Raw genomic sequence first — 327,039 nt, 5'->3', positions numbered from 1 at the left:
AACCAGAACAAGTAGAAGAAACGCCGAAACAAGAAGAAACAGGTGAAGGCGAGAAACTTGATCAGCTGGAAGAAGCAGGAGAAAAGCAACCAGAACAAGTAGAAGAAACGCTGAAGCAAGAAGAAACAGATGAAGACAAGAAACTTGAACAGGCGGAAGAAGCAGGAGAAAAGAACCCAGAGCAAGTAGAAGAAATGCCAAAGCAAGAAGGAACAGATGGAGAAAACCAACTTGATCAGGCAGGAGAAACAACAGAAGAAACTGGAGAAGAGAAACCAGAGCAAGTAGAAGAAATGCCAAAGCAAGAAGGAACAGATGGAGAAAACCAACTTGATCAGGCAGGAGAAACAACAGAAGAAACTGGAGAAGAGAAACCAGAGCAAGTAGAAGAAATGCCAAAGCAAGAAGGAACAGATGGAGAAAACCAACTTGATCAGGCAGGAGAAACAACAGAAGAAACTGGAGAAGAGAAACCAGAACAAGTAGAAGAAATGCCGAAGCAAGAAGAAACGGGTGAAGACAAGAAACTTGATCAGACGGAAGAACCATCGGAACAAGAAGTGCAAGAGGATGAGAACCCCCCTGAGACAAGAGAGAATATAGAAGGAACTGATTCGTCGGAAGGTCCAGGAGAAGAAGAAACTGTAAAAAAAGAGTTTGAGCCGAGAAGTGAGACAGAAGAAGAATCGGGATTCGATTTAGATGAATTGTTTGATCAGAAAAAGAAAGAGATAGATCAACGAACGATTGGACAAATTTTAAAAGAAAGAAAAGATGCTTGGAGAGAAGCTGGCTATGGTGATAGTTTTAAAGAAATGTGGAAGAATGCCATACAAGCACAAATCGATGCGGCAAAAGAAGGTCCGAAAGCGTGGTTGAAATATAACAAAGAAGAGTTTAGTAAAGAGATAAAGCATGTGTATGAAGATGGAATGAAGTTAGCGAATAAAGTAATTGAAAATAATAAAATACTAGGTCCTATAAAAGAAGTACTGGAAGAGCGGAATAAAAAATGGAATGAAGCTGGCGAAGGAAAATACACATTAAAAAGTAGTATTGAGGCGCAAATAGAAGCAGCAAAACAAGGGCCAAAAGCATGGTGGGAGTACAATAAGAAAGAGTTTAGTAAAGAGATAAAAACTGCGTATGAAGATTGTGCAAAAATGGCGGATAAAATTACCGACAATTATCAAACGTTAAAAAATATAAAAGTGTCACTGGAAGAGCGTCATCAAAAACGGATAGAAGATGGTGAAGGCGCAACGTTATTAGAAATGTGTAAAAATAGCGTGAGGGCACAAATAGATGCGGCAAAAGAAGGTAGATTGTGGGAATATAACAAAGAAGAGTTTCGTAAAGAAATAAAAAATGTGTATGAAGACGGCGTGAAAATAGCAGATAAAATTACTGATACTTATAAGGTAATAGCAAATGCAAAAGTATCATTGAGAGAGAGACATGAAAAGCGAATAGAAGATGGCGAGGGCGCAACGCTATTGGAAATGTGTAAAAATAGTGTAAGAGCACAAATAGATGCAGCAAAAGAAGGTAGATTGTGGGAATATAACAAAGAAGAGTTTCGTAAAGAAATAAAAAATGTGTATGAAGATAGTATGAAAGTAGCAAATAAAATGATAGAAGGTAATAAAATACTATTTTCTATAAAAGAGGTTGTCATAGAACGCGAGAAAATATGGAGCGAGTCTGGAGACGAAAAGTACACATTGAAAGGTAGTATTAAAGCACAAATAGAAGCGATAAAGCAAGGGCCGGCAGAATGGTTTAAATATAATAAAGAAGAGTTTAGTAGAGAAATAAAAACAGTTTATGAAGATAGTATGAAAGTAGCGGATAAAATCATTGATAAGTATAAGCCGTTAGCTGATGCAAGAGATGTTTTGGAAGCACGTGATAAAAAATGGAGAGAAGCTGGTGAAGCAAATACGATAATAAGTAGTTTTAAGGCGCAGCTAGAGGCAGCTAATAAGAGTCCAAAAGCATGGTGGGATTATAATATAAAAGGTATTCAGAGAGAAACGAGACATCTGTTTGAAGATGGAAGAATGTATCTTATCAAATATATGGACACACCAGGGTTATTTGATGAAGTGGATGATAAGGATTCTGAGAAAAAAGATCATACAAAAAAGGTTAGAGAAATAGAAAGAGAGGGGATAGAGAATCAAGTAGAGAAGGATGATTCAATTAAGTATGAAGAGGAGCTTCCACCATCTTTCTTCGATCAAATGAGTGCTGAAATTGAAAGTGTTAAGGAGACCGATTATAAAAAATTGGTAGCAGAACTACGTGAAGAAATTAGTTTGGAGGCGGCTAGAAGGAAAGAAGAAGAAGATTTAAAGAAGGACAGTAAACAAGAAGTTAGGGATACATTGATTGATTCGGCGGCGGAAGCTTATGTGAAAGAAGATATTGTAGAAGAAGTGTTACAAGTGGAGACAGATACAACATTTGGAGAAACATTTATTGATAATCTTGGAGAGAAAATATCTAGTAAATTATACTTAGATGGCTGGGAAGATGTTGAAAAGCAATTTACAGAGGCGACGCCGGGGTTACTGTCAACGGAGACAGAGAATACGATAAATGAGTTTGCCGAAGAAATACAAGAAGTAAAAGTTGATGCAGACGTAAGTGACCTTATGGAATCGCTGCAAGGAAATAATAGTATACTCGCAGAATCGGTAGACCATTATGTGAAAGGTAAACTTGGTGTAGATGAAATTCCCGAAGAAATAAGTGAAACATTACAAGAGAAAATAGAAGAAGTTATAGACGAATTTGCAAGTGAAGTAACGGAATGGTTGTTAGGAGAAATTGTTCCATTTCTTCGTCACGTTCGTACACGTGTTGAGGAAGGAAAAGCAAATGGTGAAGGAGATACATTTGTAGAACAATGGAAAAATGCCATGGCACATTATAAGGAATTAATTAGAAGGAAAGAATTTACGAGAGAATTTGCGAAAGGGCTGGGAGAAGAAGCTAAAAATGTGGGGCGTCACGTTACGTATGCTACGATTGCTATCCCTCTCCTGACTATTAAATTAGGAAAACTGTTGTATAAGCGAAAAAGATAGTAGTTTAATAAAATATTTATGAGGTGGATAACATGTCAACATTAAAAACAATAAAAGAGAATTTAATACAATCTGTAATTGCATCGGTATTAGCGGTGATTTCGGAAAAAGGATTAAAGCCAGTAGAAGAGTTGAAGATAGATGGATCACCTGTTGCATACACTGGGGATGTAGGGATGTTCATTTCGGCTCTTATTGAATTACATGATATTTTCGAGTTGAACTTTGAAATGGACTTGAACGAAGTTGGGACTAAGTTTCCAACAATTGAATCGCTTGTTGAGTACTTTATGATTCGCATTGTAGATGAAAAAATTTAATGTATTTGTAGTTAAGGTGGCTTGTAGCGTACTTGCTAAAGCCGCCATATTTTTATATTAGAAAATATTTTATGATTTTTCTGAAAAAACATAACAAAAATGGTTGTAGAAGGTATAAAATATACATAAAATGATGTAGTTAAATTAAGGGAAATTTTCATTGACGGAACTTTTTTAACTATTTATTATAATTAATGAGTCGTGCTTATGGCAAATTTGTGAAAAAAATGTTAGATTTATCTTATTTGTTATAACAATATGTAGTGAAAAAAGGATATTGAGGAGCTGATTAGGTGATTATTGGTATCGATTTAGGAACAACCAACTCGGCGGTGGCATACATAGATGATAGTGGAAACCCAACAATTCTGCCAAACCGTGAGGGAGAAAGAGTTACTCCATCAGTTATATTTTTTGAAGATGGATCACCTGTTATAGGTTCAACTGCAAAAAGTATTTCTGTATCAGACCCAACAAATACTGTTCAATTTGTGAAGAGACAGATGGGAAATGCAAGTTATAAATTCCCGATAGGTGGAGAGGTATTTACACCTGAGGATCTTTCGGCTCTTATTTTAAAACGTTTAAAAGAAGATGCAGAAGAAGCAATAGGCGCTAAAGTGACGAAAGCTGTTATTACAGTACCAGCATATTTCGATGATGCGCAAAGAAAAGCAACGCAAGATGCTGGGACAATTGCTGGCTTACAAGTACTTAAGGTAATTAACGAACCGACGGCTGCTGCATTAGCATATGGTTTAGCGAATCGTGAGCAAAAGCAGAATGTAATGGTGTACGATTTAGGCGGAGGTACGTTTGACGTGACGCTGATACAACTAAATCAAGATGAAGTAATTGTTAAGGCTACTGGGGGAGATCGTAACTTAGGCGGTTTCGATTTTGATAACAAAATCTTTGAATTAGTAGAGCAGAAATTTGAAGAAGAGCATGGATTAGATTTATATGATGATTTAAATGCAGTACAAGATTTACGTGAGAAAGCTGAAGCTTGTAAAAAAATGCTATCATCTCGTAAAAAATCGGTTATTACACTTTCATCTCAAGGGCGTACAGTAAAAGTTGAAGTGACAAAAGAAAAATTTGATGAGCTTCTTTCACCTCTTTTAAGTCGTACTGCTTTAATTATGAAGAATGTTTTAATAGATGCTGATTTAGCTTGGGAAGATATTGATAAGATTGTACTTGTTGGCGGCTCGACAAGGGTTCCAGCTGTTTCAGATTTAATTGAACGTACAACAGGAATTAAGCCTTCAAAAGATGTTAACCCTGATGAAGTAGTTGCATTAGGAGCTGCTATTCAAGGAAGTTTATTACAAGTAGATAATGAAGCGTCTAACAATGCAGAAGAGTTTAAACCGAAAACGAGAGTAGTAGATGTAAACTCGCATAGTTTAGGGATTTTAATTCATGATAATAACACTGGTGGATACATTAACGAAAAAATTATTGTTCGAAATACACCAATTCCAGCTAGTGAAGAAGCTGTGTTTTATACAGTTAATGAGGGGCAAACATCTCTTCACGTTCAAGTAACAGAAGGGGAAGACAGTGACCCTGATTTTGTAAAAATTATCGGTGAATCGATTCTAGATTTAAGAGGACCAAAACCACAAGGATACCCAGTTCGTTTCATTTTTACATATGATGAAAATGGCGTTGTACACGTTTATGGAAAAGATGAAAATACTGGTCAACATTTAGGTGAAATGCAAATTGAAAGAAAATCAAATTTAACAGAAGCAGCAATTGAACAAAAAGCTGAAAAATTAGCAGGAATTTCAGTAGAATAACGATTTTTTTTGATGTATTTTATACGGATAGGGGTGTTTAACCTTTGGAGAATTATTATGAATTGCTGCAGGTCGATCCAAATATTGGAGCAAGTGAGCTGAAAGAGAAGTTAACTGAGGCGCAGCGAAAATGGTTAGGGAGAACAAATGCACCTGATTTAAAGCGTAGACAGGAAGCAGAACGAAAAGTTGAGATTCTTGCTGAAGCTGAGGTAATCCTTTTGGATGAAGCGAAGAGAAGTGAGTATAACCGTATGCTAGAAGGTTCTAAATCTGAAGTGAATACGAATCAACAAGAACAGTTTAATAATACAACAGAATCTACTGCGCAAGAATTAATAGATTATGCATGGAGCCTATTAGAAGAAGGCAGAATTGCAGATGCAATTGTTGTAGGGAAAAAGGTCACTGAAGATTATGGAGCTAACGCACACGGATGGGCGATATTAGCGAGAGCGCATTATATGTGGAATGAGTATGATGATGCGATTTATGAGTATAGAAAAGCGATGGATATCGAAACGAATAATGATGTATTCTATTATGATTTATCTGATGTATATTTCGATCATCCGAAATTAAGCTTTGAAGAGCGATTAGATCATGTTGAAAGATTAACTCAACAAGCATTAAGCATTAACCCGAACGAGCGAGCATATCGTTTCAGAATGGCAGTAATCGCAAGATATAGAGATAATTATGATCAAGCGATTGATATTTTACATCAATTAATTGAAACATATGGGAAAGACCCGAGTTTAGGTAATGAATTAGCTTATAATTACTATTATAAGTGTTTATCGATGCTATATGCTCAAGAGAGTAATGGTGAGACTTATTATAGCTATATTTCTCAAGAGAGCGCTGAACAAGGACTAATCTTATTAAGAGAAGCTAAGATTTATGCGACAGATAGAGATTTACTTGGATTCATTCAAAGATTTATTGATTTAGGTGAAAAAGCATTACAAACAAAGTTCCTTGTAGGACGTTTTGTTGGTTTAGGATTTATTCCAGCAATATGGTTCTTAAATGCACTATTTTCTTTCTCATTTATTAGTTTAGTAATTAGTGGAGCTTTGCTTTATTTTGTTTGGAAAATTAGTAGAATTCCAGGTTGGCTTGATAATAAAGAAGTTCATACGGGCCAAAGAGAGAAGCGAAATCGAAGTATTTTAACCGCCATATCGGTTGTATTTGGTAAAAGATGATGAAACAATTTGAAAACTCCTATATAGGAGTTTTCTTTATTCATAAATCTTTAATTGTTTTATAGGAGGGATACAATGTCAACGACAAATTTATATAACAAAGAAGAGTTTTTGGCTTTTAAATCATTATTTGAAGCAAATGTCCATTCAGGAGAATTGTCAAAAGCATTGACTCAAATTGAGGGATTACTTGCGAGATATCCTGATCATCCAGGGTTATTTTATTTAGCCGGATTATTATTTTTACATAATCGAAATTATGATAAGGCAAAAATGTATTTTGAAAAAGCGTTATCATTAGACGAGAGCAATAGTGAATACATGGTGTATTTAGGGATAACTTACGTAGAATTGAATGAGCTTAATCAAGCAGAAACATTGCTTCTAAGTGCATATAATTTAGGTGAAGCAGATATAACTACGTTAATGGGGTTAGGAAAATTATATTTAAAACAGGAAAACTACGAGAAATCTAGATTTTACTTCAATAAAGTTTTAAGTCAAGATGCATCGCACCATGAAGCAAATTTTAGAATTGGACAAGCTTATCTATTTGAAAAAAAACAAGTGCAACAAGCAATTACATATTTTGAACAGGCGTTGAAAAGCGGAAAGAGTGAAGAGTTAGAGTATTACTATGCGAAAGCTCTTTTACAGTCAGAAATGGAAGCACAATGTATAAAGTGTTGTAAGAAATTTTTGATGAGAAATCCGAATTCCTCGTGGGCTGATCGATTCCGTGAGTTAATGCTACATGCTCAAGGTGTAAATATGAAGCAACCTCCTAAAGAGGAATATAAGCAGCAAAGAAGAAGAGACCCGAATTATGATTCCAATACGGAGGAGCAAAATCGTAACAACGAAATCGATAAGTATAAAAGGGTATTTGAAGATGGGAAAAAACGTTTAAATAGCTATATACTCGGTCAGGAAGAGTTTATCGATCAGTTATGTACGGGTTATATGAGAAGCTTTATTTACGAACGTCCAGATGCGAACTTAAAAAATGTTATTTTTGTCTCTGGTCGAAAAGGTACAGGTATATATAAATCCGTAAAATATTTAACAGCGATTATGAATGAGTATGATTTATATGAAAAACCAGATGTACACTATATCGATATTAGCAATTCGCTTGGAGCGTCAGATATTGAAAGTACTTTTTTATCAGATGTATATAGAGGAATCAGGTCTAAGTCAGATGTACTGTACTTTGATAATGTGGACAAATGTCCGCCTGATTTAATTTCTAAGTTATCAGAATTAATTATGGATGGAAAAATTAAGTTGAAGGATCGCTATGTTTATAATGGAAATTGGCAAGCGCTCGAAAAAACATATAGCAGTTTAGCGGAGAAAAGCATTGATTCGATTCAAATAGAAAATAAGTTAATTATTTTATCTACCGAAAAAGATTTGAAAGATATTCGTACAATGTTTCCGGCCACAGTATTAGAGAAAATAATAGATTATCCGCAAACGTCTGTATTACCGCCCCGTACTTTAATAAAAATATCAGATCGCTATTTGAAAAAATATCAAAAACGTATTCATACGAAATTACAAGTGAATATGAATTACACTCATGGTGTATCTGACTTTATTGTTGAGAAAGCCAATTTAGCAATGGGTGTACACGGAATTAAGAATTATATAGAAGATGATATTTATCAATCTATCACTAATTTACGCATATCAGGAAAAGTAGAACCAGGCATCATTTATCAGCTTACAGCATCAGATGAATTATATTTAGATGATGGTGTGGAGAAAATACAAGTTACTCGTAAAAAAGCAGGAGCAGAAAATTTAGAAAATATTAAAAAAGAATTTGAAAAAGTTATTGGTTTAAATGCAGTGAAAGAAAGAGTTTTTCAGCTGGAAGAGTTTTTGGCACTGCAAAAGATTAGACAATCTCGCGGGTCGAAACAAACGCGTTTAACGATGAATTTTATCTTTACAGGAAACCCAGGTACGGGTAAGACTACTATCGCACGATTAGTATCGAAATACTTAAAGGCTTTAGGTTATTTATCAAGCGGTCATTTAGTGGAAGTAGATCGATCTCGTTTAGTCGGTCAATATATAGGACATACAGCGCCAAAAACACAAGCTGTGATTGATTCTGCAAAAGGCGGGGTTTTATTTATCGACGAAGCATATTCCTTAGCTAGAGGTGGAGGAAATGATTTTGGGAAAGAAGCCATTGACACTATAGTTAAAGGAATGGAAGACCTTAGAGAAGATTTAGTTGTAATTCTTGCTGGATATAAGGATGAAATGGACGATTTTTTAAAGACAAATCCAGGCCTGCAATCTAGATTTAATAATCATATAGATTTTCCGGATTATACATCTGAAGAACTTTTCATGATTTCTGAAAAAATTGTAGAAAGTGAAGGGTTTACGATTGAAGATGATTTGAAAGATGAATTGATTGAAGAATTTACGAGAAAACAAATACCCGGAAAAAATGATTCTGGAAATGGACGCTTGGCAAGAAATATTGTTGAGAAAGCTATAGCAGAGCAATCAGTTCGACTTAAAGGTTCTGGTGGAGCTTTAAAACTTTTAAGTGATGAAGAAATAAATATGTTAACGAAAGAAGATTTTGGATTAGGTGCCGAAAATACATTTGACTTAAATGCTGAATTAGATAAAATTATTGGCCTCGATCAGGTGAAAGAATTTATGAGGGAGATGGAACTTCAGCTTGTAGCGCAAAAGAAAAGGAAGACTGCTGGATTACACTCTACGATGAATCAAAGCTTGAATATGATCTTTACTGGTAACCCTGGAACTGGTAAAACAACTGTCGCTAGATTATTAGGGACAATGATGAAAGAGATGGGAATTTTAAAATCAGGACACTTTGTTGAAGTTGATCGTGGTGGGCTTGTTGGGAGATATGTAGGAGAAACAGCGCCGAAAACAACTGACAAATTTATGTCTGCTTTAGGTGGTATTTTATTTATAGATGAAGCGTATGCGTTAGCTACTGATAGTTATGGAAAAGAAGCGATTGATACAATTGTAAAACTTATGGAAGATCATCGAGAGAATATAATCGTTATACTAGCTGGGTATGAGAAGGAAATGAAAGAATTCCTCAAAACAAATTCAGGTCTGAAATCTCGATTCCCTTTAAATGTTGACTTCAAAGATTACTCTCTACAGGAGCTTGTTGCGATTGGAGAAAGTATGATTAAAGGAAGAGAATTCATTTTAACAGAAGGGGCAAGAGAGGCTTTAGTGGAAAGAGTAGAATCTGAAATGCAGCTATCTTCTGCAGAATCAGGAAACGGAAGAATGATTAGAAATATTGTGGAGGAAGGGATCCGTAGACAGTCAGCACGAATTAGTAAAAGTGAATGCGAATATACGGATTCTACAGAACTTATTACTTTCAAAGCACCAGATTTTCTCGTAGATACAAGAGATAAAGAATTTGATTTAGAAAAAGAACTAGAAACGATTGTTGGATTAACGGAAATAAAAGATTTCGTCCGTTCATTAGAAAAACAGCTAATTGCCCAGCAACTTCGCCAAAGCGTTGGGATTAGGCAGAAGTCTTCTCAAAATTTAAATATGATTTTCACTGGTAATCCGGGGACAGGAAAAACGACTGTAGCTCGTGTAGTTGGTGATTTACTAAAGAGAATGGGTGTTTTAAAAAGCGGTAAATTGGTTGAGGTGGATAAGAGTAATCTTATTTCCCCTTACGCTGGTCAAACGCCTGAGAAGGTAAGAGAAGTATTTATGTCTGCGCTTGGTGGAGTACTGTTTATAGATGAAGCATATGCGTTGAGTACTGATAATGTTGGTAAAGAAGCGATTGATACGTTAGTGAAACTAGTGGAAGATCATCGAGATAGCGTTATCGTTATACTAGCTGGATACGAGAAAGAAATGAGGGACTTTTTACAAGCTAACTCAGGTCTGAAATCTCGATTCCCGAACGATGTATATTTCCAGGATTATTCGGTTGCTGAATTAGTAGAGATTGCAAAGGTAACGACAGAAAAAGAAGGACTGGTATTAGCAGAGGAGTCAATTGCACCGTTGTCGAAAGTGCTTGCAAGAGAGGTAAAACGCTTGAAAGCCGATGCAGGAAATGGAAGATTGGTACGAAATGTGATTGAGAAAGCTAAGAGAGAGTTAGATAATCGGATTGTAAATGAAGGCATTCTAGATGGAAATGAAATGGTTACCTTGCTTCCTGAAGATTTTGAGAAGGAACAAAATAATGCAACTGCAGAATTCCAATTAGAAGAACATTTACAGAAAATTATTGGATTGAATGAAGTGAAAGACTTTATGAGAAGTTTACAAGATCAAATTCGAATTACACAAACAAGGAAAAACTTAGGTTTGCCAGTAGATGAAGGATCTGCATTACATATGATCTTCACTGGTAATCCAGGAACAGGAAAAACGACTGTAGCAAGAGTTGTGGCAGAGTTACTGTATCATCTAGGAATTCTCTCTTCTAATAAGGTAATTGAAGTAGATCGTTCTGGTCTTGTTGCTGGATATGTAGGTCAAACGGCTATAAAAACAAAAGAAGTGATTCAATCGGCCCTTGGTGGAGTGCTATTTATTGATGAAGCTTACGCTCTAGCTAAAGATGTAAATACTAGCCATGGTTTTGGGAAGGAAGCGATTGATACGTTATTAAAAGCGATGGAAGACCATCGTGAAGATTTAATCGTAATTCTTGCGGGGTATACGGATGAAATGGAAGGGTTTTTAAATACAAATCCAGGACTGAGGTCGCGTATTCCAAATAGAATTGAATTTAAAGATTATAGTGTTGATGAGCTACTGCAAATGGGAGAGAAAATGTTTAAAGAGAACGGATATGAGTTAACAGAGGCTGCTTATGAGAAACTTCGAGCGAAGGCTGAAATAGCTCGAACAGCAGAACAGTTTGGTAACGGAAGGTACGTACGTAATGTATATGAGGAAACAAAACGAAATCAAGCAGTACGTTTACGAGGTGTAAATTTAACTCGTGACAATTTAATGAAAATCGAAGAAACTGATATTAAGTAAAAAGCTTGGGCCTAAGCCCAAGCTTTTTTTAATTCATTATTTCTTTTCGTCTTTCTTAGCGTCAGCTTTTTGCTCTTTGAAAAGATCTTTCAAATCTTTATCATCAACTTTTACGTCAGCTTTTTTGATTTCTTTCATCATAAGATCGTTCATGAATTCGCCGTCTTGTGATTTCTTCTGAACGATTTCTTTTTTGATGTCAGCTTTAGATTGTTCGAATGATTTTTCTGGCTCTTTAATGTCTGTTACTTTAATGATGTGGTAACCGAATTGTGATTTCACGGGTTCGCTTACTTCATCTTTTTTCAGCTTGTAAGCAGCCTCTTCGAATTCTTTAACCATTTTGCCAGGTCCGAAGAATCCTAAGTCGCCACCTTTTTCTTTTGAACCAGTATCTTCAGAGTATTGTTTCGCTAACTCTTCGAAAGATTTACCTTGTCCAAGTTCTTCTTTTACCTTTTTCGCAGTTGCTTCATCTTTTACAAGAATGTGGCTTGCTTTAATTTCAGGCTTGTAGTTGTCTTTTAATTCTTTATCAGTGATTGTTTTCTCGATAGCCTTTTCTTGCGCTAATTGAGCACGCACACCATTTTTTATAGTTTCTTCTTTAATACCTTGTTGTTTTAATAGTGTATCGAATTGATCACCGTATTGTTTTTTCATTTCATCGAACTTTTTGTCTACATCTTTGTCTTCAACTTTGTAGTTTTTAATAAGTACTTTTTCCATAACCATGTTGTTTAGTACTTGTTTACCATATTGTTGTTTCATTTGCGTGTAGAAATCTTCTTTTGTAATGTCACCAGCTTTAGAAGTAACAACTTTGTCTGATGATGATGTTCCACATGCTGATAATGCGATTACACTTGTTGCGGCTAAGGCAAGCATAGCTTTCTTCATTCGATAAACACTCCTACTATTATGTATTTTTAATTTATCCTACACCAATGAATTTTAGTTCATAAGAGCCCGATTAAGTCTCACTGATACTTTTGCTTTGTATATTGGTAAAGCGCGCTTAACAGGGCTTACCGAGGCTTTAGGATAAAGTTAAGATGCGTGTCATTTATTTCATAGTATAAGCAATATGTACAAAATTTAATATATCATATTTCGACGTGTTTTCATATTGATAAAGAAAAATTAACCAGTACGTGTCAGATTTTGAAGGTGTGCCATATTGGGCGTATGTCGCATATACAGAAAAGAGGAGGGGATGGGGATGAATTCTCAACTTATTTTATTACTTGTACTGTTTATTTTATTGGTTATTGTAGGTATAATTTGCTTATAGAGGAAAAAAGTGAGGAAGGGGCTTTCCTTCCTCACTTTCCATGAAATATAATTTCTATATAACTAGAAATTAATAAAATTGTTATACATACATTAATAACCCGAAAGACACCGGGTTGGCGGCTCGCAGATATTTGTTTTCGTTCACACAGTGTATGTGTCATGAAATTCGTGTAAAATATAACAAGAAGTGCGAATGCGACAAAAACAACTGTTATAAGTGTCATGAGGCGAGACCTCCTTTTGGCTAAAATACATATACTTTATATATTGTATCATACGATATTTTGTTCGTGTTATAAAATTCAGAAATAGAAGACTTTGTGTTAGAAAGTGAGGGAGAAAATGGACGTTGTTAGAAGATTAGAACAAGCTGAATACTACGTAGACCTACTATTTAAAATGATTGATGAAGAAAAGTGTCCATTTTATTCTTTGATCATAAAGAAAAAAGCTCGTAAAAAAGATGTTGAACGTATACTACATCTTTGTGAAAAACTGAACGAACAATATGTAGCGGAGAAAGCAGAAGGCCTTCTTTTGTTCGATGCGCTGTTAGATCAATTTGAAAAAGCGCTTCCACATCAGCTCGAAGTACACGAAACTGCGGAAGCGCTAGCAAAACAAGGTTTATTCAAACCGCTTATGAATGAATTCTTAAGCATGATTGCGAAAAAGTAAATAGATTACTTCTTAACTAACTTCTGATCGGATTCTGTAAAGTTCTCTTCAATATCTTCTAATGATTTCTCAAAAATATCGATGAAGTCTTGTCCGTAAATGTTACGCAAGATAGCAATCAGTTCGATATTTTCTGGGAACTTCCCATAAAAATTACGAAGTGCAAGAGCCCCATTAAACACTGAATTATTTTCAGGGTCATACTCCTCCATTAAGCGAAGTAGTAATTCTTCCCCTTTGTCTGTAATTTCGATGTACGTATTTCGTTTATCATCTTCTTTTTTCGAGAATACAAGATAGCCGCGTTCTTCCAACTTTTTCGAGAAGTTAAACGCCGTTGATACGTGCATAACTCCAAACTTAGCAATCTCAGAAATAGAAGCCCCTTTTAAATGATAAGCGATTGTTAAAATATGATGCTCATTAATGTTTAAATCATAAGGTTTAATCCACATCTGCCAATCTTTCTCTACACATTTCCATAACGCTTTCGATAATTGAGCAATGCGTTGGCTGAAAATCATCGCTTCTTTTACCGAGTAATCTTTTTCTCCACTTTTCATATACTCACCCACTTTAACATTCTTTTTCATTACTATCTATTATGCCAGTAAAATAAAAATTAATAAAGTCTTTTTGTGAGAATTGTGAAAATTTTTTAAAAAAATGACATTCTATACAAATCATGCATAACTATGGAAGCGGTTTATGAGTCATGAATACATGTGTTGTCCATACATGTTAAGTGATAACATATATTGTAAATGCATAAAAACACGGCATATCTATGTGATATGCCGTGTTAAGGTCAATTTATATAAAAAATATTTGTTATATGCAAAAAACTAAGCAGGAATTTGTTTACGCTTTTTCCGGAACAGCTTCTTGTAGTTTCTCAATTGATTTTTGAATGTCCAAAATCTCTTGCTCAATATGTCGTTTGTTTTGAGAAATATCTTGCTTCCAGTTAGAAAGTGTATCGTGCATATCGTCTTTTAATTCTTGGAACACTTCTTTACCTTCTGAAGCAGTTTCAACGATTTGACGTTTTAATAATTTTGTATCAGCTGTAATATCAGCTAAAGTCTTTTTAATATCATTTCCTTTTTCTTTTAACTTGCCGCGCATGTCTTTGCCAGAAGAAGGAGTTGAGAAAAGAACAGCTAGTCCAGCAACTGCTCCGCCGCAAATGACACCTGTAATAAAGGATTTAGCTTTTGACATAAAAGGAGACCTCCTTATTTTTTGTTCGTATTCATGATGTGAAAAAATATGCATATCTTTAAGACGAGGGAAAGGAAAGTGTGCAGTCCCTGGCATCTTAAGTGGAGAAACAAGCCGTGCCATATTTAATCACTTTAGGAAAGTGGCTTGTTATGTATGACTACTTATTATAGTGTCACTATTTCACGCTATTTGCAATTGTACTTGCGATGTTTTGTAAATTTTCCATTGTGTATTCATTTTGATGTGATTTCCAAACAGCACCGAAACCATCGTTTTCACCGTAGCGTGGAATTAAATGAAGGTGGAAGTGGAACACAGTTTGTCCAGCTTTTTCACCGTTGTTGTTAAGTAGGTTAAAGCCAACTGGATTAAACTCTGCTTTAATCGCATTTGCGATTTTTGGAACGACAGAAAAAATGTGTGATGCGATTTCTGGCGTTAACGCAAAAATGTCTTGTTTGTGAACTTTCGGAATAACAAGAGTATGTCCTTTTGTTACTTGACTAATATCTAAAAATGCAAGCACATGTTCATCTTCGTATACTTTTGAGCAAGGGATTTGCCCGTCAATGATTTTGCAAAAAATACAATTATCTGCTGTATGATTCATTGATCTCATCCTTTCAAATATCCTTAGCCGTATTTTACCATAATTACATAAGAGAACAAACACGAAAAACAGGAAGCTGACTCAGCTTCCTGTTTTCTGAAGAGGGATTGAAAAAGCATTATCGTAATTTACGTTTCGCAGACACCTCATTTATTTTAAGAAATGCACGGTAAATCGGCTAAATTTTCTGCCGTAGACACCCCATTTTCAAGTGAAATGAATTGCAATCTTTTTAAATGAAATTGTTTACTTTTTAAAACAGTATATGCTCTTTCGGAGACACCCCGTTTCGAAAATAAAACAAATAATCTGGTTATGTGTAAATTCCTTTGTCCAACTTGGACACCCCATTTCATGATGACTTCACTATGTTGTTGTACTCATCAATTGGTGGTCGCTTTTTCAATGTGTTCCTTCTTCCTTAATTATGATGTCCGCTTTCGGGAAAATATATGCGAACAAATTTAAATTTTTTTGAATGCATCGATACTATGTAGTACAGCGTAATTTTTGGTAAGATGAATATAGAACGAATATAAATGAAGAAAGTGGTGTCGTATGAGCGAGTTATTGCGTGTAGAAAATGTTACAGGAGGATATACGAAACGACCTGTATTAAAAGATGTTTCGTTCTCTGTGAATAAGGGTGAACTTGTCGGCTTAATCGGTTTAAATGGAGCAGGTAAAAGTACGACGATTAAACATATTATCGGTTTAATGGAACCGAAAAAAGGAACTGTCACAATTAATGGGAAAACAATTCGTGATGATATGACAGCGTACCGTTCTAGTTTTTCGTTCATCCCAGAAACACCAGTATTATATGATGAGCTAACGCTAGAAGAACATTTGAAGTTAACAGCGATGGCTTACGGCGTTGATGAAAAACAATATGAAGAACGTGTAGGACAATTATTACAAGAATTCCGTATGAAAAATCGTTTGAAATGGTTTCCGTCTCATTTCTCAAAAGGGATGAAACAAAAAGTAATGATTATGAGTGCGTTTTTAGTAGAGCCATCTCTTTACATTGTGGACGAACCGTTCGTTGGGCTTGATCCGTTAGCAATCCAATCACTCCTTCAAATGATGGACCAAATGAAAAAGAGTGGTGCAGGTATTTTAATGAGTACACATATTTTAGCGACGGCAGAGCGTTATTGTGATTCGTTCATAATTTTGCATCAAGGCGAAGTGAGAGCGAAGGGAACATTATCTGAGCTGCAATCACAGTTTCATATGCCAGGTGCAACGTTAGATGATATTTATATTGCATTAACGAAGGAAGAAGATTATGAATAGCACAGCGTTATGGAAAGAACGATTTCGTTACTTTTTACAAGAAGTTCGTACATATAGTAAATACGTATTTAATGATCATTTAAAATTTATTTTCGTATTCATCATTGGCGCAGGAGCGTATTATTACCAGCAATGGTTACAAACGTTAACACCTTCGTTTCCGACTGCGCTCGTTATGGCAGTGTTACTTGGATTCGTATTAACGGCCGGATCCATTCAAACGTTATTAAAAGAAGCGGATCTCGTTTATTTACTGCCAGTGGAAGAAAAGTTAAAACCATATTTTACAAAGGCGTTTCTTTTTACGTTTATGATTCAGTTATACATAATCGCAATTGTAGCGGCAGCGCTTGCTCCGTTATACTTCCAGCAAATGAAACAAACAGGAGCTGGTTACATATGGATTGTAATCGCGTTTATCATTGTAAAAGCGTGGAATTTATTCGTAGCATGGGAAAAGTCATTTTTAACAGATCAAAATATACAAAGAGCCGATTGGTTCATTCGATTTATTTTAAACGCCTTATTTGTTTATTTCCTTGTGGAACGTACTTCCGTTATGTTTATTGCCGGAATCATCCTTCTGATGGTGTTATACCTCGCTATTCTGCATCAAATGGTGAAGGGAAAGCCGTTAAACTGGGAGTATTTAATTTCTGAAGAAGGTAAGAAGATGATGCTGCTGTACCGCATCGCGAATATGTTCGTTGATGTACCAGCATTAAAAGAGAGAGTAGCACGTAGAAAATGGCTTGATTTCATTCTTTCGATGATCGGTGAAAAGCGTACCTATTTATACTTATATACGAGAACGTTCTTAAGATCTGGTAATTATTTTGGCTTATATGTGCGCCTGCTCGCTCTTGGCGGAGTTATTCTTTACTTCATTCCGTTTTTATATGGACGATTTATCGTAAGCCTTATCTTCCTATACTTAATCGGTTATCAGCTATTAACTTTATGGAAACATCACCGCATGAAAATTTGGCTTGATTTGTACCCAGTAGGCGGAGAAGAGAAGAAGAAAGATTTTCTTACTTTATTAAATGCAATTCTCATTATTGGCAGCGTTGTATTTACAATCATATTTGCACTTGCTACGAAAGATTTCATGATGACAGGAATTTTACTAGTCGTAAGCATAGTATTTAGTATCGGTTTCGTTTATCAATACGGGGCAAAACGTATTGAGCGTTTAAATTGAAGGGAATGAACCTATGATTACATATGAAGAAAAGGTTATAAAAGAACTGGAGCAGTGGAAAGCTACATTCATGAAAGATTCTTCTATGATGACACGGTTCTCAAAGAAAGTGCAGACGAAAGTACAGCAGCTTATTCCGGCGAAAGTGCAAAAAGTATTAACAGAAACGATTCGGATGATGGTGCAAACAATTAGTGCCGGATCAAGCTTTATAAAGCCGAAATTAAAAGAGACGAACTGGTCGTTGCAAAGACGAGATGATGAAGTACGTAAAAAAATGGATGAGTATAAAAAAATAGCAGCGGCAGAAGGAGCGGGGACGGGAGCAGGCGGTATTCTCCTTGGCCTTGCTGACTTTCCGCTGTTGCTCGGCATTAAAATTAAATTTTTATTCGATGCAGCAACATTGTACGGATTTGATACGAGCGATAAAGAAGAGCGCCTTTTTATCCTTCACGTTTTCCAACTTGCCTTTTCAAGTGATGAACACCGAAAAGAAATATGGAAAGCAATCGAAACGTGGGATACAGAAGAAGAAAATCATATGGACTGGGAAAAGTTCCAAACAGAGTACCGAGACTATATTGATTTAGCAAAAATGCTTCAGCTCGTACCAATAATCGGTGCCCCGGTCGGCGCATATGCAAACTATCAATTACTGCAAAGACTTGGAGAAGTAACGATGAATTGTTATCGTATGCGATTGTTGAATAAAGATTAACAAGAAAGCATCCTAAAATTGTGATTTAGGATGCTTTTTATTTTTTATAAGGAACACTCCTGAATGAAAGAAACAAACTTAACTAGTTATGTTGAAGTGAAACCGTTAGATTTATTGTTTTAAATCAAAACCTTCAGATGTGGAAATGGAACCGATGTGATAATCATTAGCGTATTCAACAGCTGCCGAGAATGTTTTATTTTTATCATCTTTAACATGTCCTGAAATCCAAACACTTTGAAAGTCCTTTGGGGCAAATTTATGTTTAGTAATCTCTACATCTAGATTTTCTTTTTCTTTAAAATACTGAATGGTTGTTTCTGTTGCTTTATTAACTATTTGTTGTTCCTCATTCTTTTGATCTATCGTGCATCCTCCTAAAAGGATAAGTGTAAAAATAAAGAATAATCTTATAGCATATTTTTTCACGAATAATCACCCCATTAATAGTGCGTTATATTCCTCTTCACTAAATTTTATATTCACTGAACATTGTGTGGTGGGGGATAAAGAAAGGGCTCTTTAAAAGAGTGCCTTTTCTTTATTATTTTAAATGTAAATTTTCACTTGTAGAGATAGAACCTATTGTATATTCATCTCCACCGTATTCTATTGTAATATTAAATGTTTTGCTTTCATCATTTTTTATATAGCCGGAGATAAAGATACCTTGTAAATCACTTGGACCAAACCTATAATCAGTGATTACTACATCTAAGTCTTGTTTTTCTTTGAAGTATTGGATTGTTCTTTCTTGTGCTTTTTCAACTATTTGTTGTTCCTCATTTTTTTGATTTATCGTACATCCCCCTAAAATACTTAAAATAAATATAAAGAGTAGAAAAAAACTAATTTTTTTGATTGTAATATTCATATTTATCCTCCAATAATGACATCTTGATTATATAAAATATCGTGATAGAAGGAATGTTTTTAGTGAAAAAAGCACTCACTTTTTCTGGTAGCGGGTGCTTTTTAGTTTTCTTTCTTATAAGGAATAATCCTGAATGAAAAAAGCAAACTTAAATAATTATGTTGACGTGAAACTATTAGATTTAGTGTTTAAAATCAAAATTATTAGACGCTGTGATAGAACCAATATGATAATTATTAGCGTATTGGACTGAAGCGGTAAACTTTTTGCTTTTGTCATTTGTTACATAACCTGAGATAAGGATAGTTTGAAAATCTTTTTGTCCAAATTTATGATCAGTGATTGTTACATCTAAGCCCTCTGTTTCTTTAAAATATTTAATGGTTACCTCTTCTGCCTTTGTTACTATTTCTTTTTCTTCATTTGTTTTATTATTCATACTGCATCCTCCTAAAAGGATAAGTGTAAGGATAATGAATAATCTTATACCATTTTTTTTCAATCAAAATCCCTCCATTAATGTTATTCTATATTTAGAATATATTAAAATATCTGGTAGTGGGGATATTTTGAAGGAAAATGATAAACTTTTAGATTCTTGTTATTATTAGCTGTCAAGGTTTGCTTATCGTGGTGATGAGAATTTAGGAAACAGTATTGAGGTCACCGACAACAAAGGTAATTGATGAATTAATTCATAAGGGGAAAACTGATTTATCTAGTGATGAAAAAGCATGTTGGGAAGCGATGATACAAGCGGGAAAAGTCTTGTTAGAAGATAGTGCAGTAACTCCTTTCTATCAAACGGGACGCTCATACTTATAACGCTCGTCTATTAAAGGGCTTGTGACGAATGATTTTGAGGGAGAATTTAATTTTAAATGGACTGAAGTTAAATAATGAAATGACATTGCTGTATGATAGTAACTAAAAAGAGCCTCTAAGGAGGCTCTTTTTTAACTAGTCCTGAGTATCTAATGACCTAGTTTTTTCATTCTAGACTTTCAGAATATGTTCTAGAAGTGACTCTATAATCACTATCTCCATATTCGACATGCACTGTAAATGCTTGAGTTTTATCGTCTTTAACATGTCCTTTTATAAAAACAGTTTGAAAATCACTCGGAGCAAATTCATATCCAGTAATTACTACATTTAGATTTTCTTTTTCCTTAAAATATTTAATGGTTGTTTCATTTGCTTTTTCTACTATTTGTTGTTCCTCATTCTTTTGATCTATAGTACATCCTCCTAAAAGGATAAGTGTAAAAATAAAGAATAATCTTATATCACATTTTTTCACGAACAATCACTCCATGAATGTTGAGTTATATTCCTCTTCAATAAATTTTATATTCACTGAACATTGTGTGGTGAAGTATAAAGAAAAGGCACTCTAAAGTGCCTGGATTATTAGTTTTTAAGCTCTAAATTTTTGGTGGTTGAAATAGCGCCGATATGATAATTATTTGCGTATCCAACTGAAGCAGTAAATTCTTTCGTTTTATCATTAGTCACATAGCCTGATATAGAGATAGTTTGAAAGTCTTTTGGTCCAAATTCATGATCAGTAATTGATACATCTAAGCCCTCTGTCTTTTTCAAATATTGAATGGTTTCTTCTTTTGCTTTATTAATGATTTCTTCCTCGGTATTATTTTCATTATTACAGCCTCCTAAGGTAGTAATAATGAAAACTAAATAAAAAAACAATCTTTTATGCAACATAATTCTCCTCCAATCATTGGTTCCTAAATTAGGGATATATCAAATGTTGCAGAAGAGAAACTTTAAAATGTTTTAATAGGTTCAAATCAATCTAGGTTTTTAAGAATTATTTGAGGGGCTCCTTTTGAAAATAAAAATAGACACCTTATTGTTAGGTGCCCAAAAGTTTGATACATTGCTTCTAAATTTTTAACGTTAGAAGTTGAGCTTATTGAATATTGATATCATCCTTTATATACATATGAAATAATTGGAATTAATATAAAGGGCCAACAAAAATATACTTTATTTTCATATTAATTTCAGTCATCATAACTAATACTTTCAACCTTATTTTTATAATTTATATCTGCAGTTATTTTACGGTTTGGATTATTTGTTACATGACCTGATACAAAAATCACCCAAAAATCTGAGGGGGCGAATTCCACTCTTGTCACTGTGACACCTAGCTTTTTATCTTCTTTAAAATGTTGGATTGCGATCTTTTTTGCTTTTTCTTTTAATGCTATTTCCTCATTTTTTTATCCATATTGTATTATTTTTTTAGAGAAAAATTCGTTGAAACAGAACCAACATTATAATTATTATTGTAATCTATTGTAGCAGTGAATTCCTTGCTTTCATCATCTTTGATATGACCAGTTATGAAGACTGATTCTAGATCATTAGAAGGGAACCTGTAATCAGTAATAGTTACATCTAAATTTTGTTTCTCTTTAAAGTAATTAATTGTTTTTTCTGTTGCTTTATCTACTATTTGTTTTTCTTTATTATTTTCCTGCATATTACATCCCCCAATTATTGTACTTACAAAGATAAAAAAGACAAAAAAGGTAAATTTTCGGATTTTAATTCTCATGTTTATCCTCCGTTAATGTTGTTCTATAATTTAGAATATACTAAATATTCCGAGGAGAGAATACTTTGGATAGCAAAAATACACAAGAAGTGTTAGATTTAAGCTTTTATCGAATGGCTAAAGATGCGTATAAATCAGATAAAGAGTTAAGAAATGAAATTACAGTGAATAATGCGAATGATGATACTTTACAAACATGGAAGGTCCGTGAAACATTCCACGACAAACAAACCGGAATGGACGCAGTAGTCTTTGAACGAGATGCCGATGGGAAAAAGCAAGTTAGGGTATCTTTCCGAGGAACAGAAGGGAATAAAATTATAGAGAAAAACTCTTTAGGCATTCCGATGAAGCCAGGGAAGGTATGAAGGATTTAAAAACGGATACAAATCATTTTGTTAAGAAAAAAATTCATATGCTAAAATATTTTACGTGAAAAGGGGCATTTATCAATATATTGATATCGTTTATAGATGTCCCTACGGTTTTTAATAGCTTGTATGTTTCTCGATTGTACTTAAGGAATGTAAAAAAAGCACTCATAGATACAATCTACGAGTGCTTTTGACGGTATGGATTTGTTTAGGGTTTTCATAAAGAAAAAATATTACAACAAATCGTTAACTAATCATGTTTTAGTTCAAAATTTTTGGTGGTTGAAATGGTACTGATATGATAGTTATTAGCGTATTCAACTGCAACACTAAATTCTTTGCTTTTGTCATCCGTTACATAACCAGATATAAAAATTGTTTGAAGATCATTTGGAGTGAATTTATGTTTAGTAATAGTTACATCTACGTTTTCCTCCTCCTTGAAGTATTTAAAAGTTTGTTCTTTAGCTTTATTAATGATTTGTTGTTCATCATTCTTTGGATTTATTGTACACCCTCCTAAAGTAGCAAATACTAAGATTAAAAGGAAATAAAAACTAATTTTTTTGAATTTGATAACCATTTTCTCCCTCCAATGATGTTGTCCCAGTTATTAGGATATATCATTTTTTACAAGGAGGGAGTGTTTTGAAAGAAAATAATAAAAATACAGATGAAACCTTTTTTCGTTTATCCAAATAGGAATTGATTTGTTTTATAAAAAAGACATCCTAATCACACATTTAGGATGTCTTTTTGTTCTAATGATTAATGTTTAAAAGGAAAATTTCAGATTGTCTATTCAGTGTTTTAGGCTGAAATTAGTGGTAGAGATAGAACCGATATTATAATCATCTTTATAATCAATTGAAGTAGTAAATTTCTTATTTGTATCATCTTTGATATGACCAGTTATAAAAATAGTTTCGATGTCATTAGAAGGAAATCGATGATTCGTAATAGTCACTTCTAAATTTTCTTTTTCTTTAAAATATTGGATTGTAGTTTCTGTTGCTTTATTAACTATTTGTTGTTCTTTTTCATTTTGTCCCATGTTACACCCTCCAATCATTGTAGTTAACAGGATAAATAAAGTTAAGAAGGTATATTTTTTAATTTTTATTCCCATATATATCCTCCAAAAATGTTATTCTTATTATTAAGAATATACTAAATCACCTAGGAGGGGAATACTTTGGAGAATAAAGGGTCGGAACAATTATTAGATATAAGTTATTATCGAATGGCTCAAGATGCATATATGACAGATGAAGAGCTGGGAAGCGAAATTACAGTGAAAAATAGGAATAAAGAAACATTACAAACATGGAAAGTAGGAGAAACATTCCACGACAAACAAACCGGAATGGACGCAGTAGTCTTTGAACGAGATGTGGATGGGAAAAAGCAAGTTATGATATCTTTCCGAGGAACAGAAGGGGATAAAATTATAGAGAAAAACTCTTTAGGCATTCCGATGAAACCAGGGGAAGGTATGAAGGATTTAAAAACGGATACAAATCATTTTGTATTACGAGAAGGTGTTCATGAACCAGCAGCACCTCCAGTAGCAGGAACTGAGAATGCAGGTTCAAAGAAATATTGGAATGAAGAGAATGAGCGCTGGGAAACACATAATCAATTTGAACAAGCTGAAAGGGTCATGAAACAAGTAACGGATACATATAAGGGCAGGGATGATGTGGAGATATATACGACGGGTCATTCATTAGGCGGCGCCTTAGCGGAATATGCAGCGGCATCTAATGACAATGTAAGGTGTATGTCATGGAATGCACCGAGTGCAAAACATTTGTTACCGCCTGATTTACAAGAAAAAGCAAATAATGGTGAGTTTAATAATAGAATTGTAAGTGTTGTTCACGGAAATGATTCAATTGGCTATGGACCATTTGGTGCATATGAAAGTCATATAGGCTCTACTTATGCGGTAACCCCACCAATTTCGAAAGAAGAAATGTCAAAGCTATCATTGCAGCAAAAGCTTGGGATGGATGTTACTCGATTTTTAAATTCGATAAGTGGCCCTGGTTATCATTATCAAACAGATCAGAACTTCCGGTTTGGAGAGAATGGGTCTTTATCCAATAAATACTTGTTAAATGTAGACACGAATGAAAGAGTTTATGATTCACCAGGCGCGTTATTAGGCGGGGGAGAGATTCGTGTAGTGGTAGAGAATTTAGAACAAGCTGTAAGAGATATGAAGCGAAACGCACAAGAATTTCAAGATAGAGTACCAAGGTTAATTTCTAATATGATGACATTATTAGAAACGGCTGAAAGTAGACGGGTAGAAGCTAAAGTAAATAATATACGCGCACATGTAGAGCATTTAAGTTTTTGGTACATACGAACAGCGACGGAAATTTCAGAGTTTATTGAGAAGAAAGCCGATGATTATAAGAAGACGGATCAACAATATTAAGGGAGAAGATTAGGATGCCGAGAATTTACTTAAATGAAGAAGTATTGAGCCAAGCTTTACAACAATTTGACCAGATGATTCAAGATTTAAACCATAATAAAAGGGTTGTAAGTAATGTACATAATTTACTCTTATCAAGCTGGTCTCAACTTGGAGTAGGAAAAAAAGCCATTAGCGATTTAGAATCTTTTAAAAAAGATATTGAAAGAAGAATGGAAGAATTAGAGTCTGATAAAAGAGAGTTAAAGGGTGCGATTGATTTATTAAAAGCTTTAGATCAAAGTTATGATTACATGGGGCCTAAATATTAAATTACAAGAAGCACTCACAAAGGTGCTTTTTGTAGTTTAACTGGATGAAAGATTACTGTAGTAATTATGGAGGAATATGATTCTGATTCATAAAGTAAATGGAGAAAGTGATATGTAGTTTTGAATCCAACTTGCAAACGATAATTTTTTATTTTACAATTTACTTACCGACCGGTAAGTAAAAATAAGTGAGGTACAGTATGACAAAAAATTTACAAACATCGCAAAACATTGTAGAGGCTTCATTTAAACTTATGGCAGAGCACGGCATTGAAAAGATGAGCCTTTCCATGATTGCGAAAGAGGTAGGTATTTCAAAACCGGCCATTTATTATCATTTTTCTTCTAAAGAAGCGTTAGTCGATTTTTTATTTGAAGAAATTTTCTCTGGGTATCATTTCGTGAGTTATTTCGATAAAGAGCAATATACGAAAGAAAACTTTGCAGAAAAGTTAATCGCAGATGGTTTACATATGCTCTCTGAGTATGAAGGACAAGAAGGAATACTGCGCGTCATAAATGAATTTATCGTAACTGCGGCGCGAAATGAAAAGTATCAGAAACGCTTATTTGAAATACAAGAAGAGTTTTTAAATGGTTTCCACGAATTATTGAAGAAAGGCGCGAGACTGGGCGTTGTGTCACAAGATGCAACGGAAGAAAACGCTCATACGCTAGCGCTTGTAATTGATAATATGAGCAATTACATACTCATGGGATTTCAGTTAAAGTATAAGGAAATTTGGATTCGAAATGTGAAAAACGTCATGAAGGAGGAGTAAAGATGAAAATGCAAAAAAACTGGTGGCTCGGTTTTCTTGGATTCATTGGGGTGTATAAAATTCCAGGCATGATAGAAGCTTTTCAAGCGGATGGAAATTGGATGAAGTTAATCGGTTTCATTTGGCTACTTTGGTTCGGATATTTTATTCCTGAGAAGAAAGAAGATTAAATTTCAATTTTATGTAAAGTTATGTAAAATATAGATTGAGACTATTCATATAGTAGATTACTAGATTTGGAGTGGTTACATGGATCCATTGAAAAATGAAATTCACCCTGACATGGTCAAGGTGTGGAAAGTTCGGGCTGTAATAGAAGAAGGGATCGGTATTCTTGTCATTTTAGCTTACCTTTTCCTCATGATAAAGTTTGATTGGTGGGCGTGGATTTTGTACGTGTTAATCGGTTTAACAGTTGCGTTAGCACCATTGGAGTACTTCGTATTCCCAAAACTACGTCAACGTTATTACAGCTACCAACTAAATGAAGAAGAACTTGAAATTCAACACGGTCTTTTCGTCGTAAAGCGCGTATTAGTACCGATGATTCGTGTACAGCATGTGACGATTGAACAAGGGCCGATTATGAGAAAATACGGTTTAGCAGAATTACACATTTCAACAGCAGCAACTTCTCACAGCATCCCAGGCTTAACGATGTATGAAGCGGAAATGTTGAAAACGAAAATCGCAGAATTAGCGAAAGTGAGTGATGAGGATGTATAAGAGGCAGCATCCAATCACGATGTTACTGGAATTAAAAATAACAGATTTTATACCACTCTTTATTTTCATGTTTAGCTTAAATGGAAAATTCCCGTTTTGGTATTTAATTCCCGCTGCATTCGGTTTACTCACCGTTTTTTCAGCGTTTGAAAAATGGTATTACACAACATACTGGGTTGAAAATAACGTATTACATGTAAAACAAGGCCTCTTTGTGAAGAAGGAGAGCTACTTAAATAAAGAACGTGTTCAAACGATTAATACAAGTTCTAACGTGTTATATCAAATGCTTGGCTTAAAGAAAATCCAAGTCGAAACAGCTGGTGGGGGCGACGATGCAGAAGTTAGCTTAGCTGGTATTACAGTAGAAGAAGCAACAGAGCTTATTGCATTGCTAAACGAGCCAACTCCAGAAGTGAAAGCAGAAGAAACGTTAGACGAAGTAGTAGAACATACAGTAGAAAAAGAAATTGTTACAGAGGAAAAACAATCGACAGAATACAAGTTAACTTGGAAAGAGATTTTATTAGCTTCTGTTACATCTGGTCAGTTTGGACTATTATTCTCATTAATCTTTTTCGTGTACCACCAAGTAGATGAGTACATTCCGAAATGGATAGAGAATGGCGTAAAGTCGTATGTAATGGACCACGATATATATGGCTTGATTTTCATGATAGCCATTTTGATCGTCCTTTCATGGATTATATCGACAATCGGTTATGCGCTAAAACATGGAGATTTCACAGTGAATCGAAGAAATGATGAGGTCCGCATTTCACAAGGATTACTTGAGAAAAAAGAACTCGTCCTAAAATTGCACCGTATTCAAGGTATTACGATAAAAGAAAGTATTTTACGTCAGCCATTCGGCTATTGTGCTGTGCAAGTAGAAGTGATTCAAAGTAAGGGAACGGGTGACGAAAAAGAAAAAGTTACACTCCATCCAATCATTCGAAAAGACCGAGTACAACAGTTACTCGCACATTTACAATTACCATACGAACTGAATACAAATATTATTTCATTACCAAAAGCAGCATTACGCCGCTATCTCATTGATAGCTTCATCTTTTTCGCAATGATAGCTATCCCGCTTATTGGAATAAGTATATACTTTGAAAAGCACTTCATCATGTGGGCACTCATTCCGCTTGCGATCCTCATCTTTATACTTGGATACGCAACATTTAAAACAAATGGTTACAGTGTAAATGGAGAGCAAATTACGCTTGTATATCGCAGCGTCGGAAAATATACAGGACTTGTTAGAAGAAGACACGTCCAATCAATGGAAAAGACGCAATCCTATTTCCAGCGCCGCGCGGATTTATGTACGTATAAGTTTTCGAGCGCATCATCGAGTTATAAATTAGAGCATACGAGAGTAGAAGATGCGGAGAGAATGCAGGATTGGTATAAGAAGAGAATAAGTGAGAATTAAATGGAATGGCTCGTCTTTTGCGGAAGGCGAGTTATTTTTCTATGTAAAAATGATAGGAAATAATGAATAATATATGTGACGCAAAAAAAAAGTGAGGTGAGCAGGATTGGGGAAATTTTTAATTCCGTATTCCCATTCTTTATTAAGCTTATTTATTTCAATGACGATAATTCAAATATACGATGAGAAGGGGATTTTTGAAGGAGAGCTATTTTCTATTTTTACGAATCTTTTTATTGCTATGACCCAAATGTTGGCCGCTACTTTAATAGTTGGAGTCCCTGTTGTTTTAGTTGGATGTCTTCTTGGAGAGATATTGTTTAGGTGCGTTATTTTACCTATAAAGCTACATTTTATCCCATCCTTAATTTTATATATTCTTTTAGCCATAAGTATTGTTTTTTGCTATGAAGTTATATCTGACGGGGTTCCTACAACATATGAAAATACTCGTATTATTAAAATGATGTACTTTATGGGATTAACTATAATTTGCTCTATTACATTTTTAGTAAGTAGGACTACATATGAAGGAAAATAAGGTGATTATATGAAATACACTTGTCCATGCTGCGGATATAAAACATTAGAAGAAGAACCACCAGGTACATATGAAATTTGTAACATATGTTTTTGGGAAGATGATTCTGTTCAATTTAAAGAGCCTGACTATGAAGGCGGGGCAAATGAAGTTTCGTTAAGACAAGCGCAGGAAAATTTCATTGTGTTTGGTGCCTGTGAAAAGCGATGTATTGAATTGGTTAGAAAGCCGACTAGTGAAGATGTGAAGGATGCTAGTTGGAAGCAAATTTGTTAAATAGCTTTAAATAAAAATGTTATTACTCAATTTAACAAGAGTAATAACATTTTTTTATGCCATGATGAAAGAATGAACGCCGCCTTATCAAATAAAAAAGAAATAAAATTTTCGTCTTTGGAGACAACTAATTATTAATTTGATGATTTAGCTGATTTTTTTTGTAGTTATTGAAAAACACCATAGTTTCTAGAGAGTGAACAGGGGTTTTGAATTGATTTGAAGTTGACGGAACAAAATAAAACGAATAGAGCAAAAAAACTTGCAAAACTAAAAGAGGAGTTGTATATTAATTGATGCATCAAATATTGATGTATCAATTAATGTTTTAATAAGTAAGAAGAAGGAATTTTCGAAAACGTATTATTCAGACGATGTTGGATTTTTATATAAGCTATAAGATTAAAGCGAAGATAGAGGGGGCACAATACTGTGGAAATAATCGCAGCTATTTTAGTCGGGATCGTAGCATTAGAACATTTATTTATCATGATCCTCGAAATGTTTTTTATGAATTCAAAAGTGGCAAAACGTGCTTTTCAATTACCCGAGCATTTAGAAGGAGATCGAAACGTAGCCATTATGTTTGCAAACCAAGGTTTATATAATGGATTTTTAGCCGTTGGTCTCATTTGGGGACTTATACTTGGTCTCAATTCAATTGGTTATATGGTTCAATTATTCTTTGTAATGTGTGTGGTAGTAGCAGCTCTGTTTGGCGGTTTCACATCTAATAAATCAATTATTGTAAAACAAGGACTTCCAGCTATATTAGCGTTGATTGCCCTTTTAATTGTGATATAGAACTAAAGCGTTTGTATAAAAGAACTCATTTTTGAAAAATACGTTATTCTTTCTTCCTATAGGCTCATAGGAAAGAATAGCGTATTTTTTCTTTTTAAGGGGGTATATCCTTCAATTTAATCAAAAATGTAAATTCTTTTTTTAGCGCGATTGTTATGAAAATACGTATTACATTAAGGATTAGAACCGGATTAACGCTTTAAAATATAGAAGGTGGGGAAAATAATGTAAAAAAACTATTGTATGTTTAAAAACCGTGTGTTACATTTGTGTTACAAAATAGTTACAAACTGTAACTTATATTGCAGTTTGTTTTCTTTTTGTTTTTCGGTATGTTACAAATCGGAGTGTGTATCAAATCATCAGAAGATATATGAAGTTCAAAAAGTTTTTCTATGTGTATAAGAGTGTGTGTAGTAAAGAGCTTGGTGAGAACTTTGCGCACATTATTAAAATTCCTTTCTGTCTTTAAAAGAAGAAAACCAACTATTTAGGAGTTTTAAGTAATGATAGTAAATGAAATGTACTTCCTTTCCCGCACATAAAGTACATATTTACGCTCAGTCTAATTACTACACAGACTTTTATACATATAAAGCTATTGTTTTAGGGGATATATAGGAGGAGAAAAAATGAAAAAGTTATTAATGGTAATTGGACTTACACTTTTAATGTTAGCTGGATGTAGTAATGGGAATTTTGACAAAGTAATGGATGAAGGAAAGACCGCGTTAACGAATAAAGAATATAAAAATGCCTTATCATCATTTGAAAAAGCACTAGATGAGAAAAAAGACGATTCAGATGCAAAGGTGCTTGTAGAACAAACAAAAGCAATGATTGAAGCTGTGAAGTTAAAAGAAGAAACAAAGGTAGAAGAATCAATCAAGTCATTTGAAAAAGTAGAGAACATGAAGGATGGAAATAGTACGTTAGTAAAACAAGCGAAGGAAGAACGAACAGCATTATTAGCTATCGTCGAACAAAAAAAGAAGTATAGCGAGCAACTAGTGAAAAGTGAAGAGTTAATAAATAAGAAAAATTACGCAGAAGCGAAAGATATATTAAATAAGCTAGTTTCAGAAACAAAAGATAACAAAAATCTTGAAGAATATAATAAAAAGGCTTCAGGATTAATTACTAAAATTGGTGAAGCAGAAAAGAATGCAACGGTAGCGAAGGCAGAAAAAACTAATGTAGCAACGAATCAAAAGGTAACAACAGAGAAGCCTCAAAAAGTAGAAACAGAAAAGAACCAGAAGGTAACGACAGAGAAGCCTCAAAAGGTAGAAGCAGAAAAGAACCAAAAGGTAACGGCAGAGAAGCCTCAAAAAGTAGAAACAGAAAAGAACCAGAAGGTAACGACAGAGAAGAACCAAAAGGTAGAAACAGGAAAGACTCAAGATGCATTTACTTTTGAGAAAGCGAAAGAATATATTAAAAATGAATATAAAGAAGACTATGATTATACGCTAGAAAATACGCAAGTAGAGAATGGAAAGAAATATTATCAAATTAGAGTGCGTACGACATATAAAATAGAAGGCGCAGCTGGATCAGGATTTACGGGCGTATTTAAAGTATTTGAAGATGGTACGATTGTTGAAGTGCACTAAATTAATGGAAAGGTATCCTCAAAGTGTTTGAGGATACCTTTTTAGCGTAAAAAAAGCATCTAGCAAAAGTACTAGATGCAAATAAAAACACAAGGGAAGACAAAATTCTTCCCTTTTCCCGTAAGTAATTATATCAAAAAATTTATAAAAAACTAGCTTTATTTTTAATATAATTGATGTGTGAAGCTATGAAAGTATAAGATTACACTATTTTTGTAGTGTTTTGTTGAAAAAGGAGCCACGTATATGATTAATTTTAAACCAGAAAATTTGAACCAACTATTAAAAGTAATGTTAATTAGTGCCAATAAGTCTTATGATGCGATTAAAGAGTATGAATGTACGGGAGAAGCAGTCGTATTCTGTGTAGACTTCGAATATATTGACGTTTCTCTTATGATTGTAGATATGCTAGGAAGATCGGTTTCTAGATTTAACATTTTGCCATTTGCTAAGCCAGATACGAATGAGATAGATTACATTCAGTTTCAAGTGTATTCCATTAATGAAGGGAATTTTAAAGAAGTTCTCGATACGATGTAAAAAAACTATAATTTTACAAAAATGTATATACCAACTAATATATAAGTAATACATTCATATAATTGGAGTGATGAGATGCAGCCGTTAGAAAGGGAGATTCATTCTAATATGCTGAAAGTGTGGCGAATTCATGCTTTAATTGGGGCGGCAGTTATACTAGCAGTCGTAATTGCGTATTTCTTTTTTATGATCAATTTTAATTGGTGGGGTTGGTTGTTTGGCTTGTTAGTCACAGGAGCTATTCTATTTATTCCGCTCGATTATTTTGTATTTCCAAATTTACGTCAGCGCTATTATAGTTACAGATTAAATGAAGAAGAGATTGAGATTCAAAAGGGAATGTTCGTTGTAAAACGCGTGCTTATTCCGATGATTCGTGTGCAGCACGTAACGATTGAACAGGGCCCGATTATGAGAAAGTACAATTTAGCAGAATTACATATTTCAACAGCAGCAACTTCTCATAGTATTCCAGGTTTAACGAAAGAAGAAGCAGAGCAGTTGAAAAGACAAATTGGAGAACTTGCGAAAGTGAGTGATGAGGATGTATAAGAGGCAACATCCGATCACGATTTTATTAGGGATTCGAGTTGCGACTTTGTTGCCTTTTATTTTTCTTGTTTTATTTCGATCAGATGGTGAAGTAGAACCATGGTATTTCTTGCATCTTGTTTTTTTGTTTGTATTATTCATTATGGCTATTTTCTCAGCTATAAAATGGTATTTTAAAGTGTACTGGGTTGAAAATAATATTTTACATATTAAACATGGCGTCTTTGTAAAGAAAGAAAGTTACTTAAATAAAGAACGTGTGCAAAATATTAGTACGTCTTCTAACATCATCTATCAAATATTTGGACTGACGAAATTAAATATTGAAGTGGCAGGCGGCGGTACTGAGCCAGAAGTGATGTTGGCGGGTATTAGAGAAGCAGAAGCGAAGGAACTCATTGCTTTATTACATAAAGAAAGAAGTGTTGTGAGTGAAGAAGGGCCTGCGGAAGAAGGAAGTAAGACGGTATATCAGTTAACAACGAAAGAGATTTTAGCAGCATCTATTACATCTGGTAGATTCGGATTAGTGTTTTCTATGTTAGTCATCCTTTACACAGAGTTTAATCAATTTCTACCAGAATGGCTTATCAATAAAGTAGAAACGTATGTGATGGATAACGGTGTATATGAATTAATCGTTATGGCGGCGATTTTAATGGCAGTGTCGTGGGTCATTTCAACAGCAGGTTATGCATTAAAATATGCGAACTTTAAAATTGAGCGAAACGGAAATGAAGTTCGCATCGTGCAAGGTTTATTTGATAAGAAAGAGTTTGTTTTAAAATTACACCGTATTCAAGCGATTACGGTGAAAGAAGGCATTCTCCGCCAGCCTTTCGGATATTGCTCTGTCGAAGTAGAAGTCATTCAAAGTATAGAAGCGGCAGGAAATGAAGTGATGTTACATCCTTTTATGAAGAAAAAAGATGTGCAGCAGTTACTCGCATATTTACAGTTGCCGTATGAAATGGAAGCGGAAATCGTTCATTTACCGAAAGCAGCATTACGTCGTTATGTCATCATGGGCTGGATTACAAGTGCCGTACTCGCTGTGCCAATCATAGGTGCGAGTATATATTTTAAACAAAATATCGCGTTATTCACTCTCATACCATTATGTATTATATTTACGTTACTTGCATACGCGCGGTATACAAGTAGTGGTTATATGATACGGGACAATCAGTTAGTCATGGTATACCGAGGACTCGCGAAATATACAGGAATCATGCGAAGAAGGCATGTGCAAGCAGTCGGATACAGTCAGTCGTATTTTCAAAAGAAAGACAAGCTATGTGCAGCTGTCGTATCAGTAGCGGGGCATCGTTATAAAGTGAAACATATGCAAAAAGAAGATGCGCTTCGTATATATAATTGGTACAAAGAAAAAGGAAACACCGGTGTGTAACGGTGTTTCCTTTTTGTGTCGTGATTTGTCGATAAGTCGATATATTTTGAAAATCGCTGATATAATTTGAGTTGCGCCGATATTGTGATTTGAACCATAACTTTGCCTCTTGGGCAAGGTTATGGTTCTTTTTGTCTGTGGCGAATTTATAATTCATGTAAAGGGAAGGGAATATTACAAACCTTGAAGAAGTGATTGAGGATAATTTATAGGAGGTACTTTAAAATGTTTATCGTAAATGTTGAAGGTGCTATAAGGAAAAATGATAAATGGCTTATTATTGAAAGAAGCAAAAAAGAGGAACATGCTGGTGGTTGGCTTTCTCTTGTGGGAGGTAAGGTAGATATAGAAGGAAATTCCTCAGACATATTAGAGCGAACAGTAAAGCGAGAAATATTAGAAGAAGTTGGTGTGAGCGTAAAAGACAGGATAAATTATGTACATAGTACATCATTCGTAACCGAAACAGGTGAAAATGTTGTCGATATTGTTTTTCTTTGCGAATATGAATCGGGGGAGGCATTTTCTAAAAGTCCCGATGAGGTTGAAGCGGTATTATGGTTAACTACTAAAGAAATATTAAATCACCCCAATTCGCCAATTTATTTAAAAGAAAGCATTAATCATGCGGAAGCGTTGATTCGTATTCATTCTTCATAACGCTATTAATTTATAATAGAAGTAAAGTTGTTATATACATAAATGGGGGTAACTTTGGAATTTATCTTGTTCAATTATCGGGCGCTTTAATGGAAGAAGAATCACAGAGATGGTCAGACTTTTTATAAAATAATGATTCAATTAAATAAATTAAGAGCGTATTTTGATCAATCTTTTTTCAAAACACGCCCTTTCTTTTTGCTCGTTTATCAAGATTATTAGTATCAATTTAACCAAATATTATTCCAAAGCTATATTAATAAAACACACGGCAAGCTTATGGTTTAATAATTAACTTACGGCAAGCTTATGATTCCATTTTCTATGGAAAATTAGATGAATCTCTTCTAAAATAAGTGATTTCCGGCAAGTTTATGCTTCCAATTGCGGCAAATTTATGAGTATAGTGACAGATATATTCGAAAAATCGCCGATATAATTTCATGTACCGCATCCTTGGAGAAACCACGATACAAAAAAACTAAACTAACACATCAAAAGTAGTTACAAATGACGGACGAGAGAAAATACTCTTTTGCTGTTCTGCATGTGGATGCGCCGGAGCTTGTCCTTCTGCATGTGCGGGGCGTTTTTTATGAGCATTTTCGAATGAACGTGATTCTGTCCAGTCTTTAAAGTTTTGCTCTGTTTCCCACATCGTTAAGATGACATATGTATCGTTACTTAATGGGCGTAGAACGCGGATTGCTTGGAATCCTGGTTCGTTTTCAATAAGGCCTGCGCGATTTTTAAAACGGTTTTCAAATACTGGGCGACCTTCATCTGTTACAGAAATGTTGTTACAAACGATGTAGCCAGGTTGTCCTTTAAATTCTCCAACAGCGTCTAGTACGTCATACTGAAGTGATCCTTCTACAGATTCTTCTGTATTTTCTTTATAAAACATATTTTTTTCATCATTTTTTGCAGTGAAATGTGCTTGTTCTAGAGGTGTTTCGTATGAAATAATAGCCTTCATTTTAATGCCCCCTTATTTATTTGTTTCTATTATATCAACTCTCTTAAAAAACTTCGAAGATTATATACATAAAGATACCTCTTTTTCAAATAATAAATGTACCATCATTTGGAAAGAAGGCCGATGTATGAAGAAAGTAAAGTGGACTTTATTAGGTGGGTTAGCAACGCTACTATTAGCGATTGTCCTTTATAAACTAATTGTGTTAGCTGGTGGCTATATGATGGATGAAAAGCAGCTCGTTTTCCACTCTTCATCACGTATCGTTGACCAGAAAGGGAAAGAAATTACGAAATTATACGTAGAAAATAGAGACCTCGTACCAATCGAGCAAATTCCGAAATATGTGCAGCAGGCGTTCGTTGCGGTGGAAGATTCTCGTTTTTATGAGCATCAAGGAATTGATTACCCGTCTATATTTCGTGCTCTTTATAAAGACACGTTAGCTGGAGGGAAGGTCGAAGGCGGCAGTACGATTACGCAGCAACTTGCTAAAAACGTCTTTTTAACTCGTGAAAAAACATTTACGCGCAAGTTGAAGGAAGTCGCAATTTCCCTTCAATTAGAGCAAAAATATACGAAGCAACAAATTCTTGAAATGTATATGAATCATATTTATTTTGGCCATGGAGCTTACGGTATTCAAGCAGCAGCAAAGTTATATTTTAATAAAAATGTAGAGGATTTAACAGTAGAAGAAGGAGCAATGCTTGCAGGTCTTCCGAAGTCGCCAAACGGTTATTCACCTTATTTTTCTCCAGAGAAGAGTAAAGAACGCCGCGATCTCGTATTGTCACTTATGCATAAACAAGGCTATTTGACTGCCGAAGAAAGCGTACGTTATCAAGGAAAGACAATCGCTCTCTATAAAAACTTAGATGAGAATGAGCTCGCATATATGCCGTATATTGATATGGTTATAGATGAAGCAGCTCGTTTATACGGATTGTCTCATCAAGAAGTGCTTCGCGGAGGATATACGTTTGTCGTACCGATGGATGAAAAAATTCAAAAGGTAGCATATAACCAGTTTCAAGATGCAAGGAATTTCCCTGGGAAAGAAGAGGGAGCGCAAGGTGCTTTTTTATTAATGGATAATCGTACAGGCGGCATTAAAGCGGCGATTGGCGGAAGAAAGTACGTTCCGAGAGGGTTCAATCGTGTTTTTGCAAAAAGACAGCCCGGTTCTGTGCTAAAACCACTTATCGTTTATGCGCCAGCACTCGAAACGAAAAAGTATAATCCGTATTCTTTATTAAAGAATGAAAGACATTCTTTTGAAGGGTATGAACCTCGAAATTATAACCATGAGTATTCGAAAGAAATGACGATGTACGATGCGATTGTAGAGTCAGCAAATGTACCAGCAGTTTCTTTATTAAATGAGTTAGGGGTAGAAGAAGGAAAGCAATATTTAGAGAAAGGAAATGTTCACATTGCTGATGCTGGTTTAAGCACAGCGCTTGGCGGATTGAAAAATGGTGTTTCAACATTTGATCTTGTGAAAATGTATCGTGCGTTTTTAGCAAATGGTGATATTATTGAGCCGCACGTTATTGATAAAGTGTTAAATAGACACGGCGCAGTCATTGGAGAATCACCAAAAGTAGAAACGAAAATTTTCTCGAAACAAACGGCATGGTATATGACGAAAATGTTAGAAGGAGTTGTAAAGGAAGGGACAGCGAAAGCCGGTGTATATAACGGAGCGTTAGCTGGGAAAACAGGTACAACTTCCTTACCAAATGACGATAATGGGGCGAGGGATATGTGGTTCGTTGGCTATACGCCAAATTTAGTAGGCGCTGTTTGGATTGGTTATGACCGCATAGATAAAGAGCATCAGTTACAAGGAGAAAGTGCGTCAGCAACAAAATTATTTAAGAAAATTTTAACGAAAGCAAATGTAGAACAGAAAGAGCAGTTTAGGAAACCAGAAGGTGTGGAAACAATCGGTGCTCCAATTCGGCTGCGCAAGATTGAAGATGTGAAAATGAAATTAGCATTTAGCCCTTTCGGTTTATTTAAAGCGAAATTAAGCTGGACACCACTTCCAGATGAAAGAATTATGTATCGTATTTATAGAGTGGAAAATGGAATTCATACGCATGTAGGTACTGTAAATGGTGCCGGGGAATATGAGGAAAAGTTCGTTAACATCTTTTCAAAACCGAGTTTTTACGTTGTACCATATAACACACAAACGAATCGCGAAGGAGAAAAGTCAAAAGTAGCTAAACCATAGTTTTTCTCTGTGTTATAATAAGAATGTTGTGAAAATAGTAAGCGTTTTTAAGAATGTTTGTGTCAATTTAATGAACAACGTACATAATATTATGCATTTTGTTTTTACAAGCTGTATAGTAAAAAAAGATAAATATCGAACGTATTCGAAGCATTGTGGTAAGGAAGGGAGCTAGGGTCTTGGTAAGAACTATAAATGAGACATTTTTAAAAGCATGTAGGGGGGAACGTACTGATTATGTACCAGCATGGTATATGCGTCAAGCAGGTCGTTCGCAGCCGGAATATAGAAAGATAAAAGAAAAGTATTCTTTATTTGAAATTACACATAATCCAGAGTTATGTGCTTACGTTACAAAACTGCCAGTTGATCAGTATAACGTAGACGCAGCAATTCTTTATAAAGATATTATGTCACCACTACCTGCAATTGGTGTGGATGTAGAAATTAAATCAGGTATTGGCCCAGTTATTGATAATCCAATCCGTTCTTTACAAGACGTAGAAAAACTAGGGGAAATCAATCCAGAAGATGACGTACCGTACATATTAGATACAATTCGTTTATTAACGACTGAAATGCTAGACGTACCGTTAATCGGTTTTTCAGGAGCTCCATTTACATTAGCGAGCTATATGATTGAAGGCGGTCCATCTCGTAACTACCATAATACGAAAGCGTTCATGTATGCAGAGCCAAAAGCTTGGTTCGCTTTAATGGATAAGCTAGCAGATATGGTTATTACATATTTAAAAGCGCAAATTAACGCAGGGGCAAAAGCAGTTCAAATTTTTGATTCTTGGGTTGGAACAGTAAACGTAGCAGATTACCGCGTATTTATTAAACCAGCAATGGAGCGTATTTTTGCAGAAGTTCGCACGATGGGTGTACCGATGATTATGCACGGCGTAGGAGCTGCACACTTAGTAAATGAATGGCACGACTTACCGCTTGATGTAGTCGGTTTAGACTGGCGTTTACCAATTGAAGAAGCACGTGCACGCGGCGTTCACAAGGCGGTACAAGGTAATATGGATCCTTCGTTCTTACTTGCGCCATGGTCTGTTATTGAAGAACATGTAAAAGGTATTTTAGATCAAGGGATGAAACAGCCGGGTTATATCTTTAACTTAGGTCACGGTGTATTCCCAGAAGTAAATCCAGATACATTAAAACGTTTAACTACATTTATTCATGAATACTCTAAAGGGCAGTTAGCGAAGTAAAGGAGAATTGCTGTATGAAAAAGAAAATTGGTTTGCTTGTAATGGCATACGGAACGCCATATAAAGAAGAAGATATTGAACGTTACTATACACATATTCGCAGAGGAAGAAAGCCAAGTCCTGAAATGCTAGAAGATTTAACAGAGCGTTACCGTGCAATTGGTGGTATTTCTCCTTTAGCTACTATTACATTAGAGCAAGCTAAGAAGTTAGAGAAGCGTTTAAATGAAGTACAAGATGAAGTCGAGTACCATATGTATCTTGGCTTAAAACATATTGAACCGTTCATTGAAGATGCGGTGAAAGATATGCATAACGACGGTATACAAGATGCAATCGCACTTGTTCTTGCGCCGCACTATTCTACGTTTAGCGTAAAATCATACGTTGGACGAGCACAAGAAGAAGCTGAGAAACTTGGAAACTTAACAATTCATGGCATCGATAGCTGGTATAAAGAACCAAAATTTATCCAGTACTGGGTTGATGCAGTGAAAGGTATATATAACGGTATGTCAGACGCAGAACGTGAAAAAGCAGTATTAATCGTATCAGCTCATAGCTTACCAGAAAAAATTATCGCAATGGGCGATCCATATCCAGATCAATTAAATGAAACAGCGGACTATATTGCAAGAGGCGCTGAAGTAGCAAACTATGCAGTAGGTTGGCAAAGTGCAGGAAACACACCAGATCCTTGGATTGGTCCCGACGTACAAGATTTAACGAGAGAACTAAATGAAAAGCACGGTTATACTTCATTCGTATATGCACCAGTTGGATTTGTTGCGGAACATTTAGAAGTTTTATATGACAACGACTTTGAGTGTAAAGTGGTAACGGATGAAATTGGCGCGAAATATTATCGTCCAGAAATGCCAAACGCATCGGACGCATTTATTGACTGCTTAACAGATGTTGTAGTAAAGAAAAAAGAATCTGTACTGTAAGAAGAAAGGGGGAGCCTGCTTGAGGAAAAAAGTTGTGATCATCGGCGGAGGCATCACTGGATTAACAGCAATGTATAACTTACAAAAAAATATTCATGAAAAAAACTTGCCGATTGATACATTACTGATAGAAGCATCGGGTAAACTTGGCGGAAAAATTCAAACCGTTCGAAAAGATGGATTTACAATTGAGCGCGGACCGGATTCTTTCTTAGCACGAAAAGAAAGTGCAGCTAGATTAGTGAAAGAATTAGGTCTTGGCGATGAACTTGTAAATAATGAGGCCGGTCAATCATTTATCCTCGTAAACAATCGGTTACATAAAATGCCGAATGGATCAATGATGGGAATTCCAACGCAAATTACGCCGTTTCTATTTTCCGGGCTGTTCTCCCCAATTGGGAAACTAAGAGCTGGTTTTGATCTATTAATGCCAAGATCAAAACCAGTATCTGACCAATCACTCGGGCACTTTTTCAGACATCGCCTCGGAAATGAAGTGGTTGAAAATTTAATAGAACCATTACTATCTGGTATTTATGCAGGGGATATTGATGAAATGAGCTTAATGTCAACATTCCCGCAAATGTATCAAATTGAGCAGAAACATCGCAGTATTTCACTCGGTATGCGTACGCTCGCTCCGAAAGAAGAGAAAGCTGAACCGAAAAAAGGAATCTTCCAAACAGTGAAAACAGGTTTAGAATCTATCGTAGAATCTCTCGAAGCAAAGATGCATGAAGGTACGATAATAAAGGGAACTCGCATTGAAAAAGTTGTAAAACAGGGTGATGGCTATACGATTACTCTTAGTAACGGAAAAGAAATAGAAGCGGACGCGGTCGTAGTGGCAAGTTCACATAAAGTATTGCCATCTATGTTTGCACAGTACAAGCAGTTTCGTTTCTTTCGCAACATTCCGTCCACATCAGTTGCGAATGTAGCAATGGCTTTCCCGAAATCAGCCATTCAGCGAGATATTGATGGTACAGGATTTGTTGTCTCTCGAAATAGTGATTACACAATTACAGCATGTACGTGGACGCATAAAAAGTGGCCACATACAACGCCAAAAGGAAAAACGCTTCTTCGATGTTACGTTGGACGACCTGGTGATGAAGCAGTTGTAGAACAAACAGAAGAGGAACTCGTTCAGCTCGTACTAGAAGACTTACGAAAGACGATGGATATTACAGAGAATCCAGAGTTTACAGTCGTAAGCCGTTGGAAAGAAGCAATGCCCCAATATACAGTAGGCCATAACGAGCGAATGAAGAAACTCACAACATTTATGGAGAAAGAGTTGCCAGGTATATACTTGGCAGGTAGTTCTTACGCTGGTTCTGGTCTGCCGGACTGTATTGACCAAGGTGAGAAGGCTGCAAAACGTGTACTCTCTCATTTGGAGAAAGTAATGAATACGGAATTAATCGCACAATAAAGAGAAACGCCTTCAATCATATTGAAGGCGTTTTGTTACTTATTCACCAATAAACATGTATAAGTTATTTGGCTTTATAACGGCATCTCCTGCATAAATAACCCATTCTGTTAAGTCATCAAAATCTAAATGATAACTATTTCCTTCACTCATATCTTCTATAAAATATGGTTCATTAATGAGTATTCCTTGAATAAAGTCTTCTGTAATATGTTGCATTTCAAACCACATATGCTCGCTTTTACCCTCTTCATAGGAAACGCCAAACTTAGCGAGAAAACGAAACTCCTCATTTGATTGTTCAATTTGAAAAATGTTGCTGAAATACCCGAAAGTATTTTTTGCATTGTAAGCCATACGAGCCGTTTCACTATTTGTTTTATAGAACATGAGCCCTGTAGCTTCCTCGTGTTCTTTGAAAAAGCTTTCGATACATTCTTCTGAAGTATCAAATTTGAACAAGAGAACAGATGGCGATTGATGGTATTCATCTCGGTCATCCATCCCGCCTAAGAATGTGTTTTGTGCATCTATTGGTTGTAGCTTCACTTCTTCATCCTCAATTGAAGATAATTGATCTATACTCGTTTTATGCCCAATATAAGATAAACCTTTTTCCCACGGCACAGCTACTGTATGTATAGAACCTTGCTGACTATGTGCGATAACGATAGGCTCATTCATAGGGACTTGTCCATTTTCAACGGCATTATTCGCAAATGTTTGAAAGAGGTCACCAATGCCATAGTAGGAAGGAATGCGATTTGGAATAATTAATTCTATTTCTGTTACGCCCGCTCTTAAAAGGCCGTGTGTATGAAACCAATATTGCGTAGGCTCGCCTTCTTTATCGTCTTCATAAACGGAATGAATAACGTACAAGTCAGGAATGTCAGGTAATAATTCATTTTCAACGTGATATTCAATATAGCTTCTAGATATTACCTTCATTGCTGCACTTGAATCAATTACAAATAACAAATCTGGCGCAAGGTTCCATAAAAACTGTAACTGCTGGAAAAAGCAGTCCAGCACATCGCCTACAAATAGCGTACGGGTGAAAATTTCAGTACCATAAGCCGCATCTTCAAAAGTACGGTCTACGATTGTGGAATCTTGTCTATTGTATAGTTTGTATTCTTCTGGATCATCCGTTTCATCAATATGCAGTTCATACGGTATGACATTTTCATCCATATGTAACTCAACAATAAGGCTTGTCTCATCACTATAAACAACTTTTAACTCATCAACTTTAGTAGCGATAGTTTCTAGCCGTTGTTTTAACTGCTCAATTGTAATTCTAGTCGGTATAACAGCAATCATATCTGAAAAATGACGTTCTAATGTTCCATTCATAGCTGCGCGGTATGTTTCTGTCTGTACTTCCATCCAATCACTCCTATTCAAATGAATCCATTTTACATGCCAATGAAATATCGATATTTTCTGTTTTCTCTCTCTAACATTATAGAGTGCATTCGTAGAAAGTGTAAAATTATTATTTTGTATTATAGTTTGAAAACGAGTAAATTAGATTAATTTTTTGTAAAACTTGTCGAAATATCATTCTATATAACGAATCATTTGATATGATAGACATGCTGAGAAAATATGAAATAGGGAGAGGAAAATGGCTGTGAAGAAATTGTTAAGTATCTTTTTATCATTCATACTATTGCTTTCATTTACTGGAACTTTAGTACAAGCAGAAGAAACGACTTCTATGTCAGTAGAAAAAGCAATTCAAGTATTTAAGCAGCAAGGGAAAACGAAGGGGACAGTGGAAGGGTATATCGTCGGATATACGCAAAGTCCTTCGAAATACACGAAAGATCCGGCTAAGTTTGATGATACAAACGTAGCAATTGCTGATTCGCCAAATGAAACGAATCCAGACAAAATCATGCCTGTTCAGTTACCAAAAGGCGATGTGAGAGCGGCAGTAAACGTGAAAGATCATCCTGAAAATATCGGGAAGAAAGTTAGTTTAACAGGGACGCTTGAATTATATTTTAGTAGCCCAGGTTTAAAATCAGTAACAGCTCATAAGTTTCAAGGGGAAGAACAAAACCGTGTTAGTGATGTAGTAGCTTCACCGAATGGAGGAGAAGTTGCGAAAGGAACAGCAGTAACGTTAACAACGAATACAGAAGGAGCAACAATCTATTACACGTTAGATGGCTCTAACCCTACAAATAAAAGCGTTCGTTATAACGGACAAATTATCGTGAATGAAAATAGTGTGATTAAAGCAATTGCAGAGAAAGAAGGGCTTACTTCTTCAGCGATTTCAACATTTTCATTTGTTATCGTAAACAATGAACAGGTTCGTATTCATGATATTCAAGGAAAATCACATCTTTCTCCTTACAACGGGAAGAAAGTATACAATGTGGAAGGCGTTGTAACAGCGCTTGATAAAAATGGTTTTTATATAGAAGATAATCAGCCAGATAATGATCCAGCTACTTCAGAAGGTATGTATGTGTACAAAAAGGATGCGAATGTAGCAGTAGGAGATCTTATTCAAGTTGATGGAGTAGTAGAAGAATATGTTGGACCTGGATATGCAGAAAGGTTTGAAACAGACTTAACGACGACGGAAATTAAAGCGAGCCGCGTTGCTGTAATCGCAAAAGATCAAGTTTTACCAGCACCGATTGTACTTGGAGAAAACGGTGTGAAAATTCCTGATCAAATTATCGATAATGATGCATTTGGTTTATTTGATCCAAATGAAGATGCAATCGATTTTTATGAAAGTATAGAAGGTATGCGCGTTACGATGCCAACGCCAAAAATTATTGCACCTCAGAAAAACGGGAATTTATATGTAACAGTGAAAAATGGCGGAAATAAAGTCGTAACGAAATATGGCACACCTGTATTAGATGAAAATCAATTAAACCCAGAGCGTCTTTCTGTAAAAGTACCTCGTAATTATATAGCAAAAGTAGGAGATACTTTCACTGGAGATATAACAGGAGTAGTCGGATATGATTACGGTGCGTTCCGCATTGCGCCAATAACGGAATTACCATCTGTAGTAGACGGTGGATTTAAGCAAATAGGAGCAAATATTCAGCCGCGTCTTGATAAGTTAACGGTTGCTACATATAATATTGAAAACTTCTCGGCGAATAAAAAAGAAACAACAGATGAAAAAGTAAAAGCGTTAGCGTATTCTATTAAATACAATTTAAAAATGCCGGATATTATCGGTGTAGAGGAAATGCAAGATAATAACGGAACGGTTAATGACGGTACAACAGATGCTTCGTTAAGCGCAAAACGTATCATTGATGCAGTGCTAGAAATTCGCGGGCCAAAGTATGAGTATGTAGAAATTGCTCCGAATAATAATTTAGACGGGGGAGCACCAGGCGCTAACATTCGCGTCGGGTTCTTCTATAACCCATCACGCGTGAAATTAGCAACAGTACCGAAGTTGCTTGATAAAAACGTTGTCCGTATTGGAGACGAAAACCCATTGTTTGAAAGTACACGTAAACCGCTTGCGGCAGAATTTACGTTCCAAGGACAAAATTTAGTTGTTGTTGCAAATCACTTAAACTCAAAAATAGGAGATGCAACGCCATTTGGAAAAGTGCAGCCGCTCGTATTAAAGAGTGAAGAAAAACGAGTTCAATTAGCACAAGAAGTAAACAATTTCGTACAAGGTATTCAGAAAAAGAACACGAATGCACCAGTTGTTGTGTTAGGAGATATGAACGATTTTGAGTTCGCTAAACCACTAAAAACATTAGAAGGAACAAACTTAAAAAATATGTTAAACACAGTGCCGAAAGAAAATCGCTACACGTATATTCATGAAGGAAATGCACAAGTGCTAGATCATATTTTAGTAACAAACAACATCGCACCGCACACAATCGTAGATCCAGTACACTTAAACTCAAACATTATGAAAGAACACGGACGTGTAAGTGACCACGACCCAGTACTTGCTCAAATTGATTTGAAGAAGGCATCTTAAAGTAGGGGAACGCTTAGGTAACTAAGCGTTCTTTTATTTGATAAAAATAGATAAGGATAGTGTATAAGCGATTTTTTAGAATGATATAGATTGGTCTTCTGCAGTTTTATGGTAAAATTAATTGAATATTTAGTTTTTTTGGGAGGTCAATGATGCAAGCACAACTAAATGGAAAATTAATAAATCAGCTTGCAATTTTTTTTAGTACAATCGTCATGCTTCAATTTGTAGCGGAGGTAATAGGACTTACGCAAAATTTAGATATTACATATAACTTAATACATACAGCAGCATCTTATATAACGTTTAGTTTAGCAGTTATTTTTACTTTAATTGGCGCAAGGAGAGAATTAAGTAAATATGCAATTATTTCATTATGTTTAGTTGTAGGTATTAAAGCGATTTATTTTGTAGGGGTCGTTATTTTATGGGGATTGGCTGGCACGCCATAAAAGGATAGTAAATAAACCTCTAATTTTCAAGATAGTAAGGAAATTAGAGGTTTATTATACTTGAAATGATTTTCTACACCGATCTCTTCTTTGCAATCTTCTTCTATATTTTTTTCTATCCCGCTTTACCCCTCGTATATACATAAGTAAGCTAACGAAAAGAAAGAAAGCACATTGCACCGTTAAAATGTACGGTGACATTCCATCCAATGGTTGTTTTGGATCATATAAATGAATTGGTGCTCCGCCTATTGTAGGGAAGACGGTATTTAGCAGGACGTAAGGGATGGAGGTAGCTGCAAATGGAAATAGAAGCGACATATAATCTTTTTGTGACCATGCAGATGCAGCAAGTCCTAAAAGAGCCATTAAACCTGCAAATAAAAAGTTAATTCCAATATATACAGTAATGTAAATAATGGGAGAAGCCTCATATAAGTTTGCAAACATCCCATTAACATTTATGATGCCTGAACCAGCCGGCGTTTCTCCGTCTGGAATGGTTAATTTGCAAAATAATAAAGATAAGATAAATGGAAGCGTATAAAGAAGTCCGCCGCAAAAGAATGTAACAATATATTTCGTTATTGAATAAGAAAATAAATTAATTCCTTTACTTACAAACTGTTTAAAGCCATCAGATTTATCCGAGTTGTAACTTGTACTAAAGGGAAGGCTCGCAATAATTGGCATTAATAATAAATAAACATCCATTTCATTGTCACGAAATCCAATCCATTTTATATCTGTTGATATAGGTCCGCTTGCAGCGTCCCCTAAATAACGAATGACATAATAATAATGATAAATACAAATAAGAACGAATCCACTAAACATAATAATTAAAGAAACACGATTACAAAAAGCTTGCTTTATATTTAAACGAAGCGCACGCATCATGACTGAAAAAGCCTCCACTGATTATTAGTCTTCACCAATCGGACTTTTATGGACAGCCCGATCCCCACCTAAATTCTTTGCTTTCGCTGAATTTTGAGGTAGGGTCTTACTGCCCGTTAAAGTCGGATAAACTTGTCTATTTTCTATATTACTATTAAATGTAAAGATTTTCTTGTTTTTTTATTTGATTATTTAAAAAAAGAGAAATTTGTTGTTGGGAAGTAAGGTTTAGCTGTATATCTCAAGAACACCTTTTCCTTTTCTCTTTTCTTCTGATAAACTATGGACAGTATGATACAATTTGACTGGAATTTTTTATACTGGAAATAATAAAAAAGAGAACTTGTATAGAATGTAAGCGTGTGGTAATATCAAAGATGTACTAATTGACTATATTATCCAATTGGTCATTTTTGGAGGTGACGATGTGGCGATAGATCGAAAACGTTCTATTATTGAGGCTGCAACAAAGTCTTTTTCAGCATTCGGTTATAAAGCAACAACGATGGATCAAGTAGCGAAGTTAGCGAATGTAGGAAAAGGGACGATTTATACTTTTTTCAAAAATAAAGAAGAGCTATTTGGCGAGATTATTTCTAATTTAATTACAGAAATGAAGCAAGTTGCAGAAAATGCAATTCGTTCAGATGTTTCATTTTTTGAAAATGTACATAGAGCATTATATAGCATATTAGAATTCAGAAAAGAACATCAGCTCATGATTAAGTTAATTCAAGAAGAGCGCGATATGGGAACGAAAGAAGTACAAGAAGTGATGCAACAAGTAGATGTGGAAATCGTTTCTGTCATTCAATCCTATTTAAAGATTGCGATTGATAAAGGTGAAATTAGCAAATGTGATCCAGAAATTACAGCATTTATTATGCTTCGCTTATATGTATCGCTTATTTTTGATTGGGAAAAAAATCATGAACCGCTAGAAAAAGAGAAAATTGCAGAATTATTTGAATTTTATTTATTAAAAGGATTGTCAAACTAAGATAATCCTTTTATTATTATAAAAAAGTGACCGATTGAACAAGGTGGTCATATATTTAATTTAGGAGGGATAATAGAAATATTCACTTCATAGTAAGGAACAGTTGCATAGTATAAATTCGGGGATAAGGCATATGTATGAATCAGTATAGCCTTTTTGTTTGGGTAAAAGTGACCAATTGAACAATATGGTCATTTTGAAAAGGGGGAGAAATGATGAAAGGAAATCAGTTACTTCGTAAAGAGTTCACACAAATTATAAAAAGTAAAAAAATATTAATTCCAATTATCGCGGTTCTATTCGTACCAATTTTATATGCAGGTATGTTTTTATGGGCCTTTTGGGATCCATATAAACAGTTAGATGATTTACCAGTTGCGGTAGTCAATTTAGATAAAGGTGCAGTATTTGACGGAAAACCAATTGAGGTCGGAAAAGGGCTTGTTGATAATTTAAAAGATAATACCAGTTTTAAATGGGAATTTGTAAGTGAAAAAGAAGCGAAAAAAGGAATGGAAGGCAGAAAGTATTACATGTTAGTACGCATTCCAGATGACTTCTCAAGTAACGCTACAACGTTATTAAAAGACGATCCGAAGCCATTAAACTTAGAATACATTCCAAACGAAAGCTTAAACTTCTTATCTTCCCAAATTGGCGGAACAGCCATTGAAAAAATTAAAGGTGAAGTAGCAAGTACGTTAACGAAAACATATGCAGAGAAAATGTTTGATTCCATTCAAGACGTCTCAAAAGGACTAGCAGATGGGGCGGAAGGTGCAAGTAAACTACATGACGGATCAAATGAGCTGCATGATGGTTCAAGTAAAGTGACGGATGGACTTCATACACTTCAAGGGAAGTCTGGGGAGATGAAGGATGGAGTTCAGAAATTAGCAGATGGATCTAATAAGTTACAAGATGGATCCGGAAAAGTGACAGCAGGTTTAAATACGTTAAATAGCAAAACGGGTGAGATGCAGGTAGGTATAGGGAAATTACAGGATGGCTCTCAGAAAATAACAGTAGGTTTGAATACGTTAAATAGCAAAACGGGTGAGATGCAGGTAGGTATAGAGAAATTACAAGATGGCTCTCAGAAAGTAACAGCAGGTTTGAATACGTTAAATGGAAAAACGGATGAAATGAAAAAAGGAATTGACGAATTACGTGATGGATCTGAGCAAGTGACTGGTGGTTTGAACAAATTGGTAAGTAAATCTGGCGAATTAAAAGCAGGAACAACCGATCTATCAAATGGTATGGGAAAAGTTGTTGAGGGACAAAGCCAATTAGAGAAATGGTCTCAAGGGATTCAAAAGGGATTGCAGGAGTTAAATAGTAACGTACAAAACTCTATTGCAGGTTTAGAGGAAATGCAGTCAAAAGCTCCTTCTACATTAAATAAGGTAAATGAGAAAATAAATGAGGCTGGAGAAAAAGTAAATCTGTTAAATGAATTCACGCAATCAACAGCAGAGGATGCAAAAACTGCAACGCAAGATGTAGCAAATTTGCAAAAGCAAATCGAGAGTTTACCAAAAGAATATCAAGATCAGTTGCAACCCTTTATAACAAGTGCGGCAAAAAGTACAGCGACAGTGCAACAAAAAGCTGTTGGAGTTGCAGGTGGAACAAATAAATTAAATGCAGAAGTAAAACAATTAAAAGGTGAAATACAACAAACGACAAGTGGAGTACAAAGCGAATTACCAAATCCAAAACGGGTGAAAGCTTTAACGGAGGGTATTGAGAAACTAACGAATGAACAAGCGAAATTTGTTAGTACGTTTCAGGATTTTGGTGAAGGGTTAGGAGATACAAAAAGAGGTGCTGATAAATTAAAAGAGGGATCAGTTCAATTAATTGATGGCGCAACTCAATTACAAAGTGGATCTGGAAAAGTGACAATAGGATTAGGGAAATTATCTGTAGGAGCAAACCAAATGACAGGTGGTGTAACTCAATTAGTAGATGGCTCTGGTCAAGTGACAGGCGGTTTAGGTGAATTATCTACAGGAGCAAACCAAATGGCAGGTGGTGTAAATCAACTAGCAGATGGCTCAAGCCAAGTAACAGGCGGTTTAGGTACATTATCTGTAGGAGCGAACCAAATGGCAGGTGGTGTAAATCAACTAGCAGATGGCTCTGGTCAAGTAACAACTGGCATAGGTACGCTAAATGGTGGTCTAAATAAAATGTCAACCGGCTCAACCCAGCTAATCGACGGCGTTAATAAACTAGCAGACGGTTCCGGGAAAGTAACGGATGGCCTTGTAAAAGTAAACGACGGTTCAGGTGAACTTGCTGAGAAACTTGGCGAAGGGGCAGAGAAAACTGGTGAAGTAAAAGGAACGGATAAAACGTATGATATGTTTGCAAGTCCTGTAAAAGTGAAGACGGAGAAAATGACGGAAGTTCCAAACTACGGAACTGGATTCACACCGTATTTCTTATCACTCGGTTTATTCGTTGGGGCATTACTATTATCTATCGTATATCCATTACGTGACACAGTTGGTGTTCCGAAATCAGGATTTAGTTGGTTTATTAGTAAGTTCGGCGTATTACTATCAGTCGGTATTATTCAAGCAGTAGTAGCTGATGTTATATTACTGTTTGGATTAGGTGTAGAAGTACAAAGTATTCCTTATTTCATACTCTTTAGCATCGTTACAAGTTTAGCGTTTATCGCATTAATTCAATGTTTAGTAACAGCATTCGGTGATGCAGGGCGTTTCATCGCCATCATCACATTAATTATTCAGCTTACAACAAGTGCTGGAACATTCCCACTAGAATTGATTCCGAAGTTTTTACAACCATTCAATGCTTGGCTACCGATGACATACTCTGTATCAGGGCTGAAAGCAGTCGTATCAAGCGGAGACTTTAACTTCATGTGGCAAAACATAGGAATACTCATGATCTTTATCGTTGTGTTATCACTTGGAACAATTGCTTCATTAACTTGGATGCACAAACGACAGTTTAAAAATATTGCTGAAAATCAATCGGTTGAAGCATAGGAAAAAGCACCTTTTCGGTGCTTTTTTCTTTTAACTTATCGTTTCTATAGGTAGTCTACTATGTTAGTGTTACTTTTTGTTTTCGTTCTTTCATTCCATTTCTATTCTTTTTAATGCTAATTCAGCTGCTAATTTCCCGTTATGTTGGCCATGTTCTTTAATCCAATTTAGTTTTTCGCTAGCTGGCACGTATCTATGGAAACCTAGAATTTCAGCGGCTCTCTCTTGTACCCACATATCCGAATCGTCCAAGAGGGGAAGTATTTCATGTAATTGTGCGCGAGGAGTTAAAGCCATAATTGAAAATAAATATTGAGTTCTTTTAGCTTCATTTAATTCATCGTTTTTAAGAAGGTTTTTCAATTCATTAATGGTTTGTACATCTTGCTTTAGTTGCAGTTTATCCGTATTTTCTTTGGAACAAGGATAATATCTTGGAAGTTCATACCAATCGCTTTCAGGACTTTCTAATAGAGCTTTTATTAACGTTTGTACATGAGGATATACTGGAGATAAATCTATTTCCTCATGGTCTATAAAACAAACTTTTCCTGTTAGTGGCCCTAACATGTAAACACCTACATAATTGGAATTATCATCTGTCCATAATGGGAACACTTCTGAAATATTAACATCTTCATGTAGGTATAAATACACTTCCATGGCTTCTTCAAAGGATAATAAGCGTATTAAAAAGTCATTCTTGTGCTGCAAATAGATTGGATTTTTGAAAGCATTCATCATTTCTTGAGGTAATGATATGTTAAAAAAAGTTGCAATTTGATTAAATAAATTGTCCATTATGTATTCTCCATTCATTATATTTAAAACTAACTCGAAATTTGAACCTCTTCATAAATGGAAACGAATGTTTCGTGGGATTTTTTCGTCATCAACAATTTCGTATTCTATTTACTTATACTCCTATAAATTTTTTACTATACATTAATAATACAAAATTCCTTTGCAATAACACCAATGTTTTAGAAAATAGATTTTTTATTTTCTGTATTAATTCAGCTATTCCAGAGGCTCAATTAATTTGTCCTTGGAGCTCTTGCTTTTAATTTCTAATTGCAGTCTAAACGAAAGAAAAGGAATTACAAGAATTTACAGAGAAACATAGAATAGAGGAGTTGATATGATGAAAGGAAATCCCACTTACTATTTTATCTTGTATCCACTAATCTTCTTTCTTGTTTTCACCCTTTCACCTATCTTACTTCACAAAGAGGAATATACAAGTATAAAAGATACATTAGGAATACTGCTATTCTACTATGTGTTAATTAGCGGGTATTACCTTATGGCTATTATAAGTGAAAGAATAAAGAAAAATAATAAGGACAAACAATAAAGTTGTATTATTTAAAAACCGATGGAGGATAACAAAATGACCGAAAATGAAATCAAATTCAGAGATACAACTATTCGTAACTTTTTTGATAAAGAGGACCGCCTAAAATCGATTCCAGGTCAAAAGAAGAAAAAACTAGTATTGTTAGAGTATTTAATTAGCAAGTTAAATGCGGAGAATCAGTATACGGAAAAAGAAATCAATGCATTCATCAAACAATATCATGACGATTTTTGTACGATTAGACGCGAGTTTATTGTGCAGGGGTTTATGGACAGAGAGGATAATATGTACCGTATAAATGGGAGAGAAATGTGGACGAAGTGGGAGGCGTTAAAATAAAAAGCTCTGTTATGGAAAACAGAGCTTTTTATTATTTATTCGGATGTAAAATTTTAAAATCGTAGGCGTAAATGGATTTACCACCTTTAACAGATGTAATAATTTGATCCATATCTTTAATTTTAGTAGTTTTAATTTTTTTACCGGTTGTTAGAGAGTATGTTTCTATAGAATATTTATGTTCTTGCTTTTCATTATAACGTAATACATATAATTGATCGTTTTCAAAATATGTTTGTTCATTATATCTAACGCCATCCGTTACATGGTAATCAATTTTGAATTTAGGATTGACTGCATTTGTTTCGGTATTAAAAGTTATGACCTCACCTAGTCCATTTATAAAAAATAGTTCATTGTTATGTAGATAAGCGGAATTATTTTTTGTAAATGGTATGGAAGCTGTGGAATTCTCCTCGGAAGAAAGTAAAATTAAATCTTGTTTTAATGATTTTTTATCAATGCGTAATAAATATACTTTGCCTTTAATGGAGTTATCGTTCTCAATTAAAATCGTATAATAAAAATTTGAGTCACTTAAAATAGATGAGTAACTAGAATACGACATGTTTTTATTAAGATTAATTGTTGTAACATCTTCAAGGTGCATAGTTGAATCATTAAATAGTAATTTTTTTAAACTATGCTCATTTTTATCTATATCTTGAGTTAAGACTAAGACTTCATCTGTATTGACGCCAGAGCTAATAAGATAATGAGGAATATTTCCTTTATGAATCTGTTTTTGATTACCAAAAATTACATTCGAATCATAATTTCCAGTAGATGAGTTACTACCTGAATTGTAAATGTTAACAAATAAGCCTTGTTTTTTTAAATATATCCTTTGATCTCCTGTATGTTGGTATTTCATTTTAAAATTTTTAAAATCATCTCCAATAAATTTAATATTATCTTTACTTTCTAGTACGATTTCTTTTTTGTTATCAGATACACCTATTCCTCCGAGTTCTAAACCATTCATTTTATATCCATGTGCTTTTGCATTTTTATCGATGAATATCGCATAACTAATCCCGTTGCCATCCATATCTTGATCGGCAGTCGAAGAGAGATATATAACAGCTTGTTTATCTTTCAAAAAATCTTTTTTCTCAATATCTTCTTCAGATATTGAATTTACATTATTGTTTTTAAAGAAGAAAAAGTAGATGAGTGCTACAATTAAAATTATGCTTAGAATAAGAACGATTATTTTTTTCACTGTTATGAGCTCCTTTTATAAGAAGAAGTGTAACAAATATAGTTGTTGCACTTTTTCTTCAGTATTAAATATTACGAATTGTTGAGGTTTGTTTTGCGTCACGAACATCCCGTGGATATACACCAGCACCGCCATCTTTATCTAAATCTAGTCCGCCATGAAGTTGATAAGCAGACCAAATTAGTTTAGAACAGTTTTTAGCCCCATAATGTGTTGTACTTCTATTTGTAGCAAAATTATAAGAATATGAATCTTTACCTACACGATCTTTTGCCCACCATGCCGCATCATTTTTGTTTTGCCAAGATGTATTTACGGATTTTACTACCGCATCTCCTTTATCTACTTTACGGGATGTAGTACTAATTGTACGAACGCCATCACCTGGTACAGATTCTACAATTGTATTTGAACTATAATACATACCAACATGTCCATGATTTAAGTATGCAGTGTATGAACCAGTATAGAAGAAATCCCCCATATTGCTGTTCCCAACTGAAACTGTACCACCACTAGCTCCTAAAGTATTCATTTTTTTACTTGCTTCTTTTTTGCCTTGTTCTTCATCTGCTTTTAGCTCTTTATAAATCTGTTCAGAAACAGCTTCTTTTGTATTCCCAGTGTTGTTTGCTAATTCATTAATACTAGATATTAGCTCTTGTGTACTTACATCGGGCTGCATTTTTTTGATTTCATTTAAGTAAGGTAAATCATCACTTTTTGCCAGAGAAGCAGTAGGTACAATCACAGTAGAAGCTAGTAACCCCATTGTTAATGTTAATGCATGTAGCTTTTTCATAATCCATCCCCTTTGTGCAATTTATTTTTTTTCTGGGAATTTTACCTGTATTTTATTTAAATGGTAAAATTATCCTTGATGATAAGTGATAGTTTTATAGCTGTAAATCGTATTTTAGTAATTAATTGTTGAGAAAGTTTGGCTTGTAATAGGTTTGAAAAATAAGGTTATTATGTTTTTAAGTGTAGATAAATTATATGGAAATGTATAATACAGTTTGTGTGAATATTTGTCTAAGGAATAAAAGGAGGGAATAATTATGGCGGGCTTTATAAAAATTATTCTTTAGTCGTACCATTTGTTATAATACGTGATATTCGTAATTTGTTATATTCCCTACGTTTTTTGTTGAGAAATAAAAATAGTACTTTATTTGAACTTTCACTTTCAGTAATGTATATAATTGTCTCAATTCAGTTTTTCAACGAGGGTTCTTACAAAGTAGTAGTTTACTTTGTATAGTTCCATTTTAATAGTCATGATTAAAAAGATGGCCAGGTAAATATCTGAGCCATCTTTAAAACATTTTATTCTTCCTCCCACTATATTGGTGGGAGGATTCCATTTTCCCTTTATGAGAAATTATGAAATTGCGTTCTCTAATCGCTCTTTCTGACGAAGATGATGTGCAAAATGCATAGAAATAAGTTGAAACCATTCTGCTGCATGTAAGTAACCAAGCCCAGGATGTTCGACTTTACAATCACTTGGGATAGAAGAAAGTGTTGGCTCAATGTCTTTAACAATTGTAATTAATTCTAGAAGCTGTTTCTGTATGTCTTCTTTATTAGAGGGATTTTCAGGTGTATATCCAGGATGATTTGGTACTTTGATTTGTATATCCGGGAAAGCACCAAGTTTATATACTTTTTCACCCATGTCCGTTTTCTTGTTAGTTGCTGATGGTGTTTCAGTTTTACATTTCGCAATTGCATCTAACTGCATATATGTAGAGGCAATTAAATGACTATACATTTGACCGAGGGACCATTCTTCGCTAGACGGCTTCGTCCTAAATTGTTCTATAGAGTACCTTTCTAATTCCTCTATGTAATACGTTGCTAATTCCTCAAATTTCTTCATATTGTTAACCCCTTTTTATAAAAATGTATTTGCTAATACCTAATATAAAGGATGGCTACTGACAACATTATGTCAGTAGTGAAATTAAAGTTTTAACATTTTTTTTGCTTCATCACGGATTTTCTCAGAAAGAATTTTTGGCTCAAGTACTTGCACTTGGCTCCCCCAGCTAAATACCCATTGAAATACTTCGTCTATGTTTCTTGATTTCAAAAAAACGTGAAAACTGTTATCTCTATGCTCGTATGAATCTATAAAAAAGTAGCGGGACTCAATAATCTTATGTGCAATATGAGATGGAAACAATAAATGAACCGTAACAGTCCGATTGCTTTCAGGTTTATAGTTTTGTAAAGAAAAATCTTTCGGCTTTGTAAAGAATTCTTGTTCTTGCTGTAATGTATCCATTCGATCTAAACGAAAATTGCGTATTTGTTTTCGAAGTAAACAGTGGGCAACGATGTACCAAATTCCTGAAATATTGACTAAGCCATAAGGATGAACGGTCCGCTTTATTTTTGTAGTTTCTCTCGGTTTCCGATAAGAAAAAGAGATAGCTTGTTCTTTTTGAATAGATTCTTGCAATAGAAGAAGTTGATTTTCTAGTTTTTCTTGTTCAGATTGCTGATGTGAAAATATAGGAGAAAGGAAACGAAAAGTTTCTCGTAATTCCTGGGCTTTCTTTTGTTGATCAGCAGGGAGAACAATTTCAAGTTTCTCTTTTGCTGATCGTGCATGTACAGAAAAAGAAGAAGTGAAAGTTTTCTCGATATAATCACCGCCTAGTAAAAGAGTAACAGCCTCTTCAGGCGTAAGCTGAATGGGGGGCAAGAAATAACCATCCATTAATGAATAACCGTGACCAGGCATTGAATAAATAGGAACACCCGATTCGTTAAGTGCATCCATATCTCGATAAATCGTTCTTATACTTGTCTCAAATTTTTCCGCTAAGCTTTGTGCTGTAACAGTTTGTCTTCTTTGTAATTCAATTAATATAGCTAATAAACGATCGGTCCGATTCATGAAATATCTCCTTTTATCTTTAATAAATATGCCTCCTGTAAACTTCTAAAAGTAATATAAAATCCCCTCCCATTAACATACTTTTCCCTATGTATAATATTAATATAGTAAAATCATAAGAAGCCGTATTGCAGTTTCCAATAATATACTATATAATCAATTTAAGAAAACGTTTTCATGCAAAGGGGGAGAATTTCGTGTCGACTATAGAGGACGTGGCGAAATTAGCGGGGTTATCAAGGACAACGGTTTCTAGGGTGATTAATAATCATCCATATGTTTCAGATGAGAAGAAAAAAAGGGTTCAATTAGCAATGAAGCATTTAGGCTTCGTTCCTAATTCTGCGGCGAGAAGGCTTCGTAAACAAAAAACGGAAACAATTGCGGTGCTAGTTCCAAGGATTACAAATCCTTTCTTCAGTAGATTTATTGAAGCAATCGAGATTGCTGCTTCTGAACATAAATATAAACTGATTATTTGTCAAACAAGATATTTACCGGAAAAAGAGATGGAGTATTTACAATTATTATCTACGAAACAAGTAGATGGGATTATTCTATGTTCACTAGAAAATCCGTGGGAAGATGTAGAGCCATACTTACAACACGGTCCAATCGTGTTATGTAATGAATATATTGAGGAAGCAAATATTCCAACAGTGAAGTTTGATCATGCGCAAGGAGCATACATAGCTGCTAAGCATGTGTTAGAACAAGGATATCGTAATCTTATTTTTTGCCGTGGTAACGAAACCAAAGTGGTTAGCCAACAGCGAAAAATGGGCTTTTTACGTGCAATAACGGAGAAGAGCCGCCAAGTAGAAGCGATTGATTTTCTTGAAAACGCTTTCTCTTGGGAAGATGGAAAACGAATATTCCATGAAGTATTAAAGGACAAAAAAAATCCTACCGCGATTTTGGCAGGAGGCGATGAGGTAGCAGCTGGAATTATTTCAGAGGCGAAACGCCATGACTGGACCATTCCAGATGATCTCGCTGTTATCGGTTTTGATAATCAAATTTTATCACAGATTACAGAGCCAGGTATTACGACAATTGAACAGCCAATCGATGAGATGGCCCGAAAAGTTGTCGACCTGATGATGGATAAAATCCATACGAAAAATTATCGAAAAAAAGAATTGTATGAGTTTGAACTGGAGCTCTTGGTGAAAGGTTCAACGATGAAGGATACGATGTTATTAGCCTAGTAGACTATGTCTGCTAGGTTTTTTTCTGTTCACAAACTACTATTCTTCGTGAACGCAGTCATCACATTTGTTATGGTATGCTTCGTGTTGCTCATCAATTTCTTTCCCACAGTGCGCACAAGTTTTCGTCGGTAAATTTCTGAAAAACTCCATTGGTTGATCGATCATGTCAATCCCTCCATTTCCATTTCTTACTATCATTGTATTAGTACAAAAAACAAAAGTCAACAACTGTTTTATAACAAAATTGAAAATTAATGAAAAAGTTTAGGAAATGGATTATAGTTAACAATGTAGAATGTAAGTGAAACATGCATTTCTACTCGGTTTTAGAAAGGATGGATACATATGAAAATGACTGTTGTCGGCTTTTGGGGCGGCTTTCCAGAAGCGGGAGAAGCAACGTCGGGGTATTTGTTTGAACACGATGGTTTTCGTTTACTTGTAGACTGTGGTAGTGGTGTACTAGCACAGCTTCAAAAATATATAACACCATCTGATATAGATGCAGTTGTACTTTCGCACTATCATCACGATCATGTTGCAGACATTGGGGTATTGCAATATGCGAGATTAATTACGAGTGCGACAAAGGGACAACTACCGGAACTACCAATATACGGTCATACGTTTGATGAGAGTGGATTCCATTCTTTAACGCATGAACCGCATACGAAAGGAATCGCGTACAATCCAGAAGAAACACTTCAAGTTGGACCGTTCTCGATCTCATTCTTAAAAACTGTTCATCCTGTTACATGCTTTGCGATGCGTATTACAGCAGGTAATGACGCTGTAGTATATAGCGCAGATTCCAGTTATATTCCTGAATTTATTCCATTCACGAAAGATGCTGATCTTTTCATTTGTGAGTGTAATATGTATGCACATCAAGAGGCTGCAAAAGCAGGGCATATGAATAGTACAGAAGTAGCAAGTATTGCGAAAGATGCGAATGTAAAAGAACTTTTATTAACGCACTTACCGCATACAGGCAATCCAGCTGATTTAGTAACAGAAGCAAAACAAATTTTCAGTGGCCATATTACGCTAGCGCATAGTGGCTACGTATGGAACTCATGAGGTGATACGATGTTATTTATTGATAATAAAGGGATTACAGATCCTAGAATAAACTTAGCGATTGAAGAATATTGTGTGAAGAATTTAGATATTAACGAAACATATTTACTGTTCTACATTAATGAACCTTCGATTATCATTGGTAAAAACCAAAACACAGTAGAAGAAATTAATGCAGATTACGTAAAAGAAAAAGGTATTCATGTCGTTCGTCGTCTATCAGGCGGAGGCGCAGTATATCATGATTTAGGAAACTTAAACTTCAGTTTTATTACGAAAGATGATGGAGACAGTTTCAGCAACTTCAAAAAATTCACAGAGCCTGTAACGAAAGCGCTTGGTAAATTAGGCGTAAATGCAGAACTAAGTGGTCGTAACGACATTTTAGCTGAAGGCAGAAAAATTTCAGGTAACGCGCAGTTCTCAACGAAAGGTCGTATGTTCAGTCACGGTACGTTACTATTTGACTCTGAAATCGATCACGTCGTATCAGCACTGAAAGTAAAAATGGATAAGATCCAATCCAAAGGAATTAAATCAATCCGTAGCCGCGTTGCGAACATTACAGAGTTCCTAAACGAAGAAATGACGACAGAAGAGTTTAGACAACTTCTTCTAGAAACAATTTTCGAAGGAGAAACAGAAATTCCAACGTATGAATTAACAGAAGAGGATTGGAAAGAAATCCATAAACTTTCTGAAGAGCGCTACCGCAATTGGGACTGGAACTACGGAAAATCTCCGAAGTTCAACTTACAACATTCACACCGCTTCCCAGTTGGACAAGTTGACGTTCGTCTTGAAGTGAAAAAAGGAACAGTAACAGAATGTAAAATTTACGGTGACTTCTTCGGTTCACTAGATGTGCATGATATTGAAGAACGTCTAACAGGCGTACAATTTGATAAAGATGCATTCACTGCAGCTTTAGAAGGCGTAGATATCGCACGTTACTTCGGTAATATTACAACAGAAGATTTCTTACATTTGTTCTTCTAAAAATAAGGGGGGCTGCCGTAAAGGCAGCCTCTTTCTTTTTGCGTAGATTGTCACGTTTTGTCGGTAAGTCGATATATTTTAAAAATCGCTGATATATTTCGAGTTGCGGTCGATATATTTGGAAAATCGCCGATATAATTTTATATACGATAAAATCACAGGACATCTGCCTCTTATAAAAGAATATACATATTCAAAAGGAGGCGGATCGAAATGAAAAGAGTAATGTACGTTGTATTATTGCTCAGCTTCGTTATTGGAATAGCAGCTTGTAACGATGAAACGTCCTCAAGTCGCATACTTTTATCGATTGGAAAACCAGCGAAAGATAATGTTATATATTTTACGCATACAGATAACAGACGAAAGATACAGGAAATACAAGACATGTTTCAAAATAAGAAGTGGAAAAGAAATGAAACATTCAGCACTGTTAATAAGACACCAGATGTCGTCTTTTCAATAGATGAAGACAATGCAGGGTTACCGGCACTATATGTTACGGTGTATTTTCATGAAGATGGAGCGGACGCGATTAACTTGTTTGGAGAGCATACGACGTTAAATAAAGAGGAACTTACTAAACTTAGAGAAAAGATGAGTGCATATTATCCTAAAATGATTTTTGGTTTAGTTTCATAAATTACTTGCAAATAAAATTCCCTTATCCTTCCAAAGTAAATGAAGAGGAGGTGATCTGTTTATATGCAGTTAATGGAATAACACTTGCCACTTTAATTTTCTTTTAATATAATTAATTTAGAATTTTTAAATATTCTAAATTTTATAAAGGTGGGGTTTGTGTGAATCTCGTTCAATCTTTGGCTGAAACGGCGAAAAAGAAGGGGGATAAACCGGCTTATATATTTATGGATCAGTCGGTCTCATATGACCAATTAAACAAAATGGTCACAAGGTTTTCTAGCAATTTAGCAGAAATGGGCATTGGAAAAGGGGACAATGTTGCATTAGTTGTTGGAAATTCACCACATTTTTTGGTCGGTTTATACGGAACAATGAAAGCGGGAGCAACTGTTATTCCAGTTAATCCAATTTATACAGCAGACGAAATGCATTACATTTTACAAAATGGAGATGTAAAAACAATTATCGTACTCGACGTCCTTCTACCTGTTATACAATCTCTTACAACAAGACTTCCTTCACTTGAAAACATCATCATATGCGAAACCTCATCAGATTTTAACCATACAGAAACCGAAAAAATGAAAACGTTTACTACAATGATAGGGGCTGGAGATTTAACTTACGAAGGCCCAGAACTAGATGAAGAAGATGTAGCGGTTATTCTATACACTTCGGGCACAACTGGAAAACCGAAAGGCGCTATGTTAACGCATAAAAATTTATATAGTAATGCGAGCGATGTGGCATCGTATTTACAATATACGGCTGATGATCGCGTCGTTGCGGCACTGCCAATGTTTCACGTATTCTGTTTAACAGTGGCGGTCAATGCACCGATTGTGAACGGGGCAACGATTTTAATGTTACCGAAATTTAGCCCGAAAGAAGTATTCCGTATTTGCCGCACGTACGAACCGACAATTTTTGCCGGTGTACCGACAATGTATAATTATTTATATTTATTCGAAGAAGCAAGCGCAGAAGATGTGAAGACGCTTCGCCTTTGTATTTCAGGTGGTGCTTCAATGCCTGTTGCTCTTCTGCAAAACTTTGAACAACGTTTTGACGTTATCGTTTCAGAAGGATACGGTTTATCAGAAGCATCACCAGTTACTTGTTTTAATCCACTAGATCGTCCGCGTAAGCCAGGGTCAATCGGTACAAATATTTGGCATGTAGAAAATAAAATTGTAAATGAACTTGGGGAAGAAGTACCTGTTGGTGCAGTTGGGGAATTAATTGTTCGCGGGCCTAACGTTATGAAAGGATATTATAACGCACCAGAAGATACAGCTGCGACATTAAAGGACGGCTGGTTGTATACAGGAGACTTAGCGAAAATGGATGAAGAAGGTTACTTCTATATCGTTGATCGCAAAAAGGATATCGTCTTAGTTGGCGGCTATAACGTATATCCTCGTGAAGTAGAGGAAGTATTGTACATGCACGAATCAGTGGCGGAAGTTGTCGTAATCGGTGTTCCTGATGAAAACTTAGGAGAAGCAGTGCGAGCGTACGTCGTTCTGAAACAAACGAACGTAACAGAAGAAGAACTGATGCATTACTGCACATTACATTTAGCAAAATATAAAGTACCAAAGAGTATTGAATTTTTAACAGAACTGCCGAAGAATACGACAGGCAAGTTGCTGAGAAGAGCTTTGAGAGAAAAAGCGATGCAAGTTTAAATATAGGGGCAACCATCTTTATGAAGATGGTTGCCTTTCTATTTTTTAGCATTGGTTAAGCTATGGTGCCATATATTTAAACCGTAATATGACTAATAAGGAGGAGATATAAGTGGAACAGAAGGAATTACGTTTACGGCGAGTGCAGTATCTTATTTGTGACATTATGGATGAAATGAATGCTGAAAGTGAGAAGAAAAACTTAGAGGTTTTGCAGCAAGTCATTGATCACCTTTCAGGAGCGATAGGTGATTTAGTTGATCCATCAAGCTCGTATTCTATCGATTATTTAGAACGGAAAGTTCATACAGCGCATTATTTACTTTTTAATAACGAGCGGAAAGCGTACTTATGTAGGAAATAATAGTATTATTTTTATTTGACATTGATAATCATTATCAATATGATAGTTGTGTTAAGTATATTTATATAAAGGGAGATGTCATATTGATAATGATTAAGAAAAAATATATGAATGCATTCGTTATAGCAGCAACGTTAGTAGTTCCATTTAGCGGTATGATGGCACCGATTGCGAAAGTAGAAGCGGTAGTAGAAATGAAAGCAGCTAGCAAATTAGCAGATGGTACGTATGACGTTATTTTAAAGACTTATAAAGATCAAACGAATGATACATCAGTTGCTTCTACATATTTAAAAAATGCAAAAGTAACGATTCAAGGTGATAAAAAAATCGTTACGTTAACAGTTCAAGATAGTAGCTATTTCCAGTATCTTAGAGTAGAAGATACGAATAAAGTAGGGACATTCCATGATGTAAAAGTAATTTCCGAAGATAAAGCAAATAACGGTACGAAAGTTGTTCAATTTGAAATTGATGAGTTTTCGAAAAAATATAATATGCAAATGCATATATTAATTCCAGCAATTAAATATGATCATACATATCAAGTACAGTTTGAAATCGATGCGAGTGCAATTGAACAGAAGCCTAAATTCTCTGACGTACCAGCATGGGCACAAGAATCAGTTCAATATTTAGTAGATAAAGAAGCAGTACACGGTAAGCCAGATGGTACGTTTGCACCAGCTGAAAATATTGATCGTAGTTCCGCTGCAAAAATAGTAGCAACTGTTTTAGGGCTAGAAATTAAGAAAGATGCAAAGCCATCATTCCTTGATGCACAAAATCACTGGGCAACGCCGTATATCGCTGCTGTTGAAAAAGCAGGTATTGTAAAAGGTGATGAGAAGGGAAACTTTAATCCGAGCGGGTTAATTAACCGTGCATCAATGGCTTCTATGTTAGTAAATGCATATAAATTAGAAAGAAATGAAAATATAAAACTACCGAAAGAATTTGCTGACTTAAACAATCATTGGGGTGCGAAGTATGCCAATATTTTAATCCAAGAAAAGATTTCAATTGGAACAGATAATGGCTGGGCTCCAAATAAAGCGGTAAGTCGTGCGGAAGCAGCACAATTTATTGCGAAGGCGGATAAGTTGAAGAAATAAATGAAATAGAATGAGAAATGAAGGCGCACAACGTTCACTTTTGTGAATGGATTGTGTGCTTTTTTGTTGTGGGTTTCATTAATGGGATAGAGGTAGATAAAGTATTGCCTCTTTGGATAAGGGGGAATACTTTATTTCAATTTAGAAGAGAGAATAAAGGAAAAGTTTGGTTTGATAATATTCGTTTACTAGAAGGAAACGCTCTTATTAAAAACGAGTACGACAACGACGGAAATGTTATTGCCGCGTATGATGAAGAAGGGCAGAAGAATACATTCACATACGATGCATCAGGAAATAAAAAGAGCGAAACCGATGAAAAAGGAAATACAAAACTATATGATTACAACAAAGATAATCTATTAACGAAGGTTACATTAAAAAATGGTACCTCTGTAAATTATCGTTATGATCATAATGGAAACACAACAGAAAAATCTGTCATGTTTGGTGGGAAAACACAAACACACAAATATGAGTATGATGTAGATAACAAAAATACAGTGTATATCGACGCGTTAAACCGTCGTATTGAACATACGTATGATGAAAATGCAAACAAGATTAAAACGAAAATGCCAAATGGTTCTATCTTAGAGTCTGTATATGATACAGCTGATCGCGTTGTTGGTGAAAAGCGCAACGGAAAAGATTCATTTACATTTGAACGTGATCAAAATGGACAAGTTACGAAAGTAAAAGACCATGTTAACGGTGTAGAACGCACGAAAACATACGACAAGGCTGACCGCGTTACAAGCGCAACAGATAGCCGAGGCGGAAAAATTGACTGGGCATATCACGATAAAGCAAACAGTAAGACAGAAAAACTAAAAGAACAAACAGTAACACAAGGCGGATACACAAATAAAGTATCGTATGACTACAACACGTTAGATCAAAACATTCGTGTAACAGACGGTTCTCAAACGTATCGCTTTGATTATGATGATCAAGGAAATGTTCGTACGTACACAGCTGGAAATGGTTCAGGCTCGACGTTTAACTATGACCATGCGAACAAGATTAAAGATTTAGTAGTCGGTACATCAAACAGTATTCTACTTTCGGAACGATATGAATATGACCAATCAGGTAACCGTACGAAGATTAAACATGAAGGTGCGGGCGGAAAAGTAACAGAAACAAACTTTGTATATGACCCGATTAACCAATTATTAAATGAAGCACTACCAAACGGAACAAGTAAATCTTACACATATGATGGATTTGGAAACCGTACGAGTGTGAAAGTTGTAGAGAATGGAAAAGAAACAAAGTCTATAGCGGCTCCTCATATAGCACGCCATGCTGCTAAGCAAGCAGCAAAAAAAGCAACCAAAAGAGCTATCTTAGAAGCTAATAAGAGAGCAGGAGCAAGGGCTGAGGAACTTGCAAAGTCGGCATTACAGGAAAAAGGCTATAATGTATTAGGAAGTCAAGTTAGTATTCGTACTTCTAAAGGTATTAGAAGAGTTGATCATTTAGTTAGAACGCCACGTGGAAAATTACTGGCAGTAGAAGTTAAAGCTGGTAATGCTAGAAGAAGTAAGATGCAATTAATCAAGGATCAACTAATGAGGAAAAAGGGAGGACGTATTACAGGAAAGAATGCTCCAAAGGATTTGAAAGGACAAATTCATAAAATACGAACTGTTGTTGTCTCCCCTAAGTCTAAGTAAGGAGGATATTACATGAACAAAAAAGAATTAAAATTAAAGCTACTGCAAAATCTAGGTGAAAGCTTAAAAGAAGATGGTTATAAAGTTAGGATTACACAACAAAGTTTTGTGAAAAAATTTGATAAAGGAAAAATTAGTATGCATTTAGCTTTTATCGATCATCCAGAAGATTTTCATGTGACGGTGGATGTGGGAATTCGGTTTGACGAATTAGAGAATATGAAAAATCAATGGGATGAAGGTTTAACAATTAAAGAGAAAAAGGAAACCTATACGATTGGGGTTGAGTTAGGGAATTTAGTCCATAGGGAGCAAAAAAGATGGTGTGTTGAAAAGGAAGCCGATATTTTGCCTGTTACCATAGATATATTAAAAGAGATCAAACAATATTTCATTCCATATATTGATAAGTATGTAGATATAGAAAATGTATTTGATTTATGTGTAAGAGATGATGACGAAGCTGCATTACTAGGTACAACATTTGAGGGATATCGAGCGCAAAATGCTATTGGATTAGCTTTATTATTAAATAAAGAAGAGATGTTAGAGCAAATCATTGAAAAGAAGAAAGAGTATTTAAAGACGCGGGATAAATTTCAATTGGAGTTATTTGAAAACTTTCTTTTTAATATGAATTTAAGATAAGTGAATTTAGTTATTTCTTGTAATGATTATAGTAGGTTTAATTGTTGATATTTAGATGCCCTTGCTAGAAAAACATTAGACTCTGTTTTTTATTAATTATAAATATTAGCATCCTCTATAAGGAATCATTCAAAGTTTTTATGATTATATACAAAACCTTGAATGTAACTTATGGGGGATTTTATTTACAGATTGTGTAATGCGGAAAAGTCTATATTGAATTTTATTCGGTTTGATAGTACCTGAGAGTGGTGATAACACACGGTAATCTTGTGCGTCAGCGATAGACTGCGCTTTTGATAGCGACTAATCCAGTGATTTTAGTTAGCTTGCCTCTTTGTCGGAAGTGTCAAAGAATAATTTATTTTTATAAGTTAAATGATTAAGAAGTATTATTATAAAATACTAGATAGATGCTTTTTATTAATTTAATATATTTGAGCTCAATTATATTATGTGAAATAGGAGTGAGAATTTTGTTCGAAACAATAGTTTACGATAAAGCTAAATATCATTATGAAGGAGATTTCCCACAAGAGTTACCGATGGAGCAAGCATTTGTACATACTGGAATGTTCTTAGGTTGGATTATTGATAATCATTTATTTAGTGATGAATTCTTAGAAGAGACCGAAGAGGAAATTAATAAATTTAAACTTAGAAAAATGACTGGAACTCAGGTTTATATGTTCTGGGATGGGGTTTTAAGCGATGACATGTTAAATGATGAAGGGAATCAATTTACAATAGATTATTTTGATTTTGAAAAAGGTTTATATTTAGATGATTATGATGATGTGTTTTTAGAGTGTGATACATTATATCAAGTGCAAGATACTTGGGGAAATTACTTTAAATTAAAAGAAGTGATCGATACTAGGTATAAGGAATGGAAAAAACTTAAAAGTAACGGATAAAGAGGACTTTAAGTAATGGAATATTTTTTGTTCCAAATGAAGGTTTATTATATGCTGTAGAAAAAGGAGAGAAACAATGAAATTCCCAAAAGATTAAGATGGACAAGTATTAAATATGTTATATAAACAAGGTATAGATTTTAATAAAAACACATAGTAGATTTCTTTATTGCAATTCCTGATCAAGAAAAGGGAGAAAAAGTACTTGTTAGATTACAGGCATTGGGCTTAAATTGTGAATTAGATTATAATGAAGAATTTGAAGATTGGACCTGTACTTGTTCTAAAGAGATGTTCTTAATTTATGAGGATATCGTAGAGATGCAAAAGGAAATGAGTACCTTAAGTGAAGAGTTTGCTGGATATACAGATGGTTGGGGGACATTTGTATAAGAATGAGTTTGTTTATAATAATATGCTAAATTAGACTGGATAAAGAAATATTTGTGGAAAGAAGAGCCATTATCTGCTCTTCTTTCTTTATGTATAGATAGATTTTGGGTAGTGGAATCAGAAGGACAAACGTCTACCACTAACCCATGTGGTGATGTCGTTGCGATAACAAACTAGGATAAAGAAGTTGTAGCAACATATGAATATGATTCGTGGGGTAATGTATTAAAGAGTGAAGTAAAAGGTATCGCAGCAGACAATCAATTTGGATATGCGGGATACATGTAGGATAAAGAAATTGGGATGTATTATCTGATTGCGAGATACTATAATCCAGAGCATGGTGTGTTCTTATCGGTGGATCCTGATCCGGATGGGCATTGGGCAATGGCTGCAGGCATATATTTCGTACCAGGTTTGGGACAAGCGGCATTATTAGCAACTATAGCGGTTGGTGGTGCATATGCGGCTTGGCGTATTGGTGCAAAAATCAGAGTCATGCAGGCCCGTAGTAAACCATCTGGACCAGACCCGAAGGCAAAGGGAAGTCCACATACAAGATATAAAACTAAAAATGGAAAAGTGACTGAATACGCAACTTATGGACAAGGAGGAGTGTTGAGGAAACAATTTCGTGGAGAAGGAAAACCGCATGGTGATGTTCCACGACCAAATGTTAAAACTAAAAATCAATACAATAGAAACCCTATAACTAAGAAGAAGTATCCGAAAGAAAAAGTGAGAAAACCATTTAAAAAGGAATATCCAAGAGGGTATTAAAATGAATATAGTTATTGAAGAATACTTGTATTCATAACAGGAAGGAGGGATGGGCATGAAATATTATAACGGTGGATTTATGATAATTTCATATGAAAAAGAGCTTATTTATCAAACTTGCATAATTGAGGGGCTGTCCTCGATTATTTTAACAATAAGTAATAGCGTACGGCCAACATTTCCTGATTATTGGTTTTTCCCTTGGGCCAATACAAATGAAAATGAATCGATTACTAAACTAATAAACTCAAGATTAAGGATCAGTAAAGAGGAGCATGAACAGGCGCGATGTTTTTTAGATACATTGATAGAGGAAAAAAGGTTCTCCTGGCCCAATGTTTTTAGGGATTTAGAGGATGCTAGATTTTTTAAGAAAAACTATTTAAAGGGTATAGAGGATTTGGAAATTGTTAGTTTAAATCTTTCAGAAGAGTATCGGGCGGATTTTTTATTGAATGAGCGAGAAGAGAATGATTTTGATTGTTCTATATATCATTTTATGGAAGATGCATTGCCATTCTGTATCAATAACGATGAAATGTTAGGTTTTGATATATGTGGCTATAGTAACAATAATTTTTATTCGTTTATTCATAATAATTTACAGACGGATTTTAGAAAGTATGGTAAGAATTTAAATGAATTATCACTTATCGCTAATTATGAGGATGCACAATATGTTATTCATTTAATTGATAATCAAAAGATAGAGGCGGAAGAGATATTGTGGTATCCTTGGTTAATTTTGAGGTGCTCATAATTTATAAAGAAAATATAAAAGATTTTTAGGGTTATATAGGTTTTGAGAGAGTAAGATATATTGTTTGTAGATAAATAAATTATAATTGAGGGTAAGCGTCAAACTTATTAAAATTAAGGGATTTTGACGCTTATTTTTTTTATATGGAGTTTGAGAGGGTTATAATCTGTTGTGGATAAATGAACTCTGGTTATGTAACCTCGCATATTATAAATGTCAACTAGATAATATGCGAGGTTAAGTTTGTATGAAAAGGATTTTATATAATTTAAACTTTTTTCCTACAATATTTTAATTTCCTAGTTCATACTTAAATTGAACATAAACACAAATGGCGTAGAACGAAAACATACGACAAGGCTGACCGCGTTACAAGCGCAACAGATAGCCGAGGCGGAAAAATTGACTGGGCGTATCATGATAAAGCAAACAGTAAGACAGAAAAATTAAAAGAACAAACAGTAACACAAGGCGGATACACAAATAAAGTATCGTATGACTACAACACGTTAGATCAAAACATTCGTGTGACAGACGGTTCTCAAACGTATCGCTTTGATTATGACGATCAAGGAAATGTTCGTACGTACACAGCTGGAAATGGTTCAGGTTCTACATTCAACTATGACCATGCGAACAAAATTAAAGATTTAGTAGTAGGTACATCAAACAGTATTCTACTTTCTGAACGATATGAATATGACCAAGCGGGTAACCGTACGAAGATTAAACATGAAGATGCAGGCGGAAAAGTAACAGAAACAAACTTTGTTTATGACCCAATTAACCAATTATTAAATGAAACATTACCAAACGGAACAACTAAATCATACACATATGATGGATTTGGAAACCGTACAAGTGTGAAAGTTGTAGAGAATGGAAAAGAAACAAAATCTATAGCAGCAACATTCAATGATGGGAATCAACTTGTAAAATTCGGGAACGAATCGTTAACGTATGATGCGAATGGAAATCGTACATCAGATGGAAAGTACAAGTATACATGGAATGAACATGACCAAATTGTAGCTATTACAAAACAAGGTGAAAGCAATGCATTCGCAACGTATAAATACGATGAAAACAATCGTCGTATTGAAAAGAGTATAAATGGTCAAGTAACACGTTATTTCTATGATGGAGATAGTATTAATCCGTTATATGAGACGGATGGTAGTGGAACTGTACTTCGTCAATATGTATACTCAACAAGTGGTACGCGTCTAGCGATGAAATCAAAAGGACAAACGCTATATTATCACTACAACCCACGTGGTGATGTCGTTGCGATGACAGATCAAAATAGAGAAGTTGTAGCAACGTATGAGTACGATTCATGGGGTAACGTATTAAAGAGTGACGCAAAAGGTATCGCAGCAGACAATCCATTTGGATATGCGGGATACATGTATGATAAAGAGATTGGTATGTATTATCTGATTGCGCGTTACTATAACCCAAATCATGGTGTGTTCTTGTCTGTGGATCCTGATCCGGGTGATGAAGATGATCCGGTTACGATGAATGGGTATACGTATGGTGATAATAATCCGGTGATGAAGGTGGATCCGGATGGGCATCTTGCATGGTGGATCGCTTCTGGAGCTGTTGGTGGAATTGCTAATGTGGGCAGTTATGTAATAGGGCATTATGCAAAACATAAAACTTTAAAAGGAATGAATTATAAAAGACTGGGTAAGGATTTCCTTTGGGGGGTAGCCGGTGGTATTATAGGAGGATCAGGAGGTCATGTTGCTAGGCATTTAGGCAAAGGAGCTCGTTTATTTGTTAGTACTCATACAGCAGTACCTGGGTATGCTGTAGCGAATGCTGGAAGTGGTGTACAAAGAAAAGGGCAAAGTGGTTATAGTGGAAAAGGTATGGCTCGAGATGTAGCATATTCTATGACTGGAAGTAAAGGTTATTTAGGATTAACCTTTGCTACTGCATATCGTGATAATCGTTCTACTAAAAATGTAAGTAGTAAGAAGAAAAATACAAAAAGTAATAAAAAGGCTGCTAAAAAAAGGCGAAGATAGTTTTTAATAGAAAATTGAGGTTAGTATATTAGTTAGAAGTTATTTTATTATTATGAGTAAGATGAATGTTTATGAATAATATCCATTAAGTGAAAATATATTTTTCACTTAATGGATAAGGTCCTTTAAAAAATAATAAAGTAGGAGAGATATATGGAAGACATTTTTTTTATGGTACTATGTTTTTTTATAGCCTGTGGAATTATAATTTTTGGAATTATAATAGATAAAGAAACTTTTAAAAAGCAGCGTGTTAACTCACTGTTATTTTCTTTATTAACACCATTCCCAATCGTACTGTCTTTCAGTTTTTATTTGTTTAAGATATTTTCAATCGGTGTAGGAGTAGCTATATTATATTCGATCTTTTATGATGTATATAGTTATTTTGGATTATAACTTAGTGTGTAAGTACTTGAGAGGTTAAGGAGAAAATAATTATTGATGATAATATAAGAATTTAAAAAGAAAGAAGAGCTGAAATGCAGTGTCCCCTGTCAAGTAGACAGGGAGCACTGCAAACTTTTAAGCTCTTCCTTTTTTATATGTTATAAATTAGGATATTCTTTAGAAGTGCTCTATACGGCTGAATGTACATCACAGTTTACGATAATATTCAATTATATATAATTGAAATAAGATCTTTATAAAACAGTATGCATCTAATTTTTAAATGGGGTATTTTTGGGGGAATACATTGTACAACGTGAATATATCGCTTTTTCCTTAAAAGGAGCTTGAAAATAAGTGGGATAACAGTAATCAGCTATACGAACGAGCTAGAAGGAGAAACCATGGACACATACATCGAAATACACAAGCCTGCAACGGAAAAAAACGAATATTTTCTAGTGTTGGATGAACATGATAATTTTGAAAATGATAAAATCCTGAATTTGTTATCAAAAATTAATAGATATATAGTTGATGTTGATACAAGCATGGAACAATTTATGAAAACAATGATGTCGAAATTTCATTTATATATTTTAGTGAATTGTGAAGGGATTCAAGAGGAATTAACAAAGGTGCAAAATTACATTTGGGAAAAAGAATTAAAAGAGTTAAACTGGAAAAAGTCGATTGTGAAGAGCACAATTTTAATAAACCAGTATGATCCTGCAACTGATATTTTCGATGTGATTTCTCCTGTATGTATGGAAGGGAGCCTCATGTTCCTTTTCTCTGAAAAAGAAGTAAACGATAATGAGTTAGAGAGTATCATAAAACATATAAATTTTGATCGGACAAGAGTATATTTCAATAAAGAAACAATTGAACTGGCGGGGGAAATGGGGTATATAGTAGGGCATTTTGAAGATGAGTATTATGTAGTATCTTTACGTTCGGAAAAGCAAGTATTTGTTTGTTATGCGGAAGAACGTGTTATGGATTAGAATGAAGCCGCAAAACATGAAGTTTCTACATTGAGAATGAAAATGCACCTGAATTTTTGGGTGCATTTTTTACAACCTTTATGTGTAGAATCAATGAGAGGATTTTATTATTAGAGGAAAATAGTTTCAATGAAAAACAGTTAGAGTGTTATAGGAGAGAATAAATGGAAGCAGTACTATTCAATGAATTAAATTATACGTTACAGGTCGGAAAAATTCGTATATTTATACCGGATTTTAGTTCAAAGGAATATATCATTTTTGAGGATTTAGCCGGGATTTTAGATTTAGAGACAAATTATGATGCAATGGTTTTTGTACGAAAGCAAGTTAAAGAAGCAGGAATAAAAGGTAAAGTCCGTTTTGATTCAGAGAGTAATTTTGTGGAAATATATTCAATTTATGGAAAGACAATGTTGCAAGTTGCGATTTTAGTGAATGAACTTATAGACGAAGAATTTACATTTACGAATCAAAGAGAGTATGAGCAGTTCATAGGATCTTGGAAACGACCTAAAAAACAAAAATGGAAAGTTGGGGATGTATTTTCTATCCCTTTACCAAATGAAACATATTTTTTCGGACAAATTGTTGAATTGATGGAAGACGTGTTTCCTTTATGTGTTATATTTGATTCGCATTTGAAAACAGTGCCTACTAAAGAGGATATCGATAATGCTAACATTTTAACAGCTTTGATGCTTAATGGAATGGTATTTGACGATTATACTCTTAAGGTTATTTTTGAAATGGAAATAATGGGAGAAATCAATGAAAACACTAGGAGAAATCCAGTTCGAAATGTGACTTGGTCTACTTCTCATTTAATAGATTTCTGCATGGAATACAAGTTAGAAAAGAAACAAAAGTTTGTAGAAGAGATATCCGCTAATAAAAATTTTGTAATTGAGTATAACTGAAGGATAACAACTGTTATCCGTATTATAAAGTGGAGGCAAATATATGAATAAATTAGGGTTTAGAGTTATTCACGGGGAAGAGGGATATAGCCATTATTTTGGTGGAGAAACTTGGAAAGTTCCTATATGTCCGCAATGTAATGAACAAGTGCATCAAATATTTACCTTTGATTTGAATGATTCTAGATTAGAGGAACTTAAGACAGAAGAATTAAGAGAGTTGCCATTAATCACTTGCTTAAATTGTTCCTTATATGAAGATATACAAAATTTCAAAATAAATATAATGGAACGTTCTATACATACCATTACTCAAAGTGAGATGTTTGATTGGAAGTATGAATTAATTGATAAGATACCAGTTCCTTTGCCAAAATATGATATGAAATTAGTAACGATGGAGAATTATGATGTCCCTTGTGATGAAGATGAAAATGACCAAGCTTTAGATGCTATGGGAAGAGATTATATTTGTAGAATAGTTGGAGCGCCCCTATACATAGAAGATTCTATAGAGGCAACGTGTCCTTGTTGCTCGAAAAGTATGAACTATGTGGCTATGTTGACCGGAGAAGATTATGGGAATGAAGGGGGACTTACAGGAGGAATAACGTTTCAAATAGGAGAGAGTTTTTTATATTTCTATCTATGTAAAGAATGTTTAATCATACAAACTTCCATGCAGAGCACTTAAGTTTGTTCCGCGGTCTGAACGGTTTATTTGAATGAGAAGAGAGAGCGCACCATTTATAAATGTAGAAAAAGAATAAGTGATAATAGAACTTTTATCAATGGTTTGAGTTACGTTAGGATGTATAAAAGAGGTGGTATCAATGTTAAAACGAGAGCCTTCAAAGCTCGTAATAGAGGGGAATCAATTTTATATACCTTGGGTGTATTGTGTCATACAGGATAACTGTATTGTTGTGGATTCTAAATCTCGAAAGTTACAGTTTAAAATTGTATGTCCAACATATAAGACTTTAGTAGAAGATGATTATTTAGATATATATTTAAATAAGTACCCTGATTTTATTCATAAGGAACAAAGTTATTACTATAGAGAGTTTAATTTTCAAGAATCGGAATTTAATATAGAGGGAGAAACTTTTACGGTCCTTAATGGAAACATTCGAATTAGTTATTTATCAATAAGGACTTTTTCTATAGCAATGGAATTAGAATTAAGAGCGAGTAATGATTTAAGAACGATGGCTACTTTATATTTATATCCCCTTATTAAGGAATCAGTAACGAGTGAGAGAAATATGTACTTTAGCAATCTTATTCCTAAAATAGTGAAAGAGGCAGGATCGCCGGTGGGTTCAATTAATGGAAAACCGATAGAGGAGCTAAGTCTTGAAGATTTTTCTTTTTCATCCATTTGGGAATGGGACTTAGAAAATGAAAGCTTTGAGTATCAAGATGAATCTTGGATTAGACCATCAACTGTTAAGAGTATATTTGAATTAGATAATACGGATGTCTTTATAAAAGCAGACTTATTATTAGAGGACGATGATAGTTTATACAAATGTATTTTAAATATAGATGTAGACCAAATAGCGCAGACTTTTTCTGTTATAGAAGGGGCTGCATTTATAAATGAAGAGTATATCGATTTGAGAGATTTTTTATTCAATCCAAAAGTAAATATACAAAAGATAGTTTTTTATATTCAAGATCAAACATTTGAAAAGATGAGTCCAATAAATTATAGAAAGCAACAATGGGATTTAACATTTTCTTGGAGTAAGTAAGGTAAAGTATATAAAATTATAATGGAGGATAAGCGTCAAACTTATTAGAATTAAGGGAGTTTGACGCTTATTTTTTATGTTTAGAATCAATGAGAGGGTTTTTTATCTATATGAAAGATATCGTATGCAAAGAGTTAATCAGTTTTAAGTCTATTGTTGAAGCTTTGAAAAGAAAGTATTAAAAGAATTTGGGTTAGCGAAAAATACAAAAAAGGTAATGGGCCGGAATTCCTGATAGTTTATCTAAAGGGAGAATTACAGAAATTAAAGATGTTCGAAAGATATCATATTCCAAGCAGTAAATTAGCAAATAAAAAAGAACAATTGTGAACCAGATTCTTTTTTATAATTAATGGGCTATAAACTGAAAAAACTTGAGGAAATTTATAAATCTTTCTATTCAAAATGAATTATAACTATTTTTTTGAATAATTGTGCTGTAATTTAATGTCTTCTCTACTAGCAAATAGGAAAAGAAACAATTGTGAAACTGGTTCTTTTTATAATTAATGAGCTATAAATTGAAAAACCCGAAAAAATATATTGAATATTCTGTCTTTTATTGTTAAAATTTGTATTGTATTACCAATAATTTGAAAAGGGGTTGTTAGTTTGTTTATAAAAACATTTAGCATCCCTAATAAATAAGGAATAAAAATTTGTTCCCTTTCAATTCAAGTATATGAAGTGTTTCTTTTTCCTGAATTTGTTGTAAAAACTAGTTCATTAGGCTACCGTCAGTAGAGAATCTCTACTAATGGTAGCTTCACTTTATAGGAAAGGTTAGGCTAACATGAAAAAAAATTTTGCACAAACATATTTAACGATACCGTTCCACCTATTCTTATCGTTTATTATTATTATATTTATCGGCACATTACCGCACTTATTTATTGGGATGAAGATTGACTTTAACAATTACCTGCACACACTTACGGACGTCACCTCTAAATTAATAGGATGGGATCCATTAACTTACACGAAATTTGCAAAACCCCTATTTCCTCAAATTCTAATTCAATATGGAAACACGATTATTATCTTTTTAGCTGCTCTTTTTATTTCCGTATTAATTTCTTTTATGACTGTTTATGCCTTGTTGCTACTCCCTGTAAAAAAAAGAGAAAGAATAAAATCATTTTTTTTACTATTAGAAGCAATTCCCGATATTTTTATTATTTTATGTCTCCAATTACTTGTCGTTTGGATTTATAAACAGACCAACTTTTTAATCGCAAATATAGCTGGCACAAAAGACAACTCAATCTTACTATTTCCAATTATTTGCTTAAGTTTTCCAACTATTCTTATGTTTAATAAGCTACTCTTGCTACGTTTTGAAAATGAATTACAAAAAGATTATACCTTGCTAGCACGCGCCAAAGGATTTGACACGTTTTATATTCTCAATCGTCACGTTCTAAGAAACGTCTTTTTAAGTACTCTCTACTTCTCAAAAACAAATATTTGGTATATGTTATCTAATTTATACATTATTGAATACTTACTCAATGTTCAAGGTATTTTCACATTTTTAAAAACGTATAATACCGAATTAGAACCAGCACCTGAAATATTTTGTGTTACATTGTTTTTAATTTACATTCCTATCTTTATTGTCTTTAAGCTTTTCAATATTTTCATACCTGATGAACTGAAAGGAGAATCTTAACATGTGGGCCCATTTAAAAAGAGATAAGTATTTCATAATTTGTATATCCTTTTTGCTTCTATTAATCATAGCAAGCATTGGAAATTCCATATTCTTTGATGGGAAAGTTCGCCAAACATCGATTCTATATGATGAAAGTGGTAATGTACACGCGGCACCATTTCCTCCTTCTTTCACTTTTCTGTTAGGTACGGATATGAAGGGATATGATTTATTACATAGAGTAGTAGATGGAGCGAAATGGACCATTGGTATATCGTTATTAATAGCATTTCTACGAACATTTATCGGGTTAGCAATTGGATTATTCTTCGCCTTTTATGTAAGAAAAAGTTTTAAGACACTTGAAGCTCTCTTTGATTGTTTTACAGTTGTTCCAATGACCCTCATTGGTTACTTTATTCTTGATACAGTATTGCGTTTTCAAAACGGGTCTCCAGTTCCCTCTTTCTTTGAACGAGCATCCTTTGAAATCATAGTATTAGTCATTCTCGCTTTACCCGTTCTTATATTTTATTTTGCAAAAGAGACAAAAAAGATACTGAACGAAGAATTTATAGAAGCTGCTACAATATTAGGAGGAAGCAAATTTCATCTCGCTATAAAACACATATTTCCAAATATATTTCCTATTCTAATCATTGTCATGATGCAACAATTTGTACAAACTTTAATCATTTTCTCTCATTTTGGTATTTTAGAATTATTTTTTGGTGGTACAATTCTTTTCTACGGAAATGAAGCTGAGTCAGTTAGCAATGAATGGTCAGGTTTAATTGGTCTCTATTTTCGTTCCCTCTCTGTTCAACCTTGGATTCCAATGGTTCCTATTACATTTTTCATCCTGACTATTATTACAGCACATATTATGCTACAAAGGATACAATTAGCATTTGAAAAACGACACATGAAACAAACATCTCAAGAACCAATAGAACAACTCAATACTTCTAATTTTACACAACAATTCCCCGCTAATTCATTTACACTCTATGATGACAAATAGCATTGGAGCAATATATTCCTATAGGGGAGTGTAAAACATCTTTTTTAGTAAAAAGGGATATTTATATGAAGAAAAAACTAGAGATATTGAAAAAAAACTAAAAGAATTTTAACCTGGGACAGCAGAGGAAATGAATGGTGAAAATTAAATGAAAAATAATTTGTAGAAAGAAGAGCTGATATCGGCTTTTCTTTTTTATAAATATCTTATATAGCTGATTGTTATGCAATAAATGTGCTAGATGGAGACGTTTGGCTCTATTATTCAGAATTTCCTTTAGTTCAAATGAAAGATAAAAAATTTCATATGTCGTGGAATGAAATAAAGGTAACTATGGAAATATGGTCGGAAAGTTTTGCGGTTGCTCAAGATAAAGTAGTGTTCATTACTTAAGATAAAAAGTTGGTTGTTTATGATTTAAATAATAATCATGTGTATGATATGAATCTTCGTAATGAACTTGGAGAACCGATTCAATTTGGTACTTATTATAGCCGCGGATCTGTTATGTATTTTCAGATGGATGATAGGCTGTATTATGTTGATACAATTAATATATGAGATGATAAAAAAGCGCACTCAACAATCTGGGTGCGCTTTTTCATAACCGTTATATATTCCTCTTCATCAACTCCCCAACTTGCGTCGCAACAAACGCAACATCACTATCAATTTCGTCTAACACGTAAGATTCTAAAATGCCCATTACAGCCGTTCCTAAAAATTTTAAAATGATGTGTTTATCGATGTTTTTATTTATTGATGCGTTTGTGTTTAACTTTTTCTCTATTTCACCCATGATGAAAGTTAATAACTTTTTTTGAAACGATAATGTGCTGTTACTTTTAAATAACGCCGCGAAAAATGGTTTGTGTTCTTTGAAGTATTCAAACCATATGATCGTTCCTTCTATAAACTCTTTGTTTTGCTTCTCATAGCATATTTCTTTTAATTGTTCTAAATGATCGTCCACAATTTTATCTAATAAATTGTACTTATCTAGATAGTGTAAGTAAAAAGTTTTTCTTCCGATGTTTGCTTTTTCTGTAATGTTTTTTACTGTAATTTCGTCAAAACCATCTGTAATTAACATCTCTATAAATGCCGATTGAATGGCGTTTTGTGATTTTATAATTCTTCGATCGATTTTCTCCATATGGTGTTCCTCCGTTGTTGATACACATATTTCGTTATGTGTGTATTATCACCCAAATGTGTAAATGTGGTCATTGAAACAAGGTGCTACTCACTTTATTATAAATATACACGTGAGTAATAACTCTCACAAGTGTAATATTAAAAATGAGATAAAGGTGGTTTTATATATGGCAGTTACGAAGAAAGATGTACGATTTTATGCAAGAGGTTTACAAGTTGCAGGCATTTTGAACATTCCTGAAGATGCTGAGGAAAAGAAACAAAATCCAGCGATTGTTTGTGTGCATCCAGGTAGTAGCTGTAAAGATCAAACAGCAGGATTGTATGCGGAAAAGTTAGCAGAACAAGGGTATGTAACACTTGCGTTTGATGCATCGTATCAAGGGGAAAGTGAAGGTGCACCGAGATATATGGAAGAGCCAGCTGCGCGAGTTGAGGATATTCGCTCAGCAGTAGATTATGTAACGACTCTACCTTGTATAGATGAAGAACGTATCGGTGTGTTAGGTGTTTGTGCAGGCGGTGGTTATGCGGTAAATGCTGCGATGACAGAGCGCCGCATTAAAGCGGTTGGCACAGTTGTTGGTGCAAATATCGGTCGTTTAAATCGTGAGTCTAACCCGATTGGTGTGTTAGAGGCAATTGGTAAACAACGTACTGCTGAAGCACGCGGAGCAGAGGTAATGATTACAAATTGGATTCCTAAAAATCAGGAAGAGTTAGCGGTAGCAGGTATGACAGATATAGATATTGTAGAAGCAGTTGAGTATTACACAACGCCGCGAGGTCAAAGTGTGAACTCGCCAAATAAGTTAAACTTTACGAGTATGGGATCGGTAATTGGTTTTGATGCGTTCCATTTAGCAGATACGTTATTAACGCAGCCGCTGCAAATTATTGTCGGTAGCAAGCAAGGTGCATTCGGTTCTTATAAAGATGGTCATGAGCTTTATGAGAAAGCAGCTTCAAAGAAGAAAGACTTACTTGTTGTGGAAGGCGCGAGTCACTACGATTTATATGATCAACCAGAACCAGTAAAAATTGCAGTTGAAAAATTAACAAGTTTCTATAACGAAAATCTGTAAAAGGAATGTTGTTTTGAATTGCACCTCTAATTGTTAGATTTGCGTCTAGCAATTAGGGGTTTTTATTGTGAAGATTGAAGTGCTTAATATTTACGCTATAAGTGCATAACAAGATATAATAGAAGAAATGAATAAGGAGGCTAGTTGTGAAGAATCTTCGTTATCTCAATATATTTACGATATTAATTATATACACACTACTTATGCTTTACATAGGCTGGAACGGCTGGGTTTGGCTTCATGCCGTATTTGGCTGGGAGTCTTGGGGATATTACGCTTTCGTTGTTGGCTTCATTTCCTATGCGTACATTCTCGTGCAAGTGTTTAAGTTTTTGCCATTTCTACGAACGATAGGTTCGATTTGGTTTGCGGTTATACAATACGCGCTTATGTTATTGCCGTTAGCTAATATTACAGTCTTTCTTTTACAGTTTGTAGTAGAGAAAGAAGCGGCAATTATTTGGACAGGGGCGGCTGTGTTAGCTGCATTTATTTTTATCTTTGCGTACGGAGTATTTAATGCATATAGCCCGGTAGTAAGAAAGTATGAGGTGCACATTCCGAAAAAAGTAGAGGGACGTAAAAGCTTACGCATTGCGATGGCTTCTGATATGCATTTCGGTAAATTATCTGGCGTTTCGCATTTGAAAAGGCTTGTTCGTCATGTAAATGAAATGGAGCCTGATATTATTTTACTGCCAGGTGATATTATCGATGATCATCCAGGTGTGTTCATTCAAAAAAATATGGGACATATTATGAAACAAATGAAAGCTCCACTAGGCGTATATGGTGTGTTAGGAAATCACGAATATTACGGGCGAGCAGTTCCAGAATTCCTGCAAGAGATGGATAAGATCGATATTCGCATTTTATTAGATGAAGTAATTACAATTGAAGATCAGTTTTATCTCGTTGGAAGAAGAGATAAAACAGAGCGAGATCGCCAAAGCTTTGAAAAACTTATGAGTACAGTAGATAAATCCATGCCAGTTATCGCAATGGATCACCAACCATTTGAGTTGAAACAAGCAGCGGATGCTGGCGTAGATTTACTATTATCCGGTCATACGCACCGCGGACAAATGGCACCAAACCATATTGTAACGAGAAGAATGTACGAACTAGACTGGGGATACGCACAAAAAGGTGCATTCCACGCAATTGTTTCTTCTGGGTTCGGATTTTGGGGGCCACCATTAAGACTTGGAAGTAGGTCGGAGATTGTACAGGTGGAGGTTACGTTTGAATAAGTGTATGTAATAGAGAGCTAATGGCTCTCTATTTTTACAAATAAAAAAGGCTCCATATAAGGAGCACTCAATAAAAATAAATGAATTAAAACAAATAACAGACATGTATAATATACAATATTAATAATTTAAAATCAATATATTTGAATTTAATATTTTATTGGTGTCGATTTCATAAAAGAGTTACGATTATAAGATAAAGGGGGATTATAAGTGATCATATCAGATGTGCTATACGGAGAATTTGAAGTGGATCCAGTAGTAGAAGAATTAATTGTAAGTAAGTCTGTGCAAAGGTTAAAAGGTATTCATCAAACTGGCGCAAGCTACTTAATAAATGAGGAATGGAATGTAACGCGCTTTGATCATTCAGTTGGCGTTATGTTGTTAATTAAGAAACTCGGTGGCTCAGTAGAGGAACAAATTGCTGGTTTACTGCACGACGTATCGCATACTGCTTTTTCTCATGTGATTGATTATGTTTTTGATAACAAAAATGAAAGTTATCATGAAGAAATATTTAGTGCTGTTGTGAAAAATTCAGAAATTCCAGCAATTCTTGCGAAGTATGGCTATAACTATGAAGAGATTTTGTTAGATGATTCGAAGTGGACGTTACTGGAAAGGTCAGCGCCAGAATTATGTGCAGATCGAGTGGATTATACGTTACGAGATATGTATACATATGGGTATATTTCTTTAGAAGAGGTTCATAGATTTTTAGAGGATATTATCGCAGTAGAGGGGAGAATGGTCCTTCAAAATATCGAAATAGCAGAGTGGTTTACAGAAACGTATTACAAAGAAGTCATCGATTTCTTTATGCAACCAATGAATATTTATGGAAATGATATGTTAGCAAAAACGCTAAAGTTAGCTCTACACAAAAAGGTTATTCATGCAGATGATTTTCTTCTTGAAGATGATGAGCTAATTTCGAAATTGCAGCAATGTAGTGATCCAGAAGTACATGCTTTAGTAAGCAAAGTTCATCCGAATGTAAAAGTAAAAGAAGATAAAAACGATTATGATTTGTATCAGAAAAATAAAGTACGCCTTATTGATCCTCCGATACTTCGTGAAGGGGAAGTCGTTCCATCGTCTGTTGTGTCAGAAAACATAAGACGGATGAGTGATAGCGCTTATGAAAAAGCGGTGAAAGGGATGTATGTGAAAGTGATTTCGGATTAAAAAGGAGAGCATCACTCCTAGATGCTCTCCTTTTCCCACATCACTGATCAAACCAATTCCAAACCTCAATATCTCCAAGAGTCGCATAACGTACGTGAGGTGAGTTTTGTAATTTTAACAATTCTTTCGACGGCCCAGTAATGACAATGCCATATACTTTTACGCCGTTATCTTTTACATACTCATAACGCTTATCTAAGTTCAGCTCTTTTTCAGGAGTCCAAGTAGTTTTGCTTACAGTTTTTTTATGCTCAGAAAGAATACGCATCATTTCGATTACTTCATCTTCTTTTGTCTTCGGTCGTTTTGCTTCATTATCAGGGAGATTTATATGTTCTGAAAATCCGATAACCTCTCCGCCATGTAGAATGAAATCTTCTTCATCTATTCTTTCTTGCCCTGTGTCTAAAGCGTACCATATAGGAGTGGGCGGCATTTCTTGTGCTTCAAATGTGCTATATAGAATGGATGCTAATTCTTGTAAAGTGTAAGGTTTGTCAAAAGATATCGCTACTTCTGCAACGGTGCCCTCATGTATCTTTCCGAGTGTACTCCAAACTTTTTTAGAGATTTCTTTCAAATGATCATCTTGCTTTATTTTTGGATGAACAAAGGAAAGTTTGTTGGAATAGGGTTTATTTGCCCATGATTGATTTGTGTCAGTTACAGATGATAAGAAGCTACGCGTTGTTACTGTACCAATTGGCATTTCTTTTTTACCGACCGTTTTAACTAAATTCATTTCAATTTCTGTACGGAAAAAGGGTTTAATCTTTGTACTGCCTCCAGTGGAACGACTATTTGGAATTGTTGCTTCTAGTGCGAGTGCTGGAATCTCATTTACTTCAACTAATTTTTTCATATTATAGAAGTAAAAAGAAGATGAGAAATGACCAACAAAATAGATTGCAATACAAACGGCAAGGACAAAGCTAACGGTTTGCCAACGTTGTTTCCATTTTATTTTCCAAAACGGAACTTTCAGGTTTTGTGGTGGTAGTTTTTTCTTTATTGTTTCACTTTTTGAAAGCAATTGATCTAAGTAAGCCTCGCATTCTTCACATGTCTCAATATGACTTTCTAACAGTTTCTGTTCATCATGCGTGAGCGTTCCGTTTGCGTACTTCTCCCATAGTTTTTTAAATTCTGTACAACCCATCCGTATCACTCCTTTATGCTTTTCATTTCTTTTCGACCACGGTGTAATTCAATTTTCACTTTCGCTAGTGAGAGACCGGTCATCTCTGCTATTTCTTTATATGAGAATCCGTAGTAATCTCGTAGTAACAGAACATTTCGTCTTTCAAGCGGAAGAGAAGATAAACCTTCTAACCAACTAGCAATCTCATGTTTTATGAAATAAGAGTGCTCTGTACTTGGCACGTTTGGTAAATGGAATTCTTCCACTGTAGTTGTTTTATATTTTTTCTCTTTTCGATACCAATCGATAAAGGCGTTGTAGGCAATTGTAAATAACCACGGTCTAATTTCTTCGCCTTTATAATAGTCAATATGGACGAGCATGCGGTAAAAGGTTTCTTGCATGAGATCTTCAGCAAAATGGGAATCTCCGGTTAGGGAGAGAAGATAGCGAAATAAATCTTGCATATGTTCTGAATAAATTTCTTCTAATGATTGTTTACGTTTCACTACATTTCCCTCCCTTCATACATAACAACGAAAAACATATAAAAAAGTTACAATTTTTTATGGAATTATAGTAAAAAACGTCAAGAATTGGATAGGATTCTCTTTTATCATAATACATATAAGGCAGGTGAACAGAGATGGAAAGCTATGAAACACAAATTCAAAGGTCCATTGATTATATCGAGGAAGATGTAATGGAAAAACAGACGCTGCGTAAGTTAGCTCGCATTGCAGGTTTTTCTGAGTCGCATTTTCATCGTGTATTCCAGGCGTTAGTAGGTGATACGGTAATGGAGTATGTTCGGAAGAGGAGGTTAGCCCGGGCAGCTTATCAACTTTCTCATACGGATGAAAAAATTATTGATATCGCATTTGAACATGGCTTTCAATCTCACGAAACGTTCACGAGAGCCTTTAAAAAATTATTTCAAATGACACCGAGTGAATATCGAAAGCAGGAAATAGAAACACCGATGTATTACAGCGTGAATGTAAAGCAAAGAAAATTAAATCCGTATTTAGGAGGCATACAAATGGAATATCGTATTGTAAATAAACCGGAATTTTTAGTGGCGGGTTATGAACTGAAGACGACAAGTAAAGAAGGGAAGAACCATCAAGACATTCCAGCATTTTGGCAAGAATATTTACAAAAAGATCTTGGAACGACAATTCCGAATCGTAAAGATACGAGCCAATGGGTAGAGCTTGGATTATGTACTGATTTTAATTTAGAAACAGGGGACTTCACTTATATTATCGGAATGGAAGTCACAGACTTTGAAAATGTACCAAATGAAATTGCAAAGCGTACGTTCCCAGCAGCAACATATGCAGTATTTACAACGCCGAAAGTTCCTCATGAAGAAATGGTATCGTCTATTCACCAAACGTGGAATGCAGTATTCTCAGAGTGGTTCCCGCATTCAGGATACGAACATTGCGGCGTTAATGAGTTTGAGCTATACGATGAGCGTTCCCATGCAGATAAAAGTGAGTTCGCTCAAATTGAACTTTGGATACCGGTGAAGAAGAAATAATAGATTGAGAGCGAGTCATTGAGAAATGGTTCGCTTTTTTATAAAGGGAGAGTGGGGATATGTTTCAAAAACTAGAATGTGTATCTATACATACGAAGGATATAGAAAAATCCGTTTCTTTTTATAAAGAAATGGGAATGGAGCAAAACTGGGTTATAGAAAGAGAATTAGAAGAAGGGGCTATTTGGACGCTAATAGGATTGAAGTTTCCAGATGAGAAAAGTTCAGAGTTAGTAATAAGCAATCATCCGGATATTAATTTTATAGAAGTCGAAGTATTGGTAGAAGATGTGCACCAAACGTATGAAAGTTTAAAAGATAATAAAGATATAAAATGGATTCGCGAACCATTTCCAACAGAATCAGGACATGTTGCGGTAATGGAAGCACCTGATGAGAATGTGTTTGTATTGGTAGGAAAATAGCTGAAATATGGAGTGACCTTTCATAGTGAGTTATGAAAGGTTATTTTTTATGAGTGGATTGTTAAATTTGTATTGCTTTATATGTAATACATTTGAAAATGGTAAAATAAAATAGCAATTAAATATTGCGGGTGGAAGGTTATGCCCTTTCTTCATTTGGTGAAGAAAGGAGGTGTAATCGTATGGAATTTCTTTTGCAAATTTTGTTGGAAATCACAAAAACTATAGCTAGAGAAGGTATAGTTATGGGATTTAAGAAATTAACGACAAAAAAGCGCAAAAAGAAGACCACCCGTCTGCCTGCGAAGCGTGGGAAGTCTTCTAAGCGCAAATAAGCTTTAGTTGCAACCTTCCACCTTGCGGTAATTCGTTGCAGTGACGGGGTGTTGGAAGCACCTCGTCTACTTCATTTTATGCAAAACTTAGTTAGTTTATACTTCTATTTATAGTATAACAGTTTAGAAATGTATTTGTTAATAGTTTTATTTTTACTTTGTATAGTAGAGGAAGTAGGTTAGCGTTGTCGTTTTTTTGTCGATAAGCCGATATATTTAGAAAATCGCTGATATATTTTGAGTTGCGCCGATATATTCGCAAAATCGCCGATATCATTTCATATACCGCTAAAACAACTCAGAAAGATGGTCTATATCATTTCATATACCGCTAAACTCTCCCAAAAAAGAAAAGACGCCACATAGCGCCTTTTCTATGAACGAAACGGAAACACAAGTATAATCGTCGTTCCTTTTCCAAGTTCGCTATCGATAGAAATCGTTCCGTTATGAGCATGAACGAGCTGCTTTGTAATAGCGAGGCCAAGTCCAGTTCCAATGTTGCTTTCTTCTGTATTTGTTCCTCTGTAATATCGCTCAAATAGAAGCTCTTTCGTTTTATCATCCATTCCTTTTCCGTTATCTGAAATAGAGAGTGTAAATGAAGTAGCATTTTGTGAAAGCTTTACAATTACATTAGTCGTTTCATTATTATGTTTTACAGCGTTTACGAGTAAGTTTTCAATAATACGCTGGAACCATTTTTCTTCAATGAAATATTGAATTTTATTTGAGCTTGGTACGAATTCAATATTTTGATTTTGAAGTGTCGGATTATTAATGAATTGTAATAATACTTTTTGGACGAATTGATTCATTTCAATGTTTACATGCTGCGCAGGAAGACTGTTATTTTTTAATTGATACGTTAAGCTTAAGTCATCAATTAGTGTGGTCATATATTGAGATTTCTCTTTCATAACGCTGCCAAATTGCTGAATGTCACGATCGGTCCAGTTATACTGTTTTGATTCTAGTAATAATGCGTAGCCGTATATAGAACTTAGTGGTGTTTTTAAATCGTGCGTTAGACCAGTAATCCATTCTTCACGTGTTTGCTGCAGTACTTGCCTCATCGCATCATTTTTTTTGAGTGTAATAGAAAGGTGCTCTAGTGAATTTGTAACATCACTAAATAAGCGGAATGACCATTTTTCTTTACCAGATTTCCTGAACCTGATAGGTTTTCCTTTTTTACTAACAGGCTCTTCGTACTTTCCACCAGCTATGTTTTTAAGCCAGCGCATCGCATGTAATAACGGTTTTCCAAATTTATTACCGTACCAAATAGAAAGAATGACTAAATAAACAAATACGATAAGAAGGATTAATCCGCATCCGATTAGAAACTTTTTAGCAAATACATCGTCTATTTCATCATCTGGGTAGTAGTACTCATTTTTGGCAGTTACAACGAGAAGATGATTGCTATTTGTGTCGTAAAAGCTAGACGTGTTTTCTTTATGATTCCACGGTTCCCTTTCATTAAGAGCAGCTTGTATAACAGAAAACGTTTTTTTCTTTCCGTTTGGATAGGAGAATACTTCTTCGCCGCCACTATTAAAGATTTGAAGAGTAGCCTTTTCTTTAGAAAGTAACTGTTTTTCTTCTTCTGTTAATGCGAATGAATCTGTAGATACAGAAGGGTGCGTTTTCTGAATTGTTTTTAGTAGTGCATTGCTTTTTAACATGCCGCCGTAAATAACAAGTACGTTTTTTTCTTCTAATTCAATTTCCCAATATGTAAATGTATAAGGACTTTCTATGTGATTCTGTATATACGAGAATAAAGATGTTTTCGTATAAGATGTCGGTACGTCATTTGGCGTATTAAAGTGATAGAGAACTTTTCCGTTTTCCTCGACAACTTGAATCCAATCATTTTTCTCTTTAATTAAGTCTTTTACTTCAGCTTTTAACGAAATATTGCCATCTTCTGAAGAGATGTATCTTGCAATCATAAAATTTTCAGCATCTGGAATGTTCGGTTCGTATGAAGTACTCGTAACAAGAAAAATTAAATACGTGAATGCAGCTACTACAGCAATCAGTAATGTAACTAAAACAAATACGTGTTGCATGATAAACTGGATAATAAGTCGTTTATTAAAGTTCATATCGTCACCCTACTTTGTAATGAACTTATAGCCAAGCCCGCGAACGGTTTTTATATATTCTGGTTTACTTGGGTCTTGTTCGATTTTTTCACGTAGTTTTCGAATGTGGACCATAACGGTATTGTCATCGCCATTATAGGCAGGTGCTCCCCAAACTTTCTCGTATATTTCTTCTTTTGAAAATACGTAGTTCGGATTCTCGCAAAAGAAGAGTAATAGCTGAAATAGCTGGGCGGAACATTCGACAACACGCCCATTTACTGTAAGCTCTGCGGAATATCGATCAATTTCAAATCTACCAAATGAACTGGATTGTGCTTTTTGTTCGTGTGGCATAACTTGCTTCATATGTCTTCGGAGTTGTGCTTTCATACGAGCTACCACTTCAAGTGGATTAAATGGCTTCGTAATATAATCATCTGCACCGTGTGAAAATCCAGATATTTTATCTAAATCAGATGTTTTAGCTGTGAGGAAGAAGATAGGACAATCTGTTTTTTGACGAATGATTGGACAAATATCAAAACCAGATTGTCCAGGAAGCATGACATCTAAAATAATTAAATCGTAATCGTTTTGCTGAGTGAGAGATAAAGCTATTTCAGCGGATGTTGCAGTTGTAATATGAGAAAAACCTTCTTTTTCAAGAATGGTAGTTAGTAATTGTAAAATTGCTGTTTCATCATCAACGAGCAAAATATTTGCTTCATACATAAAAAATCCCTCCTAATTTCCTCGAATATCATATCATCTTTCGGTAACTTATGGAATTTTTAAGGAAATTTTAAGGTTTTCTTTCTCAAAAAATTAAGAATCAAATGATATGATAAAAGTAACATAGGGGAGGAGATGAGTGTGAATCCGTTTCAAACGATGCGAGCTAGATATTTTTTAATTGTATTTGCACTATTAACTGTAGTTGCAAGAGCCAGTAATGAATTGATAGAAAATACATTTCATATGCAAAATTCTACTTTTATAAATATTCTTATATTCTATATCCTGCCGATTACGTGGATTTATTTTGAGTATAAAAAACACCGTGTTTCATTTTCATTATTTATTAATAGAAATGAAACATTTAACCTGGTGCAAGTTTTATACATTACGATCATGTTATGCGTGTTTAGTTATGGATATCTTATTTTGTACATGTATAGCTTTGCATGGATTACACCGACATTTATTATGAACGCATTACGCGAACCGATTATGGATAGCACTGGAGGATACGTTTATCAAGTTATTATGGTCGTATTCATCGCACCAATTATTGGGGAATTTGTTTTTCGCGGATTTTTACTGCAACGCTTCGCAGCAAAATGGGGAACGAGCATAGCGATCATTGTTGTAGCAATATTGTTTGCATTGTTACATGTTGATTTCCTAGGTGCAATTGTATTTAGCGTTGTACTATCAATCGTATATATTCGTACGAATAGTTTACTCATGCCAATCGCTATTCACATGTTAAACAATGCATTTGTAATCGGTGCTTCTTTTTTAATAAATAAAGAAGAGATAATGAGTTTTACAGATTTCTCAAATTATACGACGTTCTTTCCAGGACTTATTATTTTTATAACAGGATTAAACTTAGTACTCATCTTTTTATTTGTTAACCGCAAATATTGGAGTAAAGAAATGCCCGCTATATATGTAGAGCAGGAAAAAAGCTTTTCAGACGTAGTGGGGAGTAAATGAGATGAAGAAGACGATTGAAAAAATATTGAAAGACATTATAGATGCTACGTCTATTACAGATATATGTGATAAAAGCGTTTGTCATTGGCTGCAACCTGTAGTAGATACGATTGTGTTTCCGGAGTATTACTTATTTTCTAGTACGCATGTAAAAGAAAATATTATTTCTCTTCTCATTGTGTTAGGGGTTTTACTACTATTTGGTCTAATTGTAGAAGAAATGATGAAGCGCATCTTCAGAAAAAATGAAGAGAAGTATATGTGGGTTCATAACGTATTCGAGAAAGTAATAGTGGCTTTCCTTTTGTTTTATAGTATGAAAACAATCATTTACTTTATAGCTTTGAAACATCATTCATTCTAAATTTGAAAGGGATGTATAAAATTATATGAATGAAACAATATCATCAAATAAGTTTTTTTATTTGATTGTGCTTAGTATAGTGCTAATAACGACAGTCAACGTTATTCTTCGCTGGGAGGAAGCTTATTTCTTTATGTATTTAGCGCTTCATTTATTAGGAATTCTCTGTATCAGTGGCGGTGTAGTTGCTGAAAAAAAGAGTGAAGAAAGCGTTAATTATATGTGTGTGACCGGCCTTATTTTACTTTTAGCTGTACAAGGGATTATGAAATATAGTTCTTTTTCTCTGCAAGATTTTAGCTTATTAATGGATGTACTTCCTTAAGGAGGTACGTTATGTTATCTAAGAAGCAAATGGGATATGTACTAGTTTTAATTGGATTTTTTACGCTTATTGTAACGACTTTATTTTTTCAAGACTATGAATATATACGCTATATAAAAGGCGCTGGTTTAATATGCTGGGTTGTAAGTACGTTTCTTATCCCAGAGTATGAACCGAAGAAAGCGTCTAAAGGTAGGTAAAACTCTTCTATTTGTAGAAGAGTTTTTTTATGTAAATAAAAGGATCTCGAGCAATTCGCGTAATAAGCTTGTTCTAATTTAGCACGTACGAACTTACAATAATAATAGACAGGCAGCATAGAGGAGGGAATAGCGTGAGGAAGGTTATCGGGTGGTCGCTTTTTTTGTACGTTGGGTTTGCGTTATTTATATATTGGTATTTATTTGGATGGAATCATGAACTAATTCCTGACATGTACAAAGGAACGAGTGCAGATCCAGAAACGTTTATGAATGCAAGAGAGCTTACGCTAAGCCAAGATTATTCGCGCGTGAAAAATTTACTGTATTTTTTAGCGACGCCTCTTGAATGGATTATTTTATTATTTGTACTTGTGCTCGGTATTTCAAAAAAGTTTGAGAAATGGTCGAAGGAAACGACGAAAATAAGTGTCCTGCAAGTTGCGATTTATTTCTTTTATTTATCACTACTTACAACAGTTCTTGCCCTGCCGATGCAATGGATTAGCCGAAAAGTTTCTGTTGATTACGGCATTTCAACGCAAAGTACACAAAGCTGGATAAAAGATCATGTTATCGGTTTTTGGGAGAGCTATGCGACGATGTTAATTGTAGTTACGGTTCTTCTATGGCTTATTCGCAAATTCCCGAAGAGATGGTGGTTAGCAGGGTGGGCACTCTCTGTTCCGTTTACAATCTTTTTAACATTTATACAGCCTGTCGTGATTGATCCACTTTATAACGACTTTTCGACGCTGAAAAATAAAGAATTAGAAACGAAAATTTTAGCGATGGCAGACAAAGCCGATATTCCAGCGAAACATGTATATGAAGTCAATATGTCGGAAAAAACGAATGCGTTAAATGCATATGTAACAGGAATAGGACTTAACTCGCGCATTGTAATGTGGGATACAACGCTAAAGCAATTAAAAGATAAAGAGATTTTATTTATAATGGCTCATGAAATGGGGCATTATGTTATGAAACATATATATTGGGGCGTTGCGAGTTATGTGTTGCTATCGTTTATAGGGATGTACCTCATTAGTCGTATTATCAATATGTGTATTCGAAAATGGGGGGATACGCTGCAAATGTCAAAAGCAGCATGTTTCTCAATTTTACCTTTATTTTTCTTAATTTCTTCTGTCCTCTCTTTTGCATCACAGCCAGCAACAAACTATGTTTCTCGTATAGAAGAACGAGCGGCAGATCAATACGCTCTAGATATGACGAAGGACGGGAAATCTGGTGTAAAAACGTTTCAATATTTATCAAAAACGAGCTTAAGCCAAGTAAATCCGCCTGCGTTAGTAAAGTTTTTCTTATATACACACCCACCAATTTTTGAAAGAATTCATACGTTTGAACAATATGAAAAGGAAAAGAAGCGGTAGTGTACTGCTTCTTTTTTTATGCGTTATTCGAGTTTTGGAAAATTATAGTGTATAATATATGGAATATTCAGTGAAATGTTTAGGAGGTTAATATTTTGTTTCATTCAAAATCAATGCCGGCTATAAAAATGATCCTTTCGATGTCTATTTTCGGATCAATTGGATTTTTCTCTGTTCAAACAGGTTTACCGTCTTTTGAATTAGTATTCGTTCGTTGTATTTGTGCGACTATATTTTTAGCATTATGTTGGCTCGTAACAGGACAATATAAAAGTGAGCAATGGAATAAAAAAGAAGTCATGCAAATATTAGCATGCGGTGTATTTCTCGTTTTTAACTGGGTATTTCTATTTAAAGCATTTGAAGTTATGTCGATTACAATTGCGATTTCAGTTTATCATCTAGCACCCATTATCGTATTAATGATTGGTAGTATTGTATTTAAAGAGAGACTTACAATGTTTGCTGTTTTGTCCATTGTTATTTGTTTTATCGGTACAGTGTTAGTGGCTGGAGTAGATGGAAGTCTATCACTTGAAAAACTGATGTCATCTGGCATGGTATGGGCACTACTTGCGGCACTATTTTATGCTTTTACCACTTTATTAGGAAAAGGAATTCAGCATACGAGCGCCTATGCGATGACATTTTTACAAACATTTTTAGGTATATTTTTATTGCTACCATTCGTAGACTTTGGCAAGTTTCAAGGGTTAACAGAGATGAATTGGATGATGATTACAGCGACAGGTCTTATACATACGGGATTTGTATATTACTTATTTTTTGACAGTTTAAGAGATTTATCGACGAGATTAATTTCTGTATTAGTGTTCTTAGATCCTGCGGTTGCAATACTATTAGATACAGTCTTTACCGGGTTTAGACCGACTAGTATGCAAATAGTAGGAATTGTTCTTATATTTGTAGGAATGGCATTTACTTTTCGAAAAACAAAGGGTGAAAAAATAGTAGTAGAAGAAAAATTATATTCTTAATTGTAAATAATTAGTTCGAAATAAATTTATAATTTTCAGATTTATTATATAATATAATTTGCAGGGAAATAAAGGAAAAGGTAGATGAGAGAGATGCAAAAGCTAGTAAAGATAGCGACATCGTTAACACTAATGGGAGGAATATTTGTAGGTGCAAATGGTGTGTCTGCAAATACAGAGATTATCCAAAAATCTAGTCCTAATATTATGATAAAGTTTGATGATGTAACAACAGATCATTGGGCATATGATGAAATTACAAATTTAGTACATCATCGCATTATGTATGGCTATGGAAATGGTAAGTTTGGGACGGAAGATCATATAACACGTGAACAAGCGGCAGCAGTATTGTACCGCGCACTTCATGTAAAAAGAAGTGCGACTATTGGAAATCCATATGGAGATATTAGTACGAAATCAACCATGTTCCCTTACGAAATTTTACGCTTAACACAGCTTGGTATTTTTAAAGGAGACGAAAATGGGAATTTCCGTCCGAAAGATACACTGACTCGTGCAGAATTAGCACAAATTTTAACGAAAGCATATGAGTTGAAAACAAAGCGTCCGCATACATTTACAGATATACCAGAAAATCATTGGGCAAGGGATGCAATTAGCACATTGCAGTCTAATAAAGTAGCGGTAGGAACGGGAGATGGCAAGTTCCAGCCTGAAATGCTCGTTACACGCGGACAATTTGCGAAGTTTTTACAACGATCAATTGATAATTCTCCAGGGAAAATGGAATAGATAGAGAGAAAGCTCATAATGTGTAGAAGAGGTATCTTCCGCTCATTATGAGCTTTTATTAATAGAGAGGTTACTATTGTCGTATGTTGTAGGTAAGTCGATATAATTGCATTTTTTGTCTAGAAAATGAACTCTTAAAACGTGAAGGATTTCTTTTGAAAAAAGTAGAATATTTATATTATAGAAACACCTTTACATGAATACAGGAAAGAAAATTAGTTTGCGTACAATTTGGTATAAAAATTGAAATTGAGAGCGAATTGGCTCTCCTTTAGTAGTGATTTTCACAATAATAGATTTTTTAAATGTAATATATTGCATAAATGGTGCAAAGGCAACATATGTAATATTGGAAAGGATTTCAGTCTATTATTTTCCGTTTTTTAAAATGGAGGTAAAGGGGAGAGGGCAATGAAGAAGAACATGTTACGTATAATGGCAACGATGACTATTATGGGCGGCTTGTTTGTAAGTACGAATGTTCCCAACGTAAAAGCAGAAGAATATCCAGAAATGATTGTGTTTGATGATGTTCCAGTAAACTACTGGGCATATGACGATATAATGGATGTAGTATACAATAAAGTAATGTTAGGGTATGGAAATGGTAAGTTTGGTGTAGGTGATAATGTAACAAGAGAACAAGTAGCAGCAGTGCTGTATCGTACATTGAATTTGAAAAGGGAAGGACCTTTAAAAAATCCATACAAAGATATTTCTGAGAGAGCAACAATGTTTTTAGATGAAATTTTAGTATTAACAGAGCATGGTATTTTTAAAGGTGATGAAAAAGGAAACTTTAGACCAACTGCACCAGTAACACGCGCAGAAATGGCACAAATTCTTACGAATGCATTTACATTTGAGGTGAAGAAGAACCATACATTTAAAGATGTACCAAATAATCATTGGGCAAAAAATGCGATTAGTGCACTACAGTCTAATCATGTCATAGTAGGAACAGGAAATGGGCAATTTGAACCGAATAAAGTTGTAACACGTGAGCAATATGCAACGTTTTTAAATAGAGCTGTTTTTTATTTTCCAGTAAAAGATGAAGATTATGAATGAAAGTTAAAGCATAAGGACGTTTAAATTATATTGATATAATATATATTAAGAAAAAAGCGCGGGAATTCCACGCTTTTTTCTTATTTAAAATTATTTGTAATTATATTGATTTTCTATTCGTAATTTAATTTTCCGATTTTAGTGGATAAGAAGAGATTGAATAAAGTGACTTTTTATTGTTTAAATATACGTTTTAGTAACTTTATTGTTAATCAAGTGTAAATAAAAGTATATGAAATATAGTTCATAAATTAGACAAAAATCACATGGAAATTATATTGTTACGCTTCCATTAATTCTTTATATTAGAAAAAAATATGTTTTTAGGGAGAGAATACTGTGAAGAAAAAGTTTTTAAAAGTAGCAACAGCTTTAACAATTATGGGTGGAGTGGCATTTAGTGCTGAAGGGACAACAGCAAAAGCTGAATTAGCTGCAAAGCCACAACAAGCAAGTCAGGCATTCTTTAAAGATGTACCAGCAGGACATTGGTCTTATGAAGCAATTCAAACTTTAGCAGAACAAGAAATTATGCTTGGTTATGGAAATGGTGTGTTCGGTTTTGGACATAACGTAACACGTGAACAAGTAGCCGCTTTAATTTATCGCACAATGGATTTCAGTGAAGTATTCGAGGAAGGCGATATTCTTGAAAATCCATATAAAGATATTAATGAAAGATCAACAATGTTCTTAGAAGAAATTTTAGTATTAACAGAATTGGGTATCTTTAATGGTGATGGAACTGGAAACTTTAGACCGAAAGATACATTAACACGTGCAGAAATGGCACAAGTGCTTACAGTAGCATATGAGTTAGAAGTAAAAGAAACAAAAGGATTTAAAGATGTACCAAAAGGACATTGGGCAGAAAATGCGATTAATGCAGTAGGTTCAAATGGTATTTCGGTAGGAGATGGAAAGGGTAACTTTGCTCCAAACATGAAAGTAACACGTGAACAATATGCGCAATTCTTATTTAAAACAATTTTTGAATAAATAATAGAACAAGAAGCTGGTGTTGTATAACACTGGCTTCTTTTTTATGTGTAATACCGGTGGAAGAATACAGTTTTACAAAAAAACAATTAAATTTTCAAAAAAAACTTCCTTTTCTGAAGATTTGTTATATAATATAAAACATAAAATCAAATCTGTTATAAAACAGTTTAAGAAGGGGATGCTAATATGTCGACGCAAACTTCACGGGTTACATTGCCCGGAGAAATGTTGCCAGCGTACAACGAAATATTGACACCTGAGGCGCTTAGTTTTTTGAAGGAACTACATGGAAATTTCAATGAGCGCCGCATAGAACTTTTACAAAAGCGTGCGGAGAAACAAAAGAGGATTGATGCAGGGGAGTTTCCGAAGTTTTTAGAAGAAACGAAGCACATACGTGAAGCTGATTGGACAATTGCTAAATTGCCAAAAGATTTAGAGGATCGCCGCGTAGAGATTACTGGCCCAGTAGATAGAAAGATGGTTATTAACGCTTTAAATTCAGGAGCACGTCTTTTTATGGCGGATTTTGAAGATTCGAATTCACCAACTTGGGAAAATGCGATTGAAGGTCAAATAAACTTACGAGATGCAGTAAAGGGAACGATTTCACATAAAAATGAAAACGGAAAAGAATATCGTTTAAATAGTAAAACAGCAGTATTAATTGTGCGTCCAAGAGGATGGCATTTAGAAGAAAAACATATGCAAGTTGACGGAAAGAATATGTCTGGTAGCTTAGTAGATTTTGGACTTTATTTTTTCCATAATGCGAAAGCTCTTTTAGCAAAAGGAAGCGGTCCATACTTTTACTTACCGAAAATGGAAAGCCATTTAGAAGCAAGGTTATGGAATGATGTTTTCGTATTTGCTCAAAAATATATCGGTATTCCAAACGGAACGATCAAAGCCACGGTGTTACTGGAAACGATACATGCTTCGTTTGAAATGGATGAAATTTTGTATGAGCTTAAAGATCATTCTGCTGGATTAAATTGCGGAAGATGGGATTATATTTTTAGTTTTCTAAAGGGTTTCCGTAATCATAATGAATTTTTACTTCCAGATAGAGCGCAAGTCACGATGACGGCGCCGTTTATGCGCGCGTATTCTTTGAAAGTCATTCAAACGTGTCACCGTCGTAATGCACCAGCTATTGGAGGAATGGCAGCACAAATTCCAATTAAAAACAACCCAAAAGCGAATGAAGCAGCTTTTGAAAAAGTACGTGCGGATAAGGAGCGCGAAGCTTTAGACGGTCATGACGGGACTTGGGTTGCCCACCCGGGACTTGTGCCAGTCGCGATGGAAGTATTTAATCACATTATGAAAACGCCGAATCAAATTTTTAGAAAACGTGAAGAAATACATGTTACAGAAAAGGATTTATTAGAAGTACCAGTGGGAACGATTACAGAAGAGGGTCTTCGTATGAATATTAGCGTAGGCATTCAATATATCGCATCTTGGTTAAGCGGACGGGGAGCAGCACCAATTTATAACTTAATGGAAGATGCGGCAACAGCGGAAATTTCTAGGGCACAAGTATGGCAATGGATTCGCCATGAAGGTGGAAAATTAAATGATGGCCGTAATATTACATTTGAATTAATGGAAGAGCTAAAAGAAGAAGAGTTAGCAAAAATAGAAAGAGAGATTGGTAAAGAAGCCTTTAAGAAAGGGAGATTCCAAGAGGCGACAACGTTATTTACAAATCTTGTTCGGAGTGATGAATTCGTACCATTTTTAACATTACCGGGTTATGAAATTTTATAAAAAGTGAAAAGGGGATGGAACAAATGAAAAACGAAAGAATCGAGAAATTACAAGAAAGCTGGGAACTAGATACGCGCTGGAAAGGGATCACACGTCCATATTCGGCAGAAGATGTAATTCGCCTGCGCGGGTCAATTGATATCGAGCATACATTAGCGCGCCGCGGTGCTGAAAAGCTTTGGGCGTCGCTTCATACAGAAGATTACATTAACGCACTTGGCGCATTAACAGGAAACCAAGCGATGCAACAAGTAAAAGCTGGGTTAAAAGCAATTTATTTAAGTGGATGGCAAGTAGCAGCAGATGCAAACCTGTCTGGACATATGTATCCAGACCAAAGTTTATATCCAGCAAACAGCGTACCTGCTGTCGTAAAACGAATTAATCAAACGCTTCAACGTGCGGATCAAATTCAGCATATGGAAGGAAGCGGTGATACAGATTATTTCGTACCAATTGTAGCAGATGCAGAAGCTGGATTTGGCGGACAATTAAACGTATTTGAACTGATGAAAGGTATGATTGAAGCGGGTGCATCAGGTGTGCACTTTGAAGATCAATTATCTTCAGAGAAAAAATGCGGTCATTTAGGGGGAAAAGTATTACTACCAACGCAAACAGCGGTACGTAATTTAATTTCGGCACGCCTTGCTGCAGATGTAATGGGAGTACCGACAATTATCGTTGCAAGAACTGATGCGGATGCAGCTGATTTAATTACGAGCGATATTGATCCGGTTGATAAGGCGTTTATTACAGGAGAAAGAACACCAGAAGGATTTTACCGTACGAAAGCAGGTCTTGACCAAGCGATTGCACGTGGTTTAGCATACGCTCCTTATGCAGACCTCGTTTGGTGTGAAACATCTGAACCAAATTTAGAAGATGCAAAACGATTTGCGGACGCAATTCATAAAGAGCATCCAGGGAAATTGCTTGCATACAATTGTTCACCTTCATTTAACTGGAAACAAAAACTAGATGAGAAAACAATTGCGAGCTTCCAAAAAGAAATCGCATCTTACGGTTATAAGTTCCAGTTCGTAACACTTGCTGGATTCCACTCATTAAACTACGGCATGTTCGAATTAGCACGCGGCTATAAAGAGCGCGGCATGGCAGCGTACTCTGAACTACAACAAGCAGAATTCGCAGCAGAAAAACATGGCTACTCTGCAACTCGTCACCAACGAGAAGTAGGAACAGGTTACTTTGATGAAGTAGCACAAGTTATTACAGGTGGTACTTCATCAACGACAGCATTAAAAGGATCTACGGAAGAGGCGCAGTTTACGAAATAAAAGGAAGGGGCCCCTTTTTGAAGGGTGCCCCTTATTATTTTTCGCACGATTCGAGAGTAAATAAAAATATATCGACGATTTTCTCGATATATCTATCATAACTTAAAATATATCAACGATTTTTCCAATATATCGACGATTCGACAAAGGATATCGACTTACCGACAAAAAAAGACAATATGATCAAATCCACTCAGCTCTATGATCACGAATAAACTTCATATCTTTTTCATAATGCTCTAAATGTCCTTCATCAATCATTCTTTGGAAATTTATGTCGCCTTCGTTTGCTTTTCTTTTCATATATGTACATAATGCTTCTAGACGTAGTAGTACCATACCTAAGTAATCTTCATCCATACTTTTACCGTAGGACTGGACGAATAATTTTATTCTTTCTTTCATACGGCCAGCATGTTGTGCCGATTCATAATGAATTGTCTCGTCTGATTCCGTATAATACACTCTACTTAAAGGCACGCAAGTATACAGTGTATAAGCGATATCCCAACTTCTTGGTCCAGGGGCAGCAACATCGAAATCAATAATTCCTACTGGCTTCTCGTTATTAAATATAATGTTATATATAGCAAAATCATTGTGGCATAAAACCTCAATATTATTTGGGGTATGGTCCATAGGTTTCCAATCATCTAATAACGGAAAGTCACTTACAGCATCATGATAAAGGCGAAGCATCTTTGCTATTTCTTTTAACACATCATTAGATCGCATATATTCTTTTAAAGGATAATTCCCAGCCTCTCCTTCAATAAAAGATAAAATCTCTCTATTTTTCTCATCTATACCTAAAAATTTTGGTGCGTAATGAAAACCTTTGTTTTCTAAATGCTGTAATAACTTATGAATTTTTACACTGTCTGGCTTCAATTCTCGCCGAACAGTATTTTTAGAACGATATACGTTTGAGACGTTTCCCCCTGTAAGCTTTTCTTCGTTTGTGTAGTTTGACATTTCATCCCCTCCAGTAAGTACTGTCAGATTACATTTTAACACTTAGAAAAAGGAATAAAGTGGCATTCGAAAGATTTGTTTATTTTTATTCAAATAAGATATTGATAATTGCATACGTGATTTAATTTGTCAGTTATTTTCAAAAAAGATTGTACATTTTATTTTAATGTGCTATGATAATATCAGTTGAATAGTTAAATTAAGCAATCCATATATTATCAAGTGCTGAAAACGAACGAGAAAAAGTATGTGAGAACTAGTTTATGTTTCGTATTTGATAATGTGTGGATTCTTTTTTTAGATAGGAAAACTAAAAATTTAAAAAAATGTATTTTCTTAGGAGGAAATAATTATGGCAGTAACAGGACAAGTAAAATGGTTTAACAACGAAAAAGGCTTCGGTTTCATCGAAGTTCCAGGCGAAAACGACGTATTCGTACACTTCTCTGCAATCGAAACTGAAGGTTTCAAATCTCTAGAAGAAGGTCAAAAAGTTAGCTTCGAAATCGAAGAAGGTAACCGTGGACCTCAAGCTAAAAACGTAATCAAACTATAATTTTATAGTTGATGATGGAAAAAAGGATGGCTAATGCCATCCTTTTTTTAGGTTGTGGAGAAAGTTTCCCCAGAGCCTGTTTTTTATATCTAAATCTCTTTTTCTATGTTACAACGGGTGAAAAATTATCTGGAATGCGTATTAGTTTCTGTAGAAGAATTAGTTCAGCAAGAGCATTTGCTGCGTATGATAGTAAATAACTATAAATTTGTATTCTCTGTTGAAATGGGGAAATCTTTTCCAGATAGACCTTGAGTAACATCTTTTTTGTTAGTATTGTTGTTAGAATTTTGTTCGTCTTGAGATGATGTTTCTAACATTTGTTCTTGCTCCTTACTAGGGAGGGGTATTCAGAGCATCTGATGGGACGCTATTAATCTGTTGGCTTAATAGACTTTTTTTCTCCATATTATACAGCTCCTTTTTGGAATTAGATAAAAAAAGAATGTAATCATAAATAATCACCTACATATTTTGTGTTTTGAAGCGGAATTATATACAAAACTTATATTGCAGATTTAACGAGTTAAAAAGTTGCTAGTGATTTATAAAGGTGAAGTTCTTAATAAAAATGGGTAACACGTACAAGTACTTTTTAACGTAGTGGATAATTTTTTATATGTAATAATATTAGAAAATAAAGGGGATACAGGGACACTCGGAAGAAAATATGAATATGAAGAAGAGTAAAAGGCTTTCCAAAATAGAAGGCCTTTTACTCTTCTTTTTCAACTTTTTTCTTCGCGCTTTTCTTACATTCAGAGCATTTCGATTTACGAAAAGGCTTTGCAAAAAATAATAGAATGAAAAATAAAGCGAATATAATGCTAGCTGAGTTGTTCACGATCACAATGCTGCTATTTTTCATGTGAATCGTTGGTTGCATTTCTTTTTCTTTCATAGTGGACCTCCATATATTGGATTTTTATTTTAATTATAGCAAAGTTAATTGTCTTAATGATGCGAAATGAGGAAGTAGTTGTAAATATTTATAGGTAGTATAAATAGATTTTGTATAGGTTTATTATTATAAAAATAATATATTTTTATTTTATAATTTAAAAGGTATTTGACAAATAATAAAGTATTGTAAAAAAGCGGAATCTGTAAGCCATTTCCTTTTCATAGATGCTAAAATTATACATGCAGCTGCTAATATAAATAGAAAAAAGGAGATAGTGGAATATGGAAAGTAAAGTAGAACGCTACGTCGAAAACTATGTTGTAAATAAAAATACAATGGCCTTACTTCCTGTAATTCTCAGTGAAAAGAAAATTGTTACGCGAGTTGTTGAAGTGCAAGACTCTTTTTTCGTATTTCAAAAACCTCTAGATATTATAGAAAGAAGTTGTCGCAAGCATGGTTCTAGTTTCTTAGGCAGAAAAGAAGGAACGAAAGAGTTAACTCACATTACACATAAAGCACCAATTGCAATTAGTCCGACCGATCAACTTTATTTTTTCCCTACCTATTCGTATTCTAGAAAAGAGTGCGCGTGGTTATCTCATTTTTATATTGAAAGCAATAAAGAATTAAAAGATGGAAACCTTATTATCCGATTTATAAATGGCTTTGCTGTGAAGTTAGAGATATCGAAAACTAGTTTTGAAAATCAACAAAATCGTACTGCGAAATTGCGAACGGAGTATGAAGATCGTAGGAAAAAACAAGGGAATCCTTGCTTTAAAGAGGTTGATCAAAGGGATGAATCAACATTAAGACCAGCTTATGAGAGAGTGTATGTTGTTAGAGAAGAGGATGTATGAGAGGAAAAGGATGAGGTGACTCATCCTTTTTGATTTCATTATATATACAGTTTACGCTGTAAGATTTATAAACAAAATGAGAGAATGTACAAACTTTTGTTCTCGAAGGGTTCAAGATAATATATAATTACAATATAATGGGAAAATTATACATATTCACTATAGTGTGAACATACAGTATATTTTTTCATCCTGTATAAAAAGGAGATGGTATGTTGAAAAGGAACCTGTTATTTTGGGCGCAATATATTCTTGCTTTGCCTATATTTTTTCTTACATTTGTGTTTACTAGTTTCACTGGTAGTCAGTTGATGATAGGCGCTGATAAACGATATTTTGTTTTCACACCTCAAAATACGACAGATTATAGTCAAATTAGTGAAATTGATAAATTGCTATTTGCTTTTTCAATTCAACCGTTTGTCACTATAGTATGTTTTCTGTCAATCGTGTATGTACTGACACTTATTGTCTTTCAAATTATTGAATGTAAGAAGAAAAGAAAGATATTACATAGCCTGCAATATATGATTCTTATACCAATTTTTCTTTATTTGTGGTTAGGAACGATGGAATTTTCCGCAGTTAATTTAACGTGGATAGATAACTGGAAAGATTATCTTATCTTCACTCCTGCAACTATAACGAATGAAGAAGATATATATATGATTGATAAATTTTTATACAAATTTCGAATGGTACCTATTTGGAGTACATTATTAATACTATCTTTCTTACATATGTTAATACTTATCGTGATTGACAGTGTACGCTTGCTAAAAAAATTGCTTGTAAGAACTAGCCATTAGAGGATTGTTTGAGGGTAAAATAATCATCCGTCGCTACCTATATGAAAAAGACTAATTATTACTTTTTGCATTTTCTTCTTTCTCATAAAATGTAACCATTAAGCTATAATCGGCGCGTGTTATTTAAAATAACTTCACGTCCTGTCGAATATTGATAGATTATCATAGCATAATAATGAAGGAATTCTCATGAAAGATATGGAAACTTAATAATTACATCTCCATATGTCGTATCTACCATTTCCTCTTTCATATAGGCAATGATACAGTAGAGGTAGTACTTAGAGTAAAGGGGTAAAGTGTAGAATGGATTTTCAGACAATCAAAGAGCATTTTTCACCAGAAAATATGGATCATATTGTTGAAAGCTATAAAGCGTTTGGACCACTTCTTGGTATTGGGTTACCGATGATAGAGGCGTTAATTCCAGCATTGCCACTCATCGTATTTGTACTGGCGAATGCTGTTGCATTTGGATTTTGGCTCGGTTTTCTTTATTCTTGGCTTGGATCAGTAATGGGTGCCTTACTTGTCTTTTTCATAATCCGCCATTTTGGCCGAAGTCGTTTCTTTTCTTTTGTAAATAAGCATGAGAAAGTACGAAAGGCAATGGGGTGGATTGAAAGGAAAGGGTTCGCACCGATTTTCGTCATATTTTGTTTTCCGTTTACACCATCTGCGCTTATAAATGTTGTTGCTGGTCTATCTCGCATTAGTGTAAAACAGTTTGGTCTTGCGCTCGCGTTCGGAAAGCTTGTGATGATTTTTATTTTAACGTATATCGGTCATGATTTAATGTCATTTATTCATAATCCGGTGAAATCAGTCATTGTAGCAATTGGTATTTTTATTTTATGGTATGTCGGTAAGAAAATCGAAGTAAAGTTAGAACTACATTAAGAATAGTCTTCTTTGTAAAGGAAAGCTTCATTATTAATAGATAAGGGGAGAAGCGGATGAAGAAAACTTTGAAAAAAGAAGGCATAGAGTGGATACGAACAATTTTAATTGGTGTATTATTAGCTGTATTTTTTCGAACGTTTTTCTTTTCAACGTACGTTGTAGAGGGGAAATCAATGATGCCGACATTGCAAGATGGCAATATGCTCGTTGTAAATAAGGTGAGTTACCAAGTGGGGGACTTGAATAGGTTTGATGTTGTTGTATTTCATGCGAACAAAAAAGAGGACTACGTAAAACGAATTATCGGTTTACCTGGGGATCATATTGAATATAAGCATGATAAACTATATATAAACGGACAATTCGTGGATGAACCTTATCTAGAGAAATATAAGAAAGAGATAAATGGACGACAACTAACAGGTGACTTTACGCTAGAAGAGTTAACGAAGGAAAAAACGGTGCCACCTGGATATATTTTTGTAGTGGGTGATAACCGCCTCGGGAGCTGGGATAGTAGACATTTTGGTTTTGTAAAAGCTGATACAGTTGTCGGTAAAGTTGATTTACGATATTGGCCAATTCAAGAGGTGCAAACGAATTTTTCAAAAGGTTGATATAATAGGTAGAAGTATAGAAAAAGACAAACTACTCCGTTTGTCTTTTTTCGTGTCCTATAATACAATTATAGTAGCAAACTAACGTTCGTTATGTAAGTGAAAGGTGGGGTTACATGTCACTTCGATTTGTGATTGGTAGAGCGGGAAGTGGAAAAAGTACACTTTGTTTACACGAAGTGCAAGAAGAGTTAAAGCAGCGTCCAAGAGGGGAAACAATATTATATCTTGTGCCAGAACAGATGACATTCCAAACGCAGCAGGCGTTAATTGGTAGTGAGGATGTTAGAGGTTCTATTCGGGCACAAGTTTTTAGTTTTTCACGATTAGCGTGGAAAGTATTGCAAGAAGTTGGCGGAGCGAGTCGTCTTCACATTGATGAAGCGGGCGTACATATGTTACTTCGTAAAATTGTAGAGTCTCGTAAAGATGGATTATCGGTATTCCAAAAAGCAGCGGAGCAAAATGGTTTCTTTGAACATCTTGGCAGTATGATTGCGGAGTTTAAACGATATAACGTGACGCCATCAAACGTATATGAAATGTGGCAACAATTAGATGCACATAGTAGCAGTGCTGAACAAAAGCTATTAGCGAATAAAGTGTATGACTTACAGTTATTATATGATGATTTTGAACGTGCTTTAATCGGAAAGTACTTAGATTCAGAAGACTATCTGCAATTGCTAGTGGAAAAGCTTCCGCAGTCTGAATATGTAAAGGGAGCTGAAATTTATATAGATGGCTTCCATTCGTTTTCACCGCAAGAACTAGAAATTGTAAGACAGCTTATGATTTGCGGTGCGAGAGTGACAATTACATTAACGATAGATGAAAAAACGTTAGCGCAGCCAGTAAATGAACTAGATTTATTTTATGAAACGACGTTAACGTATGAAAAAATAAAACAAGTAGCGCGTGAAGAGAAAATAGAAATTGAAAAAACGATTCCGCTTATGGAACAACCGCGTTTTCATTCTCCAGCATTAGCGCATTTAGAAGCTCATTATGAAGCGCGTCCGAATGAGAAATTTAACGGGGAAGCAAGTGTAACGATTCATACAGCCGCGAATTTACGAGCTGAAGTAGAAGGCGTTGCTCGTGAAATTCGTAGACTTGTGGCGGATGAAGACTATCGTTACCGAGATATTGCAGTTCTTCTTCGTAACGGAGAAAGTTATTACGATGTAATGCGGACTCTATTTACAGATTATAATATCCCGCACTTTATCGATGAAAAACGCCCGATGTCACATCATCCGTTAGTAGAATGCATTCGTTCTGCACTCGAGATTATTAGCGGGAATTGGCGTTATGATGCAGTATTTCGCTGCGTGAAAACAGAGCTTTTATATCCATTAGACGTAAGAAAAGAAACGATGCGCGAAGAGATGGATGAGTTTGAAAACTACTGTTTAGCGTACGGTGTACAAGGGAAAAGATGGACTTCTGAAGATCCGTGGATGTATCGCCGCTATCGTTCTCTTGACGATACGGACGGGATGATTACAGACAGTGAACGTGAAATGGAAGAGAAAATAAATCGATTGCGTGACGTTGTAAGAACGCCTGTTATTCGTATGCAAAAAAGACTGAAGCGTGCGGGAACGGTTATGCAAATGTGCGAAGCTGTTTACTTATTTTTAGAAGAGCTTGACGTTCCGAAAAAATTAGAAGCATTACGTATTCGTGCAGAAGAGAGCGGAGATTTCTTATTTGCGACAGATCATGAACAAGTATGGGAAGAAGTAATGAGTCTTCTTGATACGTTCGTTGAGATGCTTGGCGAAGAAAAAATGTCACTTTCTATGTTCACAGACGTTATGTCGACAGGTCTTGAGGCGCTTCAATTCGCAAACATTCCGCCGTCATTAGACCAAGTGTTAATTGCGAATATTGATCGTTCTAGATTATCAAATGTGAAAGCAACATTCGTCATTGGAGTGAATGAAGGTGTGATTCCAGCAGCACCGATGGATGAAGGTATGCTTTCTGATGAAGAAAGAGATGTTCTTAGCGCTGCAGGTATTGAACTCGCACCAACGACGAGACAAACTTTATTAGAAGAACAGTTTGTTATGTACCAAATGGTAACGAGAGCAACTGAGAAATTATACATTTCATGCCCGCTTGCAGATGAGGAAGGAAAGACGTTACTTGCGTCTAGCTTTATTAAGAAAATAAAAAGAATGTTCCCTGATGTGAAAGATACATTTATTACGAACGACGTAAATGATTTATCACGTTCGGAACAAATTTCATATGTAGCAACACCAGAAGTAACGTTGTCATATGTTATGCAGCAACTTCAAACGTGGAAGCGATATGGATTTGAAGGCAACTTAGACTTTTGGTGGGATGTATATAATTTCTACGTTACTTCAGATGAATGGAAGCAAAAAAGTAGCCGCGTATTATCAAGCTTATTCTACCGAAATCGTGCGCAAAAGCTAAGTACAGCGGTAAGTAGAGATTTATATGGAGATAAAATAAAAGGAAGCGTTTCTCGTATGGAATTATTTAACCGTTGTGCGTACGCTCATTTTGCGCAGCACGGTTTATCGTTAAGAGAGCGTGATATTTTCAAACTTGATGCGCCAGATATCGGAGAGCTCTTCCATGCAGCGCTGAAGAGAATTGCAGATAGGCTATTACGTGAAAACCGTACTTGGGCGGATTTATCAATAAAAGAGTGTGAGCATCTTTCTGCTGTAGTAATAGAAGAGATTGCACCGTTATTACAAAGACAAATTTTATTAAGTTCAAACCGTCACTTCTATTTAAAACAAAAACTACAACAAATCATTTTCCGTACGTCAATCATTCTTCGTGAACATGCGAAGTCTAGCGGTTTCGTACCAGTTGATCTAGAAGTGCCATTTGGTATGGGCGGTACAGGATCACTTCCGCCAATGGAATTCTCCTTACCTAATGGTGTGAAGATGGAAGTAGTTGGCCGTATTGACCGTGTTGATAAGGCAGAAGATGAAAAGGGAACATTCCTACGTATTATTGACTATAAATCAAGCTCAAAAGCGTTAGACTTAACGGAAGTGTATTACGGATTAGCACTTCAAATGTTAACGTATTTAGATGTTGTTACTTCAAATGCGCATACGTGGATGAAAAAAGGCGGCACGGCATCACCAGCTGGTGTATTGTATTTCCACATTCATAACCCAATTGTGGAGGTAAAAGGTGACGCATCTGAAGCAGAAATTGAAAAGGAAATTTTAAAGAAATTCAAAATGAAAGGTCTCGTACTAGGAGATGCTGACGTTGTTCGTTTAATGGATAACAAACTTTCAACAGGAAGCTCTGATATTATTTCTGCTGGTCTGAAAAAAGACGGTAGTTTTAGTGCGCGTTCAAGTATTGCTAGTGAACAAGAGTTTAACGTCCTGCAAAAATACGTACACCATACGTTTGAAAATATCGGGAAAGACATTACAGAAGGCGTTATTGATATTGCTCCTTACAAAAAGGGGAATAAAGCGGCATGTACGTTCTGTAACTTCAAATCTGTTTGTCAGTTTGATGAATCACTTGAAGATAACCAATTCCGTACGCTAAAAGATATGAAAGATAGCGAAGCGATGGAGAAAATTAGAGAGGAGGTTGGCGGAGAATGATAGAAAATTGGCCTAAAAAACCAGAAGGTAGTCAGTGGACAGATGACCAGTGGAAAGCGGTTGTAGCGAACGGACGTGATATTTTAGTCGCGGCAGCAGCAGGATCAGGGAAAACAGCAGTATTAGTTGAACGTATTATTAAAAAGATTATTAATGAAGAGAATCCAGTCGATGTCGACCGCCTGCTCGTTGTAACATTTACGAATGCAGCGGCGCAAGAGATGAAAAACAGAATTGGGGAAGCATTAGAAAAAGTATTAATTGATGAGCCGGGCTCTCAGCACATTAGAAAGCAGCTGAGCTTATTAAATAAAGCTTCCATTTCAACGATCCATTCATTTTGTTTACAAGTTATTAGAGGATACTATTACATGCTTGATGTTGATCCTCGTTTCCGCATTGCCAATCAAACAGAAAATGAACTATTAAAAGAAGAAGTGCTAGATGACATATTAGAAGAAGAGTATGGGATAGAAGATAATACGATATTCTTTGAACTCGTTGATCGTTATACGAGTGACCGTAGTGACGATGATTTACAACGTATGATTTTAGCGCTTCATACAGAATCAAGAGCGCATCCAAATCCGGAAAAATGGCTCGATAAATTAGTAGAAGCATATGACGTCGAAGGAAAGACAATTGAAGATTTAGTGTACGCCTCTTACTTATTAGAAGATGTGAAATTCCAGCTTGAAACAGCGGAACAGCATATTCGGAAAGCAACGGAACTCGCAATGCTTCCTGACGGTCCAGCGCCCCGTGTTGAAACACTGCAAGCGGATTTAGCTTTACTTGGAACGTTATCATCAGCTGCTCGTGAGTCATGGACAAGCGTATATGAAGCGATGCAAAACGTATCGTGGCAAACATTAAAGCGTATTAAGAAAAGCGATTATAACGAGGATGTTGTAAAACAAGTAGACTCTCTTCGTAATAAAGCGAAAGATGAAGTGAAGAAATTACAAGAAGAGCTATTTAGTCGCAAACCTGAAAGTTTCTTACGAGATTTTCAAGATATGCATCCTGTATTAGAAAAACTCGTACAGCTTGTAAAAGTATTTACAGAGCGTTTCCAAGCGATGAAGCGAGATAAAGGAATGGTCGATTTCACAGATTTAGAGCATTTCTGTTTACAAATTTTAAGTGAACAAAGTGAAAATGGTGAAATGAAGCCATCAGCAGTAGCGCTTCAATATCGTAATAAATTTGCTGAAGTATTAGTCGATGAATATCAAGATACGAACTTCGTACAAGAATCAATTATTAAATTCGTAACGAAAGATTCTGAGAGTGAAGGAAACTTATTCATGGTAGGTGACGTGAAACAGTCGATATATCGTTTCCGACTAGCAGAACCAGGATTATTCTTAGGAAAGTATAAACGCTTCACGCAAGAAGGATTAGGCGGCGGAATGAAAATTGACTTAGCGAAAAACTTCCGTAGTCGTCATGAAGTGTTAGCGGGTACAAACTTTATCTTCAAACAAATTATGGGCGAAGAAGTTGGGGAAATCGATTACGATGCTGACGCTGAATTAAAGCTAGGTGCTAGCTATCCAGAAGGTGAAGATGTAGCAGCTGAACTATTGTGCATTCAGCAAACAGAAGAAGAAGTAATAGACGGTGAAGAAGGTGCGGAAGTAGAAAAAGCACAGCTTGAAGCTCGTCTTATGGCGCAGCGCATTAAAGCGATGGTTGATTCAGGTTATGAAGTGTATGATCGTAAAACGGATAGTATGCGCCCTGTACAATACCGCGACTTCGTTATTTTACTTCGCTCCATGCCGTGGGCACCGCAAATTATGGAAGAGTTAAAATTGCAAGGAATTCCAGTATACGCTGATCTTGCGACTGGTTACTTTGAAGCGACAGAAGTAAATATTATGATGAACGTATTCCGCGTTATTGATAATCCGATGCAAGATATTCCGCTTGCAGCAGTACTTCGTTCCCCAATCGTTGGATTAAATGATGAAGAACTTGCAACGCTTCGTGCTCATGGGAAGAAAGGATCGTTTTATGAAGTAATGAGCTCATTCTTAAAAGGGGCACCGCTTGAAGAAGAAAAAGAACTACATGATAAATTAGAGTGGTTCTATAACTTACTGCAAGGATGGCGTGAATTTGCGCGCCAACAGTCTCTTTCTGATTTAATTTGGAAAGTGTACGGTGAGACAGGTTATTATGACTTTGTCGGTGGTTTACCAGCTGGAAAGCAAAGGCAAGCAAACTTGCGTGTACTATATGACCGCGCAAGACAATATGAAGCAACATCGTTTAGAGGACTATTCCGCTTCTTACGCTTTATTGAGCGTATTTTAGAACGCGGTGATGATATGGGTACGGCGAGAGCTTTAGGTGAACAAGAAGATGTCGTTCGCATTATGACAATTCATAAAAGTAAAGGACTTGAGTTTCCAGTCGTATTTGTCGCTGGACTTGGTCGTCGCTTTAATACACAAGACTTAATGAAGCGTTTCTTACTGCATAAAGACTTCGGTTTCGGTTCGCAATTTATCGATCCTCGTAAACGAATTAAATATACGACATTATCACAACTTGCAATTAAGCGTAAAATGAAAATGGAATTAATTGCGGAAGAAATGCGCGTCTTATACGTAGCGTTAACACGTGCAAAAGAGAAGTTAATTTTAATTGGAACAGTTAAGGATGCAACTAAGGAAATGGAAAAATGGCTGGATGCGAGAGAGCATAGTGAATGGTTATTACCAGATCATATACGTGCCGGAGCGTCTTGCTACTTAGACTGGATTGCACCTTCATTATATAGGCACCGTGATAGTGAAATACTTCTTGAATTAGGACAAGGAAGTGTTCCAGATGAAATTTATGGGTATGACACTAGCTGGAAAGTAGAAGTTGTTGACGGTAACACGTTACTCGCGCCAGAACCGGTTCAAGAAGAGAAACAAGAATTGTTAGAAGCACTTCGTGAGAAAAAGGCCGTTCCCCTGCAAAGTGAACGGAAAGAAGAGGTGTACGATAGATTAATGTGGAAGTACGGATATGAGGAAGCGACATCTCATCGTGCGAAGCAATCTGTTACAGAAATAAAGAGAAATTATCAATCTGAAGAAGGTAGCGATAATGCCTTTATTAAAAAATTACGTGCACCAATTAGGACACGTCCTCGTTTTATGGAGAAAAAGGGATTAACATATGCAGAGCGCGGAACAGCAGTACATGCCGTTATGCAGCATGTTGATTTGAAGAAGCCGATTACAGAAGAAGTGATTCGGGAGCAAATTGCTGGAATGGTAAATAAAGAATTATTAACATTCGAGCAGGCGGAAGAAATTGCGATTGAAAAAGTAATTTCATTCTTTGATAGTGACCTAGGTAAAAGGGTATTAGCGGCGAAAAGTGTTGAGCGTGAAGTACCATTTACGATGATGCTTGCAGCAGAAGAAGCGTATCAAGATTGGCAAGGGCAGAGCGGGGAATCCATTCTTGTCCAAGGGGTTATTGACTGCATGATTGAAGAGGAAGATGGTATTACTTTAATCGACTTTAAAACGGATACGATTGAAGGGAAGTTCCCAGGTGGATTTGATCAAGCGAAACCAATTTTAGAAGAGCGATATAAAGTCCAGCTTTCGTTATATGCAAAGGCACTTGAGAAAAGCTTACAACATCCTGTGAAAGAGAAATGTTTATACTTCTTTGATGGTAATCATGTTATAAAAGTTGAGGAATAGAGGGGCTTGCAAATGGTAACGGAAAAAACGTTAAGAACGTGTGAAAAAGGACATGAGTACTATAAAAGTAGCGATTGTCCAACTTGCCCAACCTGTGAGAAAGAGAGAACGCCAAAAGAAGGGTTTCTTTCCCTTCTTTCAGCGCCAGCAAGAAGGGCGCTAGAGCATCATGGAATTCACACTGTAGAAGAACTCTCAAAGTATAGTGAGAAAGAAGTTTTAAAACTGCATGGTATGGGACCTGCGTCGATGCCGAAGCTTAGAAAGGCTTTGGAGGAACAAGGATTATCATTTAAATAAAAAGAGTGCTATGCTCTTCTAGAAGAAATAGAAAAGAGTCCATCACGTTAGATGGACTCTTTTACTATCTACCTATAAAGAGTAATTACAGGGCAACTGTTTGATTAAGCTGTTCCAATCTGGTCTTGATCCGCCACATCAGAATCAAACGTATTTGTTGCACTAACACCGTTAAAAGTATTCACGACAAATCCAACATTGGAAGCTCCAGATCCATTATAAGCTTTCGTATTTTCTTTCGGAGAAACGTTATAAAAATCCCCTAAATTGAAAGAACCATTACTGTTTTGCACGACGAGATTTCCAACAACAGAAGGCATACCATCCACCTACTTTACTAAACTTTGTAATTACTATATGAATTATTGTGCGGAAGGTTCATCTGTAATATATTGGCGAATTTGCATAATACGAGAGTTATTAAAAACATAATCAACATTTCCAATTTGAAATCCACCAGAGTTTAAAAGTGTGCGCAATTCAACGTTATTCACTTCAATAAAAGGACATTCATTTACAATGTTTAATTTTACATCTGTCGTTCGTTTCGGGATTGTAATGTATTCATCTGTAAAGATTTCAAATGCATCTAAGCGACCTTCGTCTTTTATATAACAAGGGAATTCCCGGTGAACGGCAAGAGCTCTACTTTTTAATTCCATTTGATTGGCATCTCCAACTTGAAATACGGCAGCAATCCCTAACGAAACAATAGAAACATTTTGGACAATAGACACGTGATGTAACATAATTTCTCAGTCTCCTTAACCTGGAGTAGGAGGGACATCTGTTACTAATGGCACAAATGGACCCTCTGTAACAGTTTCAAACGGCGTATCAAGAATAGAAGATAGAATGAGGAAATTTGCATCCCCAATTAAAAAGAGTGCGGACGACGATACACCGTTCATTTTAATCTGTCCGACTTTGAACTCGCGGTTTACAACGTTAAGGTTCATACATACTTACTCCTTTCGGAAATTGCCCGGTATGTGTTGAATAAACGAAAGGAAGGCCTTGTCGATATCATGTTTCATAGCTTGAATAATGATATCTCGTAAATAATCTGGATCTGTTGAAATCCCTTCATGTGATTGTGCTTGTGATAAGTAATAAGGAAGCCTATGCTCCATCTGTTTTTTTATGTCATCAACCATCATTTGTCGATACATTTCATCGAGTGGCGTTCTCTCTTCCTGTTCAAAATGGAGAATTCGATTATATGCTTCTTCATCTAAGTAGCGATGCATTTCCTGAAGAATGCCTTGGTAAAAATCTGGATTTGTGTCAGTTTCAGGATTGACCTTCAAAGTTTCCGTATCAACTTGAAAATCCTCAATTTGCTGTCCTTTTGTTGAAAAGGGATTTAATCCAATATTTAAAGTGCCATTTAAATTTTCTACTTTTAATTGATCGAATTTATATTCCACTTTTCCTACAGAAGAGGAGGGGCGACTTTTTAATTCATTAAGCTCTTCTTGTAATTGACGAACTTGATCTTCTAAGTTAAGAATGGTCGCTTGTTGTGCTTGAAGAGCTTGTTGAAGTTGGTGTAAGTAAGTATATATATCTTGATTCATTTGTGAAACCTCCTTTTCAATAGGGAGGGTAAATATATTCCTACTATATATTTATGACAAGGATGTCTTAAGAAGAACTAGTTGATGGTTTGATAGAAATAATTTGTCCTTTCGCTTGTAATGGGCGAAGGGGTTCTGTAAATCCGCCAGTATTTGAGAATTTAGATAGGGCTTTAATACTTCCGGCAGTACCAATCTGGAATACAGAAGAGGTTGTAATGCTATCAATTTTAATACTGTTAATGATGATGCTTTGGTTTACATAAAAATTCAATACAATCGCCCCCTTTAAGTTGAACCAATTATCGCTTGATCAACAACATCTGAATCATTAACAGTCGTTGCGCTTTGATAATTGTAGACAGAAACGTTATCTCCAACATTAAAAGAGCCGGCCCCAGCGAAAGCGCGTGAATAACTAATAGGCCTAATCGCAAATACATCTCCAATATGAAAAATACCACTTGATCCAATATTAACGATACGAATATGTCCGACCATAGCTGGCATACAAAACACCTTTCGTTTTTAAAATTTTCTTTTCTACTATTGTATGGGCGTTTTTAATAAAATGTGTGTTTTTTTGAAATAAAAGAAACACACACGTTATTGTGTGTGTGTGTCGAGTGTTTGATTAGGGTGAAAATCCGTATGTACATGCCAAATTGCATTTAAGAGCCTGTCCAGTTCTTGGCTACAATCCACTGTTTTTTGAGAAGTCATTCCGTAGCGTTCAGCAAAATAAATCATTTTTTCACGTTTTTTTTCAATCGCTTGCTCAAACATTGAAATCGGCTCCATCTCTAAATGAAATTTTTAGTATATATGTAGTACATATTATACAAAAAAAACATAAAAAAGAAATGCATTCGCTAAAAAAAGTAAAATTTCTACATTTTATGCCAAATGATAAAGGAGTAACGAATCGGATATGAGAAGAATATTGTAAAAATTAGCGTGTATGAGAAGGTTTTTTTCTTACAGATGCGAATACAATTAAAAGGTATGAGTTTTAGGATGGAGAGTGGAAATGTTGCGTTTGGTAACGGCGAAAAAAGAAGAAAAGGTATTTGTAGGTATTGTGGATGAAGAAGAAGAAAAGGTATTGCACTTAAGAGAAGCGCAAAGGCAAAAGGGAGAAAAGGTTACAATCCCTATTACAATGTTAGAATGTATTGAAAGAGGAACCGAATGTGTTGAAAAAATGTGTGAAATTGTCAATTGGGCGAAGGAAAATGAAGGAACGGCGTATTACCCGTTAACTGAGGTGAAAATATTAGCACCAATTCCAAGGCCAAGAAAGAATATTCTTTGCGTTGGAAAAAATTATCGTGAGCATGCGATGGAAATGGGCGGCGTAGAGTCAATTCCAGAAAATATAATGATCTTTACGAAAGCACCAACGACAGTGATTGGAATGGATGAAAAAATTAATAGTCATCCCCACGCAACAAATGAATTAGACTATGAAGGGGAACTAGCTATCGTCATTGGTAAGCGAGGGAAACAAATAAAAAAAGAAAAAGCGCTTGAGCATGTTTTTGGTTATACCATTATAAATGATATAACTGCTCGCGATATTCAAAGGAAGCATAAGCAATTTTTCCTTGGAAAAAGTTTCGATACATTTTGTCCGATGGGACCGTATTTAATTCATAAATCGATGGTTAGTGCGCCAAATGCGTTACACATTGAAACGGTAGTAAATGGAGAAGTAAGACAAACTTCAAATACAAATAAAATGATTTTTTCAATAGAAGAAATCATTTCAACGATAAGTAAAGGAATGACATTAGAACCAGGAGATATTATCGCAACAGGAACCCCGGCTGGTGTTGGAAAAGGTTTCACACCACCGAAGTTTTTGCATGCCGGTGATGAAGTAGTTGTTACAGTAGAAGGAATTGGTACTTTGCGAAATGTAGTGAAGTGAAGAAAAGAGCTATCTTATTAATAAGATAGCTCTTTTCTATGGTCTTGGGTGATAGAGGTAATCGATAACGGAAAAAGTGTAAAGACCAATGACTGCAAGTGTACAAATGCCAAATAGTATAACCGTAAGTGCGCTTTTTTCGCGTCCAAAACCAATGATAGTAAGAATAACAGTAGTCCAAAATGATGCTTTCAGTAGTGTGAATGTAGTGGGAGTTGAGTAGTGACTAAGCGATGTTACGGAAAGTAGGAAGCCAAAGAATGTAACTAAAAGAAAAGTTGTAGCTAAATAGTTAATATGTTTGCCGTATCTTAATAACATATCGCACCTCCTTTATGAATTTAAAATACAGAAAATTACAATTTTATTTTAGTATAAATCAATATAAAATGAAAGAGGTTGTCCCAACATGTAGGACAACCTCTCTATTATTACGATAATACAGCTTTAATTTTTTGGAATGCCCACTCTAAATCTTCTTCAGAGATTACTAGAGGTGGTGCGATACGAATTACGTTTTCGTGTGTTTCTTTACATAACAGTCCAGCTGCTTTTAGTTGTTCACAGTAAGGGCGAGCTGGCTCGTTTAATTCGATACCGATAAATAAACCTTTACCGCGAACTTCAGTAATCATTGGGTTATCGATTTCTTTTAATTGTCCAACTAATTTTTCACCTAATTGAAGAGAACGCTCTGTTAATTTTTCTTCTTCTAACACTTCAAGAGCTGCGATAGAAACAGCACATGCAAGTGGATTACCACCGAATGTAGAACCGTGAGAACCTGGCTCAAATACCCCTAAAATGTCGCGGTTTGCTGCAACGCAAGAGATTGGGAATACGCCGCCGCCAAGCGCTTTACCAAGTATGTACATGTCAGGAGTTACACCGTCCCAGTCACAAGCAAATACTTTACCAGTACGGCCTAAGCCAGTTTGGATTTCATCTGCTACGAATAAAACGTTTTCTTTTTTACATACTTCAAGAGCTTCTTTTAAGAAACCAGCTGGGGGGATGTTAATCCCTGCTTCACCTTGGATTGGCTCTAAAATGAATGCAGCTGTGTTTGGTGTAATAGCAGCTTTTAACGCTTCTAAATCACCGTAAGGAATTACAACGATGCCAGGAAGCATTGGACCGAATCCGCGCTTGTACTCTTCGTTTGAAGACATAGAAACAGCACCCATCGTACGTCCGTGGAAGTTATCTTCACAAACGATAATTTCAGCACGGTTTGCTTCTACTTTCTTCACATCATAAGCCCAGCGGCGAGCTGTTTTAATTGCAGTTTCAACAGCTTCTGCACCTGTATTCATTGGAAGTACCATTTCTTTATTAGTTAGTTTCGCAACTTTTTCGTACCAAGGACCTAATTGATCGCTATGGAAAGCACGAGAAGTTAACGTAACACGATTAGCTTGGTCAATTAAAGCGTTAATAATTTTTGGGTGACGATGACCTTGGTTTACTGCCGAATATGCACTTAATAAGTCCATATAGCGGTTTCCTTCAGGATCTTCTACCCAAACGCCTTCTGCTTTAGAAATAACGATTGGAAGTGGGTGATAGTTATTTGCCCCGTATGTGTCTGTAAGTTCGATAATATCCTTAGTTTGAATCATGATTGTTCCCCCTTTTGTTATTACAAGAAGTTTGTAAATACTCTAAATATTATAGCATTTAAATGTAAAAAAGCGAAACATTTCCTGAAAATAAATGAACATGTTATCATATAGAATGAAAAAGTGTGAAAAGAGGAGGTAAGGGATACGATGGTACATATGCATATTACAGCATGGGCGTTAGGTTTAATTTTATTTTTCGTTGCGTATTCACTTTATTCAGCAGGAAGAAAAGGGAAAGGTGTACATATGGGGCTTCGTCTTATGTACATTATCATTATTGTGACAGGTTTCATGTTGTACATGGGTATTATGAAGACTGCAACAAGTAACATGCACATGTGGTATGGTTTAAAAATGCTAGCTGGTATTTTAGTTATCGCTGGAATGGAAATGGTTCTTGTGAAAATGAGCAAGAACAAGGCAACGGGGGCATTCTGGGGATTATTTATTATCGCGCTTGTAGCGGTATTTTATCTAGGACTAAAATTGCCGATTGGTTGGCAAGTATTCTAATAAAGAAAATAAAACCACCTTATAATCTCAAATATTTGGGAAATAAGGTGGTTTTTTATTTTATGTTGCATCGATATGCAACTCTTCTCCGTTTACTTTCGTAAAACGAAACATATTTTTATTTGACGTAGCGTGACGAACGAAATGGTGCTGCAGTGTACAAATCATCTCTTCGTTATCAAATAAAAGAATATTTACTCCTTCGCATGCTTCCTCTTTCGGTAAAAAGGATAAATAATTATGACAATACATGCAATCATATAAAGAGTAATGAAGTGATTGCAATGCCTCTGTTAATAAGGCGAAGACAGAGTCAGGTAATTCCTCAAGCCATTCTGTATAGCTAAGGAGTAATTTTTTACGAATGCGTATCATTTCCCCATTTTGCAAATGGTGCTGTTCGTTGGCGATTTGTAATATATCTTGTTCATAGAAACGAGCCGGTAGCCAGTTGTTGTTATATAAAATTTCAAATCCATCTTCGGCAATATCTTCTAATAAAAATGCTTCCTCATTTTCATCATCAAAGAATACCCATTCATTGTTTATATATTCTACATTACCGACCGTATGAGCGCGAGGCTGGTTATATAAAATATGTTTACGTTGTATCATACACGATTTCTCCTTTTGAAAAGTAGTTATTCCTGTTATAGACAGTTCGTGCATTCTTTATAACTAGACACATCTACACATAGGTGGGCATACAATAAAACACGTTTTACTGAGTGAAAATGCTATTCCGTATATGGATAGTAGGTTATCGTCAAGTTTTTCATTTTGTAATCCGCACCTCTTAGGGTGGGGATTACTGCACGTTCAAGAAAAGAAATAAGATGGAAGGATGATTTATATGTGCGGGATTACAGGATGGGTGGATTATAAACGCTCATTAGAAGGAGAACGGGACGTCGTTACGAAGATGGCTGAGACGTTAGCGAAGCGTGGCCCAGATGATAATAAAGTTTGGATTAAAGGCAATGTCGCATTTGGGCATAAACGGTTAATCGTTGTTGATCCTGAAGGTGGTAAACAGCCGATGACTTGTTTAAAAGATGAAGCAAATTATGCAATTTGCTATAACGGCGAACTGTATAACACGGAAGATATTCGAAAGGAACTATTAAGAAGAGGATATACGTTCAAAGGTCATTCTGATACGGAAGTACTATTAGCATCGTATATGGAATGGAAAGAAGAATGTGTCGATCATTTAAACGGTATATATGCGTTTGCTGTATGGGATGAACAGAAAGAACAAGTGTTTATTGCGCGCGATCGATTAGGGGTAAAACCACTATTTTATAAATATGACAGTGGGCGATTACTATTTGGCTCAGAGTTAAAAGCGATATTGGCGCATCCAGATGTGAAGGCGGAAGTGACGTTAGAAGGATTATCTGAAATATTTGGCCTTGGACCATCTAGAACGCCTGGCCACGGCATTTATGCTGGTATAAAAGAATTACGTCCAGGTCATGCGATGACATTTTCAAAGAACGGTTTATGCATATGGAGATATTGGAATGTAGAAAGTAAAAAGCATGAAGATTCCTTTGAAGAAACAGTAGAAAAAACACGATTTTTATTACAAGATTCGATTACAAGGCAGCTCGTTTCTGATGTACCATTATGTACTTTTTTATCAGGCGGTGTAGATTCAAGCGCTATAACAGCAATTGCTGCAAAAGAATACGAAAGATCGGGAAAAGGTCAATTACACACGTATTCGGTTGATTACGAAGATAATGACAAATACTTTAAAGCAAATGCGTTTCAGCCAAATTCAGATGCACCATTTATTCATTTGATGACGGAGACGTTTCAAACGATCCATCATCGCTGCGTCATTTCAAATGAACAATTAGCGCAGTATTTAACAGAAGCAGTACTCGTTCGTGATTTGCCTGGTATGGCAGATATCGATTCGTCATTATTATGGTTTTGCCGCGAAATTAAACAAGATTTTGTCGTCGGTTTATCTGGGGAATGTGCAGATGAAATATTTGGTGGTTATCCGTGGTTTTATAGAGAAGATGATTTACAATCGAGCGCATTTCCGTGGATGCGTTCTACAGAAGCGCGTGAACAATTGCTAAAGAAAGAATGGAGAAATAAATTAAATTTACAACAATATGTACAGCAGCGCTATGAAGAGTCCATTCAAGAAGTTCCTATTTTAGATGGGGAAAGTCCGCTAGAAGCAAAAAGACGCCAATTATTTTATTTAAATATGGTATGGTTTATGACAACATTATTAGACAGAAAAGACCGTATGAGTATGGGTGCAAGCTTAGAAGTACGCGTTCCATTTGCGGATCACCGACTTGTCGAATATGCTTGGAATATTCCTTGGGAAATGAAAATGTATAAAAATCGCGAAAAAGGTCTATTACGTAAAGCGTTAGAAGGATTACTTCCAAATGACATCTTATATAGAAAGAAGAGCCCGTATCCGAAAACACATAATCCGCACTATACGAAAGCAGTAACAGTATGGCTACAAGATTTATTAACAGATAAAGGATCGATTTTACACGAACTATTTGATAAAGAACAGCTGAGCGGATTAATTGAGTCAGGCGGCAGTGCATTCCAAACGCCATGGTATGGTCAATTAATGACTGGGCCACAACTTTTAGCTCATTTAGCACAAATTCACGTTTGGTTTAAAGAATATGGAGTAAATATTAAAGAATAGGAGAAAAGCGACTTACTTTATAAGTAAGTCGCTTTTTATTAAATAAATTGTCATATAAAATTCAAAATCATATTAGAAAAAATACTTATTTAGAATAATTATCTTTACGTACTTATTATTAGTTGTTATAATTGGAAACAAATGTTCTTGAAAAAGATTCTCATTTATAAAATTGAGGTGTTATATAGATGAAAAAGAAAAAAATAGGTTTACTCGTAATGGCGTATGGAACGCCGGATTCATTAGATGAAGTAGAGGCATATTATACACATATTCGTCATGGGCGTAAGCCGTCCGAAGAAGCACTCCAAGATTTAATTGGACGTTATAAAGCGATTGGTGGAATTTCACCGCTTGCAAAAATTACGAAAGAGCAAGCGCATAAATTAACAGACTCAATGAATAATATGTTTACAGAGTATGAATTTAATTGTTACTTAGGCTTAAAACATACTGCTCCGTTTATAGAAGATGCAGTAGAAGAGATGAAGCGCGATGGAATTGAGCAAGCGATTAGTATCGTATTAGCGCCGCATTATTCTACCTTTAGCATTAAGGCATATAACGAGCGTGCAATTCGTCTCTCGGAGGAAATAGGTGGTCCTGTTATTGAACCAATTGAACAATGGTATGATGAACCGAAATTTATTTCGTATTGGGCAGATCAAATAAAAGAAACATTTACAAAGATTGAAGATAAAGAGAAAGCAGTTGTAATTTTTTCAGCGCATAGTTTACCAGAAAAAATTATTGCAGCAGGTGATCCTTATGTGGAGCAATTGCAGCATACGGCGGATTTAATCGCAGCAGCTGCAAACATCCAAAACTATACAATAGGTTGGCAAAGTGCCGGAAATACACCTGATCCATGGATTGGACCGGATGTGCAAGATTTAACGAGAGATTTATTTGAAGAGCATAGATATAAATCTTTCATATATTGCCCAGTTGGTTTTGTGGCAGAGCATTTAGAAGTTTTATATGACAACGATTACGAGTGTAAAGTTGTGACGGATGAATTAAATGCTGCGTATTTTAGACCAAATATGCCGAATGCACAATCTACATTTATTGATTGTTTAGCTACAATTGTTTCCAGAAAAATGAAAGAAATAGTTGACAAAGAACTAATTTTGAATAATAATTAATTTATAATAATTTTAAATAAATAATAATTACTATGAAAGAAAGAGGAGGATCCCCCTAGATGAATCCAAATAATCGCTTAACCACAAACCAAGGTGCTCCGGTCGGAGATAACCAAAATTCTCGTACAGCTGGTCGCCGTGGACCAGTATTATTAGAAGACTATCATTTAGTAGAAAAATTGGCTCACTTTGATCGTGAACGTATTCCAGAGCGTGTTGTGCACGCACGTGGTGCAGGTGCTCACGGTGTATTCGTTACGAAAAATAGCATGAAGCAATATACGAAAGCAGCATTTTTACAAAATGAAGGAACTGAAACGCCTGTGTTTGTTCGTTTTTCAACGGTTATTCATGGTCAAGGTTCTCCTGAAACAGCACGTGATCCACGCGGTTTCGCTGTTAAATTTTATACAGAAGAAGGAAATTACGATATTGTAGGTAACCATTTACCAGTCTTCTTCATTCGTGATGCAATTAAATTCCCTGATATGGTGCATTCTTTAAAACCAGCACCTGATACAAATATTCAAACACCAGATCGTTACTGGGATTTCATGACGTTAAGTCCAGAATCTACACATATGATGACATGGGTATTTTCTGATTACGGTACACCAGCAAGCTATCGTGAAATGGAAGGTTTCGGTGTACATTCATTCAAATGGATTAATGCGGAAGGTAAAATCGTCTACATTAAATATCATTGGAAGCCACAGCAAGGTGTACGTAACTTAAGTGCAAAAGAAGTGCAAGAAGTACAAGGAAAAGACTTCAACCATGCAACTCGTGACTTATTCGATGCAATCGAAAAAGGAAATTACCCGAAATGGGATTTACACGTACAAGTGATGCAACTAGATGAAATGGATTCTTTAGACTTTGATCCACTGGACCCAACGAAAGTATGGCCAGAAGATCGTTTCCCATTAATGGAAGTAGGGACAATGACGTTAAACCGTAACCCGAAAAACTTCTTCGCGGAAGTAGAACAAGTAGCGTTCTCTCCAAGTGCAACTGTAAATGGTATTGAACCATCTGAAGATAAATTATTACAAGGTCGTTTATTCTCTTATCCAGATACACAGCGTTACCGCCTTGGTGCAAACTACTTACAAATTCCTGTAAACTGTCCATACGCAGCTGTTCATAATCAACAACGTGATGGTGCGATGCAAATCAATCAAAACCCATCTACAATTAACTATGAACCGAGCCGTCATGCTGAAAATCCAGTTGAAGACCCAGCTTACCGCGATTCAACTATGAAAGTAGAAGGCTATGTATCTCGTGAGAAAATTGACAAACCAAATGATTTCAAACAAGCGGGTGAGCGTTACCGTTCATTCTCTAAAGAAGAGCAAGACAACTTAATTGCAAACTTAACAAATGACTTAAAAGACGTAAATGAACGTACGAAATTACTAGCTGTATGTAACTTCTTCCGTGCAGATCAAGAGTACGGTATGCGTTTAGCGCAAGCATTAAACGTTGATATTACGCAATATGTAGGAAATGCTCCGAAATAAATTGGAAAAGACGACTGTTATGAAACGGTCGTCTTTTTTTGTTTATGTAAAGTTACACGCGGGTATTCTTCAGTTTCATTATGTCGGAATTTGTTGGTAAATCGATATATCGTGTCGAAACGTCGATATATTGAAATAATCGCTGATATATTTGAAAAATCGTCGATATATCCGAAGAATCGCTGATATATTTATATTAATACCGCTCAGGGTATGGTGCCGGCAAGTCTAATAAAAAGAGATGCAATCTACTATCAATAGATTGCATCTCTTTTTTAGTTCACTCGCTCAGTATATTCATAAGCTTTCTCTCCGTGCATTGAAATATCAAGTCCCATATGTTCCTCGTGCTCATCTACCCGGACAGGGAGGAAGAAGTTAATTGCTTTAATAATCGCGTACGTCATTATAATTGTGAACGCATATGTTGCGCCGATTGCTACAAGTTGTTTCAACAGCAGCGCGGCGTTCCCGTAAAATAATCCGTTAGCGCCATCACTGTTTACGGTGGTAGTTGCAAATAGTCCTGTCGCAATGCCGCCCCAAGTTCCGCCGATGCCGTGACATCCAAATGCATCGAGTGTATCGTCGTATCCGAATTTTGTTTTTAAGAAAAAGACCGCTCCGAAGCATAATACGCCGCCAATTGCTCCGATAAGAAGAGCTGAGAAAGGTGTAACGAACCCGCAAGCTGGTGTAATAGCGACTAGACCGGAAACAACGCCGCAAGCAGCTCCCATCGCGGTCGGTTTTGATTGGAAGAACCACTCTGAAAGCATCCAAGTTAATGCGGAGGCAGCGGCGGCTATATTTGTATTAATAAATGCAGTTAAAGCTACGTCGTTTAAAGATAATGCGCTTCCGACGTTAAAACCGAACCAGCCGAACCACAGTAAACCAGCGCCTAACATCGTAAATGGTAAATGATGAGGAGACGAACCGTTTATGTTTTTGCGTTTTCCAAGGAAAATAGCTAATACAAGGCCAGCCACACCAGATGTAATATGAACGACATTACCACCAGCGAAGTCTAACGCACCAAGTTCTCTTAGCCATCCGCCAACGCCCCATACCCAATGAGCGACAGGATTGTAAACGATTGTTGTCCATAGAAGGATGAAAATAAGGAAAGCTGAAAATCGCATTCTTTCGGCAAATGCTCCTGAAATTAAAGCGGGAGTTAAAATAGCGAACATGAGTTGAAACATCATAAATAAATTGTGAGGAATAGTAGATGAGTAGTCTGGATTTGGTGCGTAGCTAACTCCGTTTAAACCGAACCAATCGAATGTGCCGATAAGTCCGTGCCAATCTGGTCCGAATGATAAAGAATAACCAATTAAAATCCATTGAATCGAAACGATAGCCATTGCGCTATAACTATGCATTGTCGTACTGAGTACGTTTTTACTGCGAACCATACCTCCATAAAAAAGTGCTAATCCTGGTGTCATTAACATGACCATTACTGTCGCTACAAACATAAAAACCGTATCTCCTGTATTCATTCTCTCTCCTCCTGTAATGTTAGAAAAAATAACATCAATTTGTTATGTTTCATATCATATTCGAAATAAAAAGAAAAATCAACTAAAAATTCAGAAAATTTTATATGTAATGTTAGAAAACCTAACATGTATTAATTTGATAAGAATGAAATCAACGTATGCGATTCGTTTGGATAATTGGTATAATATTCTTACAATTAAAATGCATGGGGGATGCGTGTGGGGAAAATACATACTAGGAAACTATTCATTTGTTTTTGTTTAGCTGTCGTTTTGTTTGTACCAATACATACATTTGCAGACGAAAAAGGAGGGTGGCGAGACGAAGTTATATATTCCATTATGATTGATCGTTTTAATAATGGGGAACCGAAAAATGACAAACAGTTAGAAGTTGGCAATTTAGAAGGATATCAGGGCGGAGATATAAGAGGTATTATAAAAAGAATGGATTACATAAAAAAAATGGGATTTACTACTGTTATGCTTTCGCCGCTTTTTGAAAGTGTAAAATACGATGGGTTAGACGTGCGCAATTTTCAGAAGGTAAATGAACATTTCGGAACAGAAAATGATGTGAAAGAACTTGTGCAAGAAGCTCATGCAAAAGGAATGAAAGTTGTATTTCAATTTCCGCTTGGAGAAAACGAACAACAAGTAATCGACTCGATGAAATGGTGGATCAAAGAAGTTGATTTAGATGCAAGTTATGTAATACATAGTGAAAAAAAATCGCCTGCTTTTTGGGATGATGTGCAAAAAGATATGCAAGTGATAAAGAAAGATTTTCGAGTTATGACAAAAGAAGATAGTGAATACAACGAAAAAATAGTAGATGCGTTTTCCAAAGCGGACGTATCGGTGAAACCTTTATATGATGTAAGTAAAAAAGACGGAGCAGCCGCTACATTTTTAGATAATCAAGATACAAAAAGATTTGCTCGTATTGCAAAAGAGAATATGAATTATCCACCATCTCGTTTGAAACTAGCTCTTACATATTTATTAACAACACCAGGTATTCCGAATTTTTATTACGGAACTGAAATTGCATTGGATGGAGGAGGTACGCCAGATAATAGACGATTAATGGACTTCAAATCAGATGAAAAGTTTATGCAACACATAACGAAACTCGGTGAGCTTAGACAAGCGAGGCCATCTTTACGCCGCGGTACGTTTGAGCTTCTATACGATAAAGATGGAATGAGTGTACTAAAGAGAAAGTATAAAGATGAAGTGACAGTAGTAGCGATTAATAATACGAAAGAAACACAAAAAGTTGCTTTACCTGCAAGTGCGATTGGTGAAAAACAAGAGCTAAGGGGATTGTTAGAAGATGAAATTATAAGAGAAGAAAACGGAAAATTTTATCTCGTTTTAAAGCGTGAAGAATCAAATGTGTATAAAGTTAACGGGGAAACAGGTGTGAATTGGCTATTTATTTCTTTAATCGTCGGTGTGAACGTATTGTTTATTGCTTTTTTAATTGTGGTTAAAAAGAAGCGAAAATAAGGGGATATTCTCTTTTGTGTTCAATTAAAAGTGCGTGATGAGGTGAGATGTTCAAGTCTTCTTATCGTATTCGTAATTCTGTATTTTGGGGATAACAGTGACGATGGGGAATTTGTTCGGTGGGACAGGCTAAGGAGAAAACTTTCTCCCTAGTCTGTTTTTCTTTGAAGTAAGACTCTCACCTCGAAATGCAACTGAGCAAAGAAGTAAAAAAATCGATAGAAGAAACAATAATTGAAAATATACTAATTTTACATTACATTAAAGGGTGAAAAGTATTTTGTTACTCATTGAGGGCTATATTTGAGGAGGAAAAATGGAATTTTACGATTTGGGTATTACCATTAAAGAACTTAGAATGAAAAAGAATATATCACAATCTGAATTGTGTCATGGAATATGTTCGCAAAGTCAAATTAGCAAAATAGAAAAAGGTATGATTTATCCATCTAGCATATTGTTATATCAATTATCTGAAAGACTTGGTATTGATCCAAATCATATTTTCGCACTAACTCAAAACAAAAAACTAAAATATGTAGAAAATGTAAAATGTGTAATGAGAGATTGTACAAAACAAAAACAATATAATGAACTTTATGAAATAGTGAAACAAGAGAAAACCGAAAATAATTTCCAGTTAAAAGAAGATAAACAATTTCTAATATGGCATGAAGCGATTGCTATATTTTATGTGAATAAATCAATAAAAACTGCTTTAAATCTTTTAAATAATGCACTAAAACTAACTGTAACGAATGGTGATTTTTTATCGGAAAGAGAAATAGATATTATGCAGTCGATGGCTATATTTCATTGGGCAAATAAAGAATATGAAAAGAGTATTACTATATTAAGAAGATGTTTAACTAATTTTAATAAGTTAGATTTCCCTAGAGATAAAGAGATTAAATTAAAAATCATTTTTAATTTAGGGAAAATGTTAGGTCATGCAAATCAACATGAAGAGGCAATAAAATACAATGATATGGGTATTAAATTAGCTATTAATCTAAATACTTTATATTTATTAGGCGAATTATACTATGGGAAAGCTTGGAACATGCTAAAGCTGAAACAATGTAATGAAGAAGATGTAGCTGATAATATGAAAAAAGCATTATTTATCTTTGAACTAACAGAAAAAGAAGATCTGATAAAAATAGTTAAAGAAAAATATTTTGAACAACAAAATAAAAAAATCACTCATAATTTCTGAGGAACATCTTATTATTCTCTATAAAAAAAGCACCTTATGGTGTCTTTTTTATGACTTATATCATCGATTATTACAGTTCGTAGGTTTCTTATACCAAGCTTTGTTGATGTATTTACAATTCGCAGGTGTTGAAGTTTTAGGTGTATCCCCAGGTGTAGTTATATTATTAGAACACCCTGCAATATATAGACAGAATGTAGTTAATAAAAAACATAGTATTAATTTCTTCAAATAACCACTTCTAACTCTTTTTAATTAACATTTTTCATAAAATAAATTCCTTACTAATTTTACATTACAGGAAAGGGTGGAAAATATTCTTATACTCATAATTTGTTACATTTGATTGGGGAGGGAGGTTTTTGTTCCGATTTTTAAAAGGGTCTTCTTCATTTATGCATAAAATTTATCCGATTTCCCGTAAGCTTAGACTTTTACAAGCTAAAAAGAAAAACATCCTCTACATAGAGGATGTTTTTCTTTTTAGCGGTAGTTAATAAATTGTACGTCAATTGGTAAATCAGCGCTACGAACTGCTGCGATAACTGCTTGTAAGTCATCACGGCTTTTCGCTGTAACACGTACTTGATCATCTTGTACTTGTGTTTTTACTTTTAATTTCATTTCTTTAATGATGTTGTTAATTTTTTTCGCGTTATCTTTATCGATACCTTGTTGAAGTGTTGCACGTTGGCGAACAGTGTTACCAGCTGCCGCTTCAACTTTTCCGTAATCTAAGTTCTTAATTGGAACGTTACGTTTTACGAGTTTAGAAATAAGAACGTCTTTTACTTGCTCTAATTTGAACTCGTCGTCAGAAGTTAAAACAAGTACTTCTTTTTCAAGTTTAATATCACTTTTACTTCCTTTAAAGTCATATCGGTTTTGGATTTCTTTTAATGCAGTGTTAATTGCGTTTGTTACTTCAGGTAATTCTACTTTCGAAACGATGTCAAAAGAACTATCTTTTGCCATAGTTAGCACCTCCAAATAAATTTCTACTCTTTTTATGTACTGTACATACTAAAGTATAGCTGAAAACGAGCTTAGACTTAAGTGTTTTCATACTTATAATGATGTAACCTCATTTTATTATAGTGAATTTTGGGCAGTTGGACAAATAAAGAGAAAATCGTGTTATAATTAACTTTTGTTTGGAATGATAAAAATATAAAAAGTTAAAAAGTTCATTTTATATATATAGAAGGGAATTAAAAAAATATGTATTTACAAATAGGATCGATTGAACAGGTAACTGTTTTACGCGAAACGGAAATTGGATATATGGTTGGAAATGAAGAAGAAGAAATTTTCCTACATAAAAATGAAGTAGCTGGAGAAATTGAAGAAGGCGATACGATTGATGTATTCTTATACCTTGACCACCAAAATCGTATTTCGGCAACAATGAAGGAGCCAATTATTACAACATATGATTGGAACTGGGTAAAGGTTGTAGAAGTTATTCCTAGTTTAGGTGTGTTTGTTGATATTGGTGTATCAAAAGATATACTAATTCCAGCTGATGAATTCCCAATTTATATGCCAGTATGGCCTAAAGTTGGAGATGAATTATATTGTACGTTAAAATTAACGAATCGTGATCGTTTAATTGCTCTTCCGGCAAGAGATAGTGATATGCAAGAAATCGTTGTAGATGCGACACCATCTATGCGTAATAAAAACGTAAACGGACGTGTGTATCGTTCACTTCAAGTTGGTTCGTTCGTATTAACAGATGAGCATTTTCGTGCATTTTTACATCATACAGAAAGAAAAGAACAAGTTCGCATCGGTCAACGTGTAACGGGACGAATTATTGATGTAAAAGATGACGGTACAATTAACATTTCACTTCTTCCTCGTAAAGAAGAAGGAATGGAAGATGATGCTACAGTGATTTATGCATATATGGAAGAACGGGGCGGAGCAATGCCGTTTTGGGATAAGAGCTATCCAGAAGACATTAAAGAACGTTTCAATATGAGTAAAGCTGCATTTAAGCGTGCACTTGGTAAGTTGATGAAAGAAGAAAAGGTTTACCAAGAAGAAGGTTGGACGTACTTTAAGAAATAAAGGAAATAAAAAGCACCACCTTATATTTTACCTATAAGGTGGTGCTTTTTTAATTCCCTTGCTCATGTACAAGAGTAAACGTATCTTTCAACTCACTATCGTTTATTTTAATATTTGCTTTTTTTAATTCATTTTGCAATAGTTTTTTGCCGAATATAGGGTCAGAGATACGTTCTTCTTCTAAGTTTTTGCGAATAGAGTCTTTCACTTCATCATAGGGTTTTAATTCTTTTTTATCAGTTAATTTAATAATATGATAACCGTTTGGTGATGTAACGGGATTGCTAATTTGTCCGACCTTTAGTTTATAGGCAGCAGTTTCAAATTCAGGTGCCATTCTACCTGAATTGAAATATCCGAGGTCTCCGCCTTTTTCTTTTGATAGTAGGTCTTGCGATTCTTGTTTTGCTAGTTCTTCAAATGAAGCACCAGCATCTAATTTTTTCTTTATTTCTTTCGCTTCATTTTCGTCACTTACTAAAATATGGCTTGCTTTAATTTCTGGTTTATAGTGGTCTTTCACGTCTTTTTCTGTAATACTTTTCTTAATCGCTTCATTCATAGCAAGTTTGAACTTAATTTGATTTTTGAAATCAGCTTCATCTTTTAAACCATTGTTTTTCAATACGTTTTTAAATTGGTCTCCGTATTGATTTTTTGCTTTTTGTAATTCTTTATCTACATCATCGTCAGATACTTTATATTTTTTCGTGATAACGTCTTGCGCCATCATTTCGTACAGCATGTCTTTTCCGTAACGATCTTTCAACTGTTTTTCGAAGTCGCTCTTCGTAATGGTTGAGTCGGTTGCTGTAGCGACTGTATCTGAGTCGTTTTTTTGTCCACAAGCAGATAGCATTAATATACTTAGTAGTGCAGTAATAATGAAAATGTGTTTTCCTCTCATGCTAACACCTCATCCGAATATGTTATCGCTATTGTAGAATATAGAAGTGAACATGAAGTGAATTTTTAATGTTTTTTCCTGTGAAATGTAAAAAAAGTACATCAACAATATTGTTGATGTACGATGGGATCAAAGGTGATCGGTCTTTTTGGAATAAGCACGCTTACCTTGCTCTATATTCTTTTGTTCTTGCTCATTTTTTTGCGCGCGTTTTGCATTATTATCGCGTGCTTTTTTGTCGTTATCACTCGTATGTGGCATATGTATCAACTCCATTTCTAAACGTTGTACGTTTATCATTTCCTTTTTCGTAAAGACTATGTATAGCAGTGTATTCATGAATAATGAAGGTGGATTGGAAATGGATTTGAAGTTGAATTATACCGAACTTATAAAGAAGTTAATCGTTGTAATCGTCGCAGGTTTGTTAAATGCGATTGGAATGAATTTATTTTTAACGCCAGCGAAAGTGTATGCAAGTGGCTTTGCTGGATTGTCTCAATTGCTATCACAAATATTAGGTGATTTTTTATCTATTCACATATCAACCGGGGTATTATTTAGCTTGTTTAACATTCCAGTCGTTATTTTAGCATGGAAAAAGGTTGGAAAGGCCTTTACTTTCTTTAGTTTTCTTTGCGTTATCTTTATGACTATGTTTTTAGAAATTATTCCAGTTAGAGCAGTTTCAAACGACATCATATTAAATGCGATTTTTGGTGGGCTTATTTCAGCAATCGGGGTAGGGATTGCGTTGAAGTGGGGGGCTTCTACAGGTGGTTTAGATATAATCGCCATGATTTTATCAAAGATTAAAGACAAGCCTGTCGGTACGTATTTTTTCTTCTTTAATGCACTGATCATTATCGCTGCCGGCTATGTGTATGGATGGGAAAAAGCATTATATACTTTAGTGACTTTGTATGTGTCAACGCGAATCATCGATGCAATTCATACGCGTCATGTGAAGATTACGGCATTAATCGTTACGAAGAATGGGGCGGATGTACGAAAGGCGATTCACTCACGCTTAGTGAGGGGGATTACAACTATACCAGCAACTGGTGCTTATACGAATGAAAATAAGGAAATGTTAATGATTGTTATTACCCGTTACGAACTGTACGAATTGGAGAGGGTTATTAAACAAGTGGACCCAGGTGCATTTACAAACGTACTGCAAACAGTTGGGGTGTTCGGATTGTTTCGAAAAGATTAAAGAGGACCAAAGCTGGTCCTCTTTTTTAATGTGCATTCGTAATGTTTTGCAACTGCTCTTGCATTTCACGTAGCTGAACTTTTTCAGCAGTTGAAGAATTTGCGTAAGCGGATTGCAAAGCATTTTTTGCTCTATATACGAGATCTTGTTGCTCGACGCCGCTTGAACAAGATACAGCATTTGCAACAGCATCTCTAGCTTGTTGAAATAGTAAGTTCCCCATTTAGACCCCTCCAAAAGAAGAGTTGCTTCTCGCTTTTTCTGCCTCAGCTAATGTACCTCGGTACGGGAATCTTGCATCATGCTTCATAACAGCATCGGCTCCTTGTTGGATAAAACGTTTTGATTTGTTCTTTTTACCCATTCGAAAAACCCCCTTTATTTAGCTGAAAACAATCGACGCGCTAACTTGTGCGTCTAATGATAGTATGAGCGTTTGGCGAGAAACTATAAGCAGGGAATTTTTAGATTACAACCCAAGAACCTCTTCTAAATATAGTGCAATACCATCTTCTTCGTTCGTTAGCGTCGTATGGTTTGCGAGTGATTTTAATTCAGGGATGGCATTTCCCATTGCGATGCCGTGACCAGCAAATTCAATCATTTCAAAGTCGTTATCTTCATCACCGAAAGCGATGATTCGCTCTTGTGGAATGTTATAATGACTAGAAATTTTTTGTAGTCCAACAGCTTTATTTAATCCGCTTTTTACAATTTCAATAATCGGCCAAGGTGCGCCCCACTTTCTATGGTCGATTACTTCAGCGTGCATATCAGTTAAATGTTGACGAATTGCACTGGAATGCTCGTCATGTGCGTCAATTAATAAGCAAGTTGGATGATCATTTAAAATATTTAATAAGTCTCCTGTAAAAATGTTTGGAGAACCGAATTCGAAAATATGTTTTTTATCTTCATCAATTTCACGTACATACACATCGTCCATTACTTCAGCGTATATGTTTTTTACGCCAAAATCAAAGCAAGCCCGGACAATTTCTTGCGCTGTTGCTAGCTCAAGAGGAGAGTGATGTGTGCCCCACTTTGAATCAAGAGGGTGATGTACGTAAGCGCCATTAAAGTTTACGATTGGTGTATTTAGACCAAGTTCTTTATAGTAATCATAACTAGCGCGGAATGGACGTCCTGTTGAGATAACAACAATATGTCCTTGTTCCTTTGCTTTTGCAATTGTATGTTTCGTTCGAGTGGAAATTATTTTGTTGTCTGTTAATAAAGTGCCGTCTAAGTCTAGTGCGATTAAATGTTGTTTGTTCATAATTTCACCTCTTATAATATTTTTTTGTTTTTATCTGTATTTCCGTTTTTAATCTGCAGAAATAAGAGGTTAGACTGGGTGAGACCACCAAAGATGGAAAGTTCACTATATATCCATCTTACGTCGCAAAGTGCTGCGGTGTCTACTATTTCTCGTTGGAAATTAAGAAAAGTCAACATCTTTTTAGAAAGTTCAAACAATGTTTCTTTCATTATGGACAAATTGTGAAAAGGGTTACATTTCTCGTATGATGAGGCTTATAATGAACATGTAATCTTCTCGTATATGTTTGACTCTCCTTTGAAACTGGCCTATAGTAGGTTGGTTTCTTTTTTTTCTACAAATAGGAAAGAAATCCCTGCTTTAAGCTTGTGTCATTCATGTATATGTACAAGAACGAAATGTAGTACCTGTTTCCTAAACATGACAGAAAAGCTTTCTTTTAAAATGGATATACTAATGAGGCAAAGACGTCATGGAAGGAGAATGGAAATGGGACAAAATCGCAGGTTTCGTTCTGGACAAAAAGCGCCGAATGATGGCATTTACGTAGAAATTGGTGAAACGGGAAGTATGGTAAAAGACCCGCAAATGGTGAAACTAACTGCTGGTGACAAGTTTCCAGATAACACGAATCATAACCGTCAGTGGACGTATAAAAGAAAACCGTAACAGGAGCCGCAATCGTTATTGCGGCTTTTTTGTCGTTACACATTTTAATTTCATTTACCGTATATTTTTCAGTTGTATCATGAATGCTCCTTTTTTCTTTTTCAAATAATAAGTTTGAAAATACATAAGCAAAATTATTGTATAAAAAAGTCAGTTGGCGTATAATCAAATCAAAGGTCAAAGAAAGTCAAACATTTGGAGGACTGTAAAGATGGACTTAAATCAAATGACAACAAAAACACAAGAGGCGATTATGAGTGCCCAATCTTTAGCGGTATCTCATCACCATCAAGAAGTAGATACTGTTCATCTCTTGTTTACATTATTAGAAGAGCAAGATGGGTTAGCAGTACGTATTTTTCAAAAAATGAACGTCGATATAGAAGCATTAAAACAAGGCGCCGAAAATTTAATTAAGAAAAAGCCTTCCGTAACGGGGAGCGGTGCAGAAGCAGGTAAATTATATATAACAGGTGCTCTGCAACAACTACTTGTAAGAGCAGGAAAAGAAGCAGAGAAATTGCAAGATGATTACATTTCAGTTGAACATGTATTACTTGCTTTTACTGAAGAAAAAGGCGATATAAACCAATTATTTACAAGATTTCATATTACGAAAGATAACTTATTACAGTCTTTAATGACAGTTCGGGGGAATCAAAGAGTGACTAGTCAAAATCCAGAAGCAACTTATGAAGCGTTAGAAAAATATGGTCGTGATTTAGTAGCGGAAGTAAGAGCGGGGAAAATTGACCCTGTTATCGGCCGCGATAGTGAAATTCGCCGCGTAATCCGCATTCTTTCACGTAAAACGAAAAACAACCCAGTTTTAATTGGTGAACCAGGTGTTGGTAAAACAGCAATTGTTGAAGGGTTAGCACAGCGTATTGTGAAAAAGGATGTACCTGAAGGATTAAAAGATAGAACAATCTTTGCATTAGATATGAGTGCGCTTGTAGCTGGAGCGAAATTCCGTGGTGAATTTGAAGAGCGTCTCCAAGCTGTATTAAATGAAATTAAAAAGAGTGAAGGACGCATTTTATTATTCATTGATGAACTTCACACAATCGTCGGCGCTGGTAAAACAGAAGGCGCAATGGATGCAGGAAATATGTTAAAACCGATGCTTGCGCGTGGTGAACTGCATTGTATCGGGGCGACGACGTTAGATGAATATCGTAAATATATTGAGAAAGATCCAGCGCTAGAAAGACGTTTCCAACAAGTATTAGCAGAAGAACCAACTGTTGAAGATACAATTTCCATTTTACGTGGTTTAAAAGAGCGCTTTGAAATTTATCATGGTGTAAATATTCATGACCGCGCGATTGTAGCAGCATCAGTTTTATCAGATCGATATATTTCGGATCGTTTCTTACCGGATAAAGCAATTGATCTTGTCGATGAAGCTTGTGCAACAATTCGTACAGAAATCGATTCTATGCCGACAGAATTAGATGAAGTAACGCGCCGCATTATGCAGCTGGAAATTGAAGAAGCGGCTCTTGGAAAAGAAAAGGACTTTGGTAGCCAAGAACGTCTAAAAACGTTGCAACGTGAATTATCGGATTTAAAAGAAGTTGCAAGTGGCATGAGAGCCAAATGGGAGAAAGAAAAAGAAGATATTCACAAAGTGCGTGACTTACGTGAACATTTAGAGCGTCTGCGCCGTGAATTAGAAGAAGCAGAAGGGAATTACGACCTAAATAGAGCAGCGGAACTTCGCCACGGAAAAATTCCTGCAATTGAAAAAGAGTTAAAAGAAGCAGAAGAAATGGGCGCGAATAATAAACAAGAAAATCGTTTATTACGTGAGGAAGTAAGTGAAGAAGAAATTGCTGATATTGTTTCACGTTGGACTGGTATTCCTGTTGCAAAACTCGTTGAAGGTGAACGCGAGAAATTACTACGTTTAGAGCAAATTTTATCAGAGCGTGTTATCGGACAAGAAGAAGCGGTAAGCCTAGTATCAGACGCAGTTCTTCGTGCTCGTGCTGGTATTAAAGACCCGAACCGTCCAATTGGTTCCTTCATCTTCTTAGGACCGACTGGTGTTGGTAAAACAGAACTTGCAAAAACGTTAGCGCAGTCTTTATTTGATAGTGAAGAGCAAATGATTCGTATTGATATGTCTGAGTACATGGAGAAACACGCTGTGTCACGCTTAATTGGTGCACCTCCTGGATATGTTGGATATGAAGAGGGCGGTCAATTAACAGAAGCAGTAAGACGTAAACCGTATTCTGTTATTTTGTTAGATGAAATCGAAAAAGCACATCCAGAAGTATTCAACATTTTATTACAAATGTTAGATGACGGACGCATTACAGATTCGCAAGGACGTACAGTAGACTTTAAAAACACAGTTATTATTATGACGTCAAATATTGGATCTGCTCATTTATTAGATGGATTAGAAGAAGATGGCTCAATTAAAGAGGAATCAAGAGAACTTGTCATGGGGCAATTAAGAGGACATTTCCGACCAGAGTTTTTAAATCGTGTCGACGAAATTATTTTATTCAAACCTCTTACAACGAATGAAATTAAAGGTATTGTTGATAAAATTGTAAAAGAATTACAAGGCCGTTTAGCTGACCGTCATATTACGGTACAATTAACAGACGCAGCGAAAGAGTTTGTTGTCGAAGCTGGCTTCGATCCAATGTACGGAGCTCGTCCGTTAAAACGATATGTACAGCGTCAAGTTGAGACGAAATTAGCGAGAGAATTAATTGCAGGAACGATTACTGACAATAGTCATGTAGTTGTTGATGTAGAAAATAACGAATTAGTCGTTCATGTGAAGTAAAACAAAAAAGAGTTCGGATAAAATCCGGACTCTTTTTTTAGTGTTGTTCTACTGGCTCGTTTGGAATTGCAGCTGCAATTGCTAGTACGAATACCGCAAGAACAACTGAGAAAATAGACGCTTGGTTAAAATCGTATGTACCGCCAGTCATAGAGCCGATTACGTAGCTCATCATATGTACAAGCAAGAACGACCAAATTAATGCCCAAATGAAACGCATATTTTACACCTCTATTCGTTCAATCTGTCCTTATTGTAACACAATTGAAAAAAGAATATAGAAAAATATTTGTAGATTTTTCAACGCAAATTTGCATTCCGTTCATACATTATAAAAGAGTACTTTTATACGTTTAGAAAATAAGGCGGGGGAAAAATGAGTATTACGGAACGTTTTTTTTACTTAGAAAAAGAACCATGTGTCATTTATTTACCGGAGAAGCCAAATGGATTTTCTGTCATGCTTCTAGGTGATTACAACTACTTTATTGAGAATGGTACAAGTTTATGGACACAGCATGCGGGTAGATCTTATTTTTTACATGGCCTTATTGAGGAAGGCTATACGGTCTTTTCTTCTAATTTATACGGAAGACATTGGGGAAACGATCAATCTGTTCGTCTAGCAAAACGCCTATATGACGTTGTTCTGAGAAAAGAGACATTGAATGCGAAAATGCACATTATGGCAGATGGTATGGGGGCACTTGTAGCACTTGAAATGATGAACAAATACCCTGAATGTATACGCTCTGTCATTATGCTAAATCCGTGTTTAGATTTACCAGAATATGTCGAGTTTGAGAAAGAGCATAAGTTTTTTTACAAGAGACTCGTGAAGGAATTATGTTTAGCGTATGATTCCAAAGAAGAAGAATTAGAATCCAAAATAAATAAGAAATCATTTACGCTTCTTCCGTCTTGTGTACCTGTTAAAGTTTTCGTATCAACACAAGAAAAAAGAGGTAGAAAACAGTTGTTACGTAAATATGAGAAAATGAGGCAATTCAATCAATGTGATACTTCTGTCTTATTCCATCTGCAAGATGTGAAATATAAAATGGTTAGGCAAACGACTGATTTCTTTAAAAAATATGAAGAAGAATTGTGAAGCTCCCATATACATAAATGAGGAGCTATTTGTTTCAAGGAGAAAGGGTTGGTGGTATGGAACGCGTGCTAATTATAGGTGCACTTACGTTTGTAGGTTATCACCTTGTGAATAAAATGATTGCAGAAGAAGTAGAAGTATATGGTCTTGATTTTGATGAATTCGATAGTATGACAAAAATTAATGAAGAGAAGTTATTGTTAATTGGGCGAAATGCGTTATTTACGTATTATTCGATAAGAGATGAAGACGGATGGAGCTCCGTAGAGGAAGCGAAATTTGATGCCGTTTACTTTTGTCTGTATGAGCCTAACCAACAAAGTGGCTTTCGAAATGAAAGAGTTATATTACAGTATTTAAAGCGAATGATAAGACTGTGTGAAGAACATAAAGTGAAGTTAAATCTAATTTCTTCTATTGAAGTAGGAAACGTAGATGAGTCCGAAAATAAACGTCTATTTGCGAAAGTGGAAGAAGGATTGAAAAAAGGAGAGGTACAATATAGTGTATTTCGAGTTCCTACATTATATGGGCCATGGCAACCATCTTTTATGATGTATCATCAGCTCATTTTATCAGAACTGGGTGAGAAAGAGTGCCATTATACGAGTGAGGAAAACGCCAGTGATCTACTGTACGTTGAAGATGTATGTGAATACTTATGGGAAAATGGAATGAACGAGGAGTATCTCGGTATATATAATTTACTTAGTGGTAAAAAATCATTATGGAAAAAAGGTATGAACCTTTTACGTGCAGAGGATAAAGTGAAAAAAGAGAATGTGGAAGAAAGAGATGGAACTGTAGAGGTTATTTCGATAAAAAGAAATACTCCGTTAGAATACGGTTTAAATAAACAATTGGCACATATGAAAAAATATAAAGAGTTATACGAAGGATAGCGAGCGTGTTACACTATGTATGTGAAAGTTTTAATGGAGAGGAAGAACATAATATGAATGAGAAAAGCATGCAATTTTTACAAATCGCAATGAAGCATTTACCAGAAGCAAAGGCCATTTTAGATGATAATGGAATTGCGCTTGATATGGAGAAAGCTCAACCAGTATTAGAGTTATTGATGAAAGTTATGAACGAAGCATATGAGCTTGGGAAAGCAGATCAAGAATAAAAAGCATAAAAAGAATAAAAAGCATCTTTTGAGATGGAAGAGAGGCCCGAACCGTGGATAGAAGCGGTCAGGGCCTTTTTTTATTCTCGCCTGGGGGGGAAACCAGATCAAGAATAAAAATTTAGATGGAAGAGAGGCCTGAACTGTAAGTAGAAACGGTTCGGGCTTTTTTATATTTCGAAAGAACAGGGAAAGGTATGTTTCCGTTTCTTTTCATAAACAATAAGGTGAATAATGCGTTCGCTTTATGTTTTAGCAGAAATATATTCTAGACAAAAATACATTTATGTTTTAAAATTAGTACCAAGTCATAATAATTGATATAAAACGGAGGGCTGCGATGTGAACGTGGGCATTTTAGGGATCGGAAGATATGTGCCGGAAAAAGTAGTCACAAATCACGATTTAGAGAAAATAATGGATACATCCGATGAATGGATTCGTACGAGAACAGGGATTGCGGAAAGACGCATTGCCGATGATACAATAGATACTTCATATATGGCCGTAGAGGCTTCTAAAAAAGCGCTTGAAGATGCAGGGGTTAGCGGAGAGGATATCGATCTTATTTTAGTAGCAACAGTAACGCCGGATCGTGCTTTTCCAGCAGTGGCTTGTGTCATTCAAGAAGCAATTGGCGCAAAACATGCAGCTGCAATGGATTTAAGTGCAGCGTGTGCTGGTTTTATGTACGGAATGATTACAGCGCAGCAATTTATTCAAACGGGAACTTATAAAAATATACTAGTAGTTGGTAGTGATAAACTATCTAAAATTGTAGATTGGAACGATCGAAATACAGCAGTACTATTTGGAGACGGAGCCGGTGCGATCGTAATGGGAGCTGTTTCAGAAGGTAAAGGCGTTCTATCTTTCGAATTAGGAGCGGACGGAAGTGGCGGTAAGCATCTTTATCAAGATGAGTATGTTATGATGAATGGCAGAGAAGTCTTTAAATTTGCTGTTCGTCAACTTGGGGATTCTTGTCTTCGCGTTCTAGATAAAGCTGGTCTTACGAAAGAAGATGTGGATTTCTTAGTACCGCATCAAGCGAATATTCGTATTATGGAATCTGCAAGAGAGAGATTAAATTTACCACAAGAAAAGATGAGTATGACAATTGAGAAGTTCGGTAATACATCAGCTTCTTCCATTCCGATTGCAATGGTAGAGGAATTGCAAAACGGACGTATTCAAGATGGTGATTTAATTATACTTGTTGGTTTTGGCGGCGGATTAACATGGGGAGCAGTCGCTCTTCGTTGGGGTAAATAAGGACTGAGAGAAAAAAAGGAGTGTATTTTGTATGGAAAAAAAGAGGGTCGTAATTACAGGACTAGGAGCTGTTACACCGGTCGGTACAGATGTTGAAACAGCGTGGGAAAACATTAAAAAGGGTGTATCTGGAATCGGACGACTTACAAGAATTGATCCGGAACTATTTCCAGCAAAAGTAGCAGCAGAAATTAACGACTTTGAAGTCGAGAAATATATTGATAAAAAAGAAGCGCGTCGTATGGATCGCTTTACACAATATGCAGTAGCAGCAGCGAAAATGGCAGTTGCAGATGCAAAGCTTGAGATTACAGAAGAAAATGGACCTCGAATTGGTGTATGGATTGGTTCTGGTATTGGTGGTATGGAAACATACGAAGAACAATTTAAGATTTTTACTGAGAAAGGCCCGCGCCGCGTGAGCCCATTCTTCGTACCGATGATGATTCCAGATATGGCAGCAGGCCAAGTATCAATCGCAACAGGAGCAAAAGGAATTAACACTTGTTCTGTAACGGCTTGTGCATCTGGTGCAAACTCAATTGGTGATGCGTTTAAAGCAATTCAGCGTGGTGATGCTGATGCAATGATTACGGGCGGGGCAGAGGCGCCGTTAACAAGTATGGCATTCGCAGGATTTAGCTCAGCGAAAGCATTAACATTCAATGAAGATCCAGCAACAGCTTGCCGTCCATTCGATAAAAACCGTAGTGGTTTCGTAATGGGTGAAGGTTCAGGTATTTTAATTCTTGAAGAATTAGAGCACGCATTAGCTCGTGGTGCTCACATTTATGCGGAAATCGCTGGTTACGGTGCAACTGGTGATGCATTCCATATTACAATGCCAGCTCCTGGCGGTGAAGGCGGCGTGCGCGCAATGCGTCAAGCTTTAGCGGATGCAGGTCTACAGCCAGAAGATATTGATTACATTAATGCGCATGGTACAAGTACGGATGCGAATGAAAAGTATGAAACGATGGCAATTAAAGAAACGTTCGGTGAGCATGCGTATAAAGTAGCAATCAGCTCAACGAAATCAATGACAGGTCACTTATTAGGGGCAGCTGGTGCTGTTGAAGCGATTTTCTCTATTAAATCAATTACAGATGGAGTAATTCCTCCAACAATTAACTATGAGACACCAGATCCAGAATGTGACTTAGATTACGTACCGAATAATGCGAGACATCAAGAAGTAAACGCGGTGTTAAGTAATTCATTAGGATTCGGTGGTCATAACGCAGTATTAGTATTTAAAGCGTATAAATAATAGATGAGATAAGGAGTTTTTTCGCGATATATTGCGAAAAAACTCCTTATTTATTTTTACGTCTTTTTCTCTTTTTGCATATACATAAGAAAAAGGAGGGATAAAGATGGGGGTTGTTGAAACTGCTGAGTGGTTACATCTATATTATGGACGGCCAGAAAAGCTGTGTGAGAAGTTTACGAAGTATATCCCGCTGCCAAAAGAAAGGTTGTATCGCTTTTTAATTTCTAAAGGTATGTATCGCCCTGTTATGCGAGGAGAACGAGAAATTAAAGAGTTAGAGAAAAAGGAAGTTTGGAAAGAGTTACGTGCAGAGTATGAGAAACTGAAAAATTGGTTAAAAGGTCCAGATGTCCCTGTCTTTATTCTATTATCAGATTCCTATAATCGAACTGTACAAGAAGAGTATAACGGCAGGGCTGGATTATCTATGCGTCACGTTATTTTCTTATTCGTATGTGGACGGAATTCGGTGGAAGAATTAAAAGTGCTATTGGCGCATGAATATCATCATATATGCAGGTTGCATCAAATTGAGACGAAAGAAACGGAATATACATTACTTGATACGATGATTATGGAAGGGTTAGCTGAGCAAGCGGTAACGGAAAGATATTCAGAAAAAAACAATGCACCGTGGACGACGTATCTTTCAAAAGAAGAGGCTATATATTATTGGAAAAACGTTGTATATGAAAGAATAAGTATAAAGCGAGGAACAAGGGAGCACGACATCTTATTAAATGGATTTCACTCTTATCCGAAGATGCTTGGCTATGCGCTTGGATTTCATATTGTCAAAGATTGTGTAACTTTGGAAGGAGAAGATACACTTTCTTTATTACCTATAGATGCAAAAGAAATATTGAATAAAGCAAAAACATTTCATATATAAAAAAACAGGAGCTCTCTTTCCTGTTTTTTTAGTATTAATAGAAGAAAAAATAATAATTAGAATATATTTCCTTAGGTGGAATAAAGTTAAGAAAAATTGAACATAATGATGGATACAAACAGTAGTGAAGTGAGGGGTAGTGAATGTTATATCTACATGATGTATGGGTAAATTGGTTTGAAGGTGAAGAAAATGGGTATAACGTTTGTCATTTTTACGAATGGCGGAAAGATGATACGATTGAGCTATTAGATCAAGTGCCATTATTAAAAGTAGATTCCACATTATATCATTACATCGAGAACGAATTGTTAGAGCTTCCGCAAAAAATGTTGGAAGACGTACATCATAAGGCTTATATTCGTAAAAATCATGAACGTTTGCAGCAAGAGTATTGCTTTGTAGTTACAGATGGAAAAGGAATTATTGCAATCGACACAATTGGTTACAACGTACCGATTCGAAAGAGCAGACTTATACCGCGCCAAGAGCAGATGGTATATGAGATGGTAGAAAACGTACAAGCAGAAAAGTATGAGTTCCAAGTAGAAGAAATGGAAAAAGAACATCATATTTTATCACCATCACCTTTCATTATGAATGGCTTAACTCGTAAAGAAAGACAGCTTAAACAATTACTATTTATGGCGTTAGATCAATTACATACAACGAAAAACACAGCGGAAATTCGCTATTGGTTCACAGAGTGGGATCCATCAGCATACGGAATGGTTCAACATATGGAATTTGAAGATATTTGGGCTAAGCTGTATGATGAAGCGAAAACAGGTTGGTCTGAGAAGCACGAACAATTATGCGAGCGTCTCGTAAAAGGACAGCCATTTTTTGAAAAGTTATGGGAAATGGAAAACGAGCAAAAGGTAAATTAAAAAACCGCCAATCGGCGGTTTTTTTATTTGTTGTAGTCTAGCTCCAGCGGCAAGCTCTTCGTGTCTAAGAACCTTCCGCATAAGAAGGCAAAAAGCGCCTTTTATGCGAAAGAACCTTAGCCAGTCAGAGCTGAACGAGCCGCCTCCACTTTATATGTAATCTAGCTCCGGCTCCTAACCCTTCGCGTCTAAGAACCTTCCCCACAAGAAGGTAAAAAGCACCTTCTGTGGGAAAGAACCTTAGCCGTCAGGGCTAAGCAGTCGCCTCCGCTTTATATGTTACCTACGTTTTCTGCTTAGTCCCATTGCGTTTTCTACTTTGCGTAGTTGTTTGAATGCGACGCGGTTTGCTTTTTCGGCACCTTTGTCTAGAATTTCGTCTAGTTCTGGTGAGTTGATTAGTTCGTTATATTTGTCTTGGATTGGACGAATTGCCTCTACGACTACTTGCGCTAAGTCGCCTTTGAAGTCGCCATATCCTTTTCCTTCGTACATTGCTTCAATTTCTTCAACTGTTTTTCCAGAGAATGAAGAGTAGATTGTTAATAAGTTAGAGATGCCAGGTTTGTTTTCTTTATCAAATTTCACGATACCTTCAGAATCAGTTACAGCACTCTTAATTTTCTTTTCAATTGTTTTTGGTTCGTCAAGCATGCTGATCATTGATTTTGGATTCGGATCAGATTTACTCATTTTTTTCGTAGGCTCTGTTAGTGACATAACGCGAGCTCCTACTTTTGGAATACGGATTTCAGGAATTGTGAATACTTCACGGAAGCGTTTGTTGAAACGCTCTGCTAGGTCACGTGTTAATTCCATATGTTGCTTTTGGTCATCACCAACAGGCACGATTTCAGTGTTGTAAAGTAAAATATCAGCAGCCATTAATGGTGGATACGTTAGTAATCCAGCTGGTACTGAATCTCTACCTGACGCTTTATCTTTATATTGCGTCATACGCTCTAATTCTCCAACGTAAGCAACTGATTGCATAATCCATCCTAGTTGAGCGTGTGCCGGTACTTCTGATTGTACAAATAACGTAGCTTTTTCAGGATCGATACCGCATGCTACATAAAGTGCAGCAAGACTGCGGATGTTTTTACGAAGCCCGACGGGATCTTGAGGCACTGTAATCGCATGTTGATTTACAATACAGAAATAACAGTCGTGTTCGTTTTGAAGCTCTGTAAATTGCTTCATAGCCCCTAAATAGTTTCCAAGTGTAATCGTTCCACTCGGCTGAATACCAGAAAAGATAACTGACATAAGTAATTCCTCCTAAATTTGAATGCGTGATAGGGAAGAGAAGGCAAACAAAAAAGCCCATTCATCCCAAAAAACTATAGGGACGAATGGACCGCGGTACCACCCTAATTATTTCACTACTGTGAAATCTCTCTAATCCATAATAACGTTTGGATATAACGCCAAAGCCTACTACTTTCGGTTCGGTTTGGAGCTCAAAAGCCCATTCCATACTGTACAATTACTTGTTCACACCAGCCACAAGCTCTCTGAAATTGCCTCAATATGTACTCTTCTTTATCATCGCATACATATAAATTTATTTATTGTTACCTGAGCTCTTTTAAATATGAAAGAACTAAAGTTTTATAACAAAATGTTTTGCAGATTATTATATCATATGGGATAGTGTTTGCAAACTACATCAAAATAGTAAAGCTAATGAAGGTCGAGAACAACCCAAGAACGATACCGGTAATGCAAATTGGATACGTCCATTTGAATGAATATGTTTTATAAATACGTTCTTTCTTATCGACAGGTTCCTCTACTTCTTCAATTAAAGAGTCGATTTTTTTGTTCGTACCAAATACTCTTTGGAATGCGTAAATTGTTACGTTAAAAAATCCATTTTGAAATATGAATAAAAAACCGCCTGTAAGAATAAAAAATAGTGCAATATAAAAAGAGATGTTGACAAAATTCAACAAAAAATGCGATGAAACGAGGAATGCACCAATACTAGAAGCGATTATCGCTATGGAAATTAGTATACAAGTATGAAAAAAAACTTTATTCAAAATGTTCCCCTCCGTCAAAATATTACTAGAATTATTATACTATAAAAGCTATAATATGTACTAGAACTAATTTTTTGAAAATTATACGCAATTAAAGGTCTGATTGCAAGATGATGGTAGCAATGTTAACGTATCCCTTTACAAAAAAATAAAAAAATAAACATTTTATTAAAAATTTTAACAAAAAAACAAAAAACTATATTCACAATTGTTATATTATATGTATAATGAAAATTGTAGAAACTTGGAGATTATTCTTTCAATTCTACTTTTTTACAAGTGAGGGTACAGGAAGTGCAATTAGGGGAGGCAACACAACATGAAGAAAAAGATACCGTTATTACTTGCATCGACGTTGACTGTCAGTATGTTAGGAGCTTGTAGTTACCAAAAAGAGGATAATAAAGCAGGCGCGAAAGAAAAATCCTCAAACAAGCAAGTGTTAAATCTAACTGAGACAGCTGAAATCCCAACTATGGATACGACGTTATCAACAGATGCAACATCTTCTAACATCATGAATAACACAATGGAAGGGTTATATCGTCTGGGGAAAGATGATAAACTTGTTCCGGGTGTCGCTAAATCTTATGAGAAATCAGAGGATGGCAAAAAATATGTGTTTAAGTTACGTGAAGATGCGAAATGGTCTAATGGTGAACCTGTAACAGCGAAGGACTTCGTTTATTCTTGGCGAAGAGCTGTAGATTCAAACACGGGTGCCAAGTTTGCTTACATACTATTTGATGTTAAAAATGCGGAGAAAGTTAACAAAAAAGAATTACCAGTTGAAGAACTTGGTGTAAAGGCAATTGATGATCATACACTTGAAGTGGAATTAGATAACCCTGTTCCTTATTTTGTAAGTTTAACAGTCTATCCAACATTATATCCTTTGAATGAGAAATTTGTAACAGAACAAGGAGCAAAGTTTGGATTAGAATCCAATACGACACTTTATAATGGTCCATTCGTATTAAATGAATGGAAGCATGAACAAAGTTTCCAACTTAAGAAGAATCCAACGTATTGGGAAAATAAAGAAGTAAAACTTGAGGAAATAAACTTCAATATTGTTAAGGATCGTTCAACTGCTATAAATTTATATGAAACGAAAGCAATTGATCGTGTAGTCTTAACATCAGAGTTTGTAGATAAATACAAATCAGATGCTGACTTTAAAACGATTAAGAGACCATCTACACAATTTATTCGCTTAAATGAAAAGAATAAATTTTTAGCAAATAAAAATATCCGAAAAGCAATTGCAATGTCCTTTGAACGTGAAAACATCGGAAAAGTAATCTTAAACGATGGTTCAGAGGGTATATATGGTTTTGTTCCGAAAGGCTTAGCAAAAGGTCCGAATGGAAAAGACTTCCGTGAAGAAAACGGAAAGCTTATAAAAGAGGATATGAAAGAAGCACAAAAATACTGGGAAGCTGGTAAAAAAGAACTTGGTGTAGACAAAGTAGAGTTAGAGCTATTAAACTTTGATACTGATGATGCTAAAAAAATCGGAGAGTATTTAAAAGGCCAATTTGAAAAGAACTTACCAGGTTTAACAGTTCCAACAAAAATGCAACCATTTGCACAAAAATTAAAACTTGAAGCAAGTGGAGATTATGCAATGTCATATGCGGGATGGAGTCCAGATTATATGGATCCAATGTCATTCCTTGAAATGTATACGACAGGTAATGCACAAAACAAAGTACATTACGCAAACCCAGCGTATGATGATTTAATTAAAAAAGCAAAAACAGAAGTTGATGTACAAGCTCGCTGGGATGCATTATTACAAGCGGAAAAACAACTGCTTGAAGATGCGGCGATTGCTCCAGTATATCAACCTGGAAAAGCATATTTACAACGCCAATCTATTACTGGCCTATTAGAACATAAATATGGCGGGGAATTTAGCTATAAGTGGGTTGAACTCAAAAACTAAAAATGGTTTCCATCATGAATAAGGGTATATGCCTATGATGGGCGTGTACTCTTATTTTAAAAAAATAAAAGTAAGAATATTTTAAACTATCTTATTGCTTTTGAGAAAAACGGGGAGGTGCTTGACTATGGGACGTTATGTATTAAAACGTTTCGTGTACATGGCTTTGACATTATTTTTAATTACTACGTTGACTTTCTTTTTGATGAAATTACTTCCAGGTTCTCCGCTTAAAAATCAGGAGAAGTTATCACCGGCACAAAAAGAAATCATTCTTGAAAAATATGGTTTAAATGATCCAGTACCAGTTCAATATGCACGTTACTTAGGTAACTTAGCAAAAGGGGATTTAGGGGTATCATTCCAATATGATAACCGTCCAGTAACAGACATGATTGTGGATCGCATTGGACCATCAGCACAACTTGGTTTACAAGCGATTATATTAGGAACATTTATCGGTTTAATTTTAGGAATCGTTGCGGCACTTCGTAACAATACGTGGGTCGACTATGGAGCGACAATTATTTCCGTACTCGGGATGTCGGTACCATCGTTCGTATTTGCCGCATTACTACAATATTTCGTAGGGGTAAAACTTGGATGGTTCCCAGTAGCATTCTGGAAAGGGCCAGAGTTTACAGTAATGCCTACAATCGCTTTATCGATGGCAGTTATCGCAACAATCGCACGTTTCGCTCGTGCAGAGTTAATTGAAGTTATGCAAGCTGACTACATTTTAACAGCGAAAGCGAAAGGAATTAGCCAAGGCGTTATCATTATCAAACACGCCCTTCGTAACGCGTTAATTCCAGTTGTAACAATTTTAGGACCAATGGTTGCAGGGTTAATTACAGGTACATTAGTTATTGAGCAAATTTATGCTGTACCAGGACTAGGGGAACAGTTCGTTAAATCTATTACAGTGAATGACTATACAGTTATTATGGGAACTACAATTTTCTATAGTGCGATCTTCATCTTAGTTATTTTCATTGTTGATATTTTATACGGAATTATTGATCCTCGTATTCGTTTAGCGGGAGGGAAAAAATGATGAAAGATGTACAAAAATTATCTCCAGACTTATTTCAACAAGCTAATCAAAATAATGTGGATAATGAAGTCATTGCCCGTCCAAGCTTAACGTTTTGGCAAGATGTAAGAAGACGTTTGTTCCAACATAAAGGAGCAATGTTTGGTTTAGTTTTATTAACGCTTATTATCTTACTAGCAATCTTCGGACCGATGGTAAGTAAGCACTCGTATAAAGAGCAAGATTTAGGACGTGCAAAATTGCCACCGAAAATTCCAGTTATTGAAAATGTTCATTGGTTACCATTTGACGGCACAGATCAATATGGTGTTGACCAATATGAAAAACGTGATATTAAAGAGTATTTCTGGTTTGGTACAGATGATCTTGGACGCGATTTATGGACAAGAACATGGGAAGGTACACGCGTATCATTATATATCGCTCTTTTAGCAGCAGCAATTGACTTAGTAATTGGGGTTGCATATGGAGGTATTTCAGCGTTCTATGGCGGTAGAGTAGATAACATTATGCAACGTATTATGGAGATTATTAACGGTATTCCATACTTAATCATCGTTATTTTAATGGTAATCATTATGGGATCTGGTATATGGTCAATTACACTCGCAATGGCAATTACAGGTTGGATAGGGATGTCGCGTATCGTTCGTGGACAAATCCTTAAATTAAAAAATCAAGAATACGTATTAGCATCTCGTACATTAGGTGCAACAAATACACAATTAATTGTAAAACACTTAATCCCGAACGTAATGGGACCAATTATCGTAATGACAATGTTTACAATTCCAACAGCGGTGTTTGGTGAGGCGTTCTTAAGCTTCATCGGTTTAGGTATTCAGCCACCATTCGCATCACTTGGTTCTCTTGTAAATGACGGTTATAAATCAATTCAAACGTATCCGCATATGATGTTCATTCCTGCGGTTGTCATCAGTATATTAATTTTAGCGTTTAACTTAATGGCAGACGGATTACGCGATGCGTTAGATCCAAAAATGCGTAAGTAAAAGAGGGGAGAGGCAAAGATGAAAACATTGTTAGAGGTAAAAGATTTACAAGTCTCCTTTGATACACATGCAGGTGAAGTACAAGCTGTACGCGGCGTTACTTTTGATTTGAAAAAAGGGGAAACATTAGCGATTGTAGGAGAATCTGGTTCTGGGAAATCAGTTACTTCTAAAGCGTTAATGGGATTAATTCCGAATCCTCCTGGACGCATTAAAAATGGTGAAATCGTATTTGAAGGTCGTGACTTAACAAAATTAACAGAAAAAGAAATGCAGCAAGTACGTGGTAAAGATATCGCGATGATTTTCCAAGATCCAATGACATCATTAAACCCAACGATGACAATTGGAAATCAAATTATGGAAGGCCTTATTAAACACCAAGGAATGAGTAAAGCAGACGCACGTAAAGTTGCGTTGGAATTAATCGACCTTGTAGGTATTCCAAATCCAGAAGCTCGGTTAAAACAATATCCGCACCAATTCTCTGGTGGTATGAGGCAGCGTGTAGTTATTGCGATGGCATTAGCTTGTAACCCAAAATTATTGATTGCCGATGAGCCGACAACAGCGCTAGACGTTACAATTCAGGCGCAAATTTTAGAGCTTATGAAGGACATTCAACAAAAAACAGAAGCAGCAATCATTTTCATTACGCATGACTTAGGTGTAGTGGCGAACGTTGCGGACCGCGTAGCAGTTATGTACGCTGGTAAAGTTGTTGAAATCGGAACTGTAGATGAAATTTTCTACAATCCAAAACATCCATATACTTGGGGCTTAATCGCATCTATGCCAAGTTTAGATGGTTCAGAAGAAGAGTTATATGCAATTCCTGGAACGCCTCCAGATTTATTGAAGCCGCCAAAGGGAGATGCTTTTGCACCACGTAACCCACAGGCACTGAAAATTGATTTTGAAATGGACCCACCTTTATTTAAAGTAAGTGATACACACTATGCGGCAACTTGGTTACTTCATGAGCAAGCTCCAGAAGTAAAACCGCCGGCAGTCGTTGAAAAACGCATTCTTCAAATGAAAGCAGGTGAACAACATGACTAAACAACGTGAGAAATTAATTGAAGTAAAAAATGTAAAGCAGCACTTCGACGTGAGTGGTGGTGTTGTCAAAGCGGTTAATGATATTTCATTTGATATTTACCGCGGAGAAACATTTGGTCTTGTAGGAGAATCGGGTTGTGGTAAATCAACAACTGGAAGAACGATCATTCGTTTATATGATGCAACTGCAGGTGAAGTATTGTTCGACGGTGAAAATGTACATGGCAAAAAATCACGCGCAGAATTGAAGAAATTCAACCGTAAAATGCAAATGATTTTCCAAGATCCATATGCATCATTAAACCCACGTATGACAGTAGGGGATATTATTGCAGAAGGTATTGATATTCACGGATTAGCGAAAAACAAAAAAGAGCGTATGGACCGTGTTCATGAATTATTAAACACAGTTGGCTTAAATAAAGAGCACGCAAACCGTTTCCCTCATGAATTCTCAGGTGGACAACGTCAGCGTATCGGTATCGCTCGTGCACTTGCTGTAGAACCTGAATTTATCATTGCCGATGAGCCAATCTCAGCACTTGACGTATCAATTCAGGCGCAAGTTGTAAACTTACTGAAAAAGTTACAAAAAGAAAAAGGTTTAACATACTTATTCATTGCCCATGATTTATCAATGGTAAAATACATTAGTGACCGCATTGGTGTAATGTACCGTGGTCAAATCGTTGAATTAACAACAAGTGATGAGTTATATGCAAATCCAATTCATCCATATACAAAATCACTATTATCAGCAATTCCACTTCCAGATCCAGATTATGAGCGCAATCGTAAACGTATCGTATACGATCCATCTCAGCACAATTATGGCAGTGAAGAACCGACAATGCGTGAAATTCGCCCGGGACATTTCGTACTATGTTCTGAAGCGGAGTACAAGAAATATAAAGAGATTTATCAATAATAAAAAATCCATTCTTCTATTACAGAAGAATGGATTTTTTTACTATATAAAAGAGTTGTCAATATTTCTCGGTAAGTCGATATATTTAAAGAATCGCAAATATAAGTTGCCTATACTAATGACTACGCCTTAATTAAAAGAGTATTATTGCGCCTGAACAGAAACAATCTCCTCTTGTTCTTCAGGTTTAACAAGTGCATAACGCTCCCACGCTCTACTTTTCCAGCGGAAGAACATAATAATGGCACGTGTCCATTCATCAATAGCGATTGCTAGCCAAATACCAACGAGCCCCATATCTAAATGGAAGGCGAAAAAATAACCGAGTGGTAAACTCATTAACACCATAGAGAATGCGCCGATTAAAACTGGGTACTTTGCATCACCAGCTGCGCGAAGTGAATTGATGATGACGATGTTCATCGTACGCCCTGTTTCAAGTAGTACACTTAGTAAAAGAACTGACGCACCTAACGCAATAATGTGCGGATTATCTGTAAATAGTCCCATTAATTGTGTACGGAATGTAATAACGAGAGCAACCATGCATAAAGTGACACCGATCGCCCACTTTACACTTTTCCATACACGTTCATACGCTTCATCTTTTTCACCACCGCCAACGAGGCGTCCGATAATAATTGCAGTTCCCATACCGATTGCAATAGCGAATAAATAAGTGAACATAGAAATGTTCGTAGCGTATTGTCTAGCCGCTAACGATTCCGTTCCTAAATATGTTGCATAGTATAAGAAGACAATTTGGCAAGCTTGATACATAACCTGCTCAAACGCAGATGGAATTCCGATTTTTAAAATTTTCCCGATATATTCTTTTGATAAGGTGAAGTAGTATTGTAATTTTACACGGTACTCCATAACGCGGTACAGTAACCAGAAGAAAACGAGAAGCGCTATAAGTCGGCTGACAGCAGAAGAAATGGCAGCCCCTTGTACACCTAGCTCTGGGAAACCAAATTTTCCGAAAATGAGTACGTAGTTTCCAGCGATATGAATAATATTCATTCCAAGAGAAATAAACATCGCTTGCTTTGTGAAGCCATGTACGCGGATAATTGCGGCTAATGAATTAATAATAGCTTGAAGGAAAATAGCTCCTCCGACGATAGATAAATAGCTCTGTGCATACATTAGTACATCGCCTTGTAAGTTCATTGCCATCATCATATGTTTTGAGAATAAAAGAAAACCAGCGCTTATAACGAGTCCGACCACTAAATTTAATGTGACGGCTAAAGCTGATATTTTTGATGCTTCCATAAAACGTTTGGAACCGAGGTATTGAGATACGACGATGGCTGCGCCGTTCCCGATGACTTCTAGTACCAAAATAGCGATATGGAGATATTGATTCGCTGCACCAACCCCAGATACAGCATCGTCTGATAATGCACTTAACATGAAAGTATCAGCGATCCCCATTAACATAAATAGAAAAACTTCTAGAAAAATAGGCCATGTTAATAAGAATAAACTTAATTTCTCAGTAGGCCTGTTTTTTGCCTGAATTGCTGTCATGTCCGTCCCCTCTTTACCGATATCTATTTTTAGCAAAGTGTATCGTAACATACTTTCTTGACCTTTGCACTCATTTTAACCTACATATCTTTATTATGAAGGGAGAGCTATTTTATGATAAAAACAGAAGGATAATTATGCGTAAAGTATTATAAGATATAAATTTTGTTTTTCTCTGATAATTTAGAAAAATATAAAAATAACTATTTTCAACACTTTAGTAAGGATAATCAGCAATATGAAACGTTTACAAAGGTTTAATTTTTAACAGAAAATTTTAATAAAATAGAAATATAAATATACAAAAAATATATTTGTGTGTATAATATGAATTATTAGAACATATATATATTTCTTTTTGTTTGAAAATGAAAGGGCTAACATTTTTGTGGAGGGTGGAAGTATGAAAAAAAAGATGCCAGTTTTTGTAGTATCAACAGTAGCAATGAGCATGATGTTAGGGGCATGTAGCTACCAAAAAGATGAACCGCAAGCGAACGCAAAAGGGGATAGCGGGAAAAGCGGTGCGAAGCAAGTTATTAACTTAATTGAAACGCAAGAAATTCCAACGATGGATCCAGCGTTATCAGCTGATGCAGTTTCTTCAAGAGTAATGACTAATACGATGGAAGGCTTATACAGTTTAGGAAAAGACGATAAGCTTGTTCCTGGTGTAGCGAAGGAATTCAAAAAATCAGAAGACGGTAAAAAATATACATTTAAATTACGTGAAGACGCAAAATGGTCAAATGGTGAGCCTGTGACGGCAAAAGATTTCGTATACGCATGGCAAAGAGCGATTAACCCAGATACAGCTGCGAAATCAGCGTACATTATGTATGATATAAAAAATGCAGAGAAAATTAACAAAAAAGAGATGAGTCCGGACCAATTAGGGGTAAAGGCGATTGATGATTATACATTAGAAGTGGAATTAGACAATTCCATTCCATACCTTGTAGATTTAATGGTATATCCAATCTTCTATCCTGTGAATGAAAAGTTCGTGAAAGAGCAAGGTACGAAGTTTGGTTTGGAAGCGAATACAACACTTTATAACGGACCATTTACATTAAGTGATTGGCAACATGAACGTAGCTTTAAAATGACAAAGAGCTCGTCATATTGGGATAATAAAGAAGTGAAGATTGAGGAAGTAAACTTTAATATTGTTAAAGATACGTCTACACCAATTAATTTATATGAAACAAACGCAGTCGATCGAGCAACGTTATTAGCGGAGTTCATCGATAAATATAAAGGAAAACCAGATTTCCAAACAGTAGAAGATACATCTGTATTCTTCCTTCGTTTAAATCAAAAAGATCCAGCGTTAGCAAATAAAAATATTCGTAAAGCAATTTCACTTGCTTTTGAACGTAAACCGTTCGTTGATACATTATTAAATAACGGTTCTAAGCCAGCAACAGGGTTAATTCCTGATAACTTCATTAAAGGACCGGATAAAAAGGACTTCCGTGCTGTAAATGGAGATATTGTAAAACCAAATGTGAAAGAAGCGAAGAAATATTGGGAAGCTGGTAAAAAAGAGCTTGGTAAAAATGAAATCGAATTAGAGTTATTAAACGAAGATGTTGAATTATCGAAGAAAACAGGGGAATATTTAAAAGGTGAGTTAGAAAAGAATTTACCAGGTTTAACAGTGAAAATTAAACAACAACCATTCGCGCAAAAACTAAAATTAGAAGATGCGGGCGATTTCGTCATGTCATTCTCTGGATGGAGTGCAGACTTCCCAGATCCAATTACATATCTTGATATGTTTGTAACTGACGGATCACAAAATAAAATGAAATATTCTAATCCGAAATATGATGAGATCATCATGAAAGCAAAAAAAGATGGAAGCGATGTAAATGCTCGTTGGAAAAGCTTACTAGAAGCAGAGAAAATGTTACTTGATGACGCTGCGATTGTACCGGTATATCAACGTGGTAGAGCATACTTACAAAGAGATTCCATTAAAAATATGTACAACCATAAATATGGTGGCGATTTAAGCTTTAAATGGGCGTCAGTAGAGAAATAAGAAAAAAGCAGGTAATTGCCTGCTTTTTTTAATACGTACGTTTCTTATAAATACCTTTCCCACCAACTTGGTTCCAGCCGGATTGTACATCCAAACTTTTATTAACAAACTTCATCTTTTCTTTTCCGCCAAAGAGTTTTTCACCAATACTATTTGTAATGACGCCAATCAATGCTGTTATTCCGATGATGAGGGCAGCAACAGTGACAAAATCAATAAAAAAAGCAATCATTTGCAAATTCCCCCTTTGCCTGTCTGTATTTTTATTGTATGAGATAAAAAATGAAAAAGAAAGAAATATCAGAAAAATTTTTGATTTATTTTAGAAATCGTATGGACATGAATGAGAATGTTTGCTAAAATGAGAACAAACGTTCTTTTGATTCTCACTTGTATAGTCTTACATTTCTTAATTGATTTATCAAAAAAAGGTAAGAAAACGTTCTCTTTTTCATAGGAAAGATTATGAGAGAATAACTATAAATTATATGAAAAATCTATGAAAAGCAAGCGTTAAGAGGGTTGAAGATTATTGTTAAAGAACAGCTGAAGTAAGTGTGATTATGTTACATAGCAGTGAAATGCACGGAAGAGTTTTCTCAATTAGAAGGAAATTTACTGTATATTTCTTGCAAAATCTATTGTATAATGATTATAGAAGTTACTTATTAAAAGTAATTGTTGTTTACTAAAAGTTGTTGCTTACATGAAAAGCAATTTTTGCACTTTGTTTTAAGACAAGGTATCGCGAAAAATTGCTGAATTTAGAAATTTAAACTGTAATTAGTACAGAATTTGTACTCTTTAAGGAGAGTGAGCTTTGTATGGTAACATTATATAGTTCTCCAAGCTGTACGTCTTGTAGAAAGGCGAAATTATGGCTAGAGGAAAATCATATTCCTTATACAGAACGTAATATTTTCTCAGATCCATTAACGATTGAGGAAATTAAAGAGATTTTACGTATGACAGAAAGCGGAACGGATGAGATTATTTCTACTCGTTCGAAAGTTTTCCAAGAATTAAATGTAAACTTAGAGTCTTTACCACTTCAAGATTTATATAAGATGATTCGTGACTATCCAGGGATTTTACGTCGTCCAATTATGATTGACGAGAAACGCCTTCAAGTAGGTTACAATGAAGACGAAATCCGCCGTTTCTTACCACGTACAGTAAGAACGTTCCAATTACGTGAAGCACAGCGTCTTGTAAATTAATTATAATAATATGAAAACCTTCTACCTATTATATAGTAGAAGGTTTTTTTTAATGTTTCAAATTTCGTAATCGAACTCGTTGAACGATAAAGCCGATGCATAAGATGGTGAAAATAAATAAGTAAGGAATGCCTGCAGTGAAACTTGGGTTGTTATGAAAAAAGGTTGCAAGTCTGTCTTCATGTGTGACCATTTTTCCTGCTGTATAAGCGAGAATTGCTGCCCCGCAATAAATGAGGAGTGGAAAGCGTTCCATAAGTATTAAAATGAGTTTGCTGCCCCAAATAATAATCGGGATAGAAATGAGTAAACCGATTATTACGAGTAAAAATCTTCCGTGAGCTGCCCCTGCAATGGCGATAACGTTGTCAAATCCCATAACAAGGTCCGCGAATACAATTGTACGCACAGCTTGAAATAAAGTTGTTTTTCCTTGAATAGAAGAAAGATCGTTGCTATTATCAGTTAGTAAATTTACTGCAATGAATGTAAGTAAAATGCCCCCGATAAGTTGCAGAAATGGAATGTCGAGCAAATAGACAGCTAGTATAGTAAGGATAATTCTTAGTACGATTGCTAAAAGAGTACCGATCAAAATAGCTTTATTTCGTTTCGATTCAGGTAAATTTCGGCTAGCTAGTGCGATGACAATTGCGTTGTCACCACCTAATACAACATCGATACCGACAATCATTAGTACAGATGTTAAAAACTCTAAGTCCATTCGTCTGCCTCCATTTATGATGTTTTAATAAGCGAACTATATGTATGTGGTGAAAAGGACTAAAGCATCTTCTCTAATAAAAGTTTCACTTTATTACAGTGTACGGGGGAAGATGGAAATGTATGTCCAAATTTTTTATAAGTGAGGCATCGCGACAATGATATATTTGTGTATACCATTGAATGAAGATAGGTATATAACTATTTTTGTAAAATAAATCGATTTTATTTCCATTCTGGAGAATCTTATCATAAAATGAGAGTACAAGAATCTATTGATTTGTCATATGAGTGGGGAATCCCTTCATAACAATTCTAAGCAGGAAGGGAGAGTTGTATTTTGGATATTGAAAGAATTAATGATCATACGATGAAATTTTTTATTACGTACATTGATATAGAGGACAGAGGCTTTAATCGTGAGGAAATTTGGTATGACCGCGAAAGAAGCGAAGAGCTCTTTTGGGAAATGATGGACGAAGCTCGTGATCATGACGATTTCTTTATTGATGGGCCGTTATGGATTCAAGTGCAAGCAGTCGATAAAGGGATTGAAGTACTTGTAACGAAAGCAGAACTTTCAAAGGATGGACAAAAGCTAGAACTACCAATAGGTGTAGATAAAATTATAGACATTCCTCTAGATGAAGGTATTGAATCATTATTCCAGCAAGAATTAGTGGAAGAGGTAGAGGAACAAGCAGGTACAAACTTTAACGAAGATGGTACGTTTGGCTTTTTAATTAAGTTTAATGATTTTGAAGATGTCATTTCATTAAGTCATCGTCTTATCTTTGAAGATATAAAAGATGAGCTGTATTCATTTGAGGACCGCTATTATGTATATGTGGAATTCGATGAAGTGCTACATGATGAAGAAGAAATTGATCGCATTTTAAGCATTGTTTTAGAATACGGGGAAGAATCAACTTTAACAATTCATCGTGTAAGTGAGTATGGAAAACAAATTGTGAAAGAGCATGCGCTTGAAACAATTCGCAATAATTTTCCTGCTAAAACGTAGGCCGATTTCTGTAGTATGAAATCGGCTTTTTATATGAAGAATAGGAAAGCTTTCTTAGTAAGGAGGTAAGAGATGAAAAATACGTTAAAGTTGATTTTCTTTGTTTTACTATTGTTCGCATTATTTGTGTCATTACGTATGTTTATTGATGTAGCGTTTTATTCGGATGTAATTGGGATAAAAGATGTTTCGATTTTAGGTATTATTAGTATTTTATTTACGGTATCTGCATTTTTAATTGGTTGCGTTATTTTCTTAGAGAACCGTCATCCGTCAAAAACACTTACATGGCTCATTGTGTTAGGGATTTTTCCGGTATTTGGATTCTTCGCTTATTTATTATTCGGACAGAACTTTCGGAGGAAGAGAATGTTCCAAAAGAAGGCGTTGCTCGATGAACAAGCGTTTTTACAATATAAGGGGCATGAAGATTACGAAGAACGGATTTTGCGCAATCATAAGCATCAAGAGCTGTTATTTCGTTTAGCGGATCGCTTAGGCGCTTTAAATATTTCATTTCAAACTGAAACGAGAACATTAACAAATGGAGATGAAACGTTTCAGGCTATTTTAGATGGATTAAAACGAGCGAAACATCACATTCATATGGAATATTACATTGTGCGTGATGATAAACTTGGAACAGAAATTAAAGATATTTTAATACAAAAATCAAAAGAAGGCGTAGTCGTTCGTTTTTTATATGATGCGGTTGGAAGTTTTAAATTATCAAAATCATATATTGAAGAATTAAACGACGCAGGTGTCGAAATGATTCCGTTCTTCCCTGTACGTTTTCCGATTTTAAACGATAAGATTAATTATCGAAATCACCGAAAAATCGTTATTATTGATGGGAATGAAGGATTTGTAGGTGGATTAAATATTGGTGATGAATATTTAGGAAAGGATAAGTACTTCGGCTTTTGGCGAGACACGCATTTATATTTGCGTGGGGAAGCTGTGCAAAGTTTGCAGCTTATTTTCCTTCAAGATTGGTTTTATATGACTGGCGAGGCTGTGCTAGCCCCTGAATATTTACAAGCGAAAGCAGTTGAGGGGGAGCATTGGGGCGGCGTGCAGCTCGTTGCAGGTGGGCCGGATAATAAATGGGAAACAATTAAACATTTATATTTTGCCATGATTGCTTCTGCGCGGAAATCCATTTGGATTGCAACGCCGTATTTCATTCCGGATGATGATATTTTATCCGCATTAAAAGTAGCGGCACTTGCTGGTATTGATGTTCGGTTGTTAATGCCGAGTAAGCCTGATAAGCGAACTGTCTTTTACGCATCGAGATCGTACTTCCCAGAGCTTTTAGATGCAGGGGTAAAGATATATGAATACGAAAAAGGTTTTCTCCATAGTAAAGTTGTCATTGTCGATTCTGATTTAGCTTCAATTGGGACAGCGAATATGGATATGAGAAGTTTTCATTTGAACTTTGAAGTAAATGCTTTTTTATATGATACAGATAGCATTCGAAAACTTGTTCAAGATTTTAAAGACGATTTAGAAGAATCAAGTGAAATTCATGTCGATCGTTTTCATAAAAGGCGTCTTCATAGACGAATTGTTGAATCAACGTACCGGTTATTATCGCCTTTATTATAAAAAGAGATGTCCAAAATTGGGACATCTCTTTTTTAAAAGGAATTTGTAATAAATTGTAGAATATAAGGAGCTGAAAGGGTGTGATTCCAATATTTATCGCAAAAAGAGAAAACGGAGAAAAAATTCATCTACTCGATCATCATGATGAAGAGCTTTTACACCATATGCGTAAAAGGGAAAGTTTCTTTTGCATAGCTTGCGGGAAGGAAGTACTAATGAGATTAGGAAAACAAAAAAGGTGGCATTTTGCTCATAAGAAAGTAGATTCATGTTTAGCCTTTTATGAAGCAGAATCTACATATCATATGTACGGTAAAGAATTGTTATATCGGTGGTTCAAACGTCAAAATGTTCATGTAGAGATAGAGCATTATCTACCAGAGATTCAGCAACGACCGGATATTTTTATAGAGAGAGCAGGGAGAAAAATTGCGATTGAATATCAATGCGCCAATCTTTCTATAGAGCAGCTCTGCAAACGAACCTATTCGTATTGGAAAGCTGGTATACAAGTCATTTGGATTATTGGTGGAAATCAATTGAAAAAGCACTCTGCATACTGGATGAAATTCTCCTCAATTATGGCTTTCTCCTTACAATCTTATCCTCAGCCACTTCTTATTTTCTTCTGTTCGAAACAAAAATCATTTATGAAATGCACGTTTATTACATCATTTTCTACAAGCGTTGCTTTTTCACATATTATATATTTACCAATTGAAACGACTACTTTTGAAATGCTCTTTTCTCCTGTTCCTTTCCAAAGGGAAGTATTAAACCGAGAATGGAAGAAGCGAAAGGATTATTTTCGTCAAAACGCTTTGCCCATCTTGAAGTATAATGATAAGTCACTATTACGCCTCTTATATCAATGTAAATGTACCCCAGCAAATTTTCCTTCTGAAATTGGTGTGCCACTCCCGTCCTCATTTGCTTTTCAAACAAATTCATTTATATGGCAAGCTTTTCTATATATGAAGTGTATAGGTGAGCTTGCGGTAGGGGATTGTATTTCCCTCAAGTACGTGTGTAGTTATATAAAAAAGTATACGAAAAGGCGTATGCTCCCGTACTTTTCACAGCATATATGGAAAGTGGCAGTTACTGAATATATGACATTTTTATGTTATGCAGGTGTCTTGCAGAGAGTAGGGGCTTATAAGTACCGGAAAATACGGGGGATATCCATGTTAAAAACAGAGGAGGAAGTTATGAAATATGATGAAAGGAGTTTAGCGTATGCCTTATCTTTATTTGAGGCAAAGTACAACATGAGAGAAGGAAAAGCGGATATAATAAAGACTGATCTTGAAGGAATTACATAAGAAAAATCGAATTGTATGTAAGTAGAGATATTTAAAGGAGGGCTTAAAGCATGTCTGAACAAAACACAGCAAAAACATTACCGGATCGTAACGAAATTGAAGAATCAAGTACGTGGCGATTAGAAGATATTTTCCAAACAGATGCAGAATGGGAACAAGAATTCCAAGCTATTAAAGAGCTATTACCGAAGTTAACTGAATTTAAAGGGAAACTTGGTGACTCTGCGAACAATTTACTTGAAGCATTGCAATATGAAGATGAAATTTCAATGCGATTAGGTAAGTTATATACATATGCACATATGCGTTACGATCAAGATACAACAAACTCTGTGTATCAAGCGTTAAATGATCGCGCGACAAATTTATATTCACAAGTATCTAGTAGCACAGCATATATTGTGCCTGAAATTTTATCGATTTCAGAAGATACATTGCAAACATTCTTGAAAGAAAATAGAGACTTAAGTGTATATGAACATGCGTTAGAAGAAATTACGCGTCAACGCCCTCACGTATTATCTGAAGCGGAAGAGGCTTTATTAGCAGAAGCATCTGAAGTAATGAGTGCGTCAAGTAATACATTTGGTATGTTGAATAATGCGGATTTGAAATTCCCATCTATTAAAGGTGAGGATGGAGAAGAAGTAGAAATTACACATGGCCGTTACATTCAGTTTTTAGAAAGTGATGATCGTCGTGTGCGTGAAGATGCATTCAAAGCTGTATATGAAACGTACGGGAAATATAAGAACACATTTGCAAGTACGTTAAGCGGAGCTGTGAAGCGTAATAACTTTAATGCACGCGTTCGTAAATATGACTCTGCACGTCAAGCAGCATTAAGTAATAATAATATTCCTGAAGCGGTGTATGATCAACTTGTTCAATCTGTAAATGACAATTTACACTTGCTACATCGTTACATTGATATTCGTAAGCGTGCACTAGGGCTTGATGAGCTTCATATGTATGATTTATATACACCACTTGTACCAGAAGTGAAAATGAATGTGAAGTATGAAGAAGCGCAAGACATGTTATTAAAGTCTTTACATGTACTTGGTGATGAGTATGTTGATATTTTGAAAGAAGCATATGAAAATCGCTGGGTAGATGTGTATGAGAATAAAGGAAAACGAAGCGGAGCATATTCATCTGGTGCCTATGGAACAAATCCTTATATTTTAATGAACTGGCATGATAATGTAAATAATTTATTTACACTTGCTCATGAATTTGGCCATTCTGTCCATAGTTACTACACAAGAAAAACGCAGCCGCACGTATACGGGGATTATTCAATCTTTGTTGCGGAAGTAGCATCAACTTGTAATGAAGCGCTTCTAAACGATTATTTATTAAAAACGACAGAAGATAAGAAAGAGCGTCTATACTTATTAAATCATTATTTAGAAGGATTCCGTGGTACTGTATTCCGTCAAACGATGTTCGCAGAGTTTGAGCATATTATTCATAAGAAAGTACAAGAGGGACATGCGGTAACACCAGACATGCTAACGGAGATCTACTATGATTTAAATAAGAAATATTTCGGTGATGCTTTAGTAATTGATGAAGAAATTGGTTTAGAGTGGTCTCGTATTCCGCACTTCTACTACAACTATTACGTATACCAATACGCAACAGGATTTAGTGCAGCAACGGCTCTATCTAAACAAATTTTAGAAGAAGGGCAACCAGCAGTAGAACGTTACATTAATGAGTTCTTAAAAGCAGGAAGCTCAGATTACCCAATTGAAGTGCTGAAAAAAGCTGGAGTAGATATGGCATCTCCAGAACCGGTAAAAGAAGCATTGCAAGTATTTGAAGAGAAATTAAATGAATTAGAAGCATTATTATTTGAAGAGAAGTAATAGAAAAGACGAGGAATTTGCCTCGTCTTTTTCTTGATGTCATTTTGTCGATATTTGTCGAGAAAATAAATCGAATTGTCTTCTCTTTTCTAAACTAGAAGGCATTTTTACAGTTCATTAAAACCCTTTAAATCGTTTTTTATGGTTGAAATAAGAGAGAGCGATGACAATGACTCCAAATAAAAGAGGAAAGGCAATCATTTTAGGAAAAGCTTGTAGTAGGGAGAGGATGTACAAGAAAAAAGAAACAATGATAGCTAGAATGATAAGTAAAATATACGTTTTTTTCATACAAAACACCTCCAAAATAGCTTTTTTATAGCTTATTCAAAAATGAAAACGTTTAGAATGTGACAAAAGTGTGAAATTCGACAAAAGGGGTTGTCATCTGACGTCGAATCTTGTAATATAATAAGCGTGAACGAATTCACATACAAACATATACCCCTTTGTTTGAACGTGAAAATTTCTCCCATCCCCTTTAATATTTTTATAAGCCGTAAAGAAAAAGACCTGGTGTTTACACCAGGTCTTTTTCTTTTGCTATCCATTTCCAATAACGCTCACATTTTACGTCAATCATTTGTACTTTTCGTTTCAGTTGTAATTTTTTTAGTTCACGTTCAATTTCTTGCTTCGAGCAGTCATATATAAATGCTACTTCTTTTGAAGAGATAAATTGTGTCGCTTCCAGTAATACTTCTAAAGGTGGTAATGGCTCTGGCTCGATTTCACATTTTACAAGTTCTTTCAATAATTGTACGTAGACGTCGTAGGAATACGTTCCAGCGATTTTAATACCTTCTTCATCTGAATTTGCATGAAAGAATACGAGAGAAGGTATTTCTGTAATATGCATCTCATTTGTGAATTTTAAGTCACATTGGAAAGCCTTTTTTGCGCTAGCGGAATATAGGTCTTTTTTAAATTCTTCTACATCAATATTGCTATCTTTTGCGCATGCAAGTAATAATTCGCAGTCAGGATTTGATACATTTTCAAGGAAAATGTATTCTTGGAGTTTTCGCAAAAACTTCGAACCTGCTTTTCGGCCCTGCAACTCCGCTGCTTTAATTGCCATCGAAACTAAATATGGTGTTGACGATGCTTCTTGCATATGTACCTTTCCATCACATGAAAAACCTTGTAAACTTGTTGTCTTTTCCCACACAAATCGAATATTAGCAGGTTTATTCCATTTGTGTGAGGAAGCGTTCGTTCCGTCCACTTTTCCTGTTACGATATGACGAATAGAGAAGTATTTCCCGTATTCAAGCCATAGTTTAATAATAAAGGGCTCAATTTCCCAGCAATCTTTACAAAGTGGATCAATAAATAAATATGCTTCTACAGACTTATGCTCACATGCGGAAGGAGATGGCATATTGATATGCTTTGCTTCCTGTTTATCCATTATATTTCACCTGTTTCGTCTGGAGTATTAACCATATGCTGAGCAGTTAATGCTAAACGTTCAAAAACGAACTCTCTTATATGACCGTGCACTCCTGTGTCATCCATTGCTTGCTCCATGCACGATAGCCAAGCCTCTGCTCGTTTTGGAGTAATCTCAAACGGGAGATGGCGTGCTCTTAACATAGGATGACCATGTTCTTCCGTGTACAAATTAGGACCACCTAAATATTGTGTTAAAAATTGCTTCTGCTTCCTAGCTGTTTCTGTTAAATCATCCGGGAAGATGGGAGATAGGTCAGGGTGTTTACTGACATAGGAATAAAATGTGTCTACTAATATTGCAATGCATTGTTCACCGCCAATTGCTTCAAATGGTGTCATCGGTTGCTTGCTCATCCTTTTAAACTCCTTTTTCCATGAAATGTATATCTATTGTAGCAATGGAATGTTAGGGAGGGCAAATAAACCGCCTTCATAACGTTCTTTGCTTATTCTACAGATGTAAAAGAATCTTTTCTTTTTCAAAAAGTGAGATGTATCCACTAGTAGAACGTATTCACTAGTGGAATTTTCACTTTAGCGTGCTTTGTTTTGTTTGGCAAGGAAAAAGCGTTTTACTTTATTATTTGTATGACGGATTGGTATGTCGTGTTGCTTTAACAAATGAATAAAGGCAGCTTTGCCTGCTTCTTCATCTTGCACTTCAAATTCAATTTCATAATCATCGTGATTGTAATAGAAACTATGATCAAAGACAAGCGTTCCGCCTTCAAATAGTGTTTCGGCTCTTTCAGTTGTTAAACTACCCATATAAGTTAAAGCAGAAACAGGAATTTGTAATGTGTGTAGTTGATCTACTACAGCGCCTTGAATAATTGTATTTGTTTCCATCATCAATCTTGCTTCATCTGCTGTTATAACTTGATGCGTTTCTAACAAGCCGACTTCTGCAGGTTGTTTTAATGTTAATGTATAAGTTTCTCCTTTATGACGAATACGAAGTGCAGAGCCAGCTTCTTTTAATGAGAAGCTCGGTGTTTCAAAGTAGTGATTCACCTGTTTCGTAAATCCTTCAATAGAGAATGATTTACATAATGTATTGAATTCTTCTTCTGTAACAATATTTTTAAATTCAATTTCAATTTCTTGTGTCATTGTATGCGCGCTCCTTTTGAAAAATAATTCTTTACACATTATCGCTTTTTCACAAATTTGGTTCAATGTTTTATTTGTTTGCGTCCATGTTATGATACAATAATACTGTTAAGTAAGACAGGAAGTTGAGATGGAGGAGTTAGAGCATGCAAAATAAAATCCAAGTTAAGAGCGTAGAAAAGAGAGAGAATGCTCTTATTTTTTGTGCGGAAAATAGTGAAATAGAGGTAAAGGAGTTAAGTGCGCGTAATCACGTACTTGTAGACTCAGATAATTTATCATTTTTATATATCTTAGAAAACGAATCATCTTTCATTTATGTAAGCATTCCGCATACATGCTGGGAAGCAATGCATGAAGCGATGAATAACGACGTGGTTATGTTCGTTCGCGTGAATGACATTGAAATGGAATTAGAAGGTTTAAAAGAAGAAGTAGAATATTTAGTTGAAAATATTGAAGGTAATGCAAATTACGGAGAAGAACTAGTAACTGCTGTAGAAAAAGTATTTCTATAAGCAAATGGATTGATTTTGGTGGTGGTTGAAATGAATCGAAATTGGGAAGAATTTTTAGCACCTTACCACCAAGCGGTGGCAGAGCTGAAAGTGAAACTAAAAGGAATGCGTACTCAATTTGCAATGTTAACAGAGCATTCTCCAATTGAGTTTGTAACAGGAAGGGTAAAGTCTGTTGCAAGTATTATTGATAAAGCGGAGAAGAGAAATGTACCGTTAGACAGGCTAAGAGAAGATATGCAAGATATCGCGGGCCTTCGAATGATGTGTCAATTTGTTGATGAGATTAAGCCTGTTGTAGAATATCTTCGAAAACGAAATGACTTTGAAATCGTGGAAGAACGTGATTACGTCACGCAGAAGAAAGATAGCGGTTATCGTTCTTATCACGTTGTCATTAGTTACCCAGTTCAAACGATTCAAGGTGAACAAAAAGTATTGGTAGAAATCCAAATACGTACGCTAGCAATGAACTTTTGGGCAACAATTGAGCATTCTTTAAATTATAAATATAGTGGACGTTTTCCTGAAGATATTAAAATACGCTTGCAACGTGCAGCGGAAGCAGCATTTTTATTAGATGAAGAAATGTCTTCTATCCGTCTTGAAATTCAAGAAGCGCAGAAAGCTTTTTCAAGAAAGCAAGAAACGAAAGATTCCGAATCATAAACTAAAGGGTGTTGGGCGATGAAATTTACAATTATGTCAAAGGGAGATCAATCATCAGATGCACTGGCAAGCACGATGAAAGAATACTTGCTAGATTTTGGATTTATAATGGATGAAAAGGAACCCGATATTGTAATTTCTGTTGGGGGAGATGGAACGCTTTTATATGCGTTTCATCGTTATTATAATCGATTGGATGAAACAGCATTTGTTGGTGTACATACAGGGCATTTAGGTTTCTATGCAGATTGGTTACCGACAGAAGTAGAGAAATTAGTAATTGCAATTGCTAAAACACCATTCCAAGTGGTGGAATATCCGCTTTTAGAAGTGATTATTCGCTATGTGAATGGGAGTAAAGAGTCGCAGTATTTAGCGATGAATGAAGCGACTGTAAAAAGTGCAGAAGGTACATTAGTAACAGAAGTGGAAATACGCGGAGAGTACTTTGAAACGTTCCGCGGGGATGGTCTTTGTATTTCTACTCCTTCGGGAAGTACTGCGTATAATAAGGCGCTTGGCGGAGCAATTATTCACCCTTCTATTGAAGCGATTCAAATTGCGGAAATGGCATCTATTAATAACCGGGTGTTTCGTACGGTAGGTTCGCCGCTCGTATTGCCGAAACATCATACATGCGTGCTGAAGCCGACTGCAGGAATGAACTTACAAATTACGGTGGACCATTTAACGATGGTTCATCAAGATGTGAAATCAATTCAGTATCGCGTGGCAAATGAGAAAGTACGATTCGTTCGTTTCCGTCCATTTCCGTTCTGGAAACGAGTTCGTGACTCGTTTGTTGCAGATAAATAGAAAGGGTTTATATATTTGAACAGATTTACATTGAAATGGGATATAGACTCGGCTGAGGAAGGAACTTTAGTTAGAGAATTTTTAAAAACAAAAGGAATCTCCAAAGCCGCATTAACGGATATAAAGTTTCATGGCGGATCTATAGAAGTAAATGGTCAACATGCGAGCGTTCGTCATCAGTTGCAAGCTGGTGAAGAATTACGTGTCTTTTTTCCAGTAGAGGAAAGAAGTGAAGGGATGATTGCTGAAGATATTCCTTTATGTATCGTATATGAAGATGATGCAGTTCTTGTCATAAACAAAGAGGCAAACATGTCAACGATCCCGTCTAGAGAACATCCGGCAGGAAGTGTTGCGAATGCGCTCTTATCTCATTATGATAAGCGACATCTTACAAGTACGGTGCACATCGTAACGAGGTTAGATCGTGATACTTCAGGGCTTATGCTTATTGCAAAAAATCGTTTCGTACATCATCTTTTATCGAAACAGCATCAACAAAAAGCTGTGAAAAGAACGTATGAAGCGATTGTTCACGGTGAGATGGTAGAAAGAGAAGGAACGATTGACGCACCGATTGGACGAAAATCGGATAGCATTATTGAGCGAACCGTTTGTGAGGAGGGGCAAAGAGCCATTACTCATTTTAGAGTGATCGATAGCGTCAATCATAAGACGCACGTATCACTTGAGCTCGATACAGGGAGAACGCATCAAATTCGTGTGCATATGGCGTACATAGGACATCCGCTACTTGGCGATAATTTATATGGTGGAAAAAGAGATGAAATGAAACGACAAGCGCTTCACAGTACATCCTTGACGTTTTATCATCCTATTTTAGAGAAAGAAATGTCTTTCACTACACCGATTCCAAGCGATATGCAAGCGGTATTAAGACATATTTAAAAAGGGAACAAAATTCTTATGTAACGAAGAGTTTTGTTCCCTTTTTCTTAGCGGAATAATATTAAAATTTGATTGTCGCCCGTGCGCTTTATAACGAAAAAGCCACTTTCAGATTTTGTAGCAATGCCATCGTTATTTGGACGACAATATCCATGCGTTTCGCAAGTACCGTCATCACGTACTAACATTTGTCCAATTAATCCGACAGGAAGCCACTCGTTACGGTCTTTTCTTGCTATATATTTGCAAGCTGGATCCCATTCTGCATTTAAAAGAGGTTGTATGTCTTGCGATTCCGTACGTACATATTGACGTTTTCCGAAGCTATCTGTTTTATAGCGTTTTTGCCAACTTAAAGCACCGCTATTTCCTATAAGAGCGGGGGTGGCACTAGATATTCCTAAGATGAATGAATCGTTTGAAGTAGCGATTCGAATTTTTTCTTCGCTACTAAATGTAACGAAGTAACCTACATCAATAAAAGTATTGTCTACTGTTTCAAACATTTGTGCAAAATCAGTTCCGCTTGCATTGTAAGAAGCGCCCTCAATATACATTTCTCCATTATGAGCAAGCCACTTTGCACCGATATTATGATCGGTTTCATTTGTGCCGTTTGCAATAAACCAAGAATAAGATTCATCTGCTGTGCCGAAGCGCCCCATAATATGGCTACCTGCAAAATGAGCTGTTGATGTATGATTACCTTCCGCATGAGAAGAGAATCCGTTAGCGATAGTCGCGGTTCCTTCTGCATGTGCTGCTTCGCCTAAAGCGATTGTATGTTTACCTTCCGCATGAGAATAGGAGCCACCTGCTGTCGTTTCACTTCCTTCACTATGGGAACTATGTCCAGTTGCTTTTGTTTTTGATCCTTCTGCATGAGAGAAAGAACCTTTTGCATGTGTGAGAAGTCCTTCTGCATGTGAAGCTGTACCCTCTGCATGAGAGTGAAGACCCTCTGCATATGCATACCGCCCATCTTTTTTTACTTTTGTATTTTCAGATGTAGGGGTCTGAATGATAATCGTTTTTTCTGTTTGTATATCACCTGATGGTGCTAATGCTTCTTTAATTTTTTTTACTTGATTTATAATAGCAGCTGGAATTTCTGCTTCCGCTTTTTTATTTATTGCTACAGGGCTGTTTTCTTCTGTATTCTTCTCTACTTGCTCAGAAGGCACAATCTGCTCAATATGAGTAGAGAGAGGTTTATTTTTTTGCTGCATCTTTGCTTTTCTATTATCAATTATACGGCTCATTACAGCGTTCTGTAATGAGACATATTTTGGTCTATCTTTGTTTTTTGTGGAAGCCTCTTGTTCTTCCAGTTCTTCTACAGCTGCAGCTCGAATGCTGCACCAGTTGTTAATTCCGTACATGGGCAGATAAAAAGGCGGGCATTTTCTTTTTTGTTTAGAAGATTTTTTCTTCATTCTGTCACCTCCTGCGACAGTATATGCCGTGTCATTAAAAAAAGATGCACTTTATTGCATCTTTTTTTAATGACTTTACCCAATTTTTATCCCACTTTAATGGGCGGGCTGCCCATTAAAGTGGGATTGGTGAGGGCTGATTAAAGTTTCACTTTATATGAGAGACGCCTAAAAGATACGGTAATCCTTACACATATGAGTTATGAAATTGGGCGGAATTTCTCAGGGACAAAAGGCAGGGAGGAAGGAACGGAAACAATCTCCATTTCAGGATAACGTAGTCCAGTTAGTTTGCCACCAAATACAGCACCAGTGTCAATATTGACTGTATGATTTACAAAGCGAGGTTCTTTTACGGGTGTATGTCCATATACAACCCAAGATGTTCCTTTATACTCCTTCGCCCAGTCGCGACGGACAGGTGAACCGTCAGCATGTTTTTCTCCAGTGATATCGCCATACAATACAAAGGTTTGTACTCTTTTATCTTGTCTTCCTATGTAATCTTGCCGAATGCCGGCGTGACACACGAGTAACCTTTTCTCATCGAGTACGTGATATAAAGGGGATTGCTCGTAAAGTGTGATGAATTTTTCTTTTATCATGTTTTGTTGATGAGAAGGTAGTGCTTCATATTCGGCAACAGTTGTTTCGAGTCCATGAGCGATTGTCACATTACGTCCAAGGAAAAATCGGTATAGTTTATTGCAGTGATTTCCCGGAGCGTAATACGCTACTTTTTTATTTATGACAAGTTCCCATACAATTTCAATCATACGTAATGAATGAGGACCGCGATCTGTGATATCGCCAACAAAAGCAAGCTTGCGTTGATCAGGGTGAATCGGTAAGTCACTATTCCAGTTATATCCGAGTTTTTTCGTTAAATCTTGAAACTCTTGGAAGCATCCATGAATATCCCCTATAATGTCATATTTCATATTTAAACCTCCATCATATTTTTCATTAGTATATCTAAAAAAGGATAGAGATAAAAATATACCGTTTTTGTGCTTCAGTTGAACATAAAGATTTTCGTTCTTGAGCGGACGTTTAAAACAAATCCAATCGCTATCATGTATGTGAGTAAGGAACTTCCTCCGTAGCTCATAAGGGGTAATGTGATTCCTGTAATAGGTAGTAGTCCGATTGTCATCCCGATATTTTGAAATACTTGAAAAGTAAACATTCCGATTGTACCAGCGCAGATGTAACTACCGAAAGGGTCATTACTTTCTATAGCGATATGAATCATGCGGAAAATAAGTAGGAAAAAAAGTGCAATAATGACGCTTGCGCCTAAAAATCCGAATTGCTCAGCGACATTCGTGAAAATAAAATCTGTATGTGGTTCTGGAAAGTATACTTGTCCATTTTCCCAACCTTTTCCTTGCATTTCTCCTGATCCAGTAGCTAAGAAAGCTTGTCTTAATTGATAGCCTTGCGCATCATATTTGTATGGAGCTAACCAGCCGTAGAAGCGATTTAATTGATATTCTTGTAAAATGTGTGCTTTAAAGAATTTTGTATGAGTAAAAAAAATATACGTTAATGTAACGCCAGCTGCAAAGATACCGGAAGCTATCCCGAAAATAAAACGCCAACGTATACCAGAAACTAATATCATTGCTGCAAGCATAGCTGAAATTACCATTGTGTTTCCTAAATCAGGTTCCTTTGCGATAAGTAGTAGGGGCGGCAAACTTGTTGCGCATATTTTTCCGAGTAATAAAAAATCATCGTGTATTGTTCGGTAAAAATATTTCTCATTGTGATTTGCTATAATTCGTCCGGTGACGATAATTAAAAACAATTTCATAATTTCAGAAGGCTGGAAATTTCCGATGCCTGGGAGCCTGTACCAAGCGGTCGCACCTTTAATTGTAATGGCACCTGGTACTTGAAGTTCTAGTCCAATTAGTAGTACCAATGCAAAGCTATATAAATACCAAGCAATTTTTTGATAACGATCGAAATCGATAATCATAATAACACCAATGGCTATGAATCCAATGAAGTACCACTGGATTTGCTTTAATACAAAATTTACATGTTGCAAAAATGGTGGTAAAGAGGCTTGTGCACTTGCAATTGCAAAGCAACTAACAGTCCCAATGGCAAATAAGATGCATAGTAATACGTAGTCTATTTGATATTGAGAATTTGGATCTTTCAATGTATGTATTCCTTTCTATCGCCTAGTAAATATATGGATTATGTCATGAAAAAAATAATATACAAGCAGACTATGCATACATTTATTCCACTATTTGCGGGAAGTCATACATCACAAGGAAGGAATTCCCCCTTGTGATGGATTAGATTGCATGGAGTTCTTTTGTAACTATATTCAAACAATGAGAAAGGCGAGTATGTGTATCGGTCGTTGGAATGAGTTCTGGATATAGCTGATAAAATGTTGTAGCGTTTTTATACCATTCGCAAGCTTTTAACAGACTCGTTTTGTAATAGTCAGTCTCTTGTAGAAAACCATATTTTTTTGAATGTAAAACGAGATGTGAAAAATCTTCGCAACCTTCAAGGTATTTGTGATGTACTTGCTGTCCCGTATGAAGGCGGAAAGAACTTAAAGGTTCCGTAATATAGATTGCATCACCTTTGGAAAGTAAACTGATCCAAGAAGCCATATCCACACTACAATTATAATTTCTACCATTTAAAGTACCGAAAGGTTCTGTTAATAGGCGTTTTCGAAAGAGTACAGTCGTAGGTTCACCAATAATATTTTGCCCTAGTATAAGCATATGGTTTCCAAGATCTTTCCCATTTAATAGAGTATCTTCATCATATAATCTGTTCATGGAGGGGTGTTGTTCAATTATCTCTCCATCATCATTAATCCAAGTACGATAAGATGTAATAAGTGCGAGATTTTGATCTAAGTCTTTTTGGAAATAAAACATCATTTTTTCAATTTTATTATTATAAAATATATCATCGTCCATTAAGAAATTTATGTACTCTCCATTTGATTGTTCTAAAAGCATAAGGGCGTTATGAAATTGTCCTAAAGTAGAGGGGTTTCGAATGTACGTTATATGTTTATGCTTATGTAAATAATCTCTGTATATTAATTTTTCTGTTTCATTATTTGTGCTATCGTCTCCTACAATAATTTCAATATTTGAATACGTTTGTGCTAATGCACTTTCTAGAGCAATTTTAAAATAATGTGGCCGATTATAGGTAGGAATAAGGATGGAAACGAGAGGTACATTTTTTATGTTTTCCATATACAACTACCTTTCAGAAATTTTCTGTGTAAGAATAATATCTTGATAACTTGTGTGTTCAGTTCTGCCACACCATGAACCATAATGGGGAGGAGTCTGCATTTCTAGCCCATATTTATTTAATAGAGTACGAATATCTTCCTCAAGATAGGCAACTGCGAAATTCGGGATATCTTTATTTAGAACATAACAATTGTCAATTTGATGGTAAAAACCTAACGGACTTAGTCCTGCATTTAAGTAATAGGAAGATTCAGGATTAATTAAAAAGAAAGTAATAAAACATCTCCCATCTTTTTTCAGAACTCGTGCAATCTCGCGTACGTAATGTTCTAATTCTTTCGGAAGAAGATGGGTAAATACAGACGTTAAAAAAATAAAATCGAATGATTCATCTTCATATGGAAACTTGTATTGGGAAGCATCTTCTTTTCCATCGGGATTGTAGAATTGGTTATATATATCGACATGTTCAAAATGGAAATTGTTACGGCGTGTTGAAATGTTATTTTTGCACCATGTAATTCCTTTATTAAATAAGTCAAATCCATAATAATTACCATCATCGCTTAAATAGTTCATTAATGGAACCGCCATCCGGCCGATACCACAGCCTACATCTAACACTGTTTCATTTGATTTTAAATTGCCAATTTCAATAAAATACTGCATAAACTCTTTTCCAACTTCTTCAAAATGACCACCTACATATTGAACAAGTTCTGGAGATGGGATTAATGTGATTTTTTTCTCATTTTCGTTCAAAAAATTCACACCTTTCTTATAGTAAAGTAGGAAATTTCTACTTTATATTGAGGGGAGCTTTGCTTTTATTCATTACAAGATTGGTTTTCATGAATTAGTAGTATAATAGTACCCCTCAACTAAATATTTTTTTATTCTATTCTTTTCTCCAAAAAATACCGAAATCATCGATTTGAGTCATAGGAGTTTTTATGTTTCTTTCACTTCTGAAATCTGTTACAGCCTCTGCGCATGTTATCAGTCCATAATCATCAATAATAATAAAGCCACCTATTGAAACTTTATCGTATAAATTTACAAGACTATCCATCGTTGATTCATACATATCACCATCAAGGCGTGCAATTGCAATTTTTTCTATCGGTGCTGAAGGCAATGTATCTTTAAACCAACCCTTTAAAAATTTCACCTGATCATTTAATAAATCATATTTTCTAAAGTTTTCTTGCACTGTTTCTAAAGAAACTCGTAAGTAATCGAATGTGTGCAAATAATCACCGTAATCTTTCGGATATTGTTCTAAGTTAGGTGCGGGCAGACCTTCAAACGAATCGGCAACCCATACAGTACGATCCTTAATGTTGTTTGCTTGTAAAAACCCATTCATAAAAATGCATGATCCTCCGCGCCATACACCAGTTTCAATAAAATCACCTTCTATATTTTCCCTGACTACAGTTTCCATCGCCTCTTGTAATTGATTCATACGTTTTCGCCCAACCATACTATGTGCAGCTCTTGGCCAATCCTTGCCACCTTGACGCTCATTGTTTGAAACGTTAGGATTAACGATTTTTAAATTGTGATTTTCTATATACTGCTTAAGAAATAAAGGAAGGGGAACCGTAACTGGTTCATATGATAGTTCTTTAGAAATATGTAACGAAGCAGGTAAGTATGGTTCGTATTCCAACCATATTTCAAATAAAATTGTTTTCTTTAATAACTCGAGATAAAGCTGGACAGCCGATTTATTTTCCATATAAGTGCCTCCTGAAGAATGTCATACAACATTATGACTATGTAGAAAAGAAGGATTTAATGATTGAATTTACCAATGAAAAAGCAGTAAAACTGATATCAGTTTTACTGCTAAGTAAAAATTTAAGCGATTTTTTCAATAATAATGGATGCACTCGTACCAAGAGCTAATGATAATCCAAGCCCTGTAACAATTACTTCAACTAATGATGGAGTTGTCGTAATTTGCGTAATTGCTTGAATAACGATAGGTGCTCCAAGTGAGATTAAACTTGATCCAGTACCTGGTACAGGTACTCCATTCACTTGGATTGTAAGACCTCCTAATGCACTGACTGTTGCAGTATTAGCGATAACAGTAATTTTATAGAATCCAGTTTCACTAATTACGAAAGTATCAGCATCTAATTGAGAAATTGCTGTACCAAACTGAGATCCAACAGTATTAAATGGTAGTGGATCATTAATTCCTAGATCTAAAGAAATCCCACCGGAGTTAAATGCATATAGTCCTGCTGGAAGTCCTAGCCCGGATGGCCCAGTTGGCCCAGTCAGTCCGGTAGCACCAGTCGGCCCAGTCAGTCCGGTAGCACCAGTCGGCCCAGTCAGTCCAGTTGGTCCAGTATCTCCAGTTGGCCCAGTTAATCCAGTAGCACCAGTGTCTCCAGTTGGCCCAGTTGGTCCAGTCGTACCAGTTGTACCAGTTGGCCCAGTCGGTCCAGTAGCACCAGTTGGTCCAGTTGTACCAGTTGTACCAGTTGGCCCAGTCGGTCCAGTCGGTCCAGTTGGCCCAGTTGGCCCAGTTGGTACAGTTGGCCCAGTCGGCCCAGTTGGTCCAGTCGGTCCAGTTGGCCCAGTCGGAAGGGTAAACGGTGGTATTGGTGGTAATGTTGGTCCTACAAGATTAGGGTCAAATGCACTAGCTGATAAAGATTCATCGGGATTCAATCCATCTGAATAATTATTATTTGACATAAATTCACCTCCATAAAGCGTTCATTATATAGTAGATGCAAAACCGAAAGAAAATGACACGGACATTTGAATTATTGAAAAGAAATCTTAAACTGCTTGTGCAAGTTAAAAAAGTGGAAAGTTTATTGTATGTATAACATATGATTGATTTGGAAGAGGGTGATTATGTTGAACAAGCAAGGAATTACAATTAGTTTATGTATGATTGTTCGAGATGAGGAAGATACAATAGGTCGATGTTTAGATGCAGTCGAAAAAATTGTTGATGAAATTATTATAGTTGATACAGGTTCCATTGATCGAACGAAAGAAATTGTAGCTCAATATACCTCTAACATATATGACTTTCCATGGATTAATGATTTTGCAGCAGCAAGAAATTTTTCTTTTTCAAAAGCAACGCAAGAATATATATTGTGGCTAGATGCAGATGACGTATTATTAGAAGATGCTCAAGAAGCATTGAAACTTTTAAAAAGAGAATTAGATCCTAAAATTGATGCTGTTTCGATGCCGTATCATCTTGCATTGGATTCTAGCGGGAAACCTTTATATTGTACAAAAAGAAATCGACTTGTAAAGCGTGAAAAACAATTTCAATGGTTTGGAAAGGTTCATGAGTATTTAGCTATTTCTGGTGAAACTTTTAGTAGTAATGTTGCTATTACACATAAAAAAGAAAAAAAGGTAACAAATCGTAATTTGAAAATTTTTCAAAATGCTGTAGCTGCAGGAGAAGAATTGAGTCCGAGAGATTTATTTTATTACGCTAATGAATCTATGGATAACCAAAAATATGATGATGCAGTTATGCTATATGAAACATTTCTTAATCAAGATGAAGGATGGTATGAAGAGAAAATTTATGCATGTGGTAAGTTAGGAGATTGCTATGCAAAGCTTGGATCATGGGAAAAGGCAATTGAATCTTGCGTGAAGTCGTTTCGATATGATGTTCCTAGAGGGGAGAATTGTACAAGAATAGGATATATATATATGGAACAACAAAAATATAACGAAGCGATATTTTGGTTTAAACTTGCAACGGAAGTACCAATGGCGACGGAGAGTCCATTTCATAGTCCAGCGAGCTACACATGGCTTCCCTATTTACAAATGTGTATTTGTTATAGCAAGTTAGGAGATCAAGACAAAGCTTATTATTACAACGAATTAGCGGCTGCTTATGTTCCAAATAATGCTGCAATCGAATATAACCGCAAATATTTTCGGAGTGTTTTTGATAAACAATATAAATCGTTATAGGCAGCTTTTTTTAGAAATGGCTCATCGCGATTCTAACTCTAATAGATTGGCTATATAGTAAAGTATCGGCAATGTAACTAGTACAGGTTACATTTATAGACTTTAAATGAGATTTATATTTCAAATTCAATTTGCATAAGGAGTGTGTAAAATGAATTCCCCAAAAAATTCTTTATACGAAGAAAAGTCTGGGCATTATTATAATGCAGTGAATCCGAATTTATTAAAGCATATAAAAAAGGAATGGAAAGAAGTTCTTGATATCGGTTGCTCGAGTGGTGCATTGGGAGCTGCCATAAAAGAAAATGGCACACGTGTATCTGGAATTGAGGCATTCCCAGAGGCGGCAGAACAAGCAAAAGAAAAACTAGATCATGTCGTTTTAGGCGATATAGAAACAATGGATATGCCGTACGAGGAGGAGCAATTTGATTGCGTTATATTTGGTGACGTATTAGAGCATTTATTTGATCCTTGGGCTGTAATAGAAAAAGTAAAGCCATATATAAAAGAAAATGGTGTGATTTTAGCAAGTATACCAAACGTTGCTCACATTTCAGTATTAGCACCGTTACTTGCTGGAAATTGGACGTATACAGAATATGGTTTATTAGATAAAACGCATATTCGTTTCTTTACATTTAATGAAATGCTCCGAATGTTTTTAAAAGCAGGCTATTCAATTAGTAAAGTAGATCGTGTATATATTGATCATAAAGTGTATGAACCGTTAATTGAGGAGTTATATGGAATTTGTAAGAAATATCGTCTTGGAAGTGGCTTCATGGCTGAGACGGTCGTATTTCAGTATATTATTGAAGCAGAAAAATCACAGTTATGAGTGCTGGTGAAAAAACAATATTATTTGTTACGTGTATAAATGATCGGAAAATGTATGCACAGTGTGTACGGCATATATTGAGATTGGCAGTGCCTCCAGGATATATTGTACAATTTATGCCAATTCGGAATGCGAAAAGTATGACGAGCGGATATAATCAAGCGATTTCGCATCCAGCGAAATATAAAGTATATATACACCAAGATGTTTTCATTATGAATGTGGCATTTTTATACGGATTACTTCAATTATTTAACGAACATGAACATCTTGGAATGATTGGAATGATTGGAGCCCAGTATGTTCCTCCAAACGGGATATGGAATGAAGGCAAGGGAGTTGTTGGGAAAGTAATTGGTTATATGAACGATTTATTTTATATGGCAACGCAAGAACAACCGTACCATGAGTCAAAAACATTTATGCCTGTGGAATGTATAGACGGTTTATTGATGGCAACGCAATACGATATTCCGTGGCGAGAAGACTTGTTTGATGGGTTTGACTATTATGATGTATCTCAGTCATTTGAATTTAGAAAAGCTGGCTATACAGTTGGGGTTCCTGTACAGCGTGATGCGTGGTGCATTCACTATCATATTGATGTAAATATGACCAACTATGACAAGTATAGAAAGATATTTGTGGAGAACTATATGTCAGATGTAAATCAAGACGAATAGAGGGGCTACAAAATGAAGGATCGTACAATATTAGTTGTTGTTTGTGTAAATAATGAAGAGCTATTTGAACAATGCGAGAGACAAATAAGAAACCTTTTTGTTCCCCCTGATTATGTCGTGCAAATTTTTCCGATACGAGATGCGAAAAGTATGGCAAGCGCATATAACCGAGCGCTTTCATATCCCGCGAAGTATAAGGTTTATATACATCAGGACACTTATCTTATTAATCGAGAGATGTTTTATACACTTATTTCTCTGTTTAAAGATAATGAAAAGCTCGGCTTAATTGGAGTAGCTGGAGCCCAATTTTTACCGAGTAACGGGATATGGTGGGAAGGGAAAAATTTAGTAGGGAAAGTGATTGAGTATAGAAGACGGAATTATCAACTATTAAATTTAGATCAGGGGTTTTATGGAAGCCAATCTTTTATGTCGGTGCAGGCAATTGATGGCTTATTCATGGCAACGCAGTATGATATTCCGTGGCGAGAAGATTTGTTTCAAGGGTTCCACTTTTATGATGTATCACAGTCTTTAGAGTTTCAAAGGGCTGGTTATTTAATTGGTATCCCAAATCAATCAAATTTATGGTGTATTCATTATAACGGAGATGAATTTGATGCGGATACATATGAGAAAGATCGAAAAGTGTTTGTAGAACAGTATAAAGATATATTATCTCCATCATAAGGGAGAGATGCAGAGTGAAAGGGATTATTTTAGCAGGCGGTACTGGATCGAGGTTATACCCAATAACGAAAGTAACGAATAAACATTTGCTTCCTGTTGGACGCTATCCAATGATTTATCATGCGGTATATAAGCTAAAACAATGCGAGATTACAGATATTATGATTATTACAGGTAAAGAGCATATGGGAGATGTTGTTAGTTTTTTAGGAAGCGGTCAAGAGTTTGGCGTGTCCTTTACGTATCGTGTGCAAGATAAGGCTGGTGGAATTGCGCAAGCATTAGGGCTTTGTGAAGATTTCGTTGGGAATGATCGCATGGTAGTTATATTAGGTGATAATATTTTTTCGGATGATATTCGTCCGTATGTTGAAGAGTTTGCAAATCAAAAAGAAGGTGCGAAAGTACTGCTGCAATCTGTAGATGATCCGGAGAGATTTGGCGTAGCAAATATTCAAAGCGGCAAAATAATTGAAATTGAAGAAAAGCCGAAAGAGCCGAAAAGTTCCTATGCAGTCACAGGAATTTATTTGTATGATTCGAAAGTCTTTTCTTATATAAAAGAATTAAAACCTTCCGCAAGGGGAGAGCTTGAAATTACAGATATCAATAATTGGTATTTAAAACGTGAGGTACTTACTTATAATGAAATGAGCGGTTGGTGGACTGATGCAGGAACTCATGTTTCTCTTCAAAGGGCGAATATGTTAGCGCGGGATATAAACTTTGGTAAACAGTTTAACGGAGAATAGGTGAGAATATGGAAGTTATAGAAACAAACTTTACCGACGCAAAATTGTTAGAACCGAGGTTATTTGGAGATGAGCGTGGCTTTTTTACTGAAAGTTATAATAAGAAGGTGCTAGAAACATTAGGAGTTACGTATTCATTTGTACAGGATAATGTTTCGTATTCGACAGAAGCGGGAACGATTCGGGGGTTACACTTTCAAAAAAATCCGAAAGCACAAACGAAACTTATTCAAGTTATGCAAGGAGCAATTTATGACGTTATCGTTGATTTGCGAAAAGATTCACCAACTTTTAAACAATGGAGAGGATATATTTTAAGCGCGGATAATCATCGGCAATTATTAGTGCCAAAAGGATTTGCACATGGTTTTTGTACACTTGTCCCGCATACTATTGTTATGTATAAAGTAGATGAGTATTATAGTGCTAATCATGACTCAGGGGTACTTTGGAATGATAAAGACTTAGCAATTCCATGGCCGGTAACAAGCCCTATTTTGTCTGATAAAGATCGAATATTACCATCGCTTCAGGAATGTGAAGATAGTTTTTGAGTAGGAGAGTTGTGTATGAATATATTAGTAACAGGTGGGGCCGGATTTATTGGAAGTAATTTTGTGCATTATATGTTACAAAGCTATGAAACATATAAAATTATTAATTTCGATGCATTAACATATAGTGGAAACTTAAATAATGTAAAGTCTATTCAAGATCATCCGAATTACTATTTTGTAAAAGGTGAAATTCAAAATGGAGAGCTGCTGGAGCATGTTATTAAGGAACGTGATGTGCAAGTCATTGTCAATTTCGCAGCTGAATCACATGTGGACCGTAGTATTGAAAATCCGCTTCCTTTTTATGATACAAATGTAATTGGGACAGTCACCTTATTAGAATTAGTAAAAAAATATCCGCATATTAAACTCGTGCAAGTATCAACGGATGAGGTGTATGGCTCTTTAGGAAAAACAGGGCGATTTACCGAGGAAACCCCGTTAGCTCCAAATAGTCCATATTCTTCAAGCAAAGCGAGCGCCGATATGATAGCTTTATCTTATTATAAAACATATCAATTACCAGTTATAGTAACGCGTTGTTCCAATAACTACGGGCCGTATCAATATCCTGAAAAATTAATTCCGTTAATGGTTACGAATGCGCTCGAAGGAAAAAAATTACCGTTATATGGCGATGGATTAAATGTAAGAGATTGGTTACATGTAACGGATCATTGTCGTGCGATTGACGTTGTTTTGCATAAGGGACGTATAGGAGAAGTATATAATATAGGTGGAAATAATGAAAAAACAAATATAGATGTTGTGGAACAAATTATTACTCTCTTAGGAAAAACGGAAAAGGATATTGAATATGTGACAGATCGTTTAGGACACGACCGCCGTTATGCGATTGATGCAGAGAAAATGAAGAATGAATTTGATTGGGAACCGAAGTATACGTTTGAGCAAGGGTTACAAGAAACGGTGCAATGGTATGAGAAGAATGAGGAATGGTGGAAACCATTAAAAAAGTAAGGGGCATATAAATGAGAGAACGGATTATCATAACAGGAGCAAATGGTCAATTGGGAAAGCAACTACAAGAAGAGTTAAATCCTGAAGAATATGACATATATCCATTTGATAAAAAGTTACTAGATATAACAAATATATCCAAAGTGCAGCAAGTGGTACAAAAAATAAGGCCACATATCATTATTCATTGTGCAGCGTATACGAAGGTTGATCAAGCTGAGAAAGAACGAGATCTTGCTTATAGAATAAATGCAATAGGGGCTCGAAATGTAGCAGTTGCCTCACAATTAGTGGAGGCAAAGTTAGTTTATATTAGTACGGATTATGTATTTCAAGGTGATAGACCGGAAGGGTACGATGAATTTCATAATCCGGCGCCGATAAATATATACGGGGCTTCTAAATATGCGGGAGAGCAGTTCGTCAAAGAGTTACATAATAAATACTTTATCGTTCGTACATCATGGTTGTATGGTAAGTATGGAAATAATTTTGTGAAAACGATGATGCGATTAGGGAAAGAAAGAGAAGAAGTATCTGTTGTAGCGGATCAAATCGGTTCTCCTACGTATGTGGCGGATTTAAATGTAATGATTAATAAGCTCATCCATACTTCTTTATACGGTACGTATCATGTATCCAATAGAGGATCATGTTCTTGGTTTGAATTTGCAAAGAAAATATTTTCGTATGCGAATATGAAAGTGAATGTGTTACCTCTTTCAACCGAAGAATTTGGGGCTGCAGCAGCAAGGCCGAAATATTCTATTTTCCAACACAACATGCTGCGATTAAATGGTTTTTTACAAATGCCTTCTTGGGAAGAAGGATTAGAGCGTTTTTTTATAGAAACAAAAAGTCATTAACAATTTTCAGTTAATGACTTTTTTGTTTGCCTTTAAGAGGTTTTATGTTACTATAATTATAGTATCAGGTACTAATAACAAGTATAAGTATTTCTGGGAGGATATATCATGGAACTATTACAAGGGAAAACATTTGTTGTTATGGGCGTTGCGAACCAAAGAAGTATTGCATGGGGAATTGCTCGCTCTTTGCATAATGCAGGTGCAAAATTAATCTTCACATATGCAGGAGAACGTTTAGAGAGAAACGTTCGTGAATTAGCGGATACATTAGAAGGACAAGAGTCACTTGTATTACCTTGTGATGTAACAAATGATGAAGAACTTACAGCTTGCTTTGAAACAATCAAACAAGAAGTTGGTACAATTCACGGTGTAGCACATTGTATTGCTTTTGCAAATCGTGACGACTTAAAAGGTGAATTTGTAGATACTTCTCGCGATGGATTTTTACTTGCACAAAATATTAGTGCATTCTCTTTAACAGCTGTAGCAAGAGAAGCGAAGAAAGTAATGACAGAAGGCGGAAATATTTTAACGTTAACATATCTTGGCGGCGAGCGCGTTGTGAAAAACTATAACGTTATGGGTGTAGCAAAAGCTTCATTAGAAGCGAGCGTGAAATATTTAGCTAACGATTTAGGTCAACATGGCATTCGCGTTAACGCTATTTCTGCAGGTCCAATTCGTACGTTATCTGCAAAAGGTGTAGGCGACTTTAACTCAATCTTAAGAGAAATTGAGGAGCGCGCACCACTTCGTCGTACAACAACGCAAGAAGAAGTTGGGGATACAGCAGTATTCTTATTCAGTGATTTAGCACGCGGCGTAACAGGAGAAAACATTCACGTTGATTCAGGGTATCATATCTTAGGATAAATATAATATTAATTTTAAAGGACAATCTCTACATGTTGAGATTGTCCTTTTTATTTGTTCTTAGAAAGAACGATTTTTAACGAAAGTTCTTACCACGTTATGAATATAAGTATAATAGTACACGATTTATTCAGCTACGTATGGAAGTGGGAGGGACGAGTGTGAAGAATAAAAATAAAAGTTCAACAGTTGGAAAACCGTTGTTATATATTGCGCAAGTAAGTTTGGAACTTGCTGCACCGAAAATAAAAAGAATTATTTTAACAAACTTTGAAAATGAGGATCAAAAAGAGGAAAGTAATAGAAACGAAAATGTTGTAAGTAGTGCGGTGGAAGAGGTAATAGAAGAGCAACAAGAGCAAAAAGAGCAACAAGTAGAAGAGAAAATAGAAGAAGAAGAGGAACTGGAACAGAAACAGAAAGAACCAGTGAGAACTGTCCCGTATAATAAATCATTTAAGGATATGAATAATGAAGAGAAAATTCATTTTTTATTAAATCGCCCTCATTATATTCCGAAAGTAAGGTGCAGAATAAAAACAGCTACAGTCTCATATGTTGGATCAATCATCTCGTATCGTAATGGAATTGTAGCCATTATGCCGCCAAATAGTATGAGAGATATTAGGTTATCTATAGAGGAGATAAAATCGATTGATATGGCCGGCTTTTAAATATGTAAAGGTGGTAGAAACCTTCTACCACCTCAATAGTTTTTTAGTTTACTTCACTTATTAGATAGTAACGTCGCGTAAGCATTGAATCGCACAGAAACAGCTTAAATCAACAGTAATACAAGTAGATGTCGATACTAGTCTTGCATTTGGTACAGCTAAAAACGTACAAATTGGATCGTCAGTAGGTGGTACCGGAGTACCGTCACCTAATACTACACTTAATACACGTAGCACAGCACAGCTATCATCATCTACGCTTTCCACACGGAAAATTGGAGATCGGCAGCTAGTAAGGCTTGATGATGGTGCAAATGCTTCAAAAGGTACTCCAGCTTTTGTGTATAAAATAAAAGGACGTGTATTTGCTACTGATGCAGTATTGTGTGCACCTAAAAATGGAATTTCACAACCAGATCCACACGTTGTTGTAGAACAATCTTGTAATTCATTGATGAATTTTACAACGTCAACTACACAATGAGAAGAGCCATGGTGTTTATTTTCGTTACAACTCATTAATGTCACTCCTTATCTTCTTGTTTGTATTTACATTAATAAGATATTGGAGTCGAGGAGATTTGGTCACAATCTCAAGACCTTTTTTTTTAAATAGGCGAAAGAAGATAAGGGAAGGTGGAATTATGCTGTTTACAAGTTGGCTTTTATTTTTTATTTTCGCGTTAGCTGCTTTTAGGCTCACTCGTTTAATTGTTTATGATAAAATTACAGGCTTTTTGCGAAGACCATTTATTGATGAATTAGAAATTACAGAGCCGGATGGAAGTGTATCAACTTTTACAAAAGTAAAAGGTAAAGGATTAAGAAAGTGGGTTGGCGAATTATTAAGCTGTTATTGGTGTACAGGTGTATGGGTTAGTGCTTTTTTATTAGTCTTATATAATTGGATTCCGATCGTTGCAGAGCCGTTACTTGCATTATTAGCTATTGCAGGAGCAGCAGCAATCATTGAAACGATTACAGGATATTTTATGGGAGAATAATATATTTCCATAATACGAGAAAAAGCGGAGTTTAAAAGAATGAGGGAACGGAAATAAAGAGTTGTTCATATAGTAAATAGACAGAATTGACAGTAGAGGAGATGTTTGCTGTGAGCAATAATCCAAGGCAAAATTCATATGACCTGCAGCAATGGTATCACATGCAGCAACAACACCAAGCACAACAACAGGCATATCAAGAACAATTACAGCAACAAGGATTTGTGAAGAAAAAGGGATGTAATTGTGGAAAAAAAAAGAACACAATAAAACACTATGAAGAATGAAACACTCATGTTACTGTGAGTGTTTTTTATTATACATATAAAAAAGCGGTATTTCTGTATTAGAAATACCGCTTTTTACTAGCTAATTTGTGCAACTGTTAATGCTGCAGCACGGATGTCTACAGTTCCAATTAACTCGACTGGTACAATTTGAATTAAGTCACCAGGGTTTAAGTTAATAAGAATAACACCGCTGGATACGTCTACTTCACCAGTACCAATAACGTTAGAACGAACCGCTGTACCTGATCCAGGAATAATGTTAGCTGGTGTACCTAATGATAAGAAGAAACGACCAGCTTCTGGTGCAGTAGGTACGTTATCAAGACTAATTGTTAATGTATAACTGATTTGATAAATACCAGCTCGTAGAATTCGAATGCCATCTCCGACACTTACTGTATCATTTATTACAGGAACAGGAATATTTGGATTGGGGCTTACGCTAGGTAATAGTAGTGGTGTAAATAGTGAAGCGAACTGAGGTGCAGACGCGTTGAAAGCAAAACCGAAGGCAGGTAGTGTACTAGCTGGTTTTGCCTCGCAATCAATTTTCGTAAATTCGCAATCAGAAGAGAACATGTTTTTCACTCCTTTATCTGTTTCTACTTTCAGTTAATGAAAAGGACAGGTTCTATGTTCTAGACAAGTTCCCAATTTTAAGAAATTTACATAATAATACTCGTTAAGCATGGATTGGGTGGCAGATAATTCTGCCACCCAATCCATGCTTAACTCATTATTTAGTTTTAAATCGTAACATCACGTAAGCATTGAATAGCGCAGAAGCAACTTAAATCAACAGTAATACAAGTGTTAGTCGATATTAATCTTGCATTTGGTACAGCCAAAAACGTACAGATTGGATCGTCAGTAGGTGGTACAGGAGAGGTATCACCTAATACGACACTTAATACACGCAATACAGCACAATCATCATCATCTATACTCTCGACACGGAAAATTGGAGAGCGGCAGCTAGTAAGGCTTGCAGATGGCGCGAATGCTTCAAAAGGTACTCCAGCTTTTGTGTATAAAATAAAAGGACGCGTATTTGCTACGGATGCGCTATTATGTGCTCCTAAAAATGGAACCTCGCAACCAGATCCGCATGTTGTCGTTGCACATTCTTGTAGTTCATGTATAAAACGAACGACATTAGATACACAGTTGAAATCAAAATCATGTTGATGATCTTCGTTACAATTGCAACTCATTATGTTCACTCCTTCTCGTGAGTTCTGACATACACTATTACAATATGAACGGGATATGATTGATATTACGTTAATTATCATGATGAAAACAGGGAATTTATATAGGAGGGATGTACATAATGCAATATAAAAAAAAGACATCCTTATTGAGTGGATGTCTTTTCAGGTAAATCTTTTCGCACAGTATACAAAAAACGAGATATATCTAATTTTTTTCCTCTGAAAAATTGCGGAGAGGAAATGTATAGTTCTTCTTTTGCACGTGTAATCGCGACATAAAGCAGTCGGCGTTCTTCTTCTAAAGCCTCAGAAGTCTCTGTAACACGATCATTTGCATCTTTTAAAGAAGAAGTATGGGGCAGAATACCATCGCTCGCTCCAAGTAAAAAGACACATGGAAATTCAAGACCTTTTGCGTTATGAATAGACATAAGCGAAACAGCATCTTTTTGCGGCATTGTTTTTAATGCTTCCATTTCTTTTTGCCCTTGAATGGCTTCATCAATAAATTGTAAATAAGCTGGAATGTCGGTGAAACGATTTGCTGACTCCATTAATTCTTCTAACATTTCTTCTTGTATATCTTTATGCATCGTAAAGGAAGAACGATCGTTACTTTGTAAGTACTCTAAATACTTTCCTTTACCATGAATAATTTCTTTTAAAGCTTTTTTCGGTTCTAATTCTTTTATAAATTTAATAAAATCGATACGCTCATTTACCTTTTTCACTTGAAAAGGTTTTAAGCTAGGATTTAATAATAAGAAATGAAGAAGAGAAGGAAAACGACCTTCACCATATTTCCATTGTTCACGTTCAATAAATGAAATACAATCATCACGCCCGATATACATCGTTGGCAATATGTTTGAAAGTGATTCCAATCGAAATGGTTCAATTACGAGTCGTAAATGATCCAATACAGGCTTAATTAACGAATGTTCATAAAATGACTGACTCGCACCATGTTTAATGAACGGGATTTTATGAATGGTAAGCTGATCAAGTAACGAACGACTGACGGAATGTGTGCGATATAGTAAACAAAAATCTTTATAGTTTCGTTCACCGCTATCTACCTTTTCTTGAATGAGCTGCAAAATTTGATTTGCTTCATCAAGAGTCGTAGCCGGTCTTGCGTAAAAAGGTTGTACACCTTCTTCACGAACAGAATATAGCTCTTTATCAAACCGTTCTTGATTTAGTTTGATAACTTCATTTCCAAGTCCGACAATAAAAGGATTGGATCGATAATTCGTATTAAGGGCGATAATCGTAGTGTTATCAAATTCTTTTGGAAAAGATAAAATAATTTGGTGACTTGCTCCTCGCCAACCGTATATCGCTTGATCGTCATCACCTGCGATAAATAAATTATTTCTTGGCGAAGCTAACAATTTTACAATTTCATATTGAGCATACGATGTATCTTGGAACTCATCTACTTCAATATAGTGGAAACGTTGTTGTAATTGGGTAAGCAAAGGAGCGTTATTTTCTAACATATAATATGTTTCTAATAAGATGTCATCGAAATCAATATAATTATATCGTTGTTTCACTTCTTCAAAACGCTCGTATACTTCTTTAAATTCTTGTTCAACGGGTGTTTTTGCTTTTACATCTTTCGGACGATTTAATTTGTTTTTCTCAAGTGAAATCATCGCGAGCATCGTTTCAGCATCATAATCGTCTTTTAAACGCAATTCTTTTAAAATTTTCTTTATCATAATTTGTTTATGTTTTTCGTTTGCTAAAATTTGCTGATTATATCCTTGACTACGAAGCAATTTTAAAAAGACAGAGTGGAATGTACCGGCAACAACGTAGCTACTTGCCGCATGATTCATACCCGGTAAATTCGCTACACGATTTCGGATTTCTTCAGCCGCTTTTTGTGTAAATGTAAGTAATAAAATATTTCGCGGATGAACTTGTTTTACATTTACTAAATAACCGACGCGAGTTGTTAAAACAGATGTTTTCCCGCTTCCAGCACCAGCCAGTGTAAGAACAGGGCCTTCTGTCGTTCGTACAGCCTCTAATTGTTTTTCGTTTAAAAATACATTTTGCTGTTCGAGAGCGCGGAAATACGCCGCATCTGCATCTTCTTCCATAATTAAATGGGTAGATGTTTTCGGAATATGATATGTTGCACGTGGGATATCAGCGTGCGTTAATGATTTTTGTGAAAATTTTTCTTGTGTCATATATTCACCTTCAAAACTATAGCATCAACATTTAACTTTAGCGGAAGAAAAAGAAAATAGCAATGTAAAAAACAGGAGGGGATACCTCCTGTTTTCAAATTACAATTCTTTTATCATAACGATGTGAGGAATATTTGCTTCCATAAATACATCAGAATTCGTTACATATCCAAGTTTCTTATAGAAATCTTCTGCATGTGTTTGAGCATGCAGCTTCAATTTTGGTAGCGAGTTTTCCTTCGCATATGCTTCAAGTGCATTCATAACAATTTTTCCGATGCCTTTTTTTCGATGGGAAGCTAGTACGCAAATGCGTTCCATTTTTCCTATTCCATCAATGGTGCGAAAACGCCCAGCACCAACGGGAACATCATTATCATATATAACGACGTGTATGGAAGTTTCTTCAAACTCATCATACTCTTCTTCGGCAGAAACTTGCTGTTCCTTCACAAATACTTGCTTACGTACAGAGAATGCATCTCTTAGTTGTTCGTCCGTTTGTACGATCTGTGCATGCAAATTAGTTGTTCCCCTTTCCAAGGCGGAATGTTTCGTGTACAGTCCATGTTCCGTTTTCTAATTGATATAGAAGGTGGAAGCGGTCAATTGGTTGTTCGTAATAGAAATCTTTCATACGTAATCGACCTAGTACATCAGCATGCTCTGCATCTGATAAGCCTTGTCCAATTGTTAAATGAGGTACAAAAGCGTATTCGCGTTCTTGTGTAAAGAATCCGCTATGCATTTCCTCATTTAAGAAAGTAAGTTCAGGTGTTTTTTCTACTTTAAAATAAATAACATTATTAACAGGTGCGAATGAACCAACTTTTCCAACATGAAGGGTGAAAGGGTTCGTTTTACTTGCGATTGTATGTAACTCGTTTACAATCGATTCTAATTGTTCATCTTGCGTCTCAAAGGGTGTTTTCAATGTAATATGTGGCGGAACTAATGCGTAGTGCGGATCATAACGTTTACGCAATCCGTTCGCTTTATCTTGAATCATTTTAGATGGAAAAATTACAATGCCTAATTTCATGTTCCAATTCCTCCCTTTGTAAGTCTAGTTAGATTTTGAGAAAATAACTCTCTTAATCTATTATATCAAATTATTCTGAATACTGCTCTCTATTATTTCATTGATAGCATATGAGAGAAAGCTTTCGGTAAATCAGTTTGCCAATATTTCCACGTATGATTACCTTCAAACTCCTCGTAATGCGTGATGAAATTTCTATCTGTCAGAAGCGTATTAAGCTCACGGTTCGGCCCTACGAAATCAGATACTTGTCCATCCGTGCGCTTTACAGCTGTTTCTTCTGTCCCAATAACGTGATAAAGCTCTAGCGCCTCCGGATTTTTGAAGTCTTTTGCTAAGTTCATTACTGTTTCATCCACAAATGGTGATTGCATAACGACTTTACCGAATGTATGCGGATACATAAGTGCAGTCATAAAGGAAACTGTTCCGCCAAGAGAATCTCCAATTAGCACGCGACCTTTTCCCATTTGGTACGTTGGATAATTTTCATCGATATATGGCGCAAGTTCATGAGCAAGGAAACGAATATAAGCAGCGTTTTTTACTTCGTTTGGGAAATATTTTTCTTTACGATCGTGTACATTTTTATATGGAATACCGACAATAATTGTACGGTCAATTTCTTCAGTTTCACGAAGGCGCTCAATTACACGGTGTGCTTTCCCAAGCTGAAAATAATCTCTGCCATCTTGTGCAATGACAACTGTATGTTTGTGCAGCGGTGTGTAATTTACCGGTAAGTAAACGAGAAGTGTAACATCTTCTTGAAGTGATGCACTATAAAATGAAATCTCTTCAATTCTCCCAATTGTTTGATTCATGTAGATCCCCCTAAATAAAAATTTACTGTAATAATTGTAAGAGCGACGCTTGTAGTGAAAAAGAAAGAAATATTCACTAATAGGTGCTTTCGTTTCTATTTTACCATAATGGTACGAAGAATCTAAAAAATTAGTATTTAAGTTAGGAAAGAAAACGGATATAATGAAGTGGGATTTTTGACAGGTGAGAGGGGAGACGGAATTTGAAACAAGAAAGATCAATCGCACTACCATTAGCCATTTCCATTATAGCCATTTCATTCGCAGCAGTTTTTGTAAAGATGTCCTCAGCACCATCTTCCATATTAAGTATGTATCGATTATGGATTATCGTACTTCTTATGCTGCCTATCGTTTGGAAAAAACGGGAAGAGTTTAGTAAGATTCAAATAAAAGATTGGGGATTTTTAATTGGATCTGGTTTCTTTTTAGCACTTCATTTTCTTTTATGGTTTGAATCTTTAAAGCATACAACAGTTGCGAGTTCGACGATTATTTTAGCGCTTCAACCAATCGTATCTTTAGTTGGAGGTTTTTTCTTATTTAAAGAAAGAACAACATACTCAGCCATTGCGACAATGGGAATTGCGATATTAGGTGTAGTGTGTATTGGTTGGGGAGATTTAGGACTAAGTAAACAAGCAATTTATGGAGATATATTATCCTTTTTAAGTGTAATAGCAGTTGTCGGTTATTTATTTATCGGGCAAACGACAGTAAAGAAAGTATCACACTGGATTTACAGCTTTACAGTCTTTGCATTCGCAGGTATTTTTATGGGAATTTATAATATAGTATTGCAAGTGCCTTTTACAGGTTATACAAAGTGGGATTGGACCGTTTTTCTTTTACTTGCGGTCGTGCCGACAGTGTCACACGTCATTAATAATTGGTTATTAAACTACGTAAATGCAACAACAATTTCGATGAGTATTTTAGGGGAACCAGTTGGAGCATCAATACTAGCGTTCTTCTTACTTGGGGAAAGATTAAATGCTATGCAAATGATCGGTAGCATACTCGTATTGTTTGGTGTATCTGTTTTCTTATTGCAGCAACAAAAAAGAACAGCAAAAAATGTCGTAAACGAGCCTGCTTATACACAGGAATTATAATGTTAAGAGAGAAAAGAGAAGTTGTGATACTTCTCTTTTTGTTTTATAGAAATACGGGCGTAGAAGGGGGAGGGAAATGGAGTTTCCATCAAAAAAAGATACATGGTTATATCCGATTTTTTTCGTTGTCATGGGAGCGTGTTTTGCTCCCATATTTGCAGGAAGAGAATATTTTCTTTTATTTTTCACAATCCCATTAGCCATAGTATTTATTTGGAGTTGGTTTTCAACAAAATATATTGTCGGAGAGGAAACAATTACTATTAGATCCGGTTTCGTGAAAAAGCGCATATTTATACGAGATATAAAAAAGATTTCAAATACGAAAAATCCAGTAGCAGCTTATGCCTTATCATTTGATCGACTTGAAATTGTTTATGGATCACATCAAACAGAAATTATTTCTCCTAAAGATAAAGAGCAATTCATCAATCTCGTTACAAGTAAAAATTCACACATTGAAATAAAGTAAAAGAGTGGCTTCATAGCCACTCTTTTACTTTGGGTTTGTCATATAAGGTTGTACATGAATGATACATAGGTCCCTGAACTTACCTTCAGCAGTTGTAACAATTACGACTGCTCTACCTGCACTTTTTCCAGTAATCGTTACTGTATCACCTTTTGGATACAGTGTGATAACATCAGCATTCATATTTGTCCAAATAAGTTCGTTATTGGTTGCTTGTACTGGCAAAACAGTGGCGGACAACTCAGTGCTTTGGCCAGTTCTTATTTTCAACTTATTTTTTTCCATATGAACACCGATGACTGAAATAACAGAAGGAGCGATTGAAATTTTAGGTGGATTAGGTTGTATGTTCAAACAAGACGCAGAAGTATTGGTGATAGGTGAAAATTTTCGTGTTTGTTGTTGCTGGAAAGCTGCTAACATGTTGGAGTCCCCTTTCTGTATAAGTGCTGATAGTACTACTATAAAGGAGTAGTGTTACGTTTAATTTAATGAAACATAAAGAAATTGTTAAATTCGAGCAGAAGATTGTCGAACATTGATAAATTGCAAATTTAATTAGTTCTTTACCAATCGGGCAGTTATTTCCCACCTAGCTCCTTCGTATTCGCCGAATTTTGAGGTGTGAGTCTTATTGCCAACAAATAGCGGGATAAAAAGAAAGCTCTGCTATCATAACAGCAGAGCTTTTCCTTTATAGATTATCACTATGTTGTTTTTCGAAATTCTCAAATTGCTCTTCAATTTCTTTTGAAGGCTGTGTTAGTAAACTAACAATTACGATTACTAGTAAACTAATAGTGAAACCAGGAATCATTTCATATAAGAATTCTTTTAAGAATTTGAATTGAGTCCAAATAATGACTGTAGCGGCACCAGAAATCATACCAGCAAGTGCGCCCCACTTCGTCATACGTTTCCAGTATAAGCTTAATAAAATAGCAGGTCCGAATGAAGAGCCAAATCCAGCCCAAGCGTATCCAACAAGAGCTAAAATCGTATCATTTTGTTTAAACGCTAATGCACATCCAACTAATGCAATAACAAGTACAGCCATACGGCCGACAAATACAAGCTCTTTATCAGAAGCAGAACGTTTAAAGAAAGTACGATATAAGTCTTCAGTTATGGCACTAGAAGTAACGAGTAACTGAGATGAGATTGTACTCATAATTGCTGCTAAAATAGCGGCTAATAAAAATCCAGTAATAAGCGGGTGGAATAAAATTTTTCCCAGTTCAAGGAAAATTGTCTCTGGATTGGATAGCTTTAATCCTTTGTCTGAGTAGTATGCAATACCGATAAGACCAGTAAACATAGCTCCAACAACAGAGAAAATCATCCAGCTCATACCAATTCGTCTTGCACTTTTAATTTCTTTTACAGAAGAAATTGCCATAAATCGTACGATAATATGTGGTTGTCCAACATAACCAAGGCCCCATGCGAATAATGAAATAATACCTAATACAGAAGTGCCTTTAAAAATGTCTAATAATGTTGGATCAATTGATTTAATTGTGCTAAATGCTGGACCAAGCCCATTTACATTCATAATTGTAACAGTAGGAACAAGAATAAGAGCAATTACCATAATGATTCCTTGCACGAAGTCTGTCCAACTTACTGCTAAGAAACCACCAAATAACGTGTAAGCAACAACAACGCCTGCAACAATGAATAATCCAACATGGTAGTTCATACCAAATGAATTTTCAAATAATACAGCGCCTGAAACTAATCCTGAAGCTACATAAAAAGTAAAGAAAATCATAATAACAAGCCCAGATACTAAGCGTAGCATATGGGATTTGTCTTGGAATCGGTGTTCCAAAAATTCTGGGATAGTAATAGAGTTGTTTGCAATTTCTGAGTAGGTACGTAAGCGAGGAGCGACATATAGCCAGTTTGCGTATGCGCCTAGTGTTAGGCCGATCGCAATCCAACTACTACTTAATCCAACGCTAAACATTGCACCGGGTAAGCCCATTAAAAGCCAACCACTCATATCGGATGCTCCAGCACTTAATGCTGTTACTGCGGGGCCTAGTGTACGCCCGCCAAGCATATAATCTGTTAAGTTGGACGTTCGTTTATAGGCGAAATAGCCAATCACTAACATCCCGAGCATGTAAATAGAGATAGAAGTTAAAGTTAACATCTGCGTACTCATGTAGTTCCCCTTCCTTTTGTCATGTCTTTTGATGCGTTATGCATATTTATCCCGCATTAACGGGCAGTAAAACTCCCACCTTAAAATCGGCTGGGCAAGGAAGTTAGGTGGGAGATCAACTGCCCGTAAATGCCCGATTGGTTCAACTAATAATCAGTGGGGGATGAACAAAATCCCCACTGATTAAAGTTTCACTTTATAATCTATCATGATTATTCTGAAAAATCCATACAGAAATATGAATTTTCAGAAATGTAAGCGTTTTTTTGATGTCATTTTACTTTTTTGATATATAATATTCATACAAAAAACCTTATTTTTAATAGAGTATTTATTATATTTACATAAAAAGAGGTTGTTTTGTCAATATAATATTGAAAGGAGAGAAAAATAAAATTTTTTAAAAAGTATTGACTTGTGAAAAAAGTTAGGTCTATAATGAGTGCAACTTAAAAAAATGCAAGCGTTGATGAAGAAGAGTACACATGATGAACATGTCAGAGAGCTGATGGTTGGTGCGAATCAGTATGGAATTGATGTGGAATGGGCTTCGGAGCTTCCAAACCGAAACGAAAGAAGTAGGCTTTGGCGACATGATCTCATCGATACAAGAGACACGTATTGTTTTTGATACGGTAAAGTGCGTTACGTTCGTAACGAATTAAGGTGGCACCACGGGAGTACCCGTCCTTTCTATAGGATGAGTACTCCCTTTTTGTGTATAAAAAATTAAATAAATGAAATCGTTTAAGTAAGAAGAGTACGTATATTGGAGACGTTACAGAGAGCCGGGGATAGGTGGGAGCCCGGTGCGGTGTCATATACGGAATGGGCTTACGAGAGGTATGCTGAACAATTATTTTCAGTAGGCAACCCGGGTTCCGCCGTTACAAGGATAAGGTATAAATTTTGTACCTGAACAAAGCGGGATGCTTTTGCATCCAACACGAGGTGGTACCGCGGTATATTTATCGTCCTCTACATATTTTCGATATGTAGAGGACTTTTTTATTTTTCAGGGCGAGGTGAAGGACATGATGACGAAAGAAGAATTTATAAAACAAAAAAGAGAGAGAAAGACATTTTTAGTAATCACTGAAGAAGAAGGAGATAGCATTACGCCAATTTCTTTATATAGACGTATGAAAGGTAAAAAGAAATTTTTATTAGAAAGCTCACAGCTTCATCAAGATAAAGGACGCTATTCTTACTTAGGGTGTAATCCGTATGGTGAAGTGAAAAGTGTTGGTACGGAAGTGGAACGAACGATTTACGGCAGGTCAGAAAAGTTGCAAAGTAACGTACTACAAGTGTTAGAAGAAATAATCGCGTCCGCTCAAGTAGATAGTCCTTTTCCATTTTGCGGGGGAGCAGTTGGATATATTGGCTATGATGTCATTCGGCAATATGAAAACATTGGAGCAGATTTATATGATCCATTGAATATTCCAGAAGTACACCTTTTACTATACCGTGAGTTTATCGTGTATGACCACTTACGCCAAAAGTTGTCGTTTGTATATGTATGCAGGGAAGATGATTCAGCAGATTATGAAGAAGTATACGAAAGGCTGCGAGTATACAAAGAGGAAGTGCTACAGGGAGAAGAAGCTGAAGTAACCGAAATAAGATCAACACTATCATTCACTTCTTCTATAACGGAAAAAGAATTTTGCGCGATGGTAGAAACGGCGAAAGAACATATTGGGGCCGGGGATATATTTCAAGTTGTATTATCTCAGCGTTTGCAAAGCGAATGTATTGGAGATCCATTCGCGTTATATCGAAAACTTCGAATTGCCAATCCATCACCATATATGTTTTATATCGATTTTCAAGATTATGTTGTACTCGGTTCTTCGCCAGAAAGTTTGTTATCGGTAAGGGAGGATAAAGTAATGACGAATCCAATTGCCGGTACGAGACCGAGAGGGAAAACGAAGGAGGAAGATACGGAGATTGAAAAAGAACTGTTAGAAAATGAGAAAGAGCGAGCGGAGCATATGATGCTTGTAGATCTTGGGCGAAATGATATTGGTAGGGTGAGTGAAATCGGCTCAGTTACGATAGATAAATATATGAAAGTAGAAAAATATTCTCATGTTATGCACATTGTATCTGAAGTTTACGGAACATTACGAAAACGAATGAGCGGATTTGATGCATTAGCGTATTGCTTACCAGCGGGGACGGTATCAGGTGCTCCGAAAATTAGGGCGATGGAAATTATAAATGAGCTAGAGAATGAAAAAAGAAATGTGTACGCCGGTGCAGTTGGATACGTTAGTTTTTCAGGGAATCTTGATATGGCGCTCGCCATTCGAACAATGGTTGTAAAGGATGAAAAAGCATACGTTCAGGCAGGAGCGGGTATCGTTTACGATTCAGATCCAGTAGCTGAATATGAAGAAACATTAAATAAAGCGAGAGCGCTATTGGAGGTAATGAAATGATTGTACTGATCGATAATTATGATTCATTCACATATAACTTGTATCAACTATTAGGCGAATACGAAGAAGAGATTGTTGTCGTAAGAAATGATCAAATAACGATAGAACAATTAGAAGAAATGAACCCAAAAGGAATTGTGCTTTCGCCAGGACCAGGAAAACCAGAGGATGCTGGCATTTGTATTGAAGTGATTCATCATTTTTATAAGAACGTTCCCATATTAGGTATTTGCCTTGGTCATCAAGCAATTATATCAGCGTTTGGAGGAGAGATTGTAAGAGCAGAGCGCATTAAACACGGAAAAACATCGCGTGTGAAACATAACGGAACGTCAATTTTTTCGTATGTGACGCAGCCGCTAACAGCGATGCGCTACCATTCTCTTGTTGCAGCACAAACGAGCTTGCCACAGTGTTTTGACATATTAGCGACAGCGATGGACGATGGAGAAATAATGGCAGTTCGTCACAATTATTATCCGCTCTTCGGATTACAGTTTCATCCGGAATCAATCGCGACAGAAGAAGGCGGAAAGTTAATACGTGCCTTTTTAGGCGAAGTGAAAGAGGAGGAAAGAGTATGAATAACTATCTTCGTAAATTGGTGGAGGGACAACACTTAACAGAAGAGGAAATGTATAAAGCGGGGCTTCTTTTATTAAATGAAAACATATTGGAAAGTGAAATTGCAGCTTTCTTAGTCTTACTGAAAGCGAAAGGTGAAACGGCAGAAGAAATATACGGTCTCGTTCGAGCTCTTCGCGAAAAGGCATTACCGTTTTCGAATCATATACAAGGCGCGATGGACAATTGCGGGACAGGTGGTGACGGTGCCCAAACGTTTAATATTAGCACAACATCAGCATTTGTACTGGCAGGAGCTGACGTAAAGGTTGCAAAACATGGTAATCGTGCTGTTTCTAGTAAAACAGGAAGTGCAGATTTATTAGAAGAACTCGGTGTAAATATTAGTAGTACGCCAAACGAAATTGATTATTTATTAGAGCATGTCGGAATCGCATTTTTATTCGCACCAGCGATGCATCCAGCATTAAAGCGCATTATGAAAATAAGAAAAGAATTAAACGTTCCGACGATCTTTAACTTAATTGGACCGTTAACGAATCCGGTGAATTTAGAAACACAATTTGTCGGCATTTATAAACGAGATATGTTACTACCAGTTGCGCAAGTACTACAGAAACTAGGAAGAAAACAAGCACTTGTCGTAAACGGAAGTGGGTTTTTAGATGAAGCATCATTGCAAGGAGAAAATCATGTTGTCATTTTAAAAGATAATGAAATAGTAGAAACGAGTATTGAACCTGAGAAATATGGATTCTCAATAGTGAAAAACGAAGAGATTAGAGGAGGGAATTCGAAAGAAAATGCAAAGATTACGCTCGGAGTATTAAGCGGAGAGAAGAGTGTTTACCGTGATACTGTTTTATTCAATGCAGGGCTTGCTCTTTTCGCAAATGGAAAAGCAAAGACGATTGAAGAAGGAATAACACTCGCAGCACATAGCATTGACTCTGGAAAAGCATTAGCGAAACTAAACTTATTAATTGCAGCAAGTAACGAAAAATTAGAAAGGGTGAATTAAAGTGGGGACGATTTTAGACAAAATTGTAGATCAAAAGAAAAAGGAAGTTGCGGCATTATATGAAACATATACACCAGTAAAAGAAAAAAGAAAAACGCGCTCACTTGTAAAGGCTCTAGAGCAATTTACTGTCATTGCAGAAGTAAAGCGAGCATCACCATCAAAAGGAGATATTAATTTACATGTTGATGTACGAAAACAAGTGAAGGCATATGAAGAATGCGGCGCTGGTGCAGTTTCTGTTTTAACAGACGGTCAATTTTTTAAAGGATCATTTTATGATTTACAAACGGCAAGAGAAGAAAGTAGCATTCCGCTTTTATGTAAAGATTTCATAATCGATAAGATTCAAATTGATAGAGCGTATGAAGCTGGTGCAGATATTATTTTACTAATCGTAGCGGCGTTAACGAAAGAGAAATTAAAAGAGTTGTATAGCTACGTACTAGAAAAAGGGTTAGAAGCGATTGTTGAAGTTCATGATGAACAGGAATTAGAAATTGCAATTCAATTAAATCCGCACGTTATCGGTATTAACAACCGTAATTTAAAAACATTCAAAGTCGATTTAAGTCAAACAGAAAAGCTTGGAAAACGATTAAATGAGGAGAAATTACTTTGGATTAGTGAGAGCGGGGTTCATTCAAAAGAAGACATGATTCGCGTTAAACGAGCTGGGGCAAAAGGTGTACTAGTTGGAGAAGCGCTTATGACATCGTCTTCTATTCATACCTTTTTTGAAGATTGTAAGGTGAACATATGAAAGTGAAAATTTGCGGGATCACTGATATGGAAACAGCAAAACGTGCTTGCGAATACGGAGCTGATGCACTCGGATTTGTTTTTGCAGAAAGTAAGAGAAAAATTACTCCAGGGCTAGCGAAAGAAATCATTCAGGAACTTCCAGCCAACGTGTTAAAAATCGGTGTTTTCGTAAATGAATCAGTAGAAGTAATCCAGAAAATTACAGAGAATTGCGGGTTAACACATGTGCAACTACATGGGGACGAAGATAATCATCAGATTAGAAGATTGAATATTCCGTCTATAAAAGCACTCGGAGTAACTTCAGAGGCCGATATGAAAAATGCTCAAGCATATGAAACGGATTATATATTGTTTGATAGTCCGAAAGAAAAGTTTCACGGAGGAAATGGAAAGACATTTTCTTGGGAGTTACTTGCGCATATGCCAAAAGAATTACGAGAGAAAACGATATTAGCTGGTGGATTAAACACTCTTAATATAGAAGAAGCAATTCGAACTGTTCGGCCATATATGGTCGATGTGAGCAGCGGAGTAGAGACAGAAGGAAAGAAAGATGTAGAGAAAATAAAACAATTTATTATAAAAGCGAAGGAGTGTTCTAAATGAACTACGCATATCCAGATGAAAAAGGTCACTACGGTATATACGGAGGACGATACGTTCCAGAAACGTTAATGCAATCTGTATTAGAACTAGAAGAAGCATATAAAGAGGCAATGGAAGATGAAGAGTTTCAAAAGGAATTAAATCATTATTTAAAAACGTATGTCGGAAGAGAAACACCGCTTTATTTCGCTGAGAATATGACGGAGTATTGCGGAGGTGCAAAGATTTATTTAAAACGTGAAGATTTGAACCATACAGGAGCTCATAAAATTAACAATACAATTGGTCAGGCACTTCTTGCGGTGCGAATGGGAAAGAAAAAAGTTGTCGCTGAAACAGGAGCTGGACAACACGGAGTCGCAACAGCTACTGTATGTGCCCTTCTCGGTTTAGAATGCGTCATTTTTATGGGAGAAGAAGATGTAAGACGTCAAAAATTAAATGTGTTCCGAATGGAATTACTCGGAGCGAAAGTAGAAAGTGTAGCAGCAGGTAGCGGTACATTAAAAGATGCGGTAAACGAGGCGCTTCGCTACTGGGTTTCACATGTGCATGATACGCACTACATTATGGGATCTGTTCTCGGACCACATCCATTCCCGCAAATTGTTCGTGATTTCCAAAGTGTAATTGGGAAAGAAACAAAAAAACAATATGAAGCATTAGAAGGAAAGTTACCAGAAGCAGTCGTTGCTTGTATTGGTGGTGGTAGTAATGCGATGGGAATGTTTTATCCGTTCGTACACGATAAAGAAGTTGCTCTTTACGGCGTAGAAGCAGCTGGAAAAGGAGTTCATACAGAAAAGCATGCAGCTACTTTAACGAAAGGAAGCGTTGGGGTTCTCCACGGATCGATGATGTATCTTCTGCAAAATGAAGAAGGACAAATTCAAGAAGCTCACTCTATTTCGGCGGGACTTGATTACCCTGGTGTTGGGCCAGAACATAGCTTGCTAAAAGATATTGGCCGCGTTTCTTATCATTCCATTACTGATGATGAAGCGTTAGAAGCATTTCAATTATTAACGAAAAAAGAAGGAATTATCCCGGCGTTAGAAAGCTCGCATGCTGTCGCATACGCATTAAAATTAGCGCCGCAAATGAAGAAAGACGAGGGGCTTGTCATTTGTTTATCTGGCCGCGGTGATAAAGATGTAGAGAGTATAAAACGTTATATGGAAGAGGTGTAAACAATGGGAGTAGAAAAAATGAAAGCAGCATTTGAAAATGGCAAGAAAGCATTTATTCCGTACGTAATGGGCGGAGATGGTGGCCTTGAAAAATTAAAAGAAAGAATTCGTTTTCTAGACGAAGCGGGAGCAAGCATCGTTGAAATCGGCATCCCGTTTTCAGATCCAGTCGCAGACGGCCCGACGATTCAAAGAGCAGGGAAACGAGCGCTAGATAGCGGTGTAACAGTAAAAGGCATTTTTCAAGCATTAATAGAGGTAAGGAAAGAAGTGCAAATTCCGTTTGTACTCATGACATATTTAAATCCAGTACTTGCATTCGGGAAAGAACGATTTATCGAGAACTGTATGGAAGCAGGGGTAGACGGTATTATCGTTCCGGATTTACCGTATGAAGAACAAGACATTATTGCACCGCTTCTCCGAACTGCAAATATCGCTTTAATCCCACTCGTTACCGTTACGAGCCCAATTGAGCGAATCGAGAAAATTACGAGTGAATCAGAAGGGTTCGTCTACGCTGTTACAGTAGCAGGCGTAACAGGCGTACGTCAAAACTTTAAAGAGGAGATTCATAGTTACTTAGAAAAAGTAAAATCACATACGCATTTACCGGTAGTGGCAGGGTTCGGTATTTCAACAAAGGAACATGTAGAAGAAATGATTACAATATGTGACGGGGTTGTCGTTGGAAGTAAAATTATTGAACTGTTAGAAAATGAAAAACGAGAAGAAATATGTGAATTCATACAGGCAACAAAACAAAAAGAAGAGGCATAAGTCTCTTCTTTTTGTTTTCTGTAATAAATGTTAAAATATACAGAAAATACATATAATTTAGAGGGTGAGAAAGCATGCTAAGACGTAAACTACTATATCTTCTCTTAACTGTACCACTATACGCTTGGCTCATTAGCATGACGAAAATAGAATTGATGGCTCTATTTTTAGGATATGTATTCATCTTTTCCAACTTAAATCGCATTCAAGAGCAATCTATTTTAGAAATATGTATATTTTCGATTAGTATAGAATTATTTAGTATCGTTTCGATTGTATTGTTAAATGAATTATTCCGATGGATCCACTCATTTGAATTCATGAAATTTGGGAATGTTGTATTGCAAGTCATATGTGCTTATATTGTGTTTGTTGTGTTAGACAAAATAATTGGGCAGCAGACGGTTTTTGAGAATAATAGATAAATTGTTGTGTACTCAAAAAAGGAGCCTATGTTATTAAGATATTTTATTTTGATATGATTTTTAAAACTGAATTTGGATTTTTTATATACATAGGATTTACTATTATAGCTGCAATGCAGATTGACAATAAATTTGTTTTCCATACGTGAAAACAAATTTTGTAAGCAAAAATTCCGTTAATTTTTAAGTGATTGTTTATCATTTAAAATAATTAAATAGATAGTAGCATAAATGTATATGTAATTATTATGTTCCAATTAATTACATATTGTTGTTTTGTTTGAAAAAATTACATATAATGGGTTTTCGGCAAAACTATTATAATTAGGGAGGAATACTATGAAGAAAACTAAAGGTTTGTTTTATGCAAGTCTAGCTTTATCAATTGGTTTTACTAGTTTCATTGCTCCTACTTCTAGCTTAGCTCAAACACAAGATGCTCCAGCGATTAAAAAAACTACTGGGGAATCTAAAATTAAAGATGTTAAGAAATATGATGAAATTACAGATTTAAACGTATTATATGAGAGAGCAAAAATCAATAAACAAGATTTTAAAGACAGTCTAAAATTTAAATCAGAAGCGAAAATCACCCCAATCCAACAAGGAGTTGCTATTAGCGAAAGCACATCAAATACATTAAACGCTGACGATTATCAAACTTCTCAATTACTCGAAGAAATAACTTATGCAGACGGAACGAAAAGCAAGACATATGTTGTTACTAATCTTGCTGTTATCCAAGAGGCTGAGAATGATTCTAAAAAAGGTATTGTCGCTTTAGCAGATAAATATAGAGAAAAATGGGATGACACTGGTGGTTTGAAAGCTTATAGTAGACTCTATATAAATGAAACATCAGGATGGATATCTCTTTCAAGTGTACAAGGTGGTTGGCAAATAGCAGATAGTAGTTACACTATACCAAACAGACGTGTGAGATTAAACCAATCTGGAGTTGGTGTAAATGGGGCAGTGATGAAGCAACAAGATTACTACCCAGGAGGTCTTACATTTAACTACACGGCACCTTCATGGCCAAAAGTATCAACTATTACATCAGGAGCTGGACAAGCGTATGTAGGGGCTGGACAATATGTAACAATTAAACGAGGGGGTTCTTCTTGGCAATTTAGTTGGTCAAATAACTTTTAATATTATACAAATATATAGTAAAACAATCCTCTTAAAATAGAAGGGGATTGTTTTACTATATAGAATTAAATATTAAATTGGAAGATTGTTTTTCAACAACTTATATAGGCATAGAAAAAATTGTGATTATAGGAGGAAAACATTGAAAAAATTAATTGCTTTTTTATTAATTTTTATTCCCATTTTAGGAAGCTGCTCAAAAGAATACAGTGTTTTTTCTGGAGAAAGTCAACATTGGGCAGGAAGATATTCAGTAAACATTGATGGGAATGAAGAACATGGGAATTATGATTTTCATTATAAGAATGGTGATAAAGATACAAAATTTGAGAATTTAGAAATTAGTATTAGCAGTAAATTTGAACAGACTTCTAAAAAGGTAGAGATTCATAAGGGGGCAACTATTTTTTTATCATCTAATTGTCAGGGATGTATGGCAACTGATAAAAAGGAGAGTATAAAAGTTACCATTAAATGGAATGGTAAGAATGAAGAAACGTTCTTGTTGAAATCAAAAAAATAAAATGTTCCAAGTACTATAGAGGGACTGAAAAAGTAATTAATTAAAAAAACAAGAATTTTTATCAAAAGTCTCTTTTTTCTTATAAAATGGGCTTTTTCGGTACCCTTATACTATAACACCTAACTTTTTCATGAATAGCTGTAGTAATAAATTATTCAATTGTGTTTTTATAGGGACGTTGCAACCAACTTACAAACTCTTCTAGTCTCATACGTTTGAGATCTTTCCTAGTTTCTTGTATATATATAAGAAATATTACTTTAATGCATAACAGTATGTTTTCTATGTGTTCCTACTGGCCTCTGTATAATCCAAATACTTAATGCATTATCGCAAAAATACCTTCTTTATCTACCCATATGTACCTTTTCCTATATTCTGGTATTAACTCTTATACACAAATCTTCCTTCCTGAAATTTTTGTACTCGGTCAACTGACCTCAATAACCCTTTTGCTGTGAGTTACTTCTTTGTCTCAAAAACTAATATATGTTCTTTTAACAGGGGATACATAATAAATAATCTCTTTCATTATAATATGTTTAATCACTCGTCTTCTTTTGTGAATCTGTTATATAATAGTTGAAAATTGTATTTTAAACGAAATGAGATGATAACATGGCCATATTGTTGGCACTTATCCCAATTATGATGATTTTCATTTGTTTATTTTTATTGAAACAAACGTCATTAAGATCCTCGTTAATTTCTTATGCGGTATGTGTTGGAATCGTTTTACTCTCGCCAACGTTTCAATTAGGGATAAGTGAAACTGTGCACGCAACGATTAAAGGATGGTTAATTTGTTTTATTGTTGGGTACGTTTTATTTTTCGGTATTTTTTTATTTCACCTCATGAACAAAATGGGGTACATCGACCAAGTAGCGCGTTTTTTAGAAGAAGTGACGCAAGATCGTTTATTACAAATGCTTCTTATGTGCTTTGGTATTTGCCCACTAATTGAATCGGTAAGTGGATTCGGAATTGGTTTTATGGTTGCAGCACCTATTTTTCTTTCATTAGGTTATAAACCGTTTCAAGCTGTACTGCTCTCTTTTATCGGCTTACTAGCTAGTTCATGGGGCGCAATGGCAACTGGTACGATTATCGGTTCCCAGCTCATCAATATGCCGCTTACAACACTCGGTACAAATACAGCGCTATTAAGTATCCCGATGTTTGCTTATTTCGTCATTCTTTCTTTACACGTTGTTGGCGGCTGGCAAGCGGTTATTGAAAAGTGGAAGGAAGGATTCGGTTTCTTTCTATTATTTTCTCTCGGAATCTATCTTTCTAACGCATACGTAAGCGTGGAACTAGCAGGTATATTAAGTTCTATCGTTACCATTACATTTGGCTTTCTTATCATTAAATTAAAGGGCAAAAACGAACAAAATCTAATAACAGAACATGCTGCGGCAACAGAGAGAGAAGTATCTATTATAAAAATTATTAGCCCTTATATATTTCTAACAGTTTGTATTTTACTTTCTCGCCTCGTTCCAGCATTACATGATTTGTTCAGATCATATGCGGTTCTTGATTTGAAATCATACTCTTACAAACTAGAGTTACTATATTCACCAGGATTTTGGCTCGGTATGACTTGCTTATTTACTATTATTTTCTTCCGCATCCCGTCTAATATTATTAAACAATCACTCTCACAAACGATCAAACAATGGATTCCTTTTGCGATTACGACGACAATGTTTATCGCCATTTCAGAATTAATGGGTGCATCTGGCATGCATTCATTACTTGCAAAAACGGCTGGTGAAACATTTGGAACATTTTTCGTTTTCGTTGCTCCGTTTATCGGTGGTATCGGTGGCTTTTTAACAGGTAGTAATGCAGGCTCAAATGCGATGTTCATAAAACTACAAATGCAAACGGCGCAAAATGTAGCACTCCCGTGGCAATACGTCACAACATTGCAAAACACCGCATCATCAGTAGCGACGATCGCTTGCCCGTCACGGATTACACTAGGTGCGTATTTATGTAACATTCCGTATCGTGAAAATGAACTATTAAAGAAGACGACGTTAATGATTTTTGGTGCGGTGTTGCTTATAGTGGTAGAGGTTGTTGTTTGGTATATGTTGAGAAATTAAAAATCCTCCTGACATAGGAGGATTTTTGTTATGAGTGGATAATGTTTTAAACATGAATAGCTTCTATTAAATGAATAGGAGATGAAATGTATGCCCCTAAAAAACTACGGCGTGTTAAAAGGTACAGTTATACAATCTAAAATCGGAAAAGGGAAAACTCCTCATTATCAAGTTCATTTACAAGGTGAAGCAGAAGTAGATTATCTTATTGCAATTAATGTAAAGTCGCAAAGTTATCCGTCAGAAGTTTTATATTTTGCAAGCGACAATATTCGGTCAGAAGCGATTCATATTTTACCAACATTACCATTTGGTTTTACAGAAATAAAAAACAATGAACCGAAAGTAGCTTTAGACTACGTAAGAGGTAATTTATTTGATTCCAAGCAAATGATTCCTTTACCTGCTGAAAAAGCAGGAGTGGATAATGATTTAAATGAAAAAATAGAACGTTATATAAAACAAGCAATAGAAGAAAAAGCAATTATTTACGCGTTCGGTGAAAGATGGGGACCAGAAGAAAATACACCCGATTCTTACTTTCATTTCGAACCAGGAAACGGGATACATGATATTCACATGAATCAAGGGAATGTAGAAAAATGGAAAGGTGATAATGGTATATGGCAAGACGGAGGAATACTCATTCACTTTGAAAAGGAAGAAAAATGGATCGGTATATTCCTTGCCTTCCAGTCACAGTCATGGTGTACCGATGAAGAGGGACATGCTCGTGTGCCGGTTGAGCATTGTGATTATAAGAGGAATAATTGAGAAGAAGAGGGCGTTCAAAAAGAACGCCCTCCTCTTATTTTATAAAACCCAAAACTAACAAGTGTAGAAATACAAGAGAACAGCAGTGCTACACTAGAAAACGCAATGAGGTACATATTATACTTCATCACTTTTCCAATTAGTTGGTTGCTATCATACTGAAACAATCCCGCTATGATGTTGAATAAAAATAACACGATAAACATGACGATAACACCGTCTATTGATCCTTGAATATCTGGTTTGCTTAAAGCGATATGTGCAGAAATACAAATGGCGATAAATAAAAATAGCCAAAAGGAAGGATTCAATACATTATTTATTGTAAATAAACTTTTCAATAATACGAACGTCGACAAGAGCATGTTTTGAACCATTTCTACATTAATAGAAGTAGAAGTGATTGTTTTTTCGAGAGTTGTATGAAATAAAAAATATGAATTTGGTACGAAATAGCGCATTAAAAGGATTAGTGCGGTAATACCAGAAATAATAGGCCCGATGCCGATAAAGAAGTTTCCAATTCGTTGATATACACTTTTATGATTGTATTGATGTTGTACGTAGCCTAAAGCGCCCTGGCTTGTATCTGTTGGGAAAAACTGCGTTGCTACAATTTTATGACGAAATAGTACGCACATAATGGCATGTCCAAGTTCATGAATAGGAACACCAATCCAAGCAGTCAAAAGGAATCCTTTTCTTCCAAATGCTCTCGACCAATACATCCGTGTTAGTGATTCTAAATAGCCTAATAGAAATCCGATTACAATGATAACGCCAATTAAAGAAAATAATTGGATTACGCTTGTAAGGAGTATTTGAAAAATTGAGTTTACCAATTCCATTGTTTTTCATCCAATCTGTTAAAAATATTATTTATTCTGTTTCATAATAGCATTTTTTTTCAAGATTGCTAGCACATATATTTTCTTTCGGAAGGAGGATTTCAGAATCTTTTTCTTGTAGTCATGTTTTATGTACAAAGTCATATATTGAATTTGTAACACCCTATACGGTATCTGCTTAAGGGGGGGAATGCGAGAATGAAATGTCTGGTGTGTCATACAGAAAATAGAGCAGAGGCAAAGTTTTGCGGGAATTGTGGACATTCGTTAACGGAGGAAGCCGTAGCGAGTGAAGGTGAGCAACAGGAACGCGTAGCTTTAGCAAAGAAAACTCGAACAAATGAAACGGTAGAGCAAGCGAAGCGATTTGCGAGTGGATATTTTCAGTTTTTTAAACATGCTTTCAAAGCACCGACAGCGATTATGAAAAGCGGCAAGATTGAAGTACGAAATGGAATTGTAAGTCTTGTTCTTATTTGTTTTTTAGGAGCATGTATTTTTTATAGAATGATGAGCACAGCAGCTGCTGTTACGAGAACATTTGCACCAGATATAACGACTCCTAATTTCTTTTGGGACTCTGTAACGGTCTTTTTATTTTTACTAATTTTAACTTTATTTGTCGGATTTCTTATTTTTGTAAGTGGAAAGATGATGAAATCTTCATTTTCATTTCTTGAAGTATTCGGTGTGTGGGGAACGATAGCGACGCCAGCTATTGCTATATTAGTTCTTTCTTTTCTGTTTAGCTTTTTATTAATCTTTTTCTTACCAATCTTATTAGGGCTGGCTACAACGTATATGTCAATTAGCATAATTGTCGCTATAGTAAAGCTAGATAACGGCGGATTAGACCCTATTTATACACTTCTTATCGCAAATGTTTTAATTGGAATTGCAACATTCATTGTACTGTGGTCTTACATTAGCACGATAATTCAAACCTTTACACAGGGATTCACTGGCTTCTAACGAAAAGGTGGATGAATGTATGTACAAAGTGTGGCACTCATTTTGAAGACGGTGTTCAATTTTGTCAAAACCTCAGTATGTATATAATGGCTTCATCTTTCCTGATAGTGATATCCGAAAATTAACGAGTGGGGACTTAACATACTTATCGAAAGAACAATTGAAAATAGAGAGAAACGAAATATACGCAAGGCATGGACATATTTTTCAAAGCAGTCTTGGTATAGAGAAAACAAGTATTATACAGGAGAGCTAACGGATATTGAATCTTATAATGTTGAACTCATTAAATCAAGAGAATAAACACGATAAAAAGGTACAGTGCACAGCTGTACCTTTTTATCGTTATTTATCTGAACCAGGATCCCTTGAGAAAAAGATGTGAAAGAGAAATGTGACTTTACTGGATCCTCCTGATGTACTAGCTTGTATATGTGATAAAGGACCAGACGTTAGGGCTGCCTCGGAATGGGGTGGTACGACTATTTTGAGCGAATGATCTGATTCTGGTGAAGCAATAACAGTAATTGTATCATCAGAGAAGTTTATAATTTTAACAGAACCGACTGGAAAGATGGACTTGCCAGCATGTGATGCTGAAGCGAATTGGGTAGCTTTCCAAATATCTTGCGCAAATGTATCATCGTTAGATAACCAAGCACGAGCGCTATATATTGTTGCATTAATGGAAAATTCTTGGTCAAGTGAGACGGCGGGTTTCGGTTCTTTTGGTTCTTGCGGTTCATCTGGAAGCTGGGCGAGAAGGCCGGCGCACATGTATGTTTCACCTACTTTCAATTGTTACTGTTATAGCATATTAAACATGTTGTTTATAAGGCACGACGGTTACCTATTTAGGCATAGGTTTGTGCACTAAATTTGAAGATGAAATTCTCTTTCTTTACAATAGAAGTAGGTGTTATTTCTATAAAATATGGAAAACGTAAAGAGTATGTAAAAAAGAAGGAGTGGTAAAGTGAACTATGTCATTATTGGCGGAGATGCAGCTGGTATGAGTGCAGCGATGCAAATTGTTAGAAACGATGAAAATGCAAATGTTGTGACGTTAGAAAAAGGTGAAATTTATTCGTACGCGCAGTGTGGGTTACCATATGTCATTAGTGGTGCTATCGCTTCAACGGAAAAGTTAATCGCGCGTAATGTAAAGATGTTTCGTGATAAATACGGAATTGATGCGAAAGTACGACATGAAGTAACGAAAGTAGATACGGAAAAGAAAATGGTATACGCAGAGCATACGAAGACGAAAGATGTCTTTGAATTTTCGTATGATCGTTTATTAATTGCGACTGGCGTGCGTCCTGTTATGCCAGAATGGGAAGGGCGAGATTTACAAGGCGTTCATCTTTTAAAAACAATTCCGGATGCTGAGCGCATATTAAAAACGCTAGAAACGAATAAAGTTGAAGATGTAACCATTATTGGCGGCGGTGCAATTGGGCTGGAAATGGCAGAAACATTCGTCGAACTCGGTAAGAAAGTAAGAATGATTGAGAGAAATGATCATATCGGTACAATTTACGATGCAGATATGGCGGAATATATACATAAAGAAGCAGATAAACATCATATTGAAATTTTAACGAATGAAAATGTAAAAGCGTTTAAAGGGAATGAACGAGTAGAAGCAGTTGAAACGGATAAAGGTACGTATAAAGCGGATCTTGTTCTAGTATCTGTCGGAGTGAAGCCGAATACTGATTTTCTTGAAGGAACGAATATACGTACAAATCATAAAGGGGCAATCGAGGTAAATGCATATATGCAAACGAATGTGCAAGACGTATATGCAGCTGGTGATTGTGCGACACATTATCACGTTATAAAAGAAATTCATGATCATATTCCAATTGGAACAACTGCAAATAAACAAGGGCGACTTGCTGGACTGAATATGCTGGATAAACGAAGAGCTTTTAAAGGAACGTTGGGTACAGGCATTATTAAATTTATGAATTTGACGCTCGCAAGAACAGGCTTAAATGAAAAGGAAGCAAAAGGATTACATATCCCGTATAAAACAGTCAAAGTAGATTCCACAAATATGGCGGGCTATTATCCAAATGCGAAACCACTTTACTTGAAATTACTATACCGTTCTGACACGAAACAATTATTAGGTGGACAAGTAATTGGAGAAGAAGGTGTAGATAAACGGATTGATGTGATCGCAATGGCACTCTTCAATAAAATGAGCATTCACGATTTAGAAGATGTGGACTTAAGTTATGCACCACCATATAACAGCGTTTGGGATCCAATTCAGCAAGCGGCAAGACGAGCGGAATAGCACTTTTTAAGTGCTATTTTTTTCGTTAAAAGGTAATCATCATTTTTGTCGAATGAAGAGGGTTGGGAAATAGTTACATATAGGGAAGGGGATTATTAAAAATGTTTGTAACACTTCAAACTGTTCAAGAATCAGAAAAAGAAATATTGCGTAATTTATATGCACTATATCTGCATGACCTCTCTAAGTTCACACCCAATATAACAATTGAAGCAAATGGATTTTTTGAATACGAAGATTTACATATGTTTTGGGGAAATGATGGAATCACTCCGTATTTTATTAAAAGTGATAATGAGATTGTAGGATTTTTATTACTACTGGAACGTCCGTTTTTGAAGAAGGAAAACGATTTTGGTATAAATGACATTTTCATATTGAATCAGTACAAAGGAAAAGGAATCGGTAAACAAGTTATTGAGAGTTTGCTAAAAGAGAAACGAGGACAATATTTCGTTATCGAACTTGTGAAAAATGTACCAGCCGTTTCTTTTTGGAAGAAAGTATATAGGGAACTAAACATCGAATTTGATGAGAAAATACAGTTAATCGATGAGGAAGAATGTCTCGTGCGAACGTTTAAAATATAATGAAATGGATTCTACTTGTATATTACTTTGAAATTTAACTTTATTTTGAATATACCGTTCACCCTTGAAAACATAGTACGTATCGCTTATATTGTCATATAGTATTTATTTTTTAACAAAGCAATGAACGAACCAGGGGGCACAGTATGGCAATTAACATGAAAACAATCGAAGAATGGATTGCTGAATCAAACGCAAGACAGGAAGAAGACTTTGGACACGTTATTGAAGAGATGAAAGAAGTATGCGTTGGACTTGATAACGCGACATTAATTTATACGAAAAACGTATTTTGTTTCGGTAAGAAAGTAGAAGTATTTTTCTTCTTCCAAGACCATGTCGTGATCGGACAAGAAAAAGACGAATATGTTGAAATTGAAAAATTAAAGTATGATGCTATTACAAATAGTAATTTAAAAACAAATGACAAAAATACAACGTTAGAATTAAAGTTTTCTAACGGACAAACTATCAATTTAGATAGTTTAAATGATAACTACGGTACGAAAAACTGGTTATTTGCGAGACAAATAAAGAGTATTTTTAAATTAATCTAGTAAAAAAGCAGACCTCAAAGGGTCTGTTTTTTTACTTGGTCCCTATTACACAAAGGTATCCTCTTTCTTCATAACATTTCACGCTTGTAAATCCTGTTTTATAAAATAGGTTTACTAATTCTTCATTCGTTTTGCATTTCTCCATATGATATTGAATTTTGAAAGTTTCAGCCACTAATAAAAAGGATCCTTTCGGTTGCAAGACGCGAAATACTTCTTTTATATCTTGTTCCACATCAGGCCAGAAGTAGTGTGTTTGAAAAGCGGTAATGAGATCGAAGAAGTTCGTATGATAGGGAATAGAAGAAACGCTTGCTTGTTGAACAATGACTTTTTGTTTTTGAACATCCTTTATATTCGTCTGTATCGAATTTTTTACAGCTTGATAGGAGTAATCAATCCCGTATATTTTTCCAAGTGGAGTTCGTTTTGAAAGAGTGTGTATCGTTTTACCGCCGCCACAACCGATATCTAATATAATTGCCTCTTTCTTTATATATACTTTTTGTAATGCCCAATTGGTTAGTCTCGTATGTGCACTGTTCATAATACAAAGCATGGAAGAACCAATTGTCCCCCGAGGATTTTTTGCTTGCTGGATTAATCGTTGTAAAATGCTCAAGTTAAACTCTCCTTTTATGTAAGAATATATACTCACTTCTCTTTTTATTAAGTAAGTCCTTTAAAAAAAGCACGCCGATGAGCGGCGTGCTTCTAAATACGCAAATCCCCTTTTAACCAATTCCGCGCCCGATAAGCTCCAACAGGAATTTGAATAAGTGACGTTTCATTCCCAGCATCTATTCCGTACAACTGATCACATGAATTTGTATCAAAACTAAGTAAAGGATGCCCGCCCATCCCCATTGCGGTCGCTGCAAAAACGAGTTTGTGAACGAGTATACCTGCCTCCATTTGATGAATACGGTACCCTCTATAGCCTAATGCATTTGTATAGTAATCTTTCTTTCCGACTACATGTAAGCAAAGTGGTACTTGAAAAAGGTTTACGTTATCCATCGTCATACTAGATTGAAGGGGATAACGAAGGTCCCCATATCGAAGTGATTGTATGGAATGTGTTTTACTGTTATAAGTGTAAGCGCCGTTTTCTATATCTTTTACATTATAGAAACATCCATATAATGAGACGCGCACATTTTCATTTACATACTGACCATCAATGTCATTGTAATAAGGGAAGGAGAGGCTCGCTTCTTGTAGTAAAGTAGCGAGCTCGGCTGCATCCCATTTTGTTAAAATAAAGTCAGCATCAGGGGAATACCGTTTTCGGCAAAGTTGTAAGAAATCATAAGATAAACGCTCTACTTTCGGCAGTTGTACAGCGTGCACATGATGTTGATAGTGCTCTTCATGAGCTAGTGTTTGGAACTGTGCTGTCGATTCGATCATAGAAGCTGCATTTATTTTTGTTATCATCGGATACTCATTTACATGTTTTGAGCGAACGAAATGTTCATGTGCTAAAGGCGGAATTTGTTGTAATAGCTCATGAGAAGTAATTGTTTTATGTTCACGGTAATCATTGTGAAACCAATTAGATTGCGGTTCTGTACTGAAAGGAACGACAGCATACACGCTTTCTTCTCCTTCTGACAGTCCGAGTAAATGATTGATTGCACGGTCTAGAAACTGAAAATATACACCATTTGTGTAACCAAATTGTTTGGCACATTCCAGTAATTGGCCGATGAGAACACCGCTATCTAACCCTTGAAGCCGATACGAAAAGTTATTGTATTTAAAGTAGTTTTTCCAAAACATAGTGGATACGAATGCAGCACCAAAACAAGATTGTATGTTACAACGATTGCCGAGTGCTTCTGTAAGGTAAGAATCGAAATTTCCTTCGCGAAGTAAAATAAGTCGGTGATGCGCGGCGTCGTAATGGTAAATGCCGTCTGGATAATCGTCAATTTTTAAATATATATACAATTCATTTGGATACAAAGCGCCGCCGGAAGGGATAGATCTTCGAAATAAAATTTTCTCGCTATTTAGCTGACATAACTGGGTTAAACCAAATGAACACCAAAGGTAATGACCAATCTCTTTCAAAGTAGGTGTAGTAGAAGAGTTAGGTAAAGAGAATGGGATTTCTAAAGAGAGAGGAATGATAGGTACATTTCGATATAGTTTATAAGGAAGCGGTGCATCTTCCCAGTCCACTTCATGATTCGGCATAATTTCTTCTATAGAAAAATGGAGATGATGTAAAAAAGTATCCAGCTGCATAGAATCCCTCCTTTACTATGGAAACGGATGCGGATGTGGATTTAATTGTTCATTCATTAAAGGCTCAGCGGTATATCCAAGCGTCATCGGTACAGTATACACTCTATCCAGTCCTGTAATCCGAGTGAGATGGTGACCGAACGTCATCGGTAGCATGCCTGGAATAATGACTTTTACACAATGCAATCCGTTTTTTTCTATAAGAGGCACTGTTTGATCTACAACGATTACTTCAAGTCCGGTTTGCCCTAGACGGTTTAAAAGTTGATGAAGATCGGATGTTAAATCGAGATCAAATGATTGTAATCCGTTCATTTCTTGGAACGATTGCACCGGAGCATCGTCACGTAAAAGGAAGTGAAGACGTTCTTCTGCTTCTTTCAATCCGTACAGCATACTATGGTCTTCCATTTTATTTACGAGATAAGGGTCTTGTAAGCAATTTTCGTAGTGCTCTCTTTTTTGTTCGAGTTCATCGTCTGTTATAAGTAACATGCCGGCTATTTCATGGATGGCACTCTTTAAAGCACGGACTGGGTCCAAATGAGAGCCTCCAGCACAAACAACGTTCATTCCATTTTCACGCGTATTTTTCGCGATTACCCATAAGCTTGGGATGCCGTGTTCCATCGTTGCGTTAAAAGCATGCAATTCATAACCGGTAATCGTGTACAGCCGCTGAATCATTAATTGTAATTCCGTATCATTTGCTGAACTAAGATCAAGGCGGGGAAGAGGTAATTCGGCATACCAAGTGAGCAAAAAGGCGTCACGCTCTACAACTTCTAAAATACCGTGAAAAATTGCTTCTTCTAAACTACCACCAATGGCACATCCATTTGATGTTTCATATACGTAAGCATCTCGATGACCGAGGCTATAATAAGCGATTGATTCAGGAACTAAAATTGGACGGTTTTGTGACAATGAATATCCCCATACCCAGTTTTGTTCATAGTCAGGGTCAAACGGTTTAAATGGAAAACCATCACGATTATAGTGTTCATTTGTATGTACACCGAGCGTAAGGGGATTTAGTGCATGATCCTCTACATCATGAAAACTAGCATGCACATTTGTCTTTTTCCCTCGAGGTGACATACCACAATATCGCTCTAAACCTTCTAAAATAGCAGTTGCTTCACTTATTGCAAATGAAAGAGTTCGGCCTGCAACCCCTTCATTTCCAAACATTAATGGCATGTTTATAATAACGTCAGCAAATGGTAATAAAGAATGCTGCATTTTTCCGTTCAACATACCGACTCGGTAATCTAAATAGTCCTTCGTTAAAAATGTGTTTAGTTCATGAATGGAACGACAGCGATATGTTGCATCACTTGTTTTTAAGCTCGGTTGTAATGAAATCGCTGCTGCATCTGCCGTGTCATCAGGCAAATTACTACATACAGGACAGAGCGGATCTGGAAGAAAAGAATGCCGCGTACATTGCAGTGTTTGTAAGTTTAGTAAAATGAGTTCATTTTCTAAAGAAGAATGAGTATGAGTTAATATTTTCTCTGTTTCTGCGCAAATAAGATGGCACATTTGCAGAATGCCATTTTGGGTGGCACGTACATCACGCCTTGTTACGTTTTCTTCTTTTACCGCATATTTTCGTTGTAGCTCCCACATCTCTTTTTGATCAAATCCAGCGATAAAGCGTCGTCCATCGGCACAATGAGTACATCCTGCTGCAAGAGGATGAATATAAGGACCGATAATACCTTCACCAAATGAAGTAAAACCACGTAGCCACGGAATATGATTTGAACGGAAAATTAGCTCAGCGTCATGATGAATAGTAGAAGGAGAGCCGTCGTGTAATACGAGAGCGAGGTCGATATTTTCAGGGAGTTCGTCTGCAATTGTATGTTGGCGAATGATGGAATATTGTTTGCATAATCGATCATGTACATAGTCTGCAAGAATGCCATCCCCTATAAGTAATATATTTTGAGTCATAGACCGTCCTCCTTTGCAATTAATACCCCGTACACACCATCTAAGTTTTCTTTCAAAAATGATTCAATCGCTAAATCAAACACGAATGGATAAAAATGATGTTCTTCTAAATGTTGCAGGGCAAGCTGTACAGATTGCGTACTTGGAATTTCTTCTTCTGCTTGTATTTCTAACCTAAAAGAATCCGTGTCATATAAAATAATAGAGGATTCCGGCAAGATATTAGCTCTGTAAGGAGTTTCTTCATTTTGAATATGAAGAAGCGATAGTTGTAGTGCGTTTCGTAACGCTAACGTCATATTAATATTAGATGCACCATACCATCGATCATGTATACCAACCCAAACGACTGGAAAGCTGAGAATCTCTTCACCCATTGCGATTTTAGGTGTTTCATGAATGGTAGCGAGGGCATCGTAATAAAATCTACAATGTTTATCATAAATGTCCGTTAAGTCGACCGTCGTAATTTCTTCTAGCATATGTGCTTGTCGTTCATACAATTTGTGATTTAAATGTTGTTGTAGTGCCCGGTATACACCCTCTGTCATCGTTTCTCCAGCGCCAATACCGATATCGTTATGTTCAGGGATAAGGCGGTGCATAATTTCTGTTACATAGGTTTCAATTCCTGTTAAACCAGCTTCTCGGCGCGCTTCGTTATGAGTCAAACCAGCGCAAGTCATAAGAGGAAGGAGGGAAGTTGGACCATCTGATAGCGGTGTAGCTACTTGAATATTGCATTGTGATAATGGTAATTGATATAAATCTTGTTCATCCCATACATGGAATATACCAGTTTCTTTAGAAGTTAATGAATCGAAAAAACGGAATAAATCAGTTGAGGTATGTTGGTTAGACCGATGCTCAAGTTGTTCAGAAAGGTTTTCTATCGTATCAATTGTAAAACTTTCATCAGTGGCGAGAGGATGTTTTATAAAAGGATGCCATGCTCCTTCGAGTGTTTCATAATTTAATAAAAAGAATTGAGGTTCTTTTTCTCGGTAAGAATCATTAGCAACGTGCTTAAATAATTCAAAAACGATTATATTTGCTAGCATTGCAGATGTAATAGGAGAGAAGGCGGCTGATGAATTTTCATTTTGTAAAGTCGTTTCATGTAGCCGATGCCATGCGGATTCCCAGCATTCTTCACGATTAGCCATTACGACAGGACCAGCTATACCAAGTGTTGATAAACAAACGGCTGGTATGAAGTTCTTTCCTACTTCCTTGCAAATCGTGTGAGCTGCTCTTAGTCCTTCGATATCTCCATTTTGCGAAACGTATAAAATCCAGTCGAAAGGCTCGAACACTTCATGCAGGGGACGATCAATTGTTGTATCTATTTCTTGAACAAGTACAGCATCATCTACTTCATGCGCAAGTTCTACTAGCTCGTGAATACGGTCGTAATTCGTTTCTTCATAATCTGTCACAAGGTAATGAAAGGTAGGTAATCCGGATTCTAATAAAGAAGAAACTAAGGAAGTAAGCATATCTCCAGAGCCGATTATAAGTACATTTGCATTGCGGTACGTTTCGAATTTTAAAGCGCCTGAATGAGAATCTGCTTCTAGAAATTCAATTTGCGAAGCATATCTATCAAGTAATGCACTGTTTAATTCATGAGGTGCATCTTGACTTACATCACGGACAAACCCATTTGTATATAAAATCTCTCCAATTTCAAATACACGATTTTGATAGGGGAGAGGGAGACCATCCGTTATTTCTGCTAAAGAATAATTACCGTTAAACATTGGCATTAATTTTTCAATCCAGTTATAAATTCCGTCACCGTCCATACGAAATGAACTGGCGTTATTTCGAAAATAGACACCCCCGTTTGAGTCGGGGAGGAAGAAAGTATCTTTATTTGCTTTTAGTTTTGCATGTGCTGGAAGGTTACTCATTTTAATCCTCCTTACTTTTTAGGCATACATTATTACCTTATGTCATGCGATTTGTCCCGTATGAATGCAATAAAAAAAGCTGTAGAATGATATATTCTACAGCTTGTAATAGATTATAAATCTATCAACCTTCTAATAATAATGATTTTGGATCTTCAAGCATATCTTTAACAGCAACAAGGAAGCTAACTGCTTCTTTACCATCAACAATACGGTGATCGTAAGATAAAGCGATGTACATCATTGGGCGGTTTTCCATACGTTCGTTATCGATTGCAACTGGACGTACTTGGATTTTGTGCATTCCTAAAATACCAACTTGTGGGCTGTTTAGGATCGGTGTTGACATTAGAGAACCGAACACACCACCGTTTGTAATTGTAAATGTACCACCTTGTAGTTCTTTTAGTGAAAGTTTGTTATCACGTGCTTTTTTACCTAATTCACGAATTTCGCTTTCGATTTCAGCGAAGTTTAATTGGTTCGCATCGCGTACAACTGGAACAACTAATCCATCTGGAGCTGCTACTGCAATACCGATATCATAGAATTTTTTAATGATAAGCTCGTCGCCTTGAATTTCAGCATTTAATAATGGGAATTGTTTTAATGCTGCAACAACTGCTTTTGTGAAGAATGACATGAAACCAAGACGTACATCATGTTTTTTCTCGAAAGCATCTTTACGCTCTTTACGTAATTCCATGATTGCAGTCATATCAACTTCGTTAAATGTTGTTAACATTGCAGATGTTTGTTGAACTTCTACAAGACGTTTTGCAATTGTTTGACGGCGGCGGGACATTTTCACGCGCTCAACTGGTTTTTCGAATTCAGTTTTTGCAACTGGAGCAGGAGCTGGACTTTTTGGAGCAGCTGGTGCTTCTTTTGGTGCTGCAGCATGAGCTTGTACATCGTGTGGTCTCACACGTCCAAGTGGATCTGTGCTACGTACGTCGTTTAAGTCGATTCCTAATTCACGAGCCATTTTTCTAGCAGCTGGTGATGCGATAGGACGGTTTGTATTTGGTAAACCTTGTAAAGTTGCAGTTTGTTCAGCACTTGGTGCCGCAGCTTTTGGTGCTTCAGTTGTTTCTTGTTTTGGTTGCTCAGCCAACGGTGCAGGTGTACTTACTGCAACTGGTGCTCCGTTTGCGTCTAAAATTGCGATAGTTGCGCCAACTTCAACTGTATCCCCAGGTTCGCCTAGTAACTTCGATACAATACCTGAATCTTCTGCAATGATTTCTACATTGACTTTATCAGTTTCAAGCTCAACAACGCTGCCACCTTTCTCAACTTTGTCGCCTACGTTGATAAGCCATTGTGAGATAGTTCCTTCAGTAATAGATTCTGCAAGCTCAGGTACTTTAATTTCGATCATTTTAAATGTCCTCCCCTTATTTGCCTAACGGTGTGTTTTTTCTTCTTTTGTCTTCGGTAATCTCCATTTGTTAGCCTGACCTTGGGCAGAATATCTGCCCAAGGAACAAGCTAGAAATCTTCATTGTTACTTTTTAGTTGCTGAAAACTTCAATTTCTAGTTTATCTTGACGGAAGTTATACTTCACGTCTAAAGCGTGTGAAACAATTAGTTCTTGCTCAGCTTTGTGAGCGAATGGATCGCCGCCAGATGGGCTAGAGCGATCTGGGCGTCCAATATAACCTGTTTTCACTTTATCTCCAGCTAGTTCGAACAGAATTGGAGCCATGTAATGCCATGCGCCCATATTACGAGGCTCTTCTTGAACCCAAATAATTTCTTCTAAGTTTTTAAAGCGTTTAATAATAGATTGAACTTTCTCAGCAGGGAATGGGTACAACTGTTCAATACGAACGATATGAATTTCATCTAAGTTGTACTCATGCTTACCAGACTCGATTTCTGCTGCTAAGTCAATCGCCATTTTACCTGTACTTAAAACAAGACGTTTTACTTTGTTTGGTTTCATGCCAAGGTTTTCTTGTTCTAAAGCAGGTTGGAAACGTCCTTCGCTTAACTGACTAGCAGTTGAAAGCGTAAGTGGGTGACGTAATAAACTTTTCGGCGTCATCAATACTAATGGTCGAACAGCTTCTGTTCCTAAGATAGATGCTTGACGACGCAGGATATGGAAATATTGTGCCGCGCTCGTTAAGTTTGCAACTGTCCAGTTGTTCTCAGCAGCTAACTGTAAGAAACGTTCAGGACGCGCACTAGAGTGCTCTGGCCCTTGACCTTCATAACCGTGTGGTAATAGAAGAACTAAACCAGATTTTTGACCCCATTTTGCTCTTCCAGCTGAAACATATTGATCAAATAATGCTTGCGCAGTATTTGAGAAGTCACCATATTGCGCTTCCCACATAACAAGCGTTTCTGGAGCGAATACGTTATAACCATACTCGTAACCAACAACAGCAGCTTCTGATAATGGACTGTTATGAACAGAGAATGAAGCGTTGATGTTTGGTAAGCGATGTAATGGTGAATATGTTTCATTTGTATCCGTATCGTGTAATACGATGTGACGATGCGCGAATGTACCACGCTGTGAATCTTGACCAGTTAAACGAATTGGTGTACCTTCTTGTAAAATAGAAGCAAATGCTAATGATTCAGCAAGTGCCCATTCAATTTTACCGTTCTCTTCAAGAGCGTCTTTACGGCGCTCAAGAATTTTCTTCACTTTCGGATATACGTTAAAGCCTTCTGGCCAAGATAGCAGACCTTCATTAATTGCACGAAGTGAATCAAGCTCAACACCAGTATCAATTGACTGAATGCCCTTTGCAACGACATCTGGCACTTTAACGTGAATTGTTGCATCGCTCGTATCAGCTGGCGGTACTTGTGCATAGTCAGATTTTAATTGCTCTTGCGTAAACTGTGTAATTGTTTCAATTTCATCTGCATTTAGAACACCAGCAGCTTGTAATTGATCTGCATAAATTGCTCTTACAGTTGGGTGATTTTTAATCTTTTTGTACACTTGTGGTTGTGTAACTGCTGGATCATCCATTTCGTTATGACCGTAGCGGCGGTAACCAATTAAATCGATTAAGAAATCTTTTTTGAACAACATGCGATATTGAATCGCAAGATTAGCAGCAGCAAGACAAGCTTCCGGATCATCAGCATTGACGTGAACAATCGGAATATCGAAACCTTTTGCAAGGTCACTTGAATATTTCGTAGAACGAGAATCATAGCTATCAGTCGTAAAACCAACTGCATTGTTTGCGATAACATGAATTGTTCCGCCTGTTTGATATGCATTCAATCTGCTTAAGTTGAGTGTCTCAGATACAATACCTTGACCAGGGAATGCAGCATCACCGTGAACTAAAATTACGAATGATTTTGAAGTATCTTGTTCTGGAAGACCAGATTTTTTACGATTTTCTTGAGCCGCACGTGCGAAACCTTCTACAACAGGATTCACGAACTCAAGGTGACTTGGGTTATTTGCTAATGTAACGCGAGTACTAACTTCTTCGTTACTAACGACTTGTTCTCTACCTAAATGGTATTTTACGTCGCCAGTCCAACCAGAGTTTGCTACTGCGCCTTCTATTTTTGCATGTTTGAACTCAGCAAACATGTGACTATATGGTTTTTCTAATACGTGTGCAAGTACGCTTAGGCGACCGCGGTGAGCCATACCAATCATGATATCTTCTACGCCGTTTTTAGCACCTTCTAGCACAATTTCATCTAGAACGGGTACAAGCATATCAACGCCCTCGATAGAGAAACGCTTTTGCCCAACGAATGTTTTATGCAAGAATTGCTCGAAACCTTCAACAGCTGTTAAACGTTTTAAAAGAGCAGTTCGTTTTTGATTTGATAGTGGTTGACGCAATGAATTTGATTCCACCATTTGATGCAACCACGCGCGTTCTTCACTATCTTGTATATGAGAAAATTCATAAGCTAAAGTTTGTGTATACACTTCTTTTAATCTATGAATTACATCAAGTGCAGTGTGAATACCTTCTGGTGCATCTTGCCATACTGTTTTTGCTGGAATCGCTTTCAAATCAGCGTCGCTCAGTTCGTTCATTGCTTTCTCAAGAAGAGATTGTCCATTTGCAGCATCTTCCATCGGATTGATGTGAGCCAACGTATGCCCGAAAGAACGAATCTGTTCAACAAGCTGAACGACTTTAAGAATTTTTTCAATGTTCCCTGTGTTTTGAGGAGAAAAATGTGTTGCTGTGTTGTCCCCTGTTACGACATCATCTTGAAACGAAGGAGCTCCAAAAATTTCAAAAAGCTCTTGTAATTCCGGATCAACAGAACCTGCTCCAGTTACGTAAAGATCATACTGTTCAATAACATAACCAAGGTTCGGACCGTGGAACTTGGCCCAAGGGTTTGTCGTTGTATTCTTCCTCGTCATTTGTTTAAACCTCCCAATGCATATAATCCTTTTTCCATACAAAAAGGTGCATTTTGCTCTTTTCAATAATTGATGAACCAATAATCAATGTAAATGTTTTTCTTTACTCTTATGTTATTACAATAATTTACATAATACCAAACACTATTACTTATCTGTTTTGTAAAAAAACATTCACAATAACTTATCACCCAAGTTAATCTTTCATGTTATAAAGTAATTTTACAGAAAAATAGGGTGGATATATTTGGTATACCTATACAAATAACTAAAATTGTAGCATATAAATATAAGTATAATAGTTGGAATGTTTTGATAAAAATGAGTTCGAATTATGTATATTGAAATAATAAGCGCTTTCATTGATATTATACAACAATATAACGGAATATAGTATAAAAAATAAAAAATTATGAATTTATCGTAAACTTTATTTAGATAGTGTTAAATATTGAAAGGAAAGTGAAGGATTTCTACAAAAAAAGTTGTTAAACATAAAAAATGCTTTATAAACAGTTAGTTTCTATAAATATGACGAAAAACACCGTAAAACCAATAACACATTTCGCCGAATAAAGGGATAAATGAAATATTTTAAAAGGATAAAACAAATATGGAGATATTAAATTTAAAAAAAAGAGAGGAGGAGATATAGTAACTGTTAGTTACAGTGTTCCGTATTTTGTTTCAAAATAGACGTGCTGAAATTAAAAAGTTTCTTCTATATAAATAGAACGAAAAATAAACAAAACAGATGTAAAGGAAACTTGACGTAAAGTTTCCTTTACGTATATACTCGTTATAAGGAAGGAGGGAGAAATTTCCTTGGAAAATAAAATGGTCGAATACCGAAAAAAATTTGGACTATCTCAAGAAAAATTGGCTGAGAAACTTGGTGTTTCCAGACAAACCATCATTTCAATTGAAAAGGGAAAATACGATCCGTCACTTCCGTTAGCATTTGAAATCGCGAAAACATTTCAGACAACGATAGAACATGTATTTATTTATGAAGGAAAAGAAGGGGAGGAATAAAGATGAACTATTCACAAAAGTACTTCGTTATCATGGGAATTATTTTTCTATTCATGAGTGGATTTATGATATTAACAGGTATAATGACGCATTCCGCACCGCCAGAAGCAACTTATCCATTACTTGGTATGATGATTATGTGTTTTTGCTTAAGTTATTTACACCCACAATTTAAAGAAAAAGATGAGCGAATGAAACTTATTCGTTATAAAGGAATGTTCTTCAGCTTTTTTGCGCTAACGGCATATTATCTTCTTTTCTCTTTCGGCTTAAACTTAAAAATACTTACACTATCTGCTACTGAACTATTGAATATACTTATGGCACTTACAATGAGTACAGTTTTTATCTCGTTTGTTGTTTTATCGAAAAGATATTAAGATGGAAGTGAGAAAGGAAGATTAACATATGCAAATGATGTATGCTTTTGGCATTGGGCTTGTATTATTTTTAGCCGTATTCTTATTTATTCGGAAAGACGTGCAAGGCGGGACGTTAACGAAAAGAGGTTTTTATAAAATGATCGGCTGTTTAGTTGTTATGTTTATAGCGATTATCGTAATGATCGTTTTAATAAATCGGTCACTATAGAATATAAAAATAGAACCTTACATCAGTAAGGTTTTTCTTTTTTGTATAAAATCGGAAAATTCCCACGATATCCATTTACTGCATATAATGGATATTATATAATTTAATAAAATGATAGATAGGGAGAATAGTATATGAATAAAAAAACTATCTTCTTTTTATTAATATGTCTATTACTTGTAGCTAGTACTACTTATATAATATGTAACAAACGAGAACAAGTGCCACCTATGTTAGTATGGGAGGGGCAAGAATATTATGTTACGAATGAACCTGCCAAAGCAGAAGAAGTCGGGCAAAGGCTAGGAGAAGTAACAAAGAAAATTGAAACAAGTGAAAAACCTATTAAAAATAGTGAATCCAACATAGTACAGGAAAAAACAGAAGTATTCACAATGATAGAAGAAGAAAAAGGTCCCCACTCACCTTTAATCATAAAGGAGCCTGATGGTGAAGAATATAGAATTGTGAGGCCAATGTTAAAAGTATTATAAAGTGAAAAGGAGATTCCTATGCAGACAGTAACTTCATATCCATGGTCGTTAAGAAAAACGTTTGTCTTTTTCCTTTGTTTTATCCTTCCACCAATCGGTGCAATCTACATTGTAATGAATAGAGGGGCACTACAAAAGAGAGACTTCATTTTATACGTATTATTTGCTGCTATTAATATATCGCTTTGGTTGTCACTTATGATTTTTGATCGGGGCGTGTGGCTGGTGTCGGGGCATTATGTGCTTGGAGCAATTGTAATTGTTTTTTCGAATATAAATAAGAGATAACCTAGCAATTTTAAAGTTGCTGGGTTTTATTTTGCTATTTATAATGAAGAAACAAATTTTTAATAGAGAGTAGTGAGCGTTATGAGATGGAAAGAGGGAACGTTTGAGGAAATTGAAACGAATGACTCATCTATTGAGAAACTCATACATACATTCAAGGAACAAAACGTAAATGGCGGAGCGGTTATAAGCTGTTTTAAAGTACATAATGAAAATTTTTTCAAAGAAATACCACATTTGAAAGATGGATACGATCACTTCTTTAGAAGAATCTTCAACTCTTTAGATATAATGCATAACTTAGAAGAGTTAAAAATACATACGTCAGAAAAATATAAGTTTCATTTTGAAGAACATCTGGCAGTCATGCTTGATGGTAGCATTGCCGCGCAAATTTTGTGGGGCGGAGCATATGAAACATTTAAGGAACGACCAGTTATCGCAAAGCAATTAGCAGTCAATGTATGCCAATATATGTTCCAAGATCGATACGAAGATATTAAAGTTTTTGAAAGCTATCACCCTTGGACAGATTGGTTTTATGATGTTGCGTGGGATGTTACTTGGATGGTGTTGGATAGTAGGGAGCAGAAAATGTGGTTAGTTTGTGCTACTGATACGGATTGATAGATGGGAGAAGTTTTATGCCAATGGTCTTTGCTAGTGCTTTTAGCAAAGATAGAGGTGGTGACTAGAAAATCGTTGCAGATGATAACTTGAAAGAAGTATTGTTTGCCAATGCGAAGTCTTTGGAGAAGAGGTTTGGTGGGAAGTGATTGATTTAGATAAAAAAGAGAAGCCATATCACGTAGAAAGTTGATATGGTTTCTCTTTTTTTATGACCCCGGAGAGGCTCGAACTCACGACCTCCACCCTGTCAAAGTTAATAATCTTTTAGGATTGTAACAGACGATAGATGATAAACATTATTGTATCAGTGTTTTATCAAATTAATTAAGGCTTGAACATGTTTGAGATTGATAAAAAATAGCGGTGTTCTGCCCCATTTCTGCCCATAATAGAATTGGCTTTCAAGTATTCATATCAATGTTTTAAGGTGACCTGTAAATTCGAAGTGTGTTGAGGGATAATAATTTTCTTTAAAAATACTTCTGTTATACTGGATGTAGAAGTGCACATAAAACGTAATCTAGCACTTTTCTTTCGAGTAAATTGCTAGATTACGAAGAATTTTGTGTACGGTAATTAAATTTAAAGGTAAAGGTGATTACATGAGTGGAAAAACTGTACAATTAACAGCATGGTTAAACCCCTATCGAAGAAATCAGTATGTGGCAATGTATGAGCGAATGAAAGATAAACATTCGTCAGTAATGGCTTTACTTTTCCCAAATCATGATAGGGCTGCTGAAGAGCATTACAAGGAATTAGAAATAGAATACAGTACAGCTTTTGATTGGGAAAATACGGATCCAGCTGATGTATTTCAAATGATTCAGGAGAAAGCCTATGAATTTTATGAATTTGAAGTGCTAATGGAACATAATTATTATTTATCATTCCTCACTAATATGTATCAAATCTTTGAACAACAATTACGCAGTTTTGTGTATAGTGAACTAAATCATAGTTTTAGTCCTGTAAGAACTAAAAAACTAGCAAAGTTCGGCACAAATATGAATGAAATTAAAGAGGCGTATAAGGCATTGGACTATGATTTAGAGAAGAATACATATTGGGAGACTATTCATATATTGAGTGATATTGCGAATACATTCAAACATGGTGACGGGCGTTCAGCTAAGCGTTTATTTAAAAAACACCCTGAAATGTTCAAAGTATATGAATATGATAACCAAAGAGTGATGGATAGAGAATTAACGACTAATTCTGAAGTCGTATTTGAAATAGAGAAAATTGACTTCAACACTTATGCCGACGCATTAATTAGTTTTTGGAAAGAATTCCCTGAAAATTTAGAGGGTACATATACATTTAAAGAGTAAAAAGAAAAGGTGTTTATTACGATGGGGTTGTGACTTAATGAGCGCCTTTTTTTTAGGAATTTATTATGTACTCTTTTTTTGATCGTGGGCGAAATAACGTTAAACAACATTAATTTTCCTTAAACTAACGAATGTACAATATTTTCAAGGTAGGAAGTAAACGACTTTATCATCCATAAACAAATTAGGTGCAAAAAATAGAGTGTAACTATTGTCACACTCTATTTTGCTTTTGTTTTCTCTATAGGAGTAATTAAAGATTCTAATTTATTTGATGCCCCTTTGTCTGCAGATTGTAGCGAGTGGGTGTAAATATCAATTGTCGTATTAATCCTGGAATGGCCCAAACGGCTAGAAATGACCTTCATGTTTTCTCCAGCTTCTAATAGAAGGGTAGCGGATGTATGCCGCAGTCCATGAAAGTTAACATGTCTTAGTTCGTGTTTTTTCGTAAACTTGTTCCACTTCTTTGTAATATGACTTGGATATAAAGGCTTACCGTGCCAAGAAGAAAATACAAAGAAATATTCTCCAGCTTCCCATAGATCACCACAAGATAAACGTTTTTCATTACATTCATTTTTATATCTTTTTAACTTTTCAACGAGAGATGAAGGGATAGAGATTGTACGTTTTGACGTTCGCGTTTTTGGTTCTTTTATATAGTATTGGCTATTTGCATATGATACTGCTTGGCGTACTGTTACAGTTCCATCCTCAAAATTAACATCTTTCCACTCCAATCCTAACAATTCACCACGTCTAAAGCCTGTCATAATGGCTAACTGGAATAGAATTTGATACATTGTGTCCTCTTGTTCCAAAAGATTCATAATTTGTCTTGTTTCCTCTAAGTCGTAAGGATTCTTTGCTTGATACTCGTCTTTCAGCTTAGTGAGCTTTTCGGCAGGATTCCTTCTTATGAGCTGCCACTCATGCGCACGTTTGAAAATGTTCTTAATAACACGTATTACATAATTAATAGTAGCAGGAGATAAAGTACCTTCTTTTCCGTCTTTACGAGTGTCACTTTTTAGTTGATCTGCAAGGGTCATTAAGTACATTGGCTTTATATCTTCTAATTTCATGTTTCCAAGGGAAGGCAAGATACGTAATTTTAAATGGCTGCAATAAGTTTCATATGTTTGAGGAGATAGGTTATTGATAGCATATTTCTTTTTCCATTCCTCAACAAAATCTTTAAATAGCATCTTTTGTGGTTTTATATATTCTCCAGCTTCTATTTCAGCAATAAACAAAGCAAGCTCTTTTTCTACTTCACGTTTGTTCTTTGCAGTAGCCATTCTCGAACGCCTGATAGGGTTTCCTTTTTCGTTATAGCCAACAGTTACGCGCATGCGCCAGTTGGTGCCATGCTTTTCGAGAGAACCTTTCAAGTTATTCTCCTCCTTTTCTAAGCCTATAAGTTTCTTGCTTACATGCATTAGAACAATATTTCTGGCGTTTTATTTTCATAAATGGTAACTGACATTTTGGATTAGCACAAATGTTAACAGGAACGTTTGAATTTATTTTATCCCAAAGGTCATAATAAATGGCTGTGATTAGATATCGAGTTTCTCTTTTCTCGGTAATATAGAATCCCATTTTATTTTTTTCAGATTTAATGATTTTATCTATTTTTAAATCTATGCCTTTTGTATATTCCTGTAGTTTCTCAGACAGTATTATACGTCCAATATCAATCATACTCATTTGGTGTAACGTTTGTTCTGGAAAAGACTTTCTTACTGGAGTGTTATCATACCAGTAAATTTCATACCAACCAGCAAAGTTTGTATGGGTAGAAACCTTTATAATATTGTCTTCAATTATATTTTCTGTTTTTTCGTTATTAGTAGACAAGGCTCTGTACAATTTCAGTATTTTAGTGAATTTTTTGATTTCTGAACGCCATAGCTCAAAGGGTTCAAAGTGAGTTCTTTGAAGAGTAAACTCGCCTAAATGAAAATCTGGTAGAAGACCAAGCATTCCGTATTTTTTTGCAAACTGTAAAATGTCTTCATCAGTTTTTAAAGAAATAAACTCATAAGAAATATTATCCATATTTGTTTGTTTTATTTCATTTGTATATGTCGGTTCCATATCGATTTCAGTTATTATACCTTGTAATTCTCGTGATAATCCTTGATTTTCACGCCAATCTTCATAGTAATCTTTCCATAACTCGTATTGATCAATACATTCGTCTACAACCATTTCAAAACTCTTAATATTACTTCCGTCAATAAAGCTTATAGCATCGTATACTAATCTGAATTTCTTATCTAAATTATAAATATCAAACATAGTCTTCCCCCTAAGAAAATCAATTTGTTACGAAATGATATTTTTTTATTTATTTTTGTTACGAAATAAAAGGTATTTTTCTTTGTATTTAGTAACAACTTTATTTTACAATGTAATTATTAACATCACAACCACTATTTAACATGGAGGAGGTAGAAATGGTGACTAATAGGAATCAAGATATTAAAGGTATGAAAGGTAAAATTCCAAATTGGATGATTGCTGAAAAATTAGGGGTGCATGAAAATACTGTAATTCGTTGGTTGAGAAGTGATTTATCTATAGAGCGTAAGCAGAAATTTATTACAGTAATAAAAGAGATTAAGAGGGAGAAGATTTAATGGATCGATCCACAATTACAGCAAAAGAAGCAGCTACATATTTAGGGATATCTTTGGATTTAGTTTACAAGGAAAGTATTTATGGCTCATTACCATGTGTCCGCATAGGTAGAAGAAAGCTATTTAGAAAAGAAACACTTGATCGATGGATGACAAAGAAAGAATTGCAGTGTTTAGAAGGTGGACAAGCCACAAATCTATGAACGGGAGAATGAAAATGACAGATCAATTAACAGTAGTAAATGAACAACCCACATTATCGAGTTTAGAAGTAGCAGAAATGATAGGGAAGAAAGAAGGTTTGAATATGGATAACAGGAAAACTACATTAACAGAGAGAGAGAATAAAATTTTATCACTTATCAGACACGGGAAGGAAAATGCAATTACTGTTAAGGAGATTATTTCGTTGATTGGAGGGACTGATGAGGAGATCAGAGCCATTGTAAGAAGGTTAATAGAAAAACACGGATACTTAGTAGGGTCAAGTAACGGTATTGGTAGAAGTGGTTACTATCGTCCGGAGACAATTGAAGAGAAAGCAGAAGCGGTAATTAAATTAGAGAAAAGAGCAGCAGAAATATTAAAACGTGCTAATATTATGCGTAATTTACCGCTGTAAATAACCATAAGTAGAGTGATAGTAATAAAAAAATCCATACGAAAGGGTCAACTTTCATATGGCTAACGAAAAATATTTAAATCAATTTGATTCTATCACAACTTATCCATAAATAGATACAGTAAAAAAGCAGGGTAAAAATACGGAATATTATGTGAATAACAGCGGTTAGCTCATGAAATTGAGTATAACCGCTATTTTTTAACTATTATTTTTGCCTGATTCATCTGGAATGTATTCAATGAGATCAGACGGCTGGCAATTAAAATATGCACATAGCTTATCGATGACAGATAAGGAAACATACTCATTTTTGCTAAATTTGGCAAGTGTTGATGAAGAGATACCAAGTTTGTCTTTTAAATCTAATTTTTTAATATCTTTGTCAATTAAGAGTTTCAATAGCGGCTTATAGCTTATCAAGTTAAGTCACCCCCGTAATCAGAATTATTTTTAGATTATAGAATAAAAATTTGGGAAAGTAAAATAAAATATTGACAAAATAAAACTAAGGTAGTTAATATAGTTTTATAAAAGCGAAATAAAATTAGCGTAAAGCAAAATTTATATTTAGGAAAATAAAATAAAAGAGTGTGGGGGCCTTTATGGTATCTATTGAACAGATAAAAGAAAATATCTCCATCGTTGAAGCCTTAGAGCAATACACTCATGTACAAGTACCGAACCCTAATCGCAGAAGTGTCAGTGTAAGGTGTCCGTTTCATTCTGACAGCAGTCCATCAATGGCAATCTATCCAAATACAAATACATTTAAATGCTTTACAGGATGCAATGATGGACGTGTAGGTGATGTGATAGACGTTGTCCGTTTAGCGAATAGTGTTGATGCCAAAGAGGCAATTGTTACACTTACAAAGGATTTTGGATTGCAGAACCCGACGGCAGAAGAGAACAATAAGTTGCACCAAAAGAGGAAACGAAAAAAGGAAAATTCATTAGTTGCTACAGCACTAAATAAAAAGGTCATTGAACAGATTAACAACCTAAATGAGCTCTCTAAGGCGATTCGGGTGCAAATGAAGTTTATAAAAACAATGGAAGAGTTAGAACAATTAGGGGAAATGTATCACCTCTTACCGCAAATAGAGTATTGGTTAGATTGCTTAGTGGATGATAGCGAGTATGTGAAGATTACAGCTTTAGACGAAGTAAACCGCTTATTTAATGGGTTAGAGGGAAGTGAGTCGTAAATGAATTTAAAAGCAATTGAAGTAGCGAGAAAGAGCCTTGGTGCTGAAAAGATAAATAGTATTTTAGGAACTAATATCCCAGAGGTAACAACGGATGAGATTATATCAGCAGAATCACAGCAAGTTAATGGCTCGATAAGAGATTGGGGAGAGATTATTCCTTTTGATGAATATGAAGTACCTCTTTTTCCTGTTGAAGTGTTCCCAAAATGGTTAAGAGACTACATAGAAGATGTAGCAGAGCAAACACAAACACCTGTTGATATGGCTTGTATGATGTCACTATCTGTTTTATCAGTCGCTTTAGCCAAAAGGTACAGCATGCAACCGAGTAAAGGTTGGTATGAGCCGTTAAATACATATTTAATTACCTTTATGCCACCAAGTAATCGGAAATCGAGTGTATTTAAAGCATTCACGTTTCCGCTACTGGAACATGAAAATGAAGAGAATACAAAAAGAAGAATTGCAATAGAACAAAGTAGGCATGAAAAGGATGTATTAGAGCGGCTTATAGAGGATTTAAAGAAAGACTTAGTTAAAGCTAAACAAAATCAGTTAGAAGAGGACGCAGACGCTATACAGGGTGAATTAAATGCCAAGATTGAAGAAATAGAAAAGGCAGAGTTTATTCATCCTATACGGTACTTTACAGATGATGTTACACCCGAACAACTTATAACACTTATGTTAAATAATACTGGTCGTATGGCAGTTTTGTCAGCAGAAGGGGGATTCTTTGATCTAATTAAAGGTAGATACTCCAGTAATACTAACATAGATGTGTATCTGAAAGGATTTAGCCAAGATCAAATAACGGTAGATCGTAGAGGAAGAACAGAAAAGGTAGACGATCCACATTTAACGGTGGGATTATTTGCGCAGTTAGATGTTATCAAACGTTTACCGGAGTATTTTTACAACCGTGGTTTAATGGCACGCTTTTTATATGCTGTTCCTAAGAGCTTTATAGGATATCGAAAAATAGAAACAGCGAAGATAAGGGAAGATGTACAGCTGTTTTATAGCAAACAGATTAAGAGTTTATTAAATTTACAGTGTGAAAATGTTGTTCTGGTATTAAGTGATGAGGCACAAGTGTTATTTAATAAGTACCGCATTCATATGGAAACACTCATGAGAGAAGGTAATGAGTTATCTTATGGACACTTTCAATCCTGGGCAGGTAAGTTGGTTGGACAGGTAGCTAGAATCATTGCACTTATTCATATAGCGCATCATGCACATTGTGAAAATATTCCGACTGAAATCAGTAAAGAGACTGTTCACAGTACATTACATGCTTCTAAATACTTTATAGATCATATGATGGCCACATTCGGTTTGTTAAGTGAAGGGAGTACGGATGATGATGCTAAGTTTGTGCTCAAACATATTTTAAAGAATGGTTGTGAGCAAATCCCTTATAGAGATATTCAACAAGCCACAAAGAAGAGAGTGAAATCAGATAAGTTGAAAGTTATTTTAAAGGAGTTAGAAGAACGAAACTACATTCAAAAAAATAAAGAGGGTAAAAAAGAAACGATAGTTGTTAACTCTTATCTACGAAGAGAAAAAAATATACTTTCTTAGAAATATTCCCCCAGTTCCCCAAAAAGGTCATGAACCTTAGAGCCACAAGGGATTGAAATGGGGAATAGTAAAATCCCGCTTTTCCCCAGTCCCCCACTTAGCGAGAAAAAGGGGACTAAACTGGGGAAACGGGAACAAGTGGGATTTGAGATGGGAACGCTTCTATCCTTACAGCCACATGGGATACAGATTATTGGGGTAACTGGGGGAACATTTTGTGTAAATAGAAATAAAGGAGACGATAAACATGCCAACTGCTCCTGCATTGAATCAAGATGAAACAAAGAAAAGAGATGAAAAAGCAAAGGCAGCAGGTTACATGGTAGCACTGAGCGGAACACTCTACACATTAACTCTAAGCAAGACAAGCTGCGTGTATATCGATTATATAAACGGTTTCTGGACAGCTTGGAGGGAATCGCACTGGAATACTGATAAACAACCTTCCAGTGTAAAGATAATCGCTAAGGCAGCTACATTTGACTATATATTAATGAAAACAAAAGGCTACTTAGATTTTATAAAAAAGAATAAATAAAACGTTAAAAGTTTTTTTATATTAAAGGAAGGAATTTGATGAGTATTGATACAAAAATAAAAATGTTGAAATCATTAGCTACTGATTTAACTGACGAGAGGATAGACAATCCTTATAACTTATTAATTAAGTTAGGTCGTATATTAGATGGATTTCCTACAGAATTTGCAAAAAACAATCCAGAGTTGGTGTTAATGGTTATAAACAAAGTTGACGAGTTGATGTTGTTTAAACGCATAGAGGAGTTTTTTACGTTATTTCCGGCCATAAAGAGCTATGTGGGGGATGGGACTTGGACATATAAAAATACATTAGAGCATGTTGCAAACAATCATGGAGAGTACTTTGGAAAAGATGTGTTTAAAGAATTTCTAATGAATAGATGCTATGAGAATAAATTTGTTTTTAATGTAGGAATAGCTTTTATGATAGCTATTTCTACGATTAGAAGAAGAGAAACAGGAATAGCTATGTTCACAGAGTTTTTTACTTATCATTCTAATAATTAGGCACGCAGCTATTTCTAAAACATTATTTGATAATTGGTTAAATTAGTATACAGCTTGAAGTGTGTGCAGAATCTTTTACAGCTGTAGAATAACGGAGGGAATAGGAATGACAAACGTGGTATCTTTAAGTAAAGTGGTTGATGTGATTAATGAGAAAGAACTATCTATTAAAGATGAACTTACATACGCTACAACAATGTATGAAGCAGGCATGCAGGATATATTAACGCAGGTTGCAGAACAGATTTTTGACAGAGAAAAATTTGGGGAGTCTAAGTTTACATTAGAATATGAAAGTACATTAAAAGAAATCATGAACAGCACTAAATTAAATGTTAATGATCTTGATGACGCGATAAATTATTATTGTGCCTTATCTTCACAGGATTACTTCATTCATGGATTTATACAAGGGTATTTTCATTTGAAAAGATATATTGAACATAATAATTAACAATAATAATCAAAGACGTGGGCTATCCACGTCTTTTTGGATGAATAAATTAATTTTAACTACTATGTAGTTTATTTAAAACAGTATTGTAAGAGTACTGATAACAACTACTCATACCGTTTCTAACATTACAAACTGTAATTAACACGAATGAAGGTCGGTGGATTATGAGTAAACAAGTAACATTCTGACAACATATATTATAATTAAAACGTATAAAGAATACGAGTAATCTCACACTCGCCACACATTCTAACAATACATATTGTAATTAAGACCAGCATCTTTCCAAAGACGCTTAGAACCCATGCAAAATTCTAACAATACATATTGTAATTAAGTCCCCTATCTTTTTTCATAAAGAATCATTGATATATTAGCACTTTCACTTCGACAATTTATATCAGTTCGCAGTAAAGCTATAGTGGTGTTTTATATTCAATTGTAAAAAAAGGTATTAAACTCATAGTATAGCTACTTTTCCAACATGTCTTGTAATCTTGGGGTTTGATGCAAGTTTTGTTTCAAAACAATATGTATTGCTCTTGTGCAGTGACATAACACACAAGCTTAACCTTTGGTGAGTGATTTTATATCTCCTCACCCTCAGGACGGAGAATCGCCCCAGCGTCATTATAAAAATGATATTACTGACTCCAGGTCACGCTATTTCATTATTATTTTGCCGGTAATATTCACTTTCTTCTTTTTTTATAATATATTTTGTACTCGCTGCAATATTACGAGCGGCATTATAATCTGCATTATCTTTAAATCCACAAGATTTACAACAAAAAGTATCTTGTTTTTCTCTTTGCCCATCCTCGTAGTGACTGCATTTACTACAGGTTTGTGAAGTGTGAAATGGATCAACGTATTTAATTAAAATTCCTTCTCTGTTAGCTTTATACTCAATGAATTGCTGTAGTTGATAATACGACCAGTTACGTAAAAGTGATTTCTTTTGTGTGTCTTTTAAAGTTAACAACTCTAAGTTAATCTGCTCAACGCCGTATCGAATAGCTAAAGTGATAATTTTTTTACTAATAAAGTGATTATAGGTTGTGATATAGTTTTTTTCTTTTTCTTTAAATTGATCTAACGCTTTTAGCTTCTTTTTTCTTCCTTTTCCACCTTTAGAAGATTGGAGAGCGCGTTGTAAACTTCGTTTTTGAGAATGTATATTAGTACGAACTTTTAGAAAGTCTTCAATGTTACCAATTGCTTTTCGGATATAAGGAACATCATTTACTGCAAAATAAGCAGGTATTTTAAGTCCTAAATCAATTCCAGCAATACGTCCAGGAACTTTCCTATTTTCGCTTTTTTCTGGAATATTTAATACTAAGTTCAGAATTAGTTTCTTTTGTTGATTAAAATTCATTGAACTATCACATATTTTATATTCACCAGCGAGTATGCATTCTAAGGTTTTGTAAAGTTCAGTTTTATTCTGATACTTGACTCCAAGGACACATTTAAAGACAATTCCTTTTGTCCATTTTATAAAGAATTCATCAGATTCTTTAAATAAGTTAAGTGACCTGCCTCGTATATATAAAGGATTATTTTTTTTATATGTTCTTAAGGAACGATCACCAGATAAAACTTCTACTATATCATTTTTGAAGTCTTGGTATGCAATTTTTGTAAGACTGTCTTTAGTATCTGAAAGTAAATTAAATTGAGATGACACAATATCACGTAAATGTGTTTCTTCCAGTTGTCCGATTATATTGTTATATTCTTGAAACAATTCTTTATTTCTCGCTTTACGTAAATTGCTTAATTTTTCTTTTGTCTTCTCATAAGTAGTTTTGGTTTTAATCAAGCGTTCTTTCAATAGTGATTTCTTACTTGAATCAGTTTCTACAATTTGTTTTTGTTCAAGTTCTTTCAATAGTATAAAAGACTTTTGTTGTGCTTCTATAGCCTTGTTTAATTTTTGCTGATAGGCTTTATCAGCAAATGAGATTTTTTGCCGTGCAACATAATTAAAGTACAAATGATTCATTGCGACGTTTAGGGCTTTATTTTGTTCCCTCATTTCTTGACGGATAAAGTTATAAGTTTCTGTGGAATTATCCGAAATTATAGCAAGTCTAATCTTACGAGACGTAATCAAGTTTTATCCTCCTTTCTTGATAAAGTCTTTTCCAATAGAGAGGTTTGGTAAACGTTATATCTTTAAAAATTTCGGTTTTTTCTTATTTAAAGAAAAGAAGCAGTTATGTGGAAAAAGAGCCTATATTTATTAATTTTGAAGTATAAAATTATTTTTAACTTAAAAACACTATATAAAAGAGCTGCACATCAGTACAATAATATATAGAAAGGTTTAGTTGAAATGAAGATTCACATTGTTAGGAGGAAAAAATGAAACTTAATAATTTATATAACTTTAAAAATGCAGTTAAGCATTTTCTTGATATTGATCTTCTTGAGTTACCAACAGATATATCCTCATTGGGTATTAGTAAATTAAGCTGGGTTGAACCTTTTAATTTTAGAGTTAAAAAACAGGAAGATACGTATCGAACTCTTAAAATGCCTAATATTTTAAATTTTGTAGTTGCTTATGAACATTTCAAGGATTTATCAAATTTCGATACCATCCAAAATTTAGATCCTTTACATAAGCGATTATCTGCAAATATTGATACTGGAGATTTTGTATCAGGAGAATATGATAGACAATTAGAAGAGGATTTTAACAGGTTGTGTATATATGACCAGTTACTTAAAATGGATATAAAGGAATACTACGGAAGGATATATACCCATTTAATAGACTTTGAGGGACATGAAGAGCGATTCCTATCTAATATGAATCAAGGGAAAACAAATGGATTAATAATGGGAAATTACTTGTCATTATATTTCGCAGAAAGTAACTTGAAGAATATCAGTAATGAAATTGAAAAAGAAATTAGAAACTCGAGGATTGACTGTGAGTTCTCTTATTTCTCTGATGATTTTTACTTTTTCTGTAATAGGAATGATACTGAAGAAATAATAAAGATTTTTGATAAAGTGTTGGAAGAATATGAATTAGAAAGAAATAATAGCAAAAAAGAAGTTTGGACATATGAATCTTTCAATAATTATAATTTAGTTGCAAGGTACTGGAAAAAATTAATTGCCCATTGTAATGTGAGATTCGAAGAGGAAAGAGATGATAACAAGTTATACTTTATTAACCAACTTGTTTTCAGAGTGTCGACATTGGAGGATGATAAACTTAAGAAAGTCTTTATAAATAATTTCTTTAAGACAAAATATTTTAGAGAGTTAGATCTTGAGCAATATCAAGTTAAGGAATATGATTACCACCAGTTATGTTTTCTTCTTAGCTTATCTCCTGAGACTATGCTGTTTACGGTGGATAAATTTAATGATATGAGCAATTTTGATAATAATAAATTGCATAAATTTTTTCAAGTTAGATATAAAGAAACGCTTAAAACACCATTTAATGAAGAACAATTATATTTTTATTACGCAATAAAAATATTAGGTTTTACAGATGTGTTGGTAGAAAACAGAAGTAGTGTAATCGAAACAAACAACCAAATATTAATTTCATATTACCTAAAAGATGAGTACTTTGAAAAAGAAGAAATTGATAAATTGAAAGAAATGGTTGATGAAAAATACTGGTTTCAAAATTATCATCTAATATTATATTCTGCTGATTTACAAGCTGATTTAGAGAGCAGTATTGTTAAATATTTGATTCCTAAAAGGGCAACAAAAGATAGACAAAAGAATTCTTATATGGAGTTTTACAAGGGAAATATATTATCAGAGATTCCTATAATCAGAGACATTCCTGATGTTCTTGATGAAATTGAAGATTACTTAGCATTAAGAATAGAGGAAAGTGAGGGGGATTTTGAAGATGAATATACGGATATATAAAATTAATTTGTTGCTTGTGAAATAGGATTATTGAAATAATCAAACTTTATTTCAGGCCAACATTCACTATACTTTTTGCCTGCGTTTTCACTCGAAAGATCTGTTGTTTATTGAACAAATGGGACACCTGAAAAAGATACGCTCAAATCTGAACGTATCTTTTTCTCAAAAGTGAGTATAAGCGTAGCCAGGCTATTATTTCATAAATTAAGTGAAGATCTAAAGTAGAACGGTTTGTATGATCTACTTAACCCTATTAATTCTCTACGTACAAACAGTAAAATGTTATTTTCAAGTGTTTAAAACTCAATTCCATTACCATTGGAAGATAAAAGATTAATGGAGTACTTTTTCGAAGTACTTCCGCACTACTCCATTAGAATAAGATTGTTTTATGGAACGTTTTAAAAGTAACGTTACTATTATTAAAAGGAGCGTTCCCTTCGCGAAACCAATTCGAATGCCTAAAATGTTACTTTAACCTATATACTGCACCCTTTTTTACGTAGTACTCCATTGGATTTTACAAAACAAACGAACTCAATATATGTATGTTGACTGTTACTATTGATAAGAAATGATAAGGGGTTTATGGGAAGTTTGTACAAAACGATTGAGTTTTAAAAAAATGTTCATGTTAAAATCAGGTATTACCTAAAATAATCAAGGTGATTTTCAGATGATATATATTAGATAAACAAATAGTATATGCGTATGTAAAAATAGAGGTAACTTCATTCTCAAGAAGTTACCTTAGAATTTATCAAAATCAAATCCTGTTAAATCGTATTCACGTTTGGGAAATAGTTTTTCATTGATTTGAGTCATAACCTCATCAATTTGTTTTGTGGAATTATATCGAGAACACTTAATTGCGTAATGAAACTTTGTTGGATTAAATTCCAATGGAACGAGGCGAGAATCAATTTTTGACAGCATTTGTGATATTCGCTTTGCATTTCCGGACTCTAAAATTGTTAGTATGTTAGCATGCGTATTAAGTACATAATTAATAGTTTCAAGTTTTTCAGAAAAACGCTTAGACAGTAATGTTTCGAGAGAATCTGTTTCTTGCTCCTCTAAGAAACAGATTTTATGTGTTAATTCGTAAATTGGTAGAAGGGATAAAATTTTTTGATTAACAACATCTGTTTCTTTCCAACGTTCAATTTCTTCCTCGTTCTGTTGGATGCGAGAAAGATGGGTGTTGTATTTAGAATGAAATTCTTCTGCCGATAAGTTATAAACGTCCGTTTGTAACTCTTGTGCGTTTATTTCTATGAATGATAAAGTTATCTCTTTAAAATTCTCTCCATGGGAGTTTGTTATATATTTTATTTTCTCTTTTGTTTTTTGTTGAAATTTATTTTTTGCTTGTTCTTTTTTTATTTGTTCCAACCGCTTAATCATTGACTTACATTTATTGGTAAGTAATTCAACATCTTCTTTATAAGCCATAGCACTATAATTTACTTTTAAATCATATAAAAATAGTACGTCATTTAAATTACAAGAATGTTTAAGAGGGGAATGAAAAATATATGTATTAGTGTAAGGTTTTCCTTTAACAGGTTTTTTTACAGTTCGGAAATTGAAATCAATTGTTAACTCTTTTGTATTGAGATTTAGAAAATAGCAAAAACCGGTCTTATTAAAAATCTCCTTCTCTAAAGAATAACGTGAACGAGCATTTTTACCATCCGCTGCTGTGGAATATTGCAAGAATTCCTGAGCGTCTAATACCCAAATATCATGTATATTTTCAGATTGATATAGTGTGTGTCTTTTTTTCCAATCGCTAATTAATAAATCACTATGCTGAAATTCAAAAGCCCAACGTACGACTTTAGTTTTGTCCTCTGATGAATGAGTCAATAAAATGTCTGCAATTTGGTTTGTTTCTGGAATATAAACTTCTAATTCTATTTTTGCATTTGGAAATTTGTTTTTGATCAAATTAAATAACAATTTTTTACCTAAGATGTGTTCAGGGCTTTCATTTTCATATTTTGTTGGTATGCAATCTGTTTCTGTTACATGTGAAAAGTAAGGCTGTTTTATATCTCCTTTATTAAAGCAAACGATACTTCCACAATCTGGACAAAATAAGTTATTTTCTCTGGATAATTTCCGGAACTTTTCCTCTTCACATGCCGATGCATGAATGACTTCTTGATCTTTAGTTATACAATGAAACATTAGAAGGCCCCCTTGATAAGATTAAATTGTTATATATTATCTAACATTAGTTAGCGGAATGTAAAGAGAGAGGGAAGATAACAATAGGATAGAGATTTTCTTTAACTATAGCTAAAGCTTTTTTATCAGTAGAAAAATGAAAAGGAATTTGTTTCTGCCCCATTTCTGCCCCGAAAGCGCTGTTTCATCTCTTGGAATAAACTGTTATACATAAGAAAACCCCTTGAATATCAAGAGGTTTCAGTATGACCCCGGAGAGGCTCGAACTCACGACCTCCACCCTGTCAAGGTGGCGCTCTCCCTGCTGAGCTACGGGATCTTCAAAAATACTTATGTAATAGCATCTTTACTCATTATGTTAAAGCAATTATATATAATTAACTGAAATTTTACAATATTTTTATAGTAGTCTTTTGAAAGGAAAGAATTTGGGATCAAGTTAGTAGTGTATTAAGGAATATATAAGTAGAGAATGTAATGAAAAGAGGATTTGAATAAAGCGGTTATATTATTTTTTTCGATACCAATCTAAAGGCCCCTCATCACTTAAATGAACAAGAAAAGGGAATAAGAAGTGTAAAGGTAAGCTTATAAGTTCTGGCATAGCGTTTATTGTTTTCTTTGATAGGTATTGCCTTCCGAAACAATACGGACAATCTTTTTCAAATGTTACGAGTATCGACCATACATCTTTTACTTTCCATTTCGTTTTACAATACGTACAGTGCGCCATGAAGTTCCTCCTCGGTTTTAGATATTTTCTAATATATTCCATTTCATTGTAATAAATTCAAGTGTATTTCGTGTGATAAAATGTGAGTTTTTTATAAAAAGATAATAAAGCTATTAAATTTTATCACACGAAACAAGCATACCCTCGTCCTAAATCCAGACCGGGAGTATGCTTGCTTAATTTTCAATATAGTGTACCGCATTGTATTCAACATATACCAATAAAGCTAAGGTTTATTCAATGATCGTGTCCGATTGGTGAGGGTTAATTATATGTCCAGCTGTTTACACATTGCCCAAATAACTTCGCGTTAAGTTTGGAAGAATAATTTTTCCATTCTTACTGTATTTATCGAATAACTCTGATAGGAGAAGAACAAAGCTTTTATACTCTTCGTCATTTTCTTTCGGAGCATAGGACGCTGATAAATTCCTTCCTAAAAAGCCTTCATAATCAAAAAGTAAATCATTTTGATATTCTTTAAACTCGTATTTTCCATCTTTAAAAAAGCTGTTAAACATTTCTGGCGTTTCATCTATTCCACCGCTAAAGCCTTTAAAGGTTGGACAGGTTTTCTGGCAAATTTCTGCGTTCTCTTGAATAAGTGGACTAGTTACATCTCTACTATTCCAAACAAGAGCAACGTTTGCTTTTTGTTTTAAAATTCGTTGGCATTCGATTTTGAAAGCCTCTTTATCAAACCAATGAAATGCTTGGGCAACGGTCACTAAATCTACACTATTTTCTTTTAAAGTGGTATTTTCAGCAGTTGCTTTTATAGATTGAAAACGAGGATATCGTTTTAACGATTGTTCTGCCATTTTTCTCATGTCATCATTTGGCTCCACTCCAATAACATGTAAACCACTTTCAAGCAGCTGGCGGCTAAATATCCCCGTACCTGAACCAATATCGGCCACAATTTGATTCTCATTTAGTTCGTTAGCTGAAAGCAAATAATCAATATATTCATTAGGATAACTAGGGCGATATTTCGCATATATATCGGCCTTGTCAGTAAAATTTTCTGTTGTTTTCACCGTACTACCTTCTTTCCAAAGATATTATGTATAGAAATAGGAACCAAATAGTAATTTTCGCATCGGTCTCTAAGTCTACAACGAAAGAGTCCAGCTAAATAGAGCTACCTTAGTTCTCTTGTTCAAATTATACTATTTTGCATGATATCTTCCAAAAGACCATGATTGCTTATTCATCTAAATGGTTTAATTATTGAATAATATGACCATTTGTATATGGAACGAGAGGTATGTAGGATAAGCGATTTCCATTTTTAATATCTAAATTGGCCAATATATCCTTTTTACAATTTACTTAAAATCATGTATAACAGAGATACAAGATTATTTTATAAATATTCAAAAGCAAAGGGAGAATTATCGTAATGGTAAGGAAGACGTTCAAGATGCGCGTATCTAAAAATAGAACGATTTCAATTAATGGCTCAATTCTTGATGTGGATGTTACACATGATGAGTTTTTGCAAGAGTTTGTTGAGTGGGTCGATTCTAAAGGTTGGTCGTTTATGGGGATGACAGATGAGATTACACCTGAGGAAGCTAGTCAAAATTTAATAGATTCATTAATTGATGAGAAGGATAAGAAAGAATAATTCTTTCTTATTTTTTATTGTATATTTATGTTCTTCATCGTAAAAGTATGATATAGTAAAAAGCAGTGAATATTCTTCCAATTTAATACAAATTACATATAGATTGGTAGATTCAATTTTTAAACTGTGAGAGTATAGTGAAAAGGGAGAGTCATATGGTAAATTTAAAGAAAATTTTGGCTTTTGTTACCGTTATTTGTTTATTTTTTTTGACACCTATGACGTTACGTGCTGAGACGAATATTGGAGTGAATCCAGAACAAGTGGCGCCACCACCTAAGGAAGGACCAAATGTTTTTAGTCAGTTTGCAACTACGATTGATGCGAAAACTGGAGATGTTTTGTATGATAAAAACGCACATCATCGTGCATTTCCGGCTAGTATGACGAAAGTACTAACGGCGATTTTACTTATGGAGCATACGAAACCAGAGGATCAATTTACGTTTTCACAATTAGCATTAGATCAAGAGAAGAGTAATTATCAAATTGAGTTTCAACCTGGTGAGACGATTAATAGAAATACTGCACTTATGATTTTAATGGTGCTGAGTGCAAATGATGTGTCGTATGCGATTGCGGAGCGTATTGGCGGAAGTGTTGAGAATTTCGCTAATATGATGAATGAGAGAGCGAAGCAATTAGGCGCTACCGACAGTCATTTTGTAACACCAAATGGATTGCATGATCCGAACCATTATACTACGCCATATGATATGGCTATGATTACGAGAGGTGTGCAAAAGTACCCTGAGATTTTGCAAGCGATGAATACGAAAAGAACGACAGTTACGACATCTAGGCAGACGGTGTCTATTTTTAATAAATCTACTTATTTTGAAAATCCATATAGTATTGGTGGTAAGACAGGTTTTACAAATGAAGCGCGCAATACACTCGTTCTATTAAATGAGAAGGATGGAAATCGTATTATAAATGTAGTAATGGCTTCTCAAAGACCTGAAATTTATGAAGATTTAAAGCAGATGGCGGACTATTCTTTCGGTCAATTTGTGAAGCAAACTGTACTGGATAAACATAGTTGGCATCAAAAGACAACGTATTTAAATAAAGATATTGATAGTGAGCTTGAAAAAAGTGCAGAACTAATGCTTAAGAAAGATGAAGGGAAAAATGTGAAGACGACGTTCCGGGCGGCTACATTAGATAAAGATTCTTTGTATCATAAAGGAATTCATCGTGGTGAGGTAGTTGGGGCAGTTGATATCACAAAGAATAATCAAACAATTGCGACGATTAATGTTCTTTCTAAAGAAGATGTTACTTTTGCGATGCCTAAAAAAGATACGATCGAGCCTGAATTAAACGAATCAAACGTGAAAATAATAAGCATTGGGATAGGTGCCGCCATATTATTTGGAGCCATTTTATTTGTAGTACTACGCCGAAATACAAAAGGAATGAAAGCAGAAGAAAAATAAATTACTAGTTTACAAGGACTGTGAAGAGACTTCTTCACAGTCCTTTTTATATTATAAATAACTAATAATTGTAAATTTTCTTATTGCATTTCTAATATGTTCGTTATATTATTTAGTTGTGTTCTTGTTAAAGAACGAAACTGAATATTGCATACTTCAAATAATATAAAACAACGGAGAGGGAGAGAAACGATGAAATTAATTTGGAAGGTGATTAGCAACGTTATCTCATTTGTTTTATTTGCGTTAATGGTTTGCTTAGCTTTTGTAGTTATTTCTTCAAAAGCGAGCGGTGGTGATCCAACGGTGATGGGATATCAATTTAAGAGCGTTCTTTCAGGGTCGATGGAACCAACATTTTTAACAGGATCAATTATTGCGATAGAGCCGACGAAAGATGGTTCTAAATATCAAAAAGGTGATGTTATTACCTTTAAAGAGAAAGATGAAAAAATTATCACTCACCGTATTATCGGTGTAAAAGATACAAATGGAAAAGTAATGTATGAAACAAAAGGAGATAACAACAACGGGCCAGATTTAGAACCGGTACTTGCGGAGAATGTTATTGGGAAATATGCAGATATTACAGTTCCTTATGCAGGGTATGCATTAAATTATGCAAATTCAAAAGCGGGAGCAGCTTTGCTTCTTATTATTCCAGGAGTCTTTTTACTAGGTTATTCCGCGATTACTATCTTTAGTGCGATTCGTAGCATCGATGGAGAAAAGAAAGAGAAAAAAGTAGAACAATCCGTCTAGTTATTTTGGTTATAGTTTCCTATTAGGAAATTAACAAATATATATTAAGGGGATATGGACATGACTTTAAAGAAAAAATTAGGAATGGGTATCGCATCAGCAGTATTAGGGGCTGCATTAGTTGGCGGAGGAACGTTTGCATACTTTAGCGATAAAGAAGTGTCAAATAATACATTTGCGTCTGGGACACTTGACTTAGCGCTGAATCCTTCAACAATTGTAAAAGTGGATAATTTAAAACCAGGTGATACAATTGAAAAAGAATTTAAATTAGAGAATAAAGGTACATTAGATATTAAAAAAGTATTATTAACTACGGAATATGATGTAGAAGATGTGAAGAAAGATAATAAGAGAGACTTTGGTGAAGATATTGAAGTAGTTTTCTTAAAAAATATTGATAAAAAAGATCAAGTAATTAAGACAACGACATTAAAAGATTTGACGGATAAAAAAGTGACTGCTGCAGAAAATGATATAGTAAGTTGGTTATGGCCTGAGAAAGGTATTAAAGCGGGAACTAACGATTCATTTAAAGTGAAATTCCGCTTTATTGAAAGAAATACATCTCAAAATGAATTCCAAGGCGATAAACTTCAATTAAAATGGACATTTGAAGCGCAACAAGGCGAAGGCGAAGTTAAAAAATAATGACAAGAAAAAGAGACTATCAAAAATGATAGTCTCTTTTTTGCTAAAAGTGAAATATAAAAAGAAACATAATTTTTATATCATTTTGTAATTCACTTTATTATAATAAAGATATAGTTCTTGATAAAGAACAAGTTGTTCGATAGGAGAGATTAAAATGCTGAAGCAACCTCGTAAATTCAAAAAGATGCTTATATTGCCATGTTTGTGTTCTATTACTTTTTATTTAGGCTCTCAAATGATGACTTATACAGAAGCAGCTTTCGTTCATGAAACGAAAGTAGCGGCTACTATTTCTACAGCAAGTATTTTTCCAAAAACAGTTGATCAATTAATAGAACAAGCTAAGCAGCATAAGGAAGTTATTTTGCATGAGTATAAAGAGATGAAATCAAAATTAAATGTTAGATCCACTCAGGAGATAGAACAGGCGCTTGTTATATGGAAGCAAGGACGCGAGAAGATAGCTGCTGAGAGAGAATCGTTACAAAAAGTATATAAATCAATAGAAGAACCTTATAATCAAGTACAAGAAGAGTTAAAAGGACATACAACTGAATCGAATAAGCAAGTATTCTCGTATGTGAATGCTGGCTTCCATATAGTAAAAGAAAACTGTGAGTATATTGATAAAGAAGTTAATTTACAAGTGATTGATAAACAAATTCAAGATTTTGAGAAGTTACTAGTAGATGAAACAGCAAAACAAGTGAGTGAGGCTGAGAAGCAAAAAGAACTAGAAGAGAAGAAACAAGAAGAAGCAAAAAAACTAGAAGAGAAGAAACAAGAGGAAGCGAAAAAGCTAGAAGAGAAGAAACAAGAGGAAGCGAAAAAGCTAGAAGAGAAGAAACAAGAGGAAGCGAAAAAGCTAGAAGAGAAGAAGAAACAAGAGGAAGCAAAAAATCAAGAAGAGAGTAAGAAACAAGAATAGCAAGTAAAATACAGCAACATATAGAGCGAATAGCGGTTATACAGCCGAATAGGTGAGAGAGCATTGCGACTCACCTATTCGGCGTATCCTCTTTATTTTAACGATACATGTAAAAATCTGGAAGATAGGAGAAAACTAGTTGGCAGTATGATAGTGAAGGAGAATAATTAGTTTAAATATTAATTCGCATTTTTTATTTCTTAATATTTTTTAGAAATTTCAGAATAATATTGAGAAATAAAAATAACTGAAAATATTAATAAATATGTGTTGTATTTCTATAGTTATGTTCGTTATAATGAACATAAGGTTTTTAAAAAAGAACAAATATTAGCTAAGCTAATATAGCTTTAGTTATATCTCTTATTGTAAATAAGAGATAGCAATAAAAATATAAAAAAACAGCTAGGGGGAATTGATTGTGAGTCTGAAAAAGAAATTAGGTATGGGAGTTGCATCAGCAGCATTGGGGTTATCTTTAATTGGTGGAGGAACATTCGCTTACTTTAGCGATAAAGAAGTATCGAACAACACATTTGCAGCTGGGACGTTAGATCTTACATTAGACCCTAAAACGCTTGTGAATATTGAAAATTTAAAACCAGGGGATTCTGTTAAGAAAGAGTTCTTATTAAAGAATAGCGGTTCATTAACAATTAAAGACGTTAAATTAGCGACAAAGTATACTGTGAAAGATGCAAAAGGCGATAATGCTGGTGAAGACTTTGGTAAGCACATTAAAGTGAAATTCCTTTGGAACTGGGATAAACAAAGTGAACCTGTATATGAAACAACTTTAGCAGACTTACAAAAAACCGATCCAGATCTTTTAGCTAAAGACATCTTTGCTCCTGAGTGGGGAGAAAAGGGTGGATTAGAAGCTGGTACAGAGGATTATTTATGGGTACAATTTGAATTTGTAGATGATGGAAAAGACCAAAATATCTTCCAAGGTGATTCATTGAATTTAGAATGGACATTCAATGCTAACCAAGAAGCTGGCGAAGAAAAATAATAAAAAAGCGGGTATCCCCCGCTTTTTTTATAAAGAAAAAAGAAGTGCCGATTGTAAGCACTTCTTTCTATTTATTATTTTTGATCTTGCTTCCATTTTGTAAATTCAAGAAATTCACGAAACTGTTCTTTGGAGACGCCGGAGTTCATTGCATCTTTAACGAGTTGTGTCCATTCGGAGTCTAAGTGATTTTCCTTTGTTGTTTCATCATGAAGTAGAGTATCAACTGGAATTTGTAGAACTGCTGCAATTTTTTCAAGAAACTGAATGGAAGGGTTTTTTTGTAAATTTCGTTCTATAGAACTAATGTAAGATTTAGCAACGCCAGCTTTTTCGGCAAGTTCAGTTAATGAAATACCTTTTTGTAAACGCAGGCGTTTTATACGTTCTCCAATCATATTTGCGCACCTTTCTATCAATATGTCGTCGTCTTATGATGTCATTATTATAACATAAACTTCGCTAAAAAGAACAAACCTATTGAGCCTGAGTGGCCGGCTTCATACGTTGGAAAAAATGTTCGATATCTTGCAAGGCGATACCAGCGTCTAGAGCTTCAAGTATTAAATCAATCCATTCTTGATCCAATGCGTCAGTCTTATCTTTGTACAAATGTAATTCCTCCCTAATTATCGGTCATAACTGCTGCTACAGAATACGTGATAATACAATCAGATTTTGTATTTATGTAGTGAATTATCAAATATTTTGTAGATAAAACAAAGATAAAATCCCCATTAAATTCCCTCTATGGCGATTATAAAGTTTCTGACAAATATTTTCAATATTTTCAGAAAACATTGTTGAATTGTGATATATTCGTATGCTAACTATGAAATTTTTACAAATATATTAAAAACATTACATAATATGACTAAATATTGAAAAAATATTGAATTTTTAATAAAATTCAATTTGTAATACATATTATTTATTAGGGGAGGAAATAAGGGATGAACAAGAAACCGTTCAAAGTTTTATCATCGATCGCTTTGACAGCTGTATTAGGTCTTTCATTCGGAGCAGGTGGTCAGTCTGCATATGCTGAAACGCCTGTTAATAAGACAGCTACGAGCCCAGTTGATGATCATTTAATTCCGGAAGAACGTTTAGCAGATGCTCTAAAAAAACGTGGGGTAATTGATTCGAAGGCTTCAGAGACAGAAACAAAGAAAGCTGTCGAAAAATACGTAGAGAACAAAAAGGGTGAAAATCCTGGGAAAGAAGTATCAAATGGGGACCCACTTACGAAAGAAGCATCGGATTTTTTAAAGAAAGTGAAAGATGCAAAAGCAGATACGAAAGAAAAGTTAGATAAACCTGCGACAGGAACACCTGCAGCGACAGGGCCAGTTAAGGGTGGTCTAAATGGTAAAGTACCAACATCTCCAGCAAAGCAAAAAGCGTACAACGGTGATGTTCGTAAAGATAAAGTACTCGTTCTACTTGTAGAGTACGCTGACTTTAAACATAACAATATCGATAAAGAACCTGGTTATATGTATTCGGAAGACTTTAACAAAGAACATTATGAAAAAATGTTATTCGGTAATGAGCCATTCACATTAGATGATGGAAGTAAAATTGAAACATTTAAACAATATTATGAAGAGCAATCTGGCGGTAGTTATACAGTAGACGGAACAGTTACAAAATGGTTAACAGTTCCTGGGAAAGCTGCTGATTACGGTGCGGATGCTGCAAGCGGCGGTCATGATAATAAAGGACCAAAAGGACCACGTGATTTAGTAAAAGATGCATTAAAAGCAGCTGTAGATAGCGGTATTGATTTATCAGAGTTCGACCAATTCGATCAATACGATGTAAATGGCGATGGAAATCAAAATCAACCCGACGGTTTAATCGATCACTTAATGATTATTCATGCAGGTGTTGGACAAGAAGCAGGCGGTGGTAAATTAGGTGATGATGCAATTTGGTCACATCGCTGGACTGTTGGACCGAAACCATTCCCAATCGAAGGCACACAAGCGAAAGTTCCGTATTGGGGAGGAAAGATGGCTGCATTTGACTACACAATTGAGCCAGAAGATGGCGCAGTTGGTGTATTCGCACATGAATACGGTCATGATTTAGGTCTTCCAGATGAGTATGATACACAATATAGCGGTCAAGGTGAGCCGATTGAATCTTGGTCTATTATGAGTGGCGGTAGCTGGGCTGGTAAAATTGCAGGAACAACGCCAACAAGTTTCTCACCGCAAAATAAAGAGTTTTTCCAAAAAACAATCGGTGGTAACTGGGCAAATATCGTAGAAGTAGATTACGAGAAATTAAATAAAGGTATTGGTCTAGCAACATATTTAGACCAAAGTGTTACGAAATCTAACCGTCCAGGTATGATTCGTGTAAACTTACCTGATAAAGATGTAAAAACAATTGCCCCAGCATTTGGTAAACAGTATTACTACAGCACAAAAGGTGACGATCTTCATACGAAGATGGAAACACCACTGTTCGATTTAACGAATGCAACGACTGCAAAATTTGATTTCAAATCATTATATGAAATTGAAGCAGAGTATGACTTCCTTGAAGTACATGCTGTAACAGAAGATGGTAAACAAACGTTAATTGAAAGACTTGGTGAGAAAGCTAATAGTGGAAATGCAGATTCGACAAATGGAAAATGGATTGACAAATCATATGACTTAAGCCAATTCAAAGGTAAGAAAGTAAAATTAACATTTGATTACATTACTGATGGTGGTTTAGCATTAAATGGATTTGCGCTTGATAATGCTTCATTAACAGTAGATGGTAAAGTAGTATTCTCTGATGATGCAGAAGGGACACCACAATTAAAATTAGACGGCTTCGTTGTATCTAACGGAACTGAGAAGAAAAAACATAACTATTATGTAGAGTGGAGAAACTATGCTGGTGCAGATAACGCATTGAAATTTGCACGCGGTCCAGTATTTAACACTGGTATGGTTGTATGGTATGCGGATTCAGCTTACACAGATAACTGGGTTGGCGTACATCCAGGACACGGTTTCCTTGGCGTAGTTGATTCTCACCCAGAAGCAATTGTAGGAACTTTAAATGGTAAACCGACAGTTAAGAGTAGTACACGATTCCAAATTGCTGATGCGGCGTTCTCATTCGACAAAACACCAGCTTGGAAAGTTGTATCTCCAACGCGTGGAACATTTACGTATGATGGCTTAGCGGGTGTACCGAAGTTTGATGATTCAAAAACATATATTAATCAACAGATTCCAGATGCAGGACGTATTTTACCGAACCTTGGCCTGAAGTTTGAAGTAGTAGGACAAGCTGATGATAATTCTGCAGGTGCTGTTCGTTTATATCGTTAATACAGTAAAACTACCGAGAGATTTTCTTTCGGTAGTTTTTTTGTGAGCAATGAATTTTATATACAAAAAGAAATTATATATAATGTAACTTTACGAATAGAAATTTATTATATATGAAGTCTATATAAATAATGAAAGAATTGGATAAAAATAGTGGGAGAAGGTGAATGAATGAGTGTTTCTTCTATTGTAAATAAACAAAAGGAATATTTTTATAATGGCCATACGAGAAGTGTAGAAGTGAGAAAGAATAATTTGAAGAAGCTTTATGAAGGCATTCAGCGTTTTGAAGAAGAAATATTTCAGGCGTTAAAATTAGATTTAAATAAGTCAGTTCATGAGTCATTTACAACGGAAGTGGGATATGTATTAAAAGAAATCTCTTTTCAATTGAAGCATATTTCATCGTGGAGTAAACCGAAGCGTGTTCGAACAGCACTTACTCATTTTGGATCAAAGGGGAAAGTAGTGCCTGAACCGTACGGTGTGACACTTATTATTGCACCGTGGAACTATCCGTTTCAATTAGCAATTGCACCGCTTGTAGGAGCTCTAGCAGCTGGAAATACAATCGTTTTAAAACCGTCGGAGTTAACGCCAAACGTTTCCAAAGTGATTACAAGGATGTTAGAGGATTTATTCCAAGAAGAGCTTGTAGCGGTAGTAGAAGGCGGCGTTGAAGAGAGTACAGCTTTGCTGAAAGAACCATTTGATTATATTTTCTTCACAGGTAGTGTGGGCGTTGGGAAAGTTGTCATGGAAGCAGCAGCAAAACAGTTGACGCCGCTTACGTTAGAACTTGGCGGGAAAAGTCCATGTATTGTACATAAAGATGCGAAAGTAGATGTAACGGCAAGAAGGATTGTGTGGGGAAAGTTTTTAAATGCAGGGCAAACGTGTGTAGCGCCTGATTATATGTATGTGCATGCTTCCGTGAAAGAACAGTTAATTGAAGCGTTGCGACATGAAATTGAGGAGCAGTATGGAAAAGAGCCACTGCACAATGATAATTATGTAAGAATTGTGAGTGAGCGTCATTTTGAACGTTTATGTACGTTTTTGAAAGATGGTAAAACTGTAATTGGCGGGAACCATAAAAAAGAGACTTTACATATAGAACCAACAGTGTTAACTAATGTTACATGGAAAAGTTCCGTTATGGAAGATGAAATTTTTGGTCCGATTTTACCAATCATAGAGTATGACAATATAGAAGATGTAATTGGCACAATCCAGCAACATCCGAAGCCGTTAGCGTTATATGTATTTTCTGAAGATAAAGAGGTACAAAAGAAAGTGACGAGTAATATTTCATATGGCGGAGGCTGTATTAATGATGTCGTCTATCATCTTGCAACGCCATATTTACCTTTTGGTGGCGTCGGAAGTAGTGGATTAGGGAGTTATCATGGGGAAGAAAGTTTTCGGACTTTTTCACATTATAAAAGCATTTTAGCCCAATCTACGGCATTCGATATGAAAATTCGCTACTCTTCTACAAAAAGTGCTTTAAAATTCATACGAAAGTTGTTAAAATGATGATGGTGTTTATCAGTAGGCGTAGCCGTATGATAAAAGCCCCTTCGCAATGGAAGGGGTTTTTCTGTTCGACATTATGTATCATGCGAAAATGAATCAAACATACTACATAAAGAATAGAAGTGAACGCTTGCTAAATAACCATTTTTGTTTGGATCGAAACAAAAAATAGTCTATAGAACATAAATATGTATTCATGAATATAAAAATTTAAATTTGAGGTAGATAGGACGGGAAAATGAAAAAGATTATTAAAGTTGAAGCAGTAGAAAAACATTTTGGAAATCAAGTGATTATCCCACCGCTTTCTTTAGATATTAAAGAAGGGGAATTTTTAACGATTTTAGGGCCGAGTGGTTGCGGGAAAACGACGTTACTTCGTATGATCGCAGGGTTTGAAACACCAACTAAAGGGAATCTTTTGTTAGATGATGAAAAGATTAACGATTTGCCACCATATAAGCGTCATATGAACTTAGTGTTTCAACACTATGCGTTATTCCCACATATGAATGTGGAGAAAAATATTTGTTTCGGTATGAAAATGCAGAAAGTACCGGCAGCAGAGCAAAAAGAGCGTGCTGAAGAGGCAATGCGTTTAACGCAGTTACTTGAGTTCCGTAATCGTAAACCTGCAAAGCTTTCTGGTGGACAGCAGCAGCGTGTAGCAATTGCGAGAGCGATTGTAAATAACCCGCGTGTATTATTACTAGACGAGCCACTTGGAGCATTAGACTTTAAGTTAAGAAAAGACTTGCAACGTGAATTGAAAAACTTACAACGTAATTTAGGAATTACGTTCATATACGTAACGCACGACCAAGAAGAAGCGATGAGCATGAGTGATCGTATCGTTGTTATGAATAAAGGCCATATTGAACAAATCGGAACGCCGAAAGAAATTTATAATAAGCCGAAAACGTTGTTCGTTGCGACATTTATCGGTGAAAATAATATTGTGAAAAACGGGGAAGGCTATGTAGCAATTCGCCCTGAAAATGTAAAAGTGCGTTCGGTTGAAGAGCAGATTTTAAAAGAATACCACCTTGGACATATTGAAGACATTGAGTTTGTTGGAAATATGGAAAAGCTTTATGTACGTGATGAGAAAACATCAGAATTACTAATGGCATATCAAACTGCTGAAGAAGCAGCGCAGTGGAGCATTGGAGATAATGTATACGTAGGCTGGGAGCAAGAGGACGAGGTGACCTTAAATTGAAAAAAGGGAAATTACTCGCACTACCTACAGTCGCGTGGCTGTTAATATTCTTCCTAATTCCCCTTCTGTTTGTATTGGCATTTGCCTTCATGCAGCGCGGAGCATATGGGACAGTGGAAATGCAATTTACATTAGAGAACATAGCACGTGTATTTGACCCATTATATATGGGGACGTTATGGGAAACAGTGAAAATTGCGGTTATCACGACAGTAATATGTTTACTGATCGGTTATCCATTTGCATATACAATTACAATTGTTGATCGTAAATATCGTTCCATTCTTTTATTATTGGCAACGATCCCGTTTTGGATTAACTTCCTTGTTCGTTCTTACGCATGGATTGTTATTTTACGTTCACAAGGTCTTGTAAACACATTGCTATTGAAGCTAGGTATTATTAGTGAGCCTTTAAATTTATTATATAATACACCTTCTGTAATACTTGGGATGGTATATTCTTTATTACCATTTATGATTTTACCAGTGTATGCAGCGATTGAGCAGCTTGATAAGCGTAAGCTAGAAGCAGCTTATGATTTAGGAGCAACACCAGTAAAAGCATTTTGGAATGTTACAGTACCAATGACGATGTCAGGGATTGCTACCGGTTCTATTTTAGTGTTTGTTTCTTCTATCGGAATGTTTGTTGTATCAGACGTTATGGGTGGATCAAAAGTAGCATTAATCGGAAACGTAATTCAAAATCAATTCTTAGGAGCGCGTGATTGGCCGTTTGGATCTGCGTTATCTATGATTGTTGTTCTATTCTCTGTTCTGTTAATTTACTTATATTATCGTGCAACGAAAGTATATAAATATGATGGGAACGGAGGGGAATAGGCAAAGATGAAGAAGTTTTTAGTTTCTTATTCTTGGTTAATTTTATTGTTCTTGTATTTTCCAATGATGGTTTTAATGGTGTATTCCTTCAATGATTCTCGCATTAATGCGGAATGGGAAGGATTCACATTCCATTGGTATACAGATTTATTTCAAAAACAAGATGTTATTGATGCGTTTGTAAATAGTATGACGATTGCGGTCGTAACGACGATTGTAACGACTGTTCTTGGTGTGATTTTCGCAATTGCATTACATCGTTATAAATATCGTTATGAAGGTGCTATTAATGGTCTTGTGTATTTACCAATTTTAATTCCTGATATTTTAATGGGATTATCTTTACTTATTTTATTTAGTCAATTAGGTATGGAACTTGGTAAAACAACAATTATTATTGCACACATTACATTTAGTATTTCATTTGTTGTCGTTATTTTAGCAGCACGTCTTTCTGGTATGGGACGTGATTTAGAAGAGGCTGCGAATGATTTAGGAGCAACGCCGTGGCAAACGTTTCGTTTTGTAACGTTCCCAGCGATTGCACCTGGAGTTATTTCGGCTGCATTATTAACATTCACATTATCAATTGATGATTTTGTAATTAGTTTCTTCGTATCAGGACCAGGATCAACAACATTGCCATTATACATTTACAGTATGGTTAAGCGCGGAGTATCACCAGAAATTAATGCACTTTCTACAATTTTAATTGTGGCTATCGTAGGATTAATGGTTCTATCTGAAATCTTCCGTAACAAAGGTGCAGATGGTGAAGAAAACTCTGGAGGACACCTTCCTTTATAATACGAACGATATAGAAAGTACGAGGAGGTAATAAAACCGATGAAATTAATGAAAAGATTAGCCGGCGCAGCAATTAGCTTTAGCCTTGTTGCTGGTGTACTTGCTGGTTGTGGTGAAAAAAAAGAAGAGTTAAACATTTATAGCTGGGCTGACAATTTTGATGAGCAAGTGCTAAGAGATTTTGAAAAGAAATATAACGTGAAAATTAACTATGATAAGTATGCAAGTAATGAAGAAATGCTTGCGAAATTACAAGCAGGTGGCGCGAAGTATGATTTAATTCAGCCGTCGGATTATATGGTTAAAACGATGGCGAAAATGGATTTATTAGCGCCGTTAGATAAAAAGAATATCCCAAATATCGAAAACATGGTTTCTAATTTCAAAACACCTGCGTTTGATCCAGAGAATAAATATTCTTTAGTATATACTTGGGGCGTAACAGGTATTGCATACAATAAAAAGTATGTGAAGGAAGCACCTACAAGCTGGGCTGACTTATGGAATGAGAAATATAAAGGGCATGTAACTTTATTAAATGATTCTCGTGAAGTGTTAGGAATGGGTCTTAAGAAGCATGGATTCTCAAACAGCACGAAAGACGATGCACAGTTAAAGACAGCAGCAACTGATTTACAGAAGCTACTTCCAAACTTATTAGCATTTGATACAGATAATATTAAACAAAAATTCATTACAGAAGATGCTTGGATTGGAACAGTTTGGTCTGGGGATGCAGCATTTATCGCAAAAGATAATAAAGATGTAGAGTACGTTGTACCAAAAGAAGGCGGCACAATTTGGGCTGATACGTTAGCAATTCCAAAAGGTGCAAAAAACAAAGAGCTTGCAGAGAAGTTTATGAACTACTTATTAGATGAAAAAGTAAGTGTGAAAAACTACGAGTCAATTGGATACAGTAATCCAAATGAAAAAGCTCACCCTCTTCATAGTAAAGAATATCGTGATAACCACATGATCTTCTTAACGAAAGAAGAATTAGATCGTACAGAATGGCTTGTTGATGTAGACGATAAGCTAAAAGACTACGACCGTTACTGGACAGAGTTAAAAACAAAAGGTAAATAAGTAAGAAAATGCGGTTTCTACAGTAGAAATCGCATTTTTTCATAGTAGGAGGAAATCGTTTGAAGAAGTTGCATCAATATGAGGTAATGTGTATCGGTTTATTATTTGCTGTATTTGGCATTGTTGCTTGGCGAGTACATGCTGGCGGCGTTACAGTGATGGATACATATGTCCGAGGGGTAGTAAAAGGGTTACAAACAGAAAGTTCGCTTACATTTTTCTCACACTATACAAAATTAGGTTCTGCCATTGGGATTGTAACTGTGCTTATTATAAGTTTACTTGTTTTTTGGAGAAAACGTTATTATGCTGCGATGATTGTATATCCAATGGGCATTTTAACAACACATCTTGTGAATAAAGGGATAAAAGAAATTATGAAAAGGGATCGTCCGTCGTTAAATGAAACGTTGGATGCGCTTGGATATAGTTTCCCTAGTGGGCATGCAATGTTATCTATTATGACATTTGGATTTCTTACTTATATCATTGTGGCAAATTTGAAGAGTGTGATCGGAAAATATGTAATAACGCTTTTCATGGGAATAGTAATCGTATCGATTGGATTAAGTAGAGTCATTTTAAATGTACATTATCCAACTGATATTTTAGCAGGTTATTGTGTAGGTGGTATTTTGTTAATTATGGCGATTTATTGCCATCGTTTACTTACCGAGAGATTGGGACTTAATAAAGAGAGATAAAAAGACGTCTGGAAAAACTATCATTATAGTGTTTCCAGACGTTTTTTGTTTGCATGAAGATGTGATACATTATAAGTAACAATTGAATGATGTAAAGTAGGTGAAAATGTGTGAAAACAAATGTACATAAAGTAGATAAGTGGGGAAAATTAGGAGCTTTTTTGTATCAGTTTCGTTATACAGTAATAGTAGCATTACTATTGGTTGCGATAGCGCTCGGTATTTTCGCTCCAAAGCTACCGGGAGTATTAGGTGGTGACGGTTTCCAAACAGAAGGGGACTATCAAAAAACGAAAGAAATTTTAGATAAAGATTTTCAGAGGTCTCAAGATACGCTCCTACTCGTTTTTGAAAAAAATAAAGGTGTTTCACATGAGGAATTTAAAAAGCAGTTAGAGGAAATTTTAAAGAATGTTCAAGAGAAAGAGACATATGAATCTTTCCATCATCCAGTGCAAAATAAAGAAATGTTACAAGATGATATCGGCTATGCGACAATTTTATTTTCCGGGAAAACCAATAAAGAACGAATGGAAAAGACATTACAATTTGCTGATAAAATTGAAAAGGAAAGTAATACAGCATTAAAAGTAACACCTACAGGGTTTCCGAAAATTAATAAAGAGATTAATGAAAGAACGCAAAATGATTTAAAAGTGGCAGAGATGATTGGGTTACCAATTGCATTTCTCGTATTACTATTTTCATTCGGTAGCCTTTTGGCATCTATTTTACCAATTGTAAATGGGGCACTTAGTGTTATTAGTACGATGGGCATATTATATTTTATAGGTAGTGATAAGGAACTATCTATCTTTGTGCTAAATGTTGCACCGATGATCGGACTTGCGTTATCTATTGATTTTGCGCTATTATTTGTAAATCGTTTTCGAGAGGAAGTTGCAAAGCGAACGGTAAAAGAAGCAATAGCAATTACATATCAGACAGCAGGGCGGGCAATCGTATTTTCAGGATTATGTGTATTCGTTGGCCTATCCGGTTTGTTTTTCTTTAAAATCGATTATATTCAGTCTGTCGCAATTAGTGGAATGATTGTTGTGATTATGAGTATTGTATTCTCGCTCACACTTCTTCCAGCGTTATTATCATTAATTGGTAAACGAATATTAAAAAAGAATCAAGTAGCACATACGCCGGCAAAGGCATGGCGTACATTTGCACAATTTGTAATGAAACATCCAATTGCGATGATTATTGTTGTTACAACATTTATTGTGATTTGTTTATTACCATTACGTACAGCTAATTTACAGTTCCCTGACGTAGAAGCTTTACCTAAACAAAGTGATACAAGAATTGCATATGAGAAGTACGAAGAGGCATTTAATAAAACTGCAAAAACACATGCTGATGTTACGTTAGTGGTAGAGACGAAAAAAGATATGAAAGAAAAAGAAAGTTTACAAAAGGTAGAAGAAGTCGTTCAAAAGTTAAAAGATGATAAGAAAGTATATGAAGTAAGAAGTTTATACGACAGTTTAAATGGAATGAAATCAGAGCAAGTTGCGGGGATGTTACAGTCGCCAGAAGCTGCTAAAATAGCTCCGGTATTTGAATCGTATACGAAAGGAAATAAGACAACAATCGAAGTCTTTTTACATACAAAACCACGTATAGAAATTGCGAAACAGTGGGTGCGTGATTTTAAACAAAATTATAAAGAAACGAACGTTACATATTATCTAGGCGGAATGACGACGTTCCAACAAGAGTTAGAAGATGAAATTAAAGATAAAGTTGCAATTGGTATGTCTGTTATATTTGGATCGACTTTTGTTATATTATTATTTGCATTTCGATCTATACTCATTCCAATTAAGGCGATTATTATGAATATACTTAGTTTAAGCGCAACAATTGGAATTGTTGTTTGGTTATTCGAAGGTGGTCATTTTGGTTTAGAAGCAAGTCCAGTTCTATTTGTTTTACCAATTTTCATTTTCGGCCTCGTCTTTGGGCTTAGCATGGATTATGAAGTCTTTCTTATTTCGCGTATCCATGAACTGTATGAAGAAACAGGGGATAACGATCAGGCGACGTTAGAAGGACTTGTTTCAACAAGTAGAATTATTACGTCAGCCGCTTTAATTATGATTGTTGTAACTGGTGCGTTTGCTTTTACTGATATTTTACCAGTACGACAAATGGGGCTTGGCGTTGCATTAGCGATATTTCTTGATGCAACAATTATTCGTCTTATGCTCGTACCAAGTTTAATGAAATTGTTTGGAGACTGGAACTGGTGGTTACCATTTCGAAAGAAAAAAGAAAAATCATCGTAAAAAATACTCATCTTATAGATGAGTATTTTTTTATGAATAGCAAGACCTACATTTTGCAAATAGTATGTGATAAGAACATTACATATAAGTAGGTGAAGGCAATGTTTCGTTATTTTAAATTTAAGCTAAATGATACAGTACAGTTTGCAGAAAACGATGGGCATATGTATCGCATTGTCGGTTATCGGTTAGAAAAAGGATTTTATCCAAAAGATGAATGGACTCATATTATTTATGAATTGCTTAGAGATTTTGATGGGTATACGATGGATGCGGAAGAAGAGGAACTTGTAAAGGTCATTCAAGTAGAGGATGAGTATTACAAAATACAAGAAGTATCGGGCTATCGTTATCCGGTAAAAATGAAGCAAAAACAACAAGTGATGAAAGTAGAAAAGATGGATGACTTATTAGATACGTATAACGATTATAAGAGGTTGGCGGATTTCTTTAAAGATTTATCATATGAACAAAAAGCGGAAGAAGTGTTGCAGGAAATGAGAAGGCGTAGAGCATGAGGGGCAGTCTATTATAAGACTGTCCTCTATTTTTGACGGTGCATCAAATTGTATTTTCCGTTACAATGAGAGAATCAATAGAAATAAGGTGATACAGTATGGAAACGAAGAAGAAGGGCGAATGGTGCGAAATGACTGTGCCAGCGAAATGGAATGGTATAAGCATTGAGTCGTTATTAAAAATAGAATGGGAAATACCGAAAAAGTTGTTACATCAGCTTCGTATGGAAAAAGGTGTTACCGTTAATGGGGAACAGAGAAGATGGAATGAGCTTTTAAAAGAAGGCGATAAGTTGCAAGTTCATATGTTTATGGAGGAAGAATACGATGTAGAGCCTGAATATGGTGAATTACATGTAGTATATGAAGACGATCATGTACTCATTGTAAATAAGCCTGAGAAGATGGATACGCATCCTTCTGAAAAAGGCGGGATGGGAACACTTGCAAACCTTGTTGCCTTTCATTTTCAAATGCAAGGTTTAGAGACGAAGGTTCGTCATATTCATCGGTTAGATAAAGATACGACAGGTGGTGTCGTGTTTGCGAAGCATAGAATTGCTGGTGCAATTATGGATCGTTTATTAATGGAACGAAAAATTAAAAGAACATATGCGGCTCTTGTAGAAGGCAAGGTGAAAAAAAAGCAAGGAACAATTGATGCGGCTATCGGAAGAGATCGCCATCATGCGACGAGACGACGTGTTTCTCCAAAGGGAGATCAAGCAATTACCTATTATAAAGTAGAGGAGTATTTTAAAAAACAAAATGTTACGCTCGTAACGTTACAATTGGAAACTGGTAGAACCCATCAAATTCGTGTTCATATGAGCTATAATGGTAATCCGTTAGTTGGGGATGTATTATATGGTGGAGAAACGAAATATATGTCTAGGCAAGCGTTACATGCAATGACGATAAACTTTTTACATCCAATTACGAAAGAAGAGATTGAAGTGGATGTACCATTTCCTACAAAATTAAATGATACAATGAAAGAATTTCAAAGAGTGAATGCGTAAAGTGTAAGTTTAAAGTTGAGAAAAGTAGATTTTTGCAGGAATTTCTCTAAAAGAAGCGAAGCCGTTAAGAGAAAAGAGGGGTGAGAATCACTTGATCAAATATAAATATATACTAGGAATATTTTTCGCTTGTCTTTTAGTTACTCTATGTCTCTATCCATATTTACAAGAGCATTTGGCGGTACATTGGGATGTAAATGGTCGGCCAAACGAGTTTATGAGTAAACAAGTTGTTATAGCACTTATTCCTTGTCTTATTATTTTCTTACATGGATTGATGTATATTATTTCACATAATATATATAAGTTTAATGAAGACGAGCATGTCATTATAAGTGGATTTCTAAAGACGATTACTTTATTTATGTTGTTTATCCATATGCTCATTCTCTTTATTAATTTTGGAAGCATGATATCCTTTCAAACAGGACTAACAATAGGGATTAGTATGTTTCTTTTTATGCTTAGTAAGGCGTTTAAAAAAGTTCAGAGTACGGAAAAAGACCCAATCAAATTAAAAAAGATCCGTTTAGTGAGTAGACGGATTTTTCAAGTGATGGCATGTAGTATATTGTTTTCATTGTTTTTGAACTTGAAATGGGGATTTTATGTGTTACTTAGCGTAATAAGTGGTGGTTCTATTTTGTTTATGTTCTACGCTTTATACTCATACATAATAGAAAGTTATGAAACGTAAAAAAGAGTCTTCTCATTATGAGAAGACTCTTTTAATCTATTTACTTCGTAATAAATTGTTGTGTCCAGTAGTTGCCGCTTTCTACATAGCCAACACCGATGTGAGTGAATCCATTATTTAAGATGTTTGCACGGTGTCCAGCACTGTTCATCCAAGCTTGTACTACTTCTTCAGGTGTACGTTGGCCTTGGGCGATGTTTTCACCTGCAGATGTATAAGAAATACCAAATTTCTTCATCATGTCAAACGGAGACCCGTATGTAGGGCTGTTATGATCAAAGTAGTTATTTTTTTGCATATCTTCAGATTTAATGCGTGCTACTTTGCTTAATTCAGTGTCGATTTTTAAAGCTGGTAAACCTTGTTTTGCACGCTCAGCGTTTGTTAATTCAACAACACGTTGTTCGAACTCGCTTAAAGATTTTGCTTCTTCAGCAGGCTTTTGCTCAGCTGGTTTTTGTTCAGCCGGTTTTTGCGTATTATTGTTTTCAGCAGGCTTTTGAGCTTCTGGTTTTTGAACTTCTTCAGCAGGCTTTTGCTCGGCAGGTTTTTGCTCAGCAGGCTTTTGAGTTTCTGGCTTAGCTGTCGGTTGCTCAGTTACAACATTTTCAGTAGGTTGTTGACCAGGAATAATGCAATTTGGTTGGAAGTTTCCTTGTTGCCATTGTGCTAATGACTCAACGCCCATAGATTGTAAGAATGCTTGTAATTCTTGTTGGCTCATTTGCTTCATCATCACTTTTGAATGCTGAATATTTTGAACCTTTATGTTAGATGGTTGTACTGTTGCAGCTTGTGCATCTAGAGAAGATACTCCTAAAGTAAGAGCCGTTGCAGCAGCTACAGATAATAAAACACGCTTTTTCATGATGTGTGTCCCCCTATATAAAGTTTTAATTTGTTTTCACACGATTTGTTTTTGACAGCCTGTCTGACTGACAAATTCATCGTAGCATAGATTTTGTGAGAAAAAAGATGGAAAAAAATTCATAGACTTAAAATTTACCTAATTTATCCTAAGAGGGGAAAAGGGGAAAAATAAGAGAAACATAGAGTATAAAAGGAATTTTCAGCATTTTTATACTTGGTTATAAGACGCGTTTTTTGGATAAATGTACCTATATTGAAAATGAAGAATCCTATTGTATCAATGGTTTGAGCGTTTTTTTGAGGAATATACTGGATTGATTTTTACAAAACTGTAATGTTTCTGTTGTTCTTTTTTATAATAAAGTAACATATTTTTAATGTTGTAGCGGACAAAAAAGCGGCTATCTCTTTACATAGACGAAGGAGATAGCCGTTTTCCTATTATTACGTATGTTACGAGTTATTACGAGTTGGTTTCAATTGCTTCTAATAATAAATCAACGATGTGAATTCCTCTCATTTTATGAGAAAGACCTTCTCGTTCAATGCCTAATTTCATTTGTAATAAACAACCTGGATTTGCAGTAACAATGGTTGCTGCTTCTGTTTCATGCACACGGTCCATTTTGTAATCTAGAAATTCCATAGATAGTTCTGAATGAACAATGTTATAAATACCAGCAGAACCACAGCAGCGATCCGCATCTTTCATTTCACGGTATGTTGCGCCTTGAATTGCTTCTAGTAACATACGAGGTTCTGAAGATGTTCGCATAACATTGCGTAAGTGACAAGAGTCTTGATACGTAATAACTTGCGGCGTGACTCGTAAGTCATTACGTTTATGGAAATCTAGTTCTACTAGAATAGCAGTAATATCTTTAATTTTAGAAACGAACTGCTTTGCACGTTCAGCCCACTGTGGATCATCTTTTAACAAGTAATCGTAGTCTACGAGGTAAGCTCCGCAACCACCAGCATTCGTAATAATATAGTCGATGTTTAAATCTTCGAATGCTTTTATATTGCGTTTTGCTAATTCCTTTGCCCCATTTTTCTCACCAGCATGTCCATGTAATGCCCCGCAGCAACTTTGTGTTTTCGGAATAACGATATCACAACCAGCTAACTGAAGCAGTTTCATCGTTGCGTTATTTGTTTCTAAAAACATTGTATCCATTAAACAACCTGTGAAGAATGCAACTTGTTTCTTCTTCGTACTTTCAGCAGGTAAAAATTCAGGGCGATCTTTCATTGCTTTCATTTTAGGGACCTTAGGCAAAACGAGATCCATTGTTGCAAGTGTTTCAGGGAATAACTTCATAATCCCTGTTTTATGTGTTAGCGTTTGTAAACCGGAACGTTGGTAAAATCCGATTAATCCTGTTAATGTTCTCATTCGATTTTGATGCGGGAAAAGTCCTTCAAAAACGACTTTACGAACAGCTCTCACTGGCATTGAAAACTTTTTGTTTTGATTTATAATATCACGAGCTTCTTCTAATAAATGTCCATAATTCACACCAGATGGACAAACAGGTTCACAAGCACGGCAGCCGAGGCAAACATTTAATGTGTTTTCAACATCTTCATCTGGCTCAATTAAGCCGTCAACGATCGCTTTCATTAATGCGATACGTCCACGCGGGGAATGTGATTCTTTATATCCAGATTGAATGTAAGTAGGGCAAGTTGGTAAGCAGAAACCGCATCGCATACAGTTTAGTAGTTCATCTTCACTTAATCGTTCTTTAAATTCCTTTTGAATGTTTTCTTTATTTAATGTTGTCATCGCTCAACCACCACTCTTTTACGAGTGTCCTTCGCGAACATCTTTCCTGGATTCATAATGTTATTTGGATCGAAGGCTTGTTTAATTCCTTGCATAGCAGCAATACCTTCTTTACCTAACTTCATTTCTAAATACGGAGCCTTCATCGCACCAACACCATGTTCACCAGTAATCGTGCCACCAAGTTCAATTGCTTTCGCAAATATTTCAGCAAAAGCTTGTTCAGCTCGGTGCATTTCTTCTTCGTTGCGAGCATCTGTCATACAAGTTGGGTGTAGGTTGCCATCGCCAGCATGGCCAAACGTACAAATAGGAATATTATATTTTTTGGCAATGGCATTAATAGCTTCAACCATCGGAGCAATCTGTGAGCGTGGTACCGTTGCATCTTCTAATATTGTAGTAGGTTTTAATCTTGCCAGTGCTGACAGTGCACTACGGCGAGCTGTTCGAAGCGCATCTGCTTCCGCTTCATCTTTTGCGACGCGAACATCAACTGCATTCATGGAACGACAAACGTTAGCCATTTTTTCAATATCTCGATTAACAACTTCAGGTGGACCGTCTTGTTCAATTAATAAAATTGCTTTTACGTCAGTTGGTAAACCGATTTGAGCAAACTCTTCTACTACTTCAATTGTCGGCTGGTCTAAAAACTCAAGTGTCGCTGGAATGATTTTATTTGCAATAATAGAAGAAACAGCACGTGCAGCTTCATTAATATCTTCATATAGTGCAAGCATCGTTTTCTTCGTTTCAGGCATAGGAACAAGTTTTAATATTGCTTCTGTTACGACGCCAAGTGTTCCTTCAGAACCGATAAATAAACGAGTTAAATCGTAACCAGCTACATCTTTTGCTAATTTACCACCAGTGCGAATCATATCACCATTTGGTAAGACAAGTTCAAGCCCCATCACATAATCACGTGTTACGCCATATTTTAATCCACGTAATCCACCCGAGTTTTCATTAATGTTACCGCCAATTGTAGAAATTTTCATTGAGCTTGGATCTGGTGGATAAAATAAACCTTTTTCTTCTACTGCTTTAATAATATCAAGCGTAATAACACCAGCTTGTACAGTAATTGTTAAATTTTCTTCATCAATTTCTAAAATGTTATTCATATGGCGGAAGATAAGGACGATACCGCCTTCAAGTGGACATGTCCCTGCGCAAAGATTTGTTCCAGACCCACGAACATATACAGGGATTTTGTGAGTGTTACATACTTTTAATACTTCAGCTACTTCATTTGTATTACGAGGAGCAATGACTGCATCAGGCATTGCTTGGAAGTTTGGAGTGGCATCATAACTATACGTTAAACGCCCCATATTGGATGTATCTACATTATCTTCGCCAACAATGGATACGAATGAATGAATAATTTGTTTTTCTAACATTGGAAATCCCCCTCAAACTGTTAACGTAATTAGTCATAATAAAAAACGTTGTCACAGTGCTTTCATTATAATGATAAAAAAGTCGGGGGATTCTTTCTATGTATAATCATCTGAAGATTAATCTATTTTATTATTCTTTTTTGTTTGATTATCTAATAAGAGGAGCGAGAAGTATAAAATGTTTAAGTCTTTGAATTGTTTCGGATCAAGTCCTGTATACTCCTCAATCTTTTTAAGTCTGTAATGCAATGTGTTAATGTGTATATGTAATTGCTGCGCTGTTTGTTTATAGGATTGGTTATAATCGATAAATAAACGTAAAGTGTGCATAAGCTCAGGTGATGATAGTAAGTTTTCGATGGTGCGCTTTAGAAACTGTTCCCGCGTTTCAGCAGAAATATCTTGTAAGCACATTTCTAAACGTAAATCCTCATTAAATACAATTTTTTTTGTTACAAGTGATACGGAAAGAGCTTGTAATGCTTGTTCGTACGATAAATTCATATTGCTTGGCGTAACGGATTGTCCAATCCCGATATATAAAGGAATAGAAAATAAAGTTTCACAGTCTTGTTTTAATCGTTTTAAAAATTGATATGTTTGCTCTTTAGAGCTCATCGCTGTAAATAAAATGAATCGATCATTTCCCCAGCGAACAAATAGATGCTCCTTTGTTAATAGATTGCGTACGTGTTGCCAAATCTTACGCTGAAGCATCGTGTCATTTTGATCGATAGAGAATAAAATAAGTTGTTTTTTCTTATGTAAATCAATACCAAGTGTTTTGGCACGATCGAGAAAGCTTGGAGACCAGTCTGTATTTTGGAGCCAATCAAAGACAAATGCTTCATAAGAACGGTGTTCAAGTTCTAGCTGTTCTAAAAAGTAGTTTTCGTGAATGAGTAGTTCGGTCATTTTACGTAATATTTCTCCGTATTGGGAAATGTTTTCAGGTTCGCCTGTAATTCCAATGACACCAATTACTTCGTCATGGAATAGTAAAGGGAGATTCATACCCGCTTTTACGCCATGCAAACGTCGTTCATCTTCTTTTGTAATAATGACAGTTTTCTTTTGTTTCGCACAGCGGAGTGCGCCTTCATGAAATTGACCGATTCTTTCTATATCTGTACTTGCGATAATAACGCCTTGTATATTAATGATAATAATATTTTCTTTAATTAGTCTGCGTACTTCTCGTACAATTTTATTTGCTAAATCAGGAAAAAGCATAATTGGCACACCTCAAATTCTATTTGTTGTACATTATATATGTAAATGAAGTAGGAAAGGGAAATTTCACACTTTCCACACATTTATTTGTTATTTTACAATTATAACGAAATCATCCGAAGATGGAGGGAATCTTTTGAGAAAGTCTGTTTTTCTTATTTGTTTTTTATTTCTATTAGTAGGGTGTCAAGGAAGTTCATATACACCAATTGCTAAAGATAAAAGTGTTATTATAACAACGAATATAAAAGAAGGCAGTATTAGTTTTGTCGATAAACAAACTAAAAAGTTAATTACGACATGGGAACTTAACGAGCCGATGGCAGGAACCCTACTACTTCCAAATGGTGAAGACATACTTGTATATGGTAAGCAGTTAGAGTACATGTATGTATATTCACTAGTCGAAGGAAGACAAGTGGAGAAATATAAAACTGGAAAAGGTATTGTAAATGTAATCGTATCCGAAGATAAAAAACAATTATTTGCTGCTGATCAAACTGCTCAAAAGGTAAGGTTCTTTACGATTAATGGAAAAGAGACAGGGAATGTTTCGACAGGAAAAGGACCGATAACGATGGTAGAGTACGATAACCAGTTATCTGTATTAAACTTTTATGATACGAAGCTAACGACAATTGATACAAAGAAAAAAGAAGTGATACAATCTTTTATGATTCCCCCAGCGTCAACGGGAGCAACAATTAGTCCAGATGGGAAAGAAATATGGATTGGCGGACATGGTGATGGAAATCAGGTGAATGAGAAAGTATTAGTGTATTCTTTGCAGAGCGGAGAAATGGTACGTTCTTTACACGCTCCATTTATGCCTGTGAATATTACGAAGGATCATAAGTACGTATATGCATTAAGTCATGGTTCGAATACACTTAGAAAGTTTGATGTTAGCACGTATAAAGAGGTGGCTTCTGTAGAAGTAGGATCGAACCCATTTGCATTTTTGAAGAGCGGAGCAGAAGGATATGTAGCCAGCTATGACAGTGATGAAGTGTGTGTCATAGATATGAAGAATTTGAAAATAAAACAAACAATTAAAGTCGGAAAAGGACCGTTTCAACTCATAGAGAGAGAAGGGAAGGACAATGAGTAAATATAGGGTGCTAGTTGTAGATGATGAAAGTGATATGAGGCAACTTGTTGGAATGTACTTAGATAATTTCGGATACGAGTGGGGAGAAGCTGAAAATGGAAAAGAGGCTTTAAAAAAATTAGAAACGGACCATTATGATTTCGTTGTACTAGATATTATGATGCCAGAGATGGATGGACTTTCAGTTTGTAAAGAAATTAGAAAAACGTCAGATGTACCAATTATATTTTTAACAGCAAAAGGTGAAGAGTGGAATAGGGTGAACGGCTTACGTATGGGAGCAGATGATTATATTGTAAAGCCATTTAGTCCTGGTGAATTAATTGCTCGTATGGAAGCTGTATTAAGACGCTATACAAAACAAGAGCAACAAGAGGAGATTCAGTTTGGACCGATTCTTATTAATGAAAAAAGTAGAAAGATTGAGGCCGATGGTGAGCCGATTTCTCTTACAGTAAAAGAGTTTGATTTACTCTATTTTCTTTGTCAACATACGGGACAAGTATTTAGTCGGGAACAATTGCTGGAAAAGGTATGGGGATATGATTATGCTGGAAGTACAAGAACGGTAGATACGCACGTGAAAACGATGCGTTTGAAACTTGGAGAAAGTGGAAACTACATTCAAACTGTTTGGGGTGTAGGCTATAAATTTGAGGTGTAACGTATGTTTACGATGGTACAGAAGCTTTGGTTGACAGTAGTATGTGCAGTATTTGTAACAGTTTCCTTTCTTTACTTTGTATCTTTATATTCGTATGAAAAACTATATGTTGATAATTTAAAAGATTCATTAGTAATGGAAGGGAAGCGTCTTGCTGCGCAATACGATAAGAGCGAAGGAATACCAACTTTTGAAGAGAAAGTAAGAGCGTTTGATCAAATATCTAGTTCAGATGTACTTTTCGTGTCTAATCCACGTGATTTAAGTGCATGTTTACCTTTTGATGTGCACCATCATTCTCTTATAAGTGAAGGGGATAGGCAAGCTTTATTAGATGGAAAAACTGTGACAAAGATAGGGTATGAGGAACATTTTGACCGTAATATTATGGGGGTTGTCATTCCTGTTTTAGAAAATAAAAAATTAGTTGGCATTGTATATTCTTATATTCCTTTAAAAAGTATAAAAGACTTAATATATGATATGGGCCTTATTTTAGCACCGTTAGCACTTGCTATTACTTTACTGACAATATGGATTGGTAGAAAAATTATTATTGCTATTACGAGACCACTTTCGCAAATGGAGCGAGTTGCCAATCATTTGGCTACGGGAGATTTCTCAGAACGAATTACAATTTCTTCTGAAGATGAAATTGGACGATTAGGTAAAGCATTTAATAAAATGGCAAATTCCTTAGAGACAGAAGACGTAAAGCGTAAGGAGTTTTTAGCTAACGTTTCGCATGAACTAAGAACACCACTTAGTTATATAAAAGGGTATAGCGAGGCTATTTTAGATGGTGTAGCGAAGGGGCCCCAACAGGAAAAAGTGACACAGCTCATTCATAAAGAAGCAGATCGTATGCAACGTCTCGTTCACGATTTATTAGATTTAGCACAATTAGAAGGGGAACATTTCCCTTTAAAGAAACAACCTATCGTTTTTTCACAACTAATTGAAGATGTGTTAGATACGTATGAGATTAAGTTTATAGAAAAGAAAATTCGTATTTCAACAAATTTAAATCCAGAAATCATTGTAATGATTGATGAGGATCGTATGCAACAAGTGCTTCATAACGTGTTAGATAATGCGATACGGTATACAAATCAAAACGGGGATATTATGATAACGCTTAGGCAGATAGATGATTACTGTGAATTGAACATAAAAGATACAGGAATCGGTATTGATACGGAGCATTTAGAAAACCTTGGTGAACGTTTTTACAGAGTTGATAAAGCGAGAAGTCGTCAACATGGTGGAACAGGTTTAGGCCTGGCAATTGTAAGACAAATTGTTCATATACATGAAGGACAGTGGCGAATTGAAAGTGAAAAAGGGAACGGCACGACGGTTAGTATTAAATTGAAAGTACAGGATGAGGAGAGCATGTTCTAATTTTTAGGGCATGCTCTTTTTTAGAAAACAGTTATATGTAAAAGTATTAATTAATATGTAATAAATATCGAAATTTTGACGATTTTATGAACAAAACATTTGTACTTCTTACCAATTCGTTCTAAAATGGTTATGATGCAAAGTTCTTATAAATCGTTTCAATTGTTGTTTGGAAGATACTGAGGTGATTTAACTGGAGTACAAATCTATTAAACCGAAAAAAATTTACGAAGAAGTATCTGAAGCTATTTTAACAATGATTAAAAATGGTACGTTAAAACCTGGTGACAAACTACTTCCTGTACATCAATTAGCTGAGCAGTTTCAAGTTGGCAGATCTGCTGTTCGTGAAGCGCTAAGTGCGCTAAGAGCGATGGGCTTAATTGAGATGAAACAAGGAGAAGGTACATATGTGAAGAATTTTGATTCTTCTTCATTAACAAAATCATTAAACAATAGATTATTGATGAAGAAAGAAGATATTTTGAATTTATTAGAAGTACGAAAGGTGCTTGAAGTGGGGGCAGTTCGAGCAGCTGCGGCAAAACGTACGGAAGATAATTTGCAAAATATGAAGCATTGGTTAGATGAAATGGCAAAGAGCATTGGAGATGAAAAGGCTGGCGAAAAAGCAGATTTTCAGTTCCATATGGGAATTGCGGAGTCTTCGCATAACAACATTTTGCTTGAACTCATGAATCATGTTTCAGAGATGATTGCTGAAACGATTGGTGAATCAAGACGCATTATTTTATATGGTGAACAAACAACATCAGAACGACTTATAGAAGAGCATCAAGTTATATATGATGCAGTGTTAAAGCAAGATGTAGAATTAGCGCAGCAAGCAATGCTAGATCATTTAACAAATGTAGAACATATTGTCACAGGTAGCAACGATATAAATTCTTAATTTAATCTTTTAAAAATCTAATTTTCTGATAAAATAGAGAGAGATTAAGTAAGCGTTTTCTTTAGAAGAGGGAGAGGATAGGCCATGGTTGAGCCTATTTCTTCTCTCCTTAGTCATCTGATGACCATATGTTTGTTGGTGGAGTTGTAAAAAGGGGGAGTAATAATTATGAAAGTTACTTTATTTGTTACTTGTTTAGTCGATATGTTTGAAACAAATGTCGGCAAAGCAACAGTTGAGGTGTTGGAGCGTTTAGGTTGTGAAATTGAATTTCCAGAAGCACAAGTTTGTTGCGGTCAGCCTGCTTATAATAGCGGCCATGTAGAAGCTGCAAAAGAAGCGATGAAACATATGATTGAAACTTTTGAAGATGCAGAATATATCGTTACGCCATCTGGTTCTTGTGCGACAATGTTTCATGAGTATCCGCATGTTTTTAAAGATGATCCGAAGTGGGCTAAACGTGCACAAAAAGTTGCTGATAAAACATATGAATTTACACAATTTATTGTAGACGTTTTAAAGGTTACTGATGTTGGTGCAAGTTTACCAGGGATTGCTACTATTCATAAATCATGTCATATGACACGTATGCTTGGAGTAACAGAGGCACCAGGAATTTTATTATCAAATGTAAAAGGGTTAACTGTGAGAGAGTTACCAAATGTGCAAAATTGTTGCGGGTTTGGGGGAACGTTTTCAGTGAAGATGACTCCAATTTCTGAGCAAATGGTAGATGAAAAGGTAGATAGTGCAATGGAAACAGGCGCTGATTATTTAATCGGTGCAGATTGTGGGTGTTTGTTAAACATTGGCGGACGTATTGAGCGTTTAGGAAAAGAAATAAAAGTAATGCATATTGCTGAGGTACTGAATAGTCGCTCATGAAGGGGGAACATAAGCTATGTCTATGAAAATCAGTGAGAAAAAATTTAATGATCGCGTTGGCGATGGAATTCAAGATTCGTTTATGCGCGGAGCAGTATCTTCTGCACAAACACGCTTATATACGAATCGTTTAAAAGCAGCAGATGAATTAGGAAACTGGGAAGAATGGCGTGAACTCGGTGAAGAAATTCGTCAACATACGTTAGAAAATCTTGATTATTACTTAATGCAGTTAAGTGAAAATGTATCCAAAAGAGGCGGACATGTGTACTTTGCGAAAACGAAAGAGGAAGCAGCAAAGTATATTCAAGACGTTGCAAAAAAGAAGCAGGCAAAAAAGGTAGTAAAATCAAAGTCAATGGTAACAGAAGAAATTAGTATGAACCATGCGCTTGAAGAAATCGGTTGTGAAGTGTTAGAAAGTGATCTAGGAGAGTATATTCTGCAAGTAGATAACGATCCACCTTCACATATTATTGCGCCTGCTCTTCATAAAAATAGAACGCAAATTCGTGACGTATTTAAAGAAAAGCTTGGCTATGAAAATTCTGATGATCCATACGAAATGACAAAGTTTGTTCGTAAACAACTTCGTGAAAAATTTATGGATGCTGAAATTGGTGTGACAGGTTGTAACTTCGCTGTTGCAAATACTGGCTCTCTTTGTTTAGTAACAAATGAAGGTAATGCCGACCTTGTTATGTCGATTCCAAAAACACAAATTGCGGTTATGGGTATGGAACGTATGGTTCCGACAATGGAAGAATTAGATGTTTTAGTTGGTTTACTATGTCGTAGTGCAGTAGGTCAAAAGTTAACAAGTTATGTAACGGTAGCGGGACCAATTCAAGAAGAGGAAGTAGATGGCCCAGAAGAATTCCACTTAGTTGTGGTTGATAATGGTCGTTCTCAAATTCTCGGATCTGAATTCCGTCAAGTTTTGCAATGTATTCGTTGTGCTGCTTGTGTGAACGTATGCCCTGTATATCGACATGTTGGTGGACATTCATACGGCTCTATATACTCAGGACCAATTGGGGCGGTATTAACACCACTTTTAGGTGGATATGATGATTACAAAGAGCTTCCTTATGCTTCTAGTTTATGCGGAGCGTGTACAGAAGCTTGTCCAGTAAAAATTCCATTGCATGATTTATTATTAAAACATCGTCAAGTTATCGTTGAGCAAGAAGGGCGTGCTCCACTTGCAGAAAAATTAGCAATGAAAATGTTTAGTATGGGTGCATCTTCAGCAGCTTTATATAAAATGGGATCAAAGATGGCGCCAGCAGCAATGAGTCCATTTACATCTGGTAACCGCGTATCAAAAGGTGTTGGGCCACTTAAAAACTGGACAGATATTCGTGAATTCCCGGCTCCAAGTAAAGAACGATTCCGTGATTGGTATAAAGATCATAAGAAAGGCGGGGACAAATAATGACAGGATTAATTCAAAACCGTGAGTCCTTTCTAGAAAATATTGCAAAAGAACTTGGACGCACGCGTAAAACGGATGGTGTAAAACGTCCAGTATGGAAAAACAATGTGAATAAAGAAACGTTAAAAAATTATTCACAAGAAGAATTGTTAGAAGTATTTAAAAATCAATGTACAAACATTCATACAACTGTTGTGGAAACGACAAATGACCGTTTACGTGAAGATATTCAAAAAGTAATCGTTGAAAACGGCGGGGGACCTATTATGTTATCGGCAGATGAACGTTTTGATTCTTATGGATTGACTTCTTTATTTAAAGAAGAACTTCCAAAGCAAAATGTTGAAGTGAACGTATGGGATCCTGAGAAAAAAGAAGAGAATATGCGTATCGCGGAAAGAACGAATATTGGAATTGCATTTAGTGATTATACTTTAGCCGAATCTGGTACGATCGTTGTACAAAGTCATAAAGGCCAAGGCCGTTCTTTACACTTTTTACCGACTGTATACCTTGCTATTATTCCACGTGAAACACTTGTACCTCGTATTACACAAGCAGTTGAGGATATGAACAAGCGTGTAGAAAATGGCGAGACAGTGGCATCTTGTATTAACTTTATTACAGGACCTAGTAACTCGGCAGATATAGAAATGAATCTTGTTGTCGGAGTACATGGACCATTAAAAGCAGTATATTTCATCGTATAAAATAGGGGAAAGCAGGCCAGAAAATGGCCTGCTTTTTTAATAGAATAGAGATAATATGAAGTAGAAGTTCTCTCCTTTTTTTGCTATGTTCTTCTGGAAAGGAGAGGAAGGGATGTTCACTTATGTATATGCATTGTTAGCGGGGATGGTGTTTGGTTCTTTTTTTATGGTAATTGCGATGAGAGTTCCGCTAGGGGAGTCTATCATAACCCCGCGTTCATATTGTCATTATTGTAAGTATGTGCTAAAGCCAAAAGAATTGATTCCAATCATTTCTTTTTGTATGCAAAGAGGGCGTTGTACGAATTGTAAGAGGAAAATTTCAATTTTGTACGTAGTATTTGAACTTGTAACTGGAATGATATGCCTTCTTACTGTATATATGATTGGGGTGGAACGAGAGCTTATTATCGTTTTATCACTTTTTTCGTTACTTCTTATTATTTCAGTTACAGATTACATATATATGTTAATTCCAAATCGTATTTTAGCTTGGTTTGCTTGTTTACTCATTTTAGAATGTGCTTTTATACCGTTAGTCACTTGGATAGATAGTATAGTTGGTAGTTGCGTTATATTCATTTTGTTATACTGCATGCAAAAGATATATCCAGAAGGGCTTGGGGGAGGGGATATAAAATTACTTTCATTACTTGGATTTATAGTGGGACTGAAAGGGATTTTTATCGTTTTATTTTTAGCATCTTGCTTTAGTCTTTGTTTCTTTGGAGCTGGTCTCGTATTAAAACGTATGAAAATGAGGACTCAAATACCGTTTGGTCCTTTTATTAGTCTTGGGGCAATATGTTACATGTTGGTCACGTATGCAAAATAGAGAGGGGATAGAAAATGAATGTATATATGGATGATCAAAGAAGTTGTCCGTACGGTTACGTGCTCGCAACTACAGTAGAATGTGCTTTGCAAATGGTACGAGATTATGAGGTGAATGTTCTTTCCCTTGATTTCAATATGGGATGGGGAGAAAAAAGTGGATTAGATTTTGTCGAAGCTTTTTGTAAAGAGGGTTTATATGTAAATGAAATACACTTTCATACGAATGATGTCATCGGTATGCATAAGATGAAACAGAGAATGAATAAGGGAAAGGAAGAAGGAGAGATTAATCCTAATCTTGTTGTTAAATATGTGGGGAGCTAAAAACTCCAAAGTAAAACTTTGGAGTTTTTAATGTTTCATATGCGCTTGCAACGGAATGATTTCTTCTTGTTGAGCTGCTCCTAATTCAGTTTCTTCTTGTTTCACGTCAGGTACTTTCTTTGTTAAGTAATGGTATACCATACCGACAAATACAGACCCACCAATAATGTTACCGATTGTAACTGGAATTAAGTTATGAATAGCACCTGCAAAAGAAATTGTCTCAGGATGCGGTGAAACTAAAGATAAAGCAAACAGTGATAAGTTTGCGATGCTATGCTCGTAACCAGATAAGAAGAATGTGAAAACGAGCATCATCATCATCATCATTTTTGCTGTATCACCTTTAACTTGAGAAGGTAAGAAACAAGCAAGACATACAAGCCAGTTACATAAAATTGCTTTAAAGAATAGTTGCATTGTAGGTGTATTCATTTTTCCTTCTACTACTTTATTCATGAAATGACCGTGATCAATTGCTTCAAAAATGCCAGTTGCGTAAAATAGTAAGGCAAAGAATAAAGCACCAGCTAAATTGCCTGCATAACAAGCAAACCAGTTACGAAGTGTATCAGATAGTGTTGTTTCTTTTCTTAATGTTGCTACAGTGAAGTACATTGTGTTTCCAGTAAACAATTCAGCACCACCATATATAATAAGTACGAGAGCAATTCCGAAAAACATAGAAGCAGCTAAATAAGTTGCTGGTGAATCTGCAATGTGAAAAAAGTTACCTAATTTAAAGCATAGAACAATAATAAAACCGATATAAATACCCGCAAGTGCTGCACGAATGAAATATTGCATCGGGTTTGTATCTAACATTTGTTTTTTGCTCTTAGCCAGTTTGACAACATAATCTAATCCTTGTTCTAGCATGAGTAATACGCTCCTTTAGTACATCATCTATAAATACTCCTTATATGAATAAAGTACATGGATTCTTTTATAGTTTCAATAAGTTTGTGCAATGTTTCACAAAAAGGACATACATATATTAAGAAAGCGTTTGCAAAATATAGTATAATAGAATTTTTTCTGGACATTGAGAGGGGGAAGGGCAAAAAGAAAAAGCACTGTAATTATAGCGCTTTTTCGTCTAAATTCTTTTCTACTTTTGTTTCTACTTCTTTTGAGAAGAACCAACCACCAGCTGCGATTCCAACTAATACAATCCAGAATGTAAGCTTCCATGGTGTAGATTCTGGGAATGAGTGCGGAATTACATTTAATGCAGGGTGTGCTAACGTATAAACTGCTAGTTTCACACCAACCCAACCTACAATTAAGAATGCCGCAGTTTCAAGTCCTGGTTTACGTTTTAAAATTTGTACGAAAGCAGTTGCCGCAAATCGCATAATGATTAATCCGATAAGTCCACCTACAAAGATAACAACGAATTGTCCAGTATCAAGACTACCAATTGTACCTAATCCTGTTTTTGGTAAAGTCATTGCTAATGCAACAGCAGCTAAAATAGAATCAACTGCGAAGGCGATATCTGCAACTTCAACTTTAAATACAGTCCACCAAAAGTTCTCTTGTTTTTTCTTTGCTTCTTTTTCTTCTGTTTCTTCATCTGTATTCTTTTTAACATACGTTTTAAATAAGTGATTACCAGCGATAAACATAAGGTAAATGGCACCGATTGCTTGCACTTGCCATACGTCGACTAGGAACGAAATCATAAATAACGATCCGAAACGGAAAACAAATGCCCCTGCTAATCCATAAAATAGTGCTTTCTTTCTTTTTTCTTCTGGTAAATGTTTTACCATAATTGCAAGAACAAGAGCGTTGTCAGCCGCTAAAATCCCCTCTAGTGCAATTAGGATGAGTAATACCCAACCATACTCCAATAATAATGATACATCCATGTACATTCTCCTCTCATTTCTATAAGTACTAAATAAGTGAAGAATTTCCCCACTATTTAGTTTCCCCATACTCCTGCCTATTAACTTTGGAAGAATTTGGTAATGAATGCAAAAAAGACCTCTGCCGTTAATAGGCAAAGGTCTTGCTAGACATATGTAATGAAAATGCCAACAAAGCCGGAAGAACTAAGTTCTACGTAATGACGACTTTGTTTCCAAGAAATATTCTTGGACGCTACTCCCCTTTGGAGATATGCTATTGTACTCTCATTATATGGATAATTTATACGGTTGTCAACCTGTTAAAATGTCTTCATTCGGATATTTTATTTTCCGGTTCTTTTTACGTGCAAATGAAAAAGCTAATGTTAAAGGCCCCATCTTCCCAAAAAACATCATAAAGATAATAATAGCTTTTCCAATCATCGTTAAGTGTGGTGTGAAATTCATACTGAGACCGACAGTCCCAAATGCTGAAAATACTTCGAAAGCACTCATCAATAGAGGAACTCGCTCAGTAATGCTTAAAATTAAAATAGCAAAAAAAATAAATGAAATAGAAATAATAGCGATGGTTAATGATTTGACAATGAGAGTATCTTTAATGGATTTTTTAAACACGACAATATCATCTTGCTCTTGTAAAAATTTAAATACCCCAAAAAACATGATTAAAAAGGTTGTTAATTTAATCCCACCGCCAGTTGAAGCACTACCGGCTCCGATAAACATTAGAAGCATCATTAATAAAAGGGAAGGCTTTGATAATGCGGAAATATCAACTGTATTAAAACCAGCAGTACGCGTTGAAATAGCTTGGAAATAAGCAGCCATGCCTTCTTCAAATGGAGTAAAGCCTCTCATAGAAAGAGAATTGTGAAACTCGAATATAAAAATAAAAACAGTCGCAATAATATTGATGATTAGAGTAGAAGAGAGCATAAGTTTTGAGTGTAATGTAAGGTTTTTAAAATTTTTCTTTCTTTTTATATCTACGATTACTGTAAAACCAATCCCACCTAAAATAATGAGGGAGGAAATGACGAGATTGACAAGAATGCTGTGAGAGTGGGACATTAAATTATCGCTCCAAACAGAAAAACCTGCATTGTTAAAAGCAGAGATGGAATGAAAAAAGCTATAATAGATCCCTTTAGCAATCCCATATTTCGGTACCCATTCAAAAGAAAGAATGAAAGCAGCGATACATTCGACTGTAAAAGAGAATAAAAATAATGCTTTGGCAAGACGAATGACACCGCCTATATTCGTTTGATTTAATGCTTGTTGCAGTAAAATTCGGTTTTGAAGGCCAATTTTTCTGCCAAGCATAATCGCAATTAAAACGGCAAAGCTCATAATGCCAAGTCCGCCCACTTGTATAAGTGTTAAAATGACACATTGGCCAAATAAGGTAAATACTTTCCCGGTGTCCACAACACCAAGCCCTGTAACCGTACAAGCAGAAACGGTTGTAAATAAAGCATCGAGCCATGAAATAGACGTCGTTGTAGCAATTGGCAATTTTAATAAGCATGTACCGATAATTGATAACATAATAAAAGACAAAGTAAGAACACGGGGAGGACTCATGCGAATGTTAATCCGTTTCATGTTACATATCGTTCCTTTCAGTTTGCTTTTACTAGTATGTGAAAAAGCACCATTATGTATGTTAAAAATAGAAAGAGGCAGAGAATATCTGCCTCTAAGCCATATGTTATATTGTTATCCACGTAATTGTTGTTGAGCTAAAGAAACAAGACGTTTTGTTACTTCACCGCCAACTGATCCGTTAGAACGTGATGCAGTATTAGACCCTAAGCTTACGCCGAATTCTTGTGCAATTTCATATTTAAATTGATCAAGTGCTTGTTCAGCACCTGGAACTAGTAATTTGTTTGTTTTTGCCATGATGATACACATCCTTATGAGTAATCCAGTTCAGCTAAGTATGTATCTGAACTGGTACCGTTATTTTATGTGGAACCGGCGTGCTCATACGCGGAAGTAATCGGTGTGATTAGAAGTTATTGGATAGAAAAAAGAGTAGCAATTTTTGCTACTCTTTTTTTAGTATTGTCGCTGTACCTTCCACGACAATATCATCCGATTGATTATATATATTTGTTTGCAACGTAATGATTTTTTTATCGTCACGTTTTTTAATGACCTCTGCCACAACGCGAAGTGTATCGCCGATTTTGACAGGAGCGCGGAATGAAACGTTTTGAGATAAATAAATCGTATTTTTACCCGGGAGTTTCGTTCCAAGGATGGTAGAAATAAAACTTGAAACGAGCATACCATGAGCAATACGTTCTTTAAACATTGTCGTTTTTGCAAAAGAATCTAAAATATGAATAGGATTCACATCTCCAGTCAATTTTGCAAAATTGATAACGTCCTCATCCGTAATCGTTTTTGTAAGTGATGCTTGATCACCGACTTGAATCTCATCATAACGAAGCTCCGGGACGGTTTGTGCTTCTTGAAATGGATTCATTTTGTCCTCCTTCTTTTCCATATCGAAAAATGCTAGCCATCTTGATGTAGTAGGAGGAAGAAAGAGTTTTGTTTGTGCTGCAGTTAGCTCCCACATTTTTCTTACTTGATGGAAGTAAATAGATTTTTTGAGTTTTCCTCGAACTTTTTTGCGAGTTCCAACTGTTTTGTCTTGAAATCTTCCAAAAAACCTTCTAACTGTTTTTGAGCCTCTTCACGTTGTAATTGTTGTTGTTCAATAAATTGCTTCGTTGTTTCTTCAAATTGACCGCTTGTTTGAGTAAGGATAGACAAAGATGTTTTTGTAGGAGAAACAGTTAGCTGTTGCATATGAGCAGAAAGCTCTTTCCATTTGTCTTGCCACTCATTAATTTGATCATTTAAGGAGTTTCCAGTTAATTGCTTCACGTAATCTGTATACTGATTATTGAATTGAGTAGTAAATTGTTGCAGTTCTTTTTCTAGTTCATCTACTCCTGATGTTAATTTATGCAAAGCATCTTGTTGTTGTTTTAATGTTTCTAAAGTAAGTTGCTCTAATTGTTTCCCAGCTGAAGAGAAAAGGGAAAGTGATTGAGACCAGTTTTTCCAAAATGCATCGACTAATTCGTATGGTTTAGTTTCCATTGTTTGACCCCCAAATGTTTTTTTACATATTGTGAACGCAGATTATTCTGCTGTATCACCAGGTGAAGATGAAGAATCTTTTTCATCCTTTTCTGGAGAAGTAGAAAATGGAAAGAATGCATTGGTGTATAACGTGAAAAACGTCCGCAACATATTTTGATAATGCTCAAAAGAAGTCGCACATGTTGTTAAATATTGCTCTCCATATTCAGTTAAAGAATAAATTCTTTTGGCTGGCCCTCCGTCGCTTGTGTCCCAAGTAGAAGAAATAAGGTTTTCTTTTTCTAATTTGCGTAGTGTTCTGTACACATTACCTTGGTCAACAGAAGAAAAGCCGATATCCATTAGCATTTGAATAAGTTTGTAACCATGAAGACTCCAGTCTTTAAGACAGAGAAGTAAGAAGGGAACTAAGAAGTTTTTTGGCATGGAGTTTGGTTGTTTTGCTTGGTTGTTCTCCAAACTTTCGCGTTGTTCTGGTTCATTATGTAGCATGATTGTGCATCACCTCATGAATCAGTTAGATGGAATTTTTTGCTTATAAGTGCAATTTACACCTATCTGTTTTTAAAGTCAATACATTTGTTAGAAAATAGAAAAAAATAAAATATAGACTTGAAGTTTTATTCAGAATATTAGAAAATAATGAATAGGTTGAATTGTTTCAAAAACGAAAAAGGGAGTGTAGGTAAAGTGATTGATCAAAAATTCGATCCACTACAAGCATGGAAAAATGCTTATGAACAAACCGAAACATTTTGGGGAAAAGCGCTCAATGAAACAATTAAAACAGAAGAATATTCTGCTTGGATGGGCAGCGTTCTAGATTTGAATTTGTTTTATCAAAAAGCATTAAATGATACGACAAAAAATTATTTAGAGCAGGTAAATGTGCCTACGAAAGAGGATATCGCTAGAGTGGCTACGCTTGTTATTAACTTAGAAAATAAAGTGGATAACATTGAGGAGTTTCTAGAAGATAAGGTAGAGTCAGTAGGACAAGCTCCTACATTAAAGCGCGATGTTACGAAAGTAAAACAAGATATTCGCACATTAGAAACGAAAGTTGATCAAATTTTAGAATTGCTAGAAAAGCAAAATGCAGTACTAGCAAAACTACAAGAACCTGTAAAAGAAGAAGTAAAACCTACGAATAAGCCAGAAAATAAAAAGTGATAATAGCGCTTGTTTATAACATATGAAAGAGAAAGGGAGAATCTCTTTTCTATGTATAAACAGCGAAACATAATTATATAGGGACTCCATAGTATGAGTACCAAAATGATTCATAATAGTCGTTCACAAATTCATTTAAGGGGGAAAAGAAATGGTTCAATTAAATGGCAAAGTAGCAATCGTAACAGGTGGGGCAAAAGGGATTGGAAAAGCAATCACAGTAGCGTTAGCACAAGAGGGCGCAAAAGTTGTTATTAACTATAACAGCAGTAAAGAAGCAGCTGAAAACTTAGTAAATGAACTAGGAAAAGAAGGACATGACGTTTATGCAGTTCAAGCAGATGTTTCTAAAGTAGAAGACGCAAACCGACTTGTAGAAGAAGCAGTGAATCATTTTGGTAAAGTTGATATTCTTGTTAATAATGCTGGTATTACAAGAGATCGTACATTCAAAAAGTTAAATCGTGAAGATTGGGAACGCGTAATTGACGTGAACTTAAGCAGTGTGTTTAATACGACAAGCGCGGTACTTCCATACATAACGGAAGCGGAAGAAGGTAGAATTATTAGCATTTCTTCTATTATTGGTCAAGCGGGTGGATTTGGACAAACAAACTACTCAGCAGCGAAAGCAGGTATGCTAGGATTTACAAAATCATTAGCATTAGAGCTTGCAAAAACAAATGTAACTGTAAACGCTATTTGCCCAGGGTTTATTGATACTGAAATGGTAGCAGAAGTACCAGAAGAAGTACGCCAAAAAATCGTTGCGAAAATCCCGAAAAAACGTTTTGGTCAAGCTGATGAAATTGCAAAAGGTGTAGTATACCTATGCCGTGACGGTGCTTATATCACAGGTCAGCAATTAAACATTAACGGCGGATTATATATGTAATGAAGTAAGAAAAAAGTGCATATCCATAGCAGGAATGCACTTCTTTTTTTAGAAGGAAATTGACCAAAAAGGAGATAGAAAAATGACTACATTCGCAACAGAATGGGAAAAGCAATTAGAGCTATACCCAGAAGAGTACCGAAAAGCATATCGCCGAGTGAAAAGGGCGAGTGAAATTTTATTACGTGAACCAGAGCCACAAGTAGGATTAACGCCGAAAGAGGTTATTTGGACGAAGAATAAGACGAAGCTTTATCGCTACATTCCAAAACAAGAAAAAACACAAAGAGTCCCAATTCTATTAATATATGCTCTTATTAATAAACCATATATTATGGATTTAACTCCTGGAAATAGTTTAGTGGAATATTTAGTGGACCGTGGTTTTGATGTGTATATGCTTGATTGGGGCACATTTGGTTTAGAAGATAGTCATTTGAAATTTGATGATTTTGTGTTTGATTATATTGCAAAAGCAGTGAAAAAAGTAATGCGAACTGCAAAATCGGACGAGATTTCTTTACTTGGTTATTGCATGGGGGGAACGCTAACTTCTATTTATGCGGCACTTCATCCGCACATGCCAATTCGTAACCTAATCTTTATGACAAGTCCTTTTGATTTCTCTGAAACAGGATTATATGGCCCTTTATTAGATGAGAAATACTTCAATCTAGATAAAGCGGTTGATACATTTGGAAATATTCCGCCAGAAATGATTGATTTCGGAAACAAAATGTTAAAACCAATTACGAACTTTGTTGGTCCATATGTTGCTTTAGTAGATCGTTCAGAGAATGAGCGCTTCGTTGAAAGCTGGAGGTTAGTTCAAAAGTGGGTTGGCGATGGCATTCCGTTCCCAGGTGAATCATACAGACAGTGGATTCGTGATTTTTATCAAAATAATAAATTGGTTAAGGGTGAACTTGTGATTCGCGGACAAAAGGTAGACCTTGCAAATATTAAGGCGAATGTCTTAAATATTTCAGGGAAACGTGATCATATCGCCCTGCCGTGCCAAGTAGAAGCGTTGCTAGATCATATTTCTAGCACAGATAAACAATATGTATGTTTACCAACGGGACATATGTCGATTGTTTACGGTGGAACAGCGGTAAAACAAACGTATCCGACGATTGGAGACTGGCTTGACGAGCGCTCTAAGTAAAAATAAAAAATCCAACTAGCATATGTTAGTTGGATTTTTTATGTAAAATAACAAAACATAGAAAGGAGAAATTTATATTTTAGGAGTATAATTATGAAGCTTATGATTGGTAAGTTGTTTTGGGATACAGGAGCTTCTATGCCTTGTTATCCATCGTTAGAAAATGATATGATATGTGATGTGCTTGTAGTTGGAAGTGGCGAAGCGGGTGCTCAAATAGCGTATTCGTTAGCGAAAATGGGAATGTGCGTTACACTTATTGAAAAAAATATGATTTCATGTGGCAGCACAGCTGCTAATACAGGGTTATTACAATTTCTTCATGATAAATCGTTAACCTCACTTATCCATACATTTGGCGAAGAAAAAGGGGTGCGAGCATATAAGCTTTGTTACGAAGCGTTACGAACAATGGAGAAAGTTGTACCGACTCTCGATATCGATCCCCAGTTTATTCCGCGAAACAGTTTATATTATGCAAGTAAAAGTGAAGATGTCTCATTTTTACAAGAGGAATACAAAACGTTACAGAATTATGAGTTTCCAGTTGAGTATTTTACAGCATCTGATATTAAGGAACGGTATCCTTTTACAAAACAAGCGGCATTATATACACACGGTGATGCTGAGGTAAATCCGTATTTATTAGCGCATAGCCTTTTGCATAAAGCAAATCAAATGGGTGCTACTATATATGAACATACAGAGGCCATACATATAAAAAAACGTCAAAATGATTTAATTTGTTATACGAAAACAGGAAATCAAATTGTAGCAAAGAATATTATTATGGCGACGGGTTATGAAGCACTTTTTGGAAAGAAAGAAAAAAATACAATAGTAGAAACTTCTTATGCAATTGTAACAAATGAAATAGATCAGTTTGAAGGTTGGTATGAGCGATCATTAATTTGGGAAACAGCACGGCCGTATTTATATTTTCGAACGTATAAAAACCGTATTATTGTAGGCGGATTAGATGAAGCAATGCAAATTCAAACAATCGGTGATACGAAATTATTGCATAAGCGTGATGTCCTTATTAACATTATAAAAGAGATGTTCCCGCAGTATAAAGATATACAGGCAGACTACTATTGGGCGGCAGCATTTGGCGGTAGTCATGATGGTCTCCCTATTTTAAAAGAAGATAATAAGATACATAATTTATTTTATGCATTGCCATATGGAGGTAATGGAACTGTGTATGGAATGGTATTTGCTAAAATATTTGAGCAGTTATTTACAAATAAAGAAAGTAAAGATTTTTCTTTATTTAATCGATAGAAAAAAGGTAGCGAAGTGATGGAATGAGAGATATAAAAAAGTTTTTACAAAAATTACGCCCTGTACAACTCATTGTTCTGTTTTATTTATTAGCGGTAGTTGTATCGGTGATATTGCTTAGTTTACCGTTTGTTACGAAGCCTGGTGTCAAATGGACATTTATAGATGCACTTTTTACATCGGTTAGTGCGGTAAGTGTTACGGGCCTGTCTGTTGTTACGATTTCAGATACATTTACTACGGCAGGAATTATTATTTTAGCCCTTATTTTACAATTGGGCGGCTTAGGAATTATGGCGTTAGGTACATTCGTTTGGATTATAACAGGAAAAAAGATTGGTTTGCAGAGAAGAAGACTCATTATGGCAGACCATAATCAAGGGAATTTATCAGGTCTTGTAGAATTGATGCGTTCTATTTTAATTGTAATTATTTCAATAGAGCTTATTGGAGCGATATTATTAGGTACAAGATTCTTACTTTACTTTCCAACTTGGCAAGAAGCTTATTTTCACGGTTTTTTTGCAGCTGTTAGTGCAACTACGAACGGCGGATTTGATTTAACAGGACAATCGCTAATTCCGTATAAAAAAGATTACATTGTTCAAATGATTCATATGTTACTTATTATTTTAGGAGCAATCGGCTTCCCTGTATTAATGGAAGTGAAACAATTCCTTAGTAAAAGGAGACAGCAACTATTTCGTTTTTCGCTATTTACAAAATTGACGACAACAACATTTTTTGCGCTCGTGGTCGTTGGAACGATTATGATTTTTTTACTAGAACGAAATCATTTTTTAGCAGGAAAGTCATGGCATGAAACAGTTTTCTATACACTATTCCAATCTGTGACGACGCGAAGCGGGGGACTTGCTACAATGGATATACTTGAATTGTCACAACCGACGCTTTTATTTATGAGTATATTAATGTTTATAGGAGCATCTCCAAGCTCGGTTGGGGGCGGGATACGTACAACGACATTTGCTGTTAGTATATTGTCACTATACACTTTTGCAAGAGGCGGGAGAACGGTTAGAGTCTTCAAACGTCAGCTACATGAAGAGGACGTGCTGAAAGCATCTGTCGTTATGACAATGGGGATTTTATTATGTGCCACAGCACTATTTATTTTATCTATTACGGAAAATGTACCGCTTATGAGTTTAATTGTTGAAGTCTGTTCTGCTTTCGGGACGACAGGACTATCGACAGGTATTACGCCAGATTTAACAACTGTTGGTAAACTTGTACTCATTGTACTTATGTTTATCGGGCGTGTCGGTATTTTAACATTTATACTAGCTAGTGGCGGAAGAGAACAGCCACCTCGCTATAAATATCCGAAAGAGAGAATTATTATTGGATAGTATGAAACCATTCTACCTAACATAGGTAGAATGGTTTTTTAGTCATTAATGCCAAATTGCGGATGCATAAAAGTATCCTTCTTATTATCTCCTTCTTTTTTTAGTAACTCTTGATTTTCTTCTGAAATCCAACCAATATCATTTGTAGGATGGATCCATTCTTCTCCAGCCATAATGGCAGGATCTACATCATCACTCCAATTGTGAAGTGGACTGTTCTCGGAATCATATTTACTGTCTCCGATTACGACGTCATATTGATTTATGAAAGGTTGTTGCATCTTCTTTCCTGTTCCTTTAAAAGATGGGAAATTCATTTGATGCGGGAGCGTTTCATCTAAAATGGGTGACTGGATTTTATCTTTCTTCTTCAAAATAAGAGCTCCTTTTTATTATGATTTCTTCATATGTAGTATTTCCATCTAACAGTTCTTATGTACTTGTTAACACTTGCCAGTAATAATTATTTTAGCTCGCTTCAAACTAGAGTAGAAAGTGAATTTTTGAGAGCAGGTGAATGTATTGGTAAAAAGAAAAGTGAAACAAAATGCGGCAATCAACAATAATAAAACTCCGAAAGAAAGCTTACCAGATGCAGAATTTGCATTAGAGTATGAAGGAGAAAATAGCGCGAAGTATGCAAATCGTAATTCAAAAAAAGGTAAACAAAAGTGAGGCGTTTTTTACAAACGCCTCATTTTTTTGTGGGATTATAAAGGTTTTTTTAATTATTTGTAAATTTAGTGTTCATTATTAGCAGAAAAATGCGAAAAAACATAGAAGTAGCAACGTATTACACAAAAACAAACAACAAACAAAAGATTAATGTTGGTTTAATACTGCTTTTACACTAGTTGTTTATATTTGAGTTGTACATAAGATTTGTAAAAGGAGAGAGAGACAGTGAAAAAAACAATCTTTAAAGCTGTAGCAACTGGAATGGTATTTTCGTTATTAATGGGGTGTGGTGCAAAGAAAGAAGAAAGTGCTGGGGCAAAAGTAAAAGATGATAAATTATCTGGATCATTAACTGTTTACACAGCAATTGAAGAAGAACTTGTACCAATTTATCTTGATTCTTTTAAAAAGAAATATCCAGATGTGAAGCTGAATATTGTTCGTGATTCAACTGGAGTTATTACAGCAAAATTGCTAGCTGAAGGAAAAAATACACAAGCAGATGTTGTATGGGGAACTGCAGCTTCAAGTCTATTAGCTTTAGATAAAAAAGATATGTTAAAAGGATACTCTCCAAAAGGAGCGGATCGCGTTTTACCGCAATTTAAAGATGATAAACAACCAGAAAAATGGGTAGGAAATACTGCATTTATGACGGGGATTGCTATAAATAAAGAAGAATTAAAGAAGAAAAATTTACCGATGCCAGAATCATACGAAGACTTAACGAAACCAGAGTATAAAGGAACGCTTGTTATGCCGCATCCAGCATCTTCTGGAACAGGATTTTTAACAGTTTCTGCATGGTTACAAATTATGGGTGAAGATAAAGGCTGGGATTACATGAAGAAACTTCATGATAATATGGCAACTTATACTCATTCAGGTTCAAAACCAGCGAAATTAGCGGGGGCGGGTGAATATCCAGTTGGTGTATCGATGGTTTATAGTGCTTTGAAAGAGAAACAAAAAGGTGCACCAGTTGAAGTTGTATTGCCAAAAGAAGGATTAGGTTGGGAAGTAGAAGCGAACGCACTTATTAAAAAAGATAATGAAAAAAATGAAAAATTAGCGCAAGCATTTTTAGATTGGGCAATTACTGATGATGTAATGAAGTTATACTTCGAGAAAAATGGATTTGCGACAATTAAAAATGATTATAAACTTCCAGATGGATTCCCTAAAGATGTGACGGAAAAATTATACAAAAAGAATGACTTTAAGTGGGCAGCAGAAAATCGCGACAAAATTTTAGAAAAATGGGAAAAAGAGTTTGGCCAAAAAGCAGAACCGAAAAAGTAAGTGAGTGGGAGAGAGAAAAAATGAGCGAATATTTATCAATTCAACACATTCAAAAACAGTTTGATGCATTTACAGCGTTAAAAGATATTTCTTTTACTGTGAAAAAAAATGAGTTTGTATGTTTATTAGGCCCAAGTGGCTGTGGGAAAACAACATTGCTTCGAATTTTAGCAGGGCTAGAAGAGGCGACAACAGGCAGTATAGCTGTGAATGGAAAAGATATTACAGCATTACCTCCTGGAAAGAGAAATTTCGGAATGGTGTTTCAATCATATGCATTATTTCCGAATTTAACAGCACTTGAAAACATTGAATACGGCTTAAAGACGAAAAAGTATGGAAAAGCAGAAGTAAAAGAGAAGGCGCTATCGGCGTTAGAACTAGTTGATTTACTGAATGTAAAAGATAAATATCCTGCTCAAATGTCTGGTGGACAACAGCAGCGAGTAGCACTTGCACGTGCGCTCGCTCTGTCTCCGGATATTTTGTTACTCGATGAGCCGTTATCTGCTTTAGATGCAAAAGTACGTGAAAAGTTACGTAGAGAAATGCGTGATTTGCAAGAAAAAGTAGGAGTAACAACTATTATGGTCACGCATGATCAAGAAGAGGCATTAACGATGGCTGATAAAATTGTTGTAATGAATCATGCGGAAATTATGCAGATTGGAACACCAGAGGAGATTTATCAAAGACCAGCCAATCCGTTTGTGGCAGATTTTATTGGTTCTATTAATTTCTTTTCGAAAAATAATGAAGAACATGCAATTCGTCCTGAACATGTAACGATTGTACAAAATGATGGTATTAAAACGGTTGTGGAAAGTATGGAATTTCGTGGATCTGTATACCGGACAGAAGTGCGAGTTATAGATGAAAAAACACATCTATATAATGAGAAAATCGTTGTAGATATATTGGCATCAGAAGTAGAAAAAACAGCTATTAGGAAAGGAAATCCGATTCAAATCTCTTTCTCAGAAAATCATATGTTGTCATATGGAAAGAAGGTTGTTGTATAGATGGAGATGTTAGAAGACTTAAAGGTAGAAAGTACGAAAAAAAAGATTAAGAGACGTATCGGTAAAGAAGAATGGATACAAAGACTATTAATTATTGGTATGATTCTTGCTTTTTTGATTATGCTTGTATTACCACTATTACAATTGTTTACACAAGCTTTTTATGATAAAGATGGAGCTTTCATTGGTGTTGCGAATTTCAGTAAATATTTCACAACCCCAACATTAGTTCAATCATTACAAAATACGATATGGATTTCGGGCGCGACAACAATTATTGCAGTGACACTTGCTTTCGCTTACGCCTATGCGATCGCTCGTACGAATGTATTTGGAAAGCGTGTATTTCAATATGTCGCGTTGTTACCATTATTCGCACCAACGATGATGCATGGTATCGCACTGACATATTTATTTGGTAATCAAGGATTAGTAACGAAAGGGATGTTTGGTTTATTTGAAGGTATACAAATCCCTTTATATGGACCAGTAGGAATTGTAATGGCTGAAGTCATGTATACATTTCCGCAAGCATTTCTTATATTATTAATTGCTTTCCAAGGTTCTGATTATCGTTTATATGAAGCTTCTAATATGTTGGGAGCGAGTAAAACAAAGCAATTTCTCACTGTTACTTTACCTAGTGTAAAGTATGGATTAATTAGTGCGATGTTTGTTGTGTTTACACTTAGTTTTACTGATTTTGGCGCACCAAAAATTGTTGGTGGGCAATATAATGTACTTGCTACTGATGTATACAAACAAGTAATTGGACAACAAAATATGCCGATGGGTGCAACTGTCGGAATGATCTTATTAATTCCAGCTATATTTGCATTTGCAGTTGATCGCATTACGCAAAGAAAGCAGGCAAATTTCTTATCTTCCAAAGCAGTGCCATATAGAATAACGGCTAATAAGAAAAGAGATGTAGTCTCATTCATATATTGTAGTGTGATTACACTTATGATTATTCTTTTATTTGTGGCGGTTGGTATTGCTGCAAGTGTGAAAGTATGGCCATATAATATGAGTTTTACATTTGAGCATTTTAATTTTTCGAGTTTAACAGGGGATGGACTTGAAGCATTTAAAAATAGTGTGATTGTCTCAGCAGTTACAGCAGTTATTGGGGCAATTTTAACATTTATGTTCGCATATGCGATTGAGAAAATAGATCAGCTAAAGTTTTTCCGAAAAACAGGCTACTTTTTCTCGATTGTCCCTTTAGCAATCCCAGGTTTAGTACTTGGATTGGGATACGTCTTTTTCTTTAGTCAACCAACGATTCAAATACTTGGACTTTCAGTAACGAATCCGTTTCATTCTTTATACGGAACAATTGCTGTGCTAGTACTAGTAAACATCATTCATTTTTATTCTGTAACATTCGTTACCGCAACGACTGCTTTAAAGAAATTAGACCGAGAGTTTGAGCTTGTTTCGCAGTCGATGGGCATTCCGTTTTATAAAACATTCTTTAGAGTAACAGTACCGATGTGTTTACCAGCAATTTTAGAAATGGTCATGTACTATTTCGTCAATTCGATGGTAACTGTGTCAGCGGTTGTATTCTTATACGCAGCTGATTTTAAACTAGCTGCCGTATCAATCGTAAATATGGATGATGCAGGAAATGTAGCGCCAGCAGCTGCAATGAGTGTACTTATTGTTGTTACAAATATTGTAGTAAGAGTTGTATATGAATGGGGAACGAAAGCACTTCGTAACCGAACGTCACAATGGCAAAAAAGATAAGTGAGAAGGGTGATGGATTGAATGAAAATAGAAGCAGTTATTTTTGATTGGGCAGGTACGACAGTTGATTACGGATGTTTTGCACCACTGGAAGTATTCATAAAAATTTTTCGTAAACGTGGTGTTAAAATTACAGATGAAGAAGCCCGGAAACCGATGGGATTATTAAAGATCGATCATGTAAGGGCACTAACAGAAATGCCTCGTATTGCGAATGAGTGGGAGCGTGTTTTCGGACATTTACCAACAGAAGCAGACATTCACGAGATGTATGAAGAGTTTGAAGAAATACTCTTTACTATTTTGCCACACTATGCCACGCCAATTGATGGGGTGAAAGAAGTGGTTGCTTCATTACGTAAAAGAGGCCTTAAAATTGGCTCAACAACTGGTTATACGAGAGAAATGATGGACATCGTTGCAAAAGAAGCAGAAATACAAGGATATAAACCTGATGTTCTTGTGACGCCAGATGATGTTTCAGCAGGCCGTCCGTACCCTTGGATGTGTTATAAAAATGCGATGGAACTTGGTGTGTATCCGATGAATCATATGATAAAAGTCGGGGACACAGTGTCAGATATGAAAGAGGGCAGAAATGCTGGTATGTGGACTGTGGGTGTAATTCTCGGTAGTAGTGAGCTCGGCTTAAGCGAGTGGGCAGCTGAAACTATGGATCCGGTAGAACTTCGTGAAAAAATGGAAGTAGTTCGAAAGCGTTTCGTTGAAAACGGGGCTCATTTTACAATTGAAACGATGCAGGGACTCGAAAACGTAATTGAACAAATCGAGAAACAAGAATTTATTATTTCATAAAAGGGGAATAGGATCATGACTGAAAATCACTACTTATTATTAACGCCAGGACCATTAACGACAACAAAAACAGTAAAAGAAGTTATGCTATACGATTGGTGTACGTGGGATGTTGAATATAACATGATGGTGCAACAGGTAAGAGCTAAACTTGTATCGTTAGCAACGAAGGAAGAAGAGAGATATACAACAGTATTAATGCAAGGAAGCGGTACGTTTTCAGTTGAAGCAGTAATCGGTTCTGTCATTCCAAAAAACGGAAAGCTGCTTGTTTGTACAAATGGTGCGTATGGTAAGCGAATTGTACAAATGGCAGAGATGTTACATATAGATGTGGTGGTCAGTCAAACAGAAGAGTGGGAGCCTACTAATATTGTAGAAGTAGAAAAGATATTACAACAAGATAAAGAGATTACACATATTGCAGTTGTTCATTGTGAAACAACAACAGGTATTATCAATCCAATTGTAGATGTATGTAAATTAGGGAAGCAATACGGAAAAGTAACACTAGTTGATGCAATGAGTAGTTTTGGTGGTATTGAAATAGATATCGCTGAGTTGCAAATTGACTTTCTAATTAGTAGTGCGAATAAATGTATTCAAGGGGTTCCAGGGTTCGGATTTGTTATTGCAAAGCGCGATGAATTGTTGAAATGTAAAGGGCAGGCACGTTCATTATCTTTAGATTTATACGATCAATGGGAAACGATGGAAAATCAAAATGGAAAATGGCGTTTTACATCACCTACACATGTTGTACACGCTTTTTATCAAGCACTACTTGAATTAGAAGAAGAGGGCGGAGTAAAAGCACGTTACAATCGATATGATAACAATCAAAAACTATTAGTGAATCGAATGAGAGAAATCGGATTTAAGCCACTAGTAGATGAAAAATATCAATCGCCTATTATTACATCTTTCATTTATCCAGAAGAATGGTTTGATTTTGATCAATTATACAATGAATTAAAGCGTGATGGATTTGTTATATATCCAGGTAAAATTTCAAAAGTAGATACATTCCGCATTGGAAATATCGGTGATGTACATGAGGCAGATATTCATCGCTTAGTTGATAGTATCGCTAAAGGAGTTGTTATAGGTTGAAAGTATTTTGCTTAGGTGGAGCAGGTAAAATTTGTCGTGAAGCAATTTTAGATTTAGTGCAATTTTCATCTTTTGAGACGATTACAGTAGCAGATTTTAACGAAGAAGAGGGGCTTAAAGTAGTAGAATGGCTCAACGATCCTCGCGTTGATTTTGTGAAAGTAGATGTAACGAATCATGAGGATACGGTTGCAAAAATGAAGGGCTATGACATTGTAATGGATGGTACAACAATTAAGTTAAATGGATTATCTACTCGATGTATTGCAGAAGCAGGTTGTCACGGTGTGAATTTAAATGGATTTGGTGAAGAAAATGATTCGCATTCTATATTTGTTCAAAACGGAAAAACATGTTTACCTGGGTTTGGTATGACGCCAGGTGTAACGCAAATGATGGCGATGCATGCAGCAAATCAGTTACATACTGTAGAGTCAGTTCGTGTAAGTCATGGTTCGTATCGTCCTATTGCTTTTTCTGCATCCATTACAGAAACAACGACATATGAATATGATCCACATTTGCCATCGCGTACAGTGTATGAAGATGGTGAGTTTAAGCAAGTGCCTCCGTTTGCGCGTCCAAGAGAAATTGAATTACCGGCGCCTTATGGTAAGACAACGCAATATATCATACCGCATTCTGAAACGATTACGTTAGCAAAAGCATTAGAAAATAAAGGCGTTAAACTAATAGAGACGAGAGGAACTTGGCCAAAGCAAAATATGCAGCTCGTACGTGCATTGTATGATTACGGTATATTGCGTAATGATCCAGTTGAAATAAATGGAAAAGAAATCGGCATAATGGATTGTATTGCGAAGTATTTATTGCAATCGAAAGAAGGACAAGAAACAGAGATTTACGGTTATGCACTTCATGTAGAAGTAATAGGTATGAAAAATAATGAGAAACAAAGACGTGTATTATATCATACACACCCGTTATCTGATGGATCTGTTGTAGGATGGGAAAAATTAAGAGCTTATACGAGAAACGTCGGTATTCCATTTGGGATTGCTACAGAGCTAATCGCAAATGGGAATGTAAATAAAGTTGGTGTTGTGACACCCGAGGAAGCTTTTGTCAAACCACAAATTATTTTTGATGAACTAAAAAAGCGTGGTATTCATATTCACGAGGAAGTTTTCGTTGAAAAGGAAAGTTATAACTTTGTATAAGTAAGGCAGTGTATGAGGTAGAAATCAATGGGGTGAGGTTATGTCTGTAGTAGGTGAAGAAAGAAAGCGAACCATTCTTGAGAAGGTAGAGTTTAAAGGGAAGGTAAAAGTTTCAGAATTAGCGAGAGAGTTTGCTGTATCAACAGAGACGATTCGTCGTTATTTAGAAGAATTGGATCGTGAAAAGAAGTTGAAGAAAGTGTATGGTGGAGCCGTCCAACTTCCGGGAGCTGGAATAGAGGCACCAATGTTAGAACGAGAGATGCTACATATAGAAGAGAAGAAGCGAATTGGGTATAAAGCAGCAACATTTGTAGAAGATGGAGATGTGATTGCGATTGATGACGGAAGTACACCACTTCAAATGGTACCATATCTTGTACATCGCAAAAATTTAACGATTGTAACAAGTTCATTTCCAGTAGCGACACAATTAATTTCTTCTATTAATAAAAAGATGTTTCACGGTGAAGTTTTATTTATTGGTGGAAAAGTATCTCCAAAACATTCACGCGTATCAGGATCTATTTCGCAGCAAGTTATCCAGCAATTTCATTTTCATAAAGCATTTGTTTCGATTGATGGATTATTACCTGGTTTTGGAGTTTCTAGTTTTGAATTAGAAAAGGCGAAACTGTCAGAAGCGATGATGAAATTAGCAGAGAAAACATATATTTTATGTGATCATACAAAGGTAGGCGTAAAAGGAAATTACCGAATAGCAGCGTTTTCGCGCATTCAACATGTAATTTGTGATAAGAAAATGCCCTATAGTTTTGAAGAGGAAGTTAAAAGGCATAATATTCAATGGACAATTTGTTAAATACGTAGAACTCCCACCTGATTGTGAGGTGGGAGTTTTACTGCCTGCAAATAGCGGGATAAAAGATTTGTATTTATGCAAAAAAAGTGGACACATTTTTCCATCTCTTTCATATAATTTACCAATACAAAAAAAGTTGGTCGAAGGAAAGAAGGGGAAGTATGTCAGAACGGATATATAATAAACTTTTATTGTATGCAAATATTTTGCAAAAAATTGGTGTCATCAATGAGAAGGAGAAAAATGAAATTCTTCATACGATAGGTAAAAAAGCTCTTTGAATAAAGGGCTTTTATATTTTTTGCCTTTAAAAATATAAATTTAATGTAATATTCTCGTTGACATCGATAATGATATTCATTATCATTTATTTATGAGTAATTGATAATGTTTATCAATTATAAAGATTATATATGATAGGGGATATTATTTTGAAAAAAAATTATATGAAGGCGCTAGTAGTAGCGACAACATTAGCAATTCCATTTGCTGCATACTCTACTCCAGCGTTAGCAGCAATAAAAATTGAAGCAAACCAATCGGTAGCGGCAGCTAGTGAACGTACATACGATACTGAGATTAAAATATATAAGGATCAAAAAGACGAGCCATCTATGGTTTCTCAATATATAAAAGGTCCTAAAGTAACGATTGCGGATGGGAAAAAAATTGTAACTGTAACAATGCAAGATAGCGATTATTTTCAATACCTTAGAATAGAGGATAAAAACCAACCTGGCGTATTTCATGATGTGAAAGTTTTGTCAGAAGATAAGAGGAAGAATGGAACGAAAGTAGTTCAATTTGAAATTGGCGAGTTTGAGAAGAAGCACAATATGCAAATGCATATACTTATTCCGGCTATTGGATATGATCACAAATATCAAGTTCAATTTGAAATTAAAGATCCAACTGTAGGTGACAAAGAAACAGAGAAACGAGATGATAACTCTAATTCAGGCAATATGGAGACGGATCATCCAGTTGATAATCAAAATATGATAACAGATAATAAATTAAGAGAGCTTGTTAATAAAAAGGTATTTAATAGAAAAGATTTAAATACACCAATCACGAAAGAAGAGTTATTACAAGTAAAGGACTTGTTTTTAAATACGAATGAGATACTGGATTATAGTGCATTAAAATATATGCCAAATTTAAAATCTTTAACAGTTGCGAATGCGAAGATAAAAGATCCATCATTCTTTACGAGCTTAAAACAATTGAAACATTTAGCTTTACGTGGTAATGAATTTTCAGATGTAACACCACTTGTTAAGATGGATAATTTAGATTCTCTTGATTTAAGTAATAATAAAATTACGAACGTTGCACCACTAATTGAAATGAAAAATGTAAAAAGTTTATATTTATCAGGTAACCAAATAGAAGATGTAACAGCATTAGCGAAAATGGAACAACTAGATTACTTGAATTTAGCAAATAATAAAATTACGAATGTTGCGCCATTAAGCGCGTTGAAAAATGTAACATATTTAACTTTAGCAGGTAATCAAATTGAAGATATTAAACCGTTATATTCATTACCTTTAAAAGACTTAGTATTAACACGTAATAAAGTAAAAGATTTATCCGGTATTGAGCAAATGAAGCAATTAGAAGAATTGTGGATCGGGAAAAATGAAATAAAAGATGTTACTCCTCTAAGTAAGATGACCCAGTTAAAACAATTACACTTACCTAACAATGAGTTAAAGGATATTACTCCATTATCAAGTCTAGTAAACTTACAAAAGCTTGATTTAGAAGCGAATTATATTTCAGACTTAACACCAGCTAGCAATTTGAAAAAGTTAGTATTCTTAAGTTTTGTTGCAAATGAAATTCGTGATGTTCGACCAGTTATAGAACTAAGTAAAACAGCCTATATCAATGTTCAAAATCAAAAAGTATTTTTAGAGGAAACAGAAGTAAATAAAGAAGTAAAAGTACCTATATACGAGAAAGATGGTAAAATCTCTACAAAAGTTCGTTTAAAGAGCGAAGGTGGTACGTATAGTAATGATGCAGTTAAGTGGAGTACACCGGGTGAGAAAGTATATGAATTTGGTGTAAAAGATCCATTTGCGGATACAGGAATCTTCTTCACAGGATCTGTGATTCAAAATGTGGTAGAAAGTAAAGAAGATAACACTTCTAAAGAAGACAATAATTCTAAAGAAGATGAAAAAGTAGGAGTAGTAGAATTTAAAGATGTACCAAAAGGACATTGGTCAGAGGAAGCAATTCATTATTTAGCGAAAGAAAATATTTTTAAGGGATATGGAAATGGACAATTTGGATTTGGGGATCGTATTACTCGTGGACAAGTTGCGTCTTTAGTACAAAGGTATTTGAAATTAGAACATAAAGTAGAGCAGAAAGAGAGATTTACAGATACGAAAGGACATATGTTTGAGCAAGATATTGCTACAGTTGCGCAAGCTGGAATTATGCAAGGAGATGGTACTGGGGAGTTTCGTCCAGATGGAGTATTAACTCGATACGAAATGTCTGTAGTATTATATAAAGTATTTCAGCTAAAAGAAGATGAAAATAATAAAGTGAACTTTAATGATGTACCAACTGGTCATTGGGCAGAAGAATATGTGAAAGCGTTAGCGGACAATAACATATCAAAAGGTGATGGAAAAGGAAACTTTTTAGGTGATGATTTTGTAACACGTGAACAATATGCACAGTTCTTGTATAACGCAATAATGAAATAAAAGATGAGAAAATACGTTATTCTTTGATTGAAAAAGAATAACGTATTTTTTATGTATAAAATGAAATAGTCAATATACAGGAGTATAGACATATGAATAGCCCTTTTTAAAGAAGAGACGTGAAACTATATTGACAAAAAGGCGTTCTCATGTGATAATTCAATTAAATTTTTAGAATAATCAAAAAATACTCCTTTTACATAGAAAGGATTCGAACATTATATGAATATTACGCCGGGGGTGACGAAATGTTATTTTTTCTAAAGAAATGGAATGAATTAAAAGATGTGAAATCTGAACTAGCACTTCGTGATTGGTTTTATGGTACAAAAATTAGCTTATCACTTTGTACGTCAAAAGAGCCGTTAACTTTTTTAGTAAACGTTGAAGGAAGAGATAAAGGGTTATTTTCAGAAGAAGATTTTATTGTTGTAAACTGTATGTGTGAACCAGTATTTGAAAATGAAGAAAAACCAGCTGCGGAATCATTTATGCATGCAGATATTTATAAAAAAAGTAGTGCAGAATGTATTTTACAAGTACAGACTGTAGATAGTCATTTAATATCAGAGTTGTATGGAGAAAAAGGGGAAGTAACATTCGATAAACGTAGCGTGGAACGTGTTTTTGGAAAAGAAGGTATAACAGAAATGACAATTCCCATTGTAGAAGATGAGAAAAAATTCGCAGATTTATTAGAGAATAATGTGCCGAATTTTATTGAAGGTGGAGGAGTAGTTCTCGTTCATAATTATGGCATGATTGTGTGGGGAAAAACTCCAGAATACGCGAAAAAATGGTTGGAGGGTATAGAATATTTAATGAACTACCATGTAAAATTGTTAATGATAAAAGGTGCAAAGAGCTCTGTTATATGAAATGTTTGTGATGTCGTTACAAGTCAATAAGTAAATGAAAGCGTTTTAAAAATAATTTTACTCATAAAATATAGGTCTCCTTATTATATATAGATTACATGTTGACATGTAAGGAGGAACATATTTTGCGAGTTAAATATCATTTTCTGCCAAAACAGCAAGTAACATTTTGCAAAATGAACGATTCAGGTAAGAAGGCTCTGCAAATTATGAATGAAACGGGATTTCGAGCAATCCCTGTATTAGCAGAAGATGAAAAGAAATTCATGGGGATTATTTATAAAGTGGATCTTTTAGAAAAGAAGTGTAATGGTGGATTAGAGGAATTAAGTACGGAACATATGCTGGAAGATTCCACTGCATTTATTTTTGAAAAGGACTCTTTTTTCAGAGCATTTTATGTTATTCGTCGTTTGCCGTTTTTAGCTGTATTAAATGATTATAATGAATTTGTTGGCATCTTAACTCATTCCAATATATTTGATGTTATTGAGGATTCATTTGGTATGCGGACGGGTGGTTATATATTAACAATTGCAACACAAGATTGTAAGGGAACGATTAAAGAACTTGGGACATTGTTGAAAGCATTTCATATCGGTGGACTATTTACGCTAGATAACGGCGATCAATATATTCGCCGCGTTATTGTCAATATAACAGATGAGTTAAATGAAAAAAGATTAAAGCAATTAATCGAAAAAATAGAGAAAAAAGGATTCAGGGTGAGTCATGTAGATTATATTTAAGATGAAAAGGAAAGGGAGCAATTTGCTATATGCAGATTGCTCTCTTTTTTAGTTTGAGTCATGAATCTTATTTTGAAACAGGAGGCGGAGATAATGCTAAATCGGATAAAAAAATAAAATCTGCATGTTCACGAATTTTAGGAATAGAGGTTTCTATAACACGTGATGTAATTTCACCTGGAGGCCCAACATGTCCGATAGCTACCATAATCGGTTTTTCTTGAAGTTTTTTAATGAGTAATTGGGCTTGTTTTGAAATATGTGCCGCTGTGTACACGTCATCAAAAAATAATTGATTTTCAATAATGGGTACTCCTAATTCTTTCCCGATTTTTGGGACGACACTCTTAGGATTTGTTTTGCTATCTAAATAAAATAAACCGTGTTTTTTACAAGCTGCGAGTATAAGTCGTACAATTCTTTCGTCTGCAGTCACCTTTGATCCCATATGATTATTCATCCCAATTGCATGTGGTACTTCTTGAATCGCTTGTTCGAGTCGATTATTTATTTCTTCGTCGCTTAAATCAGTTGTAATTGCTTTTGGTCCAAGCCATTCTTTTTTACCTTTAATCGGTTCCATTGGCATATGTATAATAACTTCGTGTCCTTTCTTATGAGCCGCTATCGCATCTTCCTTTGTGGAAGGAAGAAAAGGCATAACAGCAACAGTTAGTGGAATAGGAAGTGATAACATTTTATCAGTTCCTTTCATATTATTGCCGAAGTCATCAATGACAATAGCTACTTTATTTGTATGGGCCTTAGCCTCAATAGGAAACAAGAAGGCTGGTAAAAACATAGTCAAAATAAGCAATGCAATCGTATATTTGCGCATATAACTATTTCCTTTCTATATTATCAATCACCATTATGGTTTGCGTTTTTATATAAATTAAACAAAAAATGTCGAAGAAAAGTATATGGAAAATAGGGAATCCGCTATTTAATTGGTGTTTGTAAAAAAAGGAGATAAAAAAATTGTCTATTATTGCGAATGTATTTACAAAGATAGAATAATTTGTAATAATTCTCAAAGTGAGGGTAAAGATTTGTAAATTACAGGGAGAAAATGTTTAATTTTCTGATTCTTCAAATTCAAATATGATAAGCAGTTAAAAGTTCAATGGAGAAGTGAAGTAGAGAGCATGGAAGTATAATAAGGGGGATATGAATGTTTACTGCAAAAAGGAAGTACACATTAGAAAAGCTTTCACGTGATATTCATATGAAACGTGAAGAGATGATTCAATTAGGTTTAACGAGTGGGTTAAATAGTACGGAGACGATTCAAGTTAGTCAAGAATTGGACAAGCTTATTTTACAGTACCAGTGTTATAAAGAAAAACAAACACCAAAATGGTTATCAATTATAAAGGTACCTATTTTTCAAATTGGGTATGAAGGGAAATCAAGTAATTTTTGGCGAATGCTTGTGGCTGGTTTTATGAAATAAGTATAATTACCCTTTAGGGATAAGGATAATTATACTATGTGTAACGGAATTTCGATATGAACTGTCGTTCCTTCGTTTTCTATACTGTTAATAAAAATATGCCCGTTGTACATCTCTATAATTCGTTTACATATGACAAGTCCAAGACCTGTTCCAGTATCTTTATTAGTAAAGAACGGATGAAAGAGGTGTTTTTGAATATGTTTTGGAATCCCTTTTCCAGTATCTATAATTTGCAATTGTGCGTGTGTTTCATTGTTTGTTACGAAAATAGTTAGTGTATCGCCAAAAGTCATAGCTTCAATTGCATTTTTTGTAATGTTTAAAACCACTTGTTTCATATGGTCTTTCGAGCATCGGATATGAACAGGACGGTCTGGCAAATGTAAATGGAATACAATATTATGTAGATTCGCCTCAGATTGAATAATTAATGCTACCTCATTTAGAATGGTTCTCACATCATATGTTTGTTCAATGATTGCAGTTGGCTTTCCCAGAATAAGAAATTCACTTACAATTTCATTAATTCGTTCTATTTCTTGTTCGATGATGGAAAAATAGAACTGATCTTGTTCATCTTTATATTTCTCTTTTAATAGAGCGACGAGCCCTTTAATTCCGGTAAGTGGATTACGGATTTCGTGGGCGGTACTGGCTGCAAAAGTTCCAACTAATTCAATTTTTTGTAGTTCATTTTGTTGTCTTTCTAGTTTTGTTTGTCGTTTTAACAACATATATTGAGCGAGTAAAAATAAAATTGACATTAAAAATAAAGTAGCTATACATTCTACGGCAACCCACTGGTTTAAAGTTTTTTGATGAATAGGTAACGGAGAAACAGAGACCTTCCAATCTAATCTTTGGAGTGGAGTAGTAAGCATATTAGAATGTGCATCACTTGTTTCGTTATTATCATCGGTTAGAAAAACTACATCATACTTATCAGTTACTTCAAAATGGTATTGTGGCTTAATGGCATTTAAAGATGATGAAATGTAGTCAAAGCGTAAACTTGCTAACAATAAGCCTGAGAGCTCCTTCTGTTTATTAAAAATGGGGGAAGCAATCATAATAGCTTGATGGCCAAGAACACGATCTGTAATGACGGATGATACAGTTGTTTTCTTAGTTTGTAAGGCGTTTTGAATATATTTACGATCTGAGACATCAACAGGTGGTCGGTCACCTTCCGATGCGATTGTAATGATACCTTCTGGTGTAGCGTAATATAGACCAGAAAAACGTGCATCGTTTCCATCTGTATCATGTACAATTTCTTTCATCCCATTAATATTTCCAGTCTCGGTTCCTACGACCTTTGCGAGCATTTCTAGGGCAGAAATTGCTTCGCCAAGGTGGTGATCTAAATAGTCTCTATATAAAAAGAGAACCGTATGGGCAACTTGTTTATTTTCTTGTTTCATTTTATACGAATGATATGAATAAAATGTAGCACCAATCCCTGTTGTTGGTAGGATAACAAGCAATATATATAAAACTATGCTGTGGAATTTGAATTTCAAATTTGGTACTCCTTCTTTTTTATTATCATTATATATAAACTATGTTAAAATTGTCATGTTTTTATTCAAGAATCATTCATAATATATTTGGGGAGAGATAATGAATGAGTGAATACTCATTCGGAATTTATATGAAGTACTATTTTGTTCTTTTTATTATTGAGAATTTAAGTGAAGGGTTGAAAGTTGTATGACATCAAATAATGAACGAGAAGATATTTCTCAATCTTTAAAAGTATTTATTGCATTATCTCGTGTACATCGTTCTGTTATGGATACGACAAATAAGTCTATACAAAGTAACGGTTTAAATCCAACTGAGTTTGCTGTATTAGAACTGCTATATCATAAAGGCGGTCAACCACTTCAGCAAATTGGTGAGCGTATTTTAATAGCTAGTGGCAGCATTACATATGTTGTAGATAAGTTAGAGAAAAAGGGACTAGTAAAGAGAATTCCATGCCCGAATGACCGACGTGTTATTTATGCACAATTAACTGAATCTGGAGAGAACTTTATTTCTTCTATTTTTCCAGGGCATGAGCAAGTTATTCATCAGTCTTTTGAAATGTTAACGAAAGAGGAAAAGGACGAATTACTGGATTTATTAAAAAAGATTGGAAAGTATGAAAAGTAATAATATGTTCCAAAGGAGCTTTGGATAAAGAAATCCAAAGCTTTTTTGTTTACATGTAATGATGACAGTATATGCCGTATTTTGTTGAAGAATAAGAGGAGATTTGGAAGTAAGTATTGAATTATAGTAAAGGATGCATTTAATGGAGAGGAGGCTCGTTCATGTCATTTAAAGACTATGAATATAAAAGGCCAAATATTGAAGAATTAAAAGAGAAGTTTACAGCTGCTTTAGAGAGGTTTGATAACGCAAAAACTGTAGAGGAACAAAAACAAGTCATTCATTCAATTAACGAAATTCGTAACGATTTTGGTACAATGGGGAATCTTTGTTACATTCGTCATTCTGTTGATACAACAGATGCTTTTTATAAGAAAGAGCAAGATTTCTTTGATGAATTCTCTCCAGTTGTACAAGGATATGGTACAAAGTATTATAATGCGTTAATTCATTCTCCATTCCGTGAAGAATTAGAAGCGTATTATGGGAAGCAATTATTTGCTCTTGCGGAGTGTGATTTAAAAACATATTCTGATGAAGTCGTGAAGGATTTACAATTAGAGAATAAATTGTCTTCACAATATACACAATTATTAGCATCTGCAAAAATTGATTTTGCAGGAGAAGAAAGAACTTTATCACAGCTTATTCCATTTATGCAAGGGAAAGAGAGAAGTGAACGTAAAGCAGCAAGTGAGGCGTATTACGGATTTTTAGCTGAGAATGAAGAAGAGTTAGATCGTATTTATGACGAGCTTGTTAAAGTGAGAACGAAAATCGCCAAATCTTTAGGTTTCAAAAACTTTGTTGAACTTGGATATGCAAGAATGTACCGTACAGATTATAATGCGGAAATGGTAGCAAATTATCGTCAGCAAGTGCTAGATTATATCGTTCCCGTTACAACGGAATTAAGAAAACGTCAACAAGCACGTATCGGTGTAGAGAAGTTAGCATATTACGACGAAAACTTTGAATTCCCTACAGGTAACCCAACTCCAAAAGGAGATGCGGATTGGATTGTTAATCATGGAAAAACGATGTATAAAGAGTTATCGGCTGAAACAGATGAATTTTTCAATTTCATGTTAGATAATGATTTATTAGATTTAGTTGCGAAAAAAGGAAAAGCTGGCGGTGGATATTGTACATATATTGAGAATTATAAAGCGCCGTTTATCTTCTCGAATTTTAACGGAACGTCTGGTGATATTGACGTATTAACACATGAAGCAGGCCATGCTTTCCAAGTATACGAAAGTCGTAAATTTGAAATTCCAGAATATAATTGGCCAACATATGAAGCGTGTGAAATTCACTCTATGAGTATGGAATTCTTCACATGGCCATGGATGAAGTTATTCTTTGAAGAAGATGCAGATAAATATTACTTCTCTCACTTAAGTTCAGCACTTCTGTTTTTACCGTATGGTGTATCTGTTGATGAATATCAACATTATGTATATGAAAACCCTGAAGCATCACCAGAAGATCGTAAGACAGCATGGCGTAATATAGAGAAAAAGTATTTACCGCATCGTGATTATGAAGATAATGATTATTTAGAGCGCGGTGGATTCTGGCAACGTCAAGGACATATTTATAGCTCGCCGTTCTACTATATTGACTACACGTTAGCACAAATTTGTGCACTGCAATTTTGGAAACGTGCAAGAGATAATAGACAAGAGGCGTGGGAAGATTATGTGAATCTGTGCCAACAAGGTGGAAGTAAATCATTCTTGGAATTAGTAGAAGTTGCCAATTTAACATCACCATTTACTGAAGGCTGTGTGAAAAGTGTTATTACAGAAATTGAAGCATGGCTACAAGCAATTGACGACACAAAATTGTAAAAAACATGCGCTTTTTTTCACATGTTTAACATCGACATAATGAGAAAATGATGAGATAATAAAAGAAAATTCAGAATACTAAAGAGGTGTTTCTAATAAGGAGCGCCTCTTTTCACCAACAAAAGGGGGGAAAGAAGTATGCTTCAATCTAATATGGATGTGAGTTTAGAAAGTTTAGTGAACTCATTACAGTCTACCCGAAGCACGCTATTGTCAGAAATTGAAATGTTAAATGATACAGAAGTGAATGTAAAGCCACGTCGTGATAAATGGAGTATTATTCAAATTTTGCATCACTTGCATTTAGTTGAACAATCTGTCACGTCTGCCCTTGTATATGCCTTACAAAAAAATGAAAGAAACACGACTCCATTTAAAGACCTCCAACTTACGCTGGATCGCACACATAAACGAGAAGCTCCTCAGCAAATGAAACCAACAGAAACGCTAATGAAAAAACAGCAAGGAATCCAATTACTAGAACATTCACGACAAGAACTATTACATGCGCTTCATAGCGTTATAGATGAAAAAGACCTATTTGAAAATGGGTTAAAGCATCCTGTTTTTAATGATCTGAATTTATATCAGTGGGTTCAATTTCTTGATTTGCATGAACAAAGACATCTTACGCAGTTAAAAGAAGCGAAACACGCAATTTTACAGCGATAATTAGGAAGAAGTGGGAGACCACTTCTTTTTCATATGTGCATAGTTTTTCTTCTTATTTTGGAATACTACAGAGAGAAAGAAAAGAAGGAGTTGAAAAGTATGTCCAATAAAAAGAAAGAAGAAGAGCGCGCTTGGAAAGCACGTAAAGAAAATCAAAAACCACATGGAAAAGTGAAAGCTTTTGCTGAATTAGTTGAAGGAACAGAAAAAACGTGATGAGTATTTCATCACGTTTTTTGTATGAGTGGAAAAGTTAATAAGAAAGTTGTACCTGTACCTTTTTCACTTATAATATCAATTTTTCCGTTCATAGCTTGCACAACACTGAATACGACCATCATTCCAAGACCAGTACCTTTTTCTTTTGTTGAATAGAAAGGGGATCCAAGACGTTTTACTTGTTCTTGATCCATACCAACTCCTGTATCTTTTATATATAATTGAATATGCTTATGATCAGGAACTAATGTGAAATAAAGATCACCGCCTTTTGGCATGGCCTCAATGCAGTTTTTTAAAATATTTAACAAACATTGATTTAGTTTTTGTTTTTCTCCCGCGATAAAAAAAGAAGTACTTTGCTTTATATAATGTGTACGCACATTTGTTAAATTAGCAAGCGGTGTAATTAACGATAATGCATGCAGTAGTTCTTCTTCTAACTGTAATGTTTGTTCTTTTTCAATACTTGGTTTTGCAAAGGTTAAATAATCTGTAAGAACGTGATTTGCTTGTTCGATTCCGTTGATGGCTATGTCAATATATAATTTTCGCTCTTGCTCAGTGCATGTACCTGACTGCAAAAGTTGTAAAAATCCTTTTGTTGAAGTTAACGGATTGCGAATCTCATGAGAGATGGACGCTGCCATTTCGCCAATTAAATGAAATTTTTCAGCATTCATAAGTTCGTTTTGGAGACGAACTTGAGTTTGTAATATGTGTAGTAAATATAAAATAAGAATCGTACCAAGTATCGTACATAACTCATACACAATAATATGTGGTATATAATCAGTCTTATTTGTAACCTTTGAAAGGAAGAAAGGTATCCAACTCAATCCGTATGTGAGACTGTATATAATAGCGAGTATTATTTTTATACGATTAGAAGTTCGATTGAAAAATTTATATGTAAATAGTAGAACAATAAATAGAAGGATAGAACCGATAAGCGATGGGAAAACACCTATTCCTCCTAATAAGAAGCGATATATATTTAATACAACTAATATTGATCCACCAGCAATAGGACCTCCGGTTAATGTACCGACAACTAATACGATATGACGCATATCAAATTGAAATCCATAATTTGTTTTTGCTGCGAAAGTGATACATAGTATAGTAACGAGGCAGCATAATACAATAAATATAGCTGAATTTAATTTAGGAGAGCGTTTCCCTTTTTGATTCCAAAATAAATGGTATACGAGCATTGTAACAAGGATGAATAATATATTTAGAAAGAGATAAATAATAAAGGATTTCAGTGGGATGCCTCCTCTCTTCTTATAGTAAATTAATCATACTATAAAATGAAAGAAATGAAATGAGAAATAGCGGAAAAATCAGAAATTTTTTCTGGTAGTATACAATATGTTACAATAAGCTTTGTCAATGAAAGAAGGAATTCCGTGCAATGCACGGGAGAGGTTCGCGAACTCCCTCTATAAAAAACTATGGAAACAACAATATCTTTAGGTATTGTTTTGTTTTTTTATTGTGACAGTTCAAGAACGTTCTTTCTTCTTATTCGTAGTAGAGAAGGAGAATGAGTGAAATGAAAAAAGAAAAGGCAGTTGTTGTTTTTAGTGGAGGACAAGATAGTACGACATGTTTATTTTGGGCAATGGAGCAGTTTGCAGAAGTAGAGGCTGTAACGTTTAATTACAATCAACGTCATAAGTTAGAAATTGATTGTGCAGCGGAAATTGCAAAAGAGCTAGGAATTAAACATACAGTACTAGATATGAGTCTATTAAATCAACTTGCTCCAAATGCGTTAACGAGAACGGATATGGAGATTACACATGAAGAAGGGGAATTACCATCGACGTTTGTAGATGGACGAAATTTACTATTCTTATCATTTGCTGCTGTATTAGCAAAACAAGTTGGAGCACGTCATATTGTAACGGGTGTATGTGAAACTGATTTTAGTGGTTATCCAGATTGCCGTGACGTGTTTGTGAAATCGTTAAACGTTACTTTAAATTTATCCATGGATTATCCGTTTGTGATTCATACACCACTTATGTGGATTGATAAAGCGGAAACATGGAAATTATCAGATGAACTTGGAGCATTCGAGTTTGTTCGAGAAAAAACATTAACATGTTATAACGGAATCATTGGTGATGGTTGCGGTGAATGTCCAGCATGTCAACTTCGTAAAGCAGGATTAGATACGTACCTACAAGAACGCGAAGGAGCGAGTAACTAATGGATAATTTCTTTGGATTTCGCATCGTAGAAAATTTGCAAAAAATGGACAAGGATATTCAGCGTAAACAGCTCAAATATCATAATAAACGAGTAATGGTCAGCAAGGAATTTACATTTGATGCAGCACACCATTTACACTGTTATGAAGGGAAATGTAAAAACTTACATGGTCACACATATAAAGTTGTATTTGGGATTAGTGGATATGTAAATGAAATCGGTCTTGCAATTGACTTTGGAGATATAAAAGAAATTTGGAAGAATGAAATAGAAATTTATTTAGATCATCGTTATTTAAACGAAACGTTACCAGCGATGAATACAACTGCTGAAAATATGGTCGTTTGGATTTATGAAAAGATGGCAGAAGCGTTAACAAAAGATAATCGTGTGAATGAATATAAAGGAGCTCGTGTTGAATTTGTTCGTCTATTTGAGACTCCGACTAGTTATGCAGAAGTAAGACGGGAGTGGATGCTCGATGAGTAAAATCCCTGTCTTAGAAATATTTGGTCCGACTATTCAAGGTGAAGGAATGGTTGTAGGACAAAAGACGATGTTTATCCGTACAGCTGGCTGTGATTATAGCTGCGCTTGGTGTGATTCTGCTTTTACGTGGGATGGATCGGCTAAAGATCAAATTAGACAGATGACAGCAGAAGACGTTTGGAATGAGCTTGTAGAAATTGGCGGCGAAAATTTTTCTCATGTTACGATTTCAGGTGGAAATCCGGTATTGTTGAAAAATATTGAGTTTCTTCTTTCTATATTAAAAGAGAATGGAATGCGAACGGCAATCGAAACGCAAGGGAGCAAATGGCAAGATTGGTTACTTGAAATTGATGAAATAACGATTTCTCCGAAGCCGCCAAGCTCGACGATGAATACTGATTTTCAGAAGTTAGATGATGTAATTCAGAAGCTAGCAGGAAAAGATATTAGCTTAAAGGTAGTAGTATTTGACGATTATGATTTTGAGTATGCAGTTAAGATGCACGAACGTTATCCAGATGTACCATTTTTCTTACAAGTAGGAAATGATGATACAAAAACTGTGGATGATGCGATGTTGATTAAAAAGCTATTAGATAAGTATGAGTGGCTTATTGAAAAAGCGGTTAACTGCAAAGAAATGAATAATGCAAAAGTATTGCCGCAGCTTCATGCGTTAGTATGGGGAAATAAACGCGGAGTATAATGAGAAGGGATGTTTAAAATGGCAGGAAGATTAGATGAAGATTTAAAAGATGTAACATTATTAGGAAATCAAAATACAAAATATTTATTTGAATATAGCCCAGAAATTTTAGAGGTTTTTGATAATAATCATCCAAACCGTGATTATTTTGTAAAATTCAATTGTCCTGAATTTACAAGCTTATGTCCGAAAACAGGCCAACCAGATTTTGCGACAATTTATATTAGCTACATTCCAGAACAAAGAATGGTAGAGAGTAAATCTTTAAAACTATATTTATTTAGTTTCCGCAATCATGGTGACTTCCACGAAGATTGTATGAACGTTATTATGAATGACTTAATTAAATTAATGGATCCACGTTACATCGAGGTATGGGGTAAATTCACACCACGTGGAGGGATTTCAATTGATCCTTACTGTAACTACGGTCGCCCAGGAACGAAGTATGAACAAATGGCTGACTACCGCATGATGAACCATGATTTATATCCAGAAACAATTGATAATCGTTAATATATAATAGAAAGAAAGGATCTGTATGTTATACAGATCCTTTCTTTCTATTATATTATGCATTTTGATTAATGACAGTATAGTTTTTATGACTAACAACTGTAAGAGGTTCCATATCTAGTTCTCTAAAATTCTCCATAATTGTTATATCTACAATAACAGAGTTTTGATTTACTTTTTGAACACGGCCTTGCATTCCACCTTTAAATTCAATGATATCTCCAGTTTCTGCGATCTGCATAAGCAACTCTCCTTGTTACAGTTTTTCCAAAAAAGAATAATTTGGGATTTTTTATTTTCCTTTATTTTGAACTATGTTTCCTGTTTTGTAAATGTTTTCAAAGTAAAAATTCGAAAAATATTCACTTTTTGTAAGAAAATATGTAGAAAAGCCATGTTTTTTGAGAAGAAATAGGAGAAATGCAAAAATCTTTATATAGAGTTATAATAAAGAAATACAATAACCTATTAAAGTGGGAGAAATTAGAGGCGGTAAAATGATGTTTGAATTTGTGGGGAGTGTTATAGCATTAATTTTATTTGTATTTTCTTATATACATTTAAAAAAGATTCGTCATCATGAAACGACTACATATTTTGATGGGATGGATGGTATACATGCTGGGGTCACACATGAGAGTGGCGGGGATATGTAAAGGTGTATAACTTTCTTTTTTTGCGTGGTATGATATGTAAAAATAGTACATAATAAAGTTCGTAAGTGATGAATGGAGAGTGGAAAGAATGAAGATTTCTTTTATTCGTCATGGTCGCTTAAATCGTACTATAGAACCAATGACGGTTACATCCTTTCATGAATGGATGAAAGGATATGACTTACATACTATAACAAAAAAAGTACCAATACCTACGGAAACAAGGGAAGCGGTTGAAGCGGCAAAATTGATTGTAACGAGTGATCAAAAGTGCGCTGTACAGTCAGCAGCTGAATTAATGGATTCTTTATCGTTTATACAAAATTCTCTCTTTAGAGAAGCTACAGTTCCGACGAGCTTTTATGCTCCAAAATGGTTGAAGTGTAAACCTAACGTATGGATGTTTATCGGACGAACAGTATGGATACTTGGTTACCATAAAGATGTTGAGTCTTATAAGGAAGTAAGAGAGAGGGCGAGACAAGCGGCTTACTTATTACATCGTTACGCTCTCGTACATGGAAGTATTGCTCTTGTAGGTCATAATTATGTGAATGTAATGATTGGTGCCGAACTGAGAGCGATGGGATGGTCTGGTTCTCCTATTTTGCACAGAGAGCCATGGGGATGTACAACATATACGTTTCATGAGGCGATGAATGGAAATGTATTAAATACGAATTTAACATAAAAGCACACGATTTATATAAATCGTGTGCTTTTTTTAAGATATAGAAATTTTGATGTTTAATGGTTTTACGAGATGTGCATAAGGTTCGCCTACAAGCATAACGATTTGATCTTTTTTATAACCTAGTTTTTCGTATAGTGAATAGGCACGTTTGTTTTCTAAATTAACAAGTAATGCGATTTTTTCATACTCCTTTTCAGTTGCATGTATTTCAGCAGCTTCAATTAATTTAGAACCAATTCCTTTTCCGCCATATACACTTGAAACGGATAAAGTATCAATGTAATATTCATCAAGCTCGGCTTCTTTTTCTAACGTAATCGATTCATCTTTATGTAATTCTCTTAAGTGATGTACGATTGGTGCATCAAGCATTGTTGCTTCACTACCGTGATAAGCGACAATAACTCCAACTGCATCCCCGTCTTGTTCATATACAAAACAGTTTTCATAGCTCAGTCGATTTTTCTCTTTTGAGAACCATGTTTCAAGTCCTAGTAATACTTCTGTCTCAACTGTGCTACCTGTGATTTTTTCAGCAATTTCGTGCAGAGCGTTATACAATAAAGGTGCTACCAGTTTCGCATCTGTCTTTTTTGCTTTCCGAATCATAGTATCCCTCCTAGTTCTATTCATATATTGTAGCATAGCGGTGTGAAACTTTGCATAATTGAATGTCGAAATGTTTGATATAGAGAAGTAGCTATGTTAGTATATGATATTTAGTGGACATATAATTAAGAGATATCTTTTGAAAAATAATGAAAATGAAATGAAGGTATAGCATCTGGATAATTTTACAGTTGTTGACCTATAGAATATAAGTTAAAATAAAATATTGCATAGAGGTGAAATACATGGATAAAGAATTAGCAAATACAATTTTGGATCAGCTGAAAAATGGTGAAATAAAGGAGTATGTTGTTACGAAAGATGTATTTTATACGTTCAGAGAAGTTTTAGTAAATCGAGAAGACTTTAAACATTTCATTGGTAACGCACAGCGCGGCGGACAAGTCATTTATACATACTCAGAAACGCCACGTTCGTAACTAGAAGAATATAGGGAGGAGACTTATGGGCGATTTTAAACAAGGCATATTACCGCATTGGGATTATATGTGGAAAGATAGAGCCGGCAACCGATTTATGGGAATGGTCATGTATCCAGAGAAAAGAAAGTGTTCGACAAAAATGCTTCAGAAAATAAAAAGAGCATATGAAGAGGCTGTAGAAATTAAAGTAACTGTACAAGTTCAACATACATGTCAGTACGTTGAAGGAATGATTGTGTACTTTGATGAAGAAGCTCCTGTATGTACAATGATTGATAAAGATGAAAATCCACATCATATATTTGTAAAAGATATTTTGCGTATTGAGCACTCTGCATAATCTTTTCATAAATAAGTTGAATTTCCATAATAATAATCTTTTTCTATAATAGTTATCTTTTAGTATGTAACGCGAATCGAAAGTATATGTATAATATTTAATAAAGTAAAGTTGATAAATGTAATCGTTTTTTAGAACAGATTATCGTTTCATGTCTGTTCTTTTTTGCGTGATGCTGGAGAAATATATTCCTCCAGCATTTGCCGTTTTATGACAAAATATATTGTTAACTTTTTTAAAAATAAGGTTAAATTCGTTGACAACTTTTTTGAAAAGCACTTTATTGACATGAGTTTTAGAATGTTGTTTCATAGTCATTGTATTGAAAAAAATCGACGGTCTTGTCGAAAAGTAAAAGTTAAAAAAAGAAAGAATTTATACATATATCTTGTGTCTTATTTTGAAACGTAATACAATATATAGAGAAATCAAGAAACAACATACAGAGAGTATAGATTGAAAAGGGAGGGTCGGAAATGTTAGTTGCATATGATTCTATGACAGGAAACGTGAAGCGTTTCATCCACAAATTAAATATGCCGGCCGTTCAAATTGGTGAAGATCTAGTAATAGATGAAGACTTTATTTTAATTACGTATACAACAGGTTTTGGCAATGTACCAGAACGTGTTTTAGAATTTTTAGAGCGCAATAATGAAAAATTAAAAGGCGTATCTGCAAGCGGCAATCGTAACTGGGGAGACATGTTCGGTGCAAGTGCTGACAAAATTTCTGCTAAATATGAAGTGCCTATTGTATCAAAATTTGAGTTATCAGGAACAAATAACGATGTAGAATATTTTAAGGAAAGGGTGCGGGAGATTGCGACACATTGAACTGAATAATGAAATCACGCAAATGCAGGACGGTTTTTATCAGCTTCATAAAGATAAAGAGGCATTAGAAGTCTTTATGGAAGAAGCTAGAGAGAATACCGTTCATTTTAATAGCGTGGCAGAGCGAATGGAGTATATGAAAGAACATGATTACTATTACAACGTTCTGGACGAGTATAACTTGGAGGAAGTAGAAGAGGTATATAACATCGCTTATGGTGAAAACTTCGAGTTCCAATCTTATATGGCAGCATCTAAGTTCTACAAAGATTATGCGTTAAAAACAAATGATCAAAAACAATACTTAGAAAGCTATGAAGATCGTGTAGCAATTGTGTCATTATACTTAGGACGCGGTGATGTTGCGAAGGCAAAACAATTCGCAAGCATGATTGTCAAACAAAACTACCAACCAGCGACACCAACCTTTTTAAATGCAGGAAGAAGCAGAAGAGGAGAAATGGTGTCTTGTTTCTTGTTAGAGATGGATGATAGCTTAAATTCAATCGGCTTTAACATTAATACTGCAATGCAATTATCAAAAATCGGCGGAGGAGTAGCTTTAAACTTATCTAAGCTACGCGCACGCGGTGAGCAAATTAAAGGTATCGACAACGCTGCAAGTGGTGTAGTACCTGTTATGAAATTACTTGAAGATTCGTTTTCATATGCGAATCAACTTGGCCAACGAAAAGGTGCTGGCGCAGTATACTTAAACATTTTCCATTGGGATATTATTGAATTCCTTGATACGAAAAAAATAAATGCCGATGAGAAGAGCCGTATTCAGTCTCTATCAATCGGAATTATCGTTCCAAGTAAGTTCTTTGAGCTTGCTGAGAAAAACGAACCTTTCCATGTTTTCGCGCCTTATACGGTGTATAAAGAATACGGAAAGCATTTAGATGACATTGATATCGATGAAATGTACGATGAATTAATGAGCAATCCGAAAGTGAAGAAGAAGCCGCTAGATATTAGTGCACGTGATATGCTTATTAAAATTGCTATGATTCAGCTTGAGTCGGGTTATCCGTACTTAATGTTTAAATCAAATGCAAATAATCAACATCCACTGAAGGATATTGGAACTGTGAAGATGTCGAACTTGTGTTAAATATGTAGCACCTTCTAGTAGAAATGCTAGTCGAAAACTCCGTTAAACGGGGAAAGCCTCAAATTTGAGGTAACCTACCGTGCTAAATCTTATCTTAGAATGAAAATATAAAAGTTCAGAATGTATCTTATTATTTTGTATAGCAGAGTTATGGGACAACATAAAGTAATAAGAGACTTTCTGAAAGATTAAGATAAGTAAAAGCCTAACGACTATCCCTTATGGGAGTAGAGCGCAAGCGATTGGCGTTCGAAAAGCGGAGCACCTAATCAGGTAATGCTGTAGGTGATGATATAGTCTGTCCTGTATGGTGACATACAGCAGTTGCATGAGCAACGGACTGAGGAGTAGCGAACTCGGTTGAACATTCGAGACAGAAATCTTCCAGCTTCAAGAAACTTCTGAAATAAATGATTACGGTACAGATGACATTATTCGTCGTGATATTAACTGTAACTTAGGATCGTTAAATATCGTAAATGTAATGGAAAACAAAGAAATTCGTGAAGCGGTTCATGCGGGAATGGAAGCTTTAACAGCTGTTTCTGATATGACGATTATTCCGAATGCACCAACTGTGAAAAAAGCTAATGATGAGCTTCATTCCGTTGGACTTGGCGCAATGAACTTACACGGATATTTAGCAAAAAATAAAATCGCTTATGAAAGTGCAGAAGCGAAAGAATTCGCTCGTACATTCTTTATGATGTTAAATTACTACTCTATTGAGAAAAGTATGGAAATCGCTAAAGAAAAAGGCGAGACATTTAAAGACTTCGATAAATCTGATTATGCGAGCGGCACATACTTTGAAAAGTATGAAACGACAGATTACAGTCCAGTAACTGAAAAAGTTCAGCAATTATTTGAAGGAATTCATATTCCAACAAAAGAAGATTGGACAAGTTTAAAAGAGCAAGTACAGAAGAATGGTTTATATAACTCATATCGTCTTGCTATCGCTCCAACACAATCAATCAGTTACGTTCAAAATGCAACTTCAAGCGTAATGCCGATCGTAAGTCAAATCGAATCAAGAACGTATGCGAATGCGACAACATATTATCCAATGCCGTATTTATCAAAAGATACGTTCTGGTACTATAAATCTTCTTACGATATGAATCAGTTTAAATTAATTGATTTAATCGCAGAAATTCAAGAACATATTGACCAAGGGATTAGTACAATTCTTTACGTTAATAGTGATATTTCAACACGTGAATTAGCACGTTACTACATCTATGCACATAAAAAAGGCTTAAAGAGTCTGTATTATACGAGAACGCGTAAATTAAGCGTGGAAGAGTGTGTGGCTTGTACCGTTTAATATAAAAAGTGAGACATGATGAGCAGGGTTTTCTGAACCCTGCTCATGCTTAGTTATCATATTTAGAGAAGGGGCGATTGAATGCGTGCGGTAAACTGGAACAAAAAAGAAGATGATTTTAGTTTAATGTTTTGGAAGCAAAACATCGCTCAGTTTTGGACAGAAGAAGAAATCGCAGTGTCTTCTGACAAAAATACTTGGGCGCAATTATCAAAAGAAGAGCAGGTTGCTTATAAGCGTGTATTAGGTGGTTTAACACTTTTAGATACGAAACAAGGCGGCGAAGGGATGCCACTTGTACTTGTTCACCTTGAAAATTTACAAGCGAAAAGTGTATTAGCTTTCATGGGTGCAATGGAAGAAGTACATGCGAAGAGTTACAGTCATATTTTCACGACGTTAGCTACTGAAGAAGAAATCGATGAGATTTTTGACTGGGTAGATACTCATCCGTTACTTGAGAAAAAGGCTGGTATTATTACGAGTTACTATCGTCGTTTATTAAAACCTGAAGTGACGAAAAAAGAGTTATACATGGCAATGGTAGCAAGTGTGTTCTTAGAAAGTTACTTATTCTATAGTGGATTCTTCTATCCGCTTTACTTAGCTGGTCAAGGTAAACTGACGGCGAGTGGTGAGATTATTAACTTAATAATTCGTGATGAGTCAATTCACGGCGTATTCGTCGGTATTTTAGCACAACAAATCTTCGCGGAACTTTCTGCAGAAGATCAACAAGAAGTGCAAAAAGAAACGCAAGAGTTATTAATGGAACTATATGAAATCGAAATGGCATACACAGAAGAAATTTACACTTCTATCGGTCTTGTAGAAGATGTAAATCGTTTCGTTCGTTACAATGCGAATAAAGGACTTATGAACTTAGGACTTGAGCCGAAGTTTGAAGAAGAAGAAATTAACCCAATCGTTTTAAATGGTTTGCGTACAGATACGAAAAACCATGATTTCTTCTCTGTAAAAGGAAATGGTTACGTAAAAGCAACGAACGTTGAAAAGTTATCTGATGATGACTTCGTGTTTAATTTTTAATATATGATCATAAAGAAAAGCTGTCTTATTCATTGATAAGACAGCTTTTCTTTATGATTTTGTTTACATAACACTATTATTTTCATATAACGATTTCTGTTTGAAAAATTCTATCCAGCTAACGAATAGAATCTTTTTGTAAGTAAATGGGTATTTACAATCCTTTTGTATCGGTGTATTATTTAACTAGTACACCGATACAAAAGGAGGGAAGAAATGAAAATAGAGTTTTCTCCAAATACACCAATTTACATTCAGGTAATGGAATACATAAAAAAAGAAATCGTAACAGGACATTTATTGCCTGGTGATAAAATTCCCTCTGTACGTGAATTAGCGAGTGAATTACAAGTAAATCCAAATACGATCCAGCGTACATTTCAAGAGCTAGAACGAGATGGGGTTGTTGTAACACGTAGGGGAATGGGACGATATGTAACGAATGAAGGGGAGAAAATTATGGAGCTGCGAAAAGAGATGGCGAAAGAATTACTTCACTCTTTTATAGATGGAATGGACAATTTAGGTTTTTCAGAAGAAGAAATTCTTACAATTCTTCGTTCTTCATTACATGAGAAAAGGGAGGAGAGCGAATGACAGAGCTATTAAAAATAGAAAACTTATGGAAGAGATACGGATTAAAAGCAGTGATTCGTGAATTAAACATAGAGATTACCGAAGGAAAAATTGTTGGACTTGTTGGAGATAACGGGAGCGGGAAAACGACGTTATTGAAAATGATTGCTGGTCTGCAGCACCCTTCTGAAGGTAGTATTACAATCGCTAGTAAAAAGGTAGGGTTAGAAACGAAAGAAATCGTTTCTTTTATGTCTGATAAACCAGTATTTGATGATTGGATGACAGTAAAAGATTCTATATTTTTCTACCGCGATTTTTATAAAGACTTCGACATTCAAAAAGCGGTAGATACGGTTGCGGAGTTTAAAATACCGTTAGAAGAAAAAATTACAGCTTTATCAAAAGGGATGGTTGAAAAGCTACAAATCATTTTAACATTTTCGAGGAAAGCGAAGTTATACGTACTAGATGAACCGTTGGGAGGGATTGATCTCATTTCTAGGGAACACGTACTGGAACTTATTCTACAATTTTATAGAGAAGATTGTACAATCCTAATTTCGACTCATTTAATAAATGAAGTTGAAAATATTTTTGATGAAGTAATCTTTTTAAAAGATGGGGAAATTGTATTGTATGAAAATGTAGAAGAATTACGTTTTCAAAGAGGGAAAGCGGTCACAGATGTGTTTAAGGAGGTGTTTAGTAGATGAAGCCGAGCTTAATATACATGTACAATATAAATAAAAAGCAAATTATTATTTCGTTGCTATCATTTATATTCGTTATCGCTGTAGCTTTCGTAAGTTTGGGGAATTATATTAAGCAAGAATCAGGAGAAGTAAGACAAACAATTATAGTTAGTTTCGTTATTCTAGTATATATAACTTTTTTAGCAATGATAGTTATTCAGGCGGTGTCTGCATTTGGAAAAATGACTGAAAGCACATTATTTCGGTTAACATCGATATCGGGTAAAAAGATTGTTTTAGCAATATTGTTATACGTTGTAATTTATTTACTTATTTTTGAATTAATGGGTTCTATTTTTTTATATGGTATTTCTATGAAAATAATAAAAGGTACAGAGCTCTATGAAGTATTATTTACTCAAAGTGTATTCAATCCACTAAAGCACCTCTTTAGTACTATGTTATATGTATTTAATTTATCTAGCATATTGCTAGTATTACTTTTTTCAGTAGCAAGCGTTAAAGTGTTTTCTTTGAAAAAGAAGAAGTTAAAATATCCAATGGTATTTTTCTTATTTTTACTAGTAACAAAATTATTAGGTACTATATATGGAATGTTGGGCGGTCTTGCACCTGCTGCACCTCTAATAAAAAAATTAGTATATATAGATGAACCATCAGGAGCGGATGTGTTTCTCTATCCGGAAAAACTTATGAATTTATATAGCCTTAGTTTTTCTATAGGAATATTTATTCTACTTGTTTATATAACAGGTCGCATAATCGATAAAAAACTAGAAGTCTAAAGGAGGAATCAGCATTGGGAAACGTAGTAGTAAAATTAGAGAATGTTCGAAAAAAAATTGGTGGAACGGAAATTATTCGTGGTTTATCATTTGAAGTTCGTGAAGGGGAAGTATACGGGTTCCTTGGACCAAACGGTAGCGGTAAGACAACGACGATCCGTATGATGACAGGTCTTATTTCAATGACAGAGGGTGATATTACAATTTGCGGTCATAGTATTCGTACGGAGCGTGAAAAGGCGCTAGAGAAAATTGGAGCGATTGTAGAAAATCCTGAACTATATGATTATATGACAGGAATGCAAAACTTAAAGCATTTTGCGAACATGGCAATTACACCAATTAGTAAAGAGCGCATTGCTGAAATTGTAAAACTGGTTGAATTAGAGCATGCGATTCATAAAAAGGTGAAAACATATTCACTTGGTATGAAACAGCGTTTAGGAATTGCACAGGCATTACTACATCAGCCGAAAATTTTAATTTTAGATGAGCCAACAAATGGATTAGATCCAGCTGGTATTCGCCAAATTCGTGATTATTTACAACGTCTAGCGAAAGAAGAGAATATTGCTGTAATCGTATCAAGTCACTTATTAAGTGAAATTGAACTCATGTGTGATCGCGTCGTTATTATTAAGCAAGGTGAGTTTGTACAAGAGTACAACTTACATGAACAAGCAAAACATGATGAGACAGTAGTTGTAGCGTTTGAAGTAGATCAAGTACAGAAAGCAAATGAAATCATTAAAGGTAAGGCGCAAGGAAATGTCATTGTAGTATCTGTAACGAAAGAAGAAATTCCGCAACTTGTAAAGAAACTTGTGAATGACGATGTGCTTGTATACGGAGTTACTGTTCAAAATAAAACGTTAGAGGATGAGTTCTTAGCGATTACAGGGGGAGTGAAAGCGTAATGTTTAAATTAATTCAAAATGAATTTTTAAAGCTGCATGCGAAAAAAGGAATGTATATTTTAATTGGTGTTATTGCAGTATTGGAGATTTTGGGAGTTTTAGCGATGCTGAAATGGGGAGATGGAAGTGAATTTAAAGGATCCTATTTAGATTTTGCAAGTTCAGAGATTGGTTTAATTACTTTGTTTGCAACAATTTTTGGCATTACGATTGCTTCGCGTATGATTACGGATGAGTTCCAAAAAGGTACAATTAAGCAGTTATTAATCCGTCCAAGAAAACGAATGACAGTTTTATTCTCTAAATATATTACAGTGTTACTTACTATAGTATTTATCATATTTGCTAGTACGTTAATTGCTATGATTATTGGATTAATTGTAATGGATGGTAGTAAAACAGAATTAACGTTAGGAATCGTAATGAAATCTACCTTATATCAAGTACTTTCACCGCTCTTCTTTGCGACGCTTGCATTTTTCTTAGCAAACGTATTTAGAAAATCTGTATTACCATTAATTATTACGATGTTCCTGTTCTTCTTACAAGGAGCAATTAATATGGTATTAATGATGTTTGCAAAAGGCGTAGCGAAGTTTATAGTATTCTTCCATTTGGATTTAAGAGCTTACGATGGCAATAAATTAATTAGTGGCGGAGTAGAACCTACATTCACAGAATTTACGTTTACAACTTCATTATTACTTGTAGCTGCATACTTTGTTGTATTGCTTGTAGCATCAAGTGCATTATTCCAAAAACGTGACGTATTATAATAAAAGAAATCCCCGCTTGTAAAAACGGGGATTTTTATTACATAACTTGCTCAGGTAGTGCAACTTGAAGAGCAGTAATATAGTATTTTAATAGATATGTTGTTTGAAAGTAATTGAGAAAAATAGGAAGAGTTCAACTATATTCATATTATAATGTAGTTATCCGCCCATTTACTTTTACTAACTTTGGAGGTGTTCTATATGCATTATGCATTTTCACGTATAAGGCTACGTAGCTTTTTTGGATGGATGATCATAGGGCTGTTCCTTACGATGATCCCATTAGGTCTATCAAATGTTTCTGAGAATACAACGGAGGTTATTTCACAAATAACTGTGTTTTTTGTATTTCCGTTATTTTGGTTATACGTAAAAACCAATAAAAATAATGTTGTATTTAATAGTTTTTTTGATAAGCCAGGACGTTTACCGTGGGGATTAATTGTATTAGCAACGATAATGGGAATGATTTTTTCAGTCGGTATATCTCATATTCAATTTTACATATTAGCACATACGTTACCGAATTTCTTAGTTACTATGTTAGAAGACGGAAATGTTATTAATACGAGTAACATATATATGACGATATTTACTTTCGTTTCAGCATGTGTATTAGCACCAATTATGGAAGAGGTTATTTTTAGGGGCTTCTTTTTACAGCGAATGGCTTATAAATGGGGGATTAAAAAAGCTGTCATTATATCTTCCATTATTTTTGGCTTAGGACATTTTGATGTTATTGGTGCGTTCATGTTTGGTGTTGTTATGTGTCTTTTATACATAAAGACACAAAATATATGGACGAATATCGCTGTACACGCTCTAAATAATTTAATTGCAACAAGTATGCAATTTGTTGGCGGAGAAGAGAGTAGCGCAATTTCAATTCCTGAATTACAAGCGCAAAGTAATTTATGGATCGGTATCGGTCTTACAGTTGTTGGATTACTTTGGTTAATTCCTTACGTTTGGAAACAATGGCGTACGGTAAAAGAAGTGGGTGTGCCACCAGTGCACTTCATAAATGAGGAAAAAGTAGTGAGTGCATCACAAGAAAATGAAGTGTATAGTCAAGTGATTGTAACAGATAGATTGATGGCTGTAGAGCTACCAGATGAGGCTGTAAATAAGCTCGGGTTAGAAGAAAATGATTATGTAACAGTATCTGTAGAAGACGATAAAATCGTTATAAAGAAAGCGCATGATAGATAAGTAAAAAGTAGCTCCTTGTGAGCTACTTTTTACTTTGTAATAATTTCCACACGAAAATTATTGCCGTTCTTTACATATTTAATATCTGTAACAGTGCGGACTGCTTTTAAAATCTCAACTTTTTCACCAATTCGAGGGATAGTCGGAACATTGTCCCAAATGCCAAGCAAGTCATCTAATTGTGCCGTTTTTTCATAAAACCAGATTTTCAATGTAAAACCCCTTTCTCGAACTATATGTATTTTAATACATAATATATTATTTTTATTCTTATTGTAAGGGGTTTTTATATATTTTATGAATAAAAATTAATTAATCTTCTGGAAAGATATGTTCAATATCAGGAGTAAGAGATATTTCTGATAATACGATATGAGAAACAGTCGTTGCATATGAAGAAACATCATTAATAAATTCTTCAAGTTCAACGAGTGAAGGAACAGAAATTTTTACAATGTAGCATAAGCTTCCTGTTACGCGGTAACAAAAACTTGCGGACGGATAAGACTGAATAAACTGTTGCATACGCGTTGTATCCCCGTTTTTTAAAGTGATTTCTAAAATACAGTCTAAAACAAGTCCTGCTTTTTTATAATCGATATCGATTGTGTATTTTTGGATAACGCCTTCACTTTCGAGCTTACGAACACGTTCTGCAGTAGACGGAGCAGATAAGTTTACTCGTTTCGCCAATTCACGCATGGAAAGGCGACTATCATTATATAATTCATTTAAAATTTTTCGATCAACACGATCTAGTTGCATGTGTAAATATACCTCCAGTAAAATGATAATTTTTGTAAAGGAAAAATATAAATTAAGATTCATATGAAATGTAAAGAGAACTTTATTTATTTTACAATAAAACTGAAGGGAATAGGAGGAAAAATAATGGAGAGAATTTCATTATCAAATGTAGGAGATACAAAGTTTCAAAGGTTATTAGGTCATAATCCGGAAATATTACATTCGTGGAGTACATTAGAAAATACATTATACAATAAAGGAACTCTTTCAGCAGAGTTAAAGGAGCAAGTGAGAAGAACATTAGCGTATGGGAATGAATGCCCGTACTGTATGGCGAAGGGAAGGCCTGATGATATGCAAAAGGTAGAAGAAATTGGTGTAGCAGTTACTTTTGCGCATACATTTATTCATGACAAAAAGGCGATAGATGATAATATGTTTCATGTATTGAAACAATACTGGACGGAAAAAGAAATTGTAGAGCTTTGTGCGTATATTTGTTTTATTACTGCGTCACAACAATTTGGTTTTCTATTTCAATTACAGCCGAAAGAAGGAGAAAATGATGAATAATCAAATAGCACTTATTATAATTGATGTACAAAAGGCGTTTCAATTACCATACTGGGGTGAGAGAAATAATCTTTTTGCTGAAGAAAATATGAGAATTTTGTTAGCAGAATGGAGAAAAAGGAAACGACCAGTTTTTCATATTCAACATGTAAATAAAGAAAATGATCAGTCGATGTTTTATGAGGGAGCGGAAACAGTCAACTTTAAAGAAGAGTTGCAACCACTACCAGGTGAAGTGGTTATTCAAAAATCTGTTAATAGCGCATTCATTGGGACAAATTTAGAAGAGCAATTAAGAGAGAACAAATGTAATGCAGTAGTGATTGTAGGATTAACGACAAATCATTGTGTGGAGACTACGACACGAATGGCAGGGAATTTAGGATTTAAAACATATTTAGTGAGTGATGCGACGGCTACTTTTAACCGTAATGGTCTAGATGGTAAAGAGTATAGTGCAGAAGATATTCATAATATGACACTTGTAAATTTACATGAAGAGTTTGCTACAATTATGACGACAAAAGAAGTATTGAAATTATTTTAAGAAAATAATTGCGAATTATGTAGAAAAAAATAAGAATATTTCGTATAATCTAAGTACAATCATTTTAAAAATAGGGGTGGCATCGTATGGAGCAAATTCCGGTAAAGAGAATAGAAGAAGTACTTGTTGTAGCAGGGGATGACAAACAAAAGCAAAAGGAATTTTATGAATTGCTCTTATCTACTGAGTTTTATGTTGCTGGCTCATTAGAAGCAGAGGAAGGTGCAACAGAAGGGATACTTCGTTTGCGTCATTTCCAAGGAGAGGGTAGATGGATCGTTCCGTTCTTTACACAAATGGAATTTGTGAAAGATGTATTGCCAGAAGGAACACCCCTTATTACGATACGTGGGAAAGAATTATTTGGTAGCATTGAGAAAGATGCTACAGCAGTATTAAATGTCGGTACTGATATAAGTAAAACATTTATTCCAGAAGAAATTGCAGATATCGCATCTGGACGAATTTTTAACTATTATAAATAAAGTGAAGCTTTAATCAGTGGGGGTTTTCTTCATCCCCCACTGATTATTAGTTGAACCAATCGGGCTTTAATGGGCAGCCCGACCCCCACCTAACTTCTTTACTTTCGCTGAATTTTGATGTGGGGGTCTTACTGCCCATTAAAGCGGGATAAAAGGAAAAGCTGAATTGCTTTTCCTTTTTAATTTGAACACGGAGTGGCTATGCCAGAAGAAATAGAGAGTGTTTTATTATTTGTATTTATTGTCGCTGTAGCTCCAAGAGGGATTCCGATGTTTGGGCTTATATGTCCAATCGGTAAACCGAATAGGACAGGTATAGCATATGAAGTGAAATATTCATATAGTATTGTTTGCAATGATTGAGATGGTTTAGAAGGAGTGCAGTCATGACAACTTGTAAAAATAACACCACTACATTCATGAAACTTTCCAGATAAAAGTAGCTGATTTAACATACGATCAACGCGATACGGTTCTTCCCCAATGTCTTCAAGCAATAAAAGTTTATTGGCTGTATTTATCTCGTAGGAGGAGCCAATGATACTCGTTAACACCGCTAAATTGCCTCCAACTAACTGACCTGTAACTGTACGGGAAGAGCTAGGTACGATACATTCTGAAGCAGATAAGATGGTTGAATACGGATGAAATAGTTGGTTGAAAGAAGATAAAGAAAGAGAATCTACCCCTTTCCCTAATTCTTCAACCATTGGGCCATGAAAAGTAATAAGCTTTGCATAACGTGAAAAGGCAGTATGTAAAGCTGTAATATCGCTATATCCCCAAAAGATTTTTGGATTTTGCCGAATGATTTCATATTGAATGTGAGGGAGGAGACGAGCGCTACCGTAACCACCCCGTGCACAGAAAACGGCCTTTACCTCATGATTTGAAAATGCTTCATGTATATCATCAAGCCGGACTTGATCCCTTCCAGCTAAATATCCATATTTCTCATAAACACTCTTCCCGATTACTACAGATAAACCCATTTCTTGTAATACCTTTACACCTTTTAATACATTTTCAATTGTTGGTGGCCCGGACGGTGCAATAATCATTACTGTATCACCTTGTTGTAATGCATTTGGATATATCATTGTTTTCAGCCTCCTTCACTTTCAATATATTCGCTTCATAGGAAGTTCAATCCTTGTAAAAGAAGGGAAAAGTTTGTCAAATAAAGAAGATATAAAGAGAATAGGAGGAGAAACAATGTTTACAAGTCGAGTCATAGATACATTACAAATTAAGTATCCCATCATTCAAGCCGGTATGGCGGGTGCGATTACGACGCCAGAACTCGTTGCAGCTGTGAGTAATAGCGGAGGATTAGGAACGCTTGGAGCAGGCTATATGAGCCCAGAACAAATTCGTGAAGCAATTTATACAATAAGGGAGCTAACAGATAAGCCCTTCGGTGTTAATTTACTTTTAACAAAAGAGATACAGATAGAAGAAGAGAAGATAAACTTGGCAAAGAGATTACTTAGCGGAGTGAATAGAGAATTCGGTATAGAGGAAGAAGAGCAAGTAAAGCTTCCAAAAAGTTATAAAGAACAATTACAAGTGTTAGTAGAAGAAAAAGTACCAGTCGTTAGCTTTGCGTTTCAAACGTTAGAAAAAGAAGAGATAAATGATTTGAAAAGAAGTGGAATAAAAGTCATCGGCACAGCTACTCATGTGGCAGAGGCGAAAGTGCTTGCTGAATTAGGAGTAGACATTATTGTCGGTCAAGGCAGCGAGGCAGGAGGGCATAGAGGAACGTTTATCGGGAAAGAACAGGACGCTATGATTGGTACGTTTGCATTAATTCCGCAGCTAGTAGCAGCAGTTCCGCATATCCCGATTGTTGCAGCAGGTGGTGTAATGAACGGGCAAGGGCTTGTTGCTGCATTTACACTGGGAGCAGAAGCTGTTCAAATGGGATCAGCCTTTTTAACGAGTGAAGAGAGTATTACGCATGACGTGTATAAAAAAGCGGTTTTACGTAGTACAGATACGAGTACAACTGTGACTCGTGCGTTTTCCGGGAAATATGCACGAGGTATTCGTAATGAATTTATAGAGAAGCATGAAGGGAAAGAAGAAGACCTTCCGATGTATCCGGTGCAAAATGTATTAACCTCTAAAATACGCCAACAAGCAGCAAAGCAAAATAATGGAGAATATATGTCACTTTGGGCAGGACAAGCGTCATCATTAGCACGAATAGAATCAGCTCAGCATGTAGTGGAGAGAGTGATGAAAGAAGCAGATAACACAATTGAACAATTGCAAAATGTATATAGAAAAAGACCACTTGAATAATTCAAGCGGTCTTTTCATTAGTTTGCTTTATAAAATTGTTGGATGGCCTCATCGATATAAACCCAGCCTTTCCAACCTAAGTGCATGTGATCTTTTAAGAAGTATTTATCATACTCATGATTTGAGAAGTCAGCAATTGGATAGCCAGCTTTCTCAATTTGCTCATGAACTTTCTTATAGTACAATTCTCGGCGTTCTTTCGGGAAGCCAGCGTAATCGTACCAAGGACCTTTTACAGGAACAGAAATGAAGAGTGGTTTTGCACCAGATTGTTTTAATAAATCAAGTGCAATTTGTAAATCTTCATATTCTGGCGATTGATCATAAGCATCATTTTTTAAGTAGCCTTCACGTTGCTTTAATTTTTTCTTGATTTTGCTGTTGAAGTAACCATCTTCAATACCGTAATTGTTAGATCCAGATTCTGCTGCACCTGTTTGATCTGCATGTTTACGAGCCTCTTCCCAGCTCATTTGTTTTAATGAAGGATCAAGTTTTTCTTTATGCGGTTTAATATTAAACATAGCTGTAAATAAATCTTTACGATCTAAAATGTTACGATAAATATAAGCGAAAGGTTTAGCAGCAAGTGCTTTTACTTTATGCTTTGTATCATCGTAAACGATACCTTCAAGCGAAATTTTTAATAAAGTTTCTTTCTTAACGATCTCAAAGTTTAATAAACGCTTTGCAATTTGCTTTTTCATTTCAGGTTTTACATCATCGTTGAAAATGAAGTGGTAACCTTGTTGCTTTGAAAAGTTAGGTGCAAAGTGTGTTTCATCAATACCTTGTGGTACAAACCATTGCGGAGAAAGAACGAATACCATTTTCTTATCTTTCAATTGATCCATTGTAGATGCAAAGTTTAATACATGTACAAGGTCTTGTGTTCCGCCACGTCCAAGTAGGAATGGTGTGAATCCTTCAGGCTTTACTTTGAAATAATTTGATGGATGGTAAGCATCCATACGTGCGAATTCCGATGAACCATACATCGGAAGGTATTTCGAGTCTGCTAACATCTTTTGCTGTAAAATCATACTTTGAATCTTTTCTTCTTTTAAAGAAGTTGCAGCTTGTTCTACTTTTTCGTCACTTAAAAGCGGGAGTAGAAAGCGCGTCGGAATAAGTAGGAATACAGCAAAAAGGGCCAATGCTAAAAGCATCGGACCAAATTTTGCTTTGTTCATCGGATTTCTT

At 35.4% G+C, this 327,039-nt stretch carries 331 protein-coding genes, 1 tRNA gene, 10 pseudogenes, 2 riboswitches and 3 other annotated features; of the genes and pseudogenes, 230 read left to right on the top strand and 112 right to left on the bottom strand.

What is annotated here, in order from left to right:
* The 5 genes and pseudogenes from PDQ40_RS17880 to PDQ40_RS17860 all read left to right on the top strand — a co-directional run.
* Positions 1-3,095 (top strand): annotated as a pseudogene (locus PDQ40_RS17880) (hypothetical protein); the annotation flags it as partial.
* 32 nt (positions 3,096-3,127) lie between these two features.
* Positions 3,128-3,415: a hypothetical protein gene (locus PDQ40_RS17875; protein ID WP_000105691.1), complete on the top strand. Its 288-nt coding sequence runs from the start codon at positions 3,128-3,130 to the stop codon at positions 3,413-3,415.
* Between the two features lie 293 nt (positions 3,416-3,708).
* Complete coding sequence (locus PDQ40_RS17870; protein ID WP_270691551.1) at positions 3,709-5,226, top strand: Hsp70 family protein; 1,518 nt, start codon at positions 3,709-3,711, stop codon at positions 5,224-5,226.
* 44 nt (positions 5,227-5,270) lie between these two features.
* On the top strand, positions 5,271-6,437 hold the full coding sequence (locus tag PDQ40_RS17865) for a tetratricopeptide repeat protein (RefSeq protein WP_000433039.1): 1,167 nt from the start codon (positions 5,271-5,273) through the stop codon (positions 6,435-6,437).
* 75 nt (positions 6,438-6,512) lie between these two features.
* The gene (locus PDQ40_RS17860) at positions 6,513-11,492 is read left to right on the top strand and encodes an AAA family ATPase (RefSeq protein ID WP_270691550.1); all 4,980 of its coding nucleotides are present in this window, start codon (positions 6,513-6,515) and stop codon (positions 11,490-11,492) included.
* Positions 11,493-11,528: 36 nt separating this feature from the next.
* On the opposite strand, the gene prsA (PDQ40_RS17855) is transcribed toward PDQ40_RS17860, so the two are convergent.
* The gene (gene prsA, locus PDQ40_RS17855; protein ID WP_000710082.1) at positions 11,529-12,392 is read right to left on the bottom strand and encodes a peptidylprolyl isomerase PrsA; all 864 of its coding nucleotides are present in this window, start codon (positions 12,390-12,392) and stop codon (positions 11,529-11,531) included.
* Positions 12,393-12,817: 425 nt separating this feature from the next.
* On the bottom strand, positions 12,818-13,012 hold the full coding sequence (locus PDQ40_RS17850) for a hypothetical protein (RefSeq protein ID WP_000172692.1): 195 nt from the start codon (positions 13,010-13,012) through the stop codon (positions 12,818-12,820).
* 118 nt (positions 13,013-13,130) lie between these two features.
* On the opposite strand from PDQ40_RS17850, the gene PDQ40_RS17845 reads away from it, so the two are divergent.
* Positions 13,131-13,466, top strand: a complete 336-nt coding sequence (locus PDQ40_RS17845) for a DUF1878 family protein (protein WP_000383660.1) — start codon at positions 13,131-13,133, stop codon at positions 13,464-13,466.
* A gap of 5 nt (positions 13,467-13,471) precedes the next feature.
* Here PDQ40_RS17845 and PDQ40_RS17840 read toward each other — a convergent pair whose 3' ends face one another.
* The 3 genes from PDQ40_RS17840 to PDQ40_RS17830 form a co-directional block, all read right to left on the bottom strand.
* Entirely contained in the window at positions 13,472-14,029 is a 558-nt protein-coding gene (locus tag PDQ40_RS17840; RefSeq protein WP_000834918.1) for an HTH-type transcriptional regulator Hpr, read from the bottom strand.
* A gap of 298 nt (positions 14,030-14,327) precedes the next feature.
* Positions 14,328-14,690, bottom strand: a complete 363-nt coding sequence (locus PDQ40_RS17835) for a YtxH domain-containing protein (RefSeq protein WP_000030301.1) — start codon at positions 14,688-14,690, stop codon at positions 14,328-14,330.
* 178 nt (positions 14,691-14,868) lie between these two features.
* Positions 14,869-15,303: an HIT family protein gene (locus tag PDQ40_RS17830; protein WP_001016840.1), complete on the bottom strand. Its 435-nt coding sequence runs from the start codon at positions 15,301-15,303 to the stop codon at positions 14,869-14,871.
* A gap of 558 nt (positions 15,304-15,861) precedes the next feature.
* Between PDQ40_RS17830 and ecsA the strand changes: the two genes are divergently transcribed.
* Genes ecsA through ecsC form a run of 3 tightly spaced genes read left to right on the top strand, consistent with a single transcriptional unit; the run spans position 15,862 to position 18,530 of the window.
* On the top strand, positions 15,862-16,605 hold the full coding sequence (gene ecsA / locus PDQ40_RS17825; protein ID WP_001292602.1) for an ABC transporter ATP-binding protein EcsA: 744 nt from the start codon (positions 15,862-15,864) through the stop codon (positions 16,603-16,605).
* A complete protein-coding gene (gene ecsB / locus PDQ40_RS17820) occupies positions 16,598-17,809 on the top strand; it encodes an ABC transporter permease EcsB (RefSeq protein WP_076867629.1) in 1,212 nt (403 codons plus the stop codon). Before ecsA ends, ecsB begins: the two co-directional genes overlap by 8 nt.
* 13 nt (positions 17,810-17,822) lie before the next feature.
* A complete protein-coding gene (ecsC, locus tag PDQ40_RS17815) occupies positions 17,823-18,530 on the top strand; it encodes an ecs operon protein EcsC (protein WP_270691549.1) in 708 nt (235 codons plus the stop codon).
* A 111-nt stretch (positions 18,531-18,641) separates the two neighbouring features.
* Here the strand turns inward: ecsC and PDQ40_RS17810 are convergent, their stop codons facing one another.
* The 3 genes from PDQ40_RS17810 to PDQ40_RS17800 form a co-directional block, all read right to left on the bottom strand.
* The gene (locus PDQ40_RS17810; RefSeq protein ID WP_000759577.1) at positions 18,642-18,959 is read right to left on the bottom strand and encodes a hypothetical protein; all 318 of its coding nucleotides are present in this window, start codon (positions 18,957-18,959) and stop codon (positions 18,642-18,644) included.
* Between the two features lie 115 nt (positions 18,960-19,074).
* The gene (locus PDQ40_RS17805) at positions 19,075-19,404 is read right to left on the bottom strand and encodes a hypothetical protein (RefSeq protein WP_001027812.1); all 330 of its coding nucleotides are present in this window, start codon (positions 19,402-19,404) and stop codon (positions 19,075-19,077) included.
* 181 nt (positions 19,405-19,585) lie between these two features.
* Positions 19,586-19,906 carry a hypothetical protein gene (locus PDQ40_RS17800; RefSeq protein WP_002163728.1) on the bottom strand — a complete coding sequence of 107 codons (321 nt, stop codon included), beginning with the start codon at positions 19,904-19,906 and terminating at the stop codon, positions 19,586-19,588.
* Between the two features lie 167 nt (positions 19,907-20,073).
* Here PDQ40_RS17800 and PDQ40_RS17795 point away from each other — a divergent pair.
* A pseudogene (locus PDQ40_RS17795) lies at positions 20,074-20,304 on the top strand (peptide ABC transporter substrate-binding protein); the annotation flags it as partial.
* A 91-nt stretch (positions 20,305-20,395) separates the two neighbouring features.
* Here PDQ40_RS17795 and PDQ40_RS17790 read toward each other — a convergent pair.
* The 3 genes from PDQ40_RS17790 to PDQ40_RS17780 all read right to left on the bottom strand — a co-directional run bounded on the left by PDQ40_RS17790 (position 20,396) and on the right by PDQ40_RS17780 (position 21,994).
* Complete coding sequence (locus PDQ40_RS17790; RefSeq protein ID WP_000710474.1) at positions 20,396-20,707, bottom strand: hypothetical protein; 312 nt, start codon at positions 20,705-20,707, stop codon at positions 20,396-20,398.
* A gap of 110 nt (positions 20,708-20,817) precedes the next feature.
* Positions 20,818-21,132 (bottom strand): DUF1433 domain-containing protein, encoded by a 315-nt coding sequence (locus PDQ40_RS17785; protein WP_000902682.1) that lies wholly within the window; start codon positions 21,130-21,132, stop codon positions 20,818-20,820.
* Positions 21,133-21,670: 538 nt separating this feature from the next.
* Entirely contained in the window at positions 21,671-21,994 is a 324-nt protein-coding gene (locus tag PDQ40_RS17780) for a hypothetical protein (protein WP_001220548.1), read from the bottom strand.
* A gap of 113 nt (positions 21,995-22,107) precedes the next feature.
* Here PDQ40_RS17780 and PDQ40_RS17775 point away from each other — a divergent pair.
* Positions 22,108-22,403 (top strand): annotated as a pseudogene (locus PDQ40_RS17775) (lipase family protein); the annotation flags it as partial.
* A 215-nt stretch (positions 22,404-22,618) separates the two neighbouring features.
* Here the strand turns inward: PDQ40_RS17775 and PDQ40_RS17770 are convergent.
* Complete coding sequence (locus tag PDQ40_RS17770; RefSeq protein ID WP_000234843.1) at positions 22,619-22,951, bottom strand: hypothetical protein; 333 nt, start codon at positions 22,949-22,951, stop codon at positions 22,619-22,621.
* 219 nt (positions 22,952-23,170) lie between these two features.
* The gene (locus PDQ40_RS17765; protein WP_000511535.1) at positions 23,171-23,497 is read right to left on the bottom strand and encodes a hypothetical protein; all 327 of its coding nucleotides are present in this window, start codon (positions 23,495-23,497) and stop codon (positions 23,171-23,173) included.
* Positions 23,498-23,611: 114 nt separating this feature from the next.
* Between PDQ40_RS17765 and PDQ40_RS17760 the strand changes: the two genes are divergently transcribed.
* The 14 genes from PDQ40_RS17760 to PDQ40_RS17695 all read left to right on the top strand — a co-directional run bounded on the left by PDQ40_RS17760 (position 23,612) and on the right by PDQ40_RS17695 (position 34,483).
* Positions 23,612-24,817 carry a lipase family protein gene (locus PDQ40_RS17760; protein ID WP_370648078.1) on the top strand — a complete coding sequence of 402 codons (1,206 nt, stop codon included), beginning with the start codon at positions 23,612-23,614 and terminating at the stop codon, positions 24,815-24,817.
* A 14-nt stretch (positions 24,818-24,831) separates the two neighbouring features.
* Positions 24,832-25,128, top strand: a complete 297-nt coding sequence (locus PDQ40_RS17755) for a hypothetical protein (RefSeq protein ID WP_001137439.1) — start codon at positions 24,832-24,834, stop codon at positions 25,126-25,128.
* Positions 25,129-25,328: 200 nt separating this feature from the next.
* Positions 25,329-25,910: a TetR/AcrR family transcriptional regulator gene (locus PDQ40_RS17750; RefSeq protein WP_000164849.1), complete on the top strand. Its 582-nt coding sequence runs from the start codon at positions 25,329-25,331 to the stop codon at positions 25,908-25,910.
* 2 nt (positions 25,911-25,912) lie between these two features.
* Entirely contained in the window at positions 25,913-26,080 is a 168-nt protein-coding gene (locus tag PDQ40_RS17745) for a hypothetical protein (protein ID WP_000783813.1), read from the top strand.
* Positions 26,081-26,159: 79 nt separating this feature from the next.
* Positions 26,160-26,636 (top strand): PH domain-containing protein, encoded by a 477-nt coding sequence (locus PDQ40_RS17740; RefSeq protein ID WP_000371354.1) that lies wholly within the window; start codon positions 26,160-26,162, stop codon positions 26,634-26,636.
* Positions 26,629-28,080: a PH domain-containing protein gene (locus PDQ40_RS17735; protein ID WP_270691547.1), complete on the top strand. Its 1,452-nt coding sequence runs from the start codon at positions 26,629-26,631 to the stop codon at positions 28,078-28,080. The genes PDQ40_RS17740 and PDQ40_RS17735 overlap by 8 nt, the downstream gene beginning before the upstream one ends.
* A gap of 106 nt (positions 28,081-28,186) precedes the next feature.
* Positions 28,187-28,621 carry a hypothetical protein gene (locus tag PDQ40_RS17730; RefSeq protein ID WP_000514473.1) on the top strand — a complete coding sequence of 145 codons (435 nt, stop codon included), beginning with the start codon at positions 28,187-28,189 and terminating at the stop codon, positions 28,619-28,621.
* A 9-nt stretch (positions 28,622-28,630) separates the two neighbouring features.
* On the top strand, positions 28,631-28,897 hold the full coding sequence (locus tag PDQ40_RS17725; RefSeq protein ID WP_000877827.1) for a CPCC family cysteine-rich protein: 267 nt from the start codon (positions 28,631-28,633) through the stop codon (positions 28,895-28,897).
* A 432-nt stretch (positions 28,898-29,329) separates the two neighbouring features.
* Entirely contained in the window at positions 29,330-29,701 is a 372-nt protein-coding gene (locus PDQ40_RS17720) for a DUF1304 domain-containing protein (protein WP_000402491.1), read from the top strand.
* Between the two features lie 632 nt (positions 29,702-30,333).
* On the top strand, positions 30,334-31,317 hold the full coding sequence (locus PDQ40_RS17715; protein ID WP_046198652.1) for a hypothetical protein: 984 nt from the start codon (positions 30,334-30,336) through the stop codon (positions 31,315-31,317).
* A 246-nt stretch (positions 31,318-31,563) separates the two neighbouring features.
* Positions 31,564-31,860, top strand: coding sequence for a hypothetical protein (locus tag PDQ40_RS17710; protein WP_061185146.1), 297 nt, complete (start codon positions 31,564-31,566; stop codon positions 31,858-31,860).
* Positions 31,861-31,935: 75 nt separating this feature from the next.
* Positions 31,936-32,412 carry a PH domain-containing protein gene (locus PDQ40_RS17705; protein WP_001182705.1) on the top strand — a complete coding sequence of 159 codons (477 nt, stop codon included), beginning with the start codon at positions 31,936-31,938 and terminating at the stop codon, positions 32,410-32,412.
* Positions 32,405-33,823: a PH domain-containing protein gene (locus tag PDQ40_RS17700; RefSeq protein ID WP_270691546.1), complete on the top strand. Its 1,419-nt coding sequence runs from the start codon at positions 32,405-32,407 to the stop codon at positions 33,821-33,823. Before PDQ40_RS17705 ends, PDQ40_RS17700 begins: the two co-directional genes overlap by 8 nt.
* 225 nt (positions 33,824-34,048) lie before the next feature.
* Positions 34,049-34,483 carry an NUDIX hydrolase gene (locus PDQ40_RS17695; protein ID WP_000471218.1) on the top strand — a complete coding sequence of 145 codons (435 nt, stop codon included), beginning with the start codon at positions 34,049-34,051 and terminating at the stop codon, positions 34,481-34,483.
* Between the two features lie 481 nt (positions 34,484-34,964).
* Here the strand turns inward: PDQ40_RS17695 and hmoB are convergent, their stop codons facing one another.
* Positions 34,965-35,462 (bottom strand): heme-degrading monooxygenase HmoB, encoded by a 498-nt coding sequence (gene hmoB / locus PDQ40_RS17690; protein ID WP_000644058.1) that lies wholly within the window; start codon positions 35,460-35,462, stop codon positions 34,965-34,967.
* Between the two features lie 127 nt (positions 35,463-35,589).
* On the opposite strand from hmoB, the gene PDQ40_RS17685 reads away from it, so the two are divergent.
* The 4 genes from PDQ40_RS17685 to hemY all read left to right on the top strand — a co-directional run bounded on the left by PDQ40_RS17685 (position 35,590) and on the right by hemY (position 41,324).
* A complete protein-coding gene (locus PDQ40_RS17685; RefSeq protein ID WP_000756253.1) occupies positions 35,590-37,707 on the top strand; it encodes a transglycosylase domain-containing protein in 2,118 nt (705 codons plus the stop codon).
* A gap of 179 nt (positions 37,708-37,886) precedes the next feature.
* Positions 37,887-38,933 carry a uroporphyrinogen decarboxylase gene (hemE, locus tag PDQ40_RS17680; RefSeq protein ID WP_000252614.1) on the top strand — a complete coding sequence of 349 codons (1,047 nt, stop codon included), beginning with the start codon at positions 37,887-37,889 and terminating at the stop codon, positions 38,931-38,933.
* Between the two features lie 14 nt (positions 38,934-38,947).
* Positions 38,948-39,883, top strand: a complete 936-nt coding sequence (gene hemH / locus PDQ40_RS17675) for a ferrochelatase (RefSeq protein WP_000726777.1) — start codon at positions 38,948-38,950, stop codon at positions 39,881-39,883.
* A gap of 19 nt (positions 39,884-39,902) precedes the next feature.
* On the top strand, positions 39,903-41,324 hold the full coding sequence (gene hemY / locus PDQ40_RS17670) for a protoporphyrinogen oxidase (protein ID WP_214328669.1): 1,422 nt from the start codon (positions 39,903-39,905) through the stop codon (positions 41,322-41,324).
* Between the two features lie 39 nt (positions 41,325-41,363).
* On the opposite strand, the gene PDQ40_RS17665 is transcribed toward hemY, so the two are convergent.
* Entirely contained in the window at positions 41,364-42,716 is a 1,353-nt protein-coding gene (locus PDQ40_RS17665; RefSeq protein ID WP_000453738.1) for a DUF4026 domain-containing protein, read from the bottom strand.
* Positions 42,717-42,957: 241 nt separating this feature from the next.
* Between PDQ40_RS17665 and PDQ40_RS17660 the strand changes: the two genes are divergently transcribed.
* Both PDQ40_RS17660 and PDQ40_RS17655 read left to right on the top strand, forming a co-directional pair.
* Positions 42,958-45,324 carry a DUF6359 domain-containing protein gene (locus PDQ40_RS17660; protein ID WP_270691544.1) on the top strand — a complete coding sequence of 789 codons (2,367 nt, stop codon included), beginning with the start codon at positions 42,958-42,960 and terminating at the stop codon, positions 45,322-45,324.
* 152 nt (positions 45,325-45,476) lie between these two features.
* Positions 45,477-45,776 carry a hypothetical protein gene (locus PDQ40_RS17655; protein ID WP_001148847.1) on the top strand — a complete coding sequence of 100 codons (300 nt, stop codon included), beginning with the start codon at positions 45,477-45,479 and terminating at the stop codon, positions 45,774-45,776.
* Positions 45,777-45,830: 54 nt separating this feature from the next.
* Here the strand turns inward: PDQ40_RS17655 and PDQ40_RS17650 are convergent, their stop codons facing one another.
* Entirely contained in the window at positions 45,831-46,676 is an 846-nt protein-coding gene (locus tag PDQ40_RS17650; RefSeq protein ID WP_000984154.1) for a membrane protein, read from the bottom strand.
* 427 nt (positions 46,677-47,103) lie between these two features.
* Between PDQ40_RS17650 and PDQ40_RS17640 the strand changes: the two genes are divergently transcribed.
* A complete protein-coding gene (locus tag PDQ40_RS17640; protein WP_000963374.1) occupies positions 47,104-47,676 on the top strand; it encodes a TetR/AcrR family transcriptional regulator in 573 nt (190 codons plus the stop codon).
* Positions 47,677-47,891: 215 nt separating this feature from the next.
* Positions 47,892-50,705 (top strand): YhgE/Pip domain-containing protein, encoded by a 2,814-nt coding sequence (locus tag PDQ40_RS17635; protein ID WP_270691542.1) that lies wholly within the window; start codon positions 47,892-47,894, stop codon positions 50,703-50,705.
* 90 nt (positions 50,706-50,795) lie between these two features.
* On the opposite strand, the gene PDQ40_RS17630 is transcribed toward PDQ40_RS17635, so the two are convergent.
* On the bottom strand, positions 50,796-51,506 hold the full coding sequence (locus PDQ40_RS17630; protein ID WP_000369241.1) for a hypothetical protein: 711 nt from the start codon (positions 51,504-51,506) through the stop codon (positions 50,796-50,798).
* 340 nt (positions 51,507-51,846) lie between these two features.
* Here PDQ40_RS17630 and PDQ40_RS17625 point away from each other — a divergent pair, with 340 nt between their 5' ends.
* Together PDQ40_RS17625 and PDQ40_RS17620 are read left to right on the top strand one after the other, a co-directional pair.
* A complete protein-coding gene (locus PDQ40_RS17625; RefSeq protein ID WP_033682349.1) occupies positions 51,847-52,062 on the top strand; it encodes a hypothetical protein in 216 nt (71 codons plus the stop codon).
* A gap of 36 nt (positions 52,063-52,098) precedes the next feature.
* On the top strand, positions 52,099-52,404 hold the full coding sequence (locus PDQ40_RS17620; RefSeq protein WP_270691540.1) for a DUF2087 domain-containing protein: 306 nt from the start codon (positions 52,099-52,101) through the stop codon (positions 52,402-52,404).
* Between the two features lie 31 nt (positions 52,405-52,435).
* Here the strand turns inward: PDQ40_RS17620 and PDQ40_RS17615 are convergent, their stop codons facing one another.
* The 4 genes from PDQ40_RS17615 to PDQ40_RS17600 form a co-directional block, all read right to left on the bottom strand.
* Positions 52,436-53,629, bottom strand: coding sequence for a hypothetical protein (locus PDQ40_RS17615; protein WP_000721064.1), 1,194 nt, complete (start codon positions 53,627-53,629; stop codon positions 52,436-52,438).
* A gap of 64 nt (positions 53,630-53,693) precedes the next feature.
* Positions 53,694-54,431 (bottom strand): hypothetical protein, encoded by a 738-nt coding sequence (locus tag PDQ40_RS17610; RefSeq protein ID WP_000733102.1) that lies wholly within the window; start codon positions 54,429-54,431, stop codon positions 53,694-53,696.
* 582 nt (positions 54,432-55,013) lie between these two features.
* On the bottom strand, positions 55,014-55,514 hold the full coding sequence (locus PDQ40_RS17605) for a DinB family protein (RefSeq protein WP_000713022.1): 501 nt from the start codon (positions 55,512-55,514) through the stop codon (positions 55,014-55,016).
* Positions 55,515-55,598: 84 nt separating this feature from the next.
* A complete protein-coding gene (locus PDQ40_RS17600) occupies positions 55,599-56,540 on the bottom strand; it encodes a helix-turn-helix transcriptional regulator (RefSeq protein WP_001082268.1) in 942 nt (313 codons plus the stop codon).
* A gap of 197 nt (positions 56,541-56,737) precedes the next feature.
* Between PDQ40_RS17600 and PDQ40_RS17595 the strand changes: the two genes are divergently transcribed.
* Positions 56,738-57,751 (top strand): LacI family DNA-binding transcriptional regulator, encoded by a 1,014-nt coding sequence (locus tag PDQ40_RS17595; RefSeq protein ID WP_048557260.1) that lies wholly within the window; start codon positions 56,738-56,740, stop codon positions 57,749-57,751.
* Between the two features lie 39 nt (positions 57,752-57,790).
* Here PDQ40_RS17595 and yhfH read toward each other — a convergent pair whose 3' ends face one another.
* Positions 57,791-57,919 carry a protein YhfH gene (gene yhfH, locus PDQ40_RS17590; RefSeq protein ID WP_000567010.1) on the bottom strand — a complete coding sequence of 43 codons (129 nt, stop codon included), beginning with the start codon at positions 57,917-57,919 and terminating at the stop codon, positions 57,791-57,793.
* Positions 57,920-58,099: 180 nt separating this feature from the next.
* Between yhfH and PDQ40_RS17585 the strand changes: the two genes are divergently transcribed.
* The 20 genes and pseudogenes from PDQ40_RS17585 to PDQ40_RS28125 all read left to right on the top strand — a co-directional run.
* Complete coding sequence (locus tag PDQ40_RS17585) at positions 58,100-58,834, top strand: MBL fold metallo-hydrolase (protein WP_000784661.1); 735 nt, start codon at positions 58,100-58,102, stop codon at positions 58,832-58,834.
* Positions 58,835-58,843: 9 nt separating this feature from the next.
* Positions 58,844-59,833 (top strand): lipoate--protein ligase, encoded by a 990-nt coding sequence (locus tag PDQ40_RS17580; protein ID WP_000897258.1) that lies wholly within the window; start codon positions 58,844-58,846, stop codon positions 59,831-59,833.
* A 213-nt stretch (positions 59,834-60,046) separates the two neighbouring features.
* Positions 60,047-60,475 (top strand): hypothetical protein, encoded by a 429-nt coding sequence (locus PDQ40_RS17575; protein ID WP_000832616.1) that lies wholly within the window; start codon positions 60,047-60,049, stop codon positions 60,473-60,475.
* Positions 60,476-60,636: 161 nt separating this feature from the next.
* Positions 60,637-62,169, top strand: coding sequence for a fatty acid--CoA ligase family protein (locus PDQ40_RS17570; RefSeq protein WP_001055184.1), 1,533 nt, complete (start codon positions 60,637-60,639; stop codon positions 62,167-62,169).
* 112 nt (positions 62,170-62,281) lie between these two features.
* The gene (locus PDQ40_RS17565) at positions 62,282-62,533 is read left to right on the top strand and encodes a hypothetical protein (protein ID WP_109630835.1); all 252 of its coding nucleotides are present in this window, start codon (positions 62,282-62,284) and stop codon (positions 62,531-62,533) included.
* 89 nt (positions 62,534-62,622) lie between these two features.
* Positions 62,623-63,648 (top strand): S-layer homology domain-containing protein, encoded by a 1,026-nt coding sequence (locus PDQ40_RS17560; RefSeq protein ID WP_270691539.1) that lies wholly within the window; start codon positions 62,623-62,625, stop codon positions 63,646-63,648.
* Positions 63,649-63,716: 68 nt separating this feature from the next.
* Positions 63,717-65,288: pseudogene (locus tag PDQ40_RS17555) on the top strand (NERD domain-containing protein); the annotation flags it as partial.
* Between the two features lie 54 nt (positions 65,289-65,342).
* On the top strand, positions 65,343-65,978 hold the full coding sequence (locus PDQ40_RS17550) for a hypothetical protein (RefSeq protein WP_270691538.1): 636 nt from the start codon (positions 65,343-65,345) through the stop codon (positions 65,976-65,978).
* A 476-nt stretch (positions 65,979-66,454) separates the two neighbouring features.
* Positions 66,455-66,895 carry a DUF7832 domain-containing protein gene (locus tag PDQ40_RS17545; protein ID WP_270691537.1) on the top strand — a complete coding sequence of 147 codons (441 nt, stop codon included), beginning with the start codon at positions 66,455-66,457 and terminating at the stop codon, positions 66,893-66,895.
* 115 nt (positions 66,896-67,010) lie between these two features.
* Positions 67,011-67,288: pseudogene (locus PDQ40_RS17540) on the top strand (ribonuclease E inhibitor RraB).
* Positions 67,289-67,399: 111 nt separating this feature from the next.
* Positions 67,400-68,068, top strand: a pseudogene (locus tag PDQ40_RS17535) (RHS repeat-associated core domain-containing protein); the annotation flags it as partial.
* Between the two features lie 55 nt (positions 68,069-68,123).
* On the top strand, positions 68,124-68,828 hold the full coding sequence (locus PDQ40_RS17530; RefSeq protein WP_000878668.1) for a hypothetical protein: 705 nt from the start codon (positions 68,124-68,126) through the stop codon (positions 68,826-68,828).
* Positions 68,829-69,355: 527 nt separating this feature from the next.
* Complete coding sequence (locus PDQ40_RS17525; RefSeq protein ID WP_000129428.1) at positions 69,356-70,870, top strand: RHS repeat domain-containing protein; 1,515 nt, start codon at positions 69,356-69,358, stop codon at positions 70,868-70,870.
* A gap of 794 nt (positions 70,871-71,664) precedes the next feature.
* The gene (locus PDQ40_RS17520; protein ID WP_000382054.1) at positions 71,665-72,267 is read left to right on the top strand and encodes a hypothetical protein; all 603 of its coding nucleotides are present in this window, start codon (positions 71,665-71,667) and stop codon (positions 72,265-72,267) included.
* 164 nt (positions 72,268-72,431) lie between these two features.
* Positions 72,432-73,187 (top strand): Imm26 family immunity protein, encoded by a 756-nt coding sequence (locus PDQ40_RS17515; protein ID WP_033693506.1) that lies wholly within the window; start codon positions 72,432-72,434, stop codon positions 73,185-73,187.
* 43 nt (positions 73,188-73,230) lie between these two features.
* The gene (locus PDQ40_RS17510; protein WP_001037218.1) at positions 73,231-73,881 is read left to right on the top strand and encodes a hypothetical protein; all 651 of its coding nucleotides are present in this window, start codon (positions 73,231-73,233) and stop codon (positions 73,879-73,881) included.
* A gap of 139 nt (positions 73,882-74,020) precedes the next feature.
* Positions 74,021-74,947, top strand: a complete 927-nt coding sequence (locus PDQ40_RS17505) for a hypothetical protein (RefSeq protein WP_175251341.1) — start codon at positions 74,021-74,023, stop codon at positions 74,945-74,947.
* A 793-nt stretch (positions 74,948-75,740) separates the two neighbouring features.
* Entirely contained in the window at positions 75,741-76,619 is an 879-nt protein-coding gene (locus PDQ40_RS17500; protein ID WP_074609636.1) for an ABC transporter permease subunit, read from the top strand.
* 1 nt (position 76,620) lies between these two features.
* On the top strand, positions 76,621-77,625 hold the full coding sequence (locus PDQ40_RS17495) for an ABC transporter permease (protein WP_142385817.1): 1,005 nt from the start codon (positions 76,621-76,623) through the stop codon (positions 77,623-77,625).
* 210 nt (positions 77,626-77,835) lie between these two features.
* Positions 77,836-78,186, top strand: a pseudogene (locus tag PDQ40_RS28125) (hypothetical protein); the annotation flags it as partial.
* A 49-nt stretch (positions 78,187-78,235) separates the two neighbouring features.
* On the opposite strand, the gene PDQ40_RS17485 reads toward PDQ40_RS28125, so the two are convergent.
* Positions 78,236-78,781, bottom strand: a complete 546-nt coding sequence (locus tag PDQ40_RS17485) for a TetR/AcrR family transcriptional regulator (protein ID WP_163258144.1) — start codon at positions 78,779-78,781, stop codon at positions 78,236-78,238.
* A 169-nt stretch (positions 78,782-78,950) separates the two neighbouring features.
* Here PDQ40_RS17485 and PDQ40_RS17480 point away from each other — a divergent pair, with 169 nt between their 5' ends.
* From PDQ40_RS17480 to PDQ40_RS17470, 3 genes are all read left to right on the top strand, one after another.
* A complete protein-coding gene (locus PDQ40_RS17480) occupies positions 78,951-79,868 on the top strand; it encodes an alpha/beta hydrolase (protein WP_270691534.1) in 918 nt (305 codons plus the stop codon).
* A gap of 146 nt (positions 79,869-80,014) precedes the next feature.
* A complete protein-coding gene (locus PDQ40_RS17475; RefSeq protein WP_061131512.1) occupies positions 80,015-81,121 on the top strand; it encodes a metallophosphoesterase in 1,107 nt (368 codons plus the stop codon).
* Between the two features lie 213 nt (positions 81,122-81,334).
* Entirely contained in the window at positions 81,335-82,312 is a 978-nt protein-coding gene (locus PDQ40_RS17470) for an HD domain-containing protein (protein ID WP_214328674.1), read from the top strand.
* Positions 82,313-82,352: 40 nt separating this feature from the next.
* Here the strand turns inward: PDQ40_RS17470 and PDQ40_RS17465 are convergent, their stop codons facing one another.
* Positions 82,353-83,471, bottom strand: a complete 1,119-nt coding sequence (locus tag PDQ40_RS17465; RefSeq protein ID WP_000501920.1) for an anti-sigma factor — start codon at positions 83,469-83,471, stop codon at positions 82,353-82,355.
* A 5-nt stretch (positions 83,472-83,476) separates the two neighbouring features.
* On the bottom strand, positions 83,477-83,962 hold the full coding sequence (locus PDQ40_RS17460) for an RNA polymerase sigma factor (RefSeq protein ID WP_000823996.1): 486 nt from the start codon (positions 83,960-83,962) through the stop codon (positions 83,477-83,479).
* Between the two features lie 137 nt (positions 83,963-84,099).
* Between PDQ40_RS17460 and PDQ40_RS17455 the strand changes: the two genes are divergently transcribed.
* From PDQ40_RS17455 to PDQ40_RS17445, 3 genes are all read left to right on the top strand, one after another.
* The gene (locus PDQ40_RS17455; RefSeq protein ID WP_000446820.1) at positions 84,100-85,002 is read left to right on the top strand and encodes an AraC family transcriptional regulator; all 903 of its coding nucleotides are present in this window, start codon (positions 84,100-84,102) and stop codon (positions 85,000-85,002) included.
* 59 nt (positions 85,003-85,061) lie between these two features.
* Entirely contained in the window at positions 85,062-85,427 is a 366-nt protein-coding gene (locus PDQ40_RS17450; RefSeq protein WP_002157379.1) for a VOC family protein, read from the top strand.
* Positions 85,428-85,609: 182 nt separating this feature from the next.
* Positions 85,610-85,762, top strand: coding sequence for a hypothetical protein (locus PDQ40_RS17445; RefSeq protein WP_000394952.1), 153 nt, complete (start codon positions 85,610-85,612; stop codon positions 85,760-85,762).
* Positions 85,763-86,136: 374 nt separating this feature from the next.
* On the opposite strand, the gene PDQ40_RS17440 is transcribed toward PDQ40_RS17445, so the two are convergent.
* A complete protein-coding gene (locus tag PDQ40_RS17440; protein WP_270691533.1) occupies positions 86,137-87,879 on the bottom strand; it encodes a sensor histidine kinase in 1,743 nt (580 codons plus the stop codon).
* 9 nt (positions 87,880-87,888) lie between these two features.
* Complete coding sequence (locus PDQ40_RS17435) at positions 87,889-88,593, bottom strand: response regulator transcription factor (RefSeq protein WP_000272687.1); 705 nt, start codon at positions 88,591-88,593, stop codon at positions 87,889-87,891.
* A 141-nt stretch (positions 88,594-88,734) separates the two neighbouring features.
* On the opposite strand from PDQ40_RS17435, the gene PDQ40_RS17430 reads away from it, so the two are divergent.
* From PDQ40_RS17430 to aceA, 11 genes are all read left to right on the top strand, one after another.
* Positions 88,735-89,583, top strand: a complete 849-nt coding sequence (locus PDQ40_RS17430) for a CPBP family intramembrane glutamic endopeptidase (RefSeq protein ID WP_001067975.1) — start codon at positions 88,735-88,737, stop codon at positions 89,581-89,583.
* A 1-nt stretch (position 89,584) separates the two neighbouring features.
* Complete coding sequence (locus PDQ40_RS17425; RefSeq protein ID WP_048557251.1) at positions 89,585-89,947, top strand: hypothetical protein; 363 nt, start codon at positions 89,585-89,587, stop codon at positions 89,945-89,947.
* 25 nt (positions 89,948-89,972) lie between these two features.
* Complete coding sequence (locus tag PDQ40_RS17420) at positions 89,973-90,272, top strand: hypothetical protein (RefSeq protein ID WP_001006054.1); 300 nt, start codon at positions 89,973-89,975, stop codon at positions 90,270-90,272.
* An 11-nt stretch (positions 90,273-90,283) separates the two neighbouring features.
* Complete coding sequence (locus PDQ40_RS17415) at positions 90,284-90,472, top strand: hypothetical protein (RefSeq protein ID WP_214328676.1); 189 nt, start codon at positions 90,284-90,286, stop codon at positions 90,470-90,472.
* Between the two features lie 134 nt (positions 90,473-90,606).
* Positions 90,607-91,872: a M48 family metallopeptidase gene (locus PDQ40_RS17410; protein WP_001233284.1), complete on the top strand. Its 1,266-nt coding sequence runs from the start codon at positions 90,607-90,609 to the stop codon at positions 91,870-91,872.
* Between the two features lie 95 nt (positions 91,873-91,967).
* The gene (locus PDQ40_RS17405; RefSeq protein WP_000469094.1) at positions 91,968-92,870 is read left to right on the top strand and encodes a DMT family transporter; all 903 of its coding nucleotides are present in this window, start codon (positions 91,968-91,970) and stop codon (positions 92,868-92,870) included.
* Positions 92,871-92,954: 84 nt separating this feature from the next.
* Complete coding sequence (locus PDQ40_RS17400) at positions 92,955-93,626, top strand: S-layer homology domain-containing protein (RefSeq protein ID WP_270691532.1); 672 nt, start codon at positions 92,955-92,957, stop codon at positions 93,624-93,626.
* A gap of 411 nt (positions 93,627-94,037) precedes the next feature.
* Positions 94,038-94,697: an S-layer homology domain-containing protein gene (locus PDQ40_RS17395; protein WP_000739933.1), complete on the top strand. Its 660-nt coding sequence runs from the start codon at positions 94,038-94,040 to the stop codon at positions 94,695-94,697.
* 339 nt (positions 94,698-95,036) lie between these two features.
* Positions 95,037-95,696, top strand: coding sequence for an S-layer homology domain-containing protein (locus PDQ40_RS17390; RefSeq protein ID WP_000726288.1), 660 nt, complete (start codon positions 95,037-95,039; stop codon positions 95,694-95,696).
* 189 nt (positions 95,697-95,885) lie between these two features.
* On the top strand, positions 95,886-97,475 hold the full coding sequence (gene aceB, locus PDQ40_RS17385; RefSeq protein WP_000107309.1) for a malate synthase A: 1,590 nt from the start codon (positions 95,886-95,888) through the stop codon (positions 97,473-97,475).
* 23 nt (positions 97,476-97,498) lie between these two features.
* Complete coding sequence (aceA, locus tag PDQ40_RS17380; RefSeq protein ID WP_000787354.1) at positions 97,499-98,776, top strand: isocitrate lyase; 1,278 nt, start codon at positions 97,499-97,501, stop codon at positions 98,774-98,776.
* Positions 98,777-98,959: 183 nt separating this feature from the next.
* On the opposite strand, the gene PDQ40_RS17375 is transcribed toward aceA, so the two are convergent.
* Complete coding sequence (locus PDQ40_RS17375; protein WP_000074039.1) at positions 98,960-99,751, bottom strand: phosphotransferase; 792 nt, start codon at positions 99,749-99,751, stop codon at positions 98,960-98,962.
* 352 nt (positions 99,752-100,103) lie between these two features.
* On the opposite strand from PDQ40_RS17375, the gene cspA reads away from it, so the two are divergent.
* A complete protein-coding gene (cspA, locus tag PDQ40_RS17370) occupies positions 100,104-100,307 on the top strand; it encodes an RNA chaperone/antiterminator CspA (protein ID WP_000301522.1) in 204 nt (67 codons plus the stop codon).
* A 200-nt stretch (positions 100,308-100,507) separates the two neighbouring features.
* On the opposite strand, the pseudogene PDQ40_RS17365 reads toward cspA, so the two are convergent.
* Both PDQ40_RS17365 and PDQ40_RS17360 read right to left on the bottom strand, forming a co-directional pair.
* Positions 100,508-100,715, bottom strand: a pseudogene (locus PDQ40_RS17365) (hypothetical protein).
* A gap of 307 nt (positions 100,716-101,022) precedes the next feature.
* Positions 101,023-101,208 (bottom strand): hypothetical protein, encoded by a 186-nt coding sequence (locus PDQ40_RS17360; RefSeq protein WP_000659565.1) that lies wholly within the window; start codon positions 101,206-101,208, stop codon positions 101,023-101,025.
* Positions 101,209-101,492: 284 nt separating this feature from the next.
* On the opposite strand from PDQ40_RS17360, the gene PDQ40_RS17355 reads away from it, so the two are divergent.
* The 7 genes from PDQ40_RS17355 (at position 101,493) to PDQ40_RS17325 (ending at position 112,057) form a co-directional block, all read left to right on the top strand.
* Positions 101,493-102,074 carry a competence protein ComK gene (locus PDQ40_RS17355; protein ID WP_000444431.1) on the top strand — a complete coding sequence of 194 codons (582 nt, stop codon included), beginning with the start codon at positions 101,493-101,495 and terminating at the stop codon, positions 102,072-102,074.
* A gap of 212 nt (positions 102,075-102,286) precedes the next feature.
* Positions 102,287-102,883: a DUF4306 domain-containing protein gene (locus PDQ40_RS17350; protein ID WP_001996923.1), complete on the top strand. Its 597-nt coding sequence runs from the start codon at positions 102,287-102,289 to the stop codon at positions 102,881-102,883.
* 306 nt (positions 102,884-103,189) lie between these two features.
* A complete protein-coding gene (locus PDQ40_RS17345) occupies positions 103,190-103,783 on the top strand; it encodes a TVP38/TMEM64 family protein (RefSeq protein WP_000347510.1) in 594 nt (197 codons plus the stop codon).
* A 56-nt stretch (positions 103,784-103,839) separates the two neighbouring features.
* Entirely contained in the window at positions 103,840-104,403 is a 564-nt protein-coding gene (lepB, locus tag PDQ40_RS17340; RefSeq protein WP_000751900.1) for a signal peptidase I, read from the top strand.
* Between the two features lie 116 nt (positions 104,404-104,519).
* Complete coding sequence (addB, locus tag PDQ40_RS17335; RefSeq protein ID WP_000058548.1) at positions 104,520-108,035, top strand: helicase-exonuclease AddAB subunit AddB; 3,516 nt, start codon at positions 104,520-104,522, stop codon at positions 108,033-108,035.
* Complete coding sequence (addA, locus tag PDQ40_RS17330) at positions 108,032-111,757, top strand: helicase-exonuclease AddAB subunit AddA (protein WP_000572278.1); 3,726 nt, start codon at positions 108,032-108,034, stop codon at positions 111,755-111,757. Before addB ends, addA begins: the two co-directional genes overlap by 4 nt.
* Positions 111,758-111,769: 12 nt before the next feature.
* On the top strand, positions 111,770-112,057 hold the full coding sequence (locus PDQ40_RS17325; RefSeq protein ID WP_000255720.1) for an RNA polymerase alpha subunit C-terminal domain-containing protein: 288 nt from the start codon (positions 111,770-111,772) through the stop codon (positions 112,055-112,057).
* A gap of 104 nt (positions 112,058-112,161) precedes the next feature.
* On the opposite strand, the gene gerPF is transcribed toward PDQ40_RS17325, so the two are convergent.
* The 7 genes from gerPF to PDQ40_RS17290 all read right to left on the bottom strand — a co-directional run bounded on the left by gerPF (position 112,162) and on the right by PDQ40_RS17290 (position 114,423).
* Positions 112,162-112,377: a spore germination protein GerPF gene (gene gerPF / locus PDQ40_RS17320; protein ID WP_001141566.1), complete on the bottom strand. Its 216-nt coding sequence runs from the start codon at positions 112,375-112,377 to the stop codon at positions 112,162-112,164.
* Positions 112,378-112,419: 42 nt separating this feature from the next.
* Positions 112,420-112,806, bottom strand: coding sequence for a spore germination protein GerPE (locus PDQ40_RS17315; protein WP_000902335.1), 387 nt, complete (start codon positions 112,804-112,806; stop codon positions 112,420-112,422).
* Positions 112,807-112,821: 15 nt separating this feature from the next.
* Positions 112,822-113,016: a spore germination protein GerPD gene (gene gerPD / locus PDQ40_RS17310; protein WP_001052802.1), complete on the bottom strand. Its 195-nt coding sequence runs from the start codon at positions 113,014-113,016 to the stop codon at positions 112,822-112,824.
* A gap of 6 nt (positions 113,017-113,022) precedes the next feature.
* Positions 113,023-113,637, bottom strand: a complete 615-nt coding sequence (gerPC, locus tag PDQ40_RS17305; RefSeq protein WP_001070748.1) for a spore germination protein GerPC — start codon at positions 113,635-113,637, stop codon at positions 113,023-113,025.
* A 67-nt stretch (positions 113,638-113,704) separates the two neighbouring features.
* Positions 113,705-113,911: a spore germination protein GerPB gene (gene gerPB, locus PDQ40_RS17300; protein ID WP_001012508.1), complete on the bottom strand. Its 207-nt coding sequence runs from the start codon at positions 113,909-113,911 to the stop codon at positions 113,705-113,707.
* Between the two features lie 14 nt (positions 113,912-113,925).
* Positions 113,926-114,147: a spore germination protein GerPA gene (gene gerPA / locus PDQ40_RS17295; protein WP_001111188.1), complete on the bottom strand. Its 222-nt coding sequence runs from the start codon at positions 114,145-114,147 to the stop codon at positions 113,926-113,928.
* 96 nt (positions 114,148-114,243) lie between these two features.
* Positions 114,244-114,423 carry an aspartyl-phosphate phosphatase Spo0E family protein gene (locus tag PDQ40_RS17290; protein WP_000462840.1) on the bottom strand — a complete coding sequence of 60 codons (180 nt, stop codon included), beginning with the start codon at positions 114,421-114,423 and terminating at the stop codon, positions 114,244-114,246.
* 244 nt (positions 114,424-114,667) lie between these two features.
* Here PDQ40_RS17290 and PDQ40_RS17285 point away from each other — a divergent pair, with 244 nt between their 5' ends.
* On the top strand, positions 114,668-115,570 hold the full coding sequence (locus PDQ40_RS17285; protein ID WP_000945298.1) for a fumarylacetoacetate hydrolase family protein: 903 nt from the start codon (positions 114,668-114,670) through the stop codon (positions 115,568-115,570).
* 36 nt (positions 115,571-115,606) lie between these two features.
* Here the strand turns inward: PDQ40_RS17285 and PDQ40_RS17280 are convergent, their stop codons facing one another.
* On the bottom strand, positions 115,607-115,891 hold the full coding sequence (locus PDQ40_RS17280; RefSeq protein ID WP_000926868.1) for a hypothetical protein: 285 nt from the start codon (positions 115,889-115,891) through the stop codon (positions 115,607-115,609).
* Positions 115,892-116,001: 110 nt separating this feature from the next.
* Positions 116,002-117,192 (bottom strand): ornithine aminotransferase, encoded by a 1,191-nt coding sequence (gene rocD, locus PDQ40_RS17275; protein ID WP_000616655.1) that lies wholly within the window; start codon positions 117,190-117,192, stop codon positions 116,002-116,004.
* A 150-nt stretch (positions 117,193-117,342) separates the two neighbouring features.
* On the opposite strand from rocD, the gene PDQ40_RS17270 reads away from it, so the two are divergent.
* On the top strand, positions 117,343-117,708 hold the full coding sequence (locus PDQ40_RS17270) for a YisL family protein (RefSeq protein ID WP_000233491.1): 366 nt from the start codon (positions 117,343-117,345) through the stop codon (positions 117,706-117,708).
* Between the two features lie 60 nt (positions 117,709-117,768).
* On the opposite strand, the gene PDQ40_RS17265 is transcribed toward PDQ40_RS17270, so the two are convergent.
* On the bottom strand, positions 117,769-118,323 hold the full coding sequence (locus PDQ40_RS17265; RefSeq protein ID WP_000616053.1) for a DUF2777 domain-containing protein: 555 nt from the start codon (positions 118,321-118,323) through the stop codon (positions 117,769-117,771).
* Between the two features lie 238 nt (positions 118,324-118,561).
* On the opposite strand from PDQ40_RS17265, the gene asnB reads away from it, so the two are divergent.
* The 3 genes from asnB to katB all read left to right on the top strand — a co-directional run bounded on the left by asnB (position 118,562) and on the right by katB (position 123,083).
* Complete coding sequence (gene asnB, locus PDQ40_RS17260; protein WP_214328681.1) at positions 118,562-120,409, top strand: asparagine synthase (glutamine-hydrolyzing); 1,848 nt, start codon at positions 118,562-118,564, stop codon at positions 120,407-120,409.
* Between the two features lie 188 nt (positions 120,410-120,597).
* Complete coding sequence (hemH, locus tag PDQ40_RS17255) at positions 120,598-121,557, top strand: ferrochelatase (RefSeq protein WP_000727370.1); 960 nt, start codon at positions 120,598-120,600, stop codon at positions 121,555-121,557.
* Between the two features lie 59 nt (positions 121,558-121,616).
* Entirely contained in the window at positions 121,617-123,083 is a 1,467-nt protein-coding gene (katB, locus tag PDQ40_RS17250; protein WP_001069173.1) for a catalase KatB, read from the top strand.
* 275 nt (positions 123,084-123,358) lie between these two features.
* On the opposite strand, the gene PDQ40_RS17245 is transcribed toward katB, so the two are convergent.
* A complete protein-coding gene (locus PDQ40_RS17245) occupies positions 123,359-124,591 on the bottom strand; it encodes an ammonium transporter (protein ID WP_001091644.1) in 1,233 nt (410 codons plus the stop codon).
* A gap of 213 nt (positions 124,592-124,804) precedes the next feature.
* On the opposite strand from PDQ40_RS17245, the gene PDQ40_RS17240 reads away from it, so the two are divergent.
* Positions 124,805-126,106: an alpha-amylase family glycosyl hydrolase gene (locus PDQ40_RS17240; RefSeq protein ID WP_214328682.1), complete on the top strand. Its 1,302-nt coding sequence runs from the start codon at positions 124,805-124,807 to the stop codon at positions 126,104-126,106.
* A 316-nt stretch (positions 126,107-126,422) separates the two neighbouring features.
* Complete coding sequence (locus PDQ40_RS17235; protein WP_000397900.1) at positions 126,423-127,325, top strand: helix-turn-helix domain-containing protein; 903 nt, start codon at positions 126,423-126,425, stop codon at positions 127,323-127,325.
* Between the two features lie 483 nt (positions 127,326-127,808).
* On the opposite strand, the gene PDQ40_RS17230 is transcribed toward PDQ40_RS17235, so the two are convergent.
* Positions 127,809-128,300 carry a YajQ family cyclic di-GMP-binding protein gene (locus tag PDQ40_RS17230; RefSeq protein WP_001040153.1) on the bottom strand — a complete coding sequence of 164 codons (492 nt, stop codon included), beginning with the start codon at positions 128,298-128,300 and terminating at the stop codon, positions 127,809-127,811.
* Positions 128,301-128,546: 246 nt separating this feature from the next.
* Here PDQ40_RS17230 and PDQ40_RS17225 point away from each other — a divergent pair, with 246 nt between their 5' ends.
* Complete coding sequence (locus PDQ40_RS17225; protein ID WP_214328683.1) at positions 128,547-129,401, top strand: CvfB family protein; 855 nt, start codon at positions 128,547-128,549, stop codon at positions 129,399-129,401.
* A gap of 49 nt (positions 129,402-129,450) precedes the next feature.
* Here the strand turns inward: PDQ40_RS17225 and prsA (PDQ40_RS17220) are convergent, their stop codons facing one another.
* Complete coding sequence (gene prsA / locus PDQ40_RS17220; RefSeq protein ID WP_001214230.1) at positions 129,451-130,308, bottom strand: peptidylprolyl isomerase PrsA; 858 nt, start codon at positions 130,306-130,308, stop codon at positions 129,451-129,453.
* A gap of 129 nt (positions 130,309-130,437) precedes the next feature.
* Positions 130,438-130,569 carry a DUF3941 domain-containing protein gene (locus PDQ40_RS17215; protein ID WP_001120845.1) on the bottom strand — a complete coding sequence of 44 codons (132 nt, stop codon included), beginning with the start codon at positions 130,567-130,569 and terminating at the stop codon, positions 130,438-130,440.
* 100 nt (positions 130,570-130,669) lie between these two features.
* Between PDQ40_RS17215 and PDQ40_RS17210 the strand changes: the two genes are divergently transcribed.
* Positions 130,670-131,527, top strand: a complete 858-nt coding sequence (locus PDQ40_RS17210) for a YitT family protein (RefSeq protein WP_000364453.1) — start codon at positions 130,670-130,672, stop codon at positions 131,525-131,527.
* 25 nt (positions 131,528-131,552) lie between these two features.
* Here the strand turns inward: PDQ40_RS17210 and PDQ40_RS17205 are convergent, their stop codons facing one another.
* The 3 genes from PDQ40_RS17205 to PDQ40_RS17195 form a co-directional block, all read right to left on the bottom strand.
* On the bottom strand, positions 131,553-131,750 hold the full coding sequence (locus PDQ40_RS17205) for a DUF3813 domain-containing protein (protein ID WP_000527400.1): 198 nt from the start codon (positions 131,748-131,750) through the stop codon (positions 131,553-131,555).
* Positions 131,751-131,891, bottom strand: coding sequence for a hypothetical protein (locus PDQ40_RS17200; RefSeq protein ID WP_000516816.1), 141 nt, complete (start codon positions 131,889-131,891; stop codon positions 131,751-131,753).
* 105 nt (positions 131,892-131,996) lie between these two features.
* On the bottom strand, positions 131,997-132,806 hold the full coding sequence (locus PDQ40_RS17195) for a Cof-type HAD-IIB family hydrolase (protein WP_001041235.1): 810 nt from the start codon (positions 132,804-132,806) through the stop codon (positions 131,997-131,999).
* A 492-nt stretch (positions 132,807-133,298) separates the two neighbouring features.
* Between PDQ40_RS17195 and PDQ40_RS17190 the strand changes: the two genes are divergently transcribed.
* Both PDQ40_RS17190 and clpB read left to right on the top strand, forming a co-directional pair.
* Positions 133,299-133,478 carry a YjzC family protein gene (locus PDQ40_RS17190; protein WP_000531418.1) on the top strand — a complete coding sequence of 60 codons (180 nt, stop codon included), beginning with the start codon at positions 133,299-133,301 and terminating at the stop codon, positions 133,476-133,478.
* A gap of 211 nt (positions 133,479-133,689) precedes the next feature.
* Positions 133,690-136,290 (top strand): ATP-dependent chaperone ClpB, encoded by a 2,601-nt coding sequence (gene clpB / locus PDQ40_RS17185; protein ID WP_000365374.1) that lies wholly within the window; start codon positions 133,690-133,692, stop codon positions 136,288-136,290.
* Between the two features lie 37 nt (positions 136,291-136,327).
* On the opposite strand, the gene PDQ40_RS17180 is transcribed toward clpB, so the two are convergent.
* Entirely contained in the window at positions 136,328-136,510 is a 183-nt protein-coding gene (locus PDQ40_RS17180) for a YjzD family protein (RefSeq protein WP_001211114.1), read from the bottom strand.
* A gap of 156 nt (positions 136,511-136,666) precedes the next feature.
* On the opposite strand from PDQ40_RS17180, the gene PDQ40_RS17175 reads away from it, so the two are divergent.
* The 7 genes from PDQ40_RS17175 (at position 136,667) to PDQ40_RS17145 (ending at position 142,863) form a co-directional block, all read left to right on the top strand.
* Positions 136,667-137,401 carry a hypothetical protein gene (locus tag PDQ40_RS17175; RefSeq protein ID WP_000028705.1) on the top strand — a complete coding sequence of 245 codons (735 nt, stop codon included), beginning with the start codon at positions 136,667-136,669 and terminating at the stop codon, positions 137,399-137,401.
* 29 nt (positions 137,402-137,430) lie between these two features.
* The gene (locus PDQ40_RS17170) at positions 137,431-138,303 is read left to right on the top strand and encodes an NAD-dependent epimerase/dehydratase family protein (RefSeq protein ID WP_000486166.1); all 873 of its coding nucleotides are present in this window, start codon (positions 137,431-137,433) and stop codon (positions 138,301-138,303) included.
* 53 nt (positions 138,304-138,356) lie between these two features.
* A complete protein-coding gene (locus PDQ40_RS17165; protein ID WP_009879752.1) occupies positions 138,357-138,533 on the top strand; it encodes a ComZ family protein in 177 nt (58 codons plus the stop codon).
* Positions 138,534-138,875: 342 nt separating this feature from the next.
* Entirely contained in the window at positions 138,876-139,808 is a 933-nt protein-coding gene (gene fabH, locus PDQ40_RS17160; protein WP_001100541.1) for a beta-ketoacyl-ACP synthase III, read from the top strand.
* Positions 139,809-139,839: 31 nt separating this feature from the next.
* Positions 139,840-141,078 carry a beta-ketoacyl-ACP synthase II gene (gene fabF, locus PDQ40_RS17155; protein WP_000412651.1) on the top strand — a complete coding sequence of 413 codons (1,239 nt, stop codon included), beginning with the start codon at positions 139,840-139,842 and terminating at the stop codon, positions 141,076-141,078.
* Between the two features lie 106 nt (positions 141,079-141,184).
* The gene (locus PDQ40_RS17150; RefSeq protein ID WP_000539323.1) at positions 141,185-141,973 is read left to right on the top strand and encodes a DUF2268 domain-containing protein; all 789 of its coding nucleotides are present in this window, start codon (positions 141,185-141,187) and stop codon (positions 141,971-141,973) included.
* A 143-nt stretch (positions 141,974-142,116) separates the two neighbouring features.
* On the top strand, positions 142,117-142,863 hold the full coding sequence (locus tag PDQ40_RS17145) for a YjbA family protein (protein ID WP_000966137.1): 747 nt from the start codon (positions 142,117-142,119) through the stop codon (positions 142,861-142,863).
* A gap of 279 nt (positions 142,864-143,142) precedes the next feature.
* Here the strand turns inward: PDQ40_RS17145 and trpS are convergent, their stop codons facing one another.
* Complete coding sequence (gene trpS, locus PDQ40_RS17140) at positions 143,143-144,132, bottom strand: tryptophan--tRNA ligase (RefSeq protein WP_000110985.1); 990 nt, start codon at positions 144,130-144,132, stop codon at positions 143,143-143,145.
* Positions 144,133-144,207: 75 nt separating this feature from the next.
* Positions 144,208-144,424 (bottom strand) — a binding site (T-box leader).
* A gap of 106 nt (positions 144,425-144,530) precedes the next feature.
* Positions 144,531-144,911 carry a DUF3899 domain-containing protein gene (locus tag PDQ40_RS17135; RefSeq protein ID WP_061536284.1) on the bottom strand — a complete coding sequence of 127 codons (381 nt, stop codon included), beginning with the start codon at positions 144,909-144,911 and terminating at the stop codon, positions 144,531-144,533.
* A 319-nt stretch (positions 144,912-145,230) separates the two neighbouring features.
* Here PDQ40_RS17135 and PDQ40_RS17130 point away from each other — a divergent pair, with 319 nt between their 5' ends.
* The 5 genes from PDQ40_RS17130 (at position 145,231) to PDQ40_RS17110 (ending at position 150,922) form a co-directional block, all read left to right on the top strand.
* Positions 145,231-146,862, top strand: coding sequence for a peptide ABC transporter substrate-binding protein (locus tag PDQ40_RS17130; RefSeq protein WP_000727235.1), 1,632 nt, complete (start codon positions 145,231-145,233; stop codon positions 146,860-146,862).
* A 127-nt stretch (positions 146,863-146,989) separates the two neighbouring features.
* Positions 146,990-147,919, top strand: coding sequence for an oligopeptide ABC transporter permease (gene opp3b / locus PDQ40_RS17125; RefSeq protein WP_000534165.1), 930 nt, complete (start codon positions 146,990-146,992; stop codon positions 147,917-147,919).
* Complete coding sequence (opp3C, locus tag PDQ40_RS17120; protein ID WP_000974101.1) at positions 147,916-148,932, top strand: oligopeptide ABC transporter permease; 1,017 nt, start codon at positions 147,916-147,918, stop codon at positions 148,930-148,932. The genes opp3b and opp3C overlap by 4 nt, the downstream gene beginning before the upstream one ends.
* An 18-nt stretch (positions 148,933-148,950) precedes the next feature.
* Positions 148,951-149,994, top strand: a complete 1,044-nt coding sequence (locus PDQ40_RS17115; protein ID WP_000854346.1) for an ABC transporter ATP-binding protein — start codon at positions 148,951-148,953, stop codon at positions 149,992-149,994.
* A complete protein-coding gene (locus PDQ40_RS17110; RefSeq protein WP_000166346.1) occupies positions 149,987-150,922 on the top strand; it encodes an ABC transporter ATP-binding protein in 936 nt (311 codons plus the stop codon). Before PDQ40_RS17115 ends, PDQ40_RS17110 begins: the two co-directional genes overlap by 8 nt.
* Positions 150,923-151,066: 144 nt before the next feature.
* Here PDQ40_RS17110 and PDQ40_RS17105 read toward each other — a convergent pair whose 3' ends face one another.
* Complete coding sequence (locus PDQ40_RS17105; protein ID WP_002163724.1) at positions 151,067-152,512, bottom strand: MATE family efflux transporter; 1,446 nt, start codon at positions 152,510-152,512, stop codon at positions 151,067-151,069.
* A gap of 352 nt (positions 152,513-152,864) precedes the next feature.
* On the opposite strand from PDQ40_RS17105, the gene PDQ40_RS17100 reads away from it, so the two are divergent.
* A complete protein-coding gene (locus tag PDQ40_RS17100) occupies positions 152,865-154,511 on the top strand; it encodes a peptide ABC transporter substrate-binding protein (RefSeq protein WP_000728612.1) in 1,647 nt (548 codons plus the stop codon).
* A gap of 28 nt (positions 154,512-154,539) precedes the next feature.
* Here the strand turns inward: PDQ40_RS17100 and PDQ40_RS17095 are convergent, their stop codons facing one another.
* A complete protein-coding gene (locus PDQ40_RS17095; protein ID WP_000559978.1) occupies positions 154,540-154,743 on the bottom strand; it encodes a hypothetical protein in 204 nt (67 codons plus the stop codon).
* Between the two features lie 592 nt (positions 154,744-155,335).
* Between PDQ40_RS17095 and spx the strand changes: the two genes are divergently transcribed.
* Positions 155,336-155,731, top strand: a complete 396-nt coding sequence (gene spx / locus PDQ40_RS17090) for a transcriptional regulator Spx (protein ID WP_000258267.1) — start codon at positions 155,336-155,338, stop codon at positions 155,729-155,731.
* A gap of 49 nt (positions 155,732-155,780) precedes the next feature.
* Here spx and PDQ40_RS17085 read toward each other — a convergent pair whose 3' ends face one another.
* On the bottom strand, positions 155,781-156,455 hold the full coding sequence (locus tag PDQ40_RS17085; RefSeq protein ID WP_000362603.1) for a TerC family protein: 675 nt from the start codon (positions 156,453-156,455) through the stop codon (positions 155,781-155,783).
* A gap of 339 nt (positions 156,456-156,794) precedes the next feature.
* Between PDQ40_RS17085 and mecA the strand changes: the two genes are divergently transcribed.
* The 4 genes from mecA (at position 156,795) to pepF (ending at position 162,297) form a co-directional block, all read left to right on the top strand.
* On the top strand, positions 156,795-157,478 hold the full coding sequence (mecA, locus tag PDQ40_RS17080; RefSeq protein ID WP_000350710.1) for an adaptor protein MecA: 684 nt from the start codon (positions 156,795-156,797) through the stop codon (positions 157,476-157,478).
* Between the two features lie 72 nt (positions 157,479-157,550).
* A complete protein-coding gene (locus PDQ40_RS17075) occupies positions 157,551-159,095 on the top strand; it encodes a cardiolipin synthase (protein WP_000799204.1) in 1,545 nt (514 codons plus the stop codon).
* Between the two features lie 80 nt (positions 159,096-159,175).
* Positions 159,176-160,420 (top strand): competence protein CoiA, encoded by a 1,245-nt coding sequence (locus tag PDQ40_RS17070; protein WP_214328684.1) that lies wholly within the window; start codon positions 159,176-159,178, stop codon positions 160,418-160,420.
* 50 nt (positions 160,421-160,470) lie between these two features.
* Entirely contained in the window at positions 160,471-162,297 is a 1,827-nt protein-coding gene (gene pepF, locus PDQ40_RS17065; protein WP_000003390.1) for an oligoendopeptidase F, read from the top strand.
* A gap of 117 nt (positions 162,298-162,414) precedes the next feature.
* Here the strand turns inward: pepF and PDQ40_RS17060 are convergent, their stop codons facing one another.
* From PDQ40_RS17060 to PDQ40_RS17045, 4 genes are all read right to left on the bottom strand, one after another.
* Positions 162,415-162,588: a hypothetical protein gene (locus PDQ40_RS17060; RefSeq protein WP_000754592.1), complete on the bottom strand. Its 174-nt coding sequence runs from the start codon at positions 162,586-162,588 to the stop codon at positions 162,415-162,417.
* Between the two features lie 229 nt (positions 162,589-162,817).
* Entirely contained in the window at positions 162,818-163,711 is an 894-nt protein-coding gene (locus tag PDQ40_RS17055) for a ClpXP adapter SpxH family protein (RefSeq protein WP_000360652.1), read from the bottom strand.
* Positions 163,711-164,109, bottom strand: coding sequence for a globin domain-containing protein (locus tag PDQ40_RS17050; RefSeq protein WP_000043380.1), 399 nt, complete (start codon positions 164,107-164,109; stop codon positions 163,711-163,713). The genes PDQ40_RS17055 and PDQ40_RS17050 overlap by 1 nt, the downstream gene beginning before the upstream one ends.
* A gap of 180 nt (positions 164,110-164,289) precedes the next feature.
* Entirely contained in the window at positions 164,290-164,868 is a 579-nt protein-coding gene (locus PDQ40_RS17045; protein WP_000191110.1) for a CYTH domain-containing protein, read from the bottom strand.
* Between the two features lie 146 nt (positions 164,869-165,014).
* Between PDQ40_RS17045 and PDQ40_RS17040 the strand changes: the two genes are divergently transcribed.
* From PDQ40_RS17040 to PDQ40_RS17025, 4 genes are read left to right on the top strand one after another with little or no spacing between them, the layout of a single operon-like run.
* Positions 165,015-165,386, top strand: coding sequence for a hypothetical protein (locus tag PDQ40_RS17040; RefSeq protein WP_001180003.1), 372 nt, complete (start codon positions 165,015-165,017; stop codon positions 165,384-165,386).
* 30 nt (positions 165,387-165,416) lie between these two features.
* Entirely contained in the window at positions 165,417-166,055 is a 639-nt protein-coding gene (locus PDQ40_RS17035) for a GTP pyrophosphokinase (protein ID WP_001081482.1), read from the top strand.
* An 18-nt stretch (positions 166,056-166,073) separates the two neighbouring features.
* On the top strand, positions 166,074-166,871 hold the full coding sequence (locus tag PDQ40_RS17030) for an NAD kinase (RefSeq protein ID WP_000673184.1): 798 nt from the start codon (positions 166,074-166,076) through the stop codon (positions 166,869-166,871).
* A gap of 15 nt (positions 166,872-166,886) precedes the next feature.
* Positions 166,887-167,780, top strand: a complete 894-nt coding sequence (locus PDQ40_RS17025; RefSeq protein ID WP_001079093.1) for an RluA family pseudouridine synthase — start codon at positions 166,887-166,889, stop codon at positions 167,778-167,780.
* Positions 167,781-167,827: 47 nt separating this feature from the next.
* On the opposite strand, the gene PDQ40_RS17020 is transcribed toward PDQ40_RS17025, so the two are convergent.
* From PDQ40_RS17020 to PDQ40_RS16990, 7 genes are all read right to left on the bottom strand, one after another.
* Positions 167,828-169,216 (bottom strand): peptidase G2 autoproteolytic cleavage domain-containing protein, encoded by a 1,389-nt coding sequence (locus tag PDQ40_RS17020; RefSeq protein ID WP_214328685.1) that lies wholly within the window; start codon positions 169,214-169,216, stop codon positions 167,828-167,830.
* Between the two features lie 200 nt (positions 169,217-169,416).
* Complete coding sequence (prpE, locus tag PDQ40_RS17015; protein WP_214328686.1) at positions 169,417-170,157, bottom strand: bis(5'-nucleosyl)-tetraphosphatase PrpE; 741 nt, start codon at positions 170,155-170,157, stop codon at positions 169,417-169,419.
* A 74-nt stretch (positions 170,158-170,231) separates the two neighbouring features.
* On the bottom strand, positions 170,232-171,392 hold the full coding sequence (locus PDQ40_RS17010; RefSeq protein ID WP_000654691.1) for an FtsW/RodA/SpoVE family cell cycle protein: 1,161 nt from the start codon (positions 171,390-171,392) through the stop codon (positions 170,232-170,234).
* Between the two features lie 142 nt (positions 171,393-171,534).
* Positions 171,535-172,470: a glycosyltransferase family 2 protein gene (locus PDQ40_RS17005; RefSeq protein ID WP_000427737.1), complete on the bottom strand. Its 936-nt coding sequence runs from the start codon at positions 172,468-172,470 to the stop codon at positions 171,535-171,537.
* A 6-nt stretch (positions 172,471-172,476) separates the two neighbouring features.
* Positions 172,477-173,235, bottom strand: a complete 759-nt coding sequence (locus PDQ40_RS17000) for a class I SAM-dependent methyltransferase (protein ID WP_214328687.1) — start codon at positions 173,233-173,235, stop codon at positions 172,477-172,479.
* Between the two features lie 136 nt (positions 173,236-173,371).
* Positions 173,372-174,217 carry a TylF/MycF family methyltransferase gene (locus PDQ40_RS16995; protein WP_000428847.1) on the bottom strand — a complete coding sequence of 282 codons (846 nt, stop codon included), beginning with the start codon at positions 174,215-174,217 and terminating at the stop codon, positions 173,372-173,374.
* A gap of 122 nt (positions 174,218-174,339) precedes the next feature.
* On the bottom strand, positions 174,340-175,191 hold the full coding sequence (locus PDQ40_RS16990) for a BclA C-terminal domain-containing protein (RefSeq protein ID WP_048557233.1): 852 nt from the start codon (positions 175,189-175,191) through the stop codon (positions 174,340-174,342).
* Between the two features lie 165 nt (positions 175,192-175,356).
* Between PDQ40_RS16990 and PDQ40_RS16985 the strand changes: the two genes are divergently transcribed.
* The 10 genes from PDQ40_RS16985 to PDQ40_RS16940 all read left to right on the top strand — a co-directional run bounded on the left by PDQ40_RS16985 (position 175,357) and on the right by PDQ40_RS16940 (position 183,383).
* Positions 175,357-176,457: a glycosyltransferase gene (locus tag PDQ40_RS16985; RefSeq protein WP_000932900.1), complete on the top strand. Its 1,101-nt coding sequence runs from the start codon at positions 175,357-175,359 to the stop codon at positions 176,455-176,457.
* A 151-nt stretch (positions 176,458-176,608) separates the two neighbouring features.
* Positions 176,609-177,298 (top strand): class I SAM-dependent methyltransferase, encoded by a 690-nt coding sequence (locus tag PDQ40_RS16980; RefSeq protein ID WP_001087862.1) that lies wholly within the window; start codon positions 176,609-176,611, stop codon positions 177,296-177,298.
* A complete protein-coding gene (locus PDQ40_RS16975; protein ID WP_001272381.1) occupies positions 177,295-177,981 on the top strand; it encodes a glycosyltransferase family protein in 687 nt (228 codons plus the stop codon). The genes PDQ40_RS16980 and PDQ40_RS16975 overlap by 4 nt, the downstream gene beginning before the upstream one ends.
* Positions 177,982-177,993: 12 nt before the next feature.
* Positions 177,994-178,674, top strand: coding sequence for a glycosyltransferase family protein (locus tag PDQ40_RS16970; RefSeq protein WP_000654997.1), 681 nt, complete (start codon positions 177,994-177,996; stop codon positions 178,672-178,674).
* A 14-nt stretch (positions 178,675-178,688) separates the two neighbouring features.
* Positions 178,689-179,426, top strand: coding sequence for a sugar phosphate nucleotidyltransferase (locus PDQ40_RS16965; protein WP_270691531.1), 738 nt, complete (start codon positions 178,689-178,691; stop codon positions 179,424-179,426).
* Between the two features lie 8 nt (positions 179,427-179,434).
* Positions 179,435-179,980, top strand: coding sequence for a dTDP-4-dehydrorhamnose 3,5-epimerase (gene rfbC / locus PDQ40_RS16960; protein ID WP_000451992.1), 546 nt, complete (start codon positions 179,435-179,437; stop codon positions 179,978-179,980).
* 15 nt (positions 179,981-179,995) lie between these two features.
* Positions 179,996-180,964 (top strand): dTDP-glucose 4,6-dehydratase, encoded by a 969-nt coding sequence (gene rfbB, locus PDQ40_RS16955; RefSeq protein WP_001024147.1) that lies wholly within the window; start codon positions 179,996-179,998, stop codon positions 180,962-180,964.
* An 11-nt stretch (positions 180,965-180,975) separates the two neighbouring features.
* Positions 180,976-181,830, top strand: coding sequence for a dTDP-4-dehydrorhamnose reductase (gene rfbD, locus PDQ40_RS16950; protein WP_001209176.1), 855 nt, complete (start codon positions 180,976-180,978; stop codon positions 181,828-181,830).
* A gap of 108 nt (positions 181,831-181,938) precedes the next feature.
* Entirely contained in the window at positions 181,939-182,709 is a 771-nt protein-coding gene (gene fabI, locus PDQ40_RS16945; RefSeq protein WP_000421886.1) for an enoyl-ACP reductase FabI, read from the top strand.
* A gap of 140 nt (positions 182,710-182,849) precedes the next feature.
* Complete coding sequence (locus tag PDQ40_RS16940; RefSeq protein ID WP_074532198.1) at positions 182,850-183,383, top strand: spore coat CotO family protein; 534 nt, start codon at positions 182,850-182,852, stop codon at positions 183,381-183,383.
* A gap of 60 nt (positions 183,384-183,443) precedes the next feature.
* Here the strand turns inward: PDQ40_RS16940 and exsY are convergent, their stop codons facing one another.
* Positions 183,444-183,902 (bottom strand): exosporium assembly protein ExsY, encoded by a 459-nt coding sequence (gene exsY / locus PDQ40_RS16935; RefSeq protein WP_001277736.1) that lies wholly within the window; start codon positions 183,900-183,902, stop codon positions 183,444-183,446.
* Between the two features lie 125 nt (positions 183,903-184,027).
* On the opposite strand from exsY, the gene PDQ40_RS16930 reads away from it, so the two are divergent.
* Together PDQ40_RS16930 and PDQ40_RS16925 are read left to right on the top strand one after the other, a co-directional pair.
* Positions 184,028-184,387 (top strand): DUF1360 domain-containing protein, encoded by a 360-nt coding sequence (locus PDQ40_RS16930; protein WP_000899670.1) that lies wholly within the window; start codon positions 184,028-184,030, stop codon positions 184,385-184,387.
* 101 nt (positions 184,388-184,488) lie between these two features.
* Positions 184,489-184,674 carry a hypothetical protein gene (locus PDQ40_RS16925; RefSeq protein ID WP_011181560.1) on the top strand — a complete coding sequence of 62 codons (186 nt, stop codon included), beginning with the start codon at positions 184,489-184,491 and terminating at the stop codon, positions 184,672-184,674.
* 78 nt (positions 184,675-184,752) lie between these two features.
* Here the strand turns inward: PDQ40_RS16925 and exsF are convergent, their stop codons facing one another.
* The 6 genes from exsF to PDQ40_RS16895 form a co-directional block, all read right to left on the bottom strand.
* Positions 184,753-185,256: an exosporium protein ExsF gene (gene exsF, locus PDQ40_RS16920; RefSeq protein WP_000492931.1), complete on the bottom strand. Its 504-nt coding sequence runs from the start codon at positions 185,254-185,256 to the stop codon at positions 184,753-184,755.
* 167 nt (positions 185,257-185,423) lie between these two features.
* Positions 185,424-185,891, bottom strand: a complete 468-nt coding sequence (gene cotY / locus PDQ40_RS16915) for a spore coat protein CotY (RefSeq protein ID WP_001277716.1) — start codon at positions 185,889-185,891, stop codon at positions 185,424-185,426.
* Between the two features lie 143 nt (positions 185,892-186,034).
* On the bottom strand, positions 186,035-188,101 hold the full coding sequence (locus tag PDQ40_RS16910) for an ATP-dependent helicase (protein WP_270691530.1): 2,067 nt from the start codon (positions 188,099-188,101) through the stop codon (positions 186,035-186,037).
* Between the two features lie 99 nt (positions 188,102-188,200).
* Positions 188,201-188,623 carry a GNAT family N-acetyltransferase gene (locus PDQ40_RS16905; RefSeq protein ID WP_000543279.1) on the bottom strand — a complete coding sequence of 141 codons (423 nt, stop codon included), beginning with the start codon at positions 188,621-188,623 and terminating at the stop codon, positions 188,201-188,203.
* A 1-nt stretch (position 188,624) separates the two neighbouring features.
* The gene (locus tag PDQ40_RS16900; protein WP_000765876.1) at positions 188,625-189,143 is read right to left on the bottom strand and encodes a YjcG family protein; all 519 of its coding nucleotides are present in this window, start codon (positions 189,141-189,143) and stop codon (positions 188,625-188,627) included.
* Between the two features lie 92 nt (positions 189,144-189,235).
* Positions 189,236-189,967, bottom strand: coding sequence for an alpha/beta hydrolase (locus PDQ40_RS16895; protein WP_001076848.1), 732 nt, complete (start codon positions 189,965-189,967; stop codon positions 189,236-189,238).
* Positions 189,968-190,170: 203 nt separating this feature from the next.
* Here PDQ40_RS16895 and PDQ40_RS16890 point away from each other — a divergent pair, with 203 nt between their 5' ends.
* Together PDQ40_RS16890 and PDQ40_RS16885 are read left to right on the top strand one after the other, a co-directional pair.
* Positions 190,171-191,082, top strand: a complete 912-nt coding sequence (locus tag PDQ40_RS16890; protein WP_000808261.1) for a DMT family transporter — start codon at positions 190,171-190,173, stop codon at positions 191,080-191,082.
* Positions 191,083-191,158: 76 nt separating this feature from the next.
* Positions 191,159-191,554, top strand: coding sequence for a PH domain-containing protein (locus tag PDQ40_RS16885; protein ID WP_000395648.1), 396 nt, complete (start codon positions 191,159-191,161; stop codon positions 191,552-191,554).
* 24 nt (positions 191,555-191,578) lie between these two features.
* Here the strand turns inward: PDQ40_RS16885 and PDQ40_RS16880 are convergent, their stop codons facing one another.
* Together PDQ40_RS16880 and putP are read right to left on the bottom strand one after the other, a co-directional pair.
* The gene (locus PDQ40_RS16880) at positions 191,579-191,977 is read right to left on the bottom strand and encodes an Ig-like domain-containing protein (RefSeq protein WP_000878719.1); all 399 of its coding nucleotides are present in this window, start codon (positions 191,975-191,977) and stop codon (positions 191,579-191,581) included.
* Between the two features lie 271 nt (positions 191,978-192,248).
* Positions 192,249-193,727, bottom strand: coding sequence for a sodium/proline symporter PutP (gene putP, locus PDQ40_RS16875; protein WP_000107220.1), 1,479 nt, complete (start codon positions 193,725-193,727; stop codon positions 192,249-192,251).
* Between the two features lie 457 nt (positions 193,728-194,184).
* Positions 194,185-194,422: a binding site (T-box leader), on the top strand.
* A gap of 42 nt (positions 194,423-194,464) precedes the next feature.
* Positions 194,465-194,709: a binding site (T-box leader), on the top strand.
* A 52-nt stretch (positions 194,710-194,761) separates the two neighbouring features.
* On the opposite strand from putP, the gene trpE reads away from it, so the two are divergent.
* From trpE to PDQ40_RS16815, 12 genes are all read left to right on the top strand, one after another.
* On the top strand, positions 194,762-196,180 hold the full coding sequence (gene trpE / locus PDQ40_RS16870; RefSeq protein WP_270691529.1) for an anthranilate synthase component I: 1,419 nt from the start codon (positions 194,762-194,764) through the stop codon (positions 196,178-196,180).
* Entirely contained in the window at positions 196,177-196,764 is a 588-nt protein-coding gene (locus tag PDQ40_RS16865) for an aminodeoxychorismate/anthranilate synthase component II (protein WP_000636349.1), read from the top strand. The genes trpE and PDQ40_RS16865 overlap by 4 nt, the downstream gene beginning before the upstream one ends.
* Positions 196,761-197,786: an anthranilate phosphoribosyltransferase gene (gene trpD / locus PDQ40_RS16860; RefSeq protein ID WP_001067336.1), complete on the top strand. Its 1,026-nt coding sequence runs from the start codon at positions 196,761-196,763 to the stop codon at positions 197,784-197,786. Before PDQ40_RS16865 ends, trpD begins: the two co-directional genes overlap by 4 nt.
* Before the next feature lies 1 nt (position 197,787).
* Positions 197,788-198,549: an indole-3-glycerol phosphate synthase TrpC gene (trpC, locus tag PDQ40_RS16855; protein WP_048557228.1), complete on the top strand. Its 762-nt coding sequence runs from the start codon at positions 197,788-197,790 to the stop codon at positions 198,547-198,549.
* Positions 198,546-199,160 (top strand): N-(5'phosphoribosyl)anthranilate isomerase, encoded by a 615-nt coding sequence (gene trpF, locus PDQ40_RS16850; protein ID WP_048557227.1) that lies wholly within the window; start codon positions 198,546-198,548, stop codon positions 199,158-199,160. The genes trpC and trpF overlap by 4 nt, the downstream gene beginning before the upstream one ends.
* On the top strand, positions 199,157-200,350 hold the full coding sequence (trpB, locus tag PDQ40_RS16845; RefSeq protein ID WP_001105010.1) for a tryptophan synthase subunit beta: 1,194 nt from the start codon (positions 199,157-199,159) through the stop codon (positions 200,348-200,350). Before trpF ends, trpB begins: the two co-directional genes overlap by 4 nt.
* Before the next feature lie 3 nt (positions 200,351-200,353).
* Entirely contained in the window at positions 200,354-201,130 is a 777-nt protein-coding gene (trpA, locus tag PDQ40_RS16840) for a tryptophan synthase subunit alpha (RefSeq protein ID WP_270691528.1), read from the top strand.
* Positions 201,131-201,204: 74 nt separating this feature from the next.
* Positions 201,205-201,555, top strand: a complete 351-nt coding sequence (locus PDQ40_RS16835) for a DUF4029 domain-containing protein (RefSeq protein ID WP_000946146.1) — start codon at positions 201,205-201,207, stop codon at positions 201,553-201,555.
* Positions 201,556-201,894: 339 nt separating this feature from the next.
* Positions 201,895-202,710, top strand: coding sequence for a hypothetical protein (locus tag PDQ40_RS16830; protein WP_000751438.1), 816 nt, complete (start codon positions 201,895-201,897; stop codon positions 202,708-202,710).
* 142 nt (positions 202,711-202,852) lie between these two features.
* Positions 202,853-203,233: a hypothetical protein gene (locus PDQ40_RS16825; RefSeq protein ID WP_000733134.1), complete on the top strand. Its 381-nt coding sequence runs from the start codon at positions 202,853-202,855 to the stop codon at positions 203,231-203,233.
* A gap of 618 nt (positions 203,234-203,851) precedes the next feature.
* Positions 203,852-205,351 (top strand): L-lactate permease, encoded by a 1,500-nt coding sequence (locus PDQ40_RS16820; RefSeq protein WP_270691527.1) that lies wholly within the window; start codon positions 203,852-203,854, stop codon positions 205,349-205,351.
* A 90-nt stretch (positions 205,352-205,441) separates the two neighbouring features.
* The gene (locus PDQ40_RS16815) at positions 205,442-206,125 is read left to right on the top strand and encodes a YukJ family protein (RefSeq protein ID WP_270691526.1); all 684 of its coding nucleotides are present in this window, start codon (positions 205,442-205,444) and stop codon (positions 206,123-206,125) included.
* A 14-nt stretch (positions 206,126-206,139) separates the two neighbouring features.
* Here the strand turns inward: PDQ40_RS16815 and PDQ40_RS16810 are convergent, their stop codons facing one another.
* Complete coding sequence (locus PDQ40_RS16810; protein ID WP_000424508.1) at positions 206,140-206,973, bottom strand: hypothetical protein; 834 nt, start codon at positions 206,971-206,973, stop codon at positions 206,140-206,142.
* A 198-nt stretch (positions 206,974-207,171) separates the two neighbouring features.
* Here PDQ40_RS16810 and PDQ40_RS16805 point away from each other — a divergent pair, with 198 nt between their 5' ends.
* Entirely contained in the window at positions 207,172-207,945 is a 774-nt protein-coding gene (locus tag PDQ40_RS16805) for a zinc ribbon domain-containing protein (protein ID WP_270691525.1), read from the top strand.
* Positions 207,946-208,021: 76 nt separating this feature from the next.
* Positions 208,022-208,248 (top strand): annotated as a pseudogene (locus PDQ40_RS16800) (YARHG domain-containing protein); the annotation flags it as partial.
* A gap of 42 nt (positions 208,249-208,290) precedes the next feature.
* Here PDQ40_RS16800 and PDQ40_RS16795 read toward each other — a convergent pair.
* Positions 208,291-208,722, bottom strand: coding sequence for a hypothetical protein (locus tag PDQ40_RS16795; RefSeq protein ID WP_000332406.1), 432 nt, complete (start codon positions 208,720-208,722; stop codon positions 208,291-208,293).
* A 199-nt stretch (positions 208,723-208,921) separates the two neighbouring features.
* On the opposite strand from PDQ40_RS16795, the gene PDQ40_RS16790 reads away from it, so the two are divergent.
* The 3 genes from PDQ40_RS16790 (at position 208,922) to PDQ40_RS16780 (ending at position 211,403) form a co-directional block, all read left to right on the top strand.
* Positions 208,922-210,256, top strand: a complete 1,335-nt coding sequence (locus tag PDQ40_RS16790; protein WP_001110201.1) for an FAD-dependent oxidoreductase — start codon at positions 208,922-208,924, stop codon at positions 210,254-210,256.
* A 101-nt stretch (positions 210,257-210,357) separates the two neighbouring features.
* The gene (locus tag PDQ40_RS16785; protein ID WP_270691524.1) at positions 210,358-210,846 is read left to right on the top strand and encodes a GNAT family N-acetyltransferase; all 489 of its coding nucleotides are present in this window, start codon (positions 210,358-210,360) and stop codon (positions 210,844-210,846) included.
* A gap of 146 nt (positions 210,847-210,992) precedes the next feature.
* A complete protein-coding gene (locus tag PDQ40_RS16780; protein WP_000996790.1) occupies positions 210,993-211,403 on the top strand; it encodes a DUF3908 family protein in 411 nt (136 codons plus the stop codon).
* A 31-nt stretch (positions 211,404-211,434) separates the two neighbouring features.
* Here the strand turns inward: PDQ40_RS16780 and PDQ40_RS16775 are convergent, their stop codons facing one another.
* From PDQ40_RS16775 to odhA, 6 genes are all read right to left on the bottom strand, one after another.
* Entirely contained in the window at positions 211,435-212,025 is a 591-nt protein-coding gene (locus tag PDQ40_RS16775; RefSeq protein WP_000025741.1) for a class I SAM-dependent methyltransferase, read from the bottom strand.
* A gap of 92 nt (positions 212,026-212,117) precedes the next feature.
* Positions 212,118-213,659: a SagB family peptide dehydrogenase gene (locus PDQ40_RS16770; RefSeq protein ID WP_001175559.1), complete on the bottom strand. Its 1,542-nt coding sequence runs from the start codon at positions 213,657-213,659 to the stop codon at positions 212,118-212,120.
* A gap of 15 nt (positions 213,660-213,674) precedes the next feature.
* On the bottom strand, positions 213,675-215,624 hold the full coding sequence (locus PDQ40_RS16765; RefSeq protein WP_076867769.1) for a TOMM precursor leader peptide-binding protein: 1,950 nt from the start codon (positions 215,622-215,624) through the stop codon (positions 213,675-213,677).
* Positions 215,621-217,540 carry a putative thiazole-containing bacteriocin maturation protein gene (locus tag PDQ40_RS16760; RefSeq protein ID WP_061185267.1) on the bottom strand — a complete coding sequence of 640 codons (1,920 nt, stop codon included), beginning with the start codon at positions 217,538-217,540 and terminating at the stop codon, positions 215,621-215,623. The genes PDQ40_RS16765 and PDQ40_RS16760 overlap by 4 nt, the downstream gene beginning before the upstream one ends.
* A gap of 124 nt (positions 217,541-217,664) precedes the next feature.
* Positions 217,665-218,924: a 2-oxoglutarate dehydrogenase complex dihydrolipoyllysine-residue succinyltransferase gene (gene odhB / locus PDQ40_RS16755; protein WP_000569916.1), complete on the bottom strand. Its 1,260-nt coding sequence runs from the start codon at positions 218,922-218,924 to the stop codon at positions 217,665-217,667.
* A 133-nt stretch (positions 218,925-219,057) separates the two neighbouring features.
* Positions 219,058-221,925, bottom strand: coding sequence for a 2-oxoglutarate dehydrogenase E1 component (gene odhA, locus PDQ40_RS16750; protein ID WP_270691523.1), 2,868 nt, complete (start codon positions 221,923-221,925; stop codon positions 219,058-219,060).
* An 825-nt stretch (positions 221,926-222,750) separates the two neighbouring features.
* Here odhA and PDQ40_RS16745 point away from each other — a divergent pair.
* The 7 genes from PDQ40_RS16745 to PDQ40_RS16715 all read left to right on the top strand — a co-directional run bounded on the left by PDQ40_RS16745 (position 222,751) and on the right by PDQ40_RS16715 (position 226,300).
* Entirely contained in the window at positions 222,751-222,960 is a 210-nt protein-coding gene (locus PDQ40_RS16745) for a helix-turn-helix transcriptional regulator (RefSeq protein ID WP_000428510.1), read from the top strand.
* 2 nt (positions 222,961-222,962) lie between these two features.
* Positions 222,963-223,340, top strand: a complete 378-nt coding sequence (locus PDQ40_RS16740) for a hypothetical protein (protein WP_001109907.1) — start codon at positions 222,963-222,965, stop codon at positions 223,338-223,340.
* Positions 223,341-223,368: 28 nt separating this feature from the next.
* The gene (locus PDQ40_RS16735) at positions 223,369-223,551 is read left to right on the top strand and encodes a DUF3976 domain-containing protein (protein WP_001178301.1); all 183 of its coding nucleotides are present in this window, start codon (positions 223,369-223,371) and stop codon (positions 223,549-223,551) included.
* 134 nt (positions 223,552-223,685) lie between these two features.
* Positions 223,686-224,045 carry a hypothetical protein gene (locus PDQ40_RS16730; RefSeq protein WP_001036551.1) on the top strand — a complete coding sequence of 120 codons (360 nt, stop codon included), beginning with the start codon at positions 223,686-223,688 and terminating at the stop codon, positions 224,043-224,045.
* A gap of 18 nt (positions 224,046-224,063) precedes the next feature.
* Positions 224,064-224,333: a hypothetical protein gene (locus PDQ40_RS16725; RefSeq protein WP_001195388.1), complete on the top strand. Its 270-nt coding sequence runs from the start codon at positions 224,064-224,066 to the stop codon at positions 224,331-224,333.
* Between the two features lie 81 nt (positions 224,334-224,414).
* Positions 224,415-224,960 carry a hypothetical protein gene (locus PDQ40_RS16720; RefSeq protein ID WP_113732393.1) on the top strand — a complete coding sequence of 182 codons (546 nt, stop codon included), beginning with the start codon at positions 224,415-224,417 and terminating at the stop codon, positions 224,958-224,960.
* A 605-nt stretch (positions 224,961-225,565) separates the two neighbouring features.
* A complete protein-coding gene (locus tag PDQ40_RS16715) occupies positions 225,566-226,300 on the top strand; it encodes a hypothetical protein (RefSeq protein WP_270691522.1) in 735 nt (244 codons plus the stop codon).
* A 221-nt stretch (positions 226,301-226,521) separates the two neighbouring features.
* Here the strand turns inward: PDQ40_RS16715 and PDQ40_RS16710 are convergent, their stop codons facing one another.
* Both PDQ40_RS16710 and PDQ40_RS16705 read right to left on the bottom strand, forming a co-directional pair.
* On the bottom strand, positions 226,522-227,697 hold the full coding sequence (locus tag PDQ40_RS16710; protein ID WP_270691521.1) for a tyrosine-type recombinase/integrase: 1,176 nt from the start codon (positions 227,695-227,697) through the stop codon (positions 226,522-226,524).
* A 1-nt stretch (position 227,698) separates the two neighbouring features.
* Positions 227,699-228,610 (bottom strand): hypothetical protein, encoded by a 912-nt coding sequence (locus tag PDQ40_RS16705; RefSeq protein ID WP_270691520.1) that lies wholly within the window; start codon positions 228,608-228,610, stop codon positions 227,699-227,701.
* 158 nt (positions 228,611-228,768) lie between these two features.
* On the opposite strand from PDQ40_RS16705, the gene PDQ40_RS16700 reads away from it, so the two are divergent.
* From PDQ40_RS16700 to PDQ40_RS16690, 3 genes are read left to right on the top strand one after another with little or no spacing between them, the layout of a single operon-like run.
* Positions 228,769-228,951, top strand: coding sequence for a hypothetical protein (locus tag PDQ40_RS16700; RefSeq protein WP_098650180.1), 183 nt, complete (start codon positions 228,769-228,771; stop codon positions 228,949-228,951).
* Positions 228,951-229,154 (top strand): excisionase family DNA-binding protein, encoded by a 204-nt coding sequence (locus PDQ40_RS16695; protein ID WP_098650181.1) that lies wholly within the window; start codon positions 228,951-228,953, stop codon positions 229,152-229,154. Before PDQ40_RS16700 ends, PDQ40_RS16695 begins: the two co-directional genes overlap by 1 nt.
* 14 nt (positions 229,155-229,168) lie before the next feature.
* Entirely contained in the window at positions 229,169-229,573 is a 405-nt protein-coding gene (locus PDQ40_RS16690; RefSeq protein ID WP_270691519.1) for a hypothetical protein, read from the top strand.
* Positions 229,574-229,774: 201 nt separating this feature from the next.
* Here PDQ40_RS16690 and PDQ40_RS16685 read toward each other — a convergent pair whose 3' ends face one another.
* On the bottom strand, positions 229,775-229,996 hold the full coding sequence (locus PDQ40_RS16685; protein WP_098650183.1) for a helix-turn-helix domain-containing protein: 222 nt from the start codon (positions 229,994-229,996) through the stop codon (positions 229,775-229,777).
* A 182-nt stretch (positions 229,997-230,178) separates the two neighbouring features.
* Here PDQ40_RS16685 and PDQ40_RS16680 point away from each other — a divergent pair, with 182 nt between their 5' ends.
* The 5 genes from PDQ40_RS16680 to PDQ40_RS16660 all read left to right on the top strand — a co-directional run bounded on the left by PDQ40_RS16680 (position 230,179) and on the right by PDQ40_RS16660 (position 233,878).
* Positions 230,179-230,784 (top strand): CHC2 zinc finger domain-containing protein, encoded by a 606-nt coding sequence (locus tag PDQ40_RS16680; RefSeq protein ID WP_098650184.1) that lies wholly within the window; start codon positions 230,179-230,181, stop codon positions 230,782-230,784.
* Positions 230,785-232,377, top strand: a complete 1,593-nt coding sequence (locus tag PDQ40_RS16675) for a YfjI family protein (protein ID WP_270691517.1) — start codon at positions 230,785-230,787, stop codon at positions 232,375-232,377.
* Between the two features lie 247 nt (positions 232,378-232,624).
* A complete protein-coding gene (locus PDQ40_RS16670; RefSeq protein WP_270691516.1) occupies positions 232,625-232,915 on the top strand; it encodes a hypothetical protein in 291 nt (96 codons plus the stop codon).
* Positions 232,916-232,953: 38 nt separating this feature from the next.
* Positions 232,954-233,424: a hypothetical protein gene (locus PDQ40_RS16665; protein ID WP_270691515.1), complete on the top strand. Its 471-nt coding sequence runs from the start codon at positions 232,954-232,956 to the stop codon at positions 233,422-233,424.
* Positions 233,425-233,530: 106 nt separating this feature from the next.
* The gene (locus PDQ40_RS16660) at positions 233,531-233,878 is read left to right on the top strand and encodes a hypothetical protein (protein ID WP_098650188.1); all 348 of its coding nucleotides are present in this window, start codon (positions 233,531-233,533) and stop codon (positions 233,876-233,878) included.
* A gap of 661 nt (positions 233,879-234,539) precedes the next feature.
* Here PDQ40_RS16660 and PDQ40_RS16655 read toward each other — a convergent pair.
* Complete coding sequence (locus PDQ40_RS16655) at positions 234,540-236,003, bottom strand: transposase (RefSeq protein ID WP_270691514.1); 1,464 nt, start codon at positions 236,001-236,003, stop codon at positions 234,540-234,542.
* Between the two features lie 251 nt (positions 236,004-236,254).
* Here PDQ40_RS16655 and PDQ40_RS16650 point away from each other — a divergent pair, with 251 nt between their 5' ends.
* Positions 236,255-237,799: a hypothetical protein gene (locus PDQ40_RS16650; protein ID WP_098650190.1), complete on the top strand. Its 1,545-nt coding sequence runs from the start codon at positions 236,255-236,257 to the stop codon at positions 237,797-237,799.
* Between the two features lie 753 nt (positions 237,800-238,552).
* On the opposite strand, the gene PDQ40_RS16645 is transcribed toward PDQ40_RS16650, so the two are convergent.
* The 4 genes from PDQ40_RS16645 to PDQ40_RS16630 all read right to left on the bottom strand — a co-directional run bounded on the left by PDQ40_RS16645 (position 238,553) and on the right by PDQ40_RS16630 (position 241,771).
* Complete coding sequence (locus PDQ40_RS16645) at positions 238,553-239,998, bottom strand: competence protein CoiA (protein ID WP_270691513.1); 1,446 nt, start codon at positions 239,996-239,998, stop codon at positions 238,553-238,555.
* Between the two features lie 246 nt (positions 239,999-240,244).
* Positions 240,245-240,317, bottom strand: a tRNA-Val gene (locus tag PDQ40_RS16640).
* A gap of 189 nt (positions 240,318-240,506) precedes the next feature.
* A complete protein-coding gene (locus PDQ40_RS16635) occupies positions 240,507-240,731 on the bottom strand; it encodes a hypothetical protein (protein ID WP_000929648.1) in 225 nt (74 codons plus the stop codon).
* Between the two features lie 284 nt (positions 240,732-241,015).
* Positions 241,016-241,771, bottom strand: a complete 756-nt coding sequence (locus PDQ40_RS16630; RefSeq protein ID WP_270691511.1) for a class I SAM-dependent methyltransferase — start codon at positions 241,769-241,771, stop codon at positions 241,016-241,018.
* 365 nt (positions 241,772-242,136) lie between these two features.
* Here PDQ40_RS16630 and PDQ40_RS16625 point away from each other — a divergent pair, with 365 nt between their 5' ends.
* The 6 genes from PDQ40_RS16625 to calY all read left to right on the top strand — a co-directional run bounded on the left by PDQ40_RS16625 (position 242,137) and on the right by calY (position 247,165).
* Positions 242,137-242,364, top strand: a complete 228-nt coding sequence (locus PDQ40_RS16625; RefSeq protein WP_000251858.1) for a hypothetical protein — start codon at positions 242,137-242,139, stop codon at positions 242,362-242,364.
* Positions 242,365-242,519: 155 nt separating this feature from the next.
* Positions 242,520-243,806 carry a D-alanyl-D-alanine carboxypeptidase family protein gene (locus PDQ40_RS16620; RefSeq protein ID WP_270691509.1) on the top strand — a complete coding sequence of 429 codons (1,287 nt, stop codon included), beginning with the start codon at positions 242,520-242,522 and terminating at the stop codon, positions 243,804-243,806.
* Positions 243,807-243,998: 192 nt separating this feature from the next.
* Complete coding sequence (gene sipW / locus PDQ40_RS16615) at positions 243,999-244,568, top strand: signal peptidase I SipW (RefSeq protein ID WP_000767813.1); 570 nt, start codon at positions 243,999-244,001, stop codon at positions 244,566-244,568.
* Positions 244,569-244,628: 60 nt separating this feature from the next.
* Positions 244,629-245,219: a TasA family protein gene (locus PDQ40_RS16610; RefSeq protein WP_000172847.1), complete on the top strand. Its 591-nt coding sequence runs from the start codon at positions 244,629-244,631 to the stop codon at positions 245,217-245,219.
* Positions 245,220-245,376: 157 nt separating this feature from the next.
* Positions 245,377-246,150 carry a DUF4047 domain-containing protein gene (locus PDQ40_RS16605; protein ID WP_270691508.1) on the top strand — a complete coding sequence of 258 codons (774 nt, stop codon included), beginning with the start codon at positions 245,377-245,379 and terminating at the stop codon, positions 246,148-246,150.
* 421 nt (positions 246,151-246,571) lie between these two features.
* Positions 246,572-247,165 carry a biofilm matrix protein CalY gene (gene calY, locus PDQ40_RS16600; RefSeq protein ID WP_270691507.1) on the top strand — a complete coding sequence of 198 codons (594 nt, stop codon included), beginning with the start codon at positions 246,572-246,574 and terminating at the stop codon, positions 247,163-247,165.
* Positions 247,166-247,239: 74 nt separating this feature from the next.
* Here calY and PDQ40_RS16595 read toward each other — a convergent pair whose 3' ends face one another.
* On the bottom strand, positions 247,240-247,563 hold the full coding sequence (locus PDQ40_RS16595) for a helix-turn-helix domain-containing protein (protein ID WP_000578880.1): 324 nt from the start codon (positions 247,561-247,563) through the stop codon (positions 247,240-247,242).
* Positions 247,564-247,642: 79 nt separating this feature from the next.
* Positions 247,643-247,777 (bottom strand): anti-repressor SinI family protein, encoded by a 135-nt coding sequence (locus PDQ40_RS16590; protein ID WP_000276215.1) that lies wholly within the window; start codon positions 247,775-247,777, stop codon positions 247,643-247,645.
* A gap of 341 nt (positions 247,778-248,118) precedes the next feature.
* On the opposite strand from PDQ40_RS16590, the gene inhA1 reads away from it, so the two are divergent.
* The 11 genes from inhA1 (at position 248,119) to PDQ40_RS16535 (ending at position 261,255) form a co-directional block, all read left to right on the top strand.
* Entirely contained in the window at positions 248,119-250,509 is a 2,391-nt protein-coding gene (gene inhA1 / locus PDQ40_RS16585) for a M6 family metalloprotease immune inhibitor InhA1 (protein ID WP_001035920.1), read from the top strand.
* A 171-nt stretch (positions 250,510-250,680) separates the two neighbouring features.
* A complete protein-coding gene (locus tag PDQ40_RS16580; protein WP_000116809.1) occupies positions 250,681-252,048 on the top strand; it encodes an aldehyde dehydrogenase in 1,368 nt (455 codons plus the stop codon).
* Positions 252,049-252,286: 238 nt separating this feature from the next.
* Positions 252,287-253,270 carry a spermidine/putrescine ABC transporter ATP-binding protein PotA gene (gene potA, locus PDQ40_RS16575; RefSeq protein ID WP_000720320.1) on the top strand — a complete coding sequence of 328 codons (984 nt, stop codon included), beginning with the start codon at positions 252,287-252,289 and terminating at the stop codon, positions 253,268-253,270.
* The gene (gene potB / locus PDQ40_RS16570; RefSeq protein ID WP_000715494.1) at positions 253,267-254,115 is read left to right on the top strand and encodes a spermidine/putrescine ABC transporter permease PotB; all 849 of its coding nucleotides are present in this window, start codon (positions 253,267-253,269) and stop codon (positions 254,113-254,115) included. The genes potA and potB overlap by 4 nt, the downstream gene beginning before the upstream one ends.
* A 6-nt stretch (positions 254,116-254,121) precedes the next feature.
* Positions 254,122-254,922 carry a spermidine/putrescine ABC transporter permease PotC gene (gene potC / locus PDQ40_RS16565; protein ID WP_000714204.1) on the top strand — a complete coding sequence of 267 codons (801 nt, stop codon included), beginning with the start codon at positions 254,122-254,124 and terminating at the stop codon, positions 254,920-254,922.
* A gap of 39 nt (positions 254,923-254,961) precedes the next feature.
* The gene (gene potD, locus PDQ40_RS16560) at positions 254,962-256,011 is read left to right on the top strand and encodes a spermidine/putrescine ABC transporter substrate-binding protein PotD (protein ID WP_000772498.1); all 1,050 of its coding nucleotides are present in this window, start codon (positions 254,962-254,964) and stop codon (positions 256,009-256,011) included.
* A gap of 86 nt (positions 256,012-256,097) precedes the next feature.
* On the top strand, positions 256,098-256,715 hold the full coding sequence (locus tag PDQ40_RS16555) for a phosphatase PAP2 family protein (RefSeq protein ID WP_001996991.1): 618 nt from the start codon (positions 256,098-256,100) through the stop codon (positions 256,713-256,715).
* A gap of 110 nt (positions 256,716-256,825) precedes the next feature.
* Positions 256,826-259,018: an MMPL family transporter gene (locus PDQ40_RS16550; protein ID WP_270691506.1), complete on the top strand. Its 2,193-nt coding sequence runs from the start codon at positions 256,826-256,828 to the stop codon at positions 259,016-259,018.
* Between the two features lie 101 nt (positions 259,019-259,119).
* Entirely contained in the window at positions 259,120-259,536 is a 417-nt protein-coding gene (locus PDQ40_RS16545; RefSeq protein WP_000490297.1) for a hypothetical protein, read from the top strand.
* Between the two features lie 98 nt (positions 259,537-259,634).
* Entirely contained in the window at positions 259,635-260,558 is a 924-nt protein-coding gene (locus tag PDQ40_RS16540) for an RluA family pseudouridine synthase (RefSeq protein ID WP_074542076.1), read from the top strand.
* Between the two features lie 91 nt (positions 260,559-260,649).
* Positions 260,650-261,255 (top strand): DUF1648 domain-containing protein, encoded by a 606-nt coding sequence (locus tag PDQ40_RS16535; RefSeq protein ID WP_000598992.1) that lies wholly within the window; start codon positions 260,650-260,652, stop codon positions 261,253-261,255.
* Positions 261,256-261,295: 40 nt separating this feature from the next.
* On the opposite strand, the gene PDQ40_RS16530 is transcribed toward PDQ40_RS16535, so the two are convergent.
* The 4 genes from PDQ40_RS16530 to PDQ40_RS16515 all read right to left on the bottom strand — a co-directional run bounded on the left by PDQ40_RS16530 (position 261,296) and on the right by PDQ40_RS16515 (position 266,559).
* Positions 261,296-262,123 (bottom strand): CAP domain-containing protein, encoded by an 828-nt coding sequence (locus PDQ40_RS16530; protein ID WP_000747582.1) that lies wholly within the window; start codon positions 262,121-262,123, stop codon positions 261,296-261,298.
* Between the two features lie 465 nt (positions 262,124-262,588).
* Positions 262,589-263,917 (bottom strand): (Fe-S)-binding protein, encoded by a 1,329-nt coding sequence (locus tag PDQ40_RS16525; protein WP_257809207.1) that lies wholly within the window; start codon positions 263,915-263,917, stop codon positions 262,589-262,591.
* Positions 263,914-265,326 carry a glycolate oxidase subunit GlcD gene (gene glcD / locus PDQ40_RS16520; protein ID WP_270691504.1) on the bottom strand — a complete coding sequence of 471 codons (1,413 nt, stop codon included), beginning with the start codon at positions 265,324-265,326 and terminating at the stop codon, positions 263,914-263,916. The genes PDQ40_RS16525 and glcD overlap by 4 nt, the downstream gene beginning before the upstream one ends.
* A 117-nt stretch (positions 265,327-265,443) precedes the next feature.
* Positions 265,444-266,559, bottom strand: coding sequence for a CdaR family transcriptional regulator (locus PDQ40_RS16515; RefSeq protein WP_270691503.1), 1,116 nt, complete (start codon positions 266,557-266,559; stop codon positions 265,444-265,446).
* Positions 266,560-266,695: 136 nt separating this feature from the next.
* Here PDQ40_RS16515 and PDQ40_RS16510 point away from each other — a divergent pair, with 136 nt between their 5' ends.
* From PDQ40_RS16510 to PDQ40_RS16470, 9 genes are all read left to right on the top strand, one after another.
* The gene (locus PDQ40_RS16510; RefSeq protein ID WP_071727914.1) at positions 266,696-267,670 is read left to right on the top strand and encodes a YncE family protein; all 975 of its coding nucleotides are present in this window, start codon (positions 266,696-266,698) and stop codon (positions 267,668-267,670) included.
* Positions 267,663-268,334, top strand: coding sequence for a response regulator transcription factor (locus PDQ40_RS16505; protein ID WP_000049878.1), 672 nt, complete (start codon positions 267,663-267,665; stop codon positions 268,332-268,334). The genes PDQ40_RS16510 and PDQ40_RS16505 overlap by 8 nt, the downstream gene beginning before the upstream one ends.
* A 3-nt stretch (positions 268,335-268,337) precedes the next feature.
* Positions 268,338-269,738 (top strand): sensor histidine kinase, encoded by a 1,401-nt coding sequence (locus tag PDQ40_RS16500; protein WP_270691502.1) that lies wholly within the window; start codon positions 268,338-268,340, stop codon positions 269,736-269,738.
* Positions 269,739-269,961: 223 nt separating this feature from the next.
* On the top strand, positions 269,962-270,651 hold the full coding sequence (locus PDQ40_RS16495) for a FadR/GntR family transcriptional regulator (RefSeq protein WP_255256540.1): 690 nt from the start codon (positions 269,962-269,964) through the stop codon (positions 270,649-270,651).
* A gap of 168 nt (positions 270,652-270,819) precedes the next feature.
* A complete protein-coding gene (locus PDQ40_RS16490; protein WP_000869149.1) occupies positions 270,820-271,539 on the top strand; it encodes a (Fe-S)-binding protein in 720 nt (239 codons plus the stop codon).
* 16 nt (positions 271,540-271,555) lie between these two features.
* A complete protein-coding gene (locus PDQ40_RS16485) occupies positions 271,556-272,977 on the top strand; it encodes a LutB/LldF family L-lactate oxidation iron-sulfur protein (protein ID WP_000061914.1) in 1,422 nt (473 codons plus the stop codon).
* On the top strand, positions 272,977-273,687 hold the full coding sequence (locus tag PDQ40_RS16480) for a LutC/YkgG family protein (RefSeq protein WP_000147210.1): 711 nt from the start codon (positions 272,977-272,979) through the stop codon (positions 273,685-273,687). Before PDQ40_RS16485 ends, PDQ40_RS16480 begins: the two co-directional genes overlap by 1 nt.
* A 112-nt stretch (positions 273,688-273,799) precedes the next feature.
* Positions 273,800-274,522 carry a prepilin peptidase gene (locus tag PDQ40_RS16475; protein ID WP_000495748.1) on the top strand — a complete coding sequence of 241 codons (723 nt, stop codon included), beginning with the start codon at positions 273,800-273,802 and terminating at the stop codon, positions 274,520-274,522.
* Between the two features lie 14 nt (positions 274,523-274,536).
* Positions 274,537-274,848, top strand: coding sequence for a cyclic-phosphate processing receiver domain-containing protein (locus tag PDQ40_RS16470; RefSeq protein WP_001103780.1), 312 nt, complete (start codon positions 274,537-274,539; stop codon positions 274,846-274,848).
* Positions 274,849-274,875: 27 nt separating this feature from the next.
* Here PDQ40_RS16470 and PDQ40_RS16465 read toward each other — a convergent pair whose 3' ends face one another.
* The 7 genes from PDQ40_RS16465 to phaQ form a co-directional block, all read right to left on the bottom strand.
* Complete coding sequence (locus PDQ40_RS16465) at positions 274,876-275,727, bottom strand: formate/nitrite transporter family protein (RefSeq protein WP_000893049.1); 852 nt, start codon at positions 275,725-275,727, stop codon at positions 274,876-274,878.
* A gap of 203 nt (positions 275,728-275,930) precedes the next feature.
* Positions 275,931-276,725, bottom strand: coding sequence for a TerC family protein (locus tag PDQ40_RS16460; protein ID WP_000383322.1), 795 nt, complete (start codon positions 276,723-276,725; stop codon positions 275,931-275,933).
* Positions 276,726-276,815: 90 nt separating this feature from the next.
* Positions 276,816-276,981: riboswitch (yybP-ykoY riboswitch) on the bottom strand.
* Positions 276,982-277,019: 38 nt separating this feature from the next.
* Entirely contained in the window at positions 277,020-278,339 is a 1,320-nt protein-coding gene (locus PDQ40_RS16455; RefSeq protein WP_000822333.1) for a TrkH family potassium uptake protein, read from the bottom strand.
* 114 nt (positions 278,340-278,453) lie between these two features.
* Positions 278,454-278,639, bottom strand: a complete 186-nt coding sequence (locus PDQ40_RS16450; RefSeq protein ID WP_001140707.1) for an alpha/beta-type small acid-soluble spore protein — start codon at positions 278,637-278,639, stop codon at positions 278,454-278,456.
* 148 nt (positions 278,640-278,787) lie between these two features.
* Positions 278,788-279,231 (bottom strand): MaoC family dehydratase, encoded by a 444-nt coding sequence (locus PDQ40_RS16445; protein WP_001067916.1) that lies wholly within the window; start codon positions 279,229-279,231, stop codon positions 278,788-278,790.
* Between the two features lie 101 nt (positions 279,232-279,332).
* Positions 279,333-279,857, bottom strand: coding sequence for a polyhydroxyalkanoic acid inclusion protein PhaP (phaP, locus tag PDQ40_RS16440; protein WP_000448589.1), 525 nt, complete (start codon positions 279,855-279,857; stop codon positions 279,333-279,335).
* A gap of 42 nt (positions 279,858-279,899) precedes the next feature.
* Entirely contained in the window at positions 279,900-280,352 is a 453-nt protein-coding gene (gene phaQ / locus PDQ40_RS16435; RefSeq protein ID WP_000903020.1) for a poly-beta-hydroxybutyrate-responsive repressor, read from the bottom strand.
* 198 nt (positions 280,353-280,550) lie between these two features.
* Here phaQ and phaR point away from each other — a divergent pair, with 198 nt between their 5' ends.
* From phaR to PDQ40_RS16410, 5 genes are all read left to right on the top strand, one after another.
* The gene (gene phaR / locus PDQ40_RS16430; RefSeq protein ID WP_000566940.1) at positions 280,551-281,033 is read left to right on the top strand and encodes a polyhydroxyalkanoic acid synthase subunit PhaR; all 483 of its coding nucleotides are present in this window, start codon (positions 280,551-280,553) and stop codon (positions 281,031-281,033) included.
* Positions 281,034-281,184: 151 nt separating this feature from the next.
* Positions 281,185-281,928 carry an acetoacetyl-CoA reductase gene (locus tag PDQ40_RS16425; protein WP_000250412.1) on the top strand — a complete coding sequence of 248 codons (744 nt, stop codon included), beginning with the start codon at positions 281,185-281,187 and terminating at the stop codon, positions 281,926-281,928.
* Between the two features lie 82 nt (positions 281,929-282,010).
* Positions 282,011-283,096: a class III poly(R)-hydroxyalkanoic acid synthase subunit PhaC gene (gene phaC, locus PDQ40_RS16420; RefSeq protein ID WP_000206335.1), complete on the top strand. Its 1,086-nt coding sequence runs from the start codon at positions 282,011-282,013 to the stop codon at positions 283,094-283,096.
* 93 nt (positions 283,097-283,189) lie between these two features.
* Positions 283,190-284,383, top strand: coding sequence for an NAD(P)/FAD-dependent oxidoreductase (locus PDQ40_RS16415; protein WP_000772470.1), 1,194 nt, complete (start codon positions 283,190-283,192; stop codon positions 284,381-284,383).
* 23 nt (positions 284,384-284,406) lie between these two features.
* On the top strand, positions 284,407-285,756 hold the full coding sequence (locus PDQ40_RS16410) for a TrkH family potassium uptake protein (RefSeq protein ID WP_001204709.1): 1,350 nt from the start codon (positions 284,407-284,409) through the stop codon (positions 285,754-285,756).
* A 38-nt stretch (positions 285,757-285,794) separates the two neighbouring features.
* Here PDQ40_RS16410 and PDQ40_RS16405 read toward each other — a convergent pair whose 3' ends face one another.
* Positions 285,795-286,130, bottom strand: coding sequence for a DUF3905 domain-containing protein (locus PDQ40_RS16405; RefSeq protein ID WP_000725962.1), 336 nt, complete (start codon positions 286,128-286,130; stop codon positions 285,795-285,797).
* Positions 286,131-286,269: 139 nt separating this feature from the next.
* Here PDQ40_RS16405 and PDQ40_RS16400 point away from each other — a divergent pair, with 139 nt between their 5' ends.
* From PDQ40_RS16400 to cbpA, 11 genes are all read left to right on the top strand, one after another.
* A complete protein-coding gene (locus tag PDQ40_RS16400) occupies positions 286,270-286,431 on the top strand; it encodes a hypothetical protein (RefSeq protein WP_001997002.1) in 162 nt (53 codons plus the stop codon).
* Positions 286,432-286,659: 228 nt separating this feature from the next.
* A complete protein-coding gene (locus PDQ40_RS16395; protein WP_000750888.1) occupies positions 286,660-287,736 on the top strand; it encodes a putative 2-aminoethylphosphonate ABC transporter substrate-binding protein in 1,077 nt (358 codons plus the stop codon).
* 20 nt (positions 287,737-287,756) lie between these two features.
* On the top strand, positions 287,757-288,758 hold the full coding sequence (locus PDQ40_RS16390) for a putative 2-aminoethylphosphonate ABC transporter ATP-binding protein (protein WP_000006183.1): 1,002 nt from the start codon (positions 287,757-287,759) through the stop codon (positions 288,756-288,758).
* Positions 288,759-290,516 carry a putative 2-aminoethylphosphonate ABC transporter permease subunit gene (locus PDQ40_RS16385; protein ID WP_000425420.1) on the top strand — a complete coding sequence of 586 codons (1,758 nt, stop codon included), beginning with the start codon at positions 288,759-288,761 and terminating at the stop codon, positions 290,514-290,516.
* A gap of 21 nt (positions 290,517-290,537) precedes the next feature.
* Entirely contained in the window at positions 290,538-291,332 is a 795-nt protein-coding gene (gene phnX, locus PDQ40_RS16380) for a phosphonoacetaldehyde hydrolase (protein WP_000687359.1), read from the top strand.
* A gap of 15 nt (positions 291,333-291,347) precedes the next feature.
* Positions 291,348-292,445, top strand: coding sequence for a 2-aminoethylphosphonate--pyruvate transaminase (phnW, locus tag PDQ40_RS16375; protein ID WP_000138244.1), 1,098 nt, complete (start codon positions 291,348-291,350; stop codon positions 292,443-292,445).
* The gene (locus PDQ40_RS16370; RefSeq protein WP_000862149.1) at positions 292,442-293,626 is read left to right on the top strand and encodes a saccharopine dehydrogenase family protein; all 1,185 of its coding nucleotides are present in this window, start codon (positions 292,442-292,444) and stop codon (positions 293,624-293,626) included. Before phnW ends, PDQ40_RS16370 begins: the two co-directional genes overlap by 4 nt.
* A gap of 40 nt (positions 293,627-293,666) precedes the next feature.
* A complete protein-coding gene (locus PDQ40_RS16365) occupies positions 293,667-294,449 on the top strand; it encodes a DeoR/GlpR family DNA-binding transcription regulator (RefSeq protein WP_000117662.1) in 783 nt (260 codons plus the stop codon).
* Between the two features lie 413 nt (positions 294,450-294,862).
* Complete coding sequence (locus PDQ40_RS16360) at positions 294,863-297,181, top strand: NEAT domain-containing leucine-rich repeat protein (RefSeq protein WP_270691501.1); 2,319 nt, start codon at positions 294,863-294,865, stop codon at positions 297,179-297,181.
* A gap of 248 nt (positions 297,182-297,429) precedes the next feature.
* Entirely contained in the window at positions 297,430-298,059 is a 630-nt protein-coding gene (locus PDQ40_RS16355) for a class II aldolase/adducin family protein (protein ID WP_000895995.1), read from the top strand.
* Positions 298,060-298,184: 125 nt separating this feature from the next.
* Positions 298,185-298,808, top strand: coding sequence for a cyclic di-AMP binding protein CbpA (cbpA, locus tag PDQ40_RS16350; protein WP_001264219.1), 624 nt, complete (start codon positions 298,185-298,187; stop codon positions 298,806-298,808).
* A gap of 67 nt (positions 298,809-298,875) precedes the next feature.
* Here cbpA and PDQ40_RS16345 read toward each other — a convergent pair whose 3' ends face one another.
* Positions 298,876-299,646, bottom strand: a complete 771-nt coding sequence (locus tag PDQ40_RS16345) for a divergent polysaccharide deacetylase family protein (protein WP_001234121.1) — start codon at positions 299,644-299,646, stop codon at positions 298,876-298,878.
* A gap of 336 nt (positions 299,647-299,982) precedes the next feature.
* On the opposite strand from PDQ40_RS16345, the gene PDQ40_RS16340 reads away from it, so the two are divergent.
* Positions 299,983-300,264, top strand: coding sequence for an aspartyl-phosphate phosphatase Spo0E family protein (locus PDQ40_RS16340; protein ID WP_000493391.1), 282 nt, complete (start codon positions 299,983-299,985; stop codon positions 300,262-300,264).
* A gap of 29 nt (positions 300,265-300,293) precedes the next feature.
* Here the strand turns inward: PDQ40_RS16340 and PDQ40_RS16335 are convergent, their stop codons facing one another.
* Positions 300,294-301,790, bottom strand: a complete 1,497-nt coding sequence (locus tag PDQ40_RS16335; RefSeq protein WP_000669145.1) for a DUF3149 domain-containing protein — start codon at positions 301,788-301,790, stop codon at positions 300,294-300,296.
* Positions 301,791-301,980: 190 nt separating this feature from the next.
* Between PDQ40_RS16335 and PDQ40_RS16330 the strand changes: the two genes are divergently transcribed.
* The 4 genes from PDQ40_RS16330 (at position 301,981) to PDQ40_RS16315 (ending at position 305,171) form a co-directional block, all read left to right on the top strand.
* Positions 301,981-302,427, top strand: a complete 447-nt coding sequence (locus PDQ40_RS16330; protein ID WP_000203341.1) for a MarR family winged helix-turn-helix transcriptional regulator — start codon at positions 301,981-301,983, stop codon at positions 302,425-302,427.
* Between the two features lie 161 nt (positions 302,428-302,588).
* Positions 302,589-304,283, top strand: coding sequence for a M3 family oligoendopeptidase (locus PDQ40_RS16325; RefSeq protein WP_000008563.1), 1,695 nt, complete (start codon positions 302,589-302,591; stop codon positions 304,281-304,283).
* 138 nt (positions 304,284-304,421) lie between these two features.
* A complete protein-coding gene (locus PDQ40_RS16320; protein WP_000941973.1) occupies positions 304,422-304,955 on the top strand; it encodes a DinB family protein in 534 nt (177 codons plus the stop codon).
* A 99-nt stretch (positions 304,956-305,054) separates the two neighbouring features.
* Positions 305,055-305,171 (top strand): DUF6254 family protein, encoded by a 117-nt coding sequence (locus tag PDQ40_RS16315; protein WP_000066280.1) that lies wholly within the window; start codon positions 305,055-305,057, stop codon positions 305,169-305,171.
* 11 nt (positions 305,172-305,182) lie between these two features.
* On the opposite strand, the gene kinB is transcribed toward PDQ40_RS16315, so the two are convergent.
* Complete coding sequence (kinB, locus tag PDQ40_RS16310; protein WP_001993722.1) at positions 305,183-306,391, bottom strand: sporulation sensor histidine kinase KinB; 1,209 nt, start codon at positions 306,389-306,391, stop codon at positions 305,183-305,185.
* Positions 306,392-306,598: 207 nt separating this feature from the next.
* Positions 306,599-306,642, top strand: a riboswitch (PreQ1 riboswitch).
* A gap of 93 nt (positions 306,643-306,735) precedes the next feature.
* Here kinB and queC point away from each other — a divergent pair.
* From queC to queF, 4 genes are read left to right on the top strand one after another with little or no spacing between them, the layout of a single operon-like run.
* Positions 306,736-307,398 carry a 7-cyano-7-deazaguanine synthase QueC gene (gene queC, locus PDQ40_RS16305; protein ID WP_000711607.1) on the top strand — a complete coding sequence of 221 codons (663 nt, stop codon included), beginning with the start codon at positions 306,736-306,738 and terminating at the stop codon, positions 307,396-307,398.
* Entirely contained in the window at positions 307,398-307,889 is a 492-nt protein-coding gene (gene queD / locus PDQ40_RS16300) for a 6-carboxytetrahydropterin synthase QueD (RefSeq protein WP_000368413.1), read from the top strand. Before queC ends, queD begins: the two co-directional genes overlap by 1 nt.
* Positions 307,882-308,598 (top strand): 7-carboxy-7-deazaguanine synthase QueE, encoded by a 717-nt coding sequence (queE, locus tag PDQ40_RS16295; RefSeq protein ID WP_000036283.1) that lies wholly within the window; start codon positions 307,882-307,884, stop codon positions 308,596-308,598. The genes queD and queE overlap by 8 nt, the downstream gene beginning before the upstream one ends.
* Before the next feature lie 18 nt (positions 308,599-308,616).
* Positions 308,617-309,114, top strand: a complete 498-nt coding sequence (gene queF / locus PDQ40_RS16290; protein WP_000918895.1) for a preQ(1) synthase — start codon at positions 308,617-308,619, stop codon at positions 309,112-309,114.
* 55 nt (positions 309,115-309,169) lie between these two features.
* On the opposite strand, the gene PDQ40_RS16285 is transcribed toward queF, so the two are convergent.
* Positions 309,170-309,355, bottom strand: a complete 186-nt coding sequence (locus PDQ40_RS16285; protein WP_001165081.1) for a YkvS family protein — start codon at positions 309,353-309,355, stop codon at positions 309,170-309,172.
* Positions 309,356-309,587: 232 nt separating this feature from the next.
* On the opposite strand from PDQ40_RS16285, the gene PDQ40_RS16280 reads away from it, so the two are divergent.
* Both PDQ40_RS16280 and PDQ40_RS16275 read left to right on the top strand, forming a co-directional pair.
* On the top strand, positions 309,588-309,770 hold the full coding sequence (locus PDQ40_RS16280) for a hypothetical protein (RefSeq protein WP_001997014.1): 183 nt from the start codon (positions 309,588-309,590) through the stop codon (positions 309,768-309,770).
* Between the two features lie 88 nt (positions 309,771-309,858).
* A complete protein-coding gene (locus PDQ40_RS16275) occupies positions 309,859-310,461 on the top strand; it encodes a phosphoglycerate mutase (protein ID WP_000703127.1) in 603 nt (200 codons plus the stop codon).
* A gap of 33 nt (positions 310,462-310,494) precedes the next feature.
* On the opposite strand, the gene PDQ40_RS16270 is transcribed toward PDQ40_RS16275, so the two are convergent.
* Positions 310,495-311,073 (bottom strand): GNAT family N-acetyltransferase, encoded by a 579-nt coding sequence (locus PDQ40_RS16270; protein ID WP_000619530.1) that lies wholly within the window; start codon positions 311,071-311,073, stop codon positions 310,495-310,497.
* Between the two features lie 245 nt (positions 311,074-311,318).
* Between PDQ40_RS16270 and PDQ40_RS16265 the strand changes: the two genes are divergently transcribed.
* The 12 genes and pseudogenes from PDQ40_RS16265 to PDQ40_RS16210 all read left to right on the top strand — a co-directional run bounded on the left by PDQ40_RS16265 (position 311,319) and on the right by PDQ40_RS16210 (position 321,174).
* Positions 311,319-311,513, top strand: a complete 195-nt coding sequence (locus PDQ40_RS16265; protein ID WP_000356683.1) for a hypothetical protein — start codon at positions 311,319-311,321, stop codon at positions 311,511-311,513.
* 25 nt (positions 311,514-311,538) lie between these two features.
* Entirely contained in the window at positions 311,539-311,856 is a 318-nt protein-coding gene (locus PDQ40_RS16260) for a hypothetical protein (RefSeq protein WP_000502211.1), read from the top strand.
* A gap of 476 nt (positions 311,857-312,332) precedes the next feature.
* Entirely contained in the window at positions 312,333-312,692 is a 360-nt protein-coding gene (gene nrdI / locus PDQ40_RS16255) for a class Ib ribonucleoside-diphosphate reductase assembly flavoprotein NrdI (protein ID WP_000959450.1), read from the top strand.
* Positions 312,679-313,806 (top strand): annotated as a pseudogene (locus tag PDQ40_RS16250) (ribonucleotide reductase N-terminal alpha domain-containing protein); the annotation flags it as partial. The gene nrdI and the pseudogene PDQ40_RS16250, both read left to right, overlap by 14 nt.
* Positions 313,807-314,188: 382 nt before the next feature.
* Positions 314,189-315,139, top strand: coding sequence for a ribonucleotide reductase (locus PDQ40_RS16245; protein ID WP_073536430.1), 951 nt, complete (start codon positions 314,189-314,191; stop codon positions 315,137-315,139).
* An 81-nt stretch (positions 315,140-315,220) separates the two neighbouring features.
* Positions 315,221-316,189 carry a class 1b ribonucleoside-diphosphate reductase subunit beta gene (nrdF, locus tag PDQ40_RS16240; protein ID WP_001203021.1) on the top strand — a complete coding sequence of 323 codons (969 nt, stop codon included), beginning with the start codon at positions 315,221-315,223 and terminating at the stop codon, positions 316,187-316,189.
* A 216-nt stretch (positions 316,190-316,405) separates the two neighbouring features.
* Entirely contained in the window at positions 316,406-316,786 is a 381-nt protein-coding gene (locus PDQ40_RS16235; RefSeq protein WP_000687513.1) for a GntR family transcriptional regulator, read from the top strand.
* A complete protein-coding gene (locus PDQ40_RS16230) occupies positions 316,783-317,481 on the top strand; it encodes an ABC transporter ATP-binding protein (protein ID WP_000137737.1) in 699 nt (232 codons plus the stop codon). Before PDQ40_RS16235 ends, PDQ40_RS16230 begins: the two co-directional genes overlap by 4 nt.
* Positions 317,478-318,266, top strand: coding sequence for a hypothetical protein (locus PDQ40_RS16225; RefSeq protein ID WP_000804797.1), 789 nt, complete (start codon positions 317,478-317,480; stop codon positions 318,264-318,266). Before PDQ40_RS16230 ends, PDQ40_RS16225 begins: the two co-directional genes overlap by 4 nt.
* A gap of 14 nt (positions 318,267-318,280) precedes the next feature.
* Entirely contained in the window at positions 318,281-319,183 is a 903-nt protein-coding gene (locus tag PDQ40_RS16220; protein ID WP_071741614.1) for an ABC transporter ATP-binding protein, read from the top strand.
* Complete coding sequence (locus PDQ40_RS16215; RefSeq protein ID WP_000475445.1) at positions 319,183-319,959, top strand: ABC transporter permease; 777 nt, start codon at positions 319,183-319,185, stop codon at positions 319,957-319,959. The genes PDQ40_RS16220 and PDQ40_RS16215 overlap by 1 nt, the downstream gene beginning before the upstream one ends.
* Before the next feature lie 201 nt (positions 319,960-320,160).
* Positions 320,161-321,174: a CPBP family intramembrane glutamic endopeptidase gene (locus PDQ40_RS16210; protein WP_000558794.1), complete on the top strand. Its 1,014-nt coding sequence runs from the start codon at positions 320,161-320,163 to the stop codon at positions 321,172-321,174.
* 29 nt (positions 321,175-321,203) lie between these two features.
* Here PDQ40_RS16210 and PDQ40_RS16205 read toward each other — a convergent pair whose 3' ends face one another.
* Positions 321,204-321,386 (bottom strand): DUF3913 family protein, encoded by a 183-nt coding sequence (locus PDQ40_RS16205; protein ID WP_000707103.1) that lies wholly within the window; start codon positions 321,384-321,386, stop codon positions 321,204-321,206.
* A 100-nt stretch (positions 321,387-321,486) separates the two neighbouring features.
* A complete protein-coding gene (locus PDQ40_RS16200) occupies positions 321,487-321,939 on the bottom strand; it encodes an Lrp/AsnC family transcriptional regulator (RefSeq protein WP_001175495.1) in 453 nt (150 codons plus the stop codon).
* 63 nt (positions 321,940-322,002) lie between these two features.
* On the opposite strand from PDQ40_RS16200, the gene PDQ40_RS16195 reads away from it, so the two are divergent.
* From PDQ40_RS16195 to PDQ40_RS16185, 3 genes are all read left to right on the top strand, one after another.
* Positions 322,003-322,494, top strand: a complete 492-nt coding sequence (locus tag PDQ40_RS16195) for a carboxymuconolactone decarboxylase family protein (RefSeq protein ID WP_001997023.1) — start codon at positions 322,003-322,005, stop codon at positions 322,492-322,494.
* Positions 322,487-323,041, top strand: a complete 555-nt coding sequence (locus tag PDQ40_RS16190) for a cysteine hydrolase family protein (RefSeq protein WP_001064616.1) — start codon at positions 322,487-322,489, stop codon at positions 323,039-323,041. The genes PDQ40_RS16195 and PDQ40_RS16190 overlap by 8 nt, the downstream gene beginning before the upstream one ends.
* 86 nt (positions 323,042-323,127) lie before the next feature.
* Complete coding sequence (locus PDQ40_RS16185; protein WP_000435208.1) at positions 323,128-323,526, top strand: SseB family protein; 399 nt, start codon at positions 323,128-323,130, stop codon at positions 323,524-323,526.
* Between the two features lie 179 nt (positions 323,527-323,705).
* On the opposite strand, the gene PDQ40_RS16180 is transcribed toward PDQ40_RS16185, so the two are convergent.
* Positions 323,706-324,626: a S66 peptidase family protein gene (locus PDQ40_RS16180; RefSeq protein ID WP_000640088.1), complete on the bottom strand. Its 921-nt coding sequence runs from the start codon at positions 324,624-324,626 to the stop codon at positions 323,706-323,708.
* Between the two features lie 115 nt (positions 324,627-324,741).
* On the opposite strand from PDQ40_RS16180, the gene PDQ40_RS16175 reads away from it, so the two are divergent.
* Complete coding sequence (locus PDQ40_RS16175) at positions 324,742-325,836, top strand: NAD(P)H-dependent flavin oxidoreductase (protein ID WP_000495260.1); 1,095 nt, start codon at positions 324,742-324,744, stop codon at positions 325,834-325,836.
* A gap of 17 nt (positions 325,837-325,853) precedes the next feature.
* Here PDQ40_RS16175 and dltD read toward each other — a convergent pair whose 3' ends face one another.
* Entirely contained in the window at positions 325,854-327,029 is a 1,176-nt protein-coding gene (gene dltD, locus PDQ40_RS16170; protein ID WP_001030285.1) for a D-alanyl-lipoteichoic acid biosynthesis protein DltD, read from the bottom strand.
* Between the last annotated feature and the right edge of the window lie 10 nt (positions 327,030-327,039).

This window comes from Bacillus cereus group sp. Bc061 (genome assembly GCF_027715825.1).
In the GTDB taxonomy this organism is placed as follows: domain Bacteria; phylum Bacillota; class Bacilli; order Bacillales; family Bacillaceae_G; genus Bacillus_A; species Bacillus_A paranthracis.
This window is presented reverse-complemented; position numbering and strand designations above follow the sequence as displayed.

What these genes read in the sequence shown, in the direction of transcription:
- PDQ40_RS17005 (WP_000427737.1), bottom strand. Translation starts at nt 172,470, where the DNA reads ATGGAAAACATAAAAAATGTACCTCTCGTTTCCATCCTTATTCCTACC.
- queC (WP_000711607.1), top strand. Translation starts at nt 306,736, where the DNA reads ATGAAAAAAGAAAAGGCAGTTGTTGTTTTTAGTGGAGGACAAGATAGT.
- PDQ40_RS16545 (WP_000490297.1), top strand. Translation starts at nt 259,120, where the DNA reads ATGTTTCGTTATTTTAAATTTAAGCTAAATGATACAGTACAGTTTGCA.
- PDQ40_RS17635 (WP_270691542.1), top strand. Translation starts at nt 47,892, where the DNA reads ATGAAAGGAAATCAGTTACTTCGTAAAGAGTTCACACAAATTATAAAA.
- phaP (WP_000448589.1), bottom strand. Translation starts at nt 279,857, where the DNA reads ATGGAAACTAAACCATACGAATTAGTCGATGCATTTTGGAAAAACTGG.
- PDQ40_RS17030 (WP_000673184.1), top strand. Translation starts at nt 166,074, where the DNA reads ATGAAATTTACAATTATGTCAAAGGGAGATCAATCATCAGATGCACTG.
- katB (WP_001069173.1), top strand. Translation starts at nt 121,617, where the DNA reads ATGAATCCAAATAATCGCTTAACCACAAACCAAGGTGCTCCGGTCGGA.
- gerPA (WP_001111188.1), bottom strand. Translation starts at nt 114,147, where the DNA reads ATGCCAGCTATGGTCGGACATATTCGTATCGTTAATATTGGATCAAGT.
- PDQ40_RS16810 (WP_000424508.1), bottom strand. Translation starts at nt 206,973, where the DNA reads ATGGAATTGGTAAACTCAATTTTTCAAATACTCCTTACAAGCGTAATC.
- PDQ40_RS17830 (WP_001016840.1), bottom strand. Translation starts at nt 15,303, where the DNA reads ATGAATCATACAGCAGATAATTGTATTTTTTGCAAAATCATTGACGGG.
- PDQ40_RS17630 (WP_000369241.1), bottom strand. Translation starts at nt 51,506, where the DNA reads ATGGACAATTTATTTAATCAAATTGCAACTTTTTTTAACATATCATTA.
- PDQ40_RS16665 (WP_270691515.1), top strand. Translation starts at nt 232,954, where the DNA reads ATGAGTATTGATACAAAAATAAAAATGTTGAAATCATTAGCTACTGAT.
- exsY (WP_001277736.1), bottom strand. Translation starts at nt 183,902, where the DNA reads ATGAGTTGTAACGAAAATAAACACCATGGCTCTTCTCATTGTGTAGTT.
- PDQ40_RS17180 (WP_001211114.1), bottom strand. Translation starts at nt 136,510, where the DNA reads ATGCGTTTCATTTGGGCATTAATTTGGTCGTTCTTGCTTGTACATATG.
- PDQ40_RS16760 (WP_061185267.1), bottom strand. Translation starts at nt 217,540, where the DNA reads ATGAGTAACCTTCCAGCACATGCAAAACTAAAAGCAAATAAAGATACT.
- phaC (WP_000206335.1), top strand. Translation starts at nt 282,011, where the DNA reads ATGACTACATTCGCAACAGAATGGGAAAAGCAATTAGAGCTATACCCA.
- PDQ40_RS17235 (WP_000397900.1), top strand. Translation starts at nt 126,423, where the DNA reads ATGGAATTTTACGATTTGGGTATTACCATTAAAGAACTTAGAATGAAA.
- PDQ40_RS17780 (WP_001220548.1), bottom strand. Translation starts at nt 21,994, where the DNA reads ATGAGAATTAAAATCCGAAAATTTACCTTTTTTGTCTTTTTTATCTTT.
- nrdF (WP_001203021.1), top strand. Translation starts at nt 315,221, where the DNA reads ATGCGTGCGGTAAACTGGAACAAAAAAGAAGATGATTTTAGTTTAATG.
- PDQ40_RS17660 (WP_270691544.1), top strand. Translation starts at nt 42,958, where the DNA reads ATGGCTGTGAAGAAATTGTTAAGTATCTTTTTATCATTCATACTATTG.
- PDQ40_RS16425 (WP_000250412.1), top strand. Translation starts at nt 281,185, where the DNA reads ATGGTTCAATTAAATGGCAAAGTAGCAATCGTAACAGGTGGGGCAAAA.
- PDQ40_RS16485 (WP_000061914.1), top strand. Translation starts at nt 271,556, where the DNA reads ATGTCTATGAAAATCAGTGAGAAAAAATTTAATGATCGCGTTGGCGAT.
- trpA (WP_270691528.1), top strand. Translation starts at nt 200,354, where the DNA reads ATGGGAGTAGAAAAAATGAAAGCAGCATTTGAAAATGGCAAGAAAGCA.
- PDQ40_RS16530 (WP_000747582.1), bottom strand. Translation starts at nt 262,123, where the DNA reads ATGAAAAAGCGTGTTTTATTATCTGTAGCTGCTGCAACGGCTCTTACT.
- hemH (WP_000726777.1), top strand. Translation starts at nt 38,948, where the DNA reads ATGAAAAAGAAAATTGGTTTGCTTGTAATGGCATACGGAACGCCATAT.
- PDQ40_RS17530 (WP_000878668.1), top strand. Translation starts at nt 68,124, where the DNA reads ATGAAATATTATAACGGTGGATTTATGATAATTTCATATGAAAAAGAG.
- PDQ40_RS17625 (WP_033682349.1), top strand. Translation starts at nt 51,847, where the DNA reads ATGATGAAAGGAAATCCCACTTACTATTTTATCTTGTATCCACTAATC.
- PDQ40_RS16460 (WP_000383322.1), bottom strand. Translation starts at nt 276,725, where the DNA reads ATGGATGTATCATTATTATTGGAGTATGGTTGGGTATTACTCATCCTA.
- PDQ40_RS16995 (WP_000428847.1), bottom strand. Translation starts at nt 174,217, where the DNA reads ATGGAAAATAAATCGGCTGTCCAGCTTTATCTCGAGTTATTAAAGAAA.
- PDQ40_RS16505 (WP_000049878.1), top strand. Translation starts at nt 267,663, where the DNA reads ATGAGTAAATATAGGGTGCTAGTTGTAGATGATGAAAGTGATATGAGG.
- PDQ40_RS17145 (WP_000966137.1), top strand. Translation starts at nt 142,117, where the DNA reads ATGTTATATCTACATGATGTATGGGTAAATTGGTTTGAAGGTGAAGAA.
- PDQ40_RS16215 (WP_000475445.1), top strand. Translation starts at nt 319,183, where the DNA reads ATGTTTAAATTAATTCAAAATGAATTTTTAAAGCTGCATGCGAAAAAA.
- dltD (WP_001030285.1), bottom strand. Translation starts at nt 327,029, where the DNA reads ATGAACAAAGCAAAATTTGGTCCGATGCTTTTAGCATTGGCCCTTTTT.
- PDQ40_RS17705 (WP_001182705.1), top strand. Translation starts at nt 31,936, where the DNA reads ATGCAGCCGTTAGAAAGGGAGATTCATTCTAATATGCTGAAAGTGTGG.
- PDQ40_RS16555 (WP_001996991.1), top strand. Translation starts at nt 256,098, where the DNA reads ATGTGTATCGGTTTATTATTTGCTGTATTTGGCATTGTTGCTTGGCGA.
- PDQ40_RS16715 (WP_270691522.1), top strand. Translation starts at nt 225,566, where the DNA reads ATGAGTGGAAAAACTGTACAATTAACAGCATGGTTAAACCCCTATCGA.
- PDQ40_RS16660 (WP_098650188.1), top strand. Translation starts at nt 233,531, where the DNA reads ATGACAAACGTGGTATCTTTAAGTAAAGTGGTTGATGTGATTAATGAG.
- PDQ40_RS17130 (WP_000727235.1), top strand. Translation starts at nt 145,231, where the DNA reads ATGAAGAAAAAGATACCGTTATTACTTGCATCGACGTTGACTGTCAGT.
- PDQ40_RS16740 (WP_001109907.1), top strand. Translation starts at nt 222,963, where the DNA reads ATGAACTATTCACAAAAGTACTTCGTTATCATGGGAATTATTTTTCTA.
- PDQ40_RS17195 (WP_001041235.1), bottom strand. Translation starts at nt 132,806, where the DNA reads ATGAACAAACAACATTTAATCGCACTAGACTTAGACGGCACTTTATTA.
- PDQ40_RS16705 (WP_270691520.1), bottom strand. Translation starts at nt 228,610, where the DNA reads ATGTTTGATATTTATAATTTAGATAAGAAATTCAGATTAGTATACGAT.
- PDQ40_RS17480 (WP_270691534.1), top strand. Translation starts at nt 78,951, where the DNA reads ATGGCAGTTACGAAGAAAGATGTACGATTTTATGCAAGAGGTTTACAA.
- rocD (WP_000616655.1), bottom strand. Translation starts at nt 117,192, where the DNA reads ATGATTCAAACTAAGGATATTATCGAACTTACAGACACATACGGGGCA.
- PDQ40_RS16650 (WP_098650190.1), top strand. Translation starts at nt 236,255, where the DNA reads ATGAAACTTAATAATTTATATAACTTTAAAAATGCAGTTAAGCATTTT.
- PDQ40_RS16980 (WP_001087862.1), top strand. Translation starts at nt 176,609, where the DNA reads ATGAATTCCCCAAAAAATTCTTTATACGAAGAAAAGTCTGGGCATTAT.
- PDQ40_RS17040 (WP_001180003.1), top strand. Translation starts at nt 165,015, where the DNA reads ATGCAAAATAAAATCCAAGTTAAGAGCGTAGAAAAGAGAGAGAATGCT.
- PDQ40_RS17210 (WP_000364453.1), top strand. Translation starts at nt 130,670, where the DNA reads ATGGATTTGAAGTTGAATTATACCGAACTTATAAAGAAGTTAATCGTT.
- PDQ40_RS17715 (WP_046198652.1), top strand. Translation starts at nt 30,334, where the DNA reads ATGAAAAAGTTATTAATGGTAATTGGACTTACACTTTTAATGTTAGCT.
- PDQ40_RS16725 (WP_001195388.1), top strand. Translation starts at nt 224,064, where the DNA reads ATGCAGACAGTAACTTCATATCCATGGTCGTTAAGAAAAACGTTTGTC.
- PDQ40_RS17500 (WP_074609636.1), top strand. Translation starts at nt 75,741, where the DNA reads ATGAAAAAAAATTTTGCACAAACATATTTAACGATACCGTTCCACCTA.
- PDQ40_RS17150 (WP_000539323.1), top strand. Translation starts at nt 141,185, where the DNA reads ATGGGGGTTGTTGAAACTGCTGAGTGGTTACATCTATATTATGGACGG.
- putP (WP_000107220.1), bottom strand. Translation starts at nt 193,727, where the DNA reads ATGAGTACGCAGATGTTAACTTTAACTTCTATCTCTATTTACATGCTC.
- PDQ40_RS16975 (WP_001272381.1), top strand. Translation starts at nt 177,295, where the DNA reads ATGAGTGCTGGTGAAAAAACAATATTATTTGTTACGTGTATAAATGAT.
- PDQ40_RS17050 (WP_000043380.1), bottom strand. Translation starts at nt 164,109, where the DNA reads ATGAGCAAGCAACCGATGACACCATTTGAAGCAATTGGCGGTGAACAA.
- PDQ40_RS16465 (WP_000893049.1), bottom strand. Translation starts at nt 275,727, where the DNA reads ATGCTAGAACAAGGATTAGATTATGTTGTCAAACTGGCTAAGAGCAAA.
- PDQ40_RS17875 (WP_000105691.1), top strand. Translation starts at nt 3,128, where the DNA reads ATGTCAACATTAAAAACAATAAAAGAGAATTTAATACAATCTGTAATT.
- PDQ40_RS17395 (WP_000739933.1), top strand. Translation starts at nt 94,038, where the DNA reads ATGAAGAAGAACATGTTACGTATAATGGCAACGATGACTATTATGGGC.
- PDQ40_RS17190 (WP_000531418.1), top strand. Translation starts at nt 133,299, where the DNA reads ATGGGACAAAATCGCAGGTTTCGTTCTGGACAAAAAGCGCCGAATGAT.
- PDQ40_RS16180 (WP_000640088.1), bottom strand. Translation starts at nt 324,626, where the DNA reads ATGATATATCCAAATGCATTACAACAAGGTGATACAGTAATGATTATT.
- PDQ40_RS17575 (WP_000832616.1), top strand. Translation starts at nt 60,047, where the DNA reads ATGAAAAGAGTAATGTACGTTGTATTATTGCTCAGCTTCGTTATTGGA.
- PDQ40_RS17350 (WP_001996923.1), top strand. Translation starts at nt 102,287, where the DNA reads ATGTTGAAAAGGAACCTGTTATTTTGGGCGCAATATATTCTTGCTTTG.
- PDQ40_RS17110 (WP_000166346.1), top strand. Translation starts at nt 149,987, where the DNA reads ATGACTAAACAACGTGAGAAATTAATTGAAGTAAAAAATGTAAAGCAG.
- fabI (WP_000421886.1), top strand. Translation starts at nt 181,939, where the DNA reads ATGGAACTATTACAAGGGAAAACATTTGTTGTTATGGGCGTTGCGAAC.
- PDQ40_RS17200 (WP_000516816.1), bottom strand. Translation starts at nt 131,891, where the DNA reads ATGGGTAAAAAGAACAAATCAAAACGTTTTATCCAACAAGGAGCCGAT.
- pepF (WP_000003390.1), top strand. Translation starts at nt 160,471, where the DNA reads ATGTCTGAACAAAACACAGCAAAAACATTACCGGATCGTAACGAAATT.
- PDQ40_RS17245 (WP_001091644.1), bottom strand. Translation starts at nt 124,591, where the DNA reads ATGAATACAGGAGATACGGTTTTTATGTTTGTAGCGACAGTAATGGTC.
- PDQ40_RS17600 (WP_001082268.1), bottom strand. Translation starts at nt 56,540, where the DNA reads ATGAATCGGACCGATCGTTTATTAGCTATATTAATTGAATTACAAAGA.
- PDQ40_RS16455 (WP_000822333.1), bottom strand. Translation starts at nt 278,339, where the DNA reads ATGAAACGGATTAACATTCGCATGAGTCCTCCCCGTGTTCTTACTTTG.
- PDQ40_RS17075 (WP_000799204.1), top strand. Translation starts at nt 157,551, where the DNA reads ATGAAAAATACGTTAAAGTTGATTTTCTTTGTTTTACTATTGTTCGCA.
- PDQ40_RS17355 (WP_000444431.1), top strand. Translation starts at nt 101,493, where the DNA reads ATGGAAAGTAAAGTAGAACGCTACGTCGAAAACTATGTTGTAAATAAA.
- PDQ40_RS16580 (WP_000116809.1), top strand. Translation starts at nt 250,681, where the DNA reads ATGAGTGTTTCTTCTATTGTAAATAAACAAAAGGAATATTTTTATAAT.
- PDQ40_RS17605 (WP_000713022.1), bottom strand. Translation starts at nt 55,514, where the DNA reads ATGAAGAAATTTGAGGAATTAGCAACGTATTACATAGAGGAATTAGAA.
- PDQ40_RS16930 (WP_000899670.1), top strand. Translation starts at nt 184,028, where the DNA reads ATGCTGTTTACAAGTTGGCTTTTATTTTTTATTTTCGCGTTAGCTGCT.
- PDQ40_RS17785 (WP_000902682.1), bottom strand. Translation starts at nt 21,132, where the DNA reads ATGTTGCATAAAAGATTGTTTTTTTATTTAGTTTTCATTATTACTACC.
- PDQ40_RS16190 (WP_001064616.1), top strand. Translation starts at nt 322,487, where the DNA reads ATGAATAATCAAATAGCACTTATTATAATTGATGTACAAAAGGCGTTT.
- PDQ40_RS17745 (WP_000783813.1), top strand. Translation starts at nt 25,913, where the DNA reads ATGAAAATGCAAAAAAACTGGTGGCTCGGTTTTCTTGGATTCATTGGG.
- rfbD (WP_001209176.1), top strand. Translation starts at nt 180,976, where the DNA reads ATGAGAGAACGGATTATCATAACAGGAGCAAATGGTCAATTGGGAAAG.
- PDQ40_RS17835 (WP_000030301.1), bottom strand. Translation starts at nt 14,690, where the DNA reads ATGTCAAAAGCTAAATCCTTTATTACAGGTGTCATTTGCGGCGGAGCA.
- nrdI (WP_000959450.1), top strand. Translation starts at nt 312,333, where the DNA reads ATGTTAGTTGCATATGATTCTATGACAGGAAACGTGAAGCGTTTCATC.
- rfbB (WP_001024147.1), top strand. Translation starts at nt 179,996, where the DNA reads ATGAATATATTAGTAACAGGTGGGGCCGGATTTATTGGAAGTAATTTT.
- aceB (WP_000107309.1), top strand. Translation starts at nt 95,886, where the DNA reads ATGTCGACGCAAACTTCACGGGTTACATTGCCCGGAGAAATGTTGCCA.
- potA (WP_000720320.1), top strand. Translation starts at nt 252,287, where the DNA reads ATGAAAAAGATTATTAAAGTTGAAGCAGTAGAAAAACATTTTGGAAAT.
- PDQ40_RS16970 (WP_000654997.1), top strand. Translation starts at nt 177,994, where the DNA reads ATGAAGGATCGTACAATATTAGTTGTTGTTTGTGTAAATAATGAAGAG.
- PDQ40_RS16470 (WP_001103780.1), top strand. Translation starts at nt 274,537, where the DNA reads ATGAATGTATATATGGATGATCAAAGAAGTTGTCCGTACGGTTACGTG.
- ecsB (WP_076867629.1), top strand. Translation starts at nt 16,598, where the DNA reads ATGAATAGCACAGCGTTATGGAAAGAACGATTTCGTTACTTTTTACAA.
- PDQ40_RS17280 (WP_000926868.1), bottom strand. Translation starts at nt 115,891, where the DNA reads ATGTTATTAAGATACGGCAAACATATTAACTATTTAGCTACAACTTTT.
- PDQ40_RS16540 (WP_074542076.1), top strand. Translation starts at nt 259,635, where the DNA reads ATGGAAACGAAGAAGAAGGGCGAATGGTGCGAAATGACTGTGCCAGCG.
- PDQ40_RS17580 (WP_000897258.1), top strand. Translation starts at nt 58,844, where the DNA reads ATGTTATTTATTGATAATAAAGGGATTACAGATCCTAGAATAAACTTA.
- PDQ40_RS16340 (WP_000493391.1), top strand. Translation starts at nt 299,983, where the DNA reads ATGTTTACTGCAAAAAGGAAGTACACATTAGAAAAGCTTTCACGTGAT.
- PDQ40_RS16635 (WP_000929648.1), bottom strand. Translation starts at nt 240,731, where the DNA reads ATGGCGCACTGTACGTATTGTAAAACGAAATGGAAAGTAAAAGATGTA.
- PDQ40_RS17465 (WP_000501920.1), bottom strand. Translation starts at nt 83,471, where the DNA reads ATGGGTTGTACAGAATTTAAAAAACTATGGGAGAAGTACGCAAACGGA.
- PDQ40_RS16525 (WP_257809207.1), bottom strand. Translation starts at nt 263,917, where the DNA reads ATGACAACATTAAATAAAGAAAACATTCAAAAGGAATTTAAAGAACGA.
- PDQ40_RS17115 (WP_000854346.1), top strand. Translation starts at nt 148,951, where the DNA reads ATGAAAACATTGTTAGAGGTAAAAGATTTACAAGTCTCCTTTGATACA.
- PDQ40_RS16270 (WP_000619530.1), bottom strand. Translation starts at nt 311,073, where the DNA reads ATGATTCGGAAAGCAAAAAAGACAGATGCGAAACTGGTAGCACCTTTA.
- PDQ40_RS16770 (WP_001175559.1), bottom strand. Translation starts at nt 213,659, where the DNA reads ATGCAGCTGGATACTTTTTTACATCATCTCCATTTTTCTATAGAAGAA.
- PDQ40_RS17805 (WP_001027812.1), bottom strand. Translation starts at nt 19,404, where the DNA reads ATGAATATTACAATCAAAAAAATTAGTTTTTTTCTACTCTTTATATTT.
- PDQ40_RS17760 (WP_370648078.1), top strand. Translation starts at nt 23,612, where the DNA reads ATGGCTCAAGATGCATATATGACAGATGAAGAGCTGGGAAGCGAAATT.
- ecsA (WP_001292602.1), top strand. Translation starts at nt 15,862, where the DNA reads ATGAGCGAGTTATTGCGTGTAGAAAATGTTACAGGAGGATATACGAAA.
- PDQ40_RS17685 (WP_000756253.1), top strand. Translation starts at nt 35,590, where the DNA reads ATGAAGAAAGTAAAGTGGACTTTATTAGGTGGGTTAGCAACGCTACTA.
- trpD (WP_001067336.1), top strand. Translation starts at nt 196,761, where the DNA reads ATGAATAACTATCTTCGTAAATTGGTGGAGGGACAACACTTAACAGAA.
- PDQ40_RS17035 (WP_001081482.1), top strand. Translation starts at nt 165,417, where the DNA reads ATGAATCGAAATTGGGAAGAATTTTTAGCACCTTACCACCAAGCGGTG.
- PDQ40_RS16595 (WP_000578880.1), bottom strand. Translation starts at nt 247,563, where the DNA reads ATGATTGGAGAACGTATAAAACGCCTGCGTTTACAAAAAGGTATTTCA.
- PDQ40_RS16235 (WP_000687513.1), top strand. Translation starts at nt 316,406, where the DNA reads ATGAAAATAGAGTTTTCTCCAAATACACCAATTTACATTCAGGTAATG.
- trpS (WP_000110985.1), bottom strand. Translation starts at nt 144,132, where the DNA reads ATGTCAGTTATCTTTTCTGGTATTCAGCCGAGTGGAACGATTACACTT.
- fabF (WP_000412651.1), top strand. Translation starts at nt 139,840, where the DNA reads ATGGAAAAAAAGAGGGTCGTAATTACAGGACTAGGAGCTGTTACACCG.
- prsA (WP_000710082.1), bottom strand. Translation starts at nt 12,392, where the DNA reads ATGAAGAAAGCTATGCTTGCCTTAGCCGCAACAAGTGTAATCGCATTA.
- PDQ40_RS16500 (WP_270691502.1), top strand. Translation starts at nt 268,338, where the DNA reads ATGTTTACGATGGTACAGAAGCTTTGGTTGACAGTAGTATGTGCAGTA.
- PDQ40_RS17415 (WP_214328676.1), top strand. Translation starts at nt 90,284, where the DNA reads ATGTTATCTAAGAAGCAAATGGGATATGTACTAGTTTTAATTGGATTT.
- gerPD (WP_001052802.1), bottom strand. Translation starts at nt 113,016, where the DNA reads ATGAACCTTAACGTTGTAAACCGCGAGTTCAAAGTCGGACAGATTAAA.
- PDQ40_RS16835 (WP_000946146.1), top strand. Translation starts at nt 201,205, where the DNA reads ATGCTAAGACGTAAACTACTATATCTTCTCTTAACTGTACCACTATAC.
- PDQ40_RS16315 (WP_000066280.1), top strand. Translation starts at nt 305,055, where the DNA reads ATGTCCAATAAAAAGAAAGAAGAAGAGCGCGCTTGGAAAGCACGTAAA.
- addA (WP_000572278.1), top strand. Translation starts at nt 108,032, where the DNA reads ATGATAGAAAATTGGCCTAAAAAACCAGAAGGTAGTCAGTGGACAGAT.
- PDQ40_RS17360 (WP_000659565.1), bottom strand. Translation starts at nt 101,208, where the DNA reads ATGAAAGAAAAAGAAATGCAACCAACGATTCACATGAAAAATAGCAGC.
- aceA (WP_000787354.1), top strand. Translation starts at nt 97,499, where the DNA reads ATGAAAAACGAAAGAATCGAGAAATTACAAGAAAGCTGGGAACTAGAT.
- phnX (WP_000687359.1), top strand. Translation starts at nt 290,538, where the DNA reads ATGAAAATAGAAGCAGTTATTTTTGATTGGGCAGGTACGACAGTTGAT.
- PDQ40_RS16675 (WP_270691517.1), top strand. Translation starts at nt 230,785, where the DNA reads ATGAATTTAAAAGCAATTGAAGTAGCGAGAAAGAGCCTTGGTGCTGAA.
- PDQ40_RS16210 (WP_000558794.1), top strand. Translation starts at nt 320,161, where the DNA reads ATGCATTATGCATTTTCACGTATAAGGCTACGTAGCTTTTTTGGATGG.
- PDQ40_RS17655 (WP_001148847.1), top strand. Translation starts at nt 45,477, where the DNA reads ATGCAAGCACAACTAAATGGAAAATTAATAAATCAGCTTGCAATTTTT.
- PDQ40_RS17045 (WP_000191110.1), bottom strand. Translation starts at nt 164,868, where the DNA reads ATGACACAAGAAATTGAAATTGAATTTAAAAATATTGTTACAGAAGAA.
- PDQ40_RS17400 (WP_270691532.1), top strand. Translation starts at nt 92,955, where the DNA reads ATGAGAGAGATGCAAAAGCTAGTAAAGATAGCGACATCGTTAACACTA.
- PDQ40_RS16910 (WP_270691530.1), bottom strand. Translation starts at nt 188,101, where the DNA reads ATGACACAAGAAAAATTTTCACAAAAATCATTAACGCACGCTGATATC.
- PDQ40_RS17710 (WP_061185146.1), top strand. Translation starts at nt 31,564, where the DNA reads ATGATTAATTTTAAACCAGAAAATTTGAACCAACTATTAAAAGTAATG.
- PDQ40_RS16385 (WP_000425420.1), top strand. Translation starts at nt 288,759, where the DNA reads ATGGAGATGTTAGAAGACTTAAAGGTAGAAAGTACGAAAAAAAAGATT.
- trpB (WP_001105010.1), top strand. Translation starts at nt 199,157, where the DNA reads ATGAACTACGCATATCCAGATGAAAAAGGTCACTACGGTATATACGGA.
- PDQ40_RS17240 (WP_214328682.1), top strand. Translation starts at nt 124,805, where the DNA reads ATGCGTGTGGGGAAAATACATACTAGGAAACTATTCATTTGTTTTTGT.
- PDQ40_RS16195 (WP_001997023.1), top strand. Translation starts at nt 322,003, where the DNA reads ATGAAATGTAAAGAGAACTTTATTTATTTTACAATAAAACTGAAGGGA.
- PDQ40_RS17765 (WP_000511535.1), bottom strand. Translation starts at nt 23,497, where the DNA reads ATGGGAATAAAAATTAAAAAATATACCTTCTTAACTTTATTTATCCTG.
- PDQ40_RS16795 (WP_000332406.1), bottom strand. Translation starts at nt 208,722, where the DNA reads ATGTGCGCCGGCCTTCTCGCCCAGCTTCCAGATGAACCGCAAGAACCA.
- PDQ40_RS16360 (WP_270691501.1), top strand. Translation starts at nt 294,863, where the DNA reads ATGATAGGGGATATTATTTTGAAAAAAAATTATATGAAGGCGCTAGTA.
- PDQ40_RS17060 (WP_000754592.1), bottom strand. Translation starts at nt 162,588, where the DNA reads ATGAAAAAAACGTATATTTTACTTATCATTCTAGCTATCATTGTTTCT.
- PDQ40_RS16780 (WP_000996790.1), top strand. Translation starts at nt 210,993, where the DNA reads ATGGCAATTAACATGAAAACAATCGAAGAATGGATTGCTGAATCAAAC.
- PDQ40_RS16445 (WP_001067916.1), bottom strand. Translation starts at nt 279,231, where the DNA reads ATGAATCCATTTCAAGAAGCACAAACCGTCCCGGAGCTTCGTTATGAT.
- PDQ40_RS17375 (WP_000074039.1), bottom strand. Translation starts at nt 99,751, where the DNA reads ATGTCAAACTACACAAACGAAGAAAAGCTTACAGGGGGAAACGTCTCA.
- PDQ40_RS17845 (WP_000383660.1), top strand. Translation starts at nt 13,131, where the DNA reads ATGGACGTTGTTAGAAGATTAGAACAAGCTGAATACTACGTAGACCTA.
- PDQ40_RS16785 (WP_270691524.1), top strand. Translation starts at nt 210,358, where the DNA reads ATGTTTGTAACACTTCAAACTGTTCAAGAATCAGAAAAAGAAATATTG.
- PDQ40_RS16355 (WP_000895995.1), top strand. Translation starts at nt 297,430, where the DNA reads ATGTTATTTTTTCTAAAGAAATGGAATGAATTAAAAGATGTGAAATCT.
- odhB (WP_000569916.1), bottom strand. Translation starts at nt 218,924, where the DNA reads ATGATCGAAATTAAAGTACCTGAGCTTGCAGAATCTATTACTGAAGGA.
- PDQ40_RS17620 (WP_270691540.1), top strand. Translation starts at nt 52,099, where the DNA reads ATGACCGAAAATGAAATCAAATTCAGAGATACAACTATTCGTAACTTT.
- PDQ40_RS16410 (WP_001204709.1), top strand. Translation starts at nt 284,407, where the DNA reads ATGAGAGATATAAAAAAGTTTTTACAAAAATTACGCCCTGTACAACTC.
- spx (WP_000258267.1), top strand. Translation starts at nt 155,336, where the DNA reads ATGGTAACATTATATAGTTCTCCAAGCTGTACGTCTTGTAGAAAGGCG.
- sipW (WP_000767813.1), top strand. Translation starts at nt 243,999, where the DNA reads ATGAAATTAATTTGGAAGGTGATTAGCAACGTTATCTCATTTGTTTTA.
- PDQ40_RS16390 (WP_000006183.1), top strand. Translation starts at nt 287,757, where the DNA reads ATGAGCGAATATTTATCAATTCAACACATTCAAAAACAGTTTGATGCA.
- PDQ40_RS17755 (WP_001137439.1), top strand. Translation starts at nt 24,832, where the DNA reads ATGCCGAGAATTTACTTAAATGAAGAAGTATTGAGCCAAGCTTTACAA.
- PDQ40_RS17445 (WP_000394952.1), top strand. Translation starts at nt 85,610, where the DNA reads ATGGAATTTCTTTTGCAAATTTTGTTGGAAATCACAAAAACTATAGCT.
- PDQ40_RS17435 (WP_000272687.1), bottom strand. Translation starts at nt 88,593, where the DNA reads ATGTATGAAGCAAATATTTTGCTCGTTGATGATGAAACAGCAATTTTA.
- PDQ40_RS16720 (WP_113732393.1), top strand. Translation starts at nt 224,415, where the DNA reads ATGAGATGGAAAGAGGGAACGTTTGAGGAAATTGAAACGAATGACTCA.
- PDQ40_RS17840 (WP_000834918.1), bottom strand. Translation starts at nt 14,029, where the DNA reads ATGAAAAGTGGAGAAAAAGATTACTCGGTAAAAGAAGCGATGATTTTC.
- PDQ40_RS16730 (WP_001036551.1), top strand. Translation starts at nt 223,686, where the DNA reads ATGAATAAAAAAACTATCTTCTTTTTATTAATATGTCTATTACTTGTA.
- PDQ40_RS17770 (WP_000234843.1), bottom strand. Translation starts at nt 22,951, where the DNA reads ATGGTTATCAAATTCAAAAAAATTAGTTTTTATTTCCTTTTAATCTTA.
- asnB (WP_214328681.1), top strand. Translation starts at nt 118,562, where the DNA reads ATGTGCGGGATTACAGGATGGGTGGATTATAAACGCTCATTAGAAGGA.
- PDQ40_RS16885 (WP_000395648.1), top strand. Translation starts at nt 191,159, where the DNA reads ATGGAGTTTCCATCAAAAAAAGATACATGGTTATATCCGATTTTTTTC.
- PDQ40_RS16620 (WP_270691509.1), top strand. Translation starts at nt 242,520, where the DNA reads ATGGTAAATTTAAAGAAAATTTTGGCTTTTGTTACCGTTATTTGTTTA.
- PDQ40_RS16185 (WP_000435208.1), top strand. Translation starts at nt 323,128, where the DNA reads ATGGAGCAAATTCCGGTAAAGAGAATAGAAGAAGTACTTGTTGTAGCA.
- PDQ40_RS17175 (WP_000028705.1), top strand. Translation starts at nt 136,667, where the DNA reads ATGAGTATTACGGAACGTTTTTTTTACTTAGAAAAAGAACCATGTGTC.
- PDQ40_RS16690 (WP_270691519.1), top strand. Translation starts at nt 229,169, where the DNA reads ATGACAGATCAATTAACAGTAGTAAATGAACAACCCACATTATCGAGT.
- PDQ40_RS16320 (WP_000941973.1), top strand. Translation starts at nt 304,422, where the DNA reads ATGCTTCAATCTAATATGGATGTGAGTTTAGAAAGTTTAGTGAACTCA.
- PDQ40_RS16900 (WP_000765876.1), bottom strand. Translation starts at nt 189,143, where the DNA reads ATGAAATTAGGCATTGTAATTTTTCCATCTAAAATGATTCAAGATAAA.
- kinB (WP_001993722.1), bottom strand. Translation starts at nt 306,391, where the DNA reads ATGCTCGTATACCATTTATTTTGGAATCAAAAAGGGAAACGCTCTCCT.
- PDQ40_RS16325 (WP_000008563.1), top strand. Translation starts at nt 302,589, where the DNA reads ATGTCATTTAAAGACTATGAATATAAAAGGCCAAATATTGAAGAATTA.
- PDQ40_RS17055 (WP_000360652.1), bottom strand. Translation starts at nt 163,711, where the DNA reads ATGGATAAACAGGAAGCAAAGCATATCAATATGCCATCTCCTTCCGCA.
- PDQ40_RS17230 (WP_001040153.1), bottom strand. Translation starts at nt 128,300, where the DNA reads ATGGCAAAAGATAGTTCTTTTGACATCGTTTCGAAAGTAGAATTACCT.
- ecsC (WP_270691549.1), top strand. Translation starts at nt 17,823, where the DNA reads ATGATTACATATGAAGAAAAGGTTATAAAAGAACTGGAGCAGTGGAAA.
- PDQ40_RS17270 (WP_000233491.1), top strand. Translation starts at nt 117,343, where the DNA reads ATGGTACATATGCATATTACAGCATGGGCGTTAGGTTTAATTTTATTT.
- PDQ40_RS16990 (WP_048557233.1), bottom strand. Translation starts at nt 175,191, where the DNA reads ATGTCAAATAATAATTATTCAGATGGATTGAATCCCGATGAATCTTTA.
- PDQ40_RS16830 (WP_000751438.1), top strand. Translation starts at nt 201,895, where the DNA reads ATGAAGAAAACTAAAGGTTTGTTTTATGCAAGTCTAGCTTTATCAATT.
- PDQ40_RS16415 (WP_000772470.1), top strand. Translation starts at nt 283,190, where the DNA reads ATGAAGCTTATGATTGGTAAGTTGTTTTGGGATACAGGAGCTTCTATG.
- PDQ40_RS16450 (WP_001140707.1), bottom strand. Translation starts at nt 278,639, where the DNA reads ATGGCAAAAACAAACAAATTACTAGTTCCAGGTGCTGAACAAGCACTT.
- PDQ40_RS16365 (WP_000117662.1), top strand. Translation starts at nt 293,667, where the DNA reads ATGTCTGTAGTAGGTGAAGAAAGAAAGCGAACCATTCTTGAGAAGGTA.
- PDQ40_RS17285 (WP_000945298.1), top strand. Translation starts at nt 114,668, where the DNA reads ATGTTGCGTTTGGTAACGGCGAAAAAAGAAGAAAAGGTATTTGTAGGT.
- PDQ40_RS17420 (WP_001006054.1), top strand. Translation starts at nt 89,973, where the DNA reads ATGAATGAAACAATATCATCAAATAAGTTTTTTTATTTGATTGTGCTT.
- PDQ40_RS17560 (WP_270691539.1), top strand. Translation starts at nt 62,623, where the DNA reads ATGATTAAGAAAAAATATATGAATGCATTCGTTATAGCAGCAACGTTA.
- PDQ40_RS17695 (WP_000471218.1), top strand. Translation starts at nt 34,049, where the DNA reads ATGTTTATCGTAAATGTTGAAGGTGCTATAAGGAAAAATGATAAATGG.
- odhA (WP_270691523.1), bottom strand. Translation starts at nt 221,925, where the DNA reads ATGACGAGGAAGAATACAACGACAAACCCTTGGGCCAAGTTCCACGGT.
- potD (WP_000772498.1), top strand. Translation starts at nt 254,962, where the DNA reads ATGAAATTAATGAAAAGATTAGCCGGCGCAGCAATTAGCTTTAGCCTT.
- PDQ40_RS17315 (WP_000902335.1), bottom strand. Translation starts at nt 112,806, where the DNA reads ATGTTACATCACGTGTCTATTGTCCAAAATGTTTCTATTGTTTCGTTA.
- PDQ40_RS16480 (WP_000147210.1), top strand. Translation starts at nt 272,977, where the DNA reads ATGACAGGATTAATTCAAAACCGTGAGTCCTTTCTAGAAAATATTGCA.
- clpB (WP_000365374.1), top strand. Translation starts at nt 133,690, where the DNA reads ATGGACTTAAATCAAATGACAACAAAAACACAAGAGGCGATTATGAGT.
- PDQ40_RS16805 (WP_270691525.1), top strand. Translation starts at nt 207,172, where the DNA reads ATGAAATGTCTGGTGTGTCATACAGAAAATAGAGCAGAGGCAAAGTTT.
- PDQ40_RS17515 (WP_033693506.1), top strand. Translation starts at nt 72,432, where the DNA reads ATGGAAGCAGTACTATTCAATGAATTAAATTATACGTTACAGGTCGGA.
- PDQ40_RS17215 (WP_001120845.1), bottom strand. Translation starts at nt 130,569, where the DNA reads ATGCCACATACGAGTGATAACGACAAAAAAGCACGCGATAATAATGCA.
- PDQ40_RS16275 (WP_000703127.1), top strand. Translation starts at nt 309,859, where the DNA reads ATGAAGATTTCTTTTATTCGTCATGGTCGCTTAAATCGTACTATAGAA.
- PDQ40_RS17485 (WP_163258144.1), bottom strand. Translation starts at nt 78,781, where the DNA reads ATGGAGAAAATCGATCGAAGAATTATAAAATCACAAAACGCCATTCAA.
- rfbC (WP_000451992.1), top strand. Translation starts at nt 179,435, where the DNA reads ATGGAAGTTATAGAAACAAACTTTACCGACGCAAAATTGTTAGAACCG.
- PDQ40_RS16670 (WP_270691516.1), top strand. Translation starts at nt 232,625, where the DNA reads ATGCCAACTGCTCCTGCATTGAATCAAGATGAAACAAAGAAAAGAGAT.
- queF (WP_000918895.1), top strand. Translation starts at nt 308,617, where the DNA reads ATGGCAGGAAGATTAGATGAAGATTTAAAAGATGTAACATTATTAGGA.
- glcD (WP_270691504.1), bottom strand. Translation starts at nt 265,326, where the DNA reads ATGTTAGAAAAACAAATTATTCATTCATTCGTATCCATTGTTGGCGAA.
- PDQ40_RS17345 (WP_000347510.1), top strand. Translation starts at nt 103,190, where the DNA reads ATGGATTTTCAGACAATCAAAGAGCATTTTTCACCAGAAAATATGGAT.
- PDQ40_RS16330 (WP_000203341.1), top strand. Translation starts at nt 301,981, where the DNA reads ATGACATCAAATAATGAACGAGAAGATATTTCTCAATCTTTAAAAGTA.
- cspA (WP_000301522.1), top strand. Translation starts at nt 100,104, where the DNA reads ATGGCAGTAACAGGACAAGTAAAATGGTTTAACAACGAAAAAGGCTTC.
- PDQ40_RS16940 (WP_074532198.1), top strand. Translation starts at nt 182,850, where the DNA reads ATGGAAGTGGGAGGGACGAGTGTGAAGAATAAAAATAAAAGTTCAACA.
- PDQ40_RS17095 (WP_000559978.1), bottom strand. Translation starts at nt 154,743, where the DNA reads ATGATTGCTTTTTTTATTGATTTTGTCACTGTTGCTGCCCTCATCATC.
- PDQ40_RS17325 (WP_000255720.1), top strand. Translation starts at nt 111,770, where the DNA reads ATGGTAACGGAAAAAACGTTAAGAACGTGTGAAAAAGGACATGAGTAC.
- trpF (WP_048557227.1), top strand. Translation starts at nt 198,546, where the DNA reads ATGAAAGTGAAAATTTGCGGGATCACTGATATGGAAACAGCAAAACGT.
- lepB (WP_000751900.1), top strand. Translation starts at nt 103,840, where the DNA reads ATGAAGAAAACTTTGAAAAAAGAAGGCATAGAGTGGATACGAACAATT.
- phaQ (WP_000903020.1), bottom strand. Translation starts at nt 280,352, where the DNA reads ATGCTACATAATGAACCAGAACAACGCGAAAGTTTGGAGAACAACCAA.
- PDQ40_RS16645 (WP_270691513.1), bottom strand. Translation starts at nt 239,998, where the DNA reads ATGTTTCATTGTATAACTAAAGATCAAGAAGTCATTCATGCATCGGCA.
- PDQ40_RS16925 (WP_011181560.1), top strand. Translation starts at nt 184,489, where the DNA reads ATGTTTGCTGTGAGCAATAATCCAAGGCAAAATTCATATGACCTGCAG.
- PDQ40_RS17700 (WP_270691546.1), top strand. Translation starts at nt 32,405, where the DNA reads ATGTATAAGAGGCAACATCCGATCACGATTTTATTAGGGATTCGAGTT.
- PDQ40_RS17850 (WP_000172692.1), bottom strand. Translation starts at nt 13,012, where the DNA reads ATGACACTTATAACAGTTGTTTTTGTCGCATTCGCACTTCTTGTTATA.
- PDQ40_RS17455 (WP_000446820.1), top strand. Translation starts at nt 84,100, where the DNA reads ATGGAAAGCTATGAAACACAAATTCAAAGGTCCATTGATTATATCGAG.
- prpE (WP_214328686.1), bottom strand. Translation starts at nt 170,157, where the DNA reads ATGAAATATGACATTATAGGGGATATTCATGGATGCTTCCAAGAGTTT.
- gerPF (WP_001141566.1), bottom strand. Translation starts at nt 112,377, where the DNA reads ATGCCTTCTGTTGTTGGAAATCTCGTCGTGCAAAACAGTAATGGTTCT.
- queD (WP_000368413.1), top strand. Translation starts at nt 307,398, where the DNA reads ATGGATAATTTCTTTGGATTTCGCATCGTAGAAAATTTGCAAAAAATG.
- queE (WP_000036283.1), top strand. Translation starts at nt 307,882, where the DNA reads ATGAGTAAAATCCCTGTCTTAGAAATATTTGGTCCGACTATTCAAGGT.
- PDQ40_RS17520 (WP_000382054.1), top strand. Translation starts at nt 71,665, where the DNA reads ATGGACACATACATCGAAATACACAAGCCTGCAACGGAAAAAAACGAA.
- PDQ40_RS17020 (WP_214328685.1), bottom strand. Translation starts at nt 169,216, where the DNA reads ATGAAGAAAAAATCTTCTAAACAAAAAAGAAAATGCCCGCCTTTTTAT.
- PDQ40_RS17495 (WP_142385817.1), top strand. Translation starts at nt 76,621, where the DNA reads ATGTGGGCCCATTTAAAAAGAGATAAGTATTTCATAATTTGTATATCC.
- PDQ40_RS16175 (WP_000495260.1), top strand. Translation starts at nt 324,742, where the DNA reads ATGTTTACAAGTCGAGTCATAGATACATTACAAATTAAGTATCCCATC.
- PDQ40_RS17450 (WP_002157379.1), top strand. Translation starts at nt 85,062, where the DNA reads ATGTTTCAAAAACTAGAATGTGTATCTATACATACGAAGGATATAGAA.
- PDQ40_RS16605 (WP_270691508.1), top strand. Translation starts at nt 245,377, where the DNA reads ATGCTGAAGCAACCTCGTAAATTCAAAAAGATGCTTATATTGCCATGT.
- PDQ40_RS17740 (WP_000371354.1), top strand. Translation starts at nt 26,160, where the DNA reads ATGGATCCATTGAAAAATGAAATTCACCCTGACATGGTCAAGGTGTGG.
- phnW (WP_000138244.1), top strand. Translation starts at nt 291,348, where the DNA reads ATGACTGAAAATCACTACTTATTATTAACGCCAGGACCATTAACGACA.
- PDQ40_RS16735 (WP_001178301.1), top strand. Translation starts at nt 223,369, where the DNA reads ATGCAAATGATGTATGCTTTTGGCATTGGGCTTGTATTATTTTTAGCC.
- PDQ40_RS17165 (WP_009879752.1), top strand. Translation starts at nt 138,357, where the DNA reads ATGAATGAGAAAAGCATGCAATTTTTACAAATCGCAATGAAGCATTTA.
- PDQ40_RS16230 (WP_000137737.1), top strand. Translation starts at nt 316,783, where the DNA reads ATGACAGAGCTATTAAAAATAGAAAACTTATGGAAGAGATACGGATTA.
- PDQ40_RS16695 (WP_098650181.1), top strand. Translation starts at nt 228,951, where the DNA reads ATGGATCGATCCACAATTACAGCAAAAGAAGCAGCTACATATTTAGGG.
- PDQ40_RS17665 (WP_000453738.1), bottom strand. Translation starts at nt 42,716, where the DNA reads ATGGAAGTACAGACAGAAACATACCGCGCAGCTATGAATGGAACATTA.
- PDQ40_RS16200 (WP_001175495.1), bottom strand. Translation starts at nt 321,939, where the DNA reads ATGCAACTAGATCGTGTTGATCGAAAAATTTTAAATGAATTATATAAT.
- PDQ40_RS16895 (WP_001076848.1), bottom strand. Translation starts at nt 189,967, where the DNA reads ATGAATCAAACAATTGGGAGAATTGAAGAGATTTCATTTTATAGTGCA.
- PDQ40_RS17085 (WP_000362603.1), bottom strand. Translation starts at nt 156,455, where the DNA reads ATGGACTTAGAGTTTTTAACATCTGTACTAATGATTGTCGGTATCGAT.
- PDQ40_RS16700 (WP_098650180.1), top strand. Translation starts at nt 228,769, where the DNA reads ATGGTGACTAATAGGAATCAAGATATTAAAGGTATGAAAGGTAAAATT.
- PDQ40_RS17505 (WP_175251341.1), top strand. Translation starts at nt 74,021, where the DNA reads ATGTTAAAACGAGAGCCTTCAAAGCTCGTAATAGAGGGGAATCAATTT.
- inhA1 (WP_001035920.1), top strand. Translation starts at nt 248,119, where the DNA reads ATGAACAAGAAACCGTTCAAAGTTTTATCATCGATCGCTTTGACAGCT.
- PDQ40_RS17550 (WP_270691538.1), top strand. Translation starts at nt 65,343, where the DNA reads ATGAACAAAAAAGAATTAAAATTAAAGCTACTGCAAAATCTAGGTGAA.
- cotY (WP_001277716.1), bottom strand. Translation starts at nt 185,891, where the DNA reads ATGAGTTGCAATTGTAACGAAGATCATCAACATGATTTTGATTTCAAC.
- PDQ40_RS17440 (WP_270691533.1), bottom strand. Translation starts at nt 87,879, where the DNA reads ATGAACTTTAATAAACGACTTATTATCCAGTTTATCATGCAACACGTA.
- PDQ40_RS17290 (WP_000462840.1), bottom strand. Translation starts at nt 114,423, where the DNA reads ATGTTTGAGCAAGCGATTGAAAAAAAACGTGAAAAAATGATTTATTTT.
- opp3b (WP_000534165.1), top strand. Translation starts at nt 146,990, where the DNA reads ATGGGACGTTATGTATTAAAACGTTTCGTGTACATGGCTTTGACATTA.
- PDQ40_RS16345 (WP_001234121.1), bottom strand. Translation starts at nt 299,646, where the DNA reads ATGCGCAAATATACGATTGCATTGCTTATTTTGACTATGTTTTTACCA.
- addB (WP_000058548.1), top strand. Translation starts at nt 104,520, where the DNA reads ATGTCACTTCGATTTGTGATTGGTAGAGCGGGAAGTGGAAAAAGTACA.
- PDQ40_RS17105 (WP_002163724.1), bottom strand. Translation starts at nt 152,512, where the DNA reads ATGTTACGATACACTTTGCTAAAAATAGATATCGGTAAAGAGGGGACG.
- PDQ40_RS16865 (WP_000636349.1), top strand. Translation starts at nt 196,177, where the DNA reads ATGATTGTACTGATCGATAATTATGATTCATTCACATATAACTTGTAT.
- PDQ40_RS16680 (WP_098650184.1), top strand. Translation starts at nt 230,179, where the DNA reads ATGGTATCTATTGAACAGATAAAAGAAAATATCTCCATCGTTGAAGCC.
- PDQ40_RS17425 (WP_048557251.1), top strand. Translation starts at nt 89,585, where the DNA reads ATGAAGAAGACGATTGAAAAAATATTGAAAGACATTATAGATGCTACG.
- PDQ40_RS16490 (WP_000869149.1), top strand. Translation starts at nt 270,820, where the DNA reads ATGAAAGTTACTTTATTTGTTACTTGTTTAGTCGATATGTTTGAAACA.
- PDQ40_RS16260 (WP_000502211.1), top strand. Translation starts at nt 311,539, where the DNA reads ATGGGCGATTTTAAACAAGGCATATTACCGCATTGGGATTATATGTGG.
- PDQ40_RS17735 (WP_270691547.1), top strand. Translation starts at nt 26,629, where the DNA reads ATGTATAAGAGGCAGCATCCAATCACGATGTTACTGGAATTAAAAATA.
- PDQ40_RS16515 (WP_270691503.1), bottom strand. Translation starts at nt 266,559, where the DNA reads ATGCTTTTTCCTGATTTAGCAAATAAAATTGTACGAGAAGTACGCAGA.
- PDQ40_RS16880 (WP_000878719.1), bottom strand. Translation starts at nt 191,977, where the DNA reads ATGTTAGCAGCTTTCCAGCAACAACAAACACGAAAATTTTCACCTATC.
- PDQ40_RS17585 (WP_000784661.1), top strand. Translation starts at nt 58,100, where the DNA reads ATGAAAATGACTGTTGTCGGCTTTTGGGGCGGCTTTCCAGAAGCGGGA.
- hemH (WP_000727370.1), top strand. Translation starts at nt 120,598, where the DNA reads ATGAAAAAGAAAAAAATAGGTTTACTCGTAATGGCGTATGGAACGCCG.
- opp3C (WP_000974101.1), top strand. Translation starts at nt 147,916, where the DNA reads ATGATGAAAGATGTACAAAAATTATCTCCAGACTTATTTCAACAAGCT.
- exsF (WP_000492931.1), bottom strand. Translation starts at nt 185,256, where the DNA reads ATGTTCTCTTCTGATTGCGAATTTACGAAAATTGATTGCGAGGCAAAA.
- gerPC (WP_001070748.1), bottom strand. Translation starts at nt 113,637, where the DNA reads ATGAATCAAGATATATATACTTACTTACACCAACTTCAACAAGCTCTT.
- trpE (WP_270691529.1), top strand. Translation starts at nt 194,762, where the DNA reads ATGATGACGAAAGAAGAATTTATAAAACAAAAAAGAGAGAGAAAGACA.
- PDQ40_RS16475 (WP_000495748.1), top strand. Translation starts at nt 273,800, where the DNA reads ATGTTCACTTATGTATATGCATTGTTAGCGGGGATGGTGTTTGGTTCT.
- PDQ40_RS17610 (WP_000733102.1), bottom strand. Translation starts at nt 54,431, where the DNA reads ATGAAAAAGCTACATGCATTAACATTAACAATGGGGTTACTAGCTTCT.
- PDQ40_RS17725 (WP_000877827.1), top strand. Translation starts at nt 28,631, where the DNA reads ATGAAATACACTTGTCCATGCTGCGGATATAAAACATTAGAAGAAGAA.
- PDQ40_RS16625 (WP_000251858.1), top strand. Translation starts at nt 242,137, where the DNA reads ATGGTAAGGAAGACGTTCAAGATGCGCGTATCTAAAAATAGAACGATT.
- PDQ40_RS17100 (WP_000728612.1), top strand. Translation starts at nt 152,865, where the DNA reads ATGAAAAAAAAGATGCCAGTTTTTGTAGTATCAACAGTAGCAATGAGC.
- PDQ40_RS17650 (WP_000984154.1), bottom strand. Translation starts at nt 46,676, where the DNA reads ATGATGCGTGCGCTTCGTTTAAATATAAAGCAAGCTTTTTGTAATCGT.
- PDQ40_RS16815 (WP_270691526.1), top strand. Translation starts at nt 205,442, where the DNA reads ATGCCCCTAAAAAACTACGGCGTGTTAAAAGGTACAGTTATACAATCT.
- PDQ40_RS16610 (WP_000172847.1), top strand. Translation starts at nt 244,629, where the DNA reads ATGACTTTAAAGAAAAAATTAGGAATGGGTATCGCATCAGCAGTATTA.
- PDQ40_RS17510 (WP_001037218.1), top strand. Translation starts at nt 73,231, where the DNA reads ATGAATAAATTAGGGTTTAGAGTTATTCACGGGGAAGAGGGATATAGC.
- potC (WP_000714204.1), top strand. Translation starts at nt 254,122, where the DNA reads ATGAAGAAGTTTTTAGTTTCTTATTCTTGGTTAATTTTATTGTTCTTG.
- PDQ40_RS16225 (WP_000804797.1), top strand. Translation starts at nt 317,478, where the DNA reads ATGAAGCCGAGCTTAATATACATGTACAATATAAATAAAAAGCAAATT.
- PDQ40_RS16265 (WP_000356683.1), top strand. Translation starts at nt 311,319, where the DNA reads ATGGATAAAGAATTAGCAAATACAATTTTGGATCAGCTGAAAAATGGT.
- PDQ40_RS17265 (WP_000616053.1), bottom strand. Translation starts at nt 118,323, where the DNA reads ATGATACAACGTAAACATATTTTATATAACCAGCCTCGCGCTCATACG.
- PDQ40_RS16820 (WP_270691527.1), top strand. Translation starts at nt 203,852, where the DNA reads ATGGCCATATTGTTGGCACTTATCCCAATTATGATGATTTTCATTTGT.
- PDQ40_RS17225 (WP_214328683.1), top strand. Translation starts at nt 128,547, where the DNA reads ATGTATTTACAAATAGGATCGATTGAACAGGTAACTGTTTTACGCGAA.
- hmoB (WP_000644058.1), bottom strand. Translation starts at nt 35,462, where the DNA reads ATGAAGGCTATTATTTCATACGAAACACCTCTAGAACAAGCACATTTC.
- PDQ40_RS17860 (WP_270691550.1), top strand. Translation starts at nt 6,513, where the DNA reads ATGTCAACGACAAATTTATATAACAAAGAAGAGTTTTTGGCTTTTAAA.
- PDQ40_RS16285 (WP_001165081.1), bottom strand. Translation starts at nt 309,355, where the DNA reads ATGCAGATCGCAGAAACTGGAGATATCATTGAATTTAAAGGTGGAATG.
- PDQ40_RS16985 (WP_000932900.1), top strand. Translation starts at nt 175,357, where the DNA reads ATGTTGAACAAGCAAGGAATTACAATTAGTTTATGTATGATTGTTCGA.
- PDQ40_RS17205 (WP_000527400.1), bottom strand. Translation starts at nt 131,750, where the DNA reads ATGGGGAACTTACTATTTCAACAAGCTAGAGATGCTGTTGCAAATGCT.
- PDQ40_RS16765 (WP_076867769.1), bottom strand. Translation starts at nt 215,624, where the DNA reads ATGACTCAAAATATATTACTTATAGGGGATGGCATTCTTGCAGACTAT.
- prsA (WP_001214230.1), bottom strand. Translation starts at nt 130,308, where the DNA reads ATGAGAGGAAAACACATTTTCATTATTACTGCACTACTAAGTATATTA.
- yhfH (WP_000567010.1), bottom strand. Translation starts at nt 57,919, where the DNA reads ATGATCGATCAACCAATGGAGTTTTTCAGAAATTTACCGACGAAAACT.
- PDQ40_RS17750 (WP_000164849.1), top strand. Translation starts at nt 25,329, where the DNA reads ATGACAAAAAATTTACAAACATCGCAAAACATTGTAGAGGCTTCATTT.